Raw genomic sequence first — 418,708 nt, 5'->3', positions numbered from 1 at the left:
GGTACAGTCTCCGTCAACCCTGATGGCAGCGTAACCTACACGCCAAACGACAACTATCATGGTGAAGATACTTTCACCTATATCGTCACCTCTGGTGGTGTCAGTGAATCCACCATTGTTAAAGTTGATGTCACGCCAGTAAACGACAAACCTGACAGTGAAGACTTTACGCATGTGGCCGATGATCAGCTTACGCACGTTGTGTTTGATACCGATACGAAACCTCTGGGTAGCGGTGATTCTCAAGATCATATCGCGGATGTTGAAGACGATTTAAAAGGCAACGATCTACATGTCCGGATTACTGAACTGCCAACATCAGGTACGTTGTTCTTTAAAGATAGTGACGGTGAGTTGCACGAAATTAAAGAAGTAAGCGATACGCTTTATGACAAAGACAGTCTTTACTATGAAGCTGATAATGTTGGCTTCTTATTAGGTATCAAAGATCGTCCAAATACGCCTAATGGCTCGGAATCTACAACAGATTTCAATAACTGGGGATTAAGTGAGGATGGTGGTCCATCACATTCCCGTACTGAGCATTTAGCAAATGGAGCCTCTATCACTATTTCTTCTGATAGCGATGAGCTTGCGCAATACAACCGTCAGGTGTCACATATCGGCAATGGTATCGCTGACAATGATGGGCAGGGTATTGAGAAAGGTGAAACGATTACGATCGATTTGTCTAATAACCCTGTGGGCAGCGTAAACCTTGGTCTAGATGGACTAGGTGGATTGTTTGATTACGGTGATGACAACGCAGCACTTATTACGGTTACATACTTAGATTCAAATAATGTCCAACAGACTCAAACGTTCGAGTTTTTGAAGCCTGAAGGCAACTTCATGCTATTCCAAGAAACAAGCGTTGGTTATGGGAAAGATCTAGCTCTTCCTGAAGGTTCGGTCATTACTCAGTTAGATTTTTCTACGAAAAATGAAGGTAACTGGGAGTTACGTTATGTAGAAGGTGTTCCTGCCGAAGACAGCTTTGGATATGTGGCCGTCGACTCTGAAAGTGGCGTTAGCGATCCATCTACAGTCAATATCGTTAATGAAATGCTAGATGGTAATGTTGCTGAAAATGGGCTAAGTCTGTCTGTGGTCGGTGATAGCGTGACTGAGGGTGACAATGTCACGTTCTCGGTTGTTCTAGATGAAGTCACCAGCACTGCCGTTAAGTACCAAGTTGATATGCTTGCTCAAGGTTCTTCAGTTGATAAGAATGACGTAAATCTATCAAATGCAACCTATACAAATGGTGTTGTTTTCTTAGGTGGTTACTTGATTGTTCCTGCAGGTATAAGTAGCTTCGAAATATCGATTCCGACTATTGATGACTTGGTTGTGGAAAGCAGCGAAACGATCGTTCTTGAGATCGGCGGTGAAACGGGGACGGCAACAGTTCTTGATAATGACAGTACAAAACTTAGCGTAGTAGATGCTGGCGATGTCATTGAAGGAACTGACGCAATATTTACCGTTTTACTCTCTAACCCTGTTCAAGAGGCCGTTGTCGTCAATCTGAAGTCAACAACAAATGATAGTTATACTGCGGAAGATGTTGATCTAGGCACTATGGTAGTGACCTATGTGGATACTCATGGTCAAACTCAAACATTAGATATAGCGCCTAATGGAGACGTTACTATACCTCCAGGTGTCGCTGAAATTAAAGTCGCAGTCCCGACCAAACTAGATAATGTCCATGAAGGTGATGAGAGCTTTGGTCTGACGGTTACGGAAATCGGTAGTGTCACCAGTAATGGTATTGTAACTGGTAACGCAAATATTGTGGATTCTGATCCTGCACCTTTAGTTAGTATTAGTGCCGATCAAAATAGCGTAAATGAAGGTGAAACGGCAGGCTTTACGCTGACACTTGATAAAGTTGCAGATGAGGGCGTTACGGTTCATGTCGAATATAGTGGCGTGGCCCAAGATGGAAAAGATTTTGTTGGCGTTCTGAGTGTTGAAGTTCCTGCGGGTCAATCTTCAGCTGCTCTTGACTTACTGACGCTCACCGATGGTATTTATGAGGGCGCAGAATCTTTCACAGTAACCATTAAAGAGGTGGATGGCGCTGATGCGAGCATTGCTTCAAATAACAGCGCAAGTGTTGTGATCGTTGATGCCCAAAGTGCACCGAAAGTGACTATTAGCTCAGATCAATCCTCAGTTGATGAAGGTAGTGATGCAAAATTTATCGTCAACATTGATCAAAAAGCAGATGAAGATGTGCTGGTAACATTCACAATCGGCGGGAATGTTGATGACAAAGATTATATTGCTCCAAGTACGTACACAGTCACGATTCCAGCGGGTAAAACGTCGGCGCCGATTGATATAAAAACTCTCGATGATGGTATTTACGAAGATCTTGAAAACCTAACTGTGACTCTAATTGGTACGGTTGGTGCAGATTCGACGCTTGCAAGTGACTCGAATGAAGCAACAGTCTCTATTATAGATGCTCAGCACGCTCCAGAGTTTATTTCTGGCGGCGATAGTGCTGGTGACAAACCAAATGATGATGTTTACGACTTCGGGTCAGTTAACGAAAACACGGTGAGTGGGTCCATTATTGGTACGGTCGTTGCTGAAGATCACGATAATGACGTGCTTGTATACCGCTTTGCAGATGGCTCGACCACTAATGGTATTTTTGATATCGACCCGACAAGCGGAGAGATTTCATTGAACAAGACAATCGATGATGTTGACTTGGGCGATTATACGCTTCAGGTTGAGGTTATCGATGGAACTGGCGGGATTGATACTGCCGAGGTCAATGTTTCTCTGGTAAATGTGAATGATGCTCCTGAATCTTCGCCTTCCGCGGTTGAGATGAGTGAAGATACCCAAGTGATGCTTGATTGGTCATCATTCGGTATTAGCGATGTGGACTCTAACGTATCAGAGCTCTCCGTCCAAATCACAACGCTTCCTAGCGATGGGTCATTAGAGTATAAAGATTCGCAAGGCGATTGGCAGTCTGTCCAAATCCATCAAGTGCTTGATAAATCGCTCTTTGATGAAAACAGTGTTCGTTTTGTACCTGAATTAAATGAGTCTGGCAGTGACAGTTTCGGCGGAAATCAAGTCGGAGACCAGGAGTCTAGTTACGCTCAAATTGGCTTTAAACCAACAGATGGACAGAGTACCGGTCAAGAGTCAACACTAACAATAGACGTAAACCCTATCGCTGATAAACCGAACTTAATCGCAGTGACGCACGAGAACTCATTACCCCAACAAGAGTTTAACGTTACGACATGGAGTAATGTTCAAGTTGGTTCTAGTGATGGTATGGGGGTCAATGGAGAGACTCTAATCTCAGCGATCAACGCTCTTGATGCAGCAGATGGTACTCAATTGAGTTGGTCAAATGTGGAAGATTTAGGGACTCATGCAACCTTGGCAAATGAAGCCGTTCTAGTCACATCTCTTGTTTATCTCGAAGCTGGCTCGAGTTACGACTTTGTCGGTCAAGCCGATGATAGCCTTGCAATCAAGTTGGGTGGTACGTTACTTGATCAAGCTCGTTGGGGTAGCGACAGTGGTGATATTAAGGGTGCTAGCTTTACACCTTCGGTATCTGGCTTTTATCCAATTGAAATTTATCACCATAACCAAAGTGGTCCGGGTAACTTTAATGTGGATGTATCCATTAATGGACAAACACCTGTCAATCTGAGCAACAGCAGTCTTTACGTAGTTAGTGATGAAAGTGCACTAGAAGCAACTGATATCAGAACGTCTGAACTACAAGAAGTTAATGGTGTTGCGTTTTACGAAACATATCAGCTGAACGAAGGGTTACAAGATACAGCGATACCGCTCTCTGAAATTAAAACAAGCTTAAATGATAAAGATGGCTCTGAATCACTTAAAGTCACGCTAACTGGCTTACCTGTAGGTGCGATCCTTTCAGATGGAAACAGTTCTATTACTGTAGCAACCATTGATGAAGAACTGGACGTGACAAGTTGGGCATTAGATACACTTACTGTGACTCCACCAGCTGGCTCCCATGATGACTTCACAATCAATTTGACGGCAACGAGTACAGAACGCGCGAATGGTGATTCAGCAGAGTCTAACTTAGCGATCAATGTTGTAGTACATGAGAACTTACCGACGGAAACGGAAAGTGATATTGGGAAGACCAACGAAGATAGTTCGCTACAGGGTAACGTATTGCGTAACGACTTTGATGACGACAACACCCTGATGGTTGATCACATTACTATTAATGGCACTGACTATGCGGTAGGTGAAAACGTATCTTTGACCAGTGGCACTTTATTAGTAAACCAAGATGGTAGTTATGTATTTGAACCTACCGAGCACTGGTCAGGTGATGTTCCATTAATTAATTACACCACAAATACTGGCGCAACAAATATGCTTGATATTAACGTTGTTGCAGTTGCAGATGCCCCTGCGATCACGATTAATGTTGGAGAGTTAGTAAAAAGAGATGCTGTTGATCCTAATCACAACTTAGCTACTTCTGCGATAGATAAAACGCCTACAGAGAATGAACTCGTCGCTGCTGATCTTGGTTTGGATGATGTCGAGCCAAAAAATCACTCATACGCCGGAGTGATGCTAGGAGACAACAACGACAGAAGTGATACCGATAGCTTATTCGTTGGGACTGATTACAATGACACCTTCTATGGTGGCGGCGGTGATGACGTATTTATTGGCGGTGGTAATAACGACTCTTTCTATGGTGATGATGCGTCCACTATTACAGATTATGATGGCCAAGATACGGTTTACTTAACTGGAAACTTCAGTGACTACAAAATGACCTTCAAAGACGATCATGGAGGTCAAGTCCCATATTGGATTTTGCTAGATAATCGTTCTATCGATTCGGTAAACGACCACACAGGTAGTGATGATCGTGGTGATCACTTATATGAAATTGAACGAATTGTTTTTGCAGACAAAGTCGTTGAATTGAAGCCCGACGGCACCTATGAAGTGCTTCAAGAGCGTTGGATTCCCGTTGATATTAACGTTGATTTGGTTGATGTCGATGGAAGTGAAAGCTTGGCGCAAACTGTTTTTGTGGAAGGTTTGCCGGATGGTGTAGAGCTGTATATCGATGGACATGCCGTTAATCAGGACGCAAACGGTAATTATCTTGTCACCCTGGATGCTAACGGTAAGGTCTCTTTAGATATCAGAGTACCGTTTGATTATGAAGGTAGTCTAGAGTTCCCACTAAGCGTTACCGCGACGTCGGTTGAAGAAGCAAATAATGATGCCGCTTCAACAACAGAGTCTGTTGAGCTTACAGCTCGTGACTATGTTCTAGAGTCGGGTTCACATGGGAACGATCAGATAACGGGCAGTGACGATCACGATATTATTGTTGGCGATGTCCAAGGGTTGGAGATCATTGCCGGTCAGGACTACAACATCGCCTTTGTTTTGGATACTTCAGGGAGCATGGGTAACTGGGTAGGAACTGCGAAGCAAGAAGTACTAGATGTGTTTGATGAACTGTTAAGCGCTGCAAATCAGGGTGAGAAGCCTGGAACAGTGAATATTCACCTCAGTGAGTTTGCTTCAAGTGCGTCAGCAGTTATTTCCGTTGACTTGAGTTCTCCAACAGCAAGAGATGAGTTTGTAAAAGAACTGAATAGTGCTATAGGTGATGAGGGTGACGGCGGCACAAACTATGAGGCGGGTTTACAGTCAGCTGTTGAATGGTTTAGCAGTCAACCTAACCCTAATGGCCAAAATATCACGTACTTTGTTACTGATGGTCAACCAAATAGAGCAACGCATCTCTACCATTTAGCGCAGAATGAATTCTCGAAAGTGATTTTGGATGTCGATGATTCTGGCAAGCTTGTTACCCTGCAAGATATAGTTAGTAGCAATAATTATTCATACGGACAGACGGTTATCTACAAAGGTGATGTCGTTATAGATAGTTACGGTCAGGTATATTCACCGCTAACAGGCAGAACCCTTGGTGATATCGACAGATATAATGGCTCTATCCGTTACTACGATGAAGGTGGCAGCTCAACACAAGCTCAACATATGTATCAAGTGTTAGCAGCATTGTCTTCAGTAGAGTCGATAGGTCTTGGTAGTGGTGTTGATGAACAGACACTTAAGCATTATGACACTGATGGTGTGGTAGAGTCAGATATCGATGTTACTAAACTTGCTGAAACGATATTGGGTCAAGATGTGCCCCTAAAACAAGGCTCAGACACTATTCAGGGTGGAGAAGGTGACGATATCTTGCTGGGTGATTTAATTGAATTTGGCGGTAATGAGCAAGGTTTGAGTGCGATTCAATCACATGTGGCACAGCAAACGGGTCAAGATGTTTCTACCATTGATGGTGAAGACATCCATGAATACGTTAAAAATAACTTAGAAGAATTCAACCAATCTCACCAAGGTGATAAGTCGGATAACTTATCTGGTGGTGCTGGCAACGATTTACTGTTTGGTCAGGGTGGTGACGACATACTCGTTGGTGGTGAAGGTGATGATATTCTGATTGGTGGTTTGGGTAATGATATCTTAACGGGAGATGAGGGCTCTGACATCTTTAAGTGGAGTGAAGTGACCAACGAGGTTGATACCGTTACTGATTTCAACAAAGATGAGGATACTTTAGACTTCTCCGATCTGTTTGATGACTTATCTAAAGATGAAATTGGAGAGCTTCTTAATGATCTTCAGTCCGGTGATCATACTAGTGATGTCGGAGAGTATCACGTAGAAGTGGCACCAGATGGCGGCTCGGAAGCGAACTTGAGTATTACGAAAGGTGGCTCGACATTAGACATCCATTTTGATGGTGCGAGTGTCGATGATGTGACTCAAAGCTTAATTGCGAGTTTAGAAGCTCAGTACAAAGACATGTAGTAGCGCTAAACTGTAGTCAAATTTAAAATCAAAAAAGGTCTAGCAATTTGCTAGACCTTTTATTTTTAAGCTCCGTTCATTGCGATGTTAGCTCTTAGGAAGTGTCGTGAAAACGGTCCACTCTTTCTTCACTTCACCTTTGTGGCCAATCACCGTTGCGGTGACTCGACGGTTCAACGCATGACTCACTTGGTCGGTGCCTTGTGTTGCAAGTACCGTGTCTCCATAGCCGACAATGGTGACTCTATCTCCACTAATGCCATTCATCATGAGTTCTTTTCTAACGTTCTCAGCGCGGCGTTTAGATAAGTCAAGATTGTGTTCTGCAGTACCAGTACGACTGGCATAGCCCTGAATCTCTATCGATGTATTTGGATACTCCTTCAAGAAGTCGGATAGTTCTCGAATTTGCTCCGTAAAGATAGGATTGATCACATCGGAATCGTTCGCAAATAGGACTCGAATTTGCATTTCTTGTGAGGAGTCGACATACGAACCGCAGCCATCGTTATCTATCTCGGCTCCTAAAGGAGTACCCGGACACAAATCGCGCTCGTTAATAACGCCGTCTGAGTCATCATCTATATGATCAGCCCACTGATCGGCAATTGGCGTATCAATATAATCATATTCATCGCCTTTATCGGATGAACTGCATGCCGAAATCATCAATGAGAGTGCAATAAGAGTTATGTGTTTCATAATTAATACTCCACTTCTTCTAGCCATTCTTTAGGCATTTCGACCCTTAATGCACTCAACAGTTGACCTGTTGCGTTCATCACTCGATATTTGGCGTACTGCTCTGCGTATTTAGAATCTAAGTAGTCTTTACGCGCCTCAAAGAGCTCGTTTTCAGTGTTCAATAGATCAAGCAGTGTTCGTTTACCGATGCGATATTGCTTCTCGTAAGCAATTACGGTCTCAGACGCAGAGTCAACATGATCTGACAGAAACTCTTTTTGTTGTAATGTTAAATCAAGCGCGCTCCATGAAAGCCTTAACCCTTCTTCAACATTGCGATAAGCACCTTCACGTAAGTCTTTCGCTTTGTTTAACTGATAGGCGAAGTTTTCTGAGTTTGCAGCGTCACTGCCGCCATTAAATAGGTTGTAGCGTAGACGCAGCATGGCAAGTGTCTCATCACTTCGACCTTTTAAACCATCAGCGTCGTCACGCCATGTTTGCGAAGCTTCAATGGAAATGGTTGGGTAATTAACACCTTTAGACTGTTTGTATTGAAACTTAGCAGAGTCCACGTCTGCGAGCGCGACTTGAATGACAGGGTGCAGCTCAAATGCCAAACCTACCGCTTCATCAATGGTGTATGGAATGAAATTCTGATCCGCTCTTGGAAAGATCAACCCTTGCGGGGTTTGACCCACTAAACGAGTGAACATAGTGTGAGAGTCGTACAAATTATTTTGAGCAGCTGCCAAATTACCGTGTGCTTTTGCCAAACGTGCTTCTACCTGTGTTAAGTCAGCGGTAGAGCCGATACCTGAGTTGACTCGTTTTTTAATGTCTTCGTAAATATCTTTGTGAACAGCCAGGTTGTTTTCAGACAGCTTGAGTATTTCGTAAGCTTTTACTGCATCTAGATACACTTTGGTGACTTCAAGTGCTTTATCTGATGCATCGGCTAAAAGTTGAAATCTTACTGATTCAGCGTCAGCTGCGGTACGATCTATATCATTTAAGGTTGCACTGCCATCCCATATGAGCTGAGTTAGTGTTACCGAAGCTTCCTTTCGAGTGTAATCTGTATCCCCACGTCCCACCTCGTCAGAAGGGTCTAATCCTTCATACCCAATTCCCGCATCTAGATCAATAGAGGGCAAGTAAGCACCCGAAGAGGCTTCATTTACGTATTTTCTGCTCGTAAATTCATTAAATGCACTCTTAATGTCAGGATTGTTTTTTAACGTCAATGCCACTGCTTGCTCTAAAGTTTGACCGAAAACGGGTATAGACACCATTAAACTACAGCAGCAAGCAATATTTAGTCGGTTCCATTTCACGGTATTTCTCCTAAAAATTCGTGTTGCTTTTTGCTATTTCATCTCATAACTGAGACGAAACATCATAAATAACAGTGCTTGAGTAAGGGATTTATCAACCTACTGTTAAAACAAAGCTTTTGTTTCAAAAACCCAAGATTTCGCCTTTTAAAACCTTAGCACATATGTCGAATGTTGCTTAGCAACATAGCAAGTTTAGCTCGGAGAAAAGCTTGAATTCTTAATATCATAGCGTTTCACGGCCTGTGTCACTCTGCGCTTTTTTGTAACTCTGCCCCTAGAGTTATCAAACGTCCTACAAGCTACACATACAACGAAAATATGATGATTTTGACTAAACTATAGACGTAAATGTAGAGGTGACAAACTTTTGACTTGGTTTGAAGTGGGGCGAGGTAGATATGGATCGAGTAACTTTGAGCTCATTGATGGGCAACATCGTGGTTATCGGGCTGGATGGGGAAATCAGGACCCTAGAAGAGGGACAACTACCTCAACCAGGAGAGTTAATAATTGATGAGGTATCAGATACTTCTGAGCTTGTGATCGAGCAGGTGACACCACAAGGAAGTTCGATAAACGTAACTGATGATATCACAGCGTTAATTGAAGCAATTGCTAGTGGGGAAGACCCGACTGAGCTGGGTGAAGAGTTTGAGCCTGCTGCAGGTGAAGGAAACGGGTCTAGCCCACAGAATACGGGAGCTATAGCTCGCACAGGTGCTGAATTACTCGCCAGTACCAATTTTGAGACAGTGGGAACTGACGGAACAGGATTTTCAAGTACTCAGGTAGAGACGCTACTCGATATTTTCCAAATACAACCACCAGAACCAACAGCAATTCCCGTTCCTACAACGATAATTGTTCAAGAAATATCTAGTCCGACTATCAACGAAGGTGATCAGGTTGTATTCGATATTACTTTAAACCAAGCAACAGAGGACAATACTGATGTCACTTTGTCGCTACTTGATGGCACCGCAAGTGGCGGTTCAACTGACGAGAGCAGAAGTGACTACGTTAATGAGCGTGTTCTCATAACATTTTCCGATGGCACAACAGAAGACATCTCAGTTGATGATAATGGTACTTTTACAGTCTCGGTCCCATTAGGTGAAAGTGGGTTTACGGTTTCTCTCGACTCTATAGATGACTCTATATTCGAAGGCCCAGAAACATTTACGCTTTCTGGCAACACAGAAGAACAAAGTACACCTGCAACTGGGATTGCAACCATTGTTGATGATGGTAGTGGGCCTGGTTTAAGTCCTGATGATGATCGTCCAACGGTAACGGTGAGCGATGCAGGGACGATTAATGAAGGTGAGTTAGCCAGCTTTAAAGTGTCTTTATCGAATCCATCAGCTACAGATGTTGAGGTCGAACTAAGTCTCAACTTAGGCGATACCGAAGCCGGAGATTTAGGCATCTTGGAATACAGCACGGGAAGTGGTTGGTTCACAGTACCAAACGATGGTGTGGTAACGGTGCCAGCCGGACAGACCGAATTTGATGTGCGCATTGCTTCTATTGATGACGCCGTTTATGAAGGTCCTGAAGATTTCAGTGTGACGGTGACTGGCATTGGGGCGGTACAAGGCAGCGATACGGGTACAGCTACGATTGTGGATGACGGCAGTGGTCCAGGACCAGATCCGGATGATGACCGTCCAAGTGTGACTATTACGGATGCTGGCACCATTAATGAGGGTGAGACAGCGAACTTCAAAGTCACTTTATCGAACGCGTCTGAAGCGGAAACGCAAGTAGAGTTGGGTCTTAATCTTGGCGATACCGAGGTTGGAGACTTGGGCACCCTAGAATACAACACGGGAAGTGGTTGGGTTGTAGTGCCAAATGATGGTGTGGTGACGGTACCTGCCGGGCAAACTGAATTTGATGTGCGTATCGCTTCTATTGATGACTCCGTTTATGAAGGCCCTGAAGATTTCAGTGTGACAGTAACTGGCATTGGCGCGGTGCAAGGCAGCGATACAGGTACGGCAACGATAGTGGACGACGGCAGTGGTCCAGGACCAGATCCGGATGATGACCGTCCAAGTGTGACTATTACGGATGCTGGCACCATTAATGAGGGTGAGACAGCGAACTTCAAAGTCACTTTATCGAACGCGTCTGAAGCGGAAACGCAAGTAGAGTTGGGTCTTAATCTTGGCGATACCGAGGTTGGAGACTTGGGCACCCTAGAATACAACACGGGAAGTGGTTGGGTGACAGTGCCAAACGATGGCGTGGTGACCGTGCCAGCAGGGCAAACTGAGTTTGATGTGCGCATCGCTTCTATTGATGACGCTGTTTATGAAGGCCCTGAAGATTTCAGTGTGACGGTGACTGGCATTGGCGCAGTGCAAGGTAGCGATACCGGTACGGCGACGATAGTGGATGACGGCAGTGGTCCAGGCCCTGATCCGGATGATGACCGCCCGAATGTGACTATTACCGATGCTGGCACCATCAATGAGGGTGAGACAGCCAACTTCAAAGTGACGCTATCGAACGCCTCTGAGTCTACAGTACAAGTCGAACTAGGCCTGAACCTAGGTGATACCGAAGCCGGTGACTTAGGCACCTTAGAATACAACACCGGAAGCGGTTGGGTGACAGTGCCAAACGATGGCGTGGTGACGGTGCCGGCAGGGCAAACTGAGTTTGATGTGCGTATCGCTGCCATTGATGACGCTGTTTATGAAGGCCCAGAAGATTTCAGTGTCACGGTAACCGGCATTGGCGCAGTACAAGGCAGCGATACCGGTACGGCAACGATTGTGGATGACGGCACGGGTCCAGGCCCTGATCCGGATGATGATCGTCCAAGCGTGACTATTACCGATGCTGGCACCATTAATGAGGGTGAGACAGCGAACTTCAAAGTGACGCTATCGAATGCCTCCGAGTCTACAGTACAAGTCGAGCTAGGCCTGAACTTGGGTGATACCGAAGCCGGTGACTTAGGCACCTTAGAATACAACACGGGAAGTGGTTGGGTTGCAGTGCCAAACGATGGCGTGGTGACGGTGCCAGCAGGGCAAACCGAGTTTGATGTGCGTATCGCTTCTATTGATGACGCGGTGTACGAAGGCCCAGAAGATTTCAGTGTCACGGTAACTGGCATTGGGGCGGTGCAAGGCAGTGATACGGGGACAGCAACGATAGTGGACGATGGCACGGGGCCAGGCCCCGATCCGGATGATGATCGTCCAAGCGTGACTATTACCGATGCTGGCACCATTAATGAGGGTGAGACAGCGAACTTCAAAGTGACGCTATCGAATGCCTCCGAGTCTACAGTACAAGTCGAGCTAGGCCTGAACTTGGGTGATACCGAAACCGGTGACTTAGGCACCTTAGAATACAACACGGGAAGCGGTTGGGTGACAGTGCCAAACGATGGCGTAGTAACGGTGCCAGCAGGGCAAACTGAGTTTGATGTGCGTATTGCTTCTATTGATGACGCTGTTTATGAAGGCCCTGAAGATTTCAGTGTCACGGTGACTGGCATTGGTGCGGTACAAGGCAGTGATACGGGTACGGCGACGATTATTGATAATGATGCTCCTCCTTCTATTTCAAATGTTGTGAATGCAGTTGTTTCGGAAGAAGGTTTAGCTAATGGTATCCCTGATAATACAGGATCACCTTCAGACACCACTAACTCCGCAAGTTTCTCAGGAACATTCACAGTTGCCGATCCAGACACGGCGAATGTTTCAGTGGTATTGGCAGGCCCTAACAACCTAACATCAGGAGGGGAGCCTATATCGTGGACGTGGGACAACAGTACTCAAACGCTGACTGCGAAAACTGTTCACCTGAGCGTTGTTGCTACTGTTGTGCTGAGCGAGCCTTCAGCTTCAGGTCAAGGCTCTTGGGACTATACTATTACTCTGTTTGAGCCACTTGATCATCCTGTTAATGATGTGGAAGACATCATCAACTTTGATTTACAGATTTCTGTAAGTGATGGACAAACAACAACATCTCAAAGCTTAAATGTGGCCGTTGAAGATGATTGCCCATACGTGCCTGTGGTTGTTCAACCCGTCGATGTGTCGCTTACTGGTGCACCTAACGTTCTGACAGGGCGCATAGATTTTGCAGGAAGTGAGGCAGATGCAACCAGTCGAACATTTGGGGACGTTGTTGTGACTGCAAACGGTTTTGTATCTGACGAATCTGTGATGCTGGGAACAGCTGAAATCAATCAATCATCAGAAGGGATTGGCGTTAAAAGTTCTGGTAACAACGGCTTCCAATTAGAAAACGAAGTCGATTATCGATTCGCGGGTAATGAGGGTGTATCAGAGCAGTTAATCATAGACTTAGGCAATAAAGTTGCTTACGGAGCAGAAATAGAATTTGAGAAAATGTTTGGTGGTGAACTTGAGAAAGGAATCGCATCTTTTTATAGAGATGGTGTATTAATTGCTCAGCAATCGTTCAGCTCTGACGCAAGCAGTGGTGATTACGCGGCAAATTTCAATGTTCAACAGGGAGGCTTTGATAAAATCATCCTCGAGGCGACCAGTAATGGCAATGGCCCGGATACTGAAGACAACAGTGACTTTACCGTTAAATCAATAACCTTTACAGGTGCGTACTCTGGCGTGCCAATTGCTAGTGCGGATGGGAACCTCGGTGCTGTATATGGAGCTGATGGCCCTGGTTCTATAGTCTTAAATGGAGGTGAGGTTGGTTTAGAGACTCTAGATGGTAAAGACGTGTTGATATACGTCGATCCACAAAACTCTAATAGACTGATTGCAGAGGCTGATGGAGAGCTTGCATTCGAAGTTCAACTTACACCTAGCACTGGAAAGTGGGAGTTCTTCCAATACTTGCCTTTGACCTCACCTTATGGCGATGGGGATATCGATTTTAACTACACGATTACTGATAATGATGGTGACAGTAAAACGGGGTACTTTTCTGTCAACCCTTACGCCCCACCAATTGTAGAAGGTGTAACACTAAACGTTTCTGAGGAAGGCTTAAGCAACGCCATTGCTGATGACTCTGCTCTAAACGGCTTTGATGACACAACTGACTCGAGTACTGATGTAGAACAATTGACGCTGGGTCAAACCGTTGATTCTGTTACGCTCAGTGAACCATCTACAGCTCTTACTAGTAACGGTATCTCTGTAACGTGGACGTTATCAAATAACGACCAAATGCTTATCGGTTCAGCGAACGGTGAAGAGGTTATCAAAATATCAGTCAATGATACTGGAGTGGTATCTACGGAGCTTCTTGGTCCGATTGATCACTCCAACCCATCTGGAGAAGACACCTTAAATATTGAGGTGCCTGTGCTTGTTTCGAATGCTCGTGGTCTTACTAACTCCACAACGGTCAACGTTATTGTGGAAGATGACTCACCAGATTCTGCATCTATTATTCACGATGTAGTTGCAGAAACTAAAGAAAGTGCCAACGTTCAGCTCATAATGGATGTCTCGGGTTCTATGCGAACGGATAATCGCTTGCAGATAATGAAAGATTCGGCAACTCAGTTATTGAATCAATATGAGTCTATCGGTCAAACGCGAGTTCAAATTATTACTTATAGCAGTACAGCATCCACTTACGCTATAGGTGCTGCGACGTGGCTGACGGTCGAGGAGGCCAAAGCGTATATTGAGACGCTAACTGCGGGTGGCGCGACTAACTATAACAACGCGCTAAATGAAGCAAAACAGTCATGGGATGATGTAGGTAAGTTAACCAGTGCGTCGAATGTTAGTTACTTCTTGTCAGATGGTCAGCCAAACCCTGCGTCATCATTTATAAACGACGCTCGCGAGCAGAGTTGGATTGATCACCTAACCGATCCTGATAATCAGATAACAGCCCTAGCGTATGGTATGGGCGTTAATCTTATGCCGGAGCAATTAGATCGCGTAGCATATGATGGCTTTTTGAATCAAGACCTTGATGGTGTTGTGGTTCCTGACGTAACTCAATTACCTCCGGTTATGTTGCAGTCAGTGATTCAACCTGTTGGGGGGAACTTGATGTATACCACTTCTCCAGATACAGGTATTGGTGCAGATGGTGGTTATATTAGCGAAATAGAACATGACGGTGTCACTTATTCGTTTGATGGTACAGACCTAATAGTAACTGACAATAACGATGGTATTTCGCATGCATTTGACGACACAACGATGCAGCTTACTATCTATATCGACAGCAAACATACTCTGGAAATCGACCTAAACGATGGTGCGTATGCATTTTATGGTGCGGTGGGTGATACAGTTGAAACGTTAGACTTCGATTATGTATTGACGGATAACGATGGCGATCAAAGTGAGAATACACTGCAATTCGTTATTGATGAAAACGGAGGAGTAAATGCTTCAAGTAATGGCTCTGCAAATATTATTGAAGCTGAAGTAGACGTAAGTCATGACATCTTGATCGGTAATGATAACGAGGCAGATGTCTTTAAATGGGTCAACGACTCCTTGGATGCAGGAACAGATCTAATTAGAGGTTTTGAGAGAGATTTGGACACCTTAGATCTGAGTGAAGTCGTTGAAGATGCAGGGCACAATACGATAGAAGAACTTCTTAATAGTATTGACTTGAACATTGATGGCGATGACTTATCTCTAGAAATAACCCATAACGATGGAAACTCAATTCAAACTATCGTAATAGAAAACGGGGCGACAGAGTTTAGTGATTTAATCGTGGGAAATGCGGACTTTGAGAGAGATGTGTTATCCGCACTAACTAAGGTTAACTTAGAGCCATAATGAAAAAGGGCCAGTAGGCCCTTTTCTTCTGCTTTGTCTTACTTATTCGTAGCCTAAAGCACTTTACATGCAAAACCTTTTAAGTAGAAACCTTCTGGATATGCTGTATCGGTTGGGTGGTCAGCGGCTTGTTCAAAGCGCTCCACAAACTTTACTTGGCGGTTAGCATCTAAGGCTGCGTCAGCAATGATTTTCTGGAACAAAACTTGATCCATTAAGCCAGAGCACGAATAGGTCAGTAGCGTACCGCCAGGTTTTAGGATTTGCATTGCTAGCATGTTGATGTCTTTGTAACCACGACATGCGCCGTTTAGTTGGGCTTTACTGTCTGCAAACTTAGGTGGATCCATGATAACCACATCGAACTGAGTTCCTTGGTCACGATACTCACGAAGCAGTTTAAACACGTCTGCGTTTAGGAACACGGCGCGCTTCTTCGAGATATCAAATTCATTCAGTTCTGCGTTGAACTTCGCAGTGTCTAGAGCAGGTTGTGATACGTCAGCATTTATCACACGCTTTGCATCACCTTTCAGAGCGTAAAGTCCGAAGCCACCTGTGTAAGAGAAGCAGTTAAGAACTTCCTTGCCTTTCACATATTTCATCGCTTGCTGGCGACTATCACGTTGATCTAGGTAGAAACCTGTTTTATGACCGCCAACGATATCTACACTAATCTTTACGCCATTTTCTTCGATGACGACCGATTTAGGTGGCTCTTCGCCGTGCAAGACGCCCGTGGTTTCTTTCAAACCCTCTTTCTTACGTACCGCGACGTCAGAACGCTCGTACACATTACAATCAGGGAAGCACTCAACTAGAGCATCAACAATGGCCTGTTTATTGTGTTCTGCGCCAGCACTGAGAAGTTGACACACAAAGAAGTTTTGGTAACGGTCAATCGTAACGCCTGGCATACCATCAGACTCTGCCGCGATAAGGCGGTAACCCGTAAGCCCATCACGTTTGATAATGTCTTCACGAAGAAGTTGTGCGTCTTTTAATCGTTTTACGAAAAATGCGGTGTCGATTTCTTCTTTATCAAAACTCCAAATACGAGCACGAATTTGTGAAGCTGGCGAATATGCCGCTTTAGCTAGCCATTTACCGTCGTGAGTGAATACATCAACCGTTTCGCCAAGAGCGGGTTCGCCCTCAACTTTGTTGATGCCTCGAGAGAAGATCCAAGGGTGCTTGCGCTTGACCGATTTCTCACGACCTTTTACCAAATAGATAGCAGCTGTCATTTCATTAGCTCTTGTTGAATTTTAAAAGGGGCGTATTGTCCGGGATGTGAATGGTAAAAGCAATATCCCTCGGCAATCCAGTACATTGTAGTGGCTTTTAAATACAAAAAAGGGTCACTAAAGTAACCCTTTTATTTGAACTGGTCGTAACAGATTACGTTGCTACGCTTTAAGTCCAGTAAGGAGCGACTCCATGGTGTCGCTTTGCTTACGCAGTTGATCCACGTTTTGTGAAGTCGTGCTGATCATATTGCACACGTTATCTGCTTGAACTCGAATCTCTTCAACGCTTGAGGCGATATTGTCCGCGACTACACCTTGTTCTTCAGCCGCTGTTGCAATTTGAATGCTACTGTCGGAGATAGTTTGATTTTTATCTGCCAAAGAGCCGATTTCGTGATTCACTTCCGTCATGAGGTTTTGTCCCTCATTTGCATTGTTGACAGTCACTTCCATCAGTTTAGTAAGTGATTGACTGTTACGCTGTAATGATTCGATCATCGTTTGGATTTCAACCGTCGCTTGCTGAGTGCGTCCCGCAAGAGCGCGAACCTCATCCGCAACGACCGCAAATCCACGACCTTGCTCACCAGCACGTGCTGCTTCAATGGCTGCGTTCAATGCAAGTAGGTTAGTTTGCTCGGAAATCCCATTAATGGTTGTCACGACTTCATCAATTTGTGCGGCATTGGCATCTAACTCCGCTACTGCTTGAGACGCAGATTGAATCTCATTAGAGAGGTTCGAAATCGAGTGAAGCGTATTCTCTACTTTTACTTGTCCAGACTGAGCCACGCTGCGCGCATCATCGGTTTGCGCGCTTGAATCGTGAGCTAATGTCGCGACTTCTCGAATCGTTGATGCCATCTGTTCCGTTGCACTCGCAAGAGAGTTGAGGTGCTCTTGTTGCGTCGCAGAAATATCTGAACTGTGATGAATTGATTGATTCAGGTCTGAGCTAATTTGTTGCATTAACGCCACAGACTCTTGAATCGACAGCACCATTTGTTGCTCTCGTTCTGCAACTTTGTCTATCGTAATAGCAATTTCACTAAACTCGTCGCGAACTGGGAAGAAGTTCATTCTCGCGGTTAGGTCACCATCCGCTAGGGTGTTTAATGCTTTATTCATCGTGAACATTGCGCCGCCGATAAACGTCATGATGTAGTAAACGCCAAGCGCGAGAATAAACAAGCTCACACAGATGATGCTCACTTGAGTCGTTGATAGGGCAGACCATAAAGAAAGTTCATGGTTTGCAACCAAGCTGTACGCACCATTTAAAACTGACACGGATTGCGGCCCTGAGCCAATAGAAACGGTTTCTGAACCAGCTATGAGGCTTGTTACTTGAGATTGAGAAAGGTTGCCTGCCTCTATCAGACCTTTCATAAGCATGAGCTCTTCTTGGTACATACTTGAGATCAACGTATTAGCCGCGCTATTAAGGACGAGAGTGAGAATGACTAAAGCAAGAAGAGGGAGAACGAAGAGCAAATAGAACTTTTCTTGAATCTTTAAGTGAATGAGATACTTATCAATCCAGCGGAATGGAATTTCTTTCATAATTATAATAACCGTGCAAAAACCCACTATCCTTAGTGGGGTGAATAGACGAAAAGAATATATCACTCAGTAAAAAGAAGCGGTACAAAGATGAACGTAAAGTGTGAGAGATTTATAGTAAAAGGTCACGTTCAAGGCGTCGGCTTTCGTTACCATACTTCCCATCAAGGATTGAAACTGGGTTTGACGGGTTACGCGAAGAACCTAAACGATGGTGATGTTGAAGTTATGGCGTGTGGAACAGATGCACAAATAGCTGCGTTTTCCGAGTGGTTGAAAGAAGGCCCGCGAACGGCAACAGTAGAGAGTGTGATACAGGAGTCTGCGTCATATAAGCCGTTGCGCGGTTTTAAGATTTTGTAAATTCTACAAGCATTTAGCTGGCTTTGGTAGGCCGGCTAATTTAGTCGCTTGTTTGGCTGGCCCCTTTTTAAACAGCTTGAATAGATACTTACTGTTACCTTTTTCTGGGCCGTGCGCTTTTTCCATTGCTTTGACAAGCATACGCACAGCAGGGGAAGTATTAAACTCTTCATAAAAATCTCGCACAAAGTGCACAACTTCCAAATGAGCATCCGTAAGCTCGATGTCTTCTTCTTTTGCTAAAAGCTCAATCATACCTTCTTCCCATTGAGTATGATCCAGTAAGTAGCCTTGAGCATCAGTTTCAATTTCTTTGCCGTTGTAAACGAACATAACGTTTTATCCGTTAAGTGAACATGGATGTTTATAGATTAGCGACAGGTGAGGATGTTCTCAACAAAAGAATCTCGAAGTAGTGCCGAGCGAAGCAAAAGCGTACAAAATGGTGAGTGCTTTTTGACTGAGCCAGGTGCTTTGATACAAATGCTCTTTTATTCAAATATATAGGAAAATATTCAGTTTGTTAGAAATTTTTCGGGGTGAGTACCAATAAAATTGCATGGATATCCAGGCTTATTCATTTTTGTTTTGTTTTTTTCTTGGCTACTTGTCTGAATATGGAATTTTATCGGTGAATGAATAGCTTACGACGTTGTGTTTGCTCTTATAGACCGATATTCTCTTGGTTGATAAGCAACCTACATTCAGGTTGTAAACAATAACGATGACAAGGAGTTAGTCATGTCGAAACAACGTTACATTGAAATAAATGACAACGTAAAATCCATTTGGTCTATTGAGCGTATTTGGGAGCTCGCGGAGTCCCTACCTGTAGAAGAAATTGCTATTGATGATATCAAAGGCCCTAATGAAGTGACCTGGTTTAGTGATGATGGACCACAGCCAACCTGTCGTGAGATCGCGAAGCATTGCCAACGCATCAACAATGCCGATGTGTCGTATCCCGTAATTTTAACCAATGATTACCGCGTTTTTGATGGTATGCATCGAATCGCCAAGCAAATCATGTTGGGTGAAGATACGATTAAAGTGAGACGTTTTAGAGAAAATCCTGAGGCTGATGAAGTTATCGAGTTAGCAGTCGAACAGGCGTAATGCACTTAACCACTAGCAAAGAAAAAGCCCGAAGGAATTACCTTCGGGCTTCTAGTATTCACCTTAGAGCAAACGATTAATCGTCGTTCATAATACCTAAAATGCTTAGTAGGCTGATGAAGATGTTGTAGATTGATACATACAAAGTTACTGTCGCAGAGATGTAGTTTGTTTCACCGCCACGAATAATGCTTTGTGTTGTCATCAGGATCGCCATCGTAGAGAAAATGATAAACAAGCTGCTCAACGCCAAGTGTAAAATGGTTGATTGAATAAAGAAGCTTGCAATCATACCCACAACAAGCACAACAAACAGCGATAGCATCAAGCCGCCCATCATAGATAGGTCACGTTTTGTTGTTAGTGCATAAGCTGATGCCGCCATGAAAGATAGCGCCGTACCACCTAGAGCGGTTAATACGATATCGCCCATCCCAGCACCGATGTACATGTTTAAGATTGGACCAATCGTGTAGCCTAAGAAACCAGTGAATAAGAACGTAAACACAAGGCCAAGGCTGTTGTTACGGTTTTTCTCTGTTAAGAATAACAGGCCGTAGAAACCAACCAACATTAGGATGATTCCTGGATGTGGCAGGTTAAATGCCATTGCTACGCCAGCAACGACTGCCGACCATAAAAGCGTCATTGAAAGTAGTGCGTAAGTATTACGCAATACTTTGTTTGTTTGTAGAGCACTTTCTTGTGTTGAAGTGCGGGTAAACATTGGACTGTTCATAATCTTCCTCGATAAGAGACTTTCTTTTAAGTACATTTATGGGATTGAAAGTTCAAAAAATCAAGCCCTAACCATGCGTAACTTAGATAAAATAATAATAGAAATAAGATGTTATGTATTTGACAACTTGTAACACAATATTACTGCAGAGCAAAGTCATAGCAATTGTCACACAGAATTTTTGAATTTAGTAACAAAAAGCACTGACTTCATTGAAATCAGTGCTTTTATTATACCAGTTGCAAAAGATCTTAGTGATGTAAGATTTGCGCTAGGAAATTTTGAGTTCGATCTGATTGAGGGTTTTCAAAGAAATCAACAGGGTTGTTCTCTTCGATGATCTCTCCTGCGTCCATAAATATCACGCGATCGGCAACCTCTTTCGCAAAGCCCATTTCATGTGTCACACAGAGCATGGTCATGCCTTCCTCGGCGAGCTCGACCATTACATCCAACACTTCGCGAACCATCTCCGGATCAAGTGCTGATGTTGGTTCATCAAAAAGCATGACTTTAGGGTTCATACACAAAGAGCGAGCAATCGCCACGCGTTGTTGCTGACCACCAGACAACTGGCCAGGATATTTCTCTGCTTGGTCCGGAATTTTAACGCGTTCCAGATATTTCATCGCGACCGCTTCTGCCTCATCTTTAGGCATCTTCTTCACCCAAATAGGCGCGAGCGTACAGTTTTCCAGTACGGTTAAATGAGGGAAGAGATTAAAGTGCTGAAAGCACATGCCCACTTCACGGCGCACAGCTTCAATATTTTTCAAATCTTCAGTTAATTCCGTACCGGAAACATAAATACTGCCAGCTTGGTGCTCTTCGAGGCGGTTAATACAGCGAATCATCGTTGATTTTCCTGACCCTGATGGGCCACAGATTACGATTTTTTCCCCGCGCTTAACATCGAGGTTAATATTTTTTAGTACGTGAAACTCACCATACCATTTATTCATGTCCTTCAATTGGATCATATAGTCTTGTTGTTGCGTCATAATACGTCCTTGAGCTTGATGAGTTATCGTTTGTGACCGGTATGAAGTTTGTTTTCAAGCCATATCGAATAACGCGACATGCCAAAACAAAATACCCAAAACACCAACGCGACAAATACATAACTTTCAGTAGCAAAGCCTAGCCAGTCAGGGTCGGTGTTTGCTGCTTGTCCTATACCTAGTACGTCAAACATACCAATGATAAGAACCAAACTGGTGTCTTTAAACAATCCGATAAACGTGTTCACGATAGAAGGGATCGTAATCTTCAGCGCTTGCGGCAAGATAATAAGCCCTGTTTTTTTCCAATAACTTAACCCAAGTGCGTCGGCAGCCTCATATTGGCCTTTTGGAATCGCTTGTAAGCCACCCCGTACTACTTCGGCCATGTAAGCCGAGGCAAACATCACCACACCAATAAGAGCGCGAATAAGTTTGTCTGTCTCGGACCCTTCGGACATAAACAAAGGCAGCATAACGGAAGCCATGAACAGAACGGTAATCAGTGGCACACCACGCCAAACTTCAATATAGACGGTACAAATACTGCGAATGATGGGCATCTCTGAACGTCTACCGAGCGCGAGTACCACACCAATAGGTAATGAAACGACAATACCGACTAGCGCAATAATGAGCGTAACGAGTAATCCACCCCATTTGTGTGTATCGACCACTTCTAGCCCAAATATCCCACCGTATAACAGCCCAGCGATAATGAATGGGTAGATGTTTACGAAGAAAAGCCAAATCCAAATCCGTTTCGGTGTCTTTTCATACGCTAGCAACACAGTAAATATAGCCAATGTGATATAGAAAAGGCGAGGGCGCCACAGTTCAGACTCTGGATAGAAACCGTACATAAACTGCTCCCAGCGCACGCTGATAAATACCCAGCAAGCACCTTCTCGGCTGCAATCGTCACGCGTCGAACCAATCCAGTCCGCGTTGATAAACGCCCAATCAACGATATGCCAAATTGCACTAAAGACAAGATAAGCAAGAATTACGGTAACAATGGAGTTGACAGGTCCATTAAATAGGTTTTTCCGCATCCAACCAACAAAGCCGACGGTATTGGCTGGTGGCGGGAGATCCGGTTGAAATTGATGAGTACTCATATTATCTCTCCACCAGCGCGACTTTACGGTTATACAAGTTCATTAATGCAGACGTAATCAAACTTAAGGTTAAGTACACACCCATCGTCATCGCAATGATCTCAATCGCTTGTCCCGTTTGGTTCAGGGTAGTACCAGCAAACACAGAGACAAGATCTGGGTAACCAATCGCCATCGCTAACGATGAGTTTTTGGTGAGGTTGAGATATTGACTGGTTAAAGGTGGAATAATAATTCGTAACGCTTGAGGAATGACAACAAGCTTTAAAGTTTTCGAGCGTGGTAAGCCTAGCGACATCGCTGCTTCGGTTTGACCATGGCTAACCGCATTAATACCAGAGCGCACAATCTCAGCAATGAAAGAAGCTGTATAAACACTCAATGCCAAAAGTAGCGCAGCCAATTCAGGAATAATGCTAATACCACCTCGGAAGTTAAACCCTTTTAGTTCAGGATAATTTAGTGAAATTGGCATACCAGCAAGGAAGTAGACAATCAGCGGAAAGCCAACGACTAAGCCTAAAGCTATTCTTCCCATTGGCGTTTGTTGCCCAGTTAGGCGTTGCTTGTTATTCGCCCATACATTAATCAGCAAGCTGGCGATCACCCCGAAGATTAATGCAGCAATAACAAAGCCACTGCCTGGCTCCATGTCTGGTGCTGGAAAATATAAACCACGAACATTCAAGAAGATGGCTTCGCCAAGGCTCAAGCTTTGACGAGGTGAGGGTAATGCTTGAAGAACAGCGAAATACCAGAAAAATATTTGTAGAAGAAGTGGGATATTTCGGAACGTTTCGATATAAACAGCAGCCAAGCGACTCACTAACCAGTTAGAAGAAAGGCGGGCAACCCCCATGGTAAAGCCAATCACAGTAGCCAGAATAATACCTAATACGGAGACTAACGCCGTATTAAGAAGGCCGATGATAAATGTTCTACCGTAAGAGTACGTTTCATCGTATTCAATTAATGTTAACCCAATACCAAACCCGGCTTCTTGATTCAGAAAACCGAAACCCGTTGCAATACCACGAGCATCTAAGTTATTGAGAGCGTTGTTTACAATCGTGTAAAAGAAAAATACCAGTGCAGCAATGGCAATGATCTGGAAAATAGCAGAACGAAAGGCAGGATTATAAATCAGGCTCTTGCTTCCGCTTGGTTTGGACATCGTACTTGGCGATGCATCTTGTGTCGGTTTCATACAGCGATAACCTCAAACCTTAGTTATAGATATCGGCCTGTATAACGAAGTTTCGTCCTTGCTGGCTAAAGAATAACGCTCTCATGTCTGGTAACTTACGAACCTTTAAAGCCGTTCCACCAAGCGAGCGCTTTTCGCCATCCAATGAGCGATCCTTACTCATACAGTGAGATATAATCAAGAAAAAGGGCGGCATGCACCGCCCTGATTAACTCTTTCTATCGGATTGGTGGCGCGTACATAAAGCCGCCTGCATTCCATAGCGCATTAACGCCACGAGAGATTTCTAACGGCGAACCAGTACCGACTGTACGTTCGAAGCTTTCACCATAATTACCAACTTGTTTGATAACTTGGTAGCCCCAATCGTCGCGGATACCCAAACCTTTGCCTTTAGGGCCATCAACACCGAGGATACGCTTGATGTTTGGATCTGTTGACTTCAGCATTTCATCCGCATTCTTCGAACTAATACCGTATTCTTCAGCGTTAATCATCGCAAACAATGTCCACTTAGCGATGTTAAACCATTGATCATCGCCTTGACGAACGACTGGACCTAGTGGCTCTTTAGAGATGATTTCTGGAAGAACGGCCGCAGAGGACGGATCTTTCAAATTCAAACGTAGTGCATAAAGGCCAGATTGGTCAGTTGTTAATACGTCACAGCGTCCCGCATCAAAACCTTTCGAAGTTTGCGCCGCTGTGTCGAATACCACTGGTTTGTACGCCATGCCTTGGTTGCGGAAATAATCTGCAAGGTTTAGCTCGGTTGTTGTACCTGATTGAACACATACCGACGCACCATCAAGCTCTTTAGCACTTGATATACCAAGTTCCTTCTTCACCATAAAACCTTGACCGTCGTAGTAGTTCACACCTACGAAGTTTAGGCCCAGAGCTGTGTCACGGTGGAGAGTCCAGGTCGTGTTACGGGAAAGCACATCAATCTCACCAGATTGAAGCGCAGTGAAACGTTCTTTTGCGGTTAGGGGTACATATTTAACTTTCGTTTTATCCCCAAGAACGGCTGCAGCCAGTGCTTGGCAATATTCTACGTCGATACCTTCCCATTCGCCTTTTGAGTTAGGGTTAGAGAAACCAGGTAGACCGGTACTTACGCCACAAGTAAGAAAGCCTTGTTTTGTGACTTTGTCCAGAGTAGTGTCTGCTGCTTGAGCTGATGTTGCCATCATCGCAGTAGAAGCCGCTACGACGGAAGCAAGAACTGTGAGTTTATTTGCCATTTGTATCCTTCCTGTATGATCCATGTTTAATCAGGAGTGACCTGAAATAACGTGTCCAATTCGTTAGAGTTATCGTCCTACGTGATTGATTTTCGAAGAAACGGCATTCGATAGATCAACCAGTTATAAGCGTAGGAAAGGATCTGTTAATTCTCAAATATATAATTTAAATGAAGTTTTGAGAGAACTTACAAAGTGCCTTGAGATTTAGAATGACGAAATGTTAATTGTTTGTAAATAGTGCAATTCATGGACAATTTGGTGCATCAGAACAATCAATAGAAGAGTGAACAATACAAAAGAATAAAAAGTTGTTATTAAAACTGTCATTAGCTGAGCAAGGTGAAGTTCAGTAAAAATTCAAACAAAAATTATTTGTGATACCGAAACAGGGTGATGAGCTTGCCCCATTTTTGGTAGCATGGTCTACAACAGCTAATTAGAGTAATCATGGATTGAAATGCGATATTTTCCTCTGTTCTTAGATTTAATTAATAAACCCGTTCTCGTCGTGGGTGGCGGTGAGGTGGCAAGCCGAAAGGTGGAAGCGTTGCTAAAGGCTGGGGCGGATGTGACTATCGTTTCTCCGACGTTGGTTGATTTTCTGTCTAAGCTTGCTTCTGAGCATCAACTGCGCTGGGTACAACGTTTCTATTCGAGTGACATTGTCACTAAAAACTTTGTTCAAGTGTGGGCGACGACAGACAATCCTGAGCTAAATCACCAAGTGTACAAAGATGCCAAAGAGCTAGGCATCTTGGTTAACGTTGTGGATGATAAGCCTTATTGTGATTTCATCACGCCGTCAATGATTAATCGTGGCCGCATCCAAATCGCTATCTCTAGTGGTGGAGCTTCGCCAGTTTTAATTCGAAACATCCGTGAAAAGCTTGAATCGATACTGCCACAAAACATGGGGTTGATGGCGGATTTTGCTAACTCAAAGCGAAACTCAATTAAAGAGGCACTGCCTAGCGTCGATTTACGCCGCAAGTTTTGGGAGCAATTCTTCTCGAATCCCGAGGTGGAAAACGCGCGAGATAATCGTGAGTTAGAAGCAATTTACCAAGCGACCATGGCAACACCTTTAGATGAAAAGGGAAGTTGTACTTGGGTTCATGTTGGGAAAGATGTTGAGATGTTGCCAATAAAAGCCGTACGCTATATGCAACAAGCGGAGCTGGCTCTGTACTCAACTCGATGTGAAGCGAATGTGTTAGAACTAATACGAAGAGATGCAGAAAGAGAAGCTTTCTCGAGCGCTGCTGAGCTTTCGGATATGCTGGCCAAGGCTAAAGCTGAAAAGCTTCGTATTTGCGTGTTCATACCACAAGGAACGAGCGAATTCGTATTGTTGCAAGGGCAGGACTTGGTGATATAACCGCGTTAAAAAGTGGGCACTTGGCTTGCTCGATTAAAAGGCCAACAAAAAACGCCAGCGAACTATGCGCTGGCGTTTTTAAGCTAAGTTACTTCTCAGACTGATTAATCACGGAAGTTGTTAAACTGGAATGGGATGCCCATCTCTGCTTCACGAATCGCTGCCATTGTCGCTTGCAGGTCATCACGCTTCTTACCAGTAACACGTACCTTGTCGCCTTGAATAGAGGCTTGTACTTTTAACTTTGCGTCTTTGATAAGTTTCACTACTTTTTTGGCTGTTGGTGTATCGATACCTTGGCGGAAAAGCAGAGTTTGGTGCCAGTTCTTACCAGTTACATCTGGGTCCTGTGCATCCATTGCGTTTGCATCAATATTACGCTTTGCCAAGTGGCCACGTAAAATATCGCGCATTTGCTTAAGTTGGAAGTCACCTTCCGCAGACATTTTTACGTTTTCTTCTACTAGCTCAAAGCTCGCATTAACGTTGCGGAAATCGAAACGAGTAGACAATTCACGGTTAGCATTATCAACGGCATTACGTAGTTCAACCGTATCGATTTCAGAAACAATATCAAACGATGGCATGAAGATTCCTTGATTATTTTGTTATAGGGACTTTCGGGATTTAACGGCGTTTGCCAGCATATCTAGCATTGTAGCAGTATCTTCCCAGCCTAGGCATGGGTCTGTAATAGATTGACCATACGTTAGGTTGTTGATGTCAGTCATTGGCTGATTGCCTTCAAGAATAAAGCTTTCAGCCATGATACCCGCAATACGAGTACTGCCTGACTTAATTTGGTTACAAATGTCTTGGGCAACGTCGATTTGTTTTCTGTGCTGCTTCTGACAGTTTGCGTGGCTGAAATCCACAACCAAACGTTGTGGCAAGCCAAACTCGGCTAGAGCATCACACGCTTGTTTTACTGACGCTTCATCAAAGTTAGGGCCTTTCTCTCCGCCGCGTAAAATAATATGACCATATGGGTTACCACTTGTACGGTAAACCGTCATGCGGCCATTCTTATCTGGAGAGTAGAAGTAATGCGAGGCTTTCGATGCGCGAATTGCATCAATTGCAATTTTTACGTTGCCATTTGTGCCATTTTTGAAACCAACTGGGCAAGACAGCGCCGATGCCATTTCACGGTGAATTTGCGATTCTGTTGTACGAGCACCGATCGCGCCCCACGTGATCAAATCCGCGATGTATTGACCAGTAATCATATCAAGAAACTCAGTAGCAGTCGCAAGACCAAGCTTGTTGATATCCAGTAGTAGTTTACGTGCTTTATGGAGGCCAGCTTCAAGCGCGTAAGAGCCATCTAGGTTAGGGTCGGTAATCAAACCTTTCCAACCAACTACTGTACGAGGCTTTTCAAAGTAAGTACGCATCACGATAAACAGTTCGTCTTTGTACTTGTCTTGGATTTCACTCAGGCGAGTGGCGTAATCAATGGCAGCTTCAGTGTCGTGAACAGAACACGGACCTACAATTGCAAGAAGGCGATCGTCTTCACCCGATAAAATGTTTTCAATCTGACGACGAGATTGAGCGATACGGTCTGCAACGTCATCCGTAATAGGATGTACACTACCTAGCTCTGCTGGGGTAGGCATTGGACCCAAAGGTTGGGTTCTCAATTCATCTGTTTTTATAGGCATGTTATAGCTTTATTCTCTATTGCGAAGGGGTAAAGATAACGGAATTACAGGCAGGAATAAACCGTTTCACGGGAATCTTCGCCAGGAAATACCGAATTGTATACAAAGGTGTAGGTATTCATTTAAATGACTTATGTATAAATGACAAAACTTGATCATTAAATCAATATATATACATTTGAATTTATAACCATTTCATCTATCTCACCGTTACGCAATCAAGATAACTGCGGCAAACCTCATGTTTATCTGTGTGACAATGTCACTAAATTAGTGGCTAAATAACTCGTGAGATCGAGCTTTTGTTAACATTTCTTTGACATCTATTTCTTTCGTTGATTAACTGGTCTGACTAGATTGGTAAGGAGACCAAAATGTTATCAGCTGTACGTCGTGCAAATTTGTACCTAAATCTATTTGGCTTTTCTAAAGTGCCTCTGATTTGGCTTTGTCATCCTAAGATCATTGCGATAGATAGCGAGCACGTTGAGGTTCGAATCCCTTTGCGAAGAAGAACAAAGAACCATTTGAATAGCATGTATTTCGGCGCTTTAGCGGTTGGGGCGGATGTAGCTGGTGGTTTTCTTGCTATGAGCAAGGCGCAAGAAAAAGGAGAAGCGATCTCTTTAGCATTTAAAGGCGTCAAAGCCGAGTTTTTAAAACGTCCGGAAGCGGATGTACACTTTGTGTGTAACGATGGTCATGTCATTGATGAGATGCTCGATCATACGTTGGCAACGGGTGAACGAGTGAATCGCGATGTAAAAATCGTCGCGTTGTGTCCTAGCTTACATGGTGACGAACCTATGGCTGAATTCTCGTTGACTCTTTCGATAAAAAAAGCAGCCCAACAAAGAAAAGAGGCTGCTTAGTGGTTTGCTGTTTTTAAAGAATATCGCTTTAATTGAGTTCAATCTGCTCAATCGAGACGATTTTGGAGCGGTTTAAGACCACTTTCCAACGATAATAAACAGGCTCATCGGTGTGGTTGTCCTCTTTGACAATCACATTGAGCAAATGACGTTTCTCTACTGACTCTTTGGTCACTTGCCCTTCATTTAAACGATAAACTCGGTTTGAGCTTTTATCCATCAAACGGATGATAGGGCGCAAACTGATGTTCAGTGTTTCTCTTGTTTGCTCATAACCACTCAAGAATAGAGAGGTCGCCATTTCGGTTTTCTCGTGATAATGAAGTATCTGCTCTTCGCGCTGCACGACGCGCTTCTTACGTATTCTTTGAATCTTATCTGGCAAGCTACTTAACGTACGATAATCGAGCCACTCTAATTTTCTGCCGACCACTTTTTTCGTTGTTGGATCAACATACTTCTTACGCCACTTTGGCTTGCCTTTACGGATCCATCGCCACATCGCGTCGCGCAAATCATCTTTAAAGATTTCTCGTAGAGCATAAATAAATGACATCGCGATAATGAAGGACGCGGAAATTTCCCCAAGGTAATCGCGAGCGAGAATCACGGTTGAGGTCACGACAACCATCACCAAGCCAGTAGCAATACCTTTGATAGCACGCTTGATGTTGTTACCCATTGATATGGTTTCTTCACGAAGCACGATAGGGTGTTCAATCAAGCGTCTTAGCAAGCGCATTTTGTTAGATAGGCGAGTAACGTCTTCAACGACTCTTGGAGAGTTGTACTTGTTGAGTTTTCGATGGGCTTGCTCTTTTTCACAGAGCGTGATCAAGCGTTTCTTAATCGTGCCATAATCGCCTTCACGCGGGAGATGAGCCACTAGAGATAAAAACTTTTGCTCGGTATACCAAGACAGATAGTTATCGATGTTAACGTAGTACCGTTTTAAGTTCTCTTCATAAGGAATAGAACGTCGCAAGCGCTTTAAGATCTCAAGCGTGAGCTCGATAACTTCGTCAACTTCATCTTCCGTTACGGAGTTGTTCTGATGCTTGTTTAAACTTGCCACCGCTTTGTCTAGCGCGATAACGTATTGGTAAGCGAACAAACTCAAACTTACTCGGTATTGCTGATTCGACAGGCGTCCACGCTTGGCAAGTCGACTGTGTACTAGCGGTAGAAGGATTTCAGTACTGTAATAAGAGCGTTGCTGTGTGATTGAAGTGTAATAAAATTCGGATTCACTGATGATATCGGCGTTTAAACCAAGCTCACCAGGTATAAAAAAGTAAATATCTAGGTCGACACTTTTGCTCTTTGCGAGTGCATGACTGATTTTTAATGTTATTGAGTCTTGTTTATCGACGGTGACCAAAGAAAGCTCCTGACTTTGTTAAAGCATTCTTAACTTATGCGTACTGTTGAGCAGGTAAGCATAAAAGTGCTAAAAGAGTGACTGGGGCATATAGCTGAACGACAACAGCATAACAGAGCACTATGCTTTTCTCTCTGATTTTCTTGTTAGTTTAGGTATAATTCCACGTAAATTTAAAAAGAGACAAAATCAATGATTAAAATTGGTCAAATTAACAGCTTAGAAGTCATTAAAAAGGCTGATTTTGGCGTATTTCTGGATGGTGATGATTACGGTTCTGTTCTACTGCCTAATAAGTATGTACCAGAGGGTACTGAAATTGGTGAGCATGTAGACGTATTTTTGTACTTCGATTCAGAAAGCCAGCTTGCTGCGACCATTGAAAGACCTATTGCCCAAGTGGGTGAATGGGGCTTAATGAAGATTGAGGGCGTCAACGCGACAGGTGCTTTTGTAAATTGGGGCATCAAAGAAAAGGATCTACTTATTCCTTTTAGTGAGCAACGCACTCGCTTCTCTGCGGGACAAACTATTCTTGTCTATGTTTACACTGACAAAGCATCAGGCCGCATTGTTGGTACGACTAAGTTCAACAAATGGTTAGACAAAACTCCGGCGAATTATGAAGTTAACGAACAAGTTGATTTGATCATCGCAGAGCGCAGTCAACTTGGCTACAAAGCGATTGTTAACGGTAAGCATTGGGGCATGATTTTCCCATCAGATGTGTTTGGTAAGCTTTACATCGGTAAGAAACTGAAAGGCTTTATTAAGCAAATTCGTGAAGATGGTAAAATCGATCTCGCGCTACAAAAAGTCGGCGTGGCAAAAATGGACGATCTTTCTAGCAAGATTCTTGATCTGTTAGAGAAGAAAGGCGGCTTTTTACCTTTGAACGATAAGTCTTCTCCTGAAGCGATTTTTGATGCTTTCCGTACAAGTAAAGGTACTTACAAAAAGACCATTGGTGGATTGTACAAGCAGGGCAAGATTGTTATCGAGAAAGACGGCATTCGTCTGGCGTAACCCAAGCTCACGTATAGCGGATCGGCAGCCAAAAAAACGGCCCAAACTTTTCCTTTTTTGGGCCTAGGGGAAACGGCTCCGCAGAGCCTGCGCTAAACTTTTCCAACAATAATTTTGTTGGTGAACATAGAGAGAAATGCCATATCAAAGCATTACTTTGATACAACTAGTTTAGTACAGCGTATCCGGATCGCTAGCGAGCCCAGTTGCTTTCATACTTACGAATTAAAAAGCCATTGCAAATACGATGGCTTTTCATTTATTTATGATTCGCTACTTCTTTAAAATAAGTTCTTATCTCGTACTAATTCGCGAGGAAGACCGTTTTTAATTCTGTTGCTTACCCACTTTCCAAGGCCGATGACTGCGCCTTGATAGGTGACAAGCACTTCGCCTTTACCTGTTTTCATTCCCTCAGGAATCATTTGTGGGCGAACATCACGCCCCATGTACCATTCGCGCGCTTCTTCAATGGTTAGCTCGATGGCGTTTGCCTCAGAGCCCGTCGCTAATGCCGTTGCCACCTGATGCTGCCAACGGTAGCCATTTTTATGGGCTTCCGCGATCTTTATACCCATACGGGAGAAGCGTAATTCGCCGATCATTGGCTCTAAAGAATTAGGGAACAACCAGACATCTTTATCGCGAAGCCATACAGAACTGTCATTCGGAAGTTCAATACCTAACGCACTTTGCAGCTGTTGGGCAATTTCAACCGATTCTTTTTTCGATGCTTTGGTAAACGGGAACTTGCCCATGCGCTTTTTGACCTTTGGTGGTTCAACAGCAGCCAATTTACGAATTCTTGCAACAAAGAATCCCTCACAGTCGTAGACCTGTGGAAAAATATGCAAAAAACCTTCTTCAGTCAGGGCTGCATTTGCATCTTCAAACAAGTTTTCAAGGCTTTCAAACTCAACGGCATCACCAAAGGTTTCTTTCAAGTGATGACAAACTTGTTGGTTTTCTTCGGTACTGAGTGTGCACGTTGAGTAAACCATCACACCACCGGGCTTTAGTGCATGGAAGGCGCTTTCAATAAGATCTTTCTGTGTGTCAGCTATGTCGAGCACGGAAGCTTGCGTCCAGTTTTTCATTGCATCTTCGTCTTTGCGAACGGTGCCTTCGCCGGAGCAGGGCGCGTCGAGCAGAACCGCATCAAATTGTTCTGGTAGCCAACCGCCAAAAACGCGCCCATCGAAGTTACTTAGTGCGGCGTTACGTACACCACAACGTTCCACGTTGGCATGCAGCACTTTTACACGACTTGCGGCGTATTCATTAGCCACGAGAACGCCTTCATTGTTCATTAAAGCCGCGATTTGAGTGGTCTTTGATCCTGGTGCAGCTGCTGTATCTAACACGGCATCGTAAGATTCGTCATTCATAAACAGCGCAGATACTGGCATCATTGAACTGGCTTCTTGAATGTAGAATAAGCCTGACATGTGCTCTGCAGTGTTGCCTAATGGTACAACTGACTCGTCCGCTTCAATCCAAAACCCTGTGTCACACCAAGGCACAGGAGAAAGCTTCCAGCCTTTTGCGTCTGCACGTTCTAGAAACGCTTCAACACTGATCTTCAACGTATTAACACGAATACTTTTGCGCAGTGGCTTTTGGCACGATGCGATAAAGTCTTCCATGTTGAGGTGAGCAGGAAGGATAGTTTGGATTTTTTCCAGAAACGCGTCTGGGATGTAAACATTAGGATGCAATGTGGGATCTCGTTTGCAGAATTTGTGGCAAATAATATACGAAAGCGAAGCAGAAACGAATAGTGACAAGGGCCGAGCAATAAAAAAGAGCAGCGATTGCTGCTCTTTTAAGGTAATCAAACTTCAATTGTATGTGAATTGAGCTTTATTCTACGGCTTAGGAATCGCAGTACGCCATTGAGTCCAACCTTCTTCAGCTTGTGGATATAAAAAGAAAGATTGCCCACTTTTTGCCGCTGGTGGAATAGTCGATTGCTCTGGCGTTGAAAACGCAATTCCTCCGCGAACTAAACTATCAAATGTGCCCGCTTTGATGTTCGCACCAGTAATTCCGATGGAGACATCTACTCCTGAAACATTCCAAAACACACTGTTTTGACGAACGAGGTAAGCATATTCAGGCTGTATCTTGATGGTCGTGACGACGCGATCGGCAAATTCTCCTAGGCTCACGTCGGTTACTTGGCCGACTTCCATCTCGCGGTAAAGAATAGGCGTTCCGGCTTGTACTGAGCCTCGTTGTTCACTTTGTAAAGTAAACATCATGCCCTGAACACGTTCTGAACCGTTTTCCAACTGAAAATCAAATTTAGCTTTACCTTTACCTGGCTCAACACTGATGGATTTCGACACCAATGCGCCAAGGTTTTTCACGCCCCCTAAGCCAATCTCTGGCTCAGTTAGCCAAAAATGTGAGCCTTCAACCGCAATGTTTTCTACGTATTCAGGTAGAATTCTTGCGGTAATTTCAACCATATTGCGACGAAAATTCGGTACAACCAGTGTGACTTCACCAACTTTGACGCCTTGATACTCAATCGGCATTCCTTTAGCAATCTCTTGCGAGCCGTCGGTTTCTAAAGCAATGACGCGTCCAAACTTGCGAGCGGTTTTTTGATCTGTATATAACTTCCAGTTGTCTCCAATTTTGTTTTCAACGCCAGGAACAGAGTCAAAAGCGATGCCACCTTCGATTAACGATTTTAAAGGGTGAGCTTTTACACTCACACCGGCTAGCGATGCATCTATCTCTATCCCTGAACGGTTCCAAAAGACGGTTTGCGGTGTTACGAGGTAAGCAAAGCGGTTTTCGATGGTTGCTTTAATTAACACACCGCCATCAACCAATTGGAAATCGGAGACGTTACCAACAGGAAGATTACGATAGAGTAGAGGGCTGCCTTTGGAAATCGGCGGCAATTCAGAAGCAAACAGTGTGAGTGCTCTAGAGCCACTTTGGTTGTACTGTGCTAGTTCTGCCAATGATTCGTTTTGGAACAGTTGATACTCTTTTTGAATATCTTGCTTGCCTTCGCTTACAAAGCTAATGGACCCAGTTAACAACTGTTTTGCCGGAGGAACGGTAACGCTGAGGCCCGATTCCGTTAACTCTGCAGAGGCACTTCCGGTTACATAAAAACGGTTGTTTGATTTGATCAGGTGTTTGTATTCATGATCAATCAATACGTCCATAAATACTTCATGTTGTGATTTTTTACCTTCTTCAACTAAGCCTACGTTGATAATTGAACCGACAACGATGCCTTTGTAAAGCACGTTGGCACCGCTATCTAGGCCAAACGAGTTGTCAGACACTAAACGAATAGCGATGGACTTTTCTTGCTGTTGGTTAAAAACGTTTTTACGAATGGCAGTAAAGCGGCGAGAGCGATCACCGGCACCTGGCACAATGGTTAAGAAGTTTCCTCTCACGAGATTGGCAATGTTTTCAACACCAGAGAGAGACACTTTTGCTTCTTCTAAGACGAATCGGGTACCTGTCGTCAGCATGTCACTGAAAGCTGGTTGAATTGCAGCTGACGCTAATATCACTTCTCGCCCTTCGGATAGGCTTAAGTCTGTAACTTGGCCAATCTCGATTCCGCGATACATAATGGGTGCGCCTTCGCCACTGATTTTACTGTCATCAGGGAGGACGATTTTAACAGCGATACCTCGACCTGCGGTTTTCAAATCTTTATACAGACGGAATTCAGTATTCTCTTCTACAGGCTCACCGTCATCCGGAGAATCGACGGCGATCGCGCCTCCGAGTAGAGCACTCATGCTTTCTAGCCTTACATCGACGCCTTCAAAACCGATGCTGGCACCGATTCCACTTACGTTCCAAAACCGACTGCGGTTGTTAATGATATGTCGGTATTGACCCTGAATGTTGGCTTGAATCGTGATAGATTTTGCGTCTTCATCCAGCTGGTAGCTGTAGACTTCACCGATTGGAATTTTCTTATAAACAATTTGAGATCCAATCGACACACCACCTAAATCGCGGCTTTTGAGTTTAATGTTCAAACCTTGTGAAACGCGCAAATCTGTTGGTGCAGAGTCTAACGCATGGAACGTTGTTTCAAACTCTTGACCATCTCCAGGTTGAATCGATATGTAATTACCCGATACGAGCGCATCGAGCCCAGAAACTCCTGTTAGGCTTGCTGTTGGTTTTACCAGCCAAAAGCGAGTTTTATCGTTCAGCAATTTTGCCGCTTCAGGGTAGATATCGGCATCAACATAAATACTGCCGAGATCTTCAGTGAGGTTAATGTCTCTCACCATACCGACTTCTAGCCCTTGGTAACGGATAGTGGTTCGCCCGGCGACCAAGCCAGCAGCGTCAGAAAAATAGATTTGCACCCGTTGTCCTGCATCGTGTATCGACTTTACCACAAGCCAGCCAGCTAAGACCATGGTCAAAATTGGCAAAAGCCAAAGAGGAGATATGCCTTTGCTCCGCTTTACATCTGGTACGTATGACGTTTGAGAACTGTTCTGATCACTCATTCATTGACTCTTTTTCTGATTGTGTTGGGCCTGTTTGGTCCCAGATTAGCCTTGGATCAATACTTTCCGCTGCAAGCATGGTCAATACCACGACAACACCAAAGGCCACGGCGCCATATCCTGGTGTGAAATCAAGTATCTGACCACGATCGACTAAGGTCATCATGATAGAAATAACAAACAAGTCCATCACAGACCATTTACCGATCCATTTAACAACAAAGTAAACCATCATTCGTTGTTTCTTAAACACCGAACGTTTGAATTGAATGCAAAGCATGATGTAGGCAAGACCAAGTATTTTTACAACTGGCACAACAATACTGGCCACAAAAATGATCACTGCGATGCCATACATACCGCTTTTTACCAACCCAGCTACGCCTGAGAAAATAGTATCTTCCAAACGCTTACCATTGGTAAGCAAGATGGAAATAGGAATCAAGTTGGCTGGGAAAATCGCTATCGTTGCCGCAATGAGGTAAGCCCACGTCTTCTGAATGGAGTTAGGCTTGCGATGATATAACTCGTGGTGACAACGCCGACAATGATCGTCTTCAGGTTGAGACAAGTGGCACTCATGGCAATGCACGTCTTTGTGTTCAAAGGAATAAAGGCTTTCTGGTTTCCAGGCTTCCCAGTAACGACGCACACTGATTCGAGAAACTAACAAAACGGTAAATATCTGCAAAAGAACCAGACCAATTAACCCTGGGCCTACAAAAATGTCGGAATAATCTTGGAGTTTGAAGCAGGAAATGGCGATGCTAACTAAGAACACATCCAGCATTACCCAATGTTTCAAATGTTGAATTAGCCACAGTGAAACACGAAGCCCTCGAAACCATCGTTGATGCAGCGAGATATGTGCCGTAACCACTGAAACACAAACCGTCAGAGGCGCTAGAGAGCTACAAAATAGAATAAGCAGTGAAAGAAGAACAAAGCCTTCTTCCATCAATGTGATCATCCCTGATGGTAGGGTTGCCGGAATCATCACACCAAAGAGTCGAATACTAATAAAGTTAAAAAAGTGTGATGGAATAAATAGCAGGATACAGGTTATCGCGACGGCTAGATTACCTGAGAGGCTAGGGCTACCGCCTCGATACAACTGTGTGCCACAACGAGGACAGTGTGCATTTTTTCCATTGGGTAAGTCGACGATATCGACAGGCAATTCGCAACCTTGGCACAAGCGCACATTATTTGGCTGCATGGCGTGCTTAGACAGAGAGGTCATAACGACCTCTCTAACTTGAACGATTTAAGCGTGGGACTGTATGCCCCCATATAAGGTTTGATATAAGCCTTCTTGCTCAACTAACTCACCATGAGTACCTGTTTGCGTCACTTTTCCATCTTCAAGCACGTAGATCAAATCGGCTTGTTTTACGGCTGATAGACGGTGCGCAACGATTAATGTTGTTCTACCACGTAAGAATTCAGTCAATGCTTTGTGCAATGCCGCTTCAGTAGCGGTATCAAGCGCAGACGTGGCTTCATCTAAAATAACAAATTGAGGATCACTCAGCACCATTCTTGCGATGGCAAGGCGTTGTCGTTGACCACCTGACAAACGAATGCCGTTACGGCCGACTTGAGTATCCAAACCGTGGTTCAGTTGAGAAATAACATCTTGCAGCTGAGCTACTTCAAGAGCTCGCCAAAGTGACATTTCGTCAAAATTCCCACCGAGTGCTAGATTATGCCTCAAGGTGTCGTTAAATAGTATAGGTTGCTGTAATACCACGGCAATTTTGTCGCGAATTACTTCAAAACCAATATCTTCTGTTAATTCATCATTAAAGCGAATGCTACCGGAGTTTTGACGATAAACCCCAATAAGTAGTTGTATTAAGGTCGACTTACCGCCTCCGCTCGCACCAACTAACGCCACTTTCTTTCCTGCCGGTATATGTAAAGAAAGGTTATCTAGGACTTTGTTTTCATTATTATAAGAGAAGTCTACGTTTTCTACTTTAACATCGACTTCTCTGTCTTCTTTGAAAGGGTTTACCTTAGGTACCGGTCTTTGTTCTTCTTCTAATACTAATAAGTCGTTGATGCGTTTTAACGCAGCTTTCGCGCTGTACCAAGAAAACTGAATGCCGAGCAGCTCTTGAACAGGAGACAACATAAACCATAGGTAACCAAAAACAGCAAAGATTTGACCAATAGTGAGGTCACTAAACATGACCATCAGCATGGCGACGGCTCTGAATAACTCAAAACCGATTAAGAAGAGTAGGAAAGAGACGCGACCTGCCGCCTCTGATTGCCACGCATACTTGTCTGCATCCACACGAACTTGGTTCGCACTGTCTTTGAGTTGCTGGAGAAATTCTCGTTCTTTATTGGCTGCGCGCAGCTGGTAAATGCCATCTAATGTTTCAACTAAACGATTTTGGAAAATTTCAAAAGAATGATTTTCCTTCCGTTTCAGATGTTTAACCATACTTCCTAGTTTACGTGAGAAGTAAATGACAATAGGGTTAACTAGCAGAATAAATAGACCAAGTCGCCAGTCGAGCCAAAGCAGAACGATGGCAGTACCAATGACCGTTAAAAAACTGATAACGAATTTTGCTAACGTAGAACCAATAAATTTATCAATGGTCTCAATGTCAGTGATAAGGTGAGCGTTGATGCCTCCGCTGCCTTTGGTTTCGTATTGGCGGATGCTGATACGACCAAGCTTGTCGATCATTTTACTGCGCATCTCAAACGTGATCGTTTTAGAAACAAGTGTAAATTGTCGGCTTTGAAGGATATTTAACCCCTGACTTGCAGCTCGCATCAGGACGACCAAGAAAAGGGTGAAAAATATATAACCCGTCGGAGTGTGCCACGCTTCAGGGAGAATGGCATTCATAGCAGCTAAGCCTTTTGCTGGTTGGTCCAATAAAACCTCATCAACCATCAACGGCATGAGAAGGGGGATTGGAACACTAATCAAGGTTGCAAGCACCGCTATCAAGTTCGCTATGATCAGCTTGGACTTGTGCTTTTTTACTTGTGTTATCAACCAAGAACGGCTAATAGTGTCATTTTTCAGAAGCATTGTAATTGAGAATAAGTCCTATTATAAAGTAGGGCTGCATTTTAGCGCCATACAGTGAGAATGGAAGCTTTTATAGTAAGTAGGAAGTTAATATGAACATAGAACAATACCATAGACTAACCAAACAAGCCGTTGCTCTAATTGAGTCTGAGCCAGACTTTATTGCTAACCTAGCAAACTTGAGCTCACTGCTTTTCATGGAACTGGACGATCTTAACTGGGCTGGCTTTTACCTAGCAAAAGGTGAAGAGCTCATTCTTGGTCCGTTCCAAGGAAAACCAGCTTGTGTCCGCATTCCTATGGGGCGCGGTGTCTGTGGTACTGCTGCAAAAACTAACACTATACAAAGAGTATACGACGTTCATGAATTTGAGGGACACATAGCGTGTGATGCAGCGAGTAATTCGGAAATTGTGATTCCGTTTTCTATCAATGGAGAGGTGGTTGGTGTCCTTGATATTGACAGCCCAAGTATTGGTCGATTCAATGAAACAGACGAAGAAGGTCTCACTCATTTCATGGCTGAAGTAGAAAAGCTGCTTAATTCACACGCGAACGACGCATAAATTAGCCCTCGAGTGTGGTTTTTCCTTGGCATGTCACTATAATACGAGAATATTTTTTCTTAATGCTTCGCGGAAATCCGCTCAAATCAGGAACCCTCATGACTGAAAAGTTAAAAAACAGCAAAGAAGTTATTGCATATATTGCTGAATGTTTCCCTAAGTGCTTTACTTTAGAAGGTGAAGCAAAACCTCTGAAAATTGGTATTTTTCAAGATCTTGCGGAACGTCTAAGTGAAGACGAAAAAGTAAGCAAAACACAGCTTCGTGCAGCGTTAAGACAGTACACTTCATCATGGCGTTACCTACATGGTGTAAAACCAGGTGCAGTACGTGTAGACCTAGACGGCAACCCTTGTGGTGAGCTAGAAGAAGAGCACGTTGAACACGCGAAAGCGACACTTGCAGAAAGCAAGGCGAAAGTTCAAGCTCGTCGTAAAGAACAAGCACAAAAAGCTCGTGAAGAGGGTAAGGCGAAAGCGAAACCAGCGGCTAAAAAGCCTCAACAGCCTCGTCGTACTAACAAACCAAAAGTACAAAAACCAACTAAGCCTGTAGAAACGCGCGCTCTAAATGCTGATGAAATCACAGTAGGTAACGCAGTTAACGTGAACATGGGCAAAGGAAACATGGCAGCGACCATTGTTGAAATCAATAAGGATGATGTACGTGTTCAACTTGCTAACGGCCTACAAATGGTTGTGAAAGCGGAGCACTTGCGCGCATAAAGGAGATACTCCTACGCATGAATTGCCGTTCAAAAGTGACACTGATTGCTGCTAGCTTATGGCTAGCAGCATCAGCTCAGGCTCTCGAAGCCAAACTACATAAAGATGACTTGCCGGTTCTCGCTCCTGAAGTTCAGCACGAAACAGCTAGCAAACGAGTCACCTCTCGATTTACCCGCTCTCATTATAAGCATTTCAGCCTCAATGATGATTTCTCCAAAGCGATCTTTGAACGCTATGTAGAATTGCTTGATTATAATAGAAATATTTTTACTCAAGCGGACATCGACTCTTTTAAAGACTGGTCAATTGAGCTTGATGATCAGCTAAAAGCTGGTAACAACCAAATTGCTTTTGATGTTTATAACCTCTCAATGCAAAAGCGTTTCGAGCGCTTTGCTTATGCGTTAACGCTACTCGACGAAGAGATCAAGTTTGATACTGATGACGAGATAGAGTTAGACCGTTCTGAAGCTGCATGGCCAAAAGACGAAGCAGAGCTCAACGAGTTGTGGCGCAAGCGTGTGAAATATGACGCGTTAAATCTGAAACTGACTGGCAAAGAGTGGCCAGAGATTAAAGAGGTTTTAGAGAAGCGTTATAACAACGCGATGAAGCGGATCACACAGACTAATAACGAAGATGCATTCCAGTTATATATGAATGCCTTCGCCCGACAAGTCGACCCTCATACTAGCTATCTTTCTCCACGTAATGCTGAGCAATTCCAATCGGAAATGAACCTTTCTCTGGAAGGCATTGGTGCCGTTCTGCAAATGACTGACGATTACACAGTAATTCGTTCACTTGTTGTTGGTGGCCCTGCGTCGAAGAGCAAGCAGCTTGGCGAAGGGGATCGAATCATCGGTGTTGGACAAGACGGTGAAGAGATTGTCGACGTGATCGGTTGGCGTCTGGATGATGTAGTTCAATTAATCAAAGGCCCAAAAGGCACAAAGGTTAATCTACAGATCTTGCCAGAAGGTAACGATGCTAAGAGTTACATTGTCACAATTGTTCGTGACAAAGTTCGTCTAGAAGATCGCGCAGTGAAGTCGGAGATCATCGAAAAAGATGGTAAGAAGATTGGTATTTTAGAAGTGCCAAGTTTCTACGTCGGTTTGTCGAAAGATACCGATAAACTGCTTGCTGAGTTAAAAACCAAAAACGTTGACGGCGTAATCGTTGATCTACGTAACAACGGTGGTGGTGCATTAACGGAAGCGACAGCATTAACAGGGTTATTCATTAAAGAAGGTCCTGTTGTTCAAGTTCGTGACAGCTATGGTCGTATTAAGGTGAACGCCGATACTGACGGAAAAGTGAGCTATGATGGTCCGCTGACGGTGTTGATTAACCGCTACAGTGCTTCAGCGTCTGAAATTTTTGCAGCAGCGATGCAAGATTATAATCGTGCCATTATTTTAGGTGAAAATTCTTTCGGTAAAGGTACGGTTCAACAGCATCGTTCACTGAATCATATCTACGATCTTTTCGATAAAGAGCTAGGCTACGTTCAGTACACGATTCAGAAGTTCTACCGTATTGACGGTGGAAGTACGCAAAATCGCGGTGTTGCACCCGATATTTCGTACCCAACACCAATTGAAGCTTCTGAAACGGGTGAAAGTGTAGAAGACAATGCACTACCTTGGGATCAGATTGATAAAGCAAAATATCAAACCTTCCCAAGCAACGAAGCACTAGTTGAAAAACTCACCGCTCTTCATAACAAGCGTATTTCTGATGAGATGGAATTCCGTTTCATCAATGAAGACATAGAGAAGTATCGTAAAGAAAAAGACGATAATATGTTGTCTTTGAACGAGAAAGTTCGCAAGGCTGAATCGGATAAAGCGGAAGCACTTCGTTTGCAACGCATCAATGAGCGTCAAGCTGCTTTAGGTAAGGAAGCATTCAAAACATTGGATGATATACCTAAAGATTATGAAGCGCCTGATGTTTATTTAGATGAGTCTGTCGCGATTATGGTTGATCTACTCAAGCAGAAAAATCAGTCATAATAACTGGCAATTCAAAGTAAAAAGAGTGAGTCTTTCAGGCTCACTCTTTTTTTATGTCTTTTCATCTTTGTTTGTATTGAGTATCAAGTAAGATATTCGCTTATTTTTTCCCAATAATTTACGTGATCTACATCTAAAATTTCGCGAAAGTGAGGACTACTGCCTAAGCTAAAAGAAAACGATAAGGATGCCGATATGAAATGGTTCTTTATTTTACTTAGCTTTTGCTGCTTTAGTGTGTTTAGCGGAGAAAACACCAGAGAAGATGAATTAAGTCACTTTGACACGCCGTTTCTCATCGGAGACTGGTATTTAATGAACCCAAACCCCGAAGAGTCGGCTGAAAATTTTCGTGCGATAAAACTGTCACTGGGTTCCGACTACAGCTTTTCTATTGATATTCAAAAGAAAGATTATTCTGTCGATCATTGGGAAGGATTGTATAACGCCAATGAAGACACCATCGTTCTTGGCTTAAACACAGATGAGCCTCAAATTTATGCCTATCGCAATAATCACAATACGCTTGATCTTAATGGTGTGACTTTTACTAAAGGGTTGTCTAACTCGCTAGCGGGCATATGGTCTAGCTCTTATGTATCCGGAGATGGCCTTGTGGCAAACAACATCAACCATATGGATCTGATACTTCAACCTGACTTCGTGTTTATGTTTCGGGTATCCAACGAAGAAGGGGATGAGTCAATCAAGCAAGGTGTTTTCTACACAGAAGATGAATATTTAGTCTTGCTCTATGAAAATGGCGAGCACGGGACCACCTATAAGCTCAACAAAAATGAATTAACGATTGAAGATTCAAATGGCGATATGTACGCGGTACTTAATCGGGTAACGCCTTGATAGCTTATCTTGCTACGACAAATTACGCGAGCATACGGTAAATTGTCAATGTTGTTTAAATGTTAATCAAAAAACGGAGCTAGAGCACTAAAAGCTCCGTTTTTTGATGGAAAGACTTGTATTCTGATACCACAACCCCTACAAATAGCTTATATAGTGATACCAGAACTGCATTTTTGATCATGCAGTCTGGTATTTTTGTTGTTCGACATACAAGGATTTATGCTCATGTCCCAAGCTCCCCAGGCCAAATATCGTAAAGATTATCAAGAGCCATCTCACGCGATTACCGATATCGATCTTACGTTTGATCTTTATGACAATGACACCATCGTTACGGCGATATCAAAGGTTGTTCAAAAAGGCGATATAACAACGCTAGAACTCGATGGCGAAGGGCTTGAGCTACGCGCTGTAAAAGTAAATGGTGAGGATTGGGCTCATCACGAAGTGAAAGAATCATCGCTTGTACTGACCGATCTTCCATCCGAGTTTGAACTTGAAATCGTCACCAAAATTGATCCTGAAGCGAATACAGCACTCGAAGGTTTGTACAAATCAGGCGGCGCATTTTGTACTCAGTGTGAGGCCGAGGGCTTCCGTCGTATTACTTATTACTTAGATCGTCCTGATGTTCTGGCAAAGTACACGACAAAAGTGATCGCAGATAAAACCGCTTATCCATATTTGCTGAGCAATGGTAACCGAATTGCAGAAGGCGATGCAGAGAACGGTCGTCATTGGGTTCAATGGCAGGACCCGCATCCAAAGCCAGCTTACTTGTTTGCTCTTGTCGCAGGGGACTTTGACGTACTGCGTGACAAATACACAACGATGTCAGGTCGCAGTGTTGATTTAGAAATCTTTGTTGATAAAGGTAACTTAGATCGTGCAGGCCATGCGATGACATCGCTGATCAACTCGATGAAGTGGGATGAAGAACGCTTTGGCCTTGAATACGATCTGGATATTTACATGATCGTTGCCGTTGATTTCTTCAATATGGGCGCAATGGAAAACAAAGGCCTAAACATCTTTAACTCAAAGTATGTTCTGGCGAATGACCAAACGGCGACCGATCGTGACTACTTAGGTATCGAAGCTGTGATCGGTCATGAGTATTTTCACAACTGGACTGGCAACCGTGTCACTTGCCGTGACTGGTTCCAACTAAGTCTAAAAGAAGGCTTAACCGTATTCCGTGACCAAGAATTCTCTTCTGACTTAGGCTCTCGCGCAGATAACCGTATCGATAACGTACGTATCATCCGTGGCCCTCAGTTTGCAGAAGATGCAAGTCCAATGTCACATCCAATTCGTCCTGACAAAGTCATTGAGATGAACAACTTCTACACGCTAACAGTGTATGAAAAGGGCAGCGAAGTTATTCGCATGTACCATACACTCCTTGGCGAAGAGGGCTTCCAAAAAGGGATGAAACTTTACTTTGAACGTCACGATGGTACTGCTGCCACATGTGAAGACTTTGTTTCTGCAATGGAAGATGCCACCGGTGTCGATTTAAAACAATTCCGTCTATGGTACAGCCAGTCTGGTACACCGACGCTGCGCGTAAATAGCGAATACAATGCCAATGCAAAAACTTACGCACTAACGGTAGAGCAATTTACGGAGCCAACGCAAGACCAGGCTGAGAAGCAAGCGCTGCACATTCCGTTTGATATCGAGCTGTACGATTCGAAAGGTCGAGTTATCCCGTTGCTGATTAACGGTGAATCTGTTCACAACGTGCTAGATATTAAACAAGATAAGCAAACGTTCGTATTCGAGAATGTCGAAGAACAACCAGTGCCATCTTTGTTGCGTGAATTTTCGGCACCAGTAAAACTAGAATACGACTACAGTGATGATGAATTAGTCTTCTTGATGAAACACGCGACGAATGACTTTGCTCGTTGGGATGCAAGCCAAATGCTATTGGCTAAGTACATTCGTCAGAACGTGAAAAACGTTCAAGCCGGACAAGAAGTATCGCTTTCTGAAGGCGTGATAGATGCGTTCCGTGGTGTGCTATTGGATGAGACGCTTGAGCCAGCTTTCATTGCTCAAGTTTTCTCTTTGCCTTCAATTAATGAGATTACTGGCTGGTACCAGCAAATTGACATCGATGCCGTAGACAAAGTTCTAAACAGCATTACAGTGTCACTTTCCCAAGAGTTAGAAGATGAGCTAAGTGCAACTTATCATACACTGAAGCAAACAGAGTACACGATCGATCATGCTGCGATTGGCAAGCGTGCATTACGTAACCGTTGTCTGCAATACCTAGCACATACGGAAAAAGGTAATGATTTAGTGAAAGCGCAATACGCATCTGCAAATAACATGACAGATACGATTGCAGCGATGAGTGCGGCAAATAGTGCTCAGCTTGAGTGTCGTGAAGCTCTTATGGCAGACTATAGCGATAAATGGAAGCACGATGGTTTGGTTATGGACAAGTGGCTTGCACTTCAAGGTAGCAATCCTGCAGAGGATGCACTTGAAAAAGTAAAAGCAACCATGAACCACGAAGCATTTAGTTTGAAGAACCCGAACCGTACGCGCAGTTTGATTGGCTCGTTCTTAAGTGCTAATCCTGTACGTTTCCATGATAAATCCGGTGCAGGTTACCAATTTGCAGGAGAAATCCTTCGCCAACTTAATGATTCGAACCCACAAGTCGCATCTAGAATGATTGATCCTTTGCTTAAGTTCCGTAAATACGATGAAGGTCGCCAAGCTTTGATCAAAGCAGAACTTGAAAAGCTCAAAGCAATGGATAATCTTGCTAAAGACTTATTCGAAAAAGTGACTAAAGCACTAGACGAATAGTAAACAACACAATAGGGTGGTCATTAAGGCCACCTTATTGTTTATGTCACTTAGTTTTTACTTCATGAACTATTACTACTTCAACCTCAACATTTCATATCAAACGTTTTTATCCCATTATTCTGGCGCGGCAAGTGTTGTTCAAGTCGTCACACATAATGGTTTACGTTTGCAGTTACCCGCCGCACGATTTAGACCATTTCTTAGTCAATTAGGCATTAAAGGCCAGTTTAGACTAACAACTGACCAAAATAATAAGTTTCTTAAGTTAGAAACTCTGTGATGTATTGTATTTGCAGAGAGTTAAATAGGAATCTTAGTCACAGAATCGGACATTTCACCTCTTACCACCACGATTAGTTGTTAAACATTTGTAATTATGCTTTTACAATGGGCACATGCATTACCTATGCTTAGTTTCTAAGGTAACAACCTAGCTACTAAGTCCCCCTACAAAACAACAATTCTAATGTGGAGTGTGAATATGACCGCGCGTGAAAATGTAGTGCCGGTTCTGCTTGAAAAAGTTTACCAACTGATTCAAGACAAACTCGAGCTTTCTCACCAAACGCTTGTAACTAAACTTGCTCAACACTTATTCAGTAACATTGCTGATGATGACCTGATTCAGCGAAACGAATCCGATCTTTATGGTGCTGTCGTCAGCCTTTGGCACCATATCAATGAAAAAAAACCAGAAGAGATTTCGGTACGAGTATTTAACCCGACCGTAAGTCGTCAAGGCTGGCAATCCACACACACAATCGTAGAAATTGTTGTTCCAGATAGTCCATTCTTAGTGGACTCAGTCAAAATGGCTTTAGCGCGTTTGGACCTTGTTTGCCACCTAATGTTAAACAACCCAACACAGATACAGCGTGATAAAAAAGGCCAAGTTACCGACGTAAACGGTGAGGGTGGTGTTCTTCAATCACTGTTCCATATCGAGGTAGACCGCCTTACTAGTAAAGAAGAGATGCAAGCGCTTAAAGAAGAGCTGTTAAAAATTCTATCTGACACTCGTTTAGTCGTTGATGACTGGAAGCAAATGGTTGATAAGCTTAAGCTTGTGACTGATGAACTTGAGAAAAATAAAGATCGTGTTTCTATCCAAACGGATCGTATGGACGAAACGATCGCATTTCTTCGTTGGCTAGAAGATCATAATTTTACCTTTATGGGTTACAAAGATTATGACTTAGAAGAAGTCAATGGTGATACCGAGCTTGTTCCTGCTAAAGAGAAAGGACTTGGTCTATTTGCTGATGACAAGCGCGTCCGTAGCGTCAAGCTATCTGAGCTTTCAGATTCAGCGCGGTTAGAAGCGAAAAAGCCATACGCTCTGATCATCACAAAAGGTAACAAAGCATCTCGTATTCACCGTCCAGCTTATACTGATTACATCGGTATTAAGAAGTTTGATGAAAACGGTAAAGTAATAGGTGAGCATCGCTTTACTGGTCTATATACCTCTGCCGTGTATAACCAAGCGGTACAAAGCATCCCTCTGATCCGTGAAAAAGTGGACCGTATCCTTGAAGCGAGCGGATATCGTCACGGATCGTATTCATACAAAGCATTGCACAATATCTTAGAAAACTACCCACGCGATGAACTACTTCAAGCAAATGAAGAAGAGCTGCTTGAGGTGGGTATGGGTGTTGTACAAATGCAAGATCGTGACCTACTGCGTTTATTTGTTCGTAAGGACCCATTTGGTCGTTTCTTTAGCTGCATGGTTTATGTCACTAAAGATCGTTACAACACAGAGTTACGTCGTCAAACTCAACGCATTCTTAAGCAGTACTTTGGTTGCGAGCAAGAGGTTGAATTTACAACGTTCTTCTCAGAAAGCCCACTAGCGAGAACACATTACATTGTTCGTGTAGACAATAACAACATTGACGTAGACGTGAAAAAGATCGAGCAAAACCTAATGGAAGTTTCTACCTCTTGGGATGACAGACTAAAAGAATCCATCATTGCTAACTTTGGTGAAAGCAAAGGCCTTCCTCTTTCAAAAGAATACATGAGTGCGTTCCCTCGCTCATATAAAGAGGACATGATGCCAGGTTCTGCGGTTGCAGATATTGAACGCTTAGAAGCGTTAAGTGATGATAATAAACTTGGCATGTTGTTCTACCGACCTCAAGAAGAGGGGGCGGATTCAAAAGCTGTTCGCTTGAAGTTATACCACCGCGATGAGCCAATCCATCTTTCTGACGTAATGCCAATGCTTGAAAACCTTGGCTTACGAGTGATCGGTGAATCACCGTATGAGATCGAGAAAAATAACGGACAGACATTCTGGATCCTTGATTTCTCTATGCTGCACAAGAGCGAGAAAACGGTTGATCTTCGTGAGGCTCGTGATCGTTTCCAACAAGCATTTGCCGCAATTTGGGCGGGCAACCTTGAAAGTGATGGTTTTAACCGATTGGTACTAGGTGCGTCGCTATCTGGGCGTGAGATTTCCATTCTTCGTGCTTATGCTCGATACATGCGCCAAGTCGGTTTCCCATTCAGTCAACAATACATCGAAGACACGCTAAGCCACTACCCAGACTTAGCAACAGGTCTAGTCAAGCTGTTCACCAAGCGATTCGATCCGAAACACAAAGGCAGTGAAAAAGGCCAAAACGATCTGATTAAAAAGCTAACAGAGCAGTTGGATCGTGTAGAGAGCTTGGATGATGATCGTATTATTCGTCGTTACATCGACATGATCATGGCGACACTTCGTACTAACTACTATCAATTGGACGAAAGCAAGCAACCTAAGCCTTGGTTATCTTTGAAAATGAAACCGAGCGATATTCCAGAGATTCCGCAGCCTGTACCCGCGTTCGAGATCTTTGTGTACGCACCAGATATTGAGGGTGTTCACCTTCGTGGCGGAAAAGTGGCTCGTGGTGGTTTACGTTGGTCAGACCGTCAAGAAGATTTCCGTACAGAGATTCTTGGTCTCGTAAAAGCTCAGCAAGTTAAGAACACCGTTATCGTACCTGTGGGTGCAAAAGGCGGCTTTGTTTGTAAACGCCAGCCATCTCTCACAACCCGTGATGAGATCTTTGCTGAAGGCCAACGTTGTTACAAACGATTTATTCGTGCGCTACTTGATGTATCGGATAACATCATTGAAGGTGAAGTTGTGCCACCACAGAACGTTGTGCGCCATGACGAAGATGACCCATACCTAGTAGTGGCGGCAGATAAAGGCACAGCAACATTCTCAGACCTAGCGAACTCTGTTTCTGCAGAGTACAACTTCTGGTTAGGTGACGCATTCGCTTCAGGTGGTTCTAATGGTTACGACCACAAAGCGATGGGTATCACTGCAAAAGGTGGTTGGGAATCTGTTAAGCGTCACTTCCGTGAAATGGGCATCAACTGCCAGACTACTGATTTTACCGCAATCGGCGTAGGTGATATGGCAGGTGACGTGTTCGGTAACGGTATGCTGTTATCGAAGCATATTCGATTGCAAGCTGCCTTTAACCACATGCACATCTTTATTGATCCAAATCCAGATTCAGCCACCAGCTGGGAAGAGCGTAACCGCTTGTTTAATCTGCCAAGATCAAGCTGGGAAGATTACAATAAAGATTTGATCTCTCAAGGTGGTGGTATCTTCTCTCGTCATTCAAAATCGATCCAATTGACACCAGAAATTCAGAAAATGTTAGGGACTAAGAAAGCATCTTTAGCGCCTAATGATCTGATTAAGATGATCTTGAAAATGAAAGTCGATCTGCTTTGGAATGGTGGTATCGGCACTTACGTTAAAGCCTCGACAGAAACTCATACGGATGTTGGTGACCGTGCTAACGACATGCTACGCATTGACGGTCGTGACTTAAGAGCAAAAGTGGTTGGCGAAGGCGGTAACTTGGGTATGACTCAGCTTGGTCGTATTGAATACGCACTGACTGGCGGCCGAGTGAACACAGACTTCGTTGATAACGTGGGTGGCGTTGACTGTTCGGATAATGAAGTCAACATCAAGATCTTCCTTAATGGACTGGTTTCAAATGGCGATCTTACGGTTAAGCAACGTAACCAAATTCTAGAGTCTATGGAAGACGAAGTGGGTGAAATTGTCTTAGATGATGCTTACCGTCAATCTGAGTCGATCTCCGTTACTGAACAGCAAGGTGTTGGCATTGTTAAGGAACAAATTCGATTCATCCATACCATGGAAAAAGCAGGGTACTTGGATCGTGCTCTCGAATACATCCCTGATGATGAAACGCTAATCGAGCGTGAAAAACAGGGACTAGGTCTGACTCGCCCTGAGCTATCAGTGTTAGTTGCCTACGGTAAAATGGTACTTAAACAGCAACTTGTTACGGATGAAATCGCGAATGATGAATTCCATGCGAAACAGCTTGTTGAATATTTCCCAAGTGCGTTACGACGTAACTATAAAGATCAAATGGTTAATCACCCACTGCGAGCTGAAATTATCGCTACAGCATTGGCTAACCAGATGGTTAATGAAATGGGCTGTAACTTCGTCACTCGTTTGCAAGAAGAAACCGGTGCAAGTGTTGTCGATATTGCTAACGCATACAGTGCGGCTAGAGAAATCTTTGATTTAGAAGCAATCCTCAAGCAAACTCGCAAACTTGATAACGTTGCGACAGCGCAAGCTCAATACGAAATTATGTTTTACGTGCGCCGAGCACTGCGTCGAATTGCACGCTGGTTGCTTCGTAACCGTAGCGGCAAATGCACGGTCGGTGAGTTGATTGCTATCTACAAGCAAGATGTCAATGTTATCACTGAAACCCTAGACACTATGTTAGTTGAGTCTGAAGTTGAAGAACACAATGAGTTGGCTCAAGGTTGGATAGAGAAAGGGGTTGAAGAGAAACTTGCACATCAAGTTGCCCGCTTATCAAGCTTACAATCTGCACTGGATATTTCATCAGTGGCGAGTGAAACAGGTAAAACGGTTGAGCAAGCATCGAAGCTCTACTTTAACTTAGGTGACCGTTTGTCGTTACACTGGTTCTTGAAGCAAATTAACAGCCAAGCCGTTGATAATAACTGGCAGGCACTGGCAAGAGCTGCATTCCGAGAAGATCTGGACTGGCAACAACGTCAACTTACGGCTCAGGTATTAAATTGCGGCTGTGCAACGGAAGAGCTAGACGTGATGAAAGCGTTAGAAGATTGGATGGAAACTAACGAGCAATCACTGCACCGTTGGGAAAGCATCTTGAATGAGTTCAAAGTTGGCTCTGTCCACGAATTTGCTAAGTTTTCTGTAGCACTTCGAGAATTAGTACTCTTGAATCTCAACTGTTCGTCGAAAGAGTAGATGAGCTAGTCAAATTGTAAGTAAAAGCCTCGTTATTTAGCGAGGCTTTTTTGTTGCTCATCGTTTCTACTATAGTGCGGGTGAGTTACAGCGTTGGGAAGTTAAAATAGGCTGAAATCGATTGCTTTAGGGTGGTTAGTTATAAATTTTATTGTTGAAATCTTACTCTAATTGTTTGTTTTATATTTGAAAATATTAGAAAGATATAGGTTTTTACTTAATACATTCATTTTCATTGAATTACGATGAAAAACAGTAAATAATATTGTCCCGTTTATACGGGGCTTTTTTCTTTCGGAGGCACAATGCTTTACCGTCTAGCCAGAACTGGCTTTTTCCAACTCGATGCCGAGAAGGCACACGATCTTGCAATCAAGAACTTCCAACGCTTTAACGGCACACCACTTGATCTCTTTTACCGCCAACAATTACCAACTCGTCCAGTTGAGTGTATGGGACTAACATTCCGTAACCCAGTAGGTCTTGCGGCTGGCTTAGATAAAAACGGTGAATGCATTGAAGCATTTGATGCCATGGGCTTTGGCTTTGTCGAAGTTGGCACAGTAACACCTCGTCCGCAACCAGGGAATGATAAACCACGCTTATTTCGCTTAGTCGAAGCTGAAGGTATCATCAATCGCATGGGCTTTAACAACCTAGGCGTTGATAATTTGGTCGAGAATGTAAAGCAAGCAAAATTCAGCTGTGTTCTCGGAATTAATATTGGTAAAAACAAAGACACACCAATTGAGAAAGGGGCAGAGGACTACCTGATTTGTATGGAGAAAGTGTATGAGTACGCAGGCTACATTGCGGTTAATATCTCATCACCAAACACTCCGGGTCTTCGTTCACTTCAATATGGTGAAGCGCTTGATGAACTACTTTCTGAATTAAAAGCGAAACAAGCAGAACTGTCAGAGAAGTACAACAAATACGTCCCGCTAGCATTAAAAATTGCGCCTGATTTGAGTGACGAAGAAATCTGCCAAATCTGCGATTCTTTATTGAAAAACAATATAGATGGTGTGATCGCGACTAACACAACTCTGGATCGCACGATCGTAGAAGGGATGAAACACGCCAATGAGGCCGGTGGTTTAAGTGGTCGCCCTGTGCAATCACGCTCTACGGAAGTTGTACGTAAGCTTCATGAAGAGCTAGGAGACAAACTTCCAATTATCGGTGTTGGTGGTGTGGATTCCTATGTTGCAGCCAAAGAAAAGCTGATGGCAGGCGCTAAACTTGTTCAAGTCTACACCGGCTTTATTTACCACGGCCCAGGCCTAGTACGTGATATTGTTAAGAATCTTTAACATACACATCAAAAACCACTGAAAAATCAGTAGCTATTACATAAAAAAGAGGACTTTGTTTCCTCTTTTTTTTTATCCGTTCGTTTGTAAAATTTAAAAATCACGAGTAGGTAATTAAGCGTCTTACCTCTTTACCACTGATTTAACTAGTCAAGAGAGAACGGAATAATGCTTAAACCCAGCGACAAATGGAATTGGTATTTTGACGAGCAAAAAGCTTGCTTAATGCTGGATCTGGGGGAGGAAATGATTTTCCAAACCAATTTATCCCGAAAATTGTTGGTTAACTGTGCCTTCTCAAACAATGAATTTACCGTTGATGACGCCAGTGCATTCCAAACGTTTAATGAACGTATTCGATGCCTCGATATCAGCGAATACCGCCAAGCTGAGTTAACACTGTATTGTGTTGCAGCAAAGCGCTTTCATAAACCTGTACAGCCTAAAAGCTGGTTCTTTGACGCACAGTCCTCAGGTTACGAGCCTGAAGAAGGGGACATGGTCTTTCTAACAAACCAATATTCTGATGGCATGTTCATCGTGTTAGAACCAGGCGAGACGTCGAGCTTATGTGCTTATGTTAACCAAGAAGCGTTTGTGCTTGATGGCAATAAGGCGCTTCAGTTTGGGCAGCCGATTAAAGTAATGCATGACCGCATGGCTTGTGCAAATCACCTCTTTGCAATAACCCCTATGGCAATGGTGGGGTAAACCTGTTTAATTTTTTCTTTATTTCGTTCCTTTGTTTGCATTAGTCGACCTCGTTAGGTCGATTTTTTTTGTCCTTTCCTTTGATACTAGAGCCCCATCAGCCATGAAACTGTATGTTTTCTATGCATGCAAACATGAAGCTGGTCACTTTTATTTTACTTATTTCAATCTGATGACTCCCTTAACTAGGCAATCTAGCGCTTAAAATGACCCCATTTATTCCCCTATAAGGCAAAAATGTAAGTAACTTACATCAATAACTATGTCCTGGTATATACCAAAATCAATGTAAATAAGTATTCACTTCTTGCCAAGGGAACAAAATTTCGTTCGTGAATAAAAAACACTCAAATTAAAGATGTTGAAAGTTTCAGATCATTTTGTTGGTGATGATTTGAACTAACAGGTGGGGAAATTCCTTTAAAAACGAGGCATTGATCGTAAAGTCAGGTATAATTGAAGCCATTTTTTATCAGCGAAAGAACACTATGAATCAATATCTCGCGGTAACTTCAAATGGCATGGAAAATTTGCTTGTTGAAGAACTGACTAAACTAGGCATTGAAAATGCGAAACCAGTACAGGCAGGCGTAAAATTTAAAGCGACAAACGAACAGGTTTATCGCTGTTGTTTGTGGAGCCGTTTAGCGTCTCGATTTGTACGTGTTTTATCTGAGTTCACGTGTAACAACGACATGGACTTGTATTTATCTACATCTGCTATTAACTGGGTTAACCAATTTCATAGCTCTAAACGTTTTGTTGTGGACTTTAACGGCACAAACCGTGAGATCAGAAATAGCCAGTACGGTGCGATGAAAGTCAAAGATGGCATCGTAGATTGCTTTGAAAATAAAGGTTTGCCGCGTCCCAACATCAGTAAAGAACGCCCAGATGTTCGTATTCACGTTCGTTTGCATAAAGATAAAGCGTTGCTTGGGATAGATATGGTAGGCAGTGGTTTGCATCAACGTGGCTACCGACCAGAATCGGGTCGTGCCCCGTTACGTGAAACGCTTGCTTCTGCGATTATCATGCGTTGTAGCTGGGATGGGCATCAACCATTACTCGATCCAATGTGCGGTTCTGGTACTTTGCTTATTGAAGCTGCGATGATGGCTGCCAACATGGCTCCTGGCGTTAAGCGAAAGCAATGGGGTTTCGAAGTGTTGGAAGACTTTGAACCAGAGACTTGGGCAGAGATTAAATCAGAGGCTAATGTTCAAGCTAGACGAGGTGTCAAGAAAGTTGACGCTAAGTTTTTTGGCTTCGATAACGACCCTAAAGTATTAAAAGTTGCTCAAGAAAACGCGCGCAGAGCAGGCGTTGAAGAATTGATTGAGTTCGCACAAGGTGATGCTGCAACCATTACTCGTCCTGCAGGATTCGAACACGGTGTTATCGTTTCAAACCCACCTTACGGTGAACGTCTAGGAACTGAGCCGGGGCTAATTGCGCTCTACACCGCATTTGGTGGACAGCTAAAATCTGAGTTTGGTGGATGCAAAGCCTCTATCTTCTCGAGTTCAGACGAGCTGCTGAGCTGTCTTCGTATGCGTGCTGATAAACAATTTAAATTGAATAATGGTGCGTTACCTTGTCACCAAAAGAACTACAGTATTGCAGAGCGCAGTGCTGATGAAGTGAAGGGTGCTGATACTAATGTTCAAATCGCACCAGATTTTTCAAATCGTTTAAAGAAAAACATTGGCAAGATTGGCAAGTGGGCTCGTAAAGAGAAGCTTGATTGCTACCGAATCTATGACGCTGACCTTCCTGAATATAATGTGGCGATAGACGTATACTGCGATCAAATCGTAATTCAAGAGTATGCTGCGCCAAAAAACATTCCAGAAGAAAAAGCAAAACGACGCCTAACGGATATTATTCGTGCAACGATTCAGGTGACAGGTGTCGAAGCGAACAAAGTTGTACTTAAAGTTCGTGAAAAGCAGAAGGGTCGCAGCCAATACCAAAAATTAGGTCAGGTATCAGAGACGCTTGAAGTAAACGAGTACGGTGTGAAGCTGATCGTAAACCTTCATGACTACCTAGACACTGGCTTGTTCTTGGATCATAAGATCACTCGTCGTCGCTTAGGTGAAATGGCGCAAGGTAAAGATTTCTTAAACTTGTTTGCATATACTGGGAGTGCGACGGTTCACGCAGCGGTTGGTGGCGCTCGTTCCACAACGACTATTGATATGTCAAATACCTACTTGAACTGGGCGAAAGACAATATGCAGCTTAACGGCTGTGTAGGACGTCAGCATCGCTATGAACAAGCAGACTGTTTGCAATGGCTAGAAAACGCGAAAGGTGAGTACGACTTGATCTTTATTGATCCACCTACGTTCTCTAACTCTAAGCGTATGGAAACATCATTCGACGTACAACGTGACCACATTAAACTGATGAAGAATCTTAAACGTTTACTAAGAAGTGAAGGCACTATCGTATTCTCTAATAACAAGCGCCACTTCAAGATGGATGAAGAGTCGCTGGCCGAACTTGGTTTGAAGGCTCAGAATATTTCTTCTCAAACGTTACCATTAGATTTTGCGCGTAATAAACAGATTCATAACTGTTGGCTAGTAACGCACGCGTAGTATAAACAAAAGGATTAATACGTGCTGATATTGTATAGCACGGAGGGATGCCATCTTTGTGAGATGGCATTTGCTCTAGTAGACCAAATTGGTTTGGCCGAGCAAACAGATATCATTGATATTGCGTTCGATGATGCACTGTTTTCTCGTTACGGCGTCACAATACCCGTATTAAAGTATCAAGATTCTGAGTTGAACTGGCCGTTTGACTTAGAACAACTCACACATTGGTTGGATAATAATGGCATTACTTACCATTCATAACGCACAACTTGCATTTGGTGACCACCCATTGCTGGACAAAGCGGAGTTCGCTCTTCAAGAAAACGAACGCGTTTGTTTAGTGGGTCGCAACGGAGCAGGTAAGTCCACGTTAATGAAAGTGCTTGCCGGCGACATTTTGTTGGACGACGGCAAGATTCAAATCACTCAAGACGTCGTTGTTTCTCGACTTGAACAAGATCCACCGCGTAATCAAGAGGGTACGGTTTACGAATACGTATCTGGCGGTTTGGCTGAAATCGGCGAACAACTGAAGATCTATCACGATCTTCTCGATCTTGTTGCTCAAGACCCGAGTGAGAAAAACATCAACCGTTTAGCCAAGGTTCAAGAGCAGCTTGACCATTCTAATGCTTGGCGTTTTGATGACCGTGTCAAGAACGTACTTGGTGCTTTAAAACTAAGCCCAGAAACCAAACTAACCGATTTATCCGGTGGCTGGCAGCGTAAAGCTGCTTTGGCTCGCGCGCTGGTTTGTGACCCTGATGTATTGCTTCTTGATGAGCCAACAAACCATCTTGATGTAACAACTATCGAATGGTTAGAGAACTTCTTAAAAGACTTCAAAGGCTCGATCATCTTTATTTCTCACGACCGTGCGTTCATCAAATCAATGGCAACACGCATTGTTGATTTAGATCGCGGGCAATTAGCTTCTTTCCCTGGTGATTACGACAACTACCTAGAAGAAAAAGAAGAGATGCTCCGCGTTGAAGAAATGCAGAATGCTGAATTCGACAAAAAGCTTGCTCAAGAGGAAGTTTGGATTCGGCAGGGCATTAAAGCACGCCGAACTCGAAATGAAGGTCGTGTACGCGCATTGAAGAAACTTCGTGAAGAGCGTCGCGATCGCCGGGATGTCCAAGGCAAAGTTAACCTTAATATCGATGATGCTTCACGTTCAGGGAAAATTGTATTTGAAGCAGAAAACATATCTTTTGCTTACGAAGGCAAGACAATCGTCGACAACTTTAGCTTTAACATTATGCGCGGTGACCGTATTGCACTTATCGGACCAAATGGCTGCGGTAAGAGTACGGTACTTAAATTGCTATTAGGGCAATTGGAAGCGCAGTCTGGTCGTTTACACTGCGGAACAAAATTAGAAGTCGCGTACTTTGATCAGTACCGAGAGATTTTGGATCCAGAAAAGACAGTGATCGATAACTTAGCGGATGGGAAACAAGAAGTAATGGTTGGGGGACGTCAGCGTCATGCGCTGAGTTATCTTCAAGACTTCTTATTTGCACCTAAGCGCGCAAGGACTCCGGTTAAGGCACTCTCTGGTGGTGAGAAAAACCGATTACTGCTAGCTCGTATCTTGTTGAAACCAAACAACTTACTTATTCTTGATGAACCAACCAACGATTTGGATATCGAAACGTTGGAACTTTTAGAAGAAATGCTTGCCAACTATCAGGGCACGTTGCTTTTAGTTAGCCACGACCGAGAGTTTGTTGATAATACCGTTACCACAAGCTGGATCTTCGAAGGAAACGGAGTGATTGAAGAGTTTGTTGGTGGTTATCACGATGCAAGACAGCAGCGTGAGCAGGTATTGGCGGTTCGTCAAGCGGTTGAAAAGCCAGCGAAAAAAGAAAAAGTGGTTGAGGAAACTCCCAAAACAACTCAACCTAAGAACAACTCGAAGAAGTTATCGTATAAGCTGCAAAGAGAATTAGAAGCTCTACCAGCTAAACTAGAACAATTAGAGTCGGATATCGAGAGCCTTCAGGAGCAAGTGAACGATCCAGAGTTCTTTGCTAAACCTGTAGAGCAAACTCAGCCGGTATTGGAACAGCTTGCTGCACTAGAGCAGGAGTTGGAAATCGCATTCGAGAGATGGGAAGAACTCGAAGCAATGCAACAGGATAGTTAAGAATTCAATGAATTGTAGTAATAAATTCAAATTGACCGCCATTGCGATGATGGTTGGTACCACAATGAACGCACAGGCGGCATTGTATCAAGTGGTTGAGGTTTCACCTCAGGATCATGGTTCAAACGGTGACTACCAAACGGCTTACGGCGTTGCAATTCAGCAAGGTGATGCGGGTACAGATCCTTCAACAGGTTCCCCTTTCGCTTTGGGCTGTTTTGATGCAGCAGCAAACTGTACACCAGACCAATTTAAGCTTGCGATGGAAACTCGCACAACACCGATTTCAGCGACACAAGCCGTGGATGGGAACAGCTATCGTGAGGAAATTCCATTTGGATTGGACGCGGGCTTTTATTACATCCAAGAACTCAAAGATTTTGAACGTTACTGTTATAACCAGCTTCGCTATTCTACTTGTGACTCTTGGGCTTCTGTAAACTGGACCCCATGGAACAAAGAGCGTAGTAAAGACTTTACTTCTAATGCGTTAGCATTTGTAGAAGGCGATTCTGCTGCTTATAAAAATGAATATAACAATGTTATCAATCAGCTTACCGAAGATGGTGCAGCTGTCGGTAATCAAAGTAAAGTCAGCAGTGAAAACCAGTCGACACTGGAAACAAGAAATACAGTCGTAGCACCTATTGAACCAAATTTTGTTACAGGTGATAACGACGCGAGCGTTGTGCAAAGCCACGCTTGGAAAACCGATGGCACTTTTACCGTTGGTAGTGTATCTCGAACGGCAAGCAATACCAATGGCGCTCACCACACATCGAAAGCAGCTATTTGGGATCAAAGTGGAACCGTCAGTGAGTTGGCTTGGCCAAGTGGCACATCTAAAGATGGAGAAAGACTGGCTCAAGGAAGCATGCGTGACCTTGTCACAGATGGAACAACGGTTTACGGCGTGGGTTACAACACATACAGTGATGATAACTATCTGAATGCTACTGTTTTTGTCGGAACCCTAGAGGCAGAAGGTAGCGTTGAAAACGCAACTTGGAAAAACAAAGTTGTTGTAGGAGCGAGACAGCGTGAGGGCGATGATACGGTTCATACAAACTCACGATTAACCGATGTTAACTCAAATTTTGTTGCTATTGGTGAAGCAAAACGTTCGGGCGGATACTTAATGCCAACGGGCTCTGCTCCGAATCGTCTCTTTATCGTAAATGATGTTCGTAAGGATTCTATTAACGCTTTTTACCCAAGTACCGGAATTTTCTTCAGCGGTGCTGGCGGTAAGATGGGCGGGATCAACTCTTACAATGAAATTGTCGGACAACTTGATGCGGAAACGACGCGTGAAGACGATGGTAAGCCACGTCGTAAGCGCGGTTTTATCTACCCATATAGTGTAGGTGGTGAGACTAGTGAACGTGCTTCAACACTATTTAATGGAAAAGCTTGGTTCCTAGATAGTTTGACTAATGGCGGTGACTACTCTGAACAAAACAACCAGTTCCGTATTCTTGACGCAACCGATATCAACGATGCAGGTGTGATTTCTGGTACCGCGATGAAATGTGCTGGCGGTTACAGTACAACAGCAAACAATGCGACATGTAGTTCTGATGAGCAAATCGTAGCTGTAAAATTGGTGCCTATTGCAGGTGCGACTGAGAAGGACATTGTGTCTCGAAGCGTTGACTCAACGACAACAGAGCGTCAAGGTGCAGGCCTTGGTTGGTTAGCTTTGACCATGCTTGGATTGTTTGGGTTCCGTAGAAAATAGTCAAAAATCGTCAGTAATTTTTAAATCAAGCAGAGGCTCACACATTTGAGCCTCTGCTTTTTTTATGCCTTGAGAAATCACTCAACTTGATCGATTCTTATAAGTGGAGTCATAAAAACTCCATCAAAGTTTCACAATAACAGCTGTACGTTAGTAAATGGACCTGTATGAGGAATTAACTATGAAGAGACAAAAGCGTGATCGCCTAGAACGAGCTCAATCTCAAGGCTATAAAGCTGGGTTGAATGGAAGGTCTCAAGAGGCTTGCCCATATCAACAAGTTGATGCTCGGTCGTATTGGTTAGGTGGTTGGCGTGATGCCAGAGATGAAAGACAATCTGGTCTCTACAAATAAACTCTCCACATACAAAAAGAAGGATTCGAAAGGGCTCTACGGAGCCTTTTCTACGTTTATAGACTAGGCAAACAAAAAGGCCCCTAAATAGGAGCCTTTATAAATCGATTAAAGTCGTGATTAGAAGTTTGAAGTGTCTTGGAACAAACCAACTTTCAAATCTTTCGCAACGTAGATTTCTTTGCCATCTACGCATACACGACCGTCAGCCAAACCCATTACCAGCTTACGGTTTACGACGCGTTTCATATGGATTTCGTAGGTTACTTTTTTCGCCGTCGGTAGGATTTGGCCTGTAAACTTCACTTCACCAACACCTAGAGCGCGACCTTTACCTTTACCGCCAACCCAGCCAAGGAAGAAGCCAACAAGTTGCCACATCGCGTCAAGGCCAAGACAGCCAGGCATTACCGGGTCACCAGGGAAGTGGCAATCAAAGAACCACAAATCTGGAGTAATATCCAATTCCGCCAAGATCAAACCTTTACCAAAATCGCCCTCTGTCTCAGACATTTTAGTAATACGATCCATCATTAGCATGTTTGGTGCAGGAAGCTGAGGGTAACCTGGTCCAAATAGCTCACCCTGGCTAGAAGCAAGTAGATCGTCACGGTTATAAGAATCACGTTTGTTTTGCATTATCAATTACTCCAATTTTTGATAGCTGCATCTTAGTGAACACGTGTACGCTAAACAACTCCGATCAGTACTAGACAAACCAGTTTTTGATGCGCTGCACAATTCCTTCTGGATGCTCATGTCTTTCAAAGTTTTCAATACGTTCCGCTATTTTGCCAATAATGCTATCGTCTTCGCCTCTGAAGGGTTTATTCATAACAATCGGAATAGCTTCATCTACCGTAGAGACGGACCAAATATGGAACTCACCATTTTTAATGCTTTCTATTACATCTTTATGTAATGCAAGGTGTTTAAGGTTTGATTTCGGCATGACAACGCCTTGATTTCCCGTAAAACCCTGATGTTTACAAACCTGATAAAAACCTTCAATTTTCTCGTTCAAGCCACCGACTGCTTGCACTCGACCAAACTGATCGACGGCTCCTGTAACCGCAACTTGTTGATTAATTGGAGATTCAGATAACGCACTCACCAAGCAACAAAGTTCTGCGAGAGATGCGCTGTCACCGTCAACTTCACTATAAGACTGTTCAAATACGATCGAGGCAGAGTAAGGCAGAGGTTCATCTAATTTTAGAGCAGAGCTTAAGAAAGCTTGCATAATCATCATGCCTTTCGCATGTAGATTGCCGCCAAGTTCAGCTTTGCGCTCAACATCGGAAACATCGCCATCACCAAAGTGAATTACACACGATATTCTGGCAGGCTCACCATAGCTCACAGGGTGTCCAGCCATATCGATTACGGTTAGGCCATTGATTTGGCCAACTTGCTCCCCAGTTGTCTCAATGATGACTTGTCCATCTAAAATATCGTACACGGCACGCTGAGGAAGATAGGATTCGCGGTAATACTTGTCGTCAATCGCTTTATCTAATGACTCGTAATCTAATGTTTGGCCATCACTGAACTGGCTGGCAAGTGTTAGAAGTTGAGAATGCCACATTACACCTAACGGCAAATAATGTTGATCTTCAGTAAATCTCATACCAGCTAGCAACAGTCTTCTAAAGCCACATTCCGTTAAGTGAGGCATCTGATATTGAGAACATATCCAGTTCACCAAACCAAAGTAATCTGTCAAATTCTGCTCTGACAAATGAATATCTTCTTCAACTTCGGTATACATGGTAAAGCCTGAACAAAAGTCCTCGTCGATATATTCTAGCTCTGCTAACTGACTTCTTTCCCCAGTTACAATCAGTTTTACATCATAAGCTTTAGATGGCGGTACTGAAGTAGGTAAGCGAGTAGGGCTTAGGTTCAGTGGCTCGATAAGGTTTTGTTGAATTGCAGACTTTATATTCGGCCAAAGTCCCGGGTTAGCCAGAATGAGATTAGCAGGTACAATCAAATAACCGTCGTCAGCTTGTGAAATCAAGCCAGGTTGGAAGGCAATATCACCACTTACATCAACACTGTAACGGTCAAATAAACGCTTGGCATCAAGTGATTCCGACAAAACAATCGCAGCGTTAGAATGACTCTGAAGAGCTTTACTGATGAACTCTCTATAGACAGAATTATCGACGCAGTTAATGAGTAGCACGCGTGTCAATCCCGACATTTTGGAAAAGCGAGATATCGTTGCCGACATCCTCGGTTGAAGATCAGTAAAAGACTTCTTTGGTAACGAAGGTGCAGACTTTAAAAGTGCTTCGTACTGCTCAAGTGAAGGTGTTACGTCTTGCCAATTAAGTTGGTTCATTAAAATTCATCGTAATTCAATCTTGCCGACATTATAACGAAATGGACTATAACACCCTAGCACCAATTTGGTTCGCTCAAGGCATTCAACACTCAATGAACAATACTTAGACAAATGAGTGATCAACATCGATACTTCTAAGAGTTTTATTTGCCCAAGTAAATTATCTGGGTTACGCTGTCACTAGGTTATGTTTATGGGTCGGAATAAATGAAATATCAGCAGCTTGAGAATCTAGAGTGTGGGTGGAAATGGAAGTATCTCATCAAGAAATGGAAAGATGGTGAAGCGATTACCCGACATATTGATACAAGTGAAGCAGATGCCGCGGTTGCAGAGCTAAAACGGCTTGAACACGAACCTACGCTTGTATTAGCTTGGATAGAAAACCACATGTCAGAAGAGTTGGACAACAAACTCAAGCAGGCTATCCGAGCGAAAAGGAAGCGTCATTTCAATGCAGAGCAAGTCCATACAAAGAAAAAGTCCATTGATTTAGATTATCGAGTTTGGGAAAAGCTTTCTAGCAGAGCAAACGAGCTCGGTTGTACGTTATCTGACGCAATTGAATATCTACTTTCTGAAGCATCGAGAAGTGAAAAAGCGAGTCAAAAAGTTACCTCAATCAAAGAGGATTTGAGTAAATTGCTATCTAGCTAGGATAGGGAGTGCCAAATGTTATATGTAATCTTAATTGCTGCCATCGTGATCTTTTGGTTGATCGCAGTTGATAGACCAGTGCTAAAAGTAAAGTTTGATAACGGCCATATCAGTAACGTAAAAGGGCATCTACCACCTTCTTTCAAACATAACTTACAAGATATTAGTGAACATAATCCGTTTAGTGGTGAAATGAAGGTATATAGCCAGCGAACCGGCATGCGCTTGAGCTTCTCCAAGGACGTTCCCAAAAAAATCCAACAGCGGATTCGCAACGTTTTTCCGCATCAAGGTTTCAAAGCGAGCAAAGGCAAGAAGCGAGCTTAATTACATATCAGTTACTTAATCGTGTTAAATGGGACGCAATATAGCGTCCCATTTTCGTATCTATAGAAAAATTATTTATCATTGATTAATCAATAAGATAAACGGGCTTAAATTATGCGATACGTTATAACTTTAATGTTCTTACTCTTCGTAAGCACTCCAGCTTTGTCTGACGACTCGGAAACGAACCCATTGGCTAAAAAGATTAAAACTAAGATTCAAAGGAAAGCGGACAATAAATTTGATGGCTACCAAGGTTATTGCGATGTCATGATAGAGATGGAACACAAAGGTAAAAAAGCAGTAATAAAAAGAGTAACCAGTAGTGGTGACAAAAAAGTTTGTCGGTATGTGAAATCCAACTTGAGGAAAGGAAAACGCTATCGTTATAAATATCCAGAAAAGTATATTCGGCTTCATATAGCCACAGGTTCGTGATTTCAATGTTGATTAGAAGCATCGGGCAGCAAGAGCGCAAAGCTTTCAGACTCGATGAACTAGATGAAAATGAAGTGGCTCTCGTGTAATTGGTTGGGAATGCAGGCTAGGTGAGATAAACCAATCAACTCTCAATGGATAAAAGCAATATGGGAAGGAATTGCAAAAAAGTTTAACGGACTTGGATTATCAAGCATTTCAATGGTTTGTGCCGGATTGGCTTTAGTGATTGCAAGTCCACAGGAACCATTATTACAGTGCGCATTATATCTGCTTATGTTGAATGCGATTGCATATGCGTATCCTATAAAATGTCTCTCTTTTGAGGGACAATTCAATGAAGTATCACGAAATGACTAAAAATTATATTTTTCGTGAATTTGAATGTGGTTTATCCGTCGAACAAGCTGCTGAACTTTGTTTAAAAACTGTGAGAACCGTCAAAGAATGGGATAAGGGGAAAACCATTCCACCGGAGTGCAAACGACTCATGAGAATGACAAAAGGAAGGGAACTGAGCCCATCTGTACAATGGGAACACTTTAAAATGCATTACGATAGATTAGAACTTCCAACAGGGCAGTTGGTAACGGCTCAACAAGTTTTAACTGGAATTGCTTTATTAGAGATTGGAGCATTGACTGATTTGGAAGCAGCTGCTCGAGTGTTGAAATATGCAAGGGCATTAAAAAATATGATGTAAAAAAGGCTCCGAAAGGAGCCTCAATACAAAATATATTTTTAACTGATTTTATTCACTCGAAAGAAATTAAACATTAAATCAGCAATGTACTTGTCAATGTATCCACTTGATACATTTCTGAGTATTTCCATATCGTATCCATTTAACATTTCAGAAAACCTAGTGTCGAATCTTCCATGTTGATCGAAGTATATATCGAAAAAGTAAGTAACGTCATCTATGGTAGTTGTTTCGAATTTAACACGTAGACGGGGTTCTCCGTCTTTGAAAACTAGCTCATGTTTTGAAACAAACTTATAGGTCAAAAACTCTATAGTCATAACATCATTATTAAAATCCACATTATCAGATATCGAAAATCTGCTGCCAAAGCTTCTGAAGAAATTTAAGTAGATAGGGAAAATATCTTTATTGAAGTATTGTAATTCTTGACTATTATCTATACTCATTGCTTTTTACTCACTTGTTACATAAATAATTCAATTACGCCATTTATAGGATGACAACAACAGACCTAAAACTCATTATAAAAAGCGTCAGTAATGGCTTTCTAGAAAGGTAACAGTCGAATCTTTAATGAGGTCCACCAATCCAATTTCACTTGACGCTCACTATTCTCACCCCACTCAACTCTCACTTGCTCATTATGAACATACGTCATTAAGCTACGAATCAATGGTGGCTCTTCAAGCTCAATAGAAGCACGAGTTCGATTGAACTGATCTGCATCCTCAATAGTTAAGCGATCATATCGCTGTAACGAAACCTCAAGCTGTAAATACTTTTGTCTCAACGTAGAATGAGTCGTTGCTTTTGACTTCGTATCTATTACCAAGTCAAATATTTGCAAAAATGCAGCAATCAAAGCTAAAGCGGCAGCTAAATTTTCATTTTTGTTCAACACAACGGCAAATGCAGCAGAACTGGCAAACAACGTAAAAATGGTTATAAACTTTGCAAGCTTTTGATAGTGAGATTGCGCGTATAGATGATATCTAATACCAAGTCGAGTGTTCCAAACTAGTTCCCAAAGCCGTTGTTCATCGCTATCTAGTTCTTGAGCTTGCATAACAACTCCTACTTATTTTTAGTACCGCCAGAGCCTGGTTTAGGTGGAGTCGAATGCATTTGAGTTATTTCATTGTCACCACGTTTCATTGAGTCTGGACATTGCTTTCTCTCGCGGTTGACGATCAAACCAACGTCTCGAACTTTGCCGCGTGATGGCTTTGGTGCACCTTTGTGCTCAGTATTGTTCTCTTTGCTCATCGGAAACCTTTATTTTTCGTGATAAAATTCTGAACTCTCAAGAAAAGAGCCAACTATTCGATTAAAATGAAAAACGATATCAGCAGAAGGTGAGTTGTTGATCTCGCAGATAGCATTTTTTTCGCCAAGAGGGATGATTTGGCTATATTCGTTAACCACAATATCAAAGTGAGCCACTTGATCTGAAAACACCTGAGTTTCAAAGCGAACTTTTAAAGCAAGTGAACCTTGGAAAATAACAGCGTGATGTCTCGACTCAAAAAAGTAAGATAAGTAGTTAAAAGAAATAGTCTGACTTTCGAAGCTTGCAAACTCCTCATTTTTCAACATCTCCCCCAATTCATTCCAATGCGCTAACAAGCGTTTATATTTAGAATTCATTGAGGGTCCATAATTTCTCTGATTCATAAAGCCTCCTTTATTGCTTTATAAACGTACAACCGATTTAATATCCATTCAAGTTCCTCTTGGTGATAATGTGAATATTAGTTGCATATCCATTTTTAGTGTCAGAAGCTGAAGAGTGAACGATTGCGAGATGTAACAGAAGTTGAAACGTTGGCATCTGGGGGAATTTATCCCCGTAATACACTATGGGGGCGCATAAAAGCTGATTTCTATAACACACCGAACAAAAACGATATGCTACCATGCACTCATTTTTTTATGAGTGAGGAACGGAAAGTGCCTGAATTACTGATACTTATATCCTTAGCGTGTATTGTGTATCTATTCACAAAGAAGGGTAAGAAACCTAAACGTAGGCTTAACGAATGGGAGCAAAGTGCAACGGTTAGAAGACCGAACAGCATACATTCTTTTGAACCAAAATCTGTAGACAATAGCCCCAAGATAGTCGAAGTACCTTTGCCGAACACTGGCAATAAGACTAATTCTGTACCTCACAAGAAAAGTACATACTTGGCCACCAAGACAGAGCGCAGATTCTATAAAGTGTTGCGGGAGCTTATACCTGATGAATACGTAATTCATAGCCAAGTGTCATTGATGGCATTGGTTCAACCGACCAATTTTAAAGATAACTCTCGAACTTGGGCTAAAAGAATGGACTATGTGATCACGGATAGAGACACAAAAGTCTTGGCGGTCATCGAGCTAGATGATTCCTCTCATAGGCAGAAGAAAAGACAAGAGCGAGATATATACGTAAATAATGCACTTAACGGACACCATCCGTTGCTTCGGTTTGAAGCTAGAAGCTCTTATGACAAAACACATATCGCAACCGTATTAGAGCGTGACACGATAATAAAGTGTAGAGAATTGGAAAGTGTATTACAGTACAGCTAAAGCAGAGCCGAACAGCAATTGTTCGGCTTTTCATTTTAATCAAAGTATCGTGGTTCTTATCGTTACTTTAAGCTCTTTATCGACCGTATTGGTCTTTTCTGACCGGAACAGAGCACCAAGTAAAGGTACATCCATCAAAACAGGTACACCACTTACCGAGTCGCGTTGCTCTTGGGAAATCAAACCACCCAAAGAGATCGTTTGGCGATCTTTGACCTTAACCACGGTTTGCAGTGTTCGCGTATTGGTGATGATGTCGGATGCGATAGAGGAATCCGTTACCGAGTCGGATTTTTGCATAATCTGCAACACAACATGATCACCAATTACATGCGGTACAACCTCAAGTGACACGCCCACATCTTTACGTTCTATTTGCTGGACTCGATTGCCACCGTCAGTTACCTCAGACGAAGTGAGGAACGGCACGTTCTGACCAACCGTAATATAACCGCGCTCTCTGTCCATAATGAACATGTTTGGTCGTGATAGGAGCTTAGTATTTTGATTCTTAGATACGGCTTTAATAAGCGCGTTAAAATCGCCGCCCTCATAGAACAGTAGGTTATCAACGGCTTTCTTAATTGCAGTAGGCTGAGAAACAAAGCCAGCCTCACTCAGAGCTAAGTCCATATTTACGCCGATTTCTTGAGAATCACCGAGCTCAGTTTCGGTAATCACCGCCTCGATAAAGACTTGCTTTTGTGGTCTATCAATCCCTTTGATGAGCACATCAATGTGCTTCAATTGGTTCTCAGAGCCTGTCACGATAATGCTGTTTGTGGTCGGCAGTACCTCAACCTTGTAATTCTTAATCGCTTTGTTGTTCAGTGTTTGATTCTGAGTTGCAGCAAGCATCGAGGAAATCAAATCAACGACCTTGGTATTTCGAACATTTTCAAAGAAGTACAGCTTTACTTGAGAGGGTTCGAACGTCTCCACCTTGTTTGCGTCGGCAATGATGGTAAAAACGCCGTGGTCATGCGTAAGCTCGTAACCGTGCGCACGAAGCACGGAAAGGAAAAAGGCAGGATAATCCTCATCTTTCAAATCCGGCGCGGTAAAGCTGACCTCACCAGTGACACCATGACCAAGCACAACTGTGTTTCCAGTATGAACCGAGAACCACGATGCGAAGTCTCCAATCGGTGTGTTCTTTGCCTCAAAAGGTGCAGAGCTTGCGGCAAAAGAAGTCGAGCTGAGCAGGGTGCACGCGAGCAATAAAGCGGCGATGCTGGATGTGGAAAAGTTGGAACAAGCCGTTGTTTGTTTCTCAACTTTACCACAGCGCATGGTCAGTAATGTGCGCGTAAGCAGTGAGCCTACGGCGCAATAAGATTCTTTTTGTTTTTTTGAAAGAAAAGCTGTGAGTTTTGCGATTATCCATGACATAAAGCGCACCTTTTTCCCTAGCACATAACTTTGAATGATTGACCGTTGCCGCCGCTAACCGTAATGGAGCAAGAGCCGTTAGATTGAGCCGTAAAGCCTTTTGCGTATAGTTGCGACGACGACAGACGCACATCGTCCTTAACCAGCACAAAAGATGGGGCAACGTTTGGGGGATTCATTGACGATTCGATTCGATAGCCGTCGAGCAAGTCACTCAATGACTCGCGAGGCACCGCCGTTTGAGTCGTTTCGGGTTCCGTCGACATGTTCGGCGTGCCAACTAAGGTGAACACCGCAAACGAGACGGCGACACCTGCCGCAAATACACTGAATCGAGAGTATTTACGGAGATAGATTTTCGTAATGCGCATGATATTTCTCAACGTATACGGGACAGTGTAACGTCCGTGGGTATAGTAGGGCGGCAATACTGAATAAACGCCGTCCTCATAGTTGTTTCTAAACATCTGCTTAGTGTCGTAAGAGCTGTATAAGTCCGTGCCCCAAAGCATCCATTTCTCGACGGTGAGCGAGTTCGCATTGTCACCATACTTCACAATGCCAACGTGCAGCTTAGGCATTTTCAACTTGAGTTGACCGAGTGTCAGAACGGATACCGCAGTGGAGACGATAGGGACTTGAAGACGGTCTAAACGGCGACAAAACACGGTGTGTTCAGCCAGCGCGAGACGCGCTTGTTTATCAACAATCGAAATGTCTTGAACGATGAAAATCACATCCCATCCAAGCTTTCGAATATGCAAAAGGTGATCAATTAACTTTTGTCGATTCTTGTCGTTCCATGTGCGCGAGTTAAACCACGTTCCGCACTCATCGAGCACAATCAAACCGTCTTTTTTGGTGTCATAGCTCTTGTTTGCTGAGCCAATCACCATCAAATCCTCTACCTGAGGCTTGTCCGGCAGACGATAAAGGCGAGTATTGCGCTTGTTGCGTCCAAGCATTTCTTTCAAGTTGATATCGAGGTTTGTCGCCACAGGCACACCGCGCATAAATGCCTCACGAATCTTACCGACTGCCGTTAGTGTTTTACCTGAGCCGAGCTTACCCGTGACAAAGTAGACCGATGCCATTACGCCGCCCTCACAATCGCGTAGAACTTCCACTCCCACACCCAACGCAGCAGACGCGCCGAGTAAATCGCACTCACGCAAGGAATCGCGTTATTTGGAATGAACATGCCAGCAGCTTGTGACCAAAACGGGGGCGCAACATAAGACAGACCCGTAGCAAGGGTGTAAATTGCCAAGGTGAGGGTGACGGTCAAACCGATTAGCAGCGTTAAAATGACCAAGTTAATCGTGACGTTTCGTGCTTTCGCAATGAAGAACCAACCAAATAACGTGGTCGCTATCTGCGAGATAAAGGCAACCAGAGCAGGGAGGCGCAACGCCGTCCCAATGGTGCTGACAATTGGTAATAGTTGAATCATTAGTAATATCTCCCCGAACCTGGCTTGTTACTTGGTACAGGCGTGACCTCAGTCAGCAGGATTTCAACAAGCGTCTTAATCGTGTAGATGTAAATCAGAATTGAGATGATCATTTTGAGTTTCTGCGAAAACTCACAAGAGATAGAAGCGCGACCACCGCCAAGCGTAGGCAAGGATAGATTCATGCAGGGCGTAGGCTTAGGTAACACACTCAAAAACGAATCCGATATAGCATTAATATGCCCCTCAGATTCAGCCGTCAGATTCTTCTCAATCAAATCGTTTGCCGCATCAGTCACGGTCTTTTCATAGGAATTCATCGCACCGGACACGGCTTTATCCGCTTGAGTCAGCACATCACCGACATAATCCGAACCTAAACCATGAGGGTTTTCACAATAGTTGTTCTCCTCGGTGGGCTCACAAGGCTTGAGGTCGTCGAGCTTGTCCGATAACTCCGCAAATCCATCAGCGTTAGTGGTTTGCAAATCATCGAGTCCCTTAACCACCTCACCAACAGAGTTGGTGTTTCGATTGACCGCCGTCGTGATGTCACCGTTAGCTTGCTGAATCAGCGCCTTAGTGTTTTCGTAAATCTTGTTGTCGTTGATTTGCTGCTTTTGAATCGCTTGGGTGTTAGTCACCATCGACGCATTGAGCGCAATGATTTGGTTTTGAATATCAGCGCTCGATTGATTGAGGTCGACATTTAGCGCGTTGAGTGCTTTGTTCACATCCGAATTAAGCCCTTTGATTGCACCAACTACTGCCGTGTCAGTGTTTTCATCTGTGTCAAGGTCTTCAACTTCTGGCTCATCTTCGGTATCCGGTGGATTCACTGTATTGGTTGAATCGTCAGGAAGCACGCTCGGGTCTTCGATATCACCCGTTGGGTCGTCAGGGTCGTGAATCGGGTCATCAGGAATAATAGGGGTGTCAGGACCATCTTTACCCCAAAACAGCGTACCACCATCACACTGATTACCAGTGAATTGAAACTTACCGTGACAGCGAGTGTTTTGGGTAAATTCGCCCGAATCTACATCGGTACAAAGCGTAGTGTCATTTGGAATACGCTCAAGCTCACAACGGGTGGCGCCAAAATCGCCATAACATGCCCCCGTGACTTGCTCACCATAAACATAAGCCGACCAATGAAGTGATTGAGTGTCATTGATGGATTGCTTGAACTGGCAAGCATCCATACAAGTGCCGTCAGGGTTTTCACCAAACTCACATGCAGGAACGATAGGTTCACAGGTGTAACCATCACCGTCTTTTACTTTTTCATGGTCTGCTGGACACTTAGCAGTATCATGGCGGAACCATACAGTTTGAATTTTCGGGAAAGAAGAGCTGTCGGTATTACACATTATACGTAAGCCGAACTCATCGCTATCCATGTAACATGACTTAGTGGAGAAGTCTTTGTATCGAACAAACTTGTTTTCATAACAAGAGACATAAGAATAAGGATTAACTCTCATCCCCCTAGACAGTTTGCAGTCGGGATAAGCGATAACATCCCTCACAGCGTAAGTAGGTTGAGCAGCACTTACATTAAAAGCACTAAACAAAACACCCAGTAAAATAATCAGTGACGCTATGCTTTGTTTAATGTTCATTTGTAAATCTTCCTCGTGAAAAATAACGCCCCCATTCGGAGGCGTTGACCAATGGGTGTATAAAGCAGTCGTTAGGATTACGTTGCTTTGTTTGCACCTTTCTTGAATAGCTTGATGCCGATGAAACCAACCGTTAGAGGAACAGCGATACCCCATGTTGAGGTGAGCATGTCGGTAACGAAAGTCCCTAAACTAGTAAAGGCTTGCGCTGCCTGTTCCGGCAACGCTGCATGTGCACCAGATGCTGCCATAAGAAGTGCGCCACCAAATGCCGCACGTTTTGCTGTTACTACTGCGCCAGCCTTAGCCATTGCTGCGCGTACTTTGCTTTGCTTTTCCATAGTCTTATTTCCTATGTGTTGTTTATGAAGAAGTTGAAACCTCAGCCGCTTTCTTGAATCCGAGAATGTGGAAACCAATCGAGAAGCCAAGGATAAATGCTGTTCCAAAACAGCCGAGCATGAACTCTGTTGACAGCATTTATCTTTGCCCTCCGACCACCCAACCGAGCGCAACTAACAAGAAGCAAATGCCTAAGAACACCATCAATTGAAAGTTATCGAGTCGAGCCATTAGCTCTGCAAATTGCGTCTCGGTCATGATTTAGCCCTTACTTTTCGTTAAGTTGAGGTAGGGCGTAGAGGTGGAAACCGTCGATAGAGACGTGTTTACCCTCATCGTTACCAAAGCTGAATTTCTTGTGCTCGACATCAAACATCATGCGATTACCCACACAGCGCTTGAGCAGTTCGCCAGCCTTGCCGTTTTCCCAAAGCTCAGGAGAGACACGCACTTCAATAGTGTCTGTCGGGTTGGTCGTGATGAGACGCAGCTTGCCGTTTTGCTTTTGTTCTCCGTTACGGTCTGTTTTGGTTTCTTGAACGATGTCCGAAGCATCTAGAATTAAACCTTCCATTCTCATAGTGTTTTGCCCTTATTTTTACGTTGTTGGTTAGTTGAAAATTGAAATGACAGTTATTGACACAAGTCCAAGGGAAATTAATGCATCATGTCGGGCGGGGCTGCGCCCACCCAGCACGACGCATTAATTTCCTGAGGGTCAGTGAGCAACAGCGCTTCCATTTCGTCATAGAGCGCTAGGTGCTTTTCGTATTGTTCGTAAAGGTCGTCATACATACGCTCGTATTCTTTTTCACGTTCTAGCGCGTCAAAGTAATCGACCACGTTAGACATGATGCCTTGTTGAGCACGGATGAATTGCTCTTTGTTCTCGGTCTTCCAAGTTCGGAAGCGAGTCGCGATAAAAATCTTATGGAACATCAAGCCATTCAAACGCGCTTGAGCCATATCACCGTAGCGAGTCGATGAATATTCACCGCCTGAAGCAATCAGTTTTTCGATAGAGGTTGAAACGGTGTATTCCGCTTTTACTGGTTGGTCTTTGCGCTTAACGAACACACCGCCCATTGCGTAACAAAACGCTTTCCAGTCGCCCTCATCAGCAGAGCGGCGAACCTTTTCTAATAGAAAGTGTTCGTCTTGAGATAAATCTGTAAACAAAGCATCGTCCTCTTTGAATTCATCACGAAGACGACGAAGCTCACGCCATACCGTGACAGATGGACCACCAATAAATTGAAATTGACGAATTTGATTCACACGCGCCCAAGTCACGACACGTTCCGCCGCATCCGAGCCAGACAAAGACGAACCTTTGTCAGAATCAATGTGCTGACCGTCGATGTTTTTACTCAGGTACTTAGCGACATAACCAACGGCTGAACCTTGCGACCAGTCGATAACTTCCGCTTTGAAACGGGCTTTCTTTGCGCCTTTTTCGTTTGGCGAGTCAGCCATAGCGAGACGACGAAACTCAGACGTCACGAACTTGCGTGCGGATTTTTCCATGAAAAGCAACAAGTGGTGATGTGGCGTACCGTCTTGGTGAGGCTCGACAATGCGCATCCCGTAAACCTTGATTTTGCTCTTATCAATCGACTTGCGAAGATTCGCCCAAACGCCCATAAGGTAAGCGTGAGCCGCTTTCGCATCAGGCTTGCCAGCCTCAAGCCATTTCGGGTTGATGTCACCCTTAGAAACAGAGTGGAAACGAGACGGAGCCGTTACCGTGAAGAACACCGCATCGTGATTCGATTCTTGAGCGATTTCCTCAAAGCCACGCAGACGAACGAACATTTCAGCGCGGCGAATCTCAGCGTTAGAAACCGATTTAGCGGATAGCTCACTGAGTGTGAAGTAGTTAGACGGGTCAGCCTCATCGTAAGCAATCGTGTTTTCTAGCGCGATGCGGTTAGACGTATTGCGATCACGTTGACGGCTTAGAGAAAAATCCGAGCAGTAAACTTGCTTACGGCGTTGAACAAGCGCTAAATCACGCGCAACACATTCAACCTCGTAAGCACATTTACGGCGCAGTTGACGAACAAGCCAATGCTCATCAAGAGCACGGTTCACCAATGCGAAAAGTTCACAGTTGTTTTCTGCGTATTGAATTTGCTCAGGTGAGAATGCCAAGCCTAATGAATCAAGAAGCTGACACGCTTTATCAAAACGCGCTTGTGATTCTTCAAGCGGAATTGCACTTAACACGCGAGAAAAGTCGCGTGATTTTCGCTTGGCTAGATTGGTAATTTGTTCATCTGACATCGCGTAGCTGTAGCCGTGCTCAGTCAAGCGGTCGTGAGCTTCGTTAACTGCGCGAACGGCTTCCAGAGCGTTGCGTGTTTTCAGAATGTCGGTGTAAGCGCGTGTCATGTGTCGAGCGAAGTCGCCGTTACGGTGTAATGACTTCGGCAAGTCCAAGCAAGGATTAGAAGTAGGGCGCTCAATAAAATCTGACAAGTCGTGTGAGTAGATTGACGCACTCATTGCTGATTTCACAGCCGACGGAATGAAATCCTCAGGCGTTGTAAATCTGTGGTCGACGTACTCAAAACGATGGTCGAATAAGTTGTCAGGAATGTGCTCACATGAAGCCCAAGAATGGACAGGAACAAAATCAATCCATTCTTGTTTGCCGGACGCTAAATCAATAACAAGTTCACGCATTATTGAGCCTCTAAAGCAGTCGCTTTTGAAGGTGCCATACCTAAGAAACGACATAAAACTTCATGTTCGTCAGATTCAAAACGAAACTCGTAATCACCAACCGAGAGATAACCAAAGGACTCTTGAGTGTTCTCAAACGTGCTAATGCAGTAGCCAAAGTGATTGAAAGGAACAACGACTTCTTCAAAGATGTCAGTTGTAGTGATGTAACAGAGCTTGAAAGCCGGAACGTGAGACACTGCGAAATGACGGAGCGTTAACGTTTTAACGTTGACGTTTTGAACTTCAGTTTCTAATACGACCATAACAACCACCTTGACTAGTTGAGAGAGCGACCGCCAAAGCCAAGCGCGAAAGCGTCAAGGGCAAACGCCCAGAGCTAAGGCGGTCTGATACTGATTGAATAACCAAATTTGGTTAGTAGCGTAATCACCAAAATTGGTTAGCGCAAGACACCAATTTTGGTGATTGATGAGCTAAACTGACGGAAACGGAGGAAGCGGTATGTATCAAAACAAACTATTAGATGCCTACAAAAAGGCTCAAAGTTACGTGCAAGACAAACAAATTGCAGCGGATATGAATGTGCCGCCGCAGAGAATCAGTGATTTCCGCAAAGGAAAGCGTTATATGACTGATACACAAGCAATTTTTCTTGCAGAGCAATCAGGTTTAGACCCTGAGATTGCATTGTTGGGGTGTCACGCTGATCGCAATGATAATCCGCAGATAAAAGCAGTATGGGAAGGAATTGCAAAAAAGTTTAATGGGCTTGGATTGTCAGGAATCTCAATGGCTTGCACTGGATTGGCCTTAGTGATTGCAAGTCCACAGGAACCACTATCACAGTGCGCATTATATGTGAAAGGGTTAATATAGGTTAGACAGGGGCGCCTGCTTGTAAGGCATTGATTAAGCGGGGATTATTGTACTTATCATCTATCAAACCGAACACCAAATTTTGATCATCTAGTTCCAGTAAGTCAGCGATTTTAAAGGCTATTTCCCAATCCATAGAACAGCTACCCGCGCGCCAGTGGGCTACGCGACTACGACCAACGCCAAGTTTCTGAGCTAGTTTGTAGTCTGAGCCCAGTTCGTACTTAGCTTTTACTCTGTCTAAAAGTATGTTTGTGTAGTTCATTTAGTAACTGTTTAAAAAAGAAACAAGATTGTTAAATTGTAGAGCATCTTACGTGCTATTTCAGTAGTTTAACTCGTTTGTACGTTTAAAATAATTCGTTTACGGTTGCCATGTTCAAAAAAGAGACAGCTTGCGGAGGCTATGAACATGGAACGTATAATCTCAAACCCAATTCACTTACCTTGCCCTGATATGGCAGGGTGCACCAATCCAGACCCAGCTAAAACGGCAAACTCTATCAACAAGATAGCTCAACTACGCGAGAAGTTCGCCGAGCAATTCCCTAAGAAGAAACAGACCTACATTCCTACACGTTTTCGTCAGGGGGTTGTAGCATGAATCTTAGTATCTGGAAATCGCGCCGCAATCAGCGCCAACTTGTTGCATCACAAGACAACGGAACTCATATCTACTTCGATAGTTTTGAGCTTGAAGCCGTTGAAGCCTCACTTTGGCTTTACCAAGGGATGACGCTTGTCGCTTGCATCAAAGCACAAAACGACACCTTGGCCGATATTACGACTACTGCTAACCGTATGGCGACACTTGGCGCGCAAAACAACGGCCAACCACTACACGAAATCCGCAAGCAAGATGAAGCGCCCCAAGCGGGCGCGGATTCTTCCCTTTAATCAGGGGGATGCATGGACTTCGACACCAAAGCCATAGAAATCAAGATGGCGGGCAAGACGTTCGCCAATGATGCCATTCATCAAAGTGCCTTTTCACGCCGATTCTTCCCACGCTTACCCGCGATAGTTCGCAACGATGTGCGCCGTAAAGTAGAGGCGCGCACACAGCGCAAAAACGCCACACGTGAAAACGTGATTAAAACCGCCAAAGACGCGGTGAAATTTGGCCTGAAGTGCGCTCACCATATCGAGAATCGTTACTCGTTTGTTGACAGTCGAAAGGGCGCGCATAGCGAACCATTGACGCACAATATCTTGATGCGTGATGACGCGCTGACCAAGTTCGCGGAGAAGTACGCCGACCAATGCGCCGAGATTTTATCAAGCCTAAATGCCGAGGGTTACGCCTCTTTTGTCGAGGCGTTAGCCGCGGTTTATTCTGAGCAAAAAGCGTTACTTAAGACCATTCACATTAAGCCGCCGTACGTGAATTTCAAAGTGAAAGACGTTGAAGTGTTAGAGCAAATGCTAACGGCTGCGGTACTCAAAATGCAGTCTGAGAAGTGGGTCGAACGTCGTTTGCTGCGTCTGCGTGGTGACTACATCGAGTACGCCCAAATCACCATGAGCCGTGTGGGTGACAAAGGCCATCAAAGCAAATACGTGTCTGAGATTTCCTTTAGTAACTGGAAGCGCAAGCAACGCGAATCCGAGAAATACATGAAGTCGATGAGCGTGTACAACGAGGAAACAGGCGAGCACTTTCCATTAGAGGAAGTGGCAAAGCGCACCATTGCTAACCCTGAGAACCGCCGTATTGAAATGATGGTTCGCTCACGTGGCTTTGAAGAACTGGCCGACGAACTGGAATACACCGCGCTTTTCATTACGTGGACACTGCCGAGCCGTTATCACCGCAATTCACCAAAGTGGGACGGCTCAAGCGTCAAAGACGGACACGCTGAGTTAATGCGCCAATGGTCACTTGCTCGCGCTAAGTTGGCCAAGTTAGAAATTGAATACTTTGGCTTTCGTGTGGCCGAGCCACACAAAGACGCAACCAGTCACGCGCACTATTTCTTGTTTTGCTCTCACAAAGACAAAGCCAACATCATTCGTATTCTCCGCGGTGAGGCGATTGCGCCAGACCGTGAAGAACTGGGCGACGACATCACGCCACGCTTTGACGTCAAAGAAGCCGACCCAAGCAAGGGCGGCGCAACGGCGTACATTGCCAAGTACGTCTCGAAGAACATCAACGGTAAACACATGCCAGACACCGAAGCCGAAGAAAGCGCATTTAAAGTGCGCGCTTGGGCGTCGGTGCATCGCATTCGCCAGTTTCAGCAATTTGGCGGTGAGCCTGTGTCTTTGTGGCGCAGTTTACGCCGAGCGACCGCCGAACAAACCCAGAAAGATGATCAGCTAGAAGAACTGAGACAAGCGGCCGACTCATCCAAATGGGCGCTGTTTTGTCAGTTAGCTAAGGGCGCGAAGTTGGCTTACAAAGAAAACAAAAACGACTACGGCGAGCCAATCAAAAAAATCATTGGTTTTGAGTGGTGCGGTCAAGTCATCGAAACCGCTAGCGAGTGCTATTCGCTCGTGCAAACGAAAGACGTAAAGCGTCTTTTAAAAAGTCGCGGAGCGACGTCTTGGAGCACTGAAAATAACTGTAACTCCCCACTCATTACGGAGTTGAAGAAGCTCACCGGATGGAGCTTTGAGGGAGTGAAATGCCTATTAGAGCCGTTGGCTAATGGGGCGACGGTTTCCATCGACCAATATTGTTCAATCAAATTACAAAACAACACATTACGACTGATTTAACCCGTTTGGGATATTGCTTGCGACAACGATTTCAGCAACTAGGTAAGGACAACCCAATGAGCACCATCGACAAAATCACCCAAGAAATGGAAGCCGAAGTGAAGCGCAGCAAAGGCGGCGTGTTTTGGCGTCTATTGCTGGTCTGGATGAAAGAAGTCAACAAACAGATTCAGAAAAAACCGAACACCGATGAAGAACTAGCCGAGGCTTAAACAATGGAAATGCTATCTCTTAAAGAATGTCAGCAAGCAATGGCCGCGCTCGATGCGGCCGACAAACTCAACGCCAGTGTGGAAAAGGAGTTGAGCCAGTTTAAAAACATGGACACCAACGCGATTATCAAACGTGCAAGCAAGATGCTCATGACGGGTAACTTTTCGCTTGAAGCGTTCGGGTTAAATCCGACGTTGTTCGACCAAATCGAGCAATTAACCAAGCTCAACAACAAGGTGCGTGAAAAGTATCGCGGTTGTGTCAAAGGCAACATGCAGCAATTGGAAACAGTCGAGGCGGCCGCTGATGAGTAAACACCCCAACCCAATTCGCGGGCACGTATCGTGCCCCGTTTGTAGCTCGGCTTCTACCGTGCATCGTGTCGGTGAGGGCAAGCTGATTGCCGAGGGTGAGCCAACCAAAAACGGGCGCAATTTAGGGCTGCTGTATTACAAGTGTCCAAGCTGTGGTAACAGCCCAATGAGCAAGAGCATCAACGCGTTTGTGGAATCCAACATGGTTGACTCGGTTGAACAGCTAGAGTTGAGTGACGCCGTCACAATTGAGACTGAATCGCCAACGGTTGAACCAGTGGCCGAAACCGTTGCAAGCACTGATACGCCTAGCGTTGAAGTAATTGAACAAGTGGAAGCGCCAAGCGTTGAAACTGAGCAAGCAACCGAAGCGGAACCCGTTCCAACGCCCGTTAAAAAACCGCCGTTTCCGGTTAAAAAAGTCTTAGCGGGGATAGCGTTTGTCGCCTTGCTGATTTGGGCAATTCGTCAACTGATGCCAACCAAGAAACCAACCGAACCAGATACCGAACAAGGGGAACCAATCAATGCAGGATGAAATGGAAAACCAACCAGAACTAGATGATTGGGGCGACTTTTCCGCGGTTATCAGTGGGCTGGAACAAACCGAAGTCAGCGAACTAACCGACTTACCAACCGAAGCGGCCAACGACGACAACCACCAACCCGCGGGTGAAATGTTCGAGGGCGCATTGTCGGTGCTGTTCACCATTGCCGAACAAGCGACGTCGATTATTTCCGGTGTGGATTTTGAGTTTGACGAAAAAGGCAAAGCGGCGGTGATTGAAGCGGCGTTGCCTGTGTTGGAAAAGCACAGTGACAGCGTGTCATCGTTGTTTGGTGATTACATGCAAGAGGCCGTTCTCGGCTTGGCGGTGTTGTCGCTGGTCTACAGTGCCAAGAAAACCATGGCATACCAAAAAGAACTATTAGCCATCGAGGAGGAAAAACAGCGTGAGCAAAAAGAAAAAGACGCCGCTTAAATTCCCCAATCCGGTCAACTCCAATCCGTCACACGATGCCGAGCATGTCATTTACGTGGCGGGCACGGGCGGGGGTAAAACCTCCGCCGTTAAGCACTTAGGTTTGGTGCCAAAAGCCGCGCAAGCGGTTTTTTTTGACCCTTACCGCAACTACGCGGGGGCGAAATTCCGCGGCCAACAATGCCTTGAAACCAACTCGCGTGTGGTGTTTGTCAAAGCCTTGGTGATGGCACGTAAACGCGGCAAGTCGTTCAAACTGGCGTACATTCCTAAAGATGGCGCGTGTAGTGAGGAACTTGAATTTTTTAGTGCCGCGGTGTGGGCGGTCGGTAATGGCGACGCCAAACAACTGCATGTGATCATCGAAGAGCTTGCAAGCTGCGTGGAAACGTCCGGCAAACTCAAAGGCAAAGCGGGCGAATTGTGGCGCGGTGGGCGTCAATATGGGCTTGTACTGCATTCGATTTTCCAACGCGGGCAGGAAGTGCCCAAGACCGTCACCGAGCAATCGCCTGTATGGTGGATTGGTGCGGTGAACTCGATGGCCGATGCGCGATGGCTCGCGGATAAAAAAGGCTTGTGCGTCGATACCTTGGCGGGCTTGAAGTCAGCCAAAAACAACAAAGCCGCAATTGGCAAACCCATTGCCGAATATTTATTGGTTCGTGACGGTATCGGCAACGTGGAAAAAGGCGCATTCAACTGTCTAACCGGAGCACTTCAACGTTAAATCCAACCTATAGGTTAACCACTTAACCTATAGGTTGCGTCCGCTTTCGCTTCCTATCAAATCCCTGTTTCATGAAATCACTTTTTAACCGTGTACAACCGAAAGGGACAACATGAAACAGCAACACAAAAACCTACTGATGGCACTGATTATCACGTTAATCGTGATTGCCGCTATCAACAACATCAGCGTGCTCAATCCAGTGCGTGAAACTCTTAACGGCGAAAATGGGTGGTTCTAATGGAAGCACTAAAACAACCTTTTAACCCGCGTCCACGTGAGCTTGACCCTGTAGAGGGTGTGAACTGGGGCAACCAAGCCACCTTGCGTTTGGTATCGGGTCCAACGTACCAAAACATTGAACTGGTCACGGACATTCTCGACGCAGCAGACATTGAGCGCATCACAGTGAAAGTGAACGGCCGTGAAATCGTCAACGTGACGGGTCAAGACCTTATCGACTTGCAAGAGCACAAGAAAGAATACGTGCAAGCGGGTCGCTACGTGCTGAACTTCTCCGATATGTCGATGCGCACCAAACTGGGTATCCGTACAGGTGAGCTTGTGACGCTGCAAGGCGAAATCTGGTTCATGTATATCCAGCTAAAAGCCAAAACGGGTGCCGCGGCACCAATGATTCGCGCTCGTGCTCATACTACGGCGGCGCAAAGCCAACGTATCTACATGCCGCGCATCTATTCGCAAACGTGGTACGCCGCATCAAGTGGTCGCACACCGTTTGACTTTGCCGAGCGTAGCGCGGCGCTGTCTATCAAGCGTTTGCACCTCAAAGACAACACGATTGAACGTGTTCGCGTCCTGCGTGATGAACGTGAAGAGCTCAACGTCAACAAGAGCGATAACGCCTACGACTTAGCCGCGGCGGGTCGTGAGCAGAATGCGGGCTTCTTCTCGATGGACTTCACGCGTTGCGGTTTTGGTAGCGAAGCGCGTTTACCAACGGCGGCCATGAAACAACTGGCGTTTGAAGTGGAAAAAACGGCGCCGGGTAGCATTCCGGTTCTGATTGAAGCCATCGAACAAGTGGCGGTGCCTACCGCGCAGTAAGGGGGCGTTATGGCGCAAGAGCAAAGCATGTGGGGTTCCATTTGGGACGGCGTCCTAGAAACGGGCGGCGAACTGATGACCGACGTTACCGACTTAGGCAAGGACTGGCTTGGCGTGAAGATTGAAAACGAAGCCGACCGCGTCCAGTCGAGTAACCCAGATGAACAGCGAAAGCACAATAACGACTACCAACAACCCACGGGTGAGCCTGTGTACACCTCCGCGTTTGCGGGGGTGACCACCACACACCTGATGATGGGAATGCTGTTCGTACTGTTGTTATTGGCGATGTTCTACGTCGCTAAGGGGAAGAAGTAATGCCGTTTATTCCATACCTGATTGCGGGTGCGGTGGGCGTATGGGCGGGCATCAAAGTCTCGGGCGGGTTTGACCGCATCGGATGGGTGCTCGGTCTGCTTCTGGTGTGTTATGTCCTGTACAAGAAAGGATTCAAATTATGATTGGTGGGCTATTAGGTAACTCCGGTTCGATGCCAATTAGCGCCAACGGTGGACCCGCGGTCAGCGGTGCCGATGGTGAATCAAGTGGCAGCCTATCGGTAGGCAATATCAATATGGGCGGGGGCAATTCCACCACGTTGATGATTCTTGTAGTGATTGTGATTGCGGCGGTGTTGCTATGGAAAAAGAAGTAATTGAAGTCGTGACGCAATCGAAACGTGCGCTTGGTGAACTCAAGCCCGCGTTTCGCGCTTGCCCTGATGCGTATGTCGAACTGTGCAAAGCGGTCAAGGATGGCCGCGTGAGTCTGTATCGCCTAATCAGCAATGAAAATGATCTCATCATTGCGGGTGAGCGAGACGGGGATAACTACTTTTTGTGGGGCGTCGCGGGTCGCGGTCTGCGTTCGGGGATTATCCAGTTATGCAAAGTGGTGAAAGCGGCGGGCATGTCATCCATGACTGCCGACACCGCCTTTGATGGCGTTGCCCGTTTGGTGCGTTCAATTGGTGTGACCGCCAAGCAAGACGGTGACTTTATTCGTTTGGATTTGGGAGTGCAGTAAATGGGTAGTTCTAAATCAAAATCGAGTAATACCAGTAACACCACTAACGTCAGCGGTCAGAATGCCATTAGTGGCGATAACCTCGGTGTAGCGATTTCGGGTGTGAACAACTCGACCATCAATACCACCATGACCGACCACGGCGCGGTGAATGCCGCAATGGAGCTTGGCGGCGAGATGCTCAACAGCAATGAGCGTATTTCGCTTGAAGCAATGGACACCACGCACGACATAGCCGAAACCGCCATTGATGAAGTGGCTGATTTTGCGGGCGATTCCTTGGCAACGTACGCCTCAACCAACAGTGAAAACCTCGATATGTTGGCGGGACTGGCGGGCAACCAAGCGGCACAAAACTCGAAGAATCTGCAAGCCATGATGGACTTGGCGAAATTCAAACAGGACGGCGGGCAAGTCGAAACAAGCAAGATGATGGTGGTATTAGCAATCGTGCTTGTGTTGGTGCTTGGCTACGTAATGGTGAAGAAACGATGAACACGCAACTATTAGCGGGTCAAGCCATCCCGCTGACGCCAGATGGCAATTGGCTGTATCTGAAAGCGGCGCAAGCTGAAATCGAAATCTATCGGGAATCGTCAGGTGAGCGCGTCACGCTTGGCAAGTCGTCAGTGTTTAACGTGGGCGAGGGTAAACACCTTGGGCGTTTGCTTATCTCAAGCCGCACCGATAACCAGATTGAAATTCAGTTTGGTTTTGGGACATTTACGCCGCCTGTTGAGGGTCAAAGCGTCGTTGTTCAAGCACTGCCGAACGTGGTGATTGAACAACAACCCGCGGTAGAAATCGCGCCTAATCAACAACTGGCAGTGAATCAACTTCCCGCGGTTGAATTGGCTGCGAATCAACAGCTCGGCGTCACTGCTTTACCGCCTGTTGAATTCAAAGCGCCACAACCCGTGAATGTTCAATCGTTGCCCGCGGTCACGCTCGAAGCTGCGCAAGTGGTCAAAGTGGATGAGCAAGTCAGTGGAAACCTCATCACCGAAGCGGTGAGCGTGTTCCCGCACAACATTGCGCAAAACACCACACGCAAAGCCATCACGATTAAGGCGGCGAAAGCCAATGCTGCATCGGTGTTTATTGATGCGTTTGAACTGGAAGCGGGCGAGCGCATCACCATTGAAAGCACGGCCGACATGACCTTAACAGGCACGGTGGGTGACACCGTCACGACTATGGAGATTTAACGTATGGGACAAGTACGAGAGAACCTACCCAACGGCGACCCACGCAACAAAATTGAATACTTGGCCGATTGCATCGACGACGCCAAGGCCGCGAGTGCAGAGAGCGCAAGCGACGCACCGCAAAACCTATTGGTAAACCCTGAGTTATCGCATTCCGGTGTTGATTTGGCGATGGGCTCACCGCATCAACTGCGTTGGCTCACCAATGCCTACACCTACAAAGACCAAGCTGCAAACCAAATGCACCTTGGGCGCAGTTTTGGCCGTCCGGCTCCCGTAGGTTGGGGCGTCGAAGTCGTGCCGATTGATGGCGTGAGCGATTATCACAGCGTGGCGTACTCAAGTCTGGGCGGTGATATTGAGAAGTTCGACTACACGGCCAAAGCGTCCTATTTACTGGCGACAGGCTCAAACAGTCGAGTATTACATTTCAGTGTGTTCAGTGCGCCTTTTGACCGAGAGCTACGAGCACTCAACGATGAGGGCACTGCATGGGTGCCAGAAAATCAATCGTATAGCTTGTTTTTCCGTGGTGAAAAGAACACCGCCGTGCGTTTTGGTTTGCTTGAACTCGATGCAAACGGCGATTTCGTCGGGTATGTGGCACAAGCGCAAATCCCCGCCGAAGCAGGGTTTAACCAGTTTTCACAAGCTTGGTTACACGGCATTAAGCTCCAAGCGGGCGGTTTGTACGCTTACTTTGTGGAGTCAGATACCAGTTTGGGCGAGTTCACCTCAAGTCCTGTTAGTGCGGGTGTGTTTTTAAACCCCGATGAACTCGACACCATTCCAGACCTGACGCCGAGCGATACCGCCACACGCCGCTTTCGTCTGACGGAGTCGTTTGGCGAATTCAGCAAAGCAGACGTTGAAGCGGGCGTTCATCTCAACGTGAGTAAGTTCTTGATGCCGTTTGGCATGGAAAAGCACCTTATCTTTGCGAGCTTAAAAGGCACACCAGGATACTACACCGTGCAGAACTTACCCGCCGAAGTGGTGAAAACTCGTTATGACCAAGTCAGTGTGCGCGGAACGGTTGCTGATGCAACCACCGTCATCATGGCGTACTACTCGGAATCGCCTGTGCACTTGAATTACTTCAGCTCAGTCAACTATCAAGCGGTGTAGTTATGCCGCTATTTATCTTTGTCATCATACTCTTAGGGATGGGAGCCTTTACTATGACAACTTCAACCACATCAAGCGTTCGCGGAATTCGCATTCATAACCCGCTTAACATTCGCATTGCCTCTAATGCGTGGAAAGGCAAGGTGACGCCGTCACGTGACAAAGCCTTTGAAACCTTTAAAGCGCCCGAATGGGGCTTTCGTGCCGGAGCGATTTTGCTGCGTAACTATCAGCTACGCCATGAACTGCACACGCTAACCGAAATCATTCACCGCTTTGCGCCACCAAACGAAAACCACACGGCCAACTATGCACGCTTTGTCGCGGGTCGCGTGGGCGTTGGTATGGATGAGCGCATTGATTTAGTGAACAACAAGCCGTTGCTGGTCGAAGTGCTTCACGCCATGAGCATCATGGAAGTGGGTCGCCATTACAGCAAGCACACGGTGCTGAAAGGCGTCAATCTGGTTTAAAACGTCGTTGAAAACGTCATTGATAGCGTCATATGACGTTTAACTATATTAAGGAAAAAATTATGTTTGAACGTTCAACATTAAAAGGCTTAACGCTTCTTGGCTCTGTTATCGCTGCGGCAACGGGCTACGGCCATTTATTCAGCGTGGAGATGACCGACACGGGCGTGAATTTTGGCGGTGCGGTTGGTCTGGCAATTCCTGCCGTGATTGGCGCTTATGAAGCGTTGCCGGACAAGTGGAAACCGAGCAAAAAAGTAGGGGGCTTGGATGGAGAGCGCCCTAGTTAACGCCTTATCTGGTCTGGGCTTTTCGTCTGAATCGCTTGTGCTGTTTGCTTTGATGGGTATGAACTTGAAATACCAGATTGCTACCAATAAGCAGTTAACCCAAGGGCTGCAAGAAGTGCGAGAAAGTGTTTTGGTTCTAACGGCCACGCGCAACAATGAAAGTTAAGGCTTAAACCTTGCGAACTGGTTCGAAACGTTACTAATGACGATTTACACAGCGAGTAGGGGGCCGATACTTTTGGCGAGTCGATTGACCTCGACAGGCTTCAAATGAATGCCACCAAAGCAGAAGCCTAAAAAAGCCGAACCCTTAGCGATGGGGTTCGGCTTTTTTTATTTAGACAATCTTTTGAGAGATTTGATTCTTCAAGCTTTCTAAATTCTCATTACCGAAGTTTAGAGCCAAATCAATTAAAATATTCTCGTTATATTTGGCAAATCGCCCCGGCTTTGTTAAAACTCTAGCCAAGCATTGAAATATTTGCTTTCCACGAAGTTTCTTAGAGTATTCCTTTTTAATTTCTTCCACTAAATCAGGATCTGCTGGGGAATAGTTTATAGATGATAAAAAGTCGGAACACAAAGAGGTCGTATTAATAGGAACCACATTGTTTATATGAGTTCCCGTTTTTGCCTCTAATCCTTTCTTTAGCTGCTCAATTTCAAAAGAATACCAAATAGAAATTAAGTCAATCAAATGCCTATACTCGTCAACTTCACCTTCTGACATCAGTTTTTCTTTTATGTCACTCCTGTCATACAAGTCATTCTCCATACAATACCCGTTCGTAAATATAATATCTTCATACTCATCTGGAACTCCCATGTATAGATAATTATCCTTGTCAGCAATAAAAACAATCTTTTTTTCTGACAAATTTAGCTCTTTAATTTCCCTAAAGACTTTAAATAATACATCTCTATCGCCACAAGCAATTATAGACAACAAAGGTTCATCAATAGCATTAATCAAGTTTCTATATACATGAATATCATCTTTACCTTCAACTAGAATAGTTGGAACATTTGTTCTTTTCAATGAAGCAACAATTTCATCTTTTGTTAATTGGGCTCTGGCCATTTAGTTGCCACCTATAATAACTTCTTTGTCTTCAAATAATGTATAAATGAATGGGGAGTGAGTAGCAATGATAAACTGGTTGTTACTCTTCTGACGAAGCATTAGACTCAATAACAATCTCTGCCAATCTATGTGAAGACTTAGCTCTGGTTCATCAATAAAGAATGGACAATTAGTATATACCATATTGTAGCAGAGGAAACTGAGCATCTGCTTCTCGCCTGAAGAGAGCGCATCTGAATCAATAGCATCAACCGAGCAACCCAAGGTAAAGTTTTCATTAAAATTAATACCTGAATGCTTGAATATCGTACTTACCAAATCCGACAGATAATTAATTGCCCCAAACGCTTCTTCACGCCGCTGCTTAAAAATTCTCACACTCTCGCTTATATACTCAAGGCTTTCATTAGCAGACAGAAAATCACTAATGGAATCTTTCTTTGCCATTACATCACGGTTCTCGGTAAGGGTAAGAATTTTATCTATCATTTCTTTTGTTAGCTTACCAGACTGGTCGTTCGCCTCAGAAAACAATTGAGAGATTAACGATTTTATGTCTTTAGTTGATACAGATGAGACGAACTTATGACCATCAACGGAGATTTCTTTTGAAATATCATCAAGAACACTTTCTATTGGAAAGCGATTTCTCAAATATTTGCTGTAATTAGTGTTTCCTGCATTGCTAGTAATTGTATACCCACCCTCGATTCGCCTAAAAGTAGGGAAGTATATCGAACGTTCTGATAGCGTGATTACCTTCTTATTCGCTTCGTTTGCAAGTTCTAACCTATCTTCAGTTACTTGTTTTGTATAAATTGTTTCACCATCCATTCCCTTGATAGACAAAGCAAACACAAACTTATTATTCTTCGCAATTATAGTATCGATTAAAAATGTATATTTGTTTGTTACTAACTTTAAACTTTCAAACCTAACTTCTTGAAGTAAGCGCTCAATGTTGCCACTTATTATGTACCAAACAGACTTAAGTACGGTTGTCTTGCCAACACCATTTGAACCAGTGATGATGTTAACATCATCGAAAAATTTGATATTTAATACTCTGTCAGTACCATGCAAACCATGAATTATTAGTGATTCTATTTTCATACATTAACTTATAAATAGCGTTAAAAAATAGCGTCATGATAGCATATAACACTATAGGCATGTAAATGATTAGCATATGTATGAGTGGTTATTTTTGTCGCGAGGGCAGCCAAGCAGCCGATTTCATTCGACGGCCGCCACGAAACGGCAGCAAATTCTCTTTCGCAGGATAAACCTTGGGGTATTCAAAGTGTCCGTACATTTCTACAAACTGACGATGTTCGTCACGCCAAAACACAAAACTTTCCAATTCTTTAGGGCTGAACTCACGACCGGATGGTGTGATTAACACAGCGCGTTGCTCACAAACTCGAAAGCCTGACCAACGGATGTCATTAGGCAAATAACCAAGTGACTTGATGAGTAGAAGTTTTTCTGCCATCGGATTCACCGGAACGGTGCCATCTAACCAACGAACAACCGTCGGCTTGGTAACGTGAAAAAACTCGGCGCCTTGCTTAAGGGTTTTAAATTCGCGCCAGAATAGAGTGCAGAATGATTCGTGAAACATGACAACGCTCGCAATTTGATGAACAGACTAAAATTATTTTTTTCTTGTTTTTTCGCCTTAACCGAACGCCTCATAATGTGGCGGTAAGGATATTGGGCGAGTTTTGTAGATTGCGGGAAACAATCGCCAGTAATAGTACAAACGACTTAAACGTTTAAAACTCACAAAATTAAAATTTACGGCTTGGTTATCAGACACTTATGAAAGGCTTAATCAAAGAGTTAGACTTTGTTAACAAAATACCCCTTGGTGCGCATTATATGTGTTATGTTAAATTGAATGTGATCGTACGCCAAATGTTGCCAATGAGCACTCCTATTCCCCTGTCGATTTGAAATTTAAGGTCTCTATCATAACCATTAAACATAATGGCTATTTACCATAAAATACTTAATATAGATCTTAATAATCTATCGATTGTTAAGATCTATATTAATGCTTTTTCTACTTACAGAAATGGCTGTATAGCTTCAAAGATATCTTGTCTTCGAACTGGTTTGGAAATGAATCCATCCATACCTGCGTCAAGGCATTTATCTCTATCACTTTCTAGCGCATGAGCGGTTAATGCGATGATTGGAGTCTTGAAGCCTTTATCTCGGAGAAGCCTTGTTGCAGTAATCCCATCCATCACTGGCATCGAGACATCCATAAGAATCAGGTCGATTAAATCCTCATTTTCCTCTAAGAACGTTAATGCTTCTGCTCCATGACTTGCGATATGAACATTATGACCAAGCTTATTTAAAATAAGCTTTATTACAAACTGATTCGACTCGGTATCTTCGACTACGAGAAGATCCATCGCTTTTATTGGTTGGTTGTTTTCTATTTTAACTGGACGATTTTGATTGCACCGAGTTAAAACGGGAATCTTAATAGTAAATGTTGAGCCGACATGCTCGTCACTTTTAACGATAATCTTGCCGCGCATCATTTCAACTAAATGCTTGGTTATTGCTAGCCCTAGTCCTGTACCACCAAAGCGTCTCGTGATGGAACGATCACCTTGATGAAATGCCGTAAATAGATGTTCTTGCTTGGCTTTAGATATACCAATTCCGGTGTCTGATATTGAAATTACAAGCTCGGAGTCTTGCTCAGATACTGAAACTTTTACTTCTCCTTCATCAGTAAACTTTATTGCATTCCCAATAAGATTAAACAGGATTTGAGATAATCGCGTAGAGTCAATCCAAAACTGTTTGTCGGTAGTTACCATGCAATTGAGTTTAAATTGAAGGCTCTTCTTCTTAGCTATTTGTTTTTGTTGAGAAATAACAAAAGTGACAGTGTCTCTTAAATTAACCCACTGCTCATTGAGTTGAAAGCGACCTGATTCAATTTTTGAGAGGTCAAGGATGTCGCTGATAATCGCGAGAAGCAACTCCGCTGAGCATTCCATTTGGCTCAGGGCATCGATTTGCTCTTCTGATAAGGTGGATTGTTTCAGAATATCGAGCATTCCAAGGACGGAATTTAGAGGGGTTCTAATTTCATGACTCATCATCGCTAAGAATTCTGACTTTGAGCGATTTGCAAGCTCTGCTTCTTCTCTTGCTTTAGCAAGCTGAGTTGTCCGCACTTCAACAATACGCTGTAACTTCTCTTTGGTCTCAATATCGATGACAGCCCTCTCAATTAAAGGCCGAAAGCGTCTTAAGGTTTCCTTATTTTCTATGCTAAAGTGCCCTTTCTTAGCACCAATAAGTAAGATGACCGTTTGTGTTACTTCTGAACGTATGCCCGTTAGGACTACCGAGTTTACATGGCTTTTTATAAAACTGTTCAGGTTAATAAACTCCGCAAGCCTATCTGGTTCGAACAGCAGAATACATTCGCCATTCAGCGCTCTCTCAGATGCGTTACCGTGTAACCAAGATATGTTATCAAATACACTATTTGTCGATATCAACGTTTTGAAGGGGTACCTCTCATCATCACGAGTTAGAACGATAAAATCATCAAAGTTGATGTACTTCTTAAGGACATTATTTAATCCCGTAAATATCTCGTGCCGGTTTTTTGCTTCACTCATCGCGGATGTCGCTGAAAGAATAGCTTTATTCTCATCGGCGAGCAGTCGTTCTCTTTGCCTAGCCTGTTTTAGTTCGACTAACGCTTCTTGCAGCGCTTCCTGTTGGTATATGTCTAAGTATTTATCTTTCATAAGGTTTATGGAATATCGCTGATGAAATCATCAGGTTTCCATGTCCATTCTCACCACCAATAAATCTACCTTGCTCACCAAAAGTAAAAGGGCAAATAAAAGGTAACTGTTCTAGTTCTTGGTTAATTTGTTCACAAACGCTATTCATGTCTTGCATTAAGTGCAACATAGGACCTGCGCAAAAGATGTTTATCACCCCAATTTTTCGAGATTCTTCTAATTTTTGATTAAAGGCTGCATTTACAACTTTAGCAGCGCGTGCAACGAGGTGTTCTCTGCTTCCTTTCATTAAAGTGAGTTCATCACCCTCTTCTATTCGTGTAAATAGCTCAATTCCTCCATCTCGCGTCTCACGAATTGGATGGGACAATTTGTAATATGGACGCTCATAGAGGTGGCCAGCGACACGCCCTAGTGGATAAGCGCTCGAGTTTGTAAATAGCAGGTTGTTTTTGCCTACTTGGTTATCTTGATGGTTTGTCCACTTTCTATAAACATTGAGGGCTGGTTCGTCATCAATTTCTAGTAAGCACCTATCGTTAGTTTTGGTTGCAACCCCTTTAATATTGGTTGGAGTGTGCCCAGCACTAAAAGCAATATCTACAGGTTGTGAGGAGTAAAACAATGTCAGACTTAAACCTGCAGTTTGAGATCCTTGGGCGGTAATAACAGACCATTTTCCCGCGATATGATTATCAGCGGCTGAACCACCAATAATTGGGATCAGCGTACCAAACCTTTCATCTATAGATGCAATGATTGATTCCTCTTGCCCTGGAGTTGCATGAAGCAGTATTAAGTTTGGCACTTCTCCTACACGGTTAGCGTTCTCAAGAGCCATATCTAAGGCTCTAGTTACACTGTCACCTGAGTCATAGTTAGAAATACCAGTTCCATAAGCATGAGGGCCTGAATCATAAATTGCGAGCGCCGCAATCACTGGGCCCGTATGAAACCCCCGGTCTGTCATTACTGCTTGGCATGAACTAGCTCCATGAAAAGGCACTCCAGGAAAATGTTCAAGAAAAGCTTCTCGAATTAACTCGAAGTCGTACTCTTCCGTGTAGTAGCACATCACGTAAGACAAGTTCTGTTGTGTCAGCTCGGACCTAAGCGTTTCTATCGCTGAGTCTTCATCTTTAATATGAGTAAAAACTGATTGGCAATGCATACGATTTTATAATTGGGTATCACTCTGCTGTTATACCATTCCAACCAATTTTCTCTAGGTAAGAAGGTGAAAATTTCATTAAGAAGTTGCGATTATCTCGTGACAGATCGTATTTATAATTGAACTACAACAATGTTTTCGCCTTTTTTAAAGGTGATTTTTCTTGATTCAGGCATGGTGTCCCATTCTATTTTCTTATGTTCCCGATCGAGATTGATAAATTCGCCAGATTGATTTAGATCAATTTTTAGAGTGCTACTTTTCATCGTTTCGAGCGAAATTCCCGCCGAGTCACGATTAATTGTGATTATTTCACCTTCAATTGTTACATCACATCGTTCTTTTTGTGAACAGTCAATGCTAGTAACGCTCTCGTGTGTAAAGGTACGCCAGAAAAATGCGCCTATTAACACACTGAGCATGATTAAGATTTGTGCAAGTCGCGCCTTTGTTAACTTTTGTGCAGGCATAATTACTAATATCCTTGTTACAAACTTCAAACTTTTTAAATAAAAAATGATTTCCAGGGGGCCAGTAAGGTTACTACCCTGTCATTGAATTGTTAATTCAAGTATAGTGTCACGCTGAAAATGCCACTTTTTATTAAAGTCAGCAATGGAAATAAGGTGATGATAACACTTGAATTCTAGAGTTTACTTGGGTGGTGTTACGACGCAAGTCGTGTTGGAAGTAAAAGTGTAGTTAATTAGAAATTGGAAGCATGCAAATGAGCCAAGTAAAGCAGCTTGAACAAAACTACAACTATACAGTCGTTCGCCAATTTACCCTTGTGACCATTTTATGGGGCATAGTTGGTATGGCTGTTGGTGTTTTGATTGCCGCTCAATTAGTTTGGCCACAGCTAAACTTTGATACGCCGTGGTTGACGTACAGTCGCTTACGTCCACTGCATACTAATGCGGTAATTTTTGCGTTTGGTACAAGTGCTCTGTTCGCAACGTCTTATTATGTTGTACAGCGTACATGTCAAACACGTCTTTTTGGTGGCCCACTCGTTGCCTTCACCTTTTGGGGTTGGCAAGCAATCATCCTGGCAGCAGCCATTACTTTGCCTCTCGGTTTAACATCGGGTAAAGAGTATGCTGAGCTAGAATGGCCTATTGATATCGCAATTGCGCTAGTATGGGTATCATATGCGGTGGTGTTCTTCGGCACACTGGTGAAGCGAAACACGTCACATATTTATGTGGCAAACTGGTTCTTCGGTGCCTTTATTATCACAGTAGCAGTACTTCACATCGTGAACAGCATGGCTATTCCTGTGTCACTTGGTAAATCTTACTCGATTTACTCAGGCGCAGTGGATGCGATGGTTCAGTGGTGGTATGGACACAATGCGGTAGGTTTCCTACTCACCGCTGGTTTCCTAGGCATGATGTACTACTTCGTTCCTAAACAAGCTGAACGTCCTGTTTATTCTTACCGTCTATCTATCGTTCACTTCTGGGCGCTTATTTCTCTATATATTTGGGCAGGCCCTCACCACCTTCACTATACAGCGCTACCGGACTGGACTCAGTCTCTAGGTATGGTGATGTCGCTGGTTCTATTTGCTCCTTCTTGGGGTGGTATGATCAACGGTATTATGACGTTATCTGGTGCATGGCATAAGCTTCGTTATGACCCTATCCTACGTTTCCTAATCGTTTCTTTGTCATTCTACGGTATGTCTACCTTTGAAGGTCCAATGATGTCGATTAAGACAGTTAACGCACTTTCTCACTACACAGACTGGACCATTGGTCACGTTCACTCTGGTGCGTTAGGTTGGGTTGCGATGGTTTCTATCGGCTCTGTATATCACTTAGTACCTCGCCTATTTGGCCAAGAGCGTATGTACTCTGTTGGTCTCGTGAATGTGCATTTCTGGCTAGCAACAATCGGTACCGTTCTTTACATCGTTGCGATGTGGATCTCTGGTGTAATGCAAGGTCTGATGTGGCGCGCGGTTAACTCTGACGGTACGCTAACTTACAGCTTTGTTGAGTCTGTAGAAGCGTCTTATCCGTTCTACTTTGTACGTTTCTTAGGTGGATTTATCTTCCTATCTGGTATGTTCCTAATGGCATACAACACGTACAAAACGGTAAGTGCACCAAAAGAAAGCCTAAAAGCTATCCCACATCCGGCATAAGGAGATTTAAGAATGAGTAACAATTCTAATAATCGCCACGAAATCTTAGAACGTAATGTCGGTTTGTTGGCTATTTTTATCGTGTTTGCTATCAGCTGGGGTGCTCTTGTAGAGATCACTCCTCTGATTTTCCAAAAGCAAACGACTGAACCTGTAGAGAATCTACGTGCTTACACTCCCCTGGAGATGGAAGGTCGTGACATCTACATCCGTGAAGGTTGTAACGTTTGTCACAGCCAGATGGTTCGTCCTTTCCGCTCGGAGACTGAACGTTACGGTCACTACTCTGTCGCTGGTGAGAGTGTTTGGGAACACCCATTCCTTTGGGGCTCTAAGCGTACAGGTCCGGATTTAGCTCGTGTTGGTGGTCGTTATTCTGATGAATGGCACCGCGTTCACCTACTAGATCCTCGTGAGCTTGTGCCTGAGTCAAACATGCCAGGTTTCCCGTGGTTAGCTGAAAACGTTTTAGACGGTAAGCTAACTCAGAAGAAACTTGAGCTATTTCGTGATCAGTTCGGCGTTCCATACACTGATGAAGAGATCGCGAATTCGGCTAAAGAAGTAGAAGGTAAAACAGAGATGGATGCAATCATCGCTTACCTTCAGTCTCTTGGTCATGCAATGAAGTAAGGGGATCATATGGATTTCGGTACAATTCATAGTATTTATACCGTTGTACTCTTCGCTAGTTTTATTGGCATCGTATGGTGGGCATTTAGTAAAAAGCGTAAAGCACGCTTTGAAGAAGATGCCAACTTGGTGTTTGCTGACGAAGAACAAACGACCCCAAATAACCAAGGAGTGAAGAAGTAATGACTACATTCTGGAGTCTCTGGATTATCGTGATTACTGTCGGTACGCTGGTAGGCTGTGCGATTCTCCTGACTTGGTGCGCTAAAGATAAAATGGGCGTCGAGGAAGGAGAAGACATGGGCCACGAGTACGATGGTATTCGCGAGCTAAACAACCCTCTACCAAAGTGGTGGACTTATCTGTTTGTAAGTACATTTGTGTTTGCAGCAGTTTATCTAGCCCTATTTCCAGGTCTAGGTAGCTTCAAGGGCTTTTTAAATTGGCAGAGTTCGGCTCAAACCGTTCGCTCACTAGAAGAGTCAAAAGAAGCCATCGCTGCAGCACAAGAGAACAAGCAACTAAACCAATATGCAAAAGAACTGGATGATGCCGACGCTTACTTCGGCGAAGCATTCCGTAAACTCGCGCACAATGACAGTGGTCTACGCCCAATTCCTGAAATTGCGCAAGATCCTGAAGCATTAAAAGTTGGCCAACGTTTGTTTTTGCAAAACTGTTCTCAATGTCACGGCTCTGATGCTCGTGGTCAGAAAGGTTTCCCTAACCTAACTGATGATGCATGGCTATACGGCGGTGAACCAGCTGCAATCGTAACAACCATCATGCATGGCCGTATTGGTCAAATGCCAGCATGGAAAGATGCGCTTGGTGAGCAAGGTGTGCAAGAAGTTGTAAGCTACACACTTAGCCTATCTGGTCGTAAAGTGAATGCTCGTGAAGCAGCGGCAGGTAAAGCACGTTTCGTCGTGTGTGCAGCTTGTCACGGTACTGATGGTAAGGGTAACCCTGCAGTCGGTGCACCTGATCTTACAGACCAAGATTGGCTATTTGGCGACTCTCGTGCAGCTGTAACCGAAACCGTAATGAACGGCCGCTCAGGTGTAATGCCCGCGTGGAAAGACATTTTGGGTGAAGATAAAGTTCAGCTCGTTGCCTCTTATGTCTGGAGCTTAAGTAACTCAGAGAGTAAGTAACTGAGATATTAAGTAACATAGCAATAACAGCCCCTTTCATAGGGGCTGTCTTTCCTTTAAATTTAACGCCTTACATTTTTTCATTTAGCTGTTGAGAACTTTTTTATGGTAAAGCCTTGGTATAAACAATTTTGGCCGTGGTTCCTAATCATCCTTCCTCTTACTGTCGTAGTTTGGACTGTGATTACTGTGGTCGTTTTCTCGAACAACTCTGTTTCTTTAGTCGCCGAGGATTACTATAAAAAAGGCAAAGGCATTAACATCGACATTAGTAAAATGAATGTCGCTCGTGACCTAGGTCTTAACGCAGAGATTTCTTCTGAAAATAACAATGTTGTGATTGTTTTCGCTAAAGGGAAGCTATCTCATTACCCTGCTCTAACGGCCACTTTCACTCATCGTACTCTTCCTGACCGTGACTTTACAAAGCTCGTTACGGCGGATGCATCTGGTAATTACCGCCTAACGGCAGAAGAATCTATTCAAGGCCCTTGGTTTGTCGAACTACAACCACATGACCAACAATGGATGATCCAAGGTAAAGTTGAATTTCCAGCCTCGTCAACACCGTTAATGAAGTAAGCATATGTGTGAATCCTGTTATCACTGTGGTGAAGATGTACCAGCCAACACGGATTTTAAAGTTGATATACTCGGTGAATCCCGCAAGATGTGTTGTCCTGGCTGCGAGACGGTTGCTCAAACCATCGTAGACAGCGGCTTAGTATCCTACTATCAATATAGAACAGCGCCTGCGGAAAAAGCAGATTTAGTACCAGAGCAACTCCAAGCTTTAATTCATTATGATAATGAAGATGTACAATCAGAATTTGTGCGAAATCGTGAAAATGTCTCTGAAGTAACTCTTTCTTTAGAAGGCGTTTCATGTGCAGCTTGTGCGTGGTTAATCGAAAAGCAAGTCTCTAATACGGCTGGGTTAGTGTCTATCCGCGTGAATACAACCACTAACCGCGCATTACTAGCCTGGGACAAAACTCAGGTGCGATTAAGTGAGCTCCTATCTGTCATTCATAAATTGGGTTATAAAGCCGCACCATTTGAAGCTGATAAGCAAGAAGCCTCTTATCATCGAATGATGAAGCAATACTTATACAGATTAGGTATTGCTGGTTTAGCTACCATGCAAGTTATGATGCTAGCCGTCGCATTGTACCTAGAAGTTTTTGGTGACCTAGAACCGGAGTTTAAAAATTACTTTCGTTGGGTAAGTTTGATCTTTGCTACGCCAGTCCTACTCTACTCTGCTCTTCCGTTTTACTTAAATGCGTGGCGAAGCATCAAAGGCCGAACCCTCGGTATGGATGTGCCTGTCTCGATTGCACTTATTTTTGCCTATGTAGCCAGCTTAATAGCAACCGTTACAGAACAGGGCGAAGTCTTCTTCGAATCGATTTCAATGTTCACTTTCTTCCTATTGGTTGGACGATTTTTAGAGATGCGAGCGCGTCGCAAAGCCGCAGCGGCGAGTGGTAACCTATTAAAGTTGATCCCAGCGATCGCCACGACGCTGGATGGCGAGCAAATACCAGTGAAAACTCTAAAAGTTGGTGATCGTATTCGCGTCCTTCCTGGTGAACATATCCCAGCTGACGGCAAAGTTATTTCGGGTCGTATTCATATTGATGAATCCATGCTAACGGGTGAATCCGTACACGTGGTGAAACGAGAAGGCGATGCTGTTTATGCAGGAACATTAAACGGTGATGAGTCATTTGAGCTAGAGGTCATGAGTTCTAAAGCTGACTCAATGATTTCCAATATCGTGCGTTTACAAGATGAAGCTCAACACTCCAAACCTAAAATCGCAGAAATTGCAGACGTTGTTGCTCGTTACTTTGTTGGAGCGATTCTTATTATCTCTGCTGGTACTTGGTTGTACTGGCATCAAACAAAACCAGATGATGCGTTTTGGATCATGCTATCCGTGTTGGTAGCCACCTGTCCATGTGCCCTATCTCTTGCGACTCCAACTGCTCTCACCTGTGCTACCTCTCGTATGGGAAACTTTGGCATTTTGCTTCGTAAAGGTCATGTGTTCGAGACGCTATGTAAGATCAACCACTTAGTTGTAGATAAAACAGGTACTCTGACGAAAGGCGATATTGAGATCTGTGATACAAAAGTGTTGAGTGATCTTCCAAAAGAAGATTGTCTCTCTCTAGCCGCAGCATTAGAAGCTCATGCAAACCATCCTATCGCTCGCTCTTTTGCAAGTTACGCCAATGATGACTTTGTTGTGTATGAAGTGCAAAACGTGATTGGTTCAGGGATTGAGGGGATCTGGAATGGCAAAGTCGTTAAGATAGGCAGTACGGCTTTTGTTCAAGGCAAGGAAAGCGAAGAAAGCCACGCGGTCTATCTTTCAGTTGATGGCGAGCATGTCGCTAGTTTTTACTACCGCGACCCTATCCGAAAAGAAAGCAAAGCCTTTGTTCAACGTTTTGCTGACGCTGGAATTAAGACAACGCTGCTAACAGGTGACTCTCTCTCAAACGCTCGACCTGTAGCGAATGAAATTGGTATCGATCATGTCGTTGCGTCAGCAAAACCAGAAGACAAACTCGCGTATCTTAAGAGTCTTGATGAAGACAGTATCACTATGATGGTTGGCGATGGCATCAATGACGCACCTACTCTCGCCGGAGCTCATCTTTCAGTTGCAATGGGCGGTGGTACAGATGTCGCTAAAGCTTCTGCTGATATGACGTTACTTGGGGATAATCTCGAAAAGCTACTAGAGGCACGCTTGCTTGCACTGCGTACAAGAAAGATTATTCGAGAAAACTTGGCTTGGTCTTTGGGTTACAACCTGTTAATTTTGCCTTTAGCTGTCGCTGGTTTAGTGGCTCCCTACATTGCAGTAGTTGGCATGTCTGCAAGCTCAATTATCGTTGTATCTAACTCTTTGCGCCTGCTCAAAGAGAAATAAGTAGAGAAAGCAAACATGGAAAGTCTTTATATATTGATTCCTATCGCTATCGTTCTCGTTTGTGTTGCTGTTGCCGTTTTTCTTTGGGCAGTAAGAAGTGATCAGTTTGAAGATCTAGAACGACAAGGACATAACATTCTTCTTGATGAAGAAGACAAATCTAATAGTGATAAAAAATAGCAACCTTTATGACTCCTGACTTTATTGGTGCTTTGATGATCGGCCTCGTCGGGGCCGGTCATTGCATGGGAATGTGTGGTGGTATCGCGTCTCTGCTTACCATGGGCTCTTCTACTAAAAATAAAAGTACCCCTCTTATCCCTCTCTTCTATAACCTCGGACGATTGATCAGTTATGTCTTAATAGGTGCATTGGTGGGTGGGGCTATATCAGGTTTATCTGAGCTAAGTGGGTTAACGCATTCTCTTGCTTGGTTAAGGCTGATTGCCGCACTGTTCATGATTCTGGTTGCGCTTTATATTGCTAAATGGTGGCAAGGTTTACTGTTAATAGAAAAGTTAGGGCAGCACATTTGGCGCTTTATCTCGCCTGCAGGTAAGCGTTTGCTGCCGTTAAAGCACCCTCTTCATGCTTTACCATTTGGCTTCATTTGGGGCTGGTTACCATGCGGCTTGGTTTATTCTGCGCTAACTTGGTCGGCGGTTTCAGGCAGCGCAATAAACGGTGGTCTTATTATGCTCGCGTTTGGCCTCGGAACACTTCCGGCAATGCTTATTATTGGATATGGTGCCAACCATTTTCAGAAATTACAAAAATCGTTAATATTTAGAAATATTTCAGCATTAATCCTTATTGGATATGGTTCGTACACTGCTGTAGGAGCTTTAGAGTTACTCGGTTTCATATAACGTTAAACTCTATTGAGGTGACATTTTTGCTACCCTTTAGGATTAAGCGATGCTAAAATATTGATGTATATCAAATAGTGAAAGGTTGTTATGATTTCTGAAAAACCTGCAACAAAGCGTATCCAATCAGGCGGTTGCGCCATTCATTGCCAAGATTGTAGCATTAGTCAGCTGTGTATCCCGTTCACTCTGAATGAGGCAGAACTTGATCAGCTTGACCAAATCATCGAACGTAAGAAGCCTATCCAAAAAGGACAAGAGCTTTTTAAGGCTGGTGACGAGCTAAAATCTCTGTACGCTATCCGCTCTGGTACCATCAAGAGCTATACGATCACAGAGCAAGGTGATGAGCAAATCACAGCGTTTCACTTGGCCGGAGACCTAGTTGGTTTCGATGCCATTACAGGTGACTCCCACCCTAGCTTTGCTCAAGCGCTTGAAACGTCGATGGTATGTGAAATCCCATACGAAATTTTAGACGACCTATCAGGTAAAATGCCTAAGCTTCGCCAGCAAATTATGCGTTTGATGAGTAACGAAATTAAAGGTGATCAGGAAATGATTTTGCTTCTTTCTAAAAAGAATGCAGAAGAACGTCTAGCGGCTTTCCTATACAACCTATCAACTCGTTTTTCTCAACGTGGCTTCAGCCCTAGAGAGTTTCGTTTAACGATGACTCGTGGTGATATTGGTAACTATCTTGGTCTTACAGTGGAAACAATCAGTCGCTTGTTGGGTCGTTTCCAGAAATCCGAGATCCTAAGTGTAAAAGGTAAATATATCACTATCTTAGACCACGATGCATTGATGGAACTTGCTGGTGTAACTAAAGAATAATACACCCCAATTATTGATGTAGCTCGAAAATGAGCTACATCATATTTCTCATAAATTCCTTTCGAAAGTCCTCAAAAAGTTACCCAAACTAAGCTACAGTAAAAATGTACGGTGAGTACTCCAAAATACTGATTTAATTTATATTCAGTATCTGGTTTTGCAATAGAAGTGGGCTTAGTTATGAGTATATACAGTAAGATCCTTGTTGTAGCTGACATCAATAATGATGAGCAGCCCGCACTTGCAAGAGCTGTTCAATTAGCTCAAAAAAGTGTATCTAGAAGCCGAATCACTTTCTTTTTATCCATTTACGATTTCTCTTATGACATGACGTCAATGCTATCAGTGGATGAAAGAGATGCTATGCGTCGAGGTGTTATCCATCAACGTGAGCAGTGGATGCGTAAAATTGCTCAACCTTATCTAAACGATGGCTTCGACTTTGATGTATGTGTCGTCTGGCACAACCGTCCTTACGAAGCAATTATCGCTGAGGTCTATGCAGGCAGCCATGACCTAGTCATTAAAGGCACACGTAAGCACGACGTGTTAGAATCTGTGATTTTCACTCCGACCGATTGGCACTTGCTACGTAAATGCCCTATCCCAGTACTTCTGATTAAAAATGCAGATTGGCCAGAACAAGCAAGCATTCTTGCCTCGGTCCACGTAGGCTCTGAAAATCCAACTCATATTGATCTCAACGATGCCATGGTCGAGCGACTAAAAGAAGTCACCACCCGACTGGATGCCAAACCATACCTTGTTAATGCGTATCCCGTTACACCGGCGAACATTACCATTGAACTTCCTGAGTTTGATCCAACGACTTATACCGATGCCGTTCGGGGTCATCACTTAACTGCGATGAAAGTATTACGCCAAAAACACGGCCTTGATGAAGAGCAAACGATTGTTGAGCAAGGCTTACCTGAAGATGTCATTCCAGCAGCAGCTGAGCGCTTGAATGCTGCAATGGTTATTTTAGGCACTACAGGGCGAACCGGGCTTTCTGCTGTCTTTATTGGTAATACAGCTGAGCACGTGATCGATAAAATAAATTGCGATGTATTGGCTCTAAAACCAAAAGGCTACATTAGCCCTCTCGATCCAAATACAGCAACCTAATCTCTCTTTAGCATTGCTATATTGAGCGCTTTCAAACAGACGCTAATAAATCCCCCTAATAAAGGGGGATTTTTGTTTGTGGACAGTTAAAGCGTTGAATACAAAAAAGGAGGTCTAATTGACCTCCTTTTTACGAGTTAGATGTTCGTAACATCGATGAACATTGATTCATCAATATTCGTCGAAGAAACGACAGCCTCATTAAATTCATACTCTTCGCGGTTACCTTCACGGTCTAGCGGTAAGTTAACAAAGTCGAACAATTCGCGGTCTGCTAGTTGGCTTGGGCTTACGTTTTGAATTGATTTAAAAATCGCTTCCACACGCCCTGGCGTCTTCTTATCCCATTCAATCAACATTGCTTTTATAGATTGACGCTGAAGGTTCTCTTGAGAACCACAAAGGTTACACGGAATAATTGGGAAATCCTTGTGTTCAGCGTATTTGATCAGATCTTTTTCACGACAGTAAGTCAATGGACGAATGACCACGTTACGACCATCATCAGAGCGCAGCTTTGGTGGCATCGCTTTAAGGCGAGAGCCGTGGAACATATTCAAGAACATTGTTTCGACGATGTCATCCATGTGATGACCTAGCGCAAGCTTAGTTGCACCAATCTTCTCTGCAAATGAATACAACGTACCACGTCGTAGGCGTGAACACAGACCACAAGTGGTTTTGCCTTCTGGCACCTTCTCTTTTACGACTGAATACGTGTCCTTATCTACGATGTAGTAAGGGATATTCAGTGTTTCGAAATACTCAGGCAGAATATGCTCAGGGAAGCCCGGTTGTTTTTGGTCTAAGTTTACCGCAACCACTTCAAATTTGATCGGTGCGGCTTTTTGAAGATTCAGCAGGATATCAAGCATCGCGAATGAATCTTTACCACCGCTAATACATGCCATCACAACATCGCCTTCTTCGATCATGTTGTAATCAGTAATGGCATTTCCAACATGTCTTCTCAGGCGTTTCTGAAGCTTGTTGAATTCTAGGGTTTCTTTTCTTGTATCTATTTGGTTCATTGCGGGCTCTCACATCGCCGATAAATCGACTAGGACTTCCTAACATGGGTTTCTTTGGGGCGTGGATTATACGAGCTTTTTACGCAGGATTAAATGCTTGTCTTATTGAGACATTAAGAAAAGGACACGAAAGGTAGCTTAGTTACCGTCACAAATGAAAAAAGAGCCGCAATTGCAGCTCTTTCTAAACTCTCAGTGTTCACTTCTTTGCGTTAGGCAGATAAGGTAGCACTCGCATCGTCGGTTCTGGTAGTGTCATTGTGCCACCTTGCCCTATTTCACTTAGTGCGACTTGTATCTTGCCATTGACAATTGGCTTTTCGGTTCCGTTTGAAAAAATCACTTTATCATTCAGTTGATTTGCAAACTCCATCGTCACACCTTGAACTTCAGGTGTAAACCAACCCGCAAACATACCGCCTAAATCTTCCAACATCGTCTGCATTTGAGGTAGAAGAGGCTTAAGTTGCTCGTAAGAAACGTTACCCTGTAATGGTTCTTTGGTCATCACGACAAGTGAGTAATCGCAGCGAGTATCTTTTGGAGTATCGACAAAAACCAACGGATTCGCTGACTTTAAGTTTTTATCGACTGGCAGAGGCAACTCTTGTGAAGCAGGGATAACAAACTCTTCATAGTGCTCTTCTTTTTCCATCCAAGCTTTTTCTATTGTACAAATTTGCTTAGTTTTCGCGTCCACAAAGAAGACGCCAACTTTCACGTCGTCATGCCCTTCTTTATTGTTGTTTTTGAGTTGGGTGTATAACTTTGAGTATGTGAACATGTACTCTTGAGCTTGGGTTATTGGCGATACAAGAATTAGCGCCGCACTTCCCAATAGACTTAGGCTTAACTTTTTCATTTTATCCGTTATTTTATTGTGTCCAGTAGGCGTTATTATGACGAATCATAGCGCGAAGATCGTGTACATAAGCAATGCCACGTTCAGAATATGCTAGCAATCCATGAGTTAACTCTGACGCCGTTGCGACCGATAACAGGTCTTTGTTCTTTTCGGCTAGAGAAGCTCTGATTTCACGCAGTTCAGCATACGCTGGGTTTCGATTAACATTCATAAAGTAGCCATGAACCGACTGCTGTACAGAATCGAATTTTTCAACTTCATGAGCTTTGCCTGCGCCACGTTGCGCAGGAACAATTCCACAACCCTTTTTATAACACCATTGGCCGAACAAGTTGTTCGCTTGAGTGGCAAAACGAGAAGTGCCCCACGCAGATTCATTTGCTGCTTGAGTTAGAACCAGCGCTTCTGGTAAGACATTCACTCGCACAAGCATTTCTCCCAACCACGCGTGATCGACTTTGTTGTCGCTCAAAGGCAAAGAATACAGAGCCGCTAGTCGCTGAGCGTACTCTTCTTGCTCTTGAGTGATTTGTCCCACCTTTAAAGAAGTAAGAAACGCTCGTTCATGACGAATTCGTTGATTCTCAAGTGCTATTTTAGGCCTTAAGAAATCAAAAAACGCCGCTTTTTTCTCTTTAGTGTCTTTTATTGCGTTGAAGTCAGGAATATCACCAATGTATGGCAAATGAGATAAATCGACATGCTTAATTGTCCCGGACAGCACATCAGGATTCTCAACATATTTAAACTGTTGCTCGTAGTGTAAATACGGTCCAATGGAAATGAAAGTGGCGGCTATACAGGTAGCCGCCACTCGTAAACTTATTAATTTTAAAGAATTAGGCATCAAACACCTGTGAGTTACCATCGTGATCATTGTCGTTTTTCTGTGTTGCAACGATCTTGAGCTTAATTCCAAACATTTCGCGGTAGAGTATGCCTTTCAAATGAAAGAAGAATGGCAACACAAAAATCAAGCCAATACCGTAGAACATCGCTGCGACAATAAACATCAACATCACGCCTAAGTAAAGCCCTGCGACAACAAAAATCTTCTTGTTAATAGCGCGAAGTGATAACAGTAGCGCCTGCATTGGTGGCACTCTTTTTTCACAAATCAACAAGATAGAGTGACTAAACGCTAAAGAAAGATACAGGGACAGTAGAGGGAAGATCATACCAACTACGCCTTGCAGCATTAGGCTCATCAGCGTTGCTAGGATCACGGGAATAGTAAACTGCAGCCCTTTGCCTACATGGCGCAACTTAGTCTTTAGGCCCGCGATATGGCTCATCGCCATCAAGCTGATCCCTGCATAAATTGGGGCGCTGATCACCTCATAACTAAAGTTCGCGACATAAATAGAAGACACAATATCGTTAGTGAATGATTCTGGATTCTCAAATGCATCAAGAATAACGGTCAGATCACCCAACTGCAGTTGTAACGCGATATAGAAAATACCTAACTGGACAAAAAGCAATACAATAATAGCAGGAGAAAAGGATAAAAAGTGCTGGATGGTTGCTCGCCAAGCTTCATTGAAAACAGCCCCAGCTTTAAGCTCGTAGTTGCCAGACAAAGCTCGCTCTACACTCCCCCCAAGATTGAAATCTTTCTCAAAATCGTCGTTCATAGTTTATCCAAGATTAACTTGTAAAATTTTCACTGGAATTCCAGTCAATTAATGTGGCCGTTATTATAAAGAAATCTTTCCACATCTAACATCACAACTCACGTACTATCCTTGCAATCTCAACTGTATGGTTGATAATTAACCACTCTCAAAGTTATGAAATTGAAAACAATTATTGTACAGAGCTTAGTGCTATCAAACTGTGTTTAAATGCCAATTAATCTTATAAAAACAGTATGGTAAGGAATGATGACTTTTGCCTGCAAAATTTTTTCTGTTTCAAGATAAGAAAATGCTTTAATTTCACAATTTTGGTGATTATGATGCGCGCCTCAAAAGTGAATGGCTAGTGTCACATCAGCTGGGATTATCCCAGCTTGAACGTGGGGGAAATACAGACGTTGAACGCAAAACCGCAAGCAGGAAAGCCAGTTATTCGTTTATCTGGTATTAGTAAAAGTTTCGATGGTAAGGAAATCATCGGTAATTTAAATCTGGATGTTAATCATGGTGAGTTTCTGACGATTCTTGGGCCTTCTGGTTGTGGTAAAACGACTGTTTTACGAATGATCGCTGGTTTTGAAGCGGCGGATAACGGTCAAATCATTTTGGATGACCAAGATGTAACACAGGTTCCTGCTGAGCAGAGACACGTCAACACGGTATTTCAAAGCTACGCACTGTTTCCACACATGACCGTTTTTGACAATGTCGCTTTTGGTCTTCGTATGCAGAAAACACCTGCAGCAGAGATTGAACCAAGAGTAATGGAAGCATTACGCATGGTTCGTCTAGAAAAAATGGCACAGCGTAAACCGCACCAACTTTCTGGTGGCCAGCAACAGCGTATCGCAATTGCTCGTGCAGTTGTTAATAAACCAAAAGTACTTCTGCTCGATGAATCGCTGTCGGCGCTGGACTACAAATTGCGTAAACAAATGCAGATCGAGTTGAAGCAGCTTCAGCGTCAACTTGGTATTACCTTTATCTTTGTAACACACGACCAGGAAGAAGCCCTATCGATGTCAGACCGCATCATCGTGATGCGTGATGGCGTTATCGAACAAGATGGCTCTCCGCGTGAGATTTACGAAGAGCCTAAGAACCTGTTTGTTGCTCGCTTTATTGGTGAGATCAACGTATTCAATGCAACCATGCTAGAGCGCATCGATGACAAACGCATCCGCGCAGAAATTGAAGGTGTTGAATCCGTCGTTTACTACGATAAGGAAGCACAGAAAGGCGACAAACTACAAGTACTACTTCGCCCTGAAGACTTACGTATCGAAGAAATCAAAGAGTCTGAAGAAAAAGGCATTGTAGGTCACGTAACTGAGCGTACTTATAAAGGTATGACGTTAGATTCTGTTATCCAATTGGATTCAGGTATGCGTGTAATGGTAAGCGAGTTCTTTAACGAAGATGATCCTGATGTGGACCACTCACTTGGCCAGAAAGTCGCTATCACTTGGGTTGAGAGCTGGGAGGTAGTACTCAATGATAAGCAAGAAGATTAATCTTCAGAACGCGATCATTGCCTTAATCGTAGGCTGGCTAACACTGTTTGTGTTGGTACCAAACGTGATGATTATTGGTACCAGTTTCTTAACGCGTGATGAAGCAAACTTAATCGAAATGACATTCACTTTCGACAACTACTTGCGTCTGCTGGACCCACTGTATGCGAAAGTGCTGATGCACTCGTTCTACATGGCAATTGTGGCAACGTTGTTGTGTTTAGTCATTGGATACCCGTTTGCTTATATCGTAGCGAAAATGCCTGAAAAATGGCGTCCGTTTATGCTGTTTTTGGTGATCGTACCATTTTGGACGAACTCTTTGATTCGAACTTACGGACTGAAGATTGTTCTCGGTACACAGGGCATTTTGAACAAGTCGCTGATGGCAATGGAAATCATCGACAAGCCGTTGCGTATTATGTATACCGAAACGGCTGTAATGATTGGTCTTGTATACATCCTACTTCCTTTCATGATTCTGCCGCTTTACTCGGCAATCGAGAAGTTGGACAACACTTATATCGAGGCTGCAAAAGACCTCGGTGCGAACAAGCTCCAAACCATTACTAAAGTGATTCTACCTCTGACAATGCCTGGCATTATCGGTGGCTGTTTGTTGGTTCTACTGCCTGCGCTGGGTATGTTCTACATCTCAGATCTTCTAGGCGGTGCGAAGAACCTACTGATTGGTAACGTAATTAAGAGCCAAGTATTGAACGCTCGTGATTGGCCATTTGGTGCTGCGACCAGTATCGCCCTCACCTTCGCAATGGCGGTCATGCTTTACGCTTACTACCGAGCAGGAAAATTATTGAATAAGAAAGTGGAGCTAGACTAATGGGACGCACAGTTAGATTTAGCTTTATGGCGTTGGTTTATGCATTTTTGTATCTGCCAATCGTTGTACTAATCGTAAACTCATTTAACGCCAATAAATTTGGTATGAAATGGGGTGGTTTCACCACGAAATGGTATGAAACCCTAGTCAACAACGACAGCCTAATGCAGGCTGCATGGCACTCATTGAACGTGGCGGTATTTTCTGCAACAGCGGCTACTATTATTGGGAGCTTAACAGCTGTTGCCCTATTCCGTTACTCGTTCAAAGGCAAAGGTGCTGTAAACGGCATGCTGTTTGTCGTAATGATGTCTCCAGATATTGTCATGGCGATTTCATTACTTGCTCTGTTCCTAGTATTAGGCGCACAGCTGGGCTTCTTTACTCTATTGATTGCCCACATCACCTTCTGTTTGCCATTTGTGGTGGTAACCGTATACAGCCGCTTAAATGGCTTCGATGTGAAGATGTTGGAAGCAGCAAAAGATCTTGGCGCAAGTGAATGGGTTATCTTAAAGCAGATCATCCTTCCACTTGCAAAACCAGCAGTTGCGGCAGGCTGGCTGCTTAGCTTTACCCTGTCTCTGGACGACGTAATTATTAGTTCGTTCGTAACAGGTCCAACGTATGAAATCCTACCATTGAAAATTTACTCGATGGTTAAGGTGGGTATTTCACCGGAAGTGAATGCTCTTGCAACGGTCATGTTGGTGGTTTCTTTAATTCTTGTCGTAATTTCTCAGTTGCTCGCAAGAGAAAAAGTAAAGTAAAATCCACATCCGTTAACATCACGAAACAGAATGGTTACATGCCATTCTGTTTTTCTATCTACCGTCCAAAATGATTTGGACAACGTTTGGTTTGGAGCTAACGTCAATGAAAAAATGGGCTACTCTATTAGCTGGTAGTGCATGTGCGCTTTCTCTGTTCTCAGGTTCAGCAGCAGCGGACGATAAAGAATTGGTATTTATGAACTGGGGGCCTTACATCAACAGTAATATCCTAGAGCAATTTACCAAAGAAACTGGTATCAAAGTGATCTACTCGACTTACGAGTCGAATGAAACTTTGTACGCAAAGCTAAAAACTCATAACCAAGGTTATGATCTAGTGGTACCTTCAACGTACTTCGTAGCAAAAATGCGCGATGAAGGTATGCTACAAAAGATCGATAAGACTAAGCTTAAAAACTTCGGCAACCTAGATAAGAACTATCTAGACAAGCCTTACGATCCAAATAACGACTACTCTATTCCACACGTTGTTGCGATTACAGGCCTAGCGGTTAACGCAGACATGTACGATCCAAACGACTTCCAAAGCTGGGCAGACCTATGGAAGCCTGAGCTTGAAGGTCAAGTAATGCTGATGGACGACACTCGTGAAGTCTTCCATATCGCTCTGCGTAAACTCGGCTATTCAGGTAACTCAAAAGACCCTAAACAAATCGATGAAGCGTACGCTGAGCTACAAAAGTTGATGCCAAACGTTCTAGTTTTCAACTCTGACAACCCAGGCGCACCTTACATGTCTGGTGAAGTGGGCGTTGGTATGCTTTGGAACGGCAGCGCTGCAGCTGCTCAAAATGAAGGCCTAAATCTTAAACTCGTATTTCCTAAAGAAGGCGGTATCGGTTGGGTTGATAACTTCGCTATCTCTTCCGGCGCGAAGAACGTAGAAGCAGCTCACAAGATGATCGACTTCCTACTACGTCCAGAAATCGCAGAGCAAATCTCTCGTGATACTGGTTACTTAACAGCGGTAGAGGAATCGAACGCTAAGTTTAAAGATGTTGCACCGCTATTTCCTTCTCAAGAAGATCTTGATCGAGTGGAATGGCAAGATGCGGTTGGTGATCTAACCGTTAAGTACGAAGATTACTTCCTAAAGCTGAAAGCGGGACAGTAATCGAGCTTGTGTAACAAGTCATCGACTAAAAGAAAATAGGCAGCAATACGCTGCCTATTTTTGTAATTGACTGATATAATTATGCGTTGCTAGGTTTATCTGGCTCGATGTCTAGTTTTATCTTCTCACAAAGCGGAGATACAGCCCTCGAGCTAAATAAACAGATTTGTGCTTACTGCGATTTGGATCAACTTGATAACTCCAGCTAGTATTGACTTGTCCAATCGCGAAACAAAACGGAAAACAAATGAAAAGTAAATTCTACGCAAGCGCTCTATGTGCAGCGACGCTCATCGCTACCCCTGCAATGGCTGCTGATCAAGAACTGTATTTCTACAACTGGTCGGAATACATTCCAAACGAAGTTCTTGAAGACTTTACAAAAGAAACTGGAATCAAAGTTATTTACTCTACATATGAATCTAACGAGAGTATGTACGCAAAACTTAAAACCCAAGGTTCTGGTTACGACTTGGTAGTACCGTCTACCTATTTCGTCTCTAAAATGCGTAAAGAAAGCATGCTGCAACAGATCGACAAAGAGAAATTGTCTCATTTTGCCGATCTTGATACTAACTTCCTTAACAAGCCGTTCGATCCGAACAACAACTACTCTATCCCTTACATTTGGGGTGCGACAGGTATTGGTATCAATGCTGACATGCTAGACAAATCATCTGTTACTAAGTGGGATGATTTTTGGGATAGCAAGTGGGAAGGTCAACTAATGTTGATGGATGATTCTCGCGAAGTATTCCACATTGCATTGACTAAGCTTGGTTACTCACCAAACACGACTAACCCAGAAGAAATCAAAGCCGCTTACGAAGAACTGAAAAAGCTAATGCCAAACGTATTAGTATTTAACTCAGACTTTCCTGCAAACCCTTACCTAGCGGGTGAAGTTTCACTTGGTATGCTTTGGAATGGTTCTGCTTACATGGCTCGTCAAGAAGGCGCGAACATCGACATCATCTGGCCAGAAAAAGGAACGATCTTCTGGATGGACAGCCTGGCAATTCCAGCTGGCGCGAAGAACGTTGATGCGGCTCATAAGATGATTGACTTCTTACTGCGCCCAGAAAACGCAGCTAAGATCGCACTAGAGATTGGTTACCCTACTCCAGTGAAAACGGCACACGAACTGCTACCGAAAGAATTTGCTAACGATCCAAGCATCTTCCCACCACAAGAAGTGATGGACAGCGGTACTTGGCAAGATGAAGTTGGCGAAGCGAGCGTAATGTACGATGAGTACTTCCAAAAGCTAAAAGTGAACAACTAATTCGTTAGTTTTAAAGATATGAAAAAGCGGCTCATGAGCCGCTTTTTTTGTTCTTAATGACAAGACAAAAGCTCTCCTCTGTGAGAATTATTACGCTCTTTCTTTTCCTTCTAGAGCCAGTATCTCGTCAACTAATTTTGGAACCTCGACGCTTGCTTTTCCGTAGCGTTTTTCCTCAAATTCACTTTCTACCGCACTAGGCTCGAGGTTAATTTCGATGGTGTGCGCGCCATGCATTTTTGCATCATGAACAAAACCTGCTGCGGGATATACGACGCCAGAAGTTCCGATAGAAATAAATAAATCTGCTTCTTCTAAAGCCGCGTAGATATCCCCCATTCGCAGTGGCATTTCACCAAACCAAACAATATGTGGTCGCATTTGTGAAGGGATCTGACAGCAATGACAAAGCTCACCAGTCTTAATGTCCTCACTATGTTCTATAACTTGGTTTGATTCACTGCATCTCGCTTTTAAAAGCTCACCGTGCATATGAATGACGTTATGGCTACCGCCTCTTTCGTGAAGGTTGTCTATATTTTGAGTGATGACCGTCACTTTACCTTCTAACTCAGACTCTAGACGACCCAATGCTTCATGCGCTGCATTAGGCTGTATAGCATTGTCTTGAAGTTTCTTGCGGCGTTGGTTGTAAAAGTCTTGAACAAGGTCCGGATCGCGAGCAAACCCTTCAGGTGTTGCTACATCTTCAATACGGTGATTCTCCCAAAGGCCATCTTGCGCACGAAATGTTTGAATACCAGATTCGGCCGAGATACCTGCACCAGTAAGTACTACAATATTTCTATAAGGGAAATTCATAACTCATCCTTGCTGTTTTTTCATTAGCTTAACACTGAAAGAATAGCAACAGTAGTAATATGGATTAGACCATGGTCGTAATGGTCACTATTAGAATTACAATTTAAGAGGAACAGCAATGAGACAAGTATCTCTAGCGCTTATATTACTTACGACTTTAGCAGGTTGCCAACTAACCAATGTTGAAGGCGAAGTGGACGACGTAAAAGTAAGAGTCAGCACCAATGACGATAACCATCGTGGTAATGGAGATTTCTGTCCCCCTGGCCAAGCAAAAAAAGGCAATTGCTAAAAGAGCGGCTTTACGCCGCTCCCATATTGGCCTCAATCCTCGTTGGTCGAAGATATTTTATGAATGGCTAGGTCAGCGCCATTGAATTCGTCTTCTTCTGAAAGCCTTAGTCCCATACTGGTATTAATCGCGCCGTAGACTGCAAGTGCCCCAAGCACAGCGATGGAAATGCCCAAAAGCGTTCCTAGAAGCTGAACAATAATGCTCACGCCACCTAGCCCACCCAACGCGCTTTGACCAAAGATCCCCGCAGCAATACCACCCCAAGCGCCACATAAACCGTGTAAAGGCCAAACCCCTAGCACATCATCAATCTTGGTTTTGTTTTGTAGGTAGGTAAAAAGATAAACAAATAGCACGCCAGCAATCGCACCTGTCACTAAAGCACCGATAGGATGCATTAAGTCTGAACCCGCACATACAGCAACCAAGCCAGCCAGTGGGCCATTATGAATAAAGCCGGGGTCATTCTTACCAGCCAACAATGACGCGACAATGCCTCCGACCATTGCCATCAATGAGTTCATAGCCACCAAGCCACTTATGCCTGACACGGTTTGAGCTGACATGACGTTGAAGCCAAACCACCCCACACATAAGATCCAAGCTCCCAAAGCCAAAAACGGAATATTCGAAGGTGCAAAGTTGGTATGCTTTCCTGCTCGAACTCTGCCTTTTCTCATGCCCAAAAACACAACGGCAACCAACGCTATCCAGCCGCCAACACCATGTACAACGACTGAACCTGCAAAGTCGTGAAAGCCATAACCAAAGGTACTTTCAAACCAAGCTTGAACACCAAAGTTTCCGTTCCAGATTATTCCCTCAAATAACGGGTATACGATGCCGACAGTAAAAAATGTTGCGATTAGAATCGGATAAAAACGAGCTCGTTCTGCGATACCACCTGAAACAATAGCGGGAATCGCTGCAGCGAAGGTCAGCAAGAAAAAGAACTTCACTAACTCGTAACCATTGCCTTGAGATAATGTCTCTGCATCAGCAAAGAAGGTGCCGCCATAAGCGACCCAGTATCCAATAAAAAAATACGCGATGGCGGATATACCGAAATCGGCCAATATTTTAACTAAAGCATTAACTTGGTTCTTTTGGCGCACGGTTCCTACTTCAAGGAAAGCGAAACCAGCATGCATCAAAAAAACCATGATTGCGCCAAGTAGTAAGAAAAGTGTGTCGGAACTTTGCGTGAGAGTTTGTACAGCGCCGTGTACCTGATTGGCAGTTACACTCATTATGATTGTCTCCGTTGATCTGTAGCGCACTTATCCTGTGCATCAAAGTTAGGCTCATCACCAATTTGGTGAACTTAGTTTATAGAGCGTCTAACAGAGCAATTCTCATTCCATAATTTACATTTCTAACACTTACACTTTAATTTATTGTTTTGTATGAACTTTAATAAAATTATGCATTCTTGAAATGGTGCTTAACACGCTAATAAATGCACCAATATGGTTTTAGTGCACCAACATAATGCGCACTATATAACTCAACAAAACGTAAAAGCCACCTCATGAGAGGTGGCTTATATACTGAATTGCTAACTAAAGGAGTTTATCGAGTGAACTTCCCTGCTTTTACATCCTCTAACCAGCGCCCCTCAACGAGATAAGGAGGAAGCCAACCGGTTTCAATAGATAAACGATTGCCTTTGTCGTACCACATACAAGCCATACCAAGCAAAGGGAAAGAGATGAAAGTTTCTATAGAAATCAAGTCCTCTGGCTTATCGAGCCTCATTTGGTATTTCTCTTGGAACTGAAGGTTCTTAATGAGTACTTCTTCAAAGTCATAACCGATGTCAGTTGTCAGGGCAGCAAAAGTTTCCAAAATACCCATGGCGATTTCTAACGCCCAATCATCACCCTGAGCAACTGCCGCGTCCATCGCGGCCACCAGTTTATCAGGGTAGTCTGCTGTACGGTGATGGAACGACTGAATGACGTCTACTAACATATAAGACAGCTCACCCGCTTTGGTAGAGCTCTGCCTCATCAAAGAAATTGGAAAGTTCGCCAATGCGTCTAAACTTGGTCTATCACGCACAATTGTCGATATGAAATACATATCAATCCATCTATTAGGATTTATGCACCCCGTTTTTAAAATACCTTCCCCGTCCCACTTTACTTCAGGATAGTCGAGAATCTTTATAGTTAGTTCATCATTGGGATTCATAGCAAGTCTATGATAACAAGCCCCCATTAATGAAGTTTCGTAAAGACGTAATGTACAAATTTGTTCGTCTTCATGTGAAGTTTGAAACCATGTATACCAGCGAACCTGGTCAATGGCAAAATCACCAAAACTAACCAAGTTTTCTCGCCTGATTTTAAGACCTTCTTTGCGCTGATCTAATATCTTATTGATAAATTCTTTCTCAGAAGAAACTCCACTTTCACTCAACTCAGGATTTGCTTTGCGTTCTACAACTTTACTTTGCATTTTAAATTAGTCCTTTGGAATCAATTTTAAACTCTGCCGCATCTACTATTACGTCTGAGGCATTTCCACTTTCAGGGATGCTTGTTTGAGTATGTATATATCGAATAGGTATGCCGAACGAAGCTGCATGTTGAATTTTTCTTGCTGTTATTTTTTCAGTCGTTCCTTCTTTATTTTTCGACATTAGCCTGGTGATTTCTGCAGTGTATTCCGTTGTCCCTTGTTGATATGCCATATTTCCAATCTTGCGGCTGCCCAGCGGGCTGCTCCCTCCTTTGGCCTCAACAATTATAATTTCACCTGGTGGTGGCTCTTCCACCTCATAAACCATATCAAAGTCGCCCGGCTTCGAAATTGAAGTTCCAATATCTTTGGGATGAATTAGCTTAGCATTAGGACATTTACTCCGAACAAAATCATCCGCCGCCAATTCACCAATTTTTGCCGATTGTTTATTGATTTTACCTATTTGCCCGTTATATCCATCTTGACCAGTCCGAGCGTCCATTGCCTTTTGACGTTCCACTAAACACTCTTCAATCTTCTCTTTACACTCTTCAGAGAGTTTGTATTTATCATTATCGTTGAATTTTGAGTTCTCTTTGTAATCCGCTTCATTAAGCACTAGCTCCTCGGTTAAGATAGTACAACTTTCATCTCCACCGACTTTCTCTGAGTCAAAAACATGCGCATTTACAAATTCCTCAATCCCAACAACATACTGCACTTCGTGTCTGCTGCCATCTGAATGATTGATATGACGATAAAAAGTAATCTCGTTTCTCTCACAATCAATATGGTCTAAATCGTATTCATATCGAATATGATTTTTACCTTTGGGTTTGCGGATTTTGACTTGCGAGCGAACACCATCTTCTCCGACGGATGACTCTTTTGCAGCTTCTAAAATCTGATCGCAAACCTCTTGGGGGACATCGCTTTGCGCCTGATACTCAGTCAGCATTTGCTGTAAGCGTTTTAGCCCTTCTTCACAAAGGAAACCTGTTGGGTCAATCCACTGGATAGGATTGACTGCATATTGGTAATGGTTAATGCCACCAGCAATAGATATCGGGTCTTGTTGGATAAAACGTCCTAGCTTAGGGTCGTAATACCGAGCGAGGTTGTAATGTAAGTTGGTTTCTCGATCGAAGTACTGCCCTTGAAAACGCAATGGATTTGCTACATTTTCAATATGTACATGAGCAAAACCGTGAGCATCGTAACTTGCACTCCATACAACATTCCCTTCGCAATCGATTAGTCGCTCTGGTTTACCAACTTGATCGCACTGGTACCAATAAATAACGTCATTTTCTAGCAGTGCCACTGGCGTGTAGGTTTCAGGTTGATATAGGTACCAGCGGAAAGCACCTGAAGAGCGTTCACCAATTAAACGTTCACCTTCCCACAAGAACTCTGTAACGCCTTTTTGTGTAATTTTCTTCGTTCTGCGCCCTAGAGCATCATATTCATATTGACTGATGACATCGTCGGTGTGAACTTCAATGAGCTGATTTAACGCATCAAACACTCGAGTCTGAACTTGTCCTTGCCCCTCACGTTTTGTCTGGTTTCCTTGCGCGTCATATTTGAACCGGACACCATCGTGTACTTCAATACGATCAGCGAATACCTCTGAAGTTGGCAAAGTAGGATTGCCAAAACTATCGTATTCAAACTTAGTCACTTCTCCGGAAGCATTGACTCGTTTCAGTTGCCCTAAGGCATCGTACTGATAATGCGTTGCTCCTGCCGTATTATCAATGATTGATGAAATGCGGTTTTGTGCGTTGTAAACGTACTTTTTCTCTCTATCTGGCCAATGTTGTTCAACCAAACGACCAACACCATCATAAATGATGCGCTCATTAAAATGTTCCGTTTTAATTTGGGAAACTCGTCCCATTTCATCGTAATGAAATTTGATTTGAGGTAAATCTAGGTTTCCAAATCGAATCGCTGAAAAACGCCCATATCGATCATAAGAGAAGTTCAGCTCCGTATTATCTGGCAGTACCTGAGATACGCGTTGGCCAACTCTGTTAAACTCCTGCGCTATCTCAAACTGGCCTTGAATGCGCTTTGTTAAATGCCCGAATGAAGAGTATTGGTATTGCAATGTTTGATGGCGATTGAATGCGAAAGTAAGTCGCCCACCAAACGTATAATTGAAGTGGTTCTCTACAATACTGCGACCATTTCCTGCTTTGACGTGCTTGAGATAACCCGCAGCGTCATATCGGTACAGCACAGTCCTATCGGCGACTTGCTTACGATGGATCCGCCCCATATCGTCATAATCAAATTGGCTGTGTAGATTATCAAACCCGACAGTTCCTGATAGCTGGCCTTCATCGTCATACAGAAATTCGAATTCTAAGCCGTCACTCCGAACTAATTTAGTCAGGTTACGTTGTTTATCGTATTCATAAGAAATATGGCTGCCATCGGGGAAGATGACTGCTTCTTGTTGCGCGAGTGCTCCCCACTGATACGAGGTAATGCCTGCTGGCGTTCGAATCTGAGCAACACGGCTGTGCTCATCGTAAGAATATTCTTCGCTATAACCGACTTTGTCTTCGTCGTTAAAATAACGAACTGATGTACGCCTGCCAAATTGATCATAAGCGAGTTGAGCAATACACCCATCGGGATAAGCGACGCCATTCACCAGATCTTCTTCGTTGTAGCTGTAACGAAGTAATGTACCGTCTATTTCATTCGCGATAAGTCTTTGTTGTTCATCCCACCACCACTGACTTTTCTTACCATCTTCAGACTCTTTTTTGACGACTTGACCGTGTTTATCGTAATCATATTCCGTGACACAGCCGAACTTATCGGTATCCCAAACTCTTTGACCGAGGCTATTGTAGTAAGCCTTCTCGATATCCCCGTCAGGTGAAACCGTTTTAACTAACTTACCTAAGCCGTCATAACCATATTGAACTTCTTTGCCAGAGGAATGAAACTTAGAAACTAATTGACCATGCTGATTATATTGATAATTGACCGTTGACTGATCAGGATAGATAGCTTGTGCTTTTCGTCCTAATTCATCATATTGCCATCGCCAAGTTTTACCTGTGGGGCTTATTTTCTCGAGTAAGTTACCCTGCTCGTCATGCAAGAAAGACCATTGATGATCTAACGAGTCAGAATAAGAAGAATGATTTCCCTGATAATGGAAGCGATAGTCATAAATTCCTGCGTCCCCAACGTTCCTGATGCATTTCGCGTTAGCACATTCGCCATCCCATTCAAAATAATGAGTAAAGCCAGTTGGTCGTACACGTTTAACAATTAAATGGCCGCGGTATTGATACTGTTCCTTCAAGCCCAAATGATTAGTTGCACTGACCAAATCATCGTGCTCATCATAGGTATAAGTTGTCAGAACTTTTTGGGACTTTGCATTAAGCAGTTCTACAAGGCGTCCTTGCTTATCATATTGACATTCAAGAACCGGACGCTTGTTGTATGCAATCTCGATCAATCGATGGTTTCGAGAATACTGCAGTTGAAACGTTGAAAACGTGCCATTTCTGACTTGTTTAACAAGCCAACGATCATCTTTCTGTTCAAATCGATATTGATGCCCATTCGCGAGCGTCACGATCCGAGTTGCTGAATTTAGGAAATAACAGCTCGCACCAGCGTATATCTGGTAACTTGTTGCTCCAATATCTACTGGCTCAAATTCTGTGATATCTGCCTTATCGTCAACAAACTCCCAAGCGATAACGTTGTCTTTCTCGTCCGTCTTTTCGCGTAATTCAAACTGAAATGCATGTCGCCAACCAAAGCCCATTCCATGATTTACATCCGACTGCGAAGAGCGATAATTACGCTGCCAAGTAGTGCCTTGTTGTAGCTCGATATCATAGAGTTCGAGAATTTCTTCACCCGTCACAAGTGATACAGGATCACCGGCTTTCTCATGTTTTTCGCTGCTTTGTTGCTGAGGCTTGGCGGATGCGGCACTTCTGCCACTCTTTTTATTCGACTTCCCCTTTCCCTTCGATGGTTTTGCATTGACGGTATTTTGAGTCGGTGGAGGCGTAACCGCTGACGAGAGTGCGTAGTTTTCTCCAGTCGGTAAAATTCGAGCGACAAGCAAATCACCGTTCACCAATGCGTTAGCAAACGTTGAATTATAGTGTTGGGAAGTAAGCTCACCGTCAGGTATGTTTGGCTTGAATTGACCAATCAAATAGAACAAGTCTTCGACAGAGCGAAGGTCAAGCTCACCAAAGCTCTCAAGAAACTCTATTGCCTCTTGTTTGGTCACGAATGTTTTAGGTTCGCCGCTAGTAAGTAACTGACCAGAGAAGTGATAACTTTCGCCAAAGCGATTCGTGATAGGAATGACGAATTGAGGGATCATAGCCGTAACGTGTTTGTCCTTTTCTTACCTTGCCGCATCATTTAATGCTCGTTTCGCTCTTTTTATTTGTGAGAGCAAGATGCCTTAATCAAACATCCTCCGATAGAGATTCCTCTGTATGCGTAGACTGAATGTATTGATGGCAATTTTCACGTATGCAACTCTTTGAATTTCTGAGCGCAGCGTACTTTAACGGGACGATGAATCCTGAGTAAATGAACAATAGCGTGAGTGAGACTAATGTCTCATCGCGACGCGATTTTTTTACATGTTTCTTACTTAACTATGATTTTCTGCCCAGTTACGTAAATTCACTCAATAAGTTGCATCAAGTATCACCTGTGGGACTCAGCGCTTCATATTTGAGACATGACAGCAACAAAAAAACCGCCTATTACGGCGGTTTTGCTTAAAGAATACTGATTAAAGGTTTGGACCTGTCGATGGTCTGTGTGGTTGGTTATTGCGCAGTTGCTGCATCCCTTGAAACATTCGCATAAACCACACCAAGATGGCTAATGCAGCAAACACCATCCCTACCCAAGGAATAAAGTAAGCGATGGTTTCAAGCAAAGTACTATGCAACCAATAATCACTCACGCCAACGAGTACACCATTAGAAGTCGCGACGGTGACGATCAACACAACAAAAAACGTCAGGTAGAGAAAGAAGGTACGAATTAAACCGTAGTAATGAGAAATCACTACGTCGCTGTCTTCTCCCTTATCTAATCGGTAACCAGCATAGATAATTGCGATAACGCCTGAGATCAGAAACGTAAACGGAGTCAGACAGCTCAGGATGTACGCAACCCAAATCCCGTTATGAGGTTTGTTCATTCGCTTTCGCTCCTTTTGCTTCCGTTTGTGCCGTATCTGTTTCGCCCATCGCTTCTTTGGATTTCACTTCTTCATACCAAAGATCGTGATGCTCTTTCGCCCATGTTTCATCAACTTCACCTGTCACCATGCCTTCTAGCGCACCTTCCATACCGAATAGACCAATATAGATGTGGAAGATAAAGCCACAGATTAGAATCAGTGCCGAAATCGCGTGAACTAAGTTAGAAAGCTCCATGTCACGGCGAGTTTGGCCAAAGATAGGAAAATCTAGAACTAAGCCACTCACTGCCGCGATAGCACCAAAGAAGATCAATAACCAATAGATTGCCTTCTCGCCACCGTTTGAGAAACCAGCTGACGGATGTGTGCCTTTGTGTTTACCAACCATACCGCCCATTTTCATGAACCAACGAACATCAGTCATGTTTGGAATCGACTTGCGCCACCATTTAAAGAGCACGAGCATCAGCAAAATGAAGAACAATGGTCCCATGTAATTGTGGTACTGCTTCGCCAACATGACGATAAAGCCCCAGAACTCAGTAGGAACGTACGGTTTTAAGAAGTGCTTACCGTAAACCAGCATCAAACCACTGAATGCCAACGTTAAGAATGTAAACGCCATACTCCAGTGAAGCGCGCGGTCTAAACGAGACCAACGTTTCATCTTTCTGCCAGTACGCGGCTTGCTAAGCATTAAAGGGCCAACGAGTACGTAAGTCATGATTACCATTGCAATACTGCCGAAAATCGCGACAGCACCCGCAGGAGACATCCATTTCTCTTTTAGAATGTACCAAGTCTCACCAGGTTTACTGATCAATACGCCATGTTCTGGCGATTGAGACGTGGTGTAGCCTTCTTGCCCCTCTCTGACCTCGCGCCAATAGTCTGCCCCGGCGAGTTGCGTGATCTCCTGTTGAATAACTTTAGAAGATTGTTCCTCTGCTGAAGCAGGCATTGCGAAAGTCAGCAGCAATGCCGTCATCATTGACAGCATTGCTAGAGACGCACGTTTAAGCGTGTTTAACATGTGCCTCTCCTTACTTAGCTTTTCGTCGCATCGTAAGAAAGATCGTTTCCGTCTGTCCAACCTGCGTTTTTCGCGCCGCGTTCTACCACACGTTGACGGAAAATGTCAGAGACTTTCTCTGCGTCACCCGCCAGCAGCGCTTTGGTTGAACAAAGCGATGCACACATCGGTAACTTGCCTTCTGCGATACGGTTCGCACCGTATTTTTGACGTTCTTCCTCAGAGCCTGGCTCTGTTTCTGGGCCGCCCGCGCAGAAAGTACATTTATCCATTTTGCCACGTTCGCCAAACGCTTCTTGTTTAGGGAACTGAGGTGCGCCAAACGGACAAGCAAACAAACAGTAACCACAACCGATACACAGATCTTTATTGTGAAGAACGATGCCGTCTTCGGTATGTTCGAAACAGTCTGCTGGACAAACTGCCATACAAGGCGCATCGGTACAGTGCATACAAGCAACAGAGATGGAGTTTTCACCCGGTTCACCGTCATTAAGTGTCACAACGCGACGACGTTGGATGCCCCATTCAAGCGCATCGTCGTTTTCGTTCTTACATGCAGTAACACAGCCGTTACACTCGATACAGCGTTTGGTGTCACATAGGAATTTCATTCGTGCCATTGTCAGACTCCTTACGCTTTACGAATGTTACATAGGGTTACTTTGGTTTCCTGCATCAAAGTAACAGGGTCGTAACCGTAAGTGGTTGCCGTGTTGGCAGCTTCACCAACAACATAAGGTTGTGTGCCTTCTGGGTATTTAGGACGTAGATCTTCACCTTCGAACTTACCGCCAAAGTGGAACGGAATGAACGCCAAGCCAGGTTTCACACGACGTGTTACCATCGCTTTCACTTTGATGCGTCCCTTCTCTGCACCTTCAACCCAAACATCATCACCATCTCTGAAGCCAAGATCGTTCGCGTCTTTCGGGTTCACTTCAACAAACATTTCTTGTTGAAGCTCGGCAAGCCAAGGGTTTGAACGCGTCTCCTCACCACCACCTTCGTATTCAACCAGACGGCCAGAAGTCAGAACGATTGGGTACTCGCCAGATTTGTCTTGCTCTTGAATTGATTTATACAACGTAGGAACACGGAAGATTGCATCTTTGTCATCCCAAGTTGGGTAATCCGTTACAAGGTCACGACGTGGTGTGTACAGTGGTTCACGATGCAGTGGTACGCGGTCTGGGAACGTCCAAACAATCGCACGCGCTTTCGCGTTACCAAATGGGATACAACCGTGCTTGATCGCGACACGCTGAATACCGCCAGAAAGGTCAGTCTTCCAGTTTTTACCCTCTGCTGCCGCTTTCTCTTCAGCAGTTAGATCGTCCCACCAACCAAGTTGTTTCAACAACTTGTCAGTGAATTCTGGGTAACCGTCTTTGATTTCACAGCCTTTCGAGTAGCTGTCTTCTGCAAGAAGGCTCTTGCCTTCGAATTCCACACCAAAGCGCGTACGGAAGTTACCGCCACCTTCGGCAACCGTCTTAGACGTATCGTACAGAATGTGTGTGCCTGGGTGTTTCATTTCCGGTGTACCCCAACATGGCCAAGGTAGACCGTAGGTTTCACCGTTGACAGGGCCACCTTCCGCTTCCAATGTGGTTTTGTGGAACGTATGCCAGTTTTGTTGGTGCGCTTTCAAACGCTCTGGGCTTTGGCCTGTGTAACCAATCGTCCACATGCCTTTGTTGAATTCACGCGTTAGGTCTTCAATCACCGGCTGGTTATTTTCAACACGGATGTTTTTGAACAGAAGATCTGAATAGCCCAGTTTCTTCGAAAGCAGGTACATGATTTCGTGGTCTGGCTTTGATTCGAACAAAGGTTCAATAACCTGATCACGCCATTGTAGAGAGCGGTTAGAAGCGGTAACACTGCCGTATGTTTCAAACTGCGTTGTTGCAGGAAGCAAGTAAACGCCGTCGGTACGGTCGTTCATTACCGCAGCAACAGTTGGGTATGGGTCCACAATCACCATCATGTCCAACTTCTGCATCGCTTTTTTCATCTCAACACCACGTGTTTGAGAGTTCACTGCGTGACCCCAGTAGAACATTGCACGGATGTTTTCGCGTTGACGAATGTTGTCTTTGTTTTCCAGTACGCCATCCACCCAACGAGATACAGGAATACCCGCACTGTTCATTGGTTTTTGACCACCGTAAGCATTGTCATCGAAACGACCTTTAATCCATTCGTAATCGATTTCCCACACTTTTGACCAATGACGCCAAGCACCTTCCGAAAGGCCGTAGTAGCCCGGTAGCGTGTCAGAAAGTACGCCAAGGTCGGTTGCGCCTTGTACGTTATCGTGACCACGGAAGATGTTTGCGCCGCCGCCTGATTTACCAATGTTACCAAGCGCTAGCTCAAGCACACAGTAAGCACGTGTGTTGTTGTTACCAGTAGTATGCTGAGTACCACCCATACACCAAACAATACAGCCTGGGCGATTTTCAGAAAGCAGTTTTGCTGTTTGGTAAACGTCTTCTTCGCTTACGCCTGTTACACGCTCAACTTCTGCTGGCGTCCACTTCGCCACTTCAGCACGGATTTCATCCATACCGAATACACGTTGACGGATGAACTCTTTATCTTCCCATTGGTTTTCGAAGATGTGCCACAACACACCCCAAATGAATGCAACGTCAGAACCAGGACGAAGTGATACATAGTGATCCGATTTTGCTGCCGTACGTGTACGACGAGGATCCGCTACGACGATCTTACAGTTGTTCTTCTCTTTCGCGATCAGAATGTGCTGCATCGCTACTGGGTGTGCTTCAGCTGGGTTTGAACCAATGAACAGCATCGACTTACAGTTGTGCATGTCATTGAAAGAGTTGGTCATCGCACCGTAACCCCAAGTGTTCGCTACACCCGCCACGGTTGTTGAGTGACAAATACGCGCTTGGTGGTCAACGTTGTTAGTGCCCCAAAGTGATGCCATTTTGCGGAACAAGTACGCTTGTTCGTTGCTGTGCTTTGCGCTTCCCAAGAAGTAAACCGAATCAGGGCCAGACTCTTTGCGGATGTCCATCACCTTGTTACCGATTTCTTCGATCGCTTGATCCCAAGAAAGCTTTTTCCACTTACCGTTTTCAAGCTTCATTGGGTATTTAAGGCGGCGCTCACCGTGACCATGTTCACGCAGTGCGGCGCCTTTTGCACAGTGACCACCGGCGTTAAATGGGTGGTCGAATGCAGGCTCTTGACCCGTCCAAACACCATTTTGAACTTCTGCGTAAATACCACAACCCACTGAACAGTGAGAACAGATAGTACGTTTTACTTCTGTTTTCGCTTCTGGATCGACTGATTTTGCTTGCGCTTTTTTCATCATTCCCGGTGCGAATAGACTAGCACCAACCACTGCGCCACCAGCGGCAAGCGAAGTGTTTTTCATGAATGCACGACGAGATACGCCAAGCTGGTTCGTTTCTTTGCTCACACTGTCGGAGCGTTTGACAAGTTTCATCCGTTATCTCCTAAAGTGTGTCGTAGTAATCGCGAATGTGTTGAGTTTCACGATACCCTTTCTTCTTCACGTCTTTTTCAGAAGGTTCAACCGTTTCTGAAGCAACGGCCACTTTCGTGGTTCCCGCAACAACAGCACCAGCAACGGCAGCGGTTGTGAAGCCTTTTAGGAGATCCCTACGGCTTGTGTTTATTTCTTTATTATCTTTCATCATTGCTTCCTTACCTTACGGTAGATCTTTGGAGACTCATGCCTCTCTATCGATATGACCAAGTACTGCTCAATTACTCGTAATCAGTGACGTTTTTCACATCAATTTTTAATTTGCTCTTACTGCTTTTGGTGTTCACGCTAAAGCGCACTTGCTCTAACGTTAAAAATGCATCGCAAAGCTGTGCAGCTGGCTTGTAGAAGTTCACGCTTTCTGCGTTCTCTAGTTGGCGCGTAAAAGATTGGAACCAAGGGGCGATGTGTTTGTTAAACACCGCTTGTTGAAGTTCTTCCTCTTCACCCGTCAGCATTGCCATCACTTCGCACAGTGCAGAAATATGGTCTTCAGGCTCTTTCACGTTCTCTTCTCGTTCGATGCCTAAAAGTTCCAAATCGCGACGAATTTCCGCTAACGGTTTTTCCATCATCGAGCCAGTGCGATGCCAAGATCCGAATGGCACAACTTCACCACGTCCAATTCCAATAAACAGATCTTGATATTCTTCTTCTAACGCCTCTCGTTGCGCTTCGTTCGCGGCTTGTTGCAGTGCGAGCCAAGCTTTTTGCATCGCGCTCTCAGACGGTTCAATCTCTAGCGATTTCAAGAACGCCAGCATTTCCTCACTTGGCGCACTACGAAAAAGTGCGGATAGAACGAGATAAATGTCCGTTCTCAGTGTTTGTTCTTGTTGTGTATCCACTGCGAGCTCCTAGTATTTCAATTGATTCATTGGATCAGCAGCCATCGACTCAAACATGTCGATCACACGACAGTCTTCACACATGGCGATGCGATTAATGGCGGCTTCATCAGAGAAATGAGAATGACCACGAAGCTTGTTTTGCAGCATGTCGATCATCGATTGCGGAGCAAAAGGCTTGTGACAGCGAATGCACTCGGCTGCCTTTTCTTCATGAATCACAACCGCTTTCTGGCGTTCTTCTTTCACCCAGTTCATACGAGGAGTAAGCGTCAGCACTTTCTCTGGACACGCTTTCTCGCACAGCCCACATTGAATGCAGTCTTGCTCGACGAATTTAAGCGACGGAGATTGGCCGTCCGTATGCAATGCACGTGTTGGACACACCGCCACACAGCTCATGCACAACGTACAATCTTTATTTTCACAAGAGACTGTGCCGTAAGGTGCGTTCGCTGGAAGCTCAACAATGTTCTCAACTGGAATACGTGATGCGGACAACGCATCCAACGCCGTAAATAGACGCTGACGTTTGTTACCTTGCAAATCACCTAATGCCAAATCAAAAGACTCGGTACAAAGTGTCGGAGCACCTTCACGTAATGACTCTAGATACAAAATGTCGATGGTTTCTTTGGCGATACCAAGTTGGTCGAGCAGCTCTTGAGCAATACCTACTTCGCTATTAAGCACACGAATAATGGTTTGAGGCATAAAACGCGAAGCCGCAAACAGCACCTGAGTAGCACCGTTCACAAGCGCAGCAAACCAAGTATCTATACCAACCGAAGGCAGTTCTTCCACCACAATTGGAATTACATTATCTGGCAGTGCTTTTAGTGCCATCACGTTATAGCTCTCGTGGCGAGAACTACAAATCAATACGATAGGATCTAAACCACCCGCTTGCTCATAGTTGGCTAGCGTACGTTCAATAAACTTTTGTGTATCTTCGGGGTTTGGCAATGCGTAATGAATAGCTTCTGTCGGACACGCTGTAGCACAAGTACCCACGCCTTGGCACAGGTATGGGTTGATCTCGATGCGATGGCCCGTTTTGTCGCTGCCTTCACTCGATAGTGCCCCTGCCGGACAAGCATCCACACAACGTTCGCAACCTTTTACGCCACGAGAGCTGTGTGCACATAGGTCGGTATCTAAACGGAAGAATTTCGGTTTATCGAATGTCCCCATCAAGGTTGGAATTTCTTCCAACGCTTCAGCCAGTTTCGGATAGCCACGACCAACTGGGTAGTAGCCCGGTACTGGTACTTCTTCCGACATGCAGCTGTTTAGGCAAAGATCGAGTACGATATCGAAACAATCGCTATTGATCGCGACCTTGGCAAGATTGTTGGTCGAACCGTGATTTTCAATGAGAACTTCAAACGTACCTAAGAACCCTGAAACCTGAACCGAATTGGCGTAGTAAAGCTCGGGATTTGTTCCCTTTTCGCCATCGGTAGAAAGCAGTGTTAGGCTGTTCATTTGCGACAATTGCGCTGCCGCACTTTCGATGATTGCCGTTGGACCCACAATCAAAGTATTACCTCCGCTTTCATAGCTTACGGTTGGTGGAATAAGATTGGTCAACTCTACGGTATTTTCGAAAGCGTACAGCCTCGCTTTACCGTTATTGGAAGTTGCTTGTTCTAATAATTGTTTCAGCATTGCTCAATTCCATTTATGAACATGGATAGTCTTTTCCATCTCTTAGTGTAGTTAGCGCCGGAGGTTCTGCTGATTAACTTATCAATGAGCATTCTTATTCCGCCATCTATAGGCGATGAATACTACGCAGTGCGTCCGTACTAACTTCAACCAGATTGGTATTGAGCAACAAATAGCAAATGTCATGCCAATAAAATATCAATTAAAATTCAATAACTTAGATATTTTACCGACAAATAGTAGGGATAAAAAAACCGGTTGAGACATTTTGTCCCAGCCGGTTCATTGAGTGTTTAGTCAAAATGTACCTATTCTTTGTGTGGTATATTTTGTCTCACCTCGTTAGGCGGTGATTCCTCAGTAAAAGTATCACTTTCACCAGGAACTGTGTTTATATACAGTACATTGTCATCTTGGGTAATTTCGGCGCTTTTTTCGGCGTTTGGTTCTGCGTCCTCAACCACCTCAGATGCGATATCGTCAGTGTTAAGTTCAGATCCTTGCGTCGTTGCAGCGTCTGGTTCTTCTTCCACTTTTTCTTTAACCCAATCACGCAGCGTCTCTGCGACGTCTTTAGAAAGTGACTTTAAGTTACTGTAATCATCATCGTAATCGTCTAGGCCATCACGCACGTTAAATTCTTCGGACAAGAACATTTTGCGCAGCGCGGCTTTCTTGACGCTTTCTGAAGCTTCAGAAACCAGCAGTTGCGCTACAGACATTTCTTCGGGCTTTTCAGACTCTACACTCGCGGTAATGTCTGGAGCCTGACTAATCTCATTGACGTTCAAAGCGTCTGAGCTTTCGTCAGCGTTTGAAAGCGCTGTGACACTATCTTCGGATTGCTCCGTCTCTGCTATCGGCGTGATCTCTTCATCATGTTGGGAAGATTCTTCTAATTTACGTTTCGACCAACGGCTTAAAAAACTAGTTGCCATTTGCTCTGCCCGCTCCTTTGCGTTTCTTACGTCTTACTTCTAACAACTCACCGTGTCGACCGATAAAGGCTTCCATCCAAGCCTGAACGGCTAACGGCATATCGTTGGATAGTACAAGGTTGTCGCCATCCATATATTGCGCCGCGACAGATTGTGAAGCCGTTAGTAGCTGTATCGCTGGTTTTTCACCAGACTCGACGTTATCCATCACTAAAAAAAGTTTAGGTTGCTGAGAGCTTAAGTTAAAGCGGTAGTCTGTACGCTCGTCTTTGTGTAATTGCAACAGACAAACATCGGGAGTCTCTTCCGTCGGATTTAGCGCAAATCCCGTCAACTGCCATTGGGTTGTTACCCAAATCCCTGTACTGATCTCATGCTCAACAAGCTCTACGCCAATTGGCCATGCGTCTTCGGTCTTCTCGTAGTAATTGTTCTCGAAATCTTTCTTATCCGACATAACTCACCCAGTTTTTCTATTTTGGTCTGAAAGCAATCAGGACACTTTGACCTTACTTTCGACCATTTTATTGACTTATAAGCAATAAACGAGCCACACTGATAAATCTTAGCCTATTCATGTCCTCTGGCTATAAGTACCAAACTAGCCGAAACTCAAATGTACTGATGTGTCATTACTGCGAACTCGCAGTTTTAATGCATTGTTGACATAAAACCTCGCAATTTTTGTGGGAACCGCTATTTTGGAACGAGATTTGCTTTGCTAACCACTTAGCAAGCTAAATGCGTAGCAACCTAACGCTCTTAATCACTAGGACACGACTGTGCTGAAACCAAATATTATTAAAACCAGTGAAAATCCCCTGCAAACCATCGAAGTCGATGTGTACGACGAGTACGGCGAAAAGCTCACGAAGCAAATCGCGTGCGAGCGCCCTCTTACGGTCATGCTGAACTGGAAAGAAGTAGTCACGCTCATGACGCTAGGTTCGCGTCCAGAAGCGTTAGTACTAGGTTATTTGAAAAACCAAAGCTTCCTGTCCGATCCAGCAGCGATTGAATCCGTCATTATTGACTGGGAAACGCATTCCGCAGCAGTGATTACTAAAGAAAATACCGAACATTTAGAAGGCGCTCTGAAAAAGAAAACTGTCACATCTGGCTGTGGTCAAGGCACCATGTATGGCAATGTGATGAAACAACTTGAGAACTACCAAGTGCCTCAAGTTCTGCTTAAGCAATCAGAAATCTACTCCGCACTAGAAGCGTTGACTCATTACAACGACACCTACAAAAAAGCGGGCGCGGTGCATGGCTGTGCGGTTTGCAAAGGCAATGAGGTATTGTCATTTGTGGAAGATGTCGGCCGTCACAACGCAGTGGATACGCTTGCAGGTGAGATGTGGCTCAAAGAAGAAACAGGTGAAGATAAAATTTTCTACACAACTGGTCGCCTTACTTCAGAGATGGTGATTAAAGTGGCCCAAATGGGCATTCCTGTTCTGCTTTCTCGCTCTGGCGTTACTCAAATGGGGTTAGATCTTGCGAAACAATTTGGCATTACGACGATTGCGCGAGCAAAAGGTTTACGCTTCCAAGTATTTACCGGAGCCGACAAGATTGAGTTTGATGTGAAAGGCGAAAGTGCATCTCGTTAACGAGAAAATAATACAAAACCGTCGATTCGTGTAAACTTATAACAATTGGGATAAGTAAATCATCACGTTATGAAGGCTTAATTAAACGATATAAGTCAGAAATAGCAACATGTGTTGTAGCAATACAACGCTTGCTTTAATTGATGCTAACTACAGCTCATTCACAAAGGATGTGAACTATGGACAATGACCAACTGTGGAATTTTTTGCTCACGCCCAGTGGCATCATGCTCTCAATGATCATTACATTTGGTGTCGTCGGCATATATGCGTATATAACCGGTCAATTTAAGGATTAAGACCAATATAAAAAGCCTCGCTAAATAGCGAGGCTTTTGCTTTTTAAACGCTTCGCGAGTAATTACGCGTCAACGCCACGAGATTTTAGGAACTCAGAGTACGTGCCTTTGAAGTCCGTGATCTTGCCATCGCGGATTTCGATAATACGCGTTGCTAGCGAGTCTACGAATACACGGTCGTGAGATACGAAGAACAACGTGCCTTTGTATTGCTCAAGCGCGGTGTTCAAAGATTCAATCGATTCCATATCCATGTGGTTGGTAGGTTCGTCCATTAGCAGCATGTTTGGCTTGTGCATCATCAGCTTACCAAGCAGCATACGACCTTGCTCACCACCAGACAGTACTTTTACTGACTTCTTAATGTCGTCTTGACCAAACAGCATACGACCAAGGAAACCACGAACGACTTGCTCGTCATCACCTTCTTGACGCCATTGACCCATCCAATCCGTTAGGTTCATGTCTTCTGCAAAGTCATGCGCGTGGTCTTGCGCGTAGTAACCGATATTTGAGTTTTCAGACCATTTGTACTCACCCGCACGCGGTTCAAGCACACCAGCAAGCGTGTTTAGAAGTGTTGTTTTACCCACACCGTTCTCACCGATGATCGCAACGCGCTCGCCCACTTCAAAAATTGCACTGAAGTCTGAGAACAAGTCCTCTTCGAAACCTTGGCTTAGGTTTTCTACAATCAGAGCGTTACGGAACAGCTCTTTCGACTGTTCGAAACGAATGAATGGGTTTTGACGACTAGACGCTTTAACTTCATCCAGTTTGATCTTGTCGATTTGCTTAGCACGAGATGTCGCTTGTTTTGCTTTCGATGCGTTTGCTGAGAAACGTGCAACGAACGTTTGTAGCTCAGCAATTTGTGCTTTCTTCTTCGCGTTGTCGTTTAATAGACGTTCACGAGCTTGAGAAGCTGCCGTCATGTACTCATCATAGTTACCTGGGTAAATGCGCAGTTCACCGTAATCCAAGTCAGCCATGTGCGTACATACTGAGTTTAGGAAGTGGCGGTCGTGCGAGATGATGATCATGGTGCAGTTACGCGCATTTAGCGTGTCTTCCAACCAACGGATCGTATCCATGTCCAAGTTGTTGGTAGGTTCGTCAAGCAGCATAACGTCTGGGTCTGCGAATAGAACTTGCGCTAGAAGCACACGAAGTTTCCAGCCCGGCGCCACTTCGCTCATTAGGCCGAAGTGCTGCTCCATTGGAATACCCACCGCAAGAAGAAGCTCGCCTGCTTTTGCTTCTGCCATGTAGCCGTCCATTTCCGCAAACTGAACTTCTAGGTCAGCCACTTTCATGCCGTCTTCTTCACTCATTTCAGCAAGTGAGTAGATACGGTCACGCTCTTTCTTCACTTCCCATAGCTCTTTATGACCCATAATAACGGTATCGATTACCGTAAATTCTTCGTAAGCGAACTGGTCCTGGTTTAGTTTTGCAACGCGCTCGTTTGGATCGTAACTCACGTTACCGCTGGTTTGCTCAAGCTCGCCGCTGAGGATCTTCATAAAGGTTGATTTACCACAACCGTTAGCTCCAATTAAGCCGTAGCGATTACCTTCGCCGAACTTAACTGAAATGTTTTCGAATAGCGGCTTAGCGCCGAATTGTTGAGTAATATTCGCTGTGGAGATCAAAACCTTTACCTTAGCAATTGGGGTGTATTTAGAAAAACCGGGCAACGGTACTTGTTCATGCTACATACTGCAAGTGTTGTTTTTATTAATTCATCGCTAGTGAACCCATCGCAGTGCTTGTTCAAAGCAAAAAGCTCAAGCACAAATGCGTCATTGAATACAAAAAAGAGCCAGTATTATAACTGGCTCTTTCTTCCGTAATGCTTACAACAAGTGACTAAGCGATATTCGTCACCTCTAGGATCAGTTCGGCTTTTTTAGGTAGATAAATACTGAATTTACTGCCCTTTCCCCATTCCGACTCGGCTTTTAGCTCACCACCCGTTTGGCTAAGAATACTTTGGGATACGGACAGTCCCAATCCAGTACCCTCTCGCTTCGTCGTGTAAAATGGTGAGAAGATTCGATTCAAGTTTTCTGGCTTAATACCGCAACCCTCGTCAATAACATGAATCGCGGCTCCTTTCACTTCTCCCTCTTCAATCCAGTCTTCACTGACTACTGTTAACGTGCCTTTGCCGTTCATTGCGTGAATAGCGTTCATTTGCAGGTTAACTAAGATTTGTAGCAAATGATGGCGGTTTATCTCAACGGACGTATGTGCTTGTAGGTCAGCCACAAACTCGACGTCGCGTTTCTTGGTGCCAGTTTTAACCAAGGTGATGCTTTCATCAATGATAGGATTGACATGTTGCCAAGTGATTTCATCTTGAACACCACCCTGGCGACTGTATTGCAATAAACTGCGCGTGATATTGCGGATACGATCAATTTGCGCGTGAATCGCATCAATCTCCTCTTGTACTCGACTTGCATTGTCACCCAATTCAAAATGGATCAATTCTACGTTGCCAAGAATCACGGCGGTTGGGTTATTAATTTCGTGAGCAATCCCCGCGGTGAGTTCTCCCAGTGCTGCCAGTTTTTCATGAACAACGAGTTTGTCGCGAGTTTGGTTGAGCAATTGAATATGCAGCTCTAGATCTTGGGTTTTTTCTCTAAGGCTTGCCGTACGCTCTTGAACTTTGCATTCAAGTTGCGCTGCGGAGTTCTTCAGTTCAATTTTGCGCTCTTCTAGCGCGTCTAACATATCATCAAACTGTCTGGCTAACTGCGTAAGTTCATGATCTGCATCTAAGCCCAATGGACCAATCCGTTTTTCTTTTCCTTGTTGGACCTGCTTCACCACTTTATGGATGCGTTCGATCGGTCGAAACAGATCATAAGAACCGCGATATACCATCACGCCGGAAACCAGCAATAACATAACCGTAATCAAGCTAATTTCTGCAATGTTGGTCATGTAGGCTTTAACGAATGGCCACATTAGGTAACCGGTATAAAGCATACCAATGACGTTGTCGTATTGGTCTTTGATCGGTTGATACGCCGTAATATACCAAGCGTCATACACATAGGCTCGGTCAACCCACTGCTCACCTTTTGAAAGTACTTGGTTATACACCTCTGCGCTCACGCGAGTGCCTATGGCGCGCCCTAACCTATGCTCGCTGTCTAGAGGGACGTTGGTGCTTACACGCAAATCATCAAGAAATACGGTCAATGTGCCAACCGGACGAAGGCGATCATTATCGCTGAGATAGATTAAGTCGCGAATTTGATCTACCAATACAGTGCTGTTATTGAGAAGCAAACCACCATCAAGAAAGCCGATCAAATCATTCGTTTGGCTATACACAGGAATCACGGTTCGACTGACTAACCCACGCGCCTCCCTGTCTCCATCAGCAAGAATAGGCACTTCCGCTCGTTTAGCGAGTTCAGGATCGAGGCGTTCGAGTTCTTCTTTATTGAGTACATCAAAAAACGATTCTCGCTTAGTGAGATCCATAAAGCGGAATTTGTTTTCCATCGAGTTGACGCGTTGGAAAGAAAGAAAATCTAAAGCATATCGTTTCTTCTGCTCAGTGACCCACTTTTGCAGCTCATCTTGCGATATCCCTTGATTGATGCGAATGCGAAAATCGTACGAGTCAGCAAACGCACGTACGTAATTCGATTGCTTTTGCTGTAACAACGTTACGCTGTTATTCGCAACACCAAGACGTTCAGAAACATCCAGCAGTGCATTTTGCCACGTGTAATGGATGGACCAATAAATGGTAATCCCGATCAGGGCTATCAAAGTGAGGAAGATAGGTGCGGAGGTTAAAAATAATAAGCGATAACGCACCATGGTTTTAAAACGGTGCGTACATTTCGACAATCCTTTGTGCTGTGGGCCGTTAGTCGGCATATTCCTCATCCTCAGAATCCCATTCTTTATACTTACGTTCTAAGGTCTTACGCGCCACGCCTAAGTCCCGAGCAGCGGCTGATTTGTTGCCTTCGTGCAAGTTAACGACCTGTTTTATATGTGCTTTCTCGACTTCTTTCAGTGTCCAGTTGTTTGGATACCCCTCACCGGTGAACTCTCTACCTTCTTTAAATGTCGGTAGTTCAGCAGAGTGAGAAACAGTAATCGACACATTAGGCAATGAGTGTCCACCATTTAGCTCCCGCCAATAATGCGCAGGCGGTTTGCCAAGCAAAATGCATCGCTCAATCAAGTTTTTCAGTTCACGAATGTTTCCTGGCCAATCGTATTCGCTCATCGCTTCCATATCTTCATGTGCCCATTTGGGCGCAGGCATACCGAGCTCGCGCGTCAGCATATTGCTGAAAAATGGCACGAGCTCAAACAAATCGGTTTTGCGCTCACGTAGAGGACACACTTCAATTTTCAGAACGTTTAAACGGTAATACAGGTCACTGCGGAAGTTGCCTTGATTGACCTCTTCTTGCAGGTTTCGGTTGGTTGCTGCAACAATACGGACATCAATGCTGATTTCTTTTTCTGAACCAACAGGACGGATAGTACGCTGCTCTAACACACGCAATAATGATGCCTGCATTGCAAGTGGCATTTCCCCAATTTCATCGAGGAACAAGGTGCCGCCATTTGCTACGCGGAACAAACCTTCACGAGATTTTTTCGCACCGGTAAACGCGCCCGATGTATGACCAAATAACTCACTTTCAAGTAGCTCTGGCGCAATGGCGCCACAGTTGATTGGCACAAATGGGCCCGTTCGCCCACTCGCTTGGTGAATACCTCGCGCAACCAGCTCTTTACCCGTACCCGACTCACCTTCCACCAAAACAGAAGCACGCGACGGTGCAAACTGGTTAATAAGCTGCTTAAGCTGACGCGTTTTTTCTGAACCACCGATGATCTCGGAGGTATTGTGACGTTGGTAATCGCGCTTCATGGCGTACTGCATGCGCTCGTTCAAGCGACGATCCATGCAGCGGCTGACCGCTTTTAGCATTTGTTCTAGGTTGAAGGGCTTGAGGATAAAGTCAGAAGCACCAAGTTGAAGTGCGCGAATAGCAATCTCTAAATCCGCATAGCCCGTCATGAAGATCACATCGGCACGTTTGTCGTCATCTTCAAACGCTTCTTCCCACTCAATCCCAGAGCGCCCCGGCAGATTAATATCCAGTAAAATCAGATCATAATGTCGAGAATTACGCAGTTGCTCTGCTTCTTCGATGCTGCCAGCAGTGTCGACATGTGAGAAAAGCTTCCCCAATGCCTTTTTCAAAATGGCTTGCATGCCCAATTCATCATCAACGACCAGTACGGAAAAGGCGTTATATTGTTGGTTTGTACTAATATGGGATTGAGTAGACATATTTACCCCAGATGGCTTCGGATGGGACAGAGTGTACCAAGTTTAAACAGAGATACCCTACAAAAAGTGCGACATTTTGTACCAACGCAAACTTTTGTGCAAATAACCCCATGATTTAGTGCATAAATCGAGCACTTTTCGCTTGTAAAAGGTTGGCATCTTGTTTGCTATAAGGTGGCTACAGGGCGTATTCAAGTGATCTCAGGATGTTGGTGTTTGTTATTCCAACACCCTAAGGCAACTTGTGATTTGAGCAATCAAGATCGCTCCGGAGACTTCGCTGTCAACTAGACGGATAGAAGCCAAAGAATCATTGGAAAGGAAACACATAAAAATGAAAAAAATTGCGCTAACATTGGCCGCAACGTCAATTACGCTTGTAAGCTACTCTGCATTTTCTGCTCAAGACGCTGAACACGTCCGCCTAGCAACTACAACCAGTACTTACCACTCGGGCTTGCTTGACTACCTACTTCCACAATTTGAAAAAGACACTGGCTACAAAGTCGATGTTATTGCCGCCGGTACTGGCAAAGCGTTAAAAATGGGCGAAAACGGTGACGTAGATTTGGTGATGACTCACGCACCAAAAGCCGAAGGCACATTCGTTGAGAAAGGCTACGGCGTTCTACCTCGTAAACTGATGTACAACGACTTTGTGATTGTTGGCCCTAAAGCAGACCCAGCAAAAATCAAAGATGACGAAAGCGTGTTAGATGTGTTCAAAGAGATCGCGAACAAAAATGCAACGTTCATCTCTCGCGGCGATGATTCTGGTACGCACAAAAAAGAAATGGGCTTTTGGGCTCAAACTAAAATCGAACCAAACTTTGGTGGCTACCGCAGCGTAGGTCAAGGTATGGGCCCAACTCTGAACATGGCGTCTGAAATGCAAGGCTACACAATGTCAGACCGCGGTACATGGTTGGCTTACCAAAACAAATTGGATCTAGAAATTCTGTTCCAAGGCGATGAAAAACTGTTTAACCCGTACCAAGTTATTCTTGTTAACCCTGAGCGTTACCCAACAATCAACTACCAAGGCGCAAAAGCTTTCAGTGATTGGTTGGTGAACCCTCGCGGTCAGGAACTTATCAATGGTTTCCGCCTGAACGGTAAACAACTGTTTGTTGCGAATGCTGAGAGCAAATAACGCAATATGAATCTTGCTGATACAACACTGGAAGCGCTTCGCTTATTGGTGAATTTTGATGCAGACCTATGGGAGATCGTCGCGGTCTCCTTTAGTGTTTCTATCACGGCAATATCCTTAGTGGTATTGCCGGCTATTTTGATGTCCTTTGTACTGGCGTATACCGACTTTCGCGGCAAATGGTTTTTGCTGTCGATCGTGAATACGCTGCAAGCGGTTCCTACCGTCGTGATTGGTCTTTTGCTGTATATGTTGCTATCACGCGCTGGCCCTTGGGGAGACTGGCAAATGCTGTTCACTCAGAAGGCGATGATCTTCGGCCAAATGGTGATCTGCTTCCCTGTTTTGGTATCGATGATGCATGGTGCATTGCAATCTAGCGACCGTCGTGCAGTTGAAACCGCCATCACCCTAGGCGTCTCCATTCCGCGCGTGGCCGCTACGATGATTTGGGAAACCCGCTTTCCTCTACTTGCAGCTATCATTGCCGGGTTCTCACGTATCGTAACCGAGGTGGGCTGCTCAATGATGGTAGGTGGAAACATTATGGGCGTGACGCGCAATATTCCGACCGCTATCGCAATGGAAAGCAGCAAAGGTGCTTTTGCGCAAGGAGTTGCATTAGGAATTGTATTACTATCTTTAGCGTTGGCACTAAACTTCTTCTTATCAAGTATGAGAGGCAAAGGCTACCTCAGAACATAAAACATGAAGCAAACAAACGACTCACCATTAACCCCATGTAGAGGCGCATTATGACTATAAAAATCACCGCCGAGCAGTTATCCATGCGCTTTAAAGAGCGTGTGCTTTTCCACATCCCTGAGTTAGCCATCGGCCCAAATGATGCCATTTATCTCAAGGGTGACAATGGTGTGGGCAAAACTACCCTACTCAAAATCCTTGCTGGCTTGCTAAAACCTTCTACTGGTGATGTTGTTGCGCCAAAAGATACGTGGCTAAAAAGACTGACGCGCCGCAACGGCCGTGTCGATGTGATTTATCTCCATCAATCGCCTTACCTTTTTGACGGCACTGTTTATGAGAACGTAGTCTATGGAGTGAAATATCAACAAGACACACCAAAAGATAAGCGAGCTCAAGTTATTCACGCACTACGCATGGTAGGTTTAGAAACATTAGCGGACGAACATATCTCCGTGTTGTCCGGCGGTGAAAAACAGCGTGTTGCCATGGCAAGAGCTTGGATTTTAAAACCGTCGATTTTATTGATGGACGAGCCAAGTGCGTCTTTAGACCAAGAGTCCATTGAGCGATTGGTGGTGATGGCGAAAGATCTTTTGGATCGTGGTTCCAGTATCGTGGTGACAAGCCATCAAACCAACGCACTGACCGACTTATGTAAAAAACAGTGGTGGATTAAAGACAAGACTTTGATAGAGTCTCCTCTGTTGTATGTCATACCAAAAGAAACATCCCAAGAGAATGCATATGCTTCAACCAACACAAACTAGTTGGGTCATTTTGGCTGGTGGCCAAGCCAGCCGTATGGGTGGAAAAGATAAAGGTCTGATTGAATTAAATCAGAAGCCACTCATCGAACACGTTATTGAACGTTTATCTCCACAAACACCACGCATTTTAATTAATGCCAATCGAAACCAAGATGCGTACAGCAAATTTGGTTTCGTATTTAGTGATCAATTCAAAGATTTCCCTGGACCTATGGGCGGTATTCACGCGGGTTTGATGCATGCAGATACTGACTGGGTTGGATTTGTACCTTGCGATAGCCCACAAATTAACACAGACCTTGTCGAGCGTTTCTGCCAGGCAGTCAAAGAAGACAGCGATATTTTGGTCGCTCATGATGGTGACCATCAGCAACCTGTTTTCACGCTCTACCACAAGCGCGTACTGCCAAAACTCACCGCATTTTTAGAACGTGGCGACCGCAAAATCATTCTGCTCTACAAAGAGTGCAACACCAGTTACGTTGACTTTAGCGACTCACCAAACTGTTTCGTCAACTTGAACACTCCGGAAGAACTGGCGCAATTTGGACAATTAGAATCATGAAACACACGCTAAATATTCCTATTCTTGGTTTTGCAGCTTATTCAGGCACAGGCAAAACCACGTTACTTGAAGCGCTATTGCCAAGGTTGACTGAAGCAGGTTTACGCATTGGCATGCTAAAACATGCTCATCACAACTTCGATGTCGATAAGCCAGGTAAAGACAGCTACCGTTTACGCAAAGCTGGCGCGTCTCAAATGCTGATTGCTTCTCGCAACCGTTTTGCGTTAATGATAGAAACGCCAGAAGCCGAAGCGGAGTTTGAATACCTATTAACACGTTTTGATGAAGACATGCTTGATGTGGTTTTGGTCGAAGGCTGCAAAAACATCGCGTTTCCTAAAATTGAATTGCATCGTGAAGAAGTCGGCAAGCCTTGGCTTTACCCTCACGATGAAAACATCATTGCTATCGCTTCCGACAGTGCGGAGTTAGATTCTGAGCTCCCTCAAATGAACATCAATGATTTGGATGCCATCGCTCAATTTGTTCTTCAATACGTTCAAGATGCAAAAGCACCAAAATCTAAAGAGAAAGACGCCGCATGTTGCGACACACTTTCTCCGGCTTTCCTTTCTGTGGTTCAAGGCCAAGAAAAAATCCTTTCTTTGGTGAACACGGTTTCGGAAATAGAAGCATGCAAGATTGAAAACGCCTATGGCCGCGTTCTCGCGGAACATATCATTTCACCAGTAAACGTGCCGCAGTACACCAACTCCGCGATGGACGGTTATGCCATCCGCAGTGATGATATTGACCGCGATAGCTACCAAGTGGTTGCTGAAGTGATGGCGGGCCATGCGTACGATCAGCCTCTGGAAGTTGGTCAAGCGGTGAAGATCATGACCGGCGCACCAACACCACTTAACGGCGACACAGTGGTCATGCGTGAGCAAGCCTCTCAAGAAGGTGACAAGGTCACCTTTAACGGTGCGAATATCAAAGCAGGCCAAAACGTTCGTCAAGCAGGTGAAGATCTCGCTATCGGCAGTGACGTCTTTACCGCAGGCACTCGCCTAGCCTCTCCAGAAATGGGCATGATCGCTTCGCTTGGTTTTGGTGAAGCGAATGTGTTCCGCAAATTGAAAGTTGCCGTGTTCTCCACCGGTGACGAAGTACAAGCGCCGGGAACAGAGCAAAAAGCGAATTCTATCTACGATTCCAACCGTTTTACCATCATGGGCATGCTTGAAAAGCTCGGCTGCGAGATCTTGGATTTCGGTATTCTGGAAGACAACGAACAGTTAATGATTGAAGCGTTGGAAAACGCATCGGCGCAAGCGGACGTGGTTATGACTTCTGGTGGCGTATCCGTTGGTGATGCGGATTACATCAAACTTGCCTTGGATAAACTTGGTCAAATCGATTTTTGGCGAATCAACATGCGTCCGGGACGTCCACTCGCGTTTGGTCAAATCAACAACAAGCCGTTCTTTGGTCTGCCGGGCAACCCTGTTGCCGTGATGGTCTCTTTCATTAACTTTGTCGAGCCTGCAATACGTAAGATGCAAGGCGAACAAGGCTGGAAGCCTCTGAAAGTGAATGCCATCGCGAATGAGAGTCTTCGCTCTCGACAAGGTCGTACCGAGTTTAGTCGAGGAATCTATGAACTGGATGAAACTGGCCGTTTAACCGTTCGTACAACAGGCAAGCAAGGCTCTGGTATTTTGCGCTCAATGAGTGAGGCAAACTGTTTGATCGAAATCTCCCCAGCTATTGATACAGTAAAAGCGGGAGAAAGCGTGACAATTATCCCACTTCAAGGCAGAATCTAGCCCAAACTAGAAATTCAAAGGTCAGCGAGTCTGGCCTTTTTGTTTAATACAGAAACCTTTTCAGAGAGACAGCTATGGCTCGCACCATTCTTTACACTTACAAAGACCAAGACAAAGAACTGACGTTCTCATACCAGCAGCACCGCAACATTCAAGAAGCGGTTGCCGAAGCAGAAGGTATCGATATCACTGAGTTCCTAAAGATGGAGCAACAAATTGAAGCAGTGTCTGACACTAAAGCGGTACGAAACTACCGCGATAACTACTTCAGAAAATTAGGCTTTAGCAAAATCACCCTAGCTCAAAAAGAAAACCTGGGCGTAGGCAAAAAGAACAAATAAGCTTAGCTGCAAACAGAAAACTCGCGATTCGTCGCGAGTTTTTTATGCATGTTGCCGATTCTTGATTTAGACCCACTAGTTCTTTAAATCGCCGCCTCGTCTACAAACCAAGTTATTTTCGCTGACCCAAGCATATCGAAATTACTTGGGTATATAAGTAAAACGCCCCGTTTTTACCTTGATGGTCTAAACGGGGCGTAGATTTCTTCTTACTTTATATCGAGTAACGTTTCAGTCATTACTTGATGTTTAGGAACGCAGCACCGCGTACACCGCCTGAATCACCGTGTTTTGCTTTGATGATCTTAGGACACTTAGCCACAGACAATAAGTGTTTAGGGATGCGTTTTGGCATCTCTTCATAAATCAATTCGAAGTTTGAAAGACCACCACCCAGCACAACAACATGTGGGTCAGTCGCTGTAAAGATGTTTGCAAAACAGATAGCCAGCAACTCCATAAAACGCTCAACGTGCTCGACGGCTTTCGCCTCACCTTCTGCGTGCGCTTTAATGATGTCGATCGCTTTCTTCTCTTCACCGTAGTAATGGGCATACAGAAGCTCGAAGCCTCGACCAGAAAGGTAACTGTCTAAACACCCCTTCTTGTCACAACCACACCCCAACAGAGGTGCATTTTCGCCTAAGTGGAACCAAGCATCGATAGGTAAACGAGTATGGCCCACCTCACCTGCTACGTGGTTACGGCCAGAGAAAACTTTACCATCGTAGATAAAACCGCCACCAAAGCCAGTACCTAGGATCAAACCAAGTACGGAAGGCTCATCTTGAAGCTCTTCGTCCCATGCTTCTGATAGCGCAAAACAGTTTGCATCGTTTTCAATCTTTACGCTGCGACCGATTTTCGCTTCAAGATCCGCGCGCAGTGGTTTGCCTTTCGCCGCAGGAACGTTAACCGTTAATACCGTTGCATCGTCTGCGTCTTCCATGCCTGGTAGGCCAAGACCAATTGTGCCTTCGCAACCAAACTCTGCATCGTATTTGTTAACCAATTCCGCAATGGTATCAACCAGCAGCTCGTAGTTGTCTGTTGGTGTAGGTACACGTTCCGTCGCTACACGCTCAAGCTTCTCGTTAAATGCACCAAATTCAATTTTAGTGCCACCGACATCAAAGCCGTAATACATGTATTTCTCTCCTAAAAAATGCTTAAACGACTCCAAAAATGGCTGGAGTCAAAAGTATAAACTAGTGGCATTATCCATATCTGTACGCCTGCAAACCGTGACCGAATGCAGATTTATACCCTCACCGCAGCCAGTTGAACAACATGCCATCAACAAAAGTTCATTCCTTAGAGTCAGCTCTCGGTTTTCACCCACTCTTTGAAACGTTTTAAATGCGGTCGGTTGGGATCGTTTTTGACTCGGGTCTTGGTCAACATGTAGGTTTCTCTAAAGGCTTCAAACCACAACTGCAGGCATTCCGATGCTTTATTCTCACCGGCTTGTTTCAAAACTAACGTCGCGACTTCGGCGGTTGAAAGATGCTGCTCATTCTCAGAACGGCGCATGATGTATTCAGACAGAGATTCTGGCTCAATAGAAAGCACAGGCAAAGATTTAAGAAAGTCAGAACGACGGAATATCTTTCGTGCCTCACGCCAGCTACCATCAATAAAGATCAGCAACCATTTTTTGTTCTGAGCCTCTTCGTTTATTAATCGCGCAGGCTCCAGATCTTCAATTAAACGAGATGGGTCATCCACATAGTCTGCAGGAAATACAATCACTGGTTGGTAGTTGTCATCCTGTAGTAGCTCCAGCATCTCCTCAGACGGTTCTGTTCGGTTCCATTGATACACGTAAGTCTCTTGAATCGTATCAGCAATTAGACGACCGGTATTACTTGGCTTAAATACTTCGTTTTCAGAAACAATCAACATACATGCAATATTAGCCTTGATGTTTGGCTGAAGATCGCACAAACAGTGTTGCTCAGAAACCTGGCAATATTGGCAACGAACCACTTTACATCCACGCGCGTTGAAAGGCTTGGTTGAGATAGATTGTCGGTACTGATATAAACGGTGGAAAGCGTGAATTCTCATGGTAAGTAATGCCAAGTAAAAAGTAGAGCGCGATTCTACTGACATTATGGTTTCGCCTCAAGATAAGCCCTTCAAAGCACCTTACGGTTTGTTGAAATAATTTCACCCTTACCTCGGTCATAGATAAAGTAATAAATAAGGAAATGACAGTGACAGAAACGACGTTTCAAGATCCCTCGTGGATAAGATTAGGCTTTTTTCTCGGCGTATTATTACTTTGTGCCCTTTGGGAAAACAAACTGCCGAGAAAAACACTTACCGCTTCACGTGGGTTTCGCTGGGTCAATAACTTATCACTGGTTGCTGTGAATAGCTTGATTGTTGCGTTAGTCATGCCTATCGCGGCCTTTCAAGCTGCAATTATCGCTCAGGAGCAACAATGGGGACTATTTAATTTGCTCTCCCTGCCCGCTTGGTTAAACGTGCTTCTAGCGGTTATTCTGCTTGATTTCGTCATTTACGTTCAGCATGTGGTCTTTCACTATGTAAAGCCACTGTGGAAGCTTCATCGAATGCACCATGCCGATCTCGACATTGATGTCACTACTGGCGCACGTTTTCACCCCATCGAAATCATCATCTCGATGGGTGTCAAAATTGCCACTGTATTTATCTTAGGCGTTTCTCCTATCGCTATCGTGGTATTCGAAATAGTGCTCAATGCCAGTGCGATGTTTAATCACAGTAATGCAAAACTGGCTTTATCAGCGGATCAGAAACTGCGAAACGTCATTGTAACGCCAGACATGCATCGCGTTCATCATTCCGTGATAGCAAAAGAAACCAACTCGAATTTCGGTTTCTTCCTTTCTGTTTGGGATCGACTTTTTGGGACATATCGAGCTCAGCCTGAGCTTGGCCATGATGATGTCGTAATTGGTATACCGGAAATTAGGAATGAAGCAGAACAACGATTAGACAAGCTGTTAACGCAACCTTTTCGCTATAACCGAAGAAGACGCAACAGTTGAAGAAAAGTTTTTGTGGATGAAGTGCGTAAACAAAGCGAATAGACTAAACCTAAACACCAACCAGTTAAACACCACTTCATCCTTACGATGCTAGCTAATGGATTCACTCTCCGTTAGTTGACGTTTTTTGTTTAACTGAGTAATACCAACAAATAAACCAACCACACCAAGCACCGTGCACACCAAAGCATTAGTATTCATTGCTTGTTGTGCTTCTATTGAGCTGTATAGAAAAGCCAGACTGAAGAAAGTGGTACCAAAGCTTAAACCTGTCAGTACGCTGAAACCAGCGAAACTGGCCAAGTCTTTAAAATCGTTCATAACGAATCCCTGTTTACTATCCTTAATTGAGTGATGAAAAGTGAAAGTTAACGAAATATCTGGCGTGATTGTCGATGTTTACGCGCGTTCCATAACCAGATAGATACGCCGAATGAAAAACCTAAAAAGAGTGTTTTCATTTGAAGTGCGGCATTGTTGTCCAATATTTCTAATGTATAGTGAGCGTGCGAGCTAAAAATAACATTGGTCGTCAGAATCAATAGCATAAGCACTAATCCGGAACGACGGTGCTTCACCAATAGATATACCGCTAGTAAGTCTAACAGCCCCAATGAGCTCCAATAAATATTCAACCAGCGTGGCGCAAAATCATAAGGCAAAAAACCGTTAGCAATGTTGTCATAAAGATGAACCACACCGCCAACTGTCATAAAAAGGCATAAGAGAAACACGACGAATTTATCCATTATCGTTTCCTTATCTGAATGAATGCGCAAAGCATATAGAAGTCAGTTAAACATTTGTAATCTCATAGCCATTTTTGAGATCGACAGTGCCTTTAAACAGTACGTGAGGCGTGCGAAAGAAATTTATTCGCTCCTGATAGAAGCATAGTGTTAGCTTTGGCATTTCGCTCAAATACACCAATGTTAGAACAGAAGTCTCACTCAAACCGCTCCTTGGTCTATCAGTTTTCGAACTTTTTCCAGTGCGTTCTGAAAAACGGTATGCGCTTGTGAGGAAATATCGCTCCCTATATCGTGCCAAAAGAACGCAAAATCATGTCCGCCATCGTCTTGCGTATGAAACGTCCATGAATCCGCTAGATCAGCACACTCGCACAAAACAAAGTGCCATACTTGATTTTGAAAGCCACTGTCCCAGGAGCATAAATACCGAGCGGAGATAACGTGCGCAATTCCAGATTCTTCAGCGAGCTCCCGCTTTGCAGCCGTGATGTAACTTTCATCAAACGTCTCAACAGTGCCCTTGACGAGCTGAATACCCGCCAACGGATGTTTAAAAAGTAGGAGCTCTTGGTTTTGCTTACGCAGAACGACGGGACAAACTTTATCGATCACAAAACCACTCCTCGTTGTTTAAGCAGAAAGCTTTGGCTTGTTCTGGATATAAAGGAATCGCATGAAGTTGCTCTACACGCACCCACTTTAAATGGTACTGATTAACATCTGATTTTCTGATTTGCTCTGGCCCAGCCCCCAGTTTCACTTTTGAGTTCCCGACATAAGAGAGAAAATAGGTTTCTAAGCGCCCTTGATTTTCGAGTTCAAAAACCTTCTCAACCCAATTGAGTTTCAATGAGGTTTCTTCCAGCGCTTCTCTTTTCGCGGCTTCAACAGGCTGCTCTCCTACCTCAACACTGCCACCGGGGAAAACCCAATAGTGTCTATCGTTTTGAAAACGCTGAATAAGCAAAAGTTCTTGCTGATGATTAACCAGTATAAGGCTAGCTCTTTGTAATAATTGCATGATTCATTCCTTTGAATTCGGACAACATTCTAGCCATCTTGTTTCACCGAGATAGCATTAACACCACGTAGTGATAACTCAGCCCTTAAGAAATGAGCAAGATGCGATATAACTCACTTTTGTGATTTGAATAGCAATCAGAGGGTGCGTAGAAGCAACGAAAAAGCAGAACCGAAGTTCTGCTTTTAGAAGATGAAAACATGTCACTTATGCGGACTGATGTAGCTCGTATTTATGCAACATCGCTTGTTGATGCCCCGCAATTTCCGCCACTTGCTCAGAACTCTCAACCATAGACTCAAGCTGCAGCTTTGTACGTTCGCCAAGATCAGAAATATGGGTAATGGATTGAGATACATCTGCCGTCGCTCGTTCTTGTTCTTCTGTAGCAACTGAGATTTGCTCAACACGTTCTTGAATGTGCTTAACCGCAAGGTTGATATCAGAGAATGTCGATTTCACTTCATTGCTGGAATGCAGCGCATGGGCCATTTCTTCTCTTGAATCACTTACCGCTTGGCGCGAACGCTCTGCGGCAGTAATAAGCTCGCTCATCATTGCTCGGATGTTCGTTGTTTGTTGAGAAGTATCACTTGCTAGTTTGCGGACTTCATCCGCGACAACTGCAAACCCACGCCCTTGTTCACCAGCTCGAGCGGCTTCTATTGCTGCGTTAAGAGCAAGCAAGTTTGTGTTGTCAGCAATACCACTGATCATATCGACCATTTCACGAATCTGCTTAACACGCTGGTTTAGCTCTAACATAGATTGCTCATTCATATCCAAAGAGCTTTCAAGTGATTCCAAACGTTCACGGTTTTGTTCCACAACTTGAACGCCTTTTTCGGTATGCTTGGTAGCAAGCATCGAGTCCTGTGACGAGGCATTTGTCACTGTTGCTATTTCACGAATGGAGGCTTCAAGTTGCGTAATGGTCGTGATCATGCTCGCCAACGCTTCATTTTGTGTCGTCAACCCATCGCTCGTTTGTTCAGCTGCACTGTGGCTTACTTCGGCCGTCTGATAAAGCGTCTCACAGTTACGTGTAACTGTTTGGATAGAGTTGTTTGTTGAATCAATCACTTGGTTTAGTTTTCGTGCCACTTCTTTTAGTTCATAAGGACCAACCTCTTGTGCATTGTCACGGAAGTCATGCTCGGTAAGTGCAGAAAGACGCGTTAGTACATTCCTTAACCCTCGGTTTGTCCATGACTTCAGACTGAACCAAGTGATCAGAATAATGAAAGAAATCACACACGCTGCAAAAACGATCATAACACTCACTGACTGAATAGTGTCATTGACCACACTCTCTTTATCCGCAATCAACTCACCAGCAGCTTGTGATATTTGATCAAGCAACAGCATGGTTTCATCCGCAAGAATCGAAGCCTGTTTAAACTCTGAACGTTGCAGTTCCCCTTGTTCTAGTTTGGCGAGGATCAAACGCAGCACGCCCTTTTCACTAAAGCCTTGCTTCACCATCTCGTACGGTGCCGTTAAACTCGCGTATTCGCTTACTTCTGGATGTAAAGACTGGAAATCTTCATAGGCGAGATTAATACCTGCAATACGGTTACGCATTTCTCGGTATTCTTTTTCAGCTTTGCTCAGCTCAGAATGCATCATCATTACTAAGAACGTGCTTTCCATTGAGCTCGCTGAGGCAATAAATCGGTTGGCGGCATCACTCGATTCAGGATTTTCGGCACTAAGAAACGAGCGGATTCGATTCATTTCCGGGCCGATAGAGCTGAGCCCATAGCGGAACCCACCAACTCCTGCATCAATATCCATTTGAATTTTTATCACTGAAGATTGCTTCAGTAAAATGGACTGCGTGATGTTATGTAAACGCGCTAAATTTGTATCTAACTCCTCAGAGAGTTGTTCAGCAACACCAGAAGCTTCTCCAACCAAACTTTTGCTTTGAGTCGCAAGTGAATCGATTTGCTCTTTTATTAGAGGCAACTCTTTTGGCTCAGTAATTTGCATACCATGGTTGAGTAGCTTAACCATCTCCAATACATTCCTGGTTAACTTTGCGTTCGCCATCGCGATTGGTAACGCTTTTTGCGACAAGTCTTCAAATTGCTCTCCTACCTGTTCCATTCCTTTGAAACTTGAGACAGAAAGGGCTATAACAAGAGCTATGATAGTTAAAAATGTTGCACTAACAGCCTGAATCAGTGAAAGTGATGTGCGTGAGCGTTTTCGCTTTGCCATAATCAATTTTTATTCTTTCTTAAGGTTGAATCGGCTTTGCAGTAATTCCGTCACATTTGTGAGACAAAACCGTGATTTGCAGCCCATACTATGGATTGGTTATGACACTAATATTTCAGTTGTGAGTCGTAGAGATGACAGGTGGTGATTTGCGTCGAGTATATTTTCCTTTGATAATCAGTGTGCTACTAAGCGCCTGCTCTTCTGGGCCTGAACCTAGTGAGCAAGCACAGGTGACAACACCTACAAATCAGCTATTGTCGGACAACCCTGACTTATTCCAGTTTTATACAGAATGGCATGGCACACCTTATCGCTTAGGCGGCACACAAAAATCTGGTATTGATTGCTCGGCATTTGTGCAAAAAGCCTTTGTCGAGGCTTATCAGCTATCGTTACCCAGGACAACGAGACAACAATCGAAACAAGGTGTGGAATTAAATTGGACGGACGCCAAACAAGGAGATTTGGTGTTTTTTAAGACAAGACGGACGACCTATCATGTAGGGATTTACTTGGGTAACAAGCAGTTCATGCATGCGTCAACGTCTAAAGGTGTGATCATTTCAAGAATCGACAACCCATACTGGGCATCTAAGTTTTGGCAAGTAAGAAGAGTTACAATGTAACTCTTCTTACTTTTAGAATTGGAGATGACTGGTATCAAACAATATCAATCGTAAGTAGCAACGGCAGTATCGAATAGGTTTTTAACCAAAGCGATGTATTCATCAAGGAACGTGATCTGTTCATTAGTCGCTTTTTTATGCCATACACCAGCCAATATCTCACCAAGATCTTCAACAACCGCATCCGCTTCTTTTAGTAATTTGAAGCGTACGCTTGAGTGAAGCTCTGGGTTTTGCTCAAAGATCGCCATGATGTTTGAAGCCACCATATCGGTGACGACATCTTCGATGCTTTCGGATCCAGTGTCGCCAATTTCAGTCGTGAAAATATCTAGATTTAGCGACAAGTGCTCGATAAGAGCGAGATATCCATCGGTTTCTAAAACCACTGTTTTTCTCCGTTTATTGCAAGCCTTCGAAGCTGAAAGCGGAATAGTTTCAATAGTAAGACATGCCGAGAAAATTTCATTAACTTATTTCATATTAACAAACATTCACGAACCAACTGGATGTTTTTCAAACAATTGCGCTTTGCCTCACTGCGTTCGGATACAGGGTTTCTTCAAACCTTTTTGTATTTCAGTCATTTTCATGCAAACAAGTTTGGTTACGACCGTTTTCTTTTGCACGATACAACGCAGCATCGGCACTCTTTAACCATTGAGTGTGAGTTTCAAAATAAGGTTTATACTCGCAAACACCAATACTTATCGTGTAATTAATCAAAAAATCTTCCACTTTCACGATCTCTTGCTCAATTCTTTTACGTAAACGCTCCGCGAAATAGCAAGCTTGTTCTTGATTCGTATGAGGAAGCAATACCGTAAACTCTTCTCCGCCAAAACGACCGCACACATCACTGCTTCTTGCTGTCTTTCTTAATAACGAAGAAGTACGACGAATGACTTCATCTCCCGTCGGATGACCATAGGTATCATTCACTTTTTTAAAGTGGTCGATATCAAATATTACTAACGAGCATGGTCCGTCGATAACTTTTAGGTGAGCAAACTCTTCTTTCAGCGATTGCTCCCAATAAGCGCGATTAAATAAACCTGTTAAACCATCTTTGCGACTGATTTCAGACAAATGTTGATTTGTTTCTTTCAAATGAATGCGATTTCTTGCCGTTTCAGAGACATCATTCACTTGAATAGCAATGTGGCTGACCTCTCCTGAGAGCCCGATTAACGGGGTGATTACGATGTCTTGATACATGAAATCACTGCTGTTTGAAACCGGAGAAAAATTGTTGAATTTAAAAAGGTACGGTCGGTTTTCCCAGCTAGAGAAGGAACGAGTTTCCAGATCGGCGGCGGTTTTTATCTTGGTTTCTAGCCAAGTTTTTGGCAGCTCTTCAAAATGATCAAATAAACATTGGCCAAGGATTTCTTGTGACAGAACGCCACTGTATGACTGCATAAAACTGTTCCACACACAGACCTTATACTCTTGATCCAACACGATAAGCCCTGAATCCATCGTATCGAGAATTTGTGTGACCCAATGAAAGTCTGCTATGTCCAGCGTAATATCGGACATTAGATTAGCTCCATGATTTCATAAATAATTTCTACGGATGGTTTATCAATTAAAAACAGTACCTCACACTCAAAATCGAGCGCTTCTGCCATGTAGGTGTATTCGATAGTAAACAGCTCACCTAATTCACCCTGCTCTTCACAGTAAGGCGTTAACGTATCCACAATGCCTGGCTGACGAAGTGAGAATTGCTTGTCGAGCTGATCCCCTAACGATGTGAGAAATGACGAAACCAGTAAGTTCGAGATATTCAAAATGATTTCATTATGAGGTGTAAACTCAAGCAGGTAGCCTAACTTCTCGCCAATTTGATTGATGTCTCTACCACGCAAACACACCAGAGCTTCACCATGAATACCGCCACCAACAAACCTCTGCGCAACCGCGACGGAGCCATCACGCCCAACAACGTCGACAAGCGTCATATGAAGTTCGCCGTAGGATAACGGACCAACATGTGGAACAGGAAGTTGGATGAACTCGTGTAAGTGGTCTGCCATAATCGCAGCCCCTTTACCAAGTGCAATGTTTGCAATCTCGCGGAATTTGGCTAGTGAGGAGAACTCCTCGCAAATCTGGCTTTTAGGATCAATCGAATGGCTAGGCTTGAACGCATAGTGCAGCCCCAATTGTTCATAGAGCGGTATCACCTGCTCTTCTGTCAGAGGCTTAGCGATAAAAGCTTGAGCACCTAGCTCTATGCAGCGCTGTTTTGCCTCTTGTTGAACATCTCCAGAAATAATGACGATTTTAGTCTGGTAGTGACTAACAGGTAATGACTCGAGGACTTCAAAACCGTCCATGATCGGCATCGTTAAATCGAGAAACAAAATATCGATATTTTGCTCCGCAAGAATATTTAGCGCCTCATACCCATCTTGAGCTTCGATCAGGTGCAATGATGTATCTAGTACGATGGAGCGCGCAATGAGCTTTCTTGCAACCGCTGAGTCATCACATATCAGTATTTTCATGTCACCAATGGAACTAACGTCAAAAAAATAATAATACCTGTTGTATACGTTCATCTCCATATGCTATGCCGACAAATCAGAGGCTTATAAGCGATTTGATTCACATTTATACAAATTGACTACACTGAGAGGAAGGTTTCTTTACGAAGTATGCTCAACGTAGCGCCAACACCTTGCTTTTTATCCTAAACTGTTGGTGGTCAAATAGATTCGCGAGGTTTTGTATGTGGCAAGCAATATCGCAACAGCTTTCTGATACTTTATTATTCGAGTACCAGATCACGGAAAAAGTAAGACTGTCTGGTGGGGATATCAGTGAAAGCTACATGATCAATGACGGCGAACAGCGCTATTTCGTGAAAATTAACGATCGCGAGTTCTTGTCTAAGTTTGAAGTTGAGGCAGAAAGTCTGCATCTTTTGCGTGAGACATCTACCCTATTTGTTCCAGAGGTTGTGTTGGTTGGTAAAACCAAAAACGCCTCATTCCTAATTCTTAACTACCTTCCAACAAAGCCATTAGAAGATGGCCCAAACAGCTTTAAATTAGGACAGCAATTAGCTCACCTTCATCAATGGGGCGAGCAAAAGGAATTTGGTTTTGATACGGATAACTATCTCGGTTCCACTCTACAACCCAATAAGTGGCACAAGAAGTGGTGTGTCTTCTTTGCTGAGCAACGCATAGGATGGCAATTACAACTCCTTAAAGAAAAAGGCGTCACTTTAGTTGATATCGACGACTTTATAGATGTCGTAAAACAACTGCTAGCAAACCATGCTCCAGAGCCTTCCTTGCTGCATGGCGATTTATGGAATGGGAATGCGGCTCTCACGGCATGTGGCCCTATCTGTTACGACCCCGCCTGCTACTGGGGTGACAGGGAGTGTGATATTGCGATGACTGAGCTTTTTGGTGGATTTCAACCGGAATTTTATCAAGGTTATGAATCTGTTATGCCACTTTCTGCTGGTTATCAAGAGCGTAAAGATATCTATAACCTTTACCATGTTCTCAACCATTGCAATTTATTTGGCGGCCATTACTTGGAGCAGGCTCAACAAGTTATTAATAAAATTATTTCTTATTAATTTGGAAGCCACTGCATATTTCAAGATGTAAAACCTCGAGGCACATCACTACAGAAAATGACCCTAAGTTCAAGGTTGAGTTTGGGGTCAAGTTTTATACTTATTTCGACTCAATTAGCAACAACTCCACCTAATATCAAAGGAGACTTAACTTTGGATTGTGCCTATTTTCCTTGTAGGCAAAGTAAGTGAAGGGCTGTACTTCCTTAAAGAATAGAGTGTTTAAAAGCCCTGCGATATTAGGAGTTGTTGTATGAAAAATTATACCGAAAGGCATGTCAAATGCCCCCATTGTGGACATTCAATCGGCATTACACTAGATGCAAGTAATGGTGACCAAGAGTTTTATGATGATTGCCCAGCTTGTTGCCATGCCATTCACTTAAATATGCGAGTAGATGAGCTGCAAGATAAAGTCGAACTGTTTATTGATGACAATTACGAATAACAACTCGAGCATGTAAGCGTTGGAAACACAAAGTCACTTGAATTAAAAAGGAGCGCTTGGCTCCTTTTTATCATTCTAAAGCTGTTTTGCTGCGAGAACTCGCTCAACAGTATCAACTATGGCCTGAGTCTGAGGGTCAAACTCGATATTAACGCGGTCCCCTACTTGTCTTACTCCAAAGAGTGTTCGTTGCAAGGTTTCTGGAATTAGATGTACTGAAAAACGACACGCTTCAACCTCACCAATCGTCAAAGAACAACCATCCAAGCCGATATAGCCTTTCGCTAACACATATTTCATTGATTCTTGCGGCAGTTGGAACCAAATCGTGCGGTTATTAGGCGTATCGATGATCTCGACAATATCAGCCATCAAACTAATATGGCCAGACATGCTGTGTCCGCCAATTTCATCACCAAACTTGGCAGCTCGCTCAATGTTTACGCTGTCACCTTCAACTAGCTCGCCTAAGTTGGTGAGAGCCAATGTCGCTTGCATTAAATCAAAGCTGATAAGGTTGCCATTAATTTTGGTCACGGTCAGGCAGCAGCCATTGTGAGCGACAGATGCACCTATTTCTAATCCTTTACAAAGCTCATCGCTTAACTCGACAACATGCGTTTGAAAGCGTTCTTTTTTATCAATTTTAACGACCTTCGCCGTACCCTGAACTATTCCTGTAAACATTCTTTTTACCTATTGATTTCATACAAGCTGCAATCGATGACAGAGCCTTAAGCACAGCACTGTGTATCGAGATAAAACCTGTAGATTATAGAGCAACGACCTATTGAAAAATGGAGCCTTGTTCTCATACATGCTTCTAACATTAACATGATTTATTACAGCTCTCAGTATTAGCGTATCCTGAGCTTAGCGAGCATTAAGTTAGTGTTATCCACTATTCGCAACCTAACTATGGAATATAAACATACAATTGTTTATCATTTGCGCGGAGTTTCTCCGAGGCATTTTTTCACCTTATCGTGACTAAAATCAACCATCAGATCAGTTCACCACATCTTTTGTCCTCGAGCGCTCTCATTCTTTCAACTTATTGTTCCGCTCTGGAGTATTTTTCGTGCATCGCTATAAAGAAGAAGCATCAAGTCTCATCAAATTGGCGACCCCGGTATTGATCGCATCTGTTGCTCAAACTGGTATGGGGTTTGTTGATACCGTTATGGCCGGAGGCGTTAGTGCCACCGACATGGCTGCGGTTTCTGTCGCTTCAAGTATTTGGCTTCCATCCATTTTATTTGGTGTGGGTTTGTTAATGGCGTTAGTCCCTGTTGTCGCACAGTTAAATGGCTCTGGTCGTCGAGTAAGAATCCCGTTTGAAATTCAACAAGGCGTCGTTTTGGCATTGTTGATCAGTGTGCCGATTATTGCAGTGCTGCTTCAAACCCAATTTATTCTCGGATTTATGGATGTTGAAACGCTGATGGCAGAAAAAACAGTGGGGTACATTCATGCTGTTATCTTAGCAGTCCCTGCCTTCTTGCTTTTTCAAACGCTTAGAAGCTTTACGGATGGTATGTCATTGACGAAACCAGCAATGGTCATTGGCTTTATCGGTTTACTGCTCAACATTCCCCTAAACTGGATTTTCGTGTATGGCAAGTTTGGAGCACCTGAATTAGGCGGTATTGGCTGCGGTGTCGCAACCACGATTGTTTACTGGGTCATGTTTGCCCTACTATTGCTTTATGTAATGACATCAGATCGACTTAAAAGCATCAACTTATTTGGTGAATGGCATCGACCACAATGGAAAGCGCAAGTTCGTCTGTTCAGACTCGGCTTTCCTGTTGCAGCAGCGCTGTTCTTTGAAGTGACACTATTTGCTGTCGTTGCATTATTGGTATCACCATTAGGACCAATCATCGTTGCTGCGCATCAGGTTGCGATTAACTTCTCTTCGTTGGTATTTATGCTTCCAATGAGTATCGGTGCCGCAGTGAGTATTCGTGTCGGCCATCGACTTGGCGAAGAAAACGTAGATGGCGCTCGCGTTGCTTCACGAGTGGGCATCATGGTTGGTCTAGGTCTATCTGTTCTTACAGCGATATTAACCGTATTGTCTCGTGAATGGATCGCCGAACTTTACACTAGCAACCCAGAAGTCATCACTCTAGCGATGCAACTGCTCGTATTTGCTGCTGTTTATCAATGTACGGACGCAGTTCAGGTAATCGCGGCAGGTGCACTGCGTGGCTATAAAGATATGCGAGCCATCTTCAACCGTACTTTTATCGCCTACTGGATTCTTGGTTTACCAATGGGTTACGTCCTTGGCCGCACAGACTGGATCGTCGATCCAATGGGTGCGCAAGGTTTCTGGCTAGGCTTTATCATCGGCCTTTCTTCTGCCGCACTTATGTTAGGGGTAAGAATGCGCTGGATGCACCGCCAAGAACCAGAGGTGCAATTGAACTTTTCAGTTCAGTGATAATAAGAAAAAAGCCAGCACACGCTGGCTTTTTTGATCGAATAATAACGCTGTTGAGTATACTTATAACAAGATTACGAAGCGGTTGATTTTGCTCTCTAGACAACGAATACGAAGTTATAAAAAGGATATTTGTGCGGTCTATTTTATTGTTTTTAGTCTTGTTTCTTAACGGTTGCGATAACTGGTTCAACCCAGAGAACGCCATGTTTGACAAGTATCACCAACGTGTCGCCAATGTGTTGGACGCTCCTACTCTTCCAATCGAATCGCAACCTACTGTGACCATACCTGCAAAACGTGACTTATTCGAGCCACTTCCAAGGCTATCGATTGGTTTACTAGAAAGCTACCAATTACGCCAGTGTGGATTATTCAATCTACTTGCCGAGAAAAACTCGCAACTTGGTAAGGTGCAGGATGCATTTCATGATTTTGATTATCAAACTGCCCTTTTAAGAGTCATGAATCGATGTCTATCCGAATTTCAGCTCAGCGATGAAGAACGTACTACATTAACAGAGCTTTATTCGACTAAGTGGCAGCATTTAGGTACTCATCTTGACAACTTGCTACTCGCGAGTGGTGCAATGCAAAAGCAGCTAACGGCGTCGGATTGGCTATCTCAAGAAACACCAAATGATGTTGCACGTATTAACGACGTCTATCGCCTTTTCAGTGAAATGTACGGCTTGCCTCATCGCGCCATTTCACGTCTGCCCGATATTGAGATTGTGCAGTATCAAGAAGAGTTAGAGAAATCTCGTTTACTCGGACGACTTTACTATTCGATGGTAAACACATCCCTTTGGTTAAAAGCGACAACTCAGCTACTTGAGCAGAATCAGAATAATGTGTTGTGCGGACCAAACCGAGACGTGACCCAGTTCCGCTACCTAAGAAATGTCTTTCAATCCATTTACGTTGAAGAAGTGCAACCTTACTTAGCCTATTTAGACAGTACCTATCAGCAACTTCATGATGGCGCCACCTTGATAGAAAAGCGTATGCAACTTCATGGTCATCAATATGGCATAAAAGAAGCACACAAAACCTTTAGACAAGAAACCCTAAACCACGTTCAGTTTTGGCAGGGGCTCTTCAAGCGGTGCGGCGTAACCGTTGGCAACTAGTAAGTGCAGAGCGTTCTATTCCTTCAGCCTCTCACGCAAGAATCGGGCAAAACGTGGCTTACCGGTATGAGTAAAACCGTTGTACCTGAACGTGACGGTTGAACCTATTTTCGGAGGCTGACGACGCACTTCATCGGTAAACCCACTACCAATGTAAAACTCTGTACCATCTGGCAAGCGAACTAACATCGCCCCCATCATACCCAATAAACGCCCCGTACCTGGCTTATAGCCCACGACTAGCGCTTCATCATCCGCGTATCGTTTCAGTTTAAGTAAATCACTTCCACGTCCAGCTTGATAACGACTTGATACCTTACGTAGCATCACCCCTTCACCATCGGATATTGAAATCTTATCCAATTGCGCAAACAGGTGAGCTTCATTTTTGATCGCTCGGTGTTCGACATATTTGATATGAGCTTGGTCTACTTCGAGCACTAAGTCTTTGATGTTGTAATAACGCTTCCGGTAATCACCAGCAGAATACGGCATATCAAAGATCATAAAATCAATGTTTCGCCAAGCTGACTCCACAGGCGTTTTATCCAAAACCGTTTGTTGTACGAGATGAAAATTGCCTCGTCCCGCCCATAGCTCACCATCTAACGGATAGTCAGGTAGTGAATCTATAAACCAATCTGGAGCGTAGATTCGGTTACCATTTCTCGTCACGAGATGTTGTCCTGTCCAATAGGCGCGAATGCCGTCGAGTTTTTCGCTATACCAATATTCAGATACATCGATACCATCTTGATAGCTTTGAGCAAGAGAAACTGGAGGCGTGAGAGAAGTATCAGCTTGAAGCTGTGAAGACGCTGTCATAACAGCCAGCGCGATTAATGTCATTTTTAATGGCATAAGAAGACCTTGTACAAAAAAGCGCCTTTATTGAACCGTAACTCCTCTCGATGACCTATTTGTTACTAATCATTCTTCGACTCAGAACAATCAACTTAAGTAATGATTTGCAAGGACAATCATAAACTTTAGACAGATTTTGCATTTAATATTTACACATTGTTCACAATAAGATGGGTGAGTCTCAAATCAAGTCGCAATCTAATCTCGATGAGACTCTTGCTTTAGCACTCGATACTAATTCGACCTCTCTCCTGAACAAGCCGTTTGTCTATGCGTTTTTGATTCTCAAATTGAGAACCTATTCCTTCTCAATTTGAATGACACCACCAAAAAAAACATAACTATCTGATTTTATACGCATTTAAATCTGGCACGTTACCTGCTCTATATCCAAGTAGAGAAAACAAACGGAGATAGAGTCATGGAATTACGCAAACTAGAAATTAATCAAGACAAATTAGCCATTGAGTTTTTTGGTGACTTAGACGCAAGTGGCTGTCGACAAGCACAACATCACATTGATGAAGTAATTCACGACAATCATCACAAAGAAGTCGAAATTAACCTACAGCACGTCCAATTTCTTGATTCTTCAGGGATTGGTGCCATTGTTTACTTATATAAGCGTCTAGTTGAACGTGAAAGAAGCATGAGTATTGAAAACGTATCAGGCCAACCTTTAGAAATCATGAGCTTGCTTCGTATTAACCATGCTATTCCCGTTAACTCAAAAGGACACTAAAAATACCGGTTTAAACGGAGGTTGGCATGGTAAATCTTATACGACGATATGTAGTAAGCGGTCTTGTTGTCGGCATGTTTGGTTGTTCGTCGTTTGACTACCCAGACCACGGAAAAGGTGGCTTGGCGGAAAACTATCAAGATATCTCAATTGAAAATTATCAGTTTTCCCCAGTCATGCCCGATGAACCGTTAGGTCCAGAGCATGGGTTGAGGTTTGATTGGCAACTCACCAAGCTACACCTAGACGCGTTGATTCAAGAAGGCGCACGCTGGTGCTTTCCTGCAGCAGTCGTGCAAGCACTTGAGAAGCAAAACAGAATCGCACGTGAGCTAGAAGGGGGACTTCTACTCGATGCTGCTAACGATCTGGTGATTCAACGTCGACGTTTAAACCAACTTGAACAGCAACTCGACTATGTATTAAGCCAAACCACTTGTACGCCACCCGATGATATTGAAGCATTGCGTAGCGATTTGAACGTCGTCGCTGAAATTTATGCACTCCTCAATATTGATAATCAATTTGCTGTCGATTCAGCAGAAATTAATCCAAAGTACATGGGACATTTGGCAGAAGCTGCCTACATTTTACGTGACCACCCTAACCTAACTCTTGTGGTGACTGGGCATGCCGATGTCACTGGCTCACCAGATTACAACCAGAAACTCGCTCAAGCGCGTGCAGAACAAGTGAAGCGTTACCTGACTGTATTTGGCATCACTTCAGAGCGCGTAACCACCAAATCTGTGGGAGATAGCCTGCCGCTTTATGAAGGTGAATCACCTGCCGTGCGTTTAACCAATCGCCGCGTAAGCATCGAGGTTATTAGCCCTAATTCAGATAGCGATACCTCAGTAAATCGCAATCTATCTGCAGGAGGTACGCTATGAACACGATGAAACCATTTATCACCTTAGTTCTTTTGTGCTTGGTTGCTTGGGTACCTACTTCGTCAGCAGATGAAAACAATACTGTTAAGGTCGGCGATTTAATTCAGATTAACCTACCTGGAGAAGCGTCTTTAAATAAAGGATTTCAAGTCGATCGCCGTGGGCGTATTAACTTACCGGAAGTCGGCCCTGTATTTGTTGCTGGATATAATGAGCAACAGCTCCAAGACGTGATTATCGAAACGCTAAAAACCGTGTATCGTGACGTAAACAACGCTCGAGTCTTTATCAAACAACAACAGTTATTAGTGTCAGTCCAAGGCTACGTGGTCAAACCCGGGGAATATACCTTACCTTCAGGTTCCAACATTCAAATGTTTGTATACGAAGCTGGCGGCCTTCGCGCTGGTGCTCAGCTCGATAAAATGATCGTTAAACGCGGCGACAAAAACATCGAGTTTGACTACAAACGTTTCCTTGATACTGGTGATAATAGCCAGCTCCCGAAATTGGAATCGCTGGACGTACTGTTTGTTCCAGCATCTCCACTCGTTGGGAATATTGAGCAAGAATTTGATGCAGCAAAACTCGCGAACTCAGGCGATAGCGCAGACTCCGCTCGTGCCATCAAAGTCTTTGGTGAAGTTAATGCTCCCGGCTCATTCTCTTACAAACCGAACACCACGCTCGTTGATGTCGTGATGAGAGCTGGCGGCGTAACACGATATGCCAGTGTTGAGCAAATTCGCGTGATCACAAATAACAACCCAACCATGTTTAATCTAAAAAAGTATCTGGATACGGGTGATCAAAGCTTACTACCAGAAATCCTACCGGGTGCCACCATCTTTGTTCCAAAACAGGAAGAAGAAATCAAAGCGGGCGCAAATGTGGTTTATGTCATGGGTGAAGTTGCCCACCCTGGCGCGTATGAAGGAAAGCAAGACGCTAGCTTCATGGATATTCTCGCCAATGCAGGCGGGCCTACTCGCTATGCAGAATCTCGCCAAATTCGTGTCATAAAAGCCGATGGTAAGGTCATCAAATTCGACCTAACCGCGCATACCGAGGGGCAGTCTTCGGTTAGACCACCGAATGTCGGACCTGGAGACGCGATTTTCGTCCCTGAGAAAACCGATTTCAACGAGAAGTCATGGCTAAAAGTGGCGCCAAGTCGAGCGGTCGCTGTGATGGGAGAAGTCGTGCGCCCGGGACGTATTGAATGGTCAGACGAAATGGATTTAATTGATCTGCTTGCCCATGTCGGCGGCCCAACACGTAGAGCTGACACCACCAAAATTGAAGTCGCCAATAATGGTCAAATGACACAGTTCGATTTAGATCAATACATTTTAGATGGCTCACCAACATCGAATCTGCCCCGAGTTTCAGCTGGTACGGTAGTAAGAGTCCATGCATTACCTGACGATCCATCAGACAACAAATCGCAATGGGTAAGCCAGAGCTCTGATGCCTCGATATATGTTTTCGGTCAAATCAATGCCCCAGGCCGCTATCGCTTTACCGAAGAGATGCACTTTCTGGATATTTTATCTGCCGCCGATGGACCAACAATGGATGCCGATATTCACAATATTCGTGTGACGCACCGTGGCCTAGGCTATGCCAAAGTGAGTAAATTGAATTTGTCGATGTACTTTGAAACGGGCGATGAGTCTATTCTGCCCCACGTTCGTCCCGGCGATACCATTTACATTCCGGAAAAAAACAAAAACTGGTTGGATCGCTCCAAAGAATCCACCGTGCGTGTATTAGGTGAAGTAAGAGACCCTGGGCGCTATGTATTTAATGACAACATGACGGTACTTGACTTGCTGGCCGAAGCAGGAGGCCCGACAAACAATGCGTATCTTGAAAAAATCAGTGTGGTCAACATGTCTTGCTGTCAGGGCCAAGCTCGAACATTTGATTTGGTGAACTTTAGCAAAACCGCCAACATTTATGATTTACCAGTCATCCGTGCAGGCGACACTATTTACATTCCACATAAAGACGAAAGCTTTGCTGAAAAAGCGAGAGCCGGATTAAGAGATATTTTACAAATCACCACAACCATCGTGTTAATAGGAGCGTTGTAATGACTATTCCTGCCACTCACGCTGAGATTGAGCAAATTTATCTTCAGAGTGAACAGAAAGGCCACAAAACGATTTGTGTTGTGGGTTGTAAGTCTGAAGACGGCGTCACTTCCGTGGCTTCATCTCTAGCAGAGCGTCTGGTTTTAGCTGGGCACAATACTTTGTATGTGGATCTTAACCTGTTCAAGCCCGCTTATCGCACCATTCACGAGTTTGATGATGCCGAAAAAGTTGGCCACCTGATCACAAGAGAAAATACGCATCAAACCTTAGTCGGTCTCCCTGCTCCATCTCTCGCCAGCACTCAATTGGCGTACCGAGACCCGACAATGCTGAAGCGCAATATTGCAGAGTGGTTAACGCAATACGAGCGCGTCGTGATAGACACATCTCCACTTCTGAGTGTCAACCGAAGCAATATTGCCCCTCAAGTGATTGCGGGCGTATGTGATGCCACCTTATTAGTCGCACATTATGGCTCTACGACGGCAACCCAACTCGAACAAGCCAAAAAACTACTTGATGCTAGCGATGCGAATTTGATTGGTTCCGTGCTGAATATGAAGCATACACCTAGCCTGAAAGATGAGTTGATCCGACAAGTTTCCAAGCTACGCTTTTTACCCAAAAAGTGGAAAGAAAAGATATCTCAACAAATTAAGAAAAGTGAACTGTTTATGTTATAGGGAGCGCCAATATGACTGCAAATAACACACCGACTATCGAACAGGAATTGGTGGATGAACACATTCTCCAGCAAATGATCAAAGATACGTGCGCCGAAATCATCCCTACGCTGATTGAACACTATATTGAAGAGTCACGAGAGCGCATGGAGAAAATAGAGCAAGCATCAAGCGCGAAAGACCTCCAAACATTAGAGTTCGAAGTTCATACACTCGGCAGCTCTGCCCTTGCTTTAGGTAACCGAACGCTTTCCAGACAAGCAAGAATGATTGAGAAATATTGTGTAGAAGGGAAAACACTAGAAGCATTGGCTCTCTGTGAGTCTCTTTCCCAGCTGGCAATTGAATCGTTTGACGCGCTAGAAAAGCGAAAAGATCAAGGGTTCGAGTAGCGGTTTCAAGGACAAATTATCTTATCAATCATCGCACTTATTAAAGTGCGATGCCGATATCATCTAAGACATTTACAATTTAACTTAATCAATTAAAAAGTATGGATTTTTCGCAAATTTCCCACCTTGTGCTAATACTTAGATAACGCTTTTCTCAAATTGAGAATATTCAGCACTAGAGAGCACTAAGCCATATAACTCGCTCATCACGCCAAATAGAAATAATAGTGCTGACAAAAATCATAAAAGTGAAACGAACTACGTTGGGATAGGACTATGAGACCAAGGGTGTTACTGGTAGAAGACTCTACTTCACTAGCCATACTTTATAAGCAGTATGTCAAAGACGAACCTTATGACATTTTTCATGTCGAAACAGGTCGCGAAGCAATTCAATTTATTGAAAGAAGCAAACCTCAGCTCATCATTCTCGATTTGAAACTGCCCGATATGTCTGGTGAAGACGTATTGGATTGGATCAACCAGAATGACATTCCTACCTCAGTTATTATTGCTACAGCGCACGGCAGCGTAGACTTAGCCGTTAACCTAATTCAAAAAGGTGCGGAAGATTTCTTAGAAAAACCTATTAACGCCGATCGCCTAAAAACTTCTGTTGCATTACACCTCAAACGCGCCAAATTGGAAGATTTAGTAGAAAACATTCAGTCCAAGTTTGATCGCCATAACTATCACGGATTTATCGGTTCAAGTCTCCCAATGCAGGCGGTATATAAAACCATTGATGCCGTTGCTCCAACATCTGCCAGTGTCTTTATTGTGGGTGAAAGCGGCACAGGTAAAGAAGTCTGTGCTGAAGCCGTGCACCGTCAGAGCGATCGTAAAGACAAGCCTTTTATTGCTATTAACTGCGGGGCTATCCCACGAGATTTAATGGAAAGTGAGATCTTTGGCCACGTTAAAGGCGCATTTACCGGAGCCACAACAGACCGAAAAGGTGCTGCGACGCTGGCTCACGGTGGTACGCTTTTTCTCGATGAACTGTGTGAAATGGAACTTGAGATGCAAAAGAAGTTGCTCCGTTTTCTTCAAACAGGAACCTACACACCGCTTGGTGGCACTCGAGAGATGAAGGTGGATGTTCGAATCATTTGTGCCACCAACCGAGATCCATTAACAGAAGTGGAAGAAGGTCGTTTTCGTGAAGATTTGTATTACCGCGTACACGTAATACCTATCGATATGCCCCCCCTACGCGAGCGAGGAAGTGACATTGTCATGCTAGCCAAGCACTTTTTGACCACTTATGCCAAACAGGACAAAAAGAAATTCTCAACAATCGACAGCGAAGCTCAACATATCATCAAGCACTACGAATGGCCGGGTAATGTAAGGCAATTGCAAAACATCATACGTAACATTGTAGTGCTTAATAATGACGAAAAAGTCACGGTGAATCACCTACCCGCTCAACTGACTAGAAAGTCTAAAACGGTGAGAACATCCACTCCCGCACATGTAACTCAAGAGCCAGCAACCCCTCCAACAATAACCTCCCAACCTGTGTATGTTGAGGAACAGTCGGCCCCCGCTAGAGAACCGTCAATACCGACAACGGAACCTAGCATACAATCCTCAGCGGCTGCCTCGCCTTACTTTAACTCTGATGGAACCATTCGCCCTATGTGGCAAGTGGAACGTGAGGCGATTCAAAACGCAATCGCATACTGTGATGGCAACGTCCTCAATGCCGCCGTAATGCTGGAGCTAAGCCCATCTACGGTTTACCGAAAAAAACAAGCGTGGGAAGCGGATGAAATTAATCTCGAACAATCTTGAGAAACCTGCCGTTGGTGAAATTTGGATTTTTCTTGATAGCCGCCTGTTTGGCGGTATCGAAAGTCACGTCATAGAGCTTGCTCGTGGATTAATGACATTTGGGCACAAAGCACGTGTTGTCTTAACGACTGAGTACTCGCCACCAGCACAGATTGTAGAGAAAGCAGAAGAATCCACCATCCCTGTGAGTTACTTGAACCATTTGTCTGGTGAGCCACATAAGGCATTAAAGATCAAACACCTAACAAGCGCGGTCGCCAATCACCAACCATCGGTCATTCACTCCCACGGTTACAAAGCGTCAATCTTAGCGCGCTGTGCCAAGCTACTCACGCGCACATTTCCTCGCTTGATTTCAACTTATCATGCAGGAGAATCATCCTCGGGCAAACTGTGGCTCTATGATTGGCTTGATAGAAGTTCAGGCTACCTCTCTAACCACTGCTTTTCCGTCAGCCCAAGCATTCAGCGTAAAATCATTTTCCCTTCGGAGCTGCTGAATAACTTTGTTTCGATTCCCGATCGTAATCTCAACTATCAAGAAATCGCTTTCGTCGGCCGATTGAGCCAAGAAAAAGGTGCCGACCAATTTATCGAAGTGGCTGAGCTCTGCCCAACACTGCATTTTAGTGTTTACGGTGATGGACCAGAAAGAGAATCACTCGCCCAAATTGCCCCTTCAAATGTGAAATTTTTCGGTCATCAAACTGAAATGGAGACCGTTTGGAAAAACATTGGCGTGCTGGTAATTTCTTCTCGCTATGAAGGCCTGCCTATGGCGGCGCTTGAAGCAATGGCTAGAGGAATAATCGTGATGAGCCTACGCGTGGGTCGCTTGCCCGATATTATCCAAACTGGCGAAAATGGCTTTATTGTCAATGACATCCCATCTCTCGCTCAATGCCTTAAACATTGGATGTCTCTTGATGAAGCGCAGCAATCTCTCATTCGTCAAAACGCTCGGCAGACCATTATTGATGATTTCTCGGCGCAAAGCGTTATTCCTGTATTGCTACGAAAATATCAAATTGAAACGGAGCAATAAGCCATATTGGTTCTCAATATGAGAATATTGCTTCTCCACTTAAGTCCAAGCACAAATATCTAATAATATTCAAACACATAAACTAATGGCATATTTTGGCATCTCTGTTGCAACTCAGCAGTTAACACAAGTTAATGATGAGACAGAGGTGACTTATGACTACTCCAAAACGCATTCTATATGTTCATTATGGTGATAACTGGATTCGCGGCAGTGAAGTGGTACTTCTGGATCTCATCTCAGGGATTGACCGTGATAAGTTTGAGCCATTCGTGTGGTCAAACTGCCAGCCACTAATCGATAAGTGTCAATCGCTCGGAATTGAAGCGGAACATTCTGTTTTCAATCTCGTTGGTGGCTGGAGTGCGCCTCGCTGGGATATTAGCGGATGGAATAGCCTTATCAAACAAGGCTCAGCACTGATCGAAAAACACAATATCGACTTGGTACACGTTAATAGCGGTGGCCCTTGTCAATGGATGTGTTTGGCTGCACGCATGAATCACATCCCACTTGTCACCCAACTTCATTGTCACTATACATTGCGAGATCGCTTCTCTCTTGGGCTACACCTCTCCCCAAAATTGATTTGCGTTAGTAAAGATGTCGGTCGTGAAATTATTCAGGACGGTTACCCAGAAGACCAGCTTTATGTTGTGCACAACGGTGTATCGCTTCAAGACTCTGATACGCCCATTGATATCAAGGCTCACCTCGGAATACCTCCACAAGCGTTTACCTTTCTCTCGGTAGGTTCGTTGATTAAAAGAAAAGGATTCGACCGCCTTATTCGCGCTATGCGCATGCACAATTACCATCACGACAATCCTCATCTTGTTATCGTTGGCGATGGCGAGGAAAGAGAAACATTGCAACAACTTGCTTCGGATCTCGGTATCCAAGACAGAGTCCACTTTGTCGGGGAAAAAAGCAATGCTGGTGCATGGATGTCTGGGAATGCAGACGCTTTTATTAGCGGCGCCTATGAAGAGGCCTTTGGTCTCGTGCTCGGGGAAGCGGCTTTAGCTCAGCTGCCTATCGTGGCTCCTAAAACAGGAGGCATCCCTGAGTTGTTCGAGCATAATCACTCTGCGCTACTGTACCAGAATCGCGGAATGGCAGGCTTATTAAACGCTATCCAACAAGTCATGCAAGATGTAGCTCTAAGAAACAAGCTAGCTGAAAACGCCTATCTTCATGCTAGCCAAAACCTCACGACTGCAGCATCTATAAGCGCCATTGAACGTATTTATGAAGGTGAGCTTGAGAACAACAGTATTACACCAATGCCAATGACTCACTGCATGAAGCCTCTTTCACGCTGGTTGAGTATCAATTGAGGAGCCCAGTCATGAAACGTGTATTAATGTTCGACGCCATCCCAATGCAAGGTGGTTCTAAGATTGCGAATGCAGAGCTCCTCAAACAGTGCGATAAACTGAACGTAATTGGTTATCTGCTGACCACGAATCCAGAGCATTGGGAGTCACTACTTAGCGATACGCCTCGTGTGCAGATTATCAAAATCAAACCATCACCATTGAGCTCCACTCATGGCCTCACTTACTGGTTAATGAACGCGTATTACTTTATCCAACTGATTTTTGCGTGCATGAAACTACCAAAGATAGATAGCTTTTTAGGTCTATCTTGCCCGAGTAATGATATGCCTTTGTACCTACTGAGATTAATCAGCAAAAAGCCTGTGGTACAAATGGTTCATGGTCCAGTTGGTCGTTCAAGATCTTCCGGCTACTGCTTGGTAAAAGCATCCGCAATTTATTACTTGGCAAACACCCGAGAATCGATGCTAGAGGCCTTACAGGTCTACCTCAAAACAGAGAAGCCAGCTACTGAACGCTATTGGTGTGGTTTGAATGCTTCTACGTTTGTTAACGGACTATCGAGAGACCGCTGGCCAAAACAAGCAAATCCGATTTCAAACCGCGTCTTCTGGGCGGCCAGCTTACTAAAATGGAAGAACATCGATCTTTTTCTTGATGCTTTAACACTTGATAAGACACAAGAGATCAAATCTACCGTGTGTTACATCAAACCAAATGTGGCAGGTGTGGAATATTCAACACCAGATTTCACCACAAAAGGTGTTGAATGGCATGAATGCCCAGATAACCTCGATGACCTACGCTCTCAGTGTGGTGTGTTTGTTTCCACCAGTGTTAACGAACCTTTTGGATTATCCATTTTAGAAGCTCTCGCAGCGGGCATGTGCATCGTCATCCCACATGATGATAGCTACTGGGATCGCGTATTGACGCATGGCCGAAATTGCATCAAGTACACACCAAACAATGTGGCGTCGTTACATAACGCAATTCGCCTTTTGAATGAGTCTCCATGGATGAAAGTGACAATGGGTATCGAAGCACTCAACGTTTCTCAACTTTATACGGCCGAACGTTGTTATCTGCCAATCGCTCAGCACCTTGCAGCAGAATCCGCACCGAATGGCGATTGTAAACTTAAAACACCGCGATACATCAAAGGATATGACCATGTCTAAAGCAATGACCAATATGTCGCTGTTCGCTATCGCGTTAGTGATAAACAAAAGCATCAGCTTAATCATGCTGCCTGTATTGCCCCACTTTCTCTCACCAGAACAAATGGGCAAGCTTGAACTGCTTACCACCTTTGGCGTTGTCACAACCTTATTCGTCAGTTTCGCTTTGCATGAAGCGCTGTATCGATTCGTCGGGGTTGAAAAGGATCAAAATACGCGCACAAGCCTTCTAAACCAGCTGTACTCGCTTGCTTTATTCATCGCTGGCATCGTGGCTTTATGCCTACTCGCTATCATTATGCTCGCGCCTATTCCTGCACCTTTTACGCGAGTCGAGTTTGCTATTGTTATGTTTGCTATCGTTCTAGAAGGCAGTATCGCAATCGGCACAGCTTGGTTGAGAACACAGGACGACAAAGCAAGAACCCTACTTAACGTCATGGTGACTACCACTGTTTTTCAGGTCATTTTCATCATCAAGGCACTGTCTATTCACCCACATGTTATTTCTGTTTTATGGGGTGGCTTGTTGGCTGCTATTACTCAGTTTGTCTGGCTGCACATCATTAACCGCTACAGCATAACTCTGCCAAATCTGACAGTGGCGAAACAATACCTAAATTACTGTCTTCCAATGATGATGGCTGGATTGGTTGCGTTTTGTCTCAATGGCGCTGAACGCTGGTTCATCGGCGCGAACGCCTCACTTGCGACCTTAGGGATTTACGCGATAGCCGTAAAATTTGCGGTTGGCATGTGTATTTTAGTTCAGCCATTTGGCATGTGGTGGATGCCACGTCGATTTAATTACCTAGAAGGTCGTAAGAGTACAGAAGCTGTGCGCATCACTCATCTAGGCATGATTTACATTACCGGTTTAAGTGTTGCAGTCGGCACATTAGCAATGGTGATGATCACTTACCTGTTACCAGAAACCTATCATGAGGCGGTACTGTTCAGCTTGTTCTTACTGCCTATCGCCATGCTAAAAGAGTGGAGCGAACTCATTAATATTTCCATTTTGTACAAGCGTCGTACTCGCTGGTTACTGGGTATTAATGTCGTCTCAGCATGCGTTGCAATTGCTTTGCTGTTTGGCCTATCGTCCCTGGGTATCTATGGAGTTTTCATTGCGCTTTATTACGCTCAACTGTGTAAGCTTGGCTTTACTTATGTGGTAGGCCAACAATGCATGCCGTTGCCTTTTCACCTAAGTCTGATGGTTTTATTGCAGATTATCTCCGGTGTGGCACTGTTCCTGCTTCACTCTTCACAATCAATAGGCATCGCCATCGCAATTTGCATTTTGACATGCACTTTGCTGGCAGGGATAGCCACTCGCTATATGAGTAAAGAGACGCTAAATGCGCTCACTCGATACATGGTGAAATGGCGTGGACAGGTGAAGAGATACTCGTTATGACTGAAACCAAGGTGAGAAGAAAGCAGTCCATCGCAGCGCTGACGATTACCGTCTGTATCGGCCTGCTTTGGATTGTTATGCCTCACCCTATTTTGATTGTCGCACTATGTTTCGCCCCACTTGCTTTACTATTCGTTCTCAACCAAACGTTTTGGCTTGTCACGCTGTTCGTTATTTTTTCATTCTTTCGTATTCATGAAGCGTTTCCCGTTATCTATAACTTTAAGATCCCATTGCTACTATCATTAGGGGCACTGGCCGCACTTGCTTTCCACCTTTTGATAAGTCGCCAGCTTACTGCTTTTTGGCACCCTTCATTAAAATGGCTGTGCATATTTTGGGGGTTGGTGATCATCGGTATCGTCTTTGCCTCCAGTCGTGACATTGCCATTACGGTTTTCAAAAATACCTATTGGAAAATCATCATTATGACATTGGCGATCACCTGGCTTATTACCAAACCGGCTCAGTTGGCACAAATGTCGAAAGCGATAATTTTCGCCGGATTGTTGATTGGTTTAGTCGCATTACAAAACGCAGCGAATGGCATTGATTTAGTGGAAGGGACGCGCGTATCGATTGGACGCTCCATAGGTTCAGTACTCGGCGATCCGAACGACTTGGCGCTGGTATTAATGTTTCCCCTCGCCTTTACCGTTAGTCAGTTGATGGAGAAACGTTCACCTAAACATCTCCGACTCTTCGCACTTGTTACCTGTTTGGTATTGTTTTTTGCGATTATTGAGACACAAAGCCGCGGGGGCTTGTTAGGCTCTCTATCGGTATTTGCGTACTTTGCCTTTAAGCACATCAAAAGCAAAACGTTAGTCTTAGTACTAGGCGCCGTCGCAGCCATCGTACTCTACGCATTTGCTGGTATCTCAGGGCGAGAATCGGGTGGTGCAGCCGAGGATGGTATAGATGCCTCTGCGATGGGACGACTTTACGCGTGGGAAGCCGCATTTAAAATGGCTCTCCACCATCCGTTAACTGGGGTTGGGCTTGATAATTTCTACTTCAATTACTATTTCTATAGCCCTCACTGGGATGGCATCAATCACGCCGTACACAGTACTTGGTTTGGCGTATTAGCAGAAACAGGGTTTGTTGGACTCGCCGTGTTCATTACATTGATAGTGTCATTGATTCGAACCTCTTTGCATTCTATTTCACTACTGACGCCAACATCGGATTACACGCTTTCCGTTGGGGCAAACGCAGTTTTAAGTGGGCTGATCGGGACCATCGTATCAGGCACTTTCCTCACTCAAGGTTTCACTTGGCCAATTTACATTCTGGCAGCATTAACAGTAGTCGTTAGCCGAATCGTTCAAAGTGATTGTCAAAATGAGAAACCCTAATTTCAAATACCAACAGAAAGTCCAATTACCTGTTTTATAAGAAATAAATCCTTGGCACGTATTGTGATTACTCTCTTGATTAGTAATCAAATAACAAAGACTCAAGGAGAGCCACATGACAGACATCGTAGTATTTGGAGAAGATTTTGGCGGGTTACCCTCCTCCACTCAACACATTGTCAAACGACTAGCAACGAGCCACCGCATCCTTTGGGTTAACTCAATCGGTCTTCGTCAACCTAGGCTGACCACTAAAGACATGCAACGTGCGTTAAACAAGCTCACTCGTGTATTTAATAACGCTGGATCGCATAAGCCAACGTTAGAGTCTGCAATAAACCCAAATATTCACACCATTAACCTACTCACTATTCCTGCTCCAAGTTCTGCGCTGGCAAGAAAAGTAGCGGCTAAGATGATGAAATACCAGCTCAATAAAAAATTACACGCTCTTGGTTTTGATAAGCCTATATTTTGGACATCGCTCCCAACGGCCGCAGATGTTTGTGCGGAAATGAATTCACGTGGGCTAATTTACTATTGTGGCGATGACTTTAGCGCTTTAGCTGGTGTTAACCACGACACGGTTGCCAAGCATGAACGTACACTGGTTAACGCGGCTGATGTGATTTTTACAGCAAGTGACAAACTCGCCACTCAATTTCCATCTGGTAAAACCGTCACTTTGCCTCACGGTGTCGACTTTAGTCTGTTTTCTGAGCCAGCACCTAAGGCTGAAGATTTTCCTAATAATGGTCGCAAAGTGCTGGGCTTTTATGGCAGTTTGTCTGAATGGTTAGACTACGACTTAATTGCCCAAGTCGCAGACCAAGCGCCTGACTGGGATCTCGTGTTCATCGGCCCCAACGAGTTCAGTGACAATCCACTTCCACAAAGAAGCAACATATACTACCTAGGCCCGAGAGCGCATCACACTCTGCCACGTTACTCTCAACACTGGGATGCCAGTTGGTTGCCCTTTGTTGATAACGCTCAAATCAAGGCATGTAATCCGCTTAAACTTCTTGAGTACTTGGCAACAGGAACCCCTGTTATCAGCACACCCTTTCCCGCATTAATGCCCTACAAACATATGCTCCATGTGGTTCAAGATGTCGAAGACGTGCGTGCCAGTCTCGATCACCTCCTACCGCCACCGACAGATTCAAAGTCATTTGTTCAACAGCAAAGCTGGGAAGCAAGAGCCAACCAAGTTGATAAATTAGTGAGGGCGCTATGAACGATTTAAGAGAAAACCTCAGCGTACTGTTACATGGTGCTTGGAGACGTCGCTACATGATCGTTATTCCTATGCTTGTATTGCCTGTGCTGGGTTTCATCGTAAGTAAACTGGTTCCGACGACTTATGTCGCTCATACAAGTATGCTTATCCAAGAGACAGCGAAAATGAACCCATTCCTTCAAGATCTTGCCGTCTCAACCATGCTGAAAGATCGATTGAGCGCACTCAGTACCTTGCTAAAAAGCCGACATGTTTTGTACTCAGTTGCCAAAGAACAAGCGCTGATTAGTGACGAAATGAGTGCCAAAGAGCAAGAGTTCATCATTAAAGATCTCGCGTCGCGTTTGTCTGTTCAGCAGCTCGGTAAGGACTTCATTCAAATCCAACTACGAAGTGGCAAACCGAATGGCATGGAGTCGATGTTACTCTCCGTCAGCGAACATTTTGTCGAACAGCTTTTAGCTCCTGAACGATCTTCAATTAAAGATTCAAGTCACTTTTTAACCATCCATATTAATAAACGCAGAGAAGAGCTGGATAAAGCAGAGCAAGCGTTCGCGGAATACAAGAATACTTACTCTCACGCGACGCCTGAAATGCAAGCACAAAGCCTGACTCGTCTGGCAAGCCTTAAACAAACCTTGGCAGAAAAAGAAGCGGAGCTTGCTGGTGTTACCCGAAGCCTAGGTAGTTTGGACCAACAGCTTTCTAAAACCAACCCGGTTATCGGTAAGCTTGAAGAACAAATCATCGACATTCGTAGTGAGCTCACCTTGCTTCGCGCCAAGTACACTGAGGCACATAGCATGGTTCAAGGCAAGCTACGAGAGTTAAACCGCTTGGAGCAAGAGCGCTCAGTACTATTGAACTCTAAACAACCGGAATTAAACAGCGCCCAACTTTGGGATATCGCAAGCAATACCACCGTAAACAGTCTTGGAGAAGCTCAGCCTCTTCTGGTCTCTCAGCTTCACCAACTGCAAATTATGCGCGGACGCTTTGAAGCCCTCACAGAAGAAACCAATAGCTTACGAACAATGATTCAAGAGTTAGAAAGTAATGCGCATCGATTTGGTAGCACAGCAACAGAAATTAACCGCCTAGCTCGTGATGTCGCGGTAAAAAGAGAAATGTATGATGACCTTGTAGAGCGTTATGAAATGGCTCAATTAACTGGTTCACTTGGCGTATTTGAAGAGAATAAACGCGTGAAAATCATTGATGAACCTTTCACACCAACCATTCCGTCTAACTTACCTAGTTTTGTGTTTGTCATTTTAGGGTTTATCGGTGGCGCGGGTTTGGGCATTGGATTAGCGACGATACTTGAGTTAGCAGATAACTCTATCCGCTCTAAAAGAGCATTAGAAAAGCATCTTGGCGTTCCTGTGATCACCACCTTACCTAAAGTGGTATACGGAAGCTAACAGCCGTTAACACTCTATTACAAGCACTCGCTCAGCGAGTGCTTTTCTTTTTGTGCTTATTCTAACTCTGCATAAGGTTTCCACTAATATGAATCTCAAATTGAGAATAAACATCGCCCTTCATATGCGCCACCATTAACTCCATGTTTTTAAAAACTTAATTTTTTGGCACGCAGTCTGCAATTCCTGAATAAACAAAGAACTCAACGAGGGTTTGAGAATGGAATTCAGACAAAAACAAAATAGCACTCAACGCAATAAAAAAGTGATATTACACGTCGTGCAGCACTTAGCTCCTGGCGGTTTGGAAACGCTCGTATTAGAGATGCTTCGTTTTGCGCAACCGAATCATTCCGTGTTTGTCGTAAGTTTAGAGGGAAGCAAAGCGCAAGCACTGCAATGCTGGTCAAAACTCTCGGCCTACCAAGGCCAACTGCACTTTCTCAATAAGAAACCTGGATTCAGCGGAAAAACCATCAGTACGCTGACTTCCATGCTCAAAGGACTTAAGCCTGATGTGGTCCACACTCACCATATCGGTCCACTATTATATGGTGGGATTGCGGCACGCTTAGCGCAGGTGCCAGTAATTATCCATACTGAGCACGACGCCTGGCATCTGAATAACAGAAAGTCAGCTCGACTTCAGTCCCTACTGCTAAAAATGATTCGTCCACATGTGGTTGCCGATGCGAACTTTGTCGCCGAACAAATCCAGACAAAACTGAATTACCGCAAAGTCTGCACCATACATAATGGAATCGATTGCCAGAAATTTCAAAGCGGTAATCAAGCAACCAAGAGAAACTTGTTTGGGCTTCCAGCCAACAAAACCGTGATTGGAGTGGCTGGACGTTTAGAAGCAGTTAAAGGCCATAAAGTGCTTATCGAAGCCTTCTCTCATCTTACGCCAAACACACACCTAGCCATTGCTGGAGATGGTTCTCAGAGAGCTCAATTGGAAGCACAAGTTAGAACGTTAAAACTTGAGGATCGCGTTACCTTTTTAGGCTTGGTCGATGATATGCCCAGCTTTTACCAAAGCCTCGATTTATTTTGTTTACCGTCGCTTCAAGAGGGTTTCCCCCTCTCAACACTAGAAGCTCAAGCATGTGACATTCCTTGTGTCGCAACCGATGTTGGTGGCGTGAAAGAGACGCTCTGCCCGATTAACAGCACATTGGTTGAAGCCAACCGAGTGTTCTCTTTGGCGGAAGCTTTATCGCTGCAATTGAAATCAACCCATGGTTCTCCTCGAACTTTTATTCTCAAACATTTTGATATCAGAGACATGGTGAGTCGCTACTCACGTTTGGCCAAGGAGGCTAGCTATGAATGATTTACTTTGGATTACAGGTTTTGGTTTATCCGCATTTTTGATTGTCTATCATCATGTTGGTTATCCATTGCTACTTAAATGGCTTCCTTTAAAACAGCAAAAAACCACAGCACCATTTGTAGAGCGAGCTTACAAAGCCTCTCAAACAGACAGTCAGTTACCATCTATTACTGTCATCGTGCCCGCCTACAATGAAGAACAATGGATAGCAGAAAAGATCCGCAACCTTGCGAGCTTAGATTACCCAAGAGATAAATTGAAAGTGGTGATCGCATGTGATGGCTGCACAGATAACACAGCCGAGATTGCTCAAGCGACGATTCAAGAAGCAATCTGCTCCGATACACTGTTCATCATTAATGACCACCAAGTCAATCGCGGTAAAGTTGCCCTACTCAACGAAGAAATGCGTCATGTTAGCTCGGACATTACCGCACTGAGTGATACATCGGCATTGATTTCTTGCGATTCTCTGTTGCTAGCTAGTCAGCATTATCAAAATGAGAAGGTTGGAGTGGTTAACGCGACATATCAAATAATGAGTACCGATAACCAAGGTGAAGCAGCGTACTGGCAATACCAGTCTCGAGTGAAGCACCAAGAATCCTTGCTAGGTTCAACGATTGGTTCTCACGGTGCGTTTTATACATTCAGAACCCACCTATTTGAACCACTTGAAGTCAGCACCATTAATGACGATTTTATTCTCCCTATGAGAATCGTTTTGCGAGGCTATAACGCTATCTACGAACCTAACATGCTGGCTCTTGAACTCGAACAAAGCTCAGACGACGCAGACTTCAAGCGACGCCTAAGAATTTCAGCGGGTAACATGCAGCAGCTCATGCAATTAAAGAAATTACTGTTACCTCGCTATCGTGGCACTGCCTTTGCATTTCTATCGGGAAAGGTTCTGCGCTTGGCAACACCCTATTTGATGATTGTTTGCTTGGTTTGTTCACTGCTACTGGCACACAACCCGCTGTTTCAAATAATGCTGCTCGCTCAAGCCTGTGTTTATGGTATCGCACTTGTCACTTACTTGGTGCCTGCACTTAACACAGTCAAGCCTTTTAAACTGATTAGCTATATCGTCATTGGTCATCTCGCCAATTTCATCGGCGGTATGAAGTATTTGCTAGGAATGGAAAATGGACGTTGGAAACGCGTCAACCAATAAGGAAAGCATCATGAAAAACTCACGCTACGATTCAAATGTATGCCACGCGAAAAGAACGTTTGATGTACTGGTTGCAATGTTTATTTTGCTCGTCACTGCACCACTATTCCCATTTATCGCGCTAGCTATAAAAATCACATCAAAAGGCCCAGTGATCTATCGTCAACTGCGTGTTGGGCGCTGTACACCAGAAAAAATGGATCTTTTTCAAATCATGAAGTTTCGCACCATGTATATTGATGCGGAGCAACGCTCCGGTGCAGTTTGGGCAACCGAGAATGATCCTCGAATCACACCAGTAGGACGTTTTTTACGTAAGACGCGTTTAGATGAGTTACCACAGCTGTTTAATGTGTTGAGAGGTGAAATGTCGATGATCGGGCCACGTCCAGAGCGCCCTGCTTTCTACCAAAAGTTGGAAGATGAAATCCCTTATTTTGTAGAACGCACATATGGCGTATTACCAGGAATTACAGGCCTAGCACAAGTTAACCAAGGCTATGATGCTTGCATCGAAGATGTACGACGTAAAGTTGGTTTTGACCACAGTTACGCACTAAGCTTAGGTTCGTTCTACTCTTGGATTTCAATGGACCTTTCAATCATGAGCAAAACATTCGTTGTGATGATTGACGGACGAGGTCAGTAACCCCTGGTTCTGGTAACGGTCACTCTTGCCACTGGCGTCGCATCTTTTCGATGGTCGCTGGTGGTACATCATGAATGCTTTGATACGCTCCGCGACACACCTTAACTTCCACCTCAATGCGCTTCTTCACGCAGTAGTCCAAGTAACGCTTCATCTCCCAGTGCCGAACAAACGTATTACTCACAATCACGACTTTCCCTTTGTTCAACCACTCTCGAGTTTGCTGAAAACACCATTCGTGCGCTTGGGGTAATTCAGTTGGGTTAAAGTGATAATCACCTTCATCATTTTCAAAATACATGTCAGCTTCAAAATGCTTAGCACCAAGCTCTATCGCCAGTTGCTTTGCTAAGGTTGTTTTACCTGAACCTGGAAGTCCACGAATAAGAATGAGTTTAGCCAGTGACATAATGCTGTTAAATGAGGTGGGAATAAGCCCAAACTGTAACGGAATTATTGAAAAAGAAAAGTAGAAATAAAAAATGCCGAGCGCATTAGGCTCGGCATTTAAATTCAATAGTGGATAGTGTTTATTTGTAAGCTGACAGTTCGGTTCTTAACCCTTTAACCAAGCTTACACACATCAACAACAGAACAAAGGTAAACGGTAATCCCGTTGCAACCACACCTGACTGCAATGCTTGCAAGGCTTCTTTGCCACCAACCCAAAGCATAACGGCTGCAATTGCACCTTCAATACAAGCCCAGAAAATACGCTGTGGAATTGGTGCATCAATCTTACCACCCGCAGTGATACTATCGATAACCAGTGAGCCAGAGTCTGATGATGTAATAAAGAACACCAGAATCAGCACGATAGAAAGCATTGAAATCACTGAGCTATACGGTAGCGCATCGTAAACATGGAACAGAGTCAGTGAAATATCAGTTAGACCATTTGCACCTAGCTCCCCCACTTTATTCACCACTTGGTCAAGCGCGATACCACCGAATACAGACATCCAAATCAAGGTAACGACTGTAGGAATAACGATCACTGCGAACAGGAATTCTCGAACCGTACGACCTTTAGACACACGCGCGATAAACATACCAACAAACGGTGACCAAGATACCCACCAAGCCCAGTAGAATACCGTCCAGCCATGCATCCAAGTTTCATCTTCACGACCGTGGGGGTTGCTCAACGGAATAATATTTTCAATGTAAGCCATTGTTGTGTCGCGTAGCGAACCCCACGCCGTATCAAACGTGATAAAGGTAATGAAAATAAGCAGGGCAAACGCAACCACCATATTGACGTTACTCAGTAGCTTAACACCACCATCAATACCACGAATTACTGATAGCACCGCGATAAAGGTAACAAAGGTGATCACAATCATTTGTGTACCAATGCCGCCTTCTAGACCAAAGACATGGTTAATACCACTGGTCGCCTGCTGAGCACCGAGACCCAGCGACGTTGCAAGACCAAACAGCGTGGATAAAACGGCAAGAATGTCGATAACATGTCCTAACCAACCCCATGCTCGGTCACCAAAAATTGGATAAAACGCCGCGCGCAATGAAAGCGGTAAACCCTTGTTAAAAGCAAAAAACGCAAGTGCTAGTGCAACGAGTGCGTAAATACTCCAACCATGCACACCCCAGTGGAACATGGTGGCACCCATCGCTAGAGATTTCGCTTCTTCTGTGTATGGCACTGCGTTCAGTGGCATTCCCCACCAATCAGTGAAGTACGCGGTCGGCTCCGCCACACTCCAGAACAGAAGGCCAATACCCATACCAGCTGCAAAGAGCATCGACAACCAAGAAACGGTTGAGTGATCCGGCGTTGCTTCTTTGCCACCTAAGCGGATTTTACCCAGCGGAGAAAAAAGAAGAGCAACAGCGAATAATAAGAAGAAGTTTGTCGACCACATAAAGAACGCATCAAACTGTTCGATAATTCCGTTTTTCAGACCGTTTAATACATCACGAGCAGTGGTTGGCTCAACAAGAAGAAGTGAAATTAGACAGAAAACAACGAGACCCGCACTGATGCCAAAAACGGGGTTATGTATGTCGAATCCCCACTTTTGAACGTTGTCCTGTCCAACCTGATAGTCTGTTGTGTCGATACTATATTTTTTAAATGCATTATCCATAAATACAAATTTAACGTGAATTTGAAACGCCCCTCAGGTGAGAAGAACTCCAATACCGCCCTCCATTAATTTGAACTCTAAAGTTTTAAAGCGGGGCAAAGTTTAGCAGCAATCACATATTTTTGCAAAAAATCGCCATTTATTGCATTTTTGGCTCAGTTAAAGGCAGATAAGAACAAAGTAATATCAACACAAAAATTATGAGGTCTAACGATTGATTTTATCGTAATTTGATCGTTAGAAAAGCACTGGAAATACTTGCGCTCTGTGGCTTTATCATTGATGGACGCGTAAATTGAGATAAGTAACACTGACTTGGTTTCAAAGCTAGCGATGAAACCAAGTCAGTAAAGATTTCATAGATACTGAGTATTATAGGAAATGGAAGGTAATATTCCCCGTCACACTGCTCACGGTGTCACTATCGCTGTCAATATCCACGCCAAACGCTTGATAGCTTGCCCCAATAGAAACATTATCGAGCAAGAAGTATTCGGCACCGACACCATACATGTAAGAGACACCATCATCTTTATCTAAATTTCTCAGTCCGCCGTCATAATCAACATTGAATGCATTGATGCCACCTTTGGCATAGACATGAAGCGGCCCAAAGTCGATGCTTGGTTTCGCTGCTAAATAGAATGAATCAAAATCAGCACTACCCCTGCTGCCACTCACTGATAAATCTACTTTGCCGTGGTTAAAGTAACCTGCCTCAATGCCAATGAATGGCAAAATACCAGTACCTACATGAATACCGTAGGTTGTATCGTTTTCGCTATCGATATCAGATTGACCAATTTGACCGCCAGCGTAAATCCATGAGTCAGCCATTGCTGATGTTGAGCACAACGTTAGAGCTAATAACGAGAGTGTTTTTTTCATACTATCCCTTCCTGAGCGATTCCTAAGCGAAACATTACGCAAATATGCGCATTTAATCGCCACTATATATTGGAAAGCATGAGCATTTTAAGAGCCAAAAGTGAATAATTTATGTTCAACTTTTGTTTTGTGACTTCCAGACAAAAAAACACCGACATAAAGTCGGTGTTTTTCATATGGGTGTTAGAAAGCTAGACGCTTATAGGAAATGCAGTGTTGCGTTAACAGAGAACGTGCCGATATCGTCTTTACCCGCCGTGTAGTTCATGTAGCTAGCACCAACAGACATTGGACCAAAAATGAAGTACTCAGCACCTACACCATACATTAGATCCAAATCGTCATCGTCTTTGCCGCCTTTCACTTCTTTGTCCCACTGGTGGAAGCCACCTTTTGCATACACATGCAGTGGACCAAAGTCGATGCTTGGCTTAAGTGCTGCGTAGTAAGACGTTAGCTTAGTGTCTTGACCATTTACGTTAAATTCACCGTGTTGCGTCACACCTGCTTCAATACCAATGATAGGTAGGATGCCTGTACCAACGTGAACAGAGTATGATGTATCCGTCTCACCTTTGTAGTCAGACTGACCTACTGTTGCACCACCGTAAATCCAAGAATCTGCCATTGCCGCAGAAGATGCGCCAAGTAGCGCCACTGCTAATAGAGTTTTTTTCATCATCTACCTTTACTCTTTATTATTCCCACGTCTGCATAACTCAGTCGTTGGTACTACAAATAAAGGGAGGCGAACCATTGCCTCCCAGAACTAAAAAATAACGCTTATTGAGTTACTAGCAATTAGTGTACCAGTAACCTCATACGCGAGAATTACAAATCTGACACTATTTTACTGGTTGATTAGCAAGCATCAATCGCGTTTTTGACTCGTTTATCAGAAACAGGATAAGGAGTGCCTAATTGTTGAGCAAAGTAACTCACGCGAAGCTCTTCAATCATCCAACGCACTTCTTTTACGTTTTCAGGAATGGCCACGCCTTTCGGGATCTTATTCAGCAACTCTTTATAGTCTTGAGTCACAGATTCAATCTTCAGCATATGTAAACGATCTTTGTTTGGATCGATTGGCAACTTCTCCATACGACGCTCTATCGCACGCATGTAGCGAAGAATATCCGGCAAGCGTTTCCAGCCACATTCCGTCGCAAAGCCTTTGAAGATCAAGCCTTCAATTTGTGCTTTGATATCGGACAGAGCAAACGCCATAGTGAAGTCGATTTTGCCTTTTAGCTTCTTATTGATGCTGAACGCCGTTGTCAGAATAGTCTCAACCTGTTTCGCGATCTCTACAACGGTATCACCCAGTTCAGCACGAACGTGTTCTTTCAACGCTTCGAACTTCTCTGGCTCCCAAGCTAAGCCCCCCTGCTCTTCAATAAGCTTATCGACACCACAGGCGATACAGTCATCGATCAGATCAAGCACTTTGCCGTAAGGGTTAAAGTACAAACCCAACTTCGATTTGTTCGGTAAGTTAGCGTGCAAGTATTTAATTGGCGACGGTACGTTCAATAAAATTAGGCGACGCTGGCCAGCACGCATTGCCGTTATCTGCTCGTACTCCGTTTCGTAGAGTTTGATTTCAACGCTGTCTTTGCTATCAACAAGTGCTGGATACGCTTTTACATCGTAGCCACCGCGTTTTTGTTGATACACTTTCGGCAATTCACCGAAGCTCCACGTATGCAGACCTTGCTGTTCAATATCGTCATCCGCCACTTTAGAAAGCGTTTCTTGAACTTTGTCTTTCAAGCTCTCTTTCAATTCGTGAAGATCTTTATGTTCCTTCAGTTTGCGATTTCGATGATCAACCGCTCGGTACGTGACTTTCAAGTGTTCAGGCACCTGTTCCAAGTTCCAGTCTTCACGCAACACTTCTACACCCGTCATGCGGCGCAGTTCTTTTTCTAGCGAGTCTAGCAGCGGCGCTTCCATTGGTGTTACGCGTGCTAAGAATGCATCGGCATAGTTCGGCGCAGGTACAAAGTTCTTACGAATCGTCTTCGGCAGCGATTTAATCAAACTAACAATAAGATCATGACGCAAACCCGGGATCTGCCAGTCAAAGCCCGCTGGTTCAACTTGGTTTAAAATCGGCAACGGCAAATGCACTGTGACACCGTCACTATCATCGCCTGGTTCAAATTGGTAACTCAACTTGAGCTTCAAACCATTTTGATGCCAGAAGTTCGGGTAATCCAAATCGGTCACATGGCTAGCATCACCCTTGAACAGCATCTCTTTTTCAAAGTTCAGCAGTTCAGGATCTTCTTTCGATGCTTTTTTCCACCACGTATCGAAATGTTTACCAGACACCACTTCGGTACCAACACGTTGATCATAGAAATCAAATAACTCATCATCATCCACCAAGATGTCACGACGACGAGATTTGTGTTCAAGCTCTTCCACTTCTTGCAGAAGCTTGCGGTTTTGCTTAAAGAACGCGTGTTTGGTTTCCCACTCACCTTCAACCAATGCACTACGAATAAAGATTTCGCGGCTAACGGCCGAATCGATACTGCCGTAGTTCACCAAACGTTTCGGTACGATTGGCACGCCGTAAAGCATGACTTTTTCGTGCGCCATCACCGCCGCACGTTTCTTCGACCAATGCGGTTCGCTGTAACTGCGCTTGATAAGGTGTTTGGCTAATGGCTCAATCCATTCCGGCTGAATCTTGGCAATGATACGGCCCCAAAGTTTCGAGGTTTCCACCAACTCGGCTGACATTATCCACTTAGGTTGTTTCTTAAATAGACCCGATGCAGGGAAGATATGGAAACGAGCGTTGCGCGCGCCTTGATATTCATTCTTTTCTTGGTCTTTCATACCGATGTGCGACAACAAACCAACCAAGATCGCACTGTGTACGCCATGGTAAGACGCAGGCTCATCGTTCAGTTTGAATTCCATTTCACGCATCGACTGGTGAATTTGGAAGTACACATCTTGCCACTCACGCACGCGCAAGTAGTTCAAATAGTCTTGCTTACATTGCTTGCGGAACTGGTTGCTAGACAAGGCTTTTTGCTGCTTTTGGATGTATTCCCACAAATTTACAAACGTCAGGAAGTCCGACTCTTCATGGAAGAAACGACGGTGCTTATCATCTGATGATTGTTGTTTGTCTGAAGGACGCTCGCGTGGATCTTGAATCGACAAGGCCGCTGCAATGATCATCACTTCTTTAAGCGCACCATATTTTGGCGCTTCCAAAACCATACGCGCCAAGCGTGGATCGATTGGCAAACGCGCTAATTGGCGACCAATGGAAGTTAGGCGTTTTTTCGGGTCTTTTACCTCAGAATTAATCGCGCCAAGCTCTTCCAGCAAACGAACACCATCTTGGATGTTACGTTTGTCCGGCGCTTCTACAAATGGGAAGGCTTGAATGTCGCCCAAGCCAAGTGCCGTCATCTGTAAGATAACCGATGCTAGGTTGGTACGCAGGATCTCGGGATCGGTAAACTCTGGGCGCGACTCAAAATCTTCCTCTGAGTACAGACGGATACAGATACCCTCTTCCACACGACCACAACGACCTTTACGTTGGTTCGCACTCGCCTGAGAAACCGGCTCGATTGGAAGACGCTGAACCTTAGTTCGGTAACTGTAGCGGCTAATGCGCGCCGTGCCCGGGTCGATAACATACTTGATGCCCGGAACGGTTAGCGAGGTTTCTGCCACGTTGGTTGCCAGTACAATTCGGCGACCAGCATGAGGTTGGAAAATCTTGTTCTGCTCGCCCGCCGACAAACGCGCGTAAAGCGGCACAATTTCGGTGCTCTTCAGATTGCGTTTAGACAGTGCATCTGCGGTATCACGAATTTCACGCTCACCGTTCATGAAGATCAGGATGTCACCTAAACCTTCATCGCACAATTCGTCGACCGCTTCGAAGATGCCTTCAAGTTGGTCACGATCATTGTCGTCATCACCACTTAGTGGGCGGTAACGGGTTTCTACTGGGTAAGTACGACCTGACACTTCAATAATTGGTGCATTGTTGAAGTGTTTTGAGAAGCGTTCTGGGTCGATGGTTGCCGACGTGATGATCACTTTCAAATCAGGACGACGTGGCAGCAACTCTTTCAAGTAACCCAAGATGAAATCGATGTTGAGGCTGCGCTCGTGCGCTTCATCGATAATGATGGTGTCGTATTGATTCAAGAAACGGTCATGCTGAATCTCAGCCAGCAAGATACCATCTGTCATCAATTTGATTTGGGTATTTTCAGAGATCTGATCGTTGAATCGAACCTTGTAACCAACAAACTCACCAAGCTTGGTTTCCATCTCTTCGGCAATACGGTTAGCAACCGAACGCGCTGCAAGACGACGAGGCTGAGTATGACCAATCAGGCCGAACTTACCGCGACCAAGCTCAGCGCAGATTTTTGGCAGCTGAGTGGTTTTACCAGAACCGGTTTCACCCGCGACGATAACCACTTGGTTTTCTTCAATAGCTTTAGCGATGTCGTCACGCTTTTGGCTGACGGGCAGAATTTCTGGGTATTCAATCGTTGGTTTGTAGTTGCTGCGTTGTTCCGCAACCATCATCGATTTAGCAATGTCGAGTGCAATTTCATCAAACACAGCATTACGTGCTGCATCTTTCTTAATTTTGCTCGCACCAGAAATGCGTTTACTTAAACGGAAGCGGTCACGCATCATGCACTGGCTTAACGCTTTGCGTAGAGACGCCGCGCTATTCACTTGAGCCTGAGGTGCTTTATCTTGTTTCGCTGTCGCCTTTTGCACACCATTTGACGGTGTCGCTTGCTCTTCAGCGGGATTCTTTTTTGGGGGCTGTGACGAAGTCAAAGCGTTTCCTATTCTTTTCATTACAAAAACTGCGCGGATTGTATCACACAAGATCTGCAACAAGATAACCGAAACCACATTCAAATTTTTCGAACATGTTCAGCGAATCCCTATACTTTTTAACCAACGTGCCTCGCTTATAATGGCTCCCATAGTCAAAAGTACTTATTTAAGGAATAACCATTATGTCTCGTGTACTAGCTCTAAAATCAAGCATCCTTGGCGATTACTCTCAATCAAACAAACTGGTTGAAGACTTCATCAAAAATGTAGACCAAGACAAGCTAACTGTTCGTGATTTGGCTGCCAACCCATTACCAGTTTTGGACTTCGCCGTTGCCACTGCACTTCGCGCAACGGAAGATCTTTCACAAGAACAACAAGCGGTTGTCGAACTGTCGGATACCCTTATTGAAGAAGTAAAAGCCGCAGACACTTTGGTTATTACCGCACCAATGTATAACTTTACAATTCCAACTCAGCTTAAAAACTGGATTGATTTGATTGCTCGTGCTGGCGTGACATTCAAATACACAGAAAACGGCGTTCAAGGCCTGATCGAAGGTAAGAAAGCGATTGTCATCACGACTCGCGGTGGTATCCATAAAGATTCACCAACAGACAACGTCACACCATACCTGCGTACCGTGCTAGGTTTCGTTGGTATCACTGATGTGGAATTTGTTTATGCGGAAGCGCTAAACATGGGTGAAGATTTCGCTGAGAAAGGCATTTCTGAAGCGCAGAGCCAACTTGCAGCGATAGCGTAAATTGCCCTAAGCTCGATAGTAGAATGTAAATAACAAGGGATTGGTTCGCGCCAATCCCTTGTCGATCAAAATGCCCTAATCGTGTTTAGAAATTATCTTATTTCTCCCAGAGCGATTCACTTTCTCTAAGTTGTGTAGCGCTTCGTGATAGAGCTTTTCCAAAGACTGCTCGGCTTCGTTTATCATATTCTCAATCATCGCATCAAACGCGACATCACTCGGAATTTCGAGATCGTCTCCAACGTCAACCTCAAGAGAATTGACGTACAACACTAACCATTCGTCACCCTCTAAATGTCCTTCCCCGTGGACGACAAAAAAGCGCTTGGCAAATTCATCGTTGGTACAGTTTATCGCCTCAATTTGAATATTGAATGAGGAGTCGATACTCATGGTGCTCATGCCATCCGATTCATCAGATGCATCACAAACAGCCTTAACTTTGGCACGATACACGAAGGTTCGCGTTGAAAGCAGCATTGTATTATTCATCATTACTCATAATGGGTGATAAAGAAGTCAGTTGCAAATCCGACCTATATGCATCTTACGATGCACTAAAACTCGAACTGGAAGTAAATGGTATTGTAGTTGCTCCCGCCTTTAATGCGCCCAAACTGGGACGCACTTTCGAAAATTGCTGAGCGGTGATGCAATGAATAACCCACCCACATATTTTCCCAGTTTTTTTGGTTGAATAAGTCACCTATATTTACATCAAACGAGAAGTCTAAGTAGTTCAGTAGCTTACTTGGTGTATAACCCTTGTCTTCCATTTCGGTTCCTTCGATGTAGGTAATGTTGTCGACGTATGACATACCTTCCGCAACACCAAATCGCCAAGTCGTTGGCCAATTAACGGTATAATAAGCCTTAATCGCCATCACGTATTCTGTGCTCGCGGACTGAACACTTGACGACCAGTGATGAACCAAACCTGGCGTTAAATAAATATCAAGAGGAAAACCAAACAACTCGTCCGTTAGCGGGTGCCCATAAAACAGTGAAGTAAGTTGATTGTTGTATGGGTCTTTTTCTCTCTCAAAGCTAAATATTTCACCAATATTTGAAGGCGTCGCCCAACCATGCGCGATACGTAGGTATGGTTTATTGCTCAGTGCTGATTTCGGAGCTTTGCCTTTATCGTTGAAAAAGCCAAAACCGACAAACACTTCACCTTGATATCGGTCTTCTACAAGCTGGCTGTTGTAGGCATTATCATCTAAGCGAGTGACACTCGTTTCCCCCAATAAATACAAGTTGGAAGTCACATGATAACGCGCTTTGATGCCGAGGTTGGCGTCAAGTCCTGCTCCAATTCTTTCCCCAGTAACATCTTTAAACGCATAATATTCACTGTTGAAGTCAGCGTCTTTGTATCGAATCGTGATAGATGGCTCTAACTCCCAATCACCAAACGCATAATTAGCGGCAAGGCGATAATTAGAGTGAAACTGGAGTTCATCGTCCGTCATTAATTCTACTTCTGCGCGCCAGTTGTCGTTAATGCTATAACGAACTTGACCACCGAAGTCGACTCTGTCCCCTTCATTGGCATTTTGTAGCGACATGGGAATATCAACAAATCTCAATCGCATGATCGCACTCGCGCGCCAGTCAGAATCACTCTCGTCATACAGAAAAACGCCGCCTTCAATGCCATTGATATACAAATGCTCGTTTTCAAAGAACATCATTGGTACAAATGTACTCACCGTCGAGTCATTATCGGGGGTATAAAACGGGATCGATGCGGTGCGATACATCGCTGCAATTCCCCATGTTTGCTCTTCTACACCATACGCAGAAGAAGCCATCGCAGCTAAAGGCAAAGTGAGTGTTGTTAGAATTAATCTCTTCATGAGTTCGAAAAATGTTGGTTGAGAAGCAGGCAAACATCAATGATTTGCCATTTAAAGCTTATGTTCTTCTGATGATAGCCGTTACAATGACAAATGTTGTCATCCTCGTGACAGTTTGAGTCCCAAGATTATATTAATATTGCACGACTAGATGAGCTTATTTGTGAATATTTTACTATCGTAACAAGCTCTTAAAACTCTAGCTTAGTTCTAAATCAAACATAATGAAGTAAAAAGTGAAAGCATCAGAACTTATCTCTACCTTGAATCATTTACCCGCAGACACGGACCCAGACATTGTGATGGGAGAAGCATGGCTGCCTGAAAGGTTGATAGGGACTCAACTTGATGGTGACATGTTATTTTTGCACTTTGATAATGCTCCAGAAGATGGTCAGGGAGACGAAGAGGGACGCGGCTTCGTCGAGCACGAAATAGATCTAATCAGAACGCGACTTCAGCAGATTTTGGATGAAGACAGTGATAACGCGTCAAAAGCCGATGCTATGCTAGGTTTATTCCTTATGGGACATGAACTTAGCAGTTCCCAAGTTATCGAAATATTAGAAGAAGAAGCTGACACATAAGGAGCCGTTTTGCCAGCATTGATGAATACGACTGAAACATCTTCACTTCCTCTTATCGTTGCAGGTCCGATTTTGCGCAAAGTGACCGCAACTGAAATCAATATTTGGCTAGTCACCACCCAACGCTTGGAGGGTATGGTGCAAATTACGGATGAAAACGCCTCCGTCCTTCATCAAGCCCCCTTAAGTGAGCAAAAAGAACAGCTTCAAATCGGTCTCAATGCGTGGTGCTGTTTGTTGCAATTAAAGGGCGAGTTTCCGCCCCATCAAACGTTACGCTATCAAATACAAACGCAACACGGCTCCGTAACGGAACTGCTTCCTCATCTGACTTATGAACGAGATAACAGTCCAAATTTGGGCGTTGAGTTCCTAATCAGCGAAAAAGCAGATTATGTCCTGCATGGCTCGTGCCGGAATCCCCACCACTTCAGTAAAGATACATTGGTCGCTGCAGATCATAAAATCGCATCTCAAACCATCGAAGAAAGACCAGATATGCTCATCATGAGTGGTGACCAAATCTACGCAGACCATGTTGCAGGCCCTACTCTGGACGCCATCGAACAAGTCATTGCCCTACTCGGTTTACCGGGCGAAGAATTCGAGCAAGCGCCGATAAAAAATACCAATGCCCTCTACCAGCACTCAGCTTGTTATTATGGTCGGGACAAATTGTTGCCTCATTATGTGAATGATGGCAGTTTACTGAGTACGTTTTTCCCGCACAGAGGGACGCCAATATTCAGCGCCAAAGAGTGTGAAAACCATCTAATAAGCTTTGCCGAATGCTTTGCAATGTACTTATTGGTTTGGTCTCCGACCTTATGGAAGCTTATTCGGACAGATCGCTTATTAGAAAATGAGTTTACTGTCGGCGGAGCAACTCTCGACCCCAAATGGCAACAGCAATGGCGAGAAGAAAAAGCTCAAATAGATAAATTCGTCTCAGGTCTAGATAATGTTCAACGCCTACTTGCTCACATTCCAACCTACATGATCTTTGATGATCACGATGTCACCGACGATTGGAACCTTACCATAGGCTGGGAACAAGCCGCGTACAGCAACGCCTTTGCAAAACGTATTATCGGGAACAGCCTGATTGCCTACTGGCTCTGCCAAGGGTGGGGAAACGCGCCAGAAAAATTCAATGATGAGTTTATGAGTATCGCTCAACGCTTTTTCAACGAGCGTTCCTCACAAACTCAAGATGCATTTATTCAATATTTGTATCGCTTTGAGAATTGGCATTACACCATTCCGACGACGCCAAAAGTTGTCGTGCTAGATACGCGAACCAGACGCTGGCGTTCTGAGTCTAAAATGAACAAGCCCTCTGGGTTAATGGACTGGGAAGCAATGATTGAATTCCACCAAGAACTTGTTCATCAAGACAAAGTTATCATTGTTTCTGCCGCGCCAATGTTCGGAGTGAAGTTTATCGAAGCACTGCAGCGAGTAGTGACGATGCTTGGTAAACCATTGATGGTCGATGCTGAAAACTGGATGGCGCACCCCGGAAGTGCGAATACGCTTATTAGTATTTTTACACATACTAAGACGCCGACCAATTTCGTTATTCTCTCTGGCGACGTGCACTACTCTTTTGCATACGACATTAAACTTCGCTACCGAAAAAATAGTCCGAATATCTATCAAATCACCTGTAGCGGGATTAAAAATCAGTTCCCAACCCAATTGCTCAATATTTGTGATGGTCTAGATAGGCTTCTATATAGCCCTCGTTCGCCTTTAAACTGGTTTACAAAACGTAAGCGTCTAAAGATCTACAAACGCGCACCAAGTACGCACAATTTTTATCGCTTAGTTAACCACAGCGCCATTGGTGAGCTGCGTCTTGATGACGAAGGAAAGCCGAGCCAAATTAGCATTCTAACGAGCGATGGTGAAGAGGTACATTTTCCACCAACTCGTGCAGAAGGCTAAATCTCGCTCCCAAAATGACTTGCCCTTTCTTGAAGGCAAGTCATTTTGACTGAACTTAAAAGTACGAGGGATTTGGGTAGATGAGCAAAGCTCTTGACTGTCAACGGCGTGCTAAATTTGATACCACACCTTGAGATCTACCGTATTTATGACCATGTTAACCAAATAAACAATAGCTCGGTGTTCAATATGTTTAACTCTCTTACCTCATTATTTAAACAGCTCATTGAAGGCTCTGATTTAAGCCAAACCAACACACTCTCTCCGAATATGGCTATCGCGTGCTTGCTGTGTGAAGTATCTGACGCAGACCATAACGTCGATGATAAAGAGCAAGAAACAAAGCGCTCTTTATTGATGAAACTGCTTTCGTTAAATGAAGAAGAATCAAATACTTTGTTAGAGCAAGCGCAACAGAAAATAAAAGATTCCGCTTCGCTGTACGACTTTACCTCTCAACTAAGAGAGCTGACTCAAGAAACTCGTTACAACTTAATCAAAAGCATGTGGGAAGTGGCGTATGCCGATGGCGAAATTGATCCACTAGAAGATGCAGTGATCCGCAAAACAGCAGAACTACTCTACGTTGAGCACAGTGAGTTCATTCGAGCAAAGTTGCAATCTCAGTAAAGAAACAAGGTAAACATGTAAGTCGCGCAAGCTATTTCAAGTCTACCGTGAAATGATGGCGAAGATTGAATTCTATAGCCATAAAAAAACGCGCATTACGCGCGTTTTTTCGATAAGCCAACGACATTGTTATTAAAATACTGGTCAAGATATGAATATGTTTGACGAGCTCTACACTAAACAGATTCCATGACAAAACAACAATGGTTGAATGACGATTTGATTACAAGTTTGCCTATCTATATCGGACCATTAAAGCATAGTCAGAGCAAGCTTCGCTAAATTGTAGGCATCCACATAACCAGAATGTTGGCGCCCTTCCCAATCAATGCCTTTTGCTTCTTGAGCTGCTCGGTGACCAATACGCTTATCCTTAAGACGATTTTGAATGCGATAAAGCGTCGCTAAGTTGATGAACTCCGTAAATGGCGCTTCAATACCTTTTTGCTTACACTCTTCAAGCAGGATGAGGTCATCTCGGCCCCATGATGCATAAATCTTGTTTCGACCACCAAAGTTCTTAACCATGGATTTAAGCACTTCTTCTAATGGGCGCCCTTGTTTTTCAATTTTACGCGGCGTAATACCTGTTAGCTCGGCACAAAACAGCGAAACTTCATCATGTTCAGGTTTTACGTAGTATTGAGCTCGCTTGACTATCTCGCCTCTAGACAAATCTATTTCAGCCAACCCAACTTCGATAATTTCACCCGTGCTGCCGACACCATTTTCGTTCCAGCAACACATTTCTAAATCGAAGCATACAATACGGTTATGGTTCATAGTTTGTCTTGATTCCTAACATAAAATTTTAAAGCGTGCGATTCTACCGTAACACGGTGTAAAACTCGAATTTGCACGCCCATTTAATCGCCAATCGACACATTATTACGACCGTTTTTTTTACTCAAATAAAGTTGATTATCCATTTTGTGATACAAGCTTTCAGGATCTTCATCTTTATGGACAGCCGCGCCGATACTTAACGTGCAAATGATTGAAGCATCGCCATAGTCAAAAGCCGTACTTGCCACGATGCTCCGCAACTTTTCCAGATAAGCTTCCAGTGCTTCTTTATCAATGACTTTAGAAATAATACAGAACTCATCACCACCAGCACGATAAAATCGGTCTCCAGGCTTTAGATTCGCACTGACTAGCTTAGTCACATGCTGCAATGCTTCATCGCCCCCTAAATGACCGTGCTTGTCATTGATAACTTTGAAGTGGTCGATATCAAAACCAACCAATGCGAAGCTAACACCTTTGTTTATCTGGCTAAGCAAATGATCGTTAAACGCTCGGCGATTGAGTAACTGAGTTAGAGGGTCACGTTCAGCCATCCTTTTTAATTCGACGGTTTTAAGCTCTAACATGACCGCCAAGCGCTCTTTTTCTCGTGACTGTAAATTCACAATCCAACTAATCAAAAAGGCGATTACCAACCCGGCTAATGTCGTGCCCGCTAAAATAGAACGCTCCCAAGCAGAGACGGCATCAGAAAGTTTAAAATCAATCCGCCACTCACGATTAGGCAGTTGAATGGTACGGCTTATAACCGTCCCTCGAATGTTGTCCCAGTTTGAACTTTGGAAGAGAACGGGGTCATCTGCTGCGTCAAAGCCTAAATCTTCTACGCGCACCGACATATCTAGCTCAGTCGCGGTTTTCGTGATCAAATCCTCAAAGTAAACTGTACTTCGAATCACCCCTGTCACTACACCTAGTAAATGTTGGTTCTCGAAGTCAAACACTGGATGGAACACTAGCAGCCCAGTTTTAGGAATGGACTTGTCATACCCATCTTGCAGTAAGCGAACTTTATCCGAGACATTCGCTCGCCCATTTGTGGATATATCATCCAAGATGAGATCGAAGCGTTTACGTGAAAAATAGAAACCTAGTAGAGAAAGGTTTTCTGGTGTTCTTGGATAAATATCCGATGCGATAAAAATTGGCTCTTTGTGTTCAAAAATGTACCCGTAGGTTTTGGGGCCATCTTTAGGAACGGTAAACGGTTGGAAATCAGGAAATGTTTGACGGGTCTTTAAAATATGCTCATCAAGGTCTTCGAATTCGACCTTTTGCATCCATTGAAGTCCAATTAGACTTCGCGAGCTATTGATTACTTGTTCCGCATACATTGGGAACGAAGACCAATAGGTGCGTTCAATCGAATGAAAAAAGTTTGCACCTGCACCAATAAACTTTAAATCATTTTCGACGTTCGCTTTCAGTGATTCTGCTTGTCGGTCAGCTAAAGTATCAAACGTCGTCTGCGTATACCGTTGCTGCATCGTATAAGCAGCACCGACCACACCAGCAGTGACACACAACGTCGCTGCAAAAGCTAGAATAGAGTCTGAATGTCGTTTGATAACGCTCTTGTGAGCGGTGCTTTGTGTCATATCGTAATTTTGATACTTCCGTAAGTTAAACTTCGGGATCTATTGAAATACTGCGTTAGCAACGCACAAACATCAAGCAACAACCTATGCTGGGCAGTCCGATCGTCGATTTTTCACGCTGTTCGTACGGTATAGTCACGAATTATTACAGCCTTAAGCCTTGAATATGCTACCATCCGTCATCATTTTAATGTCTAAACTTGGTGCAAGATCGCAAAGACGATCGTTTTAGTGAACACATATGAGCCAATACTGAGCACCAATAATCAATAGAAAGAGAAAAAACGTCATGAACATTGATTTGAACCTAATTCCTCAAACGTTCGATATGCTTCACGCTGGCCTAACCGCATCGAGCGTTTTGCTTCTTTTAGTCGCGGTCTCTCGCAAATCAAAAGTGGTTGAGAAAGTCGTAGAAAAACCGGTCGAGAAAATCGTCGAAGTTGAGAAGCCAGTTGAGAAGATCGTCGAAGTAGAAAAAGTCGTTGAAGTTGAGAAAGTCGTTGAAAAAGTGGTTGAAGTTGAATCGAAACTTGCAACAGCATCAACAGACTCTGCAATGCAGCTGCTTTCTATCATGCAGCAAGAAGCTCGTCTGATCGACTTCCTACAAGAAGACCTAACGTCATTCTCTGATGAAGAAGTAGGCGCAGCAGCTCGCGTAATTCATACTGGTGGCCAGAAAGTATTGAACGATTACGTAACACTTGCGCACGTTCGCAACGAAGACGAAGAAACTCGTATTACGGTTGAAGAAGGCTTCAACCCACAAGAAATCCGCCTTACTGGCAACGTGACAGGTAGCGCGCCATTCCAAGGCACGTTAGTGCACAAAGGCTGGAAGGCAACATCAATGAACCTTCCTAAGCTGGCTGAAAACTACGATGCATCTGTGATTGCTCCAGCCGAGGTTGAGCTGTAATGGAACACATGAACCAAGAAAACCACTCTCAAGAAGCGTCTGTTGAAACTCAACAGACGCCTAAATTCAGTGTTGGTATCGACTTAGGTACAACACACTGTGTCATGTCTTTTGTTGATACACACGACGAAGATGCTCGCGTAGAAGTAATGCCTATCCCGCAGCTGACTGCGCCGGGTACAGTAGAGACTCGTAGCCAATTAGGCTCTTTCCTATACCAACCACACGAACACGAAATGAACCCGCAATCACGCGTTCTTCCGTGGTCGAGCGAGCCAAAAGCTCTGGTTGGTGCTATTGCACGTAACTTAGGTTCAAAAACACCAATTCGTCTTGTTGCAAGTGCGAAATCTTGGCTTTGCCACGGTGGTGTAAACCGTCGTGACGCATTCCTACCAGCGGGTAGCCCAGAAGAAGTGGAGAAAGTATCCCCTCTTCGCGCGACAGAGCTTTACCTAGAGCACCTAAAAGACGCTTGGAATCACACCAATCCAAATCACAACCTTGCCGATCAAGACGTAACTATTACGGTTCCTGCTTCTTTCGATCCTGCTGCTCGTGATCTAACAGCCGAAGCAGCACGCAACGTTGGTTTTGTGCACCTAACGCTTCTAGAAGAGCCTCAAGCTGCGCTTTACAACTGGATTGATAACAGCAACGACAAATGGCGCGACGAAGTTGAAGTTGGCGACATTGTGCTTGTGGTCGATATCGGTGGTGGTACAACTGACCTTTCTTTGGTTGAAGTAACTGAAGACGACGGCAACCTAACTTTGAACCGTATCGCGGTAGGTGAACACATCCTACTTGGCGGTGACAACATGGACCTTGCACTTGCGTACCGCTTGAAGATGAAGCTAGCGCAAGAAGGCAAAGAGCTACAGCCGTGGCAAGTTCAGGCGATGACGCACGCATGTCGTGACGCGAAAGAAGCGCTATTGAACGACAGCGAACTTCAGTCAGTACCAATCGTGGTACCAAGCCGCGGTTCTAAACTGCTTGGCGCAACGTTGAAGACAGAACTGACTCAAGAAGAAGTACAACAAACATTGGTTGACGGCTTCTTCCCTCAAGTTGCGATTACGGACCACCCTGTTCAACGTAACCGTGGCGCACTAACGCAAATGGGTCTTCCTTACGCACAAGATGCGGGTATTACTCGTCACATTGCAGCGTTCTTGTCTAAGCAAGCACACGCGCAAAGCGGTGGTGAATCAGCGCAAGCTCAAGATTTCAACCCATTTGCAAACATGCCAGGTATGCAAGGCGCGGATGCAGCGCAATCGGCTGACTTCATCAAACCAACGGCAATCCTATTCAACGGTGGTGTGCTGAAATCAAAACTTCTAGCCACTCGTCTAGAAGACACGATTAACGAATGGCTAATTGAAGCAGACGCAGAAATGGCGAAACGCCTAACAGGTGTGGATCTAGACCTTGCGGTTGCTAGCGGTGCGGCTTACTACGGCTCTGTGCGTCGTGGTCAAGGCGTTCGTATCCGCGGCGGTATTGCTTCGGCGTACTACGTGGGTATCGAAAGTGCGATGCCTGCGATTCCGGGCATGGCGCCTCCAATGGAAGCGCTGTGTGTAGCACCATTTGGTATGGAAGAAGGCTCAAGCGTTGACGTACCAAGCCAAGAGTTTGGTTTGATCATCGGCCAGCCAGTTAACTTCCAATTCTTCGGCTCAACCGTTCGTCGTGACGACCTAGCAGGTACTCACCTTGACTACTGGGCACCAGAAGAGCTTGAAGAGCTACCAGAAATCCAAGTAACGCTGCCTGTATCAGAAGGTCGTCGTGAAGGTGAAGTGGTTCCAGTTACCCTAGCTTCTCGCGTAACAGAGCTTGGTACGCTTTACTTAGAAGCCATTGCCGCTGATAACGGGCAAAAATGGCATGTTGAGTTCGATGTGCGCGAAGACGCGAAAAGTGACTCAAACGAAGAACAATAATTAGAAGTCAAACGGCATCCAATCGGGTGCCGTTTTTAAATACACGAAGGTTTGGTTTTGTATGGCATCTCCTCGTTTCCTTGTTGGTATTGACCTCGGCACCACAAACACTGTGGTGGCCTACTGTGAAATCACCGACAACCTTGAACAATCCGAAGTATCCCTATTTGACATCGACCAACTAATTGGTCCGGGCGAAGTCGTTCGTAAACCACTTCTGCCCTCTTTCCGCTATCATCCAGCTGTAGGTCAAATCTCCCCTTCTGACCTCACTCTTCCTTGGGACAACGAACCTGTTGCTGGCGACATTAACAATGTCATCGTTGGTGAATGGGCTCGTGAATTAGGCGCGAAGGTGGAAGGACGTCAGGTATCCAGTGCAAAAAGCTGGCTATCGCACCAAGCGGTAGATCGTAGCTCAGACATTCTCCCTTGGGCTGGCGCGCAAGACGTAGATAAAGTCTCGCCCGTCATTGCCAGCGCAAGCTACCTTAACCACATTCGTCAAGCATGGAACTACCGACATCCTAGTAACAAGCTAGAAGACCAAGATGTGGTGGTGACCGTTCCAGCATCGTTCGATGAAACCGCTCGTAAGCTCACGCTTGAAGCCGCAGAGTTGGCAGGTTTAAAGAAAATCGTCCTGCTCGAAGAGCCACAAGCCGTATGTTACGACTGGTACGCACGCCATCAGAAAACCGCAGCTGATGAGCTCAAAGAGTTACCGCTGATTCTGGTGTGCGATGTGGGCGGTGGTACCACCGACTTAAGCTTGATTGAAGCAAGTTTCTCTTCTCAAGATGAGCTAGCCCTTGATCGTATTGGCGTTGGCGAACACTTGATGCTGGGTGGTGATAACCTCGACCTAGCATTAGCGCACCTTGCGGAAAGCCGCCTTTCTCAGAATAAAGGGGAACAAAGTAAGAAGCTCACTGCAGCAAGCCTAACAAAGCTAATTCAGCAAACACGTAAAGCGAAAGAGAACCTGCTTTCAGCGAGCGCACCTGACGAAGTGAAGATCACCATGTTAGGTAGCGGCTCTAAGCTACTTGGGGGCACAAAGAGTATTGCTCTAAGCAAACAAGAAGTGCACCAAATCGCATTAGATGGCTTCTTCCCGCTTTCTGATTTCAGTGACGTACCAGACAAACGTCGTAGCGCGGTTGTCGAGTTTGGCCTTCCATACGTTGCTGACCCAGCGGTGAGCAAGCACGTTGCCGAGTTCTTAACTCAGCACCAGCAAGTCGCTCGTGCCGCTCTTGGCATTGAAGACGATAAACAAAACGCGATTCCAGTTGGCGTGTTGTTGAACGGAGGCGTGTTTAACAGTGATCTGGTGACTGAACGTGTCACCGCCCTACTTTCTGACTGGCGCGGCGCACCAGTTACGGTATTAGATAACCCACATCCAGATTGGTCTGTTGCACTGGGTGCTGTTGCGTTTGGTAAAGCACGTCGTGGTGCGCAGCTTAAAATTGGTGGCGGTGCAGCGCGTTCTTACTTCTTGCATCTTCAAGAAAAGAACAAAATGGGCAAAGCGCTCTGTTTGCTTGCAAAAGGAACAGAAGAAGGCCATGAGATCCGTTTAAGCGGTCGTCGTTTCTCGCTCACTCTTGGAGAGCCAGTCCGCTTTAATCTGCTGACTTCTACCCACGACACCTTAACCAATAACACCGCCATTCAAAATGGCGTGATGGTTGATGTTGACCCAGACTTGTTTGCTCCGCTACCGCCTTACATCACGACACTTGAAGGTGAAGGTGCCGAACTGCAAGCCAACCAGAAAGAACGTGTCGAAGTGCAATTGGCTTGTCAACTAACAGAAGTTGGCACTCTTAAGATGGAGTGTGTCAGCGCCGAGGACGACAACAAACGTTGGGAACTCGAATTTGAAGTCCGTAACAAGCAAACCGATGACAGCGAGCAAGTTAAGCTTCACCCTAAACTGAACGAATGTAAGGAGCTGATCGCTCGCCTTTACAGCGGTAATAAGAAAAGCGCAGAAGGCAAAGAGATCAAAACCTTAGCCAAAGATCTTGAGAAGAAGCTCGGCAAACGTGACGAGTGGGATTTCACCACACTCCGTCAACTTTTCGATACCTTTGCACAAGGTCGTAAGCGTCGCCGTCGTTCTGAACAGCACGAGAAAAACTGGCTTCGTTTGGCAGGTTTTGCACTGCGTCCAGGCTTTGGCGATCCAACCGACTCATGGCGCATTGAGCAAGTTTGGGGTCTCTACCAACAAAACATTCAGTTTAAGAACCATCAAGGTTGGACAGACTGGTGGGTGTTCTGGCGTCGTATCGCAGGTGGCTTGAGCCAAGAGCAACAAGAGACCATCTTGGCGGACATCGCGAAATACCTACACCCTGGCGCGATGAAAAACCCACAATCCGCCAAAGCGGCACAAGACATGGGTTATGAATCCATGGTGCGTCTTTCAGCCTCTCTAGAGCATCTAGAAGTGGAAGATAAAGTTCTATTGGCAACGTGGTTCTTGAGTAAAGCGATCAACCAAAACCAGTTTGAACAAGCGCACTGGTGGGCGATCGGACGTTTGGCTTCTCGCACACCACTTTATGGCAGCCAGCACAACGTCATTCCTCGTGAACAAGCAGAACAGTGGTTGCCTAAGTTGTTAGAGCAGAACTGGCAGAAAGAGCCAATGATCGCTTTCGCAGCCGTAATGATTTGTCGTAAGACGGGGGACCGCCTGTTTGATATTTCTGACGACTACCGTGAGCAGGTCTTGGTTAAGTTGAAGCAAAGCAAGGTGCCTGAATCTTGGGTATCACTGGTTGAAGAAGTGAAAGAGCTCTCAGAAAGTGAGTCAAAACGTGTCTTCGGTGATGCTTTACCAAGCGGTTTAACGCTGGTTCATCATTAAATCCACTCTACACAAGAACACGAGTTAGACGTACAAAGCCCTTCCGACGAAGGGCTTTGTTGTATCGCATTCTTTTGGTTTTGGTCGTGTACAACGCGCTAATTCATTTCTGTCGTAATTACTACATCACGCGTTTCGTTATCCATATCACTAATACCGACCACCGACACTTCTCTGTCCGATAGAGTCTCAATTAAGCTGTCTTCTAATCCGCCATCAGCCAGCCAAGTATAAAATTTATCCGCGATACGCTCCGAACCTTCCCCGACAAACGTTAATGTGACCTTCTTCATTTGTGACACTCCATCAATTTACGATTCAGCCACTTAAGCGTAGTATGTTTCGCAAATATCGACATAAACTAGGACTAACTTCTTTTATGAGTATCGAAAAATTTGACGCGATTTATCAACGTGCTGCTGAGCGAAAAGGCGGAGAAGATCAGCTTGAAGCGCTATTGTCTCACCCATTAAGTAAAGAGGAATTAGCAGCGATTCCCGATGACCGTTGGCTCGCCGCTTTTTCGATGAAGGTGTTCCAAAGCGGGATTTCGTGGAGCGTGGTTCGCAACAAGTGGCCGAACTTCGAAGAAGTGTTCTTCGGCTTTAAGATTGAGCCACTATTGATGCTGTCTGACGAACAATGGGAAACCAAAGCGACCGACAAACGCATCATTCGCCACCTCACTAAAGTCATGTCGATTCCGGCCAACGCTCGCATGATCCATGAAGCAAGAATCGAATATGGCTCGTTCAGTAACATGATTGCTGAATGGCCTCGGGAAAAGATCACGGATCTATGGGGCTACTTGAAGAAGCATGGTAGTCGTCTGGGTGGAAATACAGGCCCTTACACTTTACGCCAAATGGGCGTGGACACTTTTATTCTGTCTAACGATGTCGAAGCTTATTTACGCAACTGCAAGATCATTGAAGGCGGCAAAGACACGAAAAAGTCCTTGGACTCTGCTAATAAAGCCTTTATTCAGTGGCAGCAAGAAAGTGGAAGAAGCTTGACCGAAATCAGTCAAATTATCGCGTTTAGTACTGGTGACAACCGAATTTAAACAAGCACTTTGTAGCTCTGGGGGCGAAATTCCGGCCCCCCCTATAACGCATGATATTTGCACGAATCACTCTACTTTAGCTCTTACTGATATTACTACTTTCTCGATTCCTCCAAAAAATCCCTCCTTAAAGTGGCAAAATCCCCCTTCAAATCACAAAAAGTTATCATATCGACAAATTATTTTTCTTGTTCAATATTTTTATTTATCAAATATTTAATTACAAGTGCCCAGTTTTTAGGCACTAAATATTGATGACGCTCAATTGCATTGCGCTGACAAACTGACTAGGATACACGCCCTTCCTGAGTGAACTATCAGAAACTTGATCGAGGAATTTATTCAAATTTCTCAACACTTCGTGAGCACTCACAACAATTGCACTCACTTTATAGATTTAAGGATCAACAGATCCGTTAATACAAATTCGACAGCGCAATAGAGTGCTGACTAGAACAACCATGACGCGATGTCACATGAGTGACTATTTTCGTGGTTTTGTGCTGGAAGTTATTTATTACATCAAGGCTGGTTAAAAGGATGAGCCCCTTGAACGCATTTACTGGGGGACAAGAAATGCCAAAAGGTCTAATGCTGACTGACTTAGCCATCGCTGGCTTACTATTAATTGCAGCAAAAGTAATTCGTGTACATATGCCTTTACTACAACGCATGTACATTCCATCTGCTGTATTGGCTGGGTTATTTGGTCTTATTTTTGGCCCAGCTCTGCTTAACGTATTACCTTGGACAGATACCTTTACCGCAAACGCAAGCCTCTTAACTGCTGCACTTTTTTCTGCGTTGGGTTTAGCAACAGATGTCCCGTCACCAAAAGTGGTTGCTCAACGAGCAGGCTCATTGTGGGCGTTTAACCAAATTGCATCCGTGTCGCAATGGCTGTTTGCAGCAATGTTTGGTTTAGTACTTACCACCTTCTTTTGGCCTGAGATTAATCCTGGGTTTGGCGTAACCATGTCCGCTGGATTCATGGGCGGACATGGTTCAGCATCTGTAGTCGGTGAAATCTTCACGGGACTTGGTTGGGAAGATGGCTTCACGCTCGGTTTAACGTTCGCCACAGTTGGGATCTTTATTTCAATCTCTGTGGGCATGTTAATGCTTCAGTTTGCGTTGAAAATGGGCTGGATTCGTAGCTTTACGACATTCGACAGCATGGACGAACACGAACGCAAAGGCTTAGTGAAACCTGACGATCAAGAACCTGTGATGAAAGATACGATGTCATCATTGTCAGTCGATTCTTTCGCGATTCACGCGGCGCTGGTTGTAGTGGTAACGGCTTTCTCTTATGTAGCAGCCAACTACTTATCTTCTTTCCACGATAAGGTACAAATTCCGACTTTCGTTACTGGCTTTCTAGGCGGTATGTTAGTTCGAATCATCGCTAAGCAAACCAAGGCATCTCATTACCTATGTGACGGCGCATTCAAACACGCAGCGGGTATTAGTACGGATTACCTGATCATCTTTGGTATTTCAGCTATTAAGATCACGGTTCTAGCGCAGTATTTAATGCCAATGGTAGTGCTCGCAATTGGTGGTATCGCGTTCACGCTATGGCTTATCTTTTGGGTTGCACCTCGCATCATGGGAGATGACTGGTTTGAGAAAGGCATTTTCTCTTGGGGATGGTTAACAGGTACAGTCGCTATGGGTATCGCGTTATTACGCATTGTCGACCCCAAAATGCGCAGTAAAGTGTTAGACGACTATGCTATCGCTTATGTTCCAGGCTCAATTACGGACATTTTCATCATCTCGCTTATGCCAATCGCAATGTATAACGGCATGCACTGGCAAGCGTTAGGTGTAGGTCTAGCCTATATTGCCGTTGTCTTATTTATTTGGCGATTTGTATTTAAGCGCAGCGGTCAAGCCGTCGCAAACTAGTCTTAATTGCTCATTTCGGGAGGTATTTTATCCTCCCGAATTTAACTCTCTTCTCTTATTCGATAGCCGCCTCCCAACAGCATGCAAAAAATAAGCAACTTGTTTTATACTTAAGATCTGCAAGCTTGGTCACCCCTTCCCATCCTTTTTTAATACTTGACCTACGCATTTTTATATCAAAATAGCCGCCAAACTATTCATGACTCATGGAGAAAAGGCAGTGCATCGCTCTCAAGGATTTACCCTCATTGAACTCATTGTGTGCATCATTATCCTTGGTGTCGTTAGTGTTATTGCCCTTCCTAAATTTCTTGGTCTGCAAAAAGATGCCCGAGTGGCAGTACTATATGGCGCGAGGGAAGCGCTCATGACTGCAAACAACTTTGTGTACACTAAAGCCGTTATTCAATCTCAAGAGACGATAGATGGCGGCAAACAATATAACATTGATCTAGATAATGACGGCAATAACGACCTAATTGGTTACTTTGGATTTATTAAGAATGTCATTCCCGCAAAAGAGCTGGCAGGTTTCGACCCTCAACTCACTATCAATACTTGGTACGGGGTAGACAGCCCGGACGAACCCTATTTCCTTATCGGCTTTGCAAACAAACCTGTTGGTCCAGACCATATGTGTTATGTCGAAGTTTACTACCCAGAAAATCCAGGTGGCCAAGTCAGCTACAAAATACAAACTGACGACTGCTAGTTCCCCTAGTGAGTGAAAGTAACAGTTGCACTTTTGGTGCTTTCATCGCTTTTAGCAGAATACTGGCCCCAAAACCCATTATTAACAACTATTTCACATAATGTTGTTTCATAGTTAGCTTGCAGCGAGAAAACAAGTAATTCGCGACCGCACACGCCCGTAATCGAAACAATCTATCGTTTTTCCGACCGCCAATAATTTGTGCTTGTAAACTCATCATTTCGCTCAATAATAGTTCTATAACAAATTCAATAATTTAAAGCGGGAGGCGTGATGAGAATATTCTGGCAGTTACGTTGGTATTTCCAACAAAAGTGGAAGCATTATGTCGGATCGATTTTGCTTTTCGCTGTGATATCAACTCTACAACTTGTTCCTCCTAAAGCGGTCGGTATCATCGTTGATGGGGTCGTAGATAACACGTTAGATACAAATACGCTGATTCTGTGGCTCTTGGGACTCACTGCACTGATCTTTGCCATTTATGGATGCCGTATCTTATGGCGAATTTGGCTTTTCGGCGCAAGCTGGGAACTCGGAACCATTCTACGTAATCGTCTCTATAGGCACTTATCGACACAACCACCCCGATTTTTCGAACGTTATAAGACCGGTGATCTCATGGCGCGTGGTACTAATGATGTACGTAACATCGTAATGACAGCCGGCGAAGGGGTTTTAACGGCAGCCGACTCCTTGATCACGGGTATTGCAGTTTTAATCATCATGGTAACGCAAGTTAGCTGGAAGCTCACTGTTATGGCACTTCTTCCAATGCCGTTTCTTGCAATCATCATCTTTTTTATCGTCCGTATACTGCATCAACGTTTCCGCATTGCTCAGGAAGCCTTTTCTACCATGTCAGACATGACGCAAGAGTCACTTAACGGCGTGCGAATGTTGCGAGCTTTTGGGTTAGAGAATCAAGAACAACAGCGTTTTGAAGATGTAGTCGATGATACTGGTCAGAAAAATATCGCCGTCGCTAGAGTCGACGCGAGATTTGATCCAGCTATCCAACTCACCATCGGCCTCTCTTTCCTTCTCAGTGTCGCTGCTGGTGCTTACCTTGTCGATAAGGGAGAGATCACGCTTGGTGATCTAACAGCCTTTACGATGTATTTAGGGTTAATGATATGGCCTATGCTGGCCTTCGCTTTCTTATTTAATATTTTAGAGCGAGGCTCCGCAGCATGGAATCGCCTACAAGAGATCTTTGATGAAACACCAGAGATTGTCAGTGGAAATAAACCATTAGAAGATAAACCACTGCCATTAAAAATTGATATCGATGCTTTCCACTGGTCCAGTGATTTACCACCAGCTCTGGCCGAAATAAAAATCGAACTTGAACCCGGTAAAATGTTGGGAGTAGCTGGCCCTGTCGGAAGCGGAAAATCAACCCTGCTAACGCTGCTTTTGCGTCAGCACGACCTAACAAACGGTTCAATTACATTCGGGGATGTTGAGATTAAAGATGCCCTACTTCCTCAGTGGCGCAACCGCTTTGCCGTGGTTAATCAAAGCCCGTTTCTATTCTCCAAATCTATCTTCGATAATATTGCCTTAGGTAACCCTAATGCAGAGAAAGAAGAAGTCTATAGAGCTGCAAAGTTAGCCTGTATACATGACGATATTGAGAAGTTTCCTGAAGGCTATCAAACTGAAGTTGGCGAGAAAGGCATTACTCTCTCTGGAGGACAAAAACAACGAATTGCGATAGCACGCGCTATGTTACTAAATGCACAAGTCTTGGTATTGGATGATGCGCTTTCGGCTGTTGATGGCCGGACCGAACATCAAATCCTTAAGAATTTGGAAACACACTACCGTAATCAAGCCCTAATCGTTATTGCACACCGCCTCACCGCATTGGAAGCAGCAGACGAGATCATTGTCTTGAATCACGGCCACATTACTGAACGTGGGCAACATAGCGCTTTATTAGCGCATCAGGGATGGTACGCCGAAATGTTCGAGTACCAAAAACTAGAACAGGCGATGGAGAAATAATGAATGAACCAGACCAGTACGTTTAAACGGTTGATGTCTTACCCATTATCTCAACCAAAGCCAATGATTAAAGGACTTGCTTTGCTGTTTATCGCAGCGTTAGCCAGCGCTGGCGGCCCTTGGTTGATTCAATATTTCATTGATGAGCACATCGCTAAAGGTGACTATTCACAGAATGTTCTGATTTCGCTAGCAGTAGGTTATATCGCTCTTCAGATGGTATCGGCAACATTTCAGTATTTTCAGTCATTGCAATTTAGCATTGTCGCGGCTAACACGATCAAAACGATTCGTAAGCAAGTATTTTCTGGTGTGATTAAGCAGCCGTTATCTGCGTTTGATTACACTCCTGCGGGGAAATTGGTATCGCGAATCACCAACGATACGGAATCTCTACAGCAATTTTATGAGCTCTTGATCGCGACCGTGGTGAAAAACGTGGTCATGATTGTGGTGATGCTTGGCGTTATGTTTTTCATGAGCTGGAAACTCACACTTGTTGTGCTTGTATTGCTACCGATCGTCATCGGCTTTATGTACTTGTTTAAGCAGCTAAGTACAGAAAGCTACCGAAAGATGCGTGACCTATTGACTGATATAAATGCGAATCTGAGTGAATCCATTCAAGGGATGAGTGTCATTCAATTAATGCAACAAGAAGAGCGTTTTAATAAACAGTTCAACGAGCTAACCGCAGAGCATTTGGTGGCATCTAAACGAGTGATTCGGCTAAACGGCTATCTGCTAAGACCATTGATGGACTTGCTCGCTGGCCTCGCGTTACTTTGCTTGGTTGCGATCTTTGGCTTTAACGGTATTGAGTTGATTGGTGTGGGGGTACTGTATGCGTTTATCAGTTATCTTGCGCGCGTTACTGAGCCATTAATTGAAATGACTCAGCAGCTTGCTCTACTTCAGCAAGCGTTAGTATCAAGCGAACGTGTGTTTGAATTGATTGATGCGAAAGAACAAACTTATGGGGACGACCATCAGCCATTAAGGTCAGGTGCTATCGAACTTAAAGACCTCACATTTAGTTACGATGGTAAACAGGACGTCCTAAAAGACATTTCGTTGAAGGCCAACCACCAAGACTTTATCGCGCTTGTCGGGCATACCGGAAGCGGTAAAAGCACATTAGCGTCACTGTTAATGGGCTTTTATCCAACGCAATGTGGTGAACTGCTTATCGATAGTCGTCCACTTAAAACACTAGGGAAAGACGTCCTTCGTAAAGATGTGGCAATGGTTCAGCAAGATCCGCACATTCTCCCTGCTTCAGTCAGAGAAAACATCTCTCTTAGTCGAGCGGTTGACGATACTCAAATATGGGATGCGTTAGACAAGGTAGGTTTGGCAGAGCAAATTCACCGTTATCCCAATGGGCTAGACACGCAGTTAGGTCAAGGTGAAACCAATCTATCTGCTGGACAAAAACAGCTCTTAGCGTTAGCGCGTGTGCTTGTGGTAAAACCTAAAATATTGATACTAGATGAAGCAACGGCCAATATTGACTCAGGAACAGAAGCTTTAATACAAAAGAGTTTGGCGGTACTCAGACAAGACATGACACTAGTCGTTATCGCTCATCGACTTTCAACTATTTTGGATGCGGACCAAATCATTGTTCTTCATCATGGGGAATTAGTAGAGAAAGGCACACACAAAGCACTGTTAAAACAAAATGGTCGTTATGCCCAAATGTATCAGTTACAGCAAGCAAACCGACATTTACAGCAGATTGAAGAAGAAACCAAGCAACTCGAAGAAGCGGTGTGATTTTTATACCCATGCCTTCTTTTTATTTGGTAGGCATGGGCATAATCGGCCCAACTTCAAAAGTTAGCCTGATTAGCTTCCAATTTCTTCATAATGTGAACTAATTTTCTATTTCTTACCTATTATTGACATAACCCCTCGCTATATCACGCAAGGTCGTTGTAAAATCGTACGGTACTTCAGTCTGGTGTCCTTTGCACTAGACTGTTTTCACTTTCTAATAATGCATATTAATCTCATGACACAAGTCCATGGACAAAGATAAGTTTACTAACATCTATCGCTTGCCTGGTTCGATTCAAATTCGTATCGGTAAATGGCAAAAAACGTTCCGCGGCACCTCTGATTTAGTTTTACATCAGGCGCTAATGGAGCGTAATAAGCAATTTAAGAAGCCAGACTTTTTACCCAAAGGCTGGTGCGTCACTCCTATTGACGAAAAAGATATTACTGTCACGCACCACGGTAAATATATCCAAACCGTCATGCGCACAATGTTGGACAGAAAGGTCTCGTACAAGCGACTGTTCCTATCTCGAATGAGTGCGGAAGAAGGTGAAAAAGTGCTCCACGATTACAAACTGGAGTGGGTAAGAAAACATAACCAGATCGCCAAAAAGTACAATCAAATTAAGAAGAAACAGTACATGAACTTTGCAAGAGAAGAAGAGGAAACCCTCTACCCTTCGATTCCAAAGGGTGAGTTTGACAAAACGTTATGGAACAAGCTCGTCGTATCATCGTTTGGTCCGCAGAAAAAGTACAAAAACCCACACTTTGTCCGCAAAGCCGATTTCTAAATAAACACCCCTACACTAGGGGTGTTTATTTATCCGTTAAATCACCAATCGTAAGTTAAACTGGCAATAATATTTTGTCGATCGCCATACCAACAAAAACCATCACATGTCGCTATGTACTCTTTATCAGTGATATTTTTGGCTGCGACTTGTAGCTTGTAATCTCCAATGCGATAGCTGACCGTCGCATCCATTAAAAAGTAACTTGGTACTTTTAGTCTCTCTTCATTATCTCCGTATGACTCACCTGTATAGCGCGCACCTAAGCCAACAGCAAAGCCATCAAGAGGTCCATCAAAGAAACGATAATGTGCCCAAGCTGATGATACGATATTCGCGACTTGAGAAGGTGTTTTGCCAACCCATGTCTTATTGACGTCTTCTTTTATCTCTGCATCAACATAGGCTATGTTTCCGATTAATGTTAAAGAAGGTGTCACATTGGCTACAGCTTCAAACTCAACGCCGTTATTTTCTATTTTTCCTATTTGCGTCAATTCACTCAAGTAGATACGAGCCAAGTTTTCTTTTGTTGCCCGATACGTTGCGATATTGAAATAGCCATCGAATGAATCCGGTTGGTATTTTACACCGATTTCAAATTGATCACCGCTTTCCGGCTTCGCTGGCTTACCATTGCTGTCTTCTTGGATAATTGGATCAAAGTACTGAGAGTAACTAAAATATGGCGTGAAGCCAGAATCAGAAATATAAGCCGTTCCCACGCTAAACGTCCACTCTCCATTATCGACTTTCGTGCGAGCACCCGTGGTAACATTATGTACTTCATTACTTGTATCGTCGTAACGCGCACCCAATAACATTGTCCATTTATCGTTAATCAGCATATGATCTTGAAAATAGACACCGAGCTGTCGGTTCTCAACTTTCGTTCTTTGCTTATCGGTTTCGCTCAATGGCTGTAGCGTATTCGGATCGAGTAACGTTATATTATCCGAATAAGTGGGATTAAATACATTAAACCTAGGGTCAGGCAAAGCTCCCATTGGTGTGTTTAAGAGCGCATTACCATCAGCAACGATAGGATCATTCGCAAAGTCCTTACCATCGATACTGATCATTTGAAAATCTAAACCCAACATCAAGTTATGCTCAACGCTTCCCCAATTTACTTGGTGCATCAAACGATTATCAATATTAAAAGCATCGGATGATCCATCTTCTGTTGAAGCGCCCCGAAGTATGGTCTTGCGTTCATTTGATGGATCTAAAATCGGCCCCAACCCAGGTACATCAGCCGAGTAAACGTACGAATACATTTGTCTCAACTTAACATCCATTTCACTGTAACGAGCAGCTTGAACAAATGAAGTGGTATCATTAAACGCATGATAAAACTCATAGCCTAAAGACACCTGCTCACGCTCAAACGTCTCCCAGTTGGGATTGCCTATCGCTAAACTATCACTGATCTTTCCATTTTTGTTTGGCGTTAACGTTCCTTCAACTGGCAAAAATTGCAGATAAGGATCTGAGTCGTCTTTTTGATAGCTCGTTAGAAAGGTAATTTCAGACGTCTCATTAAATTTGTACGTCATTGATGGAGAGAGAAGAATGCGCTCTGCTTCTACCCCACTAATTCTCGTCCCATTTTTTCTCGCTAACCCTTGAAAGCGGAAAACTAACTGCTCACTCACCTCAGAGTTTACGTCAAGAGAAAGTTGTTTACGGTCTTCAGAACCGTACTCCAAAGATACAAGCCCTGAGCCCCCATCAAATTGAGGTCGCTTACTGACGACATTGATGACCCCACCTGGAGGGTTTTGCCCATAAAGAACAGAAGCGGCACCACGTAAAACTTCAACCCTTTCCAAAGCAAACGGATCTATTTGCCAACTATAAAAACCAGAAGAATACAAACGGGTACCATCTTGATACAGCCCGCTGTTCGCCTGTTTAAAACCACGAATAATAAACCAATCTTGCTTGTTATCTTCGCCAAAATAATTAGTTTGAATACTTGGTGTGTACTGTAGTGCGTCAGAAATGCTAATAGAGGCACGATCATCCATTTGTTCTCGCGTAACAACAGACACCGCTCTTGGGGTTTCATTGATGGCAATATCAGTTTTCGTCGCTGCCCGACTCTTCGCTCCAAGATAACTAAAATCAGGACCAACTGCACTGTCTTGCTGCTGTCCAATCACAACTATATTTTCATCTTCCTGAGCCAAGACATTTGGTGTTGATAACGCTAATACAACCGCCATTGACGTTGGTGTCAGCATAAACTGCCGAGTCATATTATTCTCCTTTTTTGTCGGCAGCCAAACTAACCCTTCATGACTTCAGCGAACGCTGAAAGAAAAGCGAGTTACGGCATCGCCAGTTGTTTCCATAAAGACAAACCAGAGGTTTTTGCATAAGGCACTCGCAGTGGCATAGGTTACCAATGCCATTGCGAGTGCTTGTTTGTTGTATAAGTACTTTCTTCGTTGAGGCTTAGCTGGTATCTATAAACGGCGTAATCCCCACATCAGATACAAACCGCCAATGAGAGACGCCATCAGCCCTGTTGGTATTTCTTGCGGGTAAAGAACTTGTCGTCCCAACCAATCGGCCAACAACATCACGCCGGAACCCAATATCGCGGCGCATAACATGTGTTGTGACGCTTTGTTAAAGCCAAATAAGCGAGCTAAATGCGGAGCCAGTAACCCAACAAAGCTAATAGGACCAACAACCAATGTCGCACTGACCGTGAGACAAGCAACTAAAAGCAGCAGTATCGCGCGCGAACGATCAACGCGAATCCCAAGTGCTTTAGAGGAAGCGGCGCCAACAGGAAGAATATCTAGCCATCTTACGCAGAGAAAACTCAACCCTATAAAGACAAGCGCAGATAAAGACAATGGGAGTAACGTTTCAACCGAAACATAGTAGGTAGACCCAGACAACCAAGCCAATGCTTGATAACTTCTTGGGTCACCAGTGGCTAGAATAAAGCTCTGTATTGCATTCATCAGTGCGGTAATAGCAATACCAGTCAACAAAATACGCTCCGGCTGAAAACCTGATTTACGGTTTAGCAGCACAATGACCAATACCGTCGCTAATGCACCTACAAGCCCGCCTAAAGAAAGAGTGAAAATTGACGAACCAAACCCAGTAAACATCGCGATGATCAATCCCATCGCTGTCCCTGAACTGATACCGATCACTTCAGGACTTGCCATTGGGTTTCCACTTAGGCGTTGAATCATGGTCCCAGCAATCGCCAACATTGCCCCCGCAATTGCTGCTGCAAATAATCGAGGCGCGCGCCATTCCAAAAAAATCCAATTTTGGCTAGAAAATAAGTTTGTCCACCCTTCATTTTGCACAGCAACCGTGGCAAAAAGAACAACGGAAATTAACGTGCCGATCAACGCCAATGAGATCGCTTTAGGGTTTAGCTTGTAAACATGTTGACGGTGTCGAGTTAACACTGTTTGAGTATGGCCCTGCGTCTTTTGTGATAAGCGAGGTAACAACCATAACAGTAGTGGAGCGCCCAATGCAGCCGTTGCTGCTCCCGTTGGTATAAAACTCGCCATCAGCCCTGGCAGTTGCTGAATAACCAAATCGGTTAAAGTCAATAACATGGCACCAATCAGCATTGATACCCAAAGCTTATGCTGGATTTTATTGATACCTATCAATCGAGTAATCGCAGGCGCTGCTAACCCGATGAAACCGATAATTCCTACTGCAGAAACTACCCAAGAAGTGATTAGTACCGCAAGCCCAAGACAGACAAAGCGCAGTTTGGCTAGCGAGACACCTAAACTTTTAGCACCTTGCTCAGAGAGCTCCAATAAGCTTAACGGCTTTGCAAACACAAATGCGATAACCGTGGCAAGTGCGATTCGAGGTGCAAGATACGAGAAATCTCCCCATCCGCTTTGAACAAGCGAGCCCGCTCCCCATATCATTAATCCATTCAGCTTTTCGGTATTCATCATCAGAATAACCGTACTTAATGATGCAAAGTACAGGTTTATCACTAACCCAGAAACGACGACAACCGTTGGAGATAACGCTCGTCGCCATGACAACAACATCACCAATCCCATCGATATCACACCGCCGATGAGAGCAACCAAATTAGGCGCAATATCCAACATCCAAGGTGCAAATAGCGTAGCTAACATCAGAGCAAAACTTGAACCGCTCGCCACACCAAGTGTCGTGGGTGAAGCGAGAGGGTTACGCAGAACTTGCTGCATCAATACCCCAGCAACCGCTAATCCAGCACCAGAAATAATCGTGGTGAAGACTCGAGGCCACCAGCTAAAGTGAAGTAAGACGGAATCGATAGATTGAAAGTTAGGTTTCCATAAACTGCTAAGAGCCAGTGAGAATGAACTTGCTTGATACAATTGGAAAGCACCAATAGAAAAGGTAAATGCCGAAAGTAACACCACAAGGCTTAAAGGCATGGTTTTCATTGTTCTAACTCCTCGACCTTACTCGCCGTAACTAACTCCGCGAACCGAAGCGCTGAAGGCATAGAACCAAAACTCCAAACAGGCGCGACTTGCATGACCTTCTCACCAGACTGTTGAACAACGTATTGCCAAAACGGATCTTGAGAGAGCTGCTTTTCGCCACCGTGAGGCAATGGCTCAACGATAACAATTTGGGCTCTTATACCTGCTAACTTATCGATGCCGACTAAGCTGAAGCCCCAGCTATTTGTCTCTTCGTTCCACGCATTACTCAGCCCAATCTTTTCGATAGCCTGAGAGTAAAGACTATTCTGACCAAAAACACGAACGTGCTTCGTATCCATAAACTGAATCATTAAAAGCGGCGGCTGGTCTTTGTTTATGCGCTGTTTTAATAAAGAGAAACGTTCTTCATATTTTTGTATAAGTGCCTCAGCTTCCGCTTCTCTTCCTAGCTCTTCACCAAACCTCCGAGTGAAACGAGTAAGTACCGACCAATCTGTAATCCCGCTTTCATATAAGTCAATCGTGGTAACGGGGGCGATATCGACTAAGCGATGCTTCATTGAGGAGAAGTACGGGGCAATAAAAATACGGTCAGGTCTGAGCTCGTAAATACGCTCTATATTGGGTTGAGTTCTTAACCCTACATCCTTAGTTTGAGGTGGTAACGGTGGCGATTTTACCCAAGCATCGTAATCTTGCCCTTGAGCGACGCCTACGGGCACGACCCCTAACGCCAACATCGTTTCAGTTTGTGTCCAATCAACCGACATCACCCGAGGTGACGCCTCAGCTACTGCTTGAAAGGAACTGACCAAAAGCGCACTAAGTGAGAGAACGAAAGAGAAATGCTTAAGTCGAGTGTTTGTACTGCTCATTATTCAACCTCTAGCTTGGCATCGCCACCGGATAACCCGCAGGGTGGTCAGAGATCTTCATCTCTATCCCGTATATGTCCCTCAGCTTAGGTTCAGTAAACACCTGTTCAACATTGCCTTGTGCAATCAAATCACCTTGATGTAATGCAACGATATGATCGCAAAAGCGCGCCGCTAAGTTGATGTCGTGCAATACGATAATAACGCCCAAACCCAACTCTTTACTGAGTTTAGAGATGAGCCTCAACATATCGACTTGATGGCTAATATCTAACGCAGACAAAGGCTCATCAAGAAGCAAATACTCGGTTTTTTGCGCTAATAGCATGGCTAGCCACACTCGTTGGCGCTCCCCTCCAGATAGCGTATCAACTAAGCGATCTGCGTATTTTAGTGTTCCTGTCATCGCCATTGATTCTTCAACAATGTCATGATCTTTCTTGCTCAAACGACCAAGTAAACCATGCCATGGGTAACGACCAAAACCGACTAAATCACGACCTAAAATACTGTCGGTCACCGGAAGATGCTGAGGCAAGTAGGCAATGTGTTGGGCGAATTTTTTCGCTGAGAGATCGTTAATGCTCGTTCCATGCAGAACCACGTCACCAGCGGTGTATGGCTGTTGCTGTGCCAGCAACTTTAACAATGTGGATTTTCCTGAACCATTGTGCCCAACAAGAGCGTATGTTTTTCCAGGTTCAAATGTCACATCAAACGCTTTTAGCAATGACTTGCCTTCAATCTCAAACTGGAGTGCTTTAGCTTCCAACATCCCTACTTCACCTAATAGCCATTCACAAATGAAAGCTAATCAATCGCTTTCATTCGTTCATCACGTTTGCCGTTCTTATTCAACAGAACGATTGATAAGGGAGGTTTTATATAACAACAAAGATACAAATGCAAACCGTTGTCATTATCATTACATCAGCAAGATCATTGAGAGAATTACTAAGCGTTAATGATTATTTGTTGCGGATGACTTCATTAGTGGATTGTCGGCAGGTCAACGAGAGCAGCGGTCTACCACTGCCCTCGCATAAATTTAAATGAATACTGCGGCGCATGAAGAAATGAGAAATGCCGCAGTGAATAAATTAATGACGAGCGTCAGCGCCAAACTCTACTTCTTTATAGATATCGGCCAGCGACTTTTTACCTTGTTTGTCTTTGGCTGAACGCTTTTTCTTCGTTTGATAATGGTATTCTTGCTCCTGAAGTGCTTGTTCGTGCTCTTTTGCTGACTCAACAAACTCAGGATTTGCAAGTGCTTGTTGGCGTAAGCGGTTTACTCTTTCAAGGGTTTCCCACAACATACTTCACCTCCAAACTTATTACTGTATATAAAAACAGTATTGTTTAAATATTCCTCCTCGTCAACATTTCAACTTCGTTACTGCTCTTCACATTAACCCCAAGCCTGTATAGTGCTCCGGATATTTGTGGATGATTTTCTTTATATAACCTTGATGCTCTCGCAGAGCATTAACACATTCTCGAGATAACCATCCCTGATATACCCATTTTTCAAGTTCTAACAATGCGTATGGGATGGACCACGCTTGTCTGTACGGATGGTGCGTCGTCATAAAATCAAAGGCATTCGCGACAGCCGTAATTTGCGCGGCGATTGGTATATCGTCACTGGTTAAACCATACGGATAACCAGTACCATTTAAGTTTTCGTATTGATAAGTAACCATCTGCAAAAACAAAGTCACACTCGGGTGAACCGGATTTCCGATACGAGCCACTATGTCATCGGCCGAGTCGATGCAACGCTCAATATGTTGCATCAATATCGCCTCTTGTTCTTGAGTATAATTTGTTCGGCGACTAGCAATTTCAACTGGCAGCTGAACATCACTGAGCGCATGGAATTGAGCAAAAATACCAATATCTTCGACCATTTCATCATTCAGGTGATAACGATCCGCTAACTGCGTTGCGATGACTTGGCTGTAGTACTTCATTCGTTTGGTATGCGCGTAAAACTCAGGGGAGTAGCCTGGCATCATACATTGCATTCGGTTCGCCAACGTTTCTATCGCGCTAACGACGTGGTCTTCTGATTCAACCGCAAATTGAATCATTTCGAAATAAGGTTTGAGACTATTCAACGCTTCTAAGCTAAACGCATTGGGCTGAGTGGAATTTAAAAACACAAAGCCTGTAAATGCTTTATTGTCGTAACAAGGAATCGCAACCGACGACTGGTATCCGTGTTTGAGTAAGGTTTGAACCCGAGGACAATGATTAATATCGTGAAGGTCTTCGACGATGCGAGGAATCGCGTTTTTGGAGGCAATATTGAGGTGGTGGAGTTTACGGAATGCTGACTCATGGTGGGCTAAACACCAAGTGTCGAACTCACTTTCTGCAAATGATTTGAGCACATCTTGGTCTGGGTGATATTTAGCAAATGACACCCTATCAATACACGGCAAGTGCGCCTGCATCCTGCCCTTTAGCGTTTGCAGTTGCTCATTAAGCGGTTTTGCAAACGGGTAAAAACTCCGGTGCGCCATACTTCACCTCCACACCCAAGCAGAGAAACAAGAGAAGCTCATTGTGTTGCAAATTCAATGGTATTTTGAGCGGTTTTCTCCACTTAAATTATCGATATACCACAACTTAAGTGTACGAAATAAAAGCACATTTCTACCAATTCTTTCACCGAATATCTTACGGTAATTTGATCCAGATTAAAAAAGCCAACGAGCGAAACTCGTTGGCTTAACAATACTGATTGATTACGATGGATTCAGTAACTAGAGGTTATTCAGAGAACGTTCTAAATAACTAGCCCAGAGCAGGAAGCACACCCAGCGTAATTAACAGCTGAGCTAATACGATACCTGTGCCAGCGATACCCGTTATCACTAATGCGCCTTGGCCACCAGCTACTCGGTACTCTCCTGTAAAATCATCCGATTTACGAACCTTGATCACCATAACCAGAGGTAAAAAGATGGCTAAAATCGCTAAGGCAATCGCTGCATAACCCAAAGCCATAATAAAGCCTTGAGGGTAAAAAAGTGCGAAGCCCAGCGGTGGGGTAAACGTCACGAGTGCCGCAACCAAGCGATTAGGCTTATCGTTGCTCCCTTTGATGGTATCACCCAAAAATTCGAATAGACCCAAACTCACACCAAGAAATGACGTTAACAGTGCCAAATCAGCAAATACACCGACAATGTTGCCTAAGTTTGATTGGTGCACCGTCTGCGATAGTTGACCAATAAGGGCGCTCAACCCGCCGTTTTCAATAAGCGTACTTTGGCTAACCACACCCAATGTCACGATCTGCCAAAAGATGTAAATCACGAGCGGGATCGTCGAGCCAATAATAACGGCTTTGCGCAAAGAAGAAGTATCGCCATCTAAGTAATTCACAATTGCCGGAATACTTCCGTGAAAACCAAACGAAGTAAAGATAACAGGAATCGCCGCTACAATAAGACCTTGCTCAATCGGCATACTCAATAAGTAAGATTCTGTAACGTTTGGAGCAAGAAAAGAAAGCACAGCAACCATCGCAACAAGTTTCATCGCGAACAACACGCGGTTAACTTTATCGACCGTACCTGTACCAACTGTCACAACTAAAGTCACAATCAAGGTAAAGATTATCGTTGATGTAGGCCCTGAAATATCAAGGTCAAACCATTGTGCAAGGCGCTCTCCGAACTGAGCACCACCGCCAGCGATGTACGCTGCACACAATGAGTAGAACAGAAACAGCATCGCAAAACTTGCCACCCACTTGCCTTTTTGGCCTAGGATCTGTTTCGCTAAAGTATGAAGAGTTGCACTACTTTCTGCATGCTGATGAAGCTCAAGCATGAGTAAGGCAGTGAAAGCCATCAGAGCCCATAAACTGAGCATGATGATGATTGAAGTTGAAAAACCAATGCCGGCAGAGGCAAGTGGAAGGGCTAGCATGCCAGCACCGATTGTAGTTCCCGCGATAATTAGAGTACTACCGAATACTTTAGAACGACTCATTGTATATTTATCTTTACACTTTATTAGGAATTATCGGTATTAGATCGGGCAACGGCGTACCGAAACCAACACCATATTTGTAATGCTGTCGATATTGTAGGATCTTCAGCAGAAGATCAAGCAAAGTGTAAGGATAAAAAACCATAAGTGTAAATAATAACTTACACACTACTAATTTCCAACAATAGCTGAGTACATTCTTCCCTGCTCATGAACTTAGGGACAGGGTAATTCCAGTGCGCCTCTTTCAGAATTAAATCTACAAGCGCATCAGCATCTTCGCGCTGAATGAGTGCACTTTTCTGCTTAATATCAATGCTTGCAAACAAAGACTCCACATGCGTCAAAAAGTGTTGAGCACTCGCCTCACCTGACTGCCCTTCGGCCGTCAACGCATCGAGTTTTCTTAGTTGAGGCTCTATCTCTGATAATGAAAAGCGCAGCACAGGTAACAAGGCTAATCCGTTTGCCATGCCATGAGGTATTCCATATTTCGCACCGAATGTGTGAGCAAACGCATGAACATAACCCAAACTCGCTTTCGTAAATGCTAAACCTGCGTAATAGGATGCCATGGCCATTTTATGTCGAGCTTCAACATCATCCCCTTGTTCTACGACCCGAGGAAGATACTTAAAAATTAACTTAATGGCCGCAACAGAATAAGCCCTAGTTTCTTGAGTAGCATTTCTCGACACATACGCCTCAATAGCGTGAGTTAATGCATCAACGCCAGTATCAGCCGTGATCTTAGGAGGCAAACCAATCATTAAATTCGCATCTAAAGCTGCCATTAGTGGCACCAACTTTGGATCCATCAAAGGGGTTTTAATGTGTGAGGAGGGATCTGATACGACCGCGGCGATGGTGACCTCACTTCCTGTTCCTGCGGTCGTTGGAATAGCAAACAGAGGCGCTGGCATTCGCCATACTTTCAATAGTCCAGCTAACTTTTTTATTGGCCGTTTATTGGTAACTTTCGCAGCAATGACCTTTGCGCAGTCCATTGCCGAGCCACCACCCAAAGCTAATATGCCCTCACAATGAAAACGATAGTAAGCCTCTAGACCGCTTTCTACCTGATCATAGGTAGGATCGGGCTGCACTTTCGAGAAAACATCTAACTGTAAATCGAGTTGTGCTGCCGCCTTGAGCACCTTATCGACAATACCGACTTGGACTAACCCTTCGTCGGTAACTAATAAGACGCGTTTAAATCCCAGTTCGGTCATCGGTTCTAATAGCTCATTCATCGAACCAGGGCCGGAAAACAAGGTTGGTCTCGGCATAGGAAGGATAAGAGCTGCTATTTTTAGCCCTGCGGTGTAGGTCCGATATAAGCGATGCTTCAACATACGAAATCCTTTTCATTTAGAGCTATCATTCTAGCTACTTTTATCACCTATGCTTACTTTGCAATCACACATTTTTTAATTAAGTCATTCCATCAACACATAAATGCTGCTGAGGGAGTAATACCGTTATCTTGATCTCCCCACACCACATGAGCTGTAGAGAAAATTATTTTTTATGATTTTCCATTAGCGTTACCTTAATAACTCACCCCCCTTCGGCTTTGCCGATCATAAAGTGGTTATTGAAGGTGCCTTATCATTCATACAAACTCAAAAATATGGATTCTGCTTAATCACATAACGGTACGGTATATCAGTAATCTAATCCGAACATCACTTATAAAAATACAAATAAGAATGCGTTACATCATGATTTATTGTCGTTTTCAAATAAGTCAATAAAAGCAACAATAATCTTTCAAAACTAATACTTAGTTCAAATAACTGACTCTTAATCATGAGCTTCAGGTGATATTGTTATGCAACTAGGATTATTATCCGCCCCATAATTAAAACTACGTCTAAACGCCCACCTTTTTGGGGTCTATTCGCTGTCGTACCCAATTTTCCTATCACCTTCTGATTTGGGTTTCGCGTGGGCTAATTAGCAATGTCGGTATAAACCATGAATCATTCTTGCCATTCCCATACGGACACGGGCTTTGAAGTCGATCTAAAACAAGCACTTATCTGGGTTGCTCGAGCACTCGATTATGTCGGTGTTGACGATACTCACCACAGCCATCGTGTCGCTTATATCGCTTACCAATGTGCTCGCGTCATGGGTTGGGAGCCAGAAAAAGCGGAGTTTTGTTACTTCGCGGGTATGATCCACGACTGTGGAGTCTCCGAAACACAAGAACATAAAATGTTACTTGGAGAGCTGGTGCCACAAGACGTGAAAACACACTGCTTAAGAGGGTACCGAAGCCTCAAGCAGTGTCGTTTGTTGCGCCAATTTGCGACACCAGTTCTTTACCACCATACACATTGGAGCGAACTAAAAGAGCTCGATTTACCGCCTTTTGAAAAAGAGGTGGCCGCCCTGCTCTACTTATCAGACCGCCTTGATTTTATGCGCTCAAAATACGTCATGAACTGCCACTGTGACATTGTCACGCTTCATGAGAAATTGATTGCTGAGTGCATCATGGCAAACGTTGGAACCTTGTTTAATCCAAGCATGGCCGAAGCAATGATTAAACTCGTCATGACCGACGCGTTTTGGTTCGCGATGGAGTCGGAAAATATTGAAACCATAGGCCTAAATTTTAAAAGCATTGATTGGCTTCAAAAACAATTAACCATCCAAGATATGAACAGTTTGGGAATGTTTATCGCTCAAATTGTCGATGCAAAGAGCCCGTTCACTTATCAACATTCACAAAAAGTAGCGGAATTATCTCGTTATCTAGCAATTAAGCTTGGGCTAAACGAGCACGACCAAGAAATGTTATATATTGCGGGGCTGGTGCATGATATTGGAAAGTTAAAAACACCAGATGAAATCCTTCACAAAGAAGGCTCTCTAAACAAACAAGAGTACACACGCATTAAACGCCATACCATTGATACTCAGCTCGCATTGCATAAGGTCTTCCCTAACGCGAAAATAGCGGAGTGGGCTTCCAATCATCATGAACGTTTAGACGGCTCGGGCTATCCCTATCACAAAACAGGCGACGAGCTCGATGTTCCATCGCGTATCATTGCTGTCGCGGATGTCTTCCAAGCCCTGTCTCAAGATCGCCCCTATCGAGGACGAATGACTCAAACACAGATCGCCGACATTATGGGTGAGCAAATAGCCAAAGAGGAGCTCTGCTCTAACGTTTATGCGGTATTAGAACGAAACATGACAGAGTGTTACGAACTCTCAACCGACGTTTAATCAAAACAGGGGCGAACACACGCCCCCTTTTTTAGGATGATAAGACTAGGCCGACAAACAGCTACCTAGCAATATCAAGTAAATTATCTCGCACACCATTGATTCTGAACCAACCAGCGATACTAAAACGCTCGGCATTAGTTGGTAACACCTCATGTGGGAACTGCTCTGATAAGAATACGAACAAACGCCCTGAGCGTGGGGGAATGGTTGCAATTTTATTGTCATTCAAATCGTATACTACTAATTCACCCGCGTCTTCTTCCGTCCAGGATTCGTTCATATAAAAAACGGTCGTCAATCGACGGTTTTCGTTACCTTTGAAGCAATCTAAATGTTTTTGGTAGAAGTCCCCTTTCTCGTACTTGGCAAAATGAGCTTCGTACTCAAAAAGTCCAAGAAACAAGTGACGGTTCACTTCTTGGCGGATCTCTTCCATTTTATCCAAGTAAGAAGCAACAGCATGCCCCATATTTGGCGATAACCATTGAATCTTGTCACTTCGAATAGATTCAATACGAGTCACATCATCGTTACGACCAATACGTGCTTTTTTCCAATTGCTTGGAATGCAATCTCGCAGTTGAGCCACCTCTTGTTCAGAAAGAAAATCATCCCAGATGTAGTAGCCATTGGTTGCTAACGCATCGATCATTTTATTCATTATTTTCGTTCACTCGTGTTAGTTGGGCGCTCTATATAAAAAATCTGCGACACAACAACAAATGCGATTTTTTATCGAGACGACAATGAAGCAAAACGAGAATTAAAAATGACGATACAAGATACAAAAATGCCGCTCATGTGAGCGGCAATGTCGTTTGTTATTGACGAGCTTCTAATCTCGTTGCTCGAATTCGCAACGGACGAAGACGCTTAATGCTAGGACGCTGTTTGTTTTTTAGCTGGATATGACAAAGTTCCAGAATCAAACCAAATGCCATCGCAAAGTACACATAACCTTTATTGATATGAATTGCGAAGCCTTCTGCCATCAATAAGCCACCCAATAAAACCAGGAACAGCAATGCCAACATTTTAAAGCCGGGATAGCGCGTCACCAGATTATTGATTTTTTCAGCAGTCATTACCATCACGATTGCAGACGAGACAATCGCCGCGACCATAAGCGGGACATCACTTGTCAAACCGACGGCGGTTATCACCGAGTCCATTGAGAATACCGCATCCACAGCAACAATCTGCAGCAGTACTACCGCTAATCCAGTACGAGCATGAGTCGAGTGGCCAGATTCATTGTGATTTAACCAGCTCCACAACTCTTTCAGGCTTTTTGCCAATAAGAATGCACCACCCGCGATCATGATCACGTCTCTTCCGGTAAACGCTTGGTTTGCGACGGAAAACAGTGGTTGAGTCAACTGCATAATCCAAGAGATAGAAAAAACCAATGCAATACGAGCAATAACAGCAAGGCCGATGCCAAGGTTTCTTGCCAGTTTACGTTGGTGCTGTGGCAATCTTTCACATAGGACGGAGATAAAAACGACGTTATCAACGCCTAAGACAATTTCAAGCGCAAACAAAGTGGCAAAAATCGCCCAAGCCTCTGGTTGCATGAAAAGTTCTAACATGAGTACGCCTCCAGTGATGGGAAGACATACGGTGAAGGGTTCTGTCGACTAAAGGGGTCGTCCATTAATTATTTATACCTCTGTTACTTAAGGATCTTGAGTAAATCACCAAACAATCAACAACACAATGGCTATTTTTAATAGGTAATGACGGCTTTTCATTCGTACACAAACTATTCAGCCCTCGCACTAGAAAGATAAATAAAATAGAAATTCTAAAATTGAAGAAAGGAAAACGCCAAAGACCTAACAAATCCAAGAGAGTTCTTTAATCTTACAAAGCTCAAATTATTTTTACGCAACACGTTAAATACATTGAGCTCAAAGCGAAAGATGCTCATTTACGAGATAAACAATAGTAAAAATTTGTTTCATCCTGATATACTGCCAAAAATCATAAGAAACCATGCTATTTATGGACTACATTGCTCTTTCACGCATTAGCCTAAAACATCTCACTGTATTGCATATGTTGTTAACCACTCACAGTGTTACGCTTGCCGCAGAGCGCCTGTGTGTAACACCTTCGAGCGTCAGTAAAACACTTGGGCAATTACGTGAAACGCTGAAAGATGATCTTTTCTATCGCGATGGTACTCGCTTGGTACCAACAGCATTTGCGCTGCACATTGGCCCCTCAATCCATGGCATACTCTCTAGCATGAATGGATTATTACATCAGGGCTCATTTAATCCAGCTTACTATCAGGGCAGTTTCTCATTAGCTATGCGTGAAAGTTCGTTTGAGCTTTTTGCGCCAGTTCTACAACATTTATCTCAGCAACTCGGTAATCACGCACATTTGAATGTGCATGCAAAAGAGGAAATGAGTTTCGATGCGTTGGTAAGAGGCCAAGTGGACTTTTTGCTGCTTCCACACGATCTTAGTCAGCCGCCCACGCAAAACAAAGACTTGGTATGGCAAACCATTCTGAAAGACGAAATGGTTTGTTTAATGGGACCATCAAATCCACTCTCTAAACAGCCTTTGTCTGTTGAAAGCTACCTCTGTGCAAGACACATTGGGATTCATGATAAAGATCTCTCACAACCTTATTTCGAGCAGAACCTCACACAAAGGCACTCGAAGCGAAACATGGCTATGCGTGTAGCGGATTTTGGCTCAGCTGCGGTGATGTGTCAGCACTCAGATTACTTGTTCACCTGTTCCAAACTTTGGGCAAGGGCGGCCATGCAAGCAAAAGGCTTGGTTGAACAATCCCTTCCATTCGATTATGGACAGGTAGCCTACAGCCTCGTTTGGAACAAAGCGAGCTTGAACGATCCGGCTTTAAAATGGCTACAAAAACAATTGCTCGATGCCTGTGCCATGCTAGACGCGTGCGATGCGTGAGTAAGATAACGAATCAAAACTGCATTACGTGAGTACAGTCGGCACTGCGATGGGGTTACTCACGTAACGTAAAAGTTCTGATTTTAAGCGTTCGATATCATGGCGAGAGCACGCATCCCAGGTTAGCGCCTCCCCCATGACTCCGTGATGTTGAAATGCATTTAAACGGATAAGCACCGATTCAGGTAAAGTACTCAAATAGCGCCCAATCGCTACGATTTCTATATCTAAATCACTTTTCCCTGGAATATGCAGTAACCGAACTTCATACAATTTTTCATGCTTTGCAAGGTACTGAAGCGTTTTGAATACACGATGATTATCACGCCCAGTTAGCCACTGGTGCGTCTCTGTCTGCCACGATTTCAAATCGATCATCGCACCGTCCAGAAAAGGAAGCACACGCTGCCAACCTGTCACTGATAAAGAGCCATTGCTGTCGATGAAACAAGAAAGGTGCTGTAACTCAGGATCTTGCTTCATCCCTTTAAACAGCTCAATAATGAAAGGAAGTTGTAAGGTAGATTCCCCACCGGATACTGTAACACCACTGATGAAAAAGCGATGCTTGCGTATCAAATCGAGCATTGTTACCACAGAGTAGTCAGTAATTTTTGGATTAGATTGGTTCTGACATATCTCTATACAATGATCGCAGTGGGTGCACTCCTCTTTAAGCCAAACAACGTTGTTGTTTTCGTCGAACTTCAGTGCGTCTGCCGGGCACTCACTCACACAATCACCACAGTGATTACAATGGTTTATTGTATGAGGGTTATGACAGTTCAAACACTGATAGTTACAACCCTGTAGAAAGATGACTAGACGATTTCCTGGCCCATCAACACAAGAGAAAGGAAGGATACGAGTGACTTTTGCCAAAAGGCTTCCACTTCGTCTAGACATCTTGTTCTTTCCTAAACCGACCTTTACGCCTGCGTGTAGGTCGGTGTCATTTCATGACTCACCACACGTGGTGAGCGTTCTAAAATCCCAGTATTTCTTGCCGCCTCTGCTCCCAGAAACGTCGTATTGGTTCTCGAACCTTCTGCATCATATTTTGCGATATCAGAAAGTTTGACCATGTATCCCGTAACGCGAATCAAATCATTTGAGGCCACATTCGCGGTAAACTCACGATAACCAGCATTTAACGCCCCTTTGCACAAATTGAACATCGCTTCTGGGTTTGATTTCACCGTTTCATCAATCGTCAAAATATCGCTGATACCTGCACGATAATACTGGTGATGCTCAGCTGTTGCTTGTACATAAGTGACAGGGTCTGGCTCCGTGCCATAAGGAAGACGCACACCTGGCGTAACGCCAAGATCTAAGCTAATACCACCTTGAGCATGTAAGAGCGCTTTGCCATCCAAACCATATTTCACTGGGGTTGACTCCACTAGTTTCGCCAGTGTGGCTGAAACATCATGAGCAAAGGCATTCGCACGTTCATCTTTTCCGTACTGCCCCGTTTGGCCTTCTTTTTCGAACAGAAGATTCACCGCTTCTGCCATACCATAAATGCCATACATTGGTGCGAAACGGGACTCTTCAATCAACCCTTCTTGCGTCAAAAATCCTTGAAAGAAATTGGACTTTTCATGCAAGTGCGTACTTCTAGCGTCCATCAACTCAACCATTAATTGATGGTATAAAGGCAAAACACTGTTTAAGAAGTCGTTACAATCCGATGCTCGTTCTGCAACTTCTTTTAGGTTCATTCGCACCAGCGTGTTTGAGCCACCAGCCAGTGGCAGTGAATTGTAGCAACTTACAATACCAAAACGTGAACCGCTGTAGGCTTTCGAGTGCACAGGGTAATTGGCAATATGAGGCTTACTACACTCGCAAATATTCTGCGTCGCTTGACGAAGTAAATCATCAGGCGTGACCGACTCGTCGTACATGAAAGTAAGATTTGGCGCAATCTGCTTGAGCTCGGCGTCCACTTTTAAAATAGTGCGACAAATAATGTTGTCTGTCGGTCCGACATTCACGTGCATAAACGCATCTGGCAATGTGCGATCCAACATGATCCAAAAATGTTTTAACTTTTTGTAAATTTGATTCTCTGTCAGGTCGCCTATGTAAGGCAGTAAGACATGATCCAACTGACCTAAATACACCGGAATATTCGTTACCGATGGAACATGATGGTAAATGATGGTGAGCATATTCAGCGCATCATCGAAATCGGCAGCTGGAAGCAACTCTAGATACTCAGAGCCTTGCGATAGGAACTTAGCGTAATCAGGCAGCACATAGCGTGGTTTGAAAGGTGCATGGCCTTCAAACATATCACAGATGATTCCTTCATCCATTGCTTGTCTTAGCGATGGGGAAATCGACATGTAAGGAATACATGCTTCCGCCTCCAAGGCCAAAAAGTTCGACTTTTGTTTTGGAGAAAGACGAACATCAGTCGCAATGTCTAGAAAACGTTGTTGTAGTTCAGAAAGGCTTTTCATCTGAGATGTCCCTGAAAAAGTAACCACAAACCCACAAGATAAAACATGGATTCTACCCCTAAAGAGTAACGTGATTTTACTCCGGCTTACCTGTTGCCACTAATGAAAATAAACAAAACGTCTATTTCCATAATGGAAATAAGCTAACGCTAAATTAGGTTATTGCAACTTACGCTATTGAAATAATCCAACCATGCACCGAACACGCGCTTTCTCATCGGTTTGCCGTCGACAACATGACGCCCGCGCTAATAAATACTCCGCCAGTCAGGCGATTGAACAACTTGGCTCTTCCAGCGACAAACAGCCAGTCTGAAGCTTTTACACCTAATAATGCATAAAATGTTAGCCAACTTAGCTCAAACACCACAAATGTAGATGCAAAAATCGCGTATTGAGCCAGCAAAGGCGCAGAGGGATCAATGAACTGAGGAAACAAAGCGGTAAAAAAGACAATCGCTTTCGGGTTACTAGCGCCAACAATAAAACCACTGGTGAACGCGCTGATCGTATTCGAGGAGCTTTGGACGGCTGCCGTTTTGTCAAAATCCGTTTGAGAAGAGCGCAGCGCTTGAATGCCTAACCAGATTAAATAAGCGGCACCACACCATTTGATGATATTGAAGACCAGCTCAGATGAGGCAATCACAACCCCTAACCCGGTAAAAGAAAGCGTTAATATAATAGTGATCGCTGATAAACTGCCTAGCGCAGTCATGAGGGCAATACGAAACCCACTACTCACACCTTTACTTAAACACAGCAATGAGCTTGGCCCAGGCGATGCAGTGAGCACCAAAATGGCCAGGGTGTAAAAAATCCATGTATCAATTTGCATTGGCATCCCTTCCCGCAAAAAGTTGAGGGTTATATCTCAATCTTTATTGAGATATTCCTAGCTCAGTTTCCATCCATGAAACTCGATTCTTTAATAACCACCTAGTCCCTACATAATTTAGAAACCATTAATAGATAGTTATGCAATCAAAATACGCTCTGCATGCAAGGTTGTAAAGCATGTTTATTTTTCTTAATCATAAAAAGGCTTGGGATCGATTTCTAACGATGACGGAGCGACTGCTCTTTCTATTTTGTGTAGGCTATTTTTCAAATCGACCATCGCCACATCGATATAACGCTGATATTTGCGTGAGTAAAAACACTTCACTTCTGGCTTTAAAGCTTGAGAGTCATTTGAGGACCAAACAATACCAACACGCCCATCACTCAACTCAACAATAGAGCCCACTGGGTACATCCCAACGCAATTAATGAACTTGTAGACTAGGTCTGCATCTAAATGAAATGGCGTTAAACTCAACAATATTTTAAACGCCTCTGCTGAGCTCATGCCTTTTTTGTAGCAGCGATCGGCCGTCAATGCATCGTAAATATCAACAATACAACTCATGCGGCCGTGAATCGGAATCTCATCGCCCTTCAAGCCTCTAGGGTAACCATTGCCATCTAACTTCTCATGATGCATCAAACAGACATCGCGACTCACATCACTAAGGCCCTTTACATGGAGAATAATCTCACCAGCGAACACTTGATGTAGCTTCATGTGTTCAAACTCTTCAGGTGTTAGCTTTGCTGGTTTATGCAAAATCTTGTCATCAACTTTAATTTTACCTACATCATGAATGATGCCACCAATAGCGAGCTGCTTTAATGTCTGCTTATCTAACCCCAAGTACTTACCAAATGATACTAAAAGGCAAGCCACATTGACGGAGTGTTCCAACAAGTAGGAGTCTTTTTTTCGGAGTGCAGAAACACATTGCAACGCATCTGAGTCGATAAAAACGCTTTCAATGACATCATCGGCCCAAGCTTCTACCTCATCAACTTCAATGATTTTGCCTTCAAAAGTTTGATTCAATAGTTTCTGCGCCAGATCTTTTGCTTCCGCAATTAGCTTTTTGGCTCGTTTATGTTGAACATCTCTCGAGCGATAAGCGCGTTGAACCTTCGAAAAGTCAGAGGACTTGGGCTCTCGCTCCTCTTCTACGGCAACAATGGATTCATCCACAGGCTTAAAGACACACTTCTGAGAAGATAATGTTTGATCTACCCAAACATACTTCACGCCGCTCGCGGTAAGCTTCTTAATGCCCTCTGGGCTAGATATCCGCCCTGCATTGGCTAAATTTACGCGCTTGTTGTGCTCTATCGCGGTAACAAACATACCAACGCCGACATCAGCGAGCGCAATTTTGATTGAATTTTTTGGATCGTACTGCATAAAAAGAAAGCTTACTCGATATTAACGGCAGTATTATAAGAGATTTGATTAATTGGCGTGATAATAAATTAGAATTGATTACTATTAATGAGCATCCTGTCAATTAATAACCCATCGCTATCACTAAGCCCTTTTTGTTAATATGGTCTTTAGCCTAGCAAATATACAGATATGACACTCAAGAGCAGAACCTCTAACCGACACGTCTTAAAATAACTTGAGGATAATTATTCATAAATATTTATAGATTGCGGACAGCATCAATAACTGTATTTTATAAATGATTTTTACTGTTGACTATTTTTTATAAATGTCGATGATTAGCCGCCTAATCTTAGTATGTTATTAACCTAGTAGCGCATAAAATGATAGCCAAACAATTTGAACTGATACTTTTGTGATTGTAATGTACGCCAACAGATCAACTCTATGTTATCAAACCCCCACACTCATCTCTGATGCTAACACGCTCGAGGAGGAAATATCTTGACCACCATATTTGACCAACAAGCCTCAGATAGTGACCGAGAGTTCCTGAAAATCGTTGAAGAACGATTCATTCATATCTTCGACGTATTTAACGAAGGCCTCTTCTACATGGATGAGTTTGGTACCATGGTATTTTACAACAAAGGCTTCTATGAACAGCTCGGTATTAACGCTGGCCGAATCAGTTTAGAGCAATGGTTAGAGCTTGTTCACCCTCTTGATCGAGAAAGGCTGTCCACAAGAGTCGATGCGCACATCACGACCAACAATAAGAGGGTTACAACCACTTACCGAGTGCGTAAACCCAATGGACAATACGTCTGGATAGAAGGCGTAGCCATGACCAAAGAAACAGAACATGGCCATTACATGGTTGGCAGCCATCGCGATATTTCTGAGCGTAAGCTGATGGAAAGTTACATCCATCAAGTTGCATTTCATGACAACGCGTCAGGCATGGCTAACCGCGCCCATCTCTTGCTGGATATCGAAGACAGTGTACGTACCACCGATTCTTGCGCGTCTATTTGTTATATTCAGATCGAAGACATCAAATCTTACTTGAATCAATATGGCAGCGAACTGGTCGATGGATTAGTAGAGAAGTTGCTACAAACTCTCAGTCACTTGCCCTCTCCAAACAGCTCGGTGTATCGCGTGCATGATGATGACTTTGCGATTTTGATTCACGATGAGTGCTCAATAGAAGCGCTACAGAGTTACGCTGAAAGTTTAAAACAAACCTACCATGAAGCGGTGATTGAAGAAGGCCAATACCTAGGTAGCAACATTAGCATTGGTTTGTATCCTTGTATTGACCCTAGTCACTCCGCAGAGGAGATTTTACGTAAAGCGGCAAGAACTTGTCAGTACGCGAGCGAACAAAATAGAGACCGCGTCGCGGTCTACAGTGAGAAGACGCAGCATGCCGTTGATCGCTACTTCTTTATTGAGCAAGGTCTTAAAAGTGCGCTAGAAAAACAGACATTAAGTGTTAAGTTTCAGCCAATTATTGACGCCAAAAGCTCAAAAGTGGTGAGCTTCGAATCGCTAGTTCGCTGGCGTAGCAAAGAGTTTGGCGAAATTTATCCTGACGAATTCATCCCCGTCGCAGAGAACAAAGGATTGATCGTCGAACTAGGATATCAAGTATTTGCCAAAGCGTGTGAATTCATCAAAAACTACCGTGAACGTTACCAAAACCAAGTTCGTGTTAACGTGAACGTTTCTGTACTTCAGTTGATGAACAGCGAATTCCCTACGCGAATTAAAGCCATGGCGGATGAAGCTGGCGTTGACCCCGAGTCTATTGTTTTGGAGCTGACAGAAACGTTTATTTTGGATAATAACCAAACGGCTATTGCCCCTCTAAGCACGCTCAGGGAGTTAGGTTTTGCACTCTCGCTCGATGACTTTGGCTCTGGTTACAGTTCATTAAATAGCTTCTTCGACTTGCCGATGACACAAATCAAAATTGATAAGTCGATGGCATGGAAGACACTGACCAATCGCTCTTCTCAAGAGTATTTGAAGTTTCTTATCACTATGTGTCAGGAAAATAATATTGAAGTGGTGATAGAAGGCATCGAAAACGCAAAAATGTGTGACTTCTTTTCCGAGATGGGCGTCGATTATTTGCAAGGTTATTGGTTCTCTAAACCACTCTCTGTTGCCAGTGCCAGTCGCTATTCATTGAGCTAAACCGTTCTTCGGCGAAATAATCCCAGAATTAACGATATTCCGCACGGCCACGTTAAGCATGCTGAACTACTCACAGTAAATTTCAGACACTAACTGGCCGTGACGAAAACAACCTTAGAGAGCCTTGATTAACGTAGGCGCTCAAAAACAACACTCTGATCTAAGTGTTCGTGATATTGAGTGTAATCTAAGCCCATATCAAAGATATATTGAGTCACCAAGTTTCTAACGCACTCAATCAATTGGCTCGCTTGCCATGGCTTCTCAAAGTAGCGATCAATACCTGCGGAGTTAATCGCATTAATGGTATCCGTGTGCGTCGCCTGCCCCGTCAGAAGCACTTTACGTGTGCGAACAAAACGACTGTCTTGTGATACCTCTGTCAGTAGTTCCACTCCTGTTTTACCTGGCATGACATGATCGGAAATTATTAATGCGATCATCTCGCCTTCTGCATCAAGCTCATCCATCAGTTCTAGAACTTCACCTGCGGATTCGCAGTCTTCGATATTCAACCACTGATGTAACGGCTCTAAGTCTTGTAGAACCGCGCTTAATACCTCTCGTTGGTCATCAACGCAAATTACATTAAGCTTCTCCATGTTCACCCTCTACTGGTAACTTGATTCTAAAAATTGTTTTTTCACTGTCGCTCTTTACCACAATAGAGCCGTTATATCCGGCGATAATGCGTTTCACAATCGACAGCCCTAATCCTAAACCAAACGACAACCCACCCTTTTTAGTGGTGAAGTTTGGCCGGAAAATTTTTCTGCGTGTCGCTTCATCGATTTCTGGTCCGTTGTTAGCAATCGTGACCAAAATTTTCCCCTTACTCTCTCGAGTATGTATTTCGATCCCCGGGTCTTCGGTTTGACCAAGTGCATCACACGCATTCTTTAAAATATTGACCCAAACTTGTACGAGTTCGGTTTGAGAGCCAACAAAGTCCGGCAACTCCGCTGGGCTAAAACGTACGCTCACGCGTCTTAAGTCACTTTGCAATAGGGCCAGCGCTCGATTGATTGAGTCATTAATATTAAACGCTTCATCCAAATCGATATCCGTACGCCCCAATTGTTTCACTGAACGTACAATGCCAACAGTATGTTTAGAGGCAATACGCAAATCATGAAGGTCTCGCCCCATTTGCCAGAAACGTATCGCTTCTTCGGGTCTTTTTAACCAATGCTCCGACAGGAAATTATTTGGAACGGCACGTGCGAGATCACGCGCGAGATCCTTGGGTAAGCCGTAATATTTTTCGAAGTGACGCCCCCGCTTTCTCGCTTCGCTGGAAGAGACTTTCTGTCCTTGCATCAAACCAAAATCAAAAAACTGACTCGCTTCCGGATGAACTTCTTCAAGCAATTCCATGATGACCGACTCGAGACGCTCAGATTTACTGCTTACCACACCAATAGCATTGTTCAACTCATGAGCAATACCCGCGGCAAGCTGCCCTAACGTTGTCATTTGCTCTGCGGTATGCAGCTTTTGCAACGCTTTTTCTTTAGCCAAGGCCTCTTGCATTGCACGCCGTTGACGCCGAGATAACTCGTTCACCATCACAGGCATAAATTGTGTCGTCAATGGTCCGTATGTCGCCTCTTCCACCGCGGGCGTATCACGCTGTATCCAAGCCAGTTCAACATCGGTTTGAGCAATCACTGTCGAAGAGGCTGTCCATGTACCAGAAAAGAAACTATGTACGCCAATAAACGCACCTTGAGACGCAGAAAATACCTGAATTGGCTTCTTGTCGTCTTCCGCATAGTAGCCAGCCAACTCTCCTGAAAGCACGTAGTACAACCGATCGTTGTAGCCAGCTTGCTCGATCAGCACCGATCCGGATAAAACCGTTAATCGGCGTTCAAGATGGTTAAAATAGCGTTGTACTAACGCATCTAGTTTCGTTTCGTACATGGGTTACCCAATATGCCCAACTGTATGTAAAATCCAAACCATAACAAAACTAAGTAATACACCAATCACGCCCAGCACTGCACCGATACGAGCCATTTGGCTGCTTTCGACATGCCCAGTAGCATGAGCTAACGCGTTTGGTGGCGTACTGATTGGTAACGACATACCGAGTGACGCGGCAAATGTCACGACTAAGATCAGCGTCACTTCTCCACCCAATGGCGTTAACGAAGTCATCGAGGTACCTAGCGCAGCCATAATCGGCATAAGCAAGTTTGCAGTGGCCGTATGCGACATAAAGTTTGCCATTAACAAGCACAAGAACGCCGCACCAAACAAGACCACATATGGCGAGAACTGATCAAACGGAATACTGTGTACCACCAGCTTCGCAAGCCCGGTTTTATCCAGAGCAAGCCCCAGAGCGATACCACCTGACACCAACCAAAGCACGTCCCAAGAAATTTTCTTCAAATCTTCTTTGTTGATAATGCCCGTCAATGAGAATACCGCGACCGGAATTAATGCCACTGTGTAAGAGTTCATTCCATGTGCTGAACCCATCAACCAAAGAATAATCGTACCTGCGAAGGTGACATAGACAATCATCGCTTTTGGTGTTTTCAAAAACTTGCTCTTAATGTTCAGATCGATGGTGGTTTGCTCGGCTTTATACAAAAAGCCAATCAGAAACCACGCTAGTGCCATCATCACAATGACGAATGGCACGCCAAATACCATCCATTCACCAAAGGTAATTAAGTTGTCACCAACCAAATATTTCAGCGCGATAGCATTCGGGGGTGTGCCGATTGGTGTACCAATACCACCAATGTTGGCGGCAACGGGAATACACAAGGCAAACGCAATTCGACCGGGATCTTTAGGCCCAAATACCGCAATCACAGGGGTTAGAATCGACAACATCATCGCTGTTGTTGCGGTGTTTGACATAAACATGGAAAAGACAGCGGTGATCAACATCAAACCCAACATAACGAACTTTGGGTTTTGCCCAAATGGTTTTAGCAACACGCGTGCTAAGTTGACATCCAGCCTGTACTTTGTCGCCGCCATAGCTAAAAAGAACCCGCCGAGGAATAGCATAATAATCGGGCTAGCGAAAGTCGCCATTATCTCGTTATATTGCAACAGCTCACCAAAATGTGGCTGCCCTTCTTGCAAGCGAAAAAGCACGATGCTTTTATTCGAAACAAGCAATAGTTCGAGCACAATGATAACGACCGAAGTGGCGTAGATTGGAATGGGTTCAAACACCCAACAGAGTGCAGCAAGCAAGAAGATTGCGATCACTCTCTGCTGGACGATAGTAATGCCATCAAATGGGAATGCAGAGAGGGGCATTAACCAAATAAGCAATGGTATCAATGTTGGAATAATGTATTTGAGATAAGGGCGCATAGTACTACTTCTCTTCCTGAGATGGTTAGCCAGACACGTTTGGCGTTTGGAACGCCATTACCCACCGCAATACCGAAGCTTTTAGGCTCTGACTAAGCCTTCAGAGACGAAAAATGCAGTAATGGCTTGTTCCAGAGAAGATTATGCACACTGTTTTCAAACAAAACTTTGGTGCGAGATCAATGAACTTGTTTTCACATTGGAAAACATTTTATATCTGTGTTCAAGCTCACTAAATGCTCACGATTTCAATGAAATATACTTTTCCATCATAAAGTTAGTTAAGGTTTCTCCCCTAACTTCAGCACGTTGCTGAACCTTAACTGTGAACCCCATTTTCTCGTAGAAAGGCCGGGCAGTGATACTCACTTCAGAGTACAGTCGCTCTATCCCCTTTACTTTCGCCTGTGAAAATAGAAAAGACATCAAATCACGACCAATACCTTGGCCTTGATATTCATGGTGACAAAAGAAATGGTCAATCAAGCCGTCACTTTGCAAATCACAATAGCCAACGACCTGCCCTTCTATTTCCGCAATATAGGGTTGAATAACATCCATTGTGCGTTGCCATGAATTGAGATCAAAATCTGATGGGGCCCAAGCTGAAACTTGTGATTCGGTATAATCGCGACGATTAATGACTCGTACAGTGTGGTAAAAAAGTGTCCACAATATTGGAGCATCCTCTGTGCGATAGCGACGTATTGAGAGCATCGGTTCAACCATTCCTATTCGGTAAATACCAAGTATTAACGCAAAGTAATACTGGTGAACTCATCATTTTCAATACCAACCACTAAAGGCTTTTCAAGCTGATCGCTGTTCATCAATACGGTGGTATTCAGCTCTCGACTTGATCTGCGTATTTTGCTTTTTCTGATGATATGTATATTAACAATGTAATCGGAATATTCCTTCGTGACTCCTCCAGAAAACTCCACATGCTCACTTTCATTATCTTGGACCACATGAAATTTTCGATTTGCTTGAATATCAGCACTGAGTGAAGAGTCACCATAGTTCAGTACAACGGACGTTGGTTCACTATCTTGATTGGCAAAACAGCCAAATGCGAACATGCATAATGCAAGTATACTTTTTGATTTAAACATTGGTTATTCAATTTCTAGTTATTTTTCTGCCATTTGCATTACCAAACAGCACTCCTCAATAATCGCCTATTGTGCCACAGGTGTACGCAAGTCTCTAAATACAGTAAAAGGATGTACGATGAAATTCCGCTAAAAATGGGGAAATCACAATGCAGCTGAGGATAAAACAGCCTATTTAATCGCCCCCAACAACACCCAAGCAATTGTTTTTATTGAATTTAAAGGTAATAAATAGTGTAAGCAATATACGTACAAGCTCTTACTTTTTCATACGCAACTAAGCAAGTTAATAGAGAGAGACAATATTGTCTATGCCACATGTTACAAATCTGCTTACCTCATTATTACGTATGATCCGATATTGTGGCGCTAGCCTTCCCTTCTTTTTAACGAAGGGAAGATTTAACAATAAGGCTTGCACCTATTTTATAGCTAAAATCAATAAAGCATTTCCAACATCGGTTGGTCTAGGAGCGATCAATGAAAAACTCTCTCAGTTTTACTCATCTATTAAAAGTTGGCTTGATATCAATCGCAGCTTTGATGGGTGGATGCACTCAAGGAGATTGGCGTACCGCAAGCAGAGAACCTGCCGGTATCGCGCCCGACCCTTCCAATGTAAAACATGCCGTAATTGAGTTTTATGCCGCAGATGCATTTGGTTGGCGAGGCTGGTTTGCGGTGCACACTTGGTTTGCGATAAAGCCTGAAAATGCGAACGAATATACCGTGTATGAAGTGGTCGGGTGGCGCGTGAATCGTGGACAACCCGCTCTGTATCAATACCAAACGGGCACACCAGATCGCTACTGGTACGGTGCGAAGCCAGAAAAAATACTCTCAATACAAGGTGAAAAAGCCGATAAACTTATCCCAAAAATACAAAGCGTTATCAACCAATACCCTTGGGCTGAAGAATACACGTTGTTTCCAGGACCAAATAGCAATACATTCCCGGCTTGGGTGGGCAAGCAAATTCCAGAGTTAGAACTCGACTTGCCATTTAGAGCAATTGGTAGCGGCTACGCCAACGAGTAAAACAAAAGCTTGGTAACTGGCGCGTTTTACGTTCAGCGCATAGCACTATACCTATTGTGCGTCTTCACCCAACTCGGTTCTGTTTCTTCCGTTGCGTTTTGCTTTATACAGAGCGTTGTCAGCGTCTTTCATTACCGCTTCAATTGGCATATCGTTGCCTTTCCAGTGAGAAACACCAAGTGATACCGTTACCTTACCAACGACTAGGAAATCGTGTTTTTCTACGTTATGCCTAATCCGCTCAGCGACATCAACCGCGTGATGAACATCCGTCGCTTCAAGGAACATCATGAACTCTTCCCCACCGGAACGGCAAAGATGATCATTCGCTCGGGCTTGCTCTTTCATCAACTGAGCGAATTCTTTGAGTAGATTGTCACCCACATCATGACCATAGTTATCATTGACGCTCTTAAAGTGATCAATATCCAAAGCTAAAATAGAAAAAGCGGTGTTTTCTTGCTTAAACAAGCCTAGAACTTTGTCTAAGCCGCGTCGATTTAACAACCCAGTCATCGCGTCTGTTAGCGTATCCAATTGCAGCTTATCAATGGTTTTTGAAACGATACCAAACGCTTTGAGAAAACTGAGCTTCAAATGTGAAACCTCAAAATACCAAGACTTAACCAGCTTCAAATCATCGATGGATGAGGAGTGCTCTTCTACTCCTCGAACAGCGCCAGCCAATTGCCATAATGGTCTTGAAATAAGTAGCGAGAAGAACCAGATCAACAGCAGAGTTAATAAACCAATTGGAATCGATTTGAAAAATACACTCCACATCTGCTCATCTAGCACCATTAACGTCATTGATTTCGGGCGCTGAGCGACAATGCCCCACCCTGATGATTCAACTGGTGCATACCCTGCTAGCATTTCAACACCGCGAGAGTTCACAATTTCTTTGTTACCACGCTGACCCATTGTCACAGCGTTAATTGCCATATTATCGTTGATCACTTCACCAACCCGCGATTTATCTGGGTGGTAGATCAGCGTATTGCTTTCGTCCACAACGTAAAGGAAAGAGCCATCTTTGTAAGCATGCTGGCTAAGTAATTCCGCAAGAATATTGTCCTTCTCTAAATAGATAGTACCGCCGATATAGCCTAAATATTCATTGGACTGAGAAAATATAGGGTATGAGATCGTTAACAGATAATTTCCTGCGGGTGAGATGAATGGCTCAGTGACAACGGGCGCTTGAGCATTTAAAGATTGACGTTTTCTTTCACCAACGAGCTTTACACCTTTCACCTGAAGTGTCTCTGGTGATACAGAAATAATGACGCCTTTCGCATTAACGACAACCACAGAGTTGAATGATTTGGTTTGCTTTCTCAGCCTCTCCGCCTCTTCGTCAAGAAACTGAGCATCGTGCATCTTATCTTTTAGCAAGTTCGCACTGTATTTTAACTGCGACATTGAGCTTTCTATGAAAGAGTCCGTCATTTCTGACATTTTTTGCGCATAAACGCGGTTGGACTCTAACGTGTTATTGATGATGAGATCTCGTTGCACTCGATAGATCGAATAAAACGCATTGATCAAAGTGACAAGCACACTGAAAACACACAAGATTACAATAAGGTTTCTAAGATTAAGTTTTTCTTTTCTTCTAAAGGACATTTGCCAACTGCCAGCTTCGATGGCTTTTTGTATGAATGAGCGTATAGGTTATATGAAATCGATTTAATTTTCAGGTAGGAAGTTGGGAGCAATATTAAATATTTCCTCACATAATAGGACGCAAAATGAGCTAATAAGAGAATTCAGTGACACAAAATAAATGCCGTGCCACTGTAATATCGCACAACTTTAAGCAAGCTCTGTGCTGGTCATTACCATTGTCTTTAATACATCGACAACAAGCTGATGATCATCTAACTGCGGTAAACCCGATACCGTCACAACCCCAATTAAACCAGAACCCATGATTCGAATTGGGAACGCGCCACCATGAGCACAATACTCACGCGCATCGAGATGTGGCTGATTTTCAAAATCACGCTGCTTTTGCTTATTGTATAGCGAGAGGTAGTAAGAGCTGCGACCATATCTCAATACTGAGTTTCGCTTTCTACGAACCCAATCCAAATGGTCAGCGCACGTTCCTGTCATCGCGTATTGAAATAGCGTTTGTCCAAAACCGTAGACCTCAATAGCCACAGCCGCGTCACAGGCTTCCGCCGCTTCTTTTAAAGCTAAACCAATAGACCACGCAACTTGATGGTTAAACTCTTTCAATTGAAGCTCATGCTCTTGTTGAGCGACGAGCTCAAGCGTTAAGCTCATGATTTCACCTGAATCGTTTTACCCGTTTTACTGCTTTCCAATGCCATCTCAATCAGAGCGATATTCTGTACTGCTTGAACGGCAGGAACCGGGTTATCAGTCCCCAAACGAATGGCATCTGCCACACCAACAAAATAAGCTTGATACGCACCTCTCTCCGTTTTGATGGTTTGCGCACCGTCTTCGTCGTAGCGGACACCGTATAACGCCTCGTCCTCTTCTGACCAAGCATCGTTCTCCGGTAATCGACCTTCTTTTAAGTAACCTTCTTGAGGATCTAATCCGTATTTTTCATATTTAGCCTCAGTACCCAATACTTTATAACGCAGGTTTGGTTCTGGGCTGTATAAGTTTGAATGTAAATGCACAATATGGTCTGGGTAATGAAGCACTAAGTTGTAGTAATCAATCGTCGTCGCGCCCGGACGCATCATTCGACACTGTGCGTCTATCGCATCTGGCAAACCAAATAACACCAAGGCCTGATCGAGAAGATGGGGAGCAAGATCGAATAAAATACCACCGCCATCTTGAGCCTGCTCTCGCCAGCGTTGACGAACTTCAGGACGGTAGCGATCAAAGTGCGACTCAAACAGCCTCACATCACCTAACTTACCTTGTTCGATAAGCGATTTAACGGTGAGAAAGTCGCCATCCCAACGCCTATTATGAAAAACGCTCAGAACCAATCCTTTTTCTTCTGCTAAGGCGATCAACTCATTCCCATCTTCTATGCGCGTTACAAACGGTTTTTCGACAATGACATGTTTCCCATTGTTCAACGCGCGCTTTGCGAGCTCGTAGTGCACATCATTTGGCGCAGTGATGATCACAAGCTCAGCGTCACTGTCATCGAGTAAAGTATTGGCATCAGCAAACCACTGAGCATCTGGCCAATCATTTTGGACCGCTTCCTGTTGACGAGAACTTATTGCGCTCAACGTCAAGTTTGGCAGTGCTTTAATGAAGGGTAAGTGGAAGGTTTTTGCTGAATATCCGTAACCAATCACGGCGGTCTTTACGGGATCGTAAGCCATACTAAGATTCCTTATTTCGGTGAAACAACAATACATTCAATATCATTGTGGTCGAGAAGTTGTTGAAAATCTGATTGAGGAGCATGATCGGTAATAACGATGTCGATCTTTGACAAATCACATACATGGTGAAAATTGTCGCTTCCAATTTTGCGGGATTCACAAACGACAATGACTTGTTGAGCTTGCTCTATCATGGTTTGTTTCATGGTTGCTTCTAGCTCATTATTTGTCGTCAACCCTCGGGATGACAACGCGCACACACCAATAAACGCCTTATTCACATGATATTGCTTCATTTGCTGTTCTGCTTGTGCACCCAAGATCGCTCTGGCGTAGGGGTCAAAGTGTCCACCTAAGAAATGGACGTCCATTGATTCACTTTTTTCAGCAGCGATTAGTACGTCAATACTGTTGGTGACCACGTTGAGCTTATCTCCTTCACAACGTGCTTTTTCTACGTAAAGTGGGAGCAAAGATAAGATAGTGCTGGTATCAACAACAAGGTGGTCACGCTCATCCACAAGCTTAGCGGCCGCTTGAGCGAGGCGATGTTTAGTGTCGCTAATTGCTCGACTGGAGTACGCCTCTGTAGAGGAAGATATCGGGGCAAGCATGACGCCACCTCGGATTCTTTGTAATCCCGGTAGTTGGCTCAACTTGACTAAGTCTCGACGCGCTGAATCTCGAGAGATGCCAAAATACTCGCAAACTTCCGATAACGTTATTTTGTTTTGTAGCTCTAGCTTGGCTCTGAGCTCTATCAATCGCTCTTCTTGCGTCATTACTTAAATTCACTTAAGTGGTTTTAAGCAATGATGCCACACAGCAATCAAATAACCAATACGGACGCACGCAATATTTGCTTATGCTGATACCAAACAGAATTGTTAAGTTGAGGAGATGAAGAGCGTTTTGCTCATCACCCCCTATCAAAAAATTTTTGGTGTAATGTTTACGTTGGCTGGGTCGCTACTTTTTCATGGCTTCTTTAAAAACTTGATTCCAATCTTGTTTCATATCGACAAACAACCAACCTTGCTCTTCACCCACTTTAAATGATTTGTCTAATTTCCCCACGTGAGAGTCTTTATCATACGCCCATTCACGCTTGTCATCCGTGTGATGGATAACCGCTGAAAATCGTGGGCCAGACCCCGCTTTAGTCCACTCTAGCATTTGTAAGTCACCGTCAGAATTACCAAATGCCATCACCGGGCGCTTACCAATGAAGTTCTGGATCGTGACAGGCTTCACCGCTTTATCATTCACAAAATCAATTTCTGGCAAGCGTTGAATCGTTGGCTTTCCATCAACGACCTGATACTCCGCTTTTAATGTCGTCCCAACGATATTTTGCGTTGGGATCCCGTACACTTCTGGTGCCCAAACACGCATGAAATCAATGCCACCTCCAGAAATTATATAGGTCTGGTAGTCATTTGCTCTCAAATAGTCGAGTAACTCAAGCATCGGTTGATAAACCATTTCAGTGTATGGCTTTCCCGTCGTAGGATGCACGGCCGTTTTCATCCACTCCTTCACTTCTTGATGGAACTGATCAGTCGACATTCCGGAGTGAGTCGCCATAACAAGCTGCATCACACCTTCAAGGCCTTGCTTGCCAACCCCCTCCAAGTCACCTTTTATTGCCGAAGCAAAAGGTTCTGTTGTTTTCCAATCAGGATGCTCAGAGGCCATCTCTTTCACTTTATCGATCGCAAAAAACAGCTGTAGATAAACGGGTTTTTCTGCCCACAGCGTCCCGTCATTATCAAACGTAGCGATCCTTTGGCTTTCAGGAACATAAGCGTCCGAGCCTTGAGTCGTCGTTTTAGTAACAAACGCCACAATAGCTTGCTTCGCACCGGTGTTGTTCCATGACGGCAGAGGATCTTGCACATCAGCAGCAATGCTATAGCTAGACAGAGCAAAACTTGTCGCAAGGACAATCACCTTTAACTTTATAGCCATTTTAATTCCTTATATTGAGGTACGGGATGCAAATCCAAATGAAAGTATAGTTCACGATTAACAAGCGCAATTCAGAGCAACATATGTAACGACACCAGAAAGTGACCTTGTAACTAGAAACACGCTTTAATTAAAGAAGCTTACTGATAAAGTGTTGAGTTAGCTGGCGTCAACCTGCTCTGAAGTACTTTGACGTCCCTTTTTCTGATTAAGCTCATCAATCACGTAATCCGGAGCCACTTTCTTAAGTTCCGCTAAACACTGTTCAGACTTGGGGTTATCGTAACGAATGTAGATATCACACACTGCATAAAGCTGCTCCGGCGCGCCAGAGATCAAATAAGCTTTTTCAAAAGCGTCCACAGATTTTTTAAGATCTAACTCTTCTTGCAGAACACCATTTAAGTACCAAAAATAACTGTTGTTCTTTGCCATGTTAGCGGCCTTTTCAATTTCGCTAGCGGCATCATGCTTCTCACTAAGTCTTACTAACGCCAACGACTTCGAGTAATGCAAAGCAGCGTTATCAGGAAAAAGTGTGATTGCTTCATCAAGTACTTGGATAGCTTGTCGATCTTTTTGTTGCGCTCGAAAATTGTCCGCATAGCTTAACCAGACTTGCGGGTTACTTGGCATCAGCTTGGTTAGCTCTGGATAAATCAATGCCGCTTTGTCCCACTCTCGATGCCAACGATATACATCGGCAAGGAGTAATCTAGAAACGTTGTCAGCTTTCTGCGACAAGTAGGATGTTAAATCAGTCACCGCGCCTTCGAGTGACTGTTGCTGCTCCGAACTTAAACTGGCGTAATCTCGAACCAAGTTTATCGCTGCGGTAATTCGAACCATTGCATCGTCATCACTTAGCAACGGGGAAACCAGACGCCAGCGATGCTCTATCATATAGGGTTGAGCTCCTACAATTGCTGCTTCACGAATTCCAGCATCTGCATCTTTCAAACCACGAGCGACGGCAACCAAAGCGTTTTGGCTGGGGTAGTTGGCCAGTTCACGTAAAGCATCAATACGCTTTTCTGAAGACAACTTCTTGTTTTGTGCATCATAAGACAACTTTTCGACTTGCTGTACTAGCGTCATTGGTTCTTCTTGAGATGCTATCTCAACGGATGAAACTTTATCTGAATTGAGCAGAGGTTTATCCTGAGCCCAAGCGCCTTGGCTTAACGCTACACTCATCGTGAACGTTAAAAGTGACTTCGTAAAACGCGTTATCTTTTGCATTGATGAGACCTTATTTTTATAAAACTGGACCAGTTGAATCTTAGAACTTAGTGTCAAAAACAGGTCGATTAGACGCTTTCAGGTGCAAAGCCTTATCACTGTATTTGCCGTGTACCACAGGGTTGCCCATCGCTCGTAAAATGTACGCCATTGATTTGTCGACATGCGCAAAAAACTTCTTCCAACCTGCACATAGATAGTTAAGGCCGGGCTCACCTTCTCTGGTGCGAATAAAGCGGTTTTTAGGGCATTCTCCAAAACATGCAAACTGATAATCGCAATTAACACACTGCTGAGGCAGTGTACGACTTTTAGCAAACCCGAATTTCTGCTGGTCAGGGCTATAAGCGAGAGTATCGAGTTTTTCACGGTGAATATTTCCGACCTTGTATTCCGGGTAAACATAGTGGTCACATGCAAAGACATCACCGTTTGGTTCCATTGCTAAACCTTTGCCACAGATTTCACCTAGCGTGCATAGTGGGTTTTTTCTTCCCATCCATGTTTCCAAACTCGCTTCAAAATACTGTACAAAAACGTTACCAATATCATGCACGACCCACTCATTGAATATCGCGATAAGGAAGTTACCCCATGCTTCATCCGCCACACAAAATGGCTCGACAACCGAATCCTTGTGGCCGGGAATCAGACGTTTATCACCTTGCATTAGTTGCTCATTGGGCTTCCAAGTTTGTGGCGCTGTTGTTCTGAAAGTTTTCTGCTCAACAATCGGAATAAACTGCATTTGAGGGGAACGTACTTCATCTCGTAAGAAGCGATACACTTCCAATGGGTTACGGCTGGTCAAGTTGTTCACACACGTGAGCGTTGCGAACTTCACTTCATGCTTATGTAATAGCTCAACGGCGTTCATCACTTGTTTAAATGTGCCTCTTCCCGCTCGATTTGTTCGGTAAGCGTTGTGCATCATCTCAGGGCCATCGATGCTTAAACCGACAAGAAAGTTGTTCGCTTTTAGAAACTCGCACCACTCATCATTAAGAAGCGTGCCATTAGTCTGAAGATCGTTAGAGATCGTAATACCATGAGGGCGGTAGTTATCTTGTAATTCAACAATTCTTTTGAAGTAATCCAACCCCAGCATGGTTGGCTCTCCACCTTGCCAAGAGAAGATAACTTCAGGTGTGTTCTGCCCTTCTATGTATTGGCGGATATAGCTCTCTAAGGTTTCATCATCCATTATTAGCGAGCACCCTTGCTTATATTCCAACAAATCTTGTTTGCTTAAGTAATAACAATAAGTGCAATCGATGTTGCAGGCAGCACCAATGGGCTTTGCCATCACATGTAAACGCTTAGATGCTTTTCCGTTGAACTGAGGCCCTTGAGTTATGTGCATTCATCACCTTCTTAGTTGCTAACCTGTCCCCAATGATGTCAAACCTAATCATCGAGTTAATCACCTAGGGTGATGATAATGTTCAATTATTCTCGGCGCTTGTTATAGTGTGTATAACCGTTTGTTATGGTTTTGCTTGCTAGACTTTCTGACCAAAGTCGTTGACGGAGTCGCCGAATGAAGCATCCCAAAAGTAAGATTATTTCCCTTGTCTCAGCCATATCGGTCACGCTGATAATTAATGGGTGTGCAACAACCCCACCACACTCTCTCGCTCAGAAAATCGATCAAGATATGGTTCTTGTCGAAGGTGGGCAGTTTACGATGGGCGCAGATAATCCATCAGCCCAAAAGTCAGAGCGCCCAGCTCGCACTGTTAACGTTGATGGATTCTATTTGTCAAAATTTGAGGTAACTCAATCGCTCTTTGAAGCTGTCACTGGCTCCTCTCTGAGCTACTTTCGAGATCCAAATACACCCGTCAATAATATTAGTTGGCAACAAGCCAATTATTTCATTAAGAAATTGAATGAAAAAACGGGAGAGCATTACCGTCTACCAACAGAAGCAGAATGGGAGTTTGCCGCTAAAGGCGGAATTTTAAGTAAAGGCTTCACTTTTTCTGGATCAAACAATATTGACGATGTGGCTTGGTATGCGAATAACTCGCACAATAAGGCTCATAAGGTAGGTCAAAAGCAACCAAACGAGCTCGGGTTGTACGACATGACAGGTAACGTAGGCGAGTTTGTGATTGATGCTTTTGACGAAGGTTATTACAAAACAGCGCCCAGTGATAATCCGGTAAACGCAAAAGAGGAAAAAGAAAGCCTTGCACACAAGTCTGTACGTGGCGGCAGCTTTGCTTATGACGCAGACGAATCTGAAAACTATCGCCGCGATTTTGCCAGCCAATCCGTCATTATGTCTGACATGGGCCTTAGACTAGCGAAAGACGTAGACTAAACTAAGTAGAGAAAGTGGCGCGATAAAGGCTCCACTTTTTACTATTGGTGTTTAATCTCTACAGATTCGCAATAGATGCTTTCAGCTGATCAATAGCCTGCTTAGGTGCATAATTACTCAGCTCTTTTAGACACCTATCGAAAGCAAAAGCGACAGCACCTTTTTTATGATTTCTCGCTAGAACTTCGCATTGAGCATATAAATGTTGAGGGTTCCCACCAACTTTAAACGCAGTCTGCAATGCCTTACTGGCTTCCAGAACTTCACTTTTTTCTAAAGCTAGGCCATAAACATACCAGTAGTGAGCGTTAGTCTTTCCTAGTTCTGCGGCATGTTTAAGTAGAGCTTTGGCCTCATCTTCCTTGCCTTGGCGTAACAAAGAAAGACCGGCACTGTAAGGTAATGAGCTGGATTTAGGCTGAGCTTTCATCCCTTGTTGTAACACCGAGAGCGCAGCTTTTTCTTTCCCAAGGCGCCGATACAGGTCCGATAAATTCACGTAACTATTTTCGAAATAAGGCTCGATACTTATCGCTTCTTGGTACAACGCAATTGCCTTATCGATTTCGCCTAAGCTGCGGTATACATTTGCCAAATTGGTTCTGCCGAAACCACGATCGGCGTTAAACTTTTGAATGTCCATGTACTCTTCAAGCGGTGGTTGAATCCTATCTTTTTGTAACGGCGTCATTTGTGCATAGCTGGTCACTAATACCGAAGCCGCCTCCGCCCTCACTGAAAGTACGGGATCATCCAGCAGTGGTTCTAAAATTCGCCATCGATCATGAAACTCATAACCAGACGAGCCCGCGACTGCGCCGAGCCGAATCATTTCATTCTCATTTTTAACGGCCCTTGCGAGCGAAACAGTCGTATTTTGGTCAGTATTGCCGCCCATTCGCTCTAATGCAGAAGCTCGTATGATGTCTTTTAATGATGAATCCTGAGCAGAGTAAGCCAGAGCATTCGCCGCCCCTTTGTGCCCAATTGCATCGGCATAAAACGCGACAGCAAAGTGTTGTTGATTGCGGTATTGAGAGTGAGGAAACCATTCGGCTATCTGCGCATCCGCCCACTGGTTACTCTTATCCTCATGACAAGACGTACATACATTGGGCGTATCGATGTGTTTGCTCAAGTCAGGTCTAGGTACGTGCCAACTGTGGTCTCTACGCGGGTCAACCTGCATATAAGTCGTTTCTGGCATGTGACAAGTCGTACATTGTGATGCTTTGGATCCTGCTTCATGGAAGGTGTGGTTTTCTGGGGTATATTCTGACGCTATATGACATTGTGAACATACTGACTCTTCTGGGATGTTTAGTTTTGCCGAATGAGGATCGTGGCAATTGGTGCATGTTACGCCTTTTTCAGCCATTTCAGACTGAAGAAATGAACCGTAAACATAGTCTTCATCGTAAATTTGGCCATCGTGGTAGTAGAGTTCTGGAGTGATCAGGCTTAACCGATATTTATCTAAAAATGAGCCTTGAATGTGATCACCAGTCTCATTTAACTGCGTTCGACGGCTGTGACATTGTGCGCACGTCTGAACTTGATTTGTTTCTGCGATTGCTTTTGGTTGTAACGTTCTGTGGCCCTTCTCAAATACCCACTCGGTTACCGCTTTAGATAAATTTCGGTCAAAACCATAGTGACTATCTGTATCGAAAGAGCCTCCTGTAGATGCGGATTTTTTCGCCAACTCGATGTGTCCACTTGCAGGGCCATGACACGCTTCACAACCAACATTGATCTCGGACCAAGACGTGTTGTAGGTATTTTTGATTGCGTCATAGTTCTTCTTTACATTGGTCGAATGACAGTCTGCACACATGAAATTCCAATTTTGCCCAGTGTTAGTCCAGTAAAACTCATCTGTCGTTGTTGTCTCTGGATAAAGGTGAAACCAGCGCTGACCACCTTCCGATTTCGTCCTTGAATCCCACGCAAAAGGAATGAGCTGTACACGACCGTCTTCAAACTCCACCATATATTGCTGTAACGGTTTCCAGCCAAATGTGTAGCTAATTTTATAATCATGCCATTGACCATCAGGGCCTTGAATATTGACCCAATACTCCTCGCCTTGTCTAAAAAAACGGTTGGGTTGCCCCTCATGCGTCACTGTGCGGTTATCAAAATCACCTTGAACAGATTCTGAGTTTGCATGTTTCATTGCCATATCGTGATGAGAGCCCTTCCAAGCCTCCACCTCTTGTTGGTGACATTCCGCGCACGTTTGCGTGCCAACATATTCCAACCCAAGCTTCGTGGTATTTTGGGGGCTCCCTATCACTGATGCCTGGGAAAAAAACGAACCACTCACCATGACGATACCCAGAAATAGACACCGAAACCGACCTGACCACTGACTCATAACTATCCTTAGTATTTAGATGGTGCAACTTGAATCAATATAGTCGCTAACCCCTTGGTTATACAAATAATTAGAAGTGAAAGGCCTTCAAAATGAGTGCTCCATTCTTCGTCCCCCGATTAGGGAGTATCTCGGTGTTTTTGCTGAAACTTTATTCGTCTCACCAGCAACCTGCTCTGGTGTTCATTAGTGACCCATCTCTATTTTTAAAACCTCCCCAAATCATCAGAATGACAAGTATTTTTATTTAGAAACAAATAGTTAAATACCCTCAATAACTTATGGTTATAAAGAGTATAAGAGGATTTTTCTATACACATCATTAACTTATGCAGCACCTAAGCACAAGGTTTACTTGTGCTTCTCGTTACTCTCAACCACCTGGAGTTTTTTATGGCAAACCAATTGAGAAAAATCGCAGTAGGCGTCGGACTGTTAGCAACGTCCAGCGCAGCGATGGCGGCAGACAAACCCAACATACTTGCAATTTTCGGTGACGATGTCGGTTACTGGAACATCAGCGCATATAACCAAGGTATGATGCGTTACAAAACCCCTAACATCGATCGTATCGCGAACGAAGGTGCTTTGTTTACAGACCATTACGGCCAACAATCTTGTACTGCGGGTCGAGCAGCATTCATTACTGGCGAAGAACCATTTCGCACTGGTTTGCTGACGATTGGTATGCCGGGTTCCAACCATGGAATTCCAGATTGGGCACCAACTATTGCTGACTTACTAAAAGATCAAGGTTATATGACAGCTCAGTTCGGTAAAAACCACTTGGGCGATCAAGATAAGCACCTACCTACCAATCATGGTTTTGATGAATTCTTTGGTAACTTGTACCACCTTAATGCAGAAGAAGAGCCCGAAACCTACTACTACCCTAAAGACCCAGAGTTCCGTAAAAACTATGGTCCTCGTGGTGTAATTAAATCTTATGCCGACGGTAAGATTGAAGATACTGGCCCAATGACGCGTAAACGCATGGAACACGCGGACGAAGAGTTCCTCGAAAGCACTTTATCGTTTATGGAGAAAGCTGTTAAAGCAGATAAGCCTTTCTTCATCTGGCATAACTCTACGCGCATGCACGTTTGGACCCGATTACAAGAGAAGTACCGAGGCAAATCCGGTGTTAGCATTTACGCTGATGGCATGTTAGAGCATGACGATCAAGTCGGCGTATTGCTCGACAAACTCGATGAGTTAGGCGTTGCTGACAACACCATCGTTATTTATACAACAGATAACGGCGCAGAGACCATGACTTGGCCTGATGGGGGCGCAACCCCATTCCACGGTGAGAAAGGCACGACTTGGGAAGGCGGTATGCGTGTGCCTCAACTTGTGCGTTGGCCTGGTGTCATTAAGCCAGGAACGAAAATCAACGAAATGATGGCTCATCAAGACTGGTTGCCAACATTGTTGGCGGCAGCTGACGTTCCTGACGTGAAAGAAAAGCTTGCTGAAGGTTACAAAGCAAATGGTAAAGACTGGCGTGTCCATATAGACGGCTACAACTTCATGCCATACTTCGAGGGCAAAAAAGAGAAAGGACCACGTGAGTCTCTGCTCTACTTCACCTCAAATGGTGAACTAAACGCAGTACGCTGGAATGACTGGAAACTTCACTTTGCAACTCTAGAAGGAAACCTAAGCGACGCCGTGCGATCTGTGCCAAACTGGCCTAAAATCATTCACTTACGCGCTGACCCATTTGAAAAAGGTCCTAGCGAGTCACAAATGTATCTACGTTGGATGGCAGACAACATGTGGTTGTTTGTACCAATTCAAGGCGTTGTTGGCGACTTCTTTAAAACGTTACCTGAATACCCAATGCAACGCGGTACAACTATGAACCCTGCTTCTTTAAATTACGACTCTTTGCAGATGCAAGAAAAGATGCAGCAGTTAGAAATGCTTAAACAGGAAGTGAATAAAGTTAAGTAATTTTATTAATCACTCTAGATTGCGTTACTGAGCCAGCAGAGTTCTGCTGGCTTATCTGTATCTCTACGGACACACTTAGCTCGGTAGTTTACTCCATGCAAAGCGGGCTATATTGAGAACACAAAAAAGGAGAGCAAACCTGCTCTCCTTTATATTTTAACCATGAATAAACTAAGCCACATTAACCGATTTAGTTAAACTATTGCTCTGAAAGAATTCATCATGCAACGCGCAAATCGCACGCTGATATTCTTTATCACCCACTACGAACTGAACGTTTACATTTCTCATTGATGAGTGAAGTGCAACTGGCGTTACGCCATTGTTCATCAAAGAAAGTACACCTTTCGCCAGTGTCTTGTTGGTGTCAATTTGAGAACCGATGGCTGAAATCAGCGCGACCATACGGCCTTTAATCGATGCATTCGGATAGCGTTTTTCAGCTTTATACAATACTTTGTTCAAGCTATCAGTACTGCCACCTAGATAGTAAGTAATAGAGTTCGCGTTCATCTCTTTACCAACTAAACTTACGCGAGCATCAGAGATAATTTCCATTAATTCGTAGCTAACGTTATCGGCTTTTCCCACCATCGCTTGGTCAAACAAATGCAGTGCGAACACCTTTTCTTTACCTGCGATAATTTCGACTTTGTCTTCTTCTGGGCGGTAGCTTGAAGAGATCAAAGTGCCTTCGTGTTCAGGTTCAAATGTATTTTTAATCTGTAGCTCAATACCACTCTCGCGTAAACCTGCGGCTGCATTTGGGTGAATCGCTTCCATGCCAAGGTTAGCAAGTTGGTCTGCTACGTCATAGTTTGTACTACCAATTGGCAAAACTTTTTCAGGACCAACAACACGCGGGTCTGCAGAGCTCAAGTGATATTCTTTGTGAATTACCGCTAAATCCGCTTTTGTTATCGCTGCAATTCGGCTAAATGTCATCTCACTATAACCTCGGTCATAAGTGTGCATTAGGCCTTCCTTACAGTAAGCATAACCTGTAACGATTGGCAGTTCTTTTGACACATCGATATCAGCAAACGCATCACTGATCGATTCATCAAGGCTTCTTGGCGCTTGATTGTCCCAACCGGACAGGTCAACGAACTTAGCGTTAATACCCATATTTTTTAGTTTCAGTGCCGTGTTGTAAGCACTGTGCGCCTCACCGATAGACGACAGAAACTCTCGAACTTGAGGCAAATACTGACGTAGCGAAAACTGACCGTACTGACACGTTTCTAAAATGTTCGCAATACAGTTTTTTGCTTCAGCAATACGTGAGCGAATGAATTTATCTGCACGGATACGATTCATTGGGTCCGCGAAAATATTTTCATTTGTGAGCAGCATACGGCTTTCTACATATGCTAGCGCTTCTTCCCATTTGTCATCACGTTTCGCGATAAGCTGATAAACACCTGGCTTACTGGTTTTTTTACATTCGAGTAGCGCGTCGGTCATACCGCCGTATGCAGAAACGACAAAGATACGATTGTATGGCGATTTAGGACGAAGAATAATGTTGTCGAGAACAGCATCAAATGCTGTCATTGATGTACCGCCGATTTTTTCTACGGTAAATGTCATGATAAGCCTTTTTTGATTGGTAACTTTAAAAGAAAAAAGAAGAGATAGTTGATCGTGGGGCGACAAGCACCCCACCTCTATCTTTTAGTCAACGAGAGGATAAACACCGTTTTCATCGTGCACTTCAGCGCCGGTAATTGGTGGGTTGAATACGCACGCCATTACCATTTCTTTATTCTTATAAGCTCTCAAGTAGTGCTCATCGTGTTTATCAAGGATGTATAACGTACCCGGTTTAATCGGGTAAGTTTCTCCACCAACGACTTCAATTTCACCTTCACCGCTCATACAAAAAACCGATTCTAGGTGATTTTGATAGTGAATGTGTGTTTCAGTACCTTCATAAATCGTAGTAATGTGGAAAGAAAAACCCATGTTGTCATCTTTCAACAACATACGGACACTTTCCCAGTTATCTGAAACCACACGTCGCTCACTGTTGCGACACTCATCGAGTGTTCTGACGATCATAATTAATAATCCTTATTAAGATGCTTGTTTGAAATGTTTCGCAGCGATGGTTTCCACTGCACTTTCAAAGATGCTTAGTCCTTGGTCTAATTCTGACTCGCTAATCGTAAGTGGGCAGAAGAACTTAACGACTTCGTCGTCAGGGCCAGCTGTCTCAATTACCATTCCGTTTTCGAAACAGTTTTTCGCGATTTCAGATGCCATATCACCGTTGATACACTCAATACCAACCATCATGCCGCGACCTTTTTTCTGCACAAACATTTGTGGGAAACGACGAACGCAGCGATCAATAACAGCACTTACTTTGTCTGAACACTGCTTGATGTGTGTTTCAAAGTCATCATTTGCCCAATAAATTTCTAATGCTTTCGCCGCGGTAATAAATGCATGGTTGTTGCCACGGAACGTGCCGTTATGCTCACCTGGCTTCCACTGGTCTAGCTCTGGTTTAAGTAGAACGACGGCCATTGGCAAACCGTAACCACCGATCGATTTCGATAGCGTCACGATATCTGGTTGAATACCTGACGGCTCAAAGCTAAAGAAAGTACCTGTGCGTCCACAACCAGCTTGAATGTCATCGACAATCACAAGAATGTCATTGGTTTTACAGATTTTGCTCAAACGTTGTAACCACTCGTTTGAAGCAGCATTTAAACCACCCTCGCCCTGCACAGTTTCAAGAAGTACAGCGGCTGGTTTATCCATACCTGCAGAGTTGTCGTTTAGCATGGTTTCGAACAATGCTAGACCATCAACGCCAGCGTAACCTTCAAATGGAATACGAGTGACGTTACTTAAGCTAGAACCGTTACCTTGTCTGTGATGCTGGTTACCCGTTGCAGCCAGTGCGCCAGCTGTACAACCGTGGAAACCGTTGGTAAATGCAACAACGCTGTCGCGACCTTTTACTTTTTTCGCTAACTTAAGTGCTGCCTCAACGGCGTTAGTACCGGTTGGCCCAGTAAACTGAACTTTGTAGTCCAAGTTTCTTGGTTTAAGGATGTAAGTATCCAACGCTTCAAGAAACGATGCTTTCGCTTCTGAGTGCATATCCAAACCGTGAGTAATACCGTCCATCTCAATGTACTCAAGCAGTGCTTGCTTAAGTACTGGGTTGTTATGGCCGTAATTTAGAGATCCCGCTCCAGCAAGGAAGTCTAAGTATCGTTCACCTTGTTCTGTTTCCAGCCAGCAGCCTTTCGCTTTACGAAAAACGACTGGGAAATTGTTTGAATATGAGCGTACGTTGGATTCCTGCTTTTTGAAAATATCCATGATGAGACCGTTTTTAATTCCTATTGTTTGAGGATTATTTGAGAGGAATGCGATACAAATATTCTGTATCGTGTTTGCCTTTAAAGTGGGCTTCTTCGTCCAAAAATGTGCTTACTTGGCCAGAGTTGCCGTTCATCGCATCTAACTTTTTGAACAATGCCCAAGAGGCTTTATTATCTTCCGTGATGGTAGTTTCTACCGATTTAACACCGCCCAATTCCTCTCGGGTGAGAAGTTCTTTCAACATGCGGAATGCTAAACCGTGACCTCTAAAGCGAGGTGAGACTGCAACTTGCCAGACAAATAAAACGTCTTGCTCGTCTGGTTTCTGATAACCGGAAATGAAACCTGCGATTTCGCCTTTTTGCTCAACCAAAATACTGGTTTTGCTGAAATGCGTAGACTGTAGGAAATTGCAATAAGATGAGTTCATGTCCAATGGAGGACAGTCTGCAATTAAGCTGTAAATGTCGTCACCATCAGAGATTTTAGGCTCACGAAAAATCCATTTTTTACTTGAGTCTTCTCCAATCTCTGGATAAAGAACCCAAGGTGCTGATGTGATCATGTGGAAATACATATCCTTTGAGGTCTAATTAAATTTCCTTTTTATTATGGGCATTCCTCGCGACTAAAAATCAAATAATCCGCCTTTTTATCGATATTTTTGTGATAGAGATCACAAAAATATACCATTTAACCAAATCTTAAAATAGTTCGAGGTCTAATTTATTAAAAAATCACTTAAAGAATAAGTATAAAAAACGAACAGAAAAAACAGTCCTCCATGGTCTTCATTTCTCAGCAAAAATTCAAAAATAAAAAAAAGCGGCATGCTTTCGCATGCCGCTTTATTCAAATATTTAACTGCTGATGTTGGTTATTTCGATTTCTTCTTAGAAACCGCTTTTGGACGAGGTTCATCCATCAGGCCTTTTACTAGGGAAACCGTTGCAACAAGCAGAACAATCGTAAATGGTAGGCCTGTGGTCACGGCCATTGCTTGAGCTGCCGCTAGGCCACCACCAAGCATCAATGCAATCGCAACTAAGCCTTCAAACGTACACCAGAACACGCGTTGAGGCGTTGGCGCATCGACCTTACCGCCCGCAGCAATAGTATCAATAACCAGTGAACCAGAGTCTGAAGAGGTAATGAAGAATACCACCACCAAAATAATACCGACGAAAGATGTAATTTCAGCTAGAGGCATCACATCTAACATGGCAAATAGTTTTAACGGTAATTCCGCGTTGAACACGGCTTCATAACCATCGCTCACGTATTGGCTTATAGCGTTACCACCAAAAGCGGTCATCCATAACACACAAACAGAAGAAGGGATAAGGATAACGCAAATAATGAACTCACGAACTGAACGACCACGAGATACACGCGCAATGAACATACCTACAAATGGTGACCAAGAAATCCACCAAGCCCAGTAGAATGCTGTCCAACCTTGAGAATAGTTTACGTCTTCTCGTCCAAATGGCATTGATAGGGCAGGAATATTAGCCACATATGACACTATATTTTCGAAGAAGCCCGTTAAAATCGCGATCGTCGGGCCGACAACAATAACAAAAAGCAGTAAAAGCGCAGCGAGACCCATGTTGATCTCAGATAAGATTTTCACGCCTTTGTCTAGTCCCGCAACAACTGAGATTAAAGCGAGTGCGGTGATGCCAATAATCAATAGTACCTGCGTAGTATTCGTCATTGGAACATCAAACAGGAAGTTCAAACCCGTTGCGGCTTGAGACGCACCGTAACCTAGGGACGTTGCCAGACCAAAAACTGTCGCTACAACAGCAAGAATGTCGATAATGTGACCAGTCCAACCCCATACACGCTCACCAAACAGTGGGTAAAAAATGGATCGCATGGTAAGTGGTAAGCCTTTGTTAAACGAGAAAATCGCCAAACCAAGGGCCAATAGCGCATAGATTGACCACGGATGAAGCGCCCAGTGGTAAATCGTCGCCGCCATGCCTAGTGCAGATGCAGCACTTGCATCGCCTTCTGCACCACCTAGAGGGGCCCAGTCAGTACGAACACCATTCTCAACGTTCACGCCACCAATAGCAGAACTAAAATGAGACATAGGTTCTGATACACCAAAGAACACCAGACCGATACCCATACCTGCTGCAAAGAGCATTGCCAGCCAACCCGCATAGGAATAATCTGGCGTCGCTTCTGTACCGCCGATTCGTACACGACCTAGCGGTGTAAAAATCAACCCAACACAGACAATGACAAAAATATTACCAGATGCGAGAAAGAACCAATCCAAATGGTGTAACAAACCCGCTCTTAGATCTGCGAAAAACGGCTCTACCTGTTCTCGAAATAATAGTGTTACTACAACAAATAGGATGATTGCTAAACCAGAAATTGCAAAAACACGGTTATGAATATCAAGGCCAAACGGGCCTACTTTTAACGCGACGTTATCCTGACCAATTTGATAGTCAGTGTCTATCGCGTTTACCTTTCCATCGGGGCGTTGAATGCCACCGTTATTATCGGTGCTCACGGATAATCTCCTTAAAAATACGTGACCAAATTTAAATTACTTTCGTCGGAGTTTGAGTGATGAAACCTCCCATCACTACCAAGCACATGTTCAAAAAACATAGTTCTTATAAGCGGTTACTCAGTCCGCCATCATAATCGCAAAGCCCCCTACCTTTCATTGCATTTTATTGTCTTCATCATAAACAACGCTTATTGCCAAATCGAAGAGATTGGCATGCTTCGATTAAAATGATATTGCAACTGTGCTTGAAACAGTTCAGCAGTTGCCAGCGCATCGGTCAAAGCATGATGAGGTTGATAAGCAGGAAGGTGATACCTTTCACGAGCATGCCCCAGCCTGACAGAGCCTGGCTTCTTACCTTTTAACTTATTGAATAGGCCACTGCATTCACGGCGCTGTATCGCGTGTTCAATGTCTAGCGTATCGACAACGGGAAACTGTATCCCCTCCCCAATGCTATTTAGCAACGCGTTATTAAAAAACTGCCTTTCGATATTTTTATAATGAACAAGCACAACTTTGCCTGACAGCGCATCCAATATTTCCCCTAAAATGTGGGTTAATTGGGGCGCGTTTTTGACTTCAGAATCAGTGATGCCATGAATCACGACTGACTCTTCGTTTAACTCACGATTAGGGTTAACAACCCAATGCGCAGAGCCACCACATTGAACACGATCAATGGTAAACGGCACAAGTCCAATCGTGAGAATTGCATCCTCTTCCGCATTCAAACCTGTCGTTTCAAAATCTACCGAGACAAATGGCACTTCCTCAACTGGGGTTTCCCCATTAACCATCGGTGTCGAGTAATAACGTTTGAGTCTCTCGTCTCTTGCTTCGGTCGCGAGCTGTTTGAATAACGTTGACCACTCTGGCGTCCGAGACGTATCCAACAACGGCTGATCTTTTGCTGCCTTTTTTGAGAACCACATTATTTGCTACTTCTCTGGTATCGGAACTTGATGAAGTTCTGTGCATTACTAAGGATTTGGAAAGCAGCTTTTAAGTTTCGGCGCTCAAACTCTGACATGTTCTCTGGCTCAATGTTGTTATCTGGTTCATCTCCATTTTCGATATCGAGTGCTTGATGACGAATTCGAACCATGTAGATCAATTCCATTGCATCCCTCAAGTCCATTCCTCGACCTTTAGGTAAAATGCCCGCATCATTGATATCGTCTAAACGGTCGAACGAGTTTTGCGAACGGGAACCAATTGCTAATGAATGTACTCGAATCAAATCTGCCAATGGCGCAGTACCTCTTCTTTTCAAGTTAATAGAATTGCGGTGACGACCATCTTTCTCCATAACAAAATCTTTGAAGAAGCCCAATGGCGGTGTACGACGTATCGCGTTGTAAGCCATACATGCAAGGAAGCGGTTGTTTCTTTTCGCGCGCCTAACAATAAAGCTGCTTAATTGTTCCGCCCACTTCACTCGCCCATGAACACCTAATAAATCAAAAAAGATATTACTGTTTAACAACCTTTCAGGAGTTGGGTTATCTATCCAGTTGCCAAAGCACTCCTCCCACTCCGCTCGGGTTTTTCGCCACTCTGGATTGGTTGCCATAATGTCGCCAGTACAGTAAGCATAGCCGCATGCTGCTAAACCATCACAAACAAATTTGGCAAACTTTTCAAAGTACTCCCCGTGCATCTCAACATCATAACTGTTGTCGAGAATAAGGGCGTTGTCTTGGTCCGTTACAATTAACTGCTCATCCCTGGCCATCGATCCCATAGCGACCAAACAATACGGAATTGGCGCAGGGCCAAGCTCTTGCTCTGCTAATTCAGCTAAACGCTGTTTAAAGCTACTACCAATTACCGACATGGCTCGACCAATCATGTGAGCGTTGGCATCTTCATTCACCATTCGTACAAAGCAGTCTTTCACTTGTTCAGAAACTTGCTTGAGATCTTCAACGCTGGTTTGTTGGAAGATGGAGCTAACGAGTAACAAACTGTTTTGAGATTCATAACGGACAATATCCGTCATGCCAATAATTCCTATCGGCTTTTTATCTTTTAAAATAGGGAGATGGTGCACGTTGTAGCGCAGCATGGTTAACATGGCTTCAAAGACATAAGCGTTGTAATCCAGAGACACCACGTCATAACTCATGACCTCACTCACTGGGATATTGGTATCAATGCCCTGAGCTAATACGCGAATACATAGATCGCGATCAGTCAATATTCCAAGTAGTTGTTCATCATCTTCTTCTGTGAGTTCTTCTGCTGGGCGAACAATAAGCAAAGAGGTGACATTTTCCTCCGCCATCAGTATCGCGGCTTCTTGAATCGATGCCGTCGCCTCCAACGTTACCGGATCTCTCGCTAAGATCTTACGTGCCTTGGCAGTGGTAAAGTCATTGCTTTCTGAGCGGCTGGATATTGCGCTTCGCAAACGCGCGCTGTCTTCCAGTTCCATGTAGTCAGCAAAGTTTTCAAACTCGTCACAAAGCTCGTTGAAAATACCCTCCGGAATACAGTAAACCAAGGTGTCTTCTATCGCTTTGGCCGGCATACGCACACGGTTGTTCATTAACAACCCCATCTGTCCAAACAGTCCACCAGCGTCAATCCTGTTATAGAGTTCGCCTTTACGTCGGTAGATCTCCACAGCGCCGCTTCTCACCATATATAAGTCGCGGATCGTGTCTCCAAAATTGAGTATCTCTGTGCCTTGCCGAAAGTATGCAACCTCGGCATTTAGAGCGATCTTTTTTAACTGCTCTTCGGGTAGATCATCGAAAGGTGGGTACTGACTAATGAAGTTGAGCACTTCTAACTGTTCGGCTTCCATCTTTTATTCCATACGTTGCCTAAACTACAGCGATAAATATCACCAAGATTGAAATCAATCAATGAATAAATCTAAGAATAACAACACCTAACCCAGTTCGCAGAATAAAACTCCAATCAAAAATTAGAGCTCTAACGTTTTTAAATATAGACCTCTAATCTATTTCTCCTTATAGCTATGCAGGTGGGCTGAGTTGAAATGTACTAAAAACTTCAAAATAAATTCAAACCAATGTCATAGAAAAGTTATGCAAAGACAAGACCAACCGTAAGTATCTATTTTAATTAATAAAAACACCATTTGACCACACCTCCTTCATTGTTCATTGTATGCACATAAAATCCAGTTAACCGAACCCCATTCGTTGAAAGTTGAACTAAAATTAATTAGAGTACAAATCGTTAAACAGTTATAAACACACAAAAAAGGACAGATAACATGGATCCCATACTGGAAGTTAAGGGACTGTATAAAGTGTTTGGAGAAGACCCAGAAAGAGCCTTCTCGCTTATCGAAAAAGGTATCGATAAGGACGGTATTTTTGAACAGACAGGTTTAACAGTCGGCGTAAACGATGTATCTCTCACCATTAACGAAGGTGAAATTTTCGTAATCATGGGGCTTTCTGGTTCGGGAAAATCTACTCTCGTTCGACTCCTAAACCGACTCATTGAGCCAACGAAAGGCAGTGTTTATCTCAAAGGGAAAGATATTGCCCATATCTCTGAAGACGAACTTCGAGAAGTTCGTCGCAACAATATCTCAATGGTGTTTCAAAGTTTCGCACTTATGCCTCACATGACGGTGATCGAAAACGCTGCATTCGGTTTAGAACTTGCTGGCATTGATGTTAATGAACGTCAGAAAAGTGCCCTTTCCGCCTTGGAAAGAGTTGGCTTAGACCCTTATGCAGAATCTTTCCCTGACGAGTTATCCGGTGGTATGAAACAGCGCGTGGGTTTAGCAAGGGCATTGGCTTGTGACCCAGACATTCTATTAATGGACGAGGCGTTTTCCGCTTTAGACCCATTAATCCGTTCTGAGATGCAGGATGAGCTTATTCGTCTACAAAACGATGACAAACGCACAATTGTATTCATCTCTCATGATTTGGATGAAGCAATGCGTATTGGTGATCGTATCGCCATCATGCAAAACGGTGAGGTTGTTCAGGTTGGCACACCTGATGAAATATTGCACAGTCCAGCAAATGATTATGTCGAAGCGTTTTTCCGCGGCGTAAACATCGCAAGTGTCTTGACAGCAAAAGATATCGCTCGCAAGAAGCCAGCCGCCGTCTTTAAGAAATCGGAAAATGATGGCCCAGGCTCCGCGATGCAGATTCTGATGGATCATGACCGTGATTACGGCATTGTCGTCGATAAATCTAGCCGATATTCCGGCATCGTGTCTCTTGACTCACTACGTTTGGCTCACAAAGAAAACCGCTCTCTAGCCAGTGCTCAATTGACGGATGAAGTCACTCTTCAGCCAGAGCAGTCAATCAATGACATTTTGGGGCTAGTTGCAGGCGTTCCTTATGCCGTACCTGTCGTTGATGAGCAAGGTACTTACTTTGGTGTCGTGACTAAATCACGTCTTCTACAAACACTAGATAAGGATTAACACGATGTCTTCAGAGCAAACTAACAATGATCCCTGGTCGAATACCGCTCCTGCACAAGATGATCCTTGGTCACAAGGTACAGGTGCTGACGCTGCCCCAAGTAATGACTGGTTAAGCTCAGAAACTGTAGAGCAAGCGCCATTCGACATTATGAACCCATTCCAAGATGCGGTTCTACCGCTTGATAGCTGGGTAGAATCGGGATTGAACTGGTTGGTGGAACATGGTCGCCCTGTTTTCCAAGCAATTCGAGTTCCAATCGACTTTATTCTTACCTCGTTTGAAACTGCTTTGGTGTCCACACCTGCGCCTATCATGGTGCTCATTTTATTTTTGCTGGCGTGGCAGTTTTCCAATGTAAAACTCGGTTTTTCAACACTTGTATCCCTTGTTTTTATCGGCCTAATTGGTGCGTGGTCACAGGCGATGACAACGCTCGCACTGGTTTTAACCGCCGTCTTCTTCTGTTTGCTTATCGGGCTACCGATGGGGATATGGTTGGCGAGAAGCCAAACCGCAGCCAAATTTGTTAGACCAATACTCGATGCAATGCAAACGACCCCCGCGTTCGTTTATCTAGTCCCAATCGTTATGCTATTCGGTATTGGTAACGTTCCTGGCGTTGTAGTAACCATCATTTTCGCACTGCCTCCCGTTGTGCGCCTGACTATTTTAGGGATTCAGCAAGTACCTGAAGAGCTGATCGAAGCGGGCCACTCTTTCGGGGCAAACAAAAAACAGATGCTTTACCGCATCCAATTGCCATTGGCGTTACCAACGATTATGGCAGGGGTAAACCAAACCTTGATGCTTTCACTTTCTATGGTCGTGATCGCTTCAATGATTGCGGTTGGCGGCTTGGGCCAAATGGTACTTCGTGGTATCGGCCGACTTGATATGGGTCTTGCTGCCGTCGGTGGCTTAGGCATCGTAATTCTTGCCATTTTATTAGACCGTATTACCCAAGTATTAGGGGTTAATGCGGGTAACACCAAGCTTCGCTGGTATCACACAGGTCCTGTTTCATACCTATTAAAACTGAAAACAAAGACGAACCAAGACGATCTAAAACTTAGGAGAAACATCAATGAATAATTCATGGAAGAAAGCGCTCTCTGTTGGAGCTCTAAGTACTATCGCATTTTCAACTTATGGTGTGGCAAGCGAACTACCGGGTGAAGGTGTGACTGTTCAGCCAGTTCAATCAACCGTTGCAGAGGAAACGTTTCAAACATTGATCGTAAACCGTGCACTTGAAGAGCTTGGTTACGATGTAAAACCGACTAAAGAAGTCGATTACAACGTAGGCTATACCTCTATTGCTAAAGGCGACGCCACTTTCTTAGCTGTAGGTTGGTTCCCTCTTCACGCCGATAAGTACACGATGTCTGGCGGTGATGATAAGTTTTTCCGCAAAGGTCAATATGTAAGTGGTGCTGCGCAAGGTTACTTGATCGATAAAAAAACCGCTGAAAAATATGGCATCACAAATATTGGTCAATTAAAAGATCCAAAACTGGCCAAGCTTTTCGATGCCAACGGTGACGGTAAAGCGGACTTAACAGGTTGTAACCCAGGTTGGGGTTGTGAAATGGTCGTTGAGCATCAGTTGGATGCGTTCAAGCTTCGTGACACAGTAACGCACAACCAAGGTAACTACGCTGCGATTATCGCTGACACGATTTCTCGTTACAAAAAAGGCGATCCGATTCTTTACTACACTTGGACACCTTACTGGGTAAGTGGCGTCTTAGTTCCGGGTAAAGATGTTGTTTGGTTAGAAGTGCCATTCTCTTCACTTCCCGGTGAGCGTAAGGACATCGACACAACACTAGAGAACGGTAAGAACTACGGCTTTGAGATGAACTCTATGCGCATCGTTGCGAACAAAGAGTTTACTGAAAAGAACCCAGCAGCAGCGAAGCTGTTTGAAATCATCAAGCTAAACATCAATGATGTTAGTGCGCAGAATATGATGATGAGCCAAGGTAAGAACAGCTCAGCAGACATCGAGTCTCATGTAAATGGCTGGATCAAAGCGAACCAGAAAAAGTTCGACGCATGGGTAGACGAAGCTAAAAAAGCAGCCATGTAATCGGCACAACCATTAAAATACGTGACACCTAACTTTAGAGCCAACCGATCACATCGGTTGGCTCTTATTTTATTCACCGTAGTAAAAAGGGTTGCAACAATATTGAGCTCTGCTCCTCAGTATTTTCTTAAAGTTTCTACTTAATTTCATTCCTTAAGAGTTTCTTAAGTTTCGCGTTTTATTTTGTTGATAACCAATCAAACAAAGGAAGCGCTCATGAAACACCATGCACAAATTTCTGCAGATGGCTTTACTTTAGACATCGTCTATCCAATGCATCCGCTTTGGAGCCAAGTTATCGAGCATGTTTCTCAGCGTTATCAAGAAGCATTTTTTGCCGAGCTCAAACAGTTTATGCCGGCGTATTTAACCCTCATCGAAGGCGCTCACATTGTTTCCGTATGTGGCTTTCGCATCGCCGAAGATGAACCCTTGTTCCTTGAACAGTATTTAGAAGACGACGCCCAAAAGCTGGTTTCTAACGTATTTAACTGCGACGTAAAACGTTCGAACTTAGTGGAGTTTGGTCACTTGGCATCTTTCGCTAAAGGCATGTCATCTCTGCACTTCTACCTCATCGCAGAAATGCTGGTCAATCTCGGTTTTGAATGGTGCATCTTCACCGCGACAGACCCACTTCACGCCATGATGGCGCGCCTAGGATTGGAGCCTCATATCATCGCGCAGGCCGATCAAAATAAAGTCCCCGATGCCGAGTCCACTTGGGGGGCGTACTACGAGCATCAACCGCGTGTGTTAGCTGGCAATTTGCAAAAAGGACTCGAACGCCTTCGATTAGTCCAAGAAAGAAAACGCAAACAAGCCTAGATAGAAAAGTAAACGTCGTTAAAACCGCAAACACAACCAGAACAACTTGGTTAAACACCACGCCAGAATATAGGTGACGTATGAATATTCTCCTCGATGCCATTACAAAATGGGCAAAAACGACACCATGCCGAGTAGCACTTGTCGGCTACGAAGCGAATCAAACCGTTGAACTGACTTACTCTGAATTGTTAAACAAGATCGAACTCGTTGCCGCCGAACTTATTGCACAGAACATCAAAGCACTCGCGCTACGCGCAGAAAACAGCATCAATTGGGCCATTGTTGATTTGGCGGCGATGGCGGCAGACATAGTCGTCGTACCTATTCCGACTTTTTTCTCTGATGCACAGGTTGAACATACGTTGGAGCAATCACGCGTCGATGCTTTAGTCGGCGATTGGCAAGCATGGTTGGCTTCTAACCCTAAGCAAAGCTTTAATCAGCAAGACCATCCGTTTTCCATTACCAATTTGCCTTTGCTGCGTCGTAACCAGTTGGGAGATGAAGATACACAGGCAGCTTATCTACCAGAAACCGGAAAAATCACATTTACGTCTGGCTCGACTGGTCAGCCTAAAGGCGTGTGTTTAAGCAATGATCATTTGTGTTTGGTGGCGAAATCGCTCGCCGATGCAGTAAATAGCACGGCGCACTCGCACTTAGTACTGCTTCCGTTATCGACGCTTCTCGAGAACATAACCGGTGTTTATGTACCACTCATGTTGGGCGTGACGTCATATATTTTACCCGGAGAGCAAACCGGCCTACTCGGTTCAAGCCAATTCGAACCGCGTTTGTTTGCACAAGCATTAGCGACCATCAAACCAGAAAGTTTAGTGCTAACACCGGCTTTATTGCTTGCGCTCATTCACATCGCGAAACAGCAGCCCTCTCTTGTGGATTCTCTAAAATTTGTCGCCGTTGGCGGTGCAAGAGTATCGCCACAACTGATTAACACCGCGCATGCGCTGAACATCCCTGCATTTGAAGGTTATGGCTTGTCTGAATGTGGCTCCGTCGTTTGTTTGAATACACCAGCCGCATTTAAAGCAGGAACGTGTGGCAAACCGCTTCCCCACGCTCAGATTCGTATCGCGGAAGATGGTGAACTGCTCGTCAAAGGCAACGTTGCTCTTGGTTATTTGAATGAGCCGTTTACTCAAGAATGGTTAGCGACTGGCGACTTAGCCCAAATTGACGCACAAGGTTTTGTCACTCTCTCGGGGCGTAAGAAGAACCTTATCGTCACCGCATACGGCAGAAATGTCTCACCGGAGTGGATTGAATCAGAAGCGTTGGCGTATTTGCCGATGACGCCACTGATCGTTACAGGTGATAGCCAACAAACATTATGTGCTGTCATTGCCAATAGCGAAGACGTCGAAGCAAAGGTTCATGCATTAAACCGAACCCTACCCGATTACGCTCAAATCCGAACCTTATTGCTGCTGGACAACCCACGAGCCATCTCTGGTTGGTACACGGATAACGGCAAGCTCAAACGAAATCAAATCGAACATGATGTGGCTCAGTTATTAGCGAGCACAACGCCTGAATTAACGCTGCAAGCGCAAAAGCTCCAACGCATCGATTTGCCCTTCCAGCAACACATTACGTCTTTCCAAACTGCATCTTAGTTAACGGCTTCTTAAGGAGAAGGTTATGACTTTATTTTTCGAACAACTCAAACAAAGCACTGCCGCTGCTCAACAAGCAATGTTAACTGCGCCAGTCATCGCAGACGTTCAACAAGGCAACATTTCCAAAGATATGTATATCGCCTTTCTAACCCAAGCTTACCATCACGTTAAGCACACTGTTCCCTTGCTGATGGCGTGTGGAGGCCGACTATCTGGCGAATACGAATGGGTACGAGATGCCATTGCCGAGTACATCGAGGAAGAGAAAGGCCATCAAGAATGGATTTTAAATGACATCAAAGCGTGCGGCGGCGATGCCGAAGCGGTGCGCAATAACAAAGATGTAGGTCAAGTCGGTGCGCCGATTGAATTAATGGTTTCCTACCTTTACCACAATATTGACCGCCACAACCCACTCGCGCTGTTTGGCATGGTGTGGGTATTAGAAGGCACCAGCGTCGGTATTGGTGGCCAAATGGCAGAAAAAATCCAGTCAACGTTAAGCCTACCGCCTTCAGCAATGACTTACCTAATTTCACACAGCGTGTTAGACCAAGATCATCTGAAATTTTTTGAATCACTGATGAACAAAATCACCAAAGTGGAAGATCAACAAGTCATCATCGACTCCGCAAAAATGGTGTTCGCATTGTACGGACAAATGCTGCGTTCTTTGCCTTCTTTCTCAACCCAACAAGCGGCGTGAGGTGAAGCATGATCATTAACAACAGCACCATTCTCCTGACAGGCGCAACGGGCGGAATTGGGCAAGCCATCGCGCAAGAGTTAGCAAAACGCGGTGCCAACCTCATTCTTGTTGGGAGAAACGAAGAGAGCTTGCAAACACTACAGCGTGAACTGTCGAATCCAGAGCGCCATAACCTAGTCGTTGCAGACATCACCTCATCAGAAGGATTAACTGCGATTAAAGATCGAGCACGCCAACATCAAAAAGTGGACGCACTGATTAACAATGCGGGCAGCAACGATTTCTCGTTGTTAAGCCACAAACGACCAACGCAGATTGCAGACGAAATCCAGCTCAATCTCGTTGCGCCGATGCTACTGTGCCAATCGGCGTTGACGTGGTTAAAGCAACCTGGGGTGATTCTCAATATTGGTTCAACATTCGGCTCAATTGGCTACCCAGGCTATACCTCCTATTGCGCGGCAAAAGCGGGGTTGCACCGTTTTACCGAATCGCTCGACAGAGAGCTGTTCGCAACCGGAATCCGTGCGCTGTATTTGGCACCAAGAGCGACAGAAACCTCGCTCAATAGCGATGCCGTCAATGAAATGAATCGACAACTGGGTAACAAAACGGACTCGCCGCAAGTTGTAGCCGATCACGTTGTCACCATGTTGGAAAAAGAAATTTCCGCGAAATGGATTGGTTGGCCAGAAAAGCTTTTTGCGCGCATCAATCAACTGCTTCCAAGTGTGGTTTCTTCTGCGATTCGTAAGCAACAAGAAACCATTCACCAATACGTAAACCGAGTCAGTCATTGAAGAGGACATGGACGATGAATACCAAACAACTACTTTGCGCTTTGACGGTTTGTTCAACGTTAGCTTCGACCGTTGCGTTGGCAGGTAATGCTCCATTGCAACAGGTTCAAAAGAAATGGGCGGAATGTCAGTACAGCACGCCTGACGGTGACGAAAAGGAACAATGCTTCCATCGTGCGATTGCCAAAACCAGTATTTATCTCGACAGAGAACCGGGCAATCCCGAACTCACTGTTTGGCTGGCAATCAATAAAGCATCGCTGGCTGGTGCTCAAGGTGGCTTGGGTGCACTATCACTCGCCAAAGAAGCCAAATCTTTACTCGAAGGGGTAATCGCAACTTCACCGCAAGCGCTTGATGGATCTGCATACACCAGTTTAGGTTCTCTGTATTACAAAGTTCCGGGGTGGCCAATTGGCTTTGGTGATGACGATAAAGCCGAAGAAATGTTGAAAAAAGCGTTAGAGATCAATCCAAAAGGCATCGATCCGAACTATTTTTATGGAGACTTCCTTGCAGAAGAAGGTCGAGACAAGGAAGCGAAAGTGTATTTGACTCGCGCAATGCAGGCGTCACCTCGCCCTGACCGACCTTTGGCTGATAAAGGTCGAAAACTGGAAATTGAAGCGACTCTTGGGAGTTTGAAATAATCCATGCGCTTATTACTCGTAGAAGATGACAAACTACTCGGTCAATCCATGGTGACTTCATTAAGTCGCCATGGGTACACCGTGGATTGGGTGGAAAAAGGCTCTGGCGTGACTAGCGCACTCAAAACAGAAGCGTTCACCGCCGTAATATTGGATCTCACTCTCCCCGATATCGATGGATTGGAAGTTCTGCGTAATATTCGCAAAGGCGGATTTAAGCTCCCCGTGATGATACTTACCGCACGAGACGACATTCGCGATCGCGTTCAAGGCCTTGATGGCGGCGCAGATGATTACCTCGGAAAACCGTTTGCACTCGAAGAGTTGCTCGCTCGCTTGCGTGTGTTGATTCGCCGTCAATCCGGTAGTGCAGAAGAAATCATTCAAGTTGGGCAGTTATCTTTATCCTTATCGGAACAAAGCATTCGCTACGATGACGCGCCGCTTAAACTCACACGCAATGAATTTAAAATCCTCACCAGCTTGATGACGAACGCCGGACGCGTGCAAAGTAAGGAGCAATTGCAACAATCACTACACGGCTGGGATGAAGGTTCAAGCGACAACGCTATCGAAGTTCATATTCACAATTTGCGTAAAAAAGCGCCCAAAGTGGTCATTAAAAATATTCGCGGTGTGGGGTACATTCTTGAAAGATAAGAAGTCGTACTCGATCAAACGTCAGTTAACTCTATCAGTAGGCGTGTTGGTAAGTGTTCTCTTACTCATCTCACTTTATTTCAGTTTCCAATCTGCGAAGCACGAGGTCGAAGAAGTTTATGACGCTAGGCTTGGACAATCCGCAAAATTAATGTTGCTGACGCTCTCAATTTCAACGGAAGAGAGGGCTCTCGCTAACCATCGAGAATTATTTAATGAGTGGATGGAAAACATTGAGTCAATGTCAAAGTCTGACGATGACAATGTCACAACGTTCGGCCACCCTTATGAACAAAACTTGGTTTTTCAATTCTATCGAGACAACACACTAATCTGGAGCTCTGATCAAACCTTGCACGCACTCTCTACATCCTTTGATAATAACGGCTACGCTGATATCGTAAAAGACGGCACACAATGGCGTACATTTCAGATTTCACTGCCACAAACAAAACATGATAATGAATACGTCGTGGTTGCAGAAAAATACAAGATACGTAAAGAGATCATTCACGAAATTGCCCTATCCACATCAATAGAACAATTGCTGATACTACCAACTTTGTTGCTTTTGCTGTTTTGGTTGATCGATAAACATTTCCGACCGATTAACGACCTGCGCACCGCCATCACACAAAGAAACGTACACCGATTAGATCGCATTCATGTAAAAGACAACACCGTTGAGCTCGCACCACTTGTCGATTCGCTCAACTCTCTCCTCTCTGAACTAGAGTTAGCCTGGCAAAGAGAGAAACGCTTTACACGTGCTGCAGCGCATGAACTAAAAACCCCACTAACAATCCTTCGTCTTAACGTAGAAAATGCACTTGAAAGTAATGATCCGGAGCAACTGAGAGGAGATTTACACAACATTCTGCAAGGCATTGAACGCACTGACCGCCTTATCCATCAGCTACTGACTTTAGCTAAAGTAGATAGCTTATCAGAACGTGTATTCGACACCGTTGAGCTAACCCCTTTGTTGCAAACCGTTGTTGCTGATTTGGCACCGTTAGCATTGAAGCATAAGCAAGACATCAGTTTATCATCTTCCAACATCGCTATATCCGGTGATCGAATGTTGTTAGAGGTGTTATTTCGTAACCTCGTCGATAATGCGATTCGTTACTCCGGCGAGCGCAGTGACATCCAAGTCAGCGTCACAGAGAATAATAATACAATCAAAGTCTTAATTTCCGATACAGGCCCAGAAATCCCGAAAGAAAGTCGTGAAAGAATCTTCGAACAGTTTTATCGGGGTCATTCCGAACATGGCGACGGTGCGGGTTTAGGGATGTCAATTTGCAAAGACATTACAGCACTACACCGTGCAACACTTGAGCTCATTCCCAGAGAAAATAGTAGGAATACGTTTGTCGTCACTTTCCAAAAGTGCTAACAAAAGCGATACAGACCATAACCTGTTTAATTTATGTTCCAGCCGAACATGAGCTTCATTCCACACTTACATAGACATACCAACACTTACACTACTCGACCATAAACCCACATTATAATTCACGTTTATTTCACGCTTGCTTTGTTAAAAACAACACAACATAACAATTAAACTATTCGAATAAATATGAAAAACTTATCTAAGGGCTCTGTGTGGGGGCCTTTGCAGCCAATTGCTGCTTTTTCTTTGTTTTCACTTATATTTTTGTCTATCTCACGCGTTTTGCTCGCCTTTTGGCAACTTGATCGAATTGACTCTTTCAACGACTTAATTTACATCCTAGGCCAAGGCTTACGCGTAGACATTGCAACATTGTGCTGGTTATTCATCCTCCCTGCACTGCTTTCAGCCCTAATGCCATTAAACGGCAAGATTGGGCATTTCTGGAAATGGATATTGCGCATATGGATGGTTTTAGGGCTTTGGATTCTCGTTTACATGGAACTGGCAACGGCACCATTCATTCAAGAATATGACCTACGCCCAAACCGTCTGTTTGTGGAATACCTTATCTATCCGAAAGAGGTCATGGGCATGCTTTGGACTGGCTATAAGCTAGAGCTGTTTATTGGCGCGTTAGGCACGGCATTAACTCTAGTTTTGGGTTGGAAGTGGAGCAAAAAACTGACCGACAATGCACAGCAGATCAACTGGAAGTGGCGCCCACTATTAGCCATTTTTGTTGTACTTCTTGGTGTTGCAGGCGCACGCTCGTCTTTAGGCCACCGCCCACTAAACCCTGCCATGGTGGCATTTTCTAACGATCCACTGCTTAACGACTTAGCATTAAACTCATCTTACTCACTGCTGTTTGCTGTCAACAGCATGAAGTCAGAAAAAAGCGCAGAGCAGTTCTACGGCAAGATGGATAATCAAAAGATGCTGGAGCTAGTTCGCGCTTCGTCAAAAAAGTCCGACTTTGATCCAACATTGCTTCCAACCATGAACAGTAACCCCGCGACTTACCATGGTAAACGTAAGAACTTAGTGATCTTGCTACAAGAGAGCTTAGGAGCGCAATTTGTGGGTTCTTTGGGTGGTCTGCCTCTTACGCCAAACCTGGATGAACTCATGGCTGAAGGTTGGCAGTTCACGCAAATGTACGCAACGGGTACTCGTTCTGTTCGTGGTATCGAAGCCGTAACCACGGGTTTTCCACCATCCCCTTCTCGCGCAGTGGTGAAACTAAGCAAAAGCCAAACAGGCTTCTTTACCATCGCAGACTTACTCAAAGCACAAGGCTATCACACGCAATTTATTTATGGCGGTGAAGCAAACTTCGATAACATGAAAACCTTCTTCTTCGGTAATGGTTTTGATCAAATCGTCGAAGAAGATGATTACAATAACCCAAGCTTTGTTGGCTCTTGGGGGGTCAGTGATGAAGATTTATACAACAAAGCAGACGAAGAGTTTGAACGTCTTTCAAAAAGCGACAAACCTTTTTTCAGCTTAGTTTTTACGTCAAGCAATCACAGTCCTTATGAGTATCCGAAAGGTAAAATTGAGCCATACGATTCCGAACACATGACGCGTAACAACGCGGTGAAATATTCAGATTACGCTTTGGGTACGTTCTTTGAAAAGGCGAAAAACTCATCCTACTGGGATGATACTATTTTCATTGTCATTGCAGACCACGATGCCCGCGTGTCTGGCGCTAACTTGGTTCCGGTTAAGCATTTCCACATTCCTGCCTTGATCATTGGTAAAGACATTCAACCACGTAAAGATGACCGTATCGCAAACAACATAGATATACCGCCTACGCTGTTGTCTCTTATTGGCGTAGACGCCAAAACGCCGATGATTGGTCGTGATTTAACGAAACCACTGGCTCGCGAAGATGAACGCGCAATGATGCAATACGACAAAAACTTTGGTTATTTAACGCGTGACAACCTAGTTGTGCTTTCTCCTGGTGAAAAAGTATCGACCCTGGCGTACGACTTTGAAAGCCAAACCATGAAACCGCTAGAAGTCGATGAATCCGTTATTGAACGCGCAAAAGCAAACGCATTGTTTGCATCTAAGGCGTATCAAAACAACTGGTACGCTTCGAAACGTACCAACTAATATCCGCTGATTCAGTTAAAAAGGAGCCAACTGGCTCCTTTTCTTTATTCTGTAAGACTCTTCACTCTTAGAGTACATGGAGGAACGCACACTTTGTATCTAGAAAATCGTAGTTCATATGTAGAGAATGAACTTTTCAGGATTGTGTTCGATAACTAAGGCCAACACGTAAACAACGAGGCTTGTTGATATCAAGCCAAACAGAAAACTGACCCGAAATACCATCGTTGTTATCGTGATAAAACCATAGGCAAATACACCACTATTAATCATAGCGTACAAATTATCCAGACCAAAACTTGGTAAGGGTGCGCTAATAAATAGGAGTGAAAACATCATAATATTTGAAAATTTTTTAACCCAACTTGGTTTTTGTAGATAAAAACCCGAAATAGAAAAGGACAACAACAGCAATGGCACTAACCCATAATAAGTAAATTTGTAATATGGCGTAATCCAATCTGAACTCTGGTTTAAGAATAGTATTATGCAAGTAACAATGGTCGATGATAACGCTAAAGAAAAACACTTTGTTCCTTTGTAAGGTTTGTCCTCAAAGTTAAATAACCTAAAAATTCCCACTGCAATACCAAGAACAACCCATGAAAATGTCACTAGCTGTAAAAATGCGATCTCTTCGCGGATGGCAAAAAAGCCAAAGTAAATAGCATGATAAAAAGACCAAACCATACCAATTGGTAAACCCAAGGAGAGTTTTTCTAGGAGAATTTCTGACTGCTCTTCGTAATGAATAGTCCACCATACTAGTGCGACATAAGCGAGCAACACACCAAAAATGACAACATATTGCGCTTCTGAGATACTGATAATCATTGGAACTAAGGCTAGGGTTAAGCCAATGATAACAAATAGAATCTGGTAACAAATCGCGGGTAATGTGCAAATAAGTCGCCAAAATACCCTACCGATATCTTGAAGAAGTTCGTAGGTTTGAGCGATAAAATAAGCAACAGCAGCGATAAGAAGCAACACTCCACATAGTTTCATCAAGTTAACTAAGTTAAATAGTTTCACCCAGTCACTGCTTTCTTCGGCTTGCTTCAGTTCTTTTTGAGCGTCATCAATGTGAGCGAGTTTCAATAAGGCATTTTTTCTGTCTTCATTTTCGAGAAAGTGTCCAAACTCTTGGTTTGCTTCACTCTCCGTTATCACTCCATTTTTGTAAAGAAGATAGATAGTTGAAAGGCTCACTCTTTCTATTTCTGTAAGATCACGAATTTTTTCTTTATTATTGATTTCATTGATAGTTAAAATTTGACTTTCTTTCTTTTCTATATTTTTTGCTGAAATACTTAATGAACATGTAACACAAAAAATAATAATTAACAGTGAACTAATCGTTTTACACATATGAACGGGATTGCTTTTGACAAGGAAATGTCGAGAAGATAAATGGAATCAAATACAAAGCAAACGATATGTTCATATGCTCGATCCTGAGCAAATAAAATTGAAAGTGATACTTCTCACTATTTCAAACAAGGTACTTTAACTTGGTCTACTGACAAAGCCTGTCTTACCCTTCCGTTAGATTCAACCTCATACTTCTAGTAAATTGAGAAACAGACCATGCTAACTATCAATTCATTCGTCCTCTATGTTGAGGACATCCACGTAAGCCAAGCTTTTTACTCGAAACTGTTTGATTGTGAGGTCACGTTTTTGTCTCCAACATTTGCTTCTATGCCACTCGCAAATGGCTTAAAACTGACACTCAAGCAAAGTGATGTTCTTTCCCCTTCCAGCGACATCAAAGGTGGTGGCACCGAGTTATCATTTGCAGTGCGCAACCGCCATACGTTAGAGCACGTTTACAACAGTTGGAAAAACATGGGCGTTGAGTTTGCTCAACCACCAATGACTTCGGTGTATGGCTTAAATTTTGTGGCTACCGATCCGGATAAACATCGCATTCGCGTTTTTATTAGTGAATAAAAATGCGTTAAAAATGCTTTTTACCCATTCCCAATGTGACTTCAATAAATTAGACTCAGGGAAACATCAAAAGCTGCGTAGTATATAAGAAGGAATGCCCATGAGCTCAAGTATGATCCTTAGCGAATCTCTAATCGAGAGTGGAAGAGATATCCCCCTCAAAGAACTGCTTTATGCAAAGCGCGTGCTGGATAACTACATGGCGGTAGCAAAAGAGAGCAGCCCACTTGAGCTGTTGACAGAGATGAAATCGGCAGCAAAGCAAGTGGAATACTTTACCACTACGAGTAACCCGTGTGAGGCTCGTAATGTCATCAGTCAGATGATTGAAAAAATCGACACCGCGGAATCTTTTGAGTCGTTCAAGACTTTAGCAGGCAAGCCCTCACTAGCTCTCAATGAACTGATTGAAGATCGCGCCCAACTGATTAAACATGAGCGAGAATTGCTGCTTGCTTCAGGCTATGACGCCTCGCGTATCTAAGAATAAACGCTAGCTCCCGAGTTTAAAGCTAGCAACGAAAAAGGAGCTCTTAAAGAGCTCCTTTTACTTTCCAAAATCAGGTATAAAAGATCTAAAGGCCGATATCTTCAGTTATTGCTTTGATTTGCTTGAGATCCATTTTATAAACTTCAATCATTTGATCGACCTGACTTAGTCGTGAATTGGCTTCATCGTGTTTATCACACGCGTCCGATTTCACGTCCCAAGATTTACCTTCCAAAAACACATCACACTCTTTTTTGAGTTTCTCGATCTTAGGCAATAGTTTCGCCCTTTCTTTCTCTAGAGACTCCAATTCTTGCGAAATTTTCAGCTCTTTTTGAAACACCTCGCGCGATCGTTCAAAGATAGTCGCTTGCATATCCGCTTGACGACTCAGCTTCTCATTTTCTGATTTTGTCGTATTGATCTTATCTGCCTGTTGTTTCAATTGAGACTCTAGCGACAGGTTAACTTTCTCGACCTCAGTCAATTGCTTTTGTAACTTCTTAAGCGCTTTCTCGTGCGCTTCATCTTTCGCTGCGAGCAGTTCAGTGACTTTATCTTGTATTTCTTGGTCGAGCGCTTCTTCGCGCACTTTTACTTGAGACACCAACTGCGTTTTATCTTGCGTCAACGCTTGGTATTTTTCTTCTAGCACATGATAAGTCGATTCCCACTTGTTCGCAGTGACAATCGATCCAACAAGGCCACCAAATGCTAAGCCTAATACCGCAGCAATCGCGATATAGATATGAGTACGTTTGTCACGCTCTTCAATGACAACAACGTCGTCTTGTTCTTCCATCTTGTTCTGAGAACTCACCGTATACTACTCCAAGGACTCTTTTACTTTGCTAGCGGATCAATTCCGCAAACATAATCGATGCTGTATAAATCAGAAAGGCGCCAATTAATGTTATAACGGTCGCTTTTTGGACTTTTTCATTGGTTCGATAACGAAACAGCACAAATGCTACTGCAATCAACACCGCAATGGCTAATAATCTGGTCATACCGCCTCCTTGTCCACTCATGAAAAACTGCCTAGGTCCATAGACGGTTTCACAAAGATTTATTGTAACTCATTTATACGCCCCATAAGGTCAACTTAGCGTAGATTTTAAAATAAGTGCTCCGATTTTAATCAAATTTGTGTCCTTAATTGAATAACTTATGTCGTAATAATCGAAACACATTTATCGTTCTGAAGTGTGTTCTTGGTTCTATTCCCTAGCCCAATGAGTTTTGTTTATGCAGTTGCTCACACAAAAAACTTGGTAAACATAGCTTCGTGAAAATAAGTGGGGTTATTTCGTTGAAAATAAATTGACATAGGGTGTTGAAATGGACCAAAAACATGATAGAGTTCACACGCTAATGATGACCAGCATCATTAGCTAACCTTTACTCATTTAATTGAGTAATTGTTCCGATGAAGACTGCAGGAGAGTGGTTATTAATCAAATTTTAACATTTGATTAGCATAACTCGCCGAAGAATTAACTATTTCAGGTGCTACCTAGGTAGCGGGGACTGTAGTTGGAGGAACCTCTGGAGAGAACCGTTAAATCGGTCGCCGAAGGAGCAAGTCTTGCACTCACGCAAGGTGAAACTCTCAGGCAAAAGGACAGAGGAGTGGAAAGTTACAACCTAACTATTTTGCTTGGCCTTCCCGCCTACAACCAATAGCTTAGTTCTTTTAGAGATCGTTGATCTCGTCCTTTCCCTCTTCTCCTTATTAGTTGTTTTATTAAGGGGAAATCATGAACGACCTACAATCTTTACTACAAACCATCGATAATTTTGTCTGGGGTCCACCACTGCTTATTTTGCTAGTGGGTACCGGTGTTTACTTCACTTTTAGCCTCGGCTTGATCCAGTTTAAACATCTCCCAACAGCGCTAGCGATGGTATTCAGTAAAGATAAGTCATCTGATAAACAAGGTGACGTTTCTAGCTTTGCAGCACTTTGTACTGCGCTCTCAGCAACGATTGGTACTGGTAACATTGTTGGTGTTGCCACCGCGATCAAACTTGGTGGACCAGGTGCCCTATTCTGGATGTGGCTCGCCGCCCTTTTCGGAATGGCGACTAAATACGCCGAATGTTTGTTAGCGGTTAAATACCGAAGAGTCGATGATAAAGGCCAAATGATTGGTGGCCCAATGTACTATCTGCAATACGGTGTTGGCTCAAAAGCCCTCGCGATCATGTTTGCAGTGTTTGCTTTGGGTGTTGCTTGTTTTGGTATTGGTACGTTTCCACAAGTAAACGCGATTCTGGATGCAAGTGAGATATCTCTCGGTGTTGACCGTGAGCTCTCTGCCTTTGTACTGACTCTTTTGGTTGCTTTCGTGACTTTGGGTGGCATCAAATCCATTGCTAACGTTGCAGGAAAAGTGGTTCCTACCATGGCTGTATTTTACGTGTTGGCGTGTTTAAGCGTGATCATCATGAATGCAGACCAATTGTTCAACGCCGTTGAATTAGTGTTGGTATCAGCATTTACATCAACAGCAGCGACTGGCGGTTTCTTAGGTGCAAGTATCATGCTGGCGATCCAATCAGGTATCGCTCGTGGCGTATTCTCAAACGAATCTGGTTTGGGTAGCGCGCCTATGGCAGCAGCGGCAGCGAAAACAGACTCTTGTGTGAAACAAGGCCTGATTTCAATGACAGGTACCTTCTTTGATACCATCATTATTTGTACCATGACGGGCCTAGCCTTGATCCTTACTGGCGCATGGCAAAGCGACTTTTCTGGTGCAGCAATGACGACTCATGCCTTTGCAGTAGGTTTGAATGCGGATACATTTGGCCCAATGCTGGTGTCAATTGGTTTGATGTTTTTTGCATTCACAACCATTCTTGGATGGAACTACTACGGTGAGCGTTGCGTTGTGTTCCTCTTTGGTACAAAAGCGGTGCTTCCTTATAAGCTGATTTTCGTTGGTTTGGTGGCATCAGGCGCGTTCCTCCATCTAGACATGATTTGGCTACTCGCCGATATCGTAAATGGTCTGATGGCGATTCCTAACCTAATCGGTTTGATCGCACTGCGTCACGTCGTGCTGGCAGAAACCAAGCTGTTCTTTAGCTCAGCATCGCAATCTGATGAAATTGAAGCAGTAAAAGCTTAGTGACATGACAAGTGTTCAGTAATGAACCGTCAATCGCTGAAAGTAAATTGGAAATGGTAAAAACATAAAGCCCGCTGGTATTCAGCGGGCTTTATTTTATCTTAAGTTAAGCGGTTAATCTCTCAACCATTGATGCTCAACCTTTTCTCCACGTTCTTGAAAAAACTTCGCATTTTTTTGCTTGAATTGATCCGACTTCAGCTCTGATAGCGGCCAGTCTGAAAACGCCTCTGTTACGAACGAATCTCCAACCCCAACTTCAATCGATTCAAGATGCTTCCCGATGTAGCGATAAAAGTAGCTCTGCCCCAGTGCATCACAAACCATCGGCACATGTCTCATGCGTTGATGGTTGACGGATACTGAAGCCCAAGTTGTCGTTTTAGGTTTGCAGCTTTGCTCTTTTACAACATCAACTTCAAATTTATTGTCCATTGTTGTCGAGACAAAAACGACAATACCGTCATTCATATACACACGTCGAAGTAATAGCTGTTTCGTGTCTTGAGTTCGCGTCTGTTGTATTCCATTGGAAAATGGCTCGAAATAGCCCCAGTGCCAAGACCAGGTCATGCCACGTTGCGCAAACTGTACCTGTGGCCATGTCTGCCAAACAATGGCACCAACCACGCCAGTAATAAACACAACGAGCAATATCAAAAGGTGGTAAATATTGCGCATTACACGGGCTTTTCAATCAATAACTTTACGCCAAGTGCGACTAAGACAGCGCCCGTCGCCCCTTCCATCCACTTCATAAAGCTTGCATTCTTTAACAGGCTCTTAGCTGAGTTAAGTGCGCCAGCCAAACCACACTGCCAAACCATCGCAATAATAAAGTGCACGGATGCCATCATCATTGATTGAAGCAAAGGAGAACCTTCTGGATTCACAAACTGTGGCAAGAACGCCAAGTAGAAAACTGCCGTTTTTGGGTTCAAGACGTTAGAAAGAAAGCCCTCTCTAAAAGAGCGTTTGCCATTAAACACTTCATGAACCTGCTCAGTCACTGACAAACCATTCTTCGACGACATCAGGGCTTTTAAACTGCTCAGACCAAGCCAAATAAGATAAGCTGCACCAATCATTTTTACGATTTGGAACAACTCTGCAGATTGCGCCAGAATGGCCGAAATACCAACCGCTGAAAAGAAAGCATGCACAAATAAGCCAAAGCAAATCCCTAAACTGGTTGTACATCCGTCTTTTAAACCCGCGCGACTGGTATTACGGATAACAAGGGCCGTATCTAAACCCGGCGTTAGCGTTAAAATAGTGATGGCAATAATAAATGCCTCAAAATTCAAGATATCCATATTATCGTGATAATTAATTGTTAATCCGTCATCAATACCGTCAATCCACGAGATTCGCAAGCTTCTTTTTTAAGAGAGCTATACAACTGAGTGAATTTATGGACAATGAGTGACGATTAATTGTTAATTATTAGTAAATTAACGCAGGTTGTTTCGTGCAACTCGACGTAAAGGACCCGTTATAGGGTGTTTAGGGAAAGAACAAAAGAATAAGAGTAGTCACATGAAAGCATTTACAAAACTCATTGAACATTCCAAAAAAGTGGCAAATTTTGAGCACCTCTCTGCCATCATAGGTTGGGACCAAGCAGCGGTCATGCCATCTGGTGGCGCTGAAGCGCGCTCCAATGCTATGGCAGAGCTTGATGTACACATCCACTCATTGATGACTCAGCCACACTTGGGCGAACTTTTCGCTCAGGCAGAAGAAGAGACGCTATCTGCAAGTGAAAAGTCCATCCTACGAGAAATGAAACGTGAATGGCAACAAGCTAACTTGCTACCAGAATCATTAGTTCAAGCTCAATCTCTTGCTGGCTCCAAATGTGAACATGCATGGCGTACGCAACGCGGAGAAAACGACTGGTCTGGCTTTGAAAAGAACTGGGCAGAAGTCGTCAAACTATCGCAAGAAGAAGCGCAAATTAGAGCCGAAGCAAACGGCACAACGCCTTACGATGCCATGCTAGATATTTATGAACCAGGCACAACGTCTGCATCGTTAGACACGCTTTTTGCTGACGTAAAAACGTGGCTACCTTCCTTGATAGACGAAGCGCTTGAAAAACAGCAATCAGACAACATCTTATTGCCAACTGCGCACTACCCTGCGGGAAAACAAAAAGCGCTGGGACTGGAAGTCATGAAGCTACTTCAATTCGATTTTGAACACGGTCGGCTTGATGAAAGTGTCCACCCATTTTGTGGCGGTGTGCCAACAGATGTGCGTATTACAACACGTTATGATGAAAGCGAGTTTGTCCAATCATTGATGGGGATCGTCCACGAAACTGGCCATGCCCGATACGAGCAAGGGCTACCAAAAAATTTAGCAGGAACGCCAGCTGGTCAAGCCCGCTCTATGGGAATTCATGAGTCACAATCGCTCTTCTTTGAAATGCAAATAGGACGAAACAACGCATTTATCGACCACCTTGCTCACATGGCTTCCAAGCATTTTTCTGGGGATGAATTTGAAAAAGACAATCTAGCCAAAATCTACACTCGCGTAGAGAAAGGCTTTATTCGCGTAGATGCGGACGAATTAACATACCCTGCCCACGTTATTCTTCGATATGAGATTGAACGTGATCTTATGAACGGTGCCATCAAGCATACAGACGTACCAGAGCTCTGGAACGAAAAAATGAAAGCGTATTTGGGGCTCTCAACGGAAGGGAATTTCAAAAACGGTTGTATGCAGGACATTCATTGGACGGATGGAAGTTTTGGATATTTCCCGTCCTACACTCTCGGTGCGATGTACGCAGCCCAATTCATGGCCGCAATGAAGCAAACGGTAGACGTGGACGCGGTTATTCGCTCTGGCGATCTGACGCCGATATTCGATTGGCTGTCGAAGAACATCTGGAGTAAAGGCAGCGTATTAACAACAGATGATCTCGTAAGAGACGCAACGGGTGAAACACTAAATGCTAAGCACTTCCAAGCGCACCTAAAAGGCCGCTACCTGTAAATAGAAAAAGAATAGAACGTAAAAGCCCAAGGTTCGTATGTTCCTTGGGCTTTTTTAAGCTCTTTCTATGCTATGCCAAGCTAGGGATAAGTCTAGGCTTGTACAAACAATCCTCGCCTTCAGGTCTGGTTTTAAACCGACGGTGCAGCCACATATATTGGCTCGGACTTGCCATGATGGACGTTTCAACTATCTTATTCACGAAAACTGCCGCACCTTGAGGATCTTCTTTCGGGAAACCGTCGACTGGCGCACTAATCGTCAAGGTATAGTGTCCGTCCTTTTCTCTTACCATCGTAAAAGGCACGATGGCACAATCTGTCGAATCAACCAGCAGACTTGTACCTGTCGTCGTGCAAGCATTTTTAACGGCAAATAATGGCGCAAACGTTGAGCGTCGGTTTCCATAATCATGATCCGGTGCATACCAGACCCGCTTACCCGTTCTAAGCGCTTCAAGCATGGCTTTAACGTTCTTGCGATCAATAAGCGTACGATTAGAGCGAGAACGACCCTTGTATTGAAAGTAATCAAAACACGGATTGTTGTTTGGGCGATAAACACCAGTTCCAGACTTTTTAATGCCAAAAGCACGAGCACCTAACTCTAAGTTCATCGAGTGTACGGCCAACATTAATGCCCCTTTGCCTGATTTTTCTAAAACCTCGAGGTGCTCCATTCCTTTTATCGTAACGTGTTTGTTTACCCGTTTATCAGACCAAAACCATGCCATCGCCGTCTCAAATAGCGCAATACCTGTATTGTCGATATTGTCTTTTAAAATTGCTTCGCGTTGGCATTCTTCCATCTGAGGAAAGCAAAGCTCAAGATTGCGTCTAATCGTAACTTGACGTTTTTTCATGATTCGCATGGCTAAACGGCCAATGCCACGTCCTAATGCTAACTGAACTTTGAAAGGAAGAAGACTGAGTAAGTACATCACGCTGATGATAATTAAGGTTCCCCAGTAACGAGGCAAAAGAAATTCAGCCTTGAATTCAGGCTTTTGGTATTTATTCATGTGAGTATTGTCAGATGTGCCCATCTATAAGTGATAAAAACAATGATAATGGACTGCACTTTTATCATTGATAGCGCTAATAACATAAATTAAAGCGCGCGGATTCTATGGTTCTTCGACACACTACACAATAAGAACTTTGCAGAAATATGTAGGGGGATGAAAAAGCAGCAAAGATGAATCACCACGTTAACATCGATTGGAGTGATTAATCTACCACACTTTCATAAAGTTTGGACAAACATAACTTTGTGTTTTCAATGCGCTAGATAATGGTGTTTTTTTAACCCCATAATGCAGCTATCATGAAAATAACAATAAACATGATAACCATTACCCTGAACAAGTAAGACAACTTTCCGGTGCCACCTTTTGGCGCTTGGTTACAGCATCCCATTGTGTTTCTCCATCGTTTCATTTCGATATGGCGTTAATGTACTCCTTGACCTTAGGGGAAAGTCAAACCTTTACCTAAAGGTTCTAATTTATCGCTATAAGTGTTTATTTATCCGACATATCACTCGTTTATATCCCATGGAAATAAAGCGCGTTGTTTTCAGCTCATTTTCGGATAAATACATACCGTTTTTCGCTATATACCCACTATTTATGAGGAATCTACAATACGCGAGTCTTACTTGTAGCACGCTACTTTTACAACCTAGAAGTTGTGCGCTCATCCATTAAAGGTATCGAATGAGCAATATCGTTAAATCCGCCGTTAAATTGAGTGTTTTCTCTATCATCATGATCAGCGTAACTTCGGTCGACAGCATAAGGAACATTCCTGGGGCGGCTTTGTTTGGTAGCCATGCCATTTCTTTCTTCTTACTTGCTGGACTCTGTTTTTTTGTCCCTACAGCGCTAGTGTGTGCTGAGCTAAGTACCACTTATCCAAAGCAAGGTGGTGTATATCTTTGGGGCAAAGAAACACTAGGGCCAAACTTTGGCTTTGCCACCGTGTGGTATCAATACGCTGAAAATATTGTTTACTATCCACCGTTAATTTCATTCATTGTTGCAACGGGGGCCTACCCTTTTTTCCCAGACCTGGCGCAAAACAACATGTTTATGTTGGTGATGATTAATGTGATTTTTTGGGCGTTAACTTTAGTTAATATCTTTGGCTTGCGCCTCTCTTCCCTGATTACAAATGTATTCGGCACCCTAGGTTTGATATTTCCGATTCTATTGATTATCGGATTAGGCGGGTACTGGGCGTATACCCATCCTGGTGAGTCTCATATCTCGCTTCGCCACGTATCTGACTGGTTGCCGGACCTTTCTCAAGATGGGATCGGAGCTGGTTTTACTGCGGTAGTTCTGTCACTTACAGGCCTTGAAATCACGACCTCTTATGCAAGCGAAGTCGAAAATCCGCAAAAAGCCTATCCCAAAGCTCTGCTGATCTCCACAATCTTAATCTTGGTTTCTCTGACGGCGTGCTCACTGTCTATTTCTTCGGTCGTTTCAAGTGACCATTCTAGTTTGAGTGAAGGAGTGATGCTTGCCTTCAAAGCTTTTTTTGATGATCTGCACCTCTCATTCCTGCTGCCTGTCATTGCCCTTGCTATTGTTTTTGGCACGCTTGCAAGCCTGAATAACTGGATAATCGCCCCAACGAAAAGTCTGCATGTTGCCGCAAAAGATAGTTTCATGCCGATGTCGCTCGCAAAAGAAAACCGCAACCAAGCCCCCGTCTCATTGTTGCTCTTGCAAGGCGCGATTGTTAGCGTGCTCTCTTTGGTTTTCATTTTTGTTCCAAACGTCAATCAAGGCATGTGGCTATTGAATATCCTGATGACTCAGCTCTATATGGTGATGTACATCTGTATTTTTGTTAGCTTTTTGGTCTCACGCTACAAACACGCAGAAATTGAGCGCCCATTTCGAGTTGCGGGCGGAAAAATAGGAATGTGTTTAGTGGCTGGGTTAGGCTTAATGAGTTGTTTGGTGACTGTTGTTGTATCTTTTGACGTGCCAGCAGGAATTAGCGCAAAAACTGGTGCATATGCACTGATATTAGGATTTATCACATTTAGCCTCCCAGCGTTCGCCGCCGTGATGTATCGCAATCGAAAACATCGTCAACAAAGCAAAATGCTTGAGATACTGGTAAGTTAACTATTGGATTGACATTAAAAAGCCGCAGCAATTTCTCGCTACGGCTTTTTATTTGGCATCACAAGTTGTGTTAGTTATCCGTGTCCTACAGTCTTGGATAACAGGTTAACAATCATCACACCAGTGAGGATAAACCCAATGCCAACAAGCGCCGGCAAATCTAGCCGCTGTCCATAAACAAAGTAGCCAACCGTCGCAACTAAAACAATACCCGCCCCACTCCATATGGCGTAAACAACCCCAACAGGCATCGTTTTTACCGTGACGGAAAGCAAGAAGAAAGCAATGCCGTAACCAATCAGAACGACTGTACTCGGCATCATTTTCGTAAATTGCTCTGTTTTGGGAATATAGGAAGTGGCAATCACTTCACATACAATCGCGATCGACAGCGCCAACATTGGCGGCATAGAGACAAGCATTTTGAACATAAGGCATTAACGCTCAACAGAAATGTAACCGACAACACGTCCGGATAATTAGGTCGCGCATTATACCCAACTCATCTCTCGATGGAATACCTCTTACTCAAGCAGCTTCAAAATGCAGGATTCACAGCGTGATCACTTGGGTATAGAGACATTCACACGCCATCGCTTTCACTCACTTCTTGATGAGTAAGCGACAGGCCTGCTTTTTGGTGCTGCCGAGCAATTTCAAAGTAGATGTGCATATCAATTGGCTCTGGTGTATTGAGTAGCATCTTGCCCACTTCTCGTTGAAAGTGACCATAATTACCTAACTCATCCGTCAGCCCTAGCTGCTCGTAAGAAGCTTCATTGGCAAACATTCCATAGGCATACTGATAATGACTTAGATCCTTGCTCTTATCATGACCAAGCTCTTGAAGGGCTTGATCAATTTCTTTCGGCGTATAAGTGTCTTTATCGCCAAACAGGCGCAATAGTACGCTAGGAACCTCTTGAGCGATGCTCTGAATTTTTGTCTTTCTTTTAAAAATACCGAACATAATGTCCTCCACTGACGATGTTTCCAAATACACACTTTAATGCATATTGGTGAGCTGATTGTTTTTAGTATGGCTCATTAATCTGAGACTTCCTTACAACGAAGTCACTTTCGCATATTAACGTGATCACATAATTACCAGCAAATAGTACGACCAGCGTTTCAAACATATCTCATCAGAAACTCCGCTCTAGTCACAATTGTGTGACAGCTTCGAGCTCGGTTTACCATAATGTAAAGAGTAGATTGAAAAGTCATATTTCGTATCGACATCTAAACTTAATTAAGTTAGCTTTAGAAGTATAGACGTCTAGATTGACTATACTGAGGGAGAGAAAGTCGTGCCAATTAGAATTCCAGATCAATTACCAGCCACCGATGTGCTAAGGACAGAGAACATCTTCGTAATGAGTGAAACGCGTGCTGCGAGTCAGGAAATACGTCCTTTACGAGTGCTGATCCTGAATCTGATGCCCAAAAAAATAGAAACTGAAACTCAGTTTTTGCGTCTACTCTCAAACAGCCCATTACAAGTCAATGTCGAGTTATTGCGCATTGATAACCGCCCAAGCAAAAATACGCCAACCGAACATTTGGATACTTTTTATCGTCAATTTGAAATGGTGAGAGATAAAAATTTCGATGGCATGATCATTACTGGTGCCCCACTAGGTTTGGTTCAATTTGAAGATGTCATTTATTGGGACCACCTAAAAACCATCATGGAATGGGCAAAAGATCATGTGACATCGACTCTTTATGTCTGCTGGGCAGCACAAGCAGGGCTGAAGTTGCTCTACGATCTACCTAAAAAAACGCGTAAAGAGAAACTTTCAGGCGTGTACCATCACCAGATTCATCATCAATTCCATCCTATGTTACGTGGGTTTGATGACACATTTTTAGCGCCTCATTCACGCTATGCCGACTTTTCACCTCACTTTTTAGAAGAACATACCGACTTAGACATCCTAGCCACATCGGATGTTGCAGGTGTTTATTTAGCGACAACAAAAGACAAGAGAAATGTGTTTGTTACTGGGCATCCTGAATACGATTCGCATACCTTACATAACGAATATATCCGCGATTTAAGCGAAGGCATGGAACCAGCCATTCCCGTCAACTACTATCCAAACAACAATCCTGATAATCCACCAATTGCCAGTTGGAGAAGTCATGGACATCTCCTCTTTTTAAACTGGCTGAACTACTGCGTTTACCAGCAAACACCTTATGATCTTGATCACTTCAGTGAAGACGCTTTTACTAAAGACGATTAACCTCAAAGCACGCAAACAAAGCGCTTATGATGCCTAAATGTAATATGTGAACCAAGCCGCCATATGGCGGCTTTTTCATACCAGTTTGCAAACCTGATCGCATAGTGTTTTTTCCTCAATAGGCTTTTGCTACGTAATTCATATCATGCTGGGAGATTCAGGGATGTAGGGACAAAGAATGAAAACAACAAAGCTCGGTGCACTACTATTAATCTCTCAGTTTGCACTTGTGGGCTGCGTGACGGTGAAAGAAGATGGTAGCCCTGTCGTTAAAGCCGATCCTGTAGCAATGGCAGAATCACGTATCGCACTTGGCCTAGGTTATTTAGAAGGCGGCAATATGATTCGCGCGCATGATAACTTGCAACAAGCCTTAACCCACGCACCTCAATACTATCGTGCTCAGTTATCGATGGCTCACTACTATGAAACGGTTGGTGAAGATGCTAAAGCCGAGCAAATGTATAAACGCTCTCTACGCCAACACACCAAAAACGGTAACGTGCTCAATAACTACGGCACCTTTCTTTGCAAGCGGGGTGACTTCGAGAAAGCCGATCAAATGTTTAATCGAGCCATTGAGCAACCTTATTACTATCTCATTCCGGCCAGTTATGAAAACGCCGCATTTTGCGCGTTGAAGTCACAAGATAAAGACAAAGCGAAATACTACTTCGCCCGAGCTATTGATCATGACCCTCATAGGCCAAAATCTATTTTGCAGCTAGCCAAGCTAGAAATTGATAGCGGCAATTACACTGAAGCCAGAATTCGATTAATGAGATTTAATCAAATGTATGGCGTTAAGAAACCCTCTTTACAGCTCATGATTCAACTTGAACGTGCAGCAGGTAATGAAGCACTCGAGAAAAAATATCAAAAGCAATTGGAGATATTTTCTTAACACGACATCATGATAAAGAAGGTGTACTCGCTCACAGACACTACTGAACTTGACTAAGAATCCAGTGAATTAAAACCCACGGTGACACATTCATCCTGTACATAAACTTCAAATTCGGTACTATTTGAACGGAATAAGTGACCAAGTCACATTATAAAAGTGCGCTAGTAAAACGAAATTTGTACATCATACTGTTTCTACTATTGATTTGGGGCGCATTGATAAATGCTAAATATTACTGACATGCACCAGAAGGAAGTTGAAGCCGGATGAAACCTGCCTGCACTCTGTTATCACTCACTTTGCTGAGTTCGCCTTTTGTCGTCAGTGCACAAGAAAATATTGAAAAAACATTCACGTTTGGCATTGTTTCCAATAAAGCTCAAAGCAAAATCAAAAAGTCGACGCCTTTCACGCAGTACGTGACCAATGGTTTGGCTGAATACGGATACACCAAGGGTGCTGTAAAAGTATTTAAAAATTATCGCCAGCTCGCGGTGGCACTTGAAAATGGCACCGTTCAAATTGCAACAGCCACCCCCTTCAATGCAATGACCCTCGAGGCAGAGTCTGGTAGCCAAGCCATTGCCATACGCTGGAAAAAAGGTTTACAAAAATATCATACGGTATTCTTTACCCACAAAGAGAGTGGTATCGAGTCGATTTCTGACCTGCGCGGAAAAACACTTGTTTTTGAAAAGCGTACATCCACCAGCAGCTATTACTTACCCGCTATTACACTGCTTAATCAAGGGGAGAAATTAGAATACCTCCCCTCCTCCGATGACAAACCAGCCAAAGACAGTATTGGATATTTATTCCTTGACGAGCACTTGGCTCAATCGAATGAAATCAACCTTTCAGTATGGGTGTATAAGCAGAGAGTCGCAGCAGGAGCGTTCAGCAATTTCAATTGGAGCAACCCTAAAGATCTTCCAGAAAGCATGAAAGACAAACTAACGATTTTCGCTCGCTCGGTAGAAATACCTAGAGACTTAATTCTCGCCTCTCCGACCTTAAGCCAAGATCAGCAACATAAAATCACGTCAATATTGCTCGGTATGGAGACATCTCAGCAAGGTGCTCTAGCACTTAAACAGTTCCAAAACACGAAAAAGATCACCGCTCTAACGCCAGAAATGTCCGCGTCCTTAAATACCGTTCGAACATCTATTCACTTGTTACCGAAGGTGGATTGATGTTCCACAAACTCTCACTCGAAACTAAATACATTTGCTCGACCATTTTTGTTGTCCTGTTTGTCGTAGTGATAAACCTCGCACTATATATGCATGGTTACGATACGTACTCAAATAACTTAACCCGCCAAATCACCGAGAACTCACAAGAAAAAACAGAGTCTTACGTCAAGCAAAAAGGATTGGTTTACGCAGAGTTATTATCAAAACAACTTTTTGACCCACTCTATACGGATAATATCAGCCAAGCGTACGAGCAAATTAAAGCGACATTAAGCCAACCAGATGTCTCGAAGATACACGTTGTTGATAATGAAGGGCTAATCTTTCACGACGGTACGACTCAGCTGAGTATGTTTGCCCAGCCTCATTACCGTTCTCGCTTTATTTTGAAAGCAATAGAAGAGTCTAGAATTCTCATTTCTTTTTCTAAACATCAATTAGAAATTGCGGCACCGATTCAGCAATCGAATATCACACTGGGCGCTGTGTATCTTGAACTGAACCTAGCACATCTATTAGAAGAGAAAGAACAAAACATTGCGCAAGTACAAGCGCTTACCTCAAACGATAAGCAAAAGATGTTTAACTTGCTGCTCACGATCAGTGCGATATCCGTTCTGCTCGGAAGTGCCATCGCGTATGCTTTGGGTCGCTCATTAATAAAACCACTCAAACAACTTAAAGAACAATTTACAGAGTCAAATACTCAAGCACTGCCAATCACTGATATAAAAAGTAAAGATGAAGTGGGTGATCTTATTTCGGCGTATAACAAAATGTCGAACAAAGTGAACCGATACACAAGCCGGGTGGAGTTCATGGCGTATCACGACATTCTTACCTCCCTGCCTAACCGAGAAAAGTTGCTCATTGATATCCAAAAGCAAATAACGAACCGCAGATCTCCCTCACTCGCGGTTGTTTTTATTGATCTGGATGACTTTAAGCATATTAACGATAACTACGGGCATAGCATCGGAGATAAATTGCTAGGTCATCTCGCCTCAGAACTTCAAGGTCGTTTGCCGAGTTACTTCCAGCCTCTTTACCGTCTTTCAACCATCGTAAGCCGAGTCGGCGCTGACGAATTTGTGCTGGTCTTTCCATGCAAAGACAGCCTCCACGCTAGAGAAAAAGCGGACGATATTCATCGCCAATTGCTTTCTCCTTTTAACTTGGAAGAGAACGATATTCAAATTACGGCAAGCCTTGGAGTCGCGGTGTATCCGGAATTTGGCTCAAACGCAGAGTCTCTTTTACAACTCTCCTCATTGGCGGCGCAAGAATCTAAACGACGCGGCAAAGATATCATGACGATATACGATTCCGCGTTTGATGAGACCGTGAAGCAGCGCTTATACATAGAAAAGGAACTGCGCCGCTCAATACGTGATTTATCTCAGTTCGAGCTTTGGTATCAACCCCAGTTCGACCTCAACACCTACCAGTTGATTGGTGTCGAAGCATTGGTTAGGTGGAATCACCCAGAGAAGGGTTATATCAGCCCAGAATTATTTATCCCGATTGCAGAACAAAGTGACTTAATTTTAGAGCTTGGTGAATACCTCATCGAGACAGCAATTAGCCAGCGAGCACAATGGGCGGGTCATTTCACTGCTGATTTTCATATCGCATTAAATTTGTCTCCTAGGCAGATCTACCGCCAAGATTTAAGTCAGCTCTTTTCGAAATATTTACAACAATATCAAGTCCCCCCTCAAACCATTCATGTTGAAGTGACAGAGTCTCTGTTTATTGATGATATTGAGAAAGCGCAGTACGTGCTCAAAAAATTACAAGCTAACGGCGTAGAAGTGTGGCTAGATGATTTTGGAACTGGGTACTCAGCCCTCGCCTACCTACAACAAATGTCGTTTGATGGACTTAAAATTGACCGTTCATTTATCGCTCAAATCCAAAAAAATGAACAAGATGATTCATTAGTCCGTGCGATTATATCCATGGCTCATAACTTAAGAATGAGAGTGGTAGCTGAAGGCATAGAAACCCAGACCCAACTAACAAGGATGGAATCACTTCACTGCGACGTTGTGCAAGGCTTTTTCTTGGGTAGACCGGTGCCGGCAGAAGAAATCATAGAGTTTGAGCAACAACGTCAAGCAATAGATGATTCAACCGCCAGCAGCTATGCTTAACTGAATAATTTATCGCGTTCATTGAATTAAAGGGGATTCGTTCTGCAATATTGGTCACACTTCGCCATCTCGCCAGTATGAATTTCCTCTTAAAATCTAACATTTGAGATAGGTAAACTACACTTTTCATATCAACTCTTTGGATATGGAAACGCGTGTGGTCGGGATATTTGCTTGGAACAACCTGTCTGTAAAGCAGAAACTTTTTGGATTGGTCCTACTACCAATCTTATTGTTATTGCTTCTGGCGGGCAAACATGTACAAAACCTCTCTATCCAAGCTCAAGAACTTCAAAAAGCACAACTCTTCTCCCAATATATAGATCGTGTTTCCTCACTGTATTATTTGACGAGCGATCCAAAGGTCGCGAATAACGCTCAAGAAACCCGCCAACTCGTTCAAACTTTACAAGATACAGCTTCACCTGTTTTTGGTGACAATGCCGATATATTAAATCAGCTCACGAATTTCGAAGAAGCAACACTATCAATGCTCTCGTCCAATAATACAGAAGATAAGTTAGATGCTGCTGAGTGGCGTGCCGACACATTCAAAGAGATTCTTTTGAGTTTGGATAGAGTCTACTTCAGCCATGTAAGTTATGAAACCAACACTCACCTCTCCTCATTGATGCAGCTTGAGTGGTTAATGTTTTGGTCAACAGAAGAGCATAGACTCAGCAAATACTTGGTGGAATCTACAGAGCAGGGGCAGATTTACGATCCAGCTATCCAAGCCAGTATTCAATCATTAATCCAGAACCAACAACTGCTGTTCGAACGTTTTGTCACACTTAATGCGAATAAGCAGCAAGTCCATCTTCTCATCGAAACCTTTACCGATAATGTATTTGTTAAAAGCCAAGCATTTCGAGCCAATTTGTTGCAGCCATCAAACCTTAGCGTGTTGACCCCCGCTCAAATAGATGACGGGTTGTCTGCGCTTTATAAACGCTTAAGTTTATTACGTAACGTTGATGACCAGATGGAACAACAACTTATTGAGGATATAACCAAGACGATCAGTGAAACAACACAGCACCGCATTGGCTTCATTGCGCTAATGAGCCTCGTGACATTACTGGTCGTGAGTTTAACCCTGAGGTTAGTGCGTAAGGTCACTGGCAACTTGAATTTAGTCCTCGAATTCCTAAGTCGAGACACTTACGAAGAGGACAACAATGAAAACTCACCACTGACAGAGTTGACCAAAGGGAAAGATGAGCTCAGTAAGTTTGCTAAAGAGGTAAAAAAACTGAGTTATGAACGTGAGCAGTCAAGACAAAAGTTAACTCAAGCTAAAGAAGATGCTGAAAAGGCGAAAGATGATGCCATCGAGGCAAGCAAAGCCAAAAGTAGCTTTCTGGCGAATATGTCTCATGAGATTCGAACCCCGTTAAACGGCGTTATTGGCATTTCAGAAGTTTTGTCAGACACGCCGCTAACGGCGACACAGCGTGATTATGTCGACACGATAGAAACCTCCTCGCAATTACTGTTGAGCCTAATAAATGACGTTCTGGACTTCTCTAAAATTGAATCTGGTATGTTGCTTATCAGCCCTCATTCAACCTGTGTTCGTGAATCCATCTACGATATTGCTTCTATTATTTCCCCGAAAGCGAAAGAAAAAGGCATCGACGTTCAAGTCAGCATCAGCCGCAATACGCCCTATCACGTTATGTTGGATGATCACCGTATACGCCAAATTATCATGAACTTCATGTCCAATGCCGTAAAGTTCACCGAACAAGGCTGCGTTGAACTCTCTGTCATCACTAGAGAAATCAAAAATGGTGAAGCGAGCATCGAGTTTTCAGTCAAAGACTCAGGGATCGGTATTGATGAGCAGCAACAAAAAAAGATATTTGCTCCTTTCGCCCAAGAAGATAACTCCACCACCCGACAGTTTGGAGGGACAGGGCTCGGGCTTGCAATTAGCACGCAGCTGGTAGAGTTGATGGGCGGTGAGATTCAGCTTGAATCCGAGAAAGGAAAAGGTAGCCGATTTTTCTTCGAACTTACGGCTCCAATTGTGACTCAAGAGTTCAATGGCTATCACTCCCTTAATCACAACGATATATGGATAGTTTGCAACAACCCTACTTTGGAGCAAAAGCTGCGTGACGAGTTGAGCTTTTTCCACATCAATGTTCAGCAATCAGTAAATACACTGGATGCTCTGCCAACGTGGATTGATAACGAGCGCATCATTGTTATCAACGTAGAAACTTCTCCAAATACCGCAGCCAAACATCTAGGTGAAATGAAAAGACTTTGCATGCAAAATGTTCGAGTTTGTCTTATTAAACACCTTCATAGCGCCCAACGTGATTTTGGTAACAGCATTAGTGCATTGGTCACTCAACCCCTCTTAGGACAGCGCTTAGTAAAAGCACTTGAAACTTGTGCTGCAAACTTCCCTCAAGTAAACAAAGAGAACACGACCACACCCAATGCTAAGACTTTCCCAAAAATCTTGGTGGTCGACGACAACACCGTCAATCAAAAAATCGCTGGATTACACGTCACAAAAGCGGGCTTCGACTTTGATATCGCCGTAAACGGAGAAGAAGCCGTAGATATGTTTCAACAAAATCAATACTGCTTAATCTTAATGGATTGCATGATGCCGGTGATGGATGGGTTTGAAGCAACCAAAATGATCCGTCAAATTGAAGCCAAAGAAAAACGGACGATCAGAATCCCAATTATCGCGCTAACAGCAAGTGTAGTCGATGATGACATTCAAAAGTGTTTTGATGTTGGAATGGATGATTATGTGCCCAAACCTTTTAAAGCGGGTTTGTTGAAAGAGAAATTAGATAAAGCCATTGGACTACGCATTTCCAATATTGCTTCTGATGAAAAGCGACTGGCAACAAACACCACTCACACTCCTGAAAAAACCTCGCATGCTGAACAATCAGAAGCGACCGTGACGCCTATTCGCTCAGAACGGATTTTGCTCGTCGAAGATAACAGAGTAAATCAAAAAGTCGCTTCGCTGCTGTTATCCAAAGCTGGTTATCAATTTGAAGTGGCCGAAAACGGACAGGTTGCGGTCGAAATGTTCCAAAAAGACGGTGGGTTCGACATCATTTTGATGGACTGCATGATGCCGATCATGGATGGGTTCGAAGCTTCGCGACAAATACGCGCCTACGAAGCAAGTAAGGGTCTTCCGAAGACTCCCATCATCGCGCTAACGGCAAGTGTTGTGGATGATGACATTCAACGCTGCTTCGATTCAGGCATGGACGCTTATGTACCCAAGCCTGTTCGTAGAGAAAAGCTGTTGTACCAGATTGAAAATGCGATATAGGTAGCGATGATGAGCGGCGACATTTCTCTCCTCTGTTTTCTTTTGCGCTGCATAAAACGCTACCTATTCATTGTTGTTTTCCTTCTACCCATAGATAGTCAAGTACTTGCTGCAGAGAGCTACGCCGTTTTCTCGTTTAATAATGAGTTCTCGCCCCTAACCATCAATAAAGCGCGAAAGTTGTACAGAGGAAAAACGCAACTCTTACAAGGGCAGAGAATTGAGCTATCTGACTGGCCAGCGACATCAGCGGAGAGAGCGGAGTTCTATCGCTACCTTCTCAATAAAAACTTGGCGCAAATGAACGCGCACTGGGCAAGCTTGTCTTTTTCAGGCAAAGCGAGACCACCCAAAGTGATTGCAAACTCTAGCATTGATGCGCTGATCACGTGGATGCGAGAAAAGCCCAATCGGATTGGTTATGCCCCTGCGTCGAGCGTGCCTGGAAATGCTCGTATTTTGTGTGTGGTGAGCTCGGAGGATTAATATGAAAAAATATTTGACCATGTTATCACTGAGTGTTGTCGCCTTTCCGAGCTTAGCCACCATTGAGTTATCAGATCACCTGTCTTTGAGTGGTTTTGGTTCGACATCTTGGTCTAAGTCGGATAACTCCACAACGGTTCTCGTCAACCGCTTTATTCATGATGAAGCCTGCTACGATTGTGACACAACCTTCGGCCTGCAACTTGATTACTTTTACAAGGCATTTCGAGCATCCGCACAGATAGTCAAGCGTCCGCAAGATCATTGGAACTCGCCCCAATTAGAGTGGGCATATTTAGCTTATACCTATAAAAATGTAGAGATACGTGGGGGACGATTGAGGCTGCCGCTGTTTTTGATGTCTGAGTATAATTATGTCGGTCACGCTTTTACTCAAGCTCGACCACCAAATGAAGTGTATGACAGCATATTAGGCATCACCGCTTACAATGGTTTATCCATTCGCTGGAATCACGACCTCAATGAGCAAATCATGCTTACTGCAATGCCGTTTATAGGGTTTAAAGACAGCAGTGATGTCACCCTCAACGAAGACACTGAACTGAAGATCGAATCAGACAACACAGCCGGAATAAACTTAACACTCAGCGGAAATGCCTACCGTTTGAACTTTTCTTATCTACATGGCGATTATGACCAAACTACGGTTCTCTCCAATACCAAGCAATCCACACCTGAAGGGGGAGCCATGTTAATTGACCGCTTGGTTCTAAAAGAAAAAGGCAACACGATTGACCAGTTTTCTCTAGGAGTAAGGTATGAGCTTGATAACCTTGTGATAATGGCTGAAGGACAAAACAGCAACATTTCCTCCTCTTGGTACGCAACAACGAGTTACAACGTGAATAAATTGACCCCCTACATAGTTTACGGCCAACAGTTTAATAACAATGATACAAAAAATGGGGACAGCTATCTGTTTGGGGTGAGATACGACCTAGATTATAACGTGTCACTGAATGCTGAATGGCAAAAGTTTAACGCCCACAATAACGATACTGGCGCGTTTTCATCGATACCAGAAGATAACAGCGCCAATCTTTACACCCTGATGTTAAATTTCGTTTTTTAACTTTTCTATACTGACACCGTATAAACCATGGGCATTTACCTTTGTTATCGTTGATACATGTTGTGCGTGATTTGACGCTCTTTGTAATAGAATTCTTTGTCATGTTCGCCTATCTCTCGCAATACACGACACGGGTTCCCTACCGCAACAACATTACTTGGTATATCTTTCGTTACCACGCTACCAGCACCAATTACGCTGTTTTCTCCAATCTTGACGCCAGGCAATACCACTGAGTTAGCGCCGATCCATACATTAGCACCAATATGAATAGGGATATTGAATTGCGCAACTTCTCTTCTGAGCTCCGGTTCAACCGGATGGCCTGCCGTTGCTAGTGTCACATTGGGCCCAATCATGACACTATTGCCAATGTAGATATACGTATCATCGACTAGGGTTAAGTTAAAGTTTGCATACACGTTATCACCAACGTATGTATGCCTCCCCCAATTCGCCCGAAGCGGCGGCTCAAAATAGCAGTTGTCACCAACAGCGCCGAGCAAACGTCGTAATATTTCTGTACGCTTTTCAGATTCAGAAGGCCGAGTTTGGTTGTAATCGTAAAGAACTTCTAAACACTGTGTTTGCTGCTCGACTAACGCTTCATCATTACAAAAATATATTTGCTGACTATGAAGCATTGATTCACTATCCATAAAATCCTCCGTTCTATCTGCCCAGTAGCTTCAGGCTGCTGGAACACCTCGCGATACGAGTTCCTGTCAAGATTGGCTAACAGAATGCATGATGTCGTTTTTTGCAATAAGTTTAATGACATGCTTGCGAGGCCTAACGCAAAATACCGAATAACTTGAAAGAAATATGTGAATCAGACGATTAAATAACACAAAGATCGATGCAGAGTTAGCTTTGTTTATCTCGATTCATTTTCAAGCGCTTTTCTTTACGTCGTAACGCTCGGAAAAACTTCGACTCCTCGTGATACCAGCCGATAACACTAACCGGGAAGCCCACTAGCATCATGATAAAAAGATCCGCGGGCAGCTGCTCCAAAATATCACTCAGGGAGTGCAGCTCACCAAAAATGAATAAACCAATGACTTTACCAAGCAATAGTGCGCAACAAATCATAAAAAAAGACTTCATGATGTAATGCCATTTGCCTTTTTTACGCTCTTCTCGCCAATAGGCATATTTATGTTGTCGGTCGTACATTCATCCCCCCAAGTGACAATGTCACTAGCCACAAACATTCAGGCAAAGTAACGGCTTTAGCTGCACTCTAATGATAGTGTGAATCAGAAGCGAATGCTTGTCATGGCAATGAGAAAGCGGCACATCATGCTGCGCATTTTACGACCTTATGGACGCTAGCATGATCGTGCAATACAGGGAGATATCAGCTTGTTAATTACGGAGTGAGTTAATGTTTTCGGAACACCCAAATTGGACCAATAAGAAGAAACTGCAAATCTTCGAAAAAAGACGGTTTCTTCCCTTCTATTTTGTGACCAATGAACTGCAAGATCCACAGTACACCGAATAGGAGCATCGAAATATGCAGTACGGGCAGCGCCAATACCTCCAAAGACCATATCAGGCCGATGCACGCTAATGTATACCCTAACATCATCATAAAGACGCTGAGAGACAAACGAAAATAGAAAACCCATACGGGTATGACAGCAATCCAGACCCAGTTAAACTCGAAACCCAAGATGGAGATTTGAGGAATTGACCAAATTAGACCGACCACAGATAGGTAAATACCCGGAACTGCGATTGTGTGAATCTTTTGGTTGATGGGGTTTTGATGGCTCTCCCCATATTCTTTTAGCCATTCAGATAATGCTCGCATATCATTCCTACTTTTCCGCCTACTTATTCTTATATAGCTTGAGGATGGAAAAGGTGCGAATTTTTCTGTAATAGCTATTACTGACCAAGCAATGCTCGTTGCACTTTTGGTAGTTTGGCAACGACGAGAGTATAAGAGCGTTCACATAAATCCTGAATCAATCCATCTTCCACATCACCATTAAAATAAACCGTTATCCAGTGACGCTTATTTAGGTGATAACCAGGAGTGATGTCCGTAAACTGCGATGTTAAGACTTCTCCATCTTCTGGTTTTACTTTTACGCTGACATACTCCCGACCGTTTCTCTCTGCAATAATCGCAAACATTTTACCTTTGATTTTGTATACAAGTGCTTCTGGCCCAAATGGGAAATCACTCTCTGCACACATAAAGGTACTTAAATAACCTTCTAACTCTTTGCTTCTCATTCCGTCCCACCCTTCCTGTATCTTTTACTCAAACAAAGGCAATAGTAGCCTTAACGCCTGGTTAACCTGCGCTTTCTCACTACCTTCTAAACCATGTAGTAGCGATTGCTGAACGTCCACATGCTCTAAGATCAACTTGTCAATTAAGGTTAAGCCCTTTTCGGTTAACTCAACGGTGACACTGCGTCTATCTTCTTTACTGTGTGTTCTGGTAATAAAGCCTTTCTTCTCGAGTTTATCTAATCGGTTCGTCATCGCGCCCGAAGTGAGCATCATCGAATCAATTAGCGCCGAGGGAGTAAGGCAGTATGGTGAACCTGCTCGGCGAAGTGTCGCCAACACATCAAATTCACCCATCTTAAGATCGTACTTCTTATGTAGGTCTGCGACCCGACACTCCATGTGCTTAGCAATTCGCATTAGCCGACCCATAATTGCCATCGGTTCAGTGTCGAGCTCTGGCTTCTCCTTAGCCCACTGCTCTACCACTCTATCAATTGCGTCCATGGTTTCTCTCCAAACGTCATTTAATTTTTATTTTAACATAAAGATACTTTACAAAAAGTAACCTTACCGATATCTTTACAATTAATTATCTCAACGTAAAGATATTTAACATGAATATTTTGCTTGCAATGATCCCGGCTTTTTTTTGGGGGACAACTTATGCTGTTACTCAGTTTACGCTTCCGGACTGGCCTCCCGTTTTACTTGGTGCGCTAAGAGCATTGCCTGCGGGTCTTTTGCTCCTCGCAATAAAGCCATCTTTCCCGAAAAAGAGTGAATGGAAAGTGCTGCTTGTTTTAGGAACTATCAACATCGCTTGCTTCTTTGGTCTCATTTTTGTCATGGCGTTGACGCTTCCTTCTGCGATCTCAGGTGTAGGTATGGTATCAGTGCCCGTTTTTGCGATGCTGTTTGGCTGGGCAGTCTATAAGCGCCAGCCAAGCGCAATACAGGCAATAAGTGGAGCGACTTTGATTGCTTTGGCTTGGTTCTTATTTGATCCTAGTTCTATTTCGCTCAACCCTATGGGTTTGCTGGCGATGATCTCCGCCATCATGTGTATTGTGGTAGGCAGTAGCGTAACGAAATCACTAGGAACGAAAATGCATTGGTGGACAGTATTAACATGGCAGCTCATTTTGGGTGGTGTGATTATGTCTGTCGCAACAAGCGTGCTAGCAATAAACAATCCAGAGCCATACGTTACAGCCATTCAAAACTTATCAATGACGAACACCCTTGGGCTGCTGTGGGTGATCATTCTGAACACTGCATTAGGCTACGGCATGTATGTTTGGCTATTGCAGCGTATGTCGGTCGTTGACTTTACTTTTGGTGGCATTGCCAACCCCGTTGCGGGCATTGTGTCAGGTTTGCTGCTATTAGGTGAGACTTTCACCCCTCTCCAATACAGCTTGATGCTAGGGATGATTGTTATGTCATTGCTCCCTCAATTGATCGCTTCATTAAAAACCAAAAAAGCCGCCCTTTCTTCCTAAGTAAAATCCTAACGCCCGATGCTAGAATCGGGCGTTCATATTCTCTGTAAACTCCGTTTGAATTCTAAGACCTCAACAGGTGTTCTATCGAACAGTGAACCCAAAAAGGTTAAGTAATAAAAAAAGGTTAAGTAATAAAAAAGGTGCCGAAAGACACCTTTAATAATGAATACGCCCCATTATGCCTTGCTTTAAGTCATCACAAGGTTGTTAATAGGCTCTGGTTTAGCGTAGACATACCCTTGAATAAGGTAAATAGAATGCTGAGCCAAATACGCGACTTGAGCCTCGCTCTCTACACCTTCTGCAATCATCTCACATTCCGCTTTCTTTGCTGCCGAGACAATAGAATCTAACACTTTCAATTTTTGGTCATCAGAGCCTATTGGATCGATGAACATCTTATCCACTTTTAAGCATCGGATACCCAGATCTTGCAAATAAGAAAAGCCGCCATACCCAGTCCCAAAATCGTCAATTTTGAACTTGTAGCCTTTATTCGCCAGATACAAAATCTCTTTTTTCGCTGCCTCTGTATCTTTTACAGGAATTCGCTCGGTCAACTCAAAATGGACTCTCTTCGGACATGGCCAATTCAGTTCTGACAGTAACTTAGTGAGTTCACCTGACTCTAAATGGGAAGAAACAATATTGATGCTGACCCACACATGCTCAGGTAACACACTAAGATCTTGTATGATTTTACGAATAAGCTGATTCGTCATTGGGACAATCAGACCACTTTCTTCTGCAGCGCCGATGAACATGTTTGGCGGCACCATACCATCACGGCGAGACCACCGAATCAGTGCTTCATACCCCACTGTTACACCATCACGACTATCGACAATCGCTTGGTAATAAGGGACAAATTCCGCATTATTAATCCCATTCTGGATCAAGCCTTTGATAGACTTTCTCAAGCTCTTACTGGACACATATACAAACGCAAAAGCCAGCCCCATAAGCACACTGACTAGGCCTCCCCATAGAAAGACTCTTTCCTGAGCATAACTCTTCAGTTTCTCGCCACTGTGTATTTTGATGAGCATATTGGCTTGAGACTCAGCCGAGAAGAATAACTCCTTTGAAACTGCCGCTTCTTCTGCTGCAATGGCTGGTTTTCCTCGACTTATTGTTAAATCTCCAAATACAGGCTCATCATATATAAACTCGACGAACAAACAGTCTTCACAAGGCGTTTTTATCACTTCTTTAACCCAACTATTATCGAGAACCCAGACAACTTCAACATGTTCATTTTCATAAATGACCATCCACTCAACTTGATCTTGGTGTTCCGGTAAAATAAGTGATGCAAAAAAGTTTTCGCCAAGCTGAAATCGTTGCGCATTGGATAAATGAGATACTTCACGACCAATCGTGGAGCATGTTTTACCGTCACTCGTTTCCATCGCAATGAAACGGATGTAATGGTTATAAAAACGTGGGTCGCGTAATGTTCTAACATCACTATTACTGCACGTGAAATCTAACTGCGAAACCTGCTTTACAATCGCCTCATCCAAATACATGGATCGTTGGTGTAAATAATCGACATAGGTGTCTATTTTAGTCTCTTTGATATAGCTGATGTAAAAATTGGCTATTGAATTAAAAGCCACAACAAAAACTGCAATGGGAACTAGGCCAAGCAAAATGGCATTTCTTGTTATCTTTGTAATCAAAGTTCCTCCTAACGTTCAGCCAAACAACTTAAATTAAAGAGTGACATGAACACTATCTCACGTTCACACACCAAAAAGTGAGGATCGAATCTCAATAAGAAGTATAGAAGTGCAAGGCTTGCCACAGAAAAATGAGAGTACTGCTGCATATCCAAGATAGCAACTCTCTTGAGTGAGACTTACCGACGATAATCGCGAGAAAAGAGGGGGTTATGCTCAACATAACCAATGTATAAAACGACTTTTTTGCCATCCAATGACTCGCCACAGTCACTAACTTTCTAATTGACCTTTGAAGGCACTAGCAACACACTGCATGATAAAATAGGAAAAGCTACTTAGAGCTTTTTACCAGCATTACAGGCTTATCGACCAGGGAGGGTCATGAAATGAAATTAGCTCAATTAAATATTGCGCTTGCTAAATATCCTTTGGATGCACCAGAAATTAAAGAGTTCGTAGACAATTTGGACTTAATTAATGGTATAGCTGAAGAAAGTGAAGGCTTTATTTGGCGTCTAAAAGACGACTCCGGTGATGCAACAAACATTAAATTATTTGATGACCCGAACATGATTGTAAACATGTCTATTTGGGAAAGTACTGACTCACTTAAAAACTTTATGTTTCGTACCGGTCATAGAGATTTCATGCGCCGAAAAAGCGAATGGTTTCATCGTCTAGCGGAGGATAGCTATGTTCTGTGGTGGGTAGAAGACGGTTATATACCAACACCACAAGAAGCCTTGTTACGCCTTCAGCATTTGCGCGAAAACGGAGATACACCATTTGCTTTCACATTTAAAACAAACTTTACAGAAGCAGATCTTGTGTAAAGTACGTGTATAACAAAAAATCACGTTCAAATTTACACTGACTATAAGGTTAATTGGTGTGAATCACTGTCAGTTCTACCGACTTACTCGGGAAGAAATGCAAGTGAACGCATAAAATGCGTTCACTTGGTTTATCGCTCATAGGGTGTTCTATTTCAGAAATAAAGTTCATTCGTGCTAAATTTACGGTACCATGCACAATTGACCAAATTGTAGTTATTCATGATTATACCAACTAAGACTCCCTCTCCCCTGCCCTCTGATGTATCTTGCTCTAACTGTAAGGCTTGTTGTTGCCGTCTCGAGGTTATGATTATTTCAGATACTGGCGTACCTGAAGAGTTTATTGCGCGAGACCAGTATGGAGGCGAAACAATGATGCGGCTAAATGATGGTTGGTGTGCAGCTTTAGACAGAGACACATTAATGTGTACGATTTACGAAAATAGGCCTTGGATTTGCCGCGAATTCGAAATGGGCTCCAATGAATGTTTAGATGAACGAGTTAAATTCTTGTAAAACCACTCAAATTTACACTGATGGCAATGCGGAGTATTTGTAGAAAGTGTGCAAAGGAAAAGTAAGGTGTTTAAATCTGAGTATCAACAAATTATGGATACAAAAAAGCCCACCGTTTGGTGGGCTTTTTCTAAAATTTGGTGGGTCCGGGCGAACTCGAATCGCCGACCCCTACCATGTCAAGGTAGTACTCTAACCAACTGAGCTACGGACCCAAATTTTGTGTTCCTAACCATTCAATTCAGAATGGTGCGTCCGAGTGGACTCGAACCACCGACCCCCGCCATGTCAAGGCGATACTCTAACCAGCTGAGCTACGGACGCATTTCTCTGGAACGACGAGGATATTAGCTATAAGCGAACGACGGTGCAAGCACAAATTTACCAACTTTGAACCGTTTGGCGAAAATGTAAACTCAACACGCGTTTTCAGATGATTTTATCGACAAGGACTGAGCCTGCAGGGTTTAAAAGTGTGATCTATATAACTTTTATTATCTCACTTAATTGTCGTAAGGCACTTCACTGAGCATCCAAATCTGTAAGGTTTGCGATACCTTAGGGCAAGTGCCGAACAAAATCTGATATTTAGGTTTAAATGGTTCGCCGATATAGGTTGTACGAATCAACTCTCCTGTTTTGACGTCCACTTGAGTGCTCACCCTGCCTTTGAAGTTTTGAAATATGACAAACTGCTCACTGTGGTAAACCATTTGCTCTCGGTAAAACAAGAAATGATCTTGGGGTGTCTCTGTCAATTCACACTCCAGTGGTTTCAAATTAGGTATCGCACTAACATTAGATGCGATGAACAACGCTGACAAAATCCATCCGTATCGCATATAGCTTCCCTATTCTGCACTCTTTTTCAAAGTATAGGTCTTGCCTTGAGGACAGATACAAAAAAGGCTTTGATCATCTCTAATCAAAGCCCCTTATTTCTGCTGGTTAATTGTCGTGTTTAGTCGTCCGCCTCAAACACAACGTTATAATTTTCGGTGTATGTACAATTTGGTTGGCGGCTGCAAGTAAAGAAGCGTCGACCTTTGAATTCACCTTGGCTTGCGGTTTTAATGATCATCGGACTGCCGCATTTTTTGCAAAAGCGCACTTCTTTATCAGGCTCAATCAAATCTATATGTGCCGCAAGCAAACGACGTAATCGCCCAACTTGATAACTGTGCTTTATCGAAGCGCCGATTAAAGGTAGGTTTGCTGTCTTACAAACATGGATCAGTAACTTTTGTCTTTCTACCTTGCCCTTGCTTAACTCTTGCCCGTTATCCAATTCAACGATCACACGCGGCTCTAGCGTCCTAGGATCACAAATAACGTAATCAAAATAACTTCGAGATATGCGATTGTTCGCGACAAAAAACTGCTTCTTATTTTTGATTTCTTTTGGCGTAACCAAACTGGACATGTTTACTTTCGCGAATACCACCGCATGTTCACCTACCGCTGCCCTCAACGCATTATAGAATGCGCTCTCTTGCCCCCTGAGTAGCGGTCCTTTCGAGCGATAAGGATAATCACGCGTGTCATCGTGCTTAATCACGTACTTTTGAATAACAAAGAAGAATAAAACCAGAAGAACAACAATGATAAAAATGTTGGTCATAAATAAAGTGCATCCAAAACAACTCGTTGCTCAAAGCGTAAATGGAAATGTTATGCAGAGCAACAAAACCTCGCAATTTTGAGGCGCCACGACGATAGCGAGAAACAGAAAATTTTGCTCACCAATAAAAACGAGCCAATCACACACTTGGATTGGCTCGTTTAAATTTTGTTAATACATTATGTATGCTAAGAATCAACTATTAGCGTCTGGCTGATTCTCTGGCATCGCATCAATAAAAGCTGGCAGTTGATTGCATGACTGCACAACAGCGTTAATGGTTGGATAAAGAGAGGTATCTACACCAAAGCGTTGTGCGTTATAAAATTGTGGTACCAGACAAATATCGACAATAGATGGCGAGCTTGTCAGGCTAAACTTGCAATCACCATTTAGTTTACGATGCTTCTGAAGTTTCTCTTCTAATGCTGTAAAACCTTTGTGGATCCAGTGATGAATCCAAGCGACTTTACGCTCTGGTTCGCAAGCTAGCTCCCCCTCTAAATACTGTAGAACTCTTAAGTTATTCAGGGGATGAATCTCCATTGCAATATCCTGAGCCAAAGCTAGCGCTTGGTATCGAAGCGGCGTTTGCTCGGGGATCACAGTGACATCCGGGTAGTGTTCTTCTAAGTATTGAATGATCGCCAGTGACTGGGTTAACTGAACCTCCCCATCCACCAGCAAAGGAACCAGTTCAGAAGCGTTTAACTCATGGTACTCGTCACTGTGTTGTTCGCCACCATTGCGCACCAAGTGTACCGATTTTGAATCATACGATAACTCTTTAAGATTCAAGCAAATACGCACACGATACGCCGCCGATGATCGCCAGTATCCGTATAAAATCATGCTATCGCTCATATCGTCTCCCAACCAGCATTGTTAGTGCTTGAGATATTGGCTAACTTGTTGGTCAATCGAGCCGAATATGTTGTTGCCATCCGCATCGAACATTTCCAATCTGATTGAATCTCCAAACGACATGAAGTTAGTCGACGGTTTACCATCACGAATGGTTTCAATCATGCGAACTTCCGCGATGCATGAATAACCAACACCTCCCTCCTCAATCGAAGTGCCATGTTCGGTGCCTTGCTTATTAGATACCGTACCTGAGCCAATAATCGCCCCAGCGGATAGCGGGCGCGTTTTAGTCGCATGAACAATTAAGTCTGCAAAATCAAACGTCATATCGATACCCGCATTTGGGCGACCAAACGGCTTGTGGTTGTAGGTCGAGACCAGTGGTAAATGCACTTTGTTTTCGTACCACGCATCGCCGAGTTCGTCAGGTGTTACTGCCACAGGAGAAAACGCAGAAGAAGGTTTAGATTGGAAAAAACCAAACCCTTTAGCTAATTCTGCGGGAATTAGGCCACGCAGTGAGACATCATTCACCAGCATGATCAAACGAATCGACTCCTGAGCCTCTGCAACACTCGCGCCCATTGGTACGTCACCAGTTACCACAGCGACTTCACCTTCGAAATCAATACCCCATTCATCACTGCCAAACTCGATGTTGTCACAAGGTCCAATAAAGGCATCAGAGCCTCCTTGGTACATCAACGGGTCCGTCCAAAAACTCTCTGGCATTTCAGCGCCGCGAGCTTTTCGAACCAACTCAACGTGGTTTACGTAAGCACTGCCATCAGCCCACTGATAAGCGCGAGGAAGCGGCGACTCGCAGTAGTGCGCTTCAAACTCTTCATACCCTGCAACCGTGCCATTGTTCAGTGCAACGTATAGCTCTTCCAGTTGCGGTGCTAGCGTATCCCAGTTATCAAGTGCCACCTGCATCGTCGGTGCTAAGTTCATGGGGTGGAAAATTTCTGTCGCTGGTACGCAGCGCGTTAAGTCTTTGCTCACGACCATCAACAAACCGTCACGAGTGCTATTTTTCTTGGTTGCTAATTTCATCCTTGCCTCTTACTTCTCTTGCCAGCTATAGACGTATTCTTTGTTTTCTACTTTTTCCAGCTCATCCGAAAACTGAAGTGCGTGACGCGTATCAATCATGACCGCAACTTCGTCGGTGAAAGTCTTCTTATGCTCTCGCCCTGCTTTGAATGCTTTCGGGTGAGGACCATGCGTAAATCCTGCTGGATGGAATGTCACCATGCCTGCTTCAATGTTGTCACGGCTGAAAAAATCACCTGCATGGTAGAACAAGACTTCGTCATAATCGTCATTGTTGTGGTAGAACGGTACTTTGAGCGCTCCAGGATCACTTTCAATTGGACGAGGAACGAAGGTACACACCACAAATCCTGCTCCTACAAATGTAGTATGTGCAGAAGGCGGTAAATGGTAACGATGTGACATAAGTGGACGAATATCACGCCAGTTCACTTTTACTACCGCCAAATCACCATGCCACCCAATCGCATCCAACGGGTTGAATGGGTAAGTGATAACACTGACTTTATCGTGGCGTTTCACCTGAACCTGTGTTTGATTTTCAGAATATTGAGCACGGAACTGATCGTTGATCGACGGCGTTTCTAGAACCGCCGGATCAAACACCGCGTGGTTTCCAACCATGCCTTTTTCGGGCAATGTATAAGCCGCATCGGTGTTTTCGATCATCAGAATGAACATCGGCTCGCTTGGCTCTAAACGCCAGCTCGTTGAGCGCGGGATCATGACATAATCCCCTTCGCTCACTTTCAAATGACCATAATCACAGTAGAGATCTGCCGTACCTTGGTGGATGAATAGCAGTTCGTCGCCATCTGCATTTCTCACCAAGAAGTCCATTTTTTCATCCATACGCCAGACACGAACTTTACAATTCGTGTTGTGTAATAGATGTGGGACTGCCCAAGGGGTAATATGGCTGGCTTTCTCGACTAGATTAAAATCAAATGCTCGTGGACGTAGCTCGCCTTCCCACTCAGACCACTCCGTTGGGGCATGTTGATGATGAAAATGTGTTGCGGGGCCGAAGAAGCCACTTCGACCTGCCTCACGTTCATAAATTGCCTCTTCCGGGAAGTCAGCATGCGCTTGTTTAGAGCACACTCCCTCCCGGTGAGGGAATGTGATCCATTTATGCATCGCTCAATACTCCTCGGCGAATTTGGTCTTCTTCTATCGATTCAAACAACGCTTTGAAGTTACCCTCGCCAAAGCCTTCATTGCCTTTACGTTGGATGATTTCGAAGAACACAGGGCCGATAACGGTTTGAGTAAAGATTTGTAGCAAGATGCCATCTTTCGTTGGCGCACCATCAATAAGAATCTGCAAATCACGAAGCTTGCTTACATCTTCACCGTGGCCTTCAACACGCTCATCGACTTTCTCGTAATAAGTATCTGGCGTTGGCATAAAGTCCATGCCGCGCTCACGCAAGGTTTTGACCGTTTCGTAGATGTCGTCTGTGGTCAATGCGATGTGTTGAATACCTTCGCCATTGTATTCACGGATAAACTCTTCAATCTGTGATTTATCATCTGACGACTCATTGATAGGAATTCGGATTTTGCCGCAAGGTGCGGTCATCGCACGGCTGACAAGACCTGTCAGCTTACCTTCGATATCGAAATAACGAATTTCGCGGAAGTTACCAATGCGCTCATAGAAACCAGACCAGACATCCATGTTGCCTTGCTTAACGTTGTGCGTTAAGTGGTCGATTTCGTAAAGACCAACATTCGCTTTTGATAAACGCTCATCAGCATCATCATAAAAACGAAAATCGACATCATAGATGCTCTGCTTTCCATAACGATCGACAAAATAAAGCAAGCTTTCACCGATGCCATAAATAGCAGGAATGCTTAGCTCCATCGGCCCAATTTCCGTTTTATATTCTTTACCGCCATTCTCTAACGCATGCGCCAGAGCAACGGTGGCGTCTTTCACACGAAATGCCATGCCACAAACCGACGGACCGTGAACTCTGGCGAATCCCTCAGCTTGGCTATGCGGCTGCGCATTCACAATAAAGCTAATGTCACCTTGTCGATATAACCACGCTTCTTTTGAGCGATGCTTTGCAATTTCCGCAAAACCTAACGATATAAACAGATCTTTAAGCTGTTGAATGCCTTTGTTGTCAGCAGCGGTATATTCAACAAACTCAAATCCGTCTGTTCCTAGTGGGTTATATGCATCAACCATGACTTTCTCCTTGTCTCAGTAGCTTTTGTTTGGACTTATTTTTCTAACTTGGCGCAGGTCTTGAGAAATTGGAATACGTGGGGAGAAATCTTTACCTTGGCGATTTTTACGCATAATTGTAAAATATATGTTACATACAGGAGGCGCGTCGAATCCACTTTCGTAAACATCAAATAAACTGCTTATTTTCAATATATTAGATTGATATTTTCGGCTTTACGCCAACATATAAAATGTAAACAAGTTGTTACTTTGGCATTTTATCTTGGCAACGTAGCTCAAAAAGCAAAAGGGGATGGAAAGTCTATTGCACCCTATCTCTATCCGATTTATTCATTTGATCCTGCAAAACATCAAAAGTAATGTTTCGTGACGCTTCATACAGTTCGAAAGGCTCATCGGTCAGAATCGTGTCATGGATACCCCTTTATTGATTCACCTCAGTTTTATTTAAAAGTAACTGTGCCATAAGTGGTGCTCTGTTCCCTATCGAGCCGAGCCACAAGGCTTCACGCTCGATCAGAAAAAGAGACATCTAATGACACACATCAATCAAGAACGCTTAGTTGAACATTTTTGCCAACTGGTACGTATCGATAGCGAATCAACAAACGAAAAACAAATTGCAGAAACACTGGCAGAGCAGCTAGGCGAGCTAGGCTTTACCGTGCACAAGCTTCCAGTACCTAAGCACATTTCTAACGGCTTTAACGTGTACGCCCGTTTAGACGGCAAAAAAGATGGCTCTATCCTAATGAGCAGTCATATGGATACAGTCACACCGGGCATTGGCATTGAGCCAATCATCGAAGACGGCGTTATCCGTTCAAAAGGCAATACGATTCTTGGTGGCGATGATAAATCTGGTATTGCTGCCATCATGGAAGCCGTTCGTTGTATTCAAGCGGAAAACCTTGAGCACAAAACGTTAGAACTTGCTTTCACCGTGTATGAAGAAGGCGGTTTATTCGGTTCACAATACTTCGATATGTCACACGTCACTTCAACGGAAGCAATCGTGTTAGATACGGGTGGTCCTATTGGCACTATTGTGACCGCAGCCCCAGGCCAGCAAAAAATCGTGGCAACAATCAAAGGTCGACCAGCACATGCAGGGCTTGCGCCAGAAGAAGGCATCAGTGCGATCATGGTGGCGGCAGATGCCATCAACCAAATGAAGCTGCTTCGCATCGACGAAGAAACGACAGCCAACATCGGTATAGTGAATGGCGGTCAGGCCACAAACATTGTTATGCCTGAATTAAAAATCGTGGCAGAAGCACGCTCCCTGAATGGCGATAAACTAGATGCTCAGGTCAATCATATGATCTCAACATTAGAGTCTGTCTGTGAAAAACACGGTGCAGAAGTCGAAATTGAATCTAGCCGAGCCTACGACGCTTTTGTTATTGAAGAAAACCACCCACACGTAAACGCTATAAAAGCAGCGTTTTCAGAGTTGGGAATTGACGCCTTCACAAAAGGCACTGGCGGCGGTAGCGATGCCAACAACTTTAACAAGAAAGGTCTCACAACTGTCAACCTTTCAACTGGCATGGCAAAAGTACACACGACAGAAGAGTTTATCGCGGTAAGTGATATGGTCAAAGCCACTGAGTTCGTGAAACATTTCCTAGTCAGTTAACGTCATGCCTTTTGAAAAGCAGACTGACTATCTTCCCCTTCTAGCCTGTGCTTGAAGGGGATTTTAATTTGTATCGAAGCAAAATTACTTCCCGTCATGCCAACTTGATATCAGATCTTCAAAGAAATTCCCCTAGCTCACTTTTTGAGACTAGACAGCTCAACACCTGACACCCTGTTACAGTAATGTTAAAACTCGATTGTGTAGACAATTTATACAATATACATTTTTGGCATCTTTCAGGATGAAAAGAGTGAGACAAGGATGAAATTACCTAAGTTGCTTTTATTAGCGTCGATGATGAGTCCAATACTGGCAACATCAAGCTATGCCGCGCCGTATCCCGTAGGTGTGACCCTCGATGAGACACAAGAAATTACGCTAAACAATGGGGCTGAAGTTACTTCTATTGACCCAGCCAAGCAAGCCGCAGAGCCCGCTTTCAATCTCGGTCGAGACCTGTTTGAAGGTCTGGTCATTCAAGATAAGCAAGGTAAAACCATTCCTGGTGTTGCTGAATCTTGGTCAGTCAATGACAACAATACGGTTTATACCTTCCACTTACGTGATGCAAAATGGTCAAATGGCGAAACGGTCACTGCACAAGATTTTGTCTACAGCTGGCAACGCTTACTGAATCCAAGCACTGCTTCACCGTACGCTTGGTTTGCGGCCATTCCAAATATCGAAAACTCGCAAGCCATTATGAAGGGCGAAGCCGAGCCTGAGTCTTTGGGCGTGAAGGCGCTGGATGAAAAAACATTCCAGGTTACACTCGAAGAGCCTATTCCCTTCTTTACGAAACTATTAAGTCATCCCGTACTTGCACCCGTTCATAAAGCGACCGTTGAAAAACATGGCAACCGTTGGACCCAGCCTGAGCATATAGTTACAAATGGTGCGTTTACTGTCTCTGAATGGAAAGTTAACGAAAAACTGGTGATGGTTAAAAATCCACATTATTGGGACGCAAGCAATGTAGTGCTGGAAAAAGTCACTTGGCTACCAATTGGTGATGCAAACGTAGTGCTAAACCGCTACCTAGCTGGTGAGATAGACCAAGCGGTTTCCATTCCTGCCGCCCAGAAGAAAAAGTTAATTCAACAACGCCCACAAGAAGTGGCAAGCACCAGTGCTTCTCTTGGCTCCACATTCTATTACCTCAACACTCAACAAGGGCCAACAAAAGACGTGCGGGTTCGTAAAGCCCTCTCATATGCCATTGACCGTCAACTGTTAACGAGTGCTATTTTGAGAAACGGTGGGGTTCCAATGTATACCCTTGTGCCACCTCAAACAGATGGTTTTAAATCTCACACTCCTGAGTTCGCAACTTGGAACCGCCATAAACGTATCGAAAAAGCGCAGCAATTACTGTCAGAAGCTGGATACGATAAAAGCAATCCGCTTAAGTTAACGTTTACCGTACCAACTTTCTCGATGGACGTAAAAATGGCAACCACCATGGCAGGCATGTGGAAAAGCCGACTGGGTGCGCAAGTCACGATAAAACAGCTAGAACCGAAAGTGTTCTACGCACTTAAAGAGCCGACCGACATTACTCGCGGCGGCTGGACAGCCGACTACAATGAAGCCTCTACGTGGTTAGATATCTTTGTTTCTAATGGCGAGTACAACGATTCTCGTTATAACAACCCGCAATACGACGAGTTAATGGCTCGCTCAAAGACCATGAGCAACCCATCAGAACTGTATCTACAAGCAGAAAGCATGCTGATTGAAGACATGGCCATTATTCCTATTTATCGTCCGGGTAACGATCAATACCTCATCAAGCCTTACGTGGGCGGCTACGAACTGACAAACCCTGAGTCGTCGTACTACCGCAAGAATGTCTATGTAAAAGCCCACTAAAAGCATGTTTTCGGTCTGAGTCGGCAAGTTCAATGTTTACTTGCCGTTCCTCATATCTCTCGGTGGAGAAGGCAACCTGAGCTCAGACCATTTTTTATTCATAACCGTTCGAAGTGATTTCGGATGACCAAAGGATGATGGATCATGATTTGGTACATTGTTAAGCGATTAGCTATCGCTATCCCCACGCTTCTATTCATCGCACTCGTATCATTTTGGCTGATGCACATTGCACCAGGGGGGCCATTTGATATGGAACGGCCTATGCCAGAGGTGGTACGTGCGAATATCGAAGCAAAATTCCATTTGGACCAGCCCTTCCTTACTCAGTTTTGGATTTACATTGGTAATTTCATACAAGGAGATCTCGGTCCGAGCTTCGTTTATCAAGACTTCAGTGTTACACAGCTCGTCGCACAATCATGGCCAGTTTCAGCAGTATTAGGCGTACTCTCCTTTTGCATTTCCGTTCCACTTGGCATGTTGCTTGGCACCATTGCGGCATTGAACCGAAATAGCCGCCTAGATTACGGCCTGATGACACTTTCGATGACTGGAGTTGTGGTTCCGGCTTTCGTGCTTGCTCCAGTTTTAGTCATGATCTTCGCCATTCAGCTCGGCTGGTTCCCTGCTGGTGGTTGGGAAGGAGGAAAGCTGGCTTTTCTTGTTCTTCCCGTGCTCAGCCTGGCGATTGGCTCCATTGCGAGTATTGCACGCGTCATGCGTGGCGCAATGATTGAAACACTCAACCAACCATACATTCGAACGGCAAAGGCCAAAGGTTTGTCCACAACCTACATTTTATTCCATCATGCTTTGCGACCATCCCTTATTCCCGTCGTTGCGATGCTCGGCCCTGCGTTTGTGTCTGTTGTGACAGGCTCGGTGATTATCGACATTTTCTTTGGTACAGGTGGCATGGGACAACACTTTGTGTCTGGTGCTCTCAACCGCGACTACGGCCTAGTAATGGGCATTACTCTGATTGTCGCTTCACTCACTATCTTCTTTAACCTTGTGGTCGACTTGCTATATACGATTATCGACCCTCGTATACGCGTTTAGGAGTACGGCATGTTAACGATCAAAAAACTGGATACACAAGCTCTTCAAGATCAAGTCGTCGACAATATTGAAGCCGTCGAAGGTCGCAGTCTTTGGCAGGATGCATGGACTCGATTTCGTAAAAACAGAGCCGCGATGACATCAGTGTATGTTTTGGCGTTCATTACCTTATGCATCACCTTCGGCCCCTCTCTTGCCGCTTTTGGCCATGATGAAATTGACTGGGAAGTGCTCATCGATCCATACGAGCTAGGAAAACCTTCACTGAGCAGTGGTCATTACTTTGGTACCGATGATCTCGGGCAAGATGTTTTCGCTCGCACGATGCAAGGTGGCAGGCTCTCTATTTTGGTAGGTTTTGTTGGCGCCTTAGTCGCCGTTGTTATTGGTACGATTTGGGGAAGTATTTCCGGCTATCTTGGCGGCGTTGTCGATAGCGTAATGATGCGCATTATTGAGGTGCTCGATTCGGTGCCATTTATGTTTATGGTTATCCTGTTTGTTACCCTTTTTGGCAACAACATCTACCTGATTTTTATCGTGATCGGAATGGTATCTTGGCTGGGCATTGCCCGTGTTGTACGTGGCGTCACCTTCGGTCTAAAAAAGCGAGAGTTCATCGAAGCCGCACACTCTATTGGGGTTTCTAAATTGACAATTGTCCGACGCCATGTTCTGCCTAATGTTCTTGGGATCGTGATGGTTTATTCCTCCTTAATGGTACCAGGATTCATTATGTTCGAATCGTTTTTGAGCTTCTTAGGGCTTGGTGTTCAACCACCAGACACGAGCTGGGGAATCCTAATTTCCGAAGGCGCAAAAACGATTGACGTTGCATTGTGGATGCTGCTTTTTCCCTCTCTGTTTTTAGTTGCCACCCTCTTTTGTTTTAACTTCATCGGCGATGGCTTGCGTGATGCTCTTGACCCGAAAGACCGATAAGGACAAACCCATGCTATCTATTGAAAACATGAACGTGCGCTTCGATACGCCAGATGGGCAAGTGCAAGCGGTCAGTAATCTCTCCTACTCGATTAAAGCGGGCGAAACTCTTGGGATTGTTGGGGAATCAGGTTCGGGAAAAAGCCAGTCTGTTTTCGCATTAATGGGGTTAACCGCGGATAACGGCGCCGTGTCTGGAAGCGCAATGTTCCACGGTGATGATTTACTCGCGATGTCTAAAAAGCAGCTCAACCGCATCCGTGCAGAGAAAATCGGAATGATCTTTCAAGATCCGATGACGTCACTCAACCCATTTATGAAAATTGGCAAACAGCTTTGTGAAGTTCTCATGATTCATAAAGGAATGACCCGAAAACAAGCAAAAATTGAATCGATTCACATGTTGGATGCGGTGCGTATTCCCTCTCCCGAAACTAGGATGAATCAATACCCTCACGAATTATCTGGCGGAATGCGTCAGCGAATCATGATAGCGATGGCCTTGTTGTGTAAGCCCGAGTTGTTAATTGCAGACGAACCAACCACCGCGTTAGATGTAACCGTTCAAGCTCAAATTTTGACGCTATTACGAGACTTACAACAAGAGTTCAATACGGCTATTTTACTGATCACTCACGATATGGGCGTCGTCGCCGAGATGTGTGATCGCGTATTGGTCATGTATGGTGGTCAAAAAATGGAGCAATCAGATACCGAGACATTGTTCGCTCAACCTGCGCACCCCTACACTCAAGGCCTGCTAAAGGCGATTCCTTCCATCACTGAAGATATGCCGCGTTTACCAACCATCCCAGGTAACCCACCAAGTGCGTTGATTAACCATCAAGGGTGTCCGTTTAAAGAGCGGTGCGAGCATCGAGAGACGCGTTGCCAATACGAAACCCCACGGTTTTCTCCATTAAACACGAGCCAGTCCATTGCCTGTCACGTTAAAGCACCCAGTGTTATCACTCCCATTCAAATAAAAGCTTAAGGAGGCGTTATGAATAAAAAAGAAGTCCTCATGTCTGCTCGTGATTTAAACGTCCACTTTCCTGTTTCACGTCATCTTATTCCAAGTCGACGTAAAATCGTGAAAGCGGTCAATGGTATCGACTTAGATGTTTACCGAGGTGAGACACTTGGCATTGTGGGGGAATCAGGCTGCGGAAAATCAACACTTGCTCGCGCCTTACTTCGCTTAATTGAACCTACACATGGCGAGTTGACTTGGAAAGGTCAAGACATGCTCGGGTTTAGTAAAAAAGAGCTTTCCTCTCGACGCAGAGAATTTCAGATGGTGTTTCAAGACCCATCCGCTTGTTTGAATCCGAGGTTAACCATCTCAGAATGCATCGCCGAACCACTGCTCACCCACGAGCCAAAGCTTAAACGGGCAGAGGTAGAAAAGCGTGTCATCGCTATGATGGATAAAGTGGGTCTCTTGGCGAGCCAGCGAAACCGCTATCCACATGAATTTTCCGGAGGTCAATGCCAGCGTGTGGGCATTGCCAGAGCATTAATTCTCAATCCAGATTTGGTCGTGTGTGATGAACCCGTTAGTGCACTAGATGTCTCCATACAAGCTCAGGTCATCAATCTTCTAGATGATCTTAAACAAGAAATGGGGTTAACACTGGTGATGATTGCGCATGACTTAAGCGTGGTGCGCCATATCAGCGACCGCGTTATGGTGATGTATCTTGGTAAACCTATGGAAGTAGGACGTTACGATCAAGTATTTGATGATGCTCAACACCCCTACACCAAAGCACTGTTATCTGCTGTCCCGATAGCTAATCCGCAATTAGCACGTGACCGTGAAATACAACTATTGCCCGGCGATCTTCCTTCTCCACTTAACCCACCGAGCGGTTGCGTTTTTCGTACTCGATGCCCAGAAGCAACAGAAGTATGCGGGCAACAGAACCCAATAAAAACAGGCTCGGAGCAGCATCATATCTATTGCTCAAATATGACTTTAGGAACCATTTAATGAACAATACTAACTCAGTAAACCAACGCCTTACGTTATTGCGTGAGGCAATGTCCTTTCACAACGTGTCTGCATATATCGTGACCAACAATGACCCGCATAACAGCGAATACTCAGCGGATCATTGGTTAGCGCGAAGCTGGATTTCAGGTTTTACCGGCTCAGCAGGCGATGTCGTCATTACCCAACAAGGTGGTGGCCTGTGGACTGATGGTCGTTACTATATTCAAGCTGAAGAACAGTTACACGGCACAGGGCTTGAACTGTTTAAAGCCAAACAACCAGAAACACCGACAATTGCCAAATGGCTGGCTACCACGCTCCCAGAAAGCAGTATTGTCGCAGTTGACGGACGTGCCATCAGTTACGCTTTTTATCAAGGCCTCAAACAAGCCTTTGAAGCGAAAAACATTAAGATCATTCTCGACCTGGATTTACTCACACCGATTTGGCTTGAAAGATCACCTCGCCCAAGTGCACCCGTATTCGAGCATCCCACCGCTTTTGCTGGCGTTGATACAGAAAATAAGTTAGCGAGAATCCGTTCTTGGTTAACCGAGAACCAAGTAGATAGCTTATTAGTGTCAACGCTAGATGATGTCATGTGGACAATGAATATTCGAGGTGGTGATACGAATTATTGCCCAGTTTCTGAAGCTTATCTAATCGTAGAGCAATCACTTGCGACACTGTTTATTGATAAAGCCAAACTGCCTCAAGACGTTGAAAAGTCGTTGACCGAGCAGAGTGTACACATTCGCCATTATAACTACGTAAGTCAGTATTTGAATCAGCAATGTGAGGGATTATCGCTCGCTTTTAGCCCGACCCACACAGACAGCTTATTGGTGAGTTCGATTGAACAGAATGTGAATCTAAAACCAATGGCTTGCCCTGTAACGGCAATGAAGGCCATAAAAAATGCGACCGAACTAACTAGCCTAGAGCAGACATTAACGGATGATGGTGTGGCAATAGTAAGGTTTATGAACTGGCTAGAAGAGCAAGTTCCAAGCGGACTCGTTACAGAATTGTCTGCTGAGGCACAACTGAATCACTATCGCCGTCAAACCCGACATTATGTAAGTGACAGTTTCCGCACTATTGCAGGCTTCGCAGCTCACGGGGCAAAAATGCATTATGCCGCCGATGAAGAAAGCAATGCAGTAGTCAATGAAAGCAACTTCTTTCTCGTCGATTCTGGTGGTCAATACCTTGGCGGGACAACAGACATCACCCGTACTTTCCACTTCGGGTCACCGACCGTTAAGCAGCGCAAAGATTATACCTTGGTGCTCAAAGCGGTCATCCGACTGACTCAGACTCGATTCATGAAAGGCTCTACGGGTGCCAATCTTGATATCATGGCGCGTGGCGTCTTATGGCAAGATGGTATTGATTACAAGTGTGGCACTGGACACGGCGTAGGTATTTGCTTGAATGTTCACGAAGGCCCACAAAATTTCTCGCAAAGCCACCGCGAGGTTGAGCTAAAACCGGGTATGGTCATTACTAATGAACCAGGCGTGTATCGCGAAGGTGAGTACGGAGTAAGAATAGAGAACATTCTTAAAGTTGTAGAAGTAGAACAAAATGAGTTCGGCACGCTTTACGGTTTTGAGACCATCACTCTTGCTCCAATTGCGACCAACGCCCTTGACTTATCAATGCTAGATCAAGCAGAGCTAGACTGGCTTAATCATTACCATTCACGTGTCTATCAGGCGCTTAGCCCTTTTCTTGATACGCAAGATAAAAACTGGCTTCAAAGCACAACCCAACTTATTGAGAAATAGGATATCAGCAAGTTTTATAACGTTTTCATTTTCATCTCAAACTCCTTATTTGCCAGCCTTCGGGCTGGTTTTTTTATAGAGATAACGGCGTAAAAACAAAAACGCCCCGCGATGTTAGCGAGGCGATCAATTAAATTAAAATGATGCAGTTAAACTGCCCTACTGACGACACTTCTGAACATCAAAATCAACGACGATGGCGGCATTCTCAAAGTCACCAGAGACTTTAACGTAGCCCCAGTAGTTACTCTGATTTGACAACGTAATACACTCTCCATTACCAATATTATCTGACCATCCGTGAAGATTAGTACCATCCGGCCAACCGGAGTTACTGTATTCAAGCTTTAGGTTGCCCGTACCGTTCCCCGTCGTTATCGCCAAATTTGAGCTCTCATTCACCGCTGGCACGCTCAGCCAAATGGTTTGTTGATTTGCCAAGCAAACAGGCTCTCCTGCTGTTAGGCGCCCACCGCTTACTTTACTTTGCACCGCGCAGTCTTGTGGCAATGTGTCATTACCGCCCAACGCTGAGATAACAACACTATGAGTGGTGGTTGCCGTCAATCCTTCACTGTCTGTCACACTTAGGCTGACCGAATACTCCCCTTCACTCCCATATTGGTGCGTCGACTTGGTTTGTGTACTTGTCGAGCCATCACCGAAGTCCCATAAGACGCTGACGATCTTCCCGTTTGGGTCTGTACTGTTTTCACTGCTAAATGTAATGCTTTCACCGACTTTCCCCTTGTTGTTTGCGGTTATGACTGCATTAGGTGCACCATTTGAGACAAGGGCTTGCTGCCACTGCTCAAACTCACTTTGATATAAATTCGCCCATTGGGTGATCGTGGCCTTGTAATTGCTCCAATTCCCTTGGCGTATTTCCACCAGCATTTGGTTTACGTCATCTTTATGATTTTCAAACATAAAACGTACAGCTAAGTACCCCCAACGATAAATTCGATCGACATCAAACCCATCATAAGTAGTCTCGAAAATCTCACTTAAGGTATACGTCGAGCCGTCTAAAATCGTCTCAAGTGCTGCTTGGTTGTCATTTTCTTGAGCGACATACTCTGCAATGCCTTCACTCCACCACACTATTTTTTCAGTTGGATGACTAAACCCTCCATAGAGATCAAATCGACCATCTAAGTAATGCACGTATTCGTGCTCTAGGTTCCAGACAAAGTGATCCGCGTTCGCATAAGAGGCTTCATAAGCAATAAAGTTGGGAATATTCCCCGGCTGGGAAGGGTCGCCCTCCAAGTACATACCGCCATTGTCAGTACTAATATCGAAAATTGGCCCTGCGTACTTACCATAATCGGTGCTTGAATCGAATATATTGACTTGGAGCTGAGTGTTGTGGTCATCTTTTACTGGCTGTTCACCAGTTTCTAAAGACTGATGAAAGTAACCCTCTTCGTAACCCATTTTAGAACATGCGGCCGCGTGTTGCTCTTGCGTCATATTCTGGGACAATATTCGAATTGTCGGGCTACAAATATAAGTTTGCGATAGCACCAAGCCTTTTAGCTCAGTTTCGAAATTACAAATTCCGAACTCACTACAATCTGCGTAATATGAGGCGGTGTCCGCCGCCGCAAGCCAAACCGCGTCACTCCGACCATACATTTCATACTGTTCAAAGATTCGACTTAGCTGACTCTTCACCACAGAACTCGCGTTACCCGTATACTTGGTCAGACGCCCGAGCTCTCGCCCCGCATTCGCGGCCATAAACTCATCTTCAGCACCGATTGATGACGCCCTTAGAGCAAAATCGCCTAAAGCTTTGGCAAGGTCTGTTTGGTTACCAATTACTTGCACAAATTGCTCGTTCCACTGCCCACCAAACAAAATAGTGAAAACACCATTAACCGCATTGCGCATATACCAGTGCTGGGCGTATTGATCATTCCAACGTGTAAGCCACTGGGTCACTTGCGGTAAGTACGCGTGCTGCAAGCCCGCACTATCCATAGTGATGATGACCTCACTAAGCACTTTGCCGTGACGGTCGCTGTTCTCGTAGAAGCTTGCGTTGTTAACAAACGCATCCACTGATTCTTTCACCGCTGGTGTGACCCATTCAATAAATGAGATGTTGTCATTGTAAAACTCGGCGTAATAGCCCGCGCGTAGGTATAAGAACAACGTTTCTAGTTCATCGCTCCCGCCACCTGTATACCCCTTCGCCAATGTCGTAGTGTGCTTAGCGATGTTGTACATATGGTCGGAGCTAAATACCGACTCTTGAACCCGACTTTCAGCAGAGAATAACTGGTTCACGCACGTCGCGCCCTGACTTAAAATTTCGCTGATCAATTGGTTACTGCTTTCGGTAACCAATGCCTCTAAATCACAAGCTGTGCTCGACTCATCAAGGCTTTCAAGTGACTGTACTCGAGTTACCTTGGAGTTCTGAATAGGGAGAGTTGCGGTTGGTTGGTATTCAACTCGATTGGATTCAACACCGTGTGTATGAGCCGAATGTGCATGTTGCTCTGTAACTTGAGAAACTGGCTCGCTTAACGCAAATACGCCAGTGCTGGTTAATGTTGTCGCAATCGCGACACTCAAAATCTTCAGTTCCATCTAATTTCTTCTATATTGAGTTTTCCTTAGATGCATTACGTCTTTTGCATCGCCACTGCCCTTATTACTGCAAGAGCATCTCCATATAATCTACTCGCAAGACAAGAAGAAACATTTTGTTAACAACTGGGTGTGGCGGTATCAGTTTTTGGTACCAGAAGGAACACGGAGTGAGCTTTAAAAATTCGTATTTGTTAAAAAATAGAGATGAGCTAGAGAAGAAACGTGTAGTTAAACGGGTATACCCAGCACGTTAAATGGCTAGGTATACTCCAAAGCGGGTCGGTAAAAATTCGCGAATCAAAGCCCCTAAAGAAGGAATCGGACAATGGGCTAATACTCTGTAGGTTCTAGGCTGCTTTGTGGTCGAAGAGTGCGGTAATTTGTTCTTTTAACGCGTGCAAAAATTCGGTATTTGGTGTGTTTTCAAGGTACATTTCATACTCTTTAGAATTATAAAAGTACTCATGCGCTGATGCGTTAAGGATCTTACTAAAAGACAGTGTTTCCAATTCATCTTCAAGAGCACGGCAACTCAATTCACCATACCCTGAGTCGCTATCTTTAGCGAATTGGGTTTCAATGTTGCTGATATATAAAACACAATCCTTGATAAAGAGCTCAACGTTACTTATGCGCTGTTCGATATCTTTAAGCTGACCGCTGTTCCACTTAGACTTTTCTTGCTCGAGCTTATCAATAAGTCCACTTTCACGTAGTCTGGTATTGTTATCTTTAATTCTTAGTAACTCATCGAGCACTTTATTAAACTCAGACTCAGCCCTAAGTCTTAAGATTTCCAACTCCTTGGAGAACAGCTTTGCTTTTAACTCACTTGCTTGATACAAGCCAGATATAGCAGCATTTCTTTTAACTCCAAACATAAAAATCCACCCAAAAGATACTTACTAAAAAGTAGCACACAAAAAGCAAGATAGAAGACGCGAGGTTTTCGTCAGCACGCTACACATTACTACCTAATCTCGATTGTAACGTAATAAACAGAATTTTCATCACTTAGAACCACCAACTATTTGAATGAAAATCACACAGTTACTTTGATAAAAGTATTTATTTTAGAAAAGGCAATCCCAAGTATGTAACGGTATAAAATTGACACTATAAAAACAAAAACGCTCACACTCTACTACCAAAGTCAAATATCAATGTCAGAGATTGGACAAAACACTCACTATTTACAGTAATGAAAAGCCACTATTTCATTGAGAACCAAAATTTCAACATACTACATCGGACTATGCTGATCATAGACGGGGTTACTGATGAAACGTTAGAATGCCACTACTTTAGTAATCTTCCATAATATTTATGACCGACGCTGATATTGAGCTACAACACCTTTGGTTAGAAGTCCAAGCCGAACGCTGGCAAAATCTGCCACGCTTTTTATTCAGTTACTACTGCTACAAGCACAACCTTGTCAGTAAAACCAACAAAGTTTGCTGGGAGACGGCACGTGCAAACCTGCCCGCTTCAACATCAATAAAAGAGCGAAAAAACGCGGTGGTTGAACCGTTAGTCTCTGAGGAAACCGTCGTTGGGTTATTGAAAGCCATCAGCAAAGATGGGGAAATGACGTTTGACGTGATGGTAACCACACTTAATACGTTTTTGCACTATGTTGTGATTAGCAAGGAAGAAAAAGCGCAACTTAAATCAAACATGCCAGCTAGTTGGTATCAGCAATCGAACAAGTCGCCTTTGGCACGTTTCGAGCAAGCTGGCATTAAGCTACAAGAGTGATATGTCAGTCATCGCTGACGACAAACACAAAAGAAAAGCGCCTACAATGAGGCGCACTTGGTCAAAAATTGAGGTGCCCCTAAACAAAAGTGCAAAGTGACCAACAAAGCAAAAGTTTGGTTATTCTTGAATGCCTCGAATGCGTACATTACGTCTACGTAAAACTTCTAATGTCACGAGCAAACACACCGACATAAAAATCAACAACGTAGCGACCGCCAATATGGTCGGACTAATTTGCTCTCGAATTCCTGACCACATCTGCCTCGGAACGGTTTTTTGTTCTGCCCCAGTCAGGAATAACGCCACCACAACCTCGTCGAACGATGTGCCAAAGGCAAACAAGCCGCCAGAAATCATCCCCGGACGAATCAGCGGAAAGGTAATGTGTCTGAAAGTATAAACAGGGTTTGCTCCTAAGCTAGCCGCCGCTTTTACCAGGCTATGATCAAAGCCGCTTAAGGTCGCAGTAACGGTAATGACAACAAAAGGCGTACCTAACGCGGCGTGTGCCAAAATGACGCCTAGATAAGTTTGTGATAAGCCAAGGCGTGTGTAGAAAAAGTACATCGCAGCAGCAGAGATAATGACTGGTACGATCATAGGTGAGATCAACAGCGCCATAATCGTATTGCGAAAAGGCAAATTACTACTGGCTAAACCCAACGCCGCCAGAGTTCCTAGCCCTGTTGCAACGAGTGTCGCCATAAAAGCAATAAACGTGCTGTTTTTCAGCGCCAACAGCCACTGATCACTAGTAAACATTTCTTGATACCAGCGAGTAGAATACGCTGCCGAGTCAAGGTTTAACATCCCCTCGGTAAAAGTAAAGTAAGGCGTTGCATTAAACGATAACGGGATGATGGTCAGAATTGGAGCGATTAAAAAGAACAGCACCACCCCACAAAAAGCTAAGTAACCTGCGTAAGCAACTCGCTCTACTTTTGATGCATAGTTTGGTAATGCCATGGTTATCCCCCTACCTTAAGGTTGTTAATGCCAACCACACGGTTGAACATATAAAACAGAACCAGTACAACGAACAAAAGCAGTCCACCCAATGCGCCAGCCATCCCCCAGTTCAGTGATGTCTGCATATGATAGGCAATCATATTGGAGATCATCTGTCCGCTTCTTCCACCAACCAAAGCGGGCGTAATGTAGAAGCCAATAGAAAGAATGAAAGTAAGCAAGGCCCCCGCACCTATCCCCGGTAACGTAAGCGGCATATAAACTTTGATGAACGCAATGAAAGGCGTCGCGCCTAGAGAACGAGCGGCACGGAAATAAGTTGGGCTAATTCCTTTCATTACGCTATACAGAGGCAGGATCATAAAAGGCAACAGGATGTGCACCATAGACACCACCGTTCCGAAGGTATTGTGAATCATCTGAATTCGCTCAGAAGTAAAACCCGACCAAATAAGGAGATCATTAATGACCCCTTGGTTTTGCAGCAGAACAATCCAAGACGTGGTTCTGACTAATAGTGATGTCCAAAATGGCAGCAGCACAATGATTAAAAGTAAATTCGCGCGCTTATCAGGTAAATTGGCAAGCAGGTAAGCAACGGGGTACGCCATCACCAAACAAATTAAGGTGATTGAAATAGACATCCAAAAAGTTTTAAAGAAAAGGTCGACGTATATTTGGCGTTTTTCTGGTTGGGGTTCAATGTCTCCAAACTCATTCACTTGCAAGTCTAGCGCAGCAAGATAATGACTGAATGTTAATGCGCCACTAAGATTCTTAAACGCCGCCCAATATTTAGGATTAGCCCATCGCTTATCCAGCTTAGCCAGCTGTGTCACCGAGCTCGGCAGCGACGTCAAACGAGACAACTTTCTGCCGGTTTTCATGAGTAAACTGCGCATACCAGACTCTTCAATATTCATCCGGTTGGCTATTTTCGGCAGCTCTTTGCTTTGATAAAGCGCAAGTACTTCAACAGAGAATGCCTCAATGACTTCTTGATGAGGCTGACCTTGATAATCCCAACTTTCTAAGGCTTGAATAGTTTGTGGTAGTGACTGGGATATTTCTCGGTTATCCACGCTTCGATAAAGCATATCGAGGATAGGAAAAGCAAACGTAAGCAGAATAAAACACACCAATGGCGTTGTGAGCATAATGGAGCGAAGCTTTTTTCGGCGCTCTGCCTTTTGCAACTGCGCTTTCAGATTGGTTTCTTGCTGATGAACTTGGCGTTCGATTTCCAATACAGAATCTAATGCGGTTAGCTCTCGACTCATGCTGCTACCTCGCTACTTTGAGTTTGTGTCCCATCAAGAGCATGGCAATTGTCACTTTGCCAACCAATACGACAAATTGAGCCAGGCGTTAATTGCAAGTGTTTACAATTATCGTTAGGTACTTTAACGATGAAGTGACCAACGCTCTCTACTTCGACGACCAGACGGTAATGATCACCGTGATAAATCAATTCTCGTAGGACGCCTGAGACTTGGTTCTCACAAGACGCTTTCTCTGGTTGAATAACAATCTTTTCTGGTCGAATGGAAAGTGTTGTACTCTGCCCTTGCTCAGATACTCTGACAGGTTTCGCAGTAAATAACTCTTTCCCAACGAGCACTTGGCAATACTTTCCGTTCCACTCTTTGACTAAACCTGAGAGTTGGTTGTTTTCTCCGATAAACTGCGCAACAAACGTATTACTCGGAGATTCATAAAGCTCGGTTGGTGTCGCGAGTTGTTGCACTTCGCCGTGATTAAAAACCGCAATACGGTCGGACATAGTGAGAGCTTCGTCTTGATCGTGCGTCACATACAAAATGGTGATGCCAAGCTTTTCATGCAAATGTTTAATTTCCATCTGCATTTGCTCACGCAGCTGCTTATCTAATGCGCCTAGCGGTTCATCCATCAACACGAGTTTAGGCTCAAACACTAATGCTCGCGCTAGCGCAACACGTTGTTGTTGACCGCCTGATAACTGCTTCGGGTATCGAGTCGCAACATGCTCAAGCTCGACCATTTCTAATACACTCTGAACTTTGCTTTGAATCGTGTCACTGTCGAGTTTTCGCACCTTTAAAGGAAACGCAAGATTCTCGGCAATGGTCATATGTGGAAACAACGCATAGTTTTGAAACACCATACCGATATCGCGCTTGTGTGGCGCGAGATGATTAACGGGAACGCCATCAATATAAATGTCTCCACCGGTCGCGGTTTCAAAGCCCGCTAGCATCATTAAGCAAGTGGTCTTGCCCGATCCTGACGGCCCCAACATAGTAACGAACTCTCCAGGAGCAATATCTAAGTTGAAGTCTTTCACCACCAAATTCGTGCCATCGTAGGTTTTCTTAACGTGTTGAAAGCTGACATAGTCCTTGTTTTCCGTGCTCATGACTTCCCTCTTCTCATTTTTTGAATATTACGAATGAGTAGAGCGTCAGTTAACGCTCTACTAAACAGCACAATTACAGATTGTATTTGGATAGGTCTAAGCGGGTTTCTAACGCATGTTCAACCATTTGAATGACCTGTTGACGCTCTTCACCTTGTAAAAGTTGGCGTGGCGCACGAACTTGTTCAGATCCACGTCCGCAGACTTGCTCGGCCAGTTTAATGCACTGAACCAGCGTAGGAATGGTGTCTAAACGCAGTAGCGGTAAGAACCAACGGTAGATTTCTAACGCTTCAGCATAACGACCTTGGCTTGCCAGTTTATAAATCGCGACGGATTCTTCTGGGAATGCGTTGGTTAAACCAGAAATCCAGCCGGTCGCGCCTAGCATCAATGATTCAAGAGCAATGTCATCAACACCACTGAACACGGTAAAGCGGTCATCAAATTTATTGTAAAGCTCAGTGATACGACGAGTATCAGTGGTCGACTCTTTAATAGCTACAATGCTTTCAAACTCAGCCAGTTTCGCCATGATATCGAGGTTTACATCGACACCATAAGCAACCGGGTTGTTGTAAATCATGATTGGCATTTCTGGCGTTGCTTTTGCTAGCGTGCGGTAATATTCGAACGTTTCGCTCTCAGACGTGCGGTAAACCATGGCAGGCATCACCATACAACCATCGATACCAATTTTGTACGCATCCTGCATGTAATCAACAGCTGCTGTGGTAATAGACTCTGCTGTACCAGCAATCAAAGGCACACGGCCATTTACGACTTCTTTTGCAGCTTGCAAGACCTGGCGTTTCTCCTCCGGGTACAACGCGCAGTTCTCACCGACGGTACCCAAGCAGATAATGCCATTCACACCATCTTTAATTTGGTTATCTATAACAGTTTGCGTTGCGTCTAAGTCGATTGACTGATCTTGACGAAATTGCGTACTGACCGCCGGATAAACACCTTTCCAATCAATTTTCATGAACTACTTTCCTTATATGTATATTGTATGCAATTTAAATAAACGAGCAAAAATGCTCAGGCATGGCTATCTATGCCACTTTCTAACAACACCGCCTTTACAGCGGCCAAATCAGCCAAAGCACTGCCAACTGATTTGTATAAAGTAATGACCTCATCGTTTTGACGTCCTGAGATTTGTTGGGCGCAAAGCTGCGGTAATTCCCCTTTGATATCGTCTGACGTGAACACGCCCTCTTGAATTGGAATGAGAAGATCGCCCGCTTCGGCTAATACGTTAATGCGACTATCAACATACACCTGTGCTCGTTGCACTGCTTCAGAGTCGCATTCACGCTTATCCAAGTCATGATTACCGACCAAATCAATATGGGTGCCCGGCTGCACGTCCGCACCATTAAACAAAGGCTCAGCTGATGCGGTAATACAGCTGATGATGTCAACGTGTTTGATAACGTGGTCCACTTTTTCTACGACTGAAATACGGAACCGACGCTCATCAGGAAGCGATTGATACTCTGAAGATGACACAATGGCATCTACCGTCGCCTCGGCTTTGTCTGAGTTACGCCCCCAAATATAAACCTGCTTAAGTGGGCGAACCGCAGCGTATGCCCACGCAAAATAAGGCGCAAGATTGCCCGTTCCGCAGATCAACAGACGATCAGCACCGGGACGCGCCAAATAGTCCGCTGCCAACGCAGAAGCTGCGGCGGTGCGCCAAAACGTTAAAACTTTACCGTCCACGAGTGCGAGCGGCTCACCATCGTTTCGTCTAAAAACAAGCAGCTTAGATGCAAGCGTATCTTTTCCTTGCTCGGGGTTATGCGGGAAATACGTAAAGGCTTTCACCGCAATTAACTCCTGGTTCCAAGCAGGAAGTAGCGCAAACGCCTCGTATTCTCCCTCTTCTAAGGGCATGACTCGGCGTTGAGGTATTGTTGCTGGCCGCGAGTACATTTCACGCATCGTTTCAATAAGAGACTTCATTGTCAAACATTGCGCGACTTGCTGTGCTTCGATGACTTTCATCATTTCTCCGAAAACATAAATACAGTTGAGGAAAAGTACGGAACCTCGCTTATGGATGAAAACTCGGCCCCATACAAAAATTAACGCCTAGTTAAGCAGCCAGGTGTTGAACTCTTCATTGAGTTCATCCGCGTAGTCTGACCACCATTCATCGTTAATCAGGAAGGCGGTTTGGAAGTTTTGAGGTGCGGTAGGAAGGTTCGCTAAAATGTCTGGGTTCACCTCCGCCGAAGACGACTTACGCGTAGGCCCATAGGCAACGTACTTAGCTTGATCAGCTAATGGTTTTGTTCCTGAAGAAAAAGCAATGAAGTCCAATGCAAGCTTTGTGTTCTCACTCCCTTTAGGTATCGCCCATCCATTCATGTAACCCATTTGACGGTCCCATATAATCCGAAATGGTTGACCTTCATCTTTACGGGCATTGTGGATTCGGCCGTTAAACGCCGAGGCGATCACCACTTCTTTGTCTGCAAGCATTTGAGGTGGCTGGGCACCTGTTGTCCACCACAGCACTTCTGATTTGATCGTATCCAACTTAGCAAAAGCACGCTCACGCCCCGCTTCGGTTTCGAGCAGGCTGTAGACCTCTTCTGGTTTTACACCATCAGCCAATAGTGCCCACTCAAGATTACCCTGAGGTTGTTTTTGCAATGCACGTCGACCTGGAAAAGTTTTTAGGTCAAAAAGATCGGTCAACTTGCTAGGCAAAACCTTACCTTTAAACGCGTCTTCGTTCACCGCTAATACTGTGGACACAACGATGGTATTGATTGCGCACTCGTGAATCGCACCATCAATGAAATCCTCTTGTGCTGGTGTTCCATCTGCGCCCGGAGGCAAAATACTTGGGTTCACTGGTTCTAATAACCCTTCGGCACAACCACGAACAATGTCCGGCTTGTCGAGAGACACCAAATCCCAGCGCACGTTGTTCGCTTCCACCTGCGCTTTAATTTCGGCTAATCCGCCGCTGAAATCCTCGGATACGATCTCAACACCTGTTTTTTTAATGAAAGGCTTGTGATATGCCTCCACTTGGCTCTTTGTGAATGCACCACCCCAAGATACGACCGTCAATTTGTCTTCAGCATAAGCAGAGGTCCCCAACAGCATTCCTGAAATCAACAGCGCCAATGGTGCTTTGGTCATTCGTGACATGTTTTACTCCTTTTGGTTGTTCTTCTGGAGGCATCCGAGTACGGCTGTTGGATACCAGCCTTGTTAAAATTAAGTTAACATTAGCATTTAATATATTTTATACAATATTTAATATTAAATTTTTTCAGGTAAATCGTTGTAGTGAAAAAGGTGAAAGATCAATCGATGTCGGCTTTCCTTCGATAAGCTCTAAAAGGAGATCTGCCGTAATCGCCGCTTGAGTTAATCCAAGATGTTGGTGGCCAAATGCCAGTAATACATTTCCATCCCAAATGCTATCAATAACCGGTAACGAGTCGACTGTTGAAGGCCGATTCCCCATCCACTTTTCTCCTTGCTTGAGTGGATCTAACCCCGACTCAAACATCTCATCACCTAACTGAAAAAGCATTTCTGAACGTTTCATATTGGGTGGTGACTCTACATCGGCATACTCAACAGTGCCTGCCAAGCGTAACCCACCTGACATAGGAGTCATGATGAATTTTCTATCGGCAGAGCTAATAGGAAAAGGCAATACATTACGCCTGTCGTCCACCATTAGGTGATAACCGCGCTCGGCTTGAATCGGCACTTTGACTCCGGTTAGTTGCCGTATCAAAGGCTTAGAATGTACACCAGCGGCAACAATGATTCGGTCAAATGAATGTGTTTGAGACTCAACCAACACATCACCATTTTTCGCCAACGCAGATACACCTTTTTGTAAAACCTTACCGCCAAGAACTTCAAAAGCTTCATTTAGCTCAACACAGAGCTGATAAGGGTCTAGCGTATGACCTGTTTCGGGAAAAAAGACTCCGACACGAACCTTATGGCTGAGATCAGGTATCCGCTCTCGAATCTCCTCTTGTGTCCAAACTTGATACGTCACACCGTTTTTAGCCAGTGAGTTAAGCGTACTTTGATAATTCTGAAACAGTTTCTCGTTTTCAAAAGTGAGCAATGAACCATTCATTTTTATTAGATGTGCTTTTCCGATTGAATCAAGCACGCCACGCCAACTTGCCACTGACCGCTCGTTAAGACTCTTAATCGCGTTTTTTGCCCGCTCCGCAGCTGATGGCTTTGTTTGTAATAGAAAACGAATCATCCACCCGATTGTGTTTGGAATATCTTGCCAACGGATCGAAACCGGACTTTTGGGATCTAGCAGCATTTTAGGTAATTGTGGAAGCAGCGCTGGCGTTGCAAGAGGGAAGATTTGCTCAGTCGCGATATGACCTGCATTTCCCTTAGAGCATCCATTCCCCACGCCATTGGGATCAAAAATCGTGACTTGATAACCTTGCTGCTGCAATTTCAAGCCAATTGATAAGCCAATAATCCCCGCACCTATCACAGCGATCCTTTCCTTTTTAGTTTCATCCTTGACCAACATAAACATGCTCCGAGTCACACTTGAAAACGTAGATTGTATACAATATATTTTACATTACGTTAACATCACTATTGTTTAATTCAACCATTTTTTCAGCAAGGAGCGAAAAATGAGACAAGGAACTTTTTTCTGTATTGATGCCCACACCTGCGGCAACCCAGTTAGGCTGGTAGCAGGCGGTGTGCCTCCACTCGAAGGCAATACCATGAGCGAAAAGCGCCAATACTTTCTTGAGCATTATGATTGGATTCGTCAGGCACTCATGTTTGAGCCTCGCGGCCACTCAATGATGTCGGGGTCCGTTGTCTTGCCTCCTTGCAGCGATAACGCAGACGCTTCAATTCTGTTTATTGAAACCAGTGGCTGCTTACCAATGTGTGGCCACGGCACCATTGGAACCGTCACCACCGCTATCGAGAATCGCCTTATCACTCCCAAAAAAGAAGGTCGTTTGATACTTGATGTCCCAGCAGGACAAATCGAAGTGCACTACCAAAAAAAAGGTGACAAGGTCACGTCGGTAAAGATATTTAACGTACCAGCTTACCTTGCCCACCAAGACGTAACCGTGGACATAGAGGGCTTAGGTGAGCTCACCGTCGATGTTGCTTATGGCGGAAACTATTACGTAATCGTCGACCCTCAAGATAACTACGCCGGACTTGAACACTACTCTCCAGATGAAATTTTGATGCTTTCTCCAAAAGTTCGCGAAGCGGTATCTCGAGCGGTTGAGTGCGTACATCCAGAAGATCCAACAGTGTGCGGTGTTTCTCACGTGCTATGGACCGGAGAGCCCACTCAAGAAAACGCCACCGCTCGAAATGCTGTGTTTTACGGCGACAAAGCGTTGGATCGCTCGCCATGTGGTACGGGCACAAGTGCACGCATGGCGCAATGGCATGCAAGAGGCAAACTCAATCAAGGGGAAGACTTTGTTCACGAAAGTATCATCGGCAGCCTATTTCAAGGACGTATAGAAGGCATTACCGAAGTGAATGGCAAAGCCGCTATTTTGCCAAGTATTGAAGGATGGGCACAAATATACGGTCACAACACGATATGGGTAGACGATGAAGACCCATATGCGTACGGATTTGAAGTGAAGTAATAAGGATAGTAAGGAAGAATGATGAACCCACAAGAACCAACCACTTTTTACGCAGTCAACGCCTTTACTGGTGAGCCTCTACCCACAGAGTTTCCGGTACATGGAGAGCAAGAAGTTAATCAAACCGCCTCAGCCGCCCAAAACGTTGCGCGTGAGTTTCGCCAACTAAGCAATGCAAAGCGAGCGAGCTTACTTTGCTCTATCGCCTCTGAATTGGAAGTGAAGAGTGAAGAAATCGTTGCTCGTGCTCATTTAGAAACTGCCCTTCCCGAAGCACGTTTAAGCGGTGAAATAGGACGTACCGCCAACCAATTACGACTATTTGCCGAGGTTGTGAGCTCGGGTAATCACTATCAAGCAATCTTCGATACGCCAAACCCAGACCGCCAACCACTGCCAAAACCAGATATTCGTCGTCAGCAAATCGCAATTGGCCCTGTCGCCGTGTTTGGTGCGTCTAATTTTCCGCTCGCATTTTCTACTGCAGGTGGTGATACGGCTTCGGCACTGGCTGCTGGCTGCCCTGTGATTGTAAAAGGCCATACCGCCCACCCTGGCACCAGTCAACTTGTTGCTGAGTGTATTGAGGCTGCACTTGAGAAAGAGTGCTTACCGCAAGCCATCTTCACGCTATTGCAAGGTAACAAACGTGCACTTGGCCAAGCACTCGTTACCCATCCAAAAATTAAAGGGGTTGGGTTTACAGGTTCAGTCGGTGGTGGCCGTGCGCTGTTCAATCTAGCCCAGCAAAGACCAGAGCCAATCCCCTTCTATGGCGAACTAGGGGCGATTAATCCAACATTTATTCTCCCTTCAGCCATACGGGCAAACGCATCATTGGCTGAAGAATTTGTGGTTTCTATGACTTTGGGCTGTGGACAATTTTGTACAAAACCAGGCGTTGTATTTGTCTTGAATTGCCCAGAAACGCAAGCCTTTATCGAAACCGCTCAAGGGTTAATTCGACAACAATCAACGGCCACTTTGCTAACGCAAGGAATCCGAGAAACATATGAATCCGAAGTGGATAAGCGAGCTTCCGAAACAGGCATTAACGTCACTCGTTCTGAACAAGCAGAAGCGACCAATGTCGCACCAGCACTGTTCGTGACGGACAGTAAAAACTGGCGTAAAAACCCGCAATGGGAGGAAGAAATATTTGGTCCTCAATCGTTAATCGTAATCTGTGAAGATTTCGATGACATGTTGAAACTGAGTGATTCACTGACTGGCTCGCTCACCGCAACCCTTCACGCTACCGCTGAAGACGAAGAACAAGCGAAGCAACTGCTTCCAAGTTTGGAAGAAATCGCCGGACGCCTTGTATTCAACGGTTGGCCAACTGGCGTCGAGGTTGGTTACGCTATGGTTCATGGTGGACCATATCCGGCTTCAACCAATTCCGCCTCAACATCTGTCGGAGCGGAGGCTATTCATCGTTGGTTGCGTCCCGTCGCTTATCAAGCTTTGCCAGAATCTTTATTGCCGGATTCATTAAAAGCGTCGAACCCACTGGGTATTCAACGCGCCATAGATGGCAGAGTGTCCCAATAAGCTCACCAAATGGCTCAAAAAGGCATCAACTGATGCCTTTTATTTCACTCTACTTCTCAAAACCTTCTTTCCTAGTTGGTTTGTGCCAGAAAAACAATAAACTACTAAAGTAAAATGGACTGGATACAATATTAATTTAACGGGAGACTTCAATGTCACAGAAACCTGTTTTTAAAACGCGCACTCAGCTCGTTGAGGAAGCAATTCGAACTCAGATCTTGAAGGGCGAGTTAAAAACTGGTCAACCTTTACGTCAAGATGCGTTAGCAAAAGAGTTTAATGTTAGCCGCATTCCTGTGCGTGAAGCTTTAGTTCAATTGGAAGCACAAGGACTCGTTAGCTTTGAACCTCACAAAGGTGCGACGGTCACCGAGCTATCTCCAGAGAAAATCAATGAGCTATTTGAACTGCGCGCTGTCGTGGAGTGCCACATTTTAGAGCGTGCGATTCAGAACATGACGGACGCTGACCTAGAACGCGCGCGAGAAGTTCGCGAACGTTTCGAGTCAGTAGTGAACAGTGGCGACGAAGTAGAAGAATGGAGCAACTACAACTACGAGTTCCACAAAGCCCTATATGCGCCAGCCAACATGCCTGAAACTATGGACGTCATTTACAACTTGAACACAAAGTGTGACCGATACATACGTATGCAGCTATTGTTCACAACAGGCATTAAAAAGGCAGAAGAAGAGCACTTAAGCTTGTTTGAAATGTGCAAAAATCGCGATATAGAAGGCGCCAAGTATCTGCTGAAAAAACACATTCTAGAAGCAGGCACAGCGATTCGAAACCTGCTGCTTGAAAGGCAAAATATCAGCCAGTAAACGGAATAACGAATAAGGTGATATTCAAGGATGAATGTTGGACCAAAGTTTTTACTCGCAGCGCTACGACAAAAGATTAAAGAAGAAGGGCTTTGCTACAATTCCTTGTCAGAGAAAAGTGGCATCCCTCTATCTAGTATTAAACGCCACCTACATAATCCAGCTTTAGGTTTGGATAAAGTACTTATTTATCTGAACTACCTAAATACCGATCTCATCGAACTCGCAACCTTAGCCAACGAGCTTCAGCACCAAAACGAGCAAATGCTAACAGATGAAGAGAGCGCCCTTTTCGTTGAGCATCCTTATTTACTTGATTTTATTTATATGCTGACTTCTCGTGATATTAAACCGCAAGAGATAGCCCATACTTACGGACTTTCTGATACAAGCTTACGATTCTATTTGCGTATCGCGGAAATTCTAGGATATGTCGAAAACTTCGGAGACGGCTTGTTTTACCGTTCTGGTCGTCGATTTATTATGGAAGAAGGTACGGCATTAGACACCTTATTCAAAGAGCGATTTCAACAAGAGTCGCTTTCTCATGATATCAACCCAGGCGTATGTATTGGCCGCATTAGGCTCACCGAAGAGCAAAAAGTGCAAATAGAGGACGAGCTTTGTAATAAATTAGCGAAACTTAACGCAGTTAACACTTCCAACAACGAAGGTGAACTAACAAATATATTAATGCGCTGCACTCCTGGCGCTCAGATATTTTTCGCAGATGACTTGCCGGATATTGATGGAAGCCTGTTAAAGCACGTCGCCCAATTGACTAAAATAAATTAAAACATCAGATTAAAAATTTACCCCAAACCTAGAACGCATCATTTATTCCTACCAAATCTCTGATAAGTAGAGTTTCCCGTCCCGAAACTTACTTTCTATTTAGCAAACAACAATTAGTCGACTAAGAGAACCCTCCATTTCATCTTTGTTTTTTCCTTATTATTACGCTGAAACTACTAAGGAACTTAAGGAATAACTAATGGATTTATAAGAATAAAAGATAAACATTTTTACGTTATTTACCTCACACTCTTTAAATATAAATTTGCAGACGAACGAATTAAATTAATACATTCACTTAGCTAATAAAAACAAAAGCAAAACAGATAATTATAATTCTATTATTTATAAGGACATAGAAAAGTGAAATTTAAGTATTCTTTAGCAACGGCAGTCACTCTCGCATTATTACAAGGTTGTGGCGGTGGCGGCGGTGATGGTTCATCTACTCCGTCAACTAGCAGCGCAACCGGACCAACATGGAAAGCCGGTGATTTTAGCCAACCATCAAGCTCGTTTGTCAACCAATGTGAAACCCCACGAGTGGGTCGAGACCCATATAACAATTATGCCGCCTATCCAGATGAATTAGGTTCTGCTTTACACGAAAAACTCTTTTTAAGAGCTTTTACTAACGAAACTTACCTTTGGTATGACGAAGTTCCTGATAATAATCCAGCAAACTACAAAACCGTGACGGATTACTTCAACACATTGGTCACCTCTGCTACTACCACGACTGGTAAACCGAAAGATCGCTTCCACTTTACCGTCCCTTATGAAGATGATATGAAGTCATCGCAATCTGGTTTAGTCGCTGGGTTTGGTTTTAACTGGGCATTCCTACGTGGCGTACAACCTAGAGACGTTCGTATCTCCTATACTGAAGAAGCCTCTCCAGCTGATAGAAGCGGCATTGCTCGTGGTGATAAGCTTCTGAAAATCAATAATATTGATGTGGTTAACACCGGTAGTCAGTCCGACATTGATTTTATTAATAGAACGCTGTTTAACCCTGACATCAATCAAGATTACACCTTCACATTTGAGAGTGTTGACGGCCTAGAGAAAATCGTGACGCTTACCGCCTCTGATGTCATGACTTCTCCAGTTAAAAATGCCAAAGTGATCGCACACAATGGTATGCAGATCGGCTATCTACAATACAACTCATTTGAACCAAGCGCTCAAGCCCCACTTATTGAGGCGTTCAGTACGCTCTCGGCAGAGAATGTTGACGAGATCGTCGTTGATTTACGTTACAACGGCGGTGGCTTAGTACTTCAGTCCTCGCAAGTAGGCTACATGCTAAGCGGTGCTGGTCAGAACCGAGTCTTCAGTGAGTTGATTCACAACGACAAAGTGATGCGTACCATTAAAGATGGGGATAACATCTATCGCTTTACGAATCTAGCAATAGACTGGGCAGCACAAAAGTATTCGGACCAAGTGCTGCCGACACTGAACAAAAAGCGCGTATATGTGCTGACTTCAGGAAGCACGGCTTCCTCAAGTGAACTGTTGATCAACGCTTTGCGCGGCATTGATGTTGAGGTTATCCAAATAGGCTCAACAACCACAGGTAAACCGTATGGGTTCTCAGCAGAACAAAACTGCGGCACTATGTACTACACTATTCAGTTCAAGTCAGCGAACGAGAAAAAATTTGGCGACTTCTCTGATGGTTTTATTCCTACTCCAAAGAGCCAAATCAATACCGAGCTAGGCTTAAACAATAGAGTGGAAGGTTGCTGGGTCAATGACGACCTAACAAAACCATTAGGCGATCCGTCTGAAGGTATGCTTTCTGCGGCACTAAACTACATGGAAACAGGAACCTGTCCGCCGGTCTCCTCTTCTAGTTTCAACGCCATGCCGCGTAACATTCCATCTCCGGAGTTAAGCGATCTTCGCTCTCCGCTACGAACAGAGGCAATTCATGTTGAGATCAACTAACTTTTTACGAATGCTAATTCGGGTTGCGCTTTTCTTAGGCACTTCGATTTCTTTGATAGGATGCCAAGCTATGTCACAAGAACCCGTTGAAGCATTGAGTAAAAAGAACTCTCCGGAAACAGTCATAGAAATTCAAAACGCGATCGCAGAAATCCAAGGGACACCAGCACCTAGAATCGCAAATAACGTATTTGAATCTTCACCGCATTTGTTGATTGAAAAAGGACGAGTAAAAGGGAACAACAATCAACTGTTGGATGGCAGCTATACGGATCTTCCAGACCAATATACGTTGCAGATCAGAGGTGAATCCTGTGGCTTGTACTACGCCAAAACAGATACCTTTGTCACTCTCAGTTCACTAGATTGTGAGCCCATCATTAAGTTTTAGATCTCCCAAAAAGAGAAGCCCGCTGATATCAGCGGGCTTCCTACTTTATTGTTCAGTGTGAAATGGTCAACGTTACTTTAGTTCAATCCATGCTTTGCGCTGTTGCTTATCCATGTATGACCAAGCTACAAAGCGGCTCACTTTCTGCCCTTGACTCATTTCAACCACACGAATGGCTTTCACACCCAATTTTTCAAGCTGCTTGCGCATCGGACGAACGTTGTCTTTTTTGGATATAAGTGTTGTAAACCACAAGACCTGCGCGGCAAAAGCTTGGCTTTCATTCGCCATTTTTCGGATAAACGCCGCTTCTCCACCTTCACACCACAATTCAGCGTTTTGACCGCCAAAATTCAACTCAGGCTTACTTGTCTTTACTTGTGCGGTTTGAGGTTTTAGCCCTTTCTTACGCTGGTTTGCTTTTAGATTATCGATTTTACGCTGGCTGCCCATAGCGGCATCTTCCGCCGAACGGTGGAATGGCGGATTACATGTCGTCACATCATAACGATCATTCGGTTGAATGATACCTCGATAAATATTGGCATCATTGTGTTGCTGTATTAGTGCAATTTTTCCCGTCAAAACACGATTGTGCTCTACGATCGTTTGAGCCGATTGGATGGATTTTGGATCGACATCGCTGCCCGTATAGTGCCAACCGTATTTTGTTACACCAACAATCGGATAAATACAGTTTGCTCCCACGCCAATGTCCAACGCTTTCACTTTTTGGTGCGCGTACTGACCTTTTACTTCACCATCAAGTAGTTCTGCCACTCGGTGAATGTAATCAGCTCGGCCCGGAATCGGTGGGCAAAGGTAGGTGTCGGGAATGTCCCAGAACTCGATACCATAATACGCAGCAAGCAATGCTTTATTGAGCATTTTAACCGCGTTAGGATCAGAGAAGTTTATGGAATCTTCCCCTTTCGGATTTTTGATAACGAATGGCTTTAACTGTGGTTCACTTTCCACGAGTTTTTTAAAATCGTAACGACCTCGATGAACATTACGCTCATGCAAACCATTCTTCGCTATTTTTATGAACTCGACTTCGCTCTTTCCTGCAGGCTGCGGGGATTTGCGCGCAACTTTGTCTTTAACACGCTTCGGCTTGGCTTTATTCGCGTCTTTATTCTGAGCCGCCTTTGAAGTCTTTGGCTTTGCTTGCTTCGCGTTGTGATTATTGTTCTTCATTCAAATTCGCTTTTAAATCGAGGTAAATCATAAACAAACGAGCATCAAATTCGAGTTGGTGATACTCAGGCTCCATATAGCAACATAGCTGATAGAACGCCTTGTCGTGGTTTTTCTCACGAGTATGCGCCAACTCATGTACCACCAGCATTCTTAATAGTGGCTCGGGCGCATCCTTAAAAACATTGGCAATGCGAATCTCGTTTTTCGACTTCAGCTTACCGCCATGGTTTCTACTGATTACACTGTGCAAACCAAGCGCGTTGTTTACCGCGTGAATTTTCTTATCGTAGACAACTTTACTGATTGGCGCGGCTTTCTTCATGTAGCAGTTTTTGATTGCCATGGCGTACTCATAGAGCGCCCTTTCGCTTTTGATTTGGTGCCTATCGGGATAACGCTTTTCGAACCAAGGAACAAACTTGCCACTCGCTATCAATGAGCTCACCTGCTCTACGATGTTTTGTGGGTAGCCTTGAATGTATCGAAGTGACGGATGCATAGAATTAACGTCTGTTATGACAAAATAAAGGCGCTCAATATACCTGAGATAAAGGACAGTTTCACCTTAGCTTTCGCCTTTCATTTATGGTGAAAGGCCGTTAAACTTCGCCTCCCAATGATAATGGAGAGAAACTCAATGAAACGTGTCGTCCTTTACGTCAAAGACAAATGCCCTCACTGCAAAGATGCTCAACGTTATCTTGATTCGAAAAACATTAATTACCGCCTTTGTAACGCGAAAATGCAACGTGGTCGCAAAGAACTTGATGCGCTTGGTGCTCGTTCAGTGCCAGTTTTAAAAATTGGTGATCGGGTAATGATTGGCTGGAACCCAAAGAACTTCGAGAAGATGTACAAAGGCGGCTAGCGCTCGAACGATGAATTTGCGCTGCGTTTAAACGTAGCGCTTGATAAACTCGATAAACGTTCGATCTGCTATTGATAAATACCCCTGCTTGCGCCAAGCAAGTGCCAGATCCAGCGTAACGGGTGGTTCAAACGGTAGGCCAACAACGCCCGACTCATGTTGAGTCACCAATTCCAGTAACGCGGTAATCGCAAACTCTTGTTTCACAATACTCAAAATCAAAGGCAGTAAGTTGGTCTCGAATGATGACTTCATGGTAAACCCATGCTCCTCACTCACCTGATCCAAAAATTCGCGGTGAAAATAGCCATGCTGAAACATAACCAAATCGTGTTCAAAGAACTCATCAAAAGTAAGAGAGTCTCGCTGGGCTAACTCATGCTCAGGTGAAACAACAGCGACCATTTGGCTAGTAAATAAATGGTCAGTTTCTAGGTCATCAGGCACGTTATCACAACTGATCACACCGATATCGAGTTGACCATTAAGCAGCATACGACGAATCGATTGAGTCCCAGCTTCGACCAAGGTCAATTTTAATTCCGGGAACTGGCTTTTAAACGCCATCACAATTCGTGGAAAGAAATAACTGCCCATCATTGATGGCGTCCCGAGTCGTACTTCGCCTTTCGCTAAACCTTTCAACTCATCAATCGCGAGCTGCGCGTCGTGCAACTGTTGAATCACCCGCTTGGCATGTATAAGTAGCGTTTCGCCCTCTTTCGTTAAGCTGATTTTTTTATCATCACGGCGAAATAGGGTAACGCCCAAAGACTGCTCAAACTTTTTGATAGAAATGCTTAATGCGGGCTGGGCAATATGCAGGGCTTTCGCCGCATGGGTAATGTTTCCGTGTTCAGCGACCGCCAGAAAATGTTTAAGTTGTTTCGATTCCATTAGATCAAAAATATATGGTGTCCATATTTTTAATATATTTTTTTAATTTATAATGAACTGATAGATTGATCACAGTCTCTCCATTTGCTCACATTAGGCAGGATTCATGGTCAGTTTTGGCACACCAGAATACAAACGCATTACGCTCTCGCTAGCGCTTGGTTCCTTCTTGGTTTTTTCAAATTTATACCTACTACAGCCAATGCTGCCCACTTTTGCCCAAATTTTCACGATCTCAGAAACGCAAGTGAACTGGTTATTTGCGGCCTCAACACTCGCTCTCTCTTTTAGCCTCGTTCCAATGGCTGTGTTATCAGAGTCAGTGGGACGAAAGCCAGTCATGATGGCCGGTCTGTTTTCGATTCCTACCCTTTCCGCTTTGATGCTGTTTGGTGACTCATTCCTGTTTTTGGTGATATGTCGAGCACTGATCGGTGTCGCGCTCGCCGCTTTTGCGGCGGTCGCCGTGGCTTACATGGCAGAAGAGCTCGACAAGCACGCTTTCTCGATGGCAATTGGAACGTACATTGCGGCTAACTCATTAGGCGGTATTGCAGGGCGTATTAGCGGCGGCTTATTGGCGGACAATTTCAGTGTTGATGTCGCCACTGAGGTTATGATGGTGTTCACTCTTCTTGGTGTCATTGGCGTTCACTATTTATTGCCAACACAGCGCAACTTCACTCCGTCATCAAGCAGTTTACGCCATCAAAATCGTGCGCTTATTGGTCATTTTAAAAACCAACGCGTGTGGTTTGCGATGCTGATAGGAGGACTCAACTTTGCTTTGTTCGTCAACCTTTATTCCGTAATGGGTTTCCGTCTGGTGAGTGAACCTCACAATGTGCCCGTCGGGTTGGCCTCACTGATCTTTATTTGTTACTTGGGAGGGACTTTCTCCTCTCGTTGCGCAGGCCACTGGAGTAAACGTTATTCATCAATCCTCGGTATGTTCTTAGGCGCGATAGTGAGCATGGCGGGGATGTGGATTGCGGCGGTTGAAAGCTTGACTGCAATGCTAGTTGGATTGTTGCTGATAAGTTTTGGTGCGTTCTTTACTCATACCCTCGCCTACGGTTGGGTCGGGCAGAACGCCACTCGCGCCAAAGCCACCGCAACAGCGCTCTACTTAGTACACTACTACGTAGGCGGTAGCTTAGGAGGATTCTTACTTCTTTATTGTTGGCAGCATGGTGGTTGGTCGAGTGTTCTTATGGGGGGAAGCGCAGTCTACCTAGCGATGTTTGCTGCGATTGCGTATTTGAAACACATTGCCGAAAGAAAGCATACTGACCAAACACCTGACGCTGCGAGTTTAAAGAGTAGCTAAGGTACGCTCATTTGCGTAATACCTCTCTGGTTACTTGGATAACCAACTCTGCTATGCTTGGGCTACTTTAATAAAAACCAGAAAGTCGTATGTCAACGCGTTCAACACAAAACACAGATATCGAAGCGATCACTCAACAGGTCGATCAATGGCTCAACGATGTGGTAATCGGGCTCAACCTTTGTCCGTTTGCTGCCAAACCGCAACGTAATAAACAAATCAAAATTTTTGTTAGTGAAGCGACTCAAGAAGAAGCGCTTCTTGAAGATATTTTATTGCAGCTGATTGAGCTGAGTAACACAGAACCCGAACAGCTTGATACAACGTTGGTTGTGGTTCCCAACATGCTACAAGATTTCTGGGACTACAACTTTTGCATAGATTGGGTTGAAGGATTAATTAAGCAGCAGAACTGGGAAGGTATTTTCCAAGTAGCGACTTTCCATCCTGATTACTGTTTTGGCGGCGCAAGGCCTGAAGACGACGAAAACCTAACCAATCGTTCTCCTTACCCGATCTTCCATTTGATTCGCGAAGAGAGTATGGAAAAGGTACTAAAACACTATCCTGACCCTGAATCCATTCCCGATTCAAACATCGCTCGTGTTTCCGCCCTTTCAGAGGAAGAACGTAAAAAGCTGTTCCCTTACCTATTTCGTTAAGCACCACCATTCCCCAAAGGCAGATTTATCACCAGTTAGATGCAATGCCCTTGGGGTTCAAAGTGCGGTTTGATATCATTGCCGCTTCAATCGATTCAATGGAAATTAGAATGCAACTGTCAAAGCTAACCCAAGAGATTTTTGATCACTTATACCGTGATATCACCGAGTTCCGTAGTACGTTCGACTTACCAGTCGCAGACGCTGCAAGCCTTGATGCGCAAGCAGATACACTACACACCTCTTTGGCGATCGAAGAGCTAACAGAGCTAGCAGAAGCAGATTGTAAAACTGAGCAAGCAGATGCCATCGTAGACAGCGTGTATGTATTAATGGGCCGTCTCGTTCATCTTGGCCACAGCAAAGTAGAAGACAACCTGGCGATCAGCTACTTAATTGATCTTCTATTAAACGTTGCGGTAAACCGTGGTATCGAATTTATTCCTTGCTGGGATGAAGTACATTCAAGCAACATGAGCAAAGTATGCCGTAACGAGCAAGAGTACTCAGAAACAGAGGCATTCTACGCGGAACAAGGCATCAAGTTGATGGCGGTACAGAAAGGTGAATACATCATCGCAAAATGCGCCGAAGATTTCGTATCGGAAGGTAAAACCATTCGTAAAGGCAAAGTACTCAAATCAGTTTACTACCGCCCAGCAGATCTAAAACCGCTAACTCAGTAAGCGTTGAGTGTGGCTATCTCGATTAAAAAAACGACCTCAAGTAGGTCGTTTTTTATTGTCCCTAAATACTAATCAAAGATTAAATAAGGTTGCTCATCTACGATGACCTTTTTGACTTGAGTATTGAACACTTCCCCGAGAGCTTCTTCCGTTAGCACAGTATCGGCACTTCCTGATGAGTGCAGCACACCGTTGTTAAGCAGCAATACTTTATCTGCGTGCTTTAATGTGCGATTGAGATCGTGATTAGCAACCAATACTCCAATTCCCTGCGCCGCCATAGCGTTAATCAATTGATAGAGCAGCCCCTCTTGCGCAATATCTAACGGTGCTGCTGGCTCATCCAAAATTAAAAACTGCGAAAAAGGATTAATGGTACGCCACACCTGCAAACATACACCTGCTAATCGGACACGCTGCCACTCACCACCGGATAATGTTTGAATACTGCGATGAAGCTTATCTTGCAGTTGTACCAGCTCCACCACCATATTGACGGCATCACGCACTTTAATATCCGCAATCTCAGCACCACTAGGCAGAGATAAAGCGAGATACTGAAACACATCAACATTAAACGCTGGGCGCGATTGCTGACACAAATAACCTCGAACATGAGCTTGCTCTGACAACGGTAAAGTAAGCAAGTTTTTGTCGCCAACGCACACTTCACCACTCATACCCTCTCGGTGGCTTAACGTGCCAGAAATCGCAGCCAATAAAGTACTCTTACCTGAACCATTAGGCCCAACGACATGTACGATTTCGCCTGCTTTGCATTCAAAAGAAAGAGGCAATAATCGACTACCAACCGACATATGTTTAACGTGCATCATGACTCTTCACCAGCATCCAGATGAAAATAGGTGCGCCAATCGATGTTGTCATGACACCTAAAGGTAACTCTGCGGAGTCCAATAACAGTCTTGCGCCGATGTCAGCAAATACAAGCAACGCAGCACCAGATATTGCAGAAAGTGGCAATAAATAACGGTTTTCCGTACCAAAAGCCAAACGCAACAAGTGCGGCACCACCAAACCAACAAAACTGATGATGCCACCCAAAGCGACTGAACTACCCACCAAAACAGAAATGGCGAGGATCAATTTCCAACGCATTTGATATACATCGACGCCCAATTGGGTCGCATGAATCTCACCCAGCATCAATTTATCAAGCGACTTGCCTTTACAACATAACCAGATAAGCACCGGTAACATCACTAAAGTAACGATATGTTGATACCAACTTGCACCGCCAATACTGCCCATTAACCAATACATCAGTTGGCGTAAACTGAGATCATCACTAAAGTAAAATGCCCACGTCACAATCGCGCTCGATAAAATACCCAATGCGACCCCAACCAAAAGCAATCGAGCCGTCGTCAGGTGCATTGCCCTTGCTATCGCCACCAAAACAAACGTGAATACCATCGAGCCTGCAATCGCTGCCAACATAAAAACAATCGGGGTAGGAAGAACAGGTGACGCGAACATGATTAAGACCATTGCTAAGCTTGCACCACCAGATATACCAAGCACGCCAGGTTCAGCCAACACGTTCCCAAGCAACACTTGTAACGTCGCGCCAGATACCGCTAACGCAGCACCAATAATTGCCGCAGACACTAACCTCGGTAAACGCAAGTCCACCAATAACTTCTGTTCAAATGCAGATAAGGATTGAAAAGGAGAAAGGAAAATTTCTCCGACCATCAAGTGAATGGCAGAGAGTACAGCGAGCACGATCGACATAACCATCAGGTTACGTTGCCAGCGTCGTTCCTTGTTCAGGATAAGTTGTTGAAAATCCATAGCGGCCGATAAAAACAAACGAGGCTTAACCTTACAGTTAAGCCTCGGTAAATTGCAATTAACTTCTCAAAGCAATGTTGGATTAATCGTAAACCAACTCACCCTCTTCAAAACGGGTTTTCACTTCACAAACCATCAGAGCTGCACGTTGACCTATTGCGACGTGGCGGTTCGGGAAGACAATCGCTTCGTTTTCATTCTTAGCCATTAATGGTTTGTCGCCATCATGACCAAACACTTCGCCGTGAACAAATGAAGTGAAGTTTTCAACATTGTCGTCGAACATAAAGTCAAAATCTTCGTTCAGGCGAACGATTGTGCGACTTACGCGATATTTAATGCATGGTTTTGGTAGGTGTTCTGGCTTCGTTTCCGCAATCAAATTACGTAAAGACAAATCAAACGCAGTCAATTTGTCGAGGTCATTTTCACCAATACGAGCCACACGTCCAAGCTCCATTGTCAGAGCCTGCGCACCAAAGTTCTCGGCACTGTACCAGCTAAACGTGCTCGATGGTGAGTTTGACAAGAGCACAGCTTCAATGTGTGCACTGTCCAAGAAATCGATTAATGCCTTGCTTCGCACAGGATGACGAGTCTTAGGACTTACTGCAAACGTATAGTGCTTCGAACCTCTAATCGCGCAGTGTAAATCAAGATGCCAGCGTGTTGTCGGGTCGGTATCCTGATAGAAATCGCGAACGAGCAACTTTAGCGTATCAGCGATGACAAGCTCTTTTGTCTGCTTGTGTTCTTTTTCGTCAAACAGACGGTTGAGGTTTTCTTCAAGGAATCGCGTGTGCGCCAGAGTGGATTCTGGATGAGCGATAATGAATAGACAACGGGTATCGACCGTCTGGAACCCAGATTCTATGTCTTGAATAATGGAATCCACCAGCTCCATCGGTGCCGTTTCATCTCCGTGAACCCCACAAGAGATGATGACGTTCTTCGTATCCTGAGTATAGTTCTCAGGGATCACTTCTAATACACCACGCTGATAGAGTTTAAGTTTTACACCGTTAGAAAGCACCTGCTCCGCTGGTGCAACATCGATATGAACATCTAACGTGTCAGTTAAAAACGATTGGCGAAAGAGAGACTTCGTCATGCGTTACTCCTTAATAGCACGGCGGGTATGTTAATAAATTGTACAAAGGATTTTTGTTGCTGCGATCTCACTTATGAGTAGAAATCACTATTTCCCTCGAAAATCCGATACCTTTTCGCGCCAGGCACTCAAATCAAGCATTGAGGCGTTTAATTTTTAAACAATTACAAAGTGTTAGGGCTGTGAACTTTACCACAGCCCTGATTAAGATCATTATGATTTGATCAAATTTTTGTAGCTATAAAGCAGATTATGCATCAACAATGCGAAAAACTTAGCCGCGCTGTGCGAGCAAACGCTCAAACTCATCGACTTTTTCACGCACTAGCTCAACACTCTGCTGCCAAAACGTTGGTTGAGTTAAATCCATCGATAGATGCTTTTCGACAACATCTTCCGCCATCATGCAGCCGGTATCGCGCAGCAAATTGATGTAATCGGTGTAAAACGCTTCGCCTCTGGTTTCTCGCTGTGCATAAATACCCTTGCTGAATAAGAAACCAAACAGGTATGGGTAGTTATAAAAACTCACACTATCGATAGAAAAATGCAGCTTGCTTGCCCAGAAGTACGGATCCGGCTCGCTCATTACGTCGCCATACCATTCTTTCCAAGTTTCAGACATCAACTCACAGAATTCATCTGCGGTAAACTCTCCATCCTGGCGGCGTTCATAGAACGATTTCTCAAACTCATAGCGGACCGGAATGTTGATCATTAAAGCGAGCGCAGATGACAACTCTTCCCACAACATCTCTAGCTTTTCATCGACGCTCTCCGCTTTCGAAATCAAATGATCACGAACGATGTTTTCTGCAAAAATAGAGGCGGTTTCTGCTAACGTCATTGGATAGTAAGTTTGGCAAAGTGGCAAATCACGAATAACCCAGTTATGGAACGCATGGCCAAGTTCATGTGCCAGAGTCATCAGGTCTGAGCGGCTACCACTCCAAGTCATAAACACAAGTGGTGTTCGCGTTGCTGGTAGTTTGGTGCAGTATGCACCAAGGCGCTTGCTGGCATTTGGCGCGGCATCAATCCATCCGTTTTGTACCATCAAACGGACAAACTCCGACATCTCAGGGTTTACTGTTTCAAATGCTTCACAAATAACATCAATCGCTTCATCAAAGTCGTAGACCTTCGCTTCACCGCTCAAAGCAGGCATAGCCGCCAGATGATTCCAAGGTTTCATCTCATCCAGACCATGTACTTGCGCCATCAATAAACCTGCTTTCTGACCAATAGCTCGACTATCTTTGGCTACTGTCATCATCGCATTTAAAGTTTCAGCTTGGATTCGGTTACCATGCAAACTCGGCTCTAGGAAGTGAACTTCACGCTTCGTAGAACGCTTTTTGTTTTCAGTTAAGCGCCATCCTGCTAACGCATTTAAAATCGCAGCGAATGATTCTTGGTGCGTTTGCATTGCATCTTGTACGCCTCGCCACGCGGCTTCTTGACGCTCAAATTCAGCCCCATAAAGGATGCTTGCCGCTTGAGAAAACCCAAGCTCTTCACTCTTACCATCTGCATACTCAAGCTTCACTTTCAATGAGCCAGTCAGGTTATCGTATAGGTTACCCCAAGCCGATTTACCATCCACACTCATCGCAGCCAGTAACTGTTCTTCTGCGTTGCTAAGACGAGTATCCGCCAACTTTCTAGAATTCAAGATAGAAAAAGCTTGCCCACTGATATCTGGATTCTCATGGTCTAACACGCGCAAGATAAACTCTTCGTCGGCATGCGTTAGCGTCAAATCAAAGGGACTGAACGCTTGGGAAAGCTCCGAAAAGATGCGGGTCATTTTACCAAGTAACGATTTCGCTTCGGCGTTTGTTGCATCAACAGAAGCATAACAACTCGCAAAATTTGCAACTGTGCCCGCTAAACGACTCGCGGCTTCATTGGTCAAAACCGCATTTTGCATGATCTCTACGTTGCCACAATCTGCTGATTGTTTATTCAAAAGATCAATACATTGTTCAACAAGAGCAATATCGTCTTGAATTCGTGGGTCAGAAAGGTCGTTATAAACGATGGACAAATCCCAACTCGGCGTTGTCATTTCTATATTTCCTTTTTATGTAACTGAGTCAATTTTCGCTTCCTGCACCTAGCAGATGGGCTTCCACTGACATCTTCCGTGACTATGCCCTTAAGCAATATCGCTCTGGGCATTTTAATATTTATAAATTAACGATTTAAAAGAGGCACGCCAATCGAACGGACCGAGGCGTAAATTTGCTCATCGATGGTAATTGTTATATGCGTGACAGACGCATTCCCTATCGACAACGTCGAGTACCACTTGGGGTTACGCCAATCTAACTCCAATACATGAGCAAGAATCATACGAATGACGCCACCATGCGTGACGATAAGTAGATTGTCATTGATATCGTTGATGATTTGAGACCAAACGCGACATATGCGCTCAGAAAATGTGCTTAAGCTCTCAGCGTTCGGCAACGTATGTTGTGCTGGCGATTGCCAAAAAGCATCTAGCTTTTTCCACTGCTCAGTGAGCATATCAAAAGGCATACCATCAAAATCACCAAATGCCATCTCTTGTAAAGATTCATCCGTCATTACTGGTAATAATTGCTGTTCAGCAATTATATTTGCCAGTTCTTGACAACGTGAAAGAGGAGAACAAATCACTCCACCCACACCTCGTCCACTCTCGATCCAAGCCCGAGCAATGCTTTCTTGGTCAGCAGGCGTAACTTTTACATCTGTTTGGCCATGGAGTCCTGGTGGAGCGTCTACTTTTCCATGACGCACAAGATAGATATTGAGTGTTTTCATTTCTTCCATCCTACTCTTTAAGAACCAACGGCAAACCAGCAGCAACAAAGGTAACACGATGGCAAACACTGGCTAGTTTTTGATTCATCCGTCCTGCATTATCCACAAAGTAACGACTAACCGCCCCCAAAGGCACAATACCCATTCCAACCTCGTTAGAGACGAATATTAACGTCGCATCTGAGCCACGTACCACCTGTATAAGCTTTTCAATTTCTGCTTCTAGCTTCTCATTGGAACATTCATCACCTAACTCAAATATCCAATTATTGAGCCACAAGGTTAAACAATCGACCAGTACAACATCGGTGTTAGCGAAATTTGTCAGTAACTCAGATAAATGAAGGGGGCATTCATGCTCTTGCCACTCGCCCCCTCGTTGCTTTTGATGATGCGCTATTCGCTCTCGCATTTCTTGGTCAAATGGCTGCGCGGTTGCAACATAATGTAATGAGTGTTGAGAAGTGGTCGATAATTGCTTGGCTGTTTTTTCCGCCAAATGCGACTTCCCAGAGCGCGCGCCACCGAGTATCAATTGCTTCATGAGATGTGATAAAACCCAATCATAGTGAGATAAACAAGCAGTTCCGATAGCTGCTGCGCTGCGCCAAGACAATCCCCCGTAAAGCCGCCAATTCGCTTGGTTAACCAACGTTTGAACATCAAACGAAATACCACGAGAACAAGCGATATAAAGATCGCCTGCGTGATACCAAGCACAAGCAATGTTATGCCACCAGTAAACAACAAAATGGAGACTTCTAAAGAAGACTGGCTATTTGCCAGCGGTTTACTTTTCGACGTATCACTGTCACTGACATAAGGCATGTCATAAATAAGCGTCGCGGCTAGTGCTCGGCTTGCGGTATAAGCGACGACAATGACCAACCAAAACTGCGGCAAGTTAGCCAGTTCACTCCAAAAAACATACTTAGCCAATAACGCCATAATGAGAGTGGCTGCACCATAAGTGCCAATGCGGCTGTCCTTCATAATAGAGAGGCGTCGCTCGACAGTCATGCCACCGCCAATGCCATCCGCCATATCAGTCAAGCCGTCTTCGTGAAATGCCCCTGTTAACAATAAGCTAAACACCATTGTTAATACTATGGCTACCGATTCTGGGAAAAGAATTGAGGTGAGCAAAAATACCAGAGCACAAAGCGCTCCAAGTACGAGACCAACTAACGCGAAATAACGTCCGGCCTGATTCATGCGTTCTTCACTGTATGGCAACGCTTGGGGTACGGGTAAGCGACTAAAAAAACTGATAGCTAATAGAAACAACTCCCACTGGTATCTTAACGATGACGGCGTGACGTTCTCAGAATTATCAGGGACTGACACTATACTGTAACTCCTGCACTCTCAAAGCTCGCCATCTTGTTGTAAAACTGGGCAGCAGCTTTTAACAAGGGTAAGGCAAGAGCGGCTCCGGTTCCCTCCCCTAATCGTAAACCAAGATCGAGTAGAGGTTCTGCTTTTAGGTACTCTAATACAAACTTATGTCCATTTTCTTCGGAGCGGTGGGCAAACAACATGTATTCGCGTGCTTCTTCGTCTAGCAACGTTGCTATATACGCAGCAACCGATACGATAAATCCATCCACTAAAACTGGGGTTTTAAGCCGCTTGGCTTCTAAAAAAGCGCCCACCATTTGTACGATTTCAAACCCTCCAACCTGTGCGAGAATCGCTTTGGTATCCAGAGTTCGACATCGGTTCACGCCCTGTGCCACTAGTTTATATTTACGGCTCAACTGCTGTTGATTGATTCCGGTGCCAACGCCAACACAATAATCAATATCTAATGAACTCAGCGCCGATAACAGTGCGGAAGCCGAACTGGTGTTACCAATGCCCATCTCACCGAACATCAATAGATTTGAGCCAGACAAAATGGTTTGCTCAGCAATCTTCGCACCATACTCTAAACCTAGCGCCACTTGTTCTAGGGACATCGCTGATTGTTTAGAAAAATTAGCCGTACCGTTACCCAACCGTTGTTCAACCAAGTTTGGATGAGACTTAAATTCTGGAACCAGCACATCAATAGGTGCCAACATGCCGCAATCTATTACTTTAAGTTGAATACCATTGATGTCGCAAAAGCAGTTGATGGCAGCGCCGCCGGCGAGAAAGTTAGCCACCATTTGCTGAGTGACTTCGCTTGGCGCAATGCTTACGCCCTCCTCTGCAACGCCGTGATCTCCAGCAAATACCAGCATGCTCGGTTTACAGATAGCGATGGAATCAACTGGCTGAGGTTTATCTTGACTTTGAATAAGAGCTAGCTGTAGTGCCACCTTTTCCAATAAGCCTAAAGAACCGACGGGTTTGGTTTTGTTATCTATGCGCGCTTGTATCTCCACTGCAAAAGAGTCATCCATTTTTTACGTTCCTTTGATGTTGTCTGGGTGAGAGGTGTTCCATTGATTAAGAAATCTTGCTCAGCCCCAGTTTTGAGCGTCCACTATTGTATACCCTTGCATCCGCTTGGGGCAGCGCTAATCAGATTTCTGTTAGGAAAGTCTACTGAGTTCGCAGAGCGTCTCACCTTTCGAGCATTCGATTATATGTAACTCCTTGAAATCCGCTACAATAGCTTAGGCTATATTCCCATATAGGAGAAAGGACATGGATAACAACACCTGCGCCATCATCGCTGGGGCAACTGGCTTAGTCGGTTCAAAAGTCATTACAAACCTCATAAATCAATCAGGTGTTGGTACCTTATATTATCTTTCTCGCCGCCCACTCGATGGCGTCCTAGATGCGGACAATAAGCTTGTTCCTCTCATTGATGCCGACCTCTCTATCCACCAATGGGATGATAACCAACCAACACCGACCATCGGCTTTATTTGTTTAGGCACAACTCTTAAGCAAGCAGGCAGTAAGGATAATTTACGTAGAGTAGATGTTGATCTGGTGTGTAAAGTCGCCCAACAGATGAAAACGATCGGAGTCAAACGCCTTGCGGTTGTTTCTAGCCTTGGTGCAAATAGTAAATCACCATCCCATTACTTAGCCTGTAAAGGACAAATGGAACAAAGAATCGAAGCTATGGGTTTTGAGGAAATCGTGTTTGTTCGCCCAGGCCCGCTTGTTGGTCAACGTCAAAGCCCAAGAACGGACGAGAAGTTAGTGCAAACTCTGTTTAAGGTAATTCGCCCATTCATGCTTGGCAAACTGTCCAACTTTTTACCTATTCGAGCGGAAGATGTCGCCAAAGCGATGATTTATCAACTTTTCAGTTATCAAGAAGACTCGGTGGTTTACTTACAAAGGCAAGAAATGCGTGACTTACTGCATCACTACGAATAACCATTTTGTACATTTAACGTGCTAATTCACACTCTCACGCGACTTAGATCTCGTTTTTATATTCATTTTAGATCTAGCTAATACCCGTTTGTCATTTTTAAAGTTATATCGCGAGCGTTATCTTACGCCCCATAAACAAATCCGTATAAAACCCCGTATAAAAAACAACCGCCATTTCGGCAGGTTGATAAGGTCAGATTATGAATTTTGCAGTGATAGCCTCTCTAGCCGTCTTTGTTGGCATATTGTTCTTTCTATTTAACCAACAACAAAAGAAACACACACTTTCTCGTCTCGTTTTAATCGGTCTTGTTACTGGTTCTCTTTTTGGTCTTGCTTTGCAACTCATTCACGGTGAAGGCAACAGCGCAATTGCTCAAACACTTGAATGGGTAGGCATTGTAGGCAGTGGCTACGTTGGTCTACTGAAAATGGTCATCATGCCACTAGTATTGGTATCGATGATCTCTGCAGTTGTTAAATTGGAGAAAGGTGGATCATTAGGTAAAATTTCTGGCCTGACCATCTCTGTTCTTCTAGTAACGACTGCAATTGCTGCACTTATCGGTATCTTGGTGACAACAACATTTGGCCTGTCAGCAGAAGGGTTAACTGAAGGTGCTCGTGAAACCGCTCGTATCGCCGTTTTAGAAAGCCGTGCTGGTACAGTAAGTGACCTGACTATTCCTCAAATGCTAGTTAGCTTCATTCCAACCAACCCATTTGCTGATCTAACAGGTGCTCGCTCGACCTCAATTATCGCTGTCGTTATCTTCGGTGTATTAACCGGTATCGCCGCTCGTAAGGTGATGATGGAAAAAGCAGAGTTAGAATCACCGATTCGTACTTTCGTAGAAGCAGCTCAATCAATCGTTATGCGATTAGTGAAGATGATCATGGCGTTAACGCCATACGGCATCGCAGCACTGATGGCAAAAGTGGTAGCGACATCAAGCGCAGGCGACATCCTAAACCTACTTGGCTTTATTGTGGCGTCTTATGTTGCTATCGCTCTGATGTTTGTTGTTCACGGCGTATTAGTCTCTTTTGTCGGCGTTAGCCCTGCGGAATACTTTAAGAAAATCTGGCCTGTACTGACCTTCGCGTTTACATCTCGTAGCTCAGCAGCAACGATCCCACTAAACGTAGAAGCGCAAATCACGAAGCTGAACGTTCCACCAGCGATTGCAAACCTATCAGCATCGTTTGGTGCCACTATCGGCCAAAACGGATGTGCAGGTATCTATCCTGCAATGCTGGCAGTGATGGTAGCTCCGACAATGGGCATCAACCCACTGGATCTGCACTTTATCCTGTCATTGATTGCGATTATCACCATCAGCTCATTTGGTATTGCTGGTGTAGGTGGCGGTGCAACGTTTGCAGCATTGATTGTTCTTCCTGCAATGGGCTTGCCTGTCACCATCGCGGCGCTGCTTATCTCTATTGAACCATTGATCGATATGGCACGTACCGCACTGAACGTTTCAGGATCAATGACTGCGGGTACGATTGCTAGCCGAGTGCTGAAGTCACCAGAAAGCGAAACAGCATTGGAAGAAACACGAGCGTAAAGCTCAAACTACTTCCCAAGCAATAAAACGTAAAATATCAAGCCGATGGTTCGCCATCGGCTTTTTCATTTTCAAAAATTCAACTTGCATCTTTCGTTGCTAGTCAAGGCGTTGAATGGTCTAATACTGTTATCGGTTTTGTAAACGGTAAGCAGAATGCACCAAGATAATCAGCCCACTTTTTTCTTCTTTGATTATGAGACATGGGGAACAAACCCCGCGAAAGATCGCCCAAGCCAGTTCGCTGGTATTCGTACAGATGAAAACTTTAATATCATCGGCGAGCCTTTAGTCATGTACTGTCAACCACCGGCTGATTATCTTCCGTCTCCTGAAGCTGCGCTTATTACTGGTATTACTCCGCAAAAAACGGTTCAAGAAGGCCTTTCTGAGCCTGAGTTTATCGCTAAGATTCACGCTGAACTCGCGAAACCAAATACCACCAGTTTAGGCTACAACAGCATTCGCTTTGATGACGAAGTGACCCGTTATACTTGTTATCGCAACTTTATCGATCCATACGCATGGAGTTGGCAAAACGGTAACTCGCGCTGGGATTTACTCGATGTGCTACGCGCATGCCACGCCCTTCGCCCAGAAGGCGTAGAATGGCCAGAAAACGAAGATGGCTTCACTAGTTTTAAATTAGAGCACTTGTCTGTTGCTAACGGCATAGAACATAGTAACGCGCACGATGCGATGGCAGACGTGATTGCGACTATCGAAATGGCGAAGAAAGTCAAAGCAGCGCAACCAAAATTGTTTGACTACTTCTTTTCTATGCGCCAAAAGCGCAAGCTCAATGAATTAGTCGACATCGTCAACATGACGCCGTTGATGCACGTTTCAGGCATGCTAGGGCGCGAATGCCAGTACACTAGCTGGATTGTGCCTGTTGCTTGGCATCCAACCAATAACAACGCTGTTATCACTATCGATTTAGCGAAAGACCCTCAACCTATTCTTGAGCTATCCGCAGAAGAGCTACACGAAAGACTCTACACTAAGCGAGAAGATCTTGGTGAATTGCTACCAGTGCCAGTTAAACTAGTTCATTTGAACAAATGCCCTATTCTCGCCCCTGCAAAAACGTTAACGGCTGAAAATGCAGAGTCTATTGGCATTGATCGCCAGCAATGTCTCGCTAATCTCGCTTTGTTGCGCCAACATCCTGAAATTAGAGAAAAGCTGATTAGCCTCTTTTCAGTCGAGCGTAAATTCGATAAAAGTGATGACGTCGATACGCAACTTTACGACGGATTCTTCTCTCCGGCCGATCGCGCAGCCATGGATATCATTCGAGAAACCGACCCGAACAATCTTGCCGCATTGGACATTGAATTTGATGACAAGCGCATTAAACCTCTATTGTTCCGCTATCGTGCGCGTAACTTCCCAGGCACATTAGACGAGCAAGAACAGAGACGCTGGGCATTACACTGTCGTGAAGTGTTTGAAAGCCAAATTGAAGAGTACATGCTGAATTTAGAAAACTTAGTTCACGAACATGAAAGTGACGAAAAGAAGATTGCGATATTAAAATCCGTGTACCGTTATGTAGAGAGCTTAGCTTCTTAACTCCTCCTAATACAAGCGCACCTTATGGTGTGCTTGTTGTTTATATACTGTCAAAATGATTAAAGAACGATTCTTACAACTGATCCAACTGCTCATTTCAATCTTCCTCATCATGGGGGCACTTGGCATCGGAATTACCATTCAAAAGTTCACTGGCGTTTCCGTCCCAGGAAGTGTCATCGGTATGCTCGTACTCTTTTTCTCCATGACTCTTGGGCTTGTAAAGGTCGATTGGGTCAAACCGGGCGCCACGCTATTTATCCGCTACATGATTTTGTTGTTCGTTCCTATTAGCGTGGGATTAATGCAACATTTCGATATGCTACTCGCTAATGCCCTCCCTATCATTGCTAGCGCAGTTGGAGGCTCACTCATTGTACTGGTCAGCCTCGCTTGGTTGCTGGACTACTTGCTAAAGGAGAAGCACTGATATGTGGTTAGTTGTTACCATTGCGGTTTTTCTTGTCGCGCGCCAAATCGCAATCAAAGTGAATAATCCTCTAGCAAATCCTTTGCTAATCAGTATTGCAGTGCTCATTCCTTTGCTTACTTACTTAAATGTACCGTTTGAAACGTATTATGCGGATAACGAAGGGATCAGTTTTTTACTTCAACCAGCCGTAGTTGCTCTGGCTTACCCGTTATATGAACAACTACCACAGATTAAAGCAAACTGGCGAATCATCACTTTTGCTTGCACAGTAGGCAGTGTGATGTCGATGATGACAACCACCTTGATCGCAGTCGCTTTCAAAGCGGATATCAGTTTAATCGCAAGTCTAGTGGGTAAATCCGTCACTACGCCAATAGCAATGGAAATTTCGAGTCACCTCGGTGGTGAAGCTGCCGTTGCGGCGATCTTGGTTCTGATTGTTGGTTTATTGGGCGCGATTTTGGCATACCCAATTTACAACTTAATTGGAATTAAACACCCGATTGCACGTGGCCTAACAATGGGTACCGTGTCTCATGCCTTAGGCACCGCGACATGTGCAGAGAAACAGCCCATTGATGCCGCGTTCTCATCACTCGCATTGGTTTTATGCGGCATCATCACTTCTATTTTGGCTCCAAGCTTTTTTGCTTTGGCTGTCTGGCTATATCAATAGTTAAGCGCTCTCGGTCTGCCCTCCTTCCGGCAGGCCGTGGCCCTCCCGTTTCTTCCTTATCCCTTCCAAAATTCTGTATTACCTCATCTAACAACCCGTTCTAGTAAGATCGTTAAGGTACTCTGACGAGATACACACTAATAACTTCAACATTCAGTGCAATATTACTGACTCAACGTTGCTTAGATATCTAGGAATAACGTTGTGTGGACATGTAGGCATCGTAATTAACATATCCCAGCGTCTTGGTCATATGAATATATACGGATATGGTTAATTGTGAGACGGAGATAACGCTTCACGTCAGTGCAATCGAATACATGTGTGAGCTCACTCTAATTATGTAACAGAATTATCAATTGCATTATTTATCGTGATCTAACGCACGGAACATTTCTATCCTTCACATAGAATAACTGTCCATGCAATAACAAGGATTCAACATGAAAAGTCGCATTGAACAGGCGCTAGCAGGCGCTCCAGAAGCACTTTCCAAACAACTTGCTCCTATCATCCAAGCTGATGATTTTGATGCTACGCTTTCAGTTCAACAGTTTGAGCAGTTGCTTTCAGCTACCGGTCTATCAGATAAAGAGCTTCGTGTTGCTCTACTTCCTTTTGCCGCAGCATATTCCTATGCTCCTCTTTCTGAATTTTATGTCGGTGCTATCGTTCGTGGTCTCTCAGGTCGCCTTTACTTCGGAGCCAACATGGAATTCTTTGGTGTTCAGTTAGGTCAAACAGTTCACGCTGAGCAGTCTGCAATTAGCCATGCTTGGATGAAAGGTGAACGTGGTATTAAAGATATCACTATTAACTTCAGCCCATGTGGTCACTGCCGTCAGTTCATGAACGAGTTATCTACCGCAAACGAGCTTAAAATCCAGCTTCCAGAACGCGAAGAAAAGTCGCTGCATGAATACCTACCTGAAGCCTTTGGACCAAACGATCTCGGTATCGAATCCGGCTTAATGGCAGAAGTAAAGCATCAGTTCTCATGCGATGATGAAGACACTCTAATTCAAAGCGCTGTTGAAGCGATGAACATGAGCCACTCACCATATACCAACAACCTGAGTGGCTTAGCATTAGAAATGGCTAGCGGCCGTGTATTCCAAGGTGCTTATGCGGAAAATGCGGCGTTTAACCCTAGCTTGCCGCCATTACAAGTTGCGCTGATCCAAGTACTACTTGCGGGTGAAACTTTTGACAATATCAAAGCCGCTGCTCTGGTAGAAAACTCAGAAGGCAAGATCAGTCATTTGGCTGATACGCAATCAACGTTAGAAGCGTTGAATCCAGATATTCCACTTAGTTTTGTCAACGTATAAGCGACAATTTCAGTATAAAAAGCTCTACGGCATGTAGAGCTTTTTTATTGCCTAAAAACCAAAAGCAAACGTTTGCTTTGTCATGAAACTTCAGTATGATCTCCTGCAATTTCTGTCTCACCACTCTATTTTGTAAGGGAACACTATGTTTGGCACTGCAACCAGCGCAAATGCTACCCGTGTATTACTTTTAGGCTCTGGCGAACTCGGTAAAGAAGTCGCAATTGAATGTCAGAGACTTGGTTTAGAAGTGATTGCTTGTGATCGCTATGCTAATGCTCCAGCGATGCAAGTTGCTCACCGTAGTTACGTCATCGATATGTTAGATGGAAGCGCCTTAGAAGAAGTTATTACAAAGGAACAACCTACTTACGTCGTACCTGAAATCGAAGCTATCGCAACCGACAAACTGGTAGAGCTTGAAGAAAAAGGGCTGAATGTTGTTCCAACCGCTAAGGCAACCAAGCTAACAATGAATCGTGAAGGTATCCGACGTTTGGCTGCAGAAGAACTAGAACTGACGACATCACCTTATCGTTTTGCAGATACTTTTGAAGACTTCAAAGCCGCGGTTGAGCATGTAGGCATCCCGTGCGTAGTAAAGCCAGTTATGAGTTCTTCAGGTAAAGGGCAAAGTGTCATCAAGACCGAAGACGACGTAGCAAAAGCATGGGATTACGCACAGGAAGGCGGACGTACGGGGGCAGGTCGCGTGATCGTGGAAGGTTTTATCGACTTCGATTACGAAATCACTTTATTGACCGTCAGAGCCGTTGACGGTGTTCACTTCTGTGCTCCAATTGGCCATCGTCAGGAAGATGGCGACTACCGCGAATCATGGCAACCACAAGCCATGTCAGAAAACGCAGTAAAAGCAGCAGAATACACGGCAGAGAAAGTAGTCAACGCACTCGGTGGCTACGGCATCTTTGGTGTTGAGTTATTTGTTAAAGGCGATAAGGTCATTTTCAATGAGGTCTCTCCTCGCCCACACGATACAGGCATGGTCACTATGATTTCTCAGGAAATGTCAGAGTTTGCTCTCCACGTACGTGCATTTACCGGAATGCCGATTAATAATATCGTACAATATGGTCCATCTGCGTCGGCCGTTATTCTTGGTCAAGGGACTTCCACAAGCATTCGCTTTGACAACCTAACCAAAGCCTTAGCTCAACCTCAAACGCAAGTTCGTCTATTCGGCAAGCCAGAAATCGATGGTCGCCGTCGTTTAGGTGTTGTCCTTACGCGACGAAAAACCACCGAAGAAGCCGTTCAAGATGCTGTTGAAAGTGCATCAAAAGTGAATATCACATATTAAACGAGCTCCGCTCCTACAAAAAACAGCGCAGCTCTAATTGCTGCGCTGTTTCGTTTTACAAGCCGAAAAAACTATTTACTCTCGATTAAGTACACTTCTTCAGAGAAGCGACTTAAGCCTTTTTTCGCAATTTTAGGATGGTTTTCATCAGCTTCATCTACGTTCAAACAGGTAACTTTGTAACCTGAAAATAACTGCTCAATCTCTTCGACTGGCACACTAAATGGAGGCCCCGCCATCTCTTCTTGAGGATAGTTGAGTGTAACAAGCAAAATACGACCACCTGGATTCAAAAGTTGCTTGAGACGCTCTACATACTCCTCTCGCATATCTTTCGGTAAAGCAACCAACGCGGCGCGATCATAAATGATATCGGCTTGAGATACTGGTGCAGTGAAAAAGTCCCCAGTATAAATAGAGAGCTCATCAAATTGATAAAGCTCGTGCATACCATTAACAGGCGTCACGGTTGGCGTATAAAAATGTTCAGCAAAAAAGGCACGAACAGCGATATGGCTCAGCTCAACACCTTCAACTGAATCATGCTTCATCGCTAACCAAATCAAGTCTTCTGACTTTCCACACAAAGGCACTAACACTTTGTCTTCACGCTTTGGGTTTGTGTGTTGCCAATATGCAGGTAATAGCGGGTTTACATCTTCCAAGTGAAATCCGATTTGATTACTGGCCCATTTATTATGCCAAAACTCTTGGTCTCTCATTTTACTTTCTACTTGTCGGCTGATTTTCATTTTGAGAAGTAAGACTAACGATTTTTTTCAATTTGTCTATGCCGTTCATCTTTGGTTAATACAGCGGTGGTAGGATATAAACGTTCTTATAGGAACCACGCCTTTATCTGATAAACAGAATAAAGAAAAGAGAAATGGTGATCTAACGCACGATTCCACTTCAAGACAAAACTGAAACCTTGGAATCTTTCGTAATGACCCCATTAATAAGTTAGTACCTGATTTGCCGAACTTAGCGACCTTTATGTTCCCTATTTTCTAAGTACAAGCAAGTTAAGGAGAGTGAATGAGCTTATTTCTTCGTACTACAGCATTGATGCTTTTGGTACTTAGCCGTGCACCGGCATTTGCCGCACTTCCAATTACCCCAGCGCCGAGTGGCGATCAAAATCGTTCAACAAGTCAAAACGAAGTTTGTTCGAAACTCTTTAAACATAGCCTTAGCGGCTTGTATGGTATTCAGTCAATCGACGCAACTCCAACTCAGCCATACACTGACTTCGACATTCTTTACAGCAAAGCTCACCAAGCACAATTTGAGCTTGAAACTATCTGTAAAAGTACCGCACTTCTTAATGATGCTCAGCCATACTTCGCAGGCGTAAAGTCCAAACAACGAGCAGAAGAAAAAATAGCTTTGGAGTTAGATGGCAAAGTCGAACGCATTACTGACCTAGCCCGTGCCACGATTGTTGCTGAAGACGTCGCGAGCTTAGTCTCCATTTATGAAACCTTAGAGCGTGAAACAACAATTGTTAAAGTAAAAAATCGCTTCAAAAAACCTGGTCCTTCAGGCTATAGAGACTTGAACTTACTCGTTCGTTTACCAAAGACAAATCTAGTTGCCGAAGTTCAACTGCACTTAAAAGCCATCGCAGATGTGAAAAGCGGTCCTGAACACGACCTATACGAAAAAATCCAGAAACTAGAACGCCAAGCGATGATGGAGAAACGCGAACTAAGCGAACTAGAACTCACTTCTATTCGCAACATGCGTGCACAGTCTAAAAACTTGTACCAACAAGCATGGCAACCATACTTAACAACGCACCTAGAAGCAGCGTAATCCATATCATTAAGATATACTCAAAAACAGAAAAACCACCGCATTGCGGTGGTTTTCGTTTATATGCGACACAAGTTTTACGCAAAAAAAAGACCACGCCTTAGCGTGATCCATTTATTCGGCTTACTGTACTTTCTTCAGGTTTTCTACACGAGCTTTTAACTTCTGACCCGGGCGAAAAGTCACTACACGTCGAGCAGTAATTGGAATATCTTCACCGGTTTTCGGGTTACGACCAGGTCGTTCATTCTTGTCACGAAGATCAAAGTTACCAAAACCTGACAGTTTTACCTGTTCGCCACTTTCCAGTGCCTTACGAATCTCTTCAAAGAACACTTCCACCGTTTCCTTGGCGTCCCGCTTACTAAATCCTAATTTATCAAACAGGTTTTCTGCCAGTTCGGCTTTTGTGAGCGCCATAAAACTTTCCTCAAAGCTATGTTAAACAATGCTACGTTAGTGTAGCGCCAGAGCAGTTTTACCCTACCAATTCAACAACATATCGGGGTTACATCAGGAAGTGTATGACAAGCTTATGATTTTCGCCAACTTTTTTCTTGGCGAACAAAAGGAATAGCACTATGTAAATTATTGTTAAACGCCAACATTTTGATATTTTTGTTTTTGTTTTCTCTTTAATAGGAAAAACATCCAGCTGATAAAACTAAAAGTAGTTTAAATATCAACATTAAACACTATTTAATAAAAATATCAGATATTGGTTATTTAACAGACACTTGACATAGAACTTGTCGTAAATTCAGTGATTTGTATGTAACTCGATACGTAACAATTAGATTAAAAGGTATGACCACCTGTACTTTGCAACTGTGCTTAGAAAGCTTGATTAAACCCACGCTTCTCGCTGTTTAACGATGACGCCATATACAAAGATTGATAATGTGGAAGTTCGTGTATTTCCTCATTAGCTTCTTACACTGCTTCTAGGCGACCATGATTAATCAAATCATAAATATTCTTTTCCCTGTTTTTGCTCTTGTCGGCGTCGGCTATTTGGTAGGTCGTTACATCAAGCCTGACTTTCGTCCAATCAACCGCATTAACATAGAGGTTTTCACACCTGCGCTGGTGTTTTCTTCGCTCGTTAACATGCCGTTAGACTCGAATCAGGGACCACTCCTTTTTGCAGCAATTGTCGCGGTTTTGGTTCCCGCACTACTCATGATCCCAGTATGTCGATTGACGTCACTGTCGTTTAAAACCTGGGCACCACCACATATGTTTCGCAATAGCGGAAACCTTGCTATTCCTTTGTTTACCTATACGTTTGGAGAAATTGCGCTATCCTCAGCAGTACTGCTATTTGTCGTGTCAGCATGCTTGCACATTAGTTTAGGTGTAATGCTACTTAGTCATGGCAACCCTTTTAAGCAAATAGTCAAGATGCCAATCTTTTTAGCTGCGTCGTTGGCTCTGTTTCTCAACGTGTCAAATGTGGGTGTATGGGCACCTTTATACGAAGCGACTGCTCTACTTGGCCAAGCGGCAGTACCCGTGATGCTTTTATCCCTGGGGGCGCAAATGTGTCATTTAAGAGTGGACGGTTTAAAGGTTGGTGTATTGTGTACCGTGCAGTCGCTTGCAACTGGGGCGGTTGCATTTGCACTTATTTATTGGTTAATTCCCCTTCCAACGATGCAATTGCAAATGATGGTACTCTTCACAATGCTGCCACCAGCCGTCATGAATTACCTATTTGCGGAAAGGCTGAATATAGAGCCCATGAAAGTGGCGTCAATGGTACTATTTGGCAACTTTTTCAGTATTCTTACGCTCCCACTTCTGCTTAGCTATACCCTCTCACTCGCCGCCTAGCCGCCAATAAGCTAGCGTTAGCGTCTGTTGGCGGAAAAACGATATATGCCAAATCTCGATTAAGCGCTACCTCAAGTTTGGTCCAGATTTTTGAGGTTGTGGGAGGTGACGTAAACGGCCTAGTACGTGAATCACAATAAGACAATGCTCAACATAAAAAACCCTGCCGATTTGACAGGGTTTTTAGTTTCTTAAGAGAGATAGTTCATCTAACGCTTAGTCACGTAGAGACGCACCAAACTTCTCAGAAACGTGAGCAACGATAGCGTCTACCGCACCTGCGATATCTGCATCTTCAAGCGTGCGCTCAACTGATTGTAGAGTCAGAGCGATTGCTAGGCTCTTCTTACCTTCTTCAACGCCTTTACCTACGTAAACGTCGAACAGCTTCGCATCTTTAAGGAACTCGCCACCTTGCTCTAAACAAGCATTAACGATGTCACCAGATGCTACCGCTTCGTCCACAACTACTGCGATGTCACGACGGTTTGATGGGAATTTAGAAAGCTGAACAGCTTCTGGGATCACTTTACTGTTGATTGCAGACCATTCGATTTCGAATACGATAGTACGACCGTTTAGACCGAACTTACGCTCAAGCTCAGGGTGAACGGTACCGATCACGCCCACTTCTTTGCCATCTACGATGATTGCCGCAGATTGACCTGGGTGAAGTGCTGGGTTAGCTTTTTTGCTTTCAGGTGACAGTGCAGCGAAAGAGTAGGCTTTTTCGTTCGCAGATAGCTCTAGAATCGCTTCTAGATCGCCCTTAATGTCGAAGAAATCAACGGTGTTAGTTTCGATATCCCAGTGCTCTTCACCACGAGTACCAGCAATAACACCTGCAAGCATAGGCTCTTGGCGCATGCCGTTTTCTGCAGATTCACATGGAATGAAACGTAGGCCGTATTCGAATAGACGAACGCGTGGCTGTTGACGTTTCTGGTTGTGAACAACCGTGTTCAGCAGACCTTGGATAAGACCAAGACGCATTGCTGACATGTCTGCAGAAATTGGGTTTGGAAGCACTAGAGGCTCAACACCAGGTACAACTAGCTTTTGTTGCTCAGGCTCAACGAAGCTGTATGTGATTGCTTCGTGGTAACCACGGTCAACAAGAAGATCACGAACGCGTTTCAGTGGAAGATCCGCTTCAACGTGGTTGTGCATCTTAAGTGCTGCTGCTGGGTGTTGGTTAGGAATGTTGTCGTAACCGTAGATACGGCCAACTTCTTCAATCAAGTCTTGTTCGATAGCGATATCGAAACGCCATGTTGGCGCTACTGCCATCCAACCTTCTTCTGAAGCTTCAACAGTCAAACCTAGGCGCTCTAGGATTTCTACTACGTCAGCATCAGCGATGTGGTGACCTAGTAGGTTGTCTAGCTTCGTACGACGTAGAGCAACTTTGTTTGGCTTAGGTAGGTCTGCTTCAGACTCTACTGCAACAACAGGTGCTACTTCACCGCCACAGATTTCAACAAGAAGCTGAGTTGCACGCTCCATTGCGCTCACTTGTAGTGCGTAATCCACACCACGCTCGAAACGCATTGAAGAATCAGTGTGAAGACCATAGCTACGAGCGCGACCGCGGATATGGTCAGGTGCAAAGAATGCACACTCTAGTAGAACGTCTTTAGTCTCAGTTGTTACACCAGACTCTTCACCACCAAAGATACCTGCGATTGCAAGTGCTTTGTTGTGGTCAGCTACAACTAATGTATCTGCATTTAGTTCTGCTTCGCTGCCGTCAAGAAGTGTTAGCTTCTCACCTTGCTCAGCCATACGAACTACGATGCCACCTTCGATCTTCGCTAGATCGAATGCGTGCATTGGTTGACCTTGCTCTAGAAGAACATAGTTAGTGATGTCTACAACAGGGTCGATAGAGCGAATACCACAACGACGCAGTTTCTCTTGCATCCATAGTGGCGTTTCAGCTTGAACGTTTACGTTCTTAACAACACGACCTAGGTAACGAGGACACGCAGCAGGAGCTTTCACTTCAATAGACACTTTATCGTCGATTGAAGGGGCAACTGCTTCTACTGATGGCTCAGTCACGTCAGCACGGTTTAGTACGCCAACTTCACGAGCTAGACCACGAATGCTGAAACAGTCAGCGCGGTTTGCTGTTAGATCTACGTCTACCGTTACGTCATCTAGACCTAGGAATTCACGGAAATCAGTACCGATTACTGCGTCTTCTGCTAGTTCCATGATGCCGTCTGACTCAACATCAATGCCTAGTTCAGTGAACGAACAAAGCATGCCGTGAGATGGCTGGCCACGTAGTTTCGCTTTTTTGATTTTGAAATCGCCTGGAAGAACAGCACCAACTGTTGCTACCGCTACTTTCAGACCTTGGCGACAGTTAGGTGCGCCACAAACGATGTCTAGAAGCTCTTCTTCGCCTACATCTACTTTAGTAACGCGAAGTTTGTCTGCGTCTGGGTGTTGACCACATTCAACAACGTGACCCACTTTAACGCCAGTGAAAGAACCCGCTACAGGAAGAACGTCGTCTACCTCTAGGCCGGCCATTGTAATTTGATGAGTGAGTTCGTCAGTAGTAACCGCTGGGTTTACCCACTCACGAAGCCATGATTCGCTGAATTTCATGTTGATGAACCCTCTGGATTACTTGAACTGTTTTAGGAAACGAAGATCGTTTTCGAAGAACGCACGTAGATCGTTCACGCCGTAACGAAGCATCGTTAGACGCTCAACACCCATACCGAATGCGAAACCAGAGTATTTTTCAGGATCGATGCCTACGCTACGTAGTACGTTCGGGTGAACCATACCGCAACCTAGAACTTCTAACCATTTACCGTTTTTGCCTTTCACGTCTACTTCAGCTGAAGGTTCAGTGAATGGGAAGTAAGATGGACGGAAACGTACTTCTACTTCTTCTTCGAAGAAGTTACATAGGAAATCGTGCAGGATGCCTTTCAACTGTGCAAAGTTTACGTTCTCATCAACCAGCATACCTTCCACTTGGTGGAACATTGGCGTATGCGTTTGGTCGTAGTCGTTACGGTATACACGGCCCGGTGCGATGAAACGGAATGGTGGTTTACCATTTTCCATCGTACGGATCTGTACGCCTGACGTATGAGTACGAAGCATCAAATCTGGATTGAAGAAGAAAGTATCGTGGTCAGTACGCGCTGGGTGATCAGCGGCAATATTTAGCGCATCAAAGTTGTGGAATGCATCTTCGATCTCTGGGCCAGCTTCGGTGTTAAAACCAAGTTCGCCAAAGAACTTCTCAATACGCTCTACAGTACGAGTTACTGGGTGTAAACCACCGTTCTCAATACGACGACCTGGTAGTGTTACGTCGATTGTTTCTGCTGCTAGTTTCGCTTCAAGCTCTGCACGTTGTAGTGCGTCTTTACGAGCTGCGATAGCTTGCTGAACTACGCCTTTCGCTTTGTTGATTTCTTGACCAGCTTCACGGCGTTCTTCTGGTGGTAGTTTACCTAGGCTTTGAAGTTGAGCAGTTAGCTCACCTTTTTTACCCAGATACTGAACACGCACTTCATCAAGTGCGACTAGCGATTCGGCAGCTTCAATTGCAGTGCTCGCGCTAGCAATGATCTCTTCTAGATGTTGCATCGTTTCCTCATCTACCTGTTGGTAGTGTCCATAAGGGAGTGATTGGTTTTTTGATAGCTGTACATAGTAGCCAAACCGGGCACCAATGCCAAATTGAATTACGAAAAGAAGAGGTTATTGAATAAAAAGAGCACAAAAACGTCAAAAATGTCATCTTTCATTAATCTGACGTTAAGTTGTGCCCTTTTGTTTTAGAAATAATATTGAATAGATAGCTCGATAAAATCGTCATCTCGGGCGAAATAGAGCAAATCGTTTGGCGTTTCATTTTTGAACAACCAAGCATCAATTTGCCACTTAAAGTTATTCGATATTCGGCTCGAGGCTTCTAACTTGGCATTGTAAACATCGGCGTTATCTAAATCCTTTGTGATTCCCGTCAACACTTCCGTTCCGTCCTCGTCGTTGAGCGCCCAACGAATGCCTGCAAACACATCATTTTGACCGATAGTTTGTGCGTTATTCCCACGACTGTCGTAGAGGTACTCACCAATCACACCCACATCCCAAACCGTGTCAAATGCGCCAACGAAGGTGTACTCAAATCCCGTCACAAGACCGACATGATTATCAGCACTATCTCGATAAACACTTTCCAGTTTCCATAACCAATCGCCAACGATTCCTTGTACATCGAGACCGACATGACTCATCAGAGCGTAGTAAGGCTTTAATTCCCCGTACTCAAAACGAAAGTAAGGATCCCGGTTTGTTCCATATAAATAGCTCAGGCCTACGTCCCAATCGCCAAGCATTTTCGAATACCGAAAAGCCACATCTACCTGCTTTTCTTCTCTGCTTGATTCATAGATAGCATCATCTGAGACAACAGGTTCGGTTCGCAAGCGCCCGTCAGTACCCGCAAACGTTCGTTCCCTAAAGTAAGGTAATAACATTGCATGGACGGTGCCCCACTCTTTGAATGAGGTAAAATGCAACATCGGCTGACCGAGCTTATCTTCACCATCGACGGCTTCAATGGCGTCTGTCTGGTTTACTACATCAACCAAATGGGCGGATTCCGTCACTCCCCAAAAGACCTTACTAATCCCAACTCGAAGCTCATAATCATCCCAATAAGTCAGATAAAGCGCCTCTCTTATGTCTCCATGACTTCGCTCATCGTCTAGACTATCCAAACGATAGAAAGGTGTGAGGGTAAAGCTCGCATCACCATTTTGCATCTCCCAGTAAAATTCTGGCTGCAAAACCAATGACGTTTGCGCTTTGCTCTGACCCTGAGAGCCAGAATCAAAAAACTGACGATGCTCAATATTGACTTGTCCTGCAAGCTCAATGGCGGCAAGAGGCATCGAGTAAAGAGAGGTTGCTGCGCTAAGCAACAACCCAACATTTGATTGCTTCATTTCTCCCCCATTACCTCACTCGCTTTAACACATTCTTATGAAAATCATTGTCTTCTAGCCCAGTGTTAAAGCGCATTTCACTTGTTGTTAGCTCAGTGCTTTTTCCTGTTTGATGATTTGTCATCGCCATGGTGTGCGCTCGCCAATATTGGTTGAGGTACTGCTTGTAATCTGAGAAAGAAAGCGTTTTTAACAACGACCCTTTGCGATCGTAAAACTCAACTTTCAGTGGGCGATAATGCGCTTTATCTAACCACACCGTTTGCTTGGTATAACCTGAATTTTTGTCTGTAGGGATTTGCTCTATGACGAAAACATCTTGCCCATTTATGGTGTCATCTTTTAAGTAATTGAAACGATATTTTTCGATCTCAAAAGAACTGAGATCCTCATACGCAAATTCACTACCCATAAAAGGGCCTGATTTGTTACGCGAGGAAATACGTTTCACACGCTTCAATGCTGGAAGGTAAAGCCACTGGTCATCGGCACCCACTGTATGAGAGTGGTTGAGAAACGCGGTGCCTTTCACATCTCTTGGTTCATCAAATATTGTGAGTCCTTTGTCACCATCGTCCTCAACTTCGAGTGATTGAAGGCGCATTAAACGTGTGCTGCTTTCTCCTTGTGCGTTCCGCAGAATCATTTTCATAGTAGCAACAGAATCCCCCCACCCTTCATCACGGGCTTTGCGCTCTTGAGCAATTTCTAATCCTTTCGCTTCATCCGCTAACACCGCATGACTCATAAAAAGCGAGACAGAAAGTGCAGATACTTTTAAGGCATTTTTTAGTAAATTCATGTTCAATCCTTTGATTCGTTATGACTGAATAACAGCCGTGGTTTGAGAGTCAGTTGATTTAAGCTTGTTTCGGCGGTCCACCTCGTCGTAGACGCCTTTGTCAAACAACATCAGTAGAGTCGGTAGAAAGATGAAATCCACAACAAGAGCAATGAAGATAACAATGGCACTCAACTGTCCCATATCGGCATTTAAGCGGAAGCTCGACATCGCCAGAACAGAGAAACCAGCAACAAGCACGACAGTCGTAATCCAAAGCGCGCGCCCCACTGTGCGAAAAGCGTAACGAACCGCTTGTTCCGCGCTATGGCCATCTTTACGAGCGTGTTGGTATTTAGAGAGAAAATGAACGGCATCATCAACCACAACGCCAAGCGTCAACGTCACAACAACAGACAACCCCAAATTAATTTCACCAGAAACCAGCGCCCAAATACCAAAACCAATAAGCGCAGGGGCGATATTCGGGACCAGGCTGATTAAACCGAGCTTGAACGAGCGTAAGGCAAAGATCAGTAATGCCGAAATTAAGACCAGAGTGATAGGCAAGGTTGACAGCATGCTAGCCATATTCGTTTCGCCAATATGCGCAAACATCAGTGATGGACTAGAAGCAACAACATCATACTGAGGCGCGTTTTCGTTAAACCATTGGTAAATACGATTTTCCAAATCAACAAGCTCGACGCTGCCCAAGTTCTCCACGGTGAGAACCATCTTGATTGACGACTTATCAACATTGATTTGGTTGTTCAAATCTAAGCCATACGGTAGTGACATTTCATAAAGCAGCAGATATTGAGCCGCTAATTCTCTGTCTTGAGGGAGCGAGTAATAAGCCTGATCATCTCCATGCATGTTCTTGTTTAGGCGCTTATAAACATCGCTCAAGGTCGCAACATGGTCCGTTTCTGGCTGCAACCTTAGCCAGTCAGTAAATTTACCCACGGTATTGAGAAAATTAGGATCCGCAATACCCTGCGATTCGTTAGTTTTTATCGCGATACTGATGTTCGCCATGCCACTGATTCGCTCTTCCATAAAATCAGCCGCTCGACGAAATTCATTGCTATGACCAAAATATTCGACGGATTCATCGTTGACTTTGTTCAGCGGAATCAAACTCGCACTCGCGACAATAACAAGCACCGACAACGGCAATAACGCATGTCGCTTTGACACCACGAAATCCCCTAAGTGATCCATAAAGTGCTTTCTTTCATCAGCAGTGTCTGACTTCACCCTAACAGGAAGGATATGAAGTAACGCCGGAAGTAATGTGATGGAAAGGAAACAAGCAATCATGACGCCAAGGGCTGATAGGTTGCCAAAATCTCTCAGGATTGGAGAATCCGACATATTCATCATTAAAAAGCCGATCGCGGTGGTAATGGAGGTAATCAGGATGGGCATGAAATTGAGTGCAATACTTCGCTCAATAGAATGGGCTTTACTAAAGCCGTTTTGCATAGACTGACGCATCGTCGCTATGATATGTACACAGTCGGCGACGGCAAGCGTCATCACCAAGGTAGGCACATTAACTGTCGCCGTGCTTAAGAACATACCAGCCCATCCTGATAAGCCCATTGTCACCATAACTGAGCCGATAATAACGATGAGTGTCGCGATGACGCTAAGCAATGAGCGCAACATGATGGTCAGAAACACCAATATCACTAGTAACATAGTAGGCACTAATGTTGCGCTATCATCTTGGGCAGCGGTCATAAACGCGTAGTTCATTGCAATAATACCAGCCTTGTGGAACTCAGTATCCGGGTACACTTGCTGATAACGCTCAATCATTCCGTTTATGTAGGCAACCACTTCTTGTACTTCAGCGGTTTTATCGACCTCAGGGAGTTGGACCGTAATATTCACGACCGTGACATCCCCTTTTTCGGAAATCAGTGAACTTTTCAGAACCGGTTCACTCAACGCAATACTTTTGACTTTCTCGATTCTCTGAGGCGTCAATTCATATTCGCTATACAGTAAATCTTCGACAAGAAGATCATCTTCAAACGCTTCGGTATGCTGGTAGTTGGCAAGGGAATCAACACGGGTGGAGTATGGGACTTGCCACGCCTCGTCAGTGATCTGCTGAATAAGAGATAAGGTGTTAGGAGTAAAAACAGTGCCACTTTTTGGCGCTATGACCAAAGCAAGACTGTCAGATTTTGCAAAGGTAGTCTGAATTTCATCAAACGCAAGTAACTGCTCATTTGTTCCATCAAAAAAGATGTCGTAATCCCCTCTAAAGTAAAGATTTTTTCCTCCAATAGTTGCTATAACAATCAATAAAACGGTAGCAAGCACAACCAACACACTGTAATTCGTTGGTAGCTTGACCCAGCTCATTCGGGCTTGTTGTTGAACGTTGTGATGTGGCATCACACTCTCCTTTTGTGACGTTTCGTCAAATTTAAAAACTAAAAAAAACAGCGAATGCTGTGATAACCAGATAACTTCAACATATAAAAATCAGATCGAATTTATTTGGTTATATAAGTTAGTTTTTGAGTAACTTCCTATACTTCTCGAGATCGGTAACTTGAGTACCAATTTCTATTTTTTGACGATTCGTCACAATGGTGTAATAAAAAAGCCAACTAAAATATTAGATGGCCTCTATAACGATTAGCGATTCACAGACTCTAAATAAGCAAGCTCTTCGCTGAACAATTCCTGTTCCACTCGACGCCACGTTTTACGGTAATCCCACTCTGTCGATAAAGGTGACCACCCTAAACCATCAAGTAACATATTCGCGTTATGCAGTACTGAGAATGGATCTTGAATTCGCTGAATACATCGACTGTTCGATGCATTTTGCGCTAGAGCGTTTGAACCGAAGGCAATAGACCAGTTAGCAAATACGATGGCATCAGAACCAATTGCGGGAGAGAACTTAAGGTCTCCACATTCCACCGCATTATTCACCAACGCATCAGCACCATCTATTACTTGTTCTTCTAAGTTGTTCAATTCATTCACACGCTTAGGCGAAGCTTTCTCTAGGACCCAAGGCGTCTTTGCAACAATCGCACAGGTTGATAGTACAGGCTCCATACGAGCGTAAATACGATAACCTACATGCATAGCAATGATTTTTTCTCTGGTATTGCCATTGAACTTAGCGGTACGTTCGAAAAATATTGCCTCGCTTCTCAGCGAGTGAATACAAAGCGCAAGAATCACATCTTCTTTGCTGCAAAAATGATTGTAGATCGTTCCCTTCGAGTAAGGGCTTGCCGCTGTGAGCTTGTCCATCGTTAAGTTGGCAAAGCCTTGCTCTTGAACCAGAGACTTAGCCAATTGAATAAGCTCTATTTCACGATCAGCAATCGCCTGTTGTTTTTTAGTTAGCCCTGAAGACGTACGACATCCGTCTTGCTTGCTATCTTTTTTACAGCGAAAGTTAAACATAATCCTTTGATCCGTATACCAACACACTCCCAATAATTGTAACACGATTCTTGAATACAGGAACGCCACTAAATTTGACGAACCGTCATAAATGACACTTCGTCATAATAGATCAAAAAACAAACATTGCAAGTATGAATTTATAGCTAACCGAAAAATAAGCATTACTTATATATAACCAAGTAACATCAAGATGCTTGGTTCAGCGAGAATGATTTGATTGTAAGGAAAATCTAGAGTGGAGTGCGGGGACACAACCCCAAAAGTCAGAACTTTAAAAATTGGACAACGAGTGATATTGAAATGATGTTATTCAAAAAAGCCCAAAACACTTAAAGTTTGGATTCAAAACAGCAACTGGATGCTCTATTTACAAAGTGTGTTCTGTCTTGGGCTTTTCTTTTACTGCTTCCTTTCAATATTAGAGCTGAAAAACTCAATAACATGGTGAGAAAAGCGATTCTCTTTAAGTAAAAGACTGAATTTCTAAATCGAGAGGCTTGGTTTATCACCTGCAGATGCAATGGCATAACGAATATCGTCAATAAATCGCCCTTCTGTCTCGATAATTCCATCAGAGAATGTGACTGGTTGATGTGGCCCTGCAAGTAGAACAATATTTGTAAAATCAGAGACGTTGAAGTTCTCTGCCACTACATTTTTGGAATGAAAATCGATAACCGTTTTCGCAACTTGATCTTCCAACTGCAAAAGCTGCTCTTCGGTAATTTTCATGCGCGCCAACGCCACACGAACGCATTTATCGTGGGTTGTTGTCTGTTCTTTTATGATTTCCGTATATTTATCATTGAGCTTGGAATTTTCTGCATAGCTGTAATATAACGGCCCGTGCAACGTTATATTTTTATCTTCATCAACGTAAACAAGATCCAATAACTCCAAAGCGTTTAGGTAATCAGACATGCTCTGCTCAGACAAATCATACTTTTTCTTTAAAATGGAATATCCATCTTTGCCTCGCAGCATTCTCAATTCACGATAAAAATCGTAAAGATGGGGAAATTGAAAAAAGACTTCATCTTGCGTACGGCTAAAGTAATCCTCGTCTTCACCTTGTAATTGATTCGCAAGCTTTTGTAGTTCATCTAACGTGCAATCAACAGCTCTACAATATTCAAGCAGTTTATCCAAAGCGAGATTTGTGCTTGTTAAGTGTCTCTTAAAAGTGGACAGGGGCATGCCCATTTTCTCAGATAGCTCTCGATATGTTAGCCCTTTTGTTTTAATCGCTTGGCGTAATGCGGCTAGCAAGTATTCGGGAGTCAGATCTCTCATCTACAATTCCTTTTGGCAATGTTACAGCTGTATAGTATTTGTAACAATTTAGAACCGCTTGGCAAGGTATAAGTTCATATTTTTATAAGAAAAATATGAATTAATATATCGAAATCAAAATTCACACAATAAATGGAAAATTCAATATGAATTCAATTTCATTATGAATATAAAATGATACACAAAACAAAAGTGAAGCAATTACTCTAAATTATCGCAATTAATTTTAATAGTAACGTAGAGTTGAGAATATAAACCTATTCGCTCTGCAAAAATCTAGAATAATTAACCTAAAAGGAACAGAACGGTAAATGCATAATAATTCACCGCTCTCTGTTAGCATTTTTGCAATGCTATTCAAGTAGACTAGTCCGCCAGTTTCACTGCAGTACCAAATGCCAAAATTTCCGAAGAACCATCTACGATTGAGCTTGTGGTAAATCGAATCCCTACAATTGCATCGGCACCTTTAGATTCAGCGTCTGCTACCATGCGCTGTATAGCTATATCACGCGCGTCGGTCATCATTTCCGTGTAACCGCGAATTTCGCCGCCAACAATGCTTTTGATACCCGCCATGAGGTCACGACCGATGTGTTTTGATTGAACAACATTACCAGTTACAACCCCTCTTATTTCAGAGATCTGCTTGCCCGGAATGCTTTCTGTCGTTGTGTAGATCATTTTTAGTCCCTTATAAGCGTAAAATATATACCCAAGCCATTTTATTACCAACAGAGCAGCGATCACTAATCAAATCGGGAAGACTGATAGACAAGATTCTGAATGGCAAAACTGAAAAATATTTGGGTATATATTTTAGCAATAAAAAAGGAGAGCTAATGCTCTCCTTCTCTTAATCCTAAACTGCTAATTAAAGAGCAGCTTTCGCTTTTTCAACTAGAACTGCAAATGCAGCTTTGTCGAATACTGCGATGTCCGCAAGGATCTTACGGTCGATCTCGATAGATGCTTTCTTAAGACCGTTGATGAAACGGCTGTAAGATAGACCATTTTGACGAGATGCCGCATTGATACGTGCAATCCATAGTTGACGGAATTGACGTTTCTTAGCGCGACGGTCACGGTAAGCGTATTGACCAGCTTTAGTAACTGCTTGGAAAGCTACGCGGTAAACACGTGAACGCGCACCGTAGTAACCTTTAGCTTGTTTTAGAACTTTCTTATGACGTGCACGAGCTTGTACACCACGTTTTACGCGAGGCATTATGCTTCTCCTAAACTAAACGATTGATAACTAAAAAGAATTAAGCGTATGGCAACATACGGATTACTGCAGCCACTTCACATTTTGGAAGGATTGCATTCGGACGTAGTTGACGCTTGTTCTTAGTAGTACGCTTAGTCAGGATGTGACGTTTTGTAGCGTGCTTGTACTTAATACCACCAGCAGTTTTCTTAAAACGCTTAGCAGCACCTTTGTTGGTTTTCATCTTAGGCATGATGAATAACTCCGCATTGAGTAGGTTTAATAAACAACGTAATTAGGGCGAATAAAACCCAGCCGTTATGCCTTTATCGAAAGGAAAGCGGCTAGGTTTTAATTACTTGATGAGCCGTTAATTACTTCTTTTTAGGGGCTAGCACCATGATCATCTGGCGACCTTCAATCTTCTTAGGGAAAGATTCAACTACAGCAAGTTCTGCAGTATCTTCCTTAAGACGATTTAGAACGTCAACACCGATGTCTTGGTGTGCCATCTCTCGGCCACGGAAGCGAATTGTTACCTTCACTTTGTTGCCTTCTTCAAGGAAACGCGTCAGGTTGCGTAGTTTTACCTGATAGTCTCCAATATCAGTTCCAGGACGGAATTTTACTTCCTTGATCTGGACCTGCTTTTGCTTCTTCTTCTGCTCTTTAGCAGTTTTGCTCTTCTCGAAGAGGAACTTACCATAGTCCATCACACGACAAACAGGTGGCTCGGCGTTAGGACTGATCTCAACGAGATCCATACCAGCTTCTTCAGCAGCTGCAATGGCTTCTTGAATCGATACAACACCAACTGATTCACCGTCAGCGCCTGTTAGTCGAACTTCACGAATACCACGAATTTCACCGTTGATACGGTGCGGGTTTTGTTTTACCGGCTGTTGGCCACGTCTTCCGCCTTTAATAGCTTATTCCTCCAGATTGAGCTTACGGCTAGAGATCTCGTCTTGGATGTATGCAATAAAATCATCCACTTTAAATTTACCAAGATCTTTACCTTTACGAGTACGTACTGCAATTTCGCCAGCTTCCATTTCTTGGTCACCAACAACAAGCATATACGGTACACGCTTCAAAGTATGTTCGCGGATTTTAAAGCCAATCTTCTCATTTCTCAAGTCCGCTTTAGCTCTAATTCCACTTTTTTGTAGTTTTTGTACTATTTCTTGAACATAACCTGACTGTTTATCAGTAATGTTCATAAGAACTGCTTGTTCTGGCGCCAACCAAGTTGGGAAGAAACCAGCATATTCTTCGATAAGGATACCAATAAAGCGCTCTAGTGAACCTAGAATCGCACGGTGAATCATTACCGGTACAAGACGTTCGTTATTTTCACCTACATAAGTAGCGCCTAGGCGACCTGGTAGGTTGAAGTCTAGCTGGACAGTACCACACTGCCAAGCGCGGTCTAGACAATCGTATAGTGTGAATTCAATCTTAGGACCGTAGAACGCACCCTCACCTTCTTGAATTTCGTATGGGATATCCATCGATTCAAGAGACTGCTTCAATGCTTCTTCAGATTGATCCCAGATTTCATCTGAACCTACACGTTTCTCTGGACGAGTAGACAGTTTCACTACGATGTTGTCGAAACCAAATGTTTGGTACGTATCGTACACCATCTTGATGCAGTTTGTTACTTCTTCTTGGATTTGGCTCTCAGTACAGAAAATGTGAGCATCATCCTGAGTAAAGCCACGTACACGCATAATGCCGTGCAGTGCACCAGATGGTTCGTTACGGTGACATGAGCCGAACTCTGCCATACGTAGCGGTAGGTCGCGGTACGATTTTAGACCTTGGTTGAAGATCTGTACGTGACCTGGACAGTTCATTGGCTTAATTGCGTATTCACGGTTCTCAGAAGAAGTTGTGAACATTGCATCAGCGTATTTATCCCAGTGACCTGAGCGTTCCCAAAGAACACGGTCCATCATTAGCGGACCTTTTACTTCTTGGTAACCGTACTCATCTAGCTTAGCGCGGATGAATACTTCCAGATCACGGAAAATAGACCAACCATTGTGATGCCAGAACACCATACCCGGTGCTTCTTGCTGCATGTGGAATAGGTCTAGTTGCTTACCAATCTTACGGTGGTCACGCTTCGCTGCTTCTTCTAGGCGAGTTAGATGCGCTTTCAGTGCTTTCTTATCGTGGAAAGCCGTACCGTAGATACGTTGAAGCATTTTATTGTCGCTGTTACCACGCCAGTAAGCACCTGCCACATTCAATAGAGTGAAGTGTTGACAGAAGCTCATGTTAGGAACGTGAGGACCACGACACATGTCGATGTATTCTTCATGGTGGTAAAGACCTGGACGATCATCACGAGATACGTTTTCGTCTAGGATTTCCACTTTGTATGGTTCGCCACGTGATTCAAACGTATCACGCGCTTCCTGCCAGCTTACTTTTTTCTTAACAACTTCGTACTTGGTTTTCGCTAGCTCTTTCATACGCTTTTCAATCTTTTCAAGATCTTCTTGCGTTAGAGACTCATCTAGATCGATATCGTAGTAGAAGCCGTTGTCGATGGTCGGACCAATCGCCATTTTAGCTTGTGGGTAAAGCTGCTTAAGAGCGTGACCAAGAAGGTGAGCACAAGAGTGACGAACGATTTCTAAACCGTCTACTTCATCTTTTACTGTGATGATTTCAAGGCTTGCGTCTTCTTCAATTAGGTCACACGCATCAACGCGGTTACCGTTTACACGACCAGCGATCGTTGCTTTTGCAAGACCAGGACCGATCGATTGCGCAACTTCCATAGTAGAAACTGGGTTGTCAAATTGACGCTGACTGCCGTCAGGAAGAGTAATAATAGGCATGCTATGTCCTTTACAGTGGTGTTGCACACCAAGCAACACATGTTATTCAAATTAGAAGCTATTTGTTGAAAATAGTTGAGAGTCAATAAAGGCCTCTCGGTAACACGAATACCGGACCGTTATCGAAAATGGGATTGTACCTAGCTCACATTTAGATTGCAAAGCGCGATTTTGTTTTATCATAAGAACTTAACCTCAGGCCCCGTCACGACAATCTGATGATTATTCTTAAGGGCTCACATCATTTGTAAACGGAGTTACCCCCTCCCAATAGAACTTGAATACACAACTGGTATAATAGTTCCTGATACATATTAACCAACACAGGACCCAGCACACCTAGTTCCACCTCAAAGTGCAATTTAGGTATATAGTTGTTTTATTGAGTAGTTTGCATGTAGGTGTTCATCATGATCTATTTCAAATCGCGCTTTATGGGGCTTCTAAGCATTTCGATATGCTGTGTACCAGCCATGGCATCAGATGACCTGTATGGGCCGCTACGTTCTTACGCACAATCTCCGATGCAAGTGGTTAGCCATACCAATATACTGCGCTCAGGACATAGCCTTCCCTCTGACTTTGTCGAAACCTATGGCTCAGGAACCGTGGCTAGTGTTTGGGCTCATACTGATGAATACGCACTGGATTATTACCACAACCAAATCGAAATTGGCAGCAAGTGGCAAATCAATAGCCGTTGGCAATGGGAACTCAATTATCGGTGGGTTTTTGCCGCTGATAACCATTTAGATGGACTGACTAAAAGCTTCCATAACCTTTTCGGTATCGGACAGAATGGCCGAGACAAAGTAGACAGAGATCGTTTTTACATATCAATGCCGCAATATGATGTGCTAGAAGATGATTTCGAAGGACAAACGCTTGCCAACAACTTATCTACTTATTTGCAATATCAAGTGTTTCAGAATGAACATCACGGCCTATCTATTGGTGGCAGCTTATATTTTAATGATGTTGCTCACGGGACTTTTCAAGGCAGTAATTTCGAGCAAGGCTTCCAAATAAATTACAGTTATTTGAGTGACGCCCATGCATTTTACTCGATGGTTGGCATGACTTTTCGCTCAGATGATCGCGCCTTGCTGGATCTACCCTATCGGCATAATACGATTGCCGTTGCAGCGGGGTACCGTTATGCGTTGGAAGATAACCACCACCTGATGTTTGAATACCATTGGTATCAAGGCTCAACAGAAGGACCCGCAGAGTTTGCTGATGCCTCTAATGAACTGGTATTAGGCTATCGATATCTAATGGAAAACTCCGCGCTTGAGTTTTTAGCCGTAGAGAACGCACGAAACATGGATAACAGTACCGATATCGCTTTCACAATAGGATATCGGTACATATTCTCATCAAGTTGATGAGAACTATAGATTTAGCGTTGGTGCAACCGCGGCAGCGACTTGAGCATCAGTTGCATTGATCGGCAACGTAAACGAGCGATATTGGTCACCAGCCAAGCTGAGCGAACGGTCAATCTCCGCCAAACAATGCATGACCTGCCCTTCCAGAATAAAAGAAAGCTCAATTTCTTTTGATGAGATAAAGCCGTTATTTCGGAACTCTAGCTCTTGATAAATTCCAGAGCGAGAAGCAAACGAGCCACCGCGCAAAAAGCCTTTTTCAACATCGGCTTTAACCATAGTGAAGCCAGCTTGCTCGATCGCTTGAATAACCCGAGATGCTACTGGTAGTGGTTTCACTTCAATATAGTCACGGTCACGCGGGTCAATCGCAAAATCAATATCTAACGTCGTTTCAACCCAAACATGGCATTGATTCTTAAGTGCGCTAACCGCAGTAATTGGCGTTTCATCATGCAGTTTTAGCTCAAACGGAATCTGCTTCTCTTCATTAGGTTGAATCACAAAGGGGTCTACCGCCTTCAGCTGATCAATAGTGAACGTTTGGTAACTTACGCTATCATCCACTTCGACTTTCATCTCTGTGTTCAACTTAATAGTAATAGCATCAATTTGTTGTTCGACGTCTCCGCCTTTGATATGAACATGCCCTTTCAGCGTCGCTCCTTGAAACACGCTCATTTCGTCTAAAATCGTATCTACTTTTGCAGAACCGATCCCCAGTGATGCTTTCAATTTTTTAAACATGTTTTTCCTTTTTAGCGACTTTTCTTCTAATAATCGTTTGTTTACACAATTGTTTTATACTCTGCAAGCAATAGACCACAAGAAAATGTTCGAATTCCATCATCAATCCAAATAATACTCAGCAGCAAGAGTCATTCAGCCCCACAATAGGATTGTTCTTTCACTAAGTGGGGCGTTCGTCTAGAAATGTTTGCAATTTGTACCTAAATTAAGCAGTATTTGTATAGTCAAATAAAAGGGAATCATTATGTCTGCACCACTCTACATTCAAATCAAACAATTTATCCTCGATAAAATTGATGCTGGAGAGTGGATAGTCGGTCATCGTATCGCCACAGAGATTGAGCTTACCGAGCAATTTGGTGTCAGTAGAATGACAGTGAACAAAGCAATTCGGGACTTAGTTAATGAGGGCCGATTACAACGTCGCCCACGCTTAGGTACGTTTGTGTGTGATCCTGGTGAAAAGTCAGAATCTCCTCTGTTAGACATTCGAAACATTGCCGAAGAAGTCAGCGACCGAGGGCGACAATATAGCAGTAAAGTGCTCAAACAAGTTGCCATAAAAGCAGATGACAGCATTGCGACAAAACTCGGCGTCATGCTTGGCACAACGGTGTTTTACAGTGAAATCATTCACTATGAAGACCAAACGCCTATTCAATTAGAACTCCGCTGGGTGAACAGCCAATATGCCCCGAGTTATTTAAATCAAGACTTCACACAAATCACTCCGAATCAATACCTGTCAGATAATTGCCCACTCAACGCTATTGAACATACTGTAGAGGCAATTGTGCCTGACGGCCGTATTAAGCAAGACTTAAAAATGCAAGCCAATGAGCCTTGCCTTCTCTTGAATCGCAGAACGTGGAGCCAAGATAAGTTAGTCAGTACCGCCCTACTTTATCACCCTGGTAACAAATATAAGCTGAGCTCAAAAGTGCTCATTTAATGACAAGATCGGTCCTCTAGATCTACGTTTTGATCACATTTTAGCAACATCAATCTTGTCAGTGTTCTTATTTTGCTCTATTTATTTGTATATACATTTAATAATACAAATAAACACAGGGACACAAACATGGATTTGCTGATTGAAAACGCACGTCTGGTCACCATGCAGTCGGGAGAGCGCGGTTATCTGCCAACGTCTCCTGCTCGTATTGGCATTCAATCTGGAAAAATCGTTGCGATCAGCACCTGTGCAATTGGTGAAGACGAACCGCAAACCGAGTCTCTGCTGTCTGCCCAGCATTACGCTCAGAGTATCGACCTTCAAGGCAAGCTAGTTCTGCCAGGTTTGATCGACTGCCACACTCACCTTATTTACGCGGGCAATCGTGCCAACGAATTTGAAATGCGCTTAAACGGCGTGCCATATCAAGAAATTTCCAAACAAGGCGGTGGGATACTTTCAACGGTGCATGCGACGCGTTCAGCAACCGAAGCGCAATTAGTTGAGTTAGCGTTGCCACGTTTAGACGGGCTACTCGCGAGCGGGGTCACTTCTGTCGAAGTGAAATCAGGCTACGGATTGACACTGAATGACGAAGTAAAAATGCTCCGTGCAGCCAAAATGCTTGAACAAGAGCGCAAAGTTAAAATCACCACTACACTTCTTGCCGCTCACGCCATTCCGCCTGAGTTCCAAGGCCGTGCAGATGACTATATTGAGCACATTTGTCAGGACATAATCCCTGTTGTCGCAAAGGAAGAATTAGCCACGAGTGTCGATGTTTTTTGTGAATCGATTGGTTTCAATCTTGAACAAACAGAAAAAGTGTTTGTAGCTGCAAAACGACACGGCTTAAAGGTTAAAGGGCATACAGAGCAACTTTCGAATCTCGGTGGTACAGCCCTCACTGCGCAATACAACGGTCTGTCAGCGGATCACATCGAGTTTTTAGATGAGCAAGGTGTTAAAGCACTTGCTCGCTCAAACACTGTCGCCACTCTACTGCCTGGCGCTTTTTATTTTCTAAGAGAAACTCAGTTACCACCGATTGAGTTGTTGAGAGAGCATAACGTGCCGATGGCAATTGCTACGGACGTCAACCCAGGTACATCACCGTTTTCTGATCTCACACTCATGCTGAATATGGCGTGCACACTATTTCGCCTTACGCCGCAAGAAGCACTGCGTGGTGTAACGCAACATGCAGCCAAAGCTCTGGGTTATCAAAATTCACGTGGCGAAATCAAAGTAGGGTTTGATGCGGACTTCTCTATCTGGGATATCGAAAGCCCTGCAGATTTAAGCTATCAAGTCGGAGCAAAACGTCTGGTAGGTCGTATAGTAAATGGTGAATACATTTCACACGGAGGCCAATAATATGTCTCAATTCGACCTACATTCTCCCCTATTTCATTGGCAAGGCCGTCATGATGCCGAGGACGGCAAGCTTGGTCAGCGAATTCATCACGTGGTTCAACGCCAGAAAGCAGATGAGTTAGGGGCAGTTGCGCATGGCGTCTCATTACTGGGTTTTGCTACGGATGCTGGCGTAGCGAGAAACAAAGGACGCATTGGCGCGAAAAAAGCGCCAGACTTAATCCGACGAGCACTCGCTAATTTAGCATGGCACCAAGACGTCCCACTATATGACTTAGGCACCGTGGTGTGCGAAGACGACTTACTGGAAGAGAGCCAATCTCTATGTGCGGCAACCATTTCAAGCGCACTACCTCATACGCCTGTCATCGTGTTAGGTGGCGGGCATGAGATTGCGTGGGCCTCGTTTTCCGGCTTAGCGGAGTATTTTAAAGCGCACTATCCAGAGAAGAAGCCTAAAATCGGTATCATAAATTTCGATGCGCATTTCGATTTACGCGCATTCGAGAGCGGCATCGCCGACATCAAACCAAGCTCTGGCACTCCCTTCAACCAAATTCATCATTTTTGCCAACGCAATGATTGGGACTTTCATTACGCTTGCATTGGCGTAAGCCGCAGTAGCAACACTAAAGCGCTGTTTGAAAAAGCAGATGCGTTAAATGTTTGGTATGTAGAAGACAATCAGCTTTGTTACCTAAACCACAGTTATCACTTAACTCAGCTTCAACATTTTATTGACGACTGTGATTACCTCTATTTGACCATTGATCTGGATGTATTTCCCGCCGCAACCGCACCTGGGGTCAGCGCACCTGCGGCTCGAGGAGTAAGTTACGACACAATTGCACCATTTTTAGATCGAATTCTTCATTACAAAAATAAGCTCATGCTGGCTGATATCGCCGAATACAACCCTAATTATGACGTCGATAGTCAAACTGCACGCTTAGCTGCCCGTTTGTGTTGGGATATCGCCAACGCGATGGCGGAAAAGCAACACAAACCATAACGCATCCTAGATGCCACTTATTATTACGACCAAGCAAGTACTTGGTCATCACGAGAAACTAAAGGAGTCTGAAATGACACAGCGCCAGGGACAAGATCCACGACTTGATACAAGCAGAACAATTCGTGCACCTCACGGAGATAAACTGCGCGCAAAATCTTGGCTAACCGAAGCCCCTCTTCGTATGCTGATGAACAACCTCGATCCTGATGTTGCAGAACATCCACATTCGCTGGTTGTATATGGCGGCATTGGCCGTGCGGCACGAAACTGGGAATGTTACGACAAGATTGTTGAAGTACTTGAAAGACTCGAAGATGACCAAACGCTTTTAGTTCAATCAGGCAAGCCTGTTGGTGTTTTCCCTACCCATAAAAACGCCCCACGCGTGCTTATCGCAAACTCAAACCTCGTTCCTCATTGGGCAAACTGGGAACACTTCAACGAGCTCGATAAACAAGGCTTGATGATGTACGGCCAAATGACCGCTGGCAGCTGGATATACATTGGCTCACAAGGCATCGTCCAAGGCACATACGAAACATTCGTATCTGTTGCGAAAAAGCACTTTGACGGCGAAGCAAAAGGCCGATGGATTCTAACTGGCGGTCTTGGTGGTATGGGTGGTGCTCAGCCTCTAGCTGGTACGATGGCGGGCTTCTCCATGATTGCGGTTGAGTGTGATGAATCGCGTATCGATTACCGCCTACGTACAGGCTATGTCGATAAGAAAGCGACATCTTTAGATGAAGCGCTTGCTATAATCAAAGAATCAGACACACCAGTATCGGTTGGCCTACTAGGTAATGCAGCAGACGTATTCTCTGAGCTGGTAGAACGTAATATCACGCCTGATGTAGTAACAGACCAAACATCTGCACACGACCCGCTCAATGGCTACTTACCACAAGGCTGGAGCATGTCTCACGCTGCAGAAATGCGTTTGCAAGATGAAGCAATGGTCGTTAAAGCAGCCAAAAAATCCATGGCAGTGCAAGTTCAAGCCATGTTAGAGCTACAAAATCGCGGCGCCGCAACACTCGACTACGGTAACAACATCCGCCAGATGGCCTTGGAAGAAGGAGTAGAAAACGCATTTGATTTCCCTGGCTTTGTTCCTGCCTACATTCGCCCTCTATTCTGCGAAGGTATCGGTCCTTTCCGTTGGGCTGCTCTCTCTGGCGATCCTGAGGACATTTATAAAACCGACCAAAAAGTAAAAGAGCTAATTCCAGATAATCCGCACTTACATAACTGGCTAGATATGGCTCGCGAGCGCATCCAGTTCCAAGGTTTACCTGCGCGTATTTGCTGGGTTGGTCTTAAAGATCGTGAGCGTCTTGGTCAAGCATTCAATGAAATGGTGAAAAATGGCGAACTTAAGGCGCCTGTTGTCATTGGTCGTGACCACTTAGACTCTGGCTCCGTAGCAAGCCCGAACCGAGAAACAGAAGGCATGATGGACGGTTCTGACGCCGTATCAGACTGGCCACTATTAAACGCACTACTCAATACGGCGGGCGGCGCAACTTGGGTTTCACTGCACCACGGTGGTGGCGTAGGTATGGGCTTCTCGCAACACTCAGGTATGGTTATCTGCTGTGACGGCAGTGAAGATGCCTCAAAACGTATTGCCCGCGTGCTGCATAACGACCCAGCAACAGGCGTGATGCGTCATGCTGATGCGGGATACGATATTGCTAAACAATGTGCAGCAGATCAAGGGCTAGATTTGCCAATGCTCAACGAAGAACTGAAGAAGCTCAAGTAAGGATGAAAGAGATGTTAAATTTAACGCTAAAGCCAGGTCATATTAGCTTAAACGAACTACGCCAAGTGAGCCGTTCACCAGTCAACCTTACTTTGGATCCTGAAGCCATTCCGGCCATTGAAGAAAGCACGCAAGTCGTGGATCGTGTCATCGCGGAAGATAGAACGGTTTACGGAATTAACACTGGTTTTGGACTATTGGCTAATACACGAATAGCACCAGAAGATTTGGAAACACTGCAACGCAGTATCGTTCTTTCTCATGCGGCAGGTATCGGTGAGTTTATGTCAGATGAAACGGTTCGTCTGATGATGGTATTAAAAATCAATAGTCTGTCTCGTGGTTTTTCTGGTATTCGCCTAAAAGTCATTAATATGCTGACCGACCTAGTTAACGCACAAGTTTACCCTTGCGTACCTAAAAAGGGCTCTGTTGGCGCATCAGGTGACTTAGCTCCTCTGGCCCATATGAGCACAGTATTACTAGGTGAAGGACAAGCTCGTCACAACGGTAATATCATTTCTGGGCAAGAAGCGTTAAAAATCGCAGGTCTAGAACCCATAACTCTGGCGCCGAAAGAAGGTTTAGCGCTGCTAAATGGTACCCAGGCATCAACAGCGTTCGCATTAGAAGGTCTGTTTATCGCGGAAGATCTTTTCGCTTCGGCTACAGTATGTGGGGCAATGTCTGTCGAAGCCGCTCTCGGCAGCCGACGTCCATTCGATCCGCGCATTCATCGTGTACGTGGTCATCGCAGCCAAATGGACGCTGCACTGGCCTACCGTCATCTATTGGATACATCAAGTGACATTGGTGATTCGCATACTAACTGTGAAAAAGTACAAGACCCGTATTCGTTGCGCTGTCAGCCTCAAGTAATGGGGGCGTGTTTGCAGCAAATCCGCAACGCCGCCGAAGTATTGCAAGTAGAAGCGAACTCCGTATCAGATAACCCGTTGGTGTTTGCTGAAGATGACGACATCATCTCTGGCGGTAACTTCCACGCTGAGCCTGTTGCAATGGCAGCTGACAACCTAGCACTGGCGATTGCTGAGATCGGCAGCCTGTCTGAACGTCGTATGGCATTGCTTATCGATAGCGCATTATCAAAATTACCACCGTTCTTAGTTGATAATGGCGGTGTGAACTCTGGTTTCATGATTGCCCAAGTCACCTCTGCTGCGCTAGCAAGCGAAAACAAAACGCTCGCTCACCCAGCATCAGTAGATAGCTTGCCAACATCAGCAAACCAAGAAGATCACGTGTCAATGGCAACCTTCGCGGCTCGCAGATTAAAAGAAATGGGGGAAAACACTCGCGGCATTCTGGCGGTCGAATACCTCTCAGCAGCACAAGGCCTAGACTTTAGAGCACCAAACAAGTCTTCTGAGCGTATCGAGATTGCCAAACAAATGTTGCGTGAAAAAGTATCGTTCTACGATAAAGATCGCTACTTTGCGCCGGACATTGAACAGGCGAATACTCTGCTTAAGCTGGCTATCCACAACACGCTCATGCCAGAGAGTCTGTTACCAAGTATTCAGTAATCCAGCATTACCAGCACTTAATCTAAAAACCGGATGATAATTTGAAGGCTCCACGTTTCGCGTGGAGCTTTTTTATCTCCTCATTAAACGTATTCCCAGCGATCTTTATGAACACTTGCATATTGTTATTGCTATACTTTTAAAAATAGCCGACGTAATAAAGTCGCTGTTTATTGCTTTCACAAATAAAAGCGTTGCTAAAGTATGCGTTTTTAACGATTTATCCGCCGAAATAGTGTCTTATTGTTAGGATACGGTGAAGTTTTCACTGGATGGACCATTGCTACGCAGATATTCGCATATAATCCCACACAGTTTTGGTTACTACGTAAAAATTATGTTTCTAACACCTTATTTTTCAAACACTAATCACCAGTTTCAGTTCACTCGCGAACAAGCAAGCCACTTTGCAAAACGTGTCGCAGGTGACTACAACCCAATCCACGATGAAGACAACAAACGCTTTTGTGTCCCTGGGGACTTACTTTTCGCAGTGCTTCTTAGTAAAGAAGGCGTCAGCCAAAAGATGCGTTTTAACTTCTCTGGCATGGTAAACGATGGTGTAGCACTTCATATTGAAAATAAGTGTGAAAAAGAAAGCGCCGTTGTTGACGAGGCCGGTAAAGAATACTTACACATGTCCCGTGAAGGTGAGACTAACCACGATCCCGCATTTATTGAGCATGTCGTAACAAATTACGTGCAATTCTCTGGCATGAACTTCCCTCACATCATGGTTCCTCTTATGGAAGAGAAGCAAATGATGATCAACTGCCAACGTCCATTGGTTATTTATGAAAGCATGGAAGTTGAATTTTCACGCTTAGACCTTACGCATCCAGAAGTGGATTTCACTGGCGCAACATTCGACGTGGAAGGTAAACGTGGGGTAGTCACCTTAAACTTTGCGTTCAAAGAAGACGGTGAAGTCGTTGGCAAAGGCATCAAACGCATGGTTGCAAGCGGCTTGAAGCCATATGACCAAGAAGCGGTTGACGATCTTGTACGCCGTTTCAATGAACGTAAGGATGCATTCCTAGCAAAGTTCGTTAAGGCAGCCTAATCGACTGCCCTATCAGAAGCGCTCAAAAAACGTGTTTACTAAAAGAAAGCCCAACGTCGGTCGTTGGGCTTTCTTTTTATGTCTCATCCAAATAAAACTAAACGCAATGCTTAGATCCAGCGGCGGACGTGGTTTTTGTAATCCACATACTCTTCACCAAACAATCGCTCTAGAATACGTTCCTCTGGCTTGATTTGAAATCGATTCATATAACTGACAAATACAACGCTACAAAGCACCACACTCAAGTGCTGCCACCACAAACCAATTGCAATGATTAGAAGCAGTAGCGCCATATACATAGGATTGCGCGAAAAAGAAAATACGCCAGTTCTCACCACGGAAGAGGCCGTGTCAGGCTTTACAGGGTTAACCGTCGTTTTTACTTTATGGAATTCATACACACCAGCAATGCCCATATAACTAGAGAGCAAAGTTAACCCGCCAACCACAACCTCGACAAAGGGCACGCTAATATTCAGGCTCGGCACCAGAACTGTCAGTCCATACATGAGTAGTATGACCAACAAAAACACCGCAACAGGTGGGACTTTGAGTTCAAGTTTTCTCAAGATTCATATCCTTTGAAATTGTTGTATGTGACTTCTAAAAAAGCCCAGTAAAACTGGGCTTAATTTGATGTGATTATATCAAAGTTAACAGCGCCTGAACGGGATGTTTGGGCTTTGTTCCTTCAAAGCGTTTCACTTGGCTGCGGCAAGAGTAGCCAGTAATCAAACATCTCTCGTTATCTAACTTATCTAAGCTTGGCTTCCAGCTTAAATTGTAAATGTCTTTCGACATCGACAACTTATCGACCTCGTGACCAAACGTACCCGCCATACCACAACAACCAACAGGAACCGTATTTAAAACTGCACCAAAGTGAGCAAAAATAGCGCCCCACTCTTTTTCCGCATTCGGCATTTTGGTTTTTTCAGTACAGTGCGCAAACAGATACCAAGGTTCCTGCGCCTTATGCTCTCCGCTTTCAAACGCTTCTAGTCTTGGGTAAAGCCATTCGTGGGCCGTTAGTACATCGAAATCACCTCGCTTACTGCCAAGTACTTCAGCGTATTCATCTCGATAACACAGCACCAACGCAGGATCGACACCAACTAAAGGAATATCCAGATCCGCTACCATAGCCAAGAACTTCGCTGTATCGGCGGCTGTATCCTTAAACTGACGTAGAAAGCCTTTAATGTGTTGTGCTTTACCATTCGGCTTAAATGGCAGAAGCACCGGATGCATGCCCAGCTTTTTCAATAATTTAACGAAGTCTTCTACGACATCGGCGTCGTAGTAGCTAGTGAATGGGTCTTGAACAATTAAAACATGCTTGCTCTTTTCAGACGAAGACAAACCGCTGAGCGCTTGCAGATCATAAGGCGTTGTCAGCGACTCTACTCGTTGTTTCAATGTAGGTACTGATAACAACGGCGCATCGACATACCCAACTGTTGAAGCCGTTAAGCTCTTGACCCACGACTGCTTCAAAACACCGTTTACGACACCTGGCGCTTTCGCCATCATCGGCAGCATAGTCTCTATGTTCGCAACCAGATAATCTTTTGCTGGACGTTGGTAACGAGAGTGATAAATGTTTAAAAAGCGTGAGCGGAAGCTCGGAACGTCGACTTTAATCGGACACTGGCTCGCACACGCTTTACACGCTAAACAACCATTCATCGCTTCATACACTTCGTGGGAGAAATCGTATTCGTGACGACGATTGATAGAATGACGTACACGGTCAATCATGGTTTTGATTGATGTTTTGTTTTCTAGTGTTTGCTTTTCTAAGTCAAGGATATCAATGCCTTGTTCAGTGAGCTGACGCAACCACTCGCGAACCAAACCCGCACGACCTTTCGGTGAATGACGACGATCGGCTGTTACTTTCATCGATGGACACATTGGCGAGCTGGTATCGTAGTTAAAACACAAACCGTTACCGTTACACTCCATCGCTTGCTTAAAGCTGTCACGTACTTGAACGTCAATCTGACGGTCATAGTAACCACGTTTGGTATCGGTAACTTTTACTAACTCTGCATCGCTATCAAGCGGCGTACAGATTTTGCCCGGGTTCATTTTGTTGTGTGGATCGAATGCCGCTTTCACACGTCTCAGTTCAGTAAACAACTCGTCGCCGAAAAACTCAGGGCCATATTCTGAGCGGAAACCTTTGCCGTGTTCACCCCACATCAAACCGCCGTATTTCGCCACCAGCTTAACCACTTCATCAGAAACTTCGTGCATCAGCACTTCTTGGTGTGGGTCACACAAATCCAACGCAGGACGCACATGCAGTACCCCTGCATCCACATGACCAAACATGCCGTAATTCAGAGACTTGCTGTCTAACAGTTCTCGAAACTCTACAATGAAGTCCGCCAGGTTTTCTGGTGGCACACAGGTATCTTCAGCGAATGCGACCGGTTTAGCACGACCTTTTGCTGCGCCTAACAAACCCACCGCTTTTTTACGCATGTTGTAAATACGCCCAATGCTCGCTACGTCGTTACAAACTTGGTAACCGATGATGCCCGCTTCTTCTGTTTCCAGCATGGTATCGAGCTTGGCGGTCAGCGCTGCAACCTGCGCTGCAACTTCGTCTTCGTCCTGACCTGCATATTCCACCATATTGATGCCAAGCATCTCTTTATTTGGAACATCGGTAAGCAAATCACTCACGGTGTGCCAGACGATATCTTGCTTCGCGAGATTAAGCACTTTCGAGTCAACGGTTTCTACAGATAGCGCTTTCGCTTCGACCATCAACGGTGCATTACGGAGCGCAGAGTCAAAGCTGTTGTATTTAACGTTAACCAAAGTACGTGCTTTCGGAATTGGCGTCAGATTTAGCTTCGCTTCGGTAATAAATGCCAATGAACCTTCCGCACCACACAACACTCGTGTGATATCGAAACGATCATCGTCTTCATCTAGCGCGTTCTTTAAGTCATAGCCCGTTAGGAAGCGGTTGAGAGGAGGAAATTTATCCACGATCTGCTGGCGTTTTTCACGACATACGGATTCCGTCACTCGTAGCGCCTTGGCAGCAAACTCGCCTTCTTTGGGGTAACCATTGGACAGATCTGATTCTAAAACTGAGCCATCAGCAAACACCGCTTGTAGCGACAATACATGATCGGATGTTTTTCCGTATTTCAGAGAACCTTGACCAGAAGCATCGGTGTTGACCATACCGCCAATCGTGGCACGGTTACTGGTAGATAAGTCTGGAGAGAAGAAGTAACCGTAAGGGCGAACCGCATCATTTAACTGATCTTTCACTACCCCGGTTTGTACACGAACCCAGCCTTCTTTCTCATTAATCTCAAGCACTTTGTTCATGTGGCGAGACATATCCACCACAATACCTTTGGTTAGCGACTGACCATTGGTCCCTGTGCCGCCACCACGAGGTGAAAAGGTAATTCGTTCGTACTTTTCTTTATTGCTCAGTTTCCCGAGGAGAGAAACATCTTCTGTCGTTTTGGGATGAACGACAGACTGAGGAAGTTGCTGGTAAACACTGTTGTCAGTGGCAACCGCTAGTCGGCTTGAATATTGGCTTTCGATGTCGCCAGTGAATCCGGCTTGTTCAAGCTCTTTCAGAAAACGAAGAACAAGAGGATCGACATCAGTTTGCGAGTGTAATCTTGGTAACATTTGCTTCCTGCCCCTACGACGCTGATCCCATCAGCTGCGGGTTATCTAATTATTTGCTCATTTCTCATACAGCGCAGCTGTCAGCACAACAAGACGCCGCAAAAAAGTGAGAGGAGTAATATTCTTTGAATTTCGTCACTTTACAACATTTAAAAAGACGAGCAAATCAGAATCTCGATACAATAATTAAACTTATGCTTTATTTTTTCACGCTTGATGCCTTACATTGGGGAACGAATCGCGTTTCTAGATGAGTTTTCAGAATGAAAAAAAATAAAATTGTGACCACTGAAGATATCCTTCTCAAACTTTGCCAGTCTGTTTCTGGCGTCCTTACTTCGGCGACATCTTCTCAAGTAAATTACTCTGCAATGGTGCAAAAAATCCACAAGACTAGCCTCAAGCCAGATTTTGGCTGTTTTGTTCTGTTTGATGGCGGGTTTACCGGGCTAGTCGTAATTAATTTTACGGCAAAAGCCGCATTAGAGATCTACACCAACTACATGCGTAATATGGGTATGCCAGAAGAAGAACTGGCAATATCTCATACTTCTGACGAGGTGGGAGATGTTCTGGGTGAACTAATGAACCAACTAGTTGGAGATTTCACCAATAAAATTCGTAAAGAGCTGCAAACGAACATCACACAAAACCAGCCAAAAATGATGGCGCTGAATAAGCAAGTCATCTTACAAGTGGATACCAACCTTGACCGCCCTCAAGCTCGCCGAGTGACGTTCTCCACCGAAAATAACAACATTTTCTACCTAGAGTTGGCAATGGACAAAACTGAGTTCATCCAACTAGAAGAGTTTGAAATCGCAGAAGACGAAAATCCAGACGATATTTTAGAAGCAACACGTAAAAATATGGCTGAGAAAGAATCTAAATCGTCGAGTTCGAACGATGACGCCGATGATTTACTCAACCAGCTCGGGTTGTAATTCCAACTAATCTTAATGAAGAATGGCTTCTTAGACACAAGTACGACTTCATACTGATTATGACGAACTAAAACGCCTAGCCTCGCCTTCCGCGGGGCTTCTTTTTATGTCCATAAACCACCTTCACTCCCACCTTGTATTTCGTTTTTATGTCAAAAAAGGTAATATGTCTGACTTCATAAATTTTCTGCTTTCGTTACTGGTTGTCGATGGATAAACAAAAAGCTCTGAAAAAAATCGCCAAGTGCTTAGAACTGGGCAATTCCGCTAATGTTAATGAGGCTGCCAATGCTATCAAAATGGCACATCGCCTCATGCTCAAATATGGTCTGGATAAAGACGATATTGAGTTTATCAGAATGGGGAAAACACAATCTTCCCACCTACTACCAGCGAATATCAGTTCTACCATATTGCGAGTGATTCGCGGCATTAACACTAAATTCGGTGTTGAAGCGGTGTTGTTGAATCACAAAGGGCTCAAACGTGTCGAGTTTATCGGTGAAGCAGATCGCGCGATTTTTGCTGCATTTGCTTTCGATATTATTTATCGCGAGATGAACGAAAGTACCGGACAATTCCGAAACAGCTTCGCAGGTACGGGCACCTCTTCTCAAGAGGTGACTCGCCGCGTGAACTCATTTGTATCTGGTTGGGTAGAGGGCGCGATAGAGAAACTTCCAGTCATTTCCCCAGACGAAGAGTCGGCCAACAAAATCAATGATTATATTGATAAAGAATTCCAAAACATTGACCGCGAAACCTTCAAGAAGCAACTGAAAGAAGCGATGAAAAACCTAACCGAAGACTACGAAGTGGGCTTGAAAAAAGGTAGAAGAGTCTCCGTTAACCGTGGTGTTGGCGGCGAGCAAGCGCGTAAAATGTTGGGCAATCCATCGAAATAACCAGAGCAGCAATTGATTGACGTAGGTTCCAATATTCCAATGTTATTGGGACCTATTTTTTGAAGTTGTGATAGTAACGATAAGAATTTTCTTACAGAAACTCTTATCAATCTTACTTTCTCATAACAAATATCAATGCTTACTTATTCATAATTCGCATCCCATTATGAGGCATGGTTTCGCCTCAGTTTTATACGGAGATTTTCCCTTGAAAAAGATGCCTATTGCACTAGCTCTAGTGCTAGCTCTTACTGGCTGTCAAGCCACTCAACGCCAAAATGCAACAACGGGTGAATACGAAACTAACTCAACCACGCAAGGCGCGCTTATTGGTGCTATCGCTGGTGCAGCAATCGGTCTAGCAACGGGCGATGACGCTAAAGAACGCCGTCAGCATGCACTCATTGGTGCGGCCGCAGGCGGAGCGACAGGCGCTGGCGTTGGTTACTACTTTGACCAACAAGAAGCAGAATTGCGTCGCGCTTTGCTAAACTCTGGTGTGCAGGTTCAGCGTGTTGGTGAGAACCAGCTTTTACTGCGTATGGAAAATGGTATCGGCTTCTCTTCAAGCTCTTACCAGCTTGATGCTAGCATTCATAATACGCTACGCGGTGTTGCTCGCATCTTGGTTGAATACCCAGATACCAGCCTTGTTATCGACGGTTACACTGATAGCACGGGCAGTGAGTCATACAACCAAACGTTGTCTGAGCGTCGTGCAGAGTCCGTACGTCAATTCCTAGTATCTCAAAACGTTGCACCTGGTCGTGCAATTGCACGTGGCTACGGCGAACGTAACCCAATTTGCTCAAACCAAACTTCTGAAGGTCGTGCGTGCAACCGTCGTGTTGAAATCCAGATCTTGCCACTGAAGTAATTTGGTTGCACCATAGCGGTAATAATAAAAAATTACCGGAGCAGGCCTAACCATAATCGTTAGGCCTGACATATCAATGTCTGTCAAAACGTCTGCCCTACTCTGCTTATTTAGCCTCAGCTTTTCTGGTTACCTGCTTGCCTCTCAGGCTCCAAATGACCCCATAGAACAATATGAGTATGCACAGCAATTATTGGCATCAAACAAAGCTGAAGCCTCACCAGAAACGCGTTACTGGCTAGAGCAATCCGCCAACCAAGGTTACCTCCCTGCGCAAAAACAGCTCGCGAACGACTTTGCTAAAGGGATAAATGGCGAAAAAAATGAAACACAAGCGTTATATTGGCTAACCTCTATCGCACTCAATGATCCAACCGATCGGGGCTTTCTTCTCGCTAACTTTATTCAGCGCAATCAAGATAAGGTCACAACTTCTCAATTGACTGAAGCCTTGTATCAAATGGCTTCTCAGCATAATCCAGCAGCAGAACAGGCTTATAATCAACTGTTAGAGCAGCGCTTCAATCAACTGCGAGCTAAACAAGTCTCACAAATAAAGTCGCTCGATAAAAAGGCGGAGCAAACACAAGAAGAGAAAAGCACAACAATTGCAAAACCCAACGTAGAATACTCGCAGTTTCTATGGCTGATTTGGCTAGCGGCGATACTCATCATCAGCGGCTTAAGTTTTCTCGTAATCAAGAAACTTAAGCAGAATAGAAAAGCGCTTGAAGCCAAAGAGGAAAGCCAAAATCAACGAATGGCGGCAAAAGTTAAAGAGCTAGAGTTTACGAACAAGCAACTGAAACGTCAGCTAGAGAAAGTATTCAAAGAATTTAAGAAATCCAAAACCCAGGCAGAGAACCATAAGCTAAGCGTCGCATGCGCCATGTTTGGCTACACACCACAACACATCCCTGATTTACAAGCAATCAAGCTACGCTATAGACAGCTATCAAAGCTTTATCATCCGGACACAAGAGGCAGTGAAGAAGAAATGAAGCGACTCAATCATGCCTTTAAGCTTGTCTCACAAAATGTTACAAAACAGTAAAAATCGGTCAAGATACTTTGGCTAGCATGCTTTTAGACCTATATAATCAAGCGCCGCAATCGATCTCCCTCTCAAACAAATTAACAGACATTTAACTTAAGTCTCGCTTTTATGCCATAATGCTCAGCGCAAAATAACACCTAACGACTCAAATTAATCTAGGTGGGGAGAAAATCAATGTTCACTGAAGAAGGCACCTGTGATTGGTGTAAAAAACCTAGTCTTGTAACTCGTCACGATTATTTAGATGGCAAGCACCATTACTCATGTAAAGCTTGTTACGACATGGCAAAAATCGACGTGCGCCTATTTAACCAAGGCGAATTGCAAATGCGCGAACGATTGCAACGAGCAAGCTAAGCAAGACGGAATCAACGGAACTGATTTTCAAGGGCGCCTTTTAAGGCGCTTTTTTGATCGGCCAAGCCCTATTTCCAATCTCTATCTCGCATTCCCTCCTATCCTACATAGCATGTCGCATCGGTTATCAGCCCCTCTCCTACTGGATACAAACCACTGTCCGTGAAAAAACACCTGTATATACAGTAGTGACCCCCTGTATGTATCTCGTCCAACTTTCTACTCACCTCACATTTTTAAATTGATGTTAGACATATCAAAAATGAAAAACAACCAAATAAATTCAACCACTTAGGATAAAATTATTTTATTTCCTTCTCAAAAAACCGCAAATAACTTTTGAGAAACGGGTTGATCAGGTCGTTAAAACAAACTACTGTATACACATACAGCATGTATAAAGGAACAGTAAGATGCAGTTACAAAGTCAATCTCATACATACTCTCGTTACAACGTATTGGCACAAGCAACTCAGCCCATGGCCGTTTCGGATCAGCTTCTATCTAAGCTGGCTGTTTTATCGCAGCAGAAACAATGGATTTTGTTTACAGCAGACTGCCCTCGCCCAGACTTTGAACAACTCACTGCTTCTAATATTTGCTGTAAAAACGTGATTCAAATGAAGCCCTCTCAACAGCTTTCAGAAGTCGAGATCGTGATAAAAGCCATCCGATCAGGTAATGCCAGTGCTGTTGTCGCATCAAATAAAATTGCACTTATGAATCAATCTATGTTGCGCGACATGGCGCAGCGCTATCAGTGTGAAGTCTTTTTCGTCGAAGGCAGAGTTAATAAGTACCACTAATAAGTTCGACGTTATCCATCCTGCATCTCGCCTCCTTTTTAAGGGGGCTTTTTTTGTGCTTTAACAAATTAAGGAAAACGTTTGAATAGTGAACACACCTTAACAGAGCTATGTTTTGTATAAATCAAACATAAAAAGGCTCTAAAAAGAGCCTTTGACGATGATGTATGCACTATTGGAAAGTTATTGCTGTAACAGGCGCATATTTGTATTTAGAATCATCAATATTGTAATGTACTGTGATACTACTTTTCGTGTGCTTTACTGACAACAAAGTAGACAAAAATGTATCAAATGCGATATCACTTTTATTTATGCGAAAGTAGCTAGCATTGCTTGGCATGTTTTCCAATGTGAATAATATGCCACCTGCATGACTATTTTTCCAATTGCCTCCATATAGATTTATTTTACTTACCTTACCAGTGTGGGACTCTGCGTAGACATTGAATGAGATTAATCCGATAAAAAATAGTGTGAGTAGTGTTTTCATTTATTTAATCCTTAAATACCCCAGCTTTTTACTCAAAGTGAAGAAAGAGGGTGCATGCTTTAGCACACCTGAATAATAATGCGGAGTTTGCTTATTTGAACTCTCTTGGTAATCTGGAAGTTAAGACCCAAAATACGTCGACCAACTTTTAATTTGGAATCTCTTATTTAGTCAAGAGACTCTCTGATCATGACATAATGTGGCTTTTCAGAAGCGGTGTAACGTTTGATATCACTGCACTTTTTAAGATTGTAATATTGCATCATTAAAGGCTTTCGTGTTGTCACTGCAGTCAGGGCCATTGATGCCCAAGATTTACACGTTTCAGGAGCAACCCCATTTCTAGATGTATTAACATTACATAATCCAACAGATGACGCCCATGAAGTACTCACGATTAGAGCACCATCGCTCTGTATCCATACATCATTGACAAGGCCTTCACAATGAATTGACTCTGCCGTCATGGCGGAAGCAGAGAAAAGACACAATAAGAATAAGAACTTTGTTTTCATGTTGTTCCTTTAATTTAAAAATAGCTTTCCTGAATAGCTAAGAAGTCCAGTTCACATGTCCCCTTCAAAGAGAAAGCTCGCACTTTTTTTCCAGCCATATAAGCTGAAAGTGCTAGAGAAGTAATTTGCTCCAAACCTTTATCTGAGTGTTTTGAGTGCGTAATTATTGCCACTCCGTCACAATCACTATTAAAAATTTTCGCTTGATCGTCAAAATAGACTTTTGTCGCTTTAAAAGTTGCTTGGTCGTACACTTTTATGCCTTTAAGACGCCCGTGTGCGATATCTTTCGCGTCTGCTAACACAAAGTTTGAGCACAAACAAAGAGGGATGATTAGGTAATTTAAAATTTTCATACTAGGCTCTACGCTAAAGTGGGAATGCAAAAATCCCTTCGATGGAACAATGCCACCAACCTTTGTGATTGGTTTCTTGGTAACGGATATTCCCTTTAAAGTTTTTGGTAGTCATCATCGTAAGTAAAAGTGAATAAAGCTCCTTGTAGTTAGGGTTAGATTTACTGAGTCTTCCTCCCTTTTCATGACTACAACCAGGCATAGCGCCTTGCTGGAACTCAATGTAAAGTCCGTCCCTTGCGTCATGGTAAAAAGCAACAGGGTATAACTTTTCAATTTGTGGGCCTGTTTTTATCTCAGCGTAAGCGTGGAATGAGAAAAGCGTAATCATCAATAGCAAATATTTTTTCATCAGTATTTCCCATTATCCCGCAGGATCAACTTGGTTAATCACACAAAACGAAGAACCACTTTGGATACCAGAGGTATAAACGGTCACGCTACGTTTACCTGCAAGCCATAAAGCAAGAGTGGTTGATGTCATTGCACTAAATTCTTGTTTAACTAACATCCAACCATACGGAGAACCCTCGCAGTTATCTGGTAGGCCAGTATCAAGCATAATCAATAAGCCTTGCGTCGTTGTTGTTAGATTTTTGATATTCCCTGACAAATAGGTCGACGCGCCAAAAGACACTGGAGACCAAAGCAGTACCCCAATAACAAAAAAACTTATAATTCTACGCATATTTGCGATTCCTTTTCCGTAAGTCATTTAAACGTTCAGTCAGCCAATAAACCTAATACAACAGCTTTAGGTACCGTACTCCCCCAAGGGCTGGGGCTGCACTGAGTCGCCCATACTCGGATTCTTTTTCCAGAAGCAACCGCTGTTAAGGCCTGTGAATACATTTGCTCGAAACTAGGTGTATCAGGAGACAACTTAACCACCTTTCCATTACTGCAATTAAGTGGATTTTGAATGGTGGTTTTAGGTATTAAATATACCGAGCCTTTTTCCGCCCTGATCTCTTGTAGTTTAAACTCCCCTATTCCTGCCGAGTACGCGATAGAGCTATAGATAAAAAAAGAAAATAGTAATATTTTTTTCATTGTAAATTTCGTTTTTTGGTTGAGAAAGCCCACCCAAAGAGTTCAACTCTTTAGAGTATAATTAAACGCATTTGAGACTTGTAATAAAAGCTATCTATATAAGGACGCTTTTACTTTTTACGTCGCAATAAAAATTTATGGTTTTTATTTATCTGAAACTACATACGATATTTTGCATGAACCTTTATCTGAGACGCGCAGCCAAATTGGGTGTTCCGTTGTATGTGAGGTTAATATTAAACTATAAATTGAATCATAGTTTTTATGTCCTAGCTCTAGTTTTAAATAGTCGTAGGTTCCGGCGTCACAATCTAATTTTTTCTCATCACCAGACGTTCCAACAGAAATACCCGACTCAGTAATCACTAAACGAGTAATTTTTACATTTGTACAGTGGACACCACTACAATCAGCGAAGCTTTGCCCAGACAGTAGCAATAACGAAGTTAATAGCCATTTTTTCATATTAAAAATCACAGGTATGCTTGCTCACCCTTGTTACAAGCTTCTTTGTATAGGGTGAGCAATGGATTTTAGTTTCACTCTCTTACTGAGGAAACGATAAGGCACTACTTACTGCCCTTCAATTAATGAAGAGCAATAAGCATCGTTTGTATCAGGCTAGCAAATCCTGCTCGCCGTACACGAGCCACTTCGGCAAATATGCGGTTTCTGGAATCGTCCAGCCATACTTATCGTATGCTAATGCAGCAAGACCAGTCAGTTTCAGAGAAACATTTCCTTTTGGCGAATAACGAACATCTTCATTCATATAGAACTGGTAATGCGCCTCTAACGCATCCCTCAGTGCTTCTTGATAATGTGACTCATCGCCATCGATAATGGCAACAAACACGTTCACAAAAGGAATAAACAAAGAGTGTACATATGGCACTCTGGTTGATTCTAAATGTTGCGGGGAGGATTTCTCCATCACCGTTTGCAATAACTCAGGTAATGCTGATGAATTGCTAAATACACCGTTAACGAACTCGACCAGCGCAACATCGAAAGGATCTTTTAAACGCACTAACGACTCATCCATGATGGTCATCAGCTCTACGCATCGCCAATCTCTCGCGGCCATCGCTAAACAGATTTCATCCAACCATGCATCCATTGTTCCTTCTGCAATAGAACGGTTACCCACTTCCGAAAAGTGTCGGTGGCCAACGGAGAATTCAACCACTTGGTCTGAATGATTGGCCAGCAAGTACACATTATTCAGTAGCTCGAGCGCCCTTTTTATATAAGCTGGTGAGGCCTGATGTTGTCCGTATTTTGAAGCAGTAAAGAATGCCTCAAGCGAATCCCAAGCATCGCCTTTCATTCTTTTGAGAGGGTGCTTATAAAAAGATTGATTTTCATCAAGCATTCTTTCCCAGAAGCTGTAAAAATTTTCATCTTCTTCATGAAAAATACGCAATTTTCTTTCTTCAGGTATATCTAAATAATGATTTTTTATTGGTTCCATAAAGTCAACTCTCCCACTTCGTATTCTTTAACCACGTAATTATCTCTGATCGTCGATGAACCACCAACATACTTTTGCTGAACGACTTTCATACGGATATTATCTTTATTGTCTTTCATAAGCCTTACGGTTTCCTGCAACGCCGAGACGTCCTCTCCACGTTCTTTGGCGATTGCGATCTTTTTGACCATATTCTCGTGAATAGACTGAATATAATCTCCTGATGCTTGCTCGACTCGCTTACCGTTGTGCAATCGACTGCCTAGCGTGGAGCTTCCTCCTTTTGCGTCGAAGATACTGATAATCGGCGAGCCGTCTGGAGCCTCACTCAACCATAGTTGGTCAAATTCACCCGATTTTTGTTTACCAGGTAAGGAGGTCGCCAATTTTCTAGGATTTTTGAGAGTCGATAGAGCTTCTACCGTTGTTGCGATCTCACCAATGGCTTCACTTATCATTCCTTTTCTAGCTTGAATAATATCAGGAGAAAGATCTTTAGAAACTGAAATCTCGTCTCTCAATTTAGTTAGCTCTTGAATATTGAGATCCTTATATTCTACACCGCCAATTTTTACAGACTGAGTCACCGCAGCTAAACGAGTTTTCCCGTCGCCTAACACTACGTTTAAGTCTTTTGGTATACCGCGAGAGTTATCGGGTTTACCCTTTGGTGTAGCCTTAACATCAATTTTTTTAGTCGTTGGCTTTCTAAATCGCTTAGATACAGTGTCGAACTCGTAATTCTTCTCTATAAAGTATGCAAGATCCTCATCTTTATATTTCCCATTTGGAACGTGTTGACTGTACTGTGCTTTCAGTGCGTCTATGTCATCAGGACCATATTCATCAAGATCTATAACCTCATTTCTTGCTCTTCGGTGTTGTAGCAAAGTTTCTTGATAGTTATCAGATTGCATCATCTGCGCCATGCTTTGGTTCTCTGGCCCCCCAGCAGTCGCAAGTTGGTTATGACGACGTAGCATCATAAGCTCTAGACGATCCATGAATTCGCCCAACCCCATGCTGTTTAATTTAGCAGCAATCTTTCTCATCATTCGAGAACCAGGCACGAGCTGTCCTATTGACGCATCAATCGCAAAGCCTTTAAGCAGCGCTTCCAGCGCGGCATCACCTGCCTCTTGACCTTTCTCATCATAAGCAACTCCGACTTCGTAAAAGTCATAAGCAATGGTAGCTGCATCAATGATCTTTAGAAGAATAGGGATAAGAAGCAAGAACAGTGCGTTATTTTCAGCCGCGTTTTCACCAGCGCTAGCCGCAATATCAACATCACCACCGGCGGCAAATGCAGCCAGCCCAGCGCCTAGTTTTGCTAAGTCGACCCCAGCAGCTTTAAGTACATTCAGCTCAGCTTCAATTTGGCCGCCGTATTCTGCTCCAAATTGACGATCTAATTCAACTAAGTCAGCCGCACTTAAATCTGGGTTTGCTGCCATTGCTGACTCTTTTAACTTATTAAGTTTATCGTCAAAAAATTCCTCAACCTTCGCTGCATTTTCTTCAACTTTTTGTCGAGACAAATCACCAATGACTTCACCGACAACCGCGCCCCCTGCACCAGATGAACAAGAAAGACTATTCACAGAGCCACCCTGAGCCTCAGCTAAAGCTGCCCCATAAACACAACCAGCACCTGCATGCGCTATGTATCTTATTGCATCACTCCAGTTATGATCCTCAGCTAATCCTTTAATCTCTTTTGCCATGCTTTCGCCAAGGCTATTAGCAGCGGCAACAAGCATGTTTTGCTTCAATGAATCACCAAAGTCGCCAAAGTCTCCGCCGTTAATCAAAGTAGAAACGCTTGAGCGGATGACAGAACGCATTAATGCATCTTGAGCTTGCTCGATTAAGTTTATCGAGGTTTGATTGGCATTCATGGCAGAGGCGACGTCAGCACTATTAAAGAAGCTTGAGTTTTGGAAGGCTTCACTATTTAAGATGCCGGCAGTTGCCATAGAAATAGCCAAAGATCGTAGCCCTTCTGATGACACAATTTTCTCGATCGCGCCGTCTAAGCCATCACCATTGGCAAGGCTTGTCGCTGCCGAGGTAGCGAGCGTTGCCGCTCCAGCTTGCATTGCCGCAGCACTAATACCGCCAAAAGAAGAAATTGAGCCACCAGCTCCGATCCAACCGGCACCAGCAGGCCCCATTGCCACAGACACTGCAATAGCAATGATAGCCATTGCCGCAGGTGATAGATTAGAGGTCTTTTCATGGATGTGGAGTTCTTCTAATCTTTGATACACCAATTCGATATTTTCACTGTATTGAGGGTCATTGTATAAGTCGACCATCCAGCTTAAATCTTCAGCTGCACCAAGCTCTGACAGTACATCGTTCAGCGTTTGACCGTCTTTTTGGCCTAATTCTAGAGTAACTCCTTGTGTCGCATGTATCTTAACGCCACCAGTGATACTGTTATAAACTGCTGTTTCTACTTGATCTTGTTTGGTTTCAGTTTTTATTTTCCAAAAGCCTTTCTTTACCTTGTTAAAGAAATAATGGTCTTGTTCTTTAGCAAGTAATAGGTGGACTTTACCCAACATGGCATTAACGCTTGTTCCGTCTACAGAGTCAATTTTGGTCGCCTTCAGAGTAATATCACCCATAGAAGAAGAGATCATGACATTTCGCCCAGCACTTAGCGCGGAGCGAATAGCAATTGATTGAAATTCACTTTCCTGAATAGTGGTTTTGCCAAATCTTCCGTATCTAGAGGATTGAAACTTGTTATCAGCATTTGCAATATGAACCCCTTGCTGAGCAAGAATAGAAAGTACTCCTTTGTCAGCAAACACCTCAGATGCATTAATAACAACTTGTCCTGACGCCATTAACGAAATGCTATCTTCGGCCGTCAATTTAGAACCGAAATGTTCAACAATTGACTCATCTTCTTTAAAACCGTTAACTTGCTCATTTCGGACATAAGTCGTCTGTTGGCTAGTAATGAAAATATTACTACCAGCATTAAAGATGATATTCTTACCCGTTACTTGGCCACCAGCTATATCGATATCAGAAGCCGATGAAATAGATATCGTGCCATTTTTTGCATTTACTGAAGAAATTTTACCAAGACGACTCCCTTGCTCATATTTTGTAGCAAATCGATGTACCATCGTCTTTTGAACATACTGCCCCGTAATAATATTAGCGTTGCCAGTGTCCGCGTTTACCGTACCCGCATTAAACAATGTGCCACCAACATTTAGGTTTAGATCTTCGTCAGCAATAATCTTTGCATGCTCGCTAACTGAAAGATTACCCGTTGCATTTAGGAATGCATTGCGTCGTGTGAGCAGTGTACCCGAGTTAACAGTGATATTACGGAAGTTGGCGTAATCTCCTGAGACTTCTACTGTGTGACCCGCAATTTTTGCACTATCGATGGTTGCATCGGTTAAATGCAACACAGGAACCAGTACTTGTTCGCCATTAATATTGCGCAATTCTGGCCAAACGAAATCATGCTTAAATGCGTTAACTTGCTGACGGGTTACTTTTTCACCATATTTTACGCTGTACTTGGCCGCAAAACTTTTCGCATTTTGGTAAAGGTAATTAATCTGTTCCTTTTCTGTTCTCGGATCAATGTTCTTTGAGCCTGACTGATAGATGGACATTTTAGGTAAAATTAAACGATCAATTTCGCGTTGCATTTGCATGCGAATTAAGCGTGCCTGTACAAACTTATCACCGATTCTTTTATCAACCGGATAATGTGGGAATATAACGGTTATATCACCTACCGCAATCGGGATCATCAGTGGCTCAGGCAAGCCCGATTTATTATCGTTTAGCAGCGTTTTGTGAAACGATACTAAGTCTTGAGCCGTCTCTACTTGGTTGCTAGCGATATAATACGCTTTTTCAAACTGACGTTCTCGGTTATAAACGCGAGAAAACTGAGGAGACGCATTTACATTAGTGGTAATAGTCGCATCATTGATCACCTCTGCCGCACTCGCGACTCCAGGTAAAACAATTTGACCAACCATAACGAAGCTTAATAAGTACGAGGTGCACTTTTGCCACAATGGAGGTGGTAGATCTGCCATTTTTTCAATATTTTTATTCATTTTAAAACCAATTTATTCCGCAAGATAATGACTTAGCTGCCCTTGAGTTACGACAATCGAATCGTTAACTTTTTTATATTCCAACGAATTTCTCGAATAACGATCTCTTCCACCCAACTTCAACTTAGGATATATTCTTTTAAAATTAATCGTCACATTATTACCATTTACTTTATGGGACTCATAGACAATAGTTCGAGCAAATTTACCTTCATATTCAGCTAATATCGACTGCTTTCTTCCTTCTGGTATTATTGTTTTTAATAAGTTATCTATTGCTATAACTTGTTGAGCTCCACTCAACACTACTTTTTTATTCTTTATCTCATCACCTAGAGAACCATGAGGAATAAATCTTTCTAATACACTCAGGTCTAGCTGCACTTTTTGATAAGTGACTCCTTCATCATCTGGAATCATACCGCTTTGGCGCGTGTACATGCTGGCAAGAACTTTGTAAACTAGCTCTATTCGATTCGAATTTTTTACAATATTTACGGTTTCATCCCCGGATGTATCAATTGCCACCCAAAGATAGTTTGTACGGAAAGAGTAAGAGCCTTCAGGAGTATTTAATCCTACCTTCAACCTTTCCCTTTCATATTCTTCAGCCTCTTTTACTGTTTTGAACATCCCAGTAAAACTTAGATATCTTTCTGCAGCAGCTTCTAACTGGTTAAGAGTATAAGATGTACCACCAAATTCTTTCTCACTCTGTGTTTCATCATAGATCTCTTTCCAGTTGACACTGAACTTATATGGACGAGTTAATTTCCAATCCGTAAGATCTTTATAATCGTCAGACCACGGCAGACCTTCAGGCCAATTACTTGGCTTTGATGAGTAAGCGGTATATAACAATACCTCTCCTTTTACAACATCTGAAACAACCTCTATATTTGATAGTCGATATTCGTAATTAAATGTGCTGTAAATTGATGATGCATTTGTAAGAAAATTTCTGTAATCAAAATGTTTAAATAAAACTGGTTCATTTTCATCTATAAAGTTTTTGACTATATTTGAAATAATAAATTGCTGATCAGTGTCTAAGGAGTTTATATTATCGATAATCAAATCAGATTCTGTAGCAACTTCACCATTTACACCAAATACATTTCCCTCAAAAGAGAGCAATGTTTCAGCCTCTGTTCTTGTTGTGACGTACTCTCTGTTACAACCTCGGTAGTTCAAACATGATGTAAGACCTTCAAAGTCCGTATTTTCTGTATCAGTACCTACCTCTAAGCCAATGCTTTTAGTCGTACTATTAAAAAAACGTACGTCTTTAAAGGCTTGAAAGTAAGATACTTCGTTAAACAGCTTACTGCTTTCCACTTTTTTCGGATCGCTTGTTCCACCACGACTAAACTGGAAGTCACCAAATGAAAACACACGCCCCGGCGGTGAGTAAGTTAAGATTTTTGTTTCAGTACCAGACTTATAGTGACCTATCTCGTTTTTCTTGCTGTCATCTTGACTGTATTCAACAACACGGTAAGGATAAGATTCAAAACTGATTTCGTATCGCTCGTTACTAAAGATTGGTGAGTTAACTAAGAATTCGCCACCACCGTTCAGCCCCATAATGGCAGATGAGTTCAAAACGTATCCACTAGCTTTTAATTTCAAGCTTCGTTCCGCCTCAATCGCGACTTGATTGGCTTTGATGCCATTGACTCGAATACCCGCATCCCAGTTGACGCTATTACTTTTCTTAAGACGATATGGATTAATGTTTTCAATTCTTTTCGCTTGTATGGTTAAATTATCCGCAAGAATAGAAGCTGACACCGTACTGGCGCTATTTGCATTAGCTATCCTTGTTTTTGTATTTTTATCTTCCTTAATTTTTTCTTGTAGCTCATGCCAAATACCAAACTGTTTTTTGACCTCATAACCTTCGCCGCCAATGGTTAATACATCGTCAAGGTACACGACTTTATCAACGAGAGAGCCATTAATTACCGAGCCAGACTTTGAATAAAGTGTCACGTTTTTACCCAACACTTTGCCGCCAAAGCTGTTGTAAATGGACTTTTCCGTCTCTACATCAATGTTTGCCGATTCCACCACGCCATTATTGATGAACTGGTTTGCGGAAACTTTTACCTCATCCGCAGCAACATAACCCTGTTGAAGCACGTCATTAAGAGCAATCAAAGTCATATCACCACCAATCACTTTTGCTTGCTTATTACCCTGCTTTAGTATGTGTATATTGCTCAAGCTTTTTAACGAAAGGTGATTATCTGACGACAATTTAGCAGTGGCTTTTACATGAATATTCTGATATTCCTTACTCTTATATTTGCCCAAACTCTGAACAAAAACACCTTCAGTCGGCGCATAAAGTTTACCGTTATGTTGACTGGTACTTAGTGCATCAGACATGGTGCTCATGTCTGCATCTATCACAATATTGTTCGGGCTAGCAATCGCAATAGTCGCTGCTCGGAATTTACCTTTAATCGTCGACCAAGCAGAGCTCAATGTTGCGGACTTCACGGCTAAATCTTCGTAGCTGACTTTAAGGCGGCCAGTAAACATGTTGATACCACCTGCGCCTACTACTTTACTCCCCCTATCGACAATTATCATGCCTGACTCAGGATGATTTTCCGCACGTAAGTTAGTATCAATTGTGCCAGAGGTATCAATGGTATCTGCAATCAATTCCAAGGATTGAAGGCCCGGTGACACCAAGCCCTTCACCGTGACTTTTCCATCTCTGACCGTGGTTAAATCACCAATGCCATTCACAGTTTTTGCGCTCGATGAGTAACTTGGCGCCGCGGCTGCCATTGTCACGCGACCAACATTATCAAAACTACACTGTTCACAAGTTAATTTGCCACTTGCGCTTCGTGTAATAAATAGAATGTCTACCGGAGAGCCAAGAATAGAGAACTGCTCTTTTAAGGAGATATTGTTGGACTCAATAACAATTAAATCCGCTTTGCCCGTACCGCGCACTCCACCGGATGTATCATCGGTATTAACAACAGTAAGAGGCTTGCCACTTAACTCAAACTTACTGAACACATTGTAGGAAATGCCATTTTTTGCTTTTGCTGGTACTAAAATATCAAAGTTGCTCGAAGATTGTTGGATCACCTGAGTGTCAGTTCTACTTGAAAAACCAAAACTCGACGCAGTCGCATGGCCTGTAAATAAGCTCGCTGAAATAAGCGAGAGAAACGCAATTTTTACGGATTTGCGAACCGACTTCGTTTCCATATAAAGCCTTTTTTTTCGTCACAAAGATTAATTATTGTGACCATTATCAACTAAACCAAAACACCAAAGGGCTGAGTCATTTATTAATTAAACTTCCCATATAAGTAGTAATCAATAGAGATAAATGATAAATAGCCTTAAAGCTTCCTCCCTCAATCAAAGGGAGGAAGTGACTATATAACGTCTTTTATAGGTAATGACTGAGCTGGCTTTTCGTTAATATGGTTTTTTCATAGATAGCCCTATTGAACCAATGACAACCACCATAATTTACACATCCATATGTTTTAATTATCCTAGTATATTCTATCTCTATATTATTCCCTATGACTTTATGAGAGCGATAGGTTGTTCTATCGAATGTCTTAAAATCCCCTCGGAATCCACGATGTGGATTTTTTGGATAATCAATAGTGGTAGGAATCGTTTTCAAATAATTAGTGATTGCAATGTTCATGTTTGAGCCATTTAACTCTATAGGTAAATTTGGCCTCAAATATTCAACAGGCAAGTATTTCATTAACTGTGTTAAGTTAACTTTTTTTCTTAGATACTGTTTCTCTTCATATTCGAACCTTTTGTAGTAAGTAACAAGAAACTTATCACGCTGTACATAGTTTATTGTTATAGTGTCTGAATCCCGTTCTTTGAAAATATCTATAGTGTTAAGGTCAATGTAACTATATAGTAGTTTTCCATATCTATTATTTGTGCTAGCTTTTTTAAAACTTGTTACTTGCAGATAAGTTTTCGCTGCCTCTTCAATCTGCTTTAGGGTGTAGCCTGTAGAATCAAGTTCTTTATCTCCTTGATCTTCATCGTACTTCTCTTTCCAGTTTACTTTAAACTTATACGGTTGGCTTATTTTAAAACTCGTTAGATCTTTATAATCATCAGACCAAGGCTTTCCCGTTGGCCAATTATCTGGCTTCGCTGTAAATCCTGTATATAATGACACCTCTCCCTTCACGAAGTCTGATACTACCTCTACCTTCTCTAATCTATATTCGTAAACACAAGTGTTCCATATTTTGCATAACCCAATACCCCATATATACTTTTCATCTAAACGATTCGAATTTTTAGAGACATAATTATTAACTATATTCGAGATGACAATTTGCTTGTCAGTATCTACTGAGTTTATATTTCTGATAACCAAATCAGATTCTGTGGCAACTTCACCGTTTACACCAGACACATTTCCCTCAAAAGCAAGCAATGTTTCAGCCTCTGTTCTTGTTGTGACGTACTCTCTATTACAACGTCGATAGTTCAAACATGACGTCATACCTTCAAAGTCAGTGTTCTCTGTGTCTGTACCTATTTCTAAGCCAATGCTTTTAATCGTACTATTAAAGAAACGCACGTCTTTAAATGCTTGGAAGTAAGAAATCTCATTAAACAGTTTACTGCTTTGCACTTTTTTCGGATCGCTTGTTCCACCACGACTAAATTGGAAGTCACCAAATGAAAACACGCGCCCCGGCGGTGAGTACGTTAAGATCTTCGTTTCTGTACCAGACTTGTAGTGACCTATCTCGTTTTTCTTGCTGTCATCTTGACTATATTCAACAACACGGTAAGGATAAGACTCAAAACTGATTTCGTAACGCTCGTTGCTAAAAATCGGTGAGTTAACTAAGAATTCGCCACCACCATTCAATCCCATAATGGCAGATGAGTTCAAAACGTATTCGCTGGCTTTTAATTTTATGCTTCGCTCAGCCTCAATCGCGACTTGGTTTGCTTTAATACCATTAACACGAATACCCGCATCCCAGTTGACACTGTCGGCTTTTTTAAGGCGATACGGATTGATGTTCTCAATTATCTTCGCTTGTATGTCTAAATTATCTGCAAGAATTGAAGCGGAAACAGTACTGACGCTGTTTGCTGAATTTATTTGTGATTTTATATCTGGGTCGTCGTCTAACGACTGCCATATACCAAACTGCTTGTCAATATCGTAACCTTCGCCACCAATGCTCAAGGCGCTGTCAAGGTATACTGCTTTATCTGTACGAGAACCATTAATTACGGCTCCAGACTTTGAGTAAAGTGTCACGTTCTTACCCAACACTTTGCCGCCAAAGCTGTTGTAAATGGACTTTTCTGTCTGTACGTCAATATTGGCTGATTCCACCACGCCAGTGTTGATAAACTGGTTTGCAGATATTTTTACTTCATCCGCAGCAACATAACCCTGTTGATGCACATCATGACGAGCAATCAAAGTCATATCACCACCAATCACTTTTGCTTGCTTATTGCCCTGCTTTAGTATGTGTATATTGCTCAAGCTTTTTAACGAAAGGTGATTATCTGACGACAATTTAGCAGTGGCTTTTACATGAATATTCTGATACTCCTTACTCTTATATTTGCCCAAACTCTGAACAAAAACACCTTCAGTCGGAGCATAAAGTTTACCGTTATGTTGACTGGTACTTAGTGCATCAGACATGGTGCTCATGTCTGCATCTATCGCAATATTGTTCGGGCTAGCAATCGCAATAGTCGCTGCTCGGAATTTACCTTTAATCGTCGACCAAGCAGAGCTCAATGTTGCGGACTTCACGGCTAAATCTTCGTAGCTGACTTTAAGGCGGCCAGTAAACATGTTGATACCACCTGCGCCTACTACTTTACTCCCCCTATCGACAATTATCATGCCTGACTCAGGGTGATTTTCCGCACGTAGGTTAGTATCAATGGTGCCAGAGGTATCAATGGTATCTGCAATCAATTCCAAGGATTGAAGACCCGGTGACACCAAGCCCTTCACCGTGACTTTTCCACCTCTGACCGTGGTTAAATCACCAATGCTATTCACAGTTTTTGCGCTCGATGAGTAACTTGGCGCCGCGGCTGCCATTGTCACGCGACCAACATTATCAAAACTACACTGTTCACAAGTTAATTTGCCACTTGCGCTTCGTGTAATAAATAGAATGTCTACCGGAGAGCCAAGAATAGAGAACTGATCTTTTAAGGAGATATTGTTGGACTCAATAACAATTAAATCCGCTTTGCCCGTACCGCGCACTCCACCGGATGTATCATCGGTATTAACAACAGTAAGAGGCTTGCCACTTAACTCAAACTTACTGAATACATTGTAGGAAATGCCATTTTTCGCTTTCGCAGGTACCAGAACATCAAAGTTGCTTGAGGAGCTCTGACGCACCTGAGTATCAGTCCTGCTTGACAGACCATAACTTGATGCCAACACATGGCTTGTTAATAAACTCGCTGAAAGGAGCGAGAAAACTGCAATTTTTACGGATTTGCGAACCGACTTCGTTTCCATATTAAGCCTATTTTATGTCACGTATAATAGTTGTTGTAACACTTATCAATTACAATAAAACGCCAAAGGTAACGATTCACTTGTTGATTCAATGCTCTTCATAAGAAAGCAGATTTATCTGGGTTTAGTCCGACTTGCTAGACATATAAGAGAAGAAGTTCTTAGAAGATCGCCCTACTTTCACTTTCTGATGTTAAGAGTTTCTGACCCAGAAAATACCTGTGGCAGGCCGACTAACAGCGCTAACATGCACCGCAAGTAACGGTTCATAACACTTTTCGTTGTTCTAGGGTTTAACCAAGAATCGATCGACGACAGCAGCACATTTCTTAGTTTGCTCTGCATCGTATCTGAGAAGAATTTTTTTCTTCGCCATAAAGGCTGCCATTATCACACTAACTTTCGTATCGTAATTTTGTGCTGAAGCAGGAATATCAAAACGGTAACCACCATCGCAGGCAGAGACAGATTCATCTTTATATTCCGTATAAAAATTCAATCCTCCATTGTTGGGGTAAAGTTTCTTGATTTCTACATATGGCGAATCTTTCCATTTAACTGCAAATGCAGACGAAGATAAGCTCGCGAATACAGCGATAGCCAGTAGACATTTTTTCATTATTTTATTTGCCTTTATTCTTTGAAATTTGAGTTAATTAACTCGCAAAAACCCAGTTTATATTTTTAGCCACCGACCAACTCTTGAGTGACGAACACGAGTCTATATTTGGTAGAAAGGTGATATTAACTACTTTATCTTGTGATTTTGCAGCAAGTAACGTGCTGTACATAGCTTTGCAACTCTCGACCTCTACGTTGTTGGTCTTATGTTTTACATTACAAAGATATACACTTGGTAACCCTCCAGGACCACTGACTAGCACCGTCCCTCCTCGTCCGATAGCAAGATTACTGACCTTTCCTCTGCAATGTGTATCCGCAAACGCCGGTAAAGCCACCACAGAGATAAATAAACCGACAAGGCAAACAATTTTATTCATTTTTCATTATTCCTCTTTTAGAGTTTGTGATTTTACGAACGCAGCTTGGCTAGGTTAAAAAAGACGCACATGGCCGATGGTCGCAAACGTTGGTCCGACCCAATGCGTTTTATCGCAACTTGCATTTACCCATATATCCACCTCTTTACCCGCCATATGGGCAGATAACAGAACGGTAAACCAGGTTTTATTGGTAAGTGGATTAAGAATGATATCCCCGCTTAAAATGACTTCACAATTGTGTGGATTTCGGAAACTTGCGAGCTTAATTAGTGCTTGTGTTTCATTAAGTACATAGATACTGGAAATTTTAGATTTACCTGACCACCCCGGAGCTGCAACAGAATGAAAGGATGTAAGCATTGCCAATGTCATACTCAATATTAAAAACCAAGTTCTCATGTTGTATCTCCTCGATTTGAAATTTGGGCAACAATATTTCTATTCGTACATGTTGTGATTTCAGGTTCTCTAGCCAACCCGATGTACTCTCATGCGATTTCCAACACAAGAATCCTTATGGCTCTCTTTATCATACCCGATGTTTACTTTCTCTTTAGTTGAGTATGCTAATAGTAATCGTGACATAATGATCTGGCGGGACTCCGGCGATATTGCCGGATCGATAGCCATATAATCAGTCAAAGTACACTTTGGGTGAGAATCGGGCATACCTTCGACTCGGATCAGAATAATAGTATTTCCTGGGTAAGTTAGAACCGCTTTTACTTCACCTGAAAAGTTTGCTGTATACCTTGCGCTCGCCGCCAGAGGAAATAATAAAAGTAGTAGTAAGATGTTTTTCATATCTAGCTTTCCAAACCTAACACTCAGTTATTTAATCTAGGCCCTAATTTCTCAACTAAAACATCACCTGTCTGAGGGGTTATGCTCAACCCTTTGACCTCACCTATACAGGTATATTTGCCATAACTTGCAAATGATAGACCTGATAATAAAGTAACAATTAGCGCTTTTTTGATAACCTTTACCTCACTTGTTGAATAAATAATCCTGATCCTTATAAGTAGGCTCTAATTAAGGATATACACCGTTCCATTTGGAGTAACTGTGTTATATGTAAACTCAGGTTTAGAGTACCAACCAACTGATTTACAAGAATGAGCATAAAGTTTAATCCTCTTTTTTGTATTAAACGCCGCTAATATGGTTGAGTAAATTTCACTGTACTGGGGGTGTGTTTTTTGATTAAAAAATCAACATTCGTTAGTACAGTTCATCGGATTTCCAAAGTTTCCATACACCATAAACCCATTACCTCGCTCTATATCTATTCTAGTGGGTACAGCTTCATTAGAAAACGCGCCAGAAAAGACAGGCATAGATAAAAACAATAAAGATAATTTTCTCATTACTTACACCATGTTCTATTTTTTAAAATACTGTAACTAGACGATCGGCAAGCTTATTGTCCAAATTGAACACCATTAAAATAGCGGGCTATTTTACACATTCAAATCAAAAATAAAATCATTAAGTCAAAAAATTGTCAAAAACACAGGTTTCAATAGTAACTAAGAACACATTTACGCCTATCTACAGCCACAATTAAGATTATTGTTAATAAAAGTTAAGACTCGAAAAAATTAGAAACATCTAAATTAGATTTAAAAAATAAAACCAAATACATTACGCCATATTGAAAATAATCCAAATCAACTTGTAACTTATATTTTTCATCTAGAAATAAGCTCTATTTGTCTTTATCTCCTAGCTAGAAATCTGATTAACAATGACGCACGCCAACCGTTATTACTATTTCAATACGGGAGATTCTTCTAACTAATGGAATCATGAGGCACTTTCTTGCCAACTGGTAACAAATTAACCCACAGCACAAGGCAAACGTTTGCTTTTTCTCTGGCGAGTTAAAATAGTTCTGGTATGATGCCCACATTCGATTTATTCAGCGTCCACATTTTGCTGAATATCTTCTCTTTCTGACGTTTGATTAAGATGATAGGAATGTCGCAATGAGCCTTGCTAATCAAGTACTTGCCGTCAATGACGACCTGCCAATTCGCACCCATAAACCCGTTCATAGTGGAAAAGTTCGTTCAGTTTACTGGTTAACTGAAGAAGACAGCGCCCGACTGATCAAAGAAAAAGGATACGATGTCGCTCCAGATGCGCCTTTGGCTATCATGGTGATTAGCGACCGAATCTCTGCATTCGATTGTATTTGGTATGCTGAAGGTGGTCTTAATGGTGTCCCGGGTAAAGGGGCTGCGCTTAATGCGATTTCTAATCACTGGTTCAAACTGTTCAAAGAAAATGGCTTAGCAGATAGCCATATTCTAGACATTCCTCACCCTTTTGTTTGGATTGTACAAAAAGCCAAACCGGTAAAAATCGAAGCCATCTGCCGCAAATACATCACGGGTTCGATGTGGCGCGCTTACGCAAATGGCGAGCGCGAGTTTTGTGGAATCCAACTTCCTGAAGGGTTAGAAAAAGACAAAGCACTGCCAGAATTGCTAATGACCCCATCCACAAAAGGCATTCTAAAAGGCATTCCCGGTGTGCCAGAAGCGGATGACGTAAATATTACTCGTCAAAACATCGTAGACAACTACGAAGCATTTAACTTCTCAAGCGCTGACGATATCGCACTCTACGAAAAATTGCTGAAAGAAGGCTTTAACGTTATCAGCCAAGCGTTAGAAGAAATCGACCAAATCTTTGTCGATACCAAATTCGAATTTGGTTATGTTCATGATGCTGCTGGCAATGAAAAGCTGATTTACATGGATGAAGTGGGTACACCAGACTCGTCTCGTATATGGGATGCTAAAGAGTACCAAGCAGGTCACATCGTAGAGAACTCAAAAGAAGGTTTCCGGCAGTTCCTACTTAACCACTTCCCTGACCCAGATATCTTGCTAAACAAAGAACGTATGCCAGAGCGTGAAGCACTCGCTCGTGATAATGCTTTACCCGTCGAATCTTTGATGGCGATTTCGAGCACCTACATTGGTATTGCCGAGAAGATTACAGGCAAGCCGATTCATTTGAGTGAGAATCCGAAAGCGGAAATCATCGAAGTTCTGAGCAAAGAATACGGATTGATTGACTAGCACTGTCGCTAGATTGCTAAATGCTTTCCAATAAAAAGTCCGCACTAGCTTGCGGACTTTTTTCGTATTAGGCTCAGTTTAGCCGATATTTAACGTAGTGCCATCTGTTGTAGAGGCTGACTTGGTCGTCACCTGATATGTTTTGTCTTTAATCGTTGATACGAAATACCAGGTCGCCTCTGCCTTGTCGGGCGTAAAAGTAACGCGCATAAAGCCACGCTGTTTGATGTCTGCCCACTGTAATTCTGACACTAAGTGCGGCAGCGTGTATTCCATTTGAGTGATCGCAACAGGGTCTAACGCGAGGTAGGCTTCTAACCCAGGGGAACTCACAGAGCTAGTCGCAAACTCTACCCCGATAGGATGCTTAGATACGTCTTTAAGCTCACTTGCCCATGCATTGTGCGTATCTCCTGCCAAACAGACAAAGTTACCACTGCTGGCTTTGGCCAGTTGATAAACGTTCTCTCGCTCAACGTAGTAACCATCCCATGCATCTAGGTTATATGGCAAAGCAATGGTATCTAAACTTGGGTCAGAGAGATAACCCGTAATCGCAGAGTTTACCGCTAATAACGCCTCTGTTTTTTGTTCTTCAGTGGCAGTAAACAATTGAAACATCGCGGTCATAACCGAACTTGGCAACTCCATACGAGACATTAACACTTGTTGCCCTAGCACATTCCAAGTTGCGTCGTGCGTACTGAACGCATCCATCAGCCAAGCGAGTTGGTCACCGCCTAACAGCTCTCGGTCTTGACTGCGCGACTGGGCAACTAAACCGCCAATAGCTTCCATCGTTGGTGAGCTGAGCGAGAAATAATCCAACGGTTTATCACGCCCCACAAGTCGCGTGTCGAGCATCATCAAATTGACTAAACTTCCAAACGAAAACTGACGGTAAATCAGCATGTTTGAGAAAGTGTTTTCACGAACGGGCAACCATTCTGTCCACGCGGCAGCCGCAGCTGCACGACGATCATTAAAGCGGCCTTCCTCTTCTTGATGGTTTTCCGCACCATTTTTCCAACTATCATTTGCAAGCTCATGGTCATCCCAGACTGCAATCATTGGTAGGCTCGCATGTAACGCTTGCAGATCAGCATCTTGGCGATATTGCGCATACCGTTTTCGGTAATCATCTAAGGTAATGCATTCAGTGCCTTTGCTTGGCTCTCGCCCTAGTGCCTCAGCATCTTCACTAGCGTAGCCACCAGCCCCATACTCATAAATGTAATCACCGAGATGAAGTACCACATCAAACGGTTCTTGCTCATGTTGATTTAAGATCTCTCGATACACATGGAAATAACCAGCAGGATAGTTTGCGCAAGAAACAACGGCCATGGATGCCTTTTCTACACCACCCTCTGGTAATGTTTGAGTTTGCCCGACTTCGCTAGTGACATCTCCAACCATGAATCGATAGTAGTAGCGAGAATTTGCTTTGAGGTTTTGAACATCAACTTTTACCGTGAAATCTCGGCTCGTGTCTGTGGCAAAAGTGCCACTTTGCACGATATCAGTAAAATTTTCGTTAGATGAAACTTGCCAGCTTACATCTGCGTAGCTCGCTGAGGTTGTAACACGAGTCCAAATGATTACTTGTGTTTGAGTAGGATCTCCACTCGCCACTCCGTGCTCAAAGGTAACCGCAACAGATTCACTAGCATCGCTACCACAGCCCACCAGCCCGGTAACAATCGCCGTTGAAGAGGCAGCTTTCATAAAGTCTCGACGAGACAAAGACATATTGACTTCCTTTCTTATTGTGTTTGTTTTTATGCCCAAATGACGTGGTGACTCAATCATCCTTGTGTGCCAATAAGGGACGTTAATTCGAACTTACAGTACCAACCACTTAGTCGGTAATTTGTCCTAAAAACACAAAGTTAGAAGCTAGTTATGACAATTGCATTTCCAAACGTTACATTTTTGTTAATTTAAGTGCAAATACTCTATATTCATCACACTTCCAAGACCTGTGACAAAAACCTCAAAATAAAAAAGCGACCTACTTTGAGGTCGCTTTTCATTGCACTATTGTTAAGTGGTACATCGATGAAGTGGAAATGCTCAGCCTAAAACTTGATGTTAAGGACATCTTGTTCTGACGTATCCACCTTCAACTGACTGCGAGATTCTATGTACTCGATTTGCTGAACATCGAGCGAATATGGCATAACGACTCGCAATTCATTGATCCCTTCATGTTTAGCTAACTGGGTTAAGCGGACCAAATTGGATTCATCACTTTTACGAGAAGACATCGATTTTAATGCGGCATCCCACAACCGATCTTCAGGCTTGCTCAATTCCGCAATGTTCTGTTTCCACATCAAACCGAAAATAGGCGCGATGGTGGCAAATGCCTCTAAGAAGGTCCATTTTTTACTACCTGTCGCCCCTAAAAAGCTAGTGTAGTCGAATTCAATGCACGTCTTTCCTTGTTGATCCATTCTATGCCCCCGACACTCGAAAATGAGATATACCAAATATCGTTCAACTGTTTTTATATAGCAATGGGATATAAAACATTCGTCTTTTATGCACTAATTTACATGCAAAAGGAAATATTAAAACCAGCTTTGTAACAACTGATGTACAGCTTCGCCATATATAAGCATTCAATTGATTAATATTTCAATTAAGAAACTAAAAACAACACGTAAGTAACGCTATCAATATGAAATCATTATAGATTCACCAAGAAAATATCAATTCTTGTCACAACGTCATCCGCCTACCTACTTCACATCAATCACTCGACTGGCCTTTTTATACTGTACCTTCCAACCAGCCCAGCGTGGCAACTCCCAACGCTTCGGGTCCCCCTTACGGTTTCCCTCTCGATAAACGACCTGTACCAGCTTGCGAGACGCGTAATACTCAACATCCAGTTGGAGTTCTGGCAGCGAAAGTTCTAAAGGGTACTGCTCCGTGAAATCGTCGTATTCCCATTCTGGAACACCGTTAAATGTTAAGTCTTCCGGTTCAAACAACGCCATATCATCGACATTTTCAACGCCTAATGTTTCCAACTGATCCTTTAACCAGATAGAAAATGTCAAGGAGGCCAAGTCGTTAACCTCTTCTCCTTCGACATTAAGGCCCAATGCGTTGTAGAGTTTCCAGTGTTGGATTTGTTGTTTTCTTTGAGAAGCAAAACCTGGTAACAGTGTCTCATCTTCTATCATTTCGACAATAGACTGCACAGCAACATCACCTTGTAACGCTTGATGTTCAGAACAGATTGTTCGCCCGGCGTAGACCAAATGCATCGTTGCTCTTGGGGTCTCCTCTTCATAATTCGTCTCGCCTTGTTGCCACTCCCCTAGTTCAAGTTCGCGTAACAACGTCAGCGGGATAGGCATCATGACCGATGCGAGGTTTAGTGTTTGCTTAACGCCTCGTCCTGGCACGCTATGGCTATCTAGCACAATGGCCACTTCTTCTTTATCAGGAAAGCGGCTGTTACGCCCAACCAGCATCTCGACTACGCCATTTCCTAGAGCATCTCTTCGACGAGCTCGTCGGACAAACACAAGCTCAGGGTGTAATGAGGCGATGGAGAAAAAGAGCGCTTCACGTTTATATCGAGAGGCAACGTCAAGTTCCGGTAATTCAAATACTTCTCGCATTTGTTTCGCTAAACCTTGTGCCTCTTCGAGTGCGCTGGCATCAATGACAATGCCCGGAAGTCGTTCCCTCCGAACCAAACGGATAAGCAAAGAGGCATCACATCCGTATGGTTCCTCTTGAGATAGAAGCTCAGCGACTTCGCCACTTTGTCGCTGATAGAGCTGCGCAGGCACAGATAAGGCGGCAGCCAAATCAATCATTGCTTCCTTCTCTGGCTTCGCTTGAATTCTGGTAACGAGATCGGCAAACAGTGCATCAATGGGTAGTGGATATACTTTTCTCCCGTGCTGCGTGACATTGCCATCCTCATCAATCGCTTCCATGGATAACAACGTCGAATGAGATGCCTCTAGCGACTTTTCTGGAATTGAGTCGAGAAAATCGAGTGTTGAGAGACGGTACCCACAACAAGCCGCTGCCAGCATGGGCTCGACGAGCTCTTCTCTGTGTAATTCTGGAGGTGTCACCAACTCTAAAGGCGCGTGCTCACCATATAGACGAATACAAGCCCCTTCGGTAACGCGACCTGCTCGCCCCATTCGCTGCGCGGCACTGGCCTTAGAAATGTTGGTTAACGTCAGTGCTGTACGTCCATTTCGTTGTACAGTTCTGCGCTCTAAGCCGCTATCGATTACCACCCGGATATTAGGAATGGTCAGAGAGGTTTCTGCGACATTGGTTGCCAATACGACTTTCCGTTGCTTTTGTACCGTCAACGCACGATGTCGTTCTTCATCACTGACCGAGGCATGAAGTTTAACCACCATGACATCGCCACAACTTTGTAGCATCTGAGCACATTGGGTGATCTCTTTGCGTCCAGGCATGAAAACAAGAATATCGCCATCTTCATCTTCCAGTGCTTCTTTTACCGCTCCGACAACCTCCTGTTCACATCCCTTTTTGTTCGGTAAATAGCGGCTGTCTGTAGAACGATGTGTCACCGTGACTGGAAAGCAACGTCCCTCCGAACGCAGACGCTTAGCATTCAGGTAACGAGCAAGCTTTTCGCCTTCTAAGGTAGCAGAAGTGACGATCAATCGATGTTGATTTTCTTGCTTCAAAATGGCGGTTAATAGATCAATATCCCAGCGTCGCTCGTGAAATTCGTCCACTATCACGACATCAAAGTCTGCTAGCTTGTTTTCCGAAAACCAACGCAGTGCAACCCCCGGAGTCACAAATACAACTTCGGTTTTTTCATCAAAGTAGGCATGAAGCTTGATCGCGTAACCGACTTTGCGACCTATTGGCTCTCCAGATTGCTCCGCAAGAAATTCAGCCAGCGAGGTACAAGCAATTCGACGTGGTTCAATAACCAGAACGCGTCCGTGTTTTGCCGCCCACATGGGCAAGCGGGTAGATTTACCCGACCCGGTTTCGGCTTCCACCACAAGATGGTTAAGCCTTACATGATGGTCAAACTCAGCTTGCAGGCTGTCGATAGGTAGTTGAAACATAGAAATTGGATTTGATTTGATGATGCAAAACATTATACCCAAGTAAAAAAATCCTGCTTTAGGTATCTCTAAACAACCAATATTGCCGATATTTTCGTCGGTATCTGAATTTTTTTGCGACATTACATTGATGTGCATCAACGCATGTTTACAACTAAATAGTGAACCCGTTAAAATTTGGTGCGCATCCTTCAACCCTACATAAGGCACCCAATGAACAACGATAAACGCCCACTATATATTCCATATGCGGGTCCGGCTCTTTTAGCAACCCCTCTTTTGAACAAAGGCAGTGCATTCTCTGCTGAAGAACGTAGTTCATTCAACTTAGAAGGCTTGCTTCCAGAGTCTACCGAAACAATCCAAGAGCAGGTGGAACGTGCCTACCAGCAATACAAGAGTTTCGAAAGCGATATGGATAAGCACATTTATCTGCGTAATATCCAAGACACCAACGAAACACTGTATTACCGCCTAGTGCAAAACCACATTTCTGAGATGATGCCTATCATCTACACGCCAACTGTCGGCGCAGCATGTGAAAACTTCTCTAACATTTACCGTCGTGGTCGTGGTCTATTCATTTCATATCCGAACCGTGACCGTATTGACGATCTGCTGAACAACGCAGCAAACCACAACGTTAAAGTGATTGTTGTGACAGATGGCGAACGTATCCTTGGCTTGGGTGACCAAGGTATCGGAGGCATGGGTATTCCTATTGGTAAACTGTCACTTTATACCGCGTGTGGTGGTATCAGCCCTGCTTACACGCTACCAATCGTGCTTGATGTGGGTACCAATAACCCGCAACGTTTAGCTGATCCGATGTACATGGGTTGGCGTCATCCTCGTATTACGGGTGCAGAATACGATGCATTTGTAGAAGAGTTTATTCAAGCAGTACAGCGCCGTTGGCCTGATGCCTTGATCCAGTTCGAAGACTTTGCTCAGAAAAATGCGATGCCTCTTCTTGAGCGTTACAAAGATCGCGTGTGCTGCTTCAATGATGATATTCAAGGCACGGCGGCCGTTACTGTTGGCTCTCTACTTGCCGCCTGTAAAGCAGCAGGCACTCAGCTTTCTAAACAGCGTATCACCTTCCTAGGCGCAGGCTCTGCTGGTTGCGGTATTGCAGAAGCGATCATCGCACAAATGGTATCGGAAGGGATTTCTGACGAGCAAGCTCGCTCACAAGTTTACATGGTTGACCGTTGGGGTCTGTTACAAGAAGGCATGCCTAACCTTCTTGATTTCCAACAACGCCTGGTGCAGAAACATACCAATACGAAAGAGTGGGAAAATGAAGGAAATGGCTTCTCACTCCTCGATGTTATGCGTAACGCCAAACCAACGGTACTGATTGGTGTTTCTGGTGCTCCTGGCCTATTTAGCCAAGAAGTCATCGAAGAAATGCATAAACACTGTAAGCGTCCGATTGTCTTCCCACTGTCTAACCCAACAAGCCGCGTGGAAGCGACACCGAACGACATCATTCGTTGGACAAATGGTGAAGCACTGGTTGCAACAGGTAGCCCATTTGAGCCAGTGGTTCATGAAGGTCGCACTTACCCTATTGCACAATGTAACAACAGCTACATCTTCCCAGGCATTGGCCTTGGTGTACTTGCTGTCAATGCAAAACGTGTCACTGACGAGATGCTAATGGAATCAAGCCGCGCGCTAGCAACATGTTCTCCTCTAGCAATCAACGGTCGTGGGGCACTACTTCCACCACTGGAAGAGATCCACTTAGTATCGAAAAAAATCGCATTTGCCGTTGGTAAAAAGGCAATTGAACAAGGTGTCGCATTAGAAATTACTGATGAAGCATTGAACGTGGCGATTGAACAGTCGTTCTGGCAACCTGTTTACCGCCGCTACAAACGCACTGCGTTCTAAGCTTGAGACAATTCGTTTAATAATTAGCCCCTACCATGTAGGGGCTTTTATTTTTTTATCATCCTAACCAGATTTTGGCATAAATGGGCTTCTCTCTTTTTGTTTCTATCAGATATGATGAGAACTACATTTTTAGTTAAGGATATAAAACGTTTTGTTGTTTTCTCGCATAAGATCAAAGTGGAAGCTGAAATTTTCCTGGAAGCGATTTGCTTTGATTTTGTCGATCTCTGCACTTAGTCTGCTTGTTTCTGTTATTGCCATCGACCGATGGGTGGTTTTACAAGCCAAAGAGAGCATTTTCACTGAATACGAGCAAATCCCTCAACATGAGGTTGCCGTAGTTCTTGGTACCAGTAAATACATCGGAAAGATCCTCAACACTTACTACACTCATCGCATTAATGCGGCGATTGAGCTTTACAACCAAGGCAAAGTAAAACAGTTTTTATTGAGTGGTGATAACGCCCACCGTTCATACAACGAACCGTGGACAATGAAACGCGACTTACTTAAAGCAGGCGTGCCTGAAGAAGTGATTCACCTTGATTATGCTGGCTTTCGTACCTTAGATTCGATTGTACGAGCGAAAAAAATTTTTGCTTCGGAGCGCTTTCTGATTGTGACTCAGCGCTTTCACTGTGAACGCGCACTGTTCATCGCTAATGCTTACAGCATTGATGCGCAGTGTCTCGCGGTAGCAGGGCCGACGGCCAACAAGCAAAAAACATCGATGCGTGTTCGAGAACTGCTAGCCCGTGTGAAAGCGTTTTTAGACCTGTATATTATCAATACGCAGCCTAAGTTTCTTGGCCCTCAAGAACCTATCGTCGCAGTAAAAGAGCCAAATAAAGCAGCTAACGAGCCTCTTCAAGTCCCCGTCGAATAGAGGAATAACGTGGCTCACAAGCCTAGTAACATTTCTATAAAACAAATGGGTAGTTTTCTACCCATTTCCAATTCTCAACATCACACTTTCTAATTTGCTCTACGATTCAGGCAAAACTCTTTTTCGCATTCAAAGTAACATTTCATCAATAAATAACTACAAGTCAGTTACTTTGCCATAAAAAAACCGACAAAAGGCAATGCAAAAGGAGCACTACCCATGACCGCACTCGCTGTGACATTGAAGAATTGGTTCTTCACTCGCAACAGCATGATTTTGAACGCGAATATCCTATTGTTCATTATCTTGTTTAATACCTTACCCTTTGAGCCACAAGTAGTAACCGGCCTGAGCATCTTAGTTTTTGTTGCTATTTTGTGGCTAACCGAAGCGATTCACGTCAGCATTACTGCGCTGCTCATACCACTACTTGCGGTATTTTTGGGTGTGTTCAACACTCAAGCCGCACTGAATAACTTTTCCAACTCCATCATTTTTCTATTTTTGGGTGGTTTTGCACTAGCTGCGGCTCTACATAAACAAAAGTTAGATCAAGCTATTGCAGATAAAGTACTATTGCTGGCAAGAGGAAAAATGTCTGTCGCTGTATTCATGCTATTTGGTGTGAGTGCTGGCCTGTCAATGTGGATTTCAAACACCGCCACCGCCGCGATGATGTTACCGCTTGTGCTGGGTGTGATGACAAAGCTAGACGCTAAGAAAAACCACAACACCTTTTTGTTTGTTCTACTCGGTATCGCTTACAGTGCTTCAATTGGTGGTATTGCAACACTGGTTGGTAGCCCACCAAACGCAATTGCAGCAGCTGAAGTTGGCCTTAGCTTCACTGAATGGATGAAGTTTGGTGTACCTATTTCCCTAGTATTAATGCCAATCGCTATCCTCGTATTGTACACGATGACTAAGCCTGACCTTAGCCACAAGTTTGACCTTGACCATCAACCAGTCGAATGGACAAACGGCAAAATGATTACGTTGGCGATTTTCTTACTGACCGTGACGTTGTGGATATTCAGTAAGCCTATTAACGCTATGCTGGGTGGCTTCGCGAAGTTCGATACTCTTGTAGCTATTGGCGCCATCCTTCTACTTGGTGCTTCTCGCGCCGTCGAGTGGAAAGATATTGAGAAAACAACCGACTGGGGTGTGTTAATCCTATTTGGTGGTGGTATCTGTCTGAGTAACGTCCTAAAAGCAACCGGAACAAGCGTATTTTTAGCTCATAGCTTGTCAGGCTTCCTTGAGCAAGCCGGTATTCTCTTAACGATTCTTGCAGTGGTTGCTTTTGTTGTCTTCTTAACTGAGTTTGCGAGTAACACCGCCAGTGCTGCGCTACTTGTCCCTGTATTTGCGACCATTGCAGAAGCCTTAGGCATGTCTCCGGTTATTCTCTCTGCACTGATTGCCGTCGCTGCATCTTGTGCATTTATGTTACCTGTTGCAACACCTCCAAACGCGATTGTGTTCGGTACGGGTCATATCAAGCAAAAAGAAATGATGCGAATTGGTTTCGTATTAAACATTGCCTGTATTGCTGCACTAACGCTTTTCGCTTGGTTGTTCTGGTAAAAATAGCAAGTTCGATTAGCACTACACTGCTGCTCACGGTAATCGTATCGATAACCCAAACTTCCCCCCTAAGTGGTGTTCAGCAGTTTCCCTCTTGGTGGCCAGTTGGCCACCTTTTTTCTTTCCTTTTAGTGAACGGCTATCAGGCTTGCTTCTTTTCGCAAGCAAGTAAACCATAATGAGCTTCCACTCGGTTGCGACCATTGCGCTTCGCCTGATACAACACTTCGTCAGCTCTCGCCATGGTTTCTGAGACGCGTTCATTCTGCATTTGGGCAACGCCAATACTGCAAGTTAATGATTCACCGTGCACCCACAAATGATCCTCCACATTTTTGCGAATCATTTCTGCCTTCTCTAACGCTTGTTCAATATTGGTA

General features: G+C 44.0%; 370 protein-coding genes, 2 tRNA genes, 1 pseudogene and 1 riboswitch (1 of these 374 running past the window's edge). Of the genes and pseudogenes, 182 read left to right on the top strand and 191 right to left on the bottom strand.

Annotated elements, in window-relative coordinates:
• On the top strand, nt 1–6,921 hold a 6,921-nt coding region (locus NDJ01_RS13845; RefSeq protein WP_258586867.1), incomplete at its 5' end, for a Calx-beta domain-containing protein.
• A gap of 87 nt (nt 6,922–7,008) precedes the next feature.
• Here NDJ01_RS13845 and NDJ01_RS13840 read toward each other — a convergent pair.
• Together NDJ01_RS13840 and NDJ01_RS13835 are read right to left on the bottom strand one after the other, a co-directional pair.
• Nucleotides 7,009–7,623: an OmpA family protein gene (locus NDJ01_RS13840; RefSeq protein WP_074190104.1), complete on the bottom strand. Its 615-nt coding sequence runs from the start codon at nt 7,621–7,623 to the stop codon at nt 7,009–7,011.
• A gap of 2 nt (nt 7,624–7,625) precedes the next feature.
• Nucleotides 7,626–8,942 carry a TolC family outer membrane protein gene (locus NDJ01_RS13835; protein WP_170891452.1) on the bottom strand — a complete coding sequence of 439 codons (1,317 nt, stop codon included), beginning with the start codon at nt 8,940–8,942 and terminating at the stop codon, nt 7,626–7,628.
• A gap of 401 nt (nt 8,943–9,343) precedes the next feature.
• On the opposite strand from NDJ01_RS13835, the gene NDJ01_RS13830 reads away from it, so the two are divergent.
• On the top strand, nt 9,344–15,730 hold the full coding sequence (locus tag NDJ01_RS13830) for a Calx-beta domain-containing protein (protein WP_258586866.1): 6,387 nt from the start codon (nt 9,344–9,346) through the stop codon (nt 15,728–15,730).
• 53 nt (nt 15,731–15,783) lie between these two features.
• On the opposite strand, the gene NDJ01_RS13825 is transcribed toward NDJ01_RS13830, so the two are convergent.
• The gene (locus tag NDJ01_RS13825) at nt 15,784–16,977 is read right to left on the bottom strand and encodes a class I SAM-dependent methyltransferase (RefSeq protein WP_170891450.1); all 1,194 of its coding nucleotides are present in this window, start codon (nt 16,975–16,977) and stop codon (nt 15,784–15,786) included.
• Between the two features lie 162 nt (nt 16,978–17,139).
• Nucleotides 17,140–18,543, bottom strand: coding sequence for a methyl-accepting chemotaxis protein (locus tag NDJ01_RS13820; protein ID WP_258431565.1), 1,404 nt, complete (start codon nt 18,541–18,543; stop codon nt 17,140–17,142).
• Between the two features lie 90 nt (nt 18,544–18,633).
• Between NDJ01_RS13820 and yccX the strand changes: the two genes are divergently transcribed.
• Nucleotides 18,634–18,906 carry an acylphosphatase gene (gene yccX, locus NDJ01_RS13815; RefSeq protein WP_005396574.1) on the top strand — a complete coding sequence of 91 codons (273 nt, stop codon included), beginning with the start codon at nt 18,634–18,636 and terminating at the stop codon, nt 18,904–18,906.
• A 3-nt stretch (nt 18,907–18,909) separates the two neighbouring features.
• On the opposite strand, the gene NDJ01_RS13810 is transcribed toward yccX, so the two are convergent.
• A complete protein-coding gene (locus tag NDJ01_RS13810) occupies nt 18,910–19,239 on the bottom strand; it encodes a TusE/DsrC/DsvC family sulfur relay protein (RefSeq protein WP_005377396.1) in 330 nt (109 codons plus the stop codon).
• 408 nt (nt 19,240–19,647) lie between these two features.
• On the opposite strand from NDJ01_RS13810, the gene NDJ01_RS13805 reads away from it, so the two are divergent.
• The gene (locus tag NDJ01_RS13805) at nt 19,648–20,022 is read left to right on the top strand and encodes a chromosome partitioning protein ParB (RefSeq protein WP_258586865.1); all 375 of its coding nucleotides are present in this window, start codon (nt 19,648–19,650) and stop codon (nt 20,020–20,022) included.
• A gap of 76 nt (nt 20,023–20,098) precedes the next feature.
• On the opposite strand, the gene NDJ01_RS13800 is transcribed toward NDJ01_RS13805, so the two are convergent.
• The 5 genes from NDJ01_RS13800 to NDJ01_RS13780 form a co-directional block, all read right to left on the bottom strand.
• Nucleotides 20,099–20,761 carry a Bax inhibitor-1/YccA family protein gene (locus tag NDJ01_RS13800; protein WP_005396571.1) on the bottom strand — a complete coding sequence of 221 codons (663 nt, stop codon included), beginning with the start codon at nt 20,759–20,761 and terminating at the stop codon, nt 20,099–20,101.
• A 251-nt stretch (nt 20,762–21,012) separates the two neighbouring features.
• The gene (locus NDJ01_RS13795) at nt 21,013–21,762 is read right to left on the bottom strand and encodes an amino acid ABC transporter ATP-binding protein (protein ID WP_005377400.1); all 750 of its coding nucleotides are present in this window, start codon (nt 21,760–21,762) and stop codon (nt 21,013–21,015) included.
• 23 nt (nt 21,763–21,785) lie between these two features.
• Nucleotides 21,786–22,883, bottom strand: coding sequence for an amino acid ABC transporter permease (locus NDJ01_RS13790; RefSeq protein ID WP_012841798.1), 1,098 nt, complete (start codon nt 22,881–22,883; stop codon nt 21,786–21,788).
• A gap of 1 nt (nt 22,884) precedes the next feature.
• Nucleotides 22,885–24,090, bottom strand: a complete 1,206-nt coding sequence (locus NDJ01_RS13785) for an amino acid ABC transporter permease (protein WP_258586864.1) — start codon at nt 24,088–24,090, stop codon at nt 22,885–22,887.
• A 218-nt stretch (nt 24,091–24,308) separates the two neighbouring features.
• Nucleotides 24,309–25,337: an amino acid ABC transporter substrate-binding protein gene (locus NDJ01_RS13780; RefSeq protein ID WP_047102335.1), complete on the bottom strand. Its 1,029-nt coding sequence runs from the start codon at nt 25,335–25,337 to the stop codon at nt 24,309–24,311.
• 460 nt (nt 25,338–25,797) lie between these two features.
• Here NDJ01_RS13780 and NDJ01_RS13775 point away from each other — a divergent pair, with 460 nt between their 5' ends.
• The gene (locus NDJ01_RS13775) at nt 25,798–26,718 is read left to right on the top strand and encodes a bifunctional precorrin-2 dehydrogenase/sirohydrochlorin ferrochelatase (protein WP_005377406.1); all 921 of its coding nucleotides are present in this window, start codon (nt 25,798–25,800) and stop codon (nt 26,716–26,718) included.
• Between the two features lie 104 nt (nt 26,719–26,822).
• Here the strand turns inward: NDJ01_RS13775 and NDJ01_RS13770 are convergent, their stop codons facing one another.
• Together NDJ01_RS13770 and NDJ01_RS13765 are read right to left on the bottom strand one after the other, a co-directional pair.
• Nucleotides 26,823–27,305, bottom strand: a complete 483-nt coding sequence (locus tag NDJ01_RS13770; RefSeq protein WP_005377415.1) for a YajQ family cyclic di-GMP-binding protein — start codon at nt 27,303–27,305, stop codon at nt 26,823–26,825.
• 21 nt (nt 27,306–27,326) lie between these two features.
• The gene (locus NDJ01_RS13765; protein WP_006743262.1) at nt 27,327–28,385 is read right to left on the bottom strand and encodes a 3-deoxy-7-phosphoheptulonate synthase; all 1,059 of its coding nucleotides are present in this window, start codon (nt 28,383–28,385) and stop codon (nt 27,327–27,329) included.
• A 374-nt stretch (nt 28,386–28,759) separates the two neighbouring features.
• Here NDJ01_RS13765 and NDJ01_RS13760 point away from each other — a divergent pair, with 374 nt between their 5' ends.
• On the top strand, nt 28,760–29,257 hold the full coding sequence (locus tag NDJ01_RS13760) for a DUF4442 domain-containing protein (RefSeq protein WP_005396564.1): 498 nt from the start codon (nt 28,760–28,762) through the stop codon (nt 29,255–29,257).
• Between the two features lie 28 nt (nt 29,258–29,285).
• On the opposite strand, the gene NDJ01_RS13755 is transcribed toward NDJ01_RS13760, so the two are convergent.
• A complete protein-coding gene (locus tag NDJ01_RS13755; protein ID WP_006743263.1) occupies nt 29,286–30,638 on the bottom strand; it encodes a hypothetical protein in 1,353 nt (450 codons plus the stop codon).
• A gap of 192 nt (nt 30,639–30,830) precedes the next feature.
• On the opposite strand from NDJ01_RS13755, the gene NDJ01_RS13750 reads away from it, so the two are divergent.
• On the top strand, nt 30,831–31,664 hold the full coding sequence (locus NDJ01_RS13750; protein WP_258586863.1) for a S1 RNA-binding domain-containing protein: 834 nt from the start codon (nt 30,831–30,833) through the stop codon (nt 31,662–31,664).
• Nucleotides 31,665–31,945: 281 nt separating this feature from the next.
• On the opposite strand, the gene rsmF is transcribed toward NDJ01_RS13750, so the two are convergent.
• The 4 genes from rsmF to NDJ01_RS13730 all read right to left on the bottom strand — a co-directional run bounded on the left by rsmF (nt 31,946) and on the right by NDJ01_RS13730 (nt 39,245).
• Complete coding sequence (gene rsmF, locus NDJ01_RS13745) at nt 31,946–33,382, bottom strand: 16S rRNA (cytosine(1407)-C(5))-methyltransferase RsmF (RefSeq protein ID WP_258586862.1); 1,437 nt, start codon at nt 33,380–33,382, stop codon at nt 31,946–31,948.
• Between the two features lie 150 nt (nt 33,383–33,532).
• Nucleotides 33,533–36,181, bottom strand: coding sequence for a PqiB family protein (locus tag NDJ01_RS13740; RefSeq protein ID WP_258586861.1), 2,649 nt, complete (start codon nt 36,179–36,181; stop codon nt 33,533–33,535).
• Nucleotides 36,174–37,424, bottom strand: a complete 1,251-nt coding sequence (locus NDJ01_RS13735; RefSeq protein ID WP_258586860.1) for a paraquat-inducible protein A — start codon at nt 37,422–37,424, stop codon at nt 36,174–36,176. The genes NDJ01_RS13740 and NDJ01_RS13735 overlap by 8 nt, the downstream gene beginning before the upstream one ends.
• A gap of 24 nt (nt 37,425–37,448) precedes the next feature.
• Nucleotides 37,449–39,245, bottom strand: a complete 1,797-nt coding sequence (locus NDJ01_RS13730; RefSeq protein ID WP_258586859.1) for an ABC transporter ATP-binding protein — start codon at nt 39,243–39,245, stop codon at nt 37,449–37,451.
• A gap of 92 nt (nt 39,246–39,337) precedes the next feature.
• Between NDJ01_RS13730 and NDJ01_RS13725 the strand changes: the two genes are divergently transcribed.
• From NDJ01_RS13725 to rmf, 14 genes are all read left to right on the top strand, one after another.
• Nucleotides 39,338–39,811 carry a GAF domain-containing protein gene (locus NDJ01_RS13725; RefSeq protein ID WP_005396556.1) on the top strand — a complete coding sequence of 158 codons (474 nt, stop codon included), beginning with the start codon at nt 39,338–39,340 and terminating at the stop codon, nt 39,809–39,811.
• A 98-nt stretch (nt 39,812–39,909) separates the two neighbouring features.
• The gene (gene proQ / locus NDJ01_RS13720) at nt 39,910–40,536 is read left to right on the top strand and encodes an RNA chaperone ProQ (protein ID WP_005396555.1); all 627 of its coding nucleotides are present in this window, start codon (nt 39,910–39,912) and stop codon (nt 40,534–40,536) included.
• A gap of 17 nt (nt 40,537–40,553) precedes the next feature.
• Nucleotides 40,554–42,560 (top strand): carboxy terminal-processing peptidase, encoded by a 2,007-nt coding sequence (gene prc, locus NDJ01_RS13715; RefSeq protein WP_005396554.1) that lies wholly within the window; start codon nt 40,554–40,556, stop codon nt 42,558–42,560.
• Nucleotides 42,561–42,755: 195 nt separating this feature from the next.
• A complete protein-coding gene (locus tag NDJ01_RS13710) occupies nt 42,756–43,421 on the top strand; it encodes a hypothetical protein (RefSeq protein WP_005396553.1) in 666 nt (221 codons plus the stop codon).
• A gap of 228 nt (nt 43,422–43,649) precedes the next feature.
• Nucleotides 43,650–46,256, top strand: a complete 2,607-nt coding sequence (gene pepN, locus NDJ01_RS13705) for an aminopeptidase N (RefSeq protein ID WP_258586858.1) — start codon at nt 43,650–43,652, stop codon at nt 46,254–46,256.
• A gap of 64 nt (nt 46,257–46,320) precedes the next feature.
• The gene (locus NDJ01_RS13700; protein ID WP_046876238.1) at nt 46,321–46,539 is read left to right on the top strand and encodes a DUF2835 domain-containing protein; all 219 of its coding nucleotides are present in this window, start codon (nt 46,321–46,323) and stop codon (nt 46,537–46,539) included.
• 201 nt (nt 46,540–46,740) lie between these two features.
• Entirely contained in the window at nt 46,741–51,582 is a 4,842-nt protein-coding gene (locus NDJ01_RS13695) for an NAD-glutamate dehydrogenase (RefSeq protein WP_258586857.1), read from the top strand.
• 305 nt (nt 51,583–51,887) lie between these two features.
• On the top strand, nt 51,888–52,898 hold the full coding sequence (pyrD, locus tag NDJ01_RS13690) for a quinone-dependent dihydroorotate dehydrogenase (protein ID WP_139060263.1): 1,011 nt from the start codon (nt 51,888–51,890) through the stop codon (nt 52,896–52,898).
• Between the two features lie 168 nt (nt 52,899–53,066).
• Nucleotides 53,067–53,609: a cell division protein ZapC gene (locus NDJ01_RS13685; RefSeq protein WP_005396505.1), complete on the top strand. Its 543-nt coding sequence runs from the start codon at nt 53,067–53,069 to the stop codon at nt 53,607–53,609.
• Nucleotides 53,610–54,097: 488 nt separating this feature from the next.
• On the top strand, nt 54,098–56,218 hold the full coding sequence (gene rlmKL / locus NDJ01_RS13680) for a bifunctional 23S rRNA (guanine(2069)-N(7))-methyltransferase RlmK/23S rRNA (guanine(2445)-N(2))-methyltransferase RlmL (RefSeq protein ID WP_258586856.1): 2,121 nt from the start codon (nt 54,098–54,100) through the stop codon (nt 56,216–56,218).
• Between the two features lie 21 nt (nt 56,219–56,239).
• The gene (locus NDJ01_RS13675) at nt 56,240–56,482 is read left to right on the top strand and encodes a glutaredoxin family protein (protein WP_074190119.1); all 243 of its coding nucleotides are present in this window, start codon (nt 56,240–56,242) and stop codon (nt 56,480–56,482) included.
• Nucleotides 56,460–58,379 carry an ABC transporter ATP-binding protein gene (locus NDJ01_RS13670; RefSeq protein ID WP_145474017.1) on the top strand — a complete coding sequence of 640 codons (1,920 nt, stop codon included), beginning with the start codon at nt 56,460–56,462 and terminating at the stop codon, nt 58,377–58,379. Before NDJ01_RS13675 ends, NDJ01_RS13670 begins: the two co-directional genes overlap by 23 nt.
• A 7-nt stretch (nt 58,380–58,386) precedes the next feature.
• Nucleotides 58,387–60,120 (top strand): DUF3466 family protein, encoded by a 1,734-nt coding sequence (locus tag NDJ01_RS13665; RefSeq protein WP_065646475.1) that lies wholly within the window; start codon nt 58,387–58,389, stop codon nt 60,118–60,120.
• Between the two features lie 181 nt (nt 60,121–60,301).
• Entirely contained in the window at nt 60,302–60,475 is a 174-nt protein-coding gene (gene rmf, locus NDJ01_RS13660; RefSeq protein WP_005377453.1) for a ribosome modulation factor, read from the top strand.
• Nucleotides 60,476–60,595: 120 nt separating this feature from the next.
• Here the strand turns inward: rmf and fabA are convergent, their stop codons facing one another.
• Together fabA and NDJ01_RS13650 are read right to left on the bottom strand one after the other, a co-directional pair.
• Nucleotides 60,596–61,114 (bottom strand): bifunctional 3-hydroxydecanoyl-ACP dehydratase/trans-2-decenoyl-ACP isomerase, encoded by a 519-nt coding sequence (gene fabA / locus NDJ01_RS13655; protein ID WP_005396499.1) that lies wholly within the window; start codon nt 61,112–61,114, stop codon nt 60,596–60,598.
• 70 nt (nt 61,115–61,184) lie between these two features.
• A complete protein-coding gene (locus tag NDJ01_RS13650) occupies nt 61,185–62,825 on the bottom strand; it encodes a Lon protease family protein (RefSeq protein WP_145474019.1) in 1,641 nt (546 codons plus the stop codon).
• Between the two features lie 210 nt (nt 62,826–63,035).
• Between NDJ01_RS13650 and matP the strand changes: the two genes are divergently transcribed.
• The 5 genes and pseudogenes from matP to NDJ01_RS13625 all read left to right on the top strand — a co-directional run bounded on the left by matP (nt 63,036) and on the right by NDJ01_RS13625 (nt 64,953).
• Nucleotides 63,036–63,485: a macrodomain Ter protein MatP gene (gene matP, locus NDJ01_RS13645; protein ID WP_005396497.1), complete on the top strand. Its 450-nt coding sequence runs from the start codon at nt 63,036–63,038 to the stop codon at nt 63,483–63,485.
• A 15-nt stretch (nt 63,486–63,500) separates the two neighbouring features.
• Complete coding sequence (locus NDJ01_RS13640; protein ID WP_005396496.1) at nt 63,501–63,812, top strand: DUF3634 family protein; 312 nt, start codon at nt 63,501–63,503, stop codon at nt 63,810–63,812.
• 114 nt (nt 63,813–63,926) lie between these two features.
• Nucleotides 63,927–64,250 (top strand): hypothetical protein, encoded by a 324-nt coding sequence (locus NDJ01_RS13635; RefSeq protein WP_047010352.1) that lies wholly within the window; start codon nt 63,927–63,929, stop codon nt 64,248–64,250.
• A 156-nt stretch (nt 64,251–64,406) separates the two neighbouring features.
• Nucleotides 64,407–64,610, top strand: a pseudogene (locus NDJ01_RS13630) (DUF3693 domain-containing protein); the annotation flags it as partial.
• Entirely contained in the window at nt 64,588–64,953 is a 366-nt protein-coding gene (locus tag NDJ01_RS13625; RefSeq protein WP_258586855.1) for a regulator, read from the top strand. The pseudogene NDJ01_RS13630 and the gene NDJ01_RS13625, both read left to right, overlap by 23 nt.
• 550 nt (nt 64,954–65,503) lie before the next feature.
• On the opposite strand, the gene NDJ01_RS13620 is transcribed toward NDJ01_RS13625, so the two are convergent.
• The 3 genes from NDJ01_RS13620 to NDJ01_RS13610 are packed head-to-tail and all read right to left on the bottom strand — an operon-like array spanning nt 65,504 to nt 66,630.
• Nucleotides 65,504–66,022, bottom strand: coding sequence for a hypothetical protein (locus NDJ01_RS13620; RefSeq protein WP_258586854.1), 519 nt, complete (start codon nt 66,020–66,022; stop codon nt 65,504–65,506).
• An 8-nt stretch (nt 66,023–66,030) separates the two neighbouring features.
• Nucleotides 66,031–66,222: a hypothetical protein gene (locus NDJ01_RS13615; protein WP_089183597.1), complete on the bottom strand. Its 192-nt coding sequence runs from the start codon at nt 66,220–66,222 to the stop codon at nt 66,031–66,033.
• A 9-nt stretch (nt 66,223–66,231) separates the two neighbouring features.
• Nucleotides 66,232–66,630 carry a hypothetical protein gene (locus NDJ01_RS13610; RefSeq protein WP_258586853.1) on the bottom strand — a complete coding sequence of 133 codons (399 nt, stop codon included), beginning with the start codon at nt 66,628–66,630 and terminating at the stop codon, nt 66,232–66,234.
• 276 nt (nt 66,631–66,906) lie between these two features.
• Here NDJ01_RS13610 and NDJ01_RS13605 point away from each other — a divergent pair, with 276 nt between their 5' ends.
• Nucleotides 66,907–67,533, top strand: a complete 627-nt coding sequence (locus NDJ01_RS13605) for a DUF2726 domain-containing protein (RefSeq protein ID WP_258586852.1) — start codon at nt 66,907–66,909, stop codon at nt 67,531–67,533.
• Between the two features lie 39 nt (nt 67,534–67,572).
• Here the strand turns inward: NDJ01_RS13605 and NDJ01_RS13600 are convergent, their stop codons facing one another.
• The 8 genes from NDJ01_RS13600 to NDJ01_RS13565 form a co-directional block, all read right to left on the bottom strand.
• Complete coding sequence (locus NDJ01_RS13600) at nt 67,573–68,925, bottom strand: secretin N-terminal domain-containing protein (protein ID WP_258586851.1); 1,353 nt, start codon at nt 68,923–68,925, stop codon at nt 67,573–67,575.
• Between the two features lie 17 nt (nt 68,926–68,942).
• A complete protein-coding gene (locus NDJ01_RS13595; RefSeq protein ID WP_258586878.1) occupies nt 68,943–70,019 on the bottom strand; it encodes a zonular occludens toxin domain-containing protein in 1,077 nt (358 codons plus the stop codon).
• On the bottom strand, nt 70,019–70,378 hold the full coding sequence (locus NDJ01_RS13590) for a DUF5455 family protein (protein ID WP_258586850.1): 360 nt from the start codon (nt 70,376–70,378) through the stop codon (nt 70,019–70,021). The genes NDJ01_RS13595 and NDJ01_RS13590 overlap by 1 nt, the downstream gene beginning before the upstream one ends.
• A complete protein-coding gene (locus NDJ01_RS13585) occupies nt 70,378–72,003 on the bottom strand; it encodes a methyl-accepting chemotaxis protein (protein ID WP_258586849.1) in 1,626 nt (541 codons plus the stop codon). Before NDJ01_RS13585 ends, NDJ01_RS13590 begins: the two co-directional genes overlap by 1 nt.
• Before the next feature lie 77 nt (nt 72,004–72,080).
• Nucleotides 72,081–72,344 carry a major coat protein gene (locus tag NDJ01_RS13580; RefSeq protein ID WP_045608031.1) on the bottom strand — a complete coding sequence of 88 codons (264 nt, stop codon included), beginning with the start codon at nt 72,342–72,344 and terminating at the stop codon, nt 72,081–72,083.
• Nucleotides 72,345–72,613: 269 nt separating this feature from the next.
• The gene (locus tag NDJ01_RS13575; protein ID WP_012841822.1) at nt 72,614–72,919 is read right to left on the bottom strand and encodes a hypothetical protein; all 306 of its coding nucleotides are present in this window, start codon (nt 72,917–72,919) and stop codon (nt 72,614–72,616) included.
• A gap of 83 nt (nt 72,920–73,002) precedes the next feature.
• Nucleotides 73,003–75,033 (bottom strand): replication endonuclease, encoded by a 2,031-nt coding sequence (locus NDJ01_RS13570; RefSeq protein ID WP_258586848.1) that lies wholly within the window; start codon nt 75,031–75,033, stop codon nt 73,003–73,005.
• The gene (locus tag NDJ01_RS13565; RefSeq protein WP_213901214.1) at nt 75,033–75,338 is read right to left on the bottom strand and encodes a hypothetical protein; all 306 of its coding nucleotides are present in this window, start codon (nt 75,336–75,338) and stop codon (nt 75,033–75,035) included. The genes NDJ01_RS13570 and NDJ01_RS13565 overlap by 1 nt, the downstream gene beginning before the upstream one ends.
• Nucleotides 75,339–75,537: 199 nt before the next feature.
• Between NDJ01_RS13565 and NDJ01_RS13560 the strand changes: the two genes are divergently transcribed.
• Nucleotides 75,538–75,912: a DUF3693 domain-containing protein gene (locus tag NDJ01_RS13560; RefSeq protein ID WP_258586847.1), complete on the top strand. Its 375-nt coding sequence runs from the start codon at nt 75,538–75,540 to the stop codon at nt 75,910–75,912.
• A 1-nt stretch (nt 75,913) separates the two neighbouring features.
• Here the strand turns inward: NDJ01_RS13560 and NDJ01_RS13555 are convergent, their stop codons facing one another.
• Nucleotides 75,914–76,177 (bottom strand): helix-turn-helix transcriptional regulator, encoded by a 264-nt coding sequence (locus NDJ01_RS13555; RefSeq protein WP_005390085.1) that lies wholly within the window; start codon nt 76,175–76,177, stop codon nt 75,914–75,916.
• A gap of 147 nt (nt 76,178–76,324) precedes the next feature.
• Here NDJ01_RS13555 and NDJ01_RS13550 point away from each other — a divergent pair, with 147 nt between their 5' ends.
• The 20 genes from NDJ01_RS13550 to NDJ01_RS13455 all read left to right on the top strand — a co-directional run bounded on the left by NDJ01_RS13550 (nt 76,325) and on the right by NDJ01_RS13455 (nt 86,238).
• Nucleotides 76,325–76,516: a hypothetical protein gene (locus NDJ01_RS13550; RefSeq protein WP_258586846.1), complete on the top strand. Its 192-nt coding sequence runs from the start codon at nt 76,325–76,327 to the stop codon at nt 76,514–76,516.
• A complete protein-coding gene (locus NDJ01_RS13545) occupies nt 76,513–76,809 on the top strand; it encodes a hypothetical protein (protein ID WP_025639946.1) in 297 nt (98 codons plus the stop codon). The genes NDJ01_RS13550 and NDJ01_RS13545 overlap by 4 nt, the downstream gene beginning before the upstream one ends.
• A gap of 12 nt (nt 76,810–76,821) precedes the next feature.
• Nucleotides 76,822–78,639, top strand: a complete 1,818-nt coding sequence (locus NDJ01_RS13540; RefSeq protein WP_029825091.1) for a replication endonuclease — start codon at nt 76,822–76,824, stop codon at nt 78,637–78,639.
• Between the two features lie 17 nt (nt 78,640–78,656).
• The gene (locus NDJ01_RS13535) at nt 78,657–78,851 is read left to right on the top strand and encodes a hypothetical protein (RefSeq protein WP_162484618.1); all 195 of its coding nucleotides are present in this window, start codon (nt 78,657–78,659) and stop codon (nt 78,849–78,851) included.
• A gap of 3 nt (nt 78,852–78,854) precedes the next feature.
• On the top strand, nt 78,855–79,166 hold the full coding sequence (locus NDJ01_RS13530) for a hypothetical protein (protein ID WP_005457413.1): 312 nt from the start codon (nt 78,855–78,857) through the stop codon (nt 79,164–79,166).
• Complete coding sequence (locus NDJ01_RS13525) at nt 79,159–79,704, top strand: hypothetical protein (protein WP_258586845.1); 546 nt, start codon at nt 79,159–79,161, stop codon at nt 79,702–79,704. The genes NDJ01_RS13530 and NDJ01_RS13525 overlap by 8 nt, the downstream gene beginning before the upstream one ends.
• Nucleotides 79,694–80,149 (top strand): hypothetical protein, encoded by a 456-nt coding sequence (locus NDJ01_RS13520; protein ID WP_258586844.1) that lies wholly within the window; start codon nt 79,694–79,696, stop codon nt 80,147–80,149. The genes NDJ01_RS13525 and NDJ01_RS13520 overlap by 11 nt, the downstream gene beginning before the upstream one ends.
• Complete coding sequence (locus tag NDJ01_RS13515) at nt 80,121–80,879, top strand: hypothetical protein (RefSeq protein WP_258586843.1); 759 nt, start codon at nt 80,121–80,123, stop codon at nt 80,877–80,879. Before NDJ01_RS13520 ends, NDJ01_RS13515 begins: the two co-directional genes overlap by 29 nt.
• Before the next feature lie 112 nt (nt 80,880–80,991).
• Nucleotides 80,992–81,120, top strand: a complete 129-nt coding sequence (locus tag NDJ01_RS13510) for a hypothetical protein (protein ID WP_005457441.1) — start codon at nt 80,992–80,994, stop codon at nt 81,118–81,120.
• A complete protein-coding gene (locus tag NDJ01_RS13505; RefSeq protein ID WP_258586842.1) occupies nt 81,120–81,947 on the top strand; it encodes a major capsid protein P2 in 828 nt (275 codons plus the stop codon). Before NDJ01_RS13510 ends, NDJ01_RS13505 begins: the two co-directional genes overlap by 1 nt.
• A 9-nt stretch (nt 81,948–81,956) precedes the next feature.
• A complete protein-coding gene (locus NDJ01_RS13500) occupies nt 81,957–82,265 on the top strand; it encodes a hypothetical protein (protein WP_005457431.1) in 309 nt (102 codons plus the stop codon).
• Nucleotides 82,265–82,408 (top strand): hypothetical protein, encoded by a 144-nt coding sequence (locus tag NDJ01_RS13495; RefSeq protein ID WP_017636141.1) that lies wholly within the window; start codon nt 82,265–82,267, stop codon nt 82,406–82,408. The genes NDJ01_RS13500 and NDJ01_RS13495 overlap by 1 nt, the downstream gene beginning before the upstream one ends.
• Nucleotides 82,405–82,602 carry a hypothetical protein gene (locus NDJ01_RS13490; protein WP_005457419.1) on the top strand — a complete coding sequence of 66 codons (198 nt, stop codon included), beginning with the start codon at nt 82,405–82,407 and terminating at the stop codon, nt 82,600–82,602. Before NDJ01_RS13495 ends, NDJ01_RS13490 begins: the two co-directional genes overlap by 4 nt.
• Nucleotides 82,587–82,973 (top strand): hypothetical protein, encoded by a 387-nt coding sequence (locus NDJ01_RS13485; protein ID WP_029823319.1) that lies wholly within the window; start codon nt 82,587–82,589, stop codon nt 82,971–82,973. The genes NDJ01_RS13490 and NDJ01_RS13485 overlap by 16 nt, the downstream gene beginning before the upstream one ends.
• Complete coding sequence (locus NDJ01_RS13480) at nt 82,974–83,468, top strand: hypothetical protein (RefSeq protein WP_060469919.1); 495 nt, start codon at nt 82,974–82,976, stop codon at nt 83,466–83,468.
• Nucleotides 83,465–84,181 (top strand): hypothetical protein, encoded by a 717-nt coding sequence (locus tag NDJ01_RS13475; protein WP_258586841.1) that lies wholly within the window; start codon nt 83,465–83,467, stop codon nt 84,179–84,181. Before NDJ01_RS13480 ends, NDJ01_RS13475 begins: the two co-directional genes overlap by 4 nt.
• Nucleotides 84,182–84,184: 3 nt before the next feature.
• Nucleotides 84,185–85,309 (top strand): CalY family protein, encoded by a 1,125-nt coding sequence (locus NDJ01_RS13470; RefSeq protein WP_258586840.1) that lies wholly within the window; start codon nt 84,185–84,187, stop codon nt 85,307–85,309.
• Between the two features lie 2 nt (nt 85,310–85,311).
• Nucleotides 85,312–85,782, top strand: coding sequence for a hypothetical protein (locus tag NDJ01_RS13465; RefSeq protein ID WP_062730603.1), 471 nt, complete (start codon nt 85,312–85,314; stop codon nt 85,780–85,782).
• Nucleotides 85,783–85,844: 62 nt separating this feature from the next.
• Nucleotides 85,845–86,072: a hypothetical protein gene (locus NDJ01_RS13460; RefSeq protein WP_085609389.1), complete on the top strand. Its 228-nt coding sequence runs from the start codon at nt 85,845–85,847 to the stop codon at nt 86,070–86,072.
• Nucleotides 86,053–86,238 (top strand): hypothetical protein, encoded by a 186-nt coding sequence (locus NDJ01_RS13455; protein ID WP_258586839.1) that lies wholly within the window; start codon nt 86,053–86,055, stop codon nt 86,236–86,238. The genes NDJ01_RS13460 and NDJ01_RS13455 overlap by 20 nt, the downstream gene beginning before the upstream one ends.
• Nucleotides 86,239–86,409: 171 nt before the next feature.
• Here the strand turns inward: NDJ01_RS13455 and NDJ01_RS13450 are convergent, their stop codons facing one another.
• From NDJ01_RS13450 to NDJ01_RS13425, 6 genes are all read right to left on the bottom strand, one after another.
• Nucleotides 86,410–87,153, bottom strand: a complete 744-nt coding sequence (locus NDJ01_RS13450) for a DUF4435 domain-containing protein (RefSeq protein ID WP_238975290.1) — start codon at nt 87,151–87,153, stop codon at nt 86,410–86,412.
• The gene (locus NDJ01_RS13445) at nt 87,154–88,269 is read right to left on the bottom strand and encodes an AAA family ATPase (protein WP_069495725.1); all 1,116 of its coding nucleotides are present in this window, start codon (nt 88,267–88,269) and stop codon (nt 87,154–87,156) included. It lies immediately after the preceding gene.
• An 88-nt stretch (nt 88,270–88,357) separates the two neighbouring features.
• Nucleotides 88,358–88,780 carry a phage protein gene (locus NDJ01_RS13440; RefSeq protein WP_069495727.1) on the bottom strand — a complete coding sequence of 141 codons (423 nt, stop codon included), beginning with the start codon at nt 88,778–88,780 and terminating at the stop codon, nt 88,358–88,360.
• A gap of 448 nt (nt 88,781–89,228) precedes the next feature.
• The gene (locus tag NDJ01_RS13435) at nt 89,229–90,950 is read right to left on the bottom strand and encodes an ATP-binding protein (RefSeq protein ID WP_258586838.1); all 1,722 of its coding nucleotides are present in this window, start codon (nt 90,948–90,950) and stop codon (nt 89,229–89,231) included.
• Nucleotides 90,940–92,121: an FIST signal transduction protein gene (locus NDJ01_RS13430; RefSeq protein ID WP_048626396.1), complete on the bottom strand. Its 1,182-nt coding sequence runs from the start codon at nt 92,119–92,121 to the stop codon at nt 90,940–90,942. Before NDJ01_RS13430 ends, NDJ01_RS13435 begins: the two co-directional genes overlap by 11 nt.
• A gap of 113 nt (nt 92,122–92,234) precedes the next feature.
• Nucleotides 92,235–92,591, bottom strand: coding sequence for a hypothetical protein (locus NDJ01_RS13425; protein WP_258586837.1), 357 nt, complete (start codon nt 92,589–92,591; stop codon nt 92,235–92,237).
• Between the two features lie 257 nt (nt 92,592–92,848).
• On the opposite strand from NDJ01_RS13425, the gene ccoN reads away from it, so the two are divergent.
• From ccoN to uspE, 10 genes are all read left to right on the top strand, one after another.
• Nucleotides 92,849–94,276 (top strand): cytochrome-c oxidase, cbb3-type subunit I, encoded by a 1,428-nt coding sequence (gene ccoN / locus NDJ01_RS13420; protein WP_005396488.1) that lies wholly within the window; start codon nt 92,849–92,851, stop codon nt 94,274–94,276.
• Between the two features lie 12 nt (nt 94,277–94,288).
• Nucleotides 94,289–94,909: a cytochrome-c oxidase, cbb3-type subunit II gene (ccoO, locus tag NDJ01_RS13415; protein WP_005377475.1), complete on the top strand. Its 621-nt coding sequence runs from the start codon at nt 94,289–94,291 to the stop codon at nt 94,907–94,909.
• Nucleotides 94,910–94,918: 9 nt separating this feature from the next.
• Entirely contained in the window at nt 94,919–95,092 is a 174-nt protein-coding gene (locus tag NDJ01_RS13410) for a CcoQ/FixQ family Cbb3-type cytochrome c oxidase assembly chaperone (protein WP_005396487.1), read from the top strand.
• Nucleotides 95,092–96,066, top strand: a complete 975-nt coding sequence (gene ccoP / locus NDJ01_RS13405) for a cytochrome-c oxidase, cbb3-type subunit III (RefSeq protein ID WP_005377487.1) — start codon at nt 95,092–95,094, stop codon at nt 96,064–96,066. Before NDJ01_RS13410 ends, ccoP begins: the two co-directional genes overlap by 1 nt.
• A gap of 105 nt (nt 96,067–96,171) precedes the next feature.
• The gene (locus NDJ01_RS13400; protein WP_005396484.1) at nt 96,172–96,648 is read left to right on the top strand and encodes a FixH family protein; all 477 of its coding nucleotides are present in this window, start codon (nt 96,172–96,174) and stop codon (nt 96,646–96,648) included.
• A 4-nt stretch (nt 96,649–96,652) separates the two neighbouring features.
• On the top strand, nt 96,653–99,016 hold the full coding sequence (locus NDJ01_RS13395; protein ID WP_053807423.1) for a heavy metal translocating P-type ATPase metal-binding domain-containing protein: 2,364 nt from the start codon (nt 96,653–96,655) through the stop codon (nt 99,014–99,016).
• Nucleotides 99,017–99,031: 15 nt separating this feature from the next.
• Nucleotides 99,032–99,196, top strand: a complete 165-nt coding sequence (ccoS, locus tag NDJ01_RS13390; RefSeq protein WP_012841826.1) for a cbb3-type cytochrome oxidase assembly protein CcoS — start codon at nt 99,032–99,034, stop codon at nt 99,194–99,196.
• A gap of 8 nt (nt 99,197–99,204) precedes the next feature.
• Entirely contained in the window at nt 99,205–99,885 is a 681-nt protein-coding gene (locus NDJ01_RS13385; RefSeq protein WP_199803944.1) for a sulfite exporter TauE/SafE family protein, read from the top strand.
• A 90-nt stretch (nt 99,886–99,975) separates the two neighbouring features.
• Nucleotides 99,976–100,722 carry an FNR family transcription factor gene (locus NDJ01_RS13380; RefSeq protein ID WP_005377497.1) on the top strand — a complete coding sequence of 249 codons (747 nt, stop codon included), beginning with the start codon at nt 99,976–99,978 and terminating at the stop codon, nt 100,720–100,722.
• A 180-nt stretch (nt 100,723–100,902) separates the two neighbouring features.
• A complete protein-coding gene (gene uspE, locus NDJ01_RS13375; RefSeq protein ID WP_258586836.1) occupies nt 100,903–101,850 on the top strand; it encodes a universal stress protein UspE in 948 nt (315 codons plus the stop codon).
• A gap of 137 nt (nt 101,851–101,987) precedes the next feature.
• Here uspE and ttcA read toward each other — a convergent pair whose 3' ends face one another.
• The 4 genes from ttcA to NDJ01_RS13355 all read right to left on the bottom strand — a co-directional run bounded on the left by ttcA (nt 101,988) and on the right by NDJ01_RS13355 (nt 105,383).
• A complete protein-coding gene (gene ttcA, locus NDJ01_RS13370) occupies nt 101,988–102,881 on the bottom strand; it encodes a tRNA 2-thiocytidine(32) synthetase TtcA (RefSeq protein ID WP_005377502.1) in 894 nt (297 codons plus the stop codon).
• A 199-nt stretch (nt 102,882–103,080) separates the two neighbouring features.
• Nucleotides 103,081–103,743 carry a DUF2987 domain-containing protein gene (locus tag NDJ01_RS13365; protein ID WP_005396478.1) on the bottom strand — a complete coding sequence of 221 codons (663 nt, stop codon included), beginning with the start codon at nt 103,741–103,743 and terminating at the stop codon, nt 103,081–103,083.
• 13 nt (nt 103,744–103,756) lie between these two features.
• Nucleotides 103,757–104,593, bottom strand: coding sequence for a glucosaminidase domain-containing protein (locus NDJ01_RS13360; RefSeq protein ID WP_248380792.1), 837 nt, complete (start codon nt 104,591–104,593; stop codon nt 103,757–103,759).
• Nucleotides 104,586–105,383, bottom strand: coding sequence for a hypothetical protein (locus NDJ01_RS13355; RefSeq protein WP_012841829.1), 798 nt, complete (start codon nt 105,381–105,383; stop codon nt 104,586–104,588). Before NDJ01_RS13355 ends, NDJ01_RS13360 begins: the two co-directional genes overlap by 8 nt.
• Before the next feature lie 401 nt (nt 105,384–105,784).
• Between NDJ01_RS13355 and potA the strand changes: the two genes are divergently transcribed.
• From potA to NDJ01_RS13330, 5 genes are all read left to right on the top strand, one after another.
• Nucleotides 105,785–106,900, top strand: coding sequence for a spermidine/putrescine ABC transporter ATP-binding protein PotA (gene potA, locus NDJ01_RS13350; protein WP_005396475.1), 1,116 nt, complete (start codon nt 105,785–105,787; stop codon nt 106,898–106,900).
• Nucleotides 106,881–107,741 (top strand): spermidine/putrescine ABC transporter permease PotB, encoded by an 861-nt coding sequence (gene potB, locus NDJ01_RS13345; RefSeq protein ID WP_012841831.1) that lies wholly within the window; start codon nt 106,881–106,883, stop codon nt 107,739–107,741. Before potA ends, potB begins: the two co-directional genes overlap by 20 nt.
• Entirely contained in the window at nt 107,741–108,511 is a 771-nt protein-coding gene (gene potC / locus NDJ01_RS13340) for a spermidine/putrescine ABC transporter permease PotC (protein ID WP_005396472.1), read from the top strand. Before potB ends, potC begins: the two co-directional genes overlap by 1 nt.
• Nucleotides 108,512–108,617: 106 nt before the next feature.
• Nucleotides 108,618–109,649 carry an extracellular solute-binding protein gene (locus NDJ01_RS13335; RefSeq protein ID WP_012841832.1) on the top strand — a complete coding sequence of 344 codons (1,032 nt, stop codon included), beginning with the start codon at nt 108,618–108,620 and terminating at the stop codon, nt 109,647–109,649.
• A gap of 247 nt (nt 109,650–109,896) precedes the next feature.
• Nucleotides 109,897–110,934, top strand: a complete 1,038-nt coding sequence (locus NDJ01_RS13330; RefSeq protein ID WP_005396470.1) for an extracellular solute-binding protein — start codon at nt 109,897–109,899, stop codon at nt 110,932–110,934.
• 90 nt (nt 110,935–111,024) lie between these two features.
• Here NDJ01_RS13330 and cobB read toward each other — a convergent pair whose 3' ends face one another.
• Nucleotides 111,025–111,756, bottom strand: a complete 732-nt coding sequence (cobB, locus tag NDJ01_RS13325; protein ID WP_258586835.1) for a Sir2 family NAD+-dependent deacetylase — start codon at nt 111,754–111,756, stop codon at nt 111,025–111,027.
• Between the two features lie 118 nt (nt 111,757–111,874).
• On the opposite strand from cobB, the gene NDJ01_RS13320 reads away from it, so the two are divergent.
• Nucleotides 111,875–112,048: a hypothetical protein gene (locus tag NDJ01_RS13320; protein ID WP_012841833.1), complete on the top strand. Its 174-nt coding sequence runs from the start codon at nt 111,875–111,877 to the stop codon at nt 112,046–112,048.
• Nucleotides 112,049–112,080: 32 nt separating this feature from the next.
• On the opposite strand, the gene NDJ01_RS13315 is transcribed toward NDJ01_RS13320, so the two are convergent.
• From NDJ01_RS13315 to NDJ01_RS13260, 12 genes are all read right to left on the bottom strand, one after another.
• Nucleotides 112,081–113,301 (bottom strand): ammonium transporter, encoded by a 1,221-nt coding sequence (locus NDJ01_RS13315; protein ID WP_258586834.1) that lies wholly within the window; start codon nt 113,299–113,301, stop codon nt 112,081–112,083.
• A 322-nt stretch (nt 113,302–113,623) separates the two neighbouring features.
• Nucleotides 113,624–114,514: an immunity 49 family protein gene (locus tag NDJ01_RS13310; protein ID WP_258586833.1), complete on the bottom strand. Its 891-nt coding sequence runs from the start codon at nt 114,512–114,514 to the stop codon at nt 113,624–113,626.
• Nucleotide 114,515: 1 nt separating this feature from the next.
• A complete protein-coding gene (locus NDJ01_RS13305; RefSeq protein WP_258586832.1) occupies nt 114,516–118,904 on the bottom strand; it encodes an RHS repeat-associated core domain-containing protein in 4,389 nt (1,462 codons plus the stop codon).
• 423 nt (nt 118,905–119,327) lie between these two features.
• On the bottom strand, nt 119,328–119,744 hold the full coding sequence (locus NDJ01_RS13300; protein WP_012841836.1) for a membrane protein: 417 nt from the start codon (nt 119,742–119,744) through the stop codon (nt 119,328–119,330).
• Complete coding sequence (locus NDJ01_RS13295) at nt 119,728–120,780, bottom strand: formate dehydrogenase subunit gamma (RefSeq protein WP_258586831.1); 1,053 nt, start codon at nt 120,778–120,780, stop codon at nt 119,728–119,730. The genes NDJ01_RS13300 and NDJ01_RS13295 overlap by 17 nt, the downstream gene beginning before the upstream one ends.
• A gap of 14 nt (nt 120,781–120,794) precedes the next feature.
• Nucleotides 120,795–121,403, bottom strand: a complete 609-nt coding sequence (gene fdh3B, locus NDJ01_RS13290; protein WP_042522964.1) for a formate dehydrogenase FDH3 subunit beta — start codon at nt 121,401–121,403, stop codon at nt 120,795–120,797.
• Nucleotides 121,404–121,414: 11 nt separating this feature from the next.
• Nucleotides 121,415–124,270, bottom strand: coding sequence for a formate dehydrogenase subunit alpha (locus tag NDJ01_RS13285; protein WP_005453899.1), 2,856 nt, complete (start codon nt 124,268–124,270; stop codon nt 121,415–121,417).
• Nucleotides 124,271–124,280: 10 nt separating this feature from the next.
• A complete protein-coding gene (locus NDJ01_RS13280) occupies nt 124,281–124,481 on the bottom strand; it encodes a twin-arginine translocation signal domain-containing protein (RefSeq protein WP_005396171.1) in 201 nt (66 codons plus the stop codon).
• 73 nt (nt 124,482–124,554) lie between these two features.
• The gene (locus NDJ01_RS13275) at nt 124,555–125,181 is read right to left on the bottom strand and encodes a molecular chaperone (RefSeq protein WP_024703673.1); all 627 of its coding nucleotides are present in this window, start codon (nt 125,179–125,181) and stop codon (nt 124,555–124,557) included.
• 9 nt (nt 125,182–125,190) lie between these two features.
• Nucleotides 125,191–126,852, bottom strand: a complete 1,662-nt coding sequence (locus tag NDJ01_RS13270; RefSeq protein ID WP_020903769.1) for a 4Fe-4S dicluster domain-containing protein — start codon at nt 126,850–126,852, stop codon at nt 125,191–125,193.
• Nucleotides 126,853–127,160: 308 nt separating this feature from the next.
• Entirely contained in the window at nt 127,161–127,790 is a 630-nt protein-coding gene (locus NDJ01_RS13265) for a DUF3306 domain-containing protein (RefSeq protein ID WP_258586830.1), read from the bottom strand.
• Nucleotides 127,780–128,247, bottom strand: coding sequence for a DUF3305 domain-containing protein (locus NDJ01_RS13260; RefSeq protein WP_025499918.1), 468 nt, complete (start codon nt 128,245–128,247; stop codon nt 127,780–127,782). Before NDJ01_RS13260 ends, NDJ01_RS13265 begins: the two co-directional genes overlap by 11 nt.
• Nucleotides 128,248–128,572: 325 nt before the next feature.
• Here NDJ01_RS13260 and NDJ01_RS13255 point away from each other — a divergent pair, with 325 nt between their 5' ends.
• Complete coding sequence (locus NDJ01_RS13255) at nt 128,573–129,406, top strand: formate dehydrogenase accessory sulfurtransferase FdhD (protein WP_170891431.1); 834 nt, start codon at nt 128,573–128,575, stop codon at nt 129,404–129,406.
• A 361-nt stretch (nt 129,407–129,767) separates the two neighbouring features.
• Here the strand turns inward: NDJ01_RS13255 and NDJ01_RS13250 are convergent, their stop codons facing one another.
• The 3 genes from NDJ01_RS13250 to NDJ01_RS13240 form a co-directional block, all read right to left on the bottom strand.
• Complete coding sequence (locus tag NDJ01_RS13250; RefSeq protein ID WP_005396183.1) at nt 129,768–131,360, bottom strand: ABC-F family ATPase; 1,593 nt, start codon at nt 131,358–131,360, stop codon at nt 129,768–129,770.
• A gap of 217 nt (nt 131,361–131,577) precedes the next feature.
• Nucleotides 131,578–133,617, bottom strand: a complete 2,040-nt coding sequence (locus NDJ01_RS13245) for a cache domain-containing protein (RefSeq protein ID WP_258586829.1) — start codon at nt 133,615–133,617, stop codon at nt 131,578–131,580.
• Nucleotides 133,607–135,058: a sigma-54 dependent transcriptional regulator gene (locus NDJ01_RS13240; protein ID WP_005396186.1), complete on the bottom strand. Its 1,452-nt coding sequence runs from the start codon at nt 135,056–135,058 to the stop codon at nt 133,607–133,609. Before NDJ01_RS13240 ends, NDJ01_RS13245 begins: the two co-directional genes overlap by 11 nt.
• A gap of 334 nt (nt 135,059–135,392) precedes the next feature.
• On the opposite strand from NDJ01_RS13240, the gene NDJ01_RS13235 reads away from it, so the two are divergent.
• The 6 genes from NDJ01_RS13235 (at nt 135,393) to NDJ01_RS13210 (ending at nt 140,367) form a co-directional block, all read left to right on the top strand.
• Nucleotides 135,393–136,211, top strand: a complete 819-nt coding sequence (locus tag NDJ01_RS13235) for a substrate-binding domain-containing protein (protein ID WP_005479446.1) — start codon at nt 135,393–135,395, stop codon at nt 136,209–136,211.
• A gap of 6 nt (nt 136,212–136,217) precedes the next feature.
• Nucleotides 136,218–136,916 carry an ABC transporter permease gene (locus tag NDJ01_RS13230; RefSeq protein ID WP_005396188.1) on the top strand — a complete coding sequence of 233 codons (699 nt, stop codon included), beginning with the start codon at nt 136,218–136,220 and terminating at the stop codon, nt 136,914–136,916.
• A gap of 50 nt (nt 136,917–136,966) precedes the next feature.
• Complete coding sequence (locus NDJ01_RS13225) at nt 136,967–137,686, top strand: energy-coupling factor ABC transporter ATP-binding protein (protein ID WP_005396189.1); 720 nt, start codon at nt 136,967–136,969, stop codon at nt 137,684–137,686.
• Nucleotides 137,664–138,251, top strand: coding sequence for a molybdenum cofactor guanylyltransferase MobA (mobA, locus tag NDJ01_RS13220; protein ID WP_253643952.1), 588 nt, complete (start codon nt 137,664–137,666; stop codon nt 138,249–138,251). Before NDJ01_RS13225 ends, mobA begins: the two co-directional genes overlap by 23 nt.
• Nucleotides 138,248–140,026, top strand: a complete 1,779-nt coding sequence (locus NDJ01_RS13215) for a bifunctional molybdopterin-guanine dinucleotide biosynthesis adaptor protein MobB/molybdopterin molybdotransferase MoeA (RefSeq protein ID WP_258586828.1) — start codon at nt 138,248–138,250, stop codon at nt 140,024–140,026. The genes mobA and NDJ01_RS13215 overlap by 4 nt, the downstream gene beginning before the upstream one ends.
• Nucleotides 140,027–140,100: 74 nt before the next feature.
• Complete coding sequence (locus tag NDJ01_RS13210; RefSeq protein ID WP_005377584.1) at nt 140,101–140,367, top strand: DUF2960 domain-containing protein; 267 nt, start codon at nt 140,101–140,103, stop codon at nt 140,365–140,367.
• A 238-nt stretch (nt 140,368–140,605) separates the two neighbouring features.
• On the opposite strand, the gene nagK is transcribed toward NDJ01_RS13210, so the two are convergent.
• Together nagK and NDJ01_RS13200 are read right to left on the bottom strand one after the other, a co-directional pair.
• Nucleotides 140,606–141,514, bottom strand: coding sequence for an N-acetylglucosamine kinase (gene nagK, locus NDJ01_RS13205; RefSeq protein WP_006742573.1), 909 nt, complete (start codon nt 141,512–141,514; stop codon nt 140,606–140,608).
• A 173-nt stretch (nt 141,515–141,687) separates the two neighbouring features.
• Complete coding sequence (locus tag NDJ01_RS13200; RefSeq protein WP_054867106.1) at nt 141,688–142,437, bottom strand: tRNA-uridine aminocarboxypropyltransferase; 750 nt, start codon at nt 142,435–142,437, stop codon at nt 141,688–141,690.
• Nucleotides 142,438–142,586: 149 nt separating this feature from the next.
• Between NDJ01_RS13200 and NDJ01_RS13195 the strand changes: the two genes are divergently transcribed.
• Nucleotides 142,587–143,408: a sterol desaturase family protein gene (locus NDJ01_RS13195; RefSeq protein ID WP_012841839.1), complete on the top strand. Its 822-nt coding sequence runs from the start codon at nt 142,587–142,589 to the stop codon at nt 143,406–143,408.
• A gap of 90 nt (nt 143,409–143,498) precedes the next feature.
• Here the strand turns inward: NDJ01_RS13195 and NDJ01_RS13190 are convergent, their stop codons facing one another.
• From NDJ01_RS13190 to NDJ01_RS13170, 5 genes are all read right to left on the bottom strand, one after another.
• The gene (locus tag NDJ01_RS13190; RefSeq protein WP_005396201.1) at nt 143,499–143,729 is read right to left on the bottom strand and encodes a hypothetical protein; all 231 of its coding nucleotides are present in this window, start codon (nt 143,727–143,729) and stop codon (nt 143,499–143,501) included.
• Nucleotides 143,730–143,776: 47 nt separating this feature from the next.
• On the bottom strand, nt 143,777–144,157 hold the full coding sequence (locus NDJ01_RS13185; protein ID WP_005396203.1) for a hypothetical protein: 381 nt from the start codon (nt 144,155–144,157) through the stop codon (nt 143,777–143,779).
• A gap of 201 nt (nt 144,158–144,358) precedes the next feature.
• Nucleotides 144,359–144,772 (bottom strand): NUDIX domain-containing protein, encoded by a 414-nt coding sequence (locus NDJ01_RS13180; protein WP_053807403.1) that lies wholly within the window; start codon nt 144,770–144,772, stop codon nt 144,359–144,361.
• Complete coding sequence (locus NDJ01_RS13175; RefSeq protein WP_053807402.1) at nt 144,762–145,181, bottom strand: NUDIX domain-containing protein; 420 nt, start codon at nt 145,179–145,181, stop codon at nt 144,762–144,764. The genes NDJ01_RS13180 and NDJ01_RS13175 overlap by 11 nt, the downstream gene beginning before the upstream one ends.
• Nucleotides 145,182–145,388: 207 nt before the next feature.
• Complete coding sequence (locus tag NDJ01_RS13170; protein ID WP_258586827.1) at nt 145,389–147,407, bottom strand: methyl-accepting chemotaxis protein; 2,019 nt, start codon at nt 147,405–147,407, stop codon at nt 145,389–145,391.
• A 134-nt stretch (nt 147,408–147,541) separates the two neighbouring features.
• Between NDJ01_RS13170 and NDJ01_RS13165 the strand changes: the two genes are divergently transcribed.
• Nucleotides 147,542–148,036 carry an NlpC/P60 family protein gene (locus NDJ01_RS13165; RefSeq protein ID WP_258586826.1) on the top strand — a complete coding sequence of 165 codons (495 nt, stop codon included), beginning with the start codon at nt 147,542–147,544 and terminating at the stop codon, nt 148,034–148,036.
• Nucleotides 148,037–148,080: 44 nt separating this feature from the next.
• On the opposite strand, the gene NDJ01_RS13160 is transcribed toward NDJ01_RS13165, so the two are convergent.
• From NDJ01_RS13160 to NDJ01_RS13150, 3 genes are all read right to left on the bottom strand, one after another.
• Nucleotides 148,081–148,425 (bottom strand): DUF3802 family protein, encoded by a 345-nt coding sequence (locus NDJ01_RS13160; RefSeq protein WP_005396212.1) that lies wholly within the window; start codon nt 148,423–148,425, stop codon nt 148,081–148,083.
• Nucleotides 148,426–148,615: 190 nt separating this feature from the next.
• A complete protein-coding gene (locus NDJ01_RS13155; RefSeq protein WP_005396213.1) occupies nt 148,616–149,578 on the bottom strand; it encodes a GGDEF domain-containing protein in 963 nt (320 codons plus the stop codon).
• Complete coding sequence (locus tag NDJ01_RS13150; protein ID WP_258586825.1) at nt 149,578–150,552, bottom strand: response regulator; 975 nt, start codon at nt 150,550–150,552, stop codon at nt 149,578–149,580. Before NDJ01_RS13150 ends, NDJ01_RS13155 begins: the two co-directional genes overlap by 1 nt.
• 224 nt (nt 150,553–150,776) lie before the next feature.
• Between NDJ01_RS13150 and NDJ01_RS13145 the strand changes: the two genes are divergently transcribed.
• Nucleotides 150,777–151,643, top strand: a complete 867-nt coding sequence (locus tag NDJ01_RS13145) for a fructosamine kinase family protein (RefSeq protein ID WP_005396217.1) — start codon at nt 150,777–150,779, stop codon at nt 151,641–151,643.
• A 253-nt stretch (nt 151,644–151,896) separates the two neighbouring features.
• The gene (locus tag NDJ01_RS13140) at nt 151,897–152,091 is read left to right on the top strand and encodes a CPXCG motif-containing cysteine-rich protein (protein WP_005396219.1); all 195 of its coding nucleotides are present in this window, start codon (nt 151,897–151,899) and stop codon (nt 152,089–152,091) included.
• Nucleotides 152,092–152,166: 75 nt separating this feature from the next.
• On the opposite strand, the gene NDJ01_RS13135 is transcribed toward NDJ01_RS13140, so the two are convergent.
• Nucleotides 152,167–152,778, bottom strand: coding sequence for a riboflavin synthase (locus NDJ01_RS13135; RefSeq protein ID WP_005396220.1), 612 nt, complete (start codon nt 152,776–152,778; stop codon nt 152,167–152,169).
• A gap of 394 nt (nt 152,779–153,172) precedes the next feature.
• Here NDJ01_RS13135 and NDJ01_RS13130 point away from each other — a divergent pair, with 394 nt between their 5' ends.
• Nucleotides 153,173–154,543, top strand: a complete 1,371-nt coding sequence (locus NDJ01_RS13130) for an MATE family efflux transporter (protein WP_258586824.1) — start codon at nt 153,173–153,175, stop codon at nt 154,541–154,543.
• A 134-nt stretch (nt 154,544–154,677) separates the two neighbouring features.
• On the top strand, nt 154,678–155,676 hold the full coding sequence (locus NDJ01_RS13125) for a DUF3080 domain-containing protein (RefSeq protein WP_258586823.1): 999 nt from the start codon (nt 154,678–154,680) through the stop codon (nt 155,674–155,676).
• A gap of 15 nt (nt 155,677–155,691) precedes the next feature.
• On the opposite strand, the gene NDJ01_RS13120 is transcribed toward NDJ01_RS13125, so the two are convergent.
• A complete protein-coding gene (locus NDJ01_RS13120; protein ID WP_258586822.1) occupies nt 155,692–156,537 on the bottom strand; it encodes a DNA ligase in 846 nt (281 codons plus the stop codon).
• A 424-nt stretch (nt 156,538–156,961) separates the two neighbouring features.
• On the opposite strand from NDJ01_RS13120, the gene NDJ01_RS13115 reads away from it, so the two are divergent.
• The 16 genes from NDJ01_RS13115 to NDJ01_RS13040 all read left to right on the top strand — a co-directional run bounded on the left by NDJ01_RS13115 (nt 156,962) and on the right by NDJ01_RS13040 (nt 175,343).
• Complete coding sequence (locus tag NDJ01_RS13115) at nt 156,962–157,282, top strand: STAS domain-containing protein (protein ID WP_005394270.1); 321 nt, start codon at nt 156,962–156,964, stop codon at nt 157,280–157,282.
• A 26-nt stretch (nt 157,283–157,308) separates the two neighbouring features.
• A complete protein-coding gene (locus NDJ01_RS13110) occupies nt 157,309–158,175 on the top strand; it encodes an OmpA family protein (RefSeq protein ID WP_258586821.1) in 867 nt (288 codons plus the stop codon).
• A complete protein-coding gene (locus tag NDJ01_RS13105) occupies nt 158,172–160,274 on the top strand; it encodes an SLBB domain-containing protein (RefSeq protein ID WP_258586820.1) in 2,103 nt (700 codons plus the stop codon). The genes NDJ01_RS13110 and NDJ01_RS13105 overlap by 4 nt, the downstream gene beginning before the upstream one ends.
• A complete protein-coding gene (locus tag NDJ01_RS13100; protein ID WP_053807396.1) occupies nt 160,274–160,960 on the top strand; it encodes an AAA family ATPase in 687 nt (228 codons plus the stop codon). Before NDJ01_RS13105 ends, NDJ01_RS13100 begins: the two co-directional genes overlap by 1 nt.
• Before the next feature lie 11 nt (nt 160,961–160,971).
• On the top strand, nt 160,972–161,352 hold the full coding sequence (locus tag NDJ01_RS13095) for an Hpt domain-containing protein (protein WP_258586819.1): 381 nt from the start codon (nt 160,972–160,974) through the stop codon (nt 161,350–161,352).
• A 276-nt stretch (nt 161,353–161,628) separates the two neighbouring features.
• Nucleotides 161,629–163,152 (top strand): sigma-54 dependent transcriptional regulator, encoded by a 1,524-nt coding sequence (locus NDJ01_RS13090; RefSeq protein ID WP_258586818.1) that lies wholly within the window; start codon nt 161,629–161,631, stop codon nt 163,150–163,152.
• Nucleotides 163,127–164,197, top strand: a complete 1,071-nt coding sequence (locus NDJ01_RS13085; protein ID WP_237311683.1) for a glycosyltransferase family 4 protein — start codon at nt 163,127–163,129, stop codon at nt 164,195–164,197. The genes NDJ01_RS13090 and NDJ01_RS13085 overlap by 26 nt, the downstream gene beginning before the upstream one ends.
• A 155-nt stretch (nt 164,198–164,352) precedes the next feature.
• Nucleotides 164,353–165,537: a glycosyltransferase gene (locus NDJ01_RS13080; protein ID WP_053807392.1), complete on the top strand. Its 1,185-nt coding sequence runs from the start codon at nt 164,353–164,355 to the stop codon at nt 165,535–165,537.
• Nucleotides 165,538–165,548: 11 nt separating this feature from the next.
• A complete protein-coding gene (locus NDJ01_RS13075) occupies nt 165,549–166,721 on the top strand; it encodes a glycosyltransferase family 4 protein (protein WP_258586817.1) in 1,173 nt (390 codons plus the stop codon).
• A complete protein-coding gene (locus tag NDJ01_RS13070; RefSeq protein WP_258586816.1) occupies nt 166,714–168,144 on the top strand; it encodes a lipopolysaccharide biosynthesis protein in 1,431 nt (476 codons plus the stop codon). Before NDJ01_RS13075 ends, NDJ01_RS13070 begins: the two co-directional genes overlap by 8 nt.
• The gene (locus tag NDJ01_RS13065; protein WP_006742945.1) at nt 168,141–169,505 is read left to right on the top strand and encodes an O-antigen ligase family protein; all 1,365 of its coding nucleotides are present in this window, start codon (nt 168,141–168,143) and stop codon (nt 169,503–169,505) included. The genes NDJ01_RS13070 and NDJ01_RS13065 overlap by 4 nt, the downstream gene beginning before the upstream one ends.
• A 115-nt stretch (nt 169,506–169,620) precedes the next feature.
• The gene (locus tag NDJ01_RS13060; RefSeq protein ID WP_258431043.1) at nt 169,621–170,745 is read left to right on the top strand and encodes a glycosyltransferase; all 1,125 of its coding nucleotides are present in this window, start codon (nt 169,621–169,623) and stop codon (nt 170,743–170,745) included.
• A complete protein-coding gene (locus tag NDJ01_RS13055; RefSeq protein WP_006742947.1) occupies nt 170,742–172,175 on the top strand; it encodes a chain-length determining protein in 1,434 nt (477 codons plus the stop codon). The genes NDJ01_RS13060 and NDJ01_RS13055 overlap by 4 nt, the downstream gene beginning before the upstream one ends.
• A 220-nt stretch (nt 172,176–172,395) precedes the next feature.
• Entirely contained in the window at nt 172,396–173,514 is a 1,119-nt protein-coding gene (locus NDJ01_RS13050; RefSeq protein WP_006742948.1) for a glycosyltransferase, read from the top strand.
• Nucleotides 173,507–174,694, top strand: coding sequence for a glycosyltransferase family 2 protein (locus NDJ01_RS13045; RefSeq protein ID WP_006742949.1), 1,188 nt, complete (start codon nt 173,507–173,509; stop codon nt 174,692–174,694). The genes NDJ01_RS13050 and NDJ01_RS13045 overlap by 8 nt, the downstream gene beginning before the upstream one ends.
• Nucleotides 174,695–174,704: 10 nt before the next feature.
• Complete coding sequence (locus NDJ01_RS13040) at nt 174,705–175,343, top strand: sugar transferase (protein WP_005394228.1); 639 nt, start codon at nt 174,705–174,707, stop codon at nt 175,341–175,343.
• Nucleotides 175,344–175,362: 19 nt separating this feature from the next.
• Here NDJ01_RS13040 and NDJ01_RS13035 read toward each other — a convergent pair whose 3' ends face one another.
• The 5 genes from NDJ01_RS13035 to hrpA all read right to left on the bottom strand — a co-directional run bounded on the left by NDJ01_RS13035 (nt 175,363) and on the right by hrpA (nt 183,190).
• Nucleotides 175,363–175,752: an ATP-binding protein gene (locus tag NDJ01_RS13035; protein WP_046875242.1), complete on the bottom strand. Its 390-nt coding sequence runs from the start codon at nt 175,750–175,752 to the stop codon at nt 175,363–175,365.
• Between the two features lie 121 nt (nt 175,753–175,873).
• A complete protein-coding gene (locus NDJ01_RS13030; protein WP_005394224.1) occupies nt 175,874–177,454 on the bottom strand; it encodes a BCCT family transporter in 1,581 nt (526 codons plus the stop codon).
• A gap of 372 nt (nt 177,455–177,826) precedes the next feature.
• Nucleotides 177,827–178,342: a porin family protein gene (locus tag NDJ01_RS13025; protein WP_258586815.1), complete on the bottom strand. Its 516-nt coding sequence runs from the start codon at nt 178,340–178,342 to the stop codon at nt 177,827–177,829.
• Between the two features lie 199 nt (nt 178,343–178,541).
• On the bottom strand, nt 178,542–179,021 hold the full coding sequence (locus tag NDJ01_RS13020) for an outer membrane beta-barrel protein (RefSeq protein ID WP_005394221.1): 480 nt from the start codon (nt 179,019–179,021) through the stop codon (nt 178,542–178,544).
• 182 nt (nt 179,022–179,203) lie between these two features.
• A complete protein-coding gene (gene hrpA, locus NDJ01_RS13015) occupies nt 179,204–183,190 on the bottom strand; it encodes an ATP-dependent RNA helicase HrpA (RefSeq protein WP_258586814.1) in 3,987 nt (1,328 codons plus the stop codon).
• A gap of 185 nt (nt 183,191–183,375) precedes the next feature.
• Between hrpA and NDJ01_RS13010 the strand changes: the two genes are divergently transcribed.
• Nucleotides 183,376–183,960: an FMN-dependent NADH-azoreductase gene (locus NDJ01_RS13010; protein WP_258586813.1), complete on the top strand. Its 585-nt coding sequence runs from the start codon at nt 183,376–183,378 to the stop codon at nt 183,958–183,960.
• Nucleotides 183,961–184,035: 75 nt separating this feature from the next.
• On the opposite strand, the gene NDJ01_RS13005 is transcribed toward NDJ01_RS13010, so the two are convergent.
• Together NDJ01_RS13005 and NDJ01_RS13000 are read right to left on the bottom strand one after the other, a co-directional pair.
• Nucleotides 184,036–184,455: a hypothetical protein gene (locus NDJ01_RS13005; protein ID WP_225311865.1), complete on the bottom strand. Its 420-nt coding sequence runs from the start codon at nt 184,453–184,455 to the stop codon at nt 184,036–184,038.
• A 62-nt stretch (nt 184,456–184,517) separates the two neighbouring features.
• The gene (locus NDJ01_RS13000; protein WP_258586812.1) at nt 184,518–185,822 is read right to left on the bottom strand and encodes a MipA/OmpV family protein; all 1,305 of its coding nucleotides are present in this window, start codon (nt 185,820–185,822) and stop codon (nt 184,518–184,520) included.
• Nucleotides 185,823–186,058: 236 nt separating this feature from the next.
• On the opposite strand from NDJ01_RS13000, the gene NDJ01_RS12995 reads away from it, so the two are divergent.
• The 3 genes from NDJ01_RS12995 to NDJ01_RS12985 all read left to right on the top strand — a co-directional run bounded on the left by NDJ01_RS12995 (nt 186,059) and on the right by NDJ01_RS12985 (nt 188,989).
• Nucleotides 186,059–186,409 carry a hypothetical protein gene (locus tag NDJ01_RS12995; RefSeq protein ID WP_005377676.1) on the top strand — a complete coding sequence of 117 codons (351 nt, stop codon included), beginning with the start codon at nt 186,059–186,061 and terminating at the stop codon, nt 186,407–186,409.
• Nucleotides 186,410–186,418: 9 nt separating this feature from the next.
• Nucleotides 186,419–188,359, top strand: a complete 1,941-nt coding sequence (locus NDJ01_RS12990) for an alkaline phosphatase D family protein (protein WP_258586811.1) — start codon at nt 186,419–186,421, stop codon at nt 188,357–188,359.
• Nucleotides 188,360–188,548: 189 nt separating this feature from the next.
• Nucleotides 188,549–188,989 (top strand): TerB family tellurite resistance protein, encoded by a 441-nt coding sequence (locus tag NDJ01_RS12985; protein WP_258586810.1) that lies wholly within the window; start codon nt 188,549–188,551, stop codon nt 188,987–188,989.
• 252 nt (nt 188,990–189,241) lie between these two features.
• On the opposite strand, the gene NDJ01_RS12980 is transcribed toward NDJ01_RS12985, so the two are convergent.
• Both NDJ01_RS12980 and NDJ01_RS12975 read right to left on the bottom strand, forming a co-directional pair.
• Entirely contained in the window at nt 189,242–189,772 is a 531-nt protein-coding gene (locus NDJ01_RS12980) for a 3'-5' exonuclease (RefSeq protein ID WP_005394213.1), read from the bottom strand.
• An 83-nt stretch (nt 189,773–189,855) separates the two neighbouring features.
• Nucleotides 189,856–191,397 carry a sensor domain-containing diguanylate cyclase gene (locus NDJ01_RS12975; protein WP_031780387.1) on the bottom strand — a complete coding sequence of 514 codons (1,542 nt, stop codon included), beginning with the start codon at nt 191,395–191,397 and terminating at the stop codon, nt 189,856–189,858.
• Nucleotides 191,398–191,686: 289 nt separating this feature from the next.
• Between NDJ01_RS12975 and NDJ01_RS12970 the strand changes: the two genes are divergently transcribed.
• The 3 genes from NDJ01_RS12970 to NDJ01_RS12960 all read left to right on the top strand — a co-directional run bounded on the left by NDJ01_RS12970 (nt 191,687) and on the right by NDJ01_RS12960 (nt 197,161).
• Nucleotides 191,687–192,319 carry a DUF2760 domain-containing protein gene (locus NDJ01_RS12970; protein WP_005394205.1) on the top strand — a complete coding sequence of 211 codons (633 nt, stop codon included), beginning with the start codon at nt 191,687–191,689 and terminating at the stop codon, nt 192,317–192,319.
• Nucleotides 192,319–194,274 carry an Hsp70 family protein gene (locus NDJ01_RS12965; RefSeq protein WP_258586809.1) on the top strand — a complete coding sequence of 652 codons (1,956 nt, stop codon included), beginning with the start codon at nt 192,319–192,321 and terminating at the stop codon, nt 194,272–194,274. Before NDJ01_RS12970 ends, NDJ01_RS12965 begins: the two co-directional genes overlap by 1 nt.
• A gap of 61 nt (nt 194,275–194,335) precedes the next feature.
• Nucleotides 194,336–197,161, top strand: a complete 2,826-nt coding sequence (locus NDJ01_RS12960) for an Hsp70 family protein (protein WP_258586808.1) — start codon at nt 194,336–194,338, stop codon at nt 197,159–197,161.
• A 98-nt stretch (nt 197,162–197,259) separates the two neighbouring features.
• Here the strand turns inward: NDJ01_RS12960 and NDJ01_RS12955 are convergent, their stop codons facing one another.
• Nucleotides 197,260–197,454, bottom strand: a complete 195-nt coding sequence (locus NDJ01_RS12955) for a hypothetical protein (RefSeq protein WP_005394200.1) — start codon at nt 197,452–197,454, stop codon at nt 197,260–197,262.
• 86 nt (nt 197,455–197,540) lie between these two features.
• Between NDJ01_RS12955 and NDJ01_RS12950 the strand changes: the two genes are divergently transcribed.
• The 6 genes from NDJ01_RS12950 to NDJ01_RS12925 all read left to right on the top strand — a co-directional run bounded on the left by NDJ01_RS12950 (nt 197,541) and on the right by NDJ01_RS12925 (nt 205,445).
• Nucleotides 197,541–198,227 carry a DNA-3-methyladenine glycosylase I gene (locus NDJ01_RS12950; protein WP_012841859.1) on the top strand — a complete coding sequence of 229 codons (687 nt, stop codon included), beginning with the start codon at nt 197,541–197,543 and terminating at the stop codon, nt 198,225–198,227.
• 576 nt (nt 198,228–198,803) lie between these two features.
• Nucleotides 198,804–200,141: a sodium/glutamate symporter gene (locus tag NDJ01_RS12945; protein ID WP_258586877.1), complete on the top strand. Its 1,338-nt coding sequence runs from the start codon at nt 198,804–198,806 to the stop codon at nt 200,139–200,141.
• 199 nt (nt 200,142–200,340) lie between these two features.
• Complete coding sequence (locus NDJ01_RS12940; RefSeq protein WP_374044598.1) at nt 200,341–200,853, top strand: type II secretion system protein; 513 nt, start codon at nt 200,341–200,343, stop codon at nt 200,851–200,853.
• Nucleotides 200,854–201,126: 273 nt separating this feature from the next.
• The gene (locus NDJ01_RS12935) at nt 201,127–202,866 is read left to right on the top strand and encodes an ABC transporter transmembrane domain-containing protein (protein WP_170891409.1); all 1,740 of its coding nucleotides are present in this window, start codon (nt 201,127–201,129) and stop codon (nt 202,864–202,866) included.
• Nucleotides 202,867–202,869: 3 nt separating this feature from the next.
• Entirely contained in the window at nt 202,870–204,645 is a 1,776-nt protein-coding gene (locus tag NDJ01_RS12930) for an ABC transporter transmembrane domain-containing protein (RefSeq protein ID WP_170891408.1), read from the top strand.
• A gap of 251 nt (nt 204,646–204,896) precedes the next feature.
• Complete coding sequence (locus NDJ01_RS12925; RefSeq protein ID WP_258586806.1) at nt 204,897–205,445, top strand: hypothetical protein; 549 nt, start codon at nt 204,897–204,899, stop codon at nt 205,443–205,445.
• A 41-nt stretch (nt 205,446–205,486) separates the two neighbouring features.
• Here the strand turns inward: NDJ01_RS12925 and NDJ01_RS12920 are convergent, their stop codons facing one another.
• From NDJ01_RS12920 to NDJ01_RS12885, 8 genes are all read right to left on the bottom strand, one after another.
• Nucleotides 205,487–207,709 carry a TonB-dependent siderophore receptor gene (locus tag NDJ01_RS12920; protein ID WP_258586805.1) on the bottom strand — a complete coding sequence of 741 codons (2,223 nt, stop codon included), beginning with the start codon at nt 207,707–207,709 and terminating at the stop codon, nt 205,487–205,489.
• Between the two features lie 210 nt (nt 207,710–207,919).
• Complete coding sequence (fhuB, locus tag NDJ01_RS12915) at nt 207,920–209,896, bottom strand: Fe(3+)-hydroxamate ABC transporter permease FhuB (RefSeq protein WP_258586804.1); 1,977 nt, start codon at nt 209,894–209,896, stop codon at nt 207,920–207,922.
• A complete protein-coding gene (locus tag NDJ01_RS12910) occupies nt 209,893–210,777 on the bottom strand; it encodes an ABC transporter substrate-binding protein (protein WP_258586803.1) in 885 nt (294 codons plus the stop codon). The genes fhuB and NDJ01_RS12910 overlap by 4 nt, the downstream gene beginning before the upstream one ends.
• A 10-nt stretch (nt 210,778–210,787) precedes the next feature.
• Entirely contained in the window at nt 210,788–211,552 is a 765-nt protein-coding gene (locus tag NDJ01_RS12905; protein ID WP_152812195.1) for an ABC transporter ATP-binding protein, read from the bottom strand.
• Nucleotides 211,553–211,877: 325 nt separating this feature from the next.
• A complete protein-coding gene (locus tag NDJ01_RS12900; protein ID WP_005377723.1) occupies nt 211,878–212,096 on the bottom strand; it encodes a hypothetical protein in 219 nt (72 codons plus the stop codon).
• An 87-nt stretch (nt 212,097–212,183) separates the two neighbouring features.
• Complete coding sequence (locus NDJ01_RS12895) at nt 212,184–213,308, bottom strand: HD-GYP domain-containing protein (RefSeq protein ID WP_046875226.1); 1,125 nt, start codon at nt 213,306–213,308, stop codon at nt 212,184–212,186.
• Between the two features lie 274 nt (nt 213,309–213,582).
• Nucleotides 213,583–214,788 (bottom strand): aromatic amino acid transport family protein, encoded by a 1,206-nt coding sequence (locus NDJ01_RS12890; protein ID WP_258586802.1) that lies wholly within the window; start codon nt 214,786–214,788, stop codon nt 213,583–213,585.
• Nucleotides 214,789–214,949: 161 nt separating this feature from the next.
• Nucleotides 214,950–216,143: an iron-containing alcohol dehydrogenase gene (locus NDJ01_RS12885; RefSeq protein WP_258586801.1), complete on the bottom strand. Its 1,194-nt coding sequence runs from the start codon at nt 216,141–216,143 to the stop codon at nt 214,950–214,952.
• A gap of 625 nt (nt 216,144–216,768) precedes the next feature.
• On the opposite strand from NDJ01_RS12885, the gene NDJ01_RS12880 reads away from it, so the two are divergent.
• Nucleotides 216,769–218,034, top strand: coding sequence for an HD domain-containing phosphohydrolase (locus tag NDJ01_RS12880; RefSeq protein WP_258586800.1), 1,266 nt, complete (start codon nt 216,769–216,771; stop codon nt 218,032–218,034).
• 61 nt (nt 218,035–218,095) lie between these two features.
• Here the strand turns inward: NDJ01_RS12880 and NDJ01_RS12875 are convergent, their stop codons facing one another.
• Both NDJ01_RS12875 and NDJ01_RS12870 read right to left on the bottom strand, forming a co-directional pair.
• A complete protein-coding gene (locus NDJ01_RS12875; RefSeq protein ID WP_005394168.1) occupies nt 218,096–218,698 on the bottom strand; it encodes a 2OG-Fe(II) oxygenase in 603 nt (200 codons plus the stop codon).
• 160 nt (nt 218,699–218,858) lie between these two features.
• Nucleotides 218,859–219,629: a TerC family protein gene (locus NDJ01_RS12870; protein WP_258586799.1), complete on the bottom strand. Its 771-nt coding sequence runs from the start codon at nt 219,627–219,629 to the stop codon at nt 218,859–218,861.
• Between the two features lie 415 nt (nt 219,630–220,044).
• Between NDJ01_RS12870 and NDJ01_RS12865 the strand changes: the two genes are divergently transcribed.
• Nucleotides 220,045–220,983: a LysR family transcriptional regulator gene (locus NDJ01_RS12865; RefSeq protein WP_047008735.1), complete on the top strand. Its 939-nt coding sequence runs from the start codon at nt 220,045–220,047 to the stop codon at nt 220,981–220,983.
• A 24-nt stretch (nt 220,984–221,007) separates the two neighbouring features.
• Here the strand turns inward: NDJ01_RS12865 and NDJ01_RS12860 are convergent, their stop codons facing one another.
• From NDJ01_RS12860 to NDJ01_RS12845, 4 genes are all read right to left on the bottom strand, one after another.
• Entirely contained in the window at nt 221,008–221,889 is an 882-nt protein-coding gene (locus tag NDJ01_RS12860; RefSeq protein WP_006741577.1) for a YjjW family glycine radical enzyme activase, read from the bottom strand.
• Between the two features lie 23 nt (nt 221,890–221,912).
• Nucleotides 221,913–223,457 carry a YjjI family glycine radical enzyme gene (locus NDJ01_RS12855; RefSeq protein WP_258431027.1) on the bottom strand — a complete coding sequence of 515 codons (1,545 nt, stop codon included), beginning with the start codon at nt 223,455–223,457 and terminating at the stop codon, nt 221,913–221,915.
• Nucleotides 223,458–223,671: 214 nt separating this feature from the next.
• Complete coding sequence (locus tag NDJ01_RS12850; protein WP_104971648.1) at nt 223,672–224,295, bottom strand: LysE family translocator; 624 nt, start codon at nt 224,293–224,295, stop codon at nt 223,672–223,674.
• 192 nt (nt 224,296–224,487) lie between these two features.
• Nucleotides 224,488–225,705 (bottom strand): HD-GYP domain-containing protein, encoded by a 1,218-nt coding sequence (locus NDJ01_RS12845; RefSeq protein ID WP_005394162.1) that lies wholly within the window; start codon nt 225,703–225,705, stop codon nt 224,488–224,490.
• A 486-nt stretch (nt 225,706–226,191) separates the two neighbouring features.
• On the opposite strand from NDJ01_RS12845, the gene NDJ01_RS12840 reads away from it, so the two are divergent.
• Complete coding sequence (locus NDJ01_RS12840) at nt 226,192–227,895, top strand: bifunctional diguanylate cyclase/phosphodiesterase (RefSeq protein ID WP_124008828.1); 1,704 nt, start codon at nt 226,192–226,194, stop codon at nt 227,893–227,895.
• 128 nt (nt 227,896–228,023) lie between these two features.
• Here the strand turns inward: NDJ01_RS12840 and NDJ01_RS12835 are convergent, their stop codons facing one another.
• From NDJ01_RS12835 to NDJ01_RS12815, 5 genes are all read right to left on the bottom strand, one after another.
• A complete protein-coding gene (locus NDJ01_RS12835; protein ID WP_047008729.1) occupies nt 228,024–228,497 on the bottom strand; it encodes a response regulator in 474 nt (157 codons plus the stop codon).
• Nucleotides 228,484–229,821, bottom strand: a complete 1,338-nt coding sequence (locus NDJ01_RS12830; RefSeq protein ID WP_005394159.1) for a sensor histidine kinase — start codon at nt 229,819–229,821, stop codon at nt 228,484–228,486. The genes NDJ01_RS12835 and NDJ01_RS12830 overlap by 14 nt, the downstream gene beginning before the upstream one ends.
• A 3-nt stretch (nt 229,822–229,824) precedes the next feature.
• The gene (locus tag NDJ01_RS12825) at nt 229,825–231,243 is read right to left on the bottom strand and encodes a DASS family sodium-coupled anion symporter (protein WP_005394158.1); all 1,419 of its coding nucleotides are present in this window, start codon (nt 231,241–231,243) and stop codon (nt 229,825–229,827) included.
• Nucleotides 231,244–231,483: 240 nt separating this feature from the next.
• Nucleotides 231,484–231,960: a GNAT family N-acetyltransferase gene (locus NDJ01_RS12820; protein WP_258586876.1), complete on the bottom strand. Its 477-nt coding sequence runs from the start codon at nt 231,958–231,960 to the stop codon at nt 231,484–231,486.
• A 35-nt stretch (nt 231,961–231,995) separates the two neighbouring features.
• The gene (locus NDJ01_RS12815; RefSeq protein WP_226421637.1) at nt 231,996–232,358 is read right to left on the bottom strand and encodes a hypothetical protein; all 363 of its coding nucleotides are present in this window, start codon (nt 232,356–232,358) and stop codon (nt 231,996–231,998) included.
• Between the two features lie 480 nt (nt 232,359–232,838).
• On the opposite strand from NDJ01_RS12815, the gene NDJ01_RS12810 reads away from it, so the two are divergent.
• On the top strand, nt 232,839–233,396 hold the full coding sequence (locus NDJ01_RS12810; RefSeq protein WP_012841873.1) for a DUF3750 domain-containing protein: 558 nt from the start codon (nt 232,839–232,841) through the stop codon (nt 233,394–233,396).
• Between the two features lie 51 nt (nt 233,397–233,447).
• Here the strand turns inward: NDJ01_RS12810 and NDJ01_RS12805 are convergent, their stop codons facing one another.
• The 7 genes from NDJ01_RS12805 to NDJ01_RS12775 all read right to left on the bottom strand — a co-directional run bounded on the left by NDJ01_RS12805 (nt 233,448) and on the right by NDJ01_RS12775 (nt 241,307).
• The gene (locus NDJ01_RS12805; RefSeq protein ID WP_065646768.1) at nt 233,448–235,025 is read right to left on the bottom strand and encodes a sensor domain-containing diguanylate cyclase; all 1,578 of its coding nucleotides are present in this window, start codon (nt 235,023–235,025) and stop codon (nt 233,448–233,450) included.
• A gap of 189 nt (nt 235,026–235,214) precedes the next feature.
• Complete coding sequence (locus NDJ01_RS12800) at nt 235,215–235,691, bottom strand: heme-degrading domain-containing protein (protein WP_005393342.1); 477 nt, start codon at nt 235,689–235,691, stop codon at nt 235,215–235,217.
• Nucleotides 235,688–236,728 carry an oxidoreductase gene (locus NDJ01_RS12795; RefSeq protein WP_065646769.1) on the bottom strand — a complete coding sequence of 347 codons (1,041 nt, stop codon included), beginning with the start codon at nt 236,726–236,728 and terminating at the stop codon, nt 235,688–235,690. The genes NDJ01_RS12800 and NDJ01_RS12795 overlap by 4 nt, the downstream gene beginning before the upstream one ends.
• Before the next feature lie 11 nt (nt 236,729–236,739).
• Nucleotides 236,740–237,513: a DeoR/GlpR family DNA-binding transcription regulator gene (locus NDJ01_RS12790; RefSeq protein WP_065646770.1), complete on the bottom strand. Its 774-nt coding sequence runs from the start codon at nt 237,511–237,513 to the stop codon at nt 236,740–236,742.
• A 187-nt stretch (nt 237,514–237,700) separates the two neighbouring features.
• Entirely contained in the window at nt 237,701–238,702 is a 1,002-nt protein-coding gene (locus NDJ01_RS12785) for an HAD family phosphatase (RefSeq protein WP_046875208.1), read from the bottom strand.
• A gap of 159 nt (nt 238,703–238,861) precedes the next feature.
• Nucleotides 238,862–239,944, bottom strand: coding sequence for a hypothetical protein (locus tag NDJ01_RS12780; RefSeq protein WP_176320472.1), 1,083 nt, complete (start codon nt 239,942–239,944; stop codon nt 238,862–238,864).
• A 40-nt stretch (nt 239,945–239,984) separates the two neighbouring features.
• Nucleotides 239,985–241,307, bottom strand: coding sequence for an anaerobic sulfatase maturase (locus NDJ01_RS12775; RefSeq protein ID WP_258586798.1), 1,323 nt, complete (start codon nt 241,305–241,307; stop codon nt 239,985–239,987).
• A 177-nt stretch (nt 241,308–241,484) separates the two neighbouring features.
• Here NDJ01_RS12775 and NDJ01_RS12770 point away from each other — a divergent pair, with 177 nt between their 5' ends.
• The gene (locus tag NDJ01_RS12770; protein WP_258586797.1) at nt 241,485–242,273 is read left to right on the top strand and encodes a formylglycine-generating enzyme family protein; all 789 of its coding nucleotides are present in this window, start codon (nt 241,485–241,487) and stop codon (nt 242,271–242,273) included.
• A 58-nt stretch (nt 242,274–242,331) separates the two neighbouring features.
• Here the strand turns inward: NDJ01_RS12770 and NDJ01_RS12765 are convergent, their stop codons facing one another.
• Nucleotides 242,332–244,653 (bottom strand): multiheme c-type cytochrome, encoded by a 2,322-nt coding sequence (locus tag NDJ01_RS12765; protein WP_258586796.1) that lies wholly within the window; start codon nt 244,651–244,653, stop codon nt 242,332–242,334.
• Between the two features lie 393 nt (nt 244,654–245,046).
• On the opposite strand from NDJ01_RS12765, the gene NDJ01_RS12760 reads away from it, so the two are divergent.
• Nucleotides 245,047–246,612, top strand: a complete 1,566-nt coding sequence (locus NDJ01_RS12760; protein ID WP_258586795.1) for an arylsulfatase — start codon at nt 245,047–245,049, stop codon at nt 246,610–246,612.
• A gap of 171 nt (nt 246,613–246,783) precedes the next feature.
• Here NDJ01_RS12760 and NDJ01_RS12755 read toward each other — a convergent pair whose 3' ends face one another.
• The 7 genes from NDJ01_RS12755 to NDJ01_RS12725 all read right to left on the bottom strand — a co-directional run bounded on the left by NDJ01_RS12755 (nt 246,784) and on the right by NDJ01_RS12725 (nt 255,317).
• A complete protein-coding gene (locus NDJ01_RS12755) occupies nt 246,784–248,205 on the bottom strand; it encodes an aspartate kinase (protein ID WP_258586794.1) in 1,422 nt (473 codons plus the stop codon).
• Between the two features lie 84 nt (nt 248,206–248,289).
• Nucleotides 248,290–248,676 (bottom strand): ectoine synthase, encoded by a 387-nt coding sequence (locus NDJ01_RS12750; protein ID WP_005393369.1) that lies wholly within the window; start codon nt 248,674–248,676, stop codon nt 248,290–248,292.
• A 15-nt stretch (nt 248,677–248,691) separates the two neighbouring features.
• The gene (gene ectB, locus NDJ01_RS12745) at nt 248,692–249,957 is read right to left on the bottom strand and encodes a diaminobutyrate--2-oxoglutarate transaminase (protein ID WP_256936252.1); all 1,266 of its coding nucleotides are present in this window, start codon (nt 249,955–249,957) and stop codon (nt 248,692–248,694) included.
• A 34-nt stretch (nt 249,958–249,991) separates the two neighbouring features.
• The gene (gene ectA / locus NDJ01_RS12740; protein WP_005393379.1) at nt 249,992–250,525 is read right to left on the bottom strand and encodes a diaminobutyrate acetyltransferase; all 534 of its coding nucleotides are present in this window, start codon (nt 250,523–250,525) and stop codon (nt 249,992–249,994) included.
• A gap of 312 nt (nt 250,526–250,837) precedes the next feature.
• A complete protein-coding gene (locus tag NDJ01_RS12735; RefSeq protein WP_005393381.1) occupies nt 250,838–252,499 on the bottom strand; it encodes a BCCT family transporter in 1,662 nt (553 codons plus the stop codon).
• 191 nt (nt 252,500–252,690) lie between these two features.
• On the bottom strand, nt 252,691–253,437 hold the full coding sequence (locus NDJ01_RS12730; RefSeq protein WP_258586793.1) for a 3'-5' exonuclease: 747 nt from the start codon (nt 253,435–253,437) through the stop codon (nt 252,691–252,693).
• Nucleotides 253,437–255,317 (bottom strand): DUF294 nucleotidyltransferase-like domain-containing protein, encoded by a 1,881-nt coding sequence (locus NDJ01_RS12725; protein WP_005393386.1) that lies wholly within the window; start codon nt 255,315–255,317, stop codon nt 253,437–253,439. Before NDJ01_RS12725 ends, NDJ01_RS12730 begins: the two co-directional genes overlap by 1 nt.
• A 438-nt stretch (nt 255,318–255,755) precedes the next feature.
• On the opposite strand from NDJ01_RS12725, the gene proV reads away from it, so the two are divergent.
• The 11 genes from proV (at nt 255,756) to NDJ01_RS12670 (ending at nt 267,867) form a co-directional block, all read left to right on the top strand.
• Entirely contained in the window at nt 255,756–256,943 is a 1,188-nt protein-coding gene (gene proV / locus NDJ01_RS12720) for a glycine betaine/L-proline ABC transporter ATP-binding protein ProV (RefSeq protein WP_005393388.1), read from the top strand.
• Nucleotides 256,944–256,947: 4 nt separating this feature from the next.
• A complete protein-coding gene (proW, locus tag NDJ01_RS12715) occupies nt 256,948–258,039 on the top strand; it encodes a glycine betaine/L-proline ABC transporter permease ProW (RefSeq protein WP_065646778.1) in 1,092 nt (363 codons plus the stop codon).
• On the top strand, nt 258,032–259,039 hold the full coding sequence (gene proX / locus NDJ01_RS12710) for a glycine betaine/L-proline ABC transporter substrate-binding protein ProX (RefSeq protein ID WP_005393392.1): 1,008 nt from the start codon (nt 258,032–258,034) through the stop codon (nt 259,037–259,039). Before proW ends, proX begins: the two co-directional genes overlap by 8 nt.
• A gap of 216 nt (nt 259,040–259,255) precedes the next feature.
• Nucleotides 259,256–259,867: a thermostable hemolysin gene (locus NDJ01_RS12705; protein ID WP_170891395.1), complete on the top strand. Its 612-nt coding sequence runs from the start codon at nt 259,256–259,258 to the stop codon at nt 259,865–259,867.
• An 80-nt stretch (nt 259,868–259,947) separates the two neighbouring features.
• Entirely contained in the window at nt 259,948–261,507 is a 1,560-nt protein-coding gene (locus tag NDJ01_RS12700) for an AMP-binding protein (protein ID WP_258586792.1), read from the top strand.
• 25 nt (nt 261,508–261,532) lie between these two features.
• Complete coding sequence (locus NDJ01_RS12695) at nt 261,533–262,216, top strand: TenA family transcriptional regulator (RefSeq protein ID WP_258586791.1); 684 nt, start codon at nt 261,533–261,535, stop codon at nt 262,214–262,216.
• 8 nt (nt 262,217–262,224) lie between these two features.
• The gene (locus NDJ01_RS12690) at nt 262,225–263,019 is read left to right on the top strand and encodes an SDR family oxidoreductase (RefSeq protein ID WP_258586790.1); all 795 of its coding nucleotides are present in this window, start codon (nt 262,225–262,227) and stop codon (nt 263,017–263,019) included.
• A gap of 14 nt (nt 263,020–263,033) precedes the next feature.
• Entirely contained in the window at nt 263,034–263,669 is a 636-nt protein-coding gene (locus NDJ01_RS12685) for a hypothetical protein (RefSeq protein ID WP_258586789.1), read from the top strand.
• A 3-nt stretch (nt 263,670–263,672) separates the two neighbouring features.
• On the top strand, nt 263,673–264,329 hold the full coding sequence (locus NDJ01_RS12680; protein WP_005393404.1) for a response regulator: 657 nt from the start codon (nt 263,673–263,675) through the stop codon (nt 264,327–264,329).
• Complete coding sequence (locus NDJ01_RS12675; protein ID WP_258586788.1) at nt 264,319–265,731, top strand: HAMP domain-containing sensor histidine kinase; 1,413 nt, start codon at nt 264,319–264,321, stop codon at nt 265,729–265,731. Before NDJ01_RS12680 ends, NDJ01_RS12675 begins: the two co-directional genes overlap by 11 nt.
• Nucleotides 265,732–265,917: 186 nt before the next feature.
• Nucleotides 265,918–267,867, top strand: a complete 1,950-nt coding sequence (locus NDJ01_RS12670; RefSeq protein ID WP_258586787.1) for an LTA synthase family protein — start codon at nt 265,918–265,920, stop codon at nt 267,865–267,867.
• A gap of 114 nt (nt 267,868–267,981) precedes the next feature.
• Here NDJ01_RS12670 and NDJ01_RS12665 read toward each other — a convergent pair whose 3' ends face one another.
• Nucleotides 267,982–269,238: an MFS transporter permease gene (locus NDJ01_RS12665; RefSeq protein WP_256953358.1), complete on the bottom strand. Its 1,257-nt coding sequence runs from the start codon at nt 269,236–269,238 to the stop codon at nt 267,982–267,984.
• Between the two features lie 219 nt (nt 269,239–269,457).
• On the opposite strand from NDJ01_RS12665, the gene NDJ01_RS12660 reads away from it, so the two are divergent.
• Together NDJ01_RS12660 and NDJ01_RS12655 are read left to right on the top strand one after the other, a co-directional pair.
• Nucleotides 269,458–269,823 carry a VOC family protein gene (locus NDJ01_RS12660; RefSeq protein ID WP_005393412.1) on the top strand — a complete coding sequence of 122 codons (366 nt, stop codon included), beginning with the start codon at nt 269,458–269,460 and terminating at the stop codon, nt 269,821–269,823.
• 100 nt (nt 269,824–269,923) lie between these two features.
• Entirely contained in the window at nt 269,924–270,307 is a 384-nt protein-coding gene (locus NDJ01_RS12655; protein WP_258586786.1) for a hypothetical protein, read from the top strand.
• A 91-nt stretch (nt 270,308–270,398) separates the two neighbouring features.
• Here the strand turns inward: NDJ01_RS12655 and NDJ01_RS12650 are convergent, their stop codons facing one another.
• Nucleotides 270,399–271,133, bottom strand: a complete 735-nt coding sequence (locus NDJ01_RS12650) for a hypothetical protein (protein ID WP_046874891.1) — start codon at nt 271,131–271,133, stop codon at nt 270,399–270,401.
• Nucleotides 271,134–271,164: 31 nt separating this feature from the next.
• On the bottom strand, nt 271,165–271,323 hold the full coding sequence (locus tag NDJ01_RS12645) for a hypothetical protein (RefSeq protein ID WP_005377784.1): 159 nt from the start codon (nt 271,321–271,323) through the stop codon (nt 271,165–271,167).
• A gap of 528 nt (nt 271,324–271,851) precedes the next feature.
• A riboswitch (glycine riboswitch) is annotated at nt 271,852–271,951 on the top strand.
• A gap of 122 nt (nt 271,952–272,073) precedes the next feature.
• On the opposite strand from NDJ01_RS12645, the gene NDJ01_RS12640 reads away from it, so the two are divergent.
• Nucleotides 272,074–273,450, top strand: coding sequence for a sodium:alanine symporter family protein (locus tag NDJ01_RS12640; RefSeq protein ID WP_006741605.1), 1,377 nt, complete (start codon nt 272,074–272,076; stop codon nt 273,448–273,450).
• 114 nt (nt 273,451–273,564) lie between these two features.
• Here NDJ01_RS12640 and NDJ01_RS12635 read toward each other — a convergent pair whose 3' ends face one another.
• Together NDJ01_RS12635 and NDJ01_RS12630 are read right to left on the bottom strand one after the other, a co-directional pair.
• A complete protein-coding gene (locus NDJ01_RS12635; protein WP_258586785.1) occupies nt 273,565–274,131 on the bottom strand; it encodes a threonine transporter RhtB in 567 nt (188 codons plus the stop codon).
• The gene (locus NDJ01_RS12630; protein WP_005393419.1) at nt 274,131–274,766 is read right to left on the bottom strand and encodes a LysE family translocator; all 636 of its coding nucleotides are present in this window, start codon (nt 274,764–274,766) and stop codon (nt 274,131–274,133) included. The genes NDJ01_RS12635 and NDJ01_RS12630 overlap by 1 nt, the downstream gene beginning before the upstream one ends.
• Before the next feature lie 223 nt (nt 274,767–274,989).
• On the opposite strand from NDJ01_RS12630, the gene NDJ01_RS12625 reads away from it, so the two are divergent.
• Complete coding sequence (locus tag NDJ01_RS12625) at nt 274,990–276,462, top strand: carboxypeptidase M32 (RefSeq protein WP_258586784.1); 1,473 nt, start codon at nt 274,990–274,992, stop codon at nt 276,460–276,462.
• 70 nt (nt 276,463–276,532) lie between these two features.
• Here the strand turns inward: NDJ01_RS12625 and NDJ01_RS12620 are convergent, their stop codons facing one another.
• A complete protein-coding gene (locus NDJ01_RS12620) occupies nt 276,533–277,483 on the bottom strand; it encodes an LpxL/LpxP family Kdo(2)-lipid IV(A) lauroyl/palmitoleoyl acyltransferase (protein ID WP_258586783.1) in 951 nt (316 codons plus the stop codon).
• 696 nt (nt 277,484–278,179) lie between these two features.
• On the opposite strand from NDJ01_RS12620, the gene NDJ01_RS12615 reads away from it, so the two are divergent.
• Nucleotides 278,180–279,607: an APC family permease gene (locus NDJ01_RS12615; RefSeq protein WP_258586782.1), complete on the top strand. Its 1,428-nt coding sequence runs from the start codon at nt 278,180–278,182 to the stop codon at nt 279,605–279,607.
• Nucleotides 279,608–279,681: 74 nt separating this feature from the next.
• Here NDJ01_RS12615 and NDJ01_RS12610 read toward each other — a convergent pair whose 3' ends face one another.
• Nucleotides 279,682–280,017 carry a multidrug efflux SMR transporter gene (locus NDJ01_RS12610; RefSeq protein ID WP_065646842.1) on the bottom strand — a complete coding sequence of 112 codons (336 nt, stop codon included), beginning with the start codon at nt 280,015–280,017 and terminating at the stop codon, nt 279,682–279,684.
• A 173-nt stretch (nt 280,018–280,190) separates the two neighbouring features.
• Nucleotides 280,191–280,577, bottom strand: coding sequence for a DUF6559 family protein (locus NDJ01_RS12605; RefSeq protein ID WP_012841885.1), 387 nt, complete (start codon nt 280,575–280,577; stop codon nt 280,191–280,193).
• A 340-nt stretch (nt 280,578–280,917) separates the two neighbouring features.
• On the opposite strand from NDJ01_RS12605, the gene metA reads away from it, so the two are divergent.
• From metA to NDJ01_RS12570, 7 genes are all read left to right on the top strand, one after another.
• Nucleotides 280,918–281,859, top strand: coding sequence for a homoserine O-succinyltransferase (gene metA, locus NDJ01_RS12600; protein WP_006741610.1), 942 nt, complete (start codon nt 280,918–280,920; stop codon nt 281,857–281,859).
• 178 nt (nt 281,860–282,037) lie between these two features.
• Nucleotides 282,038–282,763 (top strand): type IV pilus biogenesis/stability protein PilW, encoded by a 726-nt coding sequence (gene pilW, locus NDJ01_RS12595; protein ID WP_109168405.1) that lies wholly within the window; start codon nt 282,038–282,040, stop codon nt 282,761–282,763.
• A gap of 269 nt (nt 282,764–283,032) precedes the next feature.
• On the top strand, nt 283,033–283,962 hold the full coding sequence (locus NDJ01_RS12590) for a phosphate/phosphite/phosphonate ABC transporter substrate-binding protein (RefSeq protein ID WP_104971625.1): 930 nt from the start codon (nt 283,033–283,035) through the stop codon (nt 283,960–283,962).
• Complete coding sequence (locus tag NDJ01_RS12585) at nt 283,962–286,121, top strand: GGDEF domain-containing phosphodiesterase (protein ID WP_258460603.1); 2,160 nt, start codon at nt 283,962–283,964, stop codon at nt 286,119–286,121. Before NDJ01_RS12590 ends, NDJ01_RS12585 begins: the two co-directional genes overlap by 1 nt.
• Nucleotides 286,122–286,278: 157 nt before the next feature.
• Nucleotides 286,279–289,446, top strand: coding sequence for a response regulator (locus NDJ01_RS12580; protein WP_374044952.1), 3,168 nt, complete (start codon nt 286,279–286,281; stop codon nt 289,444–289,446).
• Between the two features lie 9 nt (nt 289,447–289,455).
• Nucleotides 289,456–289,932 carry a hypothetical protein gene (locus tag NDJ01_RS12575; protein WP_258586780.1) on the top strand — a complete coding sequence of 159 codons (477 nt, stop codon included), beginning with the start codon at nt 289,456–289,458 and terminating at the stop codon, nt 289,930–289,932.
• 1 nt (nt 289,933) lies between these two features.
• Nucleotides 289,934–291,025 carry an outer membrane protein gene (locus NDJ01_RS12570; protein ID WP_258586779.1) on the top strand — a complete coding sequence of 364 codons (1,092 nt, stop codon included), beginning with the start codon at nt 289,934–289,936 and terminating at the stop codon, nt 291,023–291,025.
• A gap of 44 nt (nt 291,026–291,069) precedes the next feature.
• On the opposite strand, the gene NDJ01_RS12565 is transcribed toward NDJ01_RS12570, so the two are convergent.
• The 5 genes from NDJ01_RS12565 to NDJ01_RS12545 all read right to left on the bottom strand — a co-directional run bounded on the left by NDJ01_RS12565 (nt 291,070) and on the right by NDJ01_RS12545 (nt 293,785).
• Complete coding sequence (locus NDJ01_RS12565) at nt 291,070–291,684, bottom strand: sugar O-acetyltransferase (protein WP_253651547.1); 615 nt, start codon at nt 291,682–291,684, stop codon at nt 291,070–291,072.
• A 208-nt stretch (nt 291,685–291,892) separates the two neighbouring features.
• The gene (locus tag NDJ01_RS12560) at nt 291,893–292,204 is read right to left on the bottom strand and encodes a hypothetical protein (RefSeq protein WP_005393448.1); all 312 of its coding nucleotides are present in this window, start codon (nt 292,202–292,204) and stop codon (nt 291,893–291,895) included.
• Nucleotides 292,205–292,412: 208 nt separating this feature from the next.
• Nucleotides 292,413–292,847 carry a DUF962 domain-containing protein gene (locus NDJ01_RS12555; RefSeq protein ID WP_012841889.1) on the bottom strand — a complete coding sequence of 145 codons (435 nt, stop codon included), beginning with the start codon at nt 292,845–292,847 and terminating at the stop codon, nt 292,413–292,415.
• A gap of 77 nt (nt 292,848–292,924) precedes the next feature.
• Entirely contained in the window at nt 292,925–293,278 is a 354-nt protein-coding gene (locus tag NDJ01_RS12550) for an MmcQ/YjbR family DNA-binding protein (protein ID WP_005393450.1), read from the bottom strand.
• A gap of 24 nt (nt 293,279–293,302) precedes the next feature.
• Nucleotides 293,303–293,785, bottom strand: coding sequence for a MarR family winged helix-turn-helix transcriptional regulator (locus tag NDJ01_RS12545; RefSeq protein ID WP_046874878.1), 483 nt, complete (start codon nt 293,783–293,785; stop codon nt 293,303–293,305).
• A 110-nt stretch (nt 293,786–293,895) separates the two neighbouring features.
• Here NDJ01_RS12545 and NDJ01_RS12540 point away from each other — a divergent pair, with 110 nt between their 5' ends.
• Nucleotides 293,896–294,783, top strand: a complete 888-nt coding sequence (locus NDJ01_RS12540; protein WP_005393452.1) for a DMT family transporter — start codon at nt 293,896–293,898, stop codon at nt 294,781–294,783.
• A gap of 191 nt (nt 294,784–294,974) precedes the next feature.
• On the opposite strand, the gene NDJ01_RS12535 is transcribed toward NDJ01_RS12540, so the two are convergent.
• Nucleotides 294,975–296,471 carry an EAL domain-containing protein gene (locus NDJ01_RS12535; protein WP_258586778.1) on the bottom strand — a complete coding sequence of 499 codons (1,497 nt, stop codon included), beginning with the start codon at nt 296,469–296,471 and terminating at the stop codon, nt 294,975–294,977.
• 389 nt (nt 296,472–296,860) lie between these two features.
• Here NDJ01_RS12535 and NDJ01_RS12530 point away from each other — a divergent pair, with 389 nt between their 5' ends.
• Nucleotides 296,861–297,307: a DUF3291 domain-containing protein gene (locus NDJ01_RS12530; protein ID WP_145532195.1), complete on the top strand. Its 447-nt coding sequence runs from the start codon at nt 296,861–296,863 to the stop codon at nt 297,305–297,307.
• A gap of 222 nt (nt 297,308–297,529) precedes the next feature.
• On the top strand, nt 297,530–297,826 hold the full coding sequence (locus NDJ01_RS12525; RefSeq protein ID WP_074191235.1) for a YkgJ family cysteine cluster protein: 297 nt from the start codon (nt 297,530–297,532) through the stop codon (nt 297,824–297,826).
• Between the two features lie 138 nt (nt 297,827–297,964).
• Here NDJ01_RS12525 and NDJ01_RS12520 read toward each other — a convergent pair.
• The 8 genes from NDJ01_RS12520 to hppD all read right to left on the bottom strand — a co-directional run bounded on the left by NDJ01_RS12520 (nt 297,965) and on the right by hppD (nt 303,576).
• Nucleotides 297,965–298,041: transfer RNA gene (locus NDJ01_RS12520), tRNA-Val, on the bottom strand.
• Nucleotides 298,042–298,073: 32 nt separating this feature from the next.
• Nucleotides 298,074–298,150 (bottom strand) — tRNA-Val (locus NDJ01_RS12515).
• Between the two features lie 179 nt (nt 298,151–298,329).
• The gene (locus tag NDJ01_RS12510) at nt 298,330–298,668 is read right to left on the bottom strand and encodes a hypothetical protein (RefSeq protein ID WP_005377830.1); all 339 of its coding nucleotides are present in this window, start codon (nt 298,666–298,668) and stop codon (nt 298,330–298,332) included.
• 119 nt (nt 298,669–298,787) lie between these two features.
• A complete protein-coding gene (locus NDJ01_RS12505) occupies nt 298,788–299,447 on the bottom strand; it encodes a DUF2726 domain-containing protein (protein ID WP_258586777.1) in 660 nt (219 codons plus the stop codon).
• 195 nt (nt 299,448–299,642) lie between these two features.
• Nucleotides 299,643–300,311, bottom strand: a complete 669-nt coding sequence (gene maiA, locus NDJ01_RS12500) for a maleylacetoacetate isomerase (RefSeq protein WP_005377832.1) — start codon at nt 300,309–300,311, stop codon at nt 299,643–299,645.
• A 21-nt stretch (nt 300,312–300,332) separates the two neighbouring features.
• Entirely contained in the window at nt 300,333–301,370 is a 1,038-nt protein-coding gene (locus tag NDJ01_RS12495) for a fumarylacetoacetate hydrolase family protein (protein ID WP_258586776.1), read from the bottom strand.
• A 9-nt stretch (nt 301,371–301,379) separates the two neighbouring features.
• Entirely contained in the window at nt 301,380–302,510 is a 1,131-nt protein-coding gene (locus tag NDJ01_RS12490; RefSeq protein ID WP_054576459.1) for a homogentisate 1,2-dioxygenase, read from the bottom strand.
• Nucleotides 302,503–303,576, bottom strand: coding sequence for a 4-hydroxyphenylpyruvate dioxygenase (gene hppD, locus NDJ01_RS12485; RefSeq protein WP_258586775.1), 1,074 nt, complete (start codon nt 303,574–303,576; stop codon nt 302,503–302,505). Before hppD ends, NDJ01_RS12490 begins: the two co-directional genes overlap by 8 nt.
• 538 nt (nt 303,577–304,114) lie before the next feature.
• On the opposite strand from hppD, the gene NDJ01_RS12480 reads away from it, so the two are divergent.
• From NDJ01_RS12480 to NDJ01_RS12450, 7 genes are all read left to right on the top strand, one after another.
• On the top strand, nt 304,115–305,221 hold the full coding sequence (locus tag NDJ01_RS12480; RefSeq protein WP_258586774.1) for a M20/M25/M40 family metallo-hydrolase: 1,107 nt from the start codon (nt 304,115–304,117) through the stop codon (nt 305,219–305,221).
• Nucleotides 305,222–305,485: 264 nt separating this feature from the next.
• Entirely contained in the window at nt 305,486–307,096 is a 1,611-nt protein-coding gene (locus tag NDJ01_RS12475) for a peptide ABC transporter substrate-binding protein (protein WP_213891634.1), read from the top strand.
• A gap of 144 nt (nt 307,097–307,240) precedes the next feature.
• A complete protein-coding gene (oppB, locus tag NDJ01_RS12470) occupies nt 307,241–308,161 on the top strand; it encodes an oligopeptide ABC transporter permease OppB (protein WP_005377838.1) in 921 nt (306 codons plus the stop codon).
• 9 nt (nt 308,162–308,170) lie between these two features.
• Nucleotides 308,171–309,103, top strand: a complete 933-nt coding sequence (locus NDJ01_RS12465; protein ID WP_005377839.1) for an ABC transporter permease subunit — start codon at nt 308,171–308,173, stop codon at nt 309,101–309,103.
• 10 nt (nt 309,104–309,113) lie between these two features.
• Entirely contained in the window at nt 309,114–310,097 is a 984-nt protein-coding gene (locus tag NDJ01_RS12460) for an ABC transporter ATP-binding protein (RefSeq protein WP_017820901.1), read from the top strand.
• Nucleotides 310,098–310,106: 9 nt separating this feature from the next.
• Nucleotides 310,107–311,099, top strand: a complete 993-nt coding sequence (locus NDJ01_RS12455) for an ABC transporter ATP-binding protein (protein ID WP_017633963.1) — start codon at nt 310,107–310,109, stop codon at nt 311,097–311,099.
• The gene (locus NDJ01_RS12450; RefSeq protein ID WP_258586773.1) at nt 311,099–312,895 is read left to right on the top strand and encodes an aminopeptidase P family protein; all 1,797 of its coding nucleotides are present in this window, start codon (nt 311,099–311,101) and stop codon (nt 312,893–312,895) included. The genes NDJ01_RS12455 and NDJ01_RS12450 overlap by 1 nt, the downstream gene beginning before the upstream one ends.
• 159 nt (nt 312,896–313,054) lie before the next feature.
• Here the strand turns inward: NDJ01_RS12450 and NDJ01_RS12445 are convergent, their stop codons facing one another.
• Nucleotides 313,055–315,499: a collagenase gene (locus tag NDJ01_RS12445; RefSeq protein WP_258586772.1), complete on the bottom strand. Its 2,445-nt coding sequence runs from the start codon at nt 315,497–315,499 to the stop codon at nt 313,055–313,057.
• A gap of 350 nt (nt 315,500–315,849) precedes the next feature.
• Complete coding sequence (locus tag NDJ01_RS12440; protein ID WP_012841894.1) at nt 315,850–316,383, bottom strand: hypothetical protein; 534 nt, start codon at nt 316,381–316,383, stop codon at nt 315,850–315,852.
• A gap of 445 nt (nt 316,384–316,828) precedes the next feature.
• On the opposite strand from NDJ01_RS12440, the gene NDJ01_RS12435 reads away from it, so the two are divergent.
• Nucleotides 316,829–317,263: a hypothetical protein gene (locus tag NDJ01_RS12435; protein ID WP_047008684.1), complete on the top strand. Its 435-nt coding sequence runs from the start codon at nt 316,829–316,831 to the stop codon at nt 317,261–317,263.
• Between the two features lie 120 nt (nt 317,264–317,383).
• Here the strand turns inward: NDJ01_RS12435 and NDJ01_RS12430 are convergent, their stop codons facing one another.
• The 7 genes from NDJ01_RS12430 to NDJ01_RS12400 all read right to left on the bottom strand — a co-directional run bounded on the left by NDJ01_RS12430 (nt 317,384) and on the right by NDJ01_RS12400 (nt 325,194).
• On the bottom strand, nt 317,384–318,232 hold the full coding sequence (locus NDJ01_RS12430; protein WP_006741629.1) for an ABC transporter permease: 849 nt from the start codon (nt 318,230–318,232) through the stop codon (nt 317,384–317,386).
• A 2-nt stretch (nt 318,233–318,234) separates the two neighbouring features.
• Nucleotides 318,235–319,515, bottom strand: a complete 1,281-nt coding sequence (locus NDJ01_RS12425) for an ABC transporter permease (RefSeq protein ID WP_258586771.1) — start codon at nt 319,513–319,515, stop codon at nt 318,235–318,237.
• Nucleotides 319,512–320,633, bottom strand: coding sequence for an ABC transporter ATP-binding protein (locus tag NDJ01_RS12420; protein ID WP_258586770.1), 1,122 nt, complete (start codon nt 320,631–320,633; stop codon nt 319,512–319,514). The genes NDJ01_RS12425 and NDJ01_RS12420 overlap by 4 nt, the downstream gene beginning before the upstream one ends.
• Before the next feature lie 73 nt (nt 320,634–320,706).
• Nucleotides 320,707–321,621: a dihydrodipicolinate synthase family protein gene (locus NDJ01_RS12415; RefSeq protein WP_005389756.1), complete on the bottom strand. Its 915-nt coding sequence runs from the start codon at nt 321,619–321,621 to the stop codon at nt 320,707–320,709.
• Nucleotides 321,622–321,677: 56 nt separating this feature from the next.
• Nucleotides 321,678–322,652 carry an ornithine cyclodeaminase family protein gene (locus tag NDJ01_RS12410; RefSeq protein WP_258586875.1) on the bottom strand — a complete coding sequence of 325 codons (975 nt, stop codon included), beginning with the start codon at nt 322,650–322,652 and terminating at the stop codon, nt 321,678–321,680.
• A gap of 87 nt (nt 322,653–322,739) precedes the next feature.
• On the bottom strand, nt 322,740–323,813 hold the full coding sequence (locus tag NDJ01_RS12405; protein ID WP_104974200.1) for a polyamine ABC transporter substrate-binding protein: 1,074 nt from the start codon (nt 323,811–323,813) through the stop codon (nt 322,740–322,742).
• A gap of 124 nt (nt 323,814–323,937) precedes the next feature.
• On the bottom strand, nt 323,938–325,194 hold the full coding sequence (locus NDJ01_RS12400) for an FAD-binding oxidoreductase (protein ID WP_047008678.1): 1,257 nt from the start codon (nt 325,192–325,194) through the stop codon (nt 323,938–323,940).
• Nucleotides 325,195–325,303: 109 nt separating this feature from the next.
• Here NDJ01_RS12400 and NDJ01_RS12395 point away from each other — a divergent pair, with 109 nt between their 5' ends.
• The 6 genes from NDJ01_RS12395 (at nt 325,304) to NDJ01_RS12370 (ending at nt 331,828) form a co-directional block, all read left to right on the top strand.
• Nucleotides 325,304–326,305 carry a 4-hydroxyproline epimerase gene (locus tag NDJ01_RS12395; protein WP_258586769.1) on the top strand — a complete coding sequence of 334 codons (1,002 nt, stop codon included), beginning with the start codon at nt 325,304–325,306 and terminating at the stop codon, nt 326,303–326,305.
• Between the two features lie 21 nt (nt 326,306–326,326).
• The gene (locus NDJ01_RS12390; protein ID WP_258586768.1) at nt 326,327–327,859 is read left to right on the top strand and encodes an aldehyde dehydrogenase (NADP(+)); all 1,533 of its coding nucleotides are present in this window, start codon (nt 326,327–326,329) and stop codon (nt 327,857–327,859) included.
• Between the two features lie 152 nt (nt 327,860–328,011).
• Entirely contained in the window at nt 328,012–328,686 is a 675-nt protein-coding gene (locus tag NDJ01_RS12385; RefSeq protein WP_054867356.1) for a GntR family transcriptional regulator, read from the top strand.
• A 30-nt stretch (nt 328,687–328,716) separates the two neighbouring features.
• Nucleotides 328,717–329,481, top strand: coding sequence for a transcriptional regulator (locus NDJ01_RS12380; RefSeq protein WP_258586767.1), 765 nt, complete (start codon nt 328,717–328,719; stop codon nt 329,479–329,481).
• 363 nt (nt 329,482–329,844) lie between these two features.
• A complete protein-coding gene (locus NDJ01_RS12375) occupies nt 329,845–331,437 on the top strand; it encodes a S41 family peptidase (RefSeq protein WP_258586766.1) in 1,593 nt (530 codons plus the stop codon).
• Nucleotides 331,438–331,507: 70 nt separating this feature from the next.
• Nucleotides 331,508–331,828 carry a hypothetical protein gene (locus NDJ01_RS12370; protein ID WP_258487578.1) on the top strand — a complete coding sequence of 107 codons (321 nt, stop codon included), beginning with the start codon at nt 331,508–331,510 and terminating at the stop codon, nt 331,826–331,828.
• 72 nt (nt 331,829–331,900) lie between these two features.
• Here the strand turns inward: NDJ01_RS12370 and rlmF are convergent, their stop codons facing one another.
• Nucleotides 331,901–333,028, bottom strand: a complete 1,128-nt coding sequence (rlmF, locus tag NDJ01_RS12365) for a 23S rRNA (adenine(1618)-N(6))-methyltransferase RlmF (RefSeq protein WP_258586765.1) — start codon at nt 333,026–333,028, stop codon at nt 331,901–331,903.
• Complete coding sequence (locus NDJ01_RS12360; protein WP_047008672.1) at nt 333,015–333,530, bottom strand: M48 family metallopeptidase; 516 nt, start codon at nt 333,528–333,530, stop codon at nt 333,015–333,017. The genes rlmF and NDJ01_RS12360 overlap by 14 nt, the downstream gene beginning before the upstream one ends.
• A 138-nt stretch (nt 333,531–333,668) precedes the next feature.
• Between NDJ01_RS12360 and NDJ01_RS12355 the strand changes: the two genes are divergently transcribed.
• On the top strand, nt 333,669–333,899 hold the full coding sequence (locus tag NDJ01_RS12355) for a glutaredoxin family protein (RefSeq protein WP_145474141.1): 231 nt from the start codon (nt 333,669–333,671) through the stop codon (nt 333,897–333,899).
• A gap of 27 nt (nt 333,900–333,926) precedes the next feature.
• On the opposite strand, the gene NDJ01_RS12350 is transcribed toward NDJ01_RS12355, so the two are convergent.
• Entirely contained in the window at nt 333,927–334,796 is an 870-nt protein-coding gene (locus NDJ01_RS12350) for a LysR family transcriptional regulator (protein WP_258586764.1), read from the bottom strand.
• A 106-nt stretch (nt 334,797–334,902) separates the two neighbouring features.
• Here NDJ01_RS12350 and NDJ01_RS12345 point away from each other — a divergent pair, with 106 nt between their 5' ends.
• The 3 genes from NDJ01_RS12345 (at nt 334,903) to NDJ01_RS12335 (ending at nt 337,474) form a co-directional block, all read left to right on the top strand.
• The gene (locus tag NDJ01_RS12345; protein ID WP_258586763.1) at nt 334,903–336,126 is read left to right on the top strand and encodes an MFS transporter; all 1,224 of its coding nucleotides are present in this window, start codon (nt 334,903–334,905) and stop codon (nt 336,124–336,126) included.
• 89 nt (nt 336,127–336,215) lie between these two features.
• The gene (locus NDJ01_RS12340; RefSeq protein ID WP_258586762.1) at nt 336,216–336,788 is read left to right on the top strand and encodes a DUF1415 domain-containing protein; all 573 of its coding nucleotides are present in this window, start codon (nt 336,216–336,218) and stop codon (nt 336,786–336,788) included.
• A gap of 110 nt (nt 336,789–336,898) precedes the next feature.
• Nucleotides 336,899–337,474 (top strand): nucleoside triphosphate pyrophosphohydrolase family protein, encoded by a 576-nt coding sequence (locus tag NDJ01_RS12335; protein ID WP_005397767.1) that lies wholly within the window; start codon nt 336,899–336,901, stop codon nt 337,472–337,474.
• 68 nt (nt 337,475–337,542) lie between these two features.
• Here NDJ01_RS12335 and btuD read toward each other — a convergent pair whose 3' ends face one another.
• From btuD to cobT, 8 genes are all read right to left on the bottom strand, one after another.
• On the bottom strand, nt 337,543–338,310 hold the full coding sequence (gene btuD, locus NDJ01_RS12330; RefSeq protein WP_258586761.1) for a vitamin B12 ABC transporter ATP-binding protein BtuD: 768 nt from the start codon (nt 338,308–338,310) through the stop codon (nt 337,543–337,545).
• Nucleotides 338,297–339,292 carry a vitamin B12 ABC transporter permease BtuC gene (gene btuC, locus NDJ01_RS12325; RefSeq protein WP_258586760.1) on the bottom strand — a complete coding sequence of 332 codons (996 nt, stop codon included), beginning with the start codon at nt 339,290–339,292 and terminating at the stop codon, nt 338,297–338,299. Before btuC ends, btuD begins: the two co-directional genes overlap by 14 nt.
• An 82-nt stretch (nt 339,293–339,374) precedes the next feature.
• On the bottom strand, nt 339,375–340,403 hold the full coding sequence (locus NDJ01_RS12320) for a succinylglutamate desuccinylase (protein WP_006741645.1): 1,029 nt from the start codon (nt 340,401–340,403) through the stop codon (nt 339,375–339,377).
• A gap of 274 nt (nt 340,404–340,677) precedes the next feature.
• The gene (locus NDJ01_RS12315; protein ID WP_258586759.1) at nt 340,678–342,474 is read right to left on the bottom strand and encodes a M3 family oligoendopeptidase; all 1,797 of its coding nucleotides are present in this window, start codon (nt 342,472–342,474) and stop codon (nt 340,678–340,680) included.
• Nucleotides 342,475–342,602: 128 nt separating this feature from the next.
• A complete protein-coding gene (gene cobC, locus NDJ01_RS12310; protein WP_258586758.1) occupies nt 342,603–343,217 on the bottom strand; it encodes an alpha-ribazole phosphatase in 615 nt (204 codons plus the stop codon).
• 10 nt (nt 343,218–343,227) lie between these two features.
• Nucleotides 343,228–343,761, bottom strand: a complete 534-nt coding sequence (gene cobU / locus NDJ01_RS12305; protein WP_047008664.1) for a bifunctional adenosylcobinamide kinase/adenosylcobinamide-phosphate guanylyltransferase — start codon at nt 343,759–343,761, stop codon at nt 343,228–343,230.
• Nucleotides 343,758–344,564 (bottom strand): adenosylcobinamide-GDP ribazoletransferase, encoded by an 807-nt coding sequence (locus tag NDJ01_RS12300; protein WP_258586757.1) that lies wholly within the window; start codon nt 344,562–344,564, stop codon nt 343,758–343,760. Before NDJ01_RS12300 ends, cobU begins: the two co-directional genes overlap by 4 nt.
• Nucleotides 344,564–345,607, bottom strand: a complete 1,044-nt coding sequence (gene cobT / locus NDJ01_RS12295) for a nicotinate-nucleotide--dimethylbenzimidazole phosphoribosyltransferase (RefSeq protein WP_258586756.1) — start codon at nt 345,605–345,607, stop codon at nt 344,564–344,566. The genes NDJ01_RS12300 and cobT overlap by 1 nt, the downstream gene beginning before the upstream one ends.
• Nucleotides 345,608–345,854: 247 nt before the next feature.
• On the opposite strand from cobT, the gene NDJ01_RS12290 reads away from it, so the two are divergent.
• From NDJ01_RS12290 to purT, 7 genes are all read left to right on the top strand, one after another.
• Nucleotides 345,855–346,544 (top strand): NAD(P)H-binding protein, encoded by a 690-nt coding sequence (locus NDJ01_RS12290; RefSeq protein ID WP_005397784.1) that lies wholly within the window; start codon nt 345,855–345,857, stop codon nt 346,542–346,544.
• A gap of 200 nt (nt 346,545–346,744) precedes the next feature.
• On the top strand, nt 346,745–348,118 hold the full coding sequence (locus tag NDJ01_RS12285) for an L-cystine transporter (protein ID WP_054867346.1): 1,374 nt from the start codon (nt 346,745–346,747) through the stop codon (nt 348,116–348,118).
• A 156-nt stretch (nt 348,119–348,274) separates the two neighbouring features.
• Nucleotides 348,275–349,696: an exodeoxyribonuclease I gene (gene sbcB / locus NDJ01_RS12280; RefSeq protein WP_258586755.1), complete on the top strand. Its 1,422-nt coding sequence runs from the start codon at nt 348,275–348,277 to the stop codon at nt 349,694–349,696.
• A 55-nt stretch (nt 349,697–349,751) separates the two neighbouring features.
• A complete protein-coding gene (locus NDJ01_RS12275; RefSeq protein ID WP_005397786.1) occupies nt 349,752–350,126 on the top strand; it encodes a CidA/LrgA family protein in 375 nt (124 codons plus the stop codon).
• A gap of 1 nt (nt 350,127) precedes the next feature.
• Nucleotides 350,128–350,805: an LrgB family protein gene (locus NDJ01_RS12270; RefSeq protein ID WP_005377888.1), complete on the top strand. Its 678-nt coding sequence runs from the start codon at nt 350,128–350,130 to the stop codon at nt 350,803–350,805.
• A gap of 443 nt (nt 350,806–351,248) precedes the next feature.
• The gene (cdd, locus tag NDJ01_RS12265; RefSeq protein ID WP_005397788.1) at nt 351,249–352,136 is read left to right on the top strand and encodes a cytidine deaminase; all 888 of its coding nucleotides are present in this window, start codon (nt 351,249–351,251) and stop codon (nt 352,134–352,136) included.
• Nucleotides 352,137–352,281: 145 nt separating this feature from the next.
• The gene (gene purT / locus NDJ01_RS12260; RefSeq protein ID WP_258586754.1) at nt 352,282–353,457 is read left to right on the top strand and encodes a formate-dependent phosphoribosylglycinamide formyltransferase; all 1,176 of its coding nucleotides are present in this window, start codon (nt 352,282–352,284) and stop codon (nt 353,455–353,457) included.
• 71 nt (nt 353,458–353,528) lie between these two features.
• On the opposite strand, the gene NDJ01_RS12255 is transcribed toward purT, so the two are convergent.
• Nucleotides 353,529–354,179 carry a thiopurine S-methyltransferase gene (locus NDJ01_RS12255; protein ID WP_258586753.1) on the bottom strand — a complete coding sequence of 217 codons (651 nt, stop codon included), beginning with the start codon at nt 354,177–354,179 and terminating at the stop codon, nt 353,529–353,531.
• Between the two features lie 316 nt (nt 354,180–354,495).
• Here NDJ01_RS12255 and NDJ01_RS12250 point away from each other — a divergent pair, with 316 nt between their 5' ends.
• Entirely contained in the window at nt 354,496–355,275 is a 780-nt protein-coding gene (locus NDJ01_RS12250) for a RelA/SpoT domain-containing protein (RefSeq protein ID WP_085343174.1), read from the top strand.
• 123 nt (nt 355,276–355,398) lie between these two features.
• Here the strand turns inward: NDJ01_RS12250 and ihfA are convergent, their stop codons facing one another.
• The gene (gene ihfA / locus NDJ01_RS12245) at nt 355,399–355,695 is read right to left on the bottom strand and encodes an integration host factor subunit alpha (RefSeq protein WP_005377899.1); all 297 of its coding nucleotides are present in this window, start codon (nt 355,693–355,695) and stop codon (nt 355,399–355,401) included.
• Nucleotides 355,696–356,229: 534 nt separating this feature from the next.
• Between ihfA and NDJ01_RS12240 the strand changes: the two genes are divergently transcribed.
• Nucleotides 356,230–357,111 carry an AEC family transporter gene (locus tag NDJ01_RS12240; protein WP_161442284.1) on the top strand — a complete coding sequence of 294 codons (882 nt, stop codon included), beginning with the start codon at nt 356,230–356,232 and terminating at the stop codon, nt 357,109–357,111.
• 216 nt (nt 357,112–357,327) lie between these two features.
• Here NDJ01_RS12240 and pheT read toward each other — a convergent pair whose 3' ends face one another.
• The 12 genes from pheT to thrS form a co-directional block, all read right to left on the bottom strand.
• On the bottom strand, nt 357,328–359,733 hold the full coding sequence (pheT, locus tag NDJ01_RS12235; protein ID WP_258586752.1) for a phenylalanine--tRNA ligase subunit beta: 2,406 nt from the start codon (nt 359,731–359,733) through the stop codon (nt 357,328–357,330).
• 18 nt (nt 359,734–359,751) lie between these two features.
• A complete protein-coding gene (gene pheS / locus NDJ01_RS12230) occupies nt 359,752–360,735 on the bottom strand; it encodes a phenylalanine--tRNA ligase subunit alpha (protein WP_005385470.1) in 984 nt (327 codons plus the stop codon).
• Nucleotides 360,736–360,926: 191 nt separating this feature from the next.
• The gene (locus tag NDJ01_RS12225; protein ID WP_104969330.1) at nt 360,927–362,102 is read right to left on the bottom strand and encodes a hypothetical protein; all 1,176 of its coding nucleotides are present in this window, start codon (nt 362,100–362,102) and stop codon (nt 360,927–360,929) included.
• Between the two features lie 10 nt (nt 362,103–362,112).
• On the bottom strand, nt 362,113–362,904 hold the full coding sequence (locus NDJ01_RS12220) for an outer membrane lipoprotein-sorting protein (protein ID WP_005395903.1): 792 nt from the start codon (nt 362,902–362,904) through the stop codon (nt 362,113–362,115).
• Between the two features lie 18 nt (nt 362,905–362,922).
• Complete coding sequence (locus NDJ01_RS12215) at nt 362,923–365,301, bottom strand: RND family transporter (RefSeq protein WP_258586751.1); 2,379 nt, start codon at nt 365,299–365,301, stop codon at nt 362,923–362,925.
• A gap of 246 nt (nt 365,302–365,547) precedes the next feature.
• A complete protein-coding gene (locus NDJ01_RS12210) occupies nt 365,548–366,336 on the bottom strand; it encodes a TetR/AcrR family transcriptional regulator (RefSeq protein ID WP_005395898.1) in 789 nt (262 codons plus the stop codon).
• A gap of 486 nt (nt 366,337–366,822) precedes the next feature.
• Nucleotides 366,823–367,632, bottom strand: a complete 810-nt coding sequence (locus NDJ01_RS12205; protein ID WP_182018914.1) for a helix-turn-helix transcriptional regulator — start codon at nt 367,630–367,632, stop codon at nt 366,823–366,825.
• A gap of 366 nt (nt 367,633–367,998) precedes the next feature.
• Nucleotides 367,999–368,316, bottom strand: coding sequence for a heavy metal-binding domain-containing protein (locus NDJ01_RS12200; RefSeq protein ID WP_005377919.1), 318 nt, complete (start codon nt 368,314–368,316; stop codon nt 367,999–368,001).
• A 190-nt stretch (nt 368,317–368,506) separates the two neighbouring features.
• On the bottom strand, nt 368,507–368,860 hold the full coding sequence (rplT, locus tag NDJ01_RS12195) for a 50S ribosomal protein L20 (RefSeq protein ID WP_004727974.1): 354 nt from the start codon (nt 368,858–368,860) through the stop codon (nt 368,507–368,509).
• A 40-nt stretch (nt 368,861–368,900) separates the two neighbouring features.
• Complete coding sequence (gene rpmI, locus NDJ01_RS12190) at nt 368,901–369,095, bottom strand: 50S ribosomal protein L35 (protein ID WP_005377932.1); 195 nt, start codon at nt 369,093–369,095, stop codon at nt 368,901–368,903.
• 121 nt (nt 369,096–369,216) lie between these two features.
• On the bottom strand, nt 369,217–369,768 hold the full coding sequence (gene infC / locus NDJ01_RS12185; protein WP_074191168.1) for a translation initiation factor IF-3: 552 nt from the start codon (nt 369,766–369,768) through the stop codon (nt 369,217–369,219).
• 3 nt (nt 369,769–369,771) lie between these two features.
• Nucleotides 369,772–371,700, bottom strand: coding sequence for a threonine--tRNA ligase (gene thrS / locus NDJ01_RS12180; protein WP_005395892.1), 1,929 nt, complete (start codon nt 371,698–371,700; stop codon nt 369,772–369,774).
• 410 nt (nt 371,701–372,110) lie between these two features.
• On the opposite strand from thrS, the gene NDJ01_RS12175 reads away from it, so the two are divergent.
• Nucleotides 372,111–373,088, top strand: a complete 978-nt coding sequence (locus NDJ01_RS12175; RefSeq protein WP_237308386.1) for a DUF3187 family protein — start codon at nt 372,111–372,113, stop codon at nt 373,086–373,088.
• Between the two features lie 6 nt (nt 373,089–373,094).
• Here NDJ01_RS12175 and NDJ01_RS12170 read toward each other — a convergent pair whose 3' ends face one another.
• Entirely contained in the window at nt 373,095–373,838 is a 744-nt protein-coding gene (locus tag NDJ01_RS12170) for a sporulation protein (protein ID WP_134646802.1), read from the bottom strand.
• A gap of 247 nt (nt 373,839–374,085) precedes the next feature.
• Here NDJ01_RS12170 and hutC point away from each other — a divergent pair, with 247 nt between their 5' ends.
• The 6 genes from hutC to NDJ01_RS12140 all read left to right on the top strand — a co-directional run bounded on the left by hutC (nt 374,086) and on the right by NDJ01_RS12140 (nt 381,566).
• Nucleotides 374,086–374,793: a histidine utilization repressor gene (hutC, locus tag NDJ01_RS12165; protein ID WP_046874833.1), complete on the top strand. Its 708-nt coding sequence runs from the start codon at nt 374,086–374,088 to the stop codon at nt 374,791–374,793.
• A 129-nt stretch (nt 374,794–374,922) separates the two neighbouring features.
• Nucleotides 374,923–376,173, top strand: coding sequence for an imidazolonepropionase (gene hutI, locus NDJ01_RS12160; RefSeq protein ID WP_114322440.1), 1,251 nt, complete (start codon nt 374,923–374,925; stop codon nt 376,171–376,173).
• A gap of 1 nt (nt 376,174) precedes the next feature.
• Complete coding sequence (gene hutG, locus NDJ01_RS12155; protein WP_104971555.1) at nt 376,175–377,185, top strand: formimidoylglutamase; 1,011 nt, start codon at nt 376,175–376,177, stop codon at nt 377,183–377,185.
• Between the two features lie 73 nt (nt 377,186–377,258).
• Nucleotides 377,259–378,956 (top strand): urocanate hydratase, encoded by a 1,698-nt coding sequence (hutU, locus tag NDJ01_RS12150; RefSeq protein WP_104971554.1) that lies wholly within the window; start codon nt 377,259–377,261, stop codon nt 378,954–378,956.
• 11 nt (nt 378,957–378,967) lie between these two features.
• On the top strand, nt 378,968–380,503 hold the full coding sequence (gene hutH / locus NDJ01_RS12145) for a histidine ammonia-lyase (protein WP_046874830.1): 1,536 nt from the start codon (nt 378,968–378,970) through the stop codon (nt 380,501–380,503).
• Nucleotides 380,504–380,840: 337 nt separating this feature from the next.
• Nucleotides 380,841–381,566, top strand: a complete 726-nt coding sequence (locus tag NDJ01_RS12140) for a DUF3581 domain-containing protein (protein WP_005395883.1) — start codon at nt 380,841–380,843, stop codon at nt 381,564–381,566.
• 110 nt (nt 381,567–381,676) lie between these two features.
• Here NDJ01_RS12140 and NDJ01_RS12135 read toward each other — a convergent pair whose 3' ends face one another.
• Both NDJ01_RS12135 and NDJ01_RS12130 read right to left on the bottom strand, forming a co-directional pair.
• Nucleotides 381,677–382,138 carry an isoprenylcysteine carboxylmethyltransferase family protein gene (locus tag NDJ01_RS12135; protein WP_258586750.1) on the bottom strand — a complete coding sequence of 154 codons (462 nt, stop codon included), beginning with the start codon at nt 382,136–382,138 and terminating at the stop codon, nt 381,677–381,679.
• 73 nt (nt 382,139–382,211) lie between these two features.
• Complete coding sequence (locus NDJ01_RS12130; protein ID WP_258586749.1) at nt 382,212–385,247, bottom strand: FAD-binding and (Fe-S)-binding domain-containing protein; 3,036 nt, start codon at nt 385,245–385,247, stop codon at nt 382,212–382,214.
• Nucleotides 385,248–385,510: 263 nt separating this feature from the next.
• Between NDJ01_RS12130 and NDJ01_RS12125 the strand changes: the two genes are divergently transcribed.
• The 6 genes from NDJ01_RS12125 (at nt 385,511) to NDJ01_RS12100 (ending at nt 390,193) form a co-directional block, all read left to right on the top strand.
• Nucleotides 385,511–386,191 (top strand): DUF3334 family protein, encoded by a 681-nt coding sequence (locus NDJ01_RS12125; protein ID WP_006742601.1) that lies wholly within the window; start codon nt 385,511–385,513, stop codon nt 386,189–386,191.
• 209 nt (nt 386,192–386,400) lie between these two features.
• Nucleotides 386,401–387,096, top strand: a complete 696-nt coding sequence (locus tag NDJ01_RS12120) for a DUF2786 domain-containing protein (RefSeq protein WP_005395879.1) — start codon at nt 386,401–386,403, stop codon at nt 387,094–387,096.
• 217 nt (nt 387,097–387,313) lie between these two features.
• Nucleotides 387,314–387,973 (top strand): OmpA family protein, encoded by a 660-nt coding sequence (locus tag NDJ01_RS12115; protein WP_005377956.1) that lies wholly within the window; start codon nt 387,314–387,316, stop codon nt 387,971–387,973.
• 76 nt (nt 387,974–388,049) lie between these two features.
• On the top strand, nt 388,050–389,027 hold the full coding sequence (locus NDJ01_RS12110; RefSeq protein WP_258586748.1) for a J domain-containing protein: 978 nt from the start codon (nt 388,050–388,052) through the stop codon (nt 389,025–389,027).
• A 177-nt stretch (nt 389,028–389,204) separates the two neighbouring features.
• Nucleotides 389,205–389,387 carry a hypothetical protein gene (locus NDJ01_RS12105; RefSeq protein ID WP_005377960.1) on the top strand — a complete coding sequence of 61 codons (183 nt, stop codon included), beginning with the start codon at nt 389,205–389,207 and terminating at the stop codon, nt 389,385–389,387.
• A 413-nt stretch (nt 389,388–389,800) separates the two neighbouring features.
• Entirely contained in the window at nt 389,801–390,193 is a 393-nt protein-coding gene (locus NDJ01_RS12100; RefSeq protein WP_012841914.1) for a SulA-like leucine-rich domain-containing protein, read from the top strand.
• 172 nt (nt 390,194–390,365) lie between these two features.
• On the opposite strand, the gene NDJ01_RS12095 is transcribed toward NDJ01_RS12100, so the two are convergent.
• From NDJ01_RS12095 to NDJ01_RS12025, 15 genes are all read right to left on the bottom strand, one after another.
• Complete coding sequence (locus NDJ01_RS12095) at nt 390,366–390,686, bottom strand: hypothetical protein (protein WP_258586747.1); 321 nt, start codon at nt 390,684–390,686, stop codon at nt 390,366–390,368.
• Between the two features lie 167 nt (nt 390,687–390,853).
• Nucleotides 390,854–391,201, bottom strand: a complete 348-nt coding sequence (locus NDJ01_RS12090; protein WP_053350430.1) for a hypothetical protein — start codon at nt 391,199–391,201, stop codon at nt 390,854–390,856.
• 14 nt (nt 391,202–391,215) lie between these two features.
• Nucleotides 391,216–391,557, bottom strand: coding sequence for a hypothetical protein (locus NDJ01_RS12085; protein ID WP_031854115.1), 342 nt, complete (start codon nt 391,555–391,557; stop codon nt 391,216–391,218).
• A 13-nt stretch (nt 391,558–391,570) separates the two neighbouring features.
• Nucleotides 391,571–391,909, bottom strand: coding sequence for a hypothetical protein (locus tag NDJ01_RS12080; protein WP_053350431.1), 339 nt, complete (start codon nt 391,907–391,909; stop codon nt 391,571–391,573).
• Nucleotides 391,910–391,921: 12 nt separating this feature from the next.
• A complete protein-coding gene (locus tag NDJ01_RS12075; protein WP_031854116.1) occupies nt 391,922–392,245 on the bottom strand; it encodes a hypothetical protein in 324 nt (107 codons plus the stop codon).
• Between the two features lie 35 nt (nt 392,246–392,280).
• Nucleotides 392,281–392,610, bottom strand: coding sequence for a hypothetical protein (locus NDJ01_RS12070; RefSeq protein WP_238966568.1), 330 nt, complete (start codon nt 392,608–392,610; stop codon nt 392,281–392,283).
• A 144-nt stretch (nt 392,611–392,754) separates the two neighbouring features.
• The gene (locus NDJ01_RS12065; RefSeq protein ID WP_053350433.1) at nt 392,755–393,075 is read right to left on the bottom strand and encodes a hypothetical protein; all 321 of its coding nucleotides are present in this window, start codon (nt 393,073–393,075) and stop codon (nt 392,755–392,757) included.
• A gap of 151 nt (nt 393,076–393,226) precedes the next feature.
• A complete protein-coding gene (locus NDJ01_RS12060; RefSeq protein WP_238966569.1) occupies nt 393,227–394,084 on the bottom strand; it encodes an immunity 49 family protein in 858 nt (285 codons plus the stop codon).
• Nucleotides 394,072–398,193, bottom strand: coding sequence for a DUF637 domain-containing protein (locus NDJ01_RS12055; RefSeq protein ID WP_238966570.1), 4,122 nt, complete (start codon nt 398,191–398,193; stop codon nt 394,072–394,074). The genes NDJ01_RS12060 and NDJ01_RS12055 overlap by 13 nt, the downstream gene beginning before the upstream one ends.
• Before the next feature lie 12 nt (nt 398,194–398,205).
• Entirely contained in the window at nt 398,206–401,433 is a 3,228-nt protein-coding gene (locus NDJ01_RS12050) for an FhaB protein (RefSeq protein ID WP_238966571.1), read from the bottom strand.
• Nucleotides 401,434–401,620: 187 nt separating this feature from the next.
• Nucleotides 401,621–404,746 (bottom strand): FhaB protein, encoded by a 3,126-nt coding sequence (locus tag NDJ01_RS12045; protein ID WP_258586746.1) that lies wholly within the window; start codon nt 404,744–404,746, stop codon nt 401,621–401,623.
• 286 nt (nt 404,747–405,032) lie between these two features.
• Complete coding sequence (locus NDJ01_RS12040; RefSeq protein ID WP_053349532.1) at nt 405,033–405,365, bottom strand: hypothetical protein; 333 nt, start codon at nt 405,363–405,365, stop codon at nt 405,033–405,035.
• Between the two features lie 37 nt (nt 405,366–405,402).
• Nucleotides 405,403–405,747 (bottom strand): hypothetical protein, encoded by a 345-nt coding sequence (locus NDJ01_RS12035; protein WP_258586745.1) that lies wholly within the window; start codon nt 405,745–405,747, stop codon nt 405,403–405,405.
• Nucleotides 405,748–405,801: 54 nt separating this feature from the next.
• The gene (locus NDJ01_RS12030; protein ID WP_238966574.1) at nt 405,802–406,149 is read right to left on the bottom strand and encodes a hypothetical protein; all 348 of its coding nucleotides are present in this window, start codon (nt 406,147–406,149) and stop codon (nt 405,802–405,804) included.
• Between the two features lie 69 nt (nt 406,150–406,218).
• Entirely contained in the window at nt 406,219–406,554 is a 336-nt protein-coding gene (locus NDJ01_RS12025) for a hypothetical protein (RefSeq protein WP_053349530.1), read from the bottom strand.
• 1,187 nt (nt 406,555–407,741) lie between these two features.
• On the opposite strand from NDJ01_RS12025, the gene NDJ01_RS12020 reads away from it, so the two are divergent.
• Entirely contained in the window at nt 407,742–408,845 is a 1,104-nt protein-coding gene (locus NDJ01_RS12020; RefSeq protein ID WP_053349529.1) for a phosphoribosylaminoimidazolesuccinocarboxamide synthase, read from the top strand.
• A 78-nt stretch (nt 408,846–408,923) separates the two neighbouring features.
• Here the strand turns inward: NDJ01_RS12020 and NDJ01_RS12015 are convergent, their stop codons facing one another.
• The 3 genes from NDJ01_RS12015 to NDJ01_RS12005 form a co-directional block, all read right to left on the bottom strand.
• Complete coding sequence (locus tag NDJ01_RS12015) at nt 408,924–410,597, bottom strand: alkaline phosphatase (protein WP_258586744.1); 1,674 nt, start codon at nt 410,595–410,597, stop codon at nt 408,924–408,926.
• 329 nt (nt 410,598–410,926) lie between these two features.
• Entirely contained in the window at nt 410,927–411,304 is a 378-nt protein-coding gene (locus NDJ01_RS12010) for a hypothetical protein (protein WP_005377965.1), read from the bottom strand.
• A gap of 288 nt (nt 411,305–411,592) precedes the next feature.
• A complete protein-coding gene (locus NDJ01_RS12005) occupies nt 411,593–413,947 on the bottom strand; it encodes a helicase-related protein (protein WP_258586743.1) in 2,355 nt (784 codons plus the stop codon).
• 213 nt (nt 413,948–414,160) lie between these two features.
• Between NDJ01_RS12005 and NDJ01_RS12000 the strand changes: the two genes are divergently transcribed.
• From NDJ01_RS12000 to NDJ01_RS11990, 3 genes are all read left to right on the top strand, one after another.
• Nucleotides 414,161–415,849 (top strand): NAD-dependent malic enzyme, encoded by a 1,689-nt coding sequence (locus tag NDJ01_RS12000; protein ID WP_005377977.1) that lies wholly within the window; start codon nt 414,161–414,163, stop codon nt 415,847–415,849.
• Between the two features lie 154 nt (nt 415,850–416,003).
• Entirely contained in the window at nt 416,004–416,738 is a 735-nt protein-coding gene (locus NDJ01_RS11995; RefSeq protein ID WP_047100722.1) for a vancomycin high temperature exclusion protein, read from the top strand.
• Between the two features lie 219 nt (nt 416,739–416,957).
• The gene (locus NDJ01_RS11990) at nt 416,958–418,328 is read left to right on the top strand and encodes a DASS family sodium-coupled anion symporter (protein ID WP_017634863.1); all 1,371 of its coding nucleotides are present in this window, start codon (nt 416,958–416,960) and stop codon (nt 418,326–418,328) included.
• A gap of 142 nt (nt 418,329–418,470) precedes the next feature.
• On the opposite strand, the gene NDJ01_RS11985 is transcribed toward NDJ01_RS11990, so the two are convergent.
• On the bottom strand, nt 418,471–418,708 hold the end of the coding sequence (locus NDJ01_RS11985) for a GGDEF domain-containing protein (RefSeq protein ID WP_047100723.1). The gene runs 1,100 nt beyond the window's last position; only the last 238 of its 1,338 coding nucleotides appear in the window; its start codon lies beyond the right edge, outside the window; the stop codon is at nt 418,471–418,473.

This window comes from Vibrio sp. HS-50-1 (assembly GCF_024747315.1).
GTDB classification, from domain to species: Bacteria; Pseudomonadota; Gammaproteobacteria; order Enterobacterales; family Vibrionaceae; genus Vibrio; species Vibrio diabolicus.
This window is presented reverse-complemented; position numbering and strand designations above follow the sequence as displayed.

What these genes read in the sequence shown, in the direction of transcription:
- hutG (WP_104971555.1), top strand. Translation starts at nt 376,175, where the DNA reads ATGTCTCAATTCGACCTACATTCTCCCCTATTTCATTGGCAAGGCCGT.
- NDJ01_RS13135 (WP_005396220.1), bottom strand. Translation starts at nt 152,778, where the DNA reads ATGTTTACAGGAATAGTTCAGGGTACGGCGAAGGTCGTTAAAATTGAT.
- NDJ01_RS13020 (WP_005394221.1), bottom strand. Translation starts at nt 179,021, where the DNA reads ATGAAAAAAACTCTATTAGCAGTGGCGCTACTTGGCGCATCTTCTGCG.
- NDJ01_RS13555 (WP_005390085.1), bottom strand. Translation starts at nt 76,177, where the DNA reads ATGAACTACACAAACATACTTTTAGACAGAGTAAAAGCTAAGTACGAA.
- NDJ01_RS12940 (WP_374044598.1), top strand. Translation starts at nt 200,341, where the DNA reads ATGACTCATGGAGAAAAGGCAGTGCATCGCTCTCAAGGATTTACCCTC.
- NDJ01_RS13040 (WP_005394228.1), top strand. Translation starts at nt 174,705, where the DNA reads ATGAAAAACTCACGCTACGATTCAAATGTATGCCACGCGAAAAGAACG.
- NDJ01_RS12785 (WP_046875208.1), bottom strand. Translation starts at nt 238,702, where the DNA reads ATGGCTATAAAGTTAAAGGTGATTGTCCTTGCGACAAGTTTTGCTCTG.
- NDJ01_RS13440 (WP_069495727.1), bottom strand. Translation starts at nt 88,780, where the DNA reads ATGTTTCACGAATCATTCTGCACTCTATTCTGGCGCGAATTTAAAACC.
- NDJ01_RS12805 (WP_065646768.1), bottom strand. Translation starts at nt 235,025, where the DNA reads ATGTCCTTTAGAAGAAAAGAAAAACTTAATCTTAGAAACCTTATTGTA.
- NDJ01_RS12140 (WP_005395883.1), top strand. Translation starts at nt 380,841, where the DNA reads ATGTTTCTAACACCTTATTTTTCAAACACTAATCACCAGTTTCAGTTC.
- NDJ01_RS12445 (WP_258586772.1), bottom strand. Translation starts at nt 315,499, where the DNA reads ATGGAACTGAAGATTTTGAGTGTCGCGATTGCGACAACATTAACCAGC.
- NDJ01_RS13080 (WP_053807392.1), top strand. Translation starts at nt 164,353, where the DNA reads ATGACTACTCCAAAACGCATTCTATATGTTCATTATGGTGATAACTGG.
- NDJ01_RS12005 (WP_258586743.1), bottom strand. Translation starts at nt 413,947, where the DNA reads ATGTTTCAACTACCTATCGACAGCCTGCAAGCTGAGTTTGACCATCAT.
- NDJ01_RS12210 (WP_005395898.1), bottom strand. Translation starts at nt 366,336, where the DNA reads ATGTTTAACTTTCGCTGTAAAAAAGATAGCAAGCAAGACGGATGTCGT.
- NDJ01_RS13640 (WP_005396496.1), top strand. Translation starts at nt 63,501, where the DNA reads ATGTTATATGTAATCTTAATTGCTGCCATCGTGATCTTTTGGTTGATC.
- NDJ01_RS12570 (WP_258586779.1), top strand. Translation starts at nt 289,934, where the DNA reads ATGAAAAAATATTTGACCATGTTATCACTGAGTGTTGTCGCCTTTCCG.
- NDJ01_RS12010 (WP_005377965.1), bottom strand. Translation starts at nt 411,304, where the DNA reads ATGGATCAACAAGGAAAGACGTGCATTGAATTCGACTACACTAGCTTT.
- NDJ01_RS13560 (WP_258586847.1), top strand. Translation starts at nt 75,538, where the DNA reads ATGTATCAAAACAAACTATTAGATGCCTACAAAAAGGCTCAAAGTTAC.
- NDJ01_RS12430 (WP_006741629.1), bottom strand. Translation starts at nt 318,232, where the DNA reads ATGGCATTACCAAACTATGCATCAAAAGTAGAGCGAGTTGCTTACGCA.
- NDJ01_RS13025 (WP_258586815.1), bottom strand. Translation starts at nt 178,342, where the DNA reads ATGAAAAAAACACTCTCGTTATTAGCTCTAACGTTGTGCTCAACATCA.
- hutC (WP_046874833.1), top strand. Translation starts at nt 374,086, where the DNA reads ATGTCTGCACCACTCTACATTCAAATCAAACAATTTATCCTCGATAAA.
- NDJ01_RS12550 (WP_005393450.1), bottom strand. Translation starts at nt 293,278, where the DNA reads ATGAGAAGCAAAGAGTTAGAAGGTTATTTAAGTACCTTTATGTGTGCA.
- NDJ01_RS12205 (WP_182018914.1), bottom strand. Translation starts at nt 367,632, where the DNA reads ATGAGAGATCTGACTCCCGAATACTTGCTAGCCGCATTACGCCAAGCG.
- NDJ01_RS13620 (WP_258586854.1), bottom strand. Translation starts at nt 66,022, where the DNA reads ATGCAAGCTCAAGAACTAGATAGCGATGAACAACGGCTTTGGGAACTA.
- NDJ01_RS13740 (WP_258586861.1), bottom strand. Translation starts at nt 36,181, where the DNA reads ATGAGTGATCAGAACAGTTCTCAAACGTCATACGTACCAGATGTAAAG.
- NDJ01_RS12200 (WP_005377919.1), bottom strand. Translation starts at nt 368,316, where the DNA reads ATGATCTACACAACGACAGAAAGCATTCCGGGCAAGCAGATCTCTGAA.
- NDJ01_RS13235 (WP_005479446.1), top strand. Translation starts at nt 135,393, where the DNA reads ATGAAAAAAATTGCGCTAACATTGGCCGCAACGTCAATTACGCTTGTA.
- NDJ01_RS13760 (WP_005396564.1), top strand. Translation starts at nt 28,760, where the DNA reads ATGTTATCAGCTGTACGTCGTGCAAATTTGTACCTAAATCTATTTGGC.
- NDJ01_RS13610 (WP_258586853.1), bottom strand. Translation starts at nt 66,630, where the DNA reads ATGAATCAGAGAAATTATGGACCCTCAATGAATTCTAAATATAAACGC.
- NDJ01_RS12755 (WP_258586794.1), bottom strand. Translation starts at nt 248,205, where the DNA reads ATGACATTTACCGTAGAAAAAATCGGCGGTACATCAATGACAGCATTT.
- NDJ01_RS13495 (WP_017636141.1), top strand. Translation starts at nt 82,265, where the DNA reads ATGCCGTTTATTCCATACCTGATTGCGGGTGCGGTGGGCGTATGGGCG.
- NDJ01_RS12750 (WP_005393369.1), bottom strand. Translation starts at nt 248,676, where the DNA reads ATGATCGTCAGAACACTCGATGAGTGTCGCAACAGTGAGCGACGTGTG.
- rpmI (WP_005377932.1), bottom strand. Translation starts at nt 369,095, where the DNA reads ATGCCTAAGATGAAAACCAACAAAGGTGCTGCTAAGCGTTTTAAGAAA.
- NDJ01_RS13540 (WP_029825091.1), top strand. Translation starts at nt 76,822, where the DNA reads ATGGACTTCGACACCAAAGCCATAGAAATCAAGATGGCGGGCAAGACG.
- NDJ01_RS12910 (WP_258586803.1), bottom strand. Translation starts at nt 210,777, where the DNA reads ATGAGCAGTACAAACACTCGACTTAAGCATTTCTCTTTCGTTCTCTCA.
- NDJ01_RS12360 (WP_047008672.1), bottom strand. Translation starts at nt 333,530, where the DNA reads ATGCATCCGTCACTTCGATACATTCAAGGCTACCCACAAAACATCGTA.
- ectB (WP_256936252.1), bottom strand. Translation starts at nt 249,957, where the DNA reads ATGGATATTTTCAAAAAGCAGGAATCCAACGTACGCTCATATTCAAAC.
- NDJ01_RS12105 (WP_005377960.1), top strand. Translation starts at nt 389,205, where the DNA reads ATGTTCACTGAAGAAGGCACCTGTGATTGGTGTAAAAAACCTAGTCTT.
- NDJ01_RS13090 (WP_258586818.1), top strand. Translation starts at nt 161,629, where the DNA reads ATGAGACCAAGGGTGTTACTGGTAGAAGACTCTACTTCACTAGCCATA.
- NDJ01_RS12965 (WP_258586809.1), top strand. Translation starts at nt 192,319, where the DNA reads ATGGAACACATGAACCAAGAAAACCACTCTCAAGAAGCGTCTGTTGAA.
- NDJ01_RS13315 (WP_258586834.1), bottom strand. Translation starts at nt 113,301, where the DNA reads ATGAGTGTAACTGCCAATCAGGTACACGGCGCTGTACAAACTCTCACG.
- NDJ01_RS12775 (WP_258586798.1), bottom strand. Translation starts at nt 241,307, where the DNA reads ATGCACATAACTCAAGGGCCTCAGTTCAACGGAAAAGCATCTAAGCGT.
- NDJ01_RS12075 (WP_031854116.1), bottom strand. Translation starts at nt 392,245, where the DNA reads ATGCGTAGAATTATAAGTTTTTTTGTTATTGGGGTACTGCTTTGGTCT.
- NDJ01_RS13150 (WP_258586825.1), bottom strand. Translation starts at nt 150,552, where the DNA reads ATGAAAATACTGATATGTGATGACTCAGCGGTTGCAAGAAAGCTCATT.
- NDJ01_RS13045 (WP_006742949.1), top strand. Translation starts at nt 173,507, where the DNA reads ATGAATGATTTACTTTGGATTACAGGTTTTGGTTTATCCGCATTTTTG.
- NDJ01_RS12655 (WP_258586786.1), top strand. Translation starts at nt 269,924, where the DNA reads ATGAGCTCAAGTATGATCCTTAGCGAATCTCTAATCGAGAGTGGAAGA.
- NDJ01_RS12320 (WP_006741645.1), bottom strand. Translation starts at nt 340,403, where the DNA reads ATGACGAAGTCTCTCTTTCGCCAATCGTTTTTAACTGACACGTTAGAT.
- NDJ01_RS13185 (WP_005396203.1), bottom strand. Translation starts at nt 144,157, where the DNA reads ATGGATAAATTCGTCGTGTTTCTCTTATGCCTTTTTATGACAGTTGGC.
- NDJ01_RS13245 (WP_258586829.1), bottom strand. Translation starts at nt 133,617, where the DNA reads ATGCCGACTAACGGCCCACAGCACAAAGGATTGTCGAAATGTACGCAC.
- NDJ01_RS12660 (WP_005393412.1), top strand. Translation starts at nt 269,458, where the DNA reads ATGCTAACTATCAATTCATTCGTCCTCTATGTTGAGGACATCCACGTA.
- NDJ01_RS13505 (WP_258586842.1), top strand. Translation starts at nt 81,120, where the DNA reads ATGGAAGCACTAAAACAACCTTTTAACCCGCGTCCACGTGAGCTTGAC.
- NDJ01_RS13200 (WP_054867106.1), bottom strand. Translation starts at nt 142,437, where the DNA reads ATGAGAATTCACGCTTTCCACCGTTTATATCAGTACCGACAATCTATC.
- NDJ01_RS13725 (WP_005396556.1), top strand. Translation starts at nt 39,338, where the DNA reads ATGAACATAGAACAATACCATAGACTAACCAAACAAGCCGTTGCTCTA.
- NDJ01_RS12170 (WP_134646802.1), bottom strand. Translation starts at nt 373,838, where the DNA reads ATGTTTAAAAAATTGAAAGCATCACTGGGGATCGGTTCTGCAAAAGTA.
- NDJ01_RS12960 (WP_258586808.1), top strand. Translation starts at nt 194,336, where the DNA reads ATGGCATCTCCTCGTTTCCTTGTTGGTATTGACCTCGGCACCACAAAC.
- NDJ01_RS13085 (WP_237311683.1), top strand. Translation starts at nt 163,127, where the DNA reads ATGAAATTAATCTCGAACAATCTTGAGAAACCTGCCGTTGGTGAAATT.
- NDJ01_RS13425 (WP_258586837.1), bottom strand. Translation starts at nt 92,591, where the DNA reads ATGCCTGCACAAAAGTTAACAAAGGCGCGACTTGCACAAATCTTAATC.
- btuC (WP_258586760.1), bottom strand. Translation starts at nt 339,292, where the DNA reads ATGGATTTTCAACAACTTATCCTGAACAAGGAACGACGCTGGCAACGT.
- NDJ01_RS12045 (WP_258586746.1), bottom strand. Translation starts at nt 404,746, where the DNA reads ATGGAAACGAAGTCGGTTCGCAAATCCGTAAAAATTGCAGTTTTCTCG.
- NDJ01_RS13110 (WP_258586821.1), top strand. Translation starts at nt 157,309, where the DNA reads ATGGTAAATCTTATACGACGATATGTAGTAAGCGGTCTTGTTGTCGGC.
- NDJ01_RS13460 (WP_085609389.1), top strand. Translation starts at nt 85,845, where the DNA reads ATGTTTGAACGTTCAACATTAAAAGGCTTAACGCTTCTTGGCTCTGTT.
- NDJ01_RS12465 (WP_005377839.1), top strand. Translation starts at nt 308,171, where the DNA reads ATGTTAACGATCAAAAAACTGGATACACAAGCTCTTCAAGATCAAGTC.
- NDJ01_RS13445 (WP_069495725.1), bottom strand. Translation starts at nt 88,269, where the DNA reads ATGAAAATAGAATCACTAATAATTCATGGTTTGCATGGTACTGACAGA.
- NDJ01_RS13355 (WP_012841829.1), bottom strand. Translation starts at nt 105,383, where the DNA reads ATGAACGACGATTTTGAGAAAGATTTCAATCTTGGGGGGAGTGTAGAG.
- NDJ01_RS12425 (WP_258586771.1), bottom strand. Translation starts at nt 319,515, where the DNA reads ATGAGTCGAGAGCTAACCGCATTAGATTCTGTATTGGAAATCGAACGC.
- NDJ01_RS13385 (WP_199803944.1), top strand. Translation starts at nt 99,205, where the DNA reads ATGACTCCTGACTTTATTGGTGCTTTGATGATCGGCCTCGTCGGGGCC.
- NDJ01_RS12575 (WP_258586780.1), top strand. Translation starts at nt 289,456, where the DNA reads ATGAGCGGCGACATTTCTCTCCTCTGTTTTCTTTTGCGCTGCATAAAA.
- NDJ01_RS13395 (WP_053807423.1), top strand. Translation starts at nt 96,653, where the DNA reads ATGTGTGAATCCTGTTATCACTGTGGTGAAGATGTACCAGCCAACACG.
- NDJ01_RS13600 (WP_258586851.1), bottom strand. Translation starts at nt 68,925, where the DNA reads ATGTCATGGATAATCGCAAAACTCACAGCTTTTCTTTCAAAAAAACAA.
- NDJ01_RS13730 (WP_258586859.1), bottom strand. Translation starts at nt 39,245, where the DNA reads ATGCTTCTGAAAAATGACACTATTAGCCGTTCTTGGTTGATAACACAA.
- NDJ01_RS12825 (WP_005394158.1), bottom strand. Translation starts at nt 231,243, where the DNA reads ATGCGCCCTTATCTCAAATACATTATTCCAACATTGATACCATTGCTT.
- NDJ01_RS12920 (WP_258586805.1), bottom strand. Translation starts at nt 207,709, where the DNA reads ATGACTCGGCAGTTTATGCTGACACCAACGTCAATGGCGGTTGTATTA.
- NDJ01_RS13490 (WP_005457419.1), top strand. Translation starts at nt 82,405, where the DNA reads ATGATTGGTGGGCTATTAGGTAACTCCGGTTCGATGCCAATTAGCGCC.
- NDJ01_RS12680 (WP_005393404.1), top strand. Translation starts at nt 263,673, where the DNA reads ATGCGCTTATTACTCGTAGAAGATGACAAACTACTCGGTCAATCCATG.
- NDJ01_RS13810 (WP_005377396.1), bottom strand. Translation starts at nt 19,239, where the DNA reads ATGTTCGTTTACAACGGCAAAGAAATTGAAACTGATGCTCAAGGCTAC.
- NDJ01_RS13475 (WP_258586841.1), top strand. Translation starts at nt 83,465, where the DNA reads ATGAACACGCAACTATTAGCGGGTCAAGCCATCCCGCTGACGCCAGAT.
- NDJ01_RS12670 (WP_258586787.1), top strand. Translation starts at nt 265,918, where the DNA reads ATGAAAAACTTATCTAAGGGCTCTGTGTGGGGGCCTTTGCAGCCAATT.
- NDJ01_RS12585 (WP_258460603.1), top strand. Translation starts at nt 283,962, where the DNA reads ATGTTCCACAAACTCTCACTCGAAACTAAATACATTTGCTCGACCATT.
- NDJ01_RS13525 (WP_258586845.1), top strand. Translation starts at nt 79,159, where the DNA reads ATGAGTAAACACCCCAACCCAATTCGCGGGCACGTATCGTGCCCCGTT.
- NDJ01_RS13190 (WP_005396201.1), bottom strand. Translation starts at nt 143,729, where the DNA reads ATGAACGATTTTAAAGACTTGGCCAGTTTCGCTGGTTTCAGCGTACTG.
- NDJ01_RS12560 (WP_005393448.1), bottom strand. Translation starts at nt 292,204, where the DNA reads ATGTACGACCGACAACATAAATATGCCTATTGGCGAGAAGAGCGTAAA.
- NDJ01_RS12705 (WP_170891395.1), top strand. Translation starts at nt 259,256, where the DNA reads ATGAAACACCATGCACAAATTTCTGCAGATGGCTTTACTTTAGACATC.
- NDJ01_RS13580 (WP_045608031.1), bottom strand. Translation starts at nt 72,344, where the DNA reads ATGGAAAAGCAAAGCAAAGTACGCGCAGCAATGGCTAAGGCTGGCGCA.
- NDJ01_RS12530 (WP_145532195.1), top strand. Translation starts at nt 296,861, where the DNA reads ATGAAATTAGCTCAATTAAATATTGCGCTTGCTAAATATCCTTTGGAT.
- NDJ01_RS12925 (WP_258586806.1), top strand. Translation starts at nt 204,897, where the DNA reads ATGGACAAAGATAAGTTTACTAACATCTATCGCTTGCCTGGTTCGATT.
- hutH (WP_046874830.1), top strand. Translation starts at nt 378,968, where the DNA reads ATGTTAAATTTAACGCTAAAGCCAGGTCATATTAGCTTAAACGAACTA.
- oppB (WP_005377838.1), top strand. Translation starts at nt 307,241, where the DNA reads ATGATTTGGTACATTGTTAAGCGATTAGCTATCGCTATCCCCACGCTT.
- NDJ01_RS12765 (WP_258586796.1), bottom strand. Translation starts at nt 244,653, where the DNA reads ATGAGTCAGTGGTCAGGTCGGTTTCGGTGTCTATTTCTGGGTATCGTC.
- NDJ01_RS12080 (WP_053350431.1), bottom strand. Translation starts at nt 391,909, where the DNA reads ATGAAAAAATATTTGCTATTGATGATTACGCTTTTCTCATTCCACGCT.
- NDJ01_RS12110 (WP_258586748.1), top strand. Translation starts at nt 388,050, where the DNA reads ATGTCTGTCAAAACGTCTGCCCTACTCTGCTTATTTAGCCTCAGCTTT.
- btuD (WP_258586761.1), bottom strand. Translation starts at nt 338,310, where the DNA reads ATGATGCACGTTAAACATATGTCGGTTGGTAGTCGATTATTGCCTCTT.
- NDJ01_RS13285 (WP_005453899.1), bottom strand. Translation starts at nt 124,270, where the DNA reads ATGAAACTTGTCAAACGCTCCGACAGTGTGAGCAAAGAAACGAACCAG.
- NDJ01_RS12270 (WP_005377888.1), top strand. Translation starts at nt 350,128, where the DNA reads ATGTGGTTAGTTGTTACCATTGCGGTTTTTCTTGTCGCGCGCCAAATC.
- cobU (WP_047008664.1), bottom strand. Translation starts at nt 343,761, where the DNA reads ATGAAGCAATTGATACTCGGTGGCGCGCGCTCTGGGAAGTCGCATTTG.
- NDJ01_RS12760 (WP_258586795.1), top strand. Translation starts at nt 245,047, where the DNA reads ATGGCAAACCAATTGAGAAAAATCGCAGTAGGCGTCGGACTGTTAGCA.
- NDJ01_RS13145 (WP_005396217.1), top strand. Translation starts at nt 150,777, where the DNA reads ATGTGGCAAGCAATATCGCAACAGCTTTCTGATACTTTATTATTCGAG.
- NDJ01_RS12690 (WP_258586790.1), top strand. Translation starts at nt 262,225, where the DNA reads ATGATCATTAACAACAGCACCATTCTCCTGACAGGCGCAACGGGCGGA.
- NDJ01_RS13175 (WP_053807402.1), bottom strand. Translation starts at nt 145,181, where the DNA reads ATGCAATTATTACAAAGAGCTAGCCTTATACTGGTTAATCATCAGCAA.
- NDJ01_RS12835 (WP_047008729.1), bottom strand. Translation starts at nt 228,497, where the DNA reads ATGGAGAAGCTTAATGTAATTTGCGTTGATGACCAACGAGAGGTATTA.
- NDJ01_RS12420 (WP_258586770.1), bottom strand. Translation starts at nt 320,633, where the DNA reads ATGAGCACGGAAAACAAGGACTATGTCAGCTTTCAACACGTTAAGAAA.
- proX (WP_005393392.1), top strand. Translation starts at nt 258,032, where the DNA reads ATGAATAATTCATGGAAGAAAGCGCTCTCTGTTGGAGCTCTAAGTACT.
- NDJ01_RS13770 (WP_005377415.1), bottom strand. Translation starts at nt 27,305, where the DNA reads ATGCCATCGTTTGATATTGTTTCTGAAATCGATACGGTTGAACTACGT.
- NDJ01_RS13105 (WP_258586820.1), top strand. Translation starts at nt 158,172, where the DNA reads ATGAACACGATGAAACCATTTATCACCTTAGTTCTTTTGTGCTTGGTT.
- NDJ01_RS13095 (WP_258586819.1), top strand. Translation starts at nt 160,972, where the DNA reads ATGACTGCAAATAACACACCGACTATCGAACAGGAATTGGTGGATGAA.
- cobC (WP_258586758.1), bottom strand. Translation starts at nt 343,217, where the DNA reads ATGAAAACACTCAATATCTATCTTGTGCGTCATGGAAAAGTAGACGCT.
- pheS (WP_005385470.1), bottom strand. Translation starts at nt 360,735, where the DNA reads ATGCAACATCTAGAAGAGATCATTGCTAGCGCGAGCACTGCAATTGAA.
- NDJ01_RS13785 (WP_258586864.1), bottom strand. Translation starts at nt 24,090, where the DNA reads ATGAAACCGACACAAGATGCATCGCCAAGTACGATGTCCAAACCAAGC.
- NDJ01_RS12085 (WP_031854115.1), bottom strand. Translation starts at nt 391,557, where the DNA reads ATGAAAATTTTAAATTACCTAATCATCCCTCTTTGTTTGTGCTCAAAC.
- NDJ01_RS12880 (WP_258586800.1), top strand. Translation starts at nt 216,769, where the DNA reads ATGAATCATTCTTGCCATTCCCATACGGACACGGGCTTTGAAGTCGAT.
- NDJ01_RS12800 (WP_005393342.1), bottom strand. Translation starts at nt 235,691, where the DNA reads ATGAGCTTAACGCTTGAGCTCGTCGCTCAACAAGAGCATGAGCTTCAA.
- NDJ01_RS12620 (WP_258586783.1), bottom strand. Translation starts at nt 277,483, where the DNA reads ATGAATAAATACCAAAAGCCTGAATTCAAGGCTGAATTTCTTTTGCCT.
- NDJ01_RS12380 (WP_258586767.1), top strand. Translation starts at nt 328,717, where the DNA reads ATGAATGTTGGACCAAAGTTTTTACTCGCAGCGCTACGACAAAAGATT.
- NDJ01_RS13410 (WP_005396487.1), top strand. Translation starts at nt 94,919, where the DNA reads ATGGATTTCGGTACAATTCATAGTATTTATACCGTTGTACTCTTCGCT.
- NDJ01_RS12255 (WP_258586753.1), bottom strand. Translation starts at nt 354,179, where the DNA reads ATGAGAGACCAAGAGTTTTGGCATAATAAATGGGCCAGTAATCAAATC.
- NDJ01_RS12125 (WP_006742601.1), top strand. Translation starts at nt 385,511, where the DNA reads ATGAAAAAAAATAAAATTGTGACCACTGAAGATATCCTTCTCAAACTT.
- NDJ01_RS13210 (WP_005377584.1), top strand. Translation starts at nt 140,101, where the DNA reads ATGGCTCGCACCATTCTTTACACTTACAAAGACCAAGACAAAGAACTG.
- NDJ01_RS12615 (WP_258586782.1), top strand. Translation starts at nt 278,180, where the DNA reads ATGAGCAATATCGTTAAATCCGCCGTTAAATTGAGTGTTTTCTCTATC.
- NDJ01_RS12405 (WP_104974200.1), bottom strand. Translation starts at nt 323,813, where the DNA reads ATGTCACGAATGACCAAAGCACCATTGGCGCTGTTGATTTCAGGAATG.
- NDJ01_RS12220 (WP_005395903.1), bottom strand. Translation starts at nt 362,904, where the DNA reads ATGAATTTACTAAAAAATGCCTTAAAAGTATCTGCACTTTCTGTCTCG.
- NDJ01_RS13060 (WP_258431043.1), top strand. Translation starts at nt 169,621, where the DNA reads ATGACAGACATCGTAGTATTTGGAGAAGATTTTGGCGGGTTACCCTCC.
- NDJ01_RS13825 (WP_170891450.1), bottom strand. Translation starts at nt 16,977, where the DNA reads ATGACAGCTGCTATCTATTTGGTAAAAGGTCGTGAGAAATCGGTCAAG.
- ccoP (WP_005377487.1), top strand. Translation starts at nt 95,092, where the DNA reads ATGACTACATTCTGGAGTCTCTGGATTATCGTGATTACTGTCGGTACG.
- NDJ01_RS12665 (WP_256953358.1), bottom strand. Translation starts at nt 269,238, where the DNA reads ATGTGTAAAACGATTAGTTCACTGTTAATTATTATTTTTTGTGTTACA.
- rlmKL (WP_258586856.1), top strand. Translation starts at nt 54,098, where the DNA reads ATGAATCAATATCTCGCGGTAACTTCAAATGGCATGGAAAATTTGCTT.
- NDJ01_RS13360 (WP_248380792.1), bottom strand. Translation starts at nt 104,593, where the DNA reads ATGCCTAATTCTTTAAAATTAATAAGTTTACGAGTGGCGGCTACCTGT.
- NDJ01_RS12065 (WP_053350433.1), bottom strand. Translation starts at nt 393,075, where the DNA reads ATGAAAAAATGGCTATTAACTTCGTTATTGCTACTGTCTGGGCAAAGC.
- NDJ01_RS12100 (WP_012841914.1), top strand. Translation starts at nt 389,801, where the DNA reads ATGCAGTTACAAAGTCAATCTCATACATACTCTCGTTACAACGTATTG.
- NDJ01_RS12845 (WP_005394162.1), bottom strand. Translation starts at nt 225,705, where the DNA reads ATGCAGTACGATCCAAAAAATTCAATCAAAATTGCGCTCGCTGATGTC.
- NDJ01_RS12930 (WP_170891408.1), top strand. Translation starts at nt 202,870, where the DNA reads ATGAACCAGACCAGTACGTTTAAACGGTTGATGTCTTACCCATTATCT.
- NDJ01_RS13260 (WP_025499918.1), bottom strand. Translation starts at nt 128,247, where the DNA reads ATGTCGGATAAGAAAGATTTCGAGAACAATTACTACGAGAAGACCGAA.
- NDJ01_RS12490 (WP_054576459.1), bottom strand. Translation starts at nt 302,510, where the DNA reads ATGCATAAATGGATCACATTCCCTCACCGGGAGGGAGTGTGCTCTAAA.
- ccoS (WP_012841826.1), top strand. Translation starts at nt 99,032, where the DNA reads ATGGAAAGTCTTTATATATTGATTCCTATCGCTATCGTTCTCGTTTGT.
- NDJ01_RS13570 (WP_258586848.1), bottom strand. Translation starts at nt 75,033, where the DNA reads ATGCGTGAACTTGTTATTGATTTAGCGTCCGGCAAACAAGAATGGATT.
- ccoO (WP_005377475.1), top strand. Translation starts at nt 94,289, where the DNA reads ATGAGTAACAATTCTAATAATCGCCACGAAATCTTAGAACGTAATGTC.
- NDJ01_RS13670 (WP_145474017.1), top strand. Translation starts at nt 56,460, where the DNA reads ATGGCATTACTTACCATTCATAACGCACAACTTGCATTTGGTGACCAC.
- NDJ01_RS12350 (WP_258586764.1), bottom strand. Translation starts at nt 334,796, where the DNA reads ATGGAATCGAAACAACTTAAACATTTTCTGGCGGTCGCTGAACACGGA.
- NDJ01_RS12240 (WP_161442284.1), top strand. Translation starts at nt 356,230, where the DNA reads ATGATTAATCAAATCATAAATATTCTTTTCCCTGTTTTTGCTCTTGTC.
- NDJ01_RS12050 (WP_238966571.1), bottom strand. Translation starts at nt 401,433, where the DNA reads ATGGAAACGAAGTCGGTTCGCAAATCCGTAAAAATTGCGTTTCTCTCG.
- NDJ01_RS12700 (WP_258586792.1), top strand. Translation starts at nt 259,948, where the DNA reads ATGAATATTCTCCTCGATGCCATTACAAAATGGGCAAAAACGACACCA.
- NDJ01_RS12795 (WP_065646769.1), bottom strand. Translation starts at nt 236,728, where the DNA reads ATGGCTTACGATCCCGTAAAGACCGCCGTGATTGGTTACGGATATTCA.
- NDJ01_RS12175 (WP_237308386.1), top strand. Translation starts at nt 372,111, where the DNA reads ATGATCTATTTCAAATCGCGCTTTATGGGGCTTCTAAGCATTTCGATA.
- NDJ01_RS12640 (WP_006741605.1), top strand. Translation starts at nt 272,074, where the DNA reads ATGAACGACCTACAATCTTTACTACAAACCATCGATAATTTTGTCTGG.
- NDJ01_RS13775 (WP_005377406.1), top strand. Translation starts at nt 25,798, where the DNA reads ATGCGATATTTTCCTCTGTTCTTAGATTTAATTAATAAACCCGTTCTC.
- hutI (WP_114322440.1), top strand. Translation starts at nt 374,923, where the DNA reads ATGGATTTGCTGATTGAAAACGCACGTCTGGTCACCATGCAGTCGGGA.
- NDJ01_RS13380 (WP_005377497.1), top strand. Translation starts at nt 99,976, where the DNA reads ATGATTTCTGAAAAACCTGCAACAAAGCGTATCCAATCAGGCGGTTGC.
- pheT (WP_258586752.1), bottom strand. Translation starts at nt 359,733, where the DNA reads ATGAAATTCAGCGAATCATGGCTTCGTGAGTGGGTAAACCCAGCGGTT.
- NDJ01_RS13310 (WP_258586833.1), bottom strand. Translation starts at nt 114,514, where the DNA reads ATGCAAAGTAAAGTTGTAGAACGCAAAGCAAATCCTGAGTTGAGTGAA.
- NDJ01_RS12395 (WP_258586769.1), top strand. Translation starts at nt 325,304, where the DNA reads ATGAGACAAGGAACTTTTTTCTGTATTGATGCCCACACCTGCGGCAAC.
- NDJ01_RS13575 (WP_012841822.1), bottom strand. Translation starts at nt 72,919, where the DNA reads ATGGAAGGTTTAATTCTAGATGCTTCGGACATCGTTCAAGAAACCAAA.
- NDJ01_RS12555 (WP_012841889.1), bottom strand. Translation starts at nt 292,847, where the DNA reads ATGCGAGCATTATCTGAATGGCTAAAAGAATATGGGGAGAGCCATCAA.
- NDJ01_RS13035 (WP_046875242.1), bottom strand. Translation starts at nt 175,752, where the DNA reads ATGTCACTGGCTAAACTCATTCTTATTCGTGGACTTCCAGGTTCAGGT.
- NDJ01_RS12810 (WP_012841873.1), top strand. Translation starts at nt 232,839, where the DNA reads ATGAAAAACTCTCTCAGTTTTACTCATCTATTAAAAGTTGGCTTGATA.
- NDJ01_RS13070 (WP_258586816.1), top strand. Translation starts at nt 166,714, where the DNA reads ATGTCTAAAGCAATGACCAATATGTCGCTGTTCGCTATCGCGTTAGTG.
- NDJ01_RS12815 (WP_226421637.1), bottom strand. Translation starts at nt 232,358, where the DNA reads ATGTTTAAATCAAAAAGTATACTTGCATTATGCATGTTCGCATTTGGC.
- NDJ01_RS12025 (WP_053349530.1), bottom strand. Translation starts at nt 406,554, where the DNA reads ATGAAAAACATCTTACTACTACTTTTATTATTTCCTCTGGCGGCGAGC.
- NDJ01_RS12060 (WP_238966569.1), bottom strand. Translation starts at nt 394,084, where the DNA reads ATGGAACCAATAAAAAATCATTATTTAGATATACCTGAAGAAAGAAAA.
- NDJ01_RS12090 (WP_053350430.1), bottom strand. Translation starts at nt 391,201, where the DNA reads ATGAAAACAAAGTTCTTATTCTTATTGTGTCTTTTCTCTGCTTCCGCC.
- NDJ01_RS12345 (WP_258586763.1), top strand. Translation starts at nt 334,903, where the DNA reads ATGGTCAGTTTTGGCACACCAGAATACAAACGCATTACGCTCTCGCTA.
- NDJ01_RS13765 (WP_006743262.1), bottom strand. Translation starts at nt 28,385, where the DNA reads ATGCCTATAAAAACAGATGAATTGAGAACCCAACCTTTGGGTCCAATG.
- NDJ01_RS13100 (WP_053807396.1), top strand. Translation starts at nt 160,274, where the DNA reads ATGACTATTCCTGCCACTCACGCTGAGATTGAGCAAATTTATCTTCAG.
- NDJ01_RS13165 (WP_258586826.1), top strand. Translation starts at nt 147,542, where the DNA reads ATGACAGGTGGTGATTTGCGTCGAGTATATTTTCCTTTGATAATCAGT.
- proV (WP_005393388.1), top strand. Translation starts at nt 255,756, where the DNA reads ATGGATCCCATACTGGAAGTTAAGGGACTGTATAAAGTGTTTGGAGAA.
- NDJ01_RS13330 (WP_005396470.1), top strand. Translation starts at nt 109,897, where the DNA reads ATGAAAAGTAAATTCTACGCAAGCGCTCTATGTGCAGCGACGCTCATC.
- NDJ01_RS13265 (WP_258586830.1), bottom strand. Translation starts at nt 127,790, where the DNA reads ATGGCAACTAGTTTTTTAAGCCGTTGGTCGAAACGTAAATTAGAAGAA.
- NDJ01_RS12040 (WP_053349532.1), bottom strand. Translation starts at nt 405,365, where the DNA reads ATGAAAAAATGTCTACTGGCTATCGCTGTATTCGCGAGCTTATCTTCG.
- NDJ01_RS11990 (WP_017634863.1), top strand. Translation starts at nt 416,958, where the DNA reads ATGACCGCACTCGCTGTGACATTGAAGAATTGGTTCTTCACTCGCAAC.
- NDJ01_RS12120 (WP_005395879.1), top strand. Translation starts at nt 386,401, where the DNA reads ATGGATAAACAAAAAGCTCTGAAAAAAATCGCCAAGTGCTTAGAACTG.
- NDJ01_RS13215 (WP_258586828.1), top strand. Translation starts at nt 138,248, where the DNA reads ATGAAACACACGCTAAATATTCCTATTCTTGGTTTTGCAGCTTATTCA.
- NDJ01_RS12000 (WP_005377977.1), top strand. Translation starts at nt 414,161, where the DNA reads ATGAACAACGATAAACGCCCACTATATATTCCATATGCGGGTCCGGCT.
- NDJ01_RS13465 (WP_062730603.1), top strand. Translation starts at nt 85,312, where the DNA reads ATGCCGCTATTTATCTTTGTCATCATACTCTTAGGGATGGGAGCCTTT.
- NDJ01_RS13430 (WP_048626396.1), bottom strand. Translation starts at nt 92,121, where the DNA reads ATGCATTGCCAATCAGTTTTTACTCATATTAAAGATGAAGACTCAGCG.
- NDJ01_RS13800 (WP_005396571.1), bottom strand. Translation starts at nt 20,761, where the DNA reads ATGAACAGTCCAATGTTTACCCGCACTTCAACACAAGAAAGTGCTCTA.
- ectA (WP_005393379.1), bottom strand. Translation starts at nt 250,525, where the DNA reads ATGATCACATCAGCACCTTGGGTTCTTTATCCAGAGATTGGAGAAGAC.
- NDJ01_RS12285 (WP_054867346.1), top strand. Translation starts at nt 346,745, where the DNA reads ATGAATTTTGCAGTGATAGCCTCTCTAGCCGTCTTTGTTGGCATATTG.
- NDJ01_RS12435 (WP_047008684.1), top strand. Translation starts at nt 316,829, where the DNA reads ATGACCGACGCTGATATTGAGCTACAACACCTTTGGTTAGAAGTCCAA.
- NDJ01_RS13710 (WP_005396553.1), top strand. Translation starts at nt 42,756, where the DNA reads ATGAAATGGTTCTTTATTTTACTTAGCTTTTGCTGCTTTAGTGTGTTT.
- NDJ01_RS12685 (WP_258586789.1), top strand. Translation starts at nt 263,034, where the DNA reads ATGAATACCAAACAACTACTTTGCGCTTTGACGGTTTGTTCAACGTTA.
- NDJ01_RS13305 (WP_258586832.1), bottom strand. Translation starts at nt 118,904, where the DNA reads ATGATCCCTCAATTCGTCATTCCTATCACGAATCGCTTTGGCGAAAGT.
- NDJ01_RS12455 (WP_017633963.1), top strand. Translation starts at nt 310,107, where the DNA reads ATGAATAAAAAAGAAGTCCTCATGTCTGCTCGTGATTTAAACGTCCAC.
- NDJ01_RS13365 (WP_005396478.1), bottom strand. Translation starts at nt 103,743, where the DNA reads ATGAAAAAGTTAAGCCTAAGTCTATTGGGAAGTGCGGCGCTAATTCTT.
- cdd (WP_005397788.1), top strand. Translation starts at nt 351,249, where the DNA reads ATGAAAAGTCGCATTGAACAGGCGCTAGCAGGCGCTCCAGAAGCACTT.
- cobB (WP_258586835.1), bottom strand. Translation starts at nt 111,756, where the DNA reads ATGAATTTCCCTTATAGAAATATTGTAGTACTTACTGGTGCAGGTATC.
- NDJ01_RS13500 (WP_005457431.1), top strand. Translation starts at nt 81,957, where the DNA reads ATGGCGCAAGAGCAAAGCATGTGGGGTTCCATTTGGGACGGCGTCCTA.
- NDJ01_RS13120 (WP_258586822.1), bottom strand. Translation starts at nt 156,537, where the DNA reads ATGCCATTAAAAATGACATTAATCGCGCTGGCTGTTATGACAGCGTCT.
- NDJ01_RS13585 (WP_258586849.1), bottom strand. Translation starts at nt 72,003, where the DNA reads ATGAACATTAAACAAAGCATAGCGTCACTGATTATTTTACTGGGTGTT.
- NDJ01_RS12385 (WP_054867356.1), top strand. Translation starts at nt 328,012, where the DNA reads ATGTCACAGAAACCTGTTTTTAAAACGCGCACTCAGCTCGTTGAGGAA.
- NDJ01_RS12730 (WP_258586793.1), bottom strand. Translation starts at nt 253,437, where the DNA reads ATGTGGTTCTCAAAAAAGGCAGCAAAAGATCAGCCGTTGTTGGATACG.
- NDJ01_RS13665 (WP_065646475.1), top strand. Translation starts at nt 58,387, where the DNA reads ATGAATTGTAGTAATAAATTCAAATTGACCGCCATTGCGATGATGGTT.
- NDJ01_RS12480 (WP_258586774.1), top strand. Translation starts at nt 304,115, where the DNA reads ATGACACACATCAATCAAGAACGCTTAGTTGAACATTTTTGCCAACTG.
- NDJ01_RS12565 (WP_253651547.1), bottom strand. Translation starts at nt 291,684, where the DNA reads ATGGATAGTGAATCAATGCTTCATAGTCAGCAAATATATTTTTGTAAT.
- ttcA (WP_005377502.1), bottom strand. Translation starts at nt 102,881, where the DNA reads ATGAACCAAATAGATACAAGAAAAGAAACCCTAGAATTCAACAAGCTT.
- NDJ01_RS13545 (WP_025639946.1), top strand. Translation starts at nt 76,513, where the DNA reads ATGAATCTTAGTATCTGGAAATCGCGCCGCAATCAGCGCCAACTTGTT.
- NDJ01_RS13590 (WP_258586850.1), bottom strand. Translation starts at nt 70,378, where the DNA reads ATGATTCAACTATTACCAATTGTCAGCACCATTGGGACGGCGTTGCGC.
- NDJ01_RS12635 (WP_258586785.1), bottom strand. Translation starts at nt 274,131, where the DNA reads ATGCGCAATATTTACCACCTTTTGATATTGCTCGTTGTGTTTATTACT.
- NDJ01_RS13550 (WP_258586846.1), top strand. Translation starts at nt 76,325, where the DNA reads ATGGAACGTATAATCTCAAACCCAATTCACTTACCTTGCCCTGATATG.
- ccoN (WP_005396488.1), top strand. Translation starts at nt 92,849, where the DNA reads ATGAGCCAAGTAAAGCAGCTTGAACAAAACTACAACTATACAGTCGTT.
- NDJ01_RS13830 (WP_258586866.1), top strand. Translation starts at nt 9,344, where the DNA reads ATGGATCGAGTAACTTTGAGCTCATTGATGGGCAACATCGTGGTTATC.
- NDJ01_RS13510 (WP_005457441.1), top strand. Translation starts at nt 80,992, where the DNA reads ATGAAACAGCAACACAAAAACCTACTGATGGCACTGATTATCACGTTA.
- NDJ01_RS13140 (WP_005396219.1), top strand. Translation starts at nt 151,897, where the DNA reads ATGAAAAATTATACCGAAAGGCATGTCAAATGCCCCCATTGTGGACAT.
- uspE (WP_258586836.1), top strand. Translation starts at nt 100,903, where the DNA reads ATGAGTATATACAGTAAGATCCTTGTTGTAGCTGACATCAATAATGAT.
- NDJ01_RS12975 (WP_031780387.1), bottom strand. Translation starts at nt 191,397, where the DNA reads ATGACACAAAGCACCGCTCACAAGAGCGTTATCAAACGACATTCAGAC.
- NDJ01_RS12030 (WP_238966574.1), bottom strand. Translation starts at nt 406,149, where the DNA reads ATGAGAACTTGGTTTTTAATATTGAGTATGACATTGGCAATGCTTACA.
- NDJ01_RS12695 (WP_258586791.1), top strand. Translation starts at nt 261,533, where the DNA reads ATGACTTTATTTTTCGAACAACTCAAACAAAGCACTGCCGCTGCTCAA.
- NDJ01_RS12945 (WP_258586877.1), top strand. Translation starts at nt 198,804, where the DNA reads ATGCCAAAAGGTCTAATGCTGACTGACTTAGCCATCGCTGGCTTACTA.
- NDJ01_RS12590 (WP_104971625.1), top strand. Translation starts at nt 283,033, where the DNA reads ATGAAACCTGCCTGCACTCTGTTATCACTCACTTTGCTGAGTTCGCCT.
- NDJ01_RS12860 (WP_006741577.1), bottom strand. Translation starts at nt 221,889, where the DNA reads ATGTCTAGACGAAGTGGAAGCCTTTTGGCAAAAGTCACTCGTATCCTT.
- NDJ01_RS12370 (WP_258487578.1), top strand. Translation starts at nt 331,508, where the DNA reads ATGTCACAAGAACCCGTTGAAGCATTGAGTAAAAAGAACTCTCCGGAA.
- rplT (WP_004727974.1), bottom strand. Translation starts at nt 368,860, where the DNA reads ATGCCTCGCGTAAAACGTGGTGTACAAGCTCGTGCACGTCATAAGAAA.
- NDJ01_RS12315 (WP_258586759.1), bottom strand. Translation starts at nt 342,474, where the DNA reads ATGACAACGCCGAGTTGGGATTTGTCCATCGTTTATAACGACCTTTCT.
- maiA (WP_005377832.1), bottom strand. Translation starts at nt 300,311, where the DNA reads ATGAGCGATAGCATGATTTTATACGGATACTGGCGATCATCGGCGGCG.
- NDJ01_RS13520 (WP_258586844.1), top strand. Translation starts at nt 79,694, where the DNA reads ATGCAGGATGAAATGGAAAACCAACCAGAACTAGATGATTGGGGCGAC.
- NDJ01_RS12645 (WP_005377784.1), bottom strand. Translation starts at nt 271,323, where the DNA reads ATGACCAGATTATTAGCCATTGCGGTGTTGATTGCAGTAGCATTTGTG.
- NDJ01_RS13635 (WP_047010352.1), top strand. Translation starts at nt 63,927, where the DNA reads ATGCGATACGTTATAACTTTAATGTTCTTACTCTTCGTAAGCACTCCA.
- NDJ01_RS12905 (WP_152812195.1), bottom strand. Translation starts at nt 211,552, where the DNA reads ATGTTGGAAGCTAAAGCACTCCAGTTTGAGATTGAAGGCAAGTCATTG.
- proW (WP_065646778.1), top strand. Translation starts at nt 256,948, where the DNA reads ATGTCTTCAGAGCAAACTAACAATGATCCCTGGTCGAATACCGCTCCT.
- hutU (WP_104971554.1), top strand. Translation starts at nt 377,259, where the DNA reads ATGACACAGCGCCAGGGACAAGATCCACGACTTGATACAAGCAGAACA.
- NDJ01_RS13840 (WP_074190104.1), bottom strand. Translation starts at nt 7,623, where the DNA reads ATGAAACACATAACTCTTATTGCACTCTCATTGATGATTTCGGCATGC.
- NDJ01_RS13565 (WP_213901214.1), bottom strand. Translation starts at nt 75,338, where the DNA reads ATGGTCGTATTAGAAACTGAAGTTCAAAACGTCAACGTTAAAACGTTA.
- NDJ01_RS12475 (WP_213891634.1), top strand. Translation starts at nt 305,486, where the DNA reads ATGAAATTACCTAAGTTGCTTTTATTAGCGTCGATGATGAGTCCAATA.
- NDJ01_RS13240 (WP_005396186.1), bottom strand. Translation starts at nt 135,058, where the DNA reads ATGTCTACTCAATCCCATATTAGTACAAACCAACAATATAACGCCTTT.
- NDJ01_RS12400 (WP_047008678.1), bottom strand. Translation starts at nt 325,194, where the DNA reads ATGTTGGTCAAGGATGAAACTAAAAAGGAAAGGATCGCTGTGATAGGT.
- NDJ01_RS13270 (WP_020903769.1), bottom strand. Translation starts at nt 126,852, where the DNA reads ATGCTGAAACAATTATTAGAACAAGCAACTTCCAATAACGGTAAAGCG.
- NDJ01_RS12460 (WP_017820901.1), top strand. Translation starts at nt 309,114, where the DNA reads ATGCTATCTATTGAAAACATGAACGTGCGCTTCGATACGCCAGATGGG.
- NDJ01_RS12415 (WP_005389756.1), bottom strand. Translation starts at nt 321,621, where the DNA reads ATGAAAATTGATTGGAAAGGTGTTTATCCGGCGGTCAGTACGCAATTT.
- NDJ01_RS12355 (WP_145474141.1), top strand. Translation starts at nt 333,669, where the DNA reads ATGAAACGTGTCGTCCTTTACGTCAAAGACAAATGCCCTCACTGCAAA.
- pilW (WP_109168405.1), top strand. Translation starts at nt 282,038, where the DNA reads ATGAAAACAACAAAGCTCGGTGCACTACTATTAATCTCTCAGTTTGCA.
- matP (WP_005396497.1), top strand. Translation starts at nt 63,036, where the DNA reads ATGAAATATCAGCAGCTTGAGAATCTAGAGTGTGGGTGGAAATGGAAG.
- NDJ01_RS12410 (WP_258586875.1), bottom strand. Translation starts at nt 322,652, where the DNA reads ATGAAAGTCATCGAAGCACAGCAAGTCGCGCAATGTTTGACAATGAAG.
- NDJ01_RS12055 (WP_238966570.1), bottom strand. Translation starts at nt 398,193, where the DNA reads ATGAATAAAAATATTGAAAAAATGGCAGATCTACCACCTCCATTGTGG.
- sbcB (WP_258586755.1), top strand. Translation starts at nt 348,275, where the DNA reads ATGCACCAAGATAATCAGCCCACTTTTTTCTTCTTTGATTATGAGACA.
- NDJ01_RS13820 (WP_258431565.1), bottom strand. Translation starts at nt 18,543, where the DNA reads ATGAAAGAAATTCCATTCCGCTGGATTGATAAGTATCTCATTCACTTA.
- NDJ01_RS13595 (WP_258586878.1), bottom strand. Translation starts at nt 70,019, where the DNA reads ATGGCATCGGTCTACTTTGTCACGGGTAAGCTCGGCTCAGGTAAAACA.
- NDJ01_RS13030 (WP_005394224.1), bottom strand. Translation starts at nt 177,454, where the DNA reads ATGGATAATGCATTTAAAAAATATAGTATCGACACAACAGACTATCAG.
- NDJ01_RS13400 (WP_005396484.1), top strand. Translation starts at nt 96,172, where the DNA reads ATGGTAAAGCCTTGGTATAAACAATTTTGGCCGTGGTTCCTAATCATC.
- NDJ01_RS13695 (WP_258586857.1), top strand. Translation starts at nt 46,741, where the DNA reads ATGACCGCGCGTGAAAATGTAGTGCCGGTTCTGCTTGAAAAAGTTTAC.
- NDJ01_RS13750 (WP_258586863.1), top strand. Translation starts at nt 30,831, where the DNA reads ATGATTAAAATTGGTCAAATTAACAGCTTAGAAGTCATTAAAAAGGCT.
- potB (WP_012841831.1), top strand. Translation starts at nt 106,881, where the DNA reads ATGATAAGCAAGAAGATTAATCTTCAGAACGCGATCATTGCCTTAATC.
- NDJ01_RS13530 (WP_005457413.1), top strand. Translation starts at nt 78,855, where the DNA reads ATGGAAATGCTATCTCTTAAAGAATGTCAGCAAGCAATGGCCGCGCTC.
- NDJ01_RS12070 (WP_238966568.1), bottom strand. Translation starts at nt 392,610, where the DNA reads ATGAAAAAAATATTACTATTTTCTTTTTTTATCTATAGCTCTATCGCG.
- NDJ01_RS13300 (WP_012841836.1), bottom strand. Translation starts at nt 119,744, where the DNA reads ATGAACAAACCTCATAACGGGATTTGGGTTGCGTACATCCTGAGCTGT.
- NDJ01_RS12225 (WP_104969330.1), bottom strand. Translation starts at nt 362,102, where the DNA reads ATGAAGCAATCAAATGTTGGGTTGTTGCTTAGCGCAGCAACCTCTCTT.
- cobT (WP_258586756.1), bottom strand. Translation starts at nt 345,607, where the DNA reads ATGGATGACTCTTTTGCAGTGGAGATACAAGCGCGCATAGATAACAAA.
- NDJ01_RS13225 (WP_005396189.1), top strand. Translation starts at nt 136,967, where the DNA reads ATGACTATAAAAATCACCGCCGAGCAGTTATCCATGCGCTTTAAAGAG.
- NDJ01_RS13780 (WP_047102335.1), bottom strand. Translation starts at nt 25,337, where the DNA reads ATGGCAAATAAACTCACAGTTCTTGCTTCCGTCGTAGCGGCTTCTACT.
- proQ (WP_005396555.1), top strand. Translation starts at nt 39,910, where the DNA reads ATGACTGAAAAGTTAAAAAACAGCAAAGAAGTTATTGCATATATTGCT.
- NDJ01_RS13320 (WP_012841833.1), top strand. Translation starts at nt 111,875, where the DNA reads ATGAGACAAGTATCTCTAGCGCTTATATTACTTACGACTTTAGCAGGT.
- NDJ01_RS12875 (WP_005394168.1), bottom strand. Translation starts at nt 218,698, where the DNA reads ATGAATAAAATGATCGATGCGTTAGCAACCAATGGCTACTACATCTGG.
- NDJ01_RS12870 (WP_258586799.1), bottom strand. Translation starts at nt 219,629, where the DNA reads ATGTTAGAACTTTTCATGCAACCAGAGGCTTGGGCGATTTTTGCCACT.
- NDJ01_RS12935 (WP_170891409.1), top strand. Translation starts at nt 201,127, where the DNA reads ATGAGAATATTCTGGCAGTTACGTTGGTATTTCCAACAAAAGTGGAAG.
- NDJ01_RS13735 (WP_258586860.1), bottom strand. Translation starts at nt 37,424, where the DNA reads ATGACCTCTCTGTCTAAGCACGCCATGCAGCCAAATAATGTGCGCTTG.
- NDJ01_RS12545 (WP_046874878.1), bottom strand. Translation starts at nt 293,785, where the DNA reads ATGGACGCAATTGATAGAGTGGTAGAGCAGTGGGCTAAGGAGAAGCCA.
- NDJ01_RS12980 (WP_005394213.1), bottom strand. Translation starts at nt 189,772, where the DNA reads ATGAACCATAACCGTATTGTATGCTTCGATTTAGAAATGTGTTGCTGG.
- NDJ01_RS13295 (WP_258586831.1), bottom strand. Translation starts at nt 120,780, where the DNA reads ATGTTAAACACGCTTAAACGTGCGTCTCTAGCAATGCTGTCAATGATG.
- NDJ01_RS13795 (WP_005377400.1), bottom strand. Translation starts at nt 21,762, where the DNA reads ATGACGCAACAACAAGACTATATGATCCAATTGAAGGACATGAATAAA.
- NDJ01_RS13470 (WP_258586840.1), top strand. Translation starts at nt 84,185, where the DNA reads ATGGGACAAGTACGAGAGAACCTACCCAACGGCGACCCACGCAACAAA.
- NDJ01_RS12290 (WP_005397784.1), top strand. Translation starts at nt 345,855, where the DNA reads ATGGATAACAACACCTGCGCCATCATCGCTGGGGCAACTGGCTTAGTC.
- NDJ01_RS12390 (WP_258586768.1), top strand. Translation starts at nt 326,327, where the DNA reads ATGAACCCACAAGAACCAACCACTTTTTACGCAGTCAACGCCTTTACT.
- NDJ01_RS12625 (WP_258586784.1), top strand. Translation starts at nt 274,990, where the DNA reads ATGAAAGCATTTACAAAACTCATTGAACATTCCAAAAAAGTGGCAAAT.
- NDJ01_RS12865 (WP_047008735.1), top strand. Translation starts at nt 220,045, where the DNA reads ATGGACTACATTGCTCTTTCACGCATTAGCCTAAAACATCTCACTGTA.
- NDJ01_RS13455 (WP_258586839.1), top strand. Translation starts at nt 86,053, where the DNA reads ATGGAGAGCGCCCTAGTTAACGCCTTATCTGGTCTGGGCTTTTCGTCT.
- NDJ01_RS12510 (WP_005377830.1), bottom strand. Translation starts at nt 298,668, where the DNA reads ATGCGATACGGATGGATTTTGTCAGCGTTGTTCATCGCATCTAATGTT.
- NDJ01_RS12970 (WP_005394205.1), top strand. Translation starts at nt 191,687, where the DNA reads ATGAACATTGATTTGAACCTAATTCCTCAAACGTTCGATATGCTTCAC.
- NDJ01_RS12770 (WP_258586797.1), top strand. Translation starts at nt 241,485, where the DNA reads ATGAAGCATCCCAAAAGTAAGATTATTTCCCTTGTCTCAGCCATATCG.
- NDJ01_RS12015 (WP_258586744.1), bottom strand. Translation starts at nt 410,597, where the DNA reads ATGTCTTTGTCTCGTCGAGACTTTATGAAAGCTGCCTCTTCAACGGCG.
- NDJ01_RS12610 (WP_065646842.1), bottom strand. Translation starts at nt 280,017, where the DNA reads ATGCCGCCAATGTTGGCGCTGTCGATCGCGATTGTATGTGAAGTGATT.
- NDJ01_RS12985 (WP_258586810.1), top strand. Translation starts at nt 188,549, where the DNA reads ATGTTTAACTCTCTTACCTCATTATTTAAACAGCTCATTGAAGGCTCT.
- NDJ01_RS12850 (WP_104971648.1), bottom strand. Translation starts at nt 224,295, where the DNA reads ATGCAAATTGATACATGGATTTTTTACACCCTGGCCATTTTGGTGCTC.
- rmf (WP_005377453.1), top strand. Translation starts at nt 60,302, where the DNA reads ATGAAGAGACAAAAGCGTGATCGCCTAGAACGAGCTCAATCTCAAGGC.
- NDJ01_RS12780 (WP_176320472.1), bottom strand. Translation starts at nt 239,944, where the DNA reads ATGCAAAAGATAACGCGTTTTACGAAGTCACTTTTAACGTTCACGATG.
- NDJ01_RS12895 (WP_046875226.1), bottom strand. Translation starts at nt 213,308, where the DNA reads ATGGCGCACCGGAGTTTTTACCCGTTTGCAAAACCGCTTAATGAGCAA.
- NDJ01_RS13625 (WP_258586855.1), top strand. Translation starts at nt 64,588, where the DNA reads ATGAAGTATCACGAAATGACTAAAAATTATATTTTTCGTGAATTTGAA.
- NDJ01_RS13685 (WP_005396505.1), top strand. Translation starts at nt 53,067, where the DNA reads ATGCTTAAACCCAGCGACAAATGGAATTGGTATTTTGACGAGCAAAAA.
- NDJ01_RS13065 (WP_006742945.1), top strand. Translation starts at nt 168,141, where the DNA reads ATGACTGAAACCAAGGTGAGAAGAAAGCAGTCCATCGCAGCGCTGACG.
- NDJ01_RS13155 (WP_005396213.1), bottom strand. Translation starts at nt 149,578, where the DNA reads ATGTCCGATATTACGCTGGACATAGCAGACTTTCATTGGGTCACACAA.
- NDJ01_RS13005 (WP_225311865.1), bottom strand. Translation starts at nt 184,455, where the DNA reads ATGATGAATAATACAATGCTGCTTTCAACGCGAACCTTCGTGTATCGT.
- NDJ01_RS12950 (WP_012841859.1), top strand. Translation starts at nt 197,541, where the DNA reads ATGAGTATCGAAAAATTTGACGCGATTTATCAACGTGCTGCTGAGCGA.
- NDJ01_RS13450 (WP_238975290.1), bottom strand. Translation starts at nt 87,153, where the DNA reads ATGGCCAGAGCCCAATTAACAAAAGATGAAATTGTTGCTTCATTGAAA.
- pepN (WP_258586858.1), top strand. Translation starts at nt 43,650, where the DNA reads ATGTCCCAAGCTCCCCAGGCCAAATATCGTAAAGATTATCAAGAGCCA.
- NDJ01_RS12900 (WP_005377723.1), bottom strand. Translation starts at nt 212,096, where the DNA reads ATGTTGTGGGAAACCCTTGAAAGAGTAAACCGCTTACGCCAACAAGCA.
- NDJ01_RS12890 (WP_258586802.1), bottom strand. Translation starts at nt 214,788, where the DNA reads ATGAGTCGTTCTAAAGTATTCGGTAGTACTCTAATTATCGCGGGAACT.
- pyrD (WP_139060263.1), top strand. Translation starts at nt 51,888, where the DNA reads ATGCTTTACCGTCTAGCCAGAACTGGCTTTTTCCAACTCGATGCCGAG.
- NDJ01_RS12505 (WP_258586777.1), bottom strand. Translation starts at nt 299,447, where the DNA reads ATGACCAACATTTTTATCATTGTTGTTCTTCTGGTTTTATTCTTCTTT.
- NDJ01_RS13485 (WP_029823319.1), top strand. Translation starts at nt 82,587, where the DNA reads ATGGAAAAAGAAGTAATTGAAGTCGTGACGCAATCGAAACGTGCGCTT.
- NDJ01_RS13075 (WP_258586817.1), top strand. Translation starts at nt 165,549, where the DNA reads ATGAAACGTGTATTAATGTTCGACGCCATCCCAATGCAAGGTGGTTCT.
- fdh3B (WP_042522964.1), bottom strand. Translation starts at nt 121,403, where the DNA reads ATGGCACGAATGAAATTCCTATGTGACACCAAACGCTGTATCGAGTGT.
- NDJ01_RS13280 (WP_005396171.1), bottom strand. Translation starts at nt 124,481, where the DNA reads ATGAAAGATAATAAAGAAATAAACACAAGCCGTAGGGATCTCCTAAAA.
- potC (WP_005396472.1), top strand. Translation starts at nt 107,741, where the DNA reads ATGGGACGCACAGTTAGATTTAGCTTTATGGCGTTGGTTTATGCATTT.
- NDJ01_RS13435 (WP_258586838.1), bottom strand. Translation starts at nt 90,950, where the DNA reads ATGAAAGATAAATACTTAGACATATACCAACAGGAAGCGCTGCAAGAA.
- NDJ01_RS13010 (WP_258586813.1), top strand. Translation starts at nt 183,376, where the DNA reads ATGTCTCGTGTACTAGCTCTAAAATCAAGCATCCTTGGCGATTACTCT.
- fabA (WP_005396499.1), bottom strand. Translation starts at nt 61,114, where the DNA reads ATGCAAAACAAACGTGATTCTTATAACCGTGACGATCTACTTGCTTCT.
- NDJ01_RS13000 (WP_258586812.1), bottom strand. Translation starts at nt 185,822, where the DNA reads ATGAAGAGATTAATTCTAACAACACTCACTTTGCCTTTAGCTGCGATG.
- NDJ01_RS12725 (WP_005393386.1), bottom strand. Translation starts at nt 255,317, where the DNA reads ATGGAAGCCGAACAGTTAGAAGTGCTCAACTTCATTAGTCAGTACCCA.
- NDJ01_RS12130 (WP_258586749.1), bottom strand. Translation starts at nt 385,247, where the DNA reads ATGTTACCAAGATTACACTCGCAAACTGATGTCGATCCTCTTGTTCTT.
- NDJ01_RS12605 (WP_012841885.1), bottom strand. Translation starts at nt 280,577, where the DNA reads ATGTTCGGTATTTTTAAAAGAAAGACAAAAATTCAGAGCATCGCTCAA.
- NDJ01_RS13650 (WP_145474019.1), bottom strand. Translation starts at nt 62,825, where the DNA reads ATGAACCAACTTAATTGGCAAGACGTAACACCTTCACTTGAGCAGTAC.
- fhuB (WP_258586804.1), bottom strand. Translation starts at nt 209,896, where the DNA reads ATGAAAACCATGCCTTTAAGCCTTGTGGTGTTACTTTCGGCATTTACC.
- NDJ01_RS13115 (WP_005394270.1), top strand. Translation starts at nt 156,962, where the DNA reads ATGGAATTACGCAAACTAGAAATTAATCAAGACAAATTAGCCATTGAG.
- nagK (WP_006742573.1), bottom strand. Translation starts at nt 141,514, where the DNA reads ATGTATTACGGCTTTGATGTCGGTGGCACTAAAATTGAATTTGGTGCA.
- NDJ01_RS13480 (WP_060469919.1), top strand. Translation starts at nt 82,974, where the DNA reads ATGGGTAGTTCTAAATCAAAATCGAGTAATACCAGTAACACCACTAAC.
- yccX (WP_005396574.1), top strand. Translation starts at nt 18,634, where the DNA reads ATGAACGTAAAGTGTGAGAGATTTATAGTAAAAGGTCACGTTCAAGGC.
- NDJ01_RS12335 (WP_005397767.1), top strand. Translation starts at nt 336,899, where the DNA reads ATGCAACTGTCAAAGCTAACCCAAGAGATTTTTGATCACTTATACCGT.
- NDJ01_RS12250 (WP_085343174.1), top strand. Translation starts at nt 354,496, where the DNA reads ATGAGCTTATTTCTTCGTACTACAGCATTGATGCTTTTGGTACTTAGC.
- rlmF (WP_258586765.1), bottom strand. Translation starts at nt 333,028, where the DNA reads ATGAAGAACAATAATCACAACGCGAAGCAAGCAAAGCCAAAGACTTCA.
- mobA (WP_253643952.1), top strand. Translation starts at nt 137,664, where the DNA reads ATGCTTCAACCAACACAAACTAGTTGGGTCATTTTGGCTGGTGGCCAA.
- NDJ01_RS12820 (WP_258586876.1), bottom strand. Translation starts at nt 231,960, where the DNA reads ATGCTCTCAATACGTCGCTATCGCACAGAGGATGCTCCAATATTGTGG.
- prc (WP_005396554.1), top strand. Translation starts at nt 40,554, where the DNA reads ATGAATTGCCGTTCAAAAGTGACACTGATTGCTGCTAGCTTATGGCTA.
- NDJ01_RS12115 (WP_005377956.1), top strand. Translation starts at nt 387,314, where the DNA reads ATGCCTATTGCACTAGCTCTAGTGCTAGCTCTTACTGGCTGTCAAGCC.
- NDJ01_RS12540 (WP_005393452.1), top strand. Translation starts at nt 293,896, where the DNA reads ATGAATATTTTGCTTGCAATGATCCCGGCTTTTTTTTGGGGGACAACT.
- NDJ01_RS12095 (WP_258586747.1), bottom strand. Translation starts at nt 390,686, where the DNA reads ATGAAAACACTACTCACACTATTTTTTATCGGATTAATCTCATTCAAT.
- NDJ01_RS13170 (WP_258586827.1), bottom strand. Translation starts at nt 147,407, where the DNA reads ATGGCAAAGCGAAAACGCTCACGCACATCACTTTCACTGATTCAGGCT.
- NDJ01_RS12630 (WP_005393419.1), bottom strand. Translation starts at nt 274,766, where the DNA reads ATGGATATCTTGAATTTTGAGGCATTTATTATTGCCATCACTATTTTA.
- ihfA (WP_005377899.1), bottom strand. Translation starts at nt 355,695, where the DNA reads ATGGCGCTCACAAAAGCCGAACTGGCAGAAAACCTGTTTGATAAATTA.
- NDJ01_RS13790 (WP_012841798.1), bottom strand. Translation starts at nt 22,883, where the DNA reads ATGAGTACTCATCAATTTCAACCGGATCTCCCGCCACCAGCCAATACC.
- NDJ01_RS13335 (WP_012841832.1), top strand. Translation starts at nt 108,618, where the DNA reads ATGAAAAAATGGGCTACTCTATTAGCTGGTAGTGCATGTGCGCTTTCT.
- NDJ01_RS12885 (WP_258586801.1), bottom strand. Translation starts at nt 216,143, where the DNA reads ATGTTGAAGCATCGCTTATATCGGACCTACACCGCAGGGCTAAAAATA.
- NDJ01_RS12955 (WP_005394200.1), bottom strand. Translation starts at nt 197,454, where the DNA reads ATGAAGAAGGTCACATTAACGTTTGTCGGGGAAGGTTCGGAGCGTATC.
- NDJ01_RS13805 (WP_258586865.1), top strand. Translation starts at nt 19,648, where the DNA reads ATGTCGAAACAACGTTACATTGAAATAAATGACAACGTAAAATCCATT.
- NDJ01_RS12790 (WP_065646770.1), bottom strand. Translation starts at nt 237,513, where the DNA reads ATGACGCAAGAAGAGCGATTGATAGAGCTCAGAGCCAAGCTAGAGCTA.
- thrS (WP_005395892.1), bottom strand. Translation starts at nt 371,700, where the DNA reads ATGCCTATTATTACTCTTCCTGACGGCAGTCAGCGTCAATTTGACAAC.
- NDJ01_RS13055 (WP_006742947.1), top strand. Translation starts at nt 170,742, where the DNA reads ATGAACGATTTAAGAGAAAACCTCAGCGTACTGTTACATGGTGCTTGG.
- NDJ01_RS13700 (WP_046876238.1), top strand. Translation starts at nt 46,321, where the DNA reads ATGAACTATTACTACTTCAACCTCAACATTTCATATCAAACGTTTTTA.
- NDJ01_RS12035 (WP_258586745.1), bottom strand. Translation starts at nt 405,747, where the DNA reads ATGAATAAAATTGTTTGCCTTGTCGGTTTATTTATCTCTGTGGTGGCT.
- NDJ01_RS12440 (WP_012841894.1), bottom strand. Translation starts at nt 316,383, where the DNA reads ATGTTTGGAGTTAAAAGAAATGCTGCTATATCTGGCTTGTATCAAGCA.
- NDJ01_RS12450 (WP_258586773.1), top strand. Translation starts at nt 311,099, where the DNA reads ATGAACAATACTAACTCAGTAAACCAACGCCTTACGTTATTGCGTGAG.
- hppD (WP_258586775.1), bottom strand. Translation starts at nt 303,576, where the DNA reads ATGGTTGATGCATATAACCCACTAGGAACAGACGGATTTGAGTTTGTT.
- NDJ01_RS12830 (WP_005394159.1), bottom strand. Translation starts at nt 229,821, where the DNA reads ATGTACGAAACGAAACTAGATGCGTTAGTACAACGCTATTTTAACCAT.
- NDJ01_RS13230 (WP_005396188.1), top strand. Translation starts at nt 136,218, where the DNA reads ATGAATCTTGCTGATACAACACTGGAAGCGCTTCGCTTATTGGTGAAT.
- NDJ01_RS12215 (WP_258586751.1), bottom strand. Translation starts at nt 365,301, where the DNA reads ATGCCACATCACAACGTTCAACAACAAGCCCGAATGAGCTGGGTCAAG.
- purT (WP_258586754.1), top strand. Translation starts at nt 352,282, where the DNA reads ATGTTTGGCACTGCAACCAGCGCAAATGCTACCCGTGTATTACTTTTA.
- NDJ01_RS12525 (WP_074191235.1), top strand. Translation starts at nt 297,530, where the DNA reads ATGATTATACCAACTAAGACTCCCTCTCCCCTGCCCTCTGATGTATCT.
- NDJ01_RS12275 (WP_005397786.1), top strand. Translation starts at nt 349,752, where the DNA reads ATGATTAAAGAACGATTCTTACAACTGATCCAACTGCTCATTTCAATC.
- NDJ01_RS12495 (WP_258586776.1), bottom strand. Translation starts at nt 301,370, where the DNA reads ATGAAATTAGCAACCAAGAAAAATAGCACTCGTGACGGTTTGTTGATG.
- NDJ01_RS13615 (WP_089183597.1), bottom strand. Translation starts at nt 66,222, where the DNA reads ATGAGCAAAGAGAACAATACTGAGCACAAAGGTGCACCAAAGCCATCA.
- NDJ01_RS12855 (WP_258431027.1), bottom strand. Translation starts at nt 223,457, where the DNA reads ATGAAAAGCCTTTCTGAACTACAACAACGTTTTCTAGACATTGCGACT.
- NDJ01_RS13050 (WP_006742948.1), top strand. Translation starts at nt 172,396, where the DNA reads ATGGAATTCAGACAAAAACAAAATAGCACTCAACGCAATAAAAAAGTG.
- NDJ01_RS12020 (WP_053349529.1), top strand. Translation starts at nt 407,742, where the DNA reads ATGAGCCTTGCTAATCAAGTACTTGCCGTCAATGACGACCTGCCAATT.
- NDJ01_RS12340 (WP_258586762.1), top strand. Translation starts at nt 336,216, where the DNA reads ATGTCAACGCGTTCAACACAAAACACAGATATCGAAGCGATCACTCAA.